Annotated in this window: 399 protein-coding genes, 7 tRNA genes, 3 rRNA genes, 1 other RNA gene, 13 pseudogenes and 1 other annotated feature (2 of these 424 cut by a window edge); of the genes and pseudogenes, 240 read left to right on the forward strand and 183 right to left on the reverse strand. The window is 51.5% G+C overall.

Annotated elements, in window-relative coordinates; all coding sequences use genetic code 11:
* The 3 genes in view from gcvA to rlmM are tightly spaced (at most 18 nt apart) and all read left to right on the forward strand, a layout consistent with a single transcriptional unit that may run on beyond the window.
* On the forward strand, nucleotides 1-899 hold the 3' portion of the coding sequence (gene gcvA / locus HV261_RS07425; protein WP_005130970.1) for a glycine cleavage system transcriptional regulator GcvA. Its footprint begins 19 nt before the window's first position; 899 of the gene's 918 nt are visible here — the last part of the coding sequence; its start codon lies beyond the left edge, outside the window; the stop codon is at nucleotides 897-899.
* A gap of 18 nt (nucleotides 900-917) precedes the next feature.
* Nucleotides 918-1,313, forward strand: coding sequence for a DUF423 domain-containing protein (locus HV261_RS07430; protein WP_005130969.1), 396 nt, complete (start codon nucleotides 918-920; stop codon nucleotides 1,311-1,313).
* Nucleotides 1,306-2,406: a 23S rRNA (cytidine(2498)-2'-O)-methyltransferase RlmM gene (gene rlmM / locus HV261_RS07435; RefSeq protein WP_048213093.1), complete on the forward strand. Its 1,101-nt coding sequence runs from the start codon at nucleotides 1,306-1,308 to the stop codon at nucleotides 2,404-2,406. The genes HV261_RS07430 and rlmM overlap by 8 nt, the downstream gene beginning before the upstream one ends.
* 31 nt (nucleotides 2,407-2,437) lie before the next feature.
* Here rlmM and fucR read toward each other — a convergent pair whose 3' ends face one another.
* From fucR to fucI, 4 genes are all read right to left on the reverse strand, one after another.
* Nucleotides 2,438-3,166: an L-fucose operon activator gene (fucR, locus tag HV261_RS07440; protein WP_202037875.1), complete on the reverse strand. Its 729-nt coding sequence runs from the start codon at nucleotides 3,164-3,166 to the stop codon at nucleotides 2,438-2,440.
* Between the two features lie 58 nt (nucleotides 3,167-3,224).
* On the reverse strand, nucleotides 3,225-3,647 hold the full coding sequence (gene fucU, locus HV261_RS07445) for an L-fucose mutarotase (protein WP_202037876.1): 423 nt from the start codon (nucleotides 3,645-3,647) through the stop codon (nucleotides 3,225-3,227).
* A gap of 1 nt (nucleotide 3,648) precedes the next feature.
* On the reverse strand, nucleotides 3,649-5,067 hold the full coding sequence (fucK, locus tag HV261_RS07450; RefSeq protein ID WP_202037877.1) for an L-fuculokinase: 1,419 nt from the start codon (nucleotides 5,065-5,067) through the stop codon (nucleotides 3,649-3,651).
* 104 nt (nucleotides 5,068-5,171) lie between these two features.
* On the reverse strand, nucleotides 5,172-6,947 hold the full coding sequence (gene fucI, locus HV261_RS07455; RefSeq protein WP_202037878.1) for an L-fucose isomerase: 1,776 nt from the start codon (nucleotides 6,945-6,947) through the stop codon (nucleotides 5,172-5,174).
* A 464-nt stretch (nucleotides 6,948-7,411) separates the two neighbouring features.
* Between fucI and HV261_RS07460 the strand changes: the two genes are divergently transcribed.
* The 7 genes from HV261_RS07460 (at nucleotide 7,412) to fucO (ending at nucleotide 15,587) form a co-directional block, all read left to right on the forward strand.
* Entirely contained in the window at nucleotides 7,412-8,911 is a 1,500-nt protein-coding gene (locus HV261_RS07460; protein ID WP_202037879.1) for a sugar ABC transporter ATP-binding protein, read from the forward strand.
* A 3-nt stretch (nucleotides 8,912-8,914) separates the two neighbouring features.
* Nucleotides 8,915-9,898 (forward strand): ABC transporter permease, encoded by a 984-nt coding sequence (locus HV261_RS07465; RefSeq protein ID WP_003034055.1) that lies wholly within the window; start codon nucleotides 8,915-8,917, stop codon nucleotides 9,896-9,898.
* 73 nt (nucleotides 9,899-9,971) lie between these two features.
* Nucleotides 9,972-10,922, forward strand: a complete 951-nt coding sequence (locus HV261_RS07470) for an ABC transporter substrate-binding protein (RefSeq protein ID WP_202037880.1) — start codon at nucleotides 9,972-9,974, stop codon at nucleotides 10,920-10,922.
* Nucleotides 10,923-10,976: 54 nt separating this feature from the next.
* Nucleotides 10,977-12,557, forward strand: a complete 1,581-nt coding sequence (locus tag HV261_RS07475; protein WP_202037881.1) for an FGGY-family carbohydrate kinase — start codon at nucleotides 10,977-10,979, stop codon at nucleotides 12,555-12,557.
* 66 nt (nucleotides 12,558-12,623) lie between these two features.
* Nucleotides 12,624-13,622, forward strand: a complete 999-nt coding sequence (locus tag HV261_RS07480; RefSeq protein ID WP_202037882.1) for a LacI family DNA-binding transcriptional regulator — start codon at nucleotides 12,624-12,626, stop codon at nucleotides 13,620-13,622.
* 141 nt (nucleotides 13,623-13,763) lie between these two features.
* Entirely contained in the window at nucleotides 13,764-14,411 is a 648-nt protein-coding gene (gene fucA, locus HV261_RS07485; protein ID WP_137382726.1) for an L-fuculose-phosphate aldolase, read from the forward strand.
* 27 nt (nucleotides 14,412-14,438) lie between these two features.
* Nucleotides 14,439-15,587, forward strand: coding sequence for a lactaldehyde reductase (gene fucO, locus HV261_RS07490; protein ID WP_048213086.1), 1,149 nt, complete (start codon nucleotides 14,439-14,441; stop codon nucleotides 15,585-15,587).
* Between the two features lie 70 nt (nucleotides 15,588-15,657).
* On the opposite strand, the gene xni is transcribed toward fucO, so the two are convergent.
* The 5 genes from xni to queF all read right to left on the reverse strand — a co-directional run bounded on the left by xni (nucleotide 15,658) and on the right by queF (nucleotide 22,180).
* Nucleotides 15,658-16,413 carry a flap endonuclease Xni gene (gene xni, locus HV261_RS07495; RefSeq protein ID WP_202037883.1) on the reverse strand — a complete coding sequence of 252 codons (756 nt, stop codon included), beginning with the start codon at nucleotides 16,411-16,413 and terminating at the stop codon, nucleotides 15,658-15,660.
* 169 nt (nucleotides 16,414-16,582) lie between these two features.
* Nucleotides 16,583-17,950: an L-serine ammonia-lyase gene (locus HV261_RS07500; RefSeq protein WP_137382729.1), complete on the reverse strand. Its 1,368-nt coding sequence runs from the start codon at nucleotides 17,948-17,950 to the stop codon at nucleotides 16,583-16,585.
* A 53-nt stretch (nucleotides 17,951-18,003) separates the two neighbouring features.
* Nucleotides 18,004-19,293: an HAAAP family serine/threonine permease gene (locus tag HV261_RS07505; RefSeq protein WP_005130942.1), complete on the reverse strand. Its 1,290-nt coding sequence runs from the start codon at nucleotides 19,291-19,293 to the stop codon at nucleotides 18,004-18,006.
* A 560-nt stretch (nucleotides 19,294-19,853) separates the two neighbouring features.
* Nucleotides 19,854-21,218, reverse strand: coding sequence for a nucleotide 5'-monophosphate nucleosidase PpnN (gene ppnN / locus HV261_RS07510; RefSeq protein WP_005130941.1), 1,365 nt, complete (start codon nucleotides 21,216-21,218; stop codon nucleotides 19,854-19,856).
* Nucleotides 21,219-21,331: 113 nt separating this feature from the next.
* The gene (gene queF, locus HV261_RS07515; RefSeq protein ID WP_202037884.1) at nucleotides 21,332-22,180 is read right to left on the reverse strand and encodes an NADPH-dependent 7-cyano-7-deazaguanine reductase QueF; all 849 of its coding nucleotides are present in this window, start codon (nucleotides 22,178-22,180) and stop codon (nucleotides 21,332-21,334) included.
* Between the two features lie 68 nt (nucleotides 22,181-22,248).
* Between queF and syd the strand changes: the two genes are divergently transcribed.
* The 8 genes and pseudogenes from syd to HV261_RS07555 all read left to right on the forward strand — a co-directional run bounded on the left by syd (nucleotide 22,249) and on the right by HV261_RS07555 (nucleotide 30,630).
* The gene (gene syd, locus HV261_RS07520) at nucleotides 22,249-22,794 is read left to right on the forward strand and encodes a SecY-interacting protein (RefSeq protein WP_202037885.1); all 546 of its coding nucleotides are present in this window, start codon (nucleotides 22,249-22,251) and stop codon (nucleotides 22,792-22,794) included.
* A gap of 634 nt (nucleotides 22,795-23,428) precedes the next feature.
* Nucleotides 23,429-23,758 carry a YqcC family protein gene (locus tag HV261_RS07525; RefSeq protein ID WP_149692202.1) on the forward strand — a complete coding sequence of 110 codons (330 nt, stop codon included), beginning with the start codon at nucleotides 23,429-23,431 and terminating at the stop codon, nucleotides 23,756-23,758.
* Complete coding sequence (gene truC, locus HV261_RS07530) at nucleotides 23,758-24,540, forward strand: tRNA pseudouridine(65) synthase TruC (RefSeq protein WP_202037886.1); 783 nt, start codon at nucleotides 23,758-23,760, stop codon at nucleotides 24,538-24,540. The genes HV261_RS07525 and truC overlap by 1 nt, the downstream gene beginning before the upstream one ends.
* 19 nt (nucleotides 24,541-24,559) lie before the next feature.
* The gene (locus tag HV261_RS07535; protein WP_202037887.1) at nucleotides 24,560-25,009 is read left to right on the forward strand and encodes a flavodoxin; all 450 of its coding nucleotides are present in this window, start codon (nucleotides 24,560-24,562) and stop codon (nucleotides 25,007-25,009) included.
* 342 nt (nucleotides 25,010-25,351) lie between these two features.
* A pseudogene (gudP, locus tag HV261_RS07540) lies at nucleotides 25,352-26,705 on the forward strand (galactarate/glucarate/glycerate transporter GudP).
* A 2-nt stretch (nucleotides 26,706-26,707) separates the two neighbouring features.
* Nucleotides 26,708-28,048, forward strand: coding sequence for an enolase C-terminal domain-like protein (locus HV261_RS07545; RefSeq protein WP_202037888.1), 1,341 nt, complete (start codon nucleotides 26,708-26,710; stop codon nucleotides 28,046-28,048).
* Between the two features lie 20 nt (nucleotides 28,049-28,068).
* Entirely contained in the window at nucleotides 28,069-29,409 is a 1,341-nt protein-coding gene (gene gudD / locus HV261_RS07550; RefSeq protein ID WP_202037889.1) for a glucarate dehydratase, read from the forward strand.
* Nucleotides 29,410-29,487: 78 nt separating this feature from the next.
* Nucleotides 29,488-30,630 carry a glycerate kinase gene (locus HV261_RS07555; RefSeq protein ID WP_202037890.1) on the forward strand — a complete coding sequence of 381 codons (1,143 nt, stop codon included), beginning with the start codon at nucleotides 29,488-29,490 and terminating at the stop codon, nucleotides 30,628-30,630.
* 42 nt (nucleotides 30,631-30,672) lie between these two features.
* Here HV261_RS07555 and barA read toward each other — a convergent pair whose 3' ends face one another.
* Complete coding sequence (gene barA, locus HV261_RS07560; protein ID WP_202037891.1) at nucleotides 30,673-33,429, reverse strand: two-component sensor histidine kinase BarA; 2,757 nt, start codon at nucleotides 33,427-33,429, stop codon at nucleotides 30,673-30,675.
* A gap of 57 nt (nucleotides 33,430-33,486) precedes the next feature.
* Between barA and rlmD the strand changes: the two genes are divergently transcribed.
* From rlmD to eno, 5 genes are all read left to right on the forward strand, one after another.
* On the forward strand, nucleotides 33,487-34,785 hold the full coding sequence (gene rlmD / locus HV261_RS07565; RefSeq protein WP_202037892.1) for a 23S rRNA (uracil(1939)-C(5))-methyltransferase RlmD: 1,299 nt from the start codon (nucleotides 33,487-33,489) through the stop codon (nucleotides 34,783-34,785).
* A 100-nt stretch (nucleotides 34,786-34,885) separates the two neighbouring features.
* The gene (relA, locus tag HV261_RS07570; RefSeq protein ID WP_202037893.1) at nucleotides 34,886-37,120 is read left to right on the forward strand and encodes a GTP diphosphokinase; all 2,235 of its coding nucleotides are present in this window, start codon (nucleotides 34,886-34,888) and stop codon (nucleotides 37,118-37,120) included.
* A gap of 132 nt (nucleotides 37,121-37,252) precedes the next feature.
* Nucleotides 37,253-38,044, forward strand: coding sequence for a nucleoside triphosphate pyrophosphohydrolase (gene mazG / locus HV261_RS07575; protein ID WP_202037894.1), 792 nt, complete (start codon nucleotides 37,253-37,255; stop codon nucleotides 38,042-38,044).
* A 349-nt stretch (nucleotides 38,045-38,393) separates the two neighbouring features.
* A complete protein-coding gene (pyrG, locus tag HV261_RS07580; protein ID WP_005130912.1) occupies nucleotides 38,394-40,031 on the forward strand; it encodes a glutamine hydrolyzing CTP synthase in 1,638 nt (545 codons plus the stop codon).
* 86 nt (nucleotides 40,032-40,117) lie between these two features.
* Nucleotides 40,118-41,416 (forward strand): phosphopyruvate hydratase, encoded by a 1,299-nt coding sequence (gene eno / locus HV261_RS07585; RefSeq protein WP_202037895.1) that lies wholly within the window; start codon nucleotides 40,118-40,120, stop codon nucleotides 41,414-41,416.
* Nucleotides 41,417-41,485: 69 nt separating this feature from the next.
* Here the strand turns inward: eno and HV261_RS07590 are convergent, their stop codons facing one another.
* On the reverse strand, nucleotides 41,486-42,595 hold the full coding sequence (locus HV261_RS07590) for an SDR family oxidoreductase (protein WP_202037896.1): 1,110 nt from the start codon (nucleotides 42,593-42,595) through the stop codon (nucleotides 41,486-41,488).
* A gap of 428 nt (nucleotides 42,596-43,023) precedes the next feature.
* Between HV261_RS07590 and queE the strand changes: the two genes are divergently transcribed.
* The gene (queE, locus tag HV261_RS07595) at nucleotides 43,024-43,695 is read left to right on the forward strand and encodes a 7-carboxy-7-deazaguanine synthase QueE (RefSeq protein ID WP_202037897.1); all 672 of its coding nucleotides are present in this window, start codon (nucleotides 43,024-43,026) and stop codon (nucleotides 43,693-43,695) included.
* Nucleotides 43,696-43,792: 97 nt separating this feature from the next.
* On the opposite strand, the gene queD is transcribed toward queE, so the two are convergent.
* Entirely contained in the window at nucleotides 43,793-44,155 is a 363-nt protein-coding gene (gene queD / locus HV261_RS07600) for a 6-carboxytetrahydropterin synthase QueD (protein ID WP_041686189.1), read from the reverse strand.
* Between the two features lie 305 nt (nucleotides 44,156-44,460).
* On the opposite strand from queD, the gene cysJ reads away from it, so the two are divergent.
* The 3 genes from cysJ to cysH all read left to right on the forward strand — a co-directional run bounded on the left by cysJ (nucleotide 44,461) and on the right by cysH (nucleotide 48,802).
* Nucleotides 44,461-46,254: an NADPH-dependent assimilatory sulfite reductase flavoprotein subunit gene (gene cysJ / locus HV261_RS07605; RefSeq protein ID WP_202037898.1), complete on the forward strand. Its 1,794-nt coding sequence runs from the start codon at nucleotides 44,461-44,463 to the stop codon at nucleotides 46,252-46,254.
* Nucleotides 46,254-47,966, forward strand: a complete 1,713-nt coding sequence (gene cysI / locus HV261_RS07610; RefSeq protein ID WP_202037899.1) for an assimilatory sulfite reductase (NADPH) hemoprotein subunit — start codon at nucleotides 46,254-46,256, stop codon at nucleotides 47,964-47,966. Before cysJ ends, cysI begins: the two co-directional genes overlap by 1 nt.
* A gap of 101 nt (nucleotides 47,967-48,067) precedes the next feature.
* Nucleotides 48,068-48,802: a phosphoadenosine phosphosulfate reductase gene (gene cysH / locus HV261_RS07615; RefSeq protein WP_202037900.1), complete on the forward strand. Its 735-nt coding sequence runs from the start codon at nucleotides 48,068-48,070 to the stop codon at nucleotides 48,800-48,802.
* A 45-nt stretch (nucleotides 48,803-48,847) separates the two neighbouring features.
* Here the strand turns inward: cysH and HV261_RS07620 are convergent, their stop codons facing one another.
* Nucleotides 48,848-49,891, reverse strand: coding sequence for an aminopeptidase (locus HV261_RS07620; protein WP_202037901.1), 1,044 nt, complete (start codon nucleotides 49,889-49,891; stop codon nucleotides 48,848-48,850).
* A 254-nt stretch (nucleotides 49,892-50,145) separates the two neighbouring features.
* Here HV261_RS07620 and cysD point away from each other — a divergent pair, with 254 nt between their 5' ends.
* The 12 genes from cysD (at nucleotide 50,146) to rpoS (ending at nucleotide 59,999) form a co-directional block, all read left to right on the forward strand.
* Complete coding sequence (gene cysD / locus HV261_RS07625) at nucleotides 50,146-51,054, forward strand: sulfate adenylyltransferase subunit CysD (protein ID WP_137382749.1); 909 nt, start codon at nucleotides 50,146-50,148, stop codon at nucleotides 51,052-51,054.
* Between the two features lie 9 nt (nucleotides 51,055-51,063).
* The gene (cysN, locus tag HV261_RS07630; protein ID WP_202037902.1) at nucleotides 51,064-52,491 is read left to right on the forward strand and encodes a sulfate adenylyltransferase subunit CysN; all 1,428 of its coding nucleotides are present in this window, start codon (nucleotides 51,064-51,066) and stop codon (nucleotides 52,489-52,491) included.
* Complete coding sequence (cysC, locus tag HV261_RS07635; RefSeq protein WP_202037903.1) at nucleotides 52,491-53,096, forward strand: adenylyl-sulfate kinase; 606 nt, start codon at nucleotides 52,491-52,493, stop codon at nucleotides 53,094-53,096. The genes cysN and cysC overlap by 1 nt, the downstream gene beginning before the upstream one ends.
* Nucleotides 53,097-53,143: 47 nt before the next feature.
* The gene (locus HV261_RS07640; RefSeq protein WP_137382752.1) at nucleotides 53,144-53,467 is read left to right on the forward strand and encodes a DUF3561 family protein; all 324 of its coding nucleotides are present in this window, start codon (nucleotides 53,144-53,146) and stop codon (nucleotides 53,465-53,467) included.
* 214 nt (nucleotides 53,468-53,681) lie between these two features.
* Entirely contained in the window at nucleotides 53,682-53,993 is a 312-nt protein-coding gene (gene ftsB / locus HV261_RS07645; protein WP_003034163.1) for a cell division protein FtsB, read from the forward strand.
* Between the two features lie 18 nt (nucleotides 53,994-54,011).
* A complete protein-coding gene (gene ispD / locus HV261_RS07650; RefSeq protein WP_202037904.1) occupies nucleotides 54,012-54,725 on the forward strand; it encodes a 2-C-methyl-D-erythritol 4-phosphate cytidylyltransferase in 714 nt (237 codons plus the stop codon).
* Nucleotides 54,726-54,788: 63 nt separating this feature from the next.
* A complete protein-coding gene (ispF, locus tag HV261_RS07655; protein ID WP_003034167.1) occupies nucleotides 54,789-55,268 on the forward strand; it encodes a 2-C-methyl-D-erythritol 2,4-cyclodiphosphate synthase in 480 nt (159 codons plus the stop codon).
* On the forward strand, nucleotides 55,265-56,314 hold the full coding sequence (gene truD, locus HV261_RS07660) for a tRNA pseudouridine(13) synthase TruD (RefSeq protein WP_202037905.1): 1,050 nt from the start codon (nucleotides 55,265-55,267) through the stop codon (nucleotides 56,312-56,314). The genes ispF and truD overlap by 4 nt, the downstream gene beginning before the upstream one ends.
* A complete protein-coding gene (gene surE / locus HV261_RS07665; protein ID WP_202037906.1) occupies nucleotides 56,295-57,056 on the forward strand; it encodes a 5'/3'-nucleotidase SurE in 762 nt (253 codons plus the stop codon). Before truD ends, surE begins: the two co-directional genes overlap by 20 nt.
* A complete protein-coding gene (locus tag HV261_RS07670; RefSeq protein WP_061068474.1) occupies nucleotides 57,050-57,676 on the forward strand; it encodes a protein-L-isoaspartate(D-aspartate) O-methyltransferase in 627 nt (208 codons plus the stop codon). The genes surE and HV261_RS07670 overlap by 7 nt, the downstream gene beginning before the upstream one ends.
* Before the next feature lie 186 nt (nucleotides 57,677-57,862).
* A complete protein-coding gene (nlpD, locus tag HV261_RS07675; RefSeq protein WP_249357549.1) occupies nucleotides 57,863-58,945 on the forward strand; it encodes a murein hydrolase activator NlpD in 1,083 nt (360 codons plus the stop codon).
* 61 nt (nucleotides 58,946-59,006) lie between these two features.
* Complete coding sequence (rpoS, locus tag HV261_RS07680; protein WP_000081498.1) at nucleotides 59,007-59,999, forward strand: RNA polymerase sigma factor RpoS; 993 nt, start codon at nucleotides 59,007-59,009, stop codon at nucleotides 59,997-59,999.
* A 96-nt stretch (nucleotides 60,000-60,095) separates the two neighbouring features.
* Here the strand turns inward: rpoS and HV261_RS07685 are convergent, their stop codons facing one another.
* On the reverse strand, nucleotides 60,096-60,500 hold the full coding sequence (locus HV261_RS07685) for a MarR family winged helix-turn-helix transcriptional regulator (RefSeq protein ID WP_121584982.1): 405 nt from the start codon (nucleotides 60,498-60,500) through the stop codon (nucleotides 60,096-60,098).
* 159 nt (nucleotides 60,501-60,659) lie between these two features.
* On the opposite strand from HV261_RS07685, the gene HV261_RS07690 reads away from it, so the two are divergent.
* From HV261_RS07690 to HV261_RS07705, 4 genes are all read left to right on the forward strand, one after another.
* Nucleotides 60,660-61,253 (forward strand): non-oxidative hydroxyarylic acid decarboxylases subunit B, encoded by a 594-nt coding sequence (locus HV261_RS07690; RefSeq protein ID WP_202037907.1) that lies wholly within the window; start codon nucleotides 60,660-60,662, stop codon nucleotides 61,251-61,253.
* Nucleotides 61,253-62,680: a non-oxidative hydroxyarylic acid decarboxylases subunit C gene (locus HV261_RS07695; protein WP_202037908.1), complete on the forward strand. Its 1,428-nt coding sequence runs from the start codon at nucleotides 61,253-61,255 to the stop codon at nucleotides 62,678-62,680. Before HV261_RS07690 ends, HV261_RS07695 begins: the two co-directional genes overlap by 1 nt.
* A gap of 10 nt (nucleotides 62,681-62,690) precedes the next feature.
* Nucleotides 62,691-62,927, forward strand: coding sequence for a non-oxidative hydroxyarylic acid decarboxylases subunit D (locus HV261_RS07700; protein ID WP_048213051.1), 237 nt, complete (start codon nucleotides 62,691-62,693; stop codon nucleotides 62,925-62,927).
* A gap of 340 nt (nucleotides 62,928-63,267) precedes the next feature.
* Nucleotides 63,268-63,420 carry a Hok/Gef family protein gene (locus HV261_RS07705; RefSeq protein WP_043017378.1) on the forward strand — a complete coding sequence of 51 codons (153 nt, stop codon included), beginning with the start codon at nucleotides 63,268-63,270 and terminating at the stop codon, nucleotides 63,418-63,420.
* Between the two features lie 120 nt (nucleotides 63,421-63,540).
* Here the strand turns inward: HV261_RS07705 and mutS are convergent, their stop codons facing one another.
* The 4 genes from mutS to HV261_RS07725 all read right to left on the reverse strand — a co-directional run bounded on the left by mutS (nucleotide 63,541) and on the right by HV261_RS07725 (nucleotide 68,005).
* On the reverse strand, nucleotides 63,541-66,108 hold the full coding sequence (gene mutS, locus HV261_RS07710) for a DNA mismatch repair protein MutS (RefSeq protein ID WP_202037909.1): 2,568 nt from the start codon (nucleotides 66,106-66,108) through the stop codon (nucleotides 63,541-63,543).
* Nucleotides 66,109-66,315: 207 nt separating this feature from the next.
* The gene (locus HV261_RS07715; RefSeq protein WP_202037910.1) at nucleotides 66,316-66,834 is read right to left on the reverse strand and encodes a YqeJ family protein; all 519 of its coding nucleotides are present in this window, start codon (nucleotides 66,832-66,834) and stop codon (nucleotides 66,316-66,318) included.
* Entirely contained in the window at nucleotides 66,834-67,637 is an 804-nt protein-coding gene (locus tag HV261_RS07720; RefSeq protein ID WP_202037911.1) for a winged helix-turn-helix domain-containing protein, read from the reverse strand. The genes HV261_RS07715 and HV261_RS07720 overlap by 1 nt, the downstream gene beginning before the upstream one ends.
* A gap of 224 nt (nucleotides 67,638-67,861) precedes the next feature.
* Nucleotides 67,862-68,005 carry a hypothetical protein gene (locus HV261_RS07725; RefSeq protein WP_202037912.1) on the reverse strand — a complete coding sequence of 48 codons (144 nt, stop codon included), beginning with the start codon at nucleotides 68,003-68,005 and terminating at the stop codon, nucleotides 67,862-67,864.
* A gap of 67 nt (nucleotides 68,006-68,072) precedes the next feature.
* Between HV261_RS07725 and HV261_RS07730 the strand changes: the two genes are divergently transcribed.
* The gene (locus tag HV261_RS07730; RefSeq protein WP_202037913.1) at nucleotides 68,073-68,678 is read left to right on the forward strand and encodes a helix-turn-helix domain-containing protein; all 606 of its coding nucleotides are present in this window, start codon (nucleotides 68,073-68,075) and stop codon (nucleotides 68,676-68,678) included.
* A gap of 108 nt (nucleotides 68,679-68,786) precedes the next feature.
* Here HV261_RS07730 and sitD read toward each other — a convergent pair whose 3' ends face one another.
* From sitD to HV261_RS07760, 6 genes are all read right to left on the reverse strand, one after another.
* Nucleotides 68,787-69,638 carry an iron/manganese ABC transporter permease subunit SitD gene (gene sitD, locus HV261_RS07735; protein WP_202037914.1) on the reverse strand — a complete coding sequence of 284 codons (852 nt, stop codon included), beginning with the start codon at nucleotides 69,636-69,638 and terminating at the stop codon, nucleotides 68,787-68,789.
* Complete coding sequence (gene sitC, locus HV261_RS07740) at nucleotides 69,629-70,492, reverse strand: iron/manganese ABC transporter permease subunit SitC (protein WP_202037915.1); 864 nt, start codon at nucleotides 70,490-70,492, stop codon at nucleotides 69,629-69,631. Before sitC ends, sitD begins: the two co-directional genes overlap by 10 nt.
* Nucleotides 70,493-70,494: 2 nt before the next feature.
* A complete protein-coding gene (gene sitB, locus HV261_RS07745) occupies nucleotides 70,495-71,310 on the reverse strand; it encodes an iron/manganese ABC transporter ATP-binding protein SitB (protein ID WP_202037916.1) in 816 nt (271 codons plus the stop codon).
* Entirely contained in the window at nucleotides 71,307-72,224 is a 918-nt protein-coding gene (locus tag HV261_RS07750) for a metal ABC transporter substrate-binding protein (RefSeq protein ID WP_202037917.1), read from the reverse strand. The genes sitB and HV261_RS07750 overlap by 4 nt, the downstream gene beginning before the upstream one ends.
* Nucleotides 72,225-72,406: 182 nt before the next feature.
* On the reverse strand, nucleotides 72,407-73,180 hold the full coding sequence (locus HV261_RS07755) for a DUF4886 domain-containing protein (RefSeq protein WP_202037918.1): 774 nt from the start codon (nucleotides 73,178-73,180) through the stop codon (nucleotides 72,407-72,409).
* 10 nt (nucleotides 73,181-73,190) lie between these two features.
* On the reverse strand, nucleotides 73,191-74,231 hold the full coding sequence (locus tag HV261_RS07760) for a porin (RefSeq protein WP_202037919.1): 1,041 nt from the start codon (nucleotides 74,229-74,231) through the stop codon (nucleotides 73,191-73,193).
* A 406-nt stretch (nucleotides 74,232-74,637) separates the two neighbouring features.
* Here HV261_RS07760 and HV261_RS07765 point away from each other — a divergent pair, with 406 nt between their 5' ends.
* Complete coding sequence (locus tag HV261_RS07765; protein WP_202037920.1) at nucleotides 74,638-76,008, forward strand: class-II fumarase/aspartase family protein; 1,371 nt, start codon at nucleotides 74,638-74,640, stop codon at nucleotides 76,006-76,008.
* Between the two features lie 46 nt (nucleotides 76,009-76,054).
* Here HV261_RS07765 and HV261_RS07770 read toward each other — a convergent pair whose 3' ends face one another.
* Nucleotides 76,055-76,948 carry a MurR/RpiR family transcriptional regulator gene (locus HV261_RS07770; protein WP_202037921.1) on the reverse strand — a complete coding sequence of 298 codons (894 nt, stop codon included), beginning with the start codon at nucleotides 76,946-76,948 and terminating at the stop codon, nucleotides 76,055-76,057.
* 353 nt (nucleotides 76,949-77,301) lie between these two features.
* On the opposite strand from HV261_RS07770, the gene dcuC reads away from it, so the two are divergent.
* The 3 genes from dcuC (at nucleotide 77,302) to HV261_RS07785 (ending at nucleotide 80,847) form a co-directional block, all read left to right on the forward strand.
* The gene (dcuC, locus tag HV261_RS07775) at nucleotides 77,302-78,669 is read left to right on the forward strand and encodes a C4-dicarboxylate transporter DcuC (protein WP_202037922.1); all 1,368 of its coding nucleotides are present in this window, start codon (nucleotides 77,302-77,304) and stop codon (nucleotides 78,667-78,669) included.
* 52 nt (nucleotides 78,670-78,721) lie between these two features.
* Nucleotides 78,722-80,416: an NAD-dependent malic enzyme gene (locus HV261_RS07780; RefSeq protein WP_202037923.1), complete on the forward strand. Its 1,695-nt coding sequence runs from the start codon at nucleotides 78,722-78,724 to the stop codon at nucleotides 80,414-80,416.
* A gap of 86 nt (nucleotides 80,417-80,502) precedes the next feature.
* Nucleotides 80,503-80,847 (forward strand): nitrous oxide-stimulated promoter family protein, encoded by a 345-nt coding sequence (locus tag HV261_RS07785; RefSeq protein WP_048213037.1) that lies wholly within the window; start codon nucleotides 80,503-80,505, stop codon nucleotides 80,845-80,847.
* 122 nt (nucleotides 80,848-80,969) lie between these two features.
* Here HV261_RS07785 and HV261_RS07790 read toward each other — a convergent pair whose 3' ends face one another.
* From HV261_RS07790 to hypA, 7 genes are all read right to left on the reverse strand, one after another.
* Nucleotides 80,970-81,398, reverse strand: coding sequence for a TOBE domain-containing protein (locus HV261_RS07790; protein ID WP_003037421.1), 429 nt, complete (start codon nucleotides 81,396-81,398; stop codon nucleotides 80,970-80,972).
* 44 nt (nucleotides 81,399-81,442) lie between these two features.
* Complete coding sequence (gene flhA / locus HV261_RS07795; protein ID WP_137382770.1) at nucleotides 81,443-83,518, reverse strand: formate hydrogenlyase transcriptional activator FlhA; 2,076 nt, start codon at nucleotides 83,516-83,518, stop codon at nucleotides 81,443-81,445.
* Between the two features lie 205 nt (nucleotides 83,519-83,723).
* Entirely contained in the window at nucleotides 83,724-84,734 is a 1,011-nt protein-coding gene (gene hypE, locus HV261_RS07800; RefSeq protein ID WP_061068461.1) for a hydrogenase maturation carbamoyl dehydratase HypE, read from the reverse strand.
* Nucleotides 84,731-85,852: a hydrogenase formation protein HypD gene (gene hypD, locus HV261_RS07805; RefSeq protein ID WP_137382771.1), complete on the reverse strand. Its 1,122-nt coding sequence runs from the start codon at nucleotides 85,850-85,852 to the stop codon at nucleotides 84,731-84,733. The genes hypE and hypD overlap by 4 nt, the downstream gene beginning before the upstream one ends.
* On the reverse strand, nucleotides 85,853-86,125 hold the full coding sequence (gene hypC, locus HV261_RS07810; protein WP_061068460.1) for a hydrogenase 3 maturation protein HypC: 273 nt from the start codon (nucleotides 86,123-86,125) through the stop codon (nucleotides 85,853-85,855). It abuts the gene before it with no gap.
* Complete coding sequence (hypB, locus tag HV261_RS07815; RefSeq protein WP_202037924.1) at nucleotides 86,116-86,988, reverse strand: hydrogenase nickel incorporation protein HypB; 873 nt, start codon at nucleotides 86,986-86,988, stop codon at nucleotides 86,116-86,118. Before hypB ends, hypC begins: the two co-directional genes overlap by 10 nt.
* Before the next feature lie 84 nt (nucleotides 86,989-87,072).
* Nucleotides 87,073-87,429, reverse strand: coding sequence for a hydrogenase maturation nickel metallochaperone HypA (gene hypA, locus HV261_RS07820; protein WP_101741655.1), 357 nt, complete (start codon nucleotides 87,427-87,429; stop codon nucleotides 87,073-87,075).
* A gap of 198 nt (nucleotides 87,430-87,627) precedes the next feature.
* Here hypA and hycA point away from each other — a divergent pair, with 198 nt between their 5' ends.
* The 9 genes from hycA to hycI all read left to right on the forward strand — a co-directional run bounded on the left by hycA (nucleotide 87,628) and on the right by hycI (nucleotide 95,505).
* Nucleotides 87,628-88,086, forward strand: coding sequence for a formate hydrogenlyase regulator HycA (gene hycA, locus HV261_RS07825; protein ID WP_048213032.1), 459 nt, complete (start codon nucleotides 87,628-87,630; stop codon nucleotides 88,084-88,086).
* Nucleotides 88,087-88,228: 142 nt separating this feature from the next.
* Entirely contained in the window at nucleotides 88,229-88,840 is a 612-nt protein-coding gene (hycB, locus tag HV261_RS07830) for a formate hydrogenlyase subunit HycB (RefSeq protein ID WP_202037925.1), read from the forward strand.
* Nucleotides 88,837-90,663: a formate hydrogenlyase subunit 3 gene (hycC, locus tag HV261_RS07835; RefSeq protein ID WP_202037926.1), complete on the forward strand. Its 1,827-nt coding sequence runs from the start codon at nucleotides 88,837-88,839 to the stop codon at nucleotides 90,661-90,663. Before hycB ends, hycC begins: the two co-directional genes overlap by 4 nt.
* A 2-nt stretch (nucleotides 90,664-90,665) precedes the next feature.
* A complete protein-coding gene (locus HV261_RS07840; protein WP_202037927.1) occupies nucleotides 90,666-91,589 on the forward strand; it encodes a respiratory chain complex I subunit 1 family protein in 924 nt (307 codons plus the stop codon).
* Between the two features lie 17 nt (nucleotides 91,590-91,606).
* On the forward strand, nucleotides 91,607-93,316 hold the full coding sequence (gene hycE / locus HV261_RS07845) for a formate hydrogenlyase subunit HycE (RefSeq protein ID WP_202037928.1): 1,710 nt from the start codon (nucleotides 91,607-91,609) through the stop codon (nucleotides 93,314-93,316).
* Nucleotides 93,317-93,325: 9 nt separating this feature from the next.
* A complete protein-coding gene (locus HV261_RS07850) occupies nucleotides 93,326-93,868 on the forward strand; it encodes a formate hydrogenlyase complex iron-sulfur subunit (protein WP_202037929.1) in 543 nt (180 codons plus the stop codon).
* Nucleotides 93,868-94,635: a formate hydrogenlyase subunit HycG gene (gene hycG / locus HV261_RS07855; RefSeq protein ID WP_202037930.1), complete on the forward strand. Its 768-nt coding sequence runs from the start codon at nucleotides 93,868-93,870 to the stop codon at nucleotides 94,633-94,635. The genes HV261_RS07850 and hycG overlap by 1 nt, the downstream gene beginning before the upstream one ends.
* A complete protein-coding gene (gene hycH / locus HV261_RS07860) occupies nucleotides 94,632-95,042 on the forward strand; it encodes a formate hydrogenlyase maturation HycH family protein (RefSeq protein ID WP_069324564.1) in 411 nt (136 codons plus the stop codon). The genes hycG and hycH overlap by 4 nt, the downstream gene beginning before the upstream one ends.
* Nucleotides 95,035-95,505, forward strand: a complete 471-nt coding sequence (hycI, locus tag HV261_RS07865) for a hydrogenase maturation peptidase HycI (RefSeq protein ID WP_202037931.1) — start codon at nucleotides 95,035-95,037, stop codon at nucleotides 95,503-95,505. Before hycH ends, hycI begins: the two co-directional genes overlap by 8 nt.
* A 73-nt stretch (nucleotides 95,506-95,578) precedes the next feature.
* On the opposite strand, the pseudogene HV261_RS07870 reads toward hycI, so the two are convergent.
* Nucleotides 95,579-95,803 (reverse strand): annotated as a pseudogene (locus HV261_RS07870) (SymE family type I addiction module toxin); the annotation flags it as partial.
* A gap of 166 nt (nucleotides 95,804-95,969) precedes the next feature.
* Between HV261_RS07870 and HV261_RS27625 the strand changes: the two are divergent.
* The 3 genes and pseudogenes from HV261_RS27625 to hypF form a co-directional block, all read left to right on the forward strand.
* A pseudogene (locus HV261_RS27625) lies at nucleotides 95,970-96,077 on the forward strand (transcriptional regulator); the annotation flags it as partial.
* A 145-nt stretch (nucleotides 96,078-96,222) separates the two neighbouring features.
* Nucleotides 96,223-96,768: an electron transport protein HydN gene (hydN, locus tag HV261_RS07875; RefSeq protein ID WP_003037366.1), complete on the forward strand. Its 546-nt coding sequence runs from the start codon at nucleotides 96,223-96,225 to the stop codon at nucleotides 96,766-96,768.
* A 95-nt stretch (nucleotides 96,769-96,863) separates the two neighbouring features.
* A complete protein-coding gene (gene hypF, locus HV261_RS07880) occupies nucleotides 96,864-99,104 on the forward strand; it encodes a carbamoyltransferase HypF (protein WP_202037933.1) in 2,241 nt (746 codons plus the stop codon).
* Between the two features lie 139 nt (nucleotides 99,105-99,243).
* Here the strand turns inward: hypF and norW are convergent, their stop codons facing one another.
* Both norW and norV read right to left on the reverse strand, forming a co-directional pair.
* Nucleotides 99,244-100,377, reverse strand: a complete 1,134-nt coding sequence (norW, locus tag HV261_RS07885; RefSeq protein ID WP_202037934.1) for an NADH:flavorubredoxin reductase NorW — start codon at nucleotides 100,375-100,377, stop codon at nucleotides 99,244-99,246.
* The gene (gene norV / locus HV261_RS07890; protein WP_202037935.1) at nucleotides 100,374-101,822 is read right to left on the reverse strand and encodes an anaerobic nitric oxide reductase flavorubredoxin; all 1,449 of its coding nucleotides are present in this window, start codon (nucleotides 101,820-101,822) and stop codon (nucleotides 100,374-100,376) included. The genes norW and norV overlap by 4 nt, the downstream gene beginning before the upstream one ends.
* A gap of 191 nt (nucleotides 101,823-102,013) precedes the next feature.
* On the opposite strand from norV, the gene norR reads away from it, so the two are divergent.
* Nucleotides 102,014-103,531, forward strand: coding sequence for a nitric oxide reductase transcriptional regulator NorR (gene norR / locus HV261_RS07895; RefSeq protein ID WP_202037936.1), 1,518 nt, complete (start codon nucleotides 102,014-102,016; stop codon nucleotides 103,529-103,531).
* Here norR and gutQ read toward each other — a convergent pair.
* The 7 genes from gutQ to srlA all read right to left on the reverse strand — a co-directional run bounded on the left by gutQ (nucleotide 103,528) and on the right by srlA (nucleotide 108,495).
* Nucleotides 103,528-104,493, reverse strand: a complete 966-nt coding sequence (gutQ, locus tag HV261_RS07900) for an arabinose-5-phosphate isomerase GutQ (protein ID WP_137382783.1) — start codon at nucleotides 104,491-104,493, stop codon at nucleotides 103,528-103,530. The genes norR and gutQ overlap by 4 nt on opposite strands.
* On the reverse strand, nucleotides 104,486-105,259 hold the full coding sequence (gene srlR / locus HV261_RS07905; RefSeq protein WP_137382784.1) for a glucitol operon DNA-binding transcriptional repressor SrlR: 774 nt from the start codon (nucleotides 105,257-105,259) through the stop codon (nucleotides 104,486-104,488). The genes gutQ and srlR overlap by 8 nt, the downstream gene beginning before the upstream one ends.
* A 70-nt stretch (nucleotides 105,260-105,329) precedes the next feature.
* On the reverse strand, nucleotides 105,330-105,689 hold the full coding sequence (gutM, locus tag HV261_RS07910; RefSeq protein ID WP_137382785.1) for a transcriptional regulator GutM: 360 nt from the start codon (nucleotides 105,687-105,689) through the stop codon (nucleotides 105,330-105,332).
* Between the two features lie 101 nt (nucleotides 105,690-105,790).
* A complete protein-coding gene (gene srlD / locus HV261_RS07915) occupies nucleotides 105,791-106,570 on the reverse strand; it encodes a sorbitol-6-phosphate dehydrogenase (protein WP_003037345.1) in 780 nt (259 codons plus the stop codon).
* Between the two features lie 17 nt (nucleotides 106,571-106,587).
* Nucleotides 106,588-106,950, reverse strand: a complete 363-nt coding sequence (gene srlB / locus HV261_RS07920) for a PTS glucitol/sorbitol transporter subunit IIA (RefSeq protein WP_137382786.1) — start codon at nucleotides 106,948-106,950, stop codon at nucleotides 106,588-106,590.
* A 13-nt stretch (nucleotides 106,951-106,963) separates the two neighbouring features.
* Nucleotides 106,964-107,935: a PTS glucitol/sorbitol transporter subunit IIB gene (gene srlE / locus HV261_RS07925; RefSeq protein ID WP_202037937.1), complete on the reverse strand. Its 972-nt coding sequence runs from the start codon at nucleotides 107,933-107,935 to the stop codon at nucleotides 106,964-106,966.
* On the reverse strand, nucleotides 107,932-108,495 hold the full coding sequence (gene srlA, locus HV261_RS07930; RefSeq protein ID WP_202037938.1) for a PTS glucitol/sorbitol transporter subunit IIC: 564 nt from the start codon (nucleotides 108,493-108,495) through the stop codon (nucleotides 107,932-107,934). Before srlA ends, srlE begins: the two co-directional genes overlap by 4 nt.
* A 264-nt stretch (nucleotides 108,496-108,759) precedes the next feature.
* On the opposite strand from srlA, the gene mltB reads away from it, so the two are divergent.
* The 15 genes from mltB to luxS all read left to right on the forward strand — a co-directional run bounded on the left by mltB (nucleotide 108,760) and on the right by luxS (nucleotide 120,082).
* Nucleotides 108,760-109,839, forward strand: coding sequence for a lytic murein transglycosylase B (gene mltB / locus HV261_RS07935; protein WP_170974369.1), 1,080 nt, complete (start codon nucleotides 108,760-108,762; stop codon nucleotides 109,837-109,839).
* Nucleotides 109,840-110,033: 194 nt separating this feature from the next.
* Nucleotides 110,034-110,531 (forward strand): nicotinamide-nucleotide amidase, encoded by a 498-nt coding sequence (pncC, locus tag HV261_RS07940; protein WP_202037939.1) that lies wholly within the window; start codon nucleotides 110,034-110,036, stop codon nucleotides 110,529-110,531.
* A 92-nt stretch (nucleotides 110,532-110,623) separates the two neighbouring features.
* Entirely contained in the window at nucleotides 110,624-111,688 is a 1,065-nt protein-coding gene (recA, locus tag HV261_RS07945; RefSeq protein ID WP_137382790.1) for a recombinase RecA, read from the forward strand.
* Between the two features lie 69 nt (nucleotides 111,689-111,757).
* On the forward strand, nucleotides 111,758-112,258 hold the full coding sequence (gene recX / locus HV261_RS07950; protein WP_202037940.1) for a recombination regulator RecX: 501 nt from the start codon (nucleotides 111,758-111,760) through the stop codon (nucleotides 112,256-112,258).
* Nucleotides 112,259-112,386: 128 nt separating this feature from the next.
* A complete protein-coding gene (gene alaS, locus HV261_RS07955; protein WP_137382792.1) occupies nucleotides 112,387-115,014 on the forward strand; it encodes an alanine--tRNA ligase in 2,628 nt (875 codons plus the stop codon).
* 238 nt (nucleotides 115,015-115,252) lie between these two features.
* On the forward strand, nucleotides 115,253-115,438 hold the full coding sequence (gene csrA, locus HV261_RS07960; RefSeq protein WP_000906486.1) for a carbon storage regulator CsrA: 186 nt from the start codon (nucleotides 115,253-115,255) through the stop codon (nucleotides 115,436-115,438).
* A 390-nt stretch (nucleotides 115,439-115,828) separates the two neighbouring features.
* Nucleotides 115,829-115,921: transfer RNA gene (locus HV261_RS07965), tRNA-Ser, on the forward strand.
* Between the two features lie 3 nt (nucleotides 115,922-115,924).
* Nucleotides 115,925-116,001 (forward strand) — tRNA-Arg (locus HV261_RS07970).
* A gap of 60 nt (nucleotides 116,002-116,061) precedes the next feature.
* Nucleotides 116,062-116,138, forward strand: a tRNA-Arg gene (locus HV261_RS07975).
* 193 nt (nucleotides 116,139-116,331) lie between these two features.
* Nucleotides 116,332-116,408: transfer RNA gene (locus HV261_RS07980), tRNA-Arg, on the forward strand.
* 32 nt (nucleotides 116,409-116,440) lie between these two features.
* Nucleotides 116,441-116,517 (forward strand) — tRNA-Arg (locus tag HV261_RS07985).
* A gap of 271 nt (nucleotides 116,518-116,788) precedes the next feature.
* Complete coding sequence (gene yqaB / locus HV261_RS07990) at nucleotides 116,789-117,355, forward strand: fructose-1-phosphate/6-phosphogluconate phosphatase (protein ID WP_040232255.1); 567 nt, start codon at nucleotides 116,789-116,791, stop codon at nucleotides 117,353-117,355.
* A complete protein-coding gene (locus HV261_RS07995; protein WP_202037941.1) occupies nucleotides 117,352-117,780 on the forward strand; it encodes a YqaA family protein in 429 nt (142 codons plus the stop codon). The genes yqaB and HV261_RS07995 overlap by 4 nt, the downstream gene beginning before the upstream one ends.
* A gap of 77 nt (nucleotides 117,781-117,857) precedes the next feature.
* On the forward strand, nucleotides 117,858-119,417 hold the full coding sequence (gene gshA, locus HV261_RS08000) for a glutamate--cysteine ligase (RefSeq protein WP_202037942.1): 1,560 nt from the start codon (nucleotides 117,858-117,860) through the stop codon (nucleotides 119,415-119,417).
* 149 nt (nucleotides 119,418-119,566) lie between these two features.
* Nucleotides 119,567-120,082: an S-ribosylhomocysteine lyase gene (gene luxS / locus HV261_RS08005; protein ID WP_005130532.1), complete on the forward strand. Its 516-nt coding sequence runs from the start codon at nucleotides 119,567-119,569 to the stop codon at nucleotides 120,080-120,082.
* An 86-nt stretch (nucleotides 120,083-120,168) separates the two neighbouring features.
* Here the strand turns inward: luxS and emrB are convergent, their stop codons facing one another.
* The 14 genes from emrB to HV261_RS08075 all read right to left on the reverse strand — a co-directional run bounded on the left by emrB (nucleotide 120,169) and on the right by HV261_RS08075 (nucleotide 134,335).
* Nucleotides 120,169-121,707: a multidrug efflux MFS transporter permease subunit EmrB gene (gene emrB, locus HV261_RS08010; protein WP_061068443.1), complete on the reverse strand. Its 1,539-nt coding sequence runs from the start codon at nucleotides 121,705-121,707 to the stop codon at nucleotides 120,169-120,171.
* A gap of 16 nt (nucleotides 121,708-121,723) precedes the next feature.
* Entirely contained in the window at nucleotides 121,724-122,896 is a 1,173-nt protein-coding gene (gene emrA / locus HV261_RS08015) for a multidrug efflux MFS transporter periplasmic adaptor subunit EmrA (RefSeq protein WP_048213008.1), read from the reverse strand.
* Nucleotides 122,897-123,025: 129 nt separating this feature from the next.
* On the reverse strand, nucleotides 123,026-123,556 hold the full coding sequence (gene mprA, locus HV261_RS08020; RefSeq protein WP_005122929.1) for a transcriptional repressor MprA: 531 nt from the start codon (nucleotides 123,554-123,556) through the stop codon (nucleotides 123,026-123,028).
* 90 nt (nucleotides 123,557-123,646) lie between these two features.
* Entirely contained in the window at nucleotides 123,647-123,982 is a 336-nt protein-coding gene (gene ygaH / locus HV261_RS08025; protein WP_137383530.1) for an L-valine transporter subunit YgaH, read from the reverse strand.
* Complete coding sequence (locus HV261_RS08030) at nucleotides 123,972-124,709, reverse strand: AzlC family ABC transporter permease (protein WP_202037943.1); 738 nt, start codon at nucleotides 124,707-124,709, stop codon at nucleotides 123,972-123,974. Before HV261_RS08030 ends, ygaH begins: the two co-directional genes overlap by 11 nt.
* Before the next feature lie 122 nt (nucleotides 124,710-124,831).
* A complete protein-coding gene (locus tag HV261_RS08035) occupies nucleotides 124,832-126,016 on the reverse strand; it encodes an MFS transporter (protein WP_137383532.1) in 1,185 nt (394 codons plus the stop codon).
* A 191-nt stretch (nucleotides 126,017-126,207) separates the two neighbouring features.
* Nucleotides 126,208-127,203 carry a glycine betaine/L-proline ABC transporter substrate-binding protein ProX gene (proX, locus tag HV261_RS08040; protein WP_202037944.1) on the reverse strand — a complete coding sequence of 332 codons (996 nt, stop codon included), beginning with the start codon at nucleotides 127,201-127,203 and terminating at the stop codon, nucleotides 126,208-126,210.
* 68 nt (nucleotides 127,204-127,271) lie between these two features.
* Nucleotides 127,272-128,336 (reverse strand): glycine betaine/L-proline ABC transporter permease ProW, encoded by a 1,065-nt coding sequence (proW, locus tag HV261_RS08045; RefSeq protein ID WP_202037945.1) that lies wholly within the window; start codon nucleotides 128,334-128,336, stop codon nucleotides 127,272-127,274.
* Nucleotides 128,329-129,531 (reverse strand): glycine betaine/L-proline ABC transporter ATP-binding protein ProV, encoded by a 1,203-nt coding sequence (proV, locus tag HV261_RS08050; RefSeq protein ID WP_202037946.1) that lies wholly within the window; start codon nucleotides 129,529-129,531, stop codon nucleotides 128,329-128,331. The genes proW and proV overlap by 8 nt, the downstream gene beginning before the upstream one ends.
* Nucleotides 129,532-129,885: 354 nt before the next feature.
* The gene (gene nrdF, locus HV261_RS08055; RefSeq protein ID WP_202037947.1) at nucleotides 129,886-130,845 is read right to left on the reverse strand and encodes a class 1b ribonucleoside-diphosphate reductase subunit beta; all 960 of its coding nucleotides are present in this window, start codon (nucleotides 130,843-130,845) and stop codon (nucleotides 129,886-129,888) included.
* Nucleotides 130,846-130,855: 10 nt separating this feature from the next.
* Nucleotides 130,856-133,000 (reverse strand): class 1b ribonucleoside-diphosphate reductase subunit alpha, encoded by a 2,145-nt coding sequence (gene nrdE, locus HV261_RS08060; protein ID WP_202037948.1) that lies wholly within the window; start codon nucleotides 132,998-133,000, stop codon nucleotides 130,856-130,858.
* Nucleotides 132,973-133,383, reverse strand: a complete 411-nt coding sequence (nrdI, locus tag HV261_RS08065) for a class Ib ribonucleoside-diphosphate reductase assembly flavoprotein NrdI (protein ID WP_202037949.1) — start codon at nucleotides 133,381-133,383, stop codon at nucleotides 132,973-132,975. Before nrdI ends, nrdE begins: the two co-directional genes overlap by 28 nt.
* The gene (gene nrdH, locus HV261_RS08070) at nucleotides 133,380-133,625 is read right to left on the reverse strand and encodes a glutaredoxin-like protein NrdH (RefSeq protein WP_202037950.1); all 246 of its coding nucleotides are present in this window, start codon (nucleotides 133,623-133,625) and stop codon (nucleotides 133,380-133,382) included. The genes nrdI and nrdH overlap by 4 nt, the downstream gene beginning before the upstream one ends.
* A gap of 278 nt (nucleotides 133,626-133,903) precedes the next feature.
* Nucleotides 133,904-134,335 (reverse strand): carboxymuconolactone decarboxylase family protein, encoded by a 432-nt coding sequence (locus HV261_RS08075; RefSeq protein WP_137383540.1) that lies wholly within the window; start codon nucleotides 134,333-134,335, stop codon nucleotides 133,904-133,906.
* 90 nt (nucleotides 134,336-134,425) lie between these two features.
* Between HV261_RS08075 and pdxR (HV261_RS08080) the strand changes: the two genes are divergently transcribed.
* The gene (pdxR, locus tag HV261_RS08080; protein WP_202037951.1) at nucleotides 134,426-135,760 is read left to right on the forward strand and encodes a MocR-like pyridoxine biosynthesis transcription factor PdxR; all 1,335 of its coding nucleotides are present in this window, start codon (nucleotides 134,426-134,428) and stop codon (nucleotides 135,758-135,760) included.
* 123 nt (nucleotides 135,761-135,883) lie between these two features.
* Nucleotides 135,884-136,234 (forward strand): DUF2002 family protein, encoded by a 351-nt coding sequence (locus tag HV261_RS08085; RefSeq protein WP_005122944.1) that lies wholly within the window; start codon nucleotides 135,884-135,886, stop codon nucleotides 136,232-136,234.
* 37 nt (nucleotides 136,235-136,271) lie between these two features.
* Here HV261_RS08085 and alaE read toward each other — a convergent pair whose 3' ends face one another.
* Entirely contained in the window at nucleotides 136,272-136,721 is a 450-nt protein-coding gene (alaE, locus tag HV261_RS08090; protein ID WP_003037259.1) for an L-alanine exporter AlaE, read from the reverse strand.
* 556 nt (nucleotides 136,722-137,277) lie between these two features.
* On the opposite strand from alaE, the gene stpA reads away from it, so the two are divergent.
* The gene (stpA, locus tag HV261_RS08095) at nucleotides 137,278-137,679 is read left to right on the forward strand and encodes a DNA-binding protein StpA (RefSeq protein WP_202037952.1); all 402 of its coding nucleotides are present in this window, start codon (nucleotides 137,278-137,280) and stop codon (nucleotides 137,677-137,679) included.
* Between the two features lie 35 nt (nucleotides 137,680-137,714).
* Here the strand turns inward: stpA and HV261_RS08100 are convergent, their stop codons facing one another.
* From HV261_RS08100 to HV261_RS08110, 3 genes are all read right to left on the reverse strand, one after another.
* Nucleotides 137,715-137,894, reverse strand: a complete 180-nt coding sequence (locus tag HV261_RS08100) for a GDFGVC terminal motif YodC-like protein (RefSeq protein ID WP_137383543.1) — start codon at nucleotides 137,892-137,894, stop codon at nucleotides 137,715-137,717.
* A gap of 80 nt (nucleotides 137,895-137,974) precedes the next feature.
* On the reverse strand, nucleotides 137,975-138,502 hold the full coding sequence (locus HV261_RS08105) for a rhodanese family protein (protein ID WP_202037953.1): 528 nt from the start codon (nucleotides 138,500-138,502) through the stop codon (nucleotides 137,975-137,977).
* Nucleotides 138,503-138,511: 9 nt separating this feature from the next.
* Nucleotides 138,512-138,811 carry an ArsR/SmtB family transcription factor gene (locus HV261_RS08110; protein ID WP_137383545.1) on the reverse strand — a complete coding sequence of 100 codons (300 nt, stop codon included), beginning with the start codon at nucleotides 138,809-138,811 and terminating at the stop codon, nucleotides 138,512-138,514.
* 182 nt (nucleotides 138,812-138,993) lie between these two features.
* Between HV261_RS08110 and HV261_RS08115 the strand changes: the two genes are divergently transcribed.
* Nucleotides 138,994-139,152: a YqaE/Pmp3 family membrane protein gene (locus tag HV261_RS08115; RefSeq protein ID WP_202037954.1), complete on the forward strand. Its 159-nt coding sequence runs from the start codon at nucleotides 138,994-138,996 to the stop codon at nucleotides 139,150-139,152.
* Here HV261_RS08115 and csiR read toward each other — a convergent pair.
* The 7 genes from csiR to HV261_RS08150 form a co-directional block, all read right to left on the reverse strand.
* A complete protein-coding gene (gene csiR / locus HV261_RS08120; RefSeq protein WP_202037955.1) occupies nucleotides 139,149-139,841 on the reverse strand; it encodes a DNA-binding transcriptional regulator CsiR in 693 nt (230 codons plus the stop codon). The two genes, HV261_RS08115 and csiR, sit on opposite strands and share 4 nt — an antisense overlap.
* 45 nt (nucleotides 139,842-139,886) lie before the next feature.
* Nucleotides 139,887-141,287 (reverse strand): GABA permease, encoded by a 1,401-nt coding sequence (gene gabP, locus HV261_RS08125; RefSeq protein ID WP_202037956.1) that lies wholly within the window; start codon nucleotides 141,285-141,287, stop codon nucleotides 139,887-139,889.
* A 144-nt stretch (nucleotides 141,288-141,431) separates the two neighbouring features.
* Nucleotides 141,432-142,715 carry a 4-aminobutyrate--2-oxoglutarate transaminase gene (gene gabT / locus HV261_RS08130; protein ID WP_137383549.1) on the reverse strand — a complete coding sequence of 428 codons (1,284 nt, stop codon included), beginning with the start codon at nucleotides 142,713-142,715 and terminating at the stop codon, nucleotides 141,432-141,434.
* A 25-nt stretch (nucleotides 142,716-142,740) separates the two neighbouring features.
* A complete protein-coding gene (gabD, locus tag HV261_RS08135) occupies nucleotides 142,741-144,189 on the reverse strand; it encodes an NADP-dependent succinate-semialdehyde dehydrogenase (protein ID WP_202037957.1) in 1,449 nt (482 codons plus the stop codon).
* 23 nt (nucleotides 144,190-144,212) lie between these two features.
* Nucleotides 144,213-145,481 carry an L-2-hydroxyglutarate dehydrogenase gene (gene lhgD / locus HV261_RS08140; RefSeq protein ID WP_202037958.1) on the reverse strand — a complete coding sequence of 423 codons (1,269 nt, stop codon included), beginning with the start codon at nucleotides 145,479-145,481 and terminating at the stop codon, nucleotides 144,213-144,215.
* Between the two features lie 19 nt (nucleotides 145,482-145,500).
* Complete coding sequence (gene glaH / locus HV261_RS08145; RefSeq protein WP_202037959.1) at nucleotides 145,501-146,478, reverse strand: glutarate dioxygenase GlaH; 978 nt, start codon at nucleotides 146,476-146,478, stop codon at nucleotides 145,501-145,503.
* Between the two features lie 260 nt (nucleotides 146,479-146,738).
* Nucleotides 146,739-147,341, reverse strand: a complete 603-nt coding sequence (locus HV261_RS08150; RefSeq protein WP_202037960.1) for a short chain dehydrogenase — start codon at nucleotides 147,339-147,341, stop codon at nucleotides 146,739-146,741.
* A 98-nt stretch (nucleotides 147,342-147,439) separates the two neighbouring features.
* Here HV261_RS08150 and HV261_RS08155 point away from each other — a divergent pair, with 98 nt between their 5' ends.
* Entirely contained in the window at nucleotides 147,440-148,336 is an 897-nt protein-coding gene (locus HV261_RS08155; RefSeq protein ID WP_202037961.1) for a LysR substrate-binding domain-containing protein, read from the forward strand.
* Nucleotides 148,337-148,427: 91 nt separating this feature from the next.
* Here the strand turns inward: HV261_RS08155 and HV261_RS08160 are convergent, their stop codons facing one another.
* From HV261_RS08160 to HV261_RS08170, 3 genes are read right to left on the reverse strand one after another with little or no spacing between them, the layout of a single operon-like run.
* Nucleotides 148,428-149,942 (reverse strand): tripartite tricarboxylate transporter permease, encoded by a 1,515-nt coding sequence (locus tag HV261_RS08160; RefSeq protein WP_137383555.1) that lies wholly within the window; start codon nucleotides 149,940-149,942, stop codon nucleotides 148,428-148,430.
* 10 nt (nucleotides 149,943-149,952) lie between these two features.
* The gene (locus HV261_RS08165; RefSeq protein ID WP_105242189.1) at nucleotides 149,953-150,387 is read right to left on the reverse strand and encodes a tripartite tricarboxylate transporter TctB family protein; all 435 of its coding nucleotides are present in this window, start codon (nucleotides 150,385-150,387) and stop codon (nucleotides 149,953-149,955) included.
* A gap of 14 nt (nucleotides 150,388-150,401) precedes the next feature.
* Nucleotides 150,402-151,379 carry a Bug family tripartite tricarboxylate transporter substrate binding protein gene (locus tag HV261_RS08170; protein ID WP_061068421.1) on the reverse strand — a complete coding sequence of 326 codons (978 nt, stop codon included), beginning with the start codon at nucleotides 151,377-151,379 and terminating at the stop codon, nucleotides 150,402-150,404.
* A 153-nt stretch (nucleotides 151,380-151,532) separates the two neighbouring features.
* Between HV261_RS08170 and tctD the strand changes: the two genes are divergently transcribed.
* The 13 genes and pseudogenes from tctD to HV261_RS08235 all read left to right on the forward strand — a co-directional run bounded on the left by tctD (nucleotide 151,533) and on the right by HV261_RS08235 (nucleotide 167,168).
* Nucleotides 151,533-152,207, forward strand: a complete 675-nt coding sequence (tctD, locus tag HV261_RS08175; RefSeq protein WP_116360823.1) for a transcriptional regulator TctD — start codon at nucleotides 151,533-151,535, stop codon at nucleotides 152,205-152,207.
* A complete protein-coding gene (locus tag HV261_RS08180; protein WP_202037962.1) occupies nucleotides 152,194-153,606 on the forward strand; it encodes a sensor histidine kinase in 1,413 nt (470 codons plus the stop codon). Before tctD ends, HV261_RS08180 begins: the two co-directional genes overlap by 14 nt.
* Nucleotides 153,607-154,057: 451 nt before the next feature.
* Nucleotides 154,058-155,472, forward strand: a pseudogene (locus tag HV261_RS08185) (undecaprenyl-phosphate glucose phosphotransferase).
* Nucleotides 155,462-156,748 (forward strand): outer membrane beta-barrel protein, encoded by a 1,287-nt coding sequence (locus HV261_RS08190; protein WP_202037963.1) that lies wholly within the window; start codon nucleotides 155,462-155,464, stop codon nucleotides 156,746-156,748. Before HV261_RS08185 ends, HV261_RS08190 begins: the two are co-directional and overlap by 11 nt.
* A gap of 1 nt (nucleotide 156,749) precedes the next feature.
* Nucleotides 156,750-157,307 carry a polysaccharide biosynthesis/export family protein gene (locus HV261_RS08195; protein ID WP_202037964.1) on the forward strand — a complete coding sequence of 186 codons (558 nt, stop codon included), beginning with the start codon at nucleotides 156,750-156,752 and terminating at the stop codon, nucleotides 157,305-157,307.
* Nucleotides 157,308-157,309: 2 nt separating this feature from the next.
* The gene (locus HV261_RS08200; protein WP_202037965.1) at nucleotides 157,310-159,427 is read left to right on the forward strand and encodes a GumC family protein; all 2,118 of its coding nucleotides are present in this window, start codon (nucleotides 157,310-157,312) and stop codon (nucleotides 159,425-159,427) included.
* On the forward strand, nucleotides 159,424-160,635 hold the full coding sequence (locus tag HV261_RS08205) for a lipopolysaccharide biosynthesis protein (protein ID WP_202037966.1): 1,212 nt from the start codon (nucleotides 159,424-159,426) through the stop codon (nucleotides 160,633-160,635). Before HV261_RS08200 ends, HV261_RS08205 begins: the two co-directional genes overlap by 4 nt.
* Nucleotides 160,632-162,017: a capsular biosynthesis protein gene (locus tag HV261_RS08210; protein ID WP_202037967.1), complete on the forward strand. Its 1,386-nt coding sequence runs from the start codon at nucleotides 160,632-160,634 to the stop codon at nucleotides 162,015-162,017. Before HV261_RS08205 ends, HV261_RS08210 begins: the two co-directional genes overlap by 4 nt.
* A complete protein-coding gene (locus tag HV261_RS08215) occupies nucleotides 162,007-162,996 on the forward strand; it encodes a glycosyltransferase family 2 protein (protein ID WP_202037968.1) in 990 nt (329 codons plus the stop codon). Before HV261_RS08210 ends, HV261_RS08215 begins: the two co-directional genes overlap by 11 nt.
* A 14-nt stretch (nucleotides 162,997-163,010) precedes the next feature.
* Nucleotides 163,011-164,222 (forward strand): glycosyltransferase family 4 protein, encoded by a 1,212-nt coding sequence (locus HV261_RS08220; protein ID WP_202037969.1) that lies wholly within the window; start codon nucleotides 163,011-163,013, stop codon nucleotides 164,220-164,222.
* Nucleotide 164,223: 1 nt separating this feature from the next.
* The gene (locus HV261_RS08225) at nucleotides 164,224-165,336 is read left to right on the forward strand and encodes a glycosyltransferase family 4 protein (RefSeq protein ID WP_202037970.1); all 1,113 of its coding nucleotides are present in this window, start codon (nucleotides 164,224-164,226) and stop codon (nucleotides 165,334-165,336) included.
* A gap of 2 nt (nucleotides 165,337-165,338) precedes the next feature.
* Nucleotides 165,339-165,746: a hypothetical protein gene (locus HV261_RS08230; RefSeq protein ID WP_101742956.1), complete on the forward strand. Its 408-nt coding sequence runs from the start codon at nucleotides 165,339-165,341 to the stop codon at nucleotides 165,744-165,746.
* A 30-nt stretch (nucleotides 165,747-165,776) separates the two neighbouring features.
* On the forward strand, nucleotides 165,777-167,168 hold the full coding sequence (locus HV261_RS08235) for a DUF4832 domain-containing protein (protein ID WP_202037971.1): 1,392 nt from the start codon (nucleotides 165,777-165,779) through the stop codon (nucleotides 167,166-167,168).
* A gap of 47 nt (nucleotides 167,169-167,215) precedes the next feature.
* Here the strand turns inward: HV261_RS08235 and galE are convergent, their stop codons facing one another.
* The 7 genes from galE to HV261_RS08270 all read right to left on the reverse strand — a co-directional run bounded on the left by galE (nucleotide 167,216) and on the right by HV261_RS08270 (nucleotide 176,143).
* Nucleotides 167,216-168,232 (reverse strand): UDP-glucose 4-epimerase GalE, encoded by a 1,017-nt coding sequence (gene galE / locus HV261_RS08240; RefSeq protein ID WP_202037972.1) that lies wholly within the window; start codon nucleotides 168,230-168,232, stop codon nucleotides 167,216-167,218.
* Nucleotides 168,233-168,298: 66 nt separating this feature from the next.
* Nucleotides 168,299-169,237: a glucosamine inositolphosphorylceramide transferase family protein gene (locus tag HV261_RS08245; RefSeq protein WP_202037973.1), complete on the reverse strand. Its 939-nt coding sequence runs from the start codon at nucleotides 169,235-169,237 to the stop codon at nucleotides 168,299-168,301.
* A 153-nt stretch (nucleotides 169,238-169,390) separates the two neighbouring features.
* Nucleotides 169,391-170,026: a carbonic anhydrase gene (locus HV261_RS08250; protein WP_005122990.1), complete on the reverse strand. Its 636-nt coding sequence runs from the start codon at nucleotides 170,024-170,026 to the stop codon at nucleotides 169,391-169,393.
* A gap of 155 nt (nucleotides 170,027-170,181) precedes the next feature.
* Nucleotides 170,182-171,354 (reverse strand): MalY/PatB family protein, encoded by a 1,173-nt coding sequence (locus HV261_RS08255; RefSeq protein ID WP_202037974.1) that lies wholly within the window; start codon nucleotides 171,352-171,354, stop codon nucleotides 170,182-170,184.
* A gap of 124 nt (nucleotides 171,355-171,478) precedes the next feature.
* Nucleotides 171,479-172,939, reverse strand: coding sequence for a Na+/H+ antiporter NhaC (gene nhaC, locus HV261_RS08260; protein WP_202037975.1), 1,461 nt, complete (start codon nucleotides 172,937-172,939; stop codon nucleotides 171,479-171,481).
* A gap of 194 nt (nucleotides 172,940-173,133) precedes the next feature.
* Nucleotides 173,134-174,072: a transcriptional regulator MelR gene (melR, locus tag HV261_RS08265; protein ID WP_202037976.1), complete on the reverse strand. Its 939-nt coding sequence runs from the start codon at nucleotides 174,070-174,072 to the stop codon at nucleotides 173,134-173,136.
* 322 nt (nucleotides 174,073-174,394) lie between these two features.
* On the reverse strand, nucleotides 174,395-176,143 hold the full coding sequence (locus HV261_RS08270) for a sigma-54 interaction domain-containing protein (protein ID WP_202037977.1): 1,749 nt from the start codon (nucleotides 176,141-176,143) through the stop codon (nucleotides 174,395-174,397).
* Between the two features lie 380 nt (nucleotides 176,144-176,523).
* Here HV261_RS08270 and ygeX point away from each other — a divergent pair, with 380 nt between their 5' ends.
* The 4 genes from ygeX to HV261_RS08290 all read left to right on the forward strand — a co-directional run bounded on the left by ygeX (nucleotide 176,524) and on the right by HV261_RS08290 (nucleotide 181,981).
* The gene (gene ygeX / locus HV261_RS08275; protein ID WP_202039670.1) at nucleotides 176,524-177,738 is read left to right on the forward strand and encodes a diaminopropionate ammonia-lyase; all 1,215 of its coding nucleotides are present in this window, start codon (nucleotides 176,524-176,526) and stop codon (nucleotides 177,736-177,738) included.
* A gap of 32 nt (nucleotides 177,739-177,770) precedes the next feature.
* Nucleotides 177,771-178,955, forward strand: coding sequence for a YgeY family selenium metabolism-linked hydrolase (locus tag HV261_RS08280; RefSeq protein WP_202037978.1), 1,185 nt, complete (start codon nucleotides 177,771-177,773; stop codon nucleotides 178,953-178,955).
* Nucleotides 178,956-179,023: 68 nt separating this feature from the next.
* Nucleotides 179,024-180,616 (forward strand): N-acyl-D-amino-acid deacylase family protein, encoded by a 1,593-nt coding sequence (locus HV261_RS08285; protein WP_202037979.1) that lies wholly within the window; start codon nucleotides 179,024-179,026, stop codon nucleotides 180,614-180,616.
* 78 nt (nucleotides 180,617-180,694) lie between these two features.
* On the forward strand, nucleotides 180,695-181,981 hold the full coding sequence (locus HV261_RS08290) for an MFS transporter (protein ID WP_202037980.1): 1,287 nt from the start codon (nucleotides 180,695-180,697) through the stop codon (nucleotides 181,979-181,981).
* A 59-nt stretch (nucleotides 181,982-182,040) separates the two neighbouring features.
* Here HV261_RS08290 and HV261_RS08295 read toward each other — a convergent pair whose 3' ends face one another.
* Together HV261_RS08295 and HV261_RS08300 are read right to left on the reverse strand one after the other, a co-directional pair.
* Nucleotides 182,041-183,180, reverse strand: coding sequence for a hypothetical protein (locus HV261_RS08295; RefSeq protein ID WP_202037981.1), 1,140 nt, complete (start codon nucleotides 183,178-183,180; stop codon nucleotides 182,041-182,043).
* A 563-nt stretch (nucleotides 183,181-183,743) separates the two neighbouring features.
* The gene (locus HV261_RS08300; RefSeq protein WP_202037982.1) at nucleotides 183,744-184,202 is read right to left on the reverse strand and encodes a GNAT family N-acetyltransferase; all 459 of its coding nucleotides are present in this window, start codon (nucleotides 184,200-184,202) and stop codon (nucleotides 183,744-183,746) included.
* A 126-nt stretch (nucleotides 184,203-184,328) separates the two neighbouring features.
* Here HV261_RS08300 and pdxR (HV261_RS08305) point away from each other — a divergent pair, with 126 nt between their 5' ends.
* Together pdxR (HV261_RS08305) and HV261_RS08310 are read left to right on the forward strand one after the other, a co-directional pair.
* Nucleotides 184,329-185,798, forward strand: a complete 1,470-nt coding sequence (gene pdxR, locus HV261_RS08305) for a MocR-like pyridoxine biosynthesis transcription factor PdxR (RefSeq protein WP_202037983.1) — start codon at nucleotides 184,329-184,331, stop codon at nucleotides 185,796-185,798.
* A gap of 236 nt (nucleotides 185,799-186,034) precedes the next feature.
* Nucleotides 186,035-186,760: a GNAT family N-acetyltransferase gene (locus HV261_RS08310; RefSeq protein WP_202037984.1), complete on the forward strand. Its 726-nt coding sequence runs from the start codon at nucleotides 186,035-186,037 to the stop codon at nucleotides 186,758-186,760.
* Nucleotides 186,761-186,833: 73 nt separating this feature from the next.
* On the opposite strand, the gene HV261_RS08315 is transcribed toward HV261_RS08310, so the two are convergent.
* Both HV261_RS08315 and HV261_RS08320 read right to left on the reverse strand, forming a co-directional pair.
* The gene (locus HV261_RS08315; protein WP_202037985.1) at nucleotides 186,834-188,873 is read right to left on the reverse strand and encodes a DUF262 domain-containing protein; all 2,040 of its coding nucleotides are present in this window, start codon (nucleotides 188,871-188,873) and stop codon (nucleotides 186,834-186,836) included.
* Nucleotides 188,866-190,287 (reverse strand): DUF262 domain-containing protein, encoded by a 1,422-nt coding sequence (locus tag HV261_RS08320; protein WP_202037986.1) that lies wholly within the window; start codon nucleotides 190,285-190,287, stop codon nucleotides 188,866-188,868. Before HV261_RS08320 ends, HV261_RS08315 begins: the two co-directional genes overlap by 8 nt.
* Nucleotides 190,288-190,307: 20 nt before the next feature.
* Between HV261_RS08320 and HV261_RS27920 the strand changes: the two genes are divergently transcribed.
* From HV261_RS27920 to HV261_RS08350, 6 genes and pseudogenes are all read left to right on the forward strand, one after another.
* Entirely contained in the window at nucleotides 190,308-190,859 is a 552-nt protein-coding gene (locus tag HV261_RS27920; protein WP_442781031.1) for a phage polarity suppression protein, read from the forward strand.
* 392 nt (nucleotides 190,860-191,251) lie between these two features.
* A pseudogene (locus HV261_RS08330) lies at nucleotides 191,252-191,473 on the forward strand (transposase); the annotation flags it as partial.
* Nucleotides 191,474-191,576: 103 nt separating this feature from the next.
* Nucleotides 191,577-192,728, forward strand: coding sequence for an IS30-like element IS30 family transposase (locus tag HV261_RS08335; protein WP_001254932.1), 1,152 nt, complete (start codon nucleotides 191,577-191,579; stop codon nucleotides 192,726-192,728).
* A 9-nt stretch (nucleotides 192,729-192,737) separates the two neighbouring features.
* Nucleotides 192,738-193,343 (forward strand): annotated as a pseudogene (locus tag HV261_RS08340) (IS3 family transposase); the annotation flags it as partial.
* 272 nt (nucleotides 193,344-193,615) lie between these two features.
* Entirely contained in the window at nucleotides 193,616-194,692 is a 1,077-nt protein-coding gene (locus HV261_RS08345; RefSeq protein WP_000227969.1) for an IS110 family RNA-guided transposase, read from the forward strand.
* A gap of 16 nt (nucleotides 194,693-194,708) precedes the next feature.
* Nucleotides 194,709-195,017: pseudogene (locus HV261_RS08350) on the forward strand (integrase core domain-containing protein); the annotation flags it as partial.
* Nucleotides 195,018-195,024: 7 nt separating this feature from the next.
* Here the strand turns inward: HV261_RS08350 and HV261_RS08355 are convergent.
* Nucleotides 195,025-195,639: pseudogene (locus HV261_RS08355) on the reverse strand (site-specific integrase); the annotation flags it as partial.
* On the opposite strand from HV261_RS08355, the pseudogene HV261_RS27925 reads away from it, so the two are divergent.
* A pseudogene (locus HV261_RS27925) lies at nucleotides 195,640-195,882 on the forward strand (HumD family translesion DNA polymerase); the annotation flags it as partial.
* A gap of 130 nt (nucleotides 195,883-196,012) precedes the next feature.
* Here HV261_RS27925 and HV261_RS08360 read toward each other — a convergent pair.
* The 10 genes from HV261_RS08360 to HV261_RS08405 all read right to left on the reverse strand — a co-directional run bounded on the left by HV261_RS08360 (nucleotide 196,013) and on the right by HV261_RS08405 (nucleotide 204,084).
* A tRNA-Pro gene (locus HV261_RS08360) sits at nucleotides 196,013-196,094 on the reverse strand.
* 70 nt (nucleotides 196,095-196,164) lie between these two features.
* Nucleotides 196,165-197,334: a MalY/PatB family protein gene (locus tag HV261_RS08365; protein ID WP_202037987.1), complete on the reverse strand. Its 1,170-nt coding sequence runs from the start codon at nucleotides 197,332-197,334 to the stop codon at nucleotides 196,165-196,167.
* 191 nt (nucleotides 197,335-197,525) lie between these two features.
* A complete protein-coding gene (locus HV261_RS27930; protein WP_202037988.1) occupies nucleotides 197,526-198,020 on the reverse strand; it encodes a DUF1989 domain-containing protein in 495 nt (164 codons plus the stop codon).
* Nucleotides 197,941-198,123 carry a DUF1989 domain-containing protein gene (locus HV261_RS27635; protein WP_202037989.1) on the reverse strand — a complete coding sequence of 61 codons (183 nt, stop codon included), beginning with the start codon at nucleotides 198,121-198,123 and terminating at the stop codon, nucleotides 197,941-197,943. The genes HV261_RS27930 and HV261_RS27635 overlap by 80 nt, the downstream gene beginning before the upstream one ends.
* 261 nt (nucleotides 198,124-198,384) lie before the next feature.
* Nucleotides 198,385-199,640 (reverse strand): IS3 family transposase gene (locus HV261_RS08380; RefSeq protein WP_202037990.1). Its coding sequence is split into 2 segments (ribosomal slippage): nucleotides 198,385-199,289 and nucleotides 199,289-199,640, totalling 1,257 coding nucleotides; the frame shifts between segments, so codons are not numbered across the junction.
* A gap of 731 nt (nucleotides 199,641-200,371) precedes the next feature.
* On the reverse strand, nucleotides 200,372-202,714 hold the full coding sequence (locus HV261_RS08385) for a primase-like DNA-binding domain-containing protein (RefSeq protein ID WP_202037991.1): 2,343 nt from the start codon (nucleotides 202,712-202,714) through the stop codon (nucleotides 200,372-200,374).
* A gap of 14 nt (nucleotides 202,715-202,728) precedes the next feature.
* Nucleotides 202,729-203,049, reverse strand: a complete 321-nt coding sequence (locus HV261_RS08390; RefSeq protein ID WP_032259921.1) for a DUF5375 domain-containing protein — start codon at nucleotides 203,047-203,049, stop codon at nucleotides 202,729-202,731.
* The gene (locus HV261_RS08395; protein WP_001216599.1) at nucleotides 203,046-203,273 is read right to left on the reverse strand and encodes a hypothetical protein; all 228 of its coding nucleotides are present in this window, start codon (nucleotides 203,271-203,273) and stop codon (nucleotides 203,046-203,048) included. Before HV261_RS08395 ends, HV261_RS08390 begins: the two co-directional genes overlap by 4 nt.
* Nucleotides 203,270-203,821, reverse strand: a complete 552-nt coding sequence (locus tag HV261_RS08400; RefSeq protein WP_023251666.1) for a host cell division inhibitor Icd-like protein — start codon at nucleotides 203,819-203,821, stop codon at nucleotides 203,270-203,272. The genes HV261_RS08395 and HV261_RS08400 overlap by 4 nt, the downstream gene beginning before the upstream one ends.
* Nucleotides 203,818-204,084: a helix-turn-helix transcriptional regulator gene (locus HV261_RS08405; protein ID WP_000546674.1), complete on the reverse strand. Its 267-nt coding sequence runs from the start codon at nucleotides 204,082-204,084 to the stop codon at nucleotides 203,818-203,820. The genes HV261_RS08400 and HV261_RS08405 overlap by 4 nt, the downstream gene beginning before the upstream one ends.
* 540 nt (nucleotides 204,085-204,624) lie before the next feature.
* On the opposite strand from HV261_RS08405, the pseudogene sid reads away from it, so the two are divergent.
* From sid to HV261_RS08430, 5 genes and pseudogenes are all read left to right on the forward strand, one after another.
* A pseudogene (gene sid, locus HV261_RS08410) lies at nucleotides 204,625-205,368 on the forward strand (capsid size-determining scaffold Sid).
* Between the two features lie 3 nt (nucleotides 205,369-205,371).
* The gene (locus HV261_RS08415) at nucleotides 205,372-205,611 is read left to right on the forward strand and encodes an STY4826 family bacteriophage gene regulatory protein (protein WP_000468229.1); all 240 of its coding nucleotides are present in this window, start codon (nucleotides 205,372-205,374) and stop codon (nucleotides 205,609-205,611) included.
* 15 nt (nucleotides 205,612-205,626) lie between these two features.
* Nucleotides 205,627-206,193, forward strand: coding sequence for a phage polarity suppression protein (locus HV261_RS08420; protein WP_202037992.1), 567 nt, complete (start codon nucleotides 205,627-205,629; stop codon nucleotides 206,191-206,193).
* A gap of 352 nt (nucleotides 206,194-206,545) precedes the next feature.
* Complete coding sequence (locus tag HV261_RS08425; RefSeq protein ID WP_202037993.1) at nucleotides 206,546-209,029, forward strand: hypothetical protein; 2,484 nt, start codon at nucleotides 206,546-206,548, stop codon at nucleotides 209,027-209,029.
* Complete coding sequence (locus tag HV261_RS08430) at nucleotides 209,026-209,940, forward strand: hypothetical protein (RefSeq protein ID WP_202037994.1); 915 nt, start codon at nucleotides 209,026-209,028, stop codon at nucleotides 209,938-209,940. The genes HV261_RS08425 and HV261_RS08430 overlap by 4 nt, the downstream gene beginning before the upstream one ends.
* 9 nt (nucleotides 209,941-209,949) lie before the next feature.
* Here the strand turns inward: HV261_RS08430 and HV261_RS08435 are convergent, their stop codons facing one another.
* The 4 genes from HV261_RS08435 to HV261_RS08450 form a co-directional block, all read right to left on the reverse strand.
* Complete coding sequence (locus tag HV261_RS08435; RefSeq protein WP_202037995.1) at nucleotides 209,950-211,140, reverse strand: integrase domain-containing protein; 1,191 nt, start codon at nucleotides 211,138-211,140, stop codon at nucleotides 209,950-209,952.
* Nucleotides 211,141-211,887: 747 nt separating this feature from the next.
* Entirely contained in the window at nucleotides 211,888-212,805 is a 918-nt protein-coding gene (locus HV261_RS08440; protein WP_202037996.1) for a type I restriction enzyme HsdR N-terminal domain-containing protein, read from the reverse strand.
* A gap of 450 nt (nucleotides 212,806-213,255) precedes the next feature.
* Nucleotides 213,256-213,996 (reverse strand): DUF2971 domain-containing protein, encoded by a 741-nt coding sequence (locus HV261_RS08445; RefSeq protein ID WP_044255149.1) that lies wholly within the window; start codon nucleotides 213,994-213,996, stop codon nucleotides 213,256-213,258.
* Nucleotides 213,997-214,828: 832 nt separating this feature from the next.
* Nucleotides 214,829-215,821, reverse strand: a complete 993-nt coding sequence (locus HV261_RS08450) for an ankyrin repeat domain-containing protein (RefSeq protein WP_044255152.1) — start codon at nucleotides 215,819-215,821, stop codon at nucleotides 214,829-214,831.
* A 174-nt stretch (nucleotides 215,822-215,995) separates the two neighbouring features.
* On the opposite strand from HV261_RS08450, the pseudogene HV261_RS08455 reads away from it, so the two are divergent.
* A pseudogene (locus HV261_RS08455) lies at nucleotides 215,996-216,143 on the forward strand (ATP-binding protein); the annotation flags it as partial.
* A gap of 66 nt (nucleotides 216,144-216,209) precedes the next feature.
* On the opposite strand, the pseudogene HV261_RS08460 reads toward HV261_RS08455, so the two are convergent.
* A pseudogene (locus tag HV261_RS08460) lies at nucleotides 216,210-216,336 on the reverse strand (IS3 family transposase); the annotation flags it as partial.
* Nucleotides 216,337-216,576: 240 nt separating this feature from the next.
* Here HV261_RS08460 and HV261_RS08465 point away from each other — a divergent pair.
* From HV261_RS08465 to HV261_RS08475, 3 genes are all read left to right on the forward strand, one after another.
* Nucleotides 216,577-217,431, forward strand: a complete 855-nt coding sequence (locus HV261_RS08465; protein WP_044255155.1) for a DUF6387 family protein — start codon at nucleotides 216,577-216,579, stop codon at nucleotides 217,429-217,431.
* Nucleotides 217,432-217,553: 122 nt separating this feature from the next.
* The gene (locus HV261_RS08470; protein WP_032298274.1) at nucleotides 217,554-217,760 is read left to right on the forward strand and encodes a helix-turn-helix transcriptional regulator; all 207 of its coding nucleotides are present in this window, start codon (nucleotides 217,554-217,556) and stop codon (nucleotides 217,758-217,760) included.
* Nucleotides 217,761-217,964: 204 nt separating this feature from the next.
* Nucleotides 217,965-218,240: a hypothetical protein gene (locus HV261_RS08475; protein ID WP_001065761.1), complete on the forward strand. Its 276-nt coding sequence runs from the start codon at nucleotides 217,965-217,967 to the stop codon at nucleotides 218,238-218,240.
* A gap of 173 nt (nucleotides 218,241-218,413) precedes the next feature.
* Here HV261_RS08475 and HV261_RS08480 read toward each other — a convergent pair whose 3' ends face one another.
* Together HV261_RS08480 and HV261_RS08485 are read right to left on the reverse strand one after the other, a co-directional pair.
* Complete coding sequence (locus tag HV261_RS08480; protein ID WP_202037997.1) at nucleotides 218,414-218,719, reverse strand: hypothetical protein; 306 nt, start codon at nucleotides 218,717-218,719, stop codon at nucleotides 218,414-218,416.
* Nucleotides 218,720-218,790: 71 nt separating this feature from the next.
* Complete coding sequence (locus HV261_RS08485) at nucleotides 218,791-219,354, reverse strand: helix-turn-helix domain-containing protein (RefSeq protein WP_202037998.1); 564 nt, start codon at nucleotides 219,352-219,354, stop codon at nucleotides 218,791-218,793.
* 995 nt (nucleotides 219,355-220,349) lie between these two features.
* On the opposite strand from HV261_RS08485, the gene HV261_RS08490 reads away from it, so the two are divergent.
* Complete coding sequence (locus HV261_RS08490) at nucleotides 220,350-220,775, forward strand: hypothetical protein (RefSeq protein WP_022646896.1); 426 nt, start codon at nucleotides 220,350-220,352, stop codon at nucleotides 220,773-220,775.
* A gap of 136 nt (nucleotides 220,776-220,911) precedes the next feature.
* On the opposite strand, the gene HV261_RS08495 is transcribed toward HV261_RS08490, so the two are convergent.
* From HV261_RS08495 to smpB, 20 genes and pseudogenes are all read right to left on the reverse strand, one after another.
* Nucleotides 220,912-221,232 carry a cell wall-binding protein gene (locus HV261_RS08495; RefSeq protein ID WP_085037116.1) on the reverse strand — a complete coding sequence of 107 codons (321 nt, stop codon included), beginning with the start codon at nucleotides 221,230-221,232 and terminating at the stop codon, nucleotides 220,912-220,914.
* 26 nt (nucleotides 221,233-221,258) lie between these two features.
* Nucleotides 221,259-221,644: pseudogene (locus HV261_RS08500) on the reverse strand (SEN1984 family lipoprotein).
* A gap of 49 nt (nucleotides 221,645-221,693) precedes the next feature.
* Complete coding sequence (locus HV261_RS08505; RefSeq protein ID WP_000377562.1) at nucleotides 221,694-221,966, reverse strand: hypothetical protein; 273 nt, start codon at nucleotides 221,964-221,966, stop codon at nucleotides 221,694-221,696.
* 188 nt (nucleotides 221,967-222,154) lie between these two features.
* Entirely contained in the window at nucleotides 222,155-223,396 is a 1,242-nt protein-coding gene (locus HV261_RS08510) for a relaxase/mobilization nuclease domain-containing protein (RefSeq protein ID WP_202037999.1), read from the reverse strand.
* Nucleotides 223,393-223,797 (reverse strand): hypothetical protein, encoded by a 405-nt coding sequence (locus HV261_RS08515; protein WP_001594377.1) that lies wholly within the window; start codon nucleotides 223,795-223,797, stop codon nucleotides 223,393-223,395. Before HV261_RS08515 ends, HV261_RS08510 begins: the two co-directional genes overlap by 4 nt.
* 176 nt (nucleotides 223,798-223,973) lie before the next feature.
* Nucleotides 223,974-224,918 (reverse strand): ankyrin repeat domain-containing protein, encoded by a 945-nt coding sequence (locus HV261_RS08520; protein WP_202038000.1) that lies wholly within the window; start codon nucleotides 224,916-224,918, stop codon nucleotides 223,974-223,976.
* A gap of 15 nt (nucleotides 224,919-224,933) precedes the next feature.
* The gene (locus HV261_RS27640) at nucleotides 224,934-225,374 is read right to left on the reverse strand and encodes a hypothetical protein (protein WP_001044498.1); all 441 of its coding nucleotides are present in this window, start codon (nucleotides 225,372-225,374) and stop codon (nucleotides 224,934-224,936) included.
* Nucleotides 225,375-225,730: 356 nt separating this feature from the next.
* Nucleotides 225,731-226,717, reverse strand: coding sequence for an ankyrin repeat domain-containing protein (locus tag HV261_RS08525; RefSeq protein ID WP_202038001.1), 987 nt, complete (start codon nucleotides 226,715-226,717; stop codon nucleotides 225,731-225,733).
* A gap of 428 nt (nucleotides 226,718-227,145) precedes the next feature.
* Nucleotides 227,146-228,117, reverse strand: coding sequence for a Kiwa anti-phage protein KwaB-like domain-containing protein (locus tag HV261_RS08530; RefSeq protein WP_202038002.1), 972 nt, complete (start codon nucleotides 228,115-228,117; stop codon nucleotides 227,146-227,148).
* A 10-nt stretch (nucleotides 228,118-228,127) separates the two neighbouring features.
* Nucleotides 228,128-228,721, reverse strand: coding sequence for an anti-phage protein KwaA (kwaA, locus tag HV261_RS08535; RefSeq protein WP_001594372.1), 594 nt, complete (start codon nucleotides 228,719-228,721; stop codon nucleotides 228,128-228,130).
* A gap of 51 nt (nucleotides 228,722-228,772) precedes the next feature.
* A complete protein-coding gene (locus HV261_RS08540; protein WP_202038003.1) occupies nucleotides 228,773-232,012 on the reverse strand; it encodes a type I restriction endonuclease subunit R in 3,240 nt (1,079 codons plus the stop codon).
* Nucleotides 232,013-232,070: 58 nt separating this feature from the next.
* Nucleotides 232,071-233,303 carry a restriction endonuclease subunit S gene (locus HV261_RS08545; RefSeq protein ID WP_202038004.1) on the reverse strand — a complete coding sequence of 411 codons (1,233 nt, stop codon included), beginning with the start codon at nucleotides 233,301-233,303 and terminating at the stop codon, nucleotides 232,071-232,073.
* Nucleotides 233,300-234,847, reverse strand: a complete 1,548-nt coding sequence (locus tag HV261_RS08550) for a type I restriction-modification system subunit M (RefSeq protein WP_202038005.1) — start codon at nucleotides 234,845-234,847, stop codon at nucleotides 233,300-233,302. Before HV261_RS08550 ends, HV261_RS08545 begins: the two co-directional genes overlap by 4 nt.
* A 1,362-nt stretch (nucleotides 234,848-236,209) precedes the next feature.
* Nucleotides 236,210-237,439, reverse strand: coding sequence for an integrase arm-type DNA-binding domain-containing protein (locus tag HV261_RS08555; RefSeq protein ID WP_044255242.1), 1,230 nt, complete (start codon nucleotides 237,437-237,439; stop codon nucleotides 236,210-236,212).
* Nucleotides 237,440-237,604: 165 nt separating this feature from the next.
* Nucleotides 237,605-237,968: a transfer-messenger RNA gene (gene ssrA / locus HV261_RS08560) on the reverse strand.
* 72 nt (nucleotides 237,969-238,040) lie between these two features.
* Nucleotides 238,041-239,204: a beta-barrel domain-containing protein gene (locus HV261_RS08565; RefSeq protein ID WP_202039673.1), complete on the reverse strand. Its 1,164-nt coding sequence runs from the start codon at nucleotides 239,202-239,204 to the stop codon at nucleotides 238,041-238,043.
* 7 nt (nucleotides 239,205-239,211) lie between these two features.
* Entirely contained in the window at nucleotides 239,212-241,398 is a 2,187-nt protein-coding gene (locus HV261_RS08570) for a type I secretion system permease/ATPase (RefSeq protein WP_202038006.1), read from the reverse strand.
* On the reverse strand, nucleotides 241,395-242,804 hold the full coding sequence (locus tag HV261_RS08575) for a TolC family outer membrane protein (RefSeq protein ID WP_202038007.1): 1,410 nt from the start codon (nucleotides 242,802-242,804) through the stop codon (nucleotides 241,395-241,397). The genes HV261_RS08570 and HV261_RS08575 overlap by 4 nt, the downstream gene beginning before the upstream one ends.
* A gap of 101 nt (nucleotides 242,805-242,905) precedes the next feature.
* Entirely contained in the window at nucleotides 242,906-253,837 is a 10,932-nt protein-coding gene (locus HV261_RS08580) for a BapA/Bap/LapF family large adhesin (protein ID WP_202038008.1), read from the reverse strand.
* 581 nt (nucleotides 253,838-254,418) lie between these two features.
* A complete protein-coding gene (gene smpB, locus HV261_RS08585) occupies nucleotides 254,419-254,901 on the reverse strand; it encodes an SsrA-binding protein SmpB (RefSeq protein WP_003031211.1) in 483 nt (160 codons plus the stop codon).
* 154 nt (nucleotides 254,902-255,055) lie between these two features.
* On the opposite strand from smpB, the gene ratA reads away from it, so the two are divergent.
* Both ratA and HV261_RS08595 read left to right on the forward strand, forming a co-directional pair.
* Nucleotides 255,056-255,499, forward strand: coding sequence for a type II toxin-antitoxin system toxin RatA (ratA, locus tag HV261_RS08590; RefSeq protein ID WP_040234063.1), 444 nt, complete (start codon nucleotides 255,056-255,058; stop codon nucleotides 255,497-255,499).
* Nucleotides 255,489-255,779: an RnfH family protein gene (locus tag HV261_RS08595; protein ID WP_137383498.1), complete on the forward strand. Its 291-nt coding sequence runs from the start codon at nucleotides 255,489-255,491 to the stop codon at nucleotides 255,777-255,779. Before ratA ends, HV261_RS08595 begins: the two co-directional genes overlap by 11 nt.
* 50 nt (nucleotides 255,780-255,829) lie before the next feature.
* Here the strand turns inward: HV261_RS08595 and bamE are convergent, their stop codons facing one another.
* The 3 genes from bamE to nadK all read right to left on the reverse strand — a co-directional run bounded on the left by bamE (nucleotide 255,830) and on the right by nadK (nucleotide 258,949).
* Entirely contained in the window at nucleotides 255,830-256,174 is a 345-nt protein-coding gene (gene bamE, locus HV261_RS08600; protein ID WP_137383494.1) for an outer membrane protein assembly factor BamE, read from the reverse strand.
* A gap of 149 nt (nucleotides 256,175-256,323) precedes the next feature.
* Nucleotides 256,324-257,985 (reverse strand): DNA repair protein RecN, encoded by a 1,662-nt coding sequence (gene recN, locus HV261_RS08605; RefSeq protein ID WP_202038009.1) that lies wholly within the window; start codon nucleotides 257,983-257,985, stop codon nucleotides 256,324-256,326.
* Nucleotides 257,986-258,070: 85 nt separating this feature from the next.
* Nucleotides 258,071-258,949 carry an NAD(+) kinase gene (gene nadK / locus HV261_RS08610; RefSeq protein WP_137383492.1) on the reverse strand — a complete coding sequence of 293 codons (879 nt, stop codon included), beginning with the start codon at nucleotides 258,947-258,949 and terminating at the stop codon, nucleotides 258,071-258,073.
* Between the two features lie 121 nt (nucleotides 258,950-259,070).
* Between nadK and grpE the strand changes: the two genes are divergently transcribed.
* Nucleotides 259,071-259,664, forward strand: a complete 594-nt coding sequence (grpE, locus tag HV261_RS08615) for a nucleotide exchange factor GrpE (RefSeq protein WP_048212941.1) — start codon at nucleotides 259,071-259,073, stop codon at nucleotides 259,662-259,664.
* A gap of 49 nt (nucleotides 259,665-259,713) precedes the next feature.
* Here grpE and HV261_RS08620 read toward each other — a convergent pair whose 3' ends face one another.
* Complete coding sequence (locus HV261_RS08620; RefSeq protein WP_202038010.1) at nucleotides 259,714-261,003, reverse strand: HlyC/CorC family transporter; 1,290 nt, start codon at nucleotides 261,001-261,003, stop codon at nucleotides 259,714-259,716.
* 18 nt (nucleotides 261,004-261,021) lie between these two features.
* Entirely contained in the window at nucleotides 261,022-261,813 is a 792-nt protein-coding gene (locus HV261_RS08625; protein ID WP_137383491.1) for a cytochrome C assembly family protein, read from the reverse strand.
* A gap of 165 nt (nucleotides 261,814-261,978) precedes the next feature.
* Between HV261_RS08625 and ffh the strand changes: the two genes are divergently transcribed.
* The 5 genes from ffh (at nucleotide 261,979) to rplS (ending at nucleotide 265,607) form a co-directional block, all read left to right on the forward strand.
* A complete protein-coding gene (gene ffh / locus HV261_RS08630) occupies nucleotides 261,979-263,340 on the forward strand; it encodes a signal recognition particle protein (RefSeq protein WP_202038011.1) in 1,362 nt (453 codons plus the stop codon).
* Between the two features lie 252 nt (nucleotides 263,341-263,592).
* Nucleotides 263,593-263,841 carry a 30S ribosomal protein S16 gene (rpsP, locus tag HV261_RS08635; protein WP_003031228.1) on the forward strand — a complete coding sequence of 83 codons (249 nt, stop codon included), beginning with the start codon at nucleotides 263,593-263,595 and terminating at the stop codon, nucleotides 263,839-263,841.
* 18 nt (nucleotides 263,842-263,859) lie between these two features.
* Nucleotides 263,860-264,408 (forward strand): ribosome maturation factor RimM, encoded by a 549-nt coding sequence (gene rimM, locus HV261_RS08640; protein WP_202039674.1) that lies wholly within the window; start codon nucleotides 263,860-263,862, stop codon nucleotides 264,406-264,408.
* Between the two features lie 44 nt (nucleotides 264,409-264,452).
* Entirely contained in the window at nucleotides 264,453-265,220 is a 768-nt protein-coding gene (trmD, locus tag HV261_RS08645; RefSeq protein WP_003031232.1) for a tRNA (guanosine(37)-N1)-methyltransferase TrmD, read from the forward strand.
* Nucleotides 265,221-265,259: 39 nt separating this feature from the next.
* A complete protein-coding gene (rplS, locus tag HV261_RS08650) occupies nucleotides 265,260-265,607 on the forward strand; it encodes a 50S ribosomal protein L19 (protein ID WP_002914145.1) in 348 nt (115 codons plus the stop codon).
* A 256-nt stretch (nucleotides 265,608-265,863) separates the two neighbouring features.
* Here the strand turns inward: rplS and HV261_RS08655 are convergent, their stop codons facing one another.
* The 4 genes from HV261_RS08655 to HV261_RS08670 all read right to left on the reverse strand — a co-directional run bounded on the left by HV261_RS08655 (nucleotide 265,864) and on the right by HV261_RS08670 (nucleotide 268,629).
* Nucleotides 265,864-266,346, reverse strand: a complete 483-nt coding sequence (locus tag HV261_RS08655; protein ID WP_005130427.1) for an OmpA family protein — start codon at nucleotides 266,344-266,346, stop codon at nucleotides 265,864-265,866.
* Between the two features lie 12 nt (nucleotides 266,347-266,358).
* Nucleotides 266,359-267,585, reverse strand: a complete 1,227-nt coding sequence (gene dgcN, locus HV261_RS08660) for a diguanylate cyclase DgcN/YfiN (protein ID WP_137383490.1) — start codon at nucleotides 267,583-267,585, stop codon at nucleotides 266,359-266,361.
* Nucleotides 267,578-268,096 (reverse strand): regulatory sequestration protein YfiR, encoded by a 519-nt coding sequence (gene yfiR / locus HV261_RS08665; protein WP_040234078.1) that lies wholly within the window; start codon nucleotides 268,094-268,096, stop codon nucleotides 267,578-267,580. Before yfiR ends, dgcN begins: the two co-directional genes overlap by 8 nt.
* A 158-nt stretch (nucleotides 268,097-268,254) precedes the next feature.
* On the reverse strand, nucleotides 268,255-268,629 hold the full coding sequence (locus tag HV261_RS08670; protein ID WP_202038012.1) for a DUF2799 domain-containing protein: 375 nt from the start codon (nucleotides 268,627-268,629) through the stop codon (nucleotides 268,255-268,257).
* A 214-nt stretch (nucleotides 268,630-268,843) separates the two neighbouring features.
* Between HV261_RS08670 and aroF the strand changes: the two genes are divergently transcribed.
* A complete protein-coding gene (gene aroF / locus HV261_RS08675; protein WP_202038013.1) occupies nucleotides 268,844-269,914 on the forward strand; it encodes a 3-deoxy-7-phosphoheptulonate synthase AroF in 1,071 nt (356 codons plus the stop codon).
* Between the two features lie 9 nt (nucleotides 269,915-269,923).
* Nucleotides 269,924-271,045, forward strand: a complete 1,122-nt coding sequence (gene tyrA / locus HV261_RS08680; protein ID WP_137383487.1) for a bifunctional chorismate mutase/prephenate dehydrogenase — start codon at nucleotides 269,924-269,926, stop codon at nucleotides 271,043-271,045.
* Nucleotides 271,046-271,140: 95 nt separating this feature from the next.
* On the opposite strand, the gene pheA is transcribed toward tyrA, so the two are convergent.
* From pheA to bamD, 4 genes are all read right to left on the reverse strand, one after another.
* Nucleotides 271,141-272,301 (reverse strand): bifunctional chorismate mutase/prephenate dehydratase, encoded by a 1,161-nt coding sequence (gene pheA / locus HV261_RS08685; RefSeq protein WP_202038014.1) that lies wholly within the window; start codon nucleotides 272,299-272,301, stop codon nucleotides 271,141-271,143.
* Between the two features lie 22 nt (nucleotides 272,302-272,323).
* Nucleotides 272,324-272,450 (reverse strand) — a sequence feature (Phe leader region).
* On the reverse strand, nucleotides 272,378-272,449 hold the full coding sequence (gene pheL, locus HV261_RS27515; RefSeq protein WP_220472511.1) for a pheA operon leader peptide PheL: 72 nt from the start codon (nucleotides 272,447-272,449) through the stop codon (nucleotides 272,378-272,380). It overlaps the preceding feature by 72 nt.
* 102 nt (nucleotides 272,451-272,552) lie before the next feature.
* Nucleotides 272,553-272,891 carry a ribosome-associated translation inhibitor RaiA gene (raiA, locus tag HV261_RS08690; RefSeq protein WP_003031244.1) on the reverse strand — a complete coding sequence of 113 codons (339 nt, stop codon included), beginning with the start codon at nucleotides 272,889-272,891 and terminating at the stop codon, nucleotides 272,553-272,555.
* Nucleotides 272,892-273,160: 269 nt separating this feature from the next.
* Nucleotides 273,161-273,898 carry an outer membrane protein assembly factor BamD gene (gene bamD / locus HV261_RS08695; RefSeq protein WP_005130417.1) on the reverse strand — a complete coding sequence of 246 codons (738 nt, stop codon included), beginning with the start codon at nucleotides 273,896-273,898 and terminating at the stop codon, nucleotides 273,161-273,163.
* 131 nt (nucleotides 273,899-274,029) lie between these two features.
* On the opposite strand from bamD, the gene rluD reads away from it, so the two are divergent.
* The 8 genes from rluD (at nucleotide 274,030) to HV261_RS08735 (ending at nucleotide 285,752) form a co-directional block, all read left to right on the forward strand.
* Nucleotides 274,030-275,010, forward strand: a complete 981-nt coding sequence (gene rluD, locus HV261_RS08700) for a 23S rRNA pseudouridine(1911/1915/1917) synthase RluD (RefSeq protein ID WP_005130415.1) — start codon at nucleotides 274,030-274,032, stop codon at nucleotides 275,008-275,010.
* Entirely contained in the window at nucleotides 275,007-275,738 is a 732-nt protein-coding gene (yfiH, locus tag HV261_RS08705; protein WP_202038015.1) for a purine nucleoside phosphorylase YfiH, read from the forward strand. The genes rluD and yfiH overlap by 4 nt, the downstream gene beginning before the upstream one ends.
* 129 nt (nucleotides 275,739-275,867) lie before the next feature.
* Entirely contained in the window at nucleotides 275,868-278,441 is a 2,574-nt protein-coding gene (clpB, locus tag HV261_RS08710) for an ATP-dependent chaperone ClpB (RefSeq protein WP_202038016.1), read from the forward strand.
* Between the two features lie 441 nt (nucleotides 278,442-278,882).
* Nucleotides 278,883-280,424 (forward strand): 16S ribosomal RNA (locus HV261_RS08715).
* An 85-nt stretch (nucleotides 280,425-280,509) separates the two neighbouring features.
* Nucleotides 280,510-280,585: transfer RNA gene (locus HV261_RS08720), tRNA-Glu, on the forward strand.
* A 218-nt stretch (nucleotides 280,586-280,803) separates the two neighbouring features.
* Nucleotides 280,804-283,710: ribosomal RNA gene (locus HV261_RS08725) — 23S ribosomal RNA — on the forward strand.
* A 97-nt stretch (nucleotides 283,711-283,807) separates the two neighbouring features.
* Nucleotides 283,808-283,923 (forward strand): 5S ribosomal RNA (rrf, locus tag HV261_RS08730).
* Together the 16S, 23S and 5S rRNA genes with 1 tRNA gene alongside form the textbook arrangement of a ribosomal RNA operon.
* 530 nt (nucleotides 283,924-284,453) lie before the next feature.
* A complete protein-coding gene (locus HV261_RS08735) occupies nucleotides 284,454-285,752 on the forward strand; it encodes an MFS transporter (RefSeq protein WP_202038017.1) in 1,299 nt (432 codons plus the stop codon).
* On the opposite strand, the gene HV261_RS08740 is transcribed toward HV261_RS08735, so the two are convergent.
* From HV261_RS08740 to trxC, 5 genes are all read right to left on the reverse strand, one after another.
* A complete protein-coding gene (locus HV261_RS08740) occupies nucleotides 285,749-286,084 on the reverse strand; it encodes a YfiM family lipoprotein (protein ID WP_411961633.1) in 336 nt (111 codons plus the stop codon). The genes HV261_RS08735 and HV261_RS08740 overlap by 4 nt on opposite strands.
* A 32-nt stretch (nucleotides 286,085-286,116) precedes the next feature.
* Nucleotides 286,117-287,472: a CDP-diacylglycerol--serine O-phosphatidyltransferase gene (pssA, locus tag HV261_RS08745; protein ID WP_137383479.1), complete on the reverse strand. Its 1,356-nt coding sequence runs from the start codon at nucleotides 287,470-287,472 to the stop codon at nucleotides 286,117-286,119.
* Nucleotides 287,473-287,586: 114 nt separating this feature from the next.
* Nucleotides 287,587-290,247 carry a bifunctional acetate--CoA ligase family protein/GNAT family N-acetyltransferase gene (locus HV261_RS08750; RefSeq protein ID WP_202038018.1) on the reverse strand — a complete coding sequence of 887 codons (2,661 nt, stop codon included), beginning with the start codon at nucleotides 290,245-290,247 and terminating at the stop codon, nucleotides 287,587-287,589.
* A 36-nt stretch (nucleotides 290,248-290,283) separates the two neighbouring features.
* A complete protein-coding gene (gene tapT / locus HV261_RS08755) occupies nucleotides 290,284-290,982 on the reverse strand; it encodes a tRNA-uridine aminocarboxypropyltransferase (protein ID WP_202038019.1) in 699 nt (232 codons plus the stop codon).
* A gap of 69 nt (nucleotides 290,983-291,051) precedes the next feature.
* Nucleotides 291,052-291,471, reverse strand: coding sequence for a thioredoxin TrxC (gene trxC / locus HV261_RS08760; RefSeq protein WP_137383461.1), 420 nt, complete (start codon nucleotides 291,469-291,471; stop codon nucleotides 291,052-291,054).
* A gap of 207 nt (nucleotides 291,472-291,678) precedes the next feature.
* On the opposite strand from trxC, the gene HV261_RS08765 reads away from it, so the two are divergent.
* Complete coding sequence (locus tag HV261_RS08765) at nucleotides 291,679-292,758, forward strand: tRNA/rRNA methyltransferase (protein WP_202038020.1); 1,080 nt, start codon at nucleotides 291,679-291,681, stop codon at nucleotides 292,756-292,758.
* A gap of 522 nt (nucleotides 292,759-293,280) precedes the next feature.
* On the opposite strand, the gene ung is transcribed toward HV261_RS08765, so the two are convergent.
* Nucleotides 293,281-293,970 carry a uracil-DNA glycosylase gene (gene ung / locus HV261_RS08770; RefSeq protein ID WP_137383463.1) on the reverse strand — a complete coding sequence of 230 codons (690 nt, stop codon included), beginning with the start codon at nucleotides 293,968-293,970 and terminating at the stop codon, nucleotides 293,281-293,283.
* Between the two features lie 318 nt (nucleotides 293,971-294,288).
* Here ung and grcA point away from each other — a divergent pair, with 318 nt between their 5' ends.
* Entirely contained in the window at nucleotides 294,289-294,672 is a 384-nt protein-coding gene (grcA, locus tag HV261_RS08775) for an autonomous glycyl radical cofactor GrcA (protein ID WP_003037563.1), read from the forward strand.
* 79 nt (nucleotides 294,673-294,751) lie between these two features.
* On the opposite strand, the gene eamB is transcribed toward grcA, so the two are convergent.
* Entirely contained in the window at nucleotides 294,752-295,339 is a 588-nt protein-coding gene (gene eamB, locus HV261_RS08780; protein ID WP_137383464.1) for a cysteine/O-acetylserine transporter, read from the reverse strand.
* Between the two features lie 102 nt (nucleotides 295,340-295,441).
* On the opposite strand from eamB, the gene HV261_RS08785 reads away from it, so the two are divergent.
* A complete protein-coding gene (locus HV261_RS08785; RefSeq protein WP_137383465.1) occupies nucleotides 295,442-296,338 on the forward strand; it encodes a LysR family transcriptional regulator in 897 nt (298 codons plus the stop codon).
* A gap of 17 nt (nucleotides 296,339-296,355) precedes the next feature.
* On the opposite strand, the gene srmB is transcribed toward HV261_RS08785, so the two are convergent.
* Nucleotides 296,356-297,684: an ATP-dependent RNA helicase SrmB gene (gene srmB, locus HV261_RS08790; protein ID WP_003835340.1), complete on the reverse strand. Its 1,329-nt coding sequence runs from the start codon at nucleotides 297,682-297,684 to the stop codon at nucleotides 296,356-296,358.
* Nucleotides 297,685-297,814: 130 nt separating this feature from the next.
* Here srmB and trmN point away from each other — a divergent pair, with 130 nt between their 5' ends.
* On the forward strand, nucleotides 297,815-298,552 hold the full coding sequence (gene trmN / locus HV261_RS08795) for a tRNA(1)(Val) (adenine(37)-N(6))-methyltransferase TrmN (RefSeq protein ID WP_202038021.1): 738 nt from the start codon (nucleotides 297,815-297,817) through the stop codon (nucleotides 298,550-298,552).
* Here the strand turns inward: trmN and nadB are convergent.
* Nucleotides 298,537-300,159 (reverse strand): L-aspartate oxidase, encoded by a 1,623-nt coding sequence (nadB, locus tag HV261_RS08800; protein WP_202038022.1) that lies wholly within the window; start codon nucleotides 300,157-300,159, stop codon nucleotides 298,537-298,539. The genes trmN and nadB overlap by 16 nt on opposite strands.
* A gap of 263 nt (nucleotides 300,160-300,422) precedes the next feature.
* Between nadB and rseD the strand changes: the two genes are divergently transcribed.
* From rseD to acpS, 12 genes are all read left to right on the forward strand, one after another.
* Complete coding sequence (gene rseD, locus HV261_RS08805; RefSeq protein WP_124022090.1) at nucleotides 300,423-300,587, forward strand: rpoE leader peptide RseD; 165 nt, start codon at nucleotides 300,423-300,425, stop codon at nucleotides 300,585-300,587.
* On the forward strand, nucleotides 300,584-301,159 hold the full coding sequence (rpoE, locus tag HV261_RS08810; RefSeq protein ID WP_003037573.1) for an RNA polymerase sigma factor RpoE: 576 nt from the start codon (nucleotides 300,584-300,586) through the stop codon (nucleotides 301,157-301,159). The genes rseD and rpoE overlap by 4 nt, the downstream gene beginning before the upstream one ends.
* A 31-nt stretch (nucleotides 301,160-301,190) precedes the next feature.
* On the forward strand, nucleotides 301,191-301,841 hold the full coding sequence (gene rseA / locus HV261_RS08815) for an anti-sigma-E factor RseA (RefSeq protein ID WP_137383467.1): 651 nt from the start codon (nucleotides 301,191-301,193) through the stop codon (nucleotides 301,839-301,841).
* On the forward strand, nucleotides 301,841-302,797 hold the full coding sequence (gene rseB, locus HV261_RS08820; RefSeq protein WP_048210886.1) for a sigma-E factor regulatory protein RseB: 957 nt from the start codon (nucleotides 301,841-301,843) through the stop codon (nucleotides 302,795-302,797). Before rseA ends, rseB begins: the two co-directional genes overlap by 1 nt.
* Entirely contained in the window at nucleotides 302,794-303,258 is a 465-nt protein-coding gene (gene rseC / locus HV261_RS08825; protein ID WP_202038023.1) for a SoxR-reducing system protein RseC, read from the forward strand. Before rseB ends, rseC begins: the two co-directional genes overlap by 4 nt.
* Nucleotides 303,259-303,528: 270 nt before the next feature.
* Nucleotides 303,529-305,328 carry a translation elongation factor 4 gene (gene lepA / locus HV261_RS08830; protein WP_202038024.1) on the forward strand — a complete coding sequence of 600 codons (1,800 nt, stop codon included), beginning with the start codon at nucleotides 303,529-303,531 and terminating at the stop codon, nucleotides 305,326-305,328.
* A 15-nt stretch (nucleotides 305,329-305,343) separates the two neighbouring features.
* Complete coding sequence (gene lepB / locus HV261_RS08835) at nucleotides 305,344-306,318, forward strand: signal peptidase I (RefSeq protein ID WP_202038025.1); 975 nt, start codon at nucleotides 305,344-305,346, stop codon at nucleotides 306,316-306,318.
* Between the two features lie 269 nt (nucleotides 306,319-306,587).
* Nucleotides 306,588-307,268: a ribonuclease III gene (rnc, locus tag HV261_RS08840; RefSeq protein WP_003037579.1), complete on the forward strand. Its 681-nt coding sequence runs from the start codon at nucleotides 306,588-306,590 to the stop codon at nucleotides 307,266-307,268.
* Nucleotides 307,265-308,170: a GTPase Era gene (era, locus tag HV261_RS08845; protein WP_202038026.1), complete on the forward strand. Its 906-nt coding sequence runs from the start codon at nucleotides 307,265-307,267 to the stop codon at nucleotides 308,168-308,170. The genes rnc and era overlap by 4 nt, the downstream gene beginning before the upstream one ends.
* A gap of 134 nt (nucleotides 308,171-308,304) precedes the next feature.
* Nucleotides 308,305-309,015, forward strand: coding sequence for a DNA repair protein RecO (gene recO / locus HV261_RS08850; RefSeq protein ID WP_137383480.1), 711 nt, complete (start codon nucleotides 308,305-308,307; stop codon nucleotides 309,013-309,015).
* Between the two features lie 16 nt (nucleotides 309,016-309,031).
* Nucleotides 309,032-309,763 (forward strand): pyridoxine 5'-phosphate synthase, encoded by a 732-nt coding sequence (pdxJ, locus tag HV261_RS08855; RefSeq protein WP_137383470.1) that lies wholly within the window; start codon nucleotides 309,032-309,034, stop codon nucleotides 309,761-309,763.
* Complete coding sequence (acpS, locus tag HV261_RS08860) at nucleotides 309,763-310,143, forward strand: holo-ACP synthase (RefSeq protein ID WP_005130319.1); 381 nt, start codon at nucleotides 309,763-309,765, stop codon at nucleotides 310,141-310,143. Before pdxJ ends, acpS begins: the two co-directional genes overlap by 1 nt.
* A gap of 63 nt (nucleotides 310,144-310,206) precedes the next feature.
* On the opposite strand, the gene HV261_RS08865 is transcribed toward acpS, so the two are convergent.
* Entirely contained in the window at nucleotides 310,207-310,467 is a 261-nt protein-coding gene (locus HV261_RS08865; protein ID WP_137383471.1) for a YfhL family 4Fe-4S dicluster ferredoxin, read from the reverse strand.
* 55 nt (nucleotides 310,468-310,522) lie between these two features.
* On the reverse strand, nucleotides 310,523-311,371 hold the full coding sequence (locus HV261_RS08870; RefSeq protein WP_202038027.1) for a MurR/RpiR family transcriptional regulator: 849 nt from the start codon (nucleotides 311,369-311,371) through the stop codon (nucleotides 310,523-310,525).
* A 117-nt stretch (nucleotides 311,372-311,488) separates the two neighbouring features.
* Here HV261_RS08870 and murQ point away from each other — a divergent pair, with 117 nt between their 5' ends.
* The 4 genes from murQ to tadA are packed head-to-tail and all read left to right on the forward strand — an operon-like array spanning nucleotide 311,489 to nucleotide 314,949.
* Entirely contained in the window at nucleotides 311,489-312,382 is an 894-nt protein-coding gene (murQ, locus tag HV261_RS08875; protein ID WP_202038028.1) for an N-acetylmuramic acid 6-phosphate etherase, read from the forward strand.
* Between the two features lie 9 nt (nucleotides 312,383-312,391).
* Entirely contained in the window at nucleotides 312,392-313,756 is a 1,365-nt protein-coding gene (locus HV261_RS08880) for a PTS transporter subunit EIIC (protein WP_202038029.1), read from the forward strand.
* Between the two features lie 3 nt (nucleotides 313,757-313,759).
* Nucleotides 313,760-314,395: a phosphatidylglycerophosphatase C gene (gene yfhb, locus HV261_RS08885; RefSeq protein WP_202038030.1), complete on the forward strand. Its 636-nt coding sequence runs from the start codon at nucleotides 313,760-313,762 to the stop codon at nucleotides 314,393-314,395.
* Between the two features lie 17 nt (nucleotides 314,396-314,412).
* Nucleotides 314,413-314,949: a tRNA adenosine(34) deaminase TadA gene (gene tadA / locus HV261_RS08890; protein ID WP_202038031.1), complete on the forward strand. Its 537-nt coding sequence runs from the start codon at nucleotides 314,413-314,415 to the stop codon at nucleotides 314,947-314,949.
* 30 nt (nucleotides 314,950-314,979) lie between these two features.
* On the opposite strand, the gene mltF is transcribed toward tadA, so the two are convergent.
* On the reverse strand, nucleotides 314,980-316,560 hold the full coding sequence (gene mltF / locus HV261_RS08895) for a membrane-bound lytic murein transglycosylase MltF (RefSeq protein WP_202038032.1): 1,581 nt from the start codon (nucleotides 316,558-316,560) through the stop codon (nucleotides 314,980-314,982).
* Nucleotides 316,561-316,817: 257 nt separating this feature from the next.
* On the opposite strand from mltF, the gene purL reads away from it, so the two are divergent.
* The 5 genes from purL (at nucleotide 316,818) to glnB (ending at nucleotide 325,254) form a co-directional block, all read left to right on the forward strand.
* Nucleotides 316,818-320,705, forward strand: coding sequence for a phosphoribosylformylglycinamidine synthase (gene purL, locus HV261_RS08900; protein WP_202038033.1), 3,888 nt, complete (start codon nucleotides 316,818-316,820; stop codon nucleotides 320,703-320,705).
* Between the two features lie 643 nt (nucleotides 320,706-321,348).
* Nucleotides 321,349-322,779, forward strand: coding sequence for a two component system sensor histidine kinase QseE/GlrK (gene qseE / locus HV261_RS08905; RefSeq protein WP_202039675.1), 1,431 nt, complete (start codon nucleotides 321,349-321,351; stop codon nucleotides 322,777-322,779).
* 22 nt (nucleotides 322,780-322,801) lie between these two features.
* Nucleotides 322,802-323,521, forward strand: coding sequence for a two-component system QseEF-associated lipoprotein QseG (gene qseG, locus HV261_RS08910; RefSeq protein WP_202038034.1), 720 nt, complete (start codon nucleotides 322,802-322,804; stop codon nucleotides 323,519-323,521).
* Nucleotides 323,521-324,855, forward strand: a complete 1,335-nt coding sequence (gene glrR, locus HV261_RS08915) for a two-component system response regulator GlrR (protein WP_326929175.1) — start codon at nucleotides 323,521-323,523, stop codon at nucleotides 324,853-324,855. Before qseG ends, glrR begins: the two co-directional genes overlap by 1 nt.
* Nucleotides 324,856-324,915: 60 nt before the next feature.
* The gene (glnB, locus tag HV261_RS08920) at nucleotides 324,916-325,254 is read left to right on the forward strand and encodes a nitrogen regulatory protein P-II (RefSeq protein ID WP_002914032.1); all 339 of its coding nucleotides are present in this window, start codon (nucleotides 324,916-324,918) and stop codon (nucleotides 325,252-325,254) included.
* Between the two features lie 101 nt (nucleotides 325,255-325,355).
* Here glnB and hmpA read toward each other — a convergent pair whose 3' ends face one another.
* On the reverse strand, nucleotides 325,356-326,546 hold the full coding sequence (gene hmpA / locus HV261_RS08925) for an NO-inducible flavohemoprotein (protein WP_202038036.1): 1,191 nt from the start codon (nucleotides 326,544-326,546) through the stop codon (nucleotides 325,356-325,358).
* 325 nt (nucleotides 326,547-326,871) lie between these two features.
* Here hmpA and glyA point away from each other — a divergent pair, with 325 nt between their 5' ends.
* Nucleotides 326,872-328,125, forward strand: a complete 1,254-nt coding sequence (glyA, locus tag HV261_RS08930; RefSeq protein ID WP_003835277.1) for a serine hydroxymethyltransferase — start codon at nucleotides 326,872-326,874, stop codon at nucleotides 328,123-328,125.
* Between the two features lie 92 nt (nucleotides 328,126-328,217).
* On the opposite strand, the gene hcaD is transcribed toward glyA, so the two are convergent.
* The 5 genes from hcaD to hcaE are packed head-to-tail and all read right to left on the reverse strand — an operon-like array spanning nucleotide 328,218 to nucleotide 332,435.
* Nucleotides 328,218-329,420 carry a phenylpropionate dioxygenase ferredoxin reductase subunit gene (gene hcaD, locus HV261_RS08935; protein WP_202038037.1) on the reverse strand — a complete coding sequence of 401 codons (1,203 nt, stop codon included), beginning with the start codon at nucleotides 329,418-329,420 and terminating at the stop codon, nucleotides 328,218-328,220.
* A gap of 9 nt (nucleotides 329,421-329,429) precedes the next feature.
* Entirely contained in the window at nucleotides 329,430-330,242 is an 813-nt protein-coding gene (gene hcaB, locus HV261_RS08940) for a 3-phenylpropionate-dihydrodiol/cinnamic acid-dihydrodiol dehydrogenase (protein WP_202038038.1), read from the reverse strand.
* Entirely contained in the window at nucleotides 330,242-330,559 is a 318-nt protein-coding gene (gene hcaC, locus HV261_RS08945; RefSeq protein ID WP_202038039.1) for a 3-phenylpropionate/cinnamic acid dioxygenase ferredoxin subunit, read from the reverse strand. The genes hcaB and hcaC overlap by 1 nt, the downstream gene beginning before the upstream one ends.
* Nucleotides 330,559-331,077: a 3-phenylpropionate/cinnamic acid dioxygenase subunit beta gene (gene hcaF, locus HV261_RS08950; protein ID WP_202038040.1), complete on the reverse strand. Its 519-nt coding sequence runs from the start codon at nucleotides 331,075-331,077 to the stop codon at nucleotides 330,559-330,561. The genes hcaC and hcaF overlap by 1 nt, the downstream gene beginning before the upstream one ends.
* Entirely contained in the window at nucleotides 331,074-332,435 is a 1,362-nt protein-coding gene (gene hcaE / locus HV261_RS08955; protein ID WP_137382909.1) for a 3-phenylpropionate/cinnamic acid dioxygenase subunit alpha, read from the reverse strand. Before hcaE ends, hcaF begins: the two co-directional genes overlap by 4 nt.
* 135 nt (nucleotides 332,436-332,570) lie before the next feature.
* Here hcaE and hcaR point away from each other — a divergent pair, with 135 nt between their 5' ends.
* Complete coding sequence (hcaR, locus tag HV261_RS08960; RefSeq protein WP_202038041.1) at nucleotides 332,571-333,464, forward strand: DNA-binding transcriptional regulator HcaR; 894 nt, start codon at nucleotides 332,571-332,573, stop codon at nucleotides 333,462-333,464.
* Here hcaR and HV261_RS08965 read toward each other — a convergent pair.
* From HV261_RS08965 to HV261_RS08980, 4 genes are all read right to left on the reverse strand, one after another.
* On the reverse strand, nucleotides 333,451-334,518 hold the full coding sequence (locus HV261_RS08965) for a fimbrial protein (RefSeq protein ID WP_326929136.1): 1,068 nt from the start codon (nucleotides 334,516-334,518) through the stop codon (nucleotides 333,451-333,453). The genes hcaR and HV261_RS08965 overlap by 14 nt on opposite strands.
* Nucleotides 334,519-334,529: 11 nt before the next feature.
* On the reverse strand, nucleotides 334,530-337,025 hold the full coding sequence (locus HV261_RS08970) for a fimbria/pilus outer membrane usher protein (protein ID WP_202039676.1): 2,496 nt from the start codon (nucleotides 337,023-337,025) through the stop codon (nucleotides 334,530-334,532).
* Between the two features lie 53 nt (nucleotides 337,026-337,078).
* Nucleotides 337,079-337,771, reverse strand: coding sequence for a fimbrial biogenesis chaperone (locus HV261_RS08975; RefSeq protein ID WP_202038043.1), 693 nt, complete (start codon nucleotides 337,769-337,771; stop codon nucleotides 337,079-337,081).
* 80 nt (nucleotides 337,772-337,851) lie between these two features.
* Nucleotides 337,852-338,415, reverse strand: a complete 564-nt coding sequence (locus tag HV261_RS08980) for a fimbrial protein (protein ID WP_202038044.1) — start codon at nucleotides 338,413-338,415, stop codon at nucleotides 337,852-337,854.
* A 494-nt stretch (nucleotides 338,416-338,909) separates the two neighbouring features.
* Here HV261_RS08980 and HV261_RS08985 point away from each other — a divergent pair, with 494 nt between their 5' ends.
* Complete coding sequence (locus tag HV261_RS08985) at nucleotides 338,910-340,058, forward strand: 3-phenylpropionate MFS transporter (RefSeq protein WP_202038045.1); 1,149 nt, start codon at nucleotides 338,910-338,912, stop codon at nucleotides 340,056-340,058.
* On the opposite strand, the gene csiE is transcribed toward HV261_RS08985, so the two are convergent.
* The 7 genes from csiE to HV261_RS09020 all read right to left on the reverse strand — a co-directional run bounded on the left by csiE (nucleotide 340,053) and on the right by HV261_RS09020 (nucleotide 348,767).
* Complete coding sequence (gene csiE, locus HV261_RS08990) at nucleotides 340,053-341,330, reverse strand: stationary phase inducible protein CsiE (protein WP_202038046.1); 1,278 nt, start codon at nucleotides 341,328-341,330, stop codon at nucleotides 340,053-340,055. The two genes, HV261_RS08985 and csiE, sit on opposite strands and share 6 nt — an antisense overlap.
* A gap of 650 nt (nucleotides 341,331-341,980) precedes the next feature.
* A complete protein-coding gene (locus tag HV261_RS08995) occupies nucleotides 341,981-342,583 on the reverse strand; it encodes an SIS domain-containing protein (protein WP_202038047.1) in 603 nt (200 codons plus the stop codon).
* Complete coding sequence (locus HV261_RS09000) at nucleotides 342,580-344,217, reverse strand: FGGY-family carbohydrate kinase (protein WP_202038048.1); 1,638 nt, start codon at nucleotides 344,215-344,217, stop codon at nucleotides 342,580-342,582. The genes HV261_RS08995 and HV261_RS09000 overlap by 4 nt, the downstream gene beginning before the upstream one ends.
* A gap of 17 nt (nucleotides 344,218-344,234) precedes the next feature.
* Nucleotides 344,235-345,188 carry an ABC transporter permease gene (locus HV261_RS09005; protein WP_202038049.1) on the reverse strand — a complete coding sequence of 318 codons (954 nt, stop codon included), beginning with the start codon at nucleotides 345,186-345,188 and terminating at the stop codon, nucleotides 344,235-344,237.
* Between the two features lies 1 nt (nucleotide 345,189).
* Complete coding sequence (locus HV261_RS09010; RefSeq protein WP_202038050.1) at nucleotides 345,190-346,179, reverse strand: ABC transporter permease; 990 nt, start codon at nucleotides 346,177-346,179, stop codon at nucleotides 345,190-345,192.
* Complete coding sequence (locus HV261_RS09015) at nucleotides 346,172-347,680, reverse strand: sugar ABC transporter ATP-binding protein (protein ID WP_202038051.1); 1,509 nt, start codon at nucleotides 347,678-347,680, stop codon at nucleotides 346,172-346,174. The genes HV261_RS09010 and HV261_RS09015 overlap by 8 nt, the downstream gene beginning before the upstream one ends.
* 103 nt (nucleotides 347,681-347,783) lie before the next feature.
* Nucleotides 347,784-348,767 carry an autoinducer 2 ABC transporter substrate-binding protein gene (locus tag HV261_RS09020; RefSeq protein ID WP_006683457.1) on the reverse strand — a complete coding sequence of 328 codons (984 nt, stop codon included), beginning with the start codon at nucleotides 348,765-348,767 and terminating at the stop codon, nucleotides 347,784-347,786.
* 417 nt (nucleotides 348,768-349,184) lie between these two features.
* Between HV261_RS09020 and HV261_RS09025 the strand changes: the two genes are divergently transcribed.
* Together HV261_RS09025 and HV261_RS09030 are read left to right on the forward strand one after the other, a co-directional pair.
* Nucleotides 349,185-349,823 carry a DUF1007 family protein gene (locus tag HV261_RS09025; protein ID WP_202038052.1) on the forward strand — a complete coding sequence of 213 codons (639 nt, stop codon included), beginning with the start codon at nucleotides 349,185-349,187 and terminating at the stop codon, nucleotides 349,821-349,823.
* Nucleotides 349,814-350,794, forward strand: coding sequence for a nickel/cobalt transporter (locus HV261_RS09030; protein WP_202038053.1), 981 nt, complete (start codon nucleotides 349,814-349,816; stop codon nucleotides 350,792-350,794). Before HV261_RS09025 ends, HV261_RS09030 begins: the two co-directional genes overlap by 10 nt.
* A 70-nt stretch (nucleotides 350,795-350,864) precedes the next feature.
* Here the strand turns inward: HV261_RS09030 and suhB are convergent, their stop codons facing one another.
* Nucleotides 350,865-351,668 carry an inositol-1-monophosphatase gene (suhB, locus tag HV261_RS09035; protein WP_003835237.1) on the reverse strand — a complete coding sequence of 268 codons (804 nt, stop codon included), beginning with the start codon at nucleotides 351,666-351,668 and terminating at the stop codon, nucleotides 350,865-350,867.
* A gap of 118 nt (nucleotides 351,669-351,786) precedes the next feature.
* Here suhB and trmJ point away from each other — a divergent pair, with 118 nt between their 5' ends.
* The 11 genes from trmJ to sseB all read left to right on the forward strand — a co-directional run bounded on the left by trmJ (nucleotide 351,787) and on the right by sseB (nucleotide 360,646).
* Nucleotides 351,787-352,518 carry a tRNA (cytosine(32)/uridine(32)-2'-O)-methyltransferase TrmJ gene (gene trmJ, locus HV261_RS09040; RefSeq protein WP_137384805.1) on the forward strand — a complete coding sequence of 244 codons (732 nt, stop codon included), beginning with the start codon at nucleotides 351,787-351,789 and terminating at the stop codon, nucleotides 352,516-352,518.
* A gap of 242 nt (nucleotides 352,519-352,760) precedes the next feature.
* Nucleotides 352,761-353,252 carry a Fe-S cluster assembly transcriptional regulator IscR gene (gene iscR / locus HV261_RS09045; protein WP_005120405.1) on the forward strand — a complete coding sequence of 164 codons (492 nt, stop codon included), beginning with the start codon at nucleotides 352,761-352,763 and terminating at the stop codon, nucleotides 353,250-353,252.
* 167 nt (nucleotides 353,253-353,419) lie between these two features.
* Nucleotides 353,420-354,634, forward strand: a complete 1,215-nt coding sequence (gene iscS, locus HV261_RS09050; RefSeq protein WP_137384804.1) for a cysteine desulfurase — start codon at nucleotides 353,420-353,422, stop codon at nucleotides 354,632-354,634.
* Between the two features lie 26 nt (nucleotides 354,635-354,660).
* Entirely contained in the window at nucleotides 354,661-355,047 is a 387-nt protein-coding gene (gene iscU / locus HV261_RS09055; RefSeq protein ID WP_002913991.1) for a Fe-S cluster assembly scaffold IscU, read from the forward strand.
* Between the two features lie 20 nt (nucleotides 355,048-355,067).
* Complete coding sequence (gene iscA, locus HV261_RS09060; protein WP_003835203.1) at nucleotides 355,068-355,391, forward strand: iron-sulfur cluster assembly protein IscA; 324 nt, start codon at nucleotides 355,068-355,070, stop codon at nucleotides 355,389-355,391.
* 108 nt (nucleotides 355,392-355,499) lie between these two features.
* Entirely contained in the window at nucleotides 355,500-356,015 is a 516-nt protein-coding gene (gene hscB, locus HV261_RS09065; protein WP_202038054.1) for a co-chaperone HscB, read from the forward strand.
* Nucleotides 356,016-356,030: 15 nt separating this feature from the next.
* On the forward strand, nucleotides 356,031-357,881 hold the full coding sequence (gene hscA, locus HV261_RS09070; RefSeq protein WP_202038055.1) for a Fe-S protein assembly chaperone HscA: 1,851 nt from the start codon (nucleotides 356,031-356,033) through the stop codon (nucleotides 357,879-357,881).
* Between the two features lies 1 nt (nucleotide 357,882).
* A complete protein-coding gene (gene fdx / locus HV261_RS09075; RefSeq protein WP_003037690.1) occupies nucleotides 357,883-358,218 on the forward strand; it encodes an ISC system 2Fe-2S type ferredoxin in 336 nt (111 codons plus the stop codon).
* A gap of 11 nt (nucleotides 358,219-358,229) precedes the next feature.
* Nucleotides 358,230-358,430, forward strand: coding sequence for a Fe-S cluster assembly protein IscX (gene iscX, locus HV261_RS09080; RefSeq protein ID WP_137384801.1), 201 nt, complete (start codon nucleotides 358,230-358,232; stop codon nucleotides 358,428-358,430).
* 61 nt (nucleotides 358,431-358,491) lie between these two features.
* Nucleotides 358,492-359,775, forward strand: coding sequence for an aminopeptidase PepB (gene pepB, locus HV261_RS09085; protein ID WP_202038056.1), 1,284 nt, complete (start codon nucleotides 358,492-358,494; stop codon nucleotides 359,773-359,775).
* A 94-nt stretch (nucleotides 359,776-359,869) separates the two neighbouring features.
* Nucleotides 359,870-360,646 (forward strand): enhanced serine sensitivity protein SseB, encoded by a 777-nt coding sequence (gene sseB / locus HV261_RS09090; RefSeq protein WP_202038057.1) that lies wholly within the window; start codon nucleotides 359,870-359,872, stop codon nucleotides 360,644-360,646.
* A gap of 98 nt (nucleotides 360,647-360,744) precedes the next feature.
* On the opposite strand, the gene sseA is transcribed toward sseB, so the two are convergent.
* Complete coding sequence (gene sseA, locus HV261_RS09095; protein WP_202038058.1) at nucleotides 360,745-361,590, reverse strand: 3-mercaptopyruvate sulfurtransferase; 846 nt, start codon at nucleotides 361,588-361,590, stop codon at nucleotides 360,745-360,747.
* A 206-nt stretch (nucleotides 361,591-361,796) separates the two neighbouring features.
* Here sseA and HV261_RS09100 point away from each other — a divergent pair, with 206 nt between their 5' ends.
* The 13 genes from HV261_RS09100 to HV261_RS09160 all read left to right on the forward strand — a co-directional run bounded on the left by HV261_RS09100 (nucleotide 361,797) and on the right by HV261_RS09160 (nucleotide 381,537).
* Nucleotides 361,797-366,731 carry an alpha-2-macroglobulin family protein gene (locus HV261_RS09100; protein WP_202038059.1) on the forward strand — a complete coding sequence of 1,645 codons (4,935 nt, stop codon included), beginning with the start codon at nucleotides 361,797-361,799 and terminating at the stop codon, nucleotides 366,729-366,731.
* Nucleotides 366,732-369,044 (forward strand): peptidoglycan glycosyltransferase PbpC, encoded by a 2,313-nt coding sequence (gene pbpC, locus HV261_RS09105; RefSeq protein ID WP_202038060.1) that lies wholly within the window; start codon nucleotides 366,732-366,734, stop codon nucleotides 369,042-369,044.
* 138 nt (nucleotides 369,045-369,182) lie between these two features.
* Entirely contained in the window at nucleotides 369,183-369,614 is a 432-nt protein-coding gene (ndk, locus tag HV261_RS09110; RefSeq protein ID WP_202038061.1) for a nucleoside-diphosphate kinase, read from the forward strand.
* A gap of 290 nt (nucleotides 369,615-369,904) precedes the next feature.
* Entirely contained in the window at nucleotides 369,905-371,071 is a 1,167-nt protein-coding gene (gene rlmN / locus HV261_RS09115; RefSeq protein ID WP_137384795.1) for a dual-specificity RNA methyltransferase RlmN, read from the forward strand.
* Nucleotides 371,072-371,355: 284 nt separating this feature from the next.
* Entirely contained in the window at nucleotides 371,356-372,348 is a 993-nt protein-coding gene (gene rodZ / locus HV261_RS09120) for a cytoskeleton protein RodZ (protein WP_137384794.1), read from the forward strand.
* A gap of 26 nt (nucleotides 372,349-372,374) precedes the next feature.
* A complete protein-coding gene (ispG, locus tag HV261_RS09125; protein ID WP_202038062.1) occupies nucleotides 372,375-373,493 on the forward strand; it encodes a flavodoxin-dependent (E)-4-hydroxy-3-methylbut-2-enyl-diphosphate synthase in 1,119 nt (372 codons plus the stop codon).
* Between the two features lie 110 nt (nucleotides 373,494-373,603).
* Complete coding sequence (gene hisS, locus HV261_RS09130; RefSeq protein WP_202038063.1) at nucleotides 373,604-374,878, forward strand: histidine--tRNA ligase; 1,275 nt, start codon at nucleotides 373,604-373,606, stop codon at nucleotides 374,876-374,878.
* A gap of 13 nt (nucleotides 374,879-374,891) precedes the next feature.
* Entirely contained in the window at nucleotides 374,892-375,512 is a 621-nt protein-coding gene (locus HV261_RS09135) for a YfgM family protein (RefSeq protein WP_202038064.1), read from the forward strand.
* Between the two features lie 10 nt (nucleotides 375,513-375,522).
* Complete coding sequence (bamB, locus tag HV261_RS09140) at nucleotides 375,523-376,701, forward strand: outer membrane protein assembly factor BamB (RefSeq protein WP_137384790.1); 1,179 nt, start codon at nucleotides 375,523-375,525, stop codon at nucleotides 376,699-376,701.
* 118 nt (nucleotides 376,702-376,819) lie between these two features.
* Nucleotides 376,820-378,292 carry a ribosome biogenesis GTPase Der gene (gene der / locus HV261_RS09145; protein ID WP_137384789.1) on the forward strand — a complete coding sequence of 491 codons (1,473 nt, stop codon included), beginning with the start codon at nucleotides 376,820-376,822 and terminating at the stop codon, nucleotides 378,290-378,292.
* A gap of 289 nt (nucleotides 378,293-378,581) precedes the next feature.
* Complete coding sequence (locus HV261_RS09150; RefSeq protein WP_202038065.1) at nucleotides 378,582-380,123, forward strand: peptide MFS transporter; 1,542 nt, start codon at nucleotides 378,582-378,584, stop codon at nucleotides 380,121-380,123.
* A 63-nt stretch (nucleotides 380,124-380,186) separates the two neighbouring features.
* Nucleotides 380,187-381,269 carry a Gfo/Idh/MocA family oxidoreductase gene (locus tag HV261_RS09155; RefSeq protein WP_202038066.1) on the forward strand — a complete coding sequence of 361 codons (1,083 nt, stop codon included), beginning with the start codon at nucleotides 380,187-380,189 and terminating at the stop codon, nucleotides 381,267-381,269.
* Nucleotides 381,270-381,321: 52 nt separating this feature from the next.
* Entirely contained in the window at nucleotides 381,322-381,537 is a 216-nt protein-coding gene (locus HV261_RS09160) for a zinc ribbon domain-containing protein (protein ID WP_202038067.1), read from the forward strand.
* Here the strand turns inward: HV261_RS09160 and xseA are convergent.
* Entirely contained in the window at nucleotides 381,534-382,907 is a 1,374-nt protein-coding gene (xseA, locus tag HV261_RS09165; RefSeq protein WP_202038068.1) for an exodeoxyribonuclease VII large subunit, read from the reverse strand. The two genes, HV261_RS09160 and xseA, sit on opposite strands and share 4 nt — an antisense overlap.
* A 160-nt stretch (nucleotides 382,908-383,067) precedes the next feature.
* On the opposite strand from xseA, the gene guaB reads away from it, so the two are divergent.
* Together guaB and guaA are read left to right on the forward strand one after the other, a co-directional pair.
* Nucleotides 383,068-384,534, forward strand: a complete 1,467-nt coding sequence (gene guaB / locus HV261_RS09170) for an IMP dehydrogenase (protein ID WP_202038069.1) — start codon at nucleotides 383,068-383,070, stop codon at nucleotides 384,532-384,534.
* A gap of 63 nt (nucleotides 384,535-384,597) precedes the next feature.
* Complete coding sequence (guaA, locus tag HV261_RS09175; RefSeq protein ID WP_202038070.1) at nucleotides 384,598-386,175, forward strand: glutamine-hydrolyzing GMP synthase; 1,578 nt, start codon at nucleotides 384,598-384,600, stop codon at nucleotides 386,173-386,175.
* A 120-nt stretch (nucleotides 386,176-386,295) separates the two neighbouring features.
* Here guaA and HV261_RS09180 read toward each other — a convergent pair whose 3' ends face one another.
* Nucleotides 386,296-387,174 (reverse strand): small-conductance mechanosensitive channel MscS, encoded by an 879-nt coding sequence (locus HV261_RS09180; RefSeq protein WP_202038071.1) that lies wholly within the window; start codon nucleotides 387,172-387,174, stop codon nucleotides 386,296-386,298.
* Between the two features lie 365 nt (nucleotides 387,175-387,539).
* Nucleotides 387,540-387,743, reverse strand: coding sequence for a YfgG family protein (locus HV261_RS09185; RefSeq protein WP_202038072.1), 204 nt, complete (start codon nucleotides 387,741-387,743; stop codon nucleotides 387,540-387,542).
* Between the two features lie 366 nt (nucleotides 387,744-388,109).
* Between HV261_RS09185 and HV261_RS09190 the strand changes: the two genes are divergently transcribed.
* The gene (locus tag HV261_RS09190; protein ID WP_202038073.1) at nucleotides 388,110-390,380 is read left to right on the forward strand and encodes a sensor domain-containing phosphodiesterase; all 2,271 of its coding nucleotides are present in this window, start codon (nucleotides 388,110-388,112) and stop codon (nucleotides 390,378-390,380) included.
* On the opposite strand, the gene ppx is transcribed toward HV261_RS09190, so the two are convergent.
* The 4 genes from ppx to purM form a co-directional block, all read right to left on the reverse strand.
* A complete protein-coding gene (gene ppx / locus HV261_RS09195) occupies nucleotides 390,360-391,901 on the reverse strand; it encodes an exopolyphosphatase (protein WP_202038074.1) in 1,542 nt (513 codons plus the stop codon). The two genes, HV261_RS09190 and ppx, sit on opposite strands and share 21 nt — an antisense overlap.
* Nucleotides 391,902-391,905: 4 nt before the next feature.
* Nucleotides 391,906-393,972 (reverse strand): polyphosphate kinase 1, encoded by a 2,067-nt coding sequence (gene ppk1 / locus HV261_RS09200; protein ID WP_202038075.1) that lies wholly within the window; start codon nucleotides 393,970-393,972, stop codon nucleotides 391,906-391,908.
* A 189-nt stretch (nucleotides 393,973-394,161) separates the two neighbouring features.
* Nucleotides 394,162-394,803 (reverse strand): phosphoribosylglycinamide formyltransferase, encoded by a 642-nt coding sequence (gene purN / locus HV261_RS09205; protein WP_202038076.1) that lies wholly within the window; start codon nucleotides 394,801-394,803, stop codon nucleotides 394,162-394,164.
* A complete protein-coding gene (gene purM, locus HV261_RS09210) occupies nucleotides 394,800-395,837 on the reverse strand; it encodes a phosphoribosylformylglycinamidine cyclo-ligase (protein ID WP_137384776.1) in 1,038 nt (345 codons plus the stop codon). Before purM ends, purN begins: the two co-directional genes overlap by 4 nt.
* Before the next feature lie 294 nt (nucleotides 395,838-396,131).
* Here purM and HV261_RS09215 point away from each other — a divergent pair, with 294 nt between their 5' ends.
* The 4 genes from HV261_RS09215 (at nucleotide 396,132) to HV261_RS09230 (ending at nucleotide 400,555) form a co-directional block, all read left to right on the forward strand.
* The gene (locus HV261_RS09215; RefSeq protein ID WP_202038077.1) at nucleotides 396,132-397,562 is read left to right on the forward strand and encodes a 6-phospho-beta-glucosidase; all 1,431 of its coding nucleotides are present in this window, start codon (nucleotides 396,132-396,134) and stop codon (nucleotides 397,560-397,562) included.
* 183 nt (nucleotides 397,563-397,745) lie between these two features.
* The gene (gene upp, locus HV261_RS09220; RefSeq protein ID WP_137384774.1) at nucleotides 397,746-398,372 is read left to right on the forward strand and encodes a uracil phosphoribosyltransferase; all 627 of its coding nucleotides are present in this window, start codon (nucleotides 397,746-397,748) and stop codon (nucleotides 398,370-398,372) included.
* A 96-nt stretch (nucleotides 398,373-398,468) separates the two neighbouring features.
* Nucleotides 398,469-399,758 (forward strand): uracil permease, encoded by a 1,290-nt coding sequence (uraA, locus tag HV261_RS09225; protein ID WP_202038078.1) that lies wholly within the window; start codon nucleotides 398,469-398,471, stop codon nucleotides 399,756-399,758.
* Nucleotides 399,759-399,853: 95 nt separating this feature from the next.
* Nucleotides 399,854-400,555 (forward strand): DnaA inactivator Hda, encoded by a 702-nt coding sequence (locus tag HV261_RS09230; protein ID WP_211924219.1) that lies wholly within the window; start codon nucleotides 399,854-399,856, stop codon nucleotides 400,553-400,555.
* 34 nt (nucleotides 400,556-400,589) lie between these two features.
* On the opposite strand, the gene arsC is transcribed toward HV261_RS09230, so the two are convergent.
* On the reverse strand, nucleotides 400,590-400,949 hold the full coding sequence (gene arsC, locus HV261_RS09235; RefSeq protein ID WP_137384773.1) for an arsenate reductase (glutaredoxin): 360 nt from the start codon (nucleotides 400,947-400,949) through the stop codon (nucleotides 400,590-400,592).
* Nucleotides 400,950-400,960: 11 nt separating this feature from the next.
* Nucleotides 400,961-402,424: a beta-barrel assembly-enhancing protease gene (gene bepA, locus HV261_RS09240; protein WP_202038079.1), complete on the reverse strand. Its 1,464-nt coding sequence runs from the start codon at nucleotides 402,422-402,424 to the stop codon at nucleotides 400,961-400,963.
* 226 nt (nucleotides 402,425-402,650) lie between these two features.
* Here bepA and HV261_RS09245 point away from each other — a divergent pair, with 226 nt between their 5' ends.
* The 4 genes from HV261_RS09245 to iadA all read left to right on the forward strand — a co-directional run bounded on the left by HV261_RS09245 (nucleotide 402,651) and on the right by iadA (nucleotide 406,180).
* Complete coding sequence (locus HV261_RS09245) at nucleotides 402,651-403,715, forward strand: AI-2E family transporter (protein WP_005121878.1); 1,065 nt, start codon at nucleotides 402,651-402,653, stop codon at nucleotides 403,713-403,715.
* A gap of 167 nt (nucleotides 403,716-403,882) precedes the next feature.
* Nucleotides 403,883-404,563: a nucleoside recognition domain-containing protein gene (locus HV261_RS09250; RefSeq protein WP_202038080.1), complete on the forward strand. Its 681-nt coding sequence runs from the start codon at nucleotides 403,883-403,885 to the stop codon at nucleotides 404,561-404,563.
* Entirely contained in the window at nucleotides 404,544-405,005 is a 462-nt protein-coding gene (locus tag HV261_RS09255) for a YjiG family protein (RefSeq protein ID WP_202038081.1), read from the forward strand. Before HV261_RS09250 ends, HV261_RS09255 begins: the two co-directional genes overlap by 20 nt.
* An 11-nt stretch (nucleotides 405,006-405,016) precedes the next feature.
* A complete protein-coding gene (iadA, locus tag HV261_RS09260; protein ID WP_202038082.1) occupies nucleotides 405,017-406,180 on the forward strand; it encodes a beta-aspartyl-peptidase in 1,164 nt (387 codons plus the stop codon).
* Between the two features lie 107 nt (nucleotides 406,181-406,287).
* Here the strand turns inward: iadA and bcp are convergent, their stop codons facing one another.
* Together bcp and HV261_RS09270 are read right to left on the reverse strand one after the other, a co-directional pair.
* On the reverse strand, nucleotides 406,288-406,758 hold the full coding sequence (gene bcp, locus HV261_RS09265) for a thioredoxin-dependent thiol peroxidase (protein WP_202038083.1): 471 nt from the start codon (nucleotides 406,756-406,758) through the stop codon (nucleotides 406,288-406,290).
* A complete protein-coding gene (locus HV261_RS09270) occupies nucleotides 406,758-407,330 on the reverse strand; it encodes a glycine cleavage system transcriptional repressor (protein ID WP_005121884.1) in 573 nt (190 codons plus the stop codon). Before HV261_RS09270 ends, bcp begins: the two co-directional genes overlap by 1 nt.
* Nucleotides 407,331-407,475: 145 nt before the next feature.
* Here HV261_RS09270 and dapA point away from each other — a divergent pair, with 145 nt between their 5' ends.
* The 6 genes from dapA (at nucleotide 407,476) to ypfH (ending at nucleotide 414,029) form a co-directional block, all read left to right on the forward strand.
* Complete coding sequence (gene dapA / locus HV261_RS09275; RefSeq protein ID WP_202038084.1) at nucleotides 407,476-408,354, forward strand: 4-hydroxy-tetrahydrodipicolinate synthase; 879 nt, start codon at nucleotides 407,476-407,478, stop codon at nucleotides 408,352-408,354.
* Between the two features lie 16 nt (nucleotides 408,355-408,370).
* The gene (gene bamC, locus HV261_RS09280; protein WP_048210947.1) at nucleotides 408,371-409,405 is read left to right on the forward strand and encodes an outer membrane protein assembly factor BamC; all 1,035 of its coding nucleotides are present in this window, start codon (nucleotides 408,371-408,373) and stop codon (nucleotides 409,403-409,405) included.
* A 111-nt stretch (nucleotides 409,406-409,516) separates the two neighbouring features.
* A complete protein-coding gene (gene purC, locus HV261_RS09285) occupies nucleotides 409,517-410,230 on the forward strand; it encodes a phosphoribosylaminoimidazolesuccinocarboxamide synthase (RefSeq protein ID WP_003835086.1) in 714 nt (237 codons plus the stop codon).
* 129 nt (nucleotides 410,231-410,359) lie between these two features.
* Nucleotides 410,360-411,226, forward strand: coding sequence for a KPN_02809 family neutral zinc metallopeptidase (gene ypfJ / locus HV261_RS09290; RefSeq protein ID WP_202038085.1), 867 nt, complete (start codon nucleotides 410,360-410,362; stop codon nucleotides 411,224-411,226).
* A gap of 15 nt (nucleotides 411,227-411,241) precedes the next feature.
* On the forward strand, nucleotides 411,242-413,257 hold the full coding sequence (locus HV261_RS09295) for a tRNA(Met) cytidine acetyltransferase TmcA (protein WP_202038086.1): 2,016 nt from the start codon (nucleotides 411,242-411,244) through the stop codon (nucleotides 413,255-413,257).
* A 73-nt stretch (nucleotides 413,258-413,330) separates the two neighbouring features.
* Nucleotides 413,331-414,029: an esterase gene (gene ypfH, locus HV261_RS09300; protein ID WP_202038087.1), complete on the forward strand. Its 699-nt coding sequence runs from the start codon at nucleotides 413,331-413,333 to the stop codon at nucleotides 414,027-414,029.
* Between the two features lie 92 nt (nucleotides 414,030-414,121).
* Here the strand turns inward: ypfH and HV261_RS09305 are convergent, their stop codons facing one another.
* The 3 genes from HV261_RS09305 to HV261_RS09315 form a co-directional block, all read right to left on the reverse strand.
* Nucleotides 414,122-414,322, reverse strand: a complete 201-nt coding sequence (locus tag HV261_RS09305; RefSeq protein ID WP_003835080.1) for a YpfN family protein — start codon at nucleotides 414,320-414,322, stop codon at nucleotides 414,122-414,124.
* 27 nt (nucleotides 414,323-414,349) lie between these two features.
* On the reverse strand, nucleotides 414,350-415,477 hold the full coding sequence (gene dapE / locus HV261_RS09310; RefSeq protein WP_137384763.1) for a succinyl-diaminopimelate desuccinylase: 1,128 nt from the start codon (nucleotides 415,475-415,477) through the stop codon (nucleotides 414,350-414,352).
* A gap of 107 nt (nucleotides 415,478-415,584) precedes the next feature.
* Nucleotides 415,585-415,959, reverse strand: a complete 375-nt coding sequence (locus HV261_RS09315) for an ArsC family reductase (protein ID WP_202038088.1) — start codon at nucleotides 415,957-415,959, stop codon at nucleotides 415,585-415,587.
* Between the two features lie 388 nt (nucleotides 415,960-416,347).
* Between HV261_RS09315 and ypfM the strand changes: the two genes are divergently transcribed.
* Nucleotides 416,348-416,407 carry a protein YpfM gene (ypfM, locus tag HV261_RS09320; protein ID WP_001386977.1) on the forward strand — a complete coding sequence of 20 codons (60 nt, stop codon included), beginning with the start codon at nucleotides 416,348-416,350 and terminating at the stop codon, nucleotides 416,405-416,407.
* A 74-nt stretch (nucleotides 416,408-416,481) separates the two neighbouring features.
* On the opposite strand, the gene acrD is transcribed toward ypfM, so the two are convergent.
* The gene (acrD, locus tag HV261_RS09325; RefSeq protein ID WP_202038089.1) at nucleotides 416,482-419,595 is read right to left on the reverse strand and encodes a multidrug efflux RND transporter permease AcrD; all 3,114 of its coding nucleotides are present in this window, start codon (nucleotides 419,593-419,595) and stop codon (nucleotides 416,482-416,484) included.
* Nucleotides 419,596-419,778: 183 nt separating this feature from the next.
* Nucleotides 419,779-421,476, reverse strand: coding sequence for a nitrate/nitrite two-component system sensor histidine kinase NarQ (gene narQ, locus HV261_RS09330; RefSeq protein WP_202038090.1), 1,698 nt, complete (start codon nucleotides 421,474-421,476; stop codon nucleotides 419,779-419,781).
* A 264-nt stretch (nucleotides 421,477-421,740) separates the two neighbouring features.
* Between narQ and aegA the strand changes: the two genes are divergently transcribed.
* From aegA to HV261_RS09345, 3 genes are all read left to right on the forward strand, one after another.
* Nucleotides 421,741-423,720, forward strand: a complete 1,980-nt coding sequence (aegA, locus tag HV261_RS09335) for a formate-dependent uric acid utilization protein AegA (protein ID WP_202038091.1) — start codon at nucleotides 421,741-421,743, stop codon at nucleotides 423,718-423,720.
* A 67-nt stretch (nucleotides 423,721-423,787) separates the two neighbouring features.
* On the forward strand, nucleotides 423,788-424,363 hold the full coding sequence (nudK, locus tag HV261_RS09340) for a GDP-mannose pyrophosphatase NudK (protein WP_202038092.1): 576 nt from the start codon (nucleotides 423,788-423,790) through the stop codon (nucleotides 424,361-424,363).
* Between the two features lie 124 nt (nucleotides 424,364-424,487).
* On the forward strand, nucleotides 424,488-425,531 hold the full coding sequence (locus tag HV261_RS09345; RefSeq protein ID WP_202038093.1) for a DUF1176 domain-containing protein: 1,044 nt from the start codon (nucleotides 424,488-424,490) through the stop codon (nucleotides 425,529-425,531).
* 82 nt (nucleotides 425,532-425,613) lie between these two features.
* Here the strand turns inward: HV261_RS09345 and tkt are convergent, their stop codons facing one another.
* A complete protein-coding gene (tkt, locus tag HV261_RS09350) occupies nucleotides 425,614-427,608 on the reverse strand; it encodes a transketolase (protein WP_202038094.1) in 1,995 nt (664 codons plus the stop codon).
* 405 nt (nucleotides 427,609-428,013) lie between these two features.
* On the opposite strand from tkt, the gene maeB reads away from it, so the two are divergent.
* Nucleotides 428,014-430,293, forward strand: coding sequence for an NADP-dependent oxaloacetate-decarboxylating malate dehydrogenase (gene maeB / locus HV261_RS09355; RefSeq protein ID WP_202038095.1), 2,280 nt, complete (start codon nucleotides 428,014-428,016; stop codon nucleotides 430,291-430,293).
* A gap of 624 nt (nucleotides 430,294-430,917) precedes the next feature.
* Nucleotides 430,918-432,570 carry a sulfatase-like hydrolase/transferase gene (locus HV261_RS09360; protein ID WP_202038096.1) on the forward strand — a complete coding sequence of 551 codons (1,653 nt, stop codon included), beginning with the start codon at nucleotides 430,918-430,920 and terminating at the stop codon, nucleotides 432,568-432,570.
* A gap of 43 nt (nucleotides 432,571-432,613) precedes the next feature.
* Here the strand turns inward: HV261_RS09360 and HV261_RS09365 are convergent, their stop codons facing one another.
* Complete coding sequence (locus HV261_RS09365; RefSeq protein WP_202038097.1) at nucleotides 432,614-433,855, reverse strand: anaerobic sulfatase maturase; 1,242 nt, start codon at nucleotides 433,853-433,855, stop codon at nucleotides 432,614-432,616.
* Nucleotides 433,856-434,259: 404 nt separating this feature from the next.
* Here HV261_RS09365 and HV261_RS09370 point away from each other — a divergent pair, with 404 nt between their 5' ends.
* The 21 genes from HV261_RS09370 (at nucleotide 434,260) to eutR (ending at nucleotide 454,195) form a co-directional block, all read left to right on the forward strand.
* Nucleotides 434,260-434,535, forward strand: a complete 276-nt coding sequence (locus HV261_RS09370; RefSeq protein ID WP_202038098.1) for a YtcA family lipoprotein — start codon at nucleotides 434,260-434,262, stop codon at nucleotides 434,533-434,535.
* 19 nt (nucleotides 434,536-434,554) lie between these two features.
* Nucleotides 434,555-435,586, forward strand: a complete 1,032-nt coding sequence (mdtN, locus tag HV261_RS09375; protein ID WP_202038099.1) for a multidrug transporter subunit MdtN — start codon at nucleotides 434,555-434,557, stop codon at nucleotides 435,584-435,586.
* Nucleotides 435,586-437,616: a multidrug efflux transporter permease subunit MdtO gene (gene mdtO, locus HV261_RS09380; RefSeq protein WP_202038100.1), complete on the forward strand. Its 2,031-nt coding sequence runs from the start codon at nucleotides 435,586-435,588 to the stop codon at nucleotides 437,614-437,616. Before mdtN ends, mdtO begins: the two co-directional genes overlap by 1 nt.
* Nucleotides 437,617-437,630: 14 nt before the next feature.
* A complete protein-coding gene (locus HV261_RS09385; protein WP_202038101.1) occupies nucleotides 437,631-439,085 on the forward strand; it encodes an MdtP family multidrug efflux transporter outer membrane subunit in 1,455 nt (484 codons plus the stop codon).
* A gap of 225 nt (nucleotides 439,086-439,310) precedes the next feature.
* Entirely contained in the window at nucleotides 439,311-439,646 is a 336-nt protein-coding gene (gene eutS, locus HV261_RS09390) for an ethanolamine utilization microcompartment protein EutS (protein ID WP_137384748.1), read from the forward strand.
* Nucleotides 439,647-439,658: 12 nt separating this feature from the next.
* The gene (gene eutP, locus HV261_RS09395; protein ID WP_016153958.1) at nucleotides 439,659-440,138 is read left to right on the forward strand and encodes an ethanolamine utilization acetate kinase EutP; all 480 of its coding nucleotides are present in this window, start codon (nucleotides 439,659-439,661) and stop codon (nucleotides 440,136-440,138) included.
* Nucleotides 440,116-440,823: an ethanolamine utilization acetate kinase EutQ gene (gene eutQ / locus HV261_RS09400; RefSeq protein ID WP_202038102.1), complete on the forward strand. Its 708-nt coding sequence runs from the start codon at nucleotides 440,116-440,118 to the stop codon at nucleotides 440,821-440,823. The genes eutP and eutQ overlap by 23 nt, the downstream gene beginning before the upstream one ends.
* Before the next feature lie 9 nt (nucleotides 440,824-440,832).
* The gene (eutT, locus tag HV261_RS09405) at nucleotides 440,833-441,636 is read left to right on the forward strand and encodes an ethanolamine utilization cob(I)yrinic acid a,c-diamide adenosyltransferase EutT (RefSeq protein WP_202038103.1); all 804 of its coding nucleotides are present in this window, start codon (nucleotides 440,833-440,835) and stop codon (nucleotides 441,634-441,636) included.
* The gene (gene pta, locus HV261_RS09410) at nucleotides 441,633-442,649 is read left to right on the forward strand and encodes a phosphate acetyltransferase (protein ID WP_202038104.1); all 1,017 of its coding nucleotides are present in this window, start codon (nucleotides 441,633-441,635) and stop codon (nucleotides 442,647-442,649) included. Before eutT ends, pta begins: the two co-directional genes overlap by 4 nt.
* A gap of 36 nt (nucleotides 442,650-442,685) precedes the next feature.
* The gene (eutM, locus tag HV261_RS09415; RefSeq protein WP_003835054.1) at nucleotides 442,686-442,979 is read left to right on the forward strand and encodes an ethanolamine utilization microcompartment protein EutM; all 294 of its coding nucleotides are present in this window, start codon (nucleotides 442,686-442,688) and stop codon (nucleotides 442,977-442,979) included.
* A 110-nt stretch (nucleotides 442,980-443,089) separates the two neighbouring features.
* A complete protein-coding gene (gene eutN / locus HV261_RS09420) occupies nucleotides 443,090-443,377 on the forward strand; it encodes an ethanolamine utilization microcompartment protein EutN (protein ID WP_137384744.1) in 288 nt (95 codons plus the stop codon).
* An 11-nt stretch (nucleotides 443,378-443,388) separates the two neighbouring features.
* Nucleotides 443,389-444,792 (forward strand): aldehyde dehydrogenase family protein, encoded by a 1,404-nt coding sequence (locus HV261_RS09425; protein WP_202038105.1) that lies wholly within the window; start codon nucleotides 443,389-443,391, stop codon nucleotides 444,790-444,792.
* 32 nt (nucleotides 444,793-444,824) lie between these two features.
* Nucleotides 444,825-445,664, forward strand: a complete 840-nt coding sequence (gene eutJ, locus HV261_RS09430) for an ethanolamine utilization protein EutJ (protein ID WP_202038106.1) — start codon at nucleotides 444,825-444,827, stop codon at nucleotides 445,662-445,664.
* Nucleotides 445,654-446,841: an ethanolamine utilization ethanol dehydrogenase EutG gene (gene eutG / locus HV261_RS09435; RefSeq protein ID WP_202038107.1), complete on the forward strand. Its 1,188-nt coding sequence runs from the start codon at nucleotides 445,654-445,656 to the stop codon at nucleotides 446,839-446,841. Before eutJ ends, eutG begins: the two co-directional genes overlap by 11 nt.
* 119 nt (nucleotides 446,842-446,960) lie before the next feature.
* Entirely contained in the window at nucleotides 446,961-448,193 is a 1,233-nt protein-coding gene (gene eutH, locus HV261_RS09440) for an ethanolamine utilization protein EutH (RefSeq protein ID WP_003835043.1), read from the forward strand.
* Nucleotides 448,190-449,593 (forward strand): ethanolamine ammonia-lyase reactivating factor EutA, encoded by a 1,404-nt coding sequence (gene eutA, locus HV261_RS09445; RefSeq protein ID WP_202038108.1) that lies wholly within the window; start codon nucleotides 448,190-448,192, stop codon nucleotides 449,591-449,593. Before eutH ends, eutA begins: the two co-directional genes overlap by 4 nt.
* 11 nt (nucleotides 449,594-449,604) lie before the next feature.
* Nucleotides 449,605-450,966 carry an ethanolamine ammonia-lyase subunit alpha gene (gene eutB / locus HV261_RS09450; protein WP_202038109.1) on the forward strand — a complete coding sequence of 454 codons (1,362 nt, stop codon included), beginning with the start codon at nucleotides 449,605-449,607 and terminating at the stop codon, nucleotides 450,964-450,966.
* 20 nt (nucleotides 450,967-450,986) lie between these two features.
* Nucleotides 450,987-451,883 (forward strand): ethanolamine ammonia-lyase subunit EutC, encoded by an 897-nt coding sequence (eutC, locus tag HV261_RS09455; RefSeq protein WP_202038110.1) that lies wholly within the window; start codon nucleotides 450,987-450,989, stop codon nucleotides 451,881-451,883.
* Nucleotides 451,884-451,892: 9 nt separating this feature from the next.
* Nucleotides 451,893-452,552 (forward strand): ethanolamine utilization microcompartment protein EutL, encoded by a 660-nt coding sequence (gene eutL / locus HV261_RS09460; protein WP_198903394.1) that lies wholly within the window; start codon nucleotides 451,893-451,895, stop codon nucleotides 452,550-452,552.
* 11 nt (nucleotides 452,553-452,563) lie between these two features.
* Nucleotides 452,564-453,094: an ethanolamine utilization microcompartment protein EutK gene (gene eutK, locus HV261_RS09465; RefSeq protein WP_202038111.1), complete on the forward strand. Its 531-nt coding sequence runs from the start codon at nucleotides 452,564-452,566 to the stop codon at nucleotides 453,092-453,094.
* A 48-nt stretch (nucleotides 453,095-453,142) separates the two neighbouring features.
* Entirely contained in the window at nucleotides 453,143-454,195 is a 1,053-nt protein-coding gene (gene eutR / locus HV261_RS09470) for an HTH-type transcriptional regulator EutR (RefSeq protein ID WP_137384736.1), read from the forward strand.
* Between the two features lie 99 nt (nucleotides 454,196-454,294).
* On the opposite strand, the gene hemF is transcribed toward eutR, so the two are convergent.
* Nucleotides 454,295-455,194 carry an oxygen-dependent coproporphyrinogen oxidase gene (hemF, locus tag HV261_RS09475; protein WP_202038112.1) on the reverse strand — a complete coding sequence of 300 codons (900 nt, stop codon included), beginning with the start codon at nucleotides 455,192-455,194 and terminating at the stop codon, nucleotides 454,295-454,297.
* 2 nt (nucleotides 455,195-455,196) lie between these two features.
* Nucleotides 455,197-456,066, reverse strand: coding sequence for an N-acetylmuramoyl-L-alanine amidase AmiA (gene amiA, locus HV261_RS09480; protein WP_202038113.1), 870 nt, complete (start codon nucleotides 456,064-456,066; stop codon nucleotides 455,197-455,199).
* Nucleotides 456,067-456,277: 211 nt separating this feature from the next.
* Between amiA and HV261_RS09485 the strand changes: the two genes are divergently transcribed.
* The 7 genes from HV261_RS09485 to cysT form a co-directional block, all read left to right on the forward strand.
* Entirely contained in the window at nucleotides 456,278-456,703 is a 426-nt protein-coding gene (locus HV261_RS09485) for a GNAT family acetyltransferase (RefSeq protein ID WP_045445951.1), read from the forward strand.
* Complete coding sequence (locus tag HV261_RS09490) at nucleotides 456,690-457,139, forward strand: DUF2919 domain-containing protein (RefSeq protein WP_202038114.1); 450 nt, start codon at nucleotides 456,690-456,692, stop codon at nucleotides 457,137-457,139. Before HV261_RS09485 ends, HV261_RS09490 begins: the two co-directional genes overlap by 14 nt.
* A gap of 59 nt (nucleotides 457,140-457,198) precedes the next feature.
* Complete coding sequence (locus HV261_RS09495; RefSeq protein ID WP_202038115.1) at nucleotides 457,199-457,774, forward strand: RpoE-regulated lipoprotein; 576 nt, start codon at nucleotides 457,199-457,201, stop codon at nucleotides 457,772-457,774.
* A 93-nt stretch (nucleotides 457,775-457,867) separates the two neighbouring features.
* The gene (yfeX, locus tag HV261_RS09500) at nucleotides 457,868-458,767 is read left to right on the forward strand and encodes a porphyrinogen peroxidase (protein ID WP_137384731.1); all 900 of its coding nucleotides are present in this window, start codon (nucleotides 457,868-457,870) and stop codon (nucleotides 458,765-458,767) included.
* A 205-nt stretch (nucleotides 458,768-458,972) separates the two neighbouring features.
* Nucleotides 458,973-459,764, forward strand: a complete 792-nt coding sequence (gene ucpA / locus HV261_RS09505) for an SDR family oxidoreductase UcpA (protein ID WP_202038116.1) — start codon at nucleotides 458,973-458,975, stop codon at nucleotides 459,762-459,764.
* Nucleotides 459,765-460,069: 305 nt separating this feature from the next.
* The gene (cysP, locus tag HV261_RS09510) at nucleotides 460,070-461,086 is read left to right on the forward strand and encodes a thiosulfate/sulfate ABC transporter substrate-binding protein CysP (protein ID WP_202038117.1); all 1,017 of its coding nucleotides are present in this window, start codon (nucleotides 460,070-460,072) and stop codon (nucleotides 461,084-461,086) included.
* A protein-coding gene (gene cysT, locus HV261_RS09515; RefSeq protein ID WP_003038061.1) for a sulfate/thiosulfate ABC transporter permease CysT crosses the window boundary here: on the forward strand, nucleotides 461,087-461,373 show its 5' portion. Its footprint extends 547 nt past the window's final position; the window shows 287 of its 834 coding nt (coding positions 1-287); its start codon is at nucleotides 461,087-461,089; its stop codon lies off the right edge, out of view.

A 461,373-nucleotide genomic window follows, 5' to 3' on the forward strand; every position in this document is an offset into this window, starting at 1 on the left:
CCTTAAATGCGTTACGTGTTTTTGATGCTGCCGCACGCCATTTAAGCTTTACGCGCGCAGCAGAAGAACTTTTTGTGACGCAGGCCGCAGTAAGTCACCAAATCAAGTCACTTGAGGATTTTTTGGGGCTGAAGCTGTTCCGTCGGCGCAATCGATCGCTGTTGTTGACGGAAGAAGGTCAAAGCTATTTCCTCGACATCAAAGAGATTTTTTCGCAATTAACCGATGCGACGCGTAAACTTCAGGCACGCAGTGCAAAAGGCGCGCTTACCGTCAGTTTATTGCCCAGTTTTGCCATTCAATGGCTGGTGCCCAGACTCTCTAGCTTTAACTCAGCTTATCCGGGAATCGATGTCAGGATCCAGGCCGTGGACCGTCAGGAAGATAAACTGGCCGACGACGTCGATGTGGCTATTTTCTACGGACGCGGCAACTGGCCTGGCTTACGCGTAGAGAAATTGTACGCAGAATACTTGCTACCCGTTTGCTCTCCTTTGTTGCTGACCGGCGATAAACCGCTGAAGACGCCTGAGGATCTGGCAAAACATACGTTATTGCACGATGCATCACGGCGTGACTGGCAAGCTTATACGCGCCAGCTGGGTCTGAATCATATCAACGTACAGCAGGGACCTATCTTCAGCCATAGCGCCATGGTGCTACAGGCCGCTATCCATGGACAGGGCGTAGCGTTGGCCAATAACGTTATGGCGCAGTCCGAAATTGAAGCCGGACGTCTGGTTTGTCCTTTTAATGATGTTCTGGTCAGCAAAAACGCATTTTATCTTGTTTGTCATGACAGTCAGGCAGAACTGGGTAAAATAGCCGCCTTCCGTCAGTGGATACTGGCGAAAGCGGCCACGGAACAAGAAAAATTCCGCTTTCGTTATGAACAATAATTTACGTAGGGTATTAACATGACCAGCCGTTTTATGCTGATTTTTGCCGCCATCAGTGGCTTTATCTTTGTAGCTCTGGGAGCCTTTGGGGCACATGTTCTGAGTAAAACCCTCGGCGTTGTTGAAATGGGGTGGATTCAGACTGGCCTTGAGTATCAGGCATTTCATACGCTGGCTATTTTTGGTCTGGCCGTCGCCATGCAGCGACGTATTAGCATTTGGTTTTACTGGAGTAGCGTGTTTCTGGCATTAGGGACCGTGCTGTTTAGCGGCAGTCTGTATTGCCTCGCGCTTTCTCATTTACGCCTGTGGGCGTTTGTTACCCCTGTCGGTGGCTTTAGCTTCCTTGTAGGCTGGGCACTGATGTTAGTGGGCGCTATTCGATTGAAACGTAAGGGCGTAAGCCATGAATAAGGTTGTATTGTTGTGTCGCCCGGGTTTTGAAAAAGAGTGCGCCGCAGAAATTACGGATAAAGCAGGGCGTCGCGAAATCTTTGGTTTCGCCCGCGTCAAAGAAAATGCGGGTTATGTCATCTTTGAATGCTATCAGCAGGAAGATGCGGAAAAGCTCGTTAAAGAGTTACCGTTTAGCTCGCTGATTTTTGCCCGCCAAATGTTTGTTGTCGGCGAGCTGTTGCAATATTTGCCGCCGGAAGACCGCATCACACCGATCGTCGGTATGCTGCAGGGCGTGGTGGAGAAAGGCGGCGATTTGCGTGTTGAAGTTGCCGACACCAATGAAAGCAAAGAGCTGGTTAAATTTTGCCGCAAATTTACCGTACCGCTGCGCGCCGCGCTGCGTGAAGCGGGTGTGCTGGCAAAGCATGAAACGCCAAAACGTCCGGTAGTGCACGTCTTCTTTATTGCGCCTGGCTGTTGCTACACCGGCTACTCCTGGCCTGATAATAACTCGCCGTTCTACATGGGCATTCCGCGGCTGAAATTCCCGGCTGATGCGCCGAGCCGTTCAACGCTGAAGCTGGAAGAGGCGCTGCATGTGTTTATTCCTGCCGATGAGTGGGATGAGCGTCTGGCCAATGGAATGTATGCCGTTGATTTAGGAGCATGTCCTGGCGGTTGGACCTACCAACTGGTTAAACGCAATATGTGGGTGTACTCGGTGGATAATGGTCCGATGGCGCAAAGCCTGATGGATACCGGGCAGGTCACCTGGCTGCGCGAAGATGGATTTAAGTATCGCCCGAATCGTAACAACATCTCGTGGATGGTCTGCGATATGGTGGAGAAACCGGCCAAAGTTGCTGCGCTGATGGCGCAATGGCTGGTGAACGGCTGGTGCCGCGAGACGATTTTTAACCTTAAGCTGCCGATGAAAAAGCGCTACGAGGAAGTGTCGCAAAACCTGGCTTATATTCAGGCACAGCTCGATGAGCATGGCGTGAATGCGCAGATTCAGGCGCGTCAGCTTTATCACGACCGTGAAGAAGTCACCGTGCACGTGCGTCGTCTGTGGGCTGCCGTCGGTGGTCGCCGCGACGAACGATAATCGTTATTTGCCGGATGGCGGCGTGAACGCCTCATCCGGCCTGGATTGTTTCAATCATTTCTGTATCTGAAATAATATGCGTCACATGTTCCAGATGCCCAATCTGCGCCTCACCCGAGCGATTAAATTTACTCTTATCAATCAATAATAATGACTGCGCCGCACGCTTAAGCAGGATGGATTTAAAATCGGCGTTGGTAGCATTTGAATCCCAGAGTGTACCGTCGCGGTCGATCCCCTCGCAGGAAAAGATGAACAGGTCGATATCAAGCGGCTTTAGCTGCGAGATGAGCGATGGATTAACGTAGCAACCGTATTTGCGCTCAAGTCGACCACCGGAACTGATCAGCTGAATATTTTCGCGTTTTCCCAATTCGAGGCAAATCGGTTGGCTATTCGTAAATACGTGAATGTTAATGTCTGGCAACAGGCGAGCCAGGTACCAGCAAGTAGAGCTGGCATCCAGCGCGATCACCATACCTTCCTCTATCCACGTTAACGCGTCTCTGGCGATATCTGCTTTGTGGGAATAATGGCTTTTCAGTCTGATATGAAACGGCTCGCCGCAGTCCTGGTTTACCCGATGTATCACTTTGGCGCGCCCGTGATGACGCAGTACCTTACCCTGCGCCTGCAGTTGCGTAAGATCGCGACGGATAGTTTCTTTACTGACATTGAGCAGTGAGGATAAGGTTTCAGTCGTCAGACTTTTATGGTTGCTCAACAGATCCAGGATTGCTTGCAGGCGTGCTGCTTTCATGTTTTCTCACCCCATCATGCGATGAATGCCCGTACCTGCCGGGCATTCAGGTAAGAGATTATGGCGTTACCCCTTTTTTTAACAGGATATTTCCGTACTTTGCCCGCTCCCCTGTAATAACGATTGCGAATACTTTTTGTGCGCGTTCATAAAATGCATAACGGTCAATGCGCGTGATGTCCGGGCAAGGTGTTTGTAATGACAGTGCCTGCCGATATCGAGCTTCTACGTCGGGGTCGAGCGAGTCTCCTTCGACGGCGGCCATCATCACCAGTGGTGGGGCGTAACTGTCCAGTTCAAACAGCGGAATAATCGCCCGCAGCAGGTCGCTGACCTGCAGACCATCGGCCCGGATAACCTGTGGCCCCATACTGTGGGCCGGAAAGTGGGCGTCGGAAAAGATAATCTCATCACCGTGACCCATTTCAGCCAGCACCTTTAACAGAGCTGGGGAAATTAAGGGGGAAATCGTTTTGAGCATGTTACTCGACTCCTGTGAATACGGGTTCTGTTTGTGGATAGAAGTAACGATATTGATAATCCACCTGCGCACGAGCCTGCTCCGGAGAGGCAAATTCGCCGATACCGGACCAGGCAAACATCGCTGCACCGGCAACCGTCGTTTCGGCATCATCCAGCACTTTGATGGGAATACCCAAAACGTTCGCTTTTATCTGATTCCATAGAGCATTACGACTTCCTCCACCAACCAGAAGTAGCTCTGTCGCGTTGAAATGACCGATGGTTTCCAGTGTGTGTAGATTGTGCTGCAACTGGGCCGTCAATCCTTCCAGCGCAGCGCGGTAGAAGTGTCCGCGGGTACTGTTGAGCGTGACGCCCTGCCAGCCGGCACGCGGACTGGCAAGCAGGTCGCAGTGCATGGTTATCCCTTCAGCGCCCGCCGGGACGGCCTGCGCTTCATCAATGAGCGTTTGCCAGGGGGTGTCGGGTGTCCACAGCAACTTACGTACCCACTCAAGCACGCCGGATGCCAGCCACTGCATACCGGGGTTATAGAGTCCCGGCCGGCTGTCCAGTTCACAGGTAGACCCCACATAGTCGCTGAGTAAGGCAGTATTCACCTGGGCGCTGCGTACCATCAGTATTTCCCATGTACCGGAGGAGAGCACGGGTTCATCTGGCTGCGCGCCTGCGCCAAAGAGCGCAAACTGCGTGTCGTGGCCGGCAGAGATAACCGGAATGCCCGCGGTGAGCCCAAGTTGCTTTGCCGCGTCATTTTTCAACGTTCCGATCTGCTCTCCCGCTTCAACTAAACGTGGAAACAGTCGGCGTGGTATCCCGGTAGCCTGCAAAATATCAACACTGAAATCGCGCTGATGAATATCCAGCATCTGACTGGTACCGGCCATGGTGATATCTGTGGTGAACTCACCGGTGAGGCGATGGTTGAGCAGTGATGAAATAAATAACCAGGCGTGTGCCTGTTCCAGCAATTGCGGGTGATTCTCTTTAAGCCATACCAGCTTGTACAGCGTGTTGAAACTGAACGCGCCAACGCCGGATATATCCTGTAATTTCTGAGGGGATATCCGTTGGCTGATAGAAGCCATGACGGCGGCGGTACGTGGACATTTCCAACTGATAACCGGATAAAGCAGTTTGCCATACGCATCAACCAGCGCGCCATCAACGCCAAATGTGGTGACCGTTATCCCTCGAATGTTACAGGCGGTCAGTTCCGTGGTGAGTTGTTGGCAGCAATCGGCAAAGCGCTGCACAATGGCGTCGAGGGACCACTGATGCCAGCCAGCGTTCTCGACGGCGGTATCACTGGCGTTCGGGGTTGAGGCGCGGGCGACAATTTTTCCCTGGCGGTTAACCGCAATGGCTCGCACGTTGGTCGCGCCGCAGTCGAGAACCAGGATGACGTCATTCTTCATAATCACTCCCGAGACGGTGCCGGATGGCGGCGTAAACGCCTTATCCGGCCTACACGTTGTGCAACCGTAGGCCCGGTAAGCTAGCGCCACCGGGCTGAGTCGCATTAACGTTTATACAGCGGGCCGTAGTTTTGGCAGGCGCGATAATCCTGGCCTTCGCTGTCCATGCCGTGGGCTGCCCATGCGGAAGGGCGATAGATCTTCTCTTCTTCCACGTTGTGCATACACACCGGGATACGCAGCATGGCGGCGAGCGTAATAAAGTCCGCACCAACGTGACCAATCGTCAGCACACCGTGGTTGGCACCCCAGTTAGCCATGACGGAATAGACATCGCTGAACGGACCTTTGCCGGTTAAGCGCGGCGCAAACCAGGTTGTTGGCCAGGTAGAATTGGTGCGAGCATCAAGCTGAGCATGCACCTCCTTCGGTAATTCCACACTCCAGCCTTCCGCAATTTGTAGCACCGGGCCCAGGCCTTTGATGATATTGATGCGGGTCATGGTGAACGGTACGCCACCTTCGGTAAGAAAACGGGAAGAGTAACCGCCGCCGCGGAAATACTCGTGGATCGCCGGACACCATTCGGTCGCCGCCAGGCAATCATCGGCTTCCTGCTGTGAGATCTCCCAATGTGGTTTCATGGTGGGCTGGCCTTCGCTGTCACGCTGTTTGCAGGAACCATCCAGTGCCGCAGAGCCGGAGTTAATCAGGTGAATAATGCCGTGCTCAGCAAGACCGGTCAGCGGTTTACCTGTGACACGTTCTACGGCTTCCGGTGACCAGTAGGTCCGTACATCAGCAAAGACCTGCGCCGTGCCGGTGAGCTGGTGGCCGAACAACATTGCGACACCGTTCAGGCTGTCGTTCTCGGTGGCGACGACATAGGGTTCGCGCACGCCATTCCAGTCAAATGAGCTATTCAGCAACGCTTCGGCGGTGTCGCCGTTTGGATATTGATCCGTCCAGTGGCGCTGGCCCTGGAAACCGGCGGCAATCGCGTTGTACCCCATCGACTCTTCAACCCGGCCTTTCTCTGCCAGTTTCTGGTTACCCTGCATCATGTCGCGGATGCACATTGCCATCAGCAGGCTCTCTTTCAGCACTGCACGGCTCTGTTCTTCAGTTCGCTTATACTGTTGCGCGTTCTGATCCTCGCCATAACGGAAATGTTTATCCGCCCACGCCAGGGCAATTTCCAGCTCCGCTTCGTCGTAGATTTTCTGGTCAATACGACGACGCAATTCGGTCATATCAACAGGTTGAACCTTCATTCCCAGCCAGGATTCAAAGAAGTTATGGTCGACAATAGAGCCTGCAATGCCCATTGAAACGCCGCCGACGGACAGGTAGCTTTTGCCTTTCATGCTGGCAACGGCTAAACCTGCCCGAGTGAAACGCAGCAGTTTTTCTTCAACATCGGCAGGGATAGTGGTATCACCTGCATCCTGCACGTCATGACCGTAAATAGAGAAGGCGGGAAGCCCTTTTTGATTATGTGCAGCCAGGGCTGCAGCCAAATACACGGCACCTGGACGCTCCGTCCCGTTGAAACCCCAGATAGCTTTCGGACGCATGGGGTCCATATCGATAGTTTCGCTGCCGTAGCACCAGCACGGCGTGACGGTAATTGTCACGCCGACGTTCAGGCTACTGAATTTTTCTTCACAGGCGGCAGATTCAGCCAATCCGGCAATACAGGTGTCTGCGACAACGCACTCGATCTGTGCCCCGCAGGCATGACGAAGTTTCTCGGAAATCAATGCGGCAGTGGCTTTGGCCATGTTCATGGTTTGTTCTTCGAGCGACTCGCGTACACCCATACGACGCCCATCAATCACCGGACGAATACCGATTTTCGGTAAACTATTTTTTTTCATTCGAGGTTCCTCATCTCACTTTATGCCGTGCTGCAAAAGCGGATGTTGGACACCACTGTCGCAGATGGCTGAATTACCCATTTTTGCTAACTCGAGTTAGCTTAGGTATTAGAGAGTTTTTTACACAACTTTTTTGTTATGGAACTGTGAGAAACCTCACGAGAAGTGGTTAAAATTCGATCTGCGTCAAATAAACAAATACGGACTTTTCCATTAAATTCTTTTTGAATTAATAAGATAAAATAAATTGTCTGTTCAGTGTCACAGTTTTAAACCAAATGATTTGGCTATTTTTGGCAGCTAAAATAGCTTTAAAAGGCAATCGCTAACTCGAGTTAGCATCGTTGATAAAACGCATATGATCTTGTAGGCACATTCGCATTAACGGTGACGATGGCTTCCTGGCAACGCTGTTTTTCGCCTGATTCACTGATTACAGTTTCTGTATATTGAGGAAAGCAGCAATGTCTGAAACATTTTTACAGATGAGTCATATTACGAAACGCTTTCCCGGCGTATTAGCGTTGAGTAATGTGGATTTTACTTTACGCAAAGGTGAGGTTCATGCGCTGTTGGGGGAGAATGGCGCGGGAAAGTCTACCCTGATGAAAATCTTATCCGGTGTATATCAACCTGATGAAGGGGATATTATTTTTGAGGACCAACCCGTTTCGTTTGCAAGCCCATTGAGCGCACAAAACGTAGGTATCACCATTATTCATCAGGAGTTTAACCTTTTTCCTGAGCTGACGGTCGAAGACAATATTTTTATTGGCAGGGAGTTTTGCAAAAATAATCGCTGGCGTCTGGATGAGAAACAACAGCGACAGGCTGCTATCGATATTTTGCAAAAATTAAACCTGAATATCTCCCCAGACACGCTGGTTGCCGATCTCACTGTTGCTCAGCAACAAATGGTTGAGATTGCGAAAGCGATATCGGTGAATGCCAAGATTCTTATTATGGATGAACCAACGGCGGCGTTGACGGAAACCGAAATTGACAGCTTATTCCGGGTTACACGCTTACTTAAAGAACAGGGAACGGGCATCGTGTATATCTCGCACCGACTGGAGGAGTTGGCGTTGATCGCCGATCGCGCTACCGTCATGCGGGATGGACAGTTTATTGCCACAGTGGATTATGACTCGGTCAAAATCAGCGACCTGATTGCCATGATGGTTGGGCGTGACCTTGGCAATATCTATCCCCGCCGCGAGCCGCACCCCCAGCGTAAACCGGTGCTTGAAGTCAGTGGCCTGACGCGCAAAGGCGTACTGAACAATATCGATTTTACCTTACATCAAGGGGAAATCTTGGGTTTTGCCGGGCTGATGGGGGCCGGGCGTACAGAGCTTGCACGGGCGATCTTTGGTGCCGATCCCATCGACAGCGGAACCATCAAGCTGAACGGTAAAGAGACGGTAATCAAGGATATTCCTGATGCCATCCAGCAGGGTATTAGCTACTTAACCGAGGACAGAAAAAAGGAAGGCCTGGCATTAGGATTGTCCGTTGAACGCAATATTATGCTAGGAAATTACCCCGAGTATTCCAACCGATATGGCAACGTGGATAGCAAGCGCTGTCAGCAAACCAGCGAAGAGCAGGTGAAAGCACTGCGTATTAAGACGCCGCATCTTGAACAGGCTGCGTTGAATTTAAGTGGCGGTAATCAGCAAAAAATTATTATTGCCAGATGGGTATGCAAGGACACCGACATTCTCATCTTTGATGAACCCACTCGCGGTATTGATGTGGGGGCCAAGCTTGAAATTTATGAATTAATGAATCGACTGGTGGCAAAAGGGAAATCAATTATCATGATTTCCTCTGAATTACCGGAAGTGCTGGGTATGTGCGATCGCATTTTAGTTATGCGTAATGGGCGTATTACCGGAGAGTTAGCTTCTGATGACGCCACACAAGAAAAAATCATGCAATATGCGACGTTAGAGGACTAATTTATGACTATCTCTGTAACCTCTTCAGACAGCAATAATAAGAAAATAAAAATTAACAAAGAACTTTTAATGCGCCTGGCACCGCTTTTGAGTCTGATTATTTTAGTAATATTTTTTAGCTTCGGTTCGCCATTTTTCTTTAACACAGAAAACATTATGACAATTGCCCTGCAAACTTCGGTGATTGGCATCATGGCGATTGGCGTTACCTTCGTCATTATCACTTCAGGAATCGACCTTTCTCTCGGTTCGGTAGTGGCCTTTTCTGGTGTTGCGGTGGGTATCAGCGCCACCCTGGGTTTGCCTTTGCCGGTATGTATTCTGGCCGGCGTACTCGCTGGTGGATTATGCGGCTATATCAATGGCTTGCTGGTCACTAAAATGACCATTCCGCCCTTTATTGCCACGCTGGGCCTGATGATGTCCGTCAGAGGCATCAATATGGTGATGACTGACGGCCGGGCAATTTACTTTGCTGATTATCCCACCTTCAAGATGCTGGCGCAGGGACGCTTGTTCGATGTGCTGCCTTATCCCGTTTTTTACCTCGTGGTCGTCGCCCTGATTGCCGCCTATATCCTCAAGAAAACGGTGATTGGCCGTTATGTCTATGCCGTGGGGAGTAATGAGGTTGCTGCGCATCTTTCCGGGATTAAAGTCCAGCGCGTGAAAATTTTCGTCTACGCCTTTTGTGGTCTGCTGACCGGGATTGCCGGGGTCATTCTGGCTTCTCGTTTGAACTCGGGCCAGCCGACCGTCGGCGTGGGCTATGAACTGGAAGCCATTGCTGCGGTGGTCATTGGCGGCACGAGCCTGATGGGGGGGATTGGCACTATTGGCGGCACCATTATCGGCGCATTCATTATGAGCGTGTTGAAAAATGGTCTGAACCTGATGGGCGTCTCGCAGTTCTGGCAAATGGTGGCCATGGGCGTCGTCGTTATCGCCGCGGTTTATCTCGACACGTTACGCAAAAAAATTCGTTGATTTACGCACCCGGTAGTCACGGGACAACATAACCCTGACGTTTAGGGTGACTCACTCAGAACGGAGTAAAACAATGAGAACCAGGAATTTTGTCTATGCGTTATCCCTGCTGGCCTGTATGACATCCAGCGCACTGGCTAAAGATATGAACCTTCCTGTGGTCAGTAAAGGTTTCCAGCATGAATTCTGGCAGACCGTAAAAATGGGTACCGAAGCGGCGGCGAAAGAGTTGGGCGATAAGACCAGCTATGTTGGGCCTGCCGATGAAACTCAGATTGCTGAGCAGATTCAGTTGGTTGAAAACGCAATGGCGCAAAAACCTAATGGGTTGCTGTTGGCGGCATTAGACGCCAATGCGCTGGCTCCATTAGTGGAAACAGCGAATTCACGCGGCATCAAGGTGGTGACGTTTGACTCAGGCGTAAATTCTGACATTCCGGTCAGCTTTGTGGCAACGAATAACCGTAAAGCAGGGGCTGAAGCGGCAGATGCTCTCGCTGCACAAGTGGGTAGCAAAGGGAAAGTCGGCATTATTGCGCACGTGGCTGGAACCTCTTCCGCAATCGAACGTTCGGAAGGTTTTGTGGCCAGAATGAAGGAAAAATATCCGGATATCAACGTGCTGCCGGTTCAGTACAGCGATGGTGATCCGCAAAAAGCGATGGATAAAACCATCGATATGATCCAGGCAAACCCCGATATTGCCGGGATCTACGGCACCAATGAAGGCTCAACGCTGGGTGTGGCGAACGCCATTGATAGTCAAAACCTGAAAGGCAAAGTGAAGGTGATTGGTTTTGATAGCACCGAAGCAATCATTGCCTTCCTGAAATCTGGCGTGATCCAGGGCTTTGTTGTACAGGATGCGTACCAGATTGGCTATCAGGGTATTAAGACGCTGAATGCGGCCGTGTCAGGTCAGTCAGTACCGAAAGAAATTGATATTCCGGTGAAATTTGTTAATGCGCAGAACATTGATACACCGGAAATCGACAAGCTGTTGCACCCATTCGGTAAAAAATAAGACCGCGGGGGCGGTTACATTCGCCCCATTCTTAGCCAGCGTCAGGGAGCTACTATGAGCAGTGGATATTTCCTCGGAGTGGATGTCGGTTCTGCCAGTGTCAGGGCGGGTGTTTTTGATGCCAGTGGCAAACGGCTGGCTTTTGCGACATTCCCTATCTCGCAGTTTCGACCTGGCCCTGAGCGGGTAGAGCAGTCATCTGCCGAAATCTGGCAGCAGGTTTGCCATGCCGTGAAGGAGGCTGTGTCGTCAGCCGGGGTTTGCGTTGAGGAGATCCGCTCGCTGGGGTTTGATGCCACCTGTTCGTTAGTGGCTCTGGATGAACAGGGGCAGGGGCTGGCGGTTTCACCTGGGGAACCGTCAGACCACAACATCATCATGTGGATGGATCATCGTGCGGTGCAGGAGACACAGCGGATCAACGCTACACAGGACCCGGCGTTGCGCTATGTCGGTGGTGAAGTCAGTGTCGAAATGGAACTACCCAAAGTGTTGTGGCTAAAAAACCATTTCCCTGCGACCTGGCAGAGTGCACACCGCTTCTACGATCTGGCAGATTTTTTGGTCTGGCAAGCCACCGCTTGTGATGTTGCAGGTCTGTGTACTTTAACCTGTAAATGGAACTATCTGGCACATGAACAACGCTTTTGCCACTCCCTGCTGGATGCGGTTGAATTAACGGATTTGTTGAGCAAAATTCCGTTGCGGGTCCTGCCCCCTGGCGCGGCCGTTGGGACGCTCAGCCCCGATGCGGCACAGGCGCTGGGACTGACGACAGCGGTGGTTGTTGCCAGTGGCATGATTGATGCGCATGCGGGGGGCGTGGCGCTTGCCGGTGTCGAGCCTGCGGGAACATTGGCGCTGATCAGCGGAACATCAAACTGCCATATGTTGTGCAGCGAGCAGGAGATTCATACACCGGGCGTATGGGGCCCGTACTGGTCCGCCATGCTGCCGGGTTACTGGCTGACGGAAGGGGGGCAAAGCGCGGCTGGGGCGCTGGTTGACTGGACGCTTCAGGAGTCAGGTGCCAGCGCTGAGTTGTATCACAAGGCTGAGGCACGGGGTTGTCATCCGATAGTGTTAGTTAATGAGTGGGTGGCTGCATTGGAAGCGCAGGAGTCAGAGCCTGGTCGTTATCTGCATGTACTGGCCGATCATCACGGTAACCGTTCCCCGCGTGCGCGACCTGATGCCCGGGGCAGCGTGTGCGGTTTGACGCTTGAACGAGGCGAGATGCAGGTTGCTCGTCTGTATCTGGCGACATTACAGGCGATTGCCTGCGGCACCCGACACATTATGCAAGTGATGCGCGACAACGGTCATAGCATTTCTCGACTGACGTTGTGTGGCGGTGCAACACATAATCCACTGTGGTTGCGAGAGTATGCCGACGCCACCGGATGCGATATTCATCTTTTGCAGGAAGAAGATGCCGTGACGTTAGGCGCGGCTATCACCGGTGCGGTAGCCTGCGGGATGTGGGCAGATGTTCCCGCCGCCTGCCGGGCGATGGTTTGCCCAGGCGAGGTGATTAAAGCGAATCCTGCACGGCAGGACTTCTATGACCGTAAATACCAGGCATATCTGATGATGTGGGATCAACAGCAGGCGCTTAACCAGGTTATGCAGTAAGACAAAAGTTTAAAATACTTTTATGATTGTGAATTGACGTTTTTGGATGTGAACTGGGACATATAAATGGCTAAAACAGTAGAACAGATAGCCAGCGATCTGAATTTATCGGTGACGACCGTGCGACTGGTGCTGAACGGGAAGGCTGAGCAATATCGTATCAGTGTCAAAACCCAAACGCGTATTAATGAATACGTTGAACGGTATGGTTATGTCATAAACCATTCAGCCCGCAGCCTGAAACTGAATAAAACAGATACGTTGGGGCTGATTGTGCCCAATATATCTAACGTCTTTTTTGCCACACTGGCCGAAAAACTTGAACAACGTTGTCGTCGTTCTGGATATCAATTAACGATTAGTTGTACCTACGATGATGTTGATTACGAAAACAAATTAACGAAAGCGTTAATCGCTCGTAATGTTGATGGCCTTTTTATTGTTCCCTCAACATTAGAGAATCAGCAACACCATTTGCGTCAGGTCAGAAAACCGATGGTGCTACTCGACAGGGATTTTAAGTATACCGATAACGCACTGGTTGAAAGTCATAACATTTTAGGCGGTGAAAAGCTGACGCAAAGTTTGTTTGATGCAGGCAAATCTCCGATCTGGTTTTTAGTCGGGGATACCGGATTGCCCAGTATTGGCGATCGTTTAAAAGGTTATCTTAACGCATTGAGTAATAATGGGATTTCTCATCGCGACTGGGTGCGAGAAGGTCCGGATAATACGCCGGATGGCGGCTACCGGTTGATGGAGAAACTGATCAACGAACAGGGCTGTCCGCAGGCGTTTATTGCCTCATCATTACCTGTGCTGGAAGGTGCCGTCATTGCTATTCGCAATCGTTTCGGTGTGATTCCACCGGATATTAATATCGGAACATTTGATGAACATCCGATGCTGGGATTCCTTGCGAATAATGTTTGGTCAATGCAGCAGGATGAAAATGTCTGGGCGGAAAAAGCGTTCGCTATGATGATGAGTGCTATTGATGATCAGCCAATTAAAGAAACTGTAAAAGTTGAGATGAAACTAATTAAGCGTGTAAGACAACAATAATTCGTCACACTAACTAAATCGGCCAACTGAATCTGAATAAATATGTTCAGTGGCTGCTCATATCTGAAACCTGACCCGTCTTACTCTGCGGCGCATTTTTTCGCAATAAAGACGAGGGGCAACTGTACCCGGAGAATCATTATGGAAAGAATGCGTTTATCACGTGAAATCATCGAAACCTGCCTGGAAATGACCCGCCTTGGGTTGAATCAGGGTACCGCCGGAAATGTAAGTGCGCGCTATGAAAATGGAATGCTGATCACACCCAGCGGTATCCCTTACGAAAGACTCACTGAAAACATGATCGTGTTCGTAGATAACGACGGCAAATATGATAAAGGACAATTACCTTCCAGTGAATGGCGTTTTCACCTGGCGGCTTATCAGACGCGTCCGGATGCCAATGCGGTCGTTCATAACCATGCGATTCATTGCACCGCCGTATCGATTCTGAACCGTCCTATTCCGGCAATCCATTACATGATTGCCGCGGCTGGGGGGAACTCTATCCCGTGTGCGCCGTATGCGACGTTTGGTACACGAGAGCTGTCAGAGCATGTGAGCGTCGCGTTGAGAAGCCGTAAGGCAACGCTGTTGCAGCACCACGGGTTGATTGCCTGTGAAGCAAATCTGGAAAAAGCACTATGGCTGGCGCATGAAGTCGAAGTCCTGGCCCGCCTGTATCTGAGCACCCTGGCGATTGTCGACCCGGTGCCGGTGCTGGATGACGAAGAGATCGCCATTGTGCTGGAGAAATTCAAATCTTACGGATTACGAATTGAAGAGTAATTTCGCATAGCGAAAAGGAGAAATACGATGGCGAACAGAATGATTCTGAATGAAACGGCATGGTTTGGCCGGGGAGCTGTTGGGGCATTAACGGACGAGGTCATCCGTCGGGGTTATCGCAAGGCTTTGATTGTCACCGATGCAAACCTGGTACAGTGCGGCGTTGTCGATAAGGTGACATCCCGTATGGATGCCGCCGGTTTGCCGTGGGAAATCTATTCCGGCGTGATCCCGAATCCTACAATTGCAGTGGTGAAGGAGGGATTAGGAGTCTTTCAGCAAAGTGGCGCTGATTATCTGATAGCGATAGGCGGCGGCTCCCCGCAGGATACCTGTAAAGCGATTGGCATTATCCACAATAACCCTGAGTTTGCCGATGTCCGCAGCCTTGAAGGGTTATCGCCAACACGTGCTGCGAGCGTACCGGTTATGGCAATCCCTACGACGGCAGGGACGGCGGCGGAAGTGACCATTAACTACGTGATCACGGATGAAGAAAATCGGCGTAAATTTGTCTGTGTCGATCCGCATGATATCCCGCAGGTGGCGTTTATTGATGCCGATATGATGGACGGTATGCCTGCCGCGTTAAAAGCGGCGACCGGGGTCGATGCGTTGACCCATGCTATCGAAGGTTATATTACGCGGGCGGCGTGGGCACTCACTGACGCGTTGCACATCAAAGCCATTGAGATCATTGCCGGGGCGTTGCGTGGTTCTGTTAATGGTGACAGCCAGTCCGGTGAGGCAATGGCGCTGGGTCAGTACGTTGCCGGGATGGGATTTTCAAACGTCGGTCTGGGACTCGTGCATGGCATGGCGCATCCGCTGGGGGCCTTTTATAACACACCGCACGGCGTCGCCAATGCCATTTTGTTACCGCACGTGATGCACTACAACGCCGAATACACCGGAGAGAAATTCCGCGATATCGCCCGGGTGATGGGGGTGAAAGTGGAAGGTTTGACGCTGGAAGAAGCGCGTAAGGCTGCGGTGGATGCTGTGTTTGCGCTTAACCGCGATGTCGGTATCCCGCCACACTTACGTGATGTGGGGGTACGTAAGGAAGATATCCCGGCGCTGGCGCAGGCGGCATTTGACGATGTTTGCACGGGCGGTAATCCGCGTGAAGCAAGCATTGCCGATATCGTCGAGCTGTACCACACCGCCTGGTAATTGCGTTATCCGGTCTACAGGATTGCACGAAATGTAGGCCGGATAAGCGTAGCGCCATCCGGCAATAAGACTACCGTGCCAGGCGTAGCTGCTGGAGATTTCCGTCGATATGTAAGTCCGTTTGCAGCCGCGCGATATCACGGCACAGAAACGCCATCTCTTTATGTATTTCGAGTTTCTTACGCCACTTTTCCGGCACGTCTTCCAGATGTGCGTAAATCCCTTCCAGATGCTGAAACTGCACGAGTAGCTGTGTTGCGCTCTTGGGACCAATACCTGCAACGCCCGGCACTTTTGAGCTGCTGATCCCGGCCAGTCCCCAATAATCTGGCAATTGCTGAGGCATTACGCCAAATTCTTTCTCAATGAATGGCGCGTCCAGCCAGCGCTTCTGGAAATAGTCCCGAATACGCAGCGTTGGGGAGAGTAGCTGACAATAGCCTTTATCGGTTGAGACGATGGTTGCCTGATGTCCCGCTTGGGTGACTTTCACCGCCAGCGTTGCGGCTAAATCATCGGCTTCATTCCCGCTAGAGACCCAACAACAGACGCCGCGCTGTTCAAAAGCGGCGCGTAGGGCGGGCATTTCCTGGTGTAAATCGTCAGGCATCGGTGGGCGACCTGCTTTGTAGTCAGGCAGCCGTTGGTGACGCCAACCGCTGTTACGCGCCTCATCATCAAATACTGCCACGGCGTGCGTGGGTTGGCTGTGCACAATCAGCTGATCGAGTGCGTGCTGGCATGTCTCCACACAAGGCGACCCTTGGACGGCGTGAATGCGACGAATGAGATTGAGTGCATCGACAATGAGCAGATGGACGGCCACGGTGTTCTCCCTAACAAATTAGTCTGTAGGGTAACATTCACGACGAGTGGAGACGAGCATTGTGAAATAGTGCTATCCGTAGGCCTGATAAGCGCAGCGCCATCAGGCAATAAAAGCCGGATGCGGCGAGCGCCTTATCCGGCCTACAGATACGAAAATGTGCTGAGAATTAATCGCAGGTAACGATCTTCATCGCCAGACCGCCACGCGAGGTTTCGCGGTATTTGGCGTTCATATCTTTACCTGTCTCGTACATGGTCTCGATAACTTTATCGAGGCAGACACGAGGCTCGCTGGTACGGCGCAGCGCCATACGAGCCGCGTTCACCGCTTTCACCGATGCAATGGCGTTACGCTCAATGCACGGAACCTGAACTTGTCCGGCAACCGGGTCACAGGTCAGACCCAGGTTGTGTTCCATACCGATTTCTGCGGCGATACATACCTGCGTCGGGCTACCGCCCAGCAGTTCTGCCAGACCCGCTGCCGCCATAGAGCACGCCACGCCGACTTCACCCTGACAGCCGACTTCAGCACCCGAAATTGAGGCATTCATCTTGTACAGGGAACCGATGGCGCTCGCGACCAGCATATAGCGTGCCAGTGAGTTAGCGTTCACTTCGCGGATAAACTTGTCATAGTACGCCAGCACCGCAGGAACAATCCCGCATGCGCCGTTCGTCGGGGCGGTAACGACACGTCCACCGGCAGCGTTCTCTTCGTTTACGGCCAGCGCAAACATGTTGATCCAGTCTACAACTGCCATCGGGTCAGTTGTGGTTTTGTCACTGCTAACCAGCATACGACGCAGCGCTGCCGCACGACGCGGAACGCGCAGTTTGCCCGGCAATACACCTTCGGTAGTGATACCGCGTTCAATTCCACTACGCATCACTTCCCAGACGTTTGCAAAGTGCTGTTCCAGCTCTTCTTTGCTGTGCAGGGCTAGCTCGTTCTGCATCATCAGGCCGGAAAGTGACAGGCCGGTTTCCTGACAGTGTCGTTGCAAATCGGCTGCGGATTTATACGGATACGGCACGCTTACCGGATTGTTATTCGGCAAACCAAAGTGTTCTTCATCAACGATAAATCCGCCGCCGATGGAATAGTACGTCTGGCTGTAAATGGCTTTTTCGCCCGCCAGTGCGGTAATACGCATCCCGTTTTCATGCAGTGACAGATTATCCGTATGGAAATTCATGCACTTATCAACCGGGAATTCGACCTCATGTTGACCGTCTGCCAGCAGCAAACGTCCATGGGTATTCACATCCTGGATAAAGGCCGGGATAGCATCAATGTCTACGGTATCCGGCAGATTACCCGCCAGGCCCATAATAATCGCGATGTCGGTATGGTGACCTTTCCCGGTCAGGGACAGAGAGCCATAGACATCAACCACTACGCGGGTTACGTCAGTGAGAATTCCGCGTGCAATCAGGTCATCCGTGAATTGTTTGCCTGCTTTCATCGGGCCAACAGTATGGGAGCTGGAAGGGCCAATGCCGATTTTGAAAATATCGAATACGCTAATCATGAGGCGTCCATTGTGTATCGAGGTGCGCCGCCCCGAAGAGCGGCGCAGGGGAATTAACTGAACAGAGAGTAGAAAATAGCGGAGATAGCGATCAGGCCCATAATCACAACGAACACGTTGCTGATATGGCCGCTGTATTTACGCATTGCCGGTACTTTCTGAATCGCATACATCGGCATCAGGAACAGAATCATCGCGATGATCGGGCCACCCAGGGTTTCAATCATACCGAGGATGCTCGGGTTCAGCGTCGCCACAATCCAGGTGGTTACCAGCATGAACAGTGCAGTGATTTTGTTCAGTTTATTGATTTCGATGGACTTGCCTTTGCCACGCAGAGACTTAATTACCATACCGTTGAAACCTTCACGCGCGCCCAGGTAGTGGCCGAGGAAGGATTTGGTGATAGCAATAATCGCGATGATCGGCGCCATCCAGGCAATAATCGGTGCGTTAAAGTGGTTGGCCAGGTAAGACAGGATAGAGATGTTCTGCTCTTTCGCTGCAGCCAGATCCGCCGGAGTCAGGCTGAATACGCAGCTGAAGACGAAGAACATAACGGTCAGTACCATCATGATGTGAGCGAATGCCAGAATCTTGGAGCATTTCTTCTCTGCTTCATCACCGTACTCTTCACGCTTCGCCACGGCGAAGGAGGAGATGATCGGGGAGTGGTTGAAGGAGAACACCATTACCGGAATTGCCAGCCACAGAGTCAGCAGCAGGCCGTTGCCGGTGGTTGCCGCAGAATCAAAGGACAGGGTTTCCAGAATCGCACCGCTCCACTGAGGGATCAGGTACAGTGCCAGCAGCATCAGTGCCGCAACAAACGGGAATACCAGGATGCTCATTGCCTTCACGATCATCTGCTCACCGAAGCGCACGATGGTCATCATGCCGACAATCAGAATCAGAGAGAGGATTGCACGCGGCGGCGGCGTAATCGCCAACTGGTGAGTCAGGAAGCTTTCAACGGTGTTGGTGATTGCAACGCTGTAAACCAGCAGAATAGGGTAGATAGCGAAGAAGTAGAGCAGAGTAATCAGTTTACCTGCGCCAACGCCAAAGTGCTCTTCGACAACTTCAGTGATGTCTTCACCCGGATTTTTACCGGACAACACGAAGCGGGTCAGACCACGGTGAGCAAAGAAGGTCATTGGGAAGGCAAGAATGGCCATGATGATCAGCGGGATCATACCGCCAACGCCTGCGTTAATTGGCAGGAATAATACACCCGCGCCAATCGCCGTGCCGTAAAGGCCCAGCATCCACATGGTGTCTGTCTTGCGCCATGCGCTGCGGGTCTGGCCCGTAACGATAGTGCTGGTTTGCGTGTTTTCCATCTGTTTCTCCTGGAGGAAGCTTAAAAAGTCGGGTTTGGGTTCAATCCAATGAAAAAATACCCGACTGTAAAACGAAATTCGTTTAGCGATTTTTATATAATTTTTCGCCGTAATAATTTTCGGGCGGAAAGATACATTTAAGTAATGAATGTATCAGTGATCGCGATCTCAAATGCAATAATCCACCTTTTATGTGGATAAATTTGGACCATTAATCTGTTAAAAAATAGTCAAAGCGAATTTACGGGCGTGAAGGCTAACATTAACGACATATGGCATGAAAGGCAGGGCGCGAAGATACGAGGGTTGCGCTATAAAAACTGTTGTTTTTAGTGGATTCTGATGACTAATTATAATTTGCGGTGATAAATCACGGTTTCCTTTGGAAGGTAATCGTTTGCGTTTCGGGGGGCGTCAGACGAAAGATAATTGATATTTATGTTATTGCGTGAGCTATGTGACTGGTATCACTAAAAAAGCCGGTTGGCTGATGCGCCAAATCCGGCTTTGATATGGACAAAACTGTCACCGAGGTAGCATCAGCTACCCGGTGTTGAAGGTTATGCGCAGATCTCGTAACACGGGATATACGCAGTGCCCGGCAACTTCATACGATGTTGTGCAACAAAGCCCTGCAGGAGATCGTCCATGCGGCGCATCATCTCAGGGTCGCCGTGGATTTTGTACGGGCCAAACTCTTCAATGGCGCGAATGCCGACTTCTTTCACGTTCCCCGCGACAATACCGGAGAATGCGCGACGCAGGTCTGCAGCCAGCACTTCAACAGGCTGGTCTGGATACAGTTTCAGATTCGCCATGTTTTCGTGGGACGGTTCGAACGGCATCTGCAAATCAGGCGCGATACGAATTGACCAGTTAAAGCTGTAGGCATCACCGGTGTCCCGGCGGTTCTCTTTCACCAGCGGCATTGCTTTTTTCATCAGGCGAGCGACTTCCGCTGCATCGTCAATGATAATGCGATAGTGACGGCGCGCCTCTTCTCCCAGCGTGTGCACGATAAACTCGTCCAGTACGCGGAAGTAATCTGCGCTCTCTTTTGGTCCGGTCAGGATCAATGGCAGAACCTGATCTTTGTTCGCCGGATTCATCAGGATCCCCAGCAGGTACAGCAGCTCTTCTGCAGTCCCTACGCCGCCAGGGAAGATGATAATGCCGTGAGCGATACGGACGAACGCTTCCAGACGTTTTTCAATGTCCGGCATGATGATGAGTTCGTTCACCAGCGGGTTTGGTGGTTCCGCCGCGATAATTGACGGCTCGGTCATACCGATAAAGCGGCTGTCTTTGTAGCGCTGCTGAGCGTGGCCGACCGCGGCGCCTTTCATTGGTGCTTCCATCGCGCCCGGACCACACCCGGTGCAGATGTTCAGTTCACGCAAGCCTAACTGAGTGCCCACGCGACGCGCATACAAGTACTCGTTCTCGTTGATGGAGTGACCGCCCCAGCAGACGACCATGTTCGGCGCTTCACCGACGTGAAGTGCCCGGGCGTTACGCAGAATGGAGAAGACCAGGTTGGTGATGTGAACCGAGCTTTCGAGATCCAGATGCTGAAAACGACCCGCGTTATGGATCTGGCCATTGACGAAAAGAATGTCGCGCAGGACGGCAAACAGGTTGGCCTGCAGCGCGCGAATGATGCGCCCATCGACAAACGCGTCTTCAGGTGGGTTGATCAGTTCCAGCTTCACACCGCGTTCACGGCGCAGCACGTTAATGTCGAAACTTTCAAAACGAGACAGCAGCTCTTTGCTATTGTCTGTCAAACTGCCGGAGTTCAGAACGGCAAGCGAACAGTTACGAAACAGTTGATACAGGTCGCTGCTGGCCGTGCGTTTAAGCATATCGACTTCCAGCTGCGACAACATGTCCATTGAGCCAAGCGGGCTAATATGTGTAATCAAGTAAACTCCTTACGGGACGAGAGATATCATCCTCTACTGATTACAATAGCCCTGGCTTATGACCTTTCACAACCTTGCGTGCGGAATCCGGCACGCAAAATTGAGAAAAAAGATTACTGACGCACCAGTCTGCCTGTTGCGGGGGTGAAATCTGTGTTGGTGCGCCATGGGTTGATGTCGAGGCCGCCGCGTCGCGTGTAGCGTGCGTATACGCTCAGTTTCTCCGGCTGACAGAAACGCAGCAGGTCATTGAAAATGCGTTCCACACACTGTTCGTGAAATTCATTGTGGTGGCGGAAGGAGACCAGATAGCGCAGCAACTTTTCCCTGTCGATTTTGCGACCACGATACTGAATTTGTATGGAACCCCAGTCAGGCTGGTGGGTGATCAGGCAATTGGATTTCAGCAGATGACTGACCAGCGTCTCTTCTACTACCTTGTCGCCGCTCACGGCGTTTTCCAGATAGTCGGTGCTGAACTGGTAGTTATCAATGACGATATCCTGATTGTCGATGCAGGTGCCATTGAAGTGGGCTATCGGCTGCCCTTCCTGTTCGTCAAGACGATAGAGCGCCACGCTGACATCACCCTGCGCGCAGGCGCGCAGATCGTGTTCCAGCGTCTGACGGACGTGTTCCCATGAGTCAAAACGCGTCTGATTAAAACTGTTCAGATACAGCTTAAAACTTTTTGATTCAATCAGATTAACGCTGATGTAATCCAGCTCCACATGGCCGACCGCAACCTGCGGTAAACCGTTGGCATTCAGCCATGACAGTTCATACAGCGTCCAGATATCCGCGCCGTGAAAAGGCAGATTATCGGCCTTGAGATCCAGCGGGTCGCGGTTCAGGCTGCGCGGAACACCCTGCAGCAGGCTGGCGTCGTAAATATCCCGGTAATCCGTTGATTTTCCGAGAGTCAGGCCGTCAAGCGCCCGATGATTTTCATAAGAAGACATGTTTCACCGTCATAAACCAGATACACTATGCGACAAGTGTATCCTGGCTTTTGTGAAGAGAGAAATCAGTGGACGAATTGACCGCACAGGCGTTGACAGCCTTTACGACGCGTTATTGCGACGCATGGCATGAAAAAAACAACAGCTGGCCGCTGAGTGAAGAGCTGTATGGCGTACCGTCCCCGTGCATCATCTCCTCCACGAACGATGCGGTGTACTGGCAACCGCAGCCTTTTGTGGGCGAGCAGAATGTAAACGCTGTTGAACGCGCCTTTGAAATTGTGGTACAACCCGCTGTTCATGCGTTTTATACCACCCAGTTTGCCGGGGACATGCACGCACAATTTGCGGATGAGAAACTGACTCTTCTGCAAACCTGGTCTGAAGATGACTTCAGACGCGTACAGGAAAACCTGATCGGCCACCTGGTTACGCAAAAACGCCTTAAGCTCTCTCCTACGCTTTTTATTGCCACACTGGACAATGAACTTGATGTTATTTCAGTGTGCAACTTGTCTGGGGAAGTCTGCAAGGAAACGCTGGGAACCCGTAAACGCACGGTTCTGGCGGCCTCACTTGCGGAATTTCTTACTCAACTTAAGCCTGTTCTGTAATCCAGTTTGCCCTAAGGCGTGTGAGAGATCTCTTACAAACCCTGTAGGAGATTGCCAGGTGATCAGTACAGACTTCATCGACCGATATAATATTAACTATTTATAATTCAATTGGTTAATGTTTTATTGTCAACTTTCATACGAAAATAATCATTAGGGTATGTCTGTAAGTGTCTTGTAAGACAATGCGAAACAGGCGATTCTATCTCTGTCGACAAGGAGTCGCACAACGAAGTGAACATCAGGATGATGACGCTTCGGCAGGACACACCAGGACGGTGCTGCAAGGACAGGTTTCAGGATGAAGCAAAGAGGAAAACGCAGGAAGCGTTAAAGGACACCTCCAGGATGGAGAACGAGAGCCGGTCAGGATGTTCGGCGGGTCAGGATGGCCAGGGACACTTCAGGATGAAGTTTTCACATCGGGGGCGGTGTGAGCAGGATGCAAATGTTCAGGATGAACGAGGTCGCAAGACCACAGGAAAAGTTGTCACGGATGAGCAGGGAGCACCAAAAGTAGCTGGAATGCTGCGAAACGAACCGGGAGCACTGTTTTTACAGTGCTCCCTTTTTTTATTTCCTTTCTACTAGTGCTATTCTTCGCGCCAGATTTTTCATCATTGAGGTTAATTTCATGACGACTCATGACCGTGTGCGCGAGCAGTTGCATGCGCTTGAAGCACTGCTGCGTGAACATAATCACTGGCGGATGGATGAGCCAGAAGCGCATCTGTTTTCCAGCACGCAGCCTTTTTGTATGGATACCATGGAGCCGGTTGAATGGCTGCAGTGGGTGTTGATTCCCCGCATGCATGCGCTGCTTGATAATGCGCAGCCACTTCCGGAAGCGTTCGCTATTGCGCCATATTATGAAATGGCGCTGGCAGCCGATCATCCGCAGCGCGATGTGATCCTGATTGCATTGCAGGATCTGGATGCGCTATTTACCCGTGATGACGCCTGATGCTGGAAATTCTCTATCAAGACCAATGGCTGGTTGCAGTCAACAAACCTTCGGGCTGGCTGGTTCATCGTAGCTGGCTCGACCGCGATGAGAAAGTGGTGGTAATGCAAACAGTGCGTGACCAGATTGGTCAGCACGTTTTTACCGCCCACCGACTCGACAGACCGACATCCGGTGTGCTGTTGATGGGGCTGTCCAGCGAGGCCGGAAGACGGCTGGCACAGCAGTTTGAGCAGCATCAAATCCAAAAACGCTACCATGCGATTGTGCGCGGCTGGCTGATGGATGATGCCGTGCTGGATTATCCGTTGGTGGAAGAGCTGGACAAGATTGCTGATAAATTTGCCCGTGACGACAAAGGCCCACAGCCTGCGGTAACCCACTATCGTGGGCTGGCGACGGTAGAAATGCCCGTGGCAACCGGTCGCTATCCAACCACCCGTTACGGGCTGGTGGAGCTGGAGCCTAAAACCGGTCGTAAACATCAGCTCAGACGTCACCTGGCGCATTTGCGTCATCCGATTATTGGCGATAGTAAGCACGGTGATTTGCGACAAAACCGCAGCGCCGCGGAACATTTTGGCTGCCAGCGCTTAATGCTGCATGCCAGCCAGCTTGAACTTACGCACCCCTTCACCGGTGAACCACTGGTTATTCGTGCCGGGTTAGATAACGTCTGGATGCAGGCGCTATCACAGTTTGGCTGGCGCGGGCTTCTCCCTGAGAATGAAAGGGTTGAGTTCAGCGGGCTGTCAGGTCAGGATGAGCAGACAGATTCTTAAGTCCCTGGAGATAAAGGTTATGGCGGAAATTGGTATTTTTGTCGGCACAATGTATGGAAACGCGCTGCTGGTTGCCGAAGAGGCCGAAGCTATCCTCGCGAATCAAGGGCATAAAGCCACGGTTTATGAAGATCCGGAACTGGCGGACTGGGAAAAATACAAAGACAAGTACATCCTGGTCGTAACCTCGACGACGGGACAAGGCGATCTGCCGGACAGCATCGTGCCGCTATTTCAGAGAATTAAAGACCTGCTGGGTTATCAGCCCGACGTTCACTACGGCATTATTGCGCTCGGGGATAGTTCATATGCCAATTTCTGCGGCGGCGGTAAGCAGTTTGATGCGCTGTTGCAGGAACAGAGCGCCCAGCGTGTGGGTGAGATGCTGCTGATTGATGCCGGTGAACATCCGGAACCGGAAAGCGAATCCAATCCCTGGGTGGAAAACTGGGGAACCTTGCTTAAATAACCTCTCGCCCGCACGGGCATGCAACCCTCATTTGAACCCTAGGCCGGGTCAGGCGAAGCCGCCACCCGGCAATAAAACCCCAATTACGTGAACTAACTTCCATTGCTTTGGGCTTATGCCCCAAACAACTTCTCACTGCCTCTCTAATGTTGTGTTCCTGCACGGTGAGGGAAAGAGGCACTCCTTCATATACTTTTCCCGTCAGTTCCCGGAAAGGCAGCGAGTCAGAATAAAACGGCCCCGAGCTGTACCAAAACTGCCCCACACTAACCTCTCATTCTGATCACCCTACAGGTGCTGTACAGAATGAACTGGCGAAAGCCAAGATTCAGGAGTGCAACAATGAGTTCATTAAGTCAGGCGGCGAGCAGCGCGGAAAAACGCACTAACGCTCGCTACTGGATAGTGGTGATGTTGTTTATCGTCACATCCTTCAACTACGGCGACCGCGCCACGTTATCCATTGCCGGTTCAGAAATGGCCAAAGATATTGGTCTGGATGCGGTCGGGATGGGCTATGTATTTTCCGCTTTTTCATGGGCCTATGTTATCGGCCAGATCCCCGGCGGCTGGCTGCTTGACCGCTTTGGTTCAAAGCGCGTTTATTTCTGGTCCATCTTTATCTGGTCCATGTTTACCTTGCTGCAAGGCTTCGTCGATATCTTTAGCGGCTTCGGAATCATCATTGCGCTGTTTACCCTGCGCTTCCTCGTGGGGCTAGCTGAAGCTCCCTCCTTCCCCGGCAACAGTCGCATTGTGGCGGCGTGGTTCCCGGCGCAGGAAAGGGGCACGGCGGTCGCTATCTTTAACTCTGCGCAATACTTTGCCACCGTTATCTTCGCGCCAATCATGGGCTGGCTGACCCACGAAGTGGGCTGGTCTCACGTGTTCTTCTTTATGGGTGGACTCGGGATCATCATCAGCTTTGTCTGGCTGAAAGTGATTCACGAACCGAACCAGCATCCGGGTGTAAACCAAAAAGAGCTGGAGTACATTGCCGAAGGTGGGGCGCTGATCAATATGGATCAGGCGGCAGCCAAAGCTAAAGTTCCGTTCAGCGTGAAATGGGGGCAAATCAAACAGTTGTTGGGTTCCCGCATGATGATCGGTATCTATATCGGCCAGTACTGTATTAACGCGCTGACCTACTTCTTTATCACCTGGTTCCCGGTTTATCTGGTACAGGCGCGCGGTATGTCGATCCTGAAAGCGGGATTTGTCGCGTCGGTCCCGGCCATTTGCGGATTCGCCGGCGGCGTGCTCGGCGGCATTATTTCCGACTGGCTGATGCGCCGCACCGGTTCGCTGAATATCGCCCGTAAAACGCCAATCGTGTTGGGTATGTTGCTGTCAATGGTGATGGTGTTCTGTAACTACGTCAACGTTGAATGGATGATTATCGGCTTTATGGCGCTGGCCTTCTTCGGTAAAGGTATTGGTGCGCTGGGCTGGGCGGTAATGGCAGACACGGCCCCCAAAGAGATTAGCGGCCTGAGCGGCGGTCTGTTCAACATGTTCGGTAATATCTCCGGCATCGTGACACCGATTGCTATCGGCTACATTGTGGGCACGACGGGGGTCGTTTAATGGTGCCTTGATTTACGTTGGAGTGCATGCGCTGATCGCCGTGGTGAGCTATCTGGTGCTGGTCGGCGATATTAAACGTATCGAACTGAAACCTGTCGCAGGACAATGATGATGACAACACAATCGAGTCCCGTTATTACCGACATGAAGGTCATCCCGGTGGCCGGTCATGACAGCATGCTGCTCAATATTGGTGGCGCGCATAACGCCTGGTTTACCCGCAATATCGTGGTCCTTACCGATAACGCCGGACACACCGGTGTGGGTGAAGCGCCGGGCGGTGAAGTGATCTATCAAACGCTGGTGGACGCTATTCCACAGGTGTTAGGCCAGGAAGTAGCCCGCCTGAATAAGGTGGTCCAGCAGGTGCATAAAGGCAATCAGGCTGCTGACTTTGATACCTTCGGCAATGGCGCCTGGACATTTGAGCTGCGCGTAAATGCGGTGGCGGCGCTGGAAGCCGCGCTGCTGGATCTGCTGGGCAAAGCGCTGAATGTACCGGTTTGCGAGCTGTTAGGTCCGGGTAAGCAGCGTGATGCAGTGACTGTGCTCGGTTATCTGTTCTATGTCGGCGATCGCACCAAAACCGATCTGCCGTATCTGGAAAGTACGCCGGGAAAACATGAGTGGTATCACTTACGTCACCAGCAAGCAATGACCAGCGACGCGGTGGTGCGTCTGGCGCAGGCGTCACAGGATCGTTATGGCTTTAAAGATTTCAAACTGAAGGGCGGTGTGCTGCCGGGTGAGCAAGAAATTGAAACCGCCCGTGCGCTGAAAGCATGCTTCCCGGAGGCACGTATTACGGTGGACCCTAACGGTGCCTGGCTGTTGGATGAAGCGATCGCCTTGTGCAAAGGGCTAAATGATGTTCTGACCTACGCCGAAGATCCGTGCGGCGCTGAACAGGGATTTTCCGGGCGTGAAGTGATGGCCGAGTTCCGTCGCGCGACCGGTTTGCCGGTAGCAACCAACATGATTGCCACCAACTGGCGCGAAATGGGCCACGCGGTAATGCTGAATGCAGTCGATATTCCGCTGGCCGATCCGCACTTCTGGACGCTTTCCGGCGCGGTGCGCGTGGCACAGTTGTGCGATGACTGGGGCCTGACCTGGGGATGCCATTCCAATAACCACTTTGATATTTCGCTGGCCATGTTTACTCATGTCGGTGCGGCAGCGCCGGGCAATCCGACAGCCATCGACACGCACTGGATTTGGCAGGAGGGCGATTGCCGTCTGACGAAGAATCCGCTGGAAATAAAGAACGGAAAAATTGCGGTTCCAGATGCACCCGGTCTGGGTGTGGAACTGGACTGGGATCAGGTGCAGAAAGCGCATGAAGCCTATAAGGCATTGCCCGGCGGTGCGCGTAATGACGCAGCACCGATGCAGTATCTGATCCCCGGATGGACTTTTGACCGTAAACGTCCCGTTTTCGGCCGTCACTGATTTTGAATAAGGACACGATAATGAGCGCACAATTTTCTACCCCAGTAGTGACCGCTATGCAGGTGATCCCGGTTGCGGGCCACGACAGCATGCTGATGAACCTGAGCGGCGCACATGCCCCGTTCTTCACGCGTAATATTGTGATTATCAAAGATAATTCTGGTCATACCGGGGTGGGTGAAATTCCCGGTGGCGAGAAAATTCGTCAGACTCTGGAAGATGCGATTCCGCTGGTGGTGGGCAAAACCTTAGGTGAATACAAAAACGTACTGAATACGGTACGCAATACCTTTGCCGATCGGGATGCCGGTGGGCGTGGTTTGCAGACCTTCGATTTACGTACCACTATTCATGTGGTTACCGGGATCGAAGCGGCAATGTTGGATCTGTTAGGCCAGCACCTGGGGGTGAATGTCGCGTCTTTGCTGGGTGATGGTCAGCAGCGTAGCGAAGTGGAAATGTTGGGGTATCTGTTCTTTGTCGGTAACCGTAAAGCGACGCCGCTGCCGTACCAGAGCCAGCCGGATGAGAAGTGCGACTGGTATCGTCTGCGCCATGAAGAGGCCATGACCCCGGATGCGGTAGTGCGCCTGGCCGAAGCCGCATATGAGAAATATGGTTTTAACGACTTTAAACTGAAAGGTGGCGTGCTGGCAGGGGAAGAGGAAGCGGAATCTATCGTCGCGTTGGCGAAGCGTTTCCCGCAGGCCCGCGTAACGCTCGATCCCAACGGCGCCTGGTCGTTGAATGAAGCGATCAAGATCGGTAAGTATCTGAAAGGATCGCTGGCTTATGCTGAAGATCCCTGTGGCGCGGAGCAGGGGTTCTCTGGGCGCGAAGTGATGGCGGAATTCCGCCGCGCTACGGGCCTGCCGACGGCGACTAATATGATCGCTACCGACTGGCGTCAGATGGGGCACACGCTGTCGTTGCAATCTGTAGATATTCCGCTGGCTGACCCGCATTTCTGGACTATGCAGGGGTCTGTTCGCGTGGCGCAGATGTGTCATGAGTTTGGCCTCACCTGGGGTTCACACTCTAACAACCACTTTGATATTTCGCTGGCGATGTTCACTCATGTCGCGGCAGCAGCGCCGGGTAAAATTACGGCCATTGATACCCACTGGATCTGGCAGGAAGGTAACCAACGCCTGACCAAAGAACCGTTCGACATTAAAGGCGGCATGGTACAGGTACCAGCGAAGCCGGGTCTGGGTGTAGAACTGGATATGGACCAGGTGATGAAAGCGCACGAGCTGTACCAGCAACACGGCCTGGGAGCGCGTGATGACGCAATGGGAATGCAGTACCTGATCCCGAATTGGACCTTTGATAATAAACGCCCATGCATGGTGCGCTAAGCGTTATGCCGGTTCTGACAGGAACCGGCACATCTCCAGGTGTATGATTAACAGAATCAACATGCGTAAGGACGGCTTATGAAAATAGTAATTGCACCGGATTCTTATAAAGAGAGTTTGAGTGCGCTTGAGGTGGCAACTGCCATTGAACAGGGTTTTCGTGAGATCTGGCCTGATGCGGATTACGTAAAGATACCGGTCGCTGATGGTGGTGAAGGAACGGTCGAGGCGATGGTTGCCGCTACGGCGGGCCACCTTGTGCATGTTGATGTTACGGGTCCCCTGGGAAGTAAGGTACGGGCATTTTATGGGTTATCGGGAGATGAGCGCTCAGCGTTTATCGAGATGGCGGCAGCCAGTGGGTTAGAGCGGGTTCCGGCAGGGTTACGCGACCCGCTGAAAACCACCTCATGGGGGACCGGAGAGTTGATTCGCCATGCGCTGGATGCGGGGGTGGAGCATATCATCATCGGGATTGGCGGTAGCGCGACTAATGATGGTGGTGCCGGTATGGTGCAGGCTCTGGGCGCCAAATTGCTGGATGCGCAGAATAACCAGATTGCGCAAGGCGGGATCGGTCTGGAAGCGCTCACCAGGATAGATATTTCAGCGTTAGATAAGCGCCTTGCTACCTGTCGTATTGAAGTGGCCTGCGATGTCACGAATCCGCTGACCGGTAAAGAGGGCGCTTCTGCAGTATTTGGTCCGCAAAAAGGGGCAACGCCAGAGATGATTACCCGTCTGGATAATGCGCTGACGCACTATGCGCAACTGATTGCCCGCGATCTGGACGTTAACGTGCTGGATCTGGCCGGTGGAGGCGCGGCTGGCGGCATGGGGGCTGCACTGTATGCGTTTTGCGGCGCGCAGCTACGCCGTGGTATCGAGATCGTGACGGACGCGTTACACCTTGATGACTGCGTTGCGGATGCAGATTTAGTTGTGACCGGGGAAGGGCGTATTGACAGTCAGACGATCCATGGCAAAGTTCCGGTTGGCGTAGCGAACGTTGCAAAGCGATACAACAAGCCCGTCATTGGTATTGCAGGCAGCCTGACGCCAGATGTTGGCGTGGTGCATGAGCATGGAATTGACGCCGTGTTTAGCGTGATTTATACCATTTGCTCGCTGGATGAGGCACTGGATAATGCGAGTGAAAATGTGCGGATGACGGCACGAAACGTGGCCGCAACGCTTAAAGCAGGGCAGCAATTACGCTGAGGTGTAGGCCGGATAAGGCGTTTACGCCGCATCCGGCGAATATCACCCCAATATCCGTTTTGCTTCCCGCGCGACGTTGTCCATCTCATCAAGAAGCTCTAAAAACTCTGGTTCAAGCTCTTCTTCTTTGGTCCCGCTACGTAACTGCTGCTCAATAAGCTGGCACAGGTTTTTCATGCGGGGAACCCCGCTGTAACCGCAGCTGCCGTGTAGTTTATGAATCAAATCCACCAACCCTTCAGGGTTTTCACCCACCAGTTGCTCTTCAATTCTGTTACGGACTTCAGGCAAGAAATCGATCAGCATTTGCAGCATATCCCGCGCCAGATCGTTTTTACCGGCAGCCTGTCTCAACGCCAGTTGCCAGTCGAGGGTCGTATTCGGGTTGACCACGGGTTCAGGGGGTTCCGCCACGATAGTCCGGGCTGATGTGCCGGCACCGGGCTTATAGCGCAACAGCAAACTGTGCAATTTATCTTCTTCTATCGGCTTAGCCAGGTAGTCGTTCATTCCGGCGCTGAGTAATTTCTCTTTTTGCCCTGCCATGGCATGTGCCGTTACCGCAATAACCGGTGTCTGCTGCTGGTGGGGAAGCTGATGGATCAGTTCGCAGGCACGAATACCGTCCATGTCCGGCATCTGAATATCCATCAGGATCAGATCAAACTGCATTTGTTTGGCTCTGTCCACCGCCTGATGCCCGCTGTCGCACAGCTCGACGTGCTGCACCTTATCTTCAAGCAATGCGCCGATGAGCTTCAGGTTCGCCGGGTTGTCGTCCACCGCCATCACGGTCATCGCAATCTTGCTTTCATCTAACAACTGGAGTTCTGACCCTTGGTTCAGGTGGCAATATTCGGTTAACGCAGGCAGCAATCGGGTTGAGGTGAGCGGTTTTAACAGACATGCAGCCGCGCCGCCTTGCTTTAATTTTTCAGCGTTTATCTGCGCATGGCAAGGCAGCGCCAGCAACAGAAAATCGGTCATCGCGGCTGCGCTTGCCAGCCGTTCATGCTGCATGGTGAGCGGCTCGCGTAAAGTGACAGGTACACCAAGTAGCAGGATATCGTAGTGTTCTGCCGGTAATGCAGAGAACGAAGGGCTGTAAATCACCTCCAGTTGCGTTTCACTCAAGATATCCAACGTGCATTGCGCAGCGGTAGCATTTGGTTCAACGTAAGCCAGTCGTTTACCGGCCAGACAGCGGGGGGTTGAACGATCGCTGAGAACATTAGGATTGAGATCAAGACTGATATGGAACCAGAAGGTGGAACCGCGATTTGGTTGGCTATGGAACGAGATATCCCCGCCCATTTCATTGACCAGTTTTTGCGTGATCACAAGGCCAAGTCCGGTACCGCCGTGACGGCGCGAAATGCTGGCATCAGCCTGACGGAAAGCCTGGAACAGACGTGACTGATCGCGCTCCGGGATACCAATACCGGTATCGCGGATTTGAACTTCAATCTGGACTTTGGTGTTACTGAGCGCGCGTTTTTCAACCAGAATGTCGATATTACCGCTCTCGGTAAATTTGATGGCATTGCCGACCAGGTTGGTAATGACCTGTTGCAAGCGCAGCGGGTCGCCAATCACATTGTCCGGAACGTCATTTTTAATATTCAGTGTTAGCTCAAGCCCTTTATCATGGGAGGAGTGCGCTAACAGCGTTACGACGTCATCCAGTGTGCTGCGCAGCGGGAACGGTATGCTTTCCAGAATCAGTTTACCCGCTTCCAGTTTAGAGAAGTCGAGCACATCATTGATGATAGCGAGCAGGTTGTTGGCAGAGCGTTCAATCGTATTCAGGTGATCGCGCTGAGTGGTATTTAACTCGGTTTTCAGTGTCAGGCGTGTAAAGCCAATGACACCGTTTAGCGGTGTACGTAGCTCGTGAGACATGTTCGCCAGGAACTCTGATTTAATACGTGCAGCTTCCTGAGCGCGTTTCTTTGCCAGATCCAGCTCAACGTTCTGGATCTCCATCTGCTCCAGCGTTTCGCGCAGATCTGACGTCGCCTGATCGATATTGTGCTGCATCTCTTCATGGTAGGCGGCGAGAGACATCGCCATCGAGTTGATGCCATTCTTCAGCATATCCAGTTCGCCCAACATGAAACCTTCCACGCGGCTATCGAGCTGACCTCTACGTATTCGGTCTACGGTATTCACCATGTTGCGAATTGGTCCGGTCACGTCACGCATCAGACGCCAGCCGAAAATTAACGCAATACCAATACAAAACAGCATCATGACGCTGGAGATAAAGATCTCTTTGTACTGCTGTAAACGCACGGACTTGAGGTCCAGCTCAAGCGCCACATACCCCAACATATTTTTGGTGTTCTTCGCATCGCTTACGGCAGACTCATCCGGTGAATAGCTTTCCGATATAATAGGGGTACGCAGGATCATGATATCCCCGTGCCGGGTTACGCTCAGCTTTCGCGGAAACGGCGATCCGGTAGCCAATTGCATCTCTGACGGATCAAGATGAAAGTTGGAGGTGACGAACAGTCGGTTATTTTCGTCATAGACGGAAATTGCCCGCACAATATCGGAATGGCGACGATGCAACACGCTGATAAGCTGGCCGATGGATTCCCGGTTTTGCAAGTTCATGCCGTATTCGCTGGATACCGCGAGTGGCTCAATGATGCTGGCACCAGCATCTTCCAGTTGACGCTGCAAGTCGTTATAGCGATGCACAACAAAAAAGATACTGAGCAGCAAACCTATCAGGACGGTCGGGGCCAGGATCAGAATCATCATGCGTGCGCGCAGGCTGTAGTTGGTCATGGAGTTCCGTTATGGGACAATTAGGGTCACACTGTTAAATAGAGAAAATTCTCGTCGATGGCGCAATTCTACTCTGCAAAACGACGCGTGACGACGCGTCAGATCATAACCGTTACCGTCAATGACCTTGATTCTTTTGGTCAGGGCGTTGCTCGTCATAATGGGAAAGCCCTGTTTATACCGGAATTGCTGCCTCAGGAAAGCGCAGAAGTGGTGATTACTGAAGATAAAAAACAGTTTGCCCGTGCGCAAGTCAAACGTCGTTTAAACGACAGTTCGGAACGTGAAGTGCCACGTTGTCCACATTTTGGGGTCTGTGGTGGCTGTCAACAGCAGCACGCCAGCATCTCGTTGCAGCAGCGTAGCAAAAGTGCGGCGTTATCGCGTTTAATGAAATGTGAGGTGACGGAAGTTATCGCCGATACCCCGTGGGGTTATCGACGCCGCGCGCGTTTAAGTCTGAACTATCGCGCGAAAGAGCAGCAATTGCAGATGGGATTTCGCAAGTCCGGCTCCAGCGACATTATCGATGTGCAGCAATGCCCTATTTTAGTGCCCCAACTTGAGGCGCTGCTGCCTGAAATTCGGGCATGCCTGCAGAGTCTGCAGGGGCTGCGTCACTTGGGGCATGTCGAATTGGTGCAGGCTGGAAGTGGAACCCTGATGATTTTGCGCCACACTGCGCCACTGAATACTGCGGATAAAGAAAAACTGGAACGCTTTTCGCATTCTCAGGGACTGTCTTTGTTTCTGGCTCCGCAAAGCGAGATACTGGAATCAAATTCAGAAGAATCGCCCTGGTATGATTCAAATGGACTACGTTTAACCTTCAGCCCGCGTGATTTTATCCAGGTCAATGAAGGGGTAAACCAGAAAATGGTTTCCTGTGCGCTGGAATGGCTGGATGTGCAGCCAGAGGACCGAGTGCTCGATTTGTTCTGTGGTATGGGGAACTTTACGTTGCCGTTGGCCGTACGAGCAGCGAGCGTTGTGGGTGTTGAAGGTGTCCCTGCGCTGGTGGAAAAAGGCTGGGAAAATGCGCGGAATAACGGACTACACAATGTGACATTCTTTCATGAAAACCTTGAAGAAGATGTCACCAAACAACCATGGGCAAAAAACGGATTTGACAAAGTATTGCTCGATCCTGCGCGTGCGGGGGCTGCCGGTGTGATGCAACATATTATAAAATTAAACCCTGGCCGCGTTGTTTATGTATCCTGTAATCCTGCTACGCTGGCTCGTGACAGCGAAGCGTTACTCAATGCTGGATATACCGTTCGGCGACTGGCGATGCTCGATATGTTCCCGCACACTGGACATCTGGAATCGATGGTCCTGTTTGAGCGTTTGTAATGAATTTTATACCCATTGGATTTCGGGTTGTCACGCAGCGTGAAAGACAATGGGTACGGCTTGTCGACTTCGACAGGCCAGGCCCCTTAAGGAGAGGACGATGGTTGCGGTAAGAAGTGCACATATAAATAAAGCTGGTGAGTTTGATCCCAAGAAATGGATCGCGAGTCTGGGGATCTCCAGCCAGCAGTCGTGTGAACGCTTAGCCGAAACCTGGGCGTATTGCCTGCAGCAGACACAGGGGCATCCGGATGCGGATCTGCTGCTGTGGCGTGGCGTCGAAATGGTGGAAATACTCTCCATGCTGAGTATGGATATCGACACGCTGCGAGCGGCGATGCTGTTCCCTCTGGCAGATGCCAATGTGGTGAGTGAAGACATCCTGCGCGAGAGCGTAGGCTCGTCAATCGTTAACCTTATCCATGGTGTGCGTGATATGGCGGCAATACGCCAGCTAAAAGCCACGCATACCGACTCCGTCTCTTCCGAGCAGGTTGATAACGTTCGTCGCATGCTGCTGGCAATGGTCGACGACTTCCGCTGTGTGGTCATCAAGCTGGCGGAACGTATTGCTCATCTGCGAGAAGTGAAAGACGCGCCGGAAGATGAACGCGTGCTGGCGGCAAAAGAGTGCACCAATATCTATGCCCCGCTGGCTAACCGATTAGGCATCGGGCAATTAAAATGGGAGTTGGAAGATTACTGCTTCCGCTACCTGCACCCAGCCGAATACAAACGCATTGCTAAACTGCTGCATGAACGTCGTATCGACAGAGAACACTATATCGACGAGTTTGTGGGGCATCTGCGTTCAGAGATGAAAACCGAAGGTGTAAAAGCCGAGGTGTACGGGCGTCCGAAGCATATTTACAGTATCTGGCGCAAAATGCAGAAGAAGCAGTTGGCTTTTGACGAACTGTTCGATGTGCGCGCGGTGCGTATCGTGGCTGAGCGTTTACAGGATTGCTATGCCGCGCTGGGGATCGTGCACACTCACTATCGCCATCTGCCTGATGAGTTCGATGACTACGTTGCCAATCCAAAGCCTAACGGTTACCAGTCAATCCATACGGTTGTACTGGGGCCAGGCGGTAAAACCATTGAAATCCAGATTCGTACCAAACAGATGCACGAAGATGCCGAGCTGGGCGTTGCCGCGCACTGGAAGTACAAAGAAGGTACCGCTTCAGGCGCTGCGCGTTCTGGTCATGAAGATCGCATTGCGTGGCTGCGTAAGCTGATCGCCTGGCAGGAAGAGATGGCGGACTCCGGTGAAATGCTGGATGAAGTGCGGAGCCAGGTCTTTGATGACCGCGTGTACGTCTTTACGCCAAAAGGCGATGTCGTGGACTTACCGGCGGGCTCCACGCCGCTCGATTTTGCTTACCACATTCATAGCGATGTGGGACATCGTTGCATTGGCGCGAAAATTGGTGGGCGTATCGTACCATTTACCTACCAGCTGCAGATGGGCGATCAAATTGAAATTATCACCCAGAAACAGCCAAACCCAAGCCGCGACTGGTTGAACCCTAACCTTGGCTACGTGACGACCAGCCGGGGGCGCTCGAAGATCCACGCCTGGTTCCGTAAACAGGACCGGGACAAGAATATTCTGGCTGGTCGTCAGATCCTCGATGATGAACTGGCGCACCTGGGTATTAGCCTGAAAGAGGCTGAAAAACACCTGCTTCCGCGTTACAGCTTTAATGAGCTGGAAGAGCTGCTGGCGGCGATCGGCGGCGGTGACATTCGCCTCAACCAGATGGTCAACTTCCTGCAAGCGCAGTTTAATAAACCCAGCGCTGCTGAACAGGATGCCGCTGCGCTGAAACAACTTCAGCAGAAAACGCAGGCCCCGCAGACTCGCCGAAAAGACGATGGTCGTGTGGTGGTCGAAGGGGTTGGAAACCTGATGCACCATATCGCGCGCTGCTGCCAGCCTATCCCTGGCGATGAGATTGTCGGGTTTATCACCCAGGGACGCGGTATTTCCGTGCACCGGGCTGATTGTGAACAACTGACAGAACTGCGCTCACATGCGCCAGAACGTATCGTTGATGCGGTTTGGGGTGAAAGCTACTCGGCAGGGTACTCGCTGGTCGTCCGTGTGCAGGCAAACGATCGGAGCGGCTTATTACGTGATATCACGACGATTCTTGCTAACGAGAAAGTAAACGTGCTGGGGGTTGCCAGCCGTAGCGATACCAAACAACAGTTGGCTACTATTGATATGACCATTGAAATCTACAACCTGCAGGTGCTCGGACGCGTGCTCGGCAAACTGAACCAGGTGCCGGATGTGATCGACGCACGTCGCTTGCACGGTAATTAATTATTTTGTAGGCCGGATGATCTTGTAGGCCTGATAAAACGCGTTAGCGTTGCTATCAGGCGTTGCTATGTTGCCGGATGTCGGCTGTCGCCTTGTCCGGCCTACAGTTATTCTAATCTCCAGGATTTTCACATGAATCAAATCGACCGGCTGCTCGGTATTATGCAGCGCCTGCGCGACCCGGAAAACGGCTGTCCGTGGGATAAAGAGCAGACTTTCGCCACCATCGCCCCCTATACCCTCGAAGAAACCTATGAAGTGCTCGATGCCATCGCGCGTGAAGACTTCGACGATCTACGCGGAGAACTGGGGGATTTACTGTTCCAGGTGGTGTTTTACGCACAGATGGCGCAGGAAGAAGGGCGCTTTAATTTTAATGATATCTGTGCGGCCATCAGCGATAAACTCGAGCGCCGTCATCCACATGTTTTTGCTGATGTCTCCGCCAGCAATAGCATCGAGGTGTTAACCCGCTGGGAGCAAATCAAAAGCGAAGAACGCGCCGAGAAGGCACAGCATTCCGCGTTGGACGATATTCCCCGCAGTTTACCGGCGCTGATGCGCGCTCAAAAAATCCAGAAACGCTGCTCAAATGTTGGTTTTGACTGGAAGACGTTAGGACCGGTGGTCGACAAGGTTTACGAAGAGATCGACGAAGTCATGTTCGAGGCGAAGCAGGCTGTCGTTGACCAGGCTAAACTGGAGGAGGAAATGGGCGACCTGCTGTTTGCCACGGTCAATATGGCCCGTCATTTAGGGACAAAAGCAGAGACGGCATTACAGAAAGCGAACGAAAAATTTGAGCGACGTTTCCGTGAAGTCGAACGGATTGTTGCTGAACGCGGTCTGGAAATGACTGGTGTTGATCTGGAAACTATGGAAGAAGTCTGGCAACAGGTAAAACGGCAGGAAATTGATCTCTAAGGGATTTCGTCGGTCAAGGGCGATTTGTGTGATTTTTTAAATAACAAGCGCTTGATTTACGTCAAAAACATTTACCCAAAAGAGGCTATTTTCTCTTCCCGTTATGTTGATGAAACACCTTGTATACTGCCTCTTCGAGTTATTCGAGTCGCAACAAGGCGGCGACTGAAAGAATCCCCGGAACATAGAAATGCTATGTGACTGGGGTGAGTGAAGGAAGCCAACACCGGTGCGGCTTGAAGAACGAAGGAGAGGGAATAATGAAAGTTTGTGGCGCTCGTCATGTTCGGGTATACTACTTTCCCGTCTTGGTAATTCCATCGTTTCACCCTAACTTCTCAGGTCCAGCATGACAACGAACTATATTTTTGTGACCGGCGGGGTCGTATCCTCTCTGGGAAAAGGCATTGCCGCAGCCTCCCTGGCAGCCATTCTTGAAGCCCGTGGCCTCAATGTAACCATGATGAAACTGGATCCGTACATCAACGTCGATCCAGGTACTATGAGCCCAATCCAACACGGGGAAGTGTTCGTTACCGAAGACGGCGCTGAAACCGACCTGGACCTGGGTCACTATGAGCGTTTCATCCGCACCAAAATGAGCCGTCGTAACAACTTCACCACCGGTCGTATCTACTCCGACGTTCTGCGTAAAGAACGCCGTGGTGACTATCTGGGGGCGACCGTTCAGGTCATTCCGCACATCACGAATGCCATTAAAGAGCGCGTTCTGGAAGGCGGTGAAGGCCATGATGTTGTGCTGGTCGAAATCGGCGGAACCGTTGGGGATATCGAATCTCTGCCGTTCCTTGAAGCGATTCGCCAGATGGCTGTAGAAATTGGCCGTGAGCACACGCTGTTTATGCATCTGACGCTGGTTCCGTATATGGCGGCGGCAGGTGAAGTCAAAACCAAACCGACTCAGCACTCTGTAAAAGAGCTGCTTTCTATCGGTATTCAGCCAGATATCCTGATTTGCCGCTCCGATCGCGCAGTTCCGGCTAATGAACGTGCAAAAATTGCATTGTTCTGTAACGTCCCGGAAAAAGCGGTGATTTCTCTGAAAGATGTCGATTCCATCTATAAAATTCCGGGCCTGTTGAAATCTCAGGGCCTTGACGATTATATTTGTAAACGATTCAGCTTGAACTGTCCGGAAGCTAATCTGTCAGAATGGGAACAGGTTATCTACGAAGAAGCCAATCCGGCAGGCGAAGTGACTATCGGTATGGTCGGCAAGTACATTGAGCTGCCGGATGCCTATAAGTCAGTTATCGAAGCGCTGAAGCACGGTGGCTTGAAGAATCGTGTCACCGTCAACATCAAGCTGATTGATTCGCAGGATGTTGAAACGCGTGGTGTTGAGATCCTGAAAGGTCTTGATGCCATCCTAATCCCAGGCGGCTTCGGCTACCGTGGTGTTGAAGGGAAAATCGCGACAGCGCGCTTTGCGCGTGAAAACAATATTCCTTATCTGGGCATTTGCCTGGGTATGCAGGTTGCGTTGATTGAGTTTGCTCGTAACGTCGTGGGAATGGACAACGCCAACTCCACAGAATTTGTGCCAGACTGTAAGTACCCAGTAGTGGCCCTGATTACTGAATGGCGTGATGAAGACGGCAACGTCGAAGTCCGTACCGAGAAGAGCGATCTGGGTGGCACAATGCGTCTTGGTGCGCAACAGTGTCAGCTGAGCGATGAGAGTCTGGTTCGTCAACTGTACGGTACGCCGACAATTGTTGAACGCCATCGCCACCGCTACGAAGTCAACAATATGCTGTTGAAACAGATTGAAGCTGCGGGTCTGCGTGTTGCAGGCCGTTCCGGTGATGATCAGTTGGTCGAGATCATTGAGGTACCGAATCATCCGTGGTTCGTGGCCTGTCAGTTCCACCCGGAATTTACTTCCACGCCACGTGATGGGCACCCGCTGTTCGCCGGCTTTGTGAAAGCCGCCAGTGAACATCAGAAGCGTCAGGCGAAGTAAGAAGTAAAAAGTTAGAACGGCAATGCACCCATCAGGGTGCATTGTTTGTCTGGAGTTTTAGTTTAACTTGTACTGAGGAAAACCTAATGTCCAAAATCGTTAAAATCATCGGTCGTGAAATCATCGACTCCCGTGGTAACCCGACTGTTGAAGCCGAAGTACACCTGGAAGGTGGTTTCGTTGGTATGGCAGCAGCTCCGTCAGGTGCTTCTACTGGTTCCCGCGAAGCACTGGAACTGCGCGATGGCGACAAATCCCGTTTCATGGGTAAAGGCGTACTGAAAGCTGTTGCAGCTGTAAACGGCCCGATTGCTCAGGCTCTGCTGGGTAAAGATGCTAAAGATCAGGCTGGCATCGACAAGATAATGATCGATCTGGACGGTACTGAAAACAAATCCAACTTCGGTGCAAACGCCATCCTGGCTGTGTCCCTGGCGAACGCCAAAGCAGCAGCTGCTGCTAAAGGCCTGCCGCTGTATGCACACATCGCTGAACTGAACGGTACTCCGGGCAAATACTCCATGCCGGTTCCGATGATGAACATCATCAACGGTGGTGAGCACGCTGACAACAACGTCGACATCCAGGAATTTATGATTCAGCCGGTTGGCGCTAAATCCCTGAAAGAAGCCGTTCGTATGGGTTCCGAAGTGTTCCACAACCTGGCTAAAGTTCTGAAAGCTAAAGGTATGAACACTGCAGTGGGTGACGAAGGTGGCTACGCGCCGAACCTGGGTTCCAACGCTGAAGCTCTGGCTGTAATCGCTGAAGCGGTTAAAGCAGCAGGCTACGAGCTGGGCAAAGACATCACTCTGGCGATGGACTGTGCAGCGTCTGAATTCTACAAAGACGGTAAATACGTTCTGGCTGGCGAAGGCAACAAAGCGTTCACCTCCGAAGAATTCACTCACTTCCTGGAAGAACTGACCAAACAGTACCCGATCGTGTCCATCGAAGATGGTCTGGACGAGTCTGACTGGGACGGTTTCGCATACCAGACAAAAGTACTGGGCGACAAAATCCAGCTGGTTGGTGACGATCTGTTCGTAACCAACACCAAGATCCTGAAAGAAGGCATCGAAAAAGGCATCGTTAACTCCATCCTGATCAAATTCAACCAGATCGGTTCTCTGACCGAAACTCTGGCTGCGATCAAAATGGCGAAAGACGCTGGCTACACTGCTGTCATCTCTCACCGTTCTGGCGAAACTGAAGATGCTACCATCGCTGACCTGGCTGTTGGTACCGCTGCAGGCCAGATCAAAACGGGTTCTATGAGCCGTTCTGACCGTGTTGCTAAGTACAACCAGCTGATTCGTATCGAAGAAGCTCTGGGTGAACACGCTCCGTACAACGGTCGTAAAGAGATCAAAGGTCAGGCGTAATCCTGTTCTTTCTCTGATTTAAAAATGCCAGCCTTCGGGCTGGCATTTTTTTGCCTGCACAGTAGCAACCTATTTAAAGTCCACCGCCATTTGCTGTGGAATAGTCAGCCCACGTGTCGTCTGCACACAGCGCTCAATGTAATCGGTAAAACGCGGCGGCTTCGGCATCCCCATGCTGAGCAGCTTATCATTACTGAATCGCACGTTCAGCGTTGCGAACGCGCCGTACAGACGCATGGCTTTCAGCATCAGTCGTTCGTTGCAGGGGCCAAAAATATTCTTCAGTTCACGGCGCATTTGGACCAGCGTTTCATAGCTGACCTGTGCGTATTTATTGCCGACGGGAGCTTGTTCCAGCGCAGATGCCATCGCGCTATCAATATCTGCAAACCTCACGCTATTTTCTTCTCCTGCTGAAATGTGCACCACTTCACCGCGAGCGAGCGGACTGCTCAGTAACATCAGCAATGCATCGGCGCAGTAATCAACCGGGATCACGTCAATACGGTCTTCCATCGAACACATAAATTTTTGTAGCATCAGGCCCATGCTGAATACCCAAAAAATACTGCTGGAGGGTTGGCAGCCATGATGAGTATGGCCAACAACGATAGAAGGCCGTGCGATAACCAGTGGTAATGTTGGGCATTCCTGTTGCATCAGACGCTCTATCGTGGATTTAGAGTGCGTATACTCAACCAGATGCTCAGCACGCTCGCGAAATTCTGCACTTTCTGCCACCAGTGAATCGGGTTCTGGGGAGCATGACATCGCTGTACCAACGTGAAGAAAACGCTGCAGGCTGCCGACACAGGCCATTTTCCGGGCGAACTTCAGCGTTCCTTCGACATTTACTTTCCAGATAAGCGGGTTGTTGCCAAAAGAGGCGACGGCGGCGCAGTTGATGACATGAGTAACCTGGTCCAGACGCGGGTCGTTAAGAAACGCTCTGGGTTCTACCAAATCACCCAACAGGATATTCTGTGGGCTAAGTGCGGCCAGCTTTTCTTCTGCAATATTGAATTTGCGCAGATTTTCCTTTATCCGTTCCAGTGCAGATACATCATTATCGGCACGAACTAAAAGCAGCAGATTAAATCCATTTGTCTGATTCAGAATGTTTTCTAAAACGGCTCCGCCCAAAAAACCGGTTGCGCCAGTAATTAATAGTGTATTCATGAATGCAGTCTCATTAGGAGGGGTGACTGGATTCTAGGCGCAGATAATTAAACGGAGATTAAATGGAAAATTAGCGTAAGTTTAAGTTTCTTAAGCCTATTTTAATATAAAAAATACCGCGGATCGAATTTGACTATGTGTGATGATAATAAATTCATAATTTCATGTATCCGTTTGTACATGCTTGAAATATTTTACTTTTAAAATATTTATACTATTTTTATAAGGTTATTATCAAAAATATTTTGTTACATCAAAACGCTGCCTGAACAGCGATGAAATTAAATCACAGTGATTCGAACATTGCAGACGCAAACACGAGATCATGTTTCATGATTTTTTAACTCAGGGGACAGCGCAGCCGGGGGCAAGACCTGAGCGTGCAAATCTGCAATAATACGCGTTCATAACCCTAAACAGAGAAGACTATGCAGTACCCGATTAACGAGATGTTCCAGACCCTGCAAGGTGAGGGTTACTTTACCGGCGTCCCCGCCATTTTTATTCGTTTACAGGGATGCCCGGTTGGCTGTGCCTGGTGCGATACCAAACACACCTGGGATAAGCTTGAGGATCGGGAAGTCTCCTTATATAGCATCCTGGCCAAGACGAAAGAGAGTGATAAATGGGGCGCGGCGAGCAGTGAAGATCTGCTGGCTGTTATTCAGCGTCAGGGCTATACCGCCCGACACGTGGTGATCACCGGTGGTGAACCCTGCATTCACGATCTGATGCCACTGACCGACTTGCTGGAAAAAAACGGCTTTAGCTGCCAGATTGAGACCAGCGGGACACACGAAGTTCACTGTACGCCGAATACCTGGGTGACGGTATCGCCGAAGGTGAATATGCGTGGCGGCTATGACGTACTGTCACAGGCGCTGGAACGAGCCAATGAAATCAAGCATCCGGTGGGTCGCGTTCGCGATATTGAAGCGCTGGATGAACTGCTGGCCACGTTAAGCGATGATAAACCACGCATTATTGCGCTGCAGCCAATCAGTCAGAAAGAAGATGCTACGCGTTTGTGTATTGATACCTGTATTGCGCGTAACTGGCGTTTGTCGATGCAAACGCATAAATACCTGAATATTGCCTGATGAGTTTTGCCGGGGGCGCTTCGCTTGCCCGGCCTACGCGTGTTAATAAGGTAGGCCGGGATCAGACGCGAGGCGTCGCCATCCGGCAAGGTCGGGATCACTCTCCGCGATAAACGCAACCTGCTGTGCAGGTCTCTTTTACCATCACTGCGCTCAGCAGAGGAACAACCGGTTTTACCTGTTCCCAAATCCAGCGAGACAAGACTTCGCTGGTTGGGTTTTCAAGACCTGGGATATCGTTCAGGTAGTAGTGATCAAGCCTGTCGTACGTCGGCTTGAACGCCGCTTTTAACTCGGCGAAATCCATGATCCAACCGGTATGTGGATCGACTTCACCGGTAATTTCAAGACGCACCATAAATGAGTGACCATGCAGACGGCCACACTTGTGTCCTTCCGGTACGTGCGGCAGGCGGTGAGCGGCTTCGAAGGTGAAATCTTTAAACAAGGTGGTGGACATTTTTTACTCTCAAGAATGCGAAAAACCGGCGTAGGGTACCGGAAAGCACATTTTTGCGCATTAACTAAAACGGCCCTGACCAGTAAATGGATATATTCATTTGATCTATTGTAATTAACTCATTACATATCATGCAGTTATTTAATCGCTTTTGTTGTTAATAACTATAGCTAAAACAGGTTAGTCCATTTGGTTATTTGTTATTTCCATCCCTTCTTTAATTGTTACTATCCCCGCCGTTAACCTTATCTTCAGTTTGGGTTTTATTGCTGAAATCCGCTTTGCTTACTGGAACATGACAACGCATGACGACACAGGCCCCACCTTCCGCTTTGCTCCCGCTAAACCCGGAGCAACTGGCACGCCTTCAGGCGGCCACGACCGATCTTACTCCCACACAGCTTGCGTGGGTGTCTGGCTATTTCTGGGGCGTGCTGAATCAGCAGCCGGGAACGAATGCTGCAGCGCCTGCTGCTGAAATGCCAGGAATTACACTCATCTCGGCTTCGCAAACCGGTAATGCGCGTCGCGTGGCGGAAGCCTTACGCGACGATCTGATCGCTGCGAAGCTCAATGTCACCCTGATCAATGCTGGCGATTATAAATTCAAACAAATTGCCAATGAAAAATTGCTGGTCGTGGTGGCATCGACTCAGGGAGAAGGTGAACCGGCGGAAGAAGCCGTGGCGTTGCATAAATACTTGTTCTCTAAAAAAGCGCCGAAGCTTGAAAACACGGCCTTCGCCGTATTTGGCCTTGGCGATACGTCTTACGAATTTTTCTGCCAGTCAGGTAAAGACTTTGATGCGAAACTGGCAGAGTTGGGTGGTGAACGCCTGCTGGACCGCGTTGACGCTGATGTCGAGTATCAATCGGCGGCGGCAGAATGGCGTGCCCGTCTGGTTGATGTACTAAAGGCGCGTGCGCCTGTTGCGTCGTCTGTACAGGCCGCAGCGAGCGGTGCGGTTAACGAGGTGCACACCAGTCCTTACACCAAAGAAGCACCGCTGAGAGCAACACTTGCGGTGAATCAGAAAATTACCGGTCGCGACTCTGAAAAAGATGTACGCCATATCGAAATTGATCTGGGTGATTCTGGCCTGCGCTATCAGCCTGGCGACGCACTGGGTGTCTGGTATCAGAACGATCCGGCCCTGGTCAAAGAAATTGTGGAACTGCTGTGGCTGAAAGGTACTGAGCCGGTCACCGTTGAGGGCAAAACGCTGCCGCTCGCTGACGCGCTGGAGTGGCATTTCGAATTGACCGTCAACACGGCCAATATCGTGGAAAACTATGCCACCCTGACGCGCAGCGAAACGCTGTTGCCATTGGTCGGCGATAAAGCGCAATTACAGCATTACGCCACAACCACCCCCATCGTTGATATGTTGCGTTTCTCCCCGGCACAACTCGATGCCGACGCGTTAATTGGCTTACTGCGTCCGCTGACGCCACGCTTGTACTCCATTGCCTCATCCCAGGCTGAAGTGGAAAGCGAAGTACATATCACCGTGGGTGCCGTGCGTTTTGAGGTTGAAGGGCGTGCGCGTGCCGGCGGAGCTTCTGGCTTCCTTGCCGATCGCGTTGAGGAAGAGGGCGAAGTGCGTGTGTTTATTGAGCATAACGACAACTTCCGCCTGCCGGAAAATTCGCAAACACCGGTCATTATGATCGGGCCTGGAACAGGGATTGCGCCGTTCCGCGCCTTTATGCAGCAACGTGCGGCAGACGGTGCCGAAGGGAAAAACTGGCTGTTCTTTGGCAACCCACACTTTACCGAAGATTTCCTGTATCAGGTGGAATGGCAGCGCTACGTCAAAGAAGGCGTACTCAGCCGTATCGACCTTGCCTGGTCCCGTGATCAAAAAGATAAAGTCTACGTACAAGATAAACTGTGCCAACAGGGTGCAGAACTGTGGCGCTGGATTAATGACGGTGCGCACATTTATGTCTGCGGCGACGCCAATCGCATGGCGAAAGACGTTGAGCAGGCTTTGCTGGAAGTGATTGCCGAATTCGGTGCTATGGATATCGAAGCGGCGGATGAATTTTTAAGTGAGCTGCGCGTTGAGCGCCGTTATCAGCGAGATGTCTACTAATGAGCGAAAAACATCCAGGACCACTGGTGGTCGAAGGTAAGCTGTCCGACGCTGAACGTATGAAGCTGGAAAGCAATTATCTGCGCGGCACCATTGCCGAAGATTTAAATGACGGCCTCACCGGCGGATTCAAAGGTGATAACTTTCTGCTGATCCGTTTTCACGGTATGTATCAGCAGGATGACCGCGATATTCGCGCCGAACGTGCCGAACAGAAGCTGGAGCCGCGCCACGCGATGCTGCTGCGCTGCCGTCTGCCGGGTGGGGTGATCACCACCAAACAGTGGCAGGCGATCGATAAGTTCGCCCATGACAACACGATTTACGGCAGCATCCGCCTGACCAACCGCCAGACGTTTCAGTTTCACGGTATTCTGAAGAAGAACGTTAAACCGGTGCACCAGATGCTGCACTCCGTCGGGCTGGACGCGCTGGCGACCGCCAACGATATGAACCGTAACGTGCTGTGTACTTCCAACCCGTATGAATCTGAGCTGCATGCTGAAGCGTACGAGTGGGCGAAAAAGATCTCCGAACACTTGCTGCCCCGTACTCGCGCTTATGCGGAGATCTGGCTGGATCAGGAAAAAGTCGCGACGACGGATGAAGAGCCGATCCTCGGCCAGACCTATCTGCCGCGTAAGTTTAAAACGACGGTGGTGATCCCGCCGCAGAACGACATCGATCTGCACGCTAACGATATGAACTTCGTGGCGATTGCCGAAAACGGCAAGCTGGTGGGCTTTAACCTGCTGGTTGGCGGTGGACTGTCTATTGAACACGGTAACAAGAAAACCTACGCACGCACCGCAAGTGAGTTTGGTTATCTGTCGCTGGAACACACCTTAGCGGTGGCAGAAGCGGTGGTGACCACGCAGCGTGATTGGGGCAACCGTACCGATCGTAAAAACGCCAAAACCAAATACACGCTGGAGCGGGTAGGTGTCGAGACGTTTAAAGAGGAAGTTGAACGTCGTGCTGGGATCAAATTCGAGCCGATCCGCCCTTACGAGTTTACCGGTCGTGGCGACCGAATTGGTTGGGTGAAGGGGATCGACAATAAATGGCACCTGACGCTGTTTATTGAAAACGGCCGTATTCTGGATTATCCGGGGCGCCCGCTGAAAACCGGCTTGCTGGAGATCGCGAAGATCCACAAAGGCGAGTTCCGTATCACGGCCAACCAGAACCTGATCATTGCCGGTGTTCCGGAGAGTGATAAGGCGAAGATCGAAAAGATTGCGCAGAAGAGTGGCTTAATGAACGCGGTAACTCCGCAGCGTGAAAACTCGATGGCCTGCGTCTCGTTCCCGACCTGTCCGTTGGCGATGGCGGAAGCCGAGCGTTTCCTGCCGTCGTTCACTGACAAAGTGGAAGATATTCTGGAAAAACACGGCATTCCTGAAGAGCACATTGTGATGCGCGTGACCGGCTGCCCGAACGGCTGTGGTCGTGCGATGCTGGCCGAACTGGGGCTGGTGGGTAAAGCGCCGGGGCGCTATAACCTGCATCTGGGCGGTAACCGCATGGGGACGCGCATCCCGCGTATGTATCGCGAAAACATTACGGAAACTGAGATTCTCGCTTCCGTAGACGAACTGGTTGGGCGCTGGGTGAAAGAGCGCGAAGCGGGTGAAGGCTTCGGCGACTTTACGGTGCGTGCGGGCATCATTCGCCCGGTGCTCGATCCAGCACGTGATTTCTGGGAATAACCCGCATTGCCGGATGGCGGCATAAATGCCTTATCCGGCCTACAGTCTACGTAGGCCTGATAAGCGAAGCGCCATCAGGCAAGGCATACAGCGAGGAACTTATGTCCAGACTCGATCTAAACGCGCTGAATGAACTGCCAAAAGTGGAACGCGTGCTGGCACTGGCAGAAACCAACAGCCAACTGGAAAAGCTGAGCGCGGAAGAACGCGTGGCGTGGGCGCTGGAAAATCTGCCCGGCGAATATGTCCTTTCATCAAGTTTTGGTATTCAGGCGGCGGTCAGCCTGCATCTGGTGAACCAGATTCGCCCGGATATCCCGGTGATCCTCACCGATACTGGCTATTTATTCCCGGAAACCTACCAGTTTATCGATGCGTTAACGGACAAACTCAAACTCAACCTGCAGGTCTACCGGGCGAAAGAGAGCGCGGCCTGGCAGGAAGCGCGCTACGGCAAGTTGTGGGAACAGGGTGTTGAAGGTATTGAGAAATACAATGACATCAACAAAGTTGAACCCATGAACCGGGCGCTGCAGGAGCTGAACGCACAAACCTGGTTTGCGGGTCTGCGCCGCGAGCAGTCCGGTAGCCGTGCACATTTACCGGTATTGGCTATTCAGCGCGGCGTATTTAAAGTGCTGCCGATTATCGACTGGGACAACCGTACGGTATACCAGTATCTGCAAAAACACGGTCTGAAATATCATCCGCTGTGGGATCAAGGCTACCTGTCAGTGGGTGATACCCACACGACGCGTAAATGGGAGCCAGGCATGGCAGAAGAAGAGACGCGCTTCTTCGGGCTGAAACGCGAATGTGGGCTGCACGAAGGATAACAGGAAAGTGGTCCGGTAAGATTTACATCCTACCGGACCACTTCTTCAGGATTTACCCGCTTTTGCCAGTTCTTTCACCAGCGGCAGCATGATGCGTACGACGTCGCGGCTGCGATGTTCAATCCGCCCTGGAAGTGCTTTATCGATATGTTGCTGGTTGTCCAGACGCACGTCGTGCCAGCTGTTACCGGCGGGGAAAGAGGCCGTTTTGGCGCGTTGCTGATAACCGTCTTTTTTACCCAGGCTCCAGTTGGTTGCTTCTACCGAGAGCACGGCGATCCCCGCGTTGTCGAAGACCTCGGCATCGTTACAACATCCGGTTCCTTTCGGATAGTCTTTGTTCAGTCCCGGGTTGGTACTGGCGGCAATACCGCGACTGCGTGCAATTGCCAGCGCCCGGTCGCGCGTCAGTTTTCGTACGGCTTCCGGGGTTCTTTTCCCACTATTGAAGTAGAGCTTATCCCCGACGATCAGGTTATCGAGGTTGATAACCAGCAGCGTATTTTTTTTCTCTGCCGCACTCATGCGCTTGAGGATATTTTCTGCACCCAGTTTGCCTTCTTCCTCGCCGCTGGTGGCGATAAACCGAATGCCGTACTGTGTTGGCACATTTTTGAGTTTGTCAGCCAACTCCAGCATGACGCCCAAACCTGCGGCGTTATCGTCGATGCCCTGCAAGGTTAATCCGCCCAGATTAGCATCGGAATCGGCATCGCTCTGCGCGGCGTAAGTGTCGAGATGCGCCATGATAATAATCTGCTGCGGCGCTTTGCCTTCATGCGCTGCAATGACGGTGCTGCCCGTCACGTTATGCCAGTTTTTACGGTTATCTTTGGCGGTATAAATATAACGGCTATTAAACGTCCGAATATCACTGCGATAGCCCATCTGCTGAAATTGCTGACGCAAATAATCAGCAGAGAGCATTTCTGCCGGAGAGCCCGTCACGCGGCCAGGGAAGAATGTTGCGATATATCGAGCCTGAGTATTTGCCATATCTCCGGGCTTCGAAGAGGTTGCCTGTGCGGGAAGGATAAAGCACGCGCCGAGCGCCAGGGCGGTAGTCAGGTGGCGCAATGCGGAAAACATAGTGAGTCCTTAAATACCAAGCAGAAATTTTCAGCCGCTAGTATGAAACCGTGATCGAGGTAAAACAATTTCATTTGCTCCTAAATGCCCGAAATCTGGCGGCTTAAGCACTTTTTGAACTTTGCTTTTCCAAATCGTTATTCCTTTGAGGAACTACTCATTCCAATTCGTAATTTCATTCGCTCTCTTGCCCTCCCTATAGTCAGGTTATCTGAACTTCGTTAGCAAAATAACGGCAATACATAGGAACGGTTATGGATCAAAAACGACTTACCCACCTGCGGCAACTGGAAGCGGAAAGCATCCATATCATTCGTGAGGTGGCCGCCGAGTTTTCGAATCCGGTGATGATGTATTCCATCGGCAAGGATTCCAGCGTAATGCTGCATCTGGCGCGCAAAGCGTTTTATCCTGGTTCACTGCCGTTTCCTCTGCTGCACGTTGATACCGGCTGGAAATTCAGCGAGATGTATGAGTTTCGTGACCGCACGGCAAAAGCCTACGGCTGCGAACTGCTGGTGCATAAAAACCCGGAAGGGGTGGCGATGGGCATCAACCCGTTTGTCCACGGTAGCGCCAAGCATACCGATATTATGAAAACCGAGGGGTTGAAGCAGGCGCTGAATAAATACGGTTTTGACGCAGCATTCGGCGGCGCCCGCCGTGATGAAGAGAAATCGCGCGCCAAAGAGCGTATTTACTCCTTCCGCGACCGCTTCCACCGCTGGGACCCGAAAAACCAGCGCCCGGAGCTGTGGCATAACTACAACGGCCAGATTAACAAAGGCGAAAGCATTCGCGTATTCCCCCTCTCTAACTGGACGGAACAGGATATCTGGCAGTACATCTGGCTGGAAAATATCGACATCGTGCCGCTGTACCTCGCGGCGGAGCGTCCGGTGCTTGAGCGCGACGGCATGTTGATGATGATTGACGACGACAGAATCGATCTGCAGCCTGGTGAGGTTATCAAAAAACGGATGGTGCGTTTCCGTACACTCGGCTGCTGGCCGCTCACTGGCGCAGTGGAGTCTAACGCACAGACGCTACCGGAAATCATCGAAGAGATGCTGGTCTCAACCACCAGTGAACGTCAGGGCCGCGTGATTGACCGCGACCAGGCGGGCTCCATGGAGCTGAAGAAACGTCAGGGGTATTTCTAAGGAGCCGCCATGAACACGACACTTGCACAACAAATTGCTAATGAAGGCGGCGTTGAAGCCTGGATGATTGCCCAACAACACAAAAGCCTGCTGCGCTTTTTAACCTGCGGTAGCGTGGATGATGGGAAAAGTACCCTGATTGGCCGCCTGCTGCACGACACGCGTCAGATTTATGAAGATCAGCTTTCATCGCTGCACAACGATAGTAAACGTCATGGCACGCAGGGCGAGAAGCTCGATCTGGCGCTGCTGGTTGACGGTTTGCAGGCCGAGCGCGAACAGGGCATCACTATTGACGTGGCCTACCGTTATTTTTCCACCGAAAAACGCAAATTTATCATTGCGGATACTCCCGGTCATGAGCAGTACACCCGCAATATGGCAACCGGCGCGTCGACCTGCGATCTGGCGATCCTGCTGATCGATGCGCGTAAAGGCGTGTTGGATCAGACCCGCCGTCACAGCTTTATTTCTACGCTGTTGGGAATAAAACATCTGATCGTCGCGATCAACAAAATGGATCTGGTGGATTTCAGCGAAGAGACATTTAACCGCATTCGTGAAGATTATCTGACCTTTGCAGAGCAGCTGCCGGGCAACCTGGATATCCGTTTTGTACCGCTTTCAGCACTGGAAGGTGACAATGTGGCGTCGCAAAGTTTCAGCATGCCGTGGTACAGCGGTCCGACGCTGCTGGAAGTGCTTGAAACCGTTGAAATCCAGCGCGTAGTCGATACGCAGCCGATGCGCTTCCCGGTGCAGTATGTGAACCGCCCAAATCTTGATTTTCGTGGTTATGCCGGAACGCTGGCCTCCGGTAGTGTGAAGGTGGGACAACGCGTCAAAGTGTTGCCGTCTGGCGTTGAGTCGAGCGTCGCCCGGATTGTCACGTTTGATGGCGACTTGCAGGAAGCGCATGCAGGTGAAGCCATTACCCTTGTGCTAAAAGATGAGATCGATATCAGTCGTGGTGACCTGCTGCTTGATGCCCTAGAAACGCTGCCGGCGGTGCAAAGCGCTGCCGTTGATGTGGTGTGGATGGCGGAGCAGGCACTGTCGCCAGGGCAGAGCTATGACATCAAAGTGGCGGGCAAGAAGACGCGTGCGCGTGTTGATAGCGTGGAGTATCAGGTTGATATCAATAACCTGACCCAGCGTGAAGTCGAAGCCTTACCGCTGAACGGTATCGGCCTGGTGAGATTGACGTTTGATGAACCGCTGGTGCTGGATACCTATCAGCATAATCCGGTCACGGGCGGCCTGATTATCATTGACCGTCTGACCAACGTCACCGTTGGGGCAGGACTGGTACGCGAGCCGATCGTCCAGGAGCAGGCCACGGCATCCCAGTTCAGCGCGTTTGAACTGGAGCTCAATGCGCTGGTGCGTCGTCACTTCCCACACTGGGGTGCGCGCGATCTGCTGGGAGGAAAATAATGGCGCTGCATGACGAAAACGTCGTCTGGCATGCCCATCCTGTTACGCCGCAACAGCGGGAGCAACACCACGGCCATCGTGGTGTTGTGCTGTGGTTTACCGGACTCTCTGGCTCCGGTAAATCCACGGTAGCGGGAGCGCTGGAAGAAGCGCTGCACAAGCAGGGGGTTAGCACCTATCTGCTGGATGGCGATAACGTGCGCCACGGCCTGTGCAGCGATCTTGGATTTAGCGATGCCGATCGTAAGGAGAATATTCGTCGGGTTGGCGAAGTGGCTAACCTGATGGTGGATGCGGGGCTGGTGGTACTGACGGCCTTTATTTCCCCTCATCGTGCTGAACGACAGATGGTTCGCGAACGTGTGGGTCATGGGCGTTTTATAGAGGTGTTTGTCGATACGCCATTAGCAACGTGTGAAGCACGCGATCCAAAAGGGCTGTATAAAAAAGCGCGGGCGGGGGAGTTGCGCAATTTCACCGGAATCGACTCGGTATACGAAGCGCCTGAATCGCCAGAGATTCATCTTGATGGTGAACAATTGGTAACAAATTTGGTACCCCAATTATTAGACCTGCTGAGGCAGGAAGATATTATCAGATCCTGAGACACCCGAGCTTGTATGCCCGGTCAGTCACGGTCACAGGATTAGATATGCGTAACAGCCATAACATTACTCTCACAGAGTCAGAGACCTTCGCCGCCGACGACGAAACCACCTGGACACTTCCAGGGGCCGTGGTCGGTTTTTTAGCGTGGTTGCTGGCGCTGGGATTCCCGTGTCTGATGTATGGCCCTAACACGCTGTTTTTCTTTCTTTATACCTGGCCTTTTTTCCTCGCGTTGCTGCCCGTCGCCATTGTGGCGGGTATTGCCCTGCATTCGCTTATGCAGGGACGGTTGCTGCTAAGCGTTACGTTTACCCTGCTGGTGGTTGGGTCGATGTTTGGCGCCTTGTTCCTGTGGCTGCTGGGCTAGGTCTCTTCCCTTTTGTCATGGCGAGTGGTGCTGCATACCGGCAGCTCTAATTCAAACCGTAACCAACAATGAGATTATGTTCTCCTTACACGGGGTATACGTAACAACGGGCAAATGTGGTACATTTGCCCGCGTTGTCGCGGCATTCCCGCCCGCAGACGTAAAATCGTCGACGGAAGTTATGGGATGTTAATGCCGTTTTTCAGGGGGCAGGATGGGTAAACTAACGCTGCTGTTGCTGGCTTTATTGGTCTGGCTACAGTATTCGCTGTGGTTCGGTAAGAACGGCATACATGACTATAGTCGCGTCAACGATGATGTTGCTGCGCAGCAAGCTACAAACGCGAAACTTAAAGCGCGTAACGATCAGCTCTTTGCTGAAATTGACGATCTCAATGGCGGCCAGGAAGCTATCGAGGAACGTGCACGCAACGAACTCAGCATGACGAAGCCGGGCGAAACGTTTTATCGCCTGGTCCCTGACGCGTCTAAGCGCGCACAGACCGCAGGGCAAAACAATCGATAAACCAGCCAAGGATTTAACATGGCAGCCACTTTATTGGACGTTTGCGCCGTGGTGCCGGCTGCCGGATTTGGCCGCCGAATGCAAACAGAGTGTCCTAAGCAGTACCTCTCAATTGGCAATAAAACCATTCTTGAACACTCGGTTGATGCGCTACTGGCGCATCCCCGGGTGACGCGTGTCGTCATCGCTATCAGCCCAGGCGACAGCCGCTTTGCCCAACTTCCACTTGCTGCACATCCGCAAATTACCGTAGTGGATGGCGGCGATGAGCGTGCCGATTCTGTTCTTGCCGGTTTGCGAGCCGCTGGGGACGCTCAGTGGGTACTGGTGCATGATGCCGCGCGGCCATGTCTGCATCAGGATGATTTAGCCCGCTTACTGGCAATAAGTGAAACCAGCCGTATCGGCGGTATTCTGGCGGCTCCCGTACGCGACACCATGAAACGTGCGGAGCCTGGTAAGACCGAGATTGCTCATACGGTCGAACGCACCAATTTATGGCATGCGTTGACACCGCAGTATTTCCCACGCGAGCTGTTACACGATTGCCTGACCCGAGCGCTAAACGAAGGCGCAACCATTACGGATGAGGCCTCGGCGCTGGAATATTGCGGCTTTCATCCGCTGCTGGTTGAAGGACGCGCTGACAACATTAAAGTCACCCGTCCGGAAGATCTGGCACTGGCGGAATTTTATCTGACCCGAACAACCCCTACACAGCATCATTCATGATGTACCGAGGCGGCCAATACAAAGGCGGCTTGAAGGATGATGTGTCTATCAGGAGAATGCATAATGCGAATTGGACACGGTTTTGACGTACACGCCTTTGGCGGTGTTGGCCCAATTATCATTGGTGGTGTGCGCATCCCGTATGAAAAAGGATTGCTGGCGCATTCTGATGGCGATGTGGCATTACATGCGCTAACCGATGCCCTGCTGGGTGCGGCGGCGTTGGGCGATATTGGTAAACTCTTCCCGGATACCGACCCGGCCTTTAAAGGTGCAGATAGCCGTGAATTATTGCGTGAGGCCTGGCGGCGTATTCAGGCTAAAGGCTATACGCTTGGTAATGTGGATGTCACTATTATTGCTCAGGCGCCGAAGATGCTGCCGCACATTCCACAAATGCGGGTGTTTATTGCCGAAGATCTCGGCTGCCATATGGATGATGTTAACGTGAAAGCGACCACCACGGAAAAACTCGGTTTCACCGGGCGTGGGGAAGGGATTGCCTGTGAAGCGGTGGCGTTACTCATTAAGGCAACGAAATGACAGCGTTTGAAGATTTGACGTATCTCCATGGCAAACCACTGGGCCATGGCGTTCTGAAAGCGAATCCGGAAGACTTTGTCGTCGTCGAAGATTTAGGCTTCGAACCGGATGGCGAAGGCGAGCACGTTCTGGTGCGTATTCTGAAAAACGGTTGTAACACCCGTTTTGTGGCTGACGCGCTGGCTAAATTCCTTAAAATCCATGCCCGTGAAGTGAGCTTTGCCGGGCAAAAAGATAAGCATGCTGTCACCGAGCAGTGGCTGTGCGCGCGCGTGCCGGGCAATGCAATGCCCGATTTAAGCAAATTTGAGCTTGAAGGCTGTAAAGTGCTGGAGTACGCCCGCCACAAGCGTAAGCTGCGTTTAGGCGCACTAAAAGGCAACGCGTTTACGCTGGTGTTGCGTGAAGTGAGCGAGCGTGATGATGTTGAAGCGCGTTTACAGGCGATTAGCGAGCGCGGCGTCCCGAACTATTTCGGCGCCCAACGTTTTGGTATCGGCGGCAGCAACCTGCAAGGTGCGCTGCGCTGGGCACAAAGCGATGCGCCGGTGCGCGATCGCAATAAACGCAGTTTTTGGTTGTCGGCAGCCCGTAGCGCGTTGTTTAATCAGATAGTCAGTGAACGCTTGAAAAAAACAGACTTTAATCAAGTTGTTGACGGCGATGCGCTACAATTGTCGGGACGCGGAAGCTGGTTTGTTGCCACACGGGAAGAACAGACCGAATTACAGCGTCGTGTTGATGAAAAAGAATTGATGGTAACAGCGGCACTACCGGGCAGCGGTGAGTGGGGAACTCAGCGCGATGCTCTGGCGTTTGAAGAGGCGGCTATTGCTGATGAAACCGCACTACAGTCTCTGTTATTGCGCGAGAAAGTTGAGGCATCGCGCCGCGCTATGTTGCTGTATCCACAACAATTAAGCTGGAACTGGTGGGATGACGTAACCGTTGAGTTGCGCTTCTGGCTACCGGCAGGTAGCTTCGCCACCAGTGTTGTAAGGGAACTTATTAACACAATGGGTGATTATGCGTATATTGCTGAGTAACGATGATGGGGTCCACGCGCCCGGTATACAAACGCTGGCGAAAGCGCTGCGTGAGTTTGCTGACGTACAGGTGGTTGCCCCGGATCGTAACCGCAGTGGCGCGTCTAACTCGCTGACGCTGGAATCCTCGCTTCGCACTTTCACCTTTGATAATGGCGATATCGCCGTGCAAATGGGGACGCCCACCGATTGCGTCTACCTGGGCGTGAACGCGTTAATGCGTCCGCGTCCGGACATTGTCGTTTCCGGGATTAATGCGGGTCCAAACCTGGGAGATGATGTCATCTACTCCGGTACCGTGGCGGCAGCAATGGAAGGTCGTCATCTCGGATTCCCTGCGCTGGCGGTCTCACTCGATGGGCATAAACACTACGATACCGCTGCAGCGATAACCTGCCGGATTTTACGTGCGTTGAGCCGCGAACCGCTGCGCACCGGTCGCATTTTGAATATCAACGTTCCAGATTTACCCCTGGATCAGATCAAAGGTATGCGGGTCACCCGCTGCGGCAGCCGTCATCCGGCAGATCAGGTGATCCCACAGCAGGACCCGCGTGGTAATACGCTGTATTGGATCGGGCCGCCGGGCGAAAAGTGCGATGCCGGTCCGGATACGGATTTTGCTGCCGTTGATGAAGGTTATGTTTCAATCACGCCACTGCATGTTGATTTAACCGCATACGGTGCGCATGAGGTTGTTTCTGACTGGTTAGACAGCGTGGGAGTCGACACGCAATGGTAAGCAGACGCGTACACACTCTCCTTGAACAATTACGTGCGCAGGGCATCAGAGATGAGCATGTCCTGGATGCGCTCGCCGCCGTGCCGCGTGAAAAGTTCGTTGATGAGGCGTTTGAACATAAGGCCTGGGATAATATCGCCCTGCCGATTGGCCAGGGGCAGACCATCTCACAGCCCTATATGGTGGCTCGTATGACCGAGCTGCTGGAGCTAACGCCGCAATCGCGGGTACTGGAAATTGGTACCGGCTCTGGCTACCAGACGGCGATCCTGGCGCATCTGGTGCATCACGTGTGCTCTGTTGAGCGCATTAAAGGTTTGCAATGGCAGGCGCGTCGTCGCCTGAAGCAGCTTGATTTACATAATGTTTCGACCCGTCATGGTGATGGATGGCAAGGTTGGCAGGCTCGAGCGCCGTTTGACGCTATCATTGTGACGGCTGCACCGCCTGAGATCCCAACGGCATTGATGATGCAGTTGGATGAAGGCGGCATTCTCGTCTTGCCCGTGGGCGATGAGCACCAGTTTTTGAAACGGGTTCGTCGTCGGGGAGGCGAATTTATTATCGACACCGTGGAGGCCGTACGCTTTGTTCCCTTAGTCAAAGGGGAGCTAGCGTAGCTAACGCTGCTGAATACCTGGAGTTTTCCTGGATATTCTGGAATTAGTAAGCGTATCGTGGTCACGTTTTCCAGTGTCCAGTCCGATGCTTTGCACGGTGATTACGTCACTGGGTATTAACCAAATTTTCCTGGGGGATAAATGAGCGCGGGAAGCCACAAATTTACCGTTCGCCGTATTGCGGCATTGTCACTGGTTTCATTATGGCTGGCAGGTTGTTCAAACACCTCGAATCCACCAGCGCCGGTCAGCTCTGTTGGCGGCAACTCATCGTCGAACACCAGCTCCGGTATGCTGATCACGCCCCCACCAAAAATGGGATCAACGGCGACAGTACAACAAACGCCACAGATCCAACCGGTGCAACGCCCGGCGACTCAGCCAACACAGGTTCAGCCGGTTGCAGAGCAGCCTGTCCAGATGGAAAACGGGCGGATTGTGTACAATCGTCAGTATGGGAACATTCCGAAAGGTAGCTATACGGGTGGCAGTACCTATACTGTTAAGAAAGGCGATACGCTTTTCTATATTGCCTGGATTACCGGGAACGATTTCCGTGACCTCGCACAACGCAATAACGTTCCGGCCCCGTATGGCCTGAATGTCGGACAAACTCTGCAAGTGGGCAACGCGTCGGGTGCACCGATTACCGGTGGTAATGCCATCACCCAGGCGGATGCAGCACAGCAAGGAGTTGTGACCAACCCTGCACAAAATTCCACCGTTGCTGTTGCTTCGAAACCAACAATTACGTATTCTGAGGATTCAGGTGAACAAAGTGCTAACAAAATGTTGCCGAACAACAAGCCTGCTGGGACCGTCGTCACAGCGCCTGTAACGGCTCCGGCAGTTAGTGCAACCGAATCGACTGCAAGCTCAACTTCTACCAGTTCGCCGATTTCTACCTGGCGCTGGCCGACTGACGGCAAAGTGATCGAAAACTTCGCAGCTACCGAAGGTGGCAATAAAGGGATCGACATTGCAGGCAGCAAAGGACAGGCTATTGTCGCGACCGCAGATGGACGCGTCGTGTATGCCGGTAACGCGCTGCGTGGTTACGGTAATCTTATTATCATCAAACACAACGATGATTACCTGAGTGCCTACGCCCATAACGATACAATGCTGGTCCGGGAACAACAAGAAATCAAGGCGGGGCAGAAGATAGCTACCATGGGTAGCACCGGAACCAGTTCTACACGCTTGCATTTTGAAATTCGTTACAAGGGGAAATCCGTAAACCCGCTGCGCTATTTACCGCAGCGATAATTCGGCGGAACCAGGCTTTCACGTGCTAGTTCCGTTAGGGATCACGGGTAGGAGCCACCTTATGAGTCAGAATACGCTGAAAGTTCATGATTTAAATGAAGATGCGGAATTTGATGAGAACGGAGTAGAGGCTTTTGATGAGAAAGCCTTGAGTGAAGAGGAACCCAGTGATAACGACCTGGCTGAAGAAGAGCTGTTATCGCAGGGGGCCACACAGCGTGTGTTGGACGCGACTCAGCTTTACCTTGGTGAGATTGGTTATTCGCCACTGTTAACAGCCGAAGAAGAAGTTTATTTTGCGCGTCGCGCACTGCGTGGAGATGTCGCTTCTCGCCGCCGCATGATTGAAAGTAACCTGCGTCTGGTGGTGAAAATTGCTCGTCGTTATGGCAATCGTGGTCTGGCGTTGCTGGACCTGATTGAAGAGGGCAATCTGGGGCTTATCCGTGCCGTCGAGAAGTTTGACCCTGAGCGCGGGTTCCGCTTCTCAACATACGCGACCTGGTGGATCCGCCAGACGATCGAACGGGCGATTATGAATCAAACCCGAACGATCCGACTGCCGATTCACATTGTAAAAGAGCTGAACGTCTATCTGCGTACCGCGCGTGAGTTGTCGCATAAACTGGACCACGAACCGAGCGCAGAAGAGATTGCGGAACAACTGGATAAACCGGTTGATGACGTCAGCCGTATGCTCCGACTCAACGAGCGCATTACCTCGGTAGACACCCCGCTGGGTGGCGATTCCGAAAAAGCGTTGCTGGATATTCTGGCCGACGAAAAGGAAAACGGTCCGGAAGACACCACGCAAGACGATGATATGAAACAGAGCATCGTCAAATGGCTGTTCGAACTGAACGCCAAACAGCGTGAGGTGCTGGCACGTCGTTTTGGTCTGCTGGGGTACGAAGCTGCGACACTGGAAGACGTGGGCCGTGAAATTGGCCTGACCCGTGAACGTGTTCGCCAGATTCAGGTTGAAGGTCTGCGTCGTCTGCGTGAAATCCTGCAGACGCAGGGGCTGAATATCGAAGCGCTGTTCCGCGAGTAAGCACAAGTTCTATCAAGAAAGGCCAGTTCTATTGGGACTGGCCTTTTTCTTTAGTGGATATGCAGACCGGGTAAGGCGGAGCCGTCATCCGGGACATTACCCCATCATCTTACGCACCAGATACGTAAACTGTTCGCGTTCTTGCGCGCTAAGCCGCCCGAGAAACTCATTATCTATACTGTCTCCCAGCTGTGTCACGTGGGTAAGCAATGCATCACCCTCAGGCGTCAGATAGACAAATCGCCTGCGCTTATCTGCCGGATCGTGCTCGCGTTTTACCAGCCCCCGACTCTCCATCCGGCTCAGCATTTCCGCCAGTGTTGCTTTCGTACTCACCGCGGCCTCTGTTAAGTCAACTTGCTCGATACCAGGACGTTCAGCAATGGCCCGCATCACTGCGTACTGAGGTTTAGTCAGTTCCGGTAATGCCTGCTGCCAGCGAGCCGTATGCTTTTGAAAAAGCTGGCGTAGTAAGTGAAACGCGGTATTTCGTAACTCCATGGGAACTCCGGGCAAACGATCGGCCTCTATCATAGCGGGTAACGCGTGATTTTTTAACAAGCGCGACTTTAGCTATCTGTGCCAGGTGTCCTTGCCCGGAGTCGGTTGTGGGAGTATGTTAAGCAAAATGTTCGTACACGAACAATATTGAGAGGTTGAATGAGACTCATCGTAGGAATGACCGGGGCAACAGGAGCGCCGCTTGGTGTGGCGCTGCTACAGGCGCTGCGGCAAATGCCGGAAGTGGAAACGCATCTGGTGTTATCGAAGTGGGCGAAAACGACCATTGAGCTGGAAACGCCGTACAGCGTTCACGATGTGTCTGCGCTGGCGGACTACTGCCACCATCCGGCGGATCAGGCGGCGAGTATCTCCTCCGGATCGTTTCGGACCGACGGCATGGTTGTTATCCCCTGTAGCATGAAAACGCTGGCCGGTATTCGGGCTGGGTATGCGGAAGGGCTGGTGGGGCGGGCTGCTGATGTGGTGCTAAAAGAAGGGCGCAAGCTGGTGCTGGTTCCGCGTGAAATGCCGCTGAGCACCATTCATCTGGAAAATATGCTCGCACTTTCCCGTATGGGTGTCGCAATGGTTCCGCCGATGCCCGCGTTTTATAACCATCCGCAAACGGTCGATGACATTACGCAGCATATTGTTGCTCGCGTTCTCGATCAGTTTGGTCTGGAACACCCAAGCGCCCGTCGCTGGCAGGGATTACGCCAGGCGCAGAATTTTTCACAGGAGAATGAGTAATGGCATTTGATGATTTGCGCAGCTTTTTGCAAGCGCTGGACGACCAGGGACAATTGCTGAAAATCAGTGAAGAAGTGAATGCCGAGCCGGACTTAGCGGCGGCTGCCAATGCCACCGGGCGTATTGGTGACGGCGCGCCTGCGCTGTGGTTTGACAACGTTCGTGGATTTACCGATGCCCGTGTGGCAATGAACACTATCGGCTCCTGGCAGAACCACGCTATCTCGTTGGGTTTACCACCGAATACGCCGGTGAAAAAACAGATCGATGAATTTATTCGCCGCTGGGATAAATTTCCGGTTGCGCCAGAACGTCGTGCCAATCCGGCGTGGGCGGAAAACAGCGTCGACGGCGACGATATTAACCTGTTTGATATTCTGCCGTTGTTTCGTCTGAACGATGGCGACGGTGGTTTCTACCTTGATAAAGCCTGCGTGGTTTCACGCGATCCGCTGGATGTCGACAATTTCGGTAAACAGAACGTCGGTATTTACCGTATGGAAGTAAAAGGCAAGCGTAAGCTGGGCCTGCAACCGGTGCCGATGCACGATATCGCGCTGCACCTGCATAAGGCGGAAGAGCGCGGCGAAGATCTGCCAATTGCGATCACCCTTGGCAACGACCCGATCATCACGCTGATGGGGGCGACGCCGCTGAAGTACGATCAGTCTGAATACGAAATGGCGGGGGCGCTGCGTGAAAGCCCGTACCCGATCGCCACCGCGCCGTTGACCGGTTTTGACGTACCGTGGGGCTCTGAAGTGATCCTTGAAGGGGTCATCGAAAGTCGCAAGCGTGAAATAGAGGGGCCATTTGGTGAATTTACCGGTCACTACTCTGGCGGGCGCAACATGACCGTGGTGCGCATTGATAAAGTGTCTTACCGTACGAAGCCGATTTTTGAATCACTCTATCTCGGCATGCCGTGGACGGAGATCGATTACCTGATGGGCCCGGCGACTTGTGTGCCGTTATACCAGCAACTGAAAGCAGAATTCCCTGAAGTGCAGGCGGTTAACGCCATGTATACCCACGGTTTGCTGGCGATTATCTCCACCAAAAAACGCTACGGCGGCTTTGCCCGTGCGGTGGGGCTGCGGGCGATGACGACGCCGCATGGTCTGGGCTATGTGAAGATGGTGATTATGGTTGATGAGGATGTTGATCCGTTCAACTTACCGCAGGTGATGTGGGCGCTGTCGTCGAAGGTTAACCCGGCGGGCGATCTGGTGCAGTTGCCGAATATGTCGGTACTGGAACTGGACCCAGGCTCCAGCCCGGCAGGTATCACGGACAAGCTGATTATTGATGCCACTACCCCGGTTGCCCCGGATAACCGTGGCCATTACAGCCAGCCGGTATGTGATTTACCTGAGACTCACGCCTGGGCTGAAAAGCTGACCGCCATGTTGGCCAACCGTAAATAAGGAGATGCAGATGATTTGTCCACGTTGTGCTGATGAACACATAGAATTGATGGCGGTCTCGCCGGTGAAAGGTGTCTGGACGGTATATCAGTGTCAGCATTGTCTGTACACCTGGCGTGATACCGAACCGCTACGGCGTACCAGCCGCGAGCACTACCCGCAGGCGTTTCGCATGACGCAGAAGGATATTGATGACGCACCGATGGTGCCAAGTATTCCGCCGCTGCTGGCAGAAGATAAGCGCTAATCAACATTGCCGGGTGCGGCTTCGCCTTACCCGGCCTACACATAGCGGTATTTTGTAGGCCCGACAAGCAAAGCGTCATCGGGCAGAACATACCAATATTAAGCCTCGGAATATCCGGGGCTTGTTATTTTGCGAGCAGGCTCGTAGCAAATGGCTTAATTTGTTCGAGGAGATGACGCCTGGAATAGAATAGCTACGGGTGCTTGAGGCTTTCTGAGCTTTGAGCATTTGCAAGGTCCCGGAAAGACAAAAGCCCCAGGAGATAGTTCTATCAACCTGAGGCTAGCGTACAAACCTGAACAATTTGGATGTTAGTCTCTTCTTTGCAGGGAGGCAAGACATGCTGACAAAATATGCCCTGGTGGCGATTGTAGTGCTGTGTTTCACGGTGCTGGGATTTACGTTAATGGTACGAGATTCGCTGTGCGAGTTAAGTATCAAAGAGCGTAATATGGAGTTTAAAGCTGTTCTCGCTTACGAACCGAAGAAGTAGCAACAACGCGGGGGAAACCCCGCGTCTTGATGGTCTGGTTTCGGCCTCTCGCACCCATTTCAGAAGTACTCGCTTGTTGCCGTAGGCCCGATAAGCAAAGCGCCATCGGGCATTACAACGTTACACCAGACTCTTCAACCGGTAGATCCACTCCAGCGCCTGGCGCGGCGTCAGCGAATCCGGGTCGAGATTTTCCAGAGCTTCAACGGCAGGTGATGTCTCTTCCGGGGCACTGAGCAGTGACATCTGCGTACCATCAACCTGCGTTGCCGCGGCGTTTGGCGTGATACTTTCCAGCTCGCGCAGTTTTTGCCGTGCGCGTTTGATAACCTCTTTCGGCACGCCAGCCAGTGCCGCGACCGCCAGACCATAGCTCTTACTTGCCGCGCCATCCTGTACGCTGTGCATAAAGGCGATGGTATCGCCATGCTCTAACGCATCCAGATGTACGTTCGCTACGCCTTCCATTTTTTCCGGTAACTGAGTCAGCTCGAAGTAGTGGGTAGCAAACAGCGTGAGTGCTTTGATTTTATTCGCCAGATTTTCAGCACAAGCCCAGGCCAGAGATAAACCGTCATAGGTAGAGGTCCCGCGTCCAATCTCATCCATTAGCACCAGGCTGTTCTCAGTGGCGTTATGCAGAATATTGGCCGTTTCGGTCATTTCTACCATGAAGGTTGAACGACCGGATGCGAGGTCATCCGCCGCGCCCACACGGGTAAAGATACGGTCGATTGGACCTATTTCTACCTTTTGTGCCGGCACATAGCTGCCGATGTAGGCCAGCAACGCAATCAGCGCGGTCTGGCGCATATAGGTGCTTTTACCGCCCATATTTGGCCCGGTAATAATCAGCATCCGCCGCTGCGGGGAAAGGCTAAGTGGGTTGGCGATAAACGGCTCACTCAGCACCTGCTCCACCACCGGGTGGCGACCCTCTGTAATACGGATACCGGGCTTATCGCTGAATGTCGGGCAGGTATAGTTCAGGGTATAAGCGCGTTCGGCCAGGTTGACCAGCACGTCCAGCTCTGCCAGTGCGCTGGCGCTCTGCTGTAAATCCGCCAGATGCGGCAACAGCATGTCGAACAGCTCGTCATACAGCTGTTTTTCCAGAGCCAGCGCTTTACCTTTTGAGGTCAGAACTTTGTCTTCGTACTCTTTCAGCTCAGGAATGATGTAGCGCTCGGCATTTTTCAGCGTCTGACGGCGCACATAGTTAATCGGCGCCAGGTGGCTCTGTCCACGGCTGATCTGAATGTAGTAACCGTGGACGGCGTTAAACCCAACTTTCAATGTGTCCAGGCCGGTGCGCTCGCGTTCGCGGATCTCCAGTCTGTCCAGATAATCAGTTGCGCCATCAGCCAGCGCCCGCCATTCGTCCAGCTCTTCGTTATAGCCCGGTGCGATAACGCCACCATCGCGTACCAGCACTGGCGGGGCATCAACCACGGCACGCTCCAGCAGTTCACGCAGTTCTGTGAACTCGCCCATTTTTTCGCGCAGCATCTGCACGGGAGCGCTGTTTACGTTTTCCAGTTGAGCGCGCAGTTCCGGTAATTGCTGGAAGGCGTGACGCATACGCGCCAGATCGCGTGGACGCGCGGTACGCAGTGCCAGACGCGCCAGAATACGTTCCAGATCGCCCACCTGACGCAGCACGGGTTGTAATTCGCTGGTGGCATCCTGTAGCGCGCCGATGGTCTGCTGGCGCTCGATCAGTATCTGCGTATCGCGCACCGGCATATGCAGCCAGCGTTTGAGCATACGGCTACCCATTGGCGTCACGGTACAATCGAGCACTGATGCCAGCGTGTTTTCTACGCCACCGGCCAGGTTCTGGGTAATTTCCAGATTGCGGCGCGTGGCGGCATCCATAATGATGCTGTCCTGCTGGCGTTCCATGGTGATGGAGCGAATATGTGGCAGTGAGGTGCGCTGGGTATCTTTTACATATTGCAGCAGGCAGCCGGCAGCGCATAACCCACGCGGCGCGTTTTCCACACCAAAGCCGATCAGATCCCGAGTGCCAAACTGCAGGTTTAACTGCTGGCGGGCGGTATCAATTTCAAACTCCCACAGCGGACGACGACGCAGGCCGCGACGGCCCTCGATCAGCGATGTTTCTGAGAAATCTTCGGCATACAGCAACTCGGCAGGGTTGGTGCGCTGCAGTTCCGCAGCCATTGTCTCGCGGTCTGCGGGTTCACTGACGCGAAAACGCCCGGAGCTGATGTCCAGTGTGGCGTAGCCAAAACCTTTACTGTCCTGCCAGACGGCGGCCAGCAGGTTGTCCTGACGTTCCTGTAACAGCGCTTCATCACTGATGGTACCCGGCGTGACGATGCGTACCACTTTGCGTTCAACCGGCCCTTTGCTGGTCGCCGGATCGCCAATCTGCTCACAAATAGCGACAGATTCCCCCTGATTGACCAGCTTAGCGAGGTAGTTTTCCACCGCATGGTGGGGAATGCCCGCCATCGGGATGGGCTCGCCTGCCGATGCGCCACGTTTGGTTAGCGAGATATCGAGTAGCTGCGACGCACGTTTCGCGTCGTCATAAAACAGTTCGTAAAAGTCGCCCATGCGGTAAAACAGCAGGATCTCCGGGTGCTGAGCCTTCAGCTTGAGATACTGCTGCATCATGGGGGTATGGTTGGTGAAGTCCGTATCAAGTGACTCTTTCATATCGCCTTTGCTCTTTTTTTTAATCTTTTTGGGTACCGGGGAAGTCTCATGTGAGCCCCTGGAAACTCACATAAACTCACAAATTTGTCATTCGAAAGCCGCCTAAAAGACAGTAACGGTGAGCGTTGGCTCAGACTGAATGCTGTATCTTATCACTGACAACCACTGAGATTCATCCGTCGGTTGTACCGGCAGAATGCCTGGCGATTACTCATTTTCCGGCAGCGCATAATTCTGACAGTACAGATAGGGGATCCCTTCTTTGGTAATCAGATAGGTATCTCTGTTCAGTGCGAAAAGATCGACATTAGAGACGCTGGTGTTGGTCAGGAAGAAATCGGGCAGGATCTGCTGGATTAAACTGGCGGGAGCCGTTTCACGATTTGATACATGAATTTTCTGTGAGACCCATACCGGGCTGGTGCCGTAACTGGAGTGCGTAAAGAGCACCATGCGTTGTACAGTCTGTTCATTATTAGTGGTGTCACTAATAATGCCATCAATATTCACAATACCTTTAGTATCACCGCTTTTGATATCAATGATCCCCTTAAACGAGGCGGTATTACGCACGATATCAATGGCTGCCCGACAGGAAAGATTATGCAGGTGATTATGATTATTGCCGAGCCGCCAGATGCTGGCAATTGCAATTACGCAAAGGCAAAGCATCAGGATAATACCCGTCTGGGTACGGAAGCGGGGAGTGCGAGGAAGTAAATTCATTAGCTATCATACCGTGGGTAATAGACTGACTGACACGCGTTTTCTTGTTCGCCTTTCATTGGCGAGCGGCACAACAGCACCGACAATTTTTTTGATTCCGGATAGGTCGTGATATAGATAAATTTATTGGCCTGACACAACGCAGGATTTTTGTCGATAAACGCAGTATGCCGGGAAAAATTACTGGCATCGTTATTAAAATAATACTGACAGTCAGTTGATACTTGTGGCGCAGCAATATAACCGGAAAAATAATCATCACTGCTTTTCCACGGGAATACGATCAGCACGCAGATTATCAGTGTCAGTGCCATCATTATCGTTTCAGTGGGGGTTACCCGTGGTTTACGTGGTGTCTCTGCCAACAACGCCTCTATACCCGCTCCTGGTGTTAAGCCAGATTCGGGTGCTACCGGTATGTCAATGGCTAAAGGGATACTCTCCGGTGTTGTAATCTCCAGGATTTCAAACTCTTCATTAATAATCAGTCCCTTGCGAGGTATCGTTGTGATGAACGTTTGCTCCAGCTCCAGTTGCAGCAGGCTTTTGCGTAAAGACAGGATGCTCTGATAAAAGGCATTGAAGCTGACCTGGCGATGATTGCTACCCCAGCCAAACTCCAGCAATTCGTTCTGTGAGACGACCTTTCCGCGATGTTGAATAAGTAATAAAAGACATAGTGATGCCGAGTGTTTAAGTTTTATCTGCAGCTCGGGATGGTCTACCCGCGTCAGACACTGTGTGCCTGGCGTGAAGATTATTTTATTTTCAATTAGATAACTGACATTGCCAGTCTCGGACATAATGCCTCAGCTCTTGATGATGCACCCAGTGGTCAGTGGCTCATGATAACACTTTGTCCAAAAAAGACGCCAGAACTGCGCAGTGTTGCAATTTGATAGCATAATATAACAACAATAGTAACTTTTTAATGAAAATAAAGACAATATAAATCAATGAATTGTGTCTTTTTGGCTATTATACAAAGAGCAAAAAGACGAAATTGTGATGACAAAGGTGATAAGCATTAATTCTTTGTGGACAGCGCAATATACTGCTCGACGCCACCACGCGAGAACAACGTCAGTGCCGTTAGCGCGTCAAAAGCACCAGGGAATGCTGGTGGTAGAGGTAGATAGGGATAAATGCCAGCTTGTATTAAAGCTGACATTTATTTTATCCGTTAACTAAATTCCACCATTATTTTGATGAAGCAATTATTTGCGTTAGAGAGTCCCATGTTCCAGAACGAAATAGACAAATCTGTAGTGCTGATTGGTGATGAAATAAAGAAATCGGATAACGCCTGGCTGTCCTTGCGTAAAAAACGTCAGCGCATAGATCTGAAAGTCGATGGAAATATCTTGTTTCTGGAGAAAGGGACGGTCTCTGTATATCGTGTAGAAAATGACTTAGTGACGGTAAGTATTTCTGCGCCGGCGATCCTTGGACTACCGCAAATGCGCACGGAGGTCGCTGGACACTATTTACGCTGCGACACCGATTGTGAAATGTGGGCCATGAGTGTACAGAACGCCGATCTTTTATTTTCCGCTAAAAATCTCTGGAAGCAGGCATTTGATATCCTGGCGCACCATCTGCAACGCTATTTCCAGCGTGAAACATTGCAATCGCACAGAACCATTCGAGAGCTGATTATTGAACACGTTAAATATATTTGGGGGATGGAGCCCGCGGTACGTGAGAAAACATCCGTATATACCTTCATTTTGACCCGCAATCATATCTCGCGCAGTGCTATTCATAAGGTATTACAGGAGCTGGTGAATGACGGAAAAATCACGCTCAATCGGGGGAAACTGTCTGCTTATTCCGCGGCATAAACAGAGGTTGTAATCTACGGCTAATATAGCCTCCTGCAGGAGGCTATATTAATGTCATGGCTATTTATCAACGTCAGAAATATTAGTCAACATGCCATTAAATGTTATTTATACATCATGCGACTGAAGCCGACTCTCTGAATGACGATCGCGCAGCGTTGAATAAATAAAGGTGATGACAAACAGCAGGGAAAATAAAACGACAATCGTCGGCGCGGGGGCACTGTCGATGAAAAATGACAGGTATACACCCATAAATGACGTTGCAACCGATATGGCGGTAGCCAGTAACAATGCCTGGGCGAACCTGCGTGTCATTAAAATCGCAATCGCACCGGGGGCAATCAACAAGGAGATCGACAAAATAATACCTACCGACTTTAGCGTCGCGACGATAGTCAGGGCTATCATACACAGCAGACCATAATGCAGCAGTGTGGTGTTAAGACCGCTGGCCTTTGCCTGGTGCGGATCGAACGCATGCAGTAGCAGATCTTTCCATTTGAGCCCGATGATAAGCGCTATCCCTAAAGCGATAACCGCAGTTTGCGCAATATCGCCCAGCGAAACGCCCAGCATGTCACCGAACAAAATATGGTCCAGATGAATTTCAGACTGGATTGACACATACAGCACCAGTCCGGCGCCAAACATACCGGAAAAGACGATCCCCATCAGGGTATCGCGCTTGATACGGCTGTTATCGTCAAGATACCCGGTGGCGACCGCGCAGAACAGTCCGGCGACAAAAGCGCCAATCGCCAGCGGAATACCCGTAATCCAGGCCAGTACAATCCCCGGAAAGACCGCATGGCTCATGGCATCACCCATCAGCGCCCAACCTTTCAACACCAAAAAGACCGACAGCAGCGCGCAGGGTATGGCGACGATAACGGAGATGGTCAGCGCGTTGACCATAAAGCTGAACTGAAAGGGTTCCAGTAATGTGGTTAAGAACATGAGGACTCCTTGTTCACCCGTCGGGCGCGGCGGCGGTTTGCCAGCAGACCGTGTTTGGGCGCAAACACGAACGCCAGCAGGAATAACAGCGTTTGCAGAACCACAATAATTCCTCCGGTTGCGCCGTCCAGCCAGTAGCTTAGCCAGGCACCAAAAAAGCTGGTCAGGCTACCGATAGCGACTGCAATAGTGAGCAGGCGTGGAAAACGATCCGTCAGCAACCAGGCGGTCGCGCCAGGCGTGACTACCAGGCAAATGACCAGAAACGCGCCGACGGTTTGCAGTGCGGCAACGGTGGAAACGGAGAGCAGCGTAAAAAATAGCAGCTTCAGCCGACCAGGATTCAGGCCGATAGAGCGTGCATGGTTTTCATCGAAAAAGACCACCATCAGGTCTTTCCACTTCAGCAGCAGGATGGTCAGTGAGATAACGCCGATGATCGCCAGTTGCAAAATATCTTCCGGCGCAATAGCCAGCACGTTGCCGAGAATAATGGTCTGGATGTTCACCGACATCGGATTGAGCGACACCATAAACAGCCCGATACCGAAGAAAGAGGAAAATATCAGCCCGATGATGGCATCTTCTTTCAGGCGTGAGCGCTGGTTGAGAAACAGCATACTGCCCGCAGCCAGTCCCCCGGAAAGAAATGCCCCCAGCGCGAAGGGAAGCCCTAACATATAGGCTCCGGCAACACCGGGTACGATGGAATGCGATAGCGCATCGCCAATCAGCGACCAGCCTTTGAGCATCAGGTAGCACGAGAGGAACGCGCACAGGCCGCCGACCATCGCCGAAACCCACATGGCGTTGAGCATGTACTGGTAACCAAAGGGTTCTGTCAGCCAGTTCATGACTATTCCCCCTCGCGTGCCGCGCGACGCGAAATAAACGGGCGCTCATCATCGGTAATCACGTGCTGTTCACCGCCGCTCAGCGCAACATGACGCAGAACGCCGCTAAATGCTAGTTCAAGGTTCTCGGTGGTAAAGGTGGTGTCAGTTGGGCCGCTTGCCAGCACGGTGCCTTTAATCATTACCGTGTAATCACAAAACTCGGTGACCGAGCCCAGGTTATGGGTGGAAACCAGCATGGTTCGACCCTCATCACGCAGTTCACGCAGCAGACCGATGATACGTGCCTCGGTTTTTACATCTACGCCGGTGAAGGGTTCATCCAGCAAAATGACCTGCCCATCTTGTGCAATGGCCCTTGCGAGGAAAACGCGTTTTTTCTGCCCACCGGACAGTTCACCTATCTGACGATGGCGATAGTCCAGCATATCAACCCGCGCCAGTGCCGCATCCACGCAGGCGCGATCGTGCGCCTTTGGTCGGCGCAGCCAGCCCATATGGCCAAAACGTCCCATCATGACCACATCTTCGACCAGCACCGGAAATGACCAGTCCACCTCTTCAGACTGGGGCACATACGCAATCAGATTCTGTTTTAGCGCCTTGCTGACCGGCTGTTGCAGGATAGAGATTTCCCCCTGCGCCAGCCGGACAAACCCCATCAGCGCTTTAAAAAGCGTTGATTTTCCCGAACCGTTTACGCCGACCAGCGCGGCAATTGAGCCGCCCGGAACCTGAAAAGTGGCGTCCCGCAGTGCGGTATGACCGTTGCGATACGTCACCGTAACCTGATTTACGGTAATCGCAGAGTGACTCATGGTTGGCTCTCCAGACCCTTGTTGATGCCGTTAACAATGGTTTGCGTGGTGACGCGCAGTAAATCCAGATAGGTCGGTACCGGACCATCGGCAGCGCTGAGTGAATCGACGTACAGCACGCCGCCGTAATGTGCGCCAGACTCCCGGGCTACCTGACGTGCGGGTTTGTCGGACACGGTACTTTCGCTAAATACCGTGGGGATCTGATGCGCTCGTAGGGTATCGATCACCTTGCGTACCTGTTTCGGCGTACCTTGTTGATCGGCGTTGATCGGCCATAAATACAGTTCTTTCAGATCGTTATCGCGTGCCAGATAGGAGAACGCCCCTTCGCTAGTGACCAGCCAGCGTTTATCGGCAGGAATTTTTGCAAGTTCGGCCTGGAGCGGCGCGAGCGTTTGCTTAATTTCCGCTTTATAGCGCTCGGCATTCTTCTGGTAGGTCGCTGCGTTTTCCGGGTCATATTTCATTAACGCATCGCGAATGTTATCCACGTAAATCAGTGCGTTGTCCGCTGACATCCAGGCATGCGGGTTGGGTTTTCCGTTGTACGGCCCTTCGCTGATGCCCATCGGTTGTACGCCGTTTGAAACCATCACTTCCGGTACGCCGGACAGATGCTGGTAGAAGCGGGCGAACCAGAGTTCCAGATTGAGACCATTAGAGAGAATTAACTGCGCGCCCTGCGCCCGCTTAATGTCGCCTGGCGTGGGCTGGTATTCGTGAATCTCTGCCCCAGGTTTGGTAATTGAACTGACGTCTGCCGCATCGCCTGCCACATTGCTAGCCATATCAGCAATAATCGTAAACGTCGTGATGACCTTGAACTTTTCTTTCGCCCAGGCAGGCGACAGCGTAAGTGCCGACAACAGACTGGCAAGGAGAACAGACTTCAGACGAGGCAGATGCGGCATAGTATCCCTCACAACAAAGTGGTTAATTAATCATCTAACATAGCCTTTGCTATGTTATATAGCACATGGCATAAACAAATGAAAATAATTCTTATTTGCGTAGGGTGCTAAGGAATAGACGGGGGATAATACGTTTCACACCGGCACGATTGCCGGCGTGAAGGGGACGAAAAAAACGGAGATTATGACTTCTGGAATTCAGTGACGGTTTCCCATGCTACCTGTTGTAACGCTTTGGCGGTGGCAGGGGTCATGTCTGTATCAACAGGAAGCGCGCCGCCGACCGGAGACTGGTTATACAGGGTGGCGAAGAATACGCAGGCGGCGAGATACGTACCAGAAATAGAAGGGTGTACACCATCATGATAATACAGGTTGATTTCCGGATGGGTCTTGCGCGCTTTCTCGAAAGCGAGACCTACCGGAGCGACATATCCCCCCGTTTTCTGCGCAATCGAGATATAAGCGTCCGCCAGTTTTTGGCTGTCTTCGGGTTTGTCTTTTTTCGGCCAGGTCATGAAATAGACAACTTTTGCACCCGCTTTATGTGCCATGTCGGCCATTTGGGTGGCAGAGTCAACGAAGTTTTGTCGGGTGCTTTCTTTCTTTGAAATCGTTTCTGTGGAGTTTCCCTGTAGCACCACCACATCCCATTTCTGTAATGTGTTCTGGTAGCGCATATTCTCAATCTGCCAGCCTAAATGCCCGCTGGAAATCGTGATACCCCGATACTTATAGCCTTTGGCATGATCAGGCAGTAAAGACTGCGTCAAATCTCGTAATCGGGTATTGATATTGTTGTTATAGAACGTGAACGAGTTGCCATACAGCGCGACGATTTTATTCTCGCCATCCATTTTCGCATGTGCGGAAGGCGCCAATAACGTATCTGCGTGAGCACAGATACTGCTCAGTGCCAGGGCCGTTGCTGCAGTAAGTAAAGTTATCTTTTTCATCAGTTATCTCTTAGAAATCATAACGAAGTCCAACGATGAGCGCATCATCATTGGTTTTTTTGTTCTTACTGGCGAATTCTTTATCGTAAGTAAATGATAACCACGTATCCTCAGCTAATGTTAATTGCGCTTCAGCACGCCAGTCTTCTTTTTCCGCAATATCTTTACCATCTTCATTTAGAAAACTATATCCGGTGAGAACCTTGACGGTGCCAAAGTTGTAGGAAATAAGTGAATCCATCCCTTTATAATTATTATCGCTTTTGTTATCGCGAGAAATAGAAGTACGCAATGCGGTTACCGCGACTTCATAGGCTTTATAGCTGAATTGTAACCCTCCCATAATTTGATCGTTTTGATTACGCCCATCGGTGGTCACTACGCCATCCTGTCGTTTGTAACGACTGGCCGCGAGTGCTGGTGCAATTCTAAAATCACCAAATTTGAAAGACTTGCGATAGCTGACCATCGCGCCGTAATCCAGGGCTTCGTTATCGCTGTTGCCATTACCGGAGACCCATGCCAGTTGAATTTCGTTACCGGCAAATTTGGCGTTCCACTGTACGGTGCCGTCCTGTCGGTTGAACTGGTACGAATCATCAATGGTTGTAATGCCATAGCTGTAGATATTAGGGGTGAAGTTTTTGTACTTATCGGTCATTTTCATGACCTGATACAACGGGTTTTTGGTTCTCCCGGTGATCAGTTCACCCCATGTTTTATTTGACAGACCGACATAGGAATAGCGGGCTTCCATATCGCTTTCACCGGTATTGTTATCATTTTTTTCGGTACGCACCTGCCATTCCAGACGACCCACGATTTTGGTATCAGGCAGAAGATCCAGATCTCGGGTGAGGTAAATACCTACACGGCCACCCAGATCGCTTCGGCTTTCACTGCCAGCAAATGAATTCTGGCCACTCGCAATTTTACCCTCAACGCGGCCATAGATATCCAGAGTATTTCCATCCTTATTATAGACGTTTAAGGCGAACGCCGAGGAACTCATACCCATTAGTAATATTAGTGAATAGTTTTTTAGCTTCATGTCATCCCTCAAACCAGCATTAGTTTCCTGACCATAAAATAAAGTTCACAGCGGGATAATTGTTTGTGGGAAAGGAGTGTTAGCGGTATGGGAATTATTTTTTCTCGTAATTAAATGTGATTATTCACGCATAAATATCACTAATTTTACTATTGTATTAATGGTTCTTATATTTAATACGCGTTTTTTCTGAAATATTACGTCTACTTAAAATATAATTCACAAATTACTGTGAAGTACATCGCATTTCTACTTGGTGGAAAAACTGAAAATGGGAATATTGTATTCTCATGGCCGTTTTTTTGGTGGGAATACTATTTTCCCCTATAATCTGGAAAACAGATCCTGCAAAATTGATTAATCACATTTTCGATTATGACGCATTCATTGGCCGGAGAGGCGCTGTATGTTCGGTAAGCAAACAACGGTATTTGATTCTGATCTTTATTCTTCATTGTTCACCCAAGGTCGGATGCGGGAAATATGGTCTGACGATAATCTGCTGCGGTGTTGGTTGCGATTTGAGGCAACCGTCGCTCGCGTGCAAGGTGAGCTAGGGATTATCCCTGAGCAAGCCGCCGTCGAAATTGAAAAAACGTGCAGGGAAATACGGATAGATTGGCCAGCCCTTGCACAGGAAACACAGACGGTTGGTATGGCGATAAAACCGCTGATCGATCAGATCTCTGCTTGCGGTACACCGTTAGTAAGTCAGTTTCTGCACTGGGGATGTACTACCCAGGATCTGCTGGACTCTGGCATGGCGATGAGACTGCAACAAACGTTGCAGCTGCTGCGCGAGCAATTGCTCGATGTTGGCGAAGTGATGAAAGCGATGGCAATACGTCATACCCGAACGGTGATGGTTGCGCGCACCAATTCAGTGGATGCTTCTGCGACAACGTGGGGGCTGCATGTTTGCAGTTATCTGGCAGAGATTAACCGCCATCTGATAAGACTTCAGCAGCTGTACCCGCGAGCTGTAACCGGGCTCTTTGGCGGCGCGGTAGGTAATTTGGCCTCCGTAGGCGAGCAGGGAATGGAAACGCGTGAACGACTGATGTTGGCACTGGGTCTGAACGTACCCTGCGGCATTAATAATGCCAGCCAGGATGCGGTTGTTGAAGTTGTGCAGTTTTTTGCCCTTGTTCACGGCACGCTATGTCGTCTGGCCAACGATGTCGAAACAATGGGACGCACGCCGATTGCTGAAGTGCTTGAGGGAGAAGGTGGTGGAGGGTCGAGCACGATGCCGCACAAAGTTAATCCACGCGCCAGTAACATGATGCAAACATTGGCAAGGATGGGATGGATGTATGCATCTGGCGCTCCGGCCATGCTGGATCAACAGGATGTACGCGCCGCCTCAATGAGGGTATTAAACTGGACAATCCTCCCGGAGGCCTCTAATGCTTTATCGACCAGCCTGACACGCGCAAAGAATCTGCTTTCGCATCTCATTATTAATGAAGAGAAGATGCGTGCTAATTTCGATTGCTCGAAGCACTTTATTATGTCGGAATCACTGACGATGAAACTTGCCGCTAAAATCGGCAGAGAGTCCGCCTATAACTTAGTGAAAAACCTGCTAAAGCATGCAACTGGAGAGCACAGCTTCATGGAGATCGTGCAGGCTAGCCCGGAAATCCGCGCATCATTGTCTGTAGAGGAAATTACCGCCGCCTGCGAGCCGCTGTCATATATCGGGGCTAACGACGCGCTAATCGCTGAAACTTTAGCTGAGTTCGATCGCGTGAAAACGGTAGAGATTGCCTGATTCGTCTTGCTGCCGGGAGGGATAACTCTCCTGGCGGCTGGCGGTGCTAAGTGTTGTGTGCTGATGCAGAAAACGTTTCGAAAAAGACAAATAATTCCTCCAGTTGGGCAAAATTCCCCTCGTTATCTCCTTTCTCATAAGCCAAATGCAATATGAGTTCGATAAAAAAGAAGCCGAGTATACGGCTTTGAAAAATGGACTGTACGTCGCTGGGAAGAACAAACTGCAGATCGCAGAATTTACCGTAAGGGTTCGCTTCTGAATTGGTAACCAGTACCACGACGGCATTCTTTTTTCTGAACCACTTCGCAATATTGAGGGCAACCCGATTAAATCGATAGTAGGAGAACACAATCAGGACATCCTCTTCCTCAATATTGATGAGACATTTGGGGAGTTCGCTGATGTCCGTAGGTAACAGAGTGATGTCACTGCGAAAGTACTTTAACAGTGTACAAAAATGCGTCGCCATTGCATGAGATGATGAAGGGCCGACGACATAAATATGACGTTGATTATTCAGTACCAGATCGATAAACGCATTAAGACTTTCAATATCGATGTTATTTTTAAATTGATTAAATAATTCTGATACTTTGTTGGTGAAATCAGTAACGATACTTTCGGTTGTGATGCTGGGATTGTTACGTAGTTTGATATTTTTCTCAAAAGGTGCAGATATTTTATTCTTAGACAGCGTAATGTCTAATGCTTTGCGGAAAGCAGCATAACCCGTAAACCCAATTTTATTTAAAAATCGGCCAATGGTTGCTTTGCTGACCATCGCATTTTGCGAGAGATCAACAATGCCATGATAGGGAAGTTCATTGAAGTGTTTATTAATATACTCATTAAGTCGACACTCAGATTCAGTCAGATCACCCATATTAAGAGTAAGTGAGTTATACTCATCCAGACTTAATGTGTTTTTTTTGTACATGGATAACACCCGATGGCTGTTGTATATCAACGTTGTTATAGGGTAATACGCTTTCGACGTCAATCATAGAATGAATATGTTGGAAACCCGTATCCAGCCTTCTTTGGACGGTGCGACCATATTCAGATGAGTTGCGATCTTACTCACAAAAAGGGGTGGGAAAACACCTTTCCCGTATTTTACAACCACACAACCCATTACAATTAAATCTCAATATTTGAGTGTGTAATACGATAAAGTTACAGACATGTTATTGCTGCTTATATATGGGTGTGGTTTTTTACAATCCTACATAAGCTATGATGAGATGACGGGTAACCCTACCAAATTTGTATGGCATAGGAATTGTTATTATGACGGCGTTTATTATAGCAATAGTGATAACAGTTATTGCAGCATGGTTAATTGTGAAAAATTATCAGCCGCAAACTGTTTTATTACTCGCTGGACTGGCATTATTGACCATTACTGTACTTTTTTACCCTGAAAACAGCATTCTCTATGATAAAGCAAAATCTACGGGGTCAACCTGGCTGGATATCTTTAGCTTTGCAAAAGAATCGCTTACCACACAAATTGCAGGTATTGGTCTTATCATCATGGCTGCGGGTGGATTTGCCAGCTATATGGATCACATTAAAGCGTCGAATGCGATGGTCAATATGTGCATTCGTCCGCTGCAGGTAATTAAAGCGCCTTATCTGATCCTCGCGCTGGGGTATATCTGTGCACAGCTTCTGCATGTGGCAATTTCAAGTGCGGCGGGACTGGCGATGTTGCTGCTGGTGACATTCTTTCCGGTTCTGGTTCGTCTGGGGGTCAGTAAAGCCTCTGCGGCTGCGATGATTGGTCTGTGCGCGTTTATGGATCTAGGGCCCGCGGTAGGTACGGCGAATCTGGCGGCTAAACATGCTGGCATGGAAAGCGCGATCTACTTTGCGCATTACCAGATGCCGGTGGCGGTGGTGGTGATGCTGGCCGTGGCGGTGGTGATTTACTTTACCGCGAAGTATTTCGACAAAAAAGATGGCTTCGTACTGGGGGCGCAAAGCGTGGCGCAAGCGGAAGAAGAAGGCCGAAAGGTACCCGCTATTTACGCGCTGTTACCCGTCCTGCCTGTCGTACTGGTGCTGGTCTTTAGCCCTTTGGTTATCAAGTCCATCAAAATAGACGTGGTCACGGCGATGATCCTTGGCGCTGTCGTTGCATTTTTCTTTGAACTGGTGGCTACCCGAGATTTCAAAAGCTGCTGCAAAGGGATACAGGTCTTTTTCAAAGGGATGGGCAGCATGTTTACCAGCATCGTTTCCTTGCTGGTGTGTGCGGATATCTATGCCCAGGGGCTGCAGAAAATTGGCGCGGTGGACTACCTGTTACAGTCAGTGCAAAACGCAGGACTGGGCTTTACCAGCATGACCCTGGTGATGACCGCGCTGGTGGGCGTAACCGCCGTCCTGACAGGCTCTGGCGTTGCCGCCTTTTTCTCCTTCTCCGGCCTGGCACCCTCCATTGCGGCAAAATTTGGTGAGAGCGCCGTCAATATGATCCTGCCTATGCAGTTAATGGCGGGAATGGGGCGCTCAATGTCCCCAGTGGCTGGAATCATTATTGCGGTGAGTAAAGCAGGAGAATGTTCACCGTTTATGATCGTCAGAAGAACGCTGCTTCCAGCGTTGGCCGGTATCGCGGCGATGCTGGTTGCCAACTATGCCCTGATTTGAATCCCGAGAGCCTGCAAATGCAGGCTCTTATTTTTTTATCTGGTTGTAATTTATGGATGGCAACGTGACAAACGATGTTTTATACGTCCCGTTTACGGGGAAGTTACTGCTTGAGTCGCCGTTATTAAACAAGGGAAGCAGCTTCACGCAGCAAGAAAGGCATGACTTTAACCTGAGTGGGCTACTGCCTTGCGCCATTGAGAATATTGATGAACAAGCCGAACGGGCGTATCAACAATATCTTGAGGCAGAATCCCATAACGCTCGACATATTTATCTGCGTAATATTCAGGATACCAACGAAACGTTATTTTATTACCTGCTGAAAAAGCATCTGCCAGAGATGCTACCCATCGTTTATACCCCGGTAGTCGGAGCCGCCTGCGAAAAATTCTCGTGGATATATCGTCGTGCTCGCGGTGTCTTTATCTCCTGGCCCGATCGCGATCGTATTGACGATATTTTGCATGATATTCCGCGGCACGATATCAAGGTCATCGTCGTCACCGATGGTGAGCGCATTCTGGGGCTAGGTGACCAGGGCGTTGGCGGTATGGGGATTCCTATCGGGAAACTATCGCTCTATACCGTCTGTGGCGGGGTAAATCCGGCGAATACGCTACCTATTTTGCTGGATGTCGGTACGAACAATACGCGGCTGCTGGACGATCCGCGCTATATCGGCTGGCGTCATCCGCGCATAACTGGTGAAGACTATTTCGCATTTATTGGAATGTTTATTGCTGCCGTAAAACGGCGCTGGCCTAACGTTCTGCTGCAATTTGAAGATTTTGCCCAGCATACCGCCGTGCCGCTGCTGGACCGTTATCGCGATGAGCTGTGCTGTTTTAATGATGATATTCAGGGCACGGCGTCGGTGGCTCTGGCGACTCTGGTTGCTGCCTGCCGAGGCAGCGGTCGTGACTTCCGTCAGCAATCAATCGTAATTGTCGGGGCGGGTGCTGCAGGATGTGGGATCGCCCGGCATATTATTGCCTGCCGTATCAGTGAAGGAATGAGCCAGACCGAAGCCAGACGGACCATTTTTATGGTGGATCGCGACGGTCTGGTGATGACCACCAATAATACCTTAGCTGATTTCCAGCAACCGCTGGCGCAGCCTCCCGAGGCTGTATCTGACTGGCAGTATGAGGGGCAGACACCGTCGTTACTGGAGGTGATCCACAATGCTAAACCGGCGGTTATGCTGGGTGTGTCAGGTCAGGCTGGATTGTTCTCGCAGGAGGTCATTAGCACGATGTACCAATACTGCGACCGTCCGATCGTTATGCCGTTGTCGAATCCCACTTCGAGAATGGAAGCGCGACCAGAAGATATCATTCGCTGGACCGAGGGACAGGCCATCATCGCGACCGGCAGTCCCTGCGGTGTGATTGAATTTAATGGACGCTCCATTCCGGTGGCGCAGTGCAATAATGTGTATGTTTTCCCGGCCATCGGTCTGGGGGCTATTGCCAGCGGCGCGACACGCGTAACAGAGGCTATGCTGATGGCGGCAAGTCGTGCGCTGGCTGATGCTTCCCCGTTGGTGCGTAACGGGGAAGGCGCTCTGTTGCCGGAGATTGGGACAATCTGCGAGGTGACCCGTAGCATTGCCTTTGAGGTCGGTAAGGCGGCACAGCAGTCGGGTGTAGCAGGTAATATGAGCGACGACGCGCTGTTGCAAAGCATAAAAGATAACTTTTGGTTACCGCACTACCGTCCTTATAAACGCAGGGCAATTTAGCCGTTGTGACGAGTAAGCGGTACTCGGGTCTTGGTTGCCTTCACGATTAAGGTGTATTATTTATGCAACTTAATTGTGGAGGCCTCATGTCCGGCAAACGTATTGCTCGTGAAAAAATGACGATCCAAAAGATGATCTCGCTGTACGAAAGCCAGTGTCCGGAAGCTTCAGATGAGCAGGGGCATTACGATGCGTTGTTTGCTTATGCGCAAAAACGCCTGGATAAGTGCGTGTTTGGCGAGGAAAAACCGGCCTGCAAACAGTGCCCGGTACACTGCTATCAGCCAGCCAAACGGGAAGAGATGAAGCAAATTATGCGTTGGGCCGGGCCGAGAATGCTCTGGCGTCACCCGATTCTGACCGTTCGCCATCTGATTGATGACAAGCGTCCTGTCCCGGAATTACCTGAGAAATATCAGCGCAAGAAGTAATCTGGTTATTTTGTGCCGGATGGCGGCGATGCCTTATCCGGCCTACAAGAGCAAGTGCATCGTCGCGTAGGCCCGATAAGCGTAGCGCCATCGGGCATTAACTATCCGGTACCAGATGGCGGTTACGCTTTGGTGGCAATAAGAATGGCCGAGGCTTTGATCAGCGCGATGACCCGGCTTCCCTGGCTCAGTTTCATCTCTTGCTGACTTTCGTTCGTCACGACCGCGACAATGTCAAAACCGGCATCAGTTTTGATGTGTACGGTGGCGTTAACGGCGCCTTCGGTGACCTGTGAAACGCTACCGGCAAACTGGTTGCGGGCAGAGAACTTCAGACCGCAGTCTTCAGTCGCCAGCGTCACCCACGGCGCTTTGATCAGCGCAATGGCTTCTTTTCCTTTCGCCAGACCCAGTGCCTGCTGACTGCTATGGGTCACAATCGCGACCAGTTTTGCGCCGCCAGCCAGCGTCAGTTCAACTTCATCATTCACTGCGCCAGTGGCAACTGCACTGACTGTACCGGTTAATTGATTACGTGCTGATACCGCCATACTGCCTCCTTTCGTTGAGTTATCACCCAGTATAGCCACAATGGCTAAACCAGCGCATCCTTATCAATACCTAATCGCTTCATACGCGACAACAACGTGGTTCGTTTTAGCCCCAGCCGCTGCGCAGCACCTTTAGGGCCGGCGACAACGCCATTGGTCTCTTTCAGTACCCGCATAATCAGCTGGTATTCATCTTCGCCATCTTGTGCGACTTCAGTTGCGACCGGAGGCGGGGGCGTCTGCGTGGTGATATCCGGTAGGGATAATTGCAGCACGTTGCCTCGGGTCAGCAGAACGGCGCGTTCCACCACGTTTTCCAGCTCGCGGACGTTACCCGGCCACTCCATGCTGCTCAAGGTACGAAGCGCTTCGGCAGGAATACTGTCGATATTGCGCCCCATCCGGCGAGCGATTTTAAAGGTGAAGGCTTTCACCAGCAGTGGGATATCTTCCGGGCGCTCGCGCAGCGGAGGTAAATGGATCGGGAAAACGTTCAGCCGGTAATACAGATCGTTACGGAATTCCCGATCGGCAACCATCTTTTTCAGATCGCGGTTGGTGGCGGCGATCAACCGAACGTCGGTTTGGATCAGCTTGTTGCTGCCCAGGCGTTCAAATTCCTGCTCCTGAAGTACACGCAGTAACTTCGGCTGGAGTTCCAGCGGCATGTCACCGACTTCGTCGAGGAACAGTGAGCTTTTATCCGCCAGTTCGAAACGGCCAATTCGCTGTGTGCTGGCCCCGGTAAACGCGCCGCGCTCGTGACCAAACAGGTCGCTTTCCAGTAATCCGGCAGGCATTGCTGCGCAGTTCATCTTCACCATCCGGCGGGCATTACGTCCACTCAGATTATGAATCGCTCTGGCGATCAGCTCTTTACCCGTACCTGTCTCACCCAGAATTAAGACGGTGCTGTCGCTTTGCGCCACCATTTCGACCTGTTTGAGTACGCTGTACATGGCTTCGCTGCGACCGATGATTTCGCCGAACTCACTGTCCACATTGTTCAGTTGCTCGGTCAGCGCCAGGTTTTCATCGACCAGACGTTCTTTCAGGCGATGTATCTCCTGATAGGCAAGCGCGTTATCTACCGCAATGGCTACGCGTTCGGCAATCTGGCGCAACAGTTTCAGGTTGGCGGTGGTGAAAACTTTTTCTTCACACTGCGCCAGTTTGAGCACGCCAAGCATCGTATTGCCGGACATCAGCGGCAGCAGGCACAGCGTTTGTAACTGGTTACCCCAGGTTTCGAACAGCATGCGTTCATAAGGCGCCAGGGTATCGCGTTCGCTCAGGTTAATCAGCAGCATCTCTTTGCTGCGGAATACTCGCTCGGAAAGCGTGCCCGCTTCGTCCACTTCACTTTGTTCGTGAGCCGGATGATTCTCATCCAGATAGTGGGTGGAGTAGATGCTCAGCTTATTTTTGCGATCGCTGCGTAATACGATGCTGATGGCATCAATGTCGAAATAGTGGTGGATCTCTTTGGCGACTTCGCTGACCAGTTCGTCAATATCCAGTCGGGAGAGTACTGCATTGGTGATGGCGACCAGGATACGAAAGTTGTCACGTTCGCGACACAGCAAATCGTAATCGACGTTGTTGCTGACCCTGCTCTGAATTTGTTCCGCAACGACGCCGACTATCTGGGTGAAGGTCTGTAGCCGGTTGTACTCTTTTTCACTCCACGGGCGATCCTCGTTGCGGATAAATTCGCAGCCGCCAAAGATGCGTCCGTCCGCCGCCAGCGGCAGCAAACAGTAGTGACCAAATTCAGAATACAACCCGCCAGAGGCCAGCTGTGGCCAGGTTTCCGAAAACTCATGATAGTTACAGTGCAGCGCATCGGGGCGAGACAGAATACGACGAACCGGACCGTGTGCCAGTACCGTTTCGTCTTCATAGTCGATGGGTTTACCATTTTCACGCGTCGCAAAATAACGCGCACGCTGCGTCTGTGCCTGCCATAACACAATAGCCGCGCAGTCGGCCAGCGCTGAACGCTTGACCAGCTGCGAAAGCGCCTCACTAAGAGACTGAAGATCGGGCTGCTGTAATAATGTACGAGTAATATCGAACAGGCCTTGCTGTCCGAGGTCACTCATCGGTGTATACGACATATTGCTTTTCCAGGGAAAACACCGCAGAACGGTGCGAAAACGGTAAATGAATTATAGGTATAAGTCGTAAATTATTGCCGGATGGGTCGGGTATTCAAACCGTAGGCCTGATAAGCAAAGCGCCATCAGGCAGTAATACGGTGTTAATGCCGGATAACGACCCAAACGCGGTTTATCCGGCCAGGAACAGATTGCCAACCGGCTGCTAGCATATACGAGGTAATGGTTCGGCGTGTGGTAAATCGAGGGTCCGTTTCACGCCGTACAGTCCGGCAAGGCGTACGCCTTTACGTTCAACCACTTCACCGATTAGCGCAGCATCGCGTCCTAAAGGATGGGCGTGGAGTGCGGCGAGCACGGCTTCAGCAGCCTGACGTTCAACGGCAATCACCAGCTTGCCTTCGTTGGCAAAGTTGAGCGCGTCCAGACCCAGCAGTTCGCAAACGCCACGCACGGCAGGTTTCACCGGCAGTGCCGCTTCAGACAACTCAATGCCAAATCCGCAAGAGGCCGCAAACTCATGTGTTACCGCATTCACGCCGCCACGGGTGGCATCACGCAGCGCTTTCACGCCAGGAATATCGCGTAGCGTCTGGATAAGCGGCGTTAACACCGCACAGTCGCTGACCAGTTCGCCATCAAGCCCCAGCTGTTCGCGCAGGTTGAGGATAGTCGCACCGTGATCGCCAAGCGTACCACTCACCAGCAGCACATCACCCACGCTCAGGGTTTGCGCACCCCAGTGAATATTGGCGGGGATCGCGCCCATACCGGCGGTGTTGATGAACAGTTTGTCCGCGGCACCGCGCTGCACAACTTTGGTATCGCCGGTTACGATAGCAATCCCCGCTTCACGGGCGGTTGCTGCCATGCTGTTCACGACGGTTTTCAGCGTGTCCATTGGCAGACCCTCTTCGAGGATAAAACCGCAGGAGAGGTAGCGCGGTATCGCGCCGCTGACCGCGACATCGTTAGCCGTACCGCAGATTGCCAGCTTGCCAATGTTGCCGCCGGGGAAGAACAGTGGGTCGATAACGTAGCTGTCCGTTGAAAACGCCAGACGATCGCCTTCTGCGACCAGCTGCGCCAGTTCCAGGCGCGCCTGATCTTCCTGTTCTGCCAGCCACGGGTTAGCAAAAGCTTCCATAAACAGACTGTTGATCAACTGCTGCATAGCCTGACCGCCGCTACCGTGGGCGAGTTGTACGCTGTTCATGCTTCACACTCCTGCTGACGATACTGATACCAGGCGGCACATGCGCCTTCGGAGGAGACCATCAGGGCACCAAATGCGGTCTCCGGGTTACAGGTTTTACCAAATAATGGGCACTGATGCGGTTTGCATCGGCCAGTCAGCACCTCTCCGCAACGTGCGCGCGGATCGTCATAGACCTGCTGCGGCGCTGGCTGGAAATGTGCTTCGGCGTCAAAACGCTGATAATCAGGCGTCAGGTGAACGCCGGAAGATTCGATCACGCCCAGACCCCGCCATTCGCTGTCACCGTTGACACTGAACACGTCGGCGATAGCCTGCTGGGCTAAGGCGTTACCGGCATCCGGTACCACGCGGCGGTACTGGTTTTCAACCTGGCTTTGGGCCGCTATTTTCTGCTCGATCAGCATCACCACGCCTTGCAGCAGATCAAGCGGCTCGAAGCCGGCGACCACCAGCGGGCGATGGAAATCTGAAGCAATGAAGTTATAGGCGTCGGTGCCAATTACCATGCTGACGTGGCCCGGCGCTAAAAAGGCGTCGATACCGTTGTCCGGCTGTTCCAGCAGGCTGCGCAGCGTAGGGATAAGCGTGATGTGCTGGCAGAAAAAGTAAAAGTTCTGCACGTCACGCTGCTTTGCCTGTTGCAGGGTGATGGCGGTTGTCGGCATGGTGGTTTCAAAACCCAGGCCAAAGAACACCACTTTGCGCGTTGGGTTTTCCTCGGCCAGCTTCAGCGCATCCATCGGGGAATAGACGATACGGACATCCGCGCCGCGTGCTTTGGCCTGTAGCAGTGAGCCCTGTTTTCCTGGGACACGCATCGCGTCGCCAAAGGTGCAGAAAATCACTTCCGGGTGGCTGGCGATTTCGACACAGCTGTCAATTCTGCCCATCGGCAGGACGCACACCGGGCAGCCTGGACCGTGAATAAACTCCACGTTTGCGGGCAGGAGCTGATCGAGGCCGAATTTAAAGATAGCGTGGGTATGACCACCACAAACTTCCATAATGCGCAGCGGGCGTTCAGCGGTGTAGGAGAGGTGAGCGGCACGCTCGCACAGGTGCTCTATCAACTGCATCACCTGTTCTGGTGCGCGATATTCGTCAACAAAACGCATTTATTTTTCCTCGCCATACAGCAACGCGCCGACATCCGGCTCAACGTCAAACATGTTTTGCAGCGCGTCGAGCGTGTCGCGCGCTTCTGCTTCATTAATGATGCTCATGGCGAAACCGACGTGAACCAGTACCCACTGGCCCAGACGTGGCTCACCCTTTTCATCACAGCTCCCGACCAGCGTCAGATCGACGTCGCGCTGAATACCGCAAACATCGACCTTAGCCTGGTTGCCATCGATGGTGCGGATTTGACCCGGAACACCTATGCACATCGCTGATTCTCCAGCCATGCCAGCCATTGATCCATCCCTTCACCGCTGGTGGCGGAAATCAGGATGATTTCAATGTCCGGGTTCACTTCCCGGGCGCTGGCGATGCACTTCTCAACATCAAAATTAAGGTAAGGCAGCAGATCCACTTTGTTGAGCAGCATCAGTGATGCAGCAGCAAACATATGCGGGTATTTCAGCGGCTTATCTTCGCCTTCGGTAACAGAGAGCACGGCGACTTTATGACGCTCGCCGAGGTCAAAGCTGGCCGGGCAGACCAGGTTACCAACGTTCTCAATGAACAGAATGCCGTTGTCATCAAGCGGCAGGCGCGGCGCGGCATCGGCAATCATTTGCGCATCAAGGTGGCAACCTTTACCGGTGTTGACCTGGATTGCGGGGGTGCCGGTAGCGCGAATACGGGCGGCATCGTTAACCGTCTGCTGGTCGCCTTCAATGACGGCACATGGCACGCTATCTTTCAGCTTCATCAGCGTTTCGGTCAGTAGCGTCGTTTTACCGGAGCCTGGGCTTGAGACAAGGTTCAGTACCAGATGCTGACGGGCAGCAAATCGGGCGCGGTTGCGCTCGGCCAGACGATTGTTTTTGTCCAGCACGTCTATTTCGACTTCCAGCATGCGGCGCTGGCTCATACCTGGCGCGTGAGTGCCTGCTTCTCCGTGACCGTAGTGCAGATCGCCTTCAGCGGTCTGGCTCGGTGCGAAACTGGAGGTTTTCACACCGGTAATATTCAGTGCCGGGCGAGCCGCCGGGGCAAATGGCGCGCTGCGGAACGCCGAGTGGGGGTTATGTTCATCACCCTCTATATATAGGTTGCCTTCAGCGCAACCACATGTCGTACACATCGCTCACTCCTGATCTATATCTTGCGGTATATCTGTTGCCGGATGGCGGCTTTGCCTTATCCGGCCTGGCAGGTGTCACCGGAATTAGTCTTCGGCGTCGCCTATTTCAATTCTTCGAATCTGTAAGCCATCGTCGGCCACAATTCTCAGCATATCGCTATTGCATTGCGGACACCGACGTACGCGCTGCGTCAGCAACGTAACGTATTGCTGACAAGATTCGCACCAACATTCGGCTTCTTGTTCTTCGAGGTGGAGTTTACAACCTTCTGCAAGGGTGCCACGGCATACCAGATCAAAACAAAAGGCGAGAGCGCTGGTTTCTACGCAAGAAAATGCGCCAATTTTGAGCCAAACCCCAGTTACCCGCTTTGCGCCGTGTTGGGTGGCCTGTTGTTCAATCAATTCCAGTGCCCGTTGGCAGAGGGTTATTTCGTGCATATCGCCTCCTAAGATGTTGCCGTTTTAAAAGCAATAAACATGCCAGGTTGAATTTTCACGTTCGTGACAATGTCGACGATGACGAAATGACATGTCGTCACCGCACCATAAATTCATAACAATATGAAAATAAACAAAATTAATTTTGGCATGAAATGTGCTTAAGGCTGTTCATCTCTGCTAAACGGGTAACCTGACATGACTATTTGGGAAATAAGCGAAAAAGCCGATTACATCGCTGAACGGCATCGTCGCCTACAGGACCAGTGGCGTATCTACTGCAACTCGCTGGTTCAGGGGATCACCCTGTCAAAAGCGCGTTTGCATCATGCGATGAGCTGCGCGCCGGACAAGGATTTGTGCTTTGTCCTTTTTGAACACTTCACTATCTACGTCACGCTGGCGGACGGCTTTAACAGCCACACCATCGAGTACTACGTTGAAACGAAAGACGGTGATGATAAGCAACTGATTGCACAGGCAGAGTTGACCCTCGACGGTAAAGTCGATGAGCGCATCAGCAACCGCGATCGCGAGCAGGTGCTGGAGCACTATCTCGAAAAAATCGCCAGCGTCTACGACAGCCTGTACACCGCGGTTGAAAACAATATGCCGGTGAATTTAAGCCAGCTGGTTGAAGGACATAACCCGGCTTAAGCCTCGGGTGTTGCCCACTTGAGTCATGATGCGGTTTGCTCTGCATCACGACGGTTTAGGGAATGGGCATGTCGAAAAATGTCGAAATGACATTTCACAGACATGTTTTCGTCAAAAATGACTATCACCTGAGGAATGCCTGGTGAATCGTTTTGTAATTGCTGACTCCACTCTTTGCATTGGCTGCCACACCTGTGAGGCCGCCTGCTCAGAGACACATCGCCAGCATGGCCTGCAGTCAATGCCGCGCCTGAAAGTGATGTTAAATGAAAAAGAATCTGCACCGCAGCTTTGCCACCAGTGTGAAGATGCGCCTTGTGCCACAGTTTGTCCGGTTAATGCGATTAACCGTGTCGATGGCGCCGTACAGCTGAATGAAAGCCTGTGCGTCAGCTGCAAATTGTGCGGGATCGCCTGTCCGTTCGGCGCGATTGAGTTTTCCGGCAGCCGTCCACTGCACATCCCGGCGAACGCCAATACGCCAAAAGCGCCTCCGGCTCCGCCGGCTCCTGCGCGTGTGAGCACACTGCTGGACTGGGTTCCGGGCGTTCGCGCTATCGCGGTGAAATGCGATCTGTGTAGTTTTGACGAGCTTGGTCCGGCCTGCGTGCGCATGTGCCCGACCAAAGCCCTGCACCTGGTGAGCAACATGGATATCGCCCGCGCCAGCAAACGTAAGCGTGAGCTGACTTTCAATACCGATTTCGGCGATCTCTCCTTGTTTCAGCAGGCTCAGAGTGGGGATGCAAAATGAGCGCAATTTCACTGATTAACAGCGGCGTAGCCTGGTTTACGGCGGCTGCGGTTTTGGCATTTCTGTTTTCATTTCATAAATCGCTGAGCGGCTGGATTGCTGGGGTTGGCGGTGCGGTCGGCAGCCTGTGTACCGCAGCCGCCGGTTTTACCGTTCTGACTAATGCGCTGGCGGTGAGCGGCGTGATGCCGTTTATTGGTCACAGTCTGCAAATTACTCCGCTGAATGCTATCTGGCTGATTACGCTGGGCCTGTGCGGCCTGTTTGTCAGCCTGTACAACATTGACTGGCATCGTCATCCGCAGGTGAAAGCTAACGGCCTGTTGGTGAATCTGCTGATGGCCGCGGCGGTATGTGCGGTGGTCGCCAGCAACCTCGGTACGTTGGTGGTGATGGCGGAAATCATGGCGCTATGTGCCGTGTTCCTCACCGGATGCAGTAAAGAAGGCAAACTGTGGTTTGCGCTGGGGCGTATCGGTACGCTGCTGTTGGCTATTGCCTGCTACCTGGTATGGCAACGCTACGGCACCCTGGAGCTGCGTCTGCTTGACCTGCGCACCCAGGAGCTGCCGCTCGGGTCTGACATCTGGCTGTTGGGCGTGGCGGGTTTTGGCCTGCTGGCCGGGATCATTCCGCTGCACGGTTGGGTGCCACAGGCACACGCCAATGCCAGCGCACCGGCTGCGGCGCTGTTCTCTACCGTGGTCATGAAGGTGGGTCTGCTGGGTATTCTCTCCCTGTCGCTGCTGGGCGGTAACGCGCCGCTGTGGTGGGGCGTTACGCTGCTGGTGCTGGGCATGATCACCGCGTTTGTTGGCGGTCTGTATGCGCTGATGGAACACAATATCCAGCGCCTGCTGGCGTACCACACGCTGGAAAACATCGGCATTATTCTGCTGGGGCTGGGCGCTGGCGTGACCGGTATTTCGCTGAATCAACCGGTGCTGATTGCGCTGGGTTTGACCGGCGGTCTGTATCATCTGGTTAACCACAGTTTGTTCAAAAGTGTCCTGTTCCTGGGTGCAGGCAGCATCTGGTTCCGTACCGGTCATCGTGATATCGAAAAACTGGGCGGGATCGGTAAACGCATGCCGGTGATTTCTCTGGCGATGCTGGTTGGCCTGATGGCGATGGCCGCGCTGCCGCCGCTGAACGGTTTTGCCGGTGAGTGGGTTATCTATCAATCCTTCTTCAAGCTGGGTAACAGCGGTGCGTTTGTCGGTCGTCTGTTAGGACCATTGTTGGCTGTCGGCCTGGCAATTACCGGCGCACTGGCGGTGATGTGTATGGCGAAAGTCTACGGTGTGACGTTCCTTGGCGCACCGCGCACGAAGGAAGCTGAAAATGCCTGCTGCGCGCCCATCCTGATGGGCGTGAGCGTCGTCGCGTTGGCTATCTGCTGCGTGATTGGCGGCGTGGCTGCGCCGTGGCTGCTGCCGGTGATTTCCTCTGCCGTTCCGCTGCCGTTGGAAACCGCGAACACCGCCGTTTCTCAGCCAATGATCACGCTGCTGCTGATCGCGTGTCCGCTGCTGCCGTTCATCATCATGGCGATTTTCAAAGGCAACCGCCTGCCGTCGCGTTCACGCGGTGCGGCCTGGGTGTGTGGTTACGATCACGAGCAGTCAATGGTGATCACCGCGCACGGCTTTGCCATGCCGGTTAAAGAAGCCTTTGCTCCGGTACTCAAACTGCGTAAATGGCTGAACCCGGTATCACTGGTTCCGGGCTGGCAGAACGCAGCTGCACCGGTTCTGTTCCGTCGCCTGGCGCTGATTGAACTGGCGGTGCTGGTGGTGATTGTGGTTTCACGAGGAGCCTGAGAATGAGTGTTTTATATCCGTTAATTCAGGCGCTGGTGCTGTTTGCCGTGGCGCCGCTGCTGTCCGGTATTACCCGCGTGGCGCGTGCGCGTTTGCACAACCGTCGCGGTCCGGGCGTGTTGCAGGAATACCGCGACATTATCAAACTGCTGGGTCGCCAGAGCATTGCGCCTGCGGATTCCAGTTGGGTTTTCCGCCTGACGCCGTTTGTGATGGTGGGCGTGATGCTGACTATCGCTACCGCGTTGCCGGTGGTGACCGTGGGTTCGCCGCTGCCGCAATTGGGTGATTTGATAACCTTAATCTACCTGTTTGCGATTGCCCGTTTCTTCTTTTCTATCGCCGGTCTGGATACCGGTAGCCCGTTCACCGCCATTGGCGCCAGCCGCGAAGCGATGCTCGGCGTGCTGGTTGAACCTATCCTGCTGCTGGGGCTGTGGGTCGCGGCGCAGGTTGCGGGTTCAACTCATATCAGCAATATCGCCGATACCATTTACCACTGGCCTGCGGCGCGCAGTATCCCGCTGATTCTGGCGCTGTGCGCCTGTGCCTTCGCCACCTTTATCGAAATGGGCAAACTGCCGTTCGACCTGGCGGAAGCAGAACAGGAACTGCAGGAAGGTCCACTGACCGAATACAGCGGCAGCGGTTTTGCGGTGCTGAAATGGGGCATTAGCCTCAAACAGTTGGTGGTTCTGCAAATGTTCGTCGGCGTATTCCTGCCGTGGGGACAGATGGAAACCTTCACCGCGGGTGGGTTGCTGCTGGCGCTGGTGATTGCCATCGTCAAGTTGGTCCTCGGCGTGCTGGTCATCGCCCTGTTCGAAAACAGCATGGCGCGTCTGCGTTTTTGCGCCACTTCACGCGTGACCTGGGCCGGTTTTGGGTTTGCGTTTTTAGCGTTCGTCTCCTTGCTGGTGGCGTGATTTAAGAGAGTTTGAGCATGTCTGAAGAAAAATTAGGTCAACACTATCTCGCCGCACTGCACCAGGCCTTTCCGGGTGTGGTGTTGGATGAAGCCTGGCAGACCAAAGATCAGCTGACAATTACCGTCAAAGTGAACTATCTGCCGGAAGTGGTGGAGTTCCTGTACTACAAACAGGGCGGTTGGTTGTCCGTACTGTTTGGTAACGACGAACGCCAGTTATGCGGTCATTACGCCGTTTACTACGTGATGTCGATGGAGCAGGGTACCAAGTGCTGGATAACCGTCCGCGTTGAAGTCGATGCCAATAAGCTGGAATTCCCGTCTGTTACGCCACGTGTACCCGCAGCCGTCTGGGGCGAGCGTGAAGTGCGTGATATGTACGGTTTGATCCCGGTGGGGCTGCCGGATGAACGTCGTCTGGTCCTGCCGGATGACTGGCCGGACGAACTCTACCCGCTGCGTAAAGACAGCATGGATTATCGTCAGCGCCCGGCACCGACTACCGATGCCGAAACCTACGAGTTCATCAACGAACTGGGCGACAAGAAAAATAACGTGGTGCCGATTGGCCCACTGCATGTGACCTCCGATGAACCGGGGCACTTCCGTCTGTTTGTTGATGGCGAAAACATCATCGATGCCGACTACCGCCTGTTCTATGTCCACCGCGGCATGGAGAAACTGGCGGAAACCCGTATGGGTTATAACGAAGTGACGTTCCTGTCGGATCGCGTGTGCGGTATTTGTGGTTTTGCCCACAGCACTGCGTACACCACCTCCGTTGAGAATGCGATGGGTATCGTGGTGCCGGAACGCGCACAGATGATCCGCGCCATTCTGCTGGAAGTTGAACGTCTGCACTCGCACCTGCTGAACCTCGGTCTGGCCTGTCACTTTACCGGTTTCGATTCCGGCTTCATGCAATTCTTCCGTGTGCGTGAAACGTCCATGAAGATGGCGGAAATTCTCACCGGGGCGCGTAAAACGTACGGTCTGAACCTGATCGGCGGGATCCGTCGTGACCTGCTGAAAGAAGACATGATCCAGACCCGTCAACTGGCGCAGCAAATGCGTCGTGACGTGCAGGAACTGGTCGACATGCTGCTCAGCACGCCGAACATGGAACAGCGTACCGTTGGCATTGGTCGCCTGGACCCGGAAATTGCCCGTGACTTCAGTAACGTCGGCCCGATGGTTCGCGCCAGCGGCCACGCACGTGATACCCGCGCAGACCACCCGTTCGTCGGTTACGGTTTACTGCCGATGGAAGTCCACAGCGAGCAAGGTTGTGATGTCATTTCTCGTCTGAAAGTCCGTATCAACGAAGTCTATACCGCACTGAACATGATCGACTTTGGTCTGGATAACCTGCCGGGCGGCCCGCTGGCGGTCGAAGGCTTTACCTATATTCCACACCGTTTTGCGCTGGGCTTTGCCGAAGCGCCGCGTGGGGATGATATCCACTGGAGTATGACTGGCGACAACCAGAAACTGTACCGCTGGCGCTGCCGTGCGGCCACCTATGCTAACTGGCCGACGCTGCGTTACATGCTGCGTGGTAACACCGTTTCCGATGCTCCGCTGATTATCGGTAGCCTCGATCCTTGCTATTCCTGTACTGACCGTATGACCGTGGTCGATGTGCGTAAGAAGAAGAGCAAAGTCGTGCCGTACAAAGAACTTGAGCGCTACAGCATCGAGCGTAAAAACTCGCCGCTGAAATAAGGAATCGCCATGTTTACCTTTATCAAAAAAGTCATCAAAACCGGGGCGCCGACGTCGTCGTATCCGCTGGAGCCGATTGCGGTCGATAAAAACTTCCGTGGTAAGCCGGAACACAATCCGCAGCAGTGCATTGGCTGTGCGGCCTGTATCAATGCGTGCCCGTCTAACGCGCTGACGGTAGAAACCGATCTTGTCACCAATGAGCTGGCGTGGCAGTTCAACCTCGGTCGCTGCATTTTCTGTGGCCGCTGTGAAGAAGTTTGCCCGACGGCGGCAATCAAGCTGTCGCAGGAGTATGAGCTGGCGGTGTGGAAGAAAGAAGATTTTCTGCAGCAGTCTCGCTTTGCGCTGTGCAATTGCCGCGTATGTAACCGTCCATTTGCGGTGCAAAAAGAGATTGATTACGCCATTGCGCTGCTGAAGCACAACGGTGACACCCGTGCGGAAAATCACCGTGACAGCTTTGAGACCTGCCCGGACTGTAAGCGCCAGAAATGTCTGGTGCCGTCTGACCGTATTGAACTGACTCGCCATATGAAAGAGGCCAGCTGATGAGCAATTTATTAGGCCCACGTGATGCCAACGGTATTCCGGTACCGATGACGGTGGATGAATCCATTGCCAGCATGAAAGCGTCGCTGCTTAAAAGCATCAAGCGTTCAGCGTACGTTTACCGTGTGGACTGCGGCGGCTGCAACGGCTGTGAAATCGAAATTTTCGCCACGCTTTCTCCGCTGTTTGATGCCGAACGTTTCGGTATCAAAGTCGTTCCATCACCGCGTCATGCGGATATTTTGCTGTTCACTGGCGCGGTAACCCGTGCCATGCGCTCTCCGGCACTGCGCGCCTGGCAGTCTGCGCCAGACCCGAAGATTTGTATCTCCTACGGTGCCTGCGGTAACAGCGGTGGTATTTTCCACGACCTATACTGCGTATGGGGCGGTACCGACAAAATTGTACCGGTGGATGTGTATATTCCTGGCTGTCCTCCGACGCCTGCGGCAACGCTGTACGGTTTTGCGATGGCGCTTGGCCTGTTGGAACAGAAAATTCATGCACGTGCACCGGGTGAACTGGACGCACAACCTGCGGAAATTCTGCATCCGGATATGGTTCAACCGCTGCGCGTGAAGGTGGATCGCGAAGCGCGTCGTCTGGCGGGTTATCGCTATGGTCGCCAGATTGCCGATGACTATATGCTGCAGTTAGGGCAGGGTGAGCAGCAGGTGGCACGCTGGCTGGAGGCGGAAAACGATCCGCGTCTGACTGAGATCGTTACCCATCTTAACCATGTAGTCGAAGAGGCGCGTATCCGATGAGTGAAACGGTGGTGTTCAGTCAACTGAGCCGTAAGTTTATTGATGAGAACGATGCAACGCCCGCCGAGGCGCAGCAGGTTGTCTATTACAGCCTGGCGATTGGTCACCACCTGGGGGTCATCGATTGCCTGGAGGCGGCGTTAACCTGCCCATGGGATGAGTATCTGGCGTGGATTGCTACACTTGCCGAAGGCAGCGAAGCCCGACGTAAAATGGAAGGTGTGCCAAAGTACGGGGAAATCGTCATCGATTTTAACCATGTGCAAATGCTGGCGCGCGCGTTTGACGACGCACGTGCCGTGCAGACGCCGCAGCAACAGGAATGGAGCAAGCTGATGCTGAGTATGCTTCATGACATTCACCAGGAAAGCGCTATCTATCTGATGGTGAGGAGACACCGTGACTGACGTTTTATTATGTGTGGGTAACAGCATGATGGGCGATGACGGCGCGGGGCCGCTGTTGGCGGAAATGTGTGCTGCAAATCCTCAGGGTAGTTGGGTGGTCATTGATGGCGGCAGCGCGCCGGAGAACGATATCGTCGCGATCCGTGAACTGCGTCCTGAGCGTCTGTTGATTGTGGATGCCACCGATATGGGGTTAAATCCTGGCGAGATCCGTATCATCGATCCTGATGATATTGCCGAGATGTTCATGATGACCACGCACAACATGCCGCTGAACTACCTGGTCGATCAGCTGAAAGACGATGTTGGAGAGGTGATTTTCCTCGGTATTCAGCCGGATATCGTCGGCTTTTACTACCCGATGACACAGCCAATCAAAGAGGCGGTTGAAACCGTGTATCAGCGATTAGCTGGGTGGGAAGGCCACGGTGGATTCTCTGAGTTAGAAGCCCCGGAAGACTAAACTGTACCCGTGCCGGATGCGTTGTGCGTCCGGCCTGTTTTGCTCCTCGTACCCTCTGCTATTCCGTTGCCTGCTCAATAATTAATTTTCCCTGCATCACTGACACCTTCACTGCCGTACCGGTAGGGAACCCGGCCTGTTCCAGCCAGTCGCCATTCAACGTTAACGAGGCGTGTCGGCTGATGCGTAGCGTGAAACCTGTCTTACGATCTTCATGGCGTTTTCTGACATACCCCACGGTTAAACGGCGTACGGGCTTGGTGATTACCCCGGTTGTGTTGCCATTTTTATCCGACATGAACGCTTCCTTGTGCTGAATGGTTAAGACGAAAAACTACTGAATAAAATGCCAGTAAAAAAGCATGGGGGCAAACCTGAAACTGGAAGGGGGATTCCACATTGAGAATGCAATTCATGAAATGAAAGTGTTATGCGGGTAGATTTCATGGGCGATTTGCGTCGCGATTGGACGCCTTATCTTTATGCCGGGAGATGGGGTTTTTACGCCGCCAAAAAGTTTCACCGGCGAGCTGATTGATCGCGACGCCATTGCCCTGTCAGTTTCACGTTGACCGCTGTCATTAGTCATCGTCACTAGTGACGATGACACCCCATACAGCACCAGCATTAAATAAAAAACCTTAAATAACAGTGAATTAAATTCTGGCACGATTTGTGTATGTTTCGGCAGATAATCTGTCATTGCTGGAGAATTTGATGAACCGTTTCATCATTGCAGACGCCAATAAATGCATTGGTTGCCGTACCTGTGAAGTGGCCTGCGTGGTATCCCATCAGGATAACCAGGACTGCGCATCGCTGACCCCTGAAACCTTTTTACCCCGCATTCACGTGATCAAAGGCGTTAATGTCTCCACGGCGACGCTGTGCCGCCAGTGCGAAGATGCGCCGTGCGCTAACGTCTGTCCGAATGGTGCAATCAGCCGTGATAAAGGCTTTGTCCATGTGATGCAGGAACGCTGCATTGGGTGTAAAACCTGCGTTGTGGCGTGCCCTTACGGTGCGATGGAAGTGGTCGTACGTCCGGTTGTGCGTAACAGCGGCGCGGGTCTGAACGTCCGTGCAGAAAAAGCCGAAGCCAATAAATGCGACCTGTGCCACCACCGCGAAGCGGGCCCTGCCTGTATGGAAGTCTGCCCAACGCACGCACTGATTTATGTGGATCGCAATAAGCTTGAGCAACTGAGTGCCGAAAAACGTCGCCGCGCCGCGCTGGACTCTACCGCATCTTTGCTGTTCTGATATCTGAAAATCCGCGTAAAATACGGTAGTACTTATGCCGGATGGCGGCTTTGCCTTATCCGGCCTACGGGGATAGATGACTGCGGGACTACTTAATGACAATAAACCACCACTCCGGCGTACAACTGCGTATTCGCGGCAAGGTTCAGGGCGTCGGATTTCGCCCCTTTGTCTGGCAACTGGCGCAACGCCTACAGCTACACGGCGACGTGTGTAACGACGGTGACGGTGTGGTTGTGCGCTTACAGGAAGATCCGGCGGAGTTTATTGCGCAGTTGCATCAACACTGTCCACCGTTGGCGCGCATTGACAGCGTTGAGAGAGAACCATTCGCCTGGACGAAGCAGCCTGCTGATTTCTCGATTCGACAGAGCGCGGGCGGAACGATGAATACGCAAATTGTCCCCGATGCCGCGACCTGTCCTGAATGCCTTGTTGAAATGAACACGCCCGGCGAACGTCGCTATCGCTATCCCTTTATCAACTGCACCCACTGTGGCCCACGTTTTACGATTATCCGCGCGATGCCGTATGACCGTCCGTTGACCGTCATGGCGTCTTTCCCGCTCTGTCCGCAGTGCGACAAAGAGTATCGCGATCCGTATGACCGTCGCTTCCACGCCCAGCCCGTTGCTTGCCCGGCATGCGGCCCGCATCTGGAATGGATCAGTACTGACGTGCGGGCTGAAAAAGAAGACGCACTGCAGGCGGCGGTGGTACAGCTGAAAGTGGGCGGTATTGTGGCGGTGAAAGGCATTGGTGGGTTTCATCTGGTGTGCGATGCGCGAAATGATAACGCCGTGGCCCGACTCAGGCAGCGCAAACACCGTCCGGCTAAGCCTCTGGCGGTGATGTTGCCCGATGATAACGGATTGCCAGAGGCCGCTCGTCGTCTGCTGACAACACCCGCTGCGCCGATCGTGTTGGTGAATAAACACGATGTGGTTGCGCTCAGTGAGGAGATTGCGCCCGGGCTGACGGAAGTTGGGGTAATGCTACCCGCTAATCCGTTACAGCATCTGCTGTTACAGGCACTAAACTGCCCACTGGTGATGACCTCCGGCAATCTTAGCGGCAGGCCACCGGCTATTACCAATGCGCAGGCTCTGGAGGATTTGCGTGAGATTGCCGACGGTTTCCTGCTGCACAACCGTGAAATTGTGCAGCGCATGGATGATTCCGTGGTACGCCAAAGCGGGGAAATGCTGCGCCGATCCCGGGGCTACGTGCCGGATGCGGTTGCGCTACCGCCGGGCTTTCGCGATGTGCCGCCGATGTTGTGTTTAGGCGCAGATTTAAAAAATACTTTCTGTCTGGTGCGTGGTGAGCAGGCGGTTATCAGCCAGCATTTGGGCGATCTTAGCGATGATGGTATTCAACATCAGTGGCGTGACGCGTTGCGCCTGATCCAGAATATTTATGACTTTACGCCCCAGCGTATCGTCCATGACGCGCACCCTGGTTATGTTTCCAGTCAGTGGGCCAGCGAGATGAATCTGCCGACTGAAACGGTGCTGCATCATCATGCGCATGCTGCTGCGTGCCTGGCCGAGCACGGCTGGCCGCTGGACGGTGGCGATGTGATTGCCCTGACGCTGGACGGCATTGGCATGGGCGAAAACGGGGTGCTGTGGGGCGGCGAGTGTCTGCGGGTCAATTATCGCGAATGCGAACACCTTGGTGGCTTACCGGCCGTGGCGCTGGCCGGCGGCGATCTGGCGGCAAAACAGCCGTGGCGCAATCTGTTGGCGCAGTGCCTGCGTTTTGTTCCTGACTGGCAGCGTTACCCGGAAACGTCAGCGCTGCAACAGCAAAACTGGCCGGTGCTGGCTCGCGCCATCGAGCGTGGGATCAATACTCCACTGGCCTCATCGTGCGGACGGTTGTTTGATGCCGTTGCAGCCGCACTCCAGTGCGCGCCGGAATCGCTGAGCTACGAGGGCGAAGCGGCCTGTGCCCTGGAGACGATGGCATCGCAATGTGCTGGCGTTGATCACCCTGTCACGGTGCCGCTTGCTGGCAATCATCTGGACTTAGCGGCTTTTTGGCAGCAATGGCTGAACTGGCAGGCTAAATCTACAGAAAGAGCGTGGGCGTTTCACGATGCGCTGGCGCATGGTTTTGCCACCCTGATGCGGGAACAGGCCGAAGCGCGCAGGATTAAGACGTTAGTATTCAGCGGCGGCGTAATGCATAACCGTTTATTGTCAGCCCGACTGGCATTTTACCTGGCCGATTTTACGTTATTGTTCCCGCAGCGTTTACCGGCGGGTGACGGTGGATTGTCATTGGGGCAGGGTGTGATTGCCGCGGCGCGAGTGTTAGGGCAAAAATAAAAAAAGCCCCGGGACTGGCGGGGCAAGAAAAGCATGTCGGGGCATACCGACAAGTGGCAACGCACATCCATATGCGTGAGGTTAAAAATCAGTAGCCGCGTTGCTGGATAAGGCGAAGCCGCCATCCGGCGCCACAGACTTACACGGGCAACGTTTTCAGCAGTGCGAAAGCTTCTTTCATCCGGTCTTCACTCACGACGAAGGCGCACAATTGACCTTCGTCGTTCATCCCTCGGGCGACCATCCCCTGCGCTTCGGCGGCAATATGCCAGTTCAGATCGCGGCGCTGGGTTTCCCCGGCCAGATGTAATGGCAGTTCCGGCGTTTTGACTTTTACCAGCATGGCGGGCAGCTTCAACGGCGCGTTACCACCGAGCAGGTTTTTCGCCAGATACATGGCGCTTAACTGAATTGGTTGCAGGAAAGGTAGTACCTGACCGTTAATTTCCGCACAGTCACCGAGCGCATAGATGTCCGGATGACTGGTTTGCAAGTAGCTGTCGACGCAAACGCCCCGATTGATGTTCAATCCGGCGCGACGCGCCAGTGCGGTTTCCGGACGCAGACCGGTTGCAGCGATCACCGCATCAACGTCGACACTACGGTGACGATCTAGCGTGGCGCGGATACCGGTGCTGGTTTTCTCCAGACCTTGCAGTTGCGATTTTAACAGCAGATGCACACCCATATCGGTCAGACGATGCTGCAAACGGCTGCTGACTTCCGGCGGCATTAACGAGGCCAGAATGCTGGCGGCGTTATCGATAAGCGTCACCGCTTTGCCGGCACGACAGAAATCCATCGCCAGTTCGCTGCCAATCAAGCCACCGCCGACAATCAGTACCCGCTGGGCGTCACGCAGCTGTGTTTCACAGGCGCGATACTCTTGTTGGCTGTTCAAAGTGAGCATTAACTCACGCCCGGTAACCGGTGGCACAAAAGCCGATGCGCCCGTTGCCAGTACCAGTTTGTCGTACTCCCACTGCTGCTCCTGGCTTTTCACCACGTGAGCATCCGCATCGATATCAGTAACCCAGGTATGTGGAAACAGGCGTAAGTTAAACTGTTCGGCAAACTCCCCCGCCGACTGGCGGGTGAGGTCGTCTGCGCGCTGTGCCTGACTGATCACGTGGCTGAGATCGGGCTTGTTGTACTCATCCATGCTGTCAGCGGCAATCAGGGTCAACGGAACCGTTGCATCCTGTTTACGGATATTTTTGACTAACTGGCGGGCGGCAAAGCCCGAACCAATAATGACAATTCCGCGGCTCATTTTGCCTCCGTTGCCAGTACGTCAAAGACGTCTTTACCTAATGAACATTCCGGGCACAGGAAGTTGTCCGGCACGTCGCTCCATGGTGTACCCGGTGCGACATCCTGCAACGGCTCACCTTTTGCTGGATCGTAGATCCACTGGCACACGCTACACTGCATGCTTGGGCCAAGATCCGCGGCAGCCGCAGCGGCACAGGCACAGGCTTCTTCCTCGGCGACGGCTTTCACGTGGGTTTCCGGCAGCGGAGCAAGTGCCCACTGACGTGCAATTTCTCGACCGTGCTGGCGGCACAGTTCCAGCGCATCCAGATCCGGACGCCATTTTGCTTTCAGGCTCAGTGACATTTCAAAACCCGCATCCTGCAGGCGAGTGGACAAACGGTCTACCGCACCGCCGCTCCAGCCGTGTGAACCGAAGGCGCTGGCGCGTTTGTTACGAAAACGCAGGCCGGTCATCTCTTCCACCAGGCCGGCGATTTTCGGCATCATCACGTTGTTCATGGTTGAGGTCCCGACCAGCACGCCTTTAGAGCGGAAGACGTTAGTCAGGACTTCGTTTTTGTCGCTACGGGCAACGTTGAAGATTTTCACCGCGACGTTCGGGTCCACTTCGTTGATACCCTGGGCAATCGCGTCCGCCATCATGCGGGTGTTGTTCGACATGGTGTCGTAGAAAATGGTGATGCGGTCTTCCTGGTAATCCGCCGCCCATTTCAGGTACATCTCCACGATTTGTGTTGGGTTGTCGCGCCATACCACACCGTGGGAGGTGGCAATCATATCGACCGGCAGGTTGAAGCCGAGGATCTCCGTGATTTTTGGTGTGACCAGACGGCTGAACGGGGTCAGGATATTGGCGTAGTAGCGCTGACACTGTTCGAACAACTCCGTCTGATCCACTTCGTCATTGAACAGGCGTTCGTCACAATAGTGCTGGCCAAAGGCGTCGTTACTGAACAGTACCGCATCACCGGTCATGTAGGTCATCATGCTGTCCGGCCAGTGCAGCATCGGTGTTTCCACGAAGATCAGCTGTTTGCCGTTACCAATGTCCAGTGAATCACCGGTTTTCACCACGTTAAAGTTCCATTCCGGGTGATGGTGGTGACCGTTGATGGAGTCAATGGCGTTGGCTGTGCAGTAAATCGGGGTATCCGGGATGCAGGACATCAGCTCGGTCAACGCCCCGGCGTGGTCTTCTTCCGCATGGTTAATGATGATGTAATCGATATCTGCCAGGTCGATTTCACTGCGCAGGTTCTGCACGAATTCACGGCTAAACTTGTGGTCTACTGTATCGATCAGGACATTTTTTTCTTCACGGATAAGATAGCTGTTGTAGCTGCTGCCGCGCAGCGTTTTGTATTCGGTTCCGTGGAAATCACGAACTTCCCAGTCACGTTGGCCAACCCAATGAATGTTATTTTTAACCAGAATAGACATAGCAACCTCAGTAATTAATTTCGCGTTTTTCTAAAAAAGATGTTTTGCTTATTGCAGGTTGCGTGCCAACTTTTTATTTATTTGATTTGTAACGATTTAATATTTATTTCCTACAAAGAGGTAGTCAAAATGACTATTCATTTCATTGTCAATATGACAATATGAATTGTCAAAATGACAATGAGGTGGTCATGAGCTTTTCTGTAGACGTGCTGGCGGGCATCGCCATTGAATTACAAAGCGGTATTGGGCATCAGGACCGTTTTCAACGCCTGATCACGACGTTACGTCAGGTGCTGGAGTGCGATGCATCGGCATTATTGCGCTATGAATCCCGACAATTTATTCCGCTGGCGATCGATGGACTGACGCAGGATGTTCTCGGCAGGCGCTTTACGCTGGAGGGGCACCCGCGGCTGGAGGCGATTGCCCGTGCCGGGGATGTGGTGCGTTTCCCCGCCGACAGCGATTTGCCCGATCCTTATGATGGGCTGATCCCCGGTCAGGAGAGCCTGAAGGTGCATGCCTGTATCGGATTGCCGCTGTTTGCCGGACAAAATCTGATCGGGGCGCTCACGCTGGATGGCATGGAGCCCGATCAGTTCGATGTGTTCAGTGATGAAGAGCTTAGGCTGATTGCCGCGCTGGCGGCGGGCGCGCTCAGTAATGCGCTGCTGATTGAGCAGCTGGAAAGCCAGAACATGCTGCCAGGCTCGTCAACGGCCTTCGAGCAGGTGAAAGAAACGCAAATGATTGGCCTGTCGCCCAATATGATGCAACTGAAAAAAGAGATCGAGATTGTTGCGGCCTCCGATCTCAATGTTTTGATCAGCGGTGAGACGGGAACCGGGAAAGAGCTGGTGGCGAAGGCTATCCATGAAGGTTCACCGCGTGCGGTAAATCCACTGGTGTATCTGAACTGCGCGGCGTTGCCGGAAAGCGTGGCGGAAAGCGAGCTGTTTGGTCACGTCAAAGGGGCGTTTACCGGGGCTATCAGCAACCGTAGCGGCAAGTTTGAAATGGCGGACAACGGTACGCTGTTTCTGGATGAGATAGGTGAATTGTCGCTGGCGCTACAGGCCAAGCTGCTGCGCGTATTGCAGTACGGGGATATTCAGCGCGTGGGGGACGATCGCAGTCTGCGCGTTGACGTACGCGTGCTGGCCGCAACCAACCGCGATTTGCGTGAAGAGGTGCTGGCCGGGAATTTCCGCGCGGATTTGTTTCATCGCCTGAGCGTCTTTCCACTTTCTGTGCCACCGCTGCGCGAACGCGGTGAGGACGTCGTGTTGCTGGCGGGCTATTTTTGCGAGCAATGTCGGCTGCGACTGGGGCTTTCCCGTGTGGTGTTAAGCCCCGGCGCGCGTAGCCATTTGTTGAACTACGGCTGGCCGGGAAACGTGCGTGAACTGGAACATGCCATTCACCGGGCGGTGGTGCTGGCAAGGGCGACAAGGGCAGGGGATGAAGTGGTTCTGGAAGCGCAGCATTTTGCTTTACAGGATGACAGTTCTGTCCTGCCGTCGCAGGTTCTTCCCGAGGTTCCGCTACATCATAACCTGCGTGAGGCAACAGAGTCTTTCCAACGGGAGATGATTCGTCGGGCGCTGGCGCAGAATAATCACAGTTGGGCGGCAAGTGCGCGGGCACTGGAAACAGACGTCGCCAACCTGCACCGGCTGGCGAAGCGTCTTGGACTGAAGGATTAAATAATCCCTGCCTGATAGAAATCCTGCAGGTTGATAGCGCCGGTGAGCTTACCGTTTTCATCCACCACCGGCGCCGCGGTGATTTTGCGCTTCATCAGAACTTCTTTAGCATCAATCGCACGGCTCTGCGCCTGCAGCGTGACGCCATTATGGGTCATCGCTTCGCTTACCTGAGTGGTGAGCGCACCACCGCCGACCAGCCAACGGCGCAGGTCACCGTCGGTGAACACACCTTTCACCAGCGATTGATCGTCGCAGACCGCTACCAGACCCAGACCTGTACGACTCAGTTCCAGCATGGCATCCATGACGCTGGTGGTGAGCGTTACCTGTGGCACAGCATCGTCACGGCGCATCAGGTGATGCACTTTATTTAACAGACGTGCGCCCAGCGCGCCGGCCGGATGCGAGCGGGCGAAATCTTCTTCGTTAAACCCGCGTGCCTGCATCACGGCTATTGCCAGCGCATCGCCCATCATCAGCGTGTTGACGGTGCTGGAGGTTGGCGCCAGACGCATCGGGCAGGCTTCACGCTCTACTGAAATATCCAACACCGCTTTGGCTGCCAGGCCCAGTGGCGAGGTTGGTTTTCCGGTCATTGCCAGCAGGGTGACGGATTTGTCTTCCAGGCGTGGAATGATGAGATCCAGCTCTTTAGCCCCGCCAGAGTAGGAGATAAACAGCATGACATCGCGGCTTTCAATCATTCCTAAGTCGCCGTGCAGCGCTTCTGCCGGATGCACAAAAAAGGCGGGCGTGCCGGTACTGGCGAGGGTTGCCGCGATTTTTTTGCCAATATGGCCTGACTTGCCAATCCCGGAAACAATCACTTTTCCTTCACAGTGGATGATAGTATTGGCGGCTCGAACAAAATCATCGCCCAGTCGCTCTGGCAGTCGGCTGGCTTCCTGTAATTCCAGCATTAACGTCTGACGGCCCGCGTTCAGTAGTGCATCACTCATTGGTCTCTCCGGTTATAATCACTTCAATCCCTTTTGCTTCCAGCGCCTGACGAAACGCAGGATTAATACCCGCATCGGTAATCAATTTGTCGACGCTTTCCAGACTGCACACAACATTGGGGCTTTTGCGCCCAAATTTTGACGAGTCAGCCATCAGAATGACTTCGCGAGCGGCATTGCACATCGCTTTACTGACGCTAAACACCTCATTAAATGTGGTTACGCCGGCATTGAGATCGATGCCGTCGGTGCCCATGAAGAGTTTATCAAAGCTGAACTGCTCAAAGGCATTTTCTGCCAGCTGTCCGTGAAATGACGCAGATTTTTTGCGGAATGTTCCGCCGGGCATCAGGATGGTTTGCTCGTTGTCCAGCTCTGAAAGCGCATTAACAATGTGCAGGCTGTTGGTCATGACGGTGATGTTGCTAAAGCGGCTGAGCATCGGCACCATCTGCAGCACCGTACTGCCCGCATCCAGAATTATGGAGTCGCCATCGTGAATAAAGCGAACGGCAGCTTCGGCAATTTGCTCTTTTTTATGCGTGTTGATCAGCGTCTTGTGATCGATTGGCGGGTCAGATTCGTCTTTATTCAATACTACGCCGCCATAGGTGCGAATGACGGTTCCGGCATTTTCCAGAGTGACCAGATCTTTGCGAATGGTCGTACCGGTGGTGTCAAAGTAGTGGGCCAGTTCTTCAACTGAGCATTTTCCCTGCTTTTGCAAGTGCTCCAGTATGGCAGCCTGACGCTGACGAGGTTTCATAGGCGTGATTACCCTGACTTAATAAGTTGCAAAATGATAATTTCGCAAGCTATTAGCATTCACAACGAAATTACCCATGTTTCAGTTTAAGCGCCAATGATAGTGCATTCTGCGAAAGCGGATCATGGGGAAAGATCACATCAGGCTGTAATTCATCAAGATGTTTGCCCATTATTGTGGCAATTTTGCCAGGTCTTGCAAAAACGGTAAGACCTTTCATAAATAACGTATCGGCAACCCGCTGTTGCTCATCCAGTGCGATGGCGACCACAACACGGGGTTTAAACCGCCCGCCGGAGCGACCCACGCCGACCCGGCCCCGCTGGCAGAGCTTATCGAAAGCCCGATTAAAACGGGATATTTGCCAGCCCCCTAATGCCAGTTGCAGACACCACGCAATGGCGGCGACGGTAATCAGTGCGGAAACCATGTTATTGCTCCTTGATTATATGCCGGGTGGCGCTACGCTTACCCGGCCTACAGGGATGGCGTAGGCCGGATAAGGTGAAACCGCCATCCGGCAATTCAACATTAGAACATCACCTGACCGCCGGTGACGTTAATCGATTGTCCGGTGCAGTAAGACGCTTTTGGACTGGCGTAAAACAGCAGCATATTCAGTACGTCCTGATAATCGCAGCCGCGCTTGAGTGGCACTTTATCAATGTAGTACTGCTCCACTTCGTCCGGCTTGAGGCCAAGTTTAGTGGCATATTGCGGTAATAATGACTGGAACATTGGGGATTTCAGCAGATTACCCAGCATCAGCGAATGTACGGTAATGCCGTATTCCGCCAGGTCCAGCGCCAGCGATTGCGTTAAGCCTACGCCGCCAAATTTCGCCGCGCTGTAACCCGAGTTGTGCTTGCTACCCACTTTTCCCGATTTGGAGTTGATCTGGATAATGCGGCCCTGGACGCCATCACGGATCATCAGGCGCGAGAATTCACGTGCACAGAGGAAATAGCCGACCAGATTCACCTGCAGTGAACGGTCAAAATCCCCCAACTGAAAGTCGCTGATAAACGCGGCTTTGGCAATGCCCGCGCTGTAAACCAGCAGGTCAACGCGACCGAATATTTCATCGACTCCGCGCGACAGCGCCAGCACGCTCTGCTCGCTGGTGGCATCGGCACCAAAACCGTAAGCGGTGCCTTCGCCGAACTCGGCGTTAATTTCCTGCGCCACATTCGCCGCTTTATCGCTTTGAATATCGACGACCGCAACGCGGTAACCTTCTGTTGCAAGCCCACGGCAAAGGAATGCCCCCAGGGTCTGGCCTCCACCAATGACAACGGCAACTTGATTCATTTTTCTCTCCTTTACTCTTAAGCGACAAACTTCAAAATACAGCCCGGAACGATATCGTCCGGTACGGGCCCCGCTATGTGCACGGTGCCGGGAAATTCCGCTTCGCTTAGTCCGTCGAAGCGCAGGGTGATATGTCCGAGTTCACGTAAGTTTTGTTCTGCCACGCTGCCGACAGCTGTAACTGGGTAGTGATGCTGGCCCAGTTCGAAACGGATACCGGCTTGCAGAGAACCGTTCAGCACGCCATGACAATGAATGAAGCAAAACTCTTCGATATCCGCAGGGGCGCCTTCACGAAAGGTAATCAGCATCTGGTCGCACAGTGCATCCGCTGCGCTTTGGCCGATACGGGTGATGGTGGTCTGATAAATCACGGTCATTTCTGAGTGCCTCTTATTGGTAGATAAAGCCGGAAACAAACCAGGCGATGAGAACGGTAGGCGCACCGGTGAGGAAGCGGCTTACCAGAACAGATGGCACACCGACGCGCACGGTGTCCTGACGAGCCTCGGCCAGCGACAGGCCAACCGGGATAAAATCGCATGCGGCCTGGGCGTTAATGGCAAACAGAGCGGGTAGTGCCAGATGTGGCGGGATATTCCCCAGACCAATTTGCACGCCGATCAGTACCCCGATAACCTGGGCAATCACTGCACCAGGGCCGAGGAAAGGCGACAGCAATGGGAATGAGCAAATTAGCGCCAGGGTTACCAGCCCCAGAGGGTGGCTGGCCAACGGCGCAAGACCATGGGCTATCCAGTCACCTAAACCGGAAGCCATGATGATGCCAATCAGTGCCGAGACGAACGCCATAAACGGCAGAATGGTTTTCAGCACGGTATCAATCGTGTCGCGTCCGGACTGGAACAGCACCGCAACGGCGGAGCCCATGCCCATACCGACTTTTGCCAGCAGGCCATCACTTTGTTCGGTAATCTTTTTGCTGGTGTCGTAATCGCGACCGATAGTGCTGCTTGCAGGCTGCGGCGTAGCGGAGGCTTCACCGACAACGGTGATGTTTTCTTCTTTCACGCCAGAGACATAGATATCTTCAACAATGTACTGTGCCAGTGGGCCGGATTTCCCGGTCGCGTGAATATTTACCGTCGGTATACGACGTTTCGGATAGATCCCGCAGCGCAACGTGCCGCCGCAGTCGATGATTGCTACACCGATTTCATTCTCTGGTGGTTCACCTTCTTTGAAGCCATCAATGGCCTGCCAGCCGGTCAAACTGGCCAGTTTGTCGACAATTGCAGGACGTGTCCCGGCAGTGATATAGACAATTTTCTTGCCCGGAACGGCATCCAGTTCAAGCGGGCCACCCCAGCCGCCAGTGCCTTTTTCAATACGAATACGCGTCATGATGTTGCTCCCGCCAGATGCACTTTCTGCTCAAGTTGAATGCCCATTTTTTTCTCAAAGATGGCGGTGGTGAAATCGGTCACCCAGCCACGGAAGAAGTTGGTGATCAGACCGACCAGTAAATAGCTCACGGCGAGCGGGCCAAGCGGGAGGCCCAGCGTCGTCAAGCCGCTGGCGATCCCCAGATAGACAAACAGCTCTCCGGGGTTAATGTGTGGGAACAAGCCGTTCATTGAGTGGCAGCTATAGGACGCGGCTGCGTAATAGCTGGGCTTATATCTCTCTGGCATAAAACGGCCCAGGCTCAGCGTCATGGGGTTACAAAAAACGAATGTGCCGATGCACGGCAGCAGCAGATAGCGGGACAATGGGTTTCCGGCGCAGCGCTGGGCAAATCGTTCGATACGCTGCTGACCAATAAAGTTAATTAGCGCATTCATGATGACCAGCAGGCTAATCAGCAGTGGAAGAATACCGGTCACCATGCCGGTAAACACTTCTCCGCCTTTCTGGAACAGCCCGATAAACCACTCAGCACCGAGTGTGATGGTGTCGATCATTATTCTCTCCTGTAGGGATTTTAGTTACCTTGCCAAACGGTAGTTAATTTTAATCAGATCGAAAGATTTAAAAGTGTTATTTTGATCTCAAAATGAAAGATAAATATTTTAATTTGAAAGTTATTGCGTGAGCGCTCGCAAATGTGCGGGTCAGAGATGAAAGGGGATGTAAATTCTGTGAAGGAGAGCGACTACCGCTTCCTTGTATGACGGGGGATGCTTTACCATACTTCCCCCAGGCTGAATTTGTTTAATGGATGTCTCATGTTCAAGCGTCGTTATGTAGCATTACTCCCCCTTTTCGTACTGCTCGCTGCCTGTAGCAGCAAACCCAAACCTTCAGAGACTCAAACGACTACCGGTGCGCCATCCGGCGGCTTCCTGCTTGAGCCACAGCACAACGTCATGCAAACAAGCGGCGACTTCGCCAATAATCCGAATGCACAGCAGTTCATCGAGAAAATGGTGAACAAGCATGGTTTTGACCGTCAGCAATTGCAGGAAATCCTGTCGCAGGCCAAGCGCCTGGACTCAGTATTGCGTCTGATGGACCGCCAGGCACCCACAACGCAGCCGCCAGCCGGACCTAATGGCGCATGGCTGCGCTATCGCAAGCAGTTCATCACCCCGGACAACGTGCAAAATGGTGTGGCGTTCTGGAATCAATATGAAGATGCGCTGAACCGCGCGTGGCAGGTATACGGAGTACCACCAGAAATTATCGTTGGCATCATCGGCGTTGAAACGCGCTGGGGTCGCGTGATGGGCAAAACGCGTATTCTGGATGCGCTGGCGACGCTGTCCTTCAACTATCCACGCCGTGCGGAATACTTCTCTGGCGAGCTGGAAACCTTCCTGCTGATGGCGCGAGATGAAAGTGATGATCCGCTCGATCTAAAAGGTTCCTTTGCGGGTGCGATGGGTTACGGTCAATTTATGCCATCCTCCTATAAACAATATGCCGTTGATTTCAATGGTGATGGGCACATTAACCTGTGGGACCCCGTCGATGCTATCGGCAGCGTGGCGAACTATTTCAAAGGGCACGGCTGGGTGAAAGGCGACACCGTGGCAGTACCTGCAAATGGTCAGGCACCGGGTCTTGCGAACGGCTTTAAAACCCAATACAGCATTGCTCAGCTTGCTGCTGCAGGCCTGACACCGCAGCAGTCGTTGGGGAATCATCAGCAGGCCAGCCTGCTGCGTCTGGATGTTGGCACCGGCTACCAGTACTGGTATGGACTGCCGAACTTCTACACCATCACCCGCTATAACCACAGCACACATTACGCGATGGCGGTGTGGCAACTGGGGCAGGCAGTAGCGCTGGCTCGCGTGCAGTAATCGCGTGTTACCGGCCTACAGGAAGATTTCGCTTGTAGGCCGGATAAGACGCGCTGGCATCGCTATCCGGCAGGTCTGATTTATGCAACGGATCAATTTTTGGAATCCCCCTCGTAAAACGTTCTCCTTATCCCCATCTTGGTTGTGAAAGTGCTATCTTGTCCGGCATATTTTTTTAACTGACAGAGGCTGAAATGACCGACAGTGAACTGATGCAGTTAAGTGAGCAGGTGGGGCTGGCGTTAAAAGCACGCGGAGCAACGGTGACAACAGCGGAATCCTGCACCGGCGGTTGGGTGGCAAAAGCTATTACCGATATTGCCGGTAGCTCAGCCTGGTTTGAGCGCGGGTTTGTCACTTACAGCAACCAAGCCAAAGCGCAGATGATTGGCGTGCGCGAAGAAACGCTGGCGCAGCATGGGGCGGTGAGTGAACCGGTGGTCGTTGAAATGGCGATTGGCGCGCTAAAAGCCGCCCGTGCAGACTTCGCCGTCTCGATTAGCGGTATCGCAGGACCCGATGGCGGTAGTGAAGACAAGCCCGTGGGTACGGTATGGTTTGCCTTTGCCAGCGTCAGCGGTGAGGGGATTACCCGGCGAGAATGCTTCAGCGGCGACCGTGAGTCGGTACGTCGTCAGGCGACCGCGTATGCGTTACAAACCCTGTGGCAACAATTTCTACAAAATACTTGATACTGTATGAGCATACAGTATAATTGCCTCAACAGAACATTATCTTTCACGTTTCACGGTTTAATCCGAAAGCGGCATGACAGGAGTAATTAATGGCTATCGACGAAAACAAACAGAAAGCGTTGGCGGCAGCGCTGGGTCAGATCGAAAAGCAATTCGGTAAAGGCTCCATCATGCGCCTGGGTGAAGACCGTTCCATGGACGTGGAAACCATCTCTACCGGTTCGCTTTCTCTGGATATCGCATTGGGCGCGGGCGGTTTGCCGATGGGACGCATCGTCGAAATTTATGGGCCTGAATCCTCCGGTAAAACAACGCTGACGCTGCAAGTTATTGCTGCTGCACAGCGCGAAGGTAAAACCTGTGCATTCATCGATGCAGAACACGCGTTGGATCCTGTCTATGCGCGTAAGCTTGGCGTTGATATCGATAACCTGCTGTGTTCTCAGCCGGATACGGGTGAACAAGCTCTGGAAATCTGTGACGCGCTGGCGCGTTCTGGCGCAGTCGACGTTATCGTTGTTGACTCCGTTGCTGCACTGACGCCGAAGGCTGAAATCGAAGGCGAGATCGGTGACTCTCATATGGGCCTTGCGGCACGTATGATGAGCCAGGCAATGCGTAAGCTGGCGGGTAACCTGAAGCAGTCCAACACATTGCTGATTTTCATCAACCAGATCCGTATGAAAATTGGCGTTATGTTCGGTAACCCGGAAACGACTACCGGTGGTAACGCCCTGAAATTTTACGCCTCCGTCCGTCTGGATATCCGTCGTATTGGCGCGGTGAAAGAGGGCGATAACGTGGTTGGTAGCGAAACCCGCGTTAAGGTCGTAAAAAACAAAATTGCAGCACCGTTTAAACAGGCTGAATTCCAGATTCTTTACGGCGAAGGTATCAACTTCTACGGCGAACTGGTTGACCTGGGCGTGAAAGAGAAGCTGATTGAAAAAGCGGGCGCATGGTATAGCTACAACGGTGATAAAATTGGCCAGGGTAAAGCGAATGCGACCAACTGGCTGAAAGAAAACCCGGCTGCCGCAAAAGAAATTGAGAAAAAATTACGCGAGTTACTGCTCAATAACCAGGATTCAACGCCAGATTTCTCCGTTGATGACAGTGGTCAAGACGTAGCAGAAACCAACGAAGATTTCTGATAGTCTGACGTAATCGCATATAAAAGGGCTGCATATCATGCAGCCCTTTTCCATTTCTGAAGGCTCAATATGACAGATTCAACTTCCCGCCGCTCTGCTTACTCCCGATTACTTGACCGCGCAGTGCGAATACTTGCGATGCGCGACCACAGTGAGCAGGAACTGCGGCGTAAACTGGCTGCTCCGGTGATGGGGAAAAAGGGACCAGAAGAAATTGATGCCACGCCGGAGGATTACGACAAGGTTGTCGCCTGGTGTATTGAAAGCCGTTATCTTGATGATGATCGATTTGTTCAGCAATTCATTGCCAGCCGTAGCCGTAAAGGTTATGGGCCTGCGCGTGTGCGCCAGGAATTAGGTCAGAAAGGGATCGCTCGTGAGGCCATTGAGCGGGCAATGCGGGAATGTGAAATTGACTGGGCGCGACTTGCGCGTGAGCAGGCAATCAGAAAATATGGCGAACCCTTACCTGTCGATTTTTCAGAAAAGGTTAAGGTTCAGCGTTTTTTGCTCTATCGCGGCTATCTGATGGAAGATATTCAGGCAATATGGCGAAATTTTGACGATTGAGCGCATACGGGATTTTACTTCCCAGTAAAGAAATCTTATCTTATTCCCACTTTTCGATTGCCAGAGGCGCAGTTTGCATGCCGATGCTGGTAATGACATTTCGTTAGCTTGATTTCTTCAGGATAATTATGAGCAAGAGCACCGCTGAGATCCGTCAGGCGTTTCTCGATTTTTTCCATAGTAAAGGACATCAGGTAGTTGCCAGCAGCTCCCTGGTACCCAACAATGACCCTACTTTGTTGTTTACCAACGCCGGGATGAACCAGTTCAAGGATGTATTCCTTGGCCTCGACAAGCGTAATTATTCCCGCGCAACCACTTCGCAGCGTTGCGTACGCGCGGGCGGTAAGCACAACGATCTGGAAAACGTCGGTTACACTGCACGTCACCACACCTTCTTCGAAATGCTGGGCAACTTCAGCTTCGGCGACTACTTCAAACACGATGCTATTCAATACGCATGGGAACTGCTGACCGGTGAAAACTGGTTTGCTCTGCCAAAAGAGCGTCTGTGGGTCACCGTCTACGAAACTGACGATGAAGCCTATGAAATCTGGGAAAAAGAAGTCGGTATTCCGCGCGAACGTATCATCCGTATTGGGGATAACAAAGGCGCTGCGTATGCATCCGACAACTTCTGGCAGATGGGTGATACCGGCCCTTGCGGTCCGTGCACCGAGATTTTCTACGATCACGGTGACCACATTTGGGGTGGCCCTCCGGGAAGCGCAGAAGAAGATGGCGATCGCTACATTGAGATCTGGAACATCGTCTTCATGCAGTTCAACCGTCAAGCCGACGGCACCATGGAACCGCTGCCGAAGCCGTCCGTGGACACCGGTATGGGTCTGGAGCGTATTGCGGCCGTGCTGCAACATGTTAACTCCAACTACGAAATTGACCTGTTCCGCTCACTGATCGAAGCCGTGGCGAAAGTGACCGGTGCGACCGATCTGAGCAATAAATCACTGCGCGTTATCGCCGACCATATTCGTTCCTGCGCATTCCTGATTGCCGATGGCGTTGTCCCGTCGAATGAAAACCGTGGCTATGTGCTGCGCCGTATCATTCGTCGCGCGGTACGTCATGGCAACATGCTGGGCGCGAAAGATACCTTCTTCTACAAGCTGGTTGGTCCGCTGGTGGACGTCATGGGCTCTGCAGGTGAAGAACTGAAGCGTCAGCAGGCTATGGTTGAGCAGGTTCTGAAAACCGAAGAAGAGCAGTTTGCGCGTACGCTGGAACGTGGTCTGGCACTGCTGGATGAAGAACTGGCGAAACTGTCTGGCGATACGCTGGACGGCGAAACAGCATTCCGCCTGTATGACACTTACGGTTTCCCGGTTGACCTGACGGCAGACGTTTGCCGCGAGCGCAACATTAAGGTTGATGAAGCTGGCTTTGAGGCCGCAATGGAAGAACAGCGCCGTCGTGCGCGTGAAGCCAGCGGTTTTGGCGCAGACTACAATGCGATGATTCGTGTTGATGGTGCCTCTGAATTTAAAGGCTACGAGAACCTGGAACTGAACGGCAAAGTGACCGCGCTGTTTGTTGATGGTAAAGCGGTAGATGCCATTAACGCCGGTCAGGACGCTGTCGTTGTTCTGGATCAGACGCCGTTCTATGCAGAATCCGGTGGCCAGGTTGGCGATAAAGGTGAACTGAAAGGCGCCGGTTTTGCCTTTGCCGTGAACGACACGCAAAAATATGGTCAGGCAATTGGTCATATTGGCAAGCTGTCTGCGGGTTCTCTGAAAGTGGGCGATGCGGTGCAGGCTGATGTGGATGAAGCGCGTCGTGCGCGGATCCGTCTCAATCACTCCGCAACGCACCTGATGCACGCGGCGTTGCGTCAGGTTCTGGGCACGCATGTGGCGCAGAAAGGTTCACTGGTAAACGATAAAGTGCTGCGTTTCGACTTCTCGCATACCGAAGCGATGAAGCCTGCTGAAATTCGTGCTGTTGAAGATCTGGTGAATGCGCAAATTCGTCGCAACCTACCGATTGAAACGAACATCATGGATCTCGAGGCAGCGAAAGCCAAAGGTGCAATGGCGCTGTTTGGTGAGAAATACGATGACCACGTGCGTGTTCTGAGCATGGGTGATTTCTCTACCGAACTGTGTGGTGGTACTCATGCCAGCCGTACGGGCGATATCGGTCTGTTCCGTATTGTCTCCGAGTCTGGTACCGCTGCGGGCGTTCGTCGTATCGAAGCCGTGACCGGTGAAGGCGCTCTGAATACCGTGCATGCTGAAAGCGATCGCTTAAGCGATATTGCGCAGCTGCTGAAAGGCGATAGCCAGAATATCGGTGATAAAGTTCGTTCCGTACTGGAACGTACGCGTCAGCTCGAAAAAGAATTGCAGCAATTGAAGGAACAGGCCGCAGCGCAGGAAAGTGCGAACCTTTCCAGCAAAGCAGTTGATATCAACGGCGTGAAGCTGTTGGTCAGCGAGCTTGCGGACGTTGAACCGAAAATGCTGCGTACCATGGTTGATGATCTGAAAAATCAGCTGGGTTCTACTGTTGTTGTACTGGCAACAGTTGCTGAAGGTAAGGTTTCTCTGATTGCGGGCGTGTCTAAGGATGTGACAGACCGCGTGAAAGCAGGGGAACTGATTGGGATGGTCGCTCAGCAGGTAGGCGGCAAGGGTGGTGGTCGTCCGGACATGGCGCAAGCCGGTGGTACGGATGCTGCGGCTCTGCCGGCAGCGTTAGCCAGTGTGAAAGGCTGGGTTAGCGCAAAACTGTAAAAATTATAAGCGTAAGTCGACGCTGCGGACTTCAATCCGCAGCGTTTGCCTCAACGCTATCGACAACGATAAAGTCAGGTTGAAGTTGTGTATATCGGCTAAACTTAGGTTTAACAGAATGTGATGCCGTGACTGCTTACACTTAGGTGTTTGTCATCGCTTACTTTTTGGCGTTATATGATGGATAATGCCGGGATACAGAGAGACCCGACTCTTTTAATCTTTCAAGGAGCAAAGAATGCTGATTCTGACTCGTCGAGTTGGTGAGACCCTCATGATAGGCGATGAGGTCACCGTGACAGTTTTAGGGGTGAAGGGCAACCAGGTGCGCATTGGCGTCAACGCCCCGAAAGAAGTTTCTGTCCATCGTGAAGAGATCTACCAGCGTATCCAGGCTGAAAAATCCCAGCAGTCCAGTTACTAAGGTTTTCGCGTCTCACCTGTCTGGTGAGGCGCAACCTGATCGAGCATTCTCTTTTCTTACTTTTTACCTCCTCATTGCGCTCTTATCTCTTTCTATACCGCTCTGACTTCTCTCTGATTATTGTCATTCCACGTCGTTTTCTCTGCAGTGATGCTGTTATTGTCTTCCCCGATGATTTTTCTGTTCGTACATCGTCTGCGTATAACGCCGATTTATCTGTTGATAAAACACTCTTTTTGCCGTTTTTGCAGACTAATTGCGCGTGAAATGTGCAAACGATAAAAGCTCTGGAAAAATTGTTTGACTTATAAGTCCCAGAAAGTAATATGTGCGCCACGCAGCGACGATGAGCAGAAACAAGTTCTTCGAAGCACTCGTAAGAGGCGTGTTGGTGAGGTGGCCGAGAGGCTGAAGGCGCTCCCCTGCTAAGGGAGTATGCGGTCAAAAGCTGCATCCGGGGTTCGAATCCCCGCCTCACCGCCATTTGCATCCGTAGCTCAGCTGGATAGAGTACTCGGCTACGAACCGAGCGGTCGGAGGTTCGAATCCTCCCGGATGCACCATATTACTTGATAGCGCTTTAGCAGCGACATCAAATCTGCAGTAAAGTAAGTTTCCCTGATGCATCCGTAGCTCAGCTGGATAGAGTACTCGGCTACGAACCGAGCGGTCGGAGGTTCGAATCCTCCCGGATGCACCATCTTCTCCGAGACAACAGCAAAACTGTTGTTTCATGGTCTGCGAGATAATCGCGAGCACCAGGGAGGATAACGTTGCTTTAGCAACGGCCCGCAGGGCGAGGCGCAGCCGAGTAATCCTCCCGGATGCACCATCTCTTACTTGATATCGTTTATTACGATATCAATATCGGCAGTAAAGCAAGTTTCCCTGATGCATCCGTAGCTCAGCTGGATAGAGTACTCGGCTACGAACCGAGCGGTCGGAGGTTCGAATCCTCCCGGATGCACCATCTCTTGTTTTCTCCAATCTGGTTTCACCGATGCATCCGTAGCTCAGCTGGATAGAGTACTCGGCTACGAACCGAGCGGTCGGAGGTTCGAATCCTCCCGGATGCACCATTCTTCTCCTAAATAACAGCGAAACTGTTGTTTCACGGTCTGCGAGATAATCGCCAGCACCAGGGTGGATAACGTTGCTTCAGCAACGGCCCACAGGGCGAGGCGTGACCGAGTGCATCCTCCCGGATGCACCATCTTCTCCTGAATTGTTTTCTTACCTCCCCCTGAATTATTTCCTTGTCTTCCCTGAACAATCCTCAATTCGCTGTCAGCGACAAAATCAATCAATTACGATAAAATAACGTCTGGTTAATCGGCTTGTGAGAAGACGATGTACGAACGTTATGCAGGTTTAATTTTTGATATGGATGGTACCATCCTGGATACCGAGCCTACGCACCGTAAAGCGTGGCATGAGGTATTAGGACGCTATGGGCTACGTTTTGATGAGCAGGCTATGGTCGCTCTCAACGGTTCCCCAACGTGGCGTATTGCCCAATCGGTGATTGAACTGAACCATGCCGATCTTGACCCCCATGCACTGGCGCGTGAAAAAACCGATAAGGTTAAAAGCATGCTGCTGGATAGCGTCCAGCCTTTACCGTTGGTCGATGTTGTGAAGGCCTGGTATGGCCGCCGTCCTATGTCAGTAGGTACAGGGAGCGAAAGTGCCATTGCAGAAGCTCTGCTTACTCACCTTGGACTGCGTCGTTATTTTGATGCCGTGGTGGCGGCCGATCACGTACAGCGCCATAAACCGGCTCCTGATACCTTCTTGTTATGTGCTGAGCGTATGGGCGTCGTTCCGGCTCGCTGCGTTGTGTTTGAAGATGCCGATTTTGGGTTGCAGGCAGCGCGTGCGGCAGGAATGGATGCTGTGGATGTTCGGTTACTGTGAGTGATGGACTGTCGCTCCTCTCATTGTTTGCCAGCAGCTTTCTCAGCGCCACGCTATTACCTGGAAATTCTGAAGTTGTTTTAGTTGCCTTACTGGTTTCTGGAGCGAGTCATCCCTGGGTCTTAGTTTTAACAGCAACAATGGGTAATAGCCTTGGAGGGTTAACTAACGTTATCCTTGGGCGTTTCTTTCCGTTGCGTAAAACATCGCGCTGGCAAGAGAAAGCCACTGGCTGGCTGAGGCGCTATGGCGTTGTCACACTATTATTAAGCTGGATGCCGGTTGTGGGTGATTTACTGTGCTTGTTAGCGGGATGGATGCGCATCTCGTGGGGCCCAGTTCTCTTTTTCTTATGCCTTGGCAAAGCGCTGCGCTATGTTGTGGTCGCGGCGGTTACGACGCAAGGCATTATGTGGTGGCACTAATTGTGTTGTGGAATAACCTTCAGGGTGACCAATACCATTATGCTAATTAAAACGATTTTGACAGGCGGGAGGTCAATTTGATCCCGGACGTATCACAGGCGCTGGCCTGGCTGGAAAAACATCCTCATGCGTTAGAGGGGATTCAACGCGGGCTCGAGCGCGAAACGCTGCGTGTTAATGCTGATGGTTCATTGGCAACGACAGGCCATCCTGAAGTGTTAGGTTCAGCGCTAACGCATAAATGGATAACCACTGACTTTGCCGAAACGCTGCTGGAGTTTATTACTCCACCGGGCGATGACATTCACAAAATGCTCACGTTCATGCGCGATCTGCATCGCTATACCGCCAGGAATCTTGGCGATGAGCGTATGTGGCCGCTGAGCATGCCTTGCTATATTGCCGAAGGTCAGGATATCGAGCTGGCGCAGTACGGCACGTCGAATATCGGTCGTCTGAAAACCCTTTACCGTGAAGGCCTCAAAAACCGTTACGGCGCGTTGATGCAGACTATCTCCGGCGTACACTACAACTTCTCGCTGCCGATGGCTTTCTGGCAGGCGAAATGTGGCGTAACAGATAGTGATGAAGACGTTAAAGAAAAAGTGTCAGCAGGGTATTTCCGTCTGATCCGCAACTACTACCGTTTCGGTTGGGTGATCCCGTATCTGTTTGGTGCCTCACCCGCAATTTGTTCCTCCTTCCTGCAAGGAAAGCCGACAACGCTGCCGTTTGAAAAAACCGATTGTGGTATGTATTACCTGCCTTATGCCACGTCGCTGCGTCTGAGTGACCTGGGTTATACCAATAAGTCGCAAAGCAATCTCGGAATTACGTTTAACGATTTGCATGAGTATGTGGCAGGATTGAAGCGCGCGATTAAAACGCCTTCAGAAGAATACGCGGCGATCGGTCTGGAGAAAGACGGTAAGCGCCTGCAAATCAACAGCAACGTTTTGCAGATCGAAAATGAACTGTATGCGCCAATTCGTCCGAAACGCGTGACTCGCAGCGGTGAAACGCCGTCTGATGCGCTTCTACGCGGCGGCATTGAGTACATCGAAGTGCGTTCACTCGACATCAACCCATTCTCGCCAATCGGCGTAGATGAACAGCAGGTGCGCTTCCTCGATTTGTTCATGGTTTGGTGCGTTCTGGCTGATGCGCCGGAAATGAGTAGCGACGAGCTGCTGTGTACGCGTACTAACTGGAATCGCGTTATTCTGGAAGGGCGCAAGCCAGGTCTGACGTTAGGTATTGGTTGTGAAACGGCTCAGTTCCCGCTGCCTAAAGTGGGTAAAGATCTGTTCCGTGATCTGAAACGTGTGGCACAAACGCTGGACAGCATTCACGGGGGAGAGGAATATCAAAAAGTATGTGACGAGCTGGTTGCCTGCTTTGATAATCCTGAGCTGACATTCTCAGCGCGGATCCTGCGGTCTATGATTGATACAGGTATTGGCGGAACGGGTAAAGCATTGGGTGAAGCCTACCGTAACCTGCTGCGCGAAGAACCGTTGGAACTGCTGCAGGAAGAAGAATTTATTGCTGAAAGTGCGGCTTCCAGGCGCCGTCAGCAGGAGATTGAAGCGGCAGATACTGAGCCGTTTGGCGTGTGGCTGGAAAAGCACGCCTGATACAAAAGAAAAAGGCCACTCGGGAGTGGCCAAAATTTCATCTCTGAAAACAGGGATGATGATAACAAATGCGCGTCTTTCATATACTCAGACTCGCCCCGGAACAAAGAGTTCAGAATATTTTAAAAAAATTTATCGGAGGTGGCTAAATGCCGTTGTTAGATAGTTTTACTGTCGATCACACCCGGATGGAAGCTCCTGCAGTCCGGGTTGCAAAAACGATGAACACCCCGCATGGCGACGCTATCACCGTGTTTGATCTGCGTTTCTGCATTCCGAACAAAGAAGTGATGCCTGAGAAAGGTATTCATACGCTGGAACACCTGTTTGCTGGTTTTATGCGTAACCACCTCAACGGTAACGGCGTTGAGATTATCGATATTTCGCCAATGGGTTGCCGTACCGGTTTCTACATGAGCCTGATTGGAACGCCGGACGAACAACGCGTAGCTGATGCCTGGAAAGCCGCAATGGCAGATGTGTTGAAAGTTCAGGATCAGAATCAGATCCCAGAACTGAACGTCTACCAGTGCGGTACGTATCAGATGCACTCCCTCAGCGAAGCGCAGGACATTGCCCGTCATATTCTGGAACGTGATGTCCGCGTTAACAGCAATGAAGAGCTGGCGCTGCCAAAAGACAAGCTGCAGGAACTGCATATCTAGTCTGGGCGGGCCTGCTAAGCATCGTGCTATCGGGTCACCAAATGTCAGGCATAAAAAAGCCAGTTCATTTGAACTGGCTTTTTTGATCAATGCGCGCCGCCGCCGCCACTGCCTGCACCGAATGGCGGTTTGGCAAACCATACCAGGCCGAGTAGCACGAGGAAAATCCCTGCAGACATCCAGAAGATTTCGTTAGCAGAAATAATCAGCCCCTGGTTGGTGATTTGCTGCGCCAGCCAGCCGGATGCCTGTTCTTTGGTCATCCCTAATCCCTGCAGCTGGTTATACATAGCCTGCGCATTAGGATTGTAAGGGTTTACTGACTCCGTCAGTTGCGCATGGTGCAGCGACTCACGGCTCGTCCACATCGTCGTGGTGATCGATGTACCAATAGAACCCGCCAGCGTTCGCGTAAAGTTAGACAGGCTCGATGCTGCCGCCATTCGTTCAGGCGGTAAACCCGATAGCGTGATGGTGGTCAATGGCATAAAGAAGCAGGCCACCGCGAAGCCCTGAATAAACTGCGGCCAGGCCGATGCGCCAAAATCCATACCGGGTTCGAACGTCCACGCACGCCAGTAGAAACAGACGGCATACATGATGAAGCTGAACGTGACCAGCCGACGCATATCCAGCTTGTGTGCGAAACGGCCGATAATCGGCGACAGGATCACGGGAATCACCCCAACCGGCGCAGACGCCAGGCCCGCCCAGGTTGCCGTATATCCGTACACCTCCTGCAATAGCTGCGGCAACAGGACAATTGCGCCGAAGTAGAGCATATAGGCCAGACTGATACACAGACAGCCGATGGTAAAGTTACGCGACTTAAACAGTGAGAGATCGACAATGGGGTGTTCGTCGGTAAGCTCCCAGACGATGAGGAAGCTGATTGCCACCACGGCGACGACCGTCAGGATGATAATTTCCTGCGAGGCGAACCAGTCCAACTCTTTGCCGCGGTCGAGCATAATCTGCAAACTGCCGATACCAATGACCAGTAGCGCCAGACCAATGGCGTCGATACGCCGCTGCTCGGTTTTGGTTTCCCGACCGCGCAGGGTTTGCAGCGTCATCAATACCACTACAGCACCGATTGGCACGTTGATGAAAAATATCCAGCCCCAGTGATAGTTGTCGCTGATATAGCCCCCAAGAATGGGGCCACAGATCGGGGCAACAATCACCGTCATCGACCAGAGCGCGAGGGCAATGGAGCGTTTGGCGGGAGGATAGTTATTCAGTAACAGGCTTTGCGAGAGCGGGATTAACGGACCGGCGACAATACCCTGAATGACGCGGAAGAAAATCAGCATGTTCAGGCTGGTGGACATCCCACATGCCCATGAGGCAATGACGAAGGCGATAGTTGACCACATGAAGAGTCTTACTTCGCCAACGCGCTTTGCCAGCCAGCCGGTGATCGGAATAGAGATAGCATTCGCCACCCCGAATGAGGTGATTACCCAGGTTCCCTGGCTCAGTGAAGAGCCGAGGTTCCCGGCGATAGTGGGGATCGCCACGTTAGCAATGGTGGAGTCCAGCACCTGCATGAATGTCGCCAGGGACAGCGCAATCGTCATAATGACGAGCTGCGCGCCTTCCAGCGGTTTTTGCTGTTGCATCACACGCACCTTTGAATTAGCCCGCGTTGGCCTGCACGATCTCTTCGATCATCTTATTGACCGGATCAAGGTTGATTTCACGTGCATTACTTTCAGATACTGGCGTCGTGCGGACCTGGCTTGCCAGGATCTGCCCGTCACGATTAGCGGTATCTACCGTAACCAGTGTCGACAAGCCAATACGCAGTGGATGTTGTGCCAGCTGCTGCGCATCCAGCTCGATACGTACCGGCAAACGCTGGACGACTTTGATCCAGTTACCGGTCGCGTTTTGCGCCGGCAGCAGGGAGAAAGCGCTGCCCGTACCCATATCCAGGCCGACGACTTTCCCGGTGTATTTCACATCATCGCCGTAAATATCACTGATAACGGTCGCCGGTTGGCCAATACGCATGTGTGCCAGCTGTGTTTCTTTGAAGTTGGCATCCACCCACAGATTAGTGGCCGGAACCACCGCCATCAGCGGCGTCGTCGGGCTAATTTGCGCGCCAGGCTGCACGGCACGACGGGAAACATAGCCGGTCATCGGGCTGACAATTTTAGTACGTTCCAGCGCCAGCCAGGCATTACGCACTTCGGTGGCGGCCTGTTGTACAGCGGGTTGATCTTCCAGCTTGCTACCCAGAATCATCGCCTGGTTCGCATTATATTGTTGGATTGCGACATCAAGCTGAGCCTGAGCGCTGGCGACGGCATCGCGGGCGTGTTGCAGCTCTTCGCGGCCAATCAGGTTGGCGTTACCCAGCGGGACACGGCGATTAAAGTCGCTTTGTGCCTGGGCCAGCGCGGTTCTCTGGACTTCAATGCTTGCCTGCAGCTGCTTGCTGTTGATCATCAACTGGTGCGTCTGGCGCACGCTGGACGCCAGCGCAGTTTTGGCCTTTTCAAATGCCTGTTTGGCATCTGTCTGATCGAGAGTGACCAGGACATCGCCCTGTTTTACAAAGTCAGTGTTATCAGCCCAGACTTTCGTCACGCTGCCTGATACCTGCGCCATAATTTGAACCTGGTTCCCTGCCACGTACGCATCGTCTGTCTCTTCGATATGACGCAGTACTAAAAACCAATAAATCCCATATGCCACGGCAATGATAATAAAGAGCAAGGTCAGAAGCAGCAGCATACTTTTACGTTTGCCATTCTTCTTGACCGGTTGCTGCGGGGTTTGAGTCTCCGCATTTGCGCTCATGTTGTTCTCCACGATCTTATTTTTTTCACATCGGCTGGGGCCGACCTGTTTATCAGAAAGGCCAGCACTGTGCGTGCTGGCCTGTCGGTTTTTCATTTATAAATCTGGATTTCTGAGCGAGTCAGCGCGTTAGCGCAGCGCTTCTAATACCGCGCCATCCTGCTCCATCTGATCAAGACGGGTCAGAAGTTTACGGGTGATGTGCTCAAGTTGATCTTTTTCGGTGGTGCTGAGAGATGACCAAAGCTGATGAAGGCAGTTATGCTGAGGCGGTAATACCTCCTGCAAAAAAGCATGGCCTTTTTCGGTCAATTGCAGATGCAGACAGCGGCGATCGTTATCGCTTTCGCGACGCTCAATCCAGCCTCGCTTTTCTAACTCATCCGCGATGCGGGTGGCGTTAGTTCGTGACGAGCCAAGTGCGCAGCTCAGTTCAGAAGGCTGAATACTGTGGTTTTCCTGAGACTCCAGCGTAATCAACGCCATAAACAACGTCTCGTTAATCCCTTGAGCTTTCAGCATCTTATTGCGGTTTTCCAGCAGCTTGCCCTGCATATGCATGCAAAGACGGGTCAGAAGCACTTCCTGATAAGGGAACTCTTCGTAGCGGCTGGCGCGAAATTTTAGCATTTGTTCAATGGGCGTAAACGAACTATCCATTTGGGTATAACCTCATTAATTTCAGCCGATATAGTAACGACAGTGACAAATAAAGTAAATGTATTATTTATTTAAAATGATTATTTTAATCTATGAGACAAACAGCATTTTCCAGGCTAATCCATAGCCCAGAGCACTCAGTAAAGTCGGAATGATGATGCTGCGGGTCTTATAGAAGCTTGCACCCAGTACCACAAACCCCACCAGCGTAGGCACAAAACGACGGGCGTCGTGCATCACTTCTGGCGCGGTAGACACCACCAGCAGGGCGCAAATTGATGCAATACCGATGGTGTCGAGTAATATTCCAGTGGCTCCGCGTTTTGTCGGGCGCACATTCCCCATTCGCAGACGCAGTGGCAAATAGCGAAAACAGTAATTGACGCAGCCGACCAGCAGACCGAGCAGCAGAACCTCATAGCTCATCAGGACCTCCCTGCCAGAACGACTGAATGAGCGCGGTCAGGCATCCGCAGGCTATGCCTGCCAGGATGGCTGCTGGAATGGAAAACAGCGTCACGCCAGCCAGCGCACCGGCTAATGCCGCCGTGACGCATAGCGTTTGCTTACGCTGGAAAGAGGCCAGCAGAAAACTCATAAACAGCGCCGGGAGCATAAACCCCAGCGCCGCTTCTACCGCCGGGAAACCCTTCAGTAAGCCAGAGCCGGAAAATGCGCCGATAACCGTGCCAAGTACCCAGGAAGCCCAGGAGCATAGCGCGATGCCGATCATCCAGTTTTCACTCCAGCGGCGGTTATCCCGCACCAGCTTCGCCGTTGCCGCGGCAAAGACTTCGTCGGTGAGGCCAAAGGCCCATAGCGCGCTTTTAGGTTTGCTCAACTGTTGGGCGATACGGCTACGCAGAGAAGGGCCGTACAAAACGTGGCGAACATCCATCGCCATGACGGTCAGAGCCGCGACCCACAGTGAGCTGCCTGCGGCGAGCATGGTTGTGATGACAAACTGGCTGGCGCCGGCGTAAATGATGCAGGAGAAAAAAACGCTTTCAACGGGAGTAAAGCCCAGGCGAGTCGCATTCATTCCAAATGCAAATGCGACCGGAATATAACTGATAACTATCGGTAGACTGTCTTTGAATCCTTCAGTTAACGTTGCAGAACGGAATTCAGACTGGGGAACAGGGCTTTCCATAGGATTATAGGCTTCATTACCGAAATTAAAATAACCTGGCTCAATACGTTATAACCTTAGCAGACTGATGGGCTCCTTAACACCCTGAGGAGCCCAATCAAAGGTAAACGGACGTTATACGCCTAATTTACGGCTTCCTGGCGGTGAAAACCTCGCCACCAGACCAGTAGATTGAGTACGGCAACGGTCACACCTGCCAGACAAACGCCAGCCCAGCCGGCATGCTGCCAGGCTGACGCTGAAATCAGCGAACCTGCCGCACCACCAATGAAATAGCTGGTCATGTACCCGGCAGTCAGACGATTACGTGCGTCCGGGTGAATGCGATAGATAACGGTCTGGTTAGTGATATGTACCCCCTGAACGGTCAGATCCAGTACCAGGATACCGATAATCAGCATCGGCACTGAAGTATGTCCGAGCCAGATAGCCAGCCAGGAGAGCAACAGTAGCAGCAGGCCTGCGGTAGTCGTGAGGTGTGATTTACCCTTATCGGCAAAACCGCCTGCCGGACGAGCGCCTAACGCACCGGCAGCCCCGGCCAGGCCGAACAGGCCAATCATGCCTTCTGAATAGTTAAACGGTGGTGCGGCGAGTAAAAATGCCATCGATGTCCAGAGGATACTGAAGTTGGCAAAGGTCAGGCAGCCCAGCATCGCGCGGGTGCGGAGTAATTTATCGTGGATAAACAGGCTAAACACAGAACCCAATAGCTGCGGGTAGTTAAGATGGGTCTCTGATTTCATCTTCGGCAAACCACGCCACAGGGCAATCGCCATCAGCGCCATCAATACTGAGGCCACCCAAAACACGGTGCGCCAGCCGCCGAGATTCGCCAGTAACCCTGCAACCGTTCGCGCCAGCAAAATCCCCAGCAACAGGCCGCTCATAATCGTACCAACGACTTTACCGCGCTTGTCTGGTGTGGCGAGCGTCGCCGCCAGGGGAACCAGGATCTGTGCGACAACTGAGAACAACCCGGTTAGCGCAGTACCGAGGATCAGCATTCCCAGCGACTGACTGCTGGCAGTAATCAACATGCCGCCTGCGGCTAACAGTGTCATCGAGACAATCAGCATCCGGCGTTCAAACATATCGCCAAGCGGTACCAGAAACAGGAGCCCCGCCGCGTAGCCAAGCTGTGCTGCAGTGACGATAAAGCCCGCAGTACTGGCCGACAGCGAAAAGTTTCGCGCGATGGTGTCGAGCAGCGGCTGGGCGTAATAGTTACTGGCAACGGCGAGGCCGGTCGCCACAGACATTAAAACAATCAGTGCCGGGCTAAGCCCGTGAGTGGGTTTGGTCATTGTTTTCAACTGAATAATGGGTTGCAGAAAACAATCATAACGGAAGTGATTAAATGTTGCTGATTTGTTGGGTGATGGATTGTGCGGTGTGGGAAGGGGGTGTAGGCCGGATAAGGCGCATCGCGCCACCATCCGGCATTGGTGGGGTTACTGGGCCTGATAGCGTCACGCTTATCAGGCCTACGAGTGGGTTATTTCTGCGCAGCCAGCGCTTCTTTTACCCAGCCGTCGAACTGCTGCTGGTGGGCTTTGATCCAGCCATCAACGTGGCCCTGAACGTCAGCTTCTGAGGCTTTACCATCATGCATCATTGCGTTCTGCGCGTTGATATCTGCCAGTGGCAATTTCATGATGGCAAACAGTTTCGCCGCCGCCGGATTTTTCTCCGCCCAGGCCTTGTTTGCGACAATGTGCATGGTGTTTACCGGGAAGCCATAGTTCGCGCCGTTCGGCAGTTTGGTATCGATATCTTTCTGTTCACCGGGCAGAGAGGAGAACGGGACCTGCAGCCAGACAACATCTTTGCCCGGTTTCATCACGTCACTGACCCAGTATGGTGTCCAGGTGTAGTACAGGATCGGTTTGCCTTCTTTAAAGCGGGTAATGGTGTCAGCCATCATTGCTGCATAGTTACCGTGGCTGACCTCGACTGTTTTTTCCAGATCGAACGCTTTGTTCTGGTGGTTAATCACGGCTTCACAACCCCAGCCCGGCGAGCAACCCATCATGTCAGCTTTACCATCGCCGTTGGTATCAAAGATTTTGGCGATTTTTGGATCTTTTAGCTGGGCAATATTGGTGATTTTGTACTGCTCAGCGGTTTTCTTATCGATCAGATAACCCTGAGCCGCGCCTGTTACGAATACCCCCTCGCGATAGAATTTTTTATCTCCGCCGGCTGCGGCGTACATATCATCATGCAGCGGCTGCCAGTTCACGGCGGTAAACGTCGCATCGCCAGAGGCAATAGAGGTATAGCCGACGTTGTAATCGACTTCGCTTGTCTTATTTACGGTATAACCCAATTTCTCCAGCGCACGGCTAACTAACTGCGTCTGGAAGGATTCTTCAGAGATGGTGCTCTGGATTGGCTGTACGGTGATGCCTTTGCCCGGCAGGTCGGCAGCGAAAGTGCTGGTGGAGACAAAGGTGGCAAACGCTGTGGCAAAAAGGACGGTATGTCGCATCGTTGTTCCTTAATTATTGGAGGGACGTATAGGCCCGGTAAGCAATGTGTCACCGGGCAACGGGTGAACTACTTAGTGAAAGGGCGGGTGAGAAACCCAACCGGACCGGTGGTGTACCAGCGACGGTTACCCCGGCTACGCGAGTCGCGGCCTACGGCCTGCGTCAGACGGTCGAGAATGATGGCGAGGATCACGATCCCCACACCGCCAACGGTAGCCAGACCCATGTCCAGACGACCGATACCGCGCAGAACCATCTGACCCAAGCCACCGACGGCGATCATCGACGCGATAACCACCATGGAGAGCGCCAGCATCAGCGTCTGGTTCACCCCTGCCATAATGGTGGGCATCGCCAGCGGCAACTGCACTTTAAACAGCATCTGACGCGGGCTGGCGCCAAATGAGCGCGAAGCTTCAATCAGATCGGCCGGGACCTGATTAATCCCCAGAATGGTCAGACGCACGATGGGCGGCAGGGCGAAGATAATTGTCACCACTACGCCGGGGACGTTGCCAATACCGAACAGCATGACGATTGGCACCAGATAGACGAACGCGGGGGTGGTCTGCATGGCATCCAGCAGTGGTCGGACAATCTTCGCCGCACGCGGGCTGCGCGCCAGCCAGATCCCCATTGGCAGGCCGATCACCACGCAGAACAGCAACGCGGTTAGCACCAGCGCCAGGGTGATCATGGCCTGCGACCAGGCACCGATAGCACCGATAGCAATCAGTGAAATCAGCGTGGCGGCACCCATTCCGATACCGGAAATTTGCCAGGCGATCAGGGCGAACAGGATAATAGCCACCGGCGCAGGCATACCCAACAGGAGTTGCTGAAAACCATTGAGTATGTAATCCACCGGGACACGAATGCCCTGGAAGACAGGACGGAAATGGGTGACCACCCAATCGATCCCTTCGGTGACCCAGCTATCCAGCGGGATCAGTGTTTTATGGAATGGATCCATAATATTGAAATGCTCTGGTGCCGGTGCCGGTGCACTGGTCAGCCAGTCTGTGCTGGCGCCGTCGGCAGGTGCGCCTGAAGGCGTCCCCCAGGCATCAGCAGATTGCGCGGCGCTGTCGGCCGCCGGTGTGGTATCCCACGGATTGGTTTGATCAGCCATTGTTTGCCCCCTCGCGATCTAAAGCCTGTAGCAGCATGCGTTTTGAAATAATGCCCACATACTGGTGTTCCTCATCGACAACCGGCACCGCGCACGGAGCCTGACCGACATGAGAAAGTAACTCGCTAAGAGGAGTTTGTGCATCCACGGCTAGCGGCTCGTTGATTAATGCCGCATCAATACCTTGCGCCTGGCTTAACGCTGTTTTTAATGAATCGATCGACACCACGCCGACGAATTTATTGCCGCGTTCAATCACGTAGCCATATTCGCGATCTTTGTCCTGCAGTAATTGCAGGGCCGAACGGGGGCCGACGCCTGGCGTTTTACGAATTAGCCCTTCAGGGCTACGACGGGATATATCTTTAGCGCTAAAGACCTGGCTAATATCTACGCCACGGAAGAAGGTGCGCACATAATCATTCGCCGGATTATTCAGGATTTCATCCGGTGTACCGACCTGGACCACTTCACCGTTTTGCATAATGGCAATTCTGTCGCCAATACGCATCGCTTCATCAAGATCGTGGGAAATAAAGACCACGGTACGCTGATGCTTCGCCTGTAGTTTTACCAGCTCATCCTGCATCTCGGTGCGAATTAACGGATCGAGCGCAGAGAAGGCTTCATCCATTAATAAGATATCGGGATTGATGGCCAATGCGCGGGCGAGACCCACGCGCTGGCGCATTCCCCCGGAAAGTTCATCCGGGTAGCCGTGCGCATAATTCTCCAGACCAACCTGACGTAGCGCATCTAACGCTTTTTCTCGACGTTCATCCGCGCCAACACCGGCTAATTCCATGCCGAATGCCGTATTGTCCAACACCGTCATATGCGGCATCAGGGCAAAGGACTGGAACACCATCGCAATCTTTTTTCTGCGCACCTCGCGAAGTTCAGCATCGGAGATTCGGGCAATGTCTACGCCGTCGATCAATACCTGTCCGCGGGTGGGTTCAATCAGGCGATTGAGAAGGCGTACCATTGTGGATTTACCCGAACCGGATAATCCCATGATGACAAATATCTCGCCTTCTTCAATGGCCAGACTGGCGTCTTTAACGCCAAGCGATAGCCCTGTTTTATCCAGAATTTGCTCTTTTGAAAGTCCTTTTTCAATATATTTGAACGCTCTCTGGGGATGCTCGCCAAATATCTTATAGAGATTTTTAACTTCTAATTTAATTGCCATGCAATAGAATGATTCCTGTTATTTGTTTATATCGATATATTACCTGATGGAAATAGTGACCTTTTTCTACCCTAACATACTGAGAATCTGAGACAACCCTGAATTTGTTTGTGGCATGAATATTGCCAAACGTCAGATGGCGGGATTTCCCATGATATAAGGGCTGAGCGCGGATGAGCCTTGAGGGATATTTTTTGTAAATGACACTGAAAATGCGCCTGAATTGTTGAAATACAGGCGAATATTGCGGCTGATATTGAGTGTAGATCACCCAACACTATTTGTGTGATAAAAATGTGATCTCGTTAAAATATTAACGCGGAAAATGTAAGGTATTTTCCGCGGAAGGAAACGTTAAAAATTCCAGTCATCATCTTCTGTTTCGACGGCTTTACCCATCACATAAGATGACCCTGAACCGGAGAAGAAATCGTGGTTTTCGTCTGCGTTGGGTGAGAGCGCTGCGAGGATTGCCGGGTTCACATCCGCCATTTCTGCCGGGAACAGGGCCTCATAACCTAAATTCATTAGCGCCTTATTGGCGTTGTAGCAGAGAAAGGCTTTGACGTCTTCCACCCACGGGGTTTGCGCATACAGTTCCTCCGTATAACGAACTTCGTTGTCATATAATTCCACCAACAGATCGAGGGCATAATTCTGTAGCGCGTCACGCGTAGAGGGTGAAACGTGCTCCAGACCTTTTTGGTATTTATAGCCAATGTAATAACCATGAACTGCTTCGTCACGAATGATCAGGCGGATAAGGTCAGCGGTATTCGTCAGCTTGCCGCGGCTGGAGAAATACATCGGTAGCCAGAAGCCGGAATAGAACAGGAAGGATTCCAGAAATACGCTGGCTATTTTCTTTTTCAGCGGTTCTTCGCTGGCGTAATGCGTCAGAATTATCTGTGCCTTGTGCTGGAGCGGAGAATTTTCCTCACTCCAGAGGTAAGCCGCATCCACATCTTTGGTCTGACAAAGCGTGGAAAAAATAGAACTGTAGGAACGCGCGTGCACGGCTTCCATAAAGCTGATATTCGACAGTACCGCCTCTTCATGTGGCGTGATTGAATCCGCCATCAGCGCGGGGGCGCCGGCGATATTCTGAATCGTGTCGAGCAGCGTCAGGCCGGTAAATACGCGGATAGTGAGCTGCTGCTCGGCAGCGCTCAACGTTTGCCATGCCGGAATATCATTGGATAGCGGGACTTTTTCCGGTAGCCAGAAGTTACTGGTCAGGCGATTCCATACCTCAAGGTCTTTATCATCTTCAATCTTGTTCCAGTTGATGGCGCTGACGCGAGATAGTTTCATTCTGTTCTCCTTACAGTGCGCATGACACGCAACCCTCAATTTCGGTTCCTTCCAGCGCCAACTGGCGTAACCGGATGTAGTACAACGATTTGATCCCCTTACGCCAGGCGTAGATCTGTGCCTTGTTGATATCGCGAGTGGTAGCGGTATCGGGGAAAAAAAGCGTCAGTGAGAGTCCCTGATCGACATGCCGTGTCGCCTCGGCATAGGTATCAATGATCTTTTGTGGGCCAATCTCGTAGGCATCCTGATACAGGGCCAAATTCTCGTTGGTCATAAACGGGGCAGGGTAGTAAACGCGCCCGGTTTTACCCTCTTTACGAATTTCCACTTTCGATACAATCGGGTGAATGCTTGAGGTCGCGTGGTTGATATAGGAGATTGAGCCGGTCGGCGGAACGGCCTGTAAATTCTGGTTATAGATGCCGTAGCGCATCACATCATCCCGCAGTTGCTGCCACATCTCCCGGGTTGGCAACGTAATGCCGCTTGTGGCAAACAGTGCGCGGACTTTCTCTGTTTTTGGCTGCCAGTCTCCCTGCAGATACTGGGTAAAGTACTCGCCGTTGGCATAGCGTGACTGACTAAATCCGGCAAAAGATGTACCGCGTTCACGGGCCAGTTTCATTGACGTATTCAGCGCATGCCAGGTGATGGTGTAAAAATAAAGATTGGTGAAATCCAGTCCTTCGGGGGAACCGTAGGCGATGCCTTCCCGCGCCAGATAACCATGCAGGTTCATCTGTCCGAGACCAATGGCGTGTGACGCGCTGTTCCCGGCTTCAATGGAAGGAACGCTGCGGATATGACTCATGTCCGAGACGGCGGTTAAGCCGCGCACGGCTGTTTCAACGGTCCGGGCAAAGTCAGGTGAATCCATGGTATGAGCAATGTTCAGCGAGCCAAGATTGCAGGAAATATCATGCCCTACCTGCGTATAGCCCAGTGCCTCATCATAGGTTGATGGACTGTTGACCTGCAAAATCTCCGAGCACAGGTTGCTCATATTGATACGACCGGCAATCGGATTCGCACGATTCACCGTATCTTCAAACATAATGTAGGGGTAGCCGGACTCGAACTGGATCTCTGCCAGTCGCTGGAAGAAGTCGCGGGCACTAATGTATTTTTTGCGCACGCGCGCGTCGGCAACCAGTTCGTCATAGCGTTCGCTCACCGCGATATCACCGAATGCTGTGCCGTAAAGGCGTTCTACGTCATACGGTGAAAACAGCGCCATCTGCGCATTTTCTTTGGCCAGACGGAAGGTGACGTCCGGGATCACCACGCCGAGCGAGAGCGTTTTGATGCGGATTTTTTCATCGGCATTTTCACGTTTGGTATCGAGAAAACGCAAAATATCGGGATGATGCGCGTGCAGATACACTGCGCCCGCGCCCTGACGTGCGCCCAACTGATTAGCATAAGAAAAAGCATCTTCCAGCATTTTCATTATCGGGATCACGCCGGAAGACTGGTTTTCAATACGCTTAATAGGCGCTCCTGCCTCGCGCAGGTTTGAGAGTAAAAATGCCACGCCGCCGCCGCGTTTGGAAAGCTGCAGCGCTGAGTTAACCGCCCTGCCGATGGACTCCATGTTGTCTTCAATGCGTAGCAGGAAGCAGGAAACCAGTTCGCCACGCTGCTGTTTGCCGCAGTTTAAGAAGGTTGGTGTGGCGGGTTGAAAACGACCGGAGAGCATTTCATCAGTAAGCTGCATGGCGAGCGCCTCGTCACCCTGCGCCAGGGTGAGTGCCACCATCGTCACGCGATCCTCAAAATCTTCAAGGTAGCGTTTGCCGTCAAAGGTTTTCAGCGTATAGCTGGTGTAATACTTCCATGCGCCGAGGAAGGTCTGAAAGCGGAATCCGCTGGCATGGGCGTGGGCAAACAGCTTCACCACGAACGCGCGATCGTAGCGGGCTAAAACGCTTTCGTCGTAATAGCCTTCACGAATCAGCGTTTCCAGGCGTTCCTGCTGACTGGCAAAGACCGCCGAATGAGGGCGGACGTGGGTAGCCAAAAAAGCTTCCACCGCCTGATGATCTTTATCGAACTGAATCCGCCCGGCTTTATCGTACAGATTTAGCATGGCGTTCAGGGCGTGATAATCCAGCGCGGGCTGGATTACGCGTTCTGCGGTTGTCGTTGCCAAAATTCGCTCACTCCTTTTCGAACGTTTTCGATATCGCTTTGCGTACCCATCAGCTCAAAACGGTAGAGCCATGGCACGCCGCATTTTTGTGAGACGACCTCACCCGCACGCCCATAGGCCTCGCCGAAATTGCGGTTGCCGGAGGCGATCACGCCACGGATTAATGCCCGGTTATGAGGATCGTTTAAAAAGCGGATCACCTGACGCGGGACGGCGCCTGCCGTACCGCCGCCGCCGTAAGACGGCACGATTAAAATGTAAGGCTCGTCTACCTGGATCCGCTCGCGTTCATTAAGCGGAATGCGGATGGCGGGCAGCGCCAGACGCAGCATAAAGCGGTGCGTATTCTCGGAGCTGCTGGAGAAGTAGACGAGCGTCGTCATGCGCTGACCACGCGTGGTTCCGGGCGCAGGCGATTGATCATGTCCGGGCGAAATCCTGACCAACGGGTTTCGCCTGCCACTACGACAGGCAACTGACGAAAACCTTGCTCGCGCAGGGTATCTGCCAGTTCAGGCTGCAAATCGACATTCACCATCTCAAAGTCAAAACCACGGCTTTCCATCGCCCGTTTGGTGGCGTGGCACTGAACACAGTTATTACGAGTGTAAATAATAATACTCATGATTCGTATTTCCATTTAAGGGTAAATGAGCGATGCATAATGGACATCGGCTTGTGTGCGTGCTGATAGAGAAGATACTAGATGTAGATGAAAGAAGATTCAACCATACAAGATATGGGAATTTTAGGTTGATGATACCCTGGGTGATGAGCGGGACGGGAATGGGATATGGATTATAACAGGTTGCCGGATGGCGACGCGTCGCGTCTTATCCGGCCTACAGGAGAGCGCATCCCAGGCCGGAGATGGCATTTATGCCGCCATCCGGCGGTGCGTAATTACATACGCATACCCACAGCCAGGCGGTTAAAGCAGTTCATCAGGCTGATTGCGAAGGTCAGGTCGCTTATTTCTTTGGCGCTAAAATGGTCAAGCAGTGGCAGATAAACATCGTCTTCGGCATGGCTGCTGGCGACATGAGTGACGGACTCGGCCCATGCCAGTGCGGCACGTTCCCGTTCGCTGAAATGGTGGCTCACCCGCCAACCCGCCAGCGCATCCAGACGGGCTTGTTCCACGCCAGCTTTGCGCAGCGCTTTGCTGTGCATTTCAAGGCAAAATGCGCAGCCGTTGATTTGTGAAACCCGCAGGTAAATCAGTTCCGTCAGCGTGGGTTCCAGTGCGCAGTTTTCCAGCGCTTTGCTTGCCTGAACCAGGGCGTTATAGACTTCAGGACTGAGTTCGTAATAGGGCTGGCGTAACATTGTCATGGTATTGCTCCTCATTTGGATGACCTGCAATGTAGCACTATAATGGTCTGCTAAAGAGAGCCATATTTTTACTTAAAAAGCAGACCATAAATGCCGCGCTACCAGCAAATTGCCCGTCAGTTAAAAACCGCTATTGAGAAGGGCGATCTTAAGCCTGGCACAAGATTACCCTCCAGCCGAACCTGGTCCCAGGAGCTGGGGGTTTCACGTTCGACGGTAGAAAACGCTTATGCTGAGCTGGTGGCACAGGGCTGGCTTGCGCGACGCGGGCAGGCGGGAACCTTTGTCAGCGAGCAATTGCGACTGGAAACCTCGTCCGCAACCCCTGCCGTATTCGCCGGAGAACACAGCACACCACAGCTTTTTCAGATGGGATTGCCTGCTCTCGATCTTTTTCCGCGCGATATCTGGGCACGGGTCATGGGTCGACGTTTGCGTACCCAAACACGTTTTGATCTTGCGGTGGGGGATGTTTGCGGTGAACTGCTGTTACGCCAGGCGATAGTCGATTACCTGCGAGTGTCACGCAGTATTGAATGTCTTCCGGAGCAGGTTTTTATTACGTCGGGTTATGCGGCGTCAATGATGTTGATCCTGCGCGCGCTGGCCACACCCGGCGAGGGGATGTGGGTCGAAGATCCCGGCTTTCCATTGATTCGGCCCGTGGTCACCCAGGAACGCGTTGAGCTGATGCCTGTAGCGGTTGATGCCGATGGCCTTGATGTCAGCGCGGGGATCCGCCACTACCCACAGGCGCGTTTTGTCTTGCTGACACCTGCACACCAAAGCCCACTGGGCGTGGCGCTTTCTCTGGCCCGCCGTCACCAGTTGCTGGAATGGGCCGATCGCGCACAGGCGTGGGTAATCGAAGATGACTACGACAGTGAGTTTCGTTACCACGGCAAACCGTTACCACCGCTTAAAAGTCTGGATGCGCCGCAGCGGGTGATTTATGCGGGTACGTTCAGTAAATCGTTGTTTCCCGCTTTACGCACCGCCTGGCTGGTGGTTCCGCTGACTCAGGTCGCACATTTTCGCCAACAGGCGGCGCTAACGGCTTGCAGTGTGCCGGTTTTATGGCAACAAACGCTGGCCGATTTTATGCGCGACGGTCATTTCTGGCGGCACTTAAAACGGATGCGTCAGCATTATGCCCAACGGCGTCAATGGATGGAAAGCGCCCTGACAGAGCAGGGTTTTAGCGTGTTGCCACAAGAGGGCGGGATCCAACTGGTGATCGCCGTGGCGGGGGATGACACTGCGTTAGTACGCAAAGCGAATCAGGCCGGACTGGCGGTTCAGGCCTTAAGCCGGTGGCGCGTCACCTCAACAGGTAAGGGGGGAATATTACTGTCATTTACCAATATCCGATCGGCGGAAATAGCGCAGCAGGCTGCATATCAACTCCGGTTGGCGCTGACATAAATTTGCGTTGTTCTTAAGATATTCATCTCACCGTCTGCACTCGTTTATGGACTTTTCTGAAAGCGTTGCTAATGCTGAATCAGGTAAGGTAAGCCCGCAGTAAAAGATAACGAGGAAAATAATATGTATTTACGACCTGATGAGGTGGCGCGCGTACTTGAAAAAGTGGGCTTTACCGTTGATGTAGTCACACAGAAAACATACGGTTATCGACGTGGCGAGAATTATGTATATGTAAACCGTGAAGCGCGGATGGGACGTACCGCATTGGTGATTCATCCCACGCTAAAAGAGCGTAGTTCTTCACTGGCAGAACCGGCCACGGATATTAAAACCTGCGATCACTATCAGCAATTCCCGCTTTATTTAGCCGGCGATACTCATGAACATTATGGTATTCCACACGGCTTTAGCTCGCGTATCGCGCTGGAACGTTATTTGAATGGGTTGTTTGGCGACGTGAGTTCAAACTGATAACGCGACTGGCGGTGCCAGTCGCGATGAGATGTTTTTACGCTTTAGCCTGGTGGTAGCTGCTGACCTTAAACAGGCGGCGGCAATAATCAAGGAAGTAACCATATACTGCACCCATCAGCATTGAGACCACGATGTTGGAGCTTACCGCAGCCGTGATCTGGTGCCAGTCAGCGCCAACCGTCAGCAGAATAATCACATACACCGGTGACTGGAACGTGACATAGGCCAGCACATCCGCCAGATTTTTTGCCCATCCTGCTTGCGTGGCTTTGCGTGCCGCACGCATAAACAAATCGCGGTACATACCGTATGGCCAGGCGATCAGGATGTTGACGGGGATGGCGACCAGTCTGGAATACAGTGACTGTTCAAAGCTCATTCCTGAAAGGAATATCTCGATCAACATGTTCACGACAGAACAATAAACAACCATCGCGAACGTGTCTGCTACAGCATGACGCAAGCGTGACTGCGGAGAGAACATGTTAATGCTCCTTGTAAAAAGGGGAAAAAAGGTTTTCAATACCTTTGTTGCTAGTGATTTGTCTTGTCGCTTTCGCGTTTTAATAGGATATCTGCCTACATAATAACTAGCAACTAGCTTAAAATTTTTATTTATCGCCTTTTTGTCGATAAAATGCTCTGTGGTGGTTTGTTTTTTGTTCGTTTTGGCATTTTCGTTGTCATGCAAATTAAAATCATTAAAAATCAATGGGTTATTTTGACTTGTTTTTCTGAACTTTTTGCGCTCCTTTTTGAATGTTGACGAATATTGCTCATATCTACCGCAACGCCTGCGCGATGCCTGTATTGGTTTATCTGGTGCGGCAGTGAGATATCCCGAAGTCTATTTATTCTGGTTGCTGGCCGAATATAAAATATCGCTGACTAAAGCGCACCGTATAGCAAGATATATAATAATAGCGATTGCCGTTTTAATATCTTGCGACAAAAAAGAGACTGGAAAAAGAAAAAATACTCGCATACAATTTGCTTCGTAATACCGATTTCTGTTTTTGCGTTAAAGAGGTTTTATTAATATGAGTTCAATGTTAAAAAACTTAAATAATATTCGATCGCTACGTGTCATGGCGCGTGAATTATCCGTCGAGGTTCTGGAAGATATGCTGGAAAAACTCCGGGTAGTCACCAAAGAACGACGTGACGAAGAAGAGCTGCTGCAGCGCCAACGTGCAGAACAGCAGGAAAAAATTAATACACTGCTGGCGATGATGAGAGCCGATGGGATTGATCCTGAAGAACTGTTGAGCATGTCGGTGGCACCATCGCGTTCGGTTAAAAAACGTCAGCCACGTCCGGCGAAATATCGTTTTACGGACATCAACGGTGAAACAAAAACATGGACAGGACAAGGCCGCACGCCGAAGCCGATTGCGCAGGCGCTGGCTGCCGGTAAATCTCTCGATGATTTTTTGATCTAATATCAATGCGGTGAGGGGAACCTCACCGCTTATTTTCAGCAGACGCCGAAATCGCCTTCTTCAGAATATCGCGTGACATCAGCAGTTTTTAGGGTGTATTTTTCGCCGCTTTCATTGCTGGCTTGTACAGCCACAATTTGTTCGTCTTTCACTTCGACAACTTTCAGTTTTGGTCCGCCCATACGCGGTTGCACCAGATCGCCAGGTTTAAACATATTGCGCTCCTTTCTTAATCACAAAGCCCACCATAGATCACGTCAATCGGCGGGTACAGCGCTGTTTCTTCTATTACCGCTTAATGAGTACGTCGGTTCCAGGGCATTTTGTCGAGTAGTCGCGCCATACCGCAGAAGCCAGTTACACCCGCAAGTACCAGCCCCGCACCGACAAAACCGCTGAGTAAGAAGAAGCCGCTGTTGACGGCGTAACCGAGAATGACGCCAAGCAAGGCAAGGCTGCCTGCGGCAATCTGCACCTGACGCATTAGCGGCAACGGTTGTGAGCTATCTTTCGCAACCGGCAGACCTGCCGCTTTCCAGCCGTCGATCCCGCCCTCAAGCAGCCAGACCTGTGCCGGCGCGGCGGCGGCATTCAATTTTGCTGCCGCGTTTTGTGTACGCTTGCCTGACTGGCAGTGAAAAATAATGCGCTCAGCCCGTAAGTTTGCGGGGAGTGAACCCTGCTCCAGGGTGGATAACGGTGCCAGGTGCGCCTCGGGAATATGCTCGTACAGATACTCGTCAGCGTCGCGGATATCAATCAGTTTTGCGCCCTGAGCTAACAGCGCCTGCGCCTCGTGGGGGGAAATCATCCCAATGGTCATAGTGGTTCCTTATGGGCAATACAGTGTTTTTAATGTGGCGATCAGCGAATTCACGGCCGTATTTTTAATGGAGTAAAGGATGCGCTGGGCATCACGCTGGCTGTCTATCAACCCCTCTTCGCGCATTCTTGCCAGATGCTGAGAGGTGGCCGATGCACTAAGACCAGTAACGCGGGCTAACTCTCCCGCGCTGGTACCCGGTGAGCCACAAAGCATGCACAAAATCAGTAACCGTTTGGGATTACTCATCGCTTTGAGTAGGGCGGCAGCCTGTTCTGCGCTGGCTTGCAGTTGTTCGAGTTCAGTCATATATACTTTAGTGTTTTCTAAGTTAAGCTAATTCTAAAGTAAGTGAGCATCGTACGCCAGCGTAAAGAGCGTAAAGAGCGTAAAGGAGGGTAAAACAGCAGGGGAAGCCAGGCAGAGTTGGATAAACTCACTAACCTTAGATTTCTAAGAAATGATTATTTTTTTGCTTGTATGGAGTGTGTATGGGTTTCTGGAGAATCGTTTTTACTATTATTCTGCCTCCGCTTGGCGTGTTGCTGGGGAAAGGATTCGGCTGGGCATTTATCCTCAATATCGTTTTGACACTGTTGGGCTACATCCCAGGCCTTATCCATGCCTTCTGGGTCCAAAACCGCGACTAGGTTTTTCCCGTCAGCAGTTTGCCGGACATGGCTTGCTGAATAATGGGAATTGGCGTCAGCAGGTGCTGGCGCATTAACTCGCTGGCGCGGGCGGCATCGCGCGCCAGAATCGCTTCGGTCAGCGTTTGATGCTGATCGTGCTTATCTTCCAGCATCTCTACCGACAGCACCGTTTTACGCAACCAGATGAAACGGTATCGTGCCGCCAGAGAGAACAACCGTTCACGCATTTGCAGCAGATATTGCGAACCACAGCCAGCAACAATCGCCGTGTGAAACGCCTGATGGCGCTGATCCCACTCATCAAGCATCTGCTCGCTGGCGTCAACGGCCTCCAGCTTGCTGAGCATATGTGCGCGCGCCAGAATCTCTGCTTCCCAGGCGTCGTCGCCACGCGCGATAGCCAGACCCACCAGCATGGCTTCCATATTGGCGCGGGCATCGAAAATATCGAGTAACTCTTGCTCGGACATCGGCGCCACCCGATACCCTTTCTGATTGACCACCGTGACCAGTCGCTCTGCAACCAGTTGCGAAAGCGCTTCGCGCAGAGGCCCAACGCCCAGTTCATAACGTGAGGTCAGCAGGCTCATACGCAGTTTCTCATCAGGCTGATATATACCGCGGATGATATCGTTTTTCAGCCAGCGGTACCCATCAATGGCCGTCGGTTGGGAAATGGCGGTCATGGTCTTACTCCTGAATAAATGTCCCGGCCTGCGCCGGGATCAGATTTAATGCGTATTTTGCAACGGTGTTTTTTGCCACGATAGCAGTTTTTTCCAGCGTGACATAATGGGTACGGTGCAAATAATCCCGATAGCGAGTAGTCCGGTCGACACCACCTCCAGCTGTTGCGCCGGACGGAAGAGCATCACCACTAATACGAAGACAATAAAGGCGATCACCAGCCAGGTAAGCCATGGAAAGAGCCACATTCTCAGCTTAATTTCACCGCCTTGCGCCAGCAGGATTTTGCGCATCCGTAACTGAGAAATAGCAATCACCAGATAGACCAGCAGCGCGATGGCGCCGGAGCTGTCGATCAGAAACTTAAATACTTTGGCCGGCGCGTAATAGTTGACGATAACGGTGAGGAATGCCGCCCCGGTAGAGAGTAGTACTGCCACATACGGCGTTTTGCTGCGGTTTGTTTTACCCATAAAGGCGGGGGCATCGCCACGACGGCTCAGGGAATAGAGCATACGGGATGACGTATATAGCGCGGAGTTCAGGCAACTGGTTACCGACAGCAAAATAACGCAATCCATGATCAGCTTTGCATGCGGAATATGCAGTAACTCCAGCACCGAGCGGTACGACCCAACCTCTTTCAGTCCCGGCATGTTCCACGGGATCAACGCGACCACCACGAAAATGGAGCACAGATAGAAAATTGAGATACGCCAGATAACCGAGTTCGTCGCCCGTACGATGTGTTTATCCGGGGTGTCGGATTCCGCGGCGGCAATGGTGACAATCTCCGCGCCCATAAAGGAAAACATGGTGATTAGCATCGCACTGAGTACTGCGCCAAAACCATTGGGCATAAAGCCGCCCTGATCCCACAGTCGTGAAACGCCGCCGACCTCAGCGTAGGGATAGAAGCCGCTAATCGCCGCGGCGCCGAGGGCGATAAACGCCAGAATGGCAATCACTTTGCACAGCGCCAGCCAGAACTCGAACTCACCGTAATTTTTGACGCTCAGCAAATTACTGCCGGTTAACGCCAGCGTGATAACCAGAGAAAACAGCCAGATAGGAATGCCCGGTACCCAGGAGTGCAAAATGATGGCGGCGATATTCGCTTCCAGTGGGATAACTAACACCCAGAACCACCAGTACAGCCAGCCGATGGTATAACCTGCCCACGGCCCGATGGCCTTATCGGCGTAGGTGGAAAAGGAACCGGTATCCGGGGTGGCAACGGCCATTTCGGCCAGCATGCGCATAATCATGACCACCAGTAACCCGGCGAACAGATAGGCCAGCAGCACCGCCGGACCGGCTTCGGCAATCGCGACGCTTGAACCTACAAATAAACTGGCGCCGATAACGCCGGCAATGGACAACATGGTGACGTGGCGTGATTTCAGCCCGCCCCCTAAATCATGTGATTGTGACACTTGCCCCATCTTTAAACCTCGTTATTGTTATTGACGTCGCTTCCTGCACCTTACCCGTAGGCCCGGTAAGCGGAGCGCCACCGGGCATCACAATATTGCCGGAGGCGACGCATGCGCCTTATCCGGCCTACAATTCCCGTTCAGATTCGGGGGTTAGCCCTGTTTCGCCTCGGCAAAACACTGAGCAATAATGTCCAGACCCTGACGGATTTGCCCGTCTTCAATGGTCAGTGGAACAAGGATGCGCAGCACGTTGTAGTAAGGCCCGCAGGAGAGCAGGATCAACCCTTTGTCACGTGCACGCGCGACGACGTCGGCCGTCAGTTTGGCATCGGGTCTGGTGTGGTCGCCGTCTTCGAACAACTCGATGGCAATCATTGCGCCCAGCCCGCGAACATCACCAATCTCGCGGTGCGTTTCCGCAATGGCCAGCAGACCATCGCGCAGGGTTTTGCCCAGGTCGTTCGCTTTTTGCAGCAGGTTTTCCTGCTCGAAAATGTTCAGCACCGCCAACGCGGCGGCGCAGGCAATCGGGTTACCGGCATAGGTACCGCCCAGACCACCCGGTGGGACGGCGTCCATCACCTCGGCACGTCCGGTGACACCGGCCAGTGGGAAGCCGCCGGCGATGGATTTTGCGAAGGTGGTGAGATCGGGGGCCACACCCATTTGCTCCATCGCAAACAGCGTACCGGTACGCCCTGCGCCGCTCTGCACTTCATCGGCAATCAACATGATCCCGTGTTCGTCACAAATGGCGCGCAGACGCTGCATAAAGGCCGGGGAGGCGGCGTAAAAACCACCTTCGCCTTGTACGGGCTCAATGACGATGGCGGCAATATCTTCCGGGGCCGCGTCGTTTTTGAAAATACGGTGGATGCTGGCAATCGCATCGTCATCGCTGATACCGTGCAGCGCGCAAGGGTACAGCGCACGATACACATGACCCGGCATCAGCCCCATGCCAGCAGAGTACGGGTTCACTTTCCCGGTTAATGAGAGGGTGTAGTGGGTACGGCCATGATAGGCACCGCTAAAGGCGATGGTCCCGGTACGTTTGGTGGCCGCGCGGGCGATTTTCACCGCATTTTCCACGGCTTCAGATCCGGTGGTGACCAGCAGGGTTTTCTTGGCGAAATCACCCGGCACTTTCTTGTTCATAATCTCACACAGCTCGAGGTACGGCTCATAGGCCAGCACCTGGAAGCAGGTATGTGACAGTTTTTTCAACTGCGCTTCGACCGCAGAGACAATCTGCGGATGCAGATGGCCGGTATTCAACACCGCAATACCGCCAGCAAAATCGAGGAACTCACGGCCTTCAACGTCCCAAACCCGGCAGTTTTCTGCGCGTTCGGCAAAAATCGGGTGGATCTGTCCTACGCCACGGGGAACGGCGTTGCTGCGACGTTGCATGAGTTCTTTATTGGTGCTCATCAGGTGTTCTCCAGTATTTATTTTATTAAAGGCCAATGCACATATATTTGATTTCTAAGTAGTCTTCGATACCGTACTTCGAACCTTCGCGGCCAAGACCGGAGGCTTTAATGCCGCCAAACGGGGCAACTTCATTTGATATGATGCCGGTATTAATCCCGACGATGCCGTACTCCAGCGCTTCACCAACGCGGAATACCCGGCTTAAGTCACGGGCGTAGAAGTAGGCCGCCAGCCCAAACTCGGTGTCGTTGGCCTGGGCAATGACGTCAGCTTCATCTTTAAAGCGAAACAGCGGTGCCAGCGGGCCGAAGGTCTCTTCTTTGGCGACCTTCGCGTTATCAGGCACATCTACCAGAATAGTGGGCTGGAAGAAGTTGCCGCCCAGTGCGTGAGCCTTACCCCCCGCCACGATGCGTGCGCCTTTATCCAGCGCGTCAGCGATGTGTTCCTGCACTTTGGCGACGGCTTTTTCATCGATCAGCGGCCCGGTGGTGACGTCAGGTTGCAGACCGTCGCCGAGGTGCAGCTTGCTTACCGCTTGCTGGAGCTTGTCGGCAAACTGCTCATACACGCCGTCCTGAACATACAGACGGTTGGCACAGACGCAGGTCTGCCCGGCATTACGAAACTTCGATGCCAGCGCACCTTCCACGGCTTTATCAAGGTCGGCATCGTCAAAGACGATAAACGGCGCATTGCCGCCCAGTTCGAGTGACACCTTCTTGATATCTTTGGCGCACTGTTGCATTAGCTGGCGTCCAATCTCAGTGGAGCCGGTAAACGACAGCTTGCGTACCAGCGGGTTGCCAGTCAGCTCATTACCAACAGCACTGGCTGAACCGGTCACCACGCTGAAAACACCTGCCGGGACCCCGGCGCGATTGGCCAGTTCAGCCAGCGCCAGCGCGGAGTACGGTGTCTGGCTGGCGGGTTTGAGCACCATCGTGCAGCCTGCCGCCAGCGCCGGACCGGCTTTACGGGTGATCATTGCGGAAGGGAAGTTCCACGGTGTGATAGCGGCGGTAACGCCAATCGGCTGTTTGATGACGATCAGACGCTTATCAGCTTGATGGCCGGGAATGGTGTCGCCGTAAATACGTTTGCCCTCTTCGGCAAACCACTCGATAAATGAGGCAGCATAGGTGATTTCGCCTTTGGCCTCAGCCAGCGGCTTACCCTGTTCCAGCGTCATCAGGCGGGCGAGATCGTCCTGATGCTCAATCATCAGGTTGAACCAGCGACGCAGAATATTGGCACGCTCTTTCGCAGTCAGCGCCCGCCATGCGGGCAGGGCGCGATTCGCGGCCTCAATGGCTTCGCGGGTTTCATCTGCCCCCATTTTCGGTACGCTACCCAGTTGCTGACCATTCGCGGGGTTGGTCACCGCGATGGTCTCGCCGCTGTTGGCGTCACGCCAGTGTCCGTCGATCAGTGCCTGCTGGCGAAACAAGGTGGGATCGTTAAGTTGCATGATTGCTTCCTGTCTTAAAAAGGTTAACGGGTGAACGCGGCGTGTAATGTCTCCACGCTACGTGCCGCACGCAGCGTGCGTCCGGGATTACTCTGGTTCTCCAGAAGGGCGTGAACTTTGCTGACGATATGCGCGCCGATCGGGAGAGCTGACGTTGCCGCGGGAGACGGGGCGTTACAGGTGTGAATCGAACGCGGCGTGGTGACAAACAGGAAATCGTCAATCAGCTTGCCGTCCGGTGACACCGCCTGTGCCCGCACACCTGCAGGCCACGGCTGCAGATCTTTCTGCGTCAGGCTCGGGCAATACTTTTGCACCAGCCGCAAATATCCGCTTTTGCACAGCGAGTTTTTCATTTCGCCAAGCCCGGAACGCAGGTTGTTTTGCAGCACGCGGCGGATGCCGGAAGAGCCGAAGATCTCCAGCGTATCGCTAAGCGAAAAATCACGCTTACGATAGCCTTCACGTTTAAATGCCAACACGGCATTCGGACCTACCGTCACGCTGCCATCTATCATGCGGGTGAGATGCACACCGAGGAATGGCATCGCCGGGTCGGGGATCGGGTAGATCAGATGATTGACTATCTGGTTATGTTCTGACGCCAGGCGGAAGTATTCGCCGCGGAACGGGCAGATGATGAATCCGGGCTCGATGCCAAGCATTTTCACCAGCCGATCGGCCATCAGGCCAGAGCAGGTAATCAGCGTTGCCCCTTCATACTCCTGACCCTGACGGGTCTGCACGATAACGCCGGCGGCGTGTTCCTTTAACGCGCTGACTTCCGCGTTGTAGACGATCTCGCCACCTTTGGCCTGGAAAATCTTCGCCATCGCGGCGGTGACTTCGCGGTAGCTGACTATTCCGCTCGACGGGACAAAAATGCCGCCCAGCCCGGTGATGTTTGGCTCCCGCTCACGCAGTTCTTCGGCGTTTAACCACTCGCGCTCTAAACCGTTAGCGGCAGTGCGATCCCATAACGCACGCATCCGCTCCATTTCCAACGCCGAGGTGGCAACCAGCATTTTTCCGCAAACGTCATAGCGGATGCCGTTTTGGTCGCAAAAGGCTTTGGTGGCGCGATTTCCGGCCAGGCAAAACTGCGCCTTCAGGCTACCGGGAGTGTAATAGACCCCGGCATGAATCACGCCGCTGTTGTGGCCCGTCTGGTGGCAGGCTGGACCGGACTCTTTCTCCAGCAACGCAATTCTGGCATCCGGGTAGACATCGATCAGCTGCATGGCTGTCGACATGCCGATAATGCCGCCGCCAATAATCACAAAATCATACATCCGCTATTTTCCTTCGCGCTTACTGGTGGGTCTGGTAATGGTGGGTGGCATAGGCGAAATAGCCACGCTGACGCATCAGTTCGCGACGCAGGTCAGGATGCGAGGTGAAGCGGTCGCGACCGTGCAGCCAGAACAGGTTGTTGATCAGCAAGAATTTACCGACAGATACCGGAACGGAAAGAATGTTCTTGCTGGTTTCCAGCGCATCAGACAGGTCGCTCAGCCAGACGCCTTCTTCATAATCCTTCGGCTGGACGAACTGGTCGATGTAGCGCATGACCGGACGGCCCTGCTGGTCAACGTCAAACACCGGATGGAATACGTCCTGGCTAACGTTTTTGCTTGGCGGTGCGGCAAAGCGCATGGCACGGCGTGCCAGCGGGTGGGTAAAATACTGATCCAGATGTTCCCAGTCATCGAGATGCAGCAGCAGCGAGTTACCGCCCGTCATGTTCTGCTCGTCTATCTTCATCATCAGTACATAGTCGGTGATTTCTTCGAGGTAGGTACCGTCGTTATGCAGCTCCATGACTCGGTGCGGCTGACGCAGATAGCTATCTGAGTTATCGACGTTTTTCACCACGAAGCGCGCATAGTACTGACCGCTCATCGCATCAAAATTGGAGCGCCCGATAAGATGCGCGACGGCCGTCGCCAGTTTGACCATCTCTTCTGCCTGTGCCACGTCATCAACGCCCACGGCATTGATCAACAGTGCGCCTTCAGCGCGATCCAGCAAGGTTTTTAGTAGCAGAGGCTGCAACTGATTGCCGCACAGGGCGTCGAGGATCTTAGCCACTTTGAAACGCAAGAAAGATTTGTATTCCAGGGCCTGTACCGGCCACTGCGCGACGGCTTGCAGAAATTGCTCCGTAGTCTCAGCGCAGAAAGTCAGCTCCAGTAAGCGTGGAGACTGGGCTGATGGTTTCAGCGTGAAGCCGCTGTAGTGCTGGGCTGGATCTTCAGCGTTCGGTTGTACGGCAGTCAGTGCGTTCATCAGAATCGATCCTCTCAGTAGATTGTCAGGGAGACATGGCGATGCTCGTTTCGTAGCCATAAATTAAAAATATCTACATTTTTGAAAAACGCGCACAGAATGAGCTTGTTTGTTTATTATTTGTGATCAAAAACAACAAATATTTAACATTATAAACGATGAGGTTAAATGCCAGGAGAGGGAGAGAAACAGGAGAATGTTATTTAAAAACAGAGGATTAATAATACTGCCGCTGCTGGGGCACAGCGGCAGTAAAAAGGTTAGTAACCGACTTTATAAATACGTCCGCTTTGAATGCCTTCCACGCTGCGGCGGTAAGCGTTGGCCACGGTTGCCGCAGGCACGCTTTCAAAGCCGGGGAAGAATCCATCGTAGGCTTCAGCAGATTCACTCAGTACGGTCGGGCTAATCAGGTTAATGCGCAAACCGCGTCCTAACTCGCAGGCAGCTGCGCGCACAAATCCTTCCAGCCCGGCATTTATGGTCGCCGCATTTGCCCCCTGGGCAATGGGCTCATGGGCGATAATGCCGCTGATAAGCGTAATGGAACCGCCATCATTCAGGTAATGTTGCCCGGTTAAAGCCAGGCGCACCTGGCCTAACAACTTATCCTGCAGGCCCTGATTAAATTCACTGTCGGTCATCGTCGATAGCGGGCCAAAGAACAGATTGCCGGTGGCGGAAACAATCGCATCCACGCGTCCTGTTTTTTCAAATAGCGCCTGGACGCTCTCTTGTGAGGTGATATCGACCTGGTAATCGCCCTGCGTGCGGCCCACGCGGATCACCTCATGTTTACGGCTCAACGTCTCTGTGACTGCACGACCGACTGTACCGCTGGCACCAATAATGACGATTTTCATAACCACCTCCGCAATAGTGTGAGCCGCTATTCTTTAATGAAAATGAAATCAGATAAACTGGCTAAAAGTTAGATGATTACTAACCAGAGGTTTGCAATATGGATAAGCTGCGCGGCATGGAAACGTTTATCGCGGTGGTGGAAAGTGGAAGCTTTACCGGTGCGGCAACGCGACTGGAGATATCAGCGGTGATGGTGGGGAAATATATCGCCCTGCTGGAAGCGCAGCTCGGCACGCGTCTGCTGGTGCGCAACACCCGTCGTCAGAGTCTGACCGATGCCGGGCGCGTTTACGTTGAAGAAGCCCGGCGGGTGCTGGAACAGGTTTCGATCGCTGAACGTTCGGTCGAGCGGCTCCGGCGGGCTCCGGCGGGTACGCTACGCATCAGCGCGCCAACCTCCTTTGGGGCCTGTGTTATCTCGCCGCTGGCCGCGGATTTTTTGCAAACCTGGCCAGAGGTACGCATTGAGTTAGATCTGACCAACCGAATGGTGGATCTGGTCGATGAAGGGGTCGATCTGGCGATACGTATTGGGGATATTCATCAGACGGATGTCGTGGCGAAATATCTGTGTCCGTACCGTATGGCTATCTGTGCGTCACCGGACTATCTTGCCCGACACGGCACTCCACGAACGCCTGGGGATCTGGTGGATCATCTGTGTTTGTCGCATACCGTGTGGACGGCACGCAATGAATGGAAACTACCGGGTGTGGCGAGTGAGGTCAGGTGGAAACGTGACGCGATTTTACGCTGTAACGATGGCCACGGCCTGCGTATGGCGGCGGTAGCGGGAGCCGGACTGCTGTTACAACCGGAAGTTTTGCTGGCAGAAGAGCTCGCGAATGGTCGGCTGGTCAGGGTGCTGGAGGGGTTTACGCCGCAACCGCGGCCAATTCATTTGTTGTGGCGACAGGATTTGCGCCCACTGCCCAAGCTGACGCAGTTTGTTGAACATGTGCTGGAAGGAACGCAGGGGCTGCGCGGAAAATAAAAATGCCGGATGGCGTTGCGCTTATCCGGCCTACAACCGAGCCAAATTGTAGGCCGGATAGGGCGCAATAGCGCCGCCATCCGGCAATTTGTTAGCCGATATCCACCTGCGGCTTATTGTTGCGTTTGCGGATCAGGCGCAGTACTGGCGGGATAACGATAACCATGACCGCCATCACCAGCAGGACTTTCGCCACGCCGCTGGCCCACAGAATATCCATGCTGCCATTACTGATGGACAGGGCACGACGCAGGTTCTGCTCCAGCATTTCCCCGAGCACAAATCCGAGAATCAACGGAGACATCGGGAAGTGCATTTTACGCAAAATGTATCCCAGTACGCCGAGACCAACCATCAGTACCAGATCGAAGGTCGTGCTGTGGACGGCATACACACCGACCGCCGAAACCGCCGCAATGGCGGGAACCAGGAACCACAGCGGAATGGTCAGCATGCGGGTAAACAGACCGATTAACGGGATGTTCATCACCAGCAGCATCACGTTGGCGATCAGCAGCGCCGCGATCAGCCCCCAGACGATATCCGGTTGTTCGGTGAACATTGCCGGCCCCGGCGTGATGTTGTACAGCGTCAGCGCCCCCATCATGACCGCCGTGGTGCCCGAACCGGGTACGCCGAGCGTCAGCATTGGGATAAACGAGCCACAGGCCGAGGCATTGTTGGCCGCCTCAGGTGCGGCAACACCACGAATGTCCCCCTTCCCAAAGCTGTCGCTGTTACCGCTGAGCTTTTTCTCGGTCATGTAGGTGATAGCACTGGCGATGGTTGCCCCGGCGCCAGGCAGGACGCCGACGAAAAAGCCAATCACCGATGAGCGCAGCGTTGCGCCCACGCACTGCATACCTTCTTTGGCATTGAATAACATGCGGCCCGTTTTACGCACCAGCGTTTGGCCACTGCTGGTATGTTCCAGCATTAATAATATTTCTGAGACAGAGAACAGCCCAATCACTACCACGATAAACTGCACACCGTCGGAGAGATGAACACTGTCAAAGGTGAAGCGATAAACCCCGGTGTTGGCGTCTACGCCGACGGTCGCGAGCCCGAGACCGATAAGCGCTGCCAAAAATGATTTCAGTGGATTCTGCGCCATCATGCTGCCGAGGCAGGCAATGGCGAAGACCATTAAGGCAAAGTATTCTGCAGGACCGAATGACAGCGACCATTGTGCTAACGCCGGGGCAAACAGAATGATGCCGCCGATAGCGATAAGCGAACCGAAGAAAGAACTGACCGCTGAGATAGAAAGCGCCACGCCGCCACGTCCCTGTTGGGCCATTGGATAGCCGTCAAGGGCGGTCATAATGGCTGCCGCATCGCCAGGCACATTGAGCAGGATAGAGGAGATGCGCCCGCCGTATTCGCAGCCGATATAAACAGTCGCCAACAGGATCAGCGCAGACTCCGCTGGCAGATGCAAAGCGAAGGCCAGCGGCAGCAGGATCGCCACGCCGTTGATTGGCCCCAGACCCGGCAGCAACCCAACGATGGTGCCGACAAAGCAGCCGATCAAGGCGATAACCAGGTTTTCCGGCGTCATCGCCACCGCGAAACCCTGAGAAAGATAAATCCAGGTATCCATCGTTTCTCCGTTAACCCAGCCAGGCGCCGAGTGGTAAGGTGACGTCAAGCAGTCGATCGAAGGCATACCACAACAGAATGCCGAGAACCGAACCGGAAATGCCCGCTGCCGGGATGGTTGCGCCGAACAGCATGCCAATCACCACGGTGAGAATGGCAGTGGCAATGGGAAAGCCCAACCATTCAAACCCCCAGGCGTACATCAACAACACAATCACCATCGTGAGCAGCTTTTGCAGCACGTGGCGGCGAGGCCAACTGATGGTGTCCGGGTGGCGCAACAGCAGCGCGACGGCACACAACAGCATCAAGCTGATAATGCCAAGCGGAAAGGGACGTGGCCCGACGGGTTCATAGCTGTATTCGCTGCTGATTTGCCAGGCCACGAACAGCCCGGCTATACAGAGCAACAGCCAGATACCCGCGAAAATACGATCGCTCATCATCTTTGCCCCCGGGTTTATTTCGCAAGGCCGAAGGCTTTTGCCTGCTCACGATAATCGGTGACCTGTTTCTTCACGTAGTCATCGAGTTGCTTACCGCTCATGTTGAACTCGAACAGGCCACGCAAATCACGCTGCTTTTTAAATTCGTCGGTCTGCTGGAGCTTATTAAAGGCATCAACCCACCACTGGTAATCCGCATCGCTCACTTTTGGCCCAACGTAGAAGCCACGAATAATCGGCCAAACAAGGTCATAACCCTGCTCTTTGGCGGTGGGGACATTGGCTAACTGGCCCGGCAGACGTTCATCAGAGAACACCGCGAGTACGCGGATCTTGTCGCCGCTGAGATAGGGCACCATTTCACTGAGATCGCCGGAAACCACCTGCACGTGATTGCCCATCAACGCGGTCACCGGTTCGCCACCTCCTTCAAAGGCGACATAACGCATTTTGTGCGGGTCGACGTTGGCCTTTTGCGCCAGTAGCGCCGACTTCATCCAGTCCTGACTTCCGATAGAGGCGCCCGCGCCAATGACCACGCTGTTAGGGTCTTTCTCCATGGCAGTCAGCAGGTCTTTCAGCGTCTTCCAGGGGGAATCACTACGCACGGCAATCATGCCGTAGTCGGTGCCTACGCTCGCCAGCCAGCGCACGTCATCGACGCCATAGCGGCCGAATTTACCTTGCGACAGGTTTAGCAGGGAGCCGCCGGAGAATGCCACTACGGTTCCGGCTTCGGCAGGACGTTGCGCGACGATAGCGTTATAGGCCACGGCACCCACGCCACCGGGCATATAGGTTACGCGCATCGGTTTTTCGATGGCGCCCGTTTCCATCATGCTCACCTGAATCAGCTTACAGGTGAGGTCGAACCCACCACCGGGTTTCGCTGGAGCAATGCATTCGGTGCGCGATGGCGCTTGTTCAGCTAAAGCAGAGGTACTCATCAATAAAATGCTTGCAGTAAGGGTACGAAGTAATTGTTTTTTCATTGTTTATCCTCACGCCGGAAAACCGGATTTTCGGGTACGGAAGAAGATTTTTGTGATTATGTGAGCCGATGTGTAGCAGTTCGGTTGCGTGATTGTTAAAACATTAACCTTTCAATTCCCTTTCAATGCGGCAGAAACTTTACAGGATGTGATATGCGTCTCTTATTAGCGGAAGATAACCGTGAGTTAGCTCACTGGCTGGAGAAAGCGCTGGTACAAAACGGCTTTGCCGTTGACTGCGTGTTCGACGGCCAGTCGGCCGATCATCTTTTACACAGTGAAACGTACGCGCTGGCGGTACTGGATATCAATATGCCGGGGTTGGATGGTCTGGAAGTCGTCCAGCGCCTACGCAAACGCGGGCAGACGCTGCCGGTTTTGTTGCTGACGGCGCGCAGCGCGGTAGCCGACCGGGTGAAGGGGCTGAATGTAGGGGCTGATGATTATCTGGCTAAGCCGTTTGAACTTGAAGAGCTTGATGCCCGGCTGCGGGCCTTGTTGCGGCGTAGCGCAGGCCAGGTGCAAGGGATACAGCAGCTGGGAGAATTGGCGTTTCACGATGAAGGTTACTTTCTGTTGCAAGGACAACCGCTGGCGCTCACGCCGCGTGAGCAGGCCCTGCTGACAGTCCTGATGTACCGTCGACTGCGTCCGGTTTCACGCCAACAGTTGTTTGAGCAGGTGTTCAGTTTGAGCGATGAGGTCAGCCCCGAGAGTATTGAGCTGTATATCCATCGGTTGCGGAAGAAACTGCAAGGGAGCGACGTGCGTATCGCCACGCTGCGTGGCCTGGGTTATGTGCTGGAGCGCTGTGATGAGGTGGGTTAAGCCCCAGTCGTTGTACCTGCAACTGCTGATGTTTCTGGGGCTACCGCTGCTGTTGCTGTGGGGACTCTCGGCGTTTAACAGCTACGTTAGCGCATTACAGGCCGCGACGCAGGCGTATGACCGGACGCTGCTCTCATCGGCCAGAACGGTTTCTGAGCGGCTGGTGGTGCGCAATAAACACCTGGAAGTCAACGTGCCGTGGGTGGTACTGGACAGCTTTGAACTGAACATGAACGACAGGCTGTATTATAAAGTGGTCGATCCGGCGGGGAAGGTTATCTCGGGGTATGACGATTTACCGGCCATGCCGCCCGCGACCTCGCGTACCCGGCTGTATCCGGCGTTAGCGTGGTTTTATCATACGGAATATCGCGGTGAGGCGATCCGCGTGGCTCGCCTGCTCCAGCCGGTCAATGAGGGCGGGATTGTTGGCATGGCTGAAATTTATGTTGCCGAAACGCTGCAATCACGTCGTTATCTGGCGCGGCAACTGCTGTTTTCCTCATGGGTGTCACAAGGTCTATTAGTTCTCCTGACGCTGGTGCTGGTCGGTTGGCTGCTACGACGGGTATTGCGCCCCATGCGCCAGTTGTCATCGCTAATGGTTCGTCGCGAACCAGGGCTGCTGACACCACTGCCGGAGTTACTGCCGTGGTCGGAAACCCGTCTGCTGATTGTCGCGTTCAACCGCTATATCGACCGACTGCGAGGGCTTATCTCCCGCCAGGAGCGCTTCAGCGCAGATGCTTCCCATCAGCTCAAAACACCACTGGCAGTGCTAAAAACGCAGGCGGCAGTAGCTTTGGCGAGCCCGCAGCCGCAGCAATGGTATGAGAGCTTACAGGCGATGAGTTCAACGCTGGATAACACGATTCAGTTGACGGAAAGGTTATTACAGCTTTCAGCGGTGAAGCGTAAAGAGCAGGGGGAAAGGCACTTTTCGCCCGTTAATCTGTATGACGTGGTGCAAACCAGCTGTTTTACCCGTCTGGCGCAGGCGCGCAGTAAAACCATCGATCTGGGGTATGAGGGGAAGCAGGAGGCGCTGTGGATTGAAGGGGATGAGGTGCTACTCGGTGAACTGTGCGGAAATCTGCTGGATAATGCGCTGAAATATACGCCAGCGCAGGGCGTGGTGACGGCGCGGTTAATGCGCGAGGGGGAAGCCGTGGTGCTGGTGGTTGAAGATAGCGGGCCAGGTATTGATGAGCAACAGGTACATCAGGCGCTACTGCCGTTTCATCGTCTGGATAACGTCGGCAACGTCCCGGGGGCAGGGATAGGCCTGGCTCTGGTCAACGATATTGCGCGTCTACACCGCACACACCCGCAGTTGTCGAGGAGCGATACGTTAGGGGGACTGAGCGTACGGGTACGATTTTTAAGCATCACTATCTGATATCTTTATTTCCCGGGTGCAGATTATTCTTAAGAAAATTCCAAATAAGAAAGCAGAATATTATTAATAATAACGGCATGTGATTTATTGATTTTATTTGTATGGCGTCGCAGTTAAATAATTTTAGCGGCTATTTAGAGGAAAAAGAGAAACGATTTTATGTTATTCATCATACATATAACGGCTTTTCATAGTCTACGAATTGTTATCTGTCAATAACGGTTGTGTTGTAAATTATCATCTTTTTTGGTGGTGACGACAAAATGCTTTCTCACAAATTAATGAATAAAATCATTGTCATATAAGTGACAGGTTGGTGATAGTCACACTAATCAACATTATTTTTTACATTTACTGACAATGTACCATTGCGTTTTTTAGACTTGTGATATAATTAGCAACATGAAAAGAGAAAAAAACAATTAAATATCAATAAATAATGGGCTGAGATATGCTTAAAAATTCGCTAAAGATTAGCAGTCAAGGATATCCAGTCTTTTTGAAACTGGTCGATTTTATTGTAATTAATATTACGTTAATTTTTAGCGCCCATCTGTTAGATATGGTGCCGTTTAAGACCATTGTCATTCTGAGCATCCTCTTCTCAGTGTTTTTCCTGCTGCTTGCTGAATACACAAAAATGTATCAGCAGAAGATAAAAACCATCGGCATACGCAACCAAAAACGGCTGCTTTTTTGTACACTGTTGGCAATCTCGTTCAACGAAGTGATCAGCATGACGGTGGCCGAACCGGAGTCACTTGGATACCTGACAAGCCTGACACCGTCTTTTTTATCCCCTATTGTTTACTGGTATTTCATTCCTTTACCTTTTCTTTATTTTATTCGTTTTTTTATTTTTAAATATTCAACGAAAAAAACATTCGTGTGGCGATTATTGGTCTGACCGACAACGGTGTGGCAGCAGAAAATGCGTTGATAGCTGAATACTCCAATATCAAATTAGATTTGGCTTTTTATGACGAACGCGCGTTGTCCCGCTGTGGTGATATCGTGGATAAGATAAAAAGTCCCTTTCGCGGCCCGGTCATTAATCTGGTTGAAGAGGCTAAGCAAGGGAATATCGACGAGATCTATATCGCATTGCCGATGGTGGCATTACATCGTATTCGTCACTTTTTGGCCATGATGTCAGATACCACGGTAGATACCTATATTGTTCCTGATTTTTATACCTACAGTAACAATATGTCCAAGCTGCGTTCGATCCACAACCTGCAAACCATTGGCATCTTTAGCTCACCGTTTGAAGGAGCCGGTTCATTTATTAAACGTGCGGAAGACCTGATTCTCGGTAGCATCATTATGGTGATGATCTCCTCACTGATGTTAGCGATTGCTATTGGTATTAAACTTACCTCTCGTGGCCCGGTGTTTTTCAAACAAGATCGATACGGCCTGAGTGGACAAAAAATTAAGGTATGGAAGTTTCGCTCGATGCGAGTTATGGAGAATTCCGATACGGTTATCCAGGCCACCAAGAATGATCCGCGTGTGACAAAATTTGGTAGTTTCTTGCGACGCACCTCTCTGGATGAACTCCCGCAATTCATTAATGTGTTGCAGGGAAGTATGTCTATTGTCGGTCCCAGACCTCATGCGGTTACGCATAATGAACAGTACCGCAAACAGGTCGAAAACTACATGATCCGCCATAAAGTTAAGCCGGGGATCACCGGGCTTGCGCAGATTAACGGTTTCCGTGGGGAAATCGATGCACTTTATAAGATGGAAAAGCGCGTTCAGTATGATATTGAATATATTCAAAACTGGTCGTTATGGCTGGATATAAAAATTATTATTAAAACTATTTTCAAAGGATTTGTCGGTAAGAATGCATACTAAATTAATAGTTATTACCGGAATCGTGATATCGCAGTCCGCATGGGCTGATTTAACGCCGAAATCACACATTGGCTTTGCGGGGATCGACTTCCAGGGCAAAGTTGCTGTGGATTACGGTTATGATGATAACGTGACTTATCAGCCCCATAACCGCGATGCGATAGGGTCGGCTTTCCAGAGCGCGGCGCCTGTGTTTAGTATGATCGGTGAGCGCGGCCAGGATAAGTATTTGCTAATGTATTCAGGCGATTATCGTAACTACTCAAGCGATTCTGCCGATAACTATAACGACCATTTTTTCCGTTTTAACGGCGCCTGGCGTTATGGGCAAATGCACGGCTTAACCCTGAATCTGGAAGATTCTATCGGGCATGAATCCCGCGGCCGCGATATCACAGAGGGCTTTTTGCCGAGCCAGTTCCGTCAGTATGGAATTAACTCTCCGCTGACGAATAATTTTATCAACAGTGAGTTGCGCTATAGCTATGGCGCACCAGATGGACGCGGTAAAGCGGAACTGGCGCTGTTATATAAAAAACTGACGTTCGGGAATACCTCGGATGTGCAGGATACCAGTCCGGATTTTTACAATTATATTCAGCAGCAGGAATGGCATGAAAATAGTCTGGTGGCTGAAGTTTTTGACCAATACACATCCAGAACGCGCTTTCGCTATAGCTTTATTACTAACCAGCGTCACTATGATAACAACTCAGAAAAAGACAGTAATGAATACTATTTGCTTTACGGTCTGAAATCGCAGTTGACGGGGAAAACCAACGTCGACATGAATATTTCATGGCTGTACAAAACATTTGAAAATGCCGCAAACTCGAGTGATTTTAATGGTCTAAACTGGGATATAAAGGGGGAGTGGAAGCCGTTAAATCAGTCAGTCTTCACCGCCCATTCTGCTCAAAGTATTAAAGACCCCTCGGAAGTTGGGGGGTATATCTTAGTGACTGAGTATGGGATTTCTTACCAGCATTTCTGGCTGGGTAATCGTTTTTCTACTTTGCTGGACTACTCATACACCACGGAAGACTATAAAAAACAGAACAAGGATCGACATGATAAAAATGGTGTATTTAGCGTAACCATGAGCTATGACTACACGCCGTCTGTCAACTTTGAGATTAAATATCAATTAGATACCTTGAACTCGAATAAGGATACTGATTCGTTTTATATCGGTCCCAATGACAGTAAGGAAGTCATTAGAACGTTGGGTTATGATAATTCTATGATTATGCTTAAAGCTAAGGTTCAGATCTAAAATGAAAATAATAGAACTGTGCGCGTTTTTCCTATTCAGTATCCTGTTGGTCGGATGCACAACGTCCAGGCCACCATTAATGGACGATCCTGCTGCGGTGGCAGAGGATTACCGAATTGGGGCGGGGGATACTGTCAATATCGTTGTTTACGGGGAACCCGAAATGACGATGAAATTTATCGTGGATAAGAGTGGAACAATAAACTTCCCTTATATCGGGGTGCTGGGTTTAAAAGATAAAACACCAGAGCAGGTGAATAGTGAATTAACTCAACGCTTGCGCAATGGGTATATGGTTAATCCCATGGTGACCGTGAGTCTTGCCGAGTTCCGCAAGTTCTACGTGTCAGGGGAAGTGAAAAGCCCGAATGGATTCGCCTGGGAGCCGGGACTTACCGTAGAGAAAGCGATTGCTCAGGCGGGGGGATTTACTGACCGTGCAGATCGCAAAGATATCAACCTTCGCCTCTCCGGTAGCAATCAGCTACTTGAGAATGTTGATTTAACGCACTCTGTTCGTCCTGGGGATGTCGTGATTATTGGCATGGGGTTCTTCTAACGATGAAACTATCTATAGTGGAAAACGGCAAGCAACGAGAAAACTCCGTCGATTTCTCCCGCTTTGCCAAAGAACTGAAAAAGAACGCCTGGAAAATCGCGCTGGCCGGCATTATTGCCGGGGTGGTGGCGTATCCCTTGATCAGCATGATGTCATCCAAGTATGTCTCGACGGCGACGGTGCTGATTAAGGCACAAGCCGATAACGTTTCGCCGTTTCCTCAGGTGGATGGTTTTGATTCAACGCGGAGTGGTTACTACGAAACGCAATATGCGCTGATGCAGTCGCGCATTATCCTCGAGCAGGCGGTCCGCGATCTGAAGCTGGATGAAAACCCGGATTTTACCGGGGTGAAGCCCGGCTCTGGCAGTGAAGATCAGCAACTGAGGGTTGATCAGGCGCTGAAAACATTGTCGAAAGACCTGAAGGTCATCGGTATCCGTACCACCAATCTGGCCTCTATTTCTTACGAGTCTTCTTCGCCTCAACTTTCCGCTGAGATAGCCAATGGCGTCGCTCAGGCTTTTATCAACTACACGGTAGAACAAAAGCGTCTGAAAGCAGAGCAGGCTCGCAATCTCAACTTTGAAAAAATGGAAGAGATTCAGCAATCGATAGCGAAACAAAAAGAGGAAATGGATAGCTACCTGAAAAACTCTGGGCTGCTGACCTTCCGTGGTATTGATGGCTTTGAAACAGAGCAGTTAAGCATTGTGACCAACCGTCTTGCCGATGCGACCCAACGCCGTGTCGCCGCGGAGTCTGTTTACAATGAAGTCAATAGCCGCGGGAAATCTTCAGGCGATATTATTTCGCTGCCATCAGTTTCTGACCATGCGCAGATTCAGGATTTACGCATTGCGCTGATCCAGGCGCAGCGCACGTTGTCGGAACTGCGCAAAGTGTATGGGCCTAAAAGTGCCAATATTTTAAAAGCAGAAGCCGATGTGCAATCAATCCAAAATCAAACGGGTCGGGTACTGGGTGAGCTAAAACTTGGCTTACGTCAGCAGTATTTGGCCGCGCTGGCTGACGAAAAGAATTACCAGCAGCAGGTTGCTGAGCAAAAAGAGATCTTCCAGAAGATGGCATCAAAACGGGATGCCTATAACAGCCAAAAATTGGCGTTAGATAAAATGGAAGATCTGTATAAGACGCTTTATCAGCGGACTCAGGAATTGTCGCTGTCCGGGGTTAATGCGGATGCGGTGCTGTATGATCCCGCCGTTCCTCCGTTAAAGCCGTCTAAGCCGAATAAATCGCTGCTGCTCGTGATGGTGGTGATGCTGGTTGTGGTATTCAGCATCATGTATTTCATCGTCAAAGCGGCAATGGATAATTCAATCAGCACCCTGAGTCGTCTGAAGAAACGTCTCAATGTCGAGCCATTGGGCGAAATTCGTCGATTTACCGGTACTTCGGGACGCGCACAGGTGCGGGATATGATACTGAAGAACCCGCTGAATGCCGATATCATCCACGGTATTCGTACCCGAATTATGCTGGATAATCGGCCGCTACAGACGATCGCTATTGCTTCGGCGGAGCAGGGTGAAGGGCGTTCCCTGTTGGCGAATCTGTTGGCCAGCTCATTCAGCTTCGATCAGAAAACGTTGCTTATTGATGCAGATTTCTTCAATACCAACGGCCTGTCTTCTGAGCTGGCATCGGCGACGTCTGCCGGAGTGGCGGAACTGTTGCGGGGAGAGGCTCCGCTTGAAAAGGCACGGATTAAGATCGCTGAAAATCTTGATTTCATCCCCCACGGTAAGACGACCATTTCCTCGTTACTGATGCTGTCGTCAGAGCACGTTGAACCCGTGATGCGCGAACTGAAGTCGCAGTATCAACGCATTATTATTGACGTTGCGGCGGTGAATCAAAGTCAGGATATCCAACTGATCAAACGAGCCGTTGATGGGGTTATCTTTATCGTGAAAGCCGGGACCGGTTCTGCGGAGAATATCGCCAGCGCACTGGATAAGATTGAGGATAATCAGGGCGTGGTGATTGGCGCGGTGTTGAATGCGGTCGAGGAAAAAAACCTTGAAACGCAGGAAGGGTTGCGCTCATTGAACTTCAATACCGACCAACTGATGACTACGCCAGGTCGTGTATGAGTTTACTGAAGAGCGCTTCTACGATAGCCAGTTCATCAGTCGTTTCGCAGCTGATTGGTGCGCTGTCTATCTGGTTGATCTCACATAAGTACGATATGGCAGAGGTTGGGCTGTATGCGCTCAACTACAGTATCGCGGTGGTGGGGGCACAGGTGTGTACCTTTGCCTCCCAGCTGTTGATTCCCAAACAGCAGGATGACGAGCTGGCGCAAAATGTGGTGTTCTGTTTACTGCAAAGCGCGCTCATTGCGTTACCGTATGCCGTCCTGACCGCGTGGTTGTTTCACCAGAACATACTGTTTCTCTATTTGCTGACGCTTTCAACGGCGTGGGCGTTAATATCGGAAAACTTATCGCTGCGGACAGCCAACTTTTATTTTCTGATCTTTCAACGTATTTCTGTCTCTGTGGTGGTGGTGCTCTCGGTACTGCTCACGCACCAGGTACAGACATTTTACTGGTCATGGGCCTGCGCCATGATACTGCTGACCACTAGCTGTATTTTACATTCGTTTGATATTCGCTCGGTGACGTCGCAGCATTTGCGCCTGGCAAGTAATTTGCGATTTTTTAAACAGAATATTCATCACATCACTAAAGTCGGTAGCGCTGAGGTGCTGGCAATGGCGAGCAGTAACTTGCCTATTATGCTGATTAACTTCTGGTTTTCGGCGCTGACGGCGGGGTATTTTTCCGTTGTAAGCCGGTTCTGTCTGGCACCGGTAGTGATTATCGGCAACGCGGTACGTAATACCATTTTTTCTAAATGGTCCATCGACTTCAGAAATAACACCTTCAATTATCAGGAGTATACGAAGGTGCGTATGCTGCTGTTAGTGCTGGGGGTTGTCTGTACCTTAGGCGTCTTTATTTTCTATCCCATTGTGATGCGGCTGGGTTTTAGCGAAGACTGGATTAACTCCATTGAGACGTCGCGCTACATGCTGCCCTATTTGTTCCCGGCGCTGGCGATAAGTCCTTTAACGGTGATAGAGCTTATTTTTGGCTCGCACCGCTATTTTCTGCGTATCCAACTTGAGCAGTTGGCGATTGTGCTACTGGCGTTTGTGGTCGTTCCCTATTTTTACCCTGATTACGCGGCATCAGTAATATTGTTCTCTTCACTGACATTTATTCGCTATGCGTTCATTTACCTGAAAATGAACAAGCGGGCCAATCTCCTGAAAAACAAGCCGGTGACGCCATGACACTGAATACCGGGAATTATTTACAGGTCTACACCTTTATAACGCTGATCCTGTGTGGTCTGGTGCAGTATTTCACCGGCATGCAATCCGTGTTGTGGCTCCCGTTTTTCCTGACATTACTGATGGTGGGATTACTGGTGATGCAGACGCGAAACGGGGCGCTGCGTCTGGATGCACAGGAAACCATTATCCTTGCGCTGTATTTTTCCTTTCTGGTGCTGGCGGGAACATCGACCCTGATTCAGGGCGGGGTCACCGTGGCAATTGTGGCCTTCAAAAACGAAATTGCGTTATCGCTGGTGATGGTTTGTTTGCTGTTGGGTTTTTGCCGTGAATCGCAGATATATCGGGTGACACGCTATCTGTACTGGGTATTCTATGCGCAAATCCCGGTGATGATTTATCAGGTTTTGCTGGTTGTTCCTCAGCGTGTGGCTGTGCGCGGGGAAGATGAAAAATGGGACTCCGTGGTAGGCACATTCGGCGGAGACCCAATGGGGGGCGGCAATACGGCGGCGATGGGGTTATTTTGCCTGTTAATTATGTTGCTGAAACTCTCTGAATATAAGCACGGGCTTACGACATTTAAATCCGCAGCGCTGCATATCATCCTTGGAATAGGGTTATGCATCATTGGTGAGGTCAAGTTTGTTATCCTGCTGTCACCGATATTTCTGGCATGGGTGTGGGTATCGCCGAGCTATGTTAAGGATGTCAGTAAGGTAAACCTGAAGACGTTATTCGTCATTGTGGCAGGAATGCTGGTGCTCATCGGCCTGTCGATTATGATACTGGCCTGGTACTATTCTTCCGCTTTTGGCAGCGATCCGACGAAAGGCTCATTAAGCATTTTTATTGATTCATTGAGTTATATCTTTGATCCGAACTACATCATGTCGACCGGAGAGTTGGGGCGTTTCACAACGTTTCTGTTCTGGTTAAAAAATAACGATCTATGGGGACTGTCGGGCACATTATTTGGCTATGGGCTTAATGCCACAAACAGTGGTAGTACGGTCTCCCCTGGGTTTTTGAACATTATTTATAACCTGATTTTAGACTCGACTGCTCTGAGTATGCTGCTGTGGGAAGTTGGCATTATTGGCACGCTGCTGTTTATTGGCTTGTTTATTTATATTCTGAAAGTATGCCAGCCAAAACCAGTATTGATGCTGGAACAGTTGGATAAACAGGATCTGCAGTTGCTGAGCTTTGCGCCAGCATTTAACGCTTTCGCTATCAGTTGTTTAATCAGCTTACCTTACAGCCAGATATTGATGATTACGCCGATGTTACAGTTTTTGTTCTATTTATCGCTGGGGGCGAGCTTAGTGATTCGTCGAACCGTACTTCGCAGTGCAGGGGGATGGCATGGACAATAAGCCATTTATTTCAGTGAGTATTAAGACGCTCAACGAATCTAAAGGTATTGAGAAAACGATCGACAGCATTCGGCGTCAGTTGGTCGGGTATCCGCATAAAATTATTGTGGCTGACAGTCTGTCGACAGATAACACCCAGCAGTTGGCTGCCAATAAGGGCGTCACGGTAGTGTCACTCACCGATCCAGGCGATCGCTGTTGTGGGGTGGGCCATCAGTTGGGCTATCTGTACAGCGAAGGGGAATATTTATTACTGATGGATGGCGATATGGAGCTGGAAGAGGGCTTCATTGACCAGGCTGTTGCCTTTTTGCAGGCAGAACCGGACTATGCCGGGGTGGCCGGTACCGTCGAAATGGATGATGCCGTTAACTATGAATTTAAGTCTCGTAAGCAGCGGATCAATAAAATCTATCCTCTTGGCGATAGCGATCATCTGGGGGGCGGTGGACTGTATCGTCGGTCGGCAATTGAAAAAATTGGTTATCTGACCAACCGTAATTTGCACGCGTATGAAGAGGCTGAGCTGGGTCTGCGTTTAATCGACGCGGGCTTTAAACTGCGGCGTCTGGATATTCCTTACTTCAGCCATACCTCACATACGCTGCCGACGTTTAAGATGCTGGCGCGCCGCTGGTCCAGCGGTTATTACCAGGCTCCGGGTGAGCTTTTGCGTTGTAGTTGGGGGAAACCCTGGTTTTCCCAGTCATTCAACATCGTGAAGAATGAGGCGGTATTTGCGCTCTACCTTATTCTCTTATTTGTTGCGCTGCTCACTTTTAATATCAACGTGTTTGCCGTTGCGCTTCTCCCATTACTGGCATTTGCCTTGTTGAAGATTGTGCAAAACCGCTCGTTAACAGATGGGCTGCAAAGCGTTATTAATTTAATCGTACGCTCCGCGGGGCTGATCAAAGGTATTTTTTATCCGGTACGCGATCCGCTGACTCCGCCCAACAGTAAAATCATTCATGAATAACCGGGGCAGGCGCCATGAAAGTATTATTAGTTAACAAGTTTTTTTTCATCAAAGGCGGCGCGGAAACGGTTTATTTTCAAGAACGCGACATGCTGAAACAGGCTGGTGTCCAGGTCATTGATTTTTCCATGCAGCATGAGAAAAATTTCCCCTCTGATTATGCGGATTATTTCGTCAGCAATGTCGATTACCATCAAGAGAGTAATCTGTTGGGGGGCATCAAAACCGCGGTTAACTTTATTCATAACACCCAGGCCTGCAAAAAAATGCTGGCGCTTTTACAAAAAGAACGCCCTGATATCGTTCACTTTCATAATATTTACCATCAGTTGACGCCGGCGTTGATTAAAGTGGCGCGTAATTTTGGCTGTAAAACGGTGCTGACGGCGCACGACTATAAGATTGTCTGTCCTGCATACTCCATGTTACGTGATGGGAAGGTGTGTGATGCCTGTATCACCGGTACCGTTTTCAATGCCTTCCGCTATCGCTGTCAGGAAGGCTCTGCCTCGAAAAGCTTGCTACTCTCGTTAGAAGCGACCTGGCAATACATTGCCCAAAATTATCAGGCTCTGGATGTGATTGTTTCACCCAGCGTCTTTTTACGCGGCGTGTTACTCCGAACGTTGCCTAAATCGCGAATCGATGTGATCGTCAATGGTGTTGATGATAGCCAGCCCATTGATGAGGTCGTCGATGACGGTTATATACTGTACTTCGGCCGACTGAGCCGTGAAAAGGGTGTGGCAACGTTGCTGGCCGCTCATCAGAAAATGCGTAACCCGGCTCCGCTAAAAATAGTGGGCCACGGTCCGTTGCATGACGAGTTAGTGGCGAAATACCCGGACGCTGAATTTTTAGGTTATGTACAACAAGGGGATGCCCTCAATACGCTCATTAAGCATGCCCGCGTGGTGATCCTCCCCTCTGAATGTTATGAAAACTGCTCAATGGCGGTACTGGAGGCGATGTCTTTCGCGAAACCGGTGATCGGGTCGCGCATTGGCGGGATCCCCGAACAAATACGCGACGGTATTGAAGGGCTTTTATTTGAGCCGGGTAATGCGCAGGAACTGGCGAAGGCGATGGATGCTCTGGTTGATGACCCGGATAAAGCACGCGTTATGGGCTTACGGGGTCGCGCGCGCCTGAGTGAAAAATATGCGCTTAGCAAACATATGGATACCTTACAGGCGCTATATAAAGAACTTCTGAGCAGGCCATAGAATGAGTAAAAAAATAACGGTTTTTGGTACCCGTGGTATTCCGGATGTATTGGGCGGTGTGGAAACCCACTGCCAGAATCTTTATCCGGCGATTAAACAACAGTTTGACGTTGATATTTGTGTTATCGCCCGCTCGCCGTATGTTAGCTACAAACGATCTTCTTATAAGAAAGTTGAGACCTATGCGCTGTGGGCACCTAAAAAACGGTCACTGGAAGCGATTGTGCATTCCGTTTTAGCGGCGTTTAGAACCTGTGTCGACGGTTCTGATATTGTGCATGTCCATGCTATAGGGCCGGGTTTGGTGATCCCATTATTACGCGTGTTAGGTAAGAAGGTGGTTTTTACCCACCACGGGCCTGATTACGATCGTCAAAAATGGGGATTTGTCGCCAAAAAAATATTGCTGCTGGGTGAACGCTGGGCGGTGAGATATGCCAATGAGGTGATAGTGATTTCTGAGGTCATTAACCAACTGATTCAGAAAAAACATGCTCGCTATGATGCGCATTTGATTTTTAATGGCGTCAATAAACCCCGTCCGTTATCAGATCAAACCCTTCATGCCACGCTTTCCCGCTTTGGACTCGAGGCGAAAAACTATTTCGTGGTGGTCGGACGGTTTGTGGAAGAAAAGGGGATGCATGATGCTATCGCTGCGTACAAACAAAGTGGTTTGCAACAGCCGCTAGTGCTCATTGGCGATGCCGATCACCCAACGGAATACAGTATTCGACTCAAGCAGCTTGCCGCTGATACCCCTGGCGTGGTGATGACCGGATTTTTAAGGGGAGATGAACTTCAGGCGGTGTTTTCGCAGGCCAGGCTTTTCGTTATGCCTTCCTACCATGAAGGACTACCGATTGCGCTTCTGGAGGCGATGTCGTATTCCCTCCCGGCGGTGGTGAGCGACATTCCCGCAAATTTGGAAGTGCAGTTGCCGTCTGAGGCCTATTTTCGGGTCGGCTCATTGTCCAGTCTTGCTGATAAATTAACCGCCTGGGCCAACGCAAATAGCATGGACTATCGTGTCTATTTGCAAAATTATGACTGGCAGGAAATTGCCAGAAAAACAGTCAATGTCTATCACTCAATTGATAAAGATATAGGTTAATTTTGACCAGTCCTCAGAATCGCCCCCCCGTCATCGAACGATTTTATGCGCAACTTGATGAGCATATATCGGAGGGACTGACTCCGGAACAAAAAGACGGGATCGAGAAAGCGATCGTCGCCAGCACTCTGGCATCAAGACATCGAATCGATATCCGCAGAAGTTTTCCATTTTTCGGTAAACGCTTTTATCTGGTTTTTTTATTCGGCAGAGACTTACGTCAGCGGCATCGTCAGGAGTCGACCTTATCGACCATGCTGCTCACTTTTTTGTTGCTGCTAGGTACGCTGTTTGTCACCTGCTGCGTATTACTGACGCTATACATGATCAAATCCGCATTGGGTATTGATGTATTCCAACATTTTCACGTGGGTATTTGGGACTGGTGGTTAAGCCTGAAAGACCGCTAGTGTTAACAAACCTGTGGAGGCGTCACTGCGATGAAGTGTAAATGGTTTTCTGCGCTGTTGTGTCTGTTCTGTCCGCTGACGGTACTGGCCGCCTTAACGACCGTAACTCCCAAAGCATTGACGGGCCCACTGACAAACCCAGGTATCGGGGTCGCCAGTTTTCATCAGGGATACGGTGAAACGCTTGGACTGGCGGATTATCCCGACACCGGCTTTGAATATGAGCGCTTTTACTGGCGTGACCTTGAGCCTGTCGAAGGCCAGTACAATTTTGCACTGGTTGATGACGCCTTCAGGTATGCCGCGGCGCATCGACCGGCGATGAACGTCGGACTGCGCTTTATGGCGCTTGCTGAGCCGGAAACCGGTTCACAAATTCCCGACTGGTTGATTAAAAAAGGCGTAAAGGGAACCTGGACGCCGGACAAAAAAACCTTTATCCCTGATTTAGACGATCCTCTATTTATTGAATATAGCCAGCGCCTGCTGAACGCGATGGGTAAGCGCTATGATGGTAACGAGAACCTGGCTTTCGTGGATATCGGCATGGTGGGGGCGTGGGGAGAGTGGCATAACAGCAACTTCCCGATGCTGAAGCCATTGCTGGAGCGCTACACCACGGCGCAGTTAGATCGCTATGTGACGATGCATTTCTCTGCTTTCCCCAACACGCCAAAAATCATGTTGATGAGTGGTGGGCAAAGTCTGGCGAATGCGGTCGCGCGCGGGGCGGGCTGGCGGGCGGACTGCCTGGGCGATCTCCGCGTGTTTTCTGCTTCATGGAATCATATGGCGGATGATTATCCGCAACGGCTGCAGGCCGCACAGAAAAGCTATTCAGGATTTAACGATGCCTGGAAACATGCGCCAGTGAGTTTTGAGATCTGCTCGTACATGCAGGACTGGAAAAATACGTTTCACTATACGCGAGAGGAAGTGCAGGGGATTTTTGACTGGGCGGTGAAGCAGCACACCAGTACGATTAACCTGAAATCGAGAACAGTGCCCCGTGAGTATCGTCCAATTGTCGACGAGGCGCTGACAAAACTGGGCTATCGGTTTCGCTTAGCATCCCTGAGCCATGAGTCAGTCTGGGAAGGTGGACAAGAACTCACCCTGACAAGCACCTGGTATAATGAGGGTAATGCGCCGATTTACCTGCCCTACAGGCTGGCATTTCGTCTGGTTGATGAGGCCAATAAGGTGGTGGCACAAGGGAATGTCCCGGAAGATATACGTCAGTGGCTGCCCGGAGAGCACCCACTAAGTTACCCGATGCCGATGCCCGGGACGCTGCCAAAAGGGAAATATGCTCTTGAAGCGGCGATAGTGGATAAATCCGGTGCGGCAAGAATTAACTTTGCCAATGAAGGGAAGCAGAGCAACGGTTGGTATCGCGTCTCTGCGGTAACGGTGAAGTAACCTGCCGTAGTAAGGAGCCTGGCCATCAGGCTCCTTATCATTGAAAACTAAACGTGATAGCCATCCGGATTGTTTTTTTGCCAGTTCCAGGTGTCGCGTATCATTTCATCCAGGGTGTAGATGGCCTGCCATCCCAACTCGTTTCGTGCTAACGACGGGTCTGACCAACATTCGGCAATATCCCCGGGCCTTCTGCCCACAATCTTATAATTAATTCGGGTTTGCGCCGCTTTCTCGAAGGCTGCGATCAGGTTAAGTACGGAATACCCGATACCGGTACCGAGATTGAAGACTTTGTATGCCGCCCCTTTTTCCTGGCAATCCAGGGCCGCTAAATGGCCAGTTGCCAGATCCATCACATGGATGTAATCACGCACACCGGTGCCGTCGGGGGTTGGATAGTCATTTCCATAGACCGACACGCTTTCCAGCTTGCCAATCGCCACCTGAGAAATATACGGTACCAGGTTATTGGGGATACCATTTGGATCTTCGCCAATCCTGCCCGATGGATGCGCGCCGACTGGGTTAAAGTAGCGTAGGCAGGTGATTCGAAAATCGGGCTGGGCGCGGGAAAAGTCTGCCAGAATTTGCTCGACCATGAATTTTGATGTGCCATACGGATTGGTGGTACCACCGGTTGGCGATTGTTCACTTAATGGAACGCTTTCCGGGTTGCCGTATACCGTGGCGGAAGAGCTGAAAATAAAGTGCTTCACCCCCGCAGCTAACATCTCACGCAGCAAAACCAGCGTGCCGGTGACATTATTGTCATAGTAGGCAAGCGGCTCTTTTATTGATTCTGAAACTGATTTTAATCCAGCAAAATGAATGACATCGGTGATGTTATGGTCAGAGAAAATTGTTTTCAGAACATCGTTGTTCAGCACATCAGCAATATAAACGATGGGCGCTTTGCCGGTCAGTTCCGCAACCCTGTCGAGGGATGTTTGTGAGGAGTTGGAAAGGTTATCGATGACCACAACATCATCACCTCTTTCCAGAAGCGTCAGCACGGTATGTGAGCCAATATAACCAGCACCACCAGTGACTAAAATTGCCATACAGTCTCCAGATATATTTTTTGCAAACTATCATTAATTCATTAATGCCACCGGCATAAATAAACGTTATGGGTGGCGTCGGTTAAGGTAAAAATTCCGATATTTCACCCGGCATTTATAAGATATTTTTTTAAGTATAGAAAACAGGCTGAATTTGCTTATCTTTGTGTCATACACGATGTAGTTATTGGTGAAGTTCAGCGTGTGGACGCCCTCGCTTTGGTTGATGCTGGCATTGATCTGCGCAATCAAACGCTCATCAAAGCTGGATGCGTTAAGCGTGATTAACTCTTTGATATAAACTGACTTTCCGTACGTCTCGGGTGTGCATTCCTGAGTGAGAAAATAGAGTTTATTATCAACGCAGTGTGGTGCGCCAGCGCCCCGGGGGTGTTGATTCGACAGGTTAAGCGTGGGCATTATTTTTTGCCATGGCCCGGTTACATCACTGGCTGTATGGATAACTAACTCATCTTCCATCGTGGTGGATAAAAGATAGAGGTTTTCATGCAACGAAACGACGACGTTATCGGTGAGCGCCTGGTCAGGTACTAATACTTTTACCTGTTTCCAGCGCGTAGGGAACTCTATCGACTGGAATAAGATAACCTCTTTCCTTTCTGAAGACTCCGGGATCATGAAAAGCTGATCGTTGCTGTAAAATAAAAAAGGAAATGATAAATGGCATTTTAGGTTATCAAAACCGTCGAGTTTCACATCCTCAAGCTCAACCAGGTTAGCATCAAGGATACGGCAGCGCAGGATACCTTGCGAATTACGAAAGCTTAATGCTTCATAAAAAACATAAACTTTATTGTCTTTTTCAATAATGAAAGGATCGGCCTGAAAGGTATATTTCTTTTTGAGCTGTTGGGCTCGGGTGCGGTTCAGAATTTCCAGCGTGTTAGTGGGAAAGGTATGCGAACCATTATTTTTCAGGATCATAATATCCCACGACTCATGAAAAAATAACATATTAATCAGTCTGTTATTTTTCGTTCGCATGCGTACCTGCTCCTTTTTATCGCTTAATTTATTGCGGGTTCCACGACGGCCACACTGATGGCTAGTTTAAAAGCTAGTCGCAAGAGGAGTGTTTGTCTACTAACAGAAATCGTAGTGGGAGGGTTGCCAGAGCATCCGTGCTCCAGTACTGATTTACTCGAAATGGACGTGTGGATTATCGGCCAGCGAAACGTAAGTTTTGCTGTTCTTATCCAGAGTACGAATTTCTCCGCTTTCGATGTCGTAGACCCAGCCGTGCAGACGAATCGCGTTGTTACGCAGGCCAACAGCCACGCAAGGATGCGTTTTAATGTTGTTCAACTGGGCAATCACGTTTTCTTCCACCATGGCATTCACTTTATCGATTTCGTTAGCCCAGGTTTTCTTTTCAACCACGGCTTTCGCGGCATCGGCATAGTGCAACCAGTGGGCGACAGCAGGCATCGGATCCAGAGGTTGGCTTTCTGCGATGGCTTTCATCGCGCCGCAGTTGGAGTGACCACAGATAACAATATCCGTCACGCCTAAAGCAACGACCGCGTACTCAATGGTCGCAGACACGCCGCCAGGCTCCGGGCCAAAAGACGGTACGATATTACCGGCGTTACGGATAACGAAAAGCTGTCCTGGCTCTTGCTGCGTCACTAACTCTGGCACCAGTCGGCTGTCAGAACAGGAGATGAAAAGCGCTTTAGGATTCTGGCTGGATGCCAGGCTGCGGAAGAGTTCCTTACGTTGAGGGAAAATCTCTTTTTGGAAGTTGAGGAAGCCCTCAATGATATGTTGCATAGCAGTGTCTCTTTTCTCTGTTTAAGCAGGTTATGATGAAGATCACACTTTCCAGTTTAACACCAGCCGACAGAAGGGAAAGACTTTATAGCAGTTCGGTCACTATCTTTGGGCAATGTTGCCCTGACGAAGCAGGGCAAGCGTCGCGGTCTGCGTTAGGCGTTCTGCCGTTTCTGGTATGCCGCTTTTAGTCTGTTCATCGCCTCTACCAGTACGGCGCGCGGGCAGCCAACGTTCAGACGCATGTGCCCCTCTCCGCCTGGACCATATTGTGACCCCGGTGACAGGCCAAGTCTGGCTTCATGGACAAAAAAATCGCTTAGCTGCGTCTCGCTAAGCGCCATTCTTTCGGCATTCAGAAAGAGCAGATAGGATGCGCCACCATAGACAATCGAGATCAACGGACAGTGCATTTCGATTTCATTTCTAACAAATGCTACATTATCAGCCAGATAAGCCAATAATTCCCGGTGCCAGTCACCGCAATGGGTATAGGCGCTATAAATCGTTGCCTGTTGCAGTGAGTGAGTCTCTGCAAGATAACAGTTATCGAGAAAATGATAGAACCGGTGACGCAGCTCATCATTCTTTATAATAGCTATCCCTCCCTGGATCGCCGCCGTGTTGAAGGTCTTGCTAACAGAGGTCAGTACGATTGACTGACTTCCTACTGCGTCATCGAGGGTAAAAAAGGGCAGGTGTTGCTTACCTGGCAGGGTTAAATCGCTATGCACTTCATCGGAGAGAATGATGACGCCAGCCTGCTGGCAATAGTGGCTGATTTTTTCAAGCGTTTCCCGTGACCACACCATTCCACCAGGATTATGTGGCGAGGGAAAAAGAAACATTTTGCACTGTTTAAGTTTCTCGCTGAAATCTTGCCAGTCAAATTCATAGCAACCGTCTTTTTCAATGAGACGGGTCTGGAGTAAATGCCTGCCGCTGGTTTTCACCAGGTTAGGGTAGGGGTCATATATTGGGGTGCAGGTTAATATATTGTCTCCCGTGCGGGTAAGCGCCAGCAAGGACATGACAATGGTTTTTATAACGCCGGGAACAAAATGCAGCCAGTGCGATTTAAGTTCGGCATTATATTGTTGTGCGTACCACTGGATAACAGACTCTTTCCATTGCGGATAATCCAGGTTATAGCCCTGAACAGGCTGCTCTACTACTGTGCGTAACGTATTCATGATGGGGGCTGGCGTAACAAAGTCCATATCCGCAATCCACAGTGGTAATACATCGCTGGTACCGTACATTTGTTGTAATTGGCCGTATTTACGACAATTAACATCCCTTGTGACAATATCATCAAACAAAGACATTGCTGACTCCTGGAAAGTCTCTGAAAATAGTTTACGCAACGCAAAAAGCGCAGAATGTTTATGTATATCTAATTGATATATTAAATTTACCCTGGTGATAGCTAATATTTAGCTACGTATTAGCCTATGATTTTTGCTCAACCATATGCTCTGTAGCTTCATTTGGTTCATATTTAGCAATACCGATACCCGTTGCCGCCCACAGCAATGCAAAGATGACGCCGCTGTAGCAGAGGATTGCCCATGGCAGGTAATCAAGCGTCGCAACGCCCAGCATAGTGGCGCAATAAACGCCCGAAGCAGACCACGGAATAATAGGTTCGACAACGGTTCCGGCATCTTCGGTGGTTCGCGAAAGGTTCTTCGCGGCCAGTCCACGTTTTTTGTATTCATCTTTAAAGGCATCGCCGCACAATAACAACGGTAAGGTTCCATTGGCGGTACAGGCGCAGATGGTGAACGTCGTAACAATGGTGGTAGCGACCAGGCGGAATGTTGATTGAACCCCTTTTGTCAGCGCGTTAATGACCGTGTGCAGGGAGCCTGTCGCGCTCATGGCGCCAGCAAAACTAAAGGCGCTGAAGACGGTCACAAAGCTGCTGAACATAGAGATTGCACCTCCTCGCTCTAATAAGCGTGAGACATCAGATGACAGTACAGGAATATGATCTCCGGTAAGCATCGCGAGCTTAAAGCCGCTGACCACGGATTCGCCGACCGAAGATGCGCTGAATTGTTGAAAAACCAAAGCCAGAATCATTGATACGATGGTGGACAAAAACAGCATCGGGATAGGCGGTTTTTTCGACAGTGAGCCGTACAAAACGATAATCGGTGGTAGCAACAACAGAAGGTTGAACTGATAAATCTGGCCGATAGCGTTCATTAAATGAGCGATATTTTCTGGTGCACTGGCAGCGGCATCAATGCCCATTCCCATATAGCTATACACCACGCAGCAAATAATGAATCCCGGACCGGTGGTCCACAGCAAATGACCAATATGGGAGTACAGATTTACCCCGGCAGCCAGTGCCGCCATATTGGTTGAATCAGAGACCGGCGAGAGTTTATCGCCAAACCAGCAACCTGAAACAATGGCGCCAGCGGCGATGGGCAGAGAGACATTAAGGCCAATGGCCACACCAATCATGGCAATTCCGACGGTACCAATGGAACCCCATGAGGTGCCGGTACACACTGAAATCAATGCACCCAGCATAAATGCTGAAATATAAAAATACTGGGGGTTAATCCACTTCAAACCATAATAGATCATCATCGGGATGGTACCTGATACCATCCAGGAACCAATCAAAAAACCGATACTGGCGACAATCAGAATGACGGGTAGTGCTTCTGATATTTTATTGCAAATCGATTGCAGAATATCATCCCATGTATAGCCATGAGCAATGGCGATAAATGAAGCGGCTGCCGTGCCCATCAGGATCATCGGTTCAGCGCGAATATTGAATATAAAATATCCGATGCTAATCCCGCCCAGCATGATAAGCATCGGTAATACTGACCAAAAGAAAGAGAGTTTTTTTCTGTCGTGTGAGGTACAGCTATTTTGTTCCATAATTCCATCCCAATCGTTAACGGTTGAACAAGCCAAAGAAATACCTGCTACAGGCCAATCAATAACGGAGTGGCGTAGTTACGTGAGTTGATGATCTAACTCTATTTTATTAACTGTTTCAGGCGATCTGTTCTGGCCTGCTGTTATGATGTTCATATTTCAGCAGTAAAATAAGAGATAGATTTGATAGTCAATTATCCCTCCGCATAAGGTGGATGATTTCGGCGTTGCTGGCTGAGCTTGCGATACTGCTGAGGCGGCATACCGACGTATTTATGAAATGAGCTATAAAATCGACTGCTGGAGCGAAAACCCGCAATCATCGCGATATCCAGAATGGTTTTATCGGTGTCACTGAGTAATGCCCGTACATGGTTGATGCGCATCGCCGTAATATATTGTTTCATCGTCAGTTGCATTACGCGATGAAAGATACCCATCGCATAATTAGGATTAAGTTTGACGTGATCGGCAATGGCCTCGACGGTCAGCAATTTGTCACAGTTGGCGGCAATAAATTCCAGCATCTGGCTGACGTAAAATTGTGAATGCCGCGAAATGCTGTTCTTCTGGGTCCGTACAGTTTTGTTTCCCAATACTGTCCGCCAGCCTGAGAGGCTAAACCGCTTGAGCATCAGAGCGATTTCATCAATGGCTAACTGACGAATCTGTTCGTTATCGCTGTTGAGCTCATTTTGCCAACGTTGAACCTCAAAAGCGCTAAGCTGCTGGGATGCCGACGAGGTAATCACCCTGCCGTGCGTCACGTGATTAATCAGCTCTCTATCCAGCGGCCAGGACAAAAATAAATGCATGGGCAAGTTGAAGATAGCCATTTGCTTACAGTGCCCGGCATTCGTGAGCTGATGAGGGGTACACGCCCAAAACAGTGTGATAAAGCCTTGTTTGCTCTGTACCACTTCGTCATTGAACAGGTACTCAACATCACCATCAAATGGCACATTCACTTCAACCTGGCCATGCCAGTGACTGTATGTCATGGCCAGCGGCTCCCGCAACTCGACATCCATACGCTGATACTCTGAATAGAGTGCCAGTGGGCTACGAGTCTTTTTTTCATAGCTGCGACACATATGGGGGTCATGCGGCAGCTGCGGAATACTTTTAGCCATTACGGGTTGGTTCCTGAAGAGTGAATTTGACCATGAGGTAGCGCCAAAGCATGAACATAGCTTAACCGAAAAAAATCACCGTTTTCTCTCCATTTTCGCGAAATTATTCCCAAAAACTCAGATCCTGTGCCTGTTGATTGCCGATCTGAGATAGCGGGAATGGCGAGGTTTAATTTTAAAAGCGCTCAACCATAAGGCACTTTGCTGTACCTGCTGGATGGCGGCGCTGATGCCTTATCCGGCCTACTAAAGCCTGTGAAACGTAGGCCTGATAAGCGCAGCGCCATCAGGCATTGACTGCCCGTGGCGGACGCAGGGGAAATCATAACCCGTACAGTTTTATTTTTCGGTACAGCGTGGCAATGCTGATCCCCAGTTCTGTCGCGGCTTGTTTCTTACCCTCAACGCTTGAACCAAATCGCTGTATGGCGTTTTCAATGGCATCTCTTTCAGCGTGTTTACCCTGATGGGCAAGCTGGCGAGGTTGCGCCATCATTGTGCTTTTTCTGCCATCGGCTGCGGTAAGCAGGTAAGGGGGCAGATGGCTGGCGTTGATCCCGGCGGCTTCTCCGCGCATGACAAAAATGTACTCGATGACGTTGCGCAGTTCTCGGATGTTGCCCGGCCAGTGCCAGGCATAAAGACGGTTAATAACATCATCGGGAAGTTTCTGCGGTGGTCGCTGGTAGCTTAGCGAAAATTCATCGGCAAAATATTGTGCCAGGACGGCGATATCCGCCCGTCGTTCGCGCAGGGAAGGGAGAACCAATGGCACCACGTTCAGGCGGTAGAAAAGATCTTCACGAAACTGATTATTTTCGACCATCGCGCTGATGTTTTTGTTGGTTGCGGCAATAATCCGCACGTCGATATTGATGGTGTTGTTGGACCCCACACGGGTGATGGCTTTTTCCTGCAGTACCCTGAGCAGCTTGGCCTGCAAATGCAGTGGCATATCGCCAATCTCGTCGAGGAACAGGCTACCTCCATTGGCCAGCTCAAACTTTCCCACACGTCCTTTGGGATCGGCACCGCTGAATGCGCCGCGTACGTAGCCAAACAGTTCGCTTTCCAGGAGTTGTTCAGGGATCGCGGCGCAGTTGATGGTCACGAAAGGGGCGGCTTTACGCGGACTGCTCTGATGAATGGCAAATGCCACAACTTCTTTACCGGAACCACTTTCCCCGGTGATCAGTACACTGGCGTAGCTGTTGGCGATTTTGCCAATAGTACTTCTGAGTTGTTCCATTGAGGGGGAATGGCCAATCAGACGTACCTGTGTGTCAGACTCATATGGCGAGGGGGCAATCGTGCTCAGGTAGTCGTGCGCATCGCGAAAGATAACCATGGTTAATCGGTCGTTATCCAGTGACGAGAGCGAGATCTGTTTACACAGCACATGGTGTTTTTGCCCTTCAAGCGTCAGCCATGCTTCCTCATCGCCATACAAACTGTCTCCGGTCGTTTCAATGGTCAGGGGTAATCCCTGAACTTCACGGTTAAGTATGCGATCTGCTGAATGGTTGGCATGCCAGATACGGCCCTTGCCATCAATGGCCACAACGCCGCGATCCATGGCATCAATCAGACGACGAAAGGCACCGAGCGTCTCCTGCGCGCGTAAGCGTTCCAGGCATTCGAAGACCTTACTGGAGATCATGACGGCAATTTGCTCTATAAACGTGACAAATTTATCGATCTGGCTAAGCAAGGTGTCACGCTGTGTTTGCGTGGAGCAAATAATGCCGATCACCCCAATGACGCGGTTATTGAGGAAAATAGGGGCGTTCAAATCCAGCATTTCAGAGCAGTAATGGTGTTTTTCACACAGCTGACATAGAGGATGTTCACCGGGGTTTTTGATCAATACCGTCTCACGGACCTGCAAAACATGCCGATAGATATAACCATTTTTTGCCACGTTCTCATTGAGCATATGTCGGTATTTACCGGTACCAGCAATGCGCATTAAAGATTCATCAATGATTTCTACATCAGTCCCGGTAATGCCAGAAATAGCGTCGGCATAATTGCATATATCATCCTGAATATTGCTCAGTACTGAAATCATGATACTTCTCCGGCAAAGTGTCTCATTTCTCAAGGAAAATGATAAATAGGCGAACCATTGCAAAATTGATTTGCGAAAAATCAATCTACTACATTGTTTTTGGATGTTTTTTTAATTTTATCCTCCGTGATCACACTATTTATCATTTATGAGAATTTATCAAAATCAGGCGATAAACTAACGACGGCTGTTTTTACCTTACTTTCATTAAAAATTGATTAATACATTGAAACAAAAGCATTTATTAAATTATTTCTAAGTTTTCCCTCATTTTCTAAAAAGCTGGTAAGCATTTTGCTTTTATGGATTAGCGATAGCGTAAATAACTCTGTATTACACCGATTACAGGGAATGAATTACCAGGACAATGAGGTTTTATGATGCAGCAAAACTTATCATTTTTTATCAACCAGACGCCGTTTACCAAGCACCCTAAGGCAGCGCTGGCACCCTTTAGTCGTCAGGAGCTGGTAAAAGCGTTGAATTTTCATCGGTCTATTCCGGGATACGCTCCAACGCCGCTGTATACGCTGCCGGCACTTTCTCAAAAACTGGGCGTAAAAAATATTTACCTCAAAGATGAGTCTCAGCGTTTTGGCCTGAAAGCGTTCAAAGCGCTGGGCGGCGCCTACGCGATGGCATGCCATATCGCGGAATTAGTAGGGAAGGATATCAGCGAATTGCCGTTTGATGTCATGACCAGTGAAGCAGTACGCCATGACCTGAAGACCGTGACGTTTGCCACTACCACCGACGGTAACCACGGGCGCGGTGTAGCGTGGATGGCGCGCCAGTTAAAGCAAAATGCGGTGGTTTACATGCCGAAAGGGTCTTCACAGCAGCGGCTGACATCAATCCGCAATGAAGGCGCTACCGCTGAAATCGTGGATATGAACTATGACGATGCCGTGCGCATGACCGCGGATCAGGCGCAAAAGTATGGCTGGATCGTTGTCCAGGACACGGCCTGGGAAGGGTACGAAAAGATCCCACTGTGGATTATGCAGGGCTACGGCACGCTGATGCTGGAGGCGATTGATCAGCTCCATCAGGTTGCCCCGACGCATGTTTTCGTTCAGGCCGGTGTGGGTTCATTTGCGGGAATGGTGCAGGGCATGGTGACGGCCGCGTGGGGCGAAAATCGTCCGAAAGTGATCGTCGCCGAAGCGCTAATTGCTGACTGTCTCTATCGTTCAGCTCGTGCAAAAGAGGGGGAAGCTGTTGCGGTAGGCGGCGATTTACAGACCGTAATGGCGGGTCTGGCCTGCGGTGAGGCAAACAGCATTGGCTGGAAGTTACTGCGTGATTATGCCACCGCATTTGCTTCCTGCCCTGATGAAGTCGCGGCGCTGGGGATGCGTATGTTGGGTAATCCGCTGGCGGGCGACCCACATATTATTTCAGGTGAATCTGGGGCCGTCACGACAGGTCTTCTGGCGCTGTTGATGACCTCCCCGGATTTGGCACCAACCCGTGAGCAACTGGGTCTGGATGAGCATTCCCGCGTGTTGCTGATAAGTACTGAAGGCGATACCGACCCGCAACAATATTTGGATATTGTCTGGGGCGGTCAGTACCCGGGCATCAATAAATAATTTCCTGATTGAGAGCATTAACGGAGAAACCCATGTTATCTGCAACCCGTATTGAAGAAGTTATTAAAAATTGCCAGGCGCTGATCCAGCAAAAAAGCTATTCCGGTCAGGAAGGGGACGTGGTAAATGCCATAAAAACAATGATGCAGCATTACCAGTTCGACGACATCCATGTTGATAAATACGGCAATATCGTCGGCGGTATTGTGGGAAATCAGCCGGGGAAAACGCTGGTTCTGGATGGTCATATCGATACTGTGCCGGTGAACGAAGAGAAGTGGACCCGCAACCCGTACGGCGGTGATATTGACGATGGCAAAATTTATGGCCGTGGCACCACCGATATGAAAGGTGCTGTTGCTGCGATGATCTCCGCTGTAGGTTTTTTCGGCCAGGATAATCAGCGCAATTTCGCCGGGAAAATTTACGTCGCCTGTATCGTTCATGAAGAGTGTTTTGAAGGCATTGCCGCTCGTCTGGTCAGTGAGCGCTATCAGCCTGATTACGTCATCATTGGCGAAGCTTCTGAACTGAATCTGAAAATCGGCCAGCGTGGCCGTGCAGAAATTGTGGTTGAAACCTTTGGTAAGCCAGCACACTCCGCCAACCCGCAGGCAGGAATTAACGCGGTGTACAAAATGGCGCAGTTGATCGACAAAATTCGCACTATCACTCCGCCAACCCACCCGGTGCTTGGCCCCGGGATTCTGGAACTGACAGACATTAAATCGTCGCCATACCCAGGCGCATCAGTGGTGCCGGATTACTGCCGCGCCACCTACGATCGCCGCTTGCTGGTGGGCGAAACCAAAGAAAGCGTTATTGCGCCACTGGAAAACGCACTTGCGGAGCTAACTGCCCAGGACCCGCAGTTCAAAGCCCGCGTCTCTTATGCCGTTGGTAAGGAGTCTTGCTATACCGGAGCCACCATTGAGGGTGAGCGTTTCTTCCCTGGCTGGGTTTATGACGAGTCTGACGAGTTCGTGCAGGCCGCTCTGGCGGGCGTTCGCGAAGCGGGTTTCTCACCAACGATTACTCAGTACTCATTTTGCACTAACGGCAGCCACTACGCGGGGGAAGCGGGGATCAAAACTATCGGGTTTGGGCCGTCGCGTGAAAACCTGGCGCATACCATCGACGAGTATATCGAGATCGATCAGTTGACCGGCTCGGCCCGCGGCTATTACAGCATCATCCAGACACTCTATCGCCGTTAAAAAATAAAGATAAATACCTCTTACCTTACAGGTGGTGCTGCTTCGCGGCACCGCCATGGAGAATAACGATGAAAACCATTTTTAAAAACGGAAATGTGATTGATGGAACGGGTAATCCAGGCCGAATTGCCGATGTAATGGTTGATGAAGGGCATATTGTCAAAATTGGTCAAATTGATGTGGGCGTCAATGAACAGGTTATTGATGCAACAGGGAAAATTATTTGTCCGGGCTTTATTGATACTCACACACACTCTGACCTGTCAGCCATTATTAATCCTGCGCTGTCAGCGAAAATCCGCCAGGGGATTACTACCGAGTTGCTGGGGCAGGATGGCGTAGCGCTGGCACCATTGCCGGAGGAATATATTCCGGCATGGCGTAAAAATATTGCCGGACTGGACGGCGACACCGACAAAATTGACTGGAAATATAAAAACACGGACGGCTATCTCAACCTGTTGGCATCCCGACATCCGGCGACAAACCTGGCCTATCTGGTGCCACACGGTAACGTACGCATGGAAGCGATGGGGCTGGATGGACGCCCTTCCACGCGTGAAGATGTGGCGAAAATGTGTGAAGTCCTTGAGCGTGAGCTAAAAGCCGGCGCGTTTGGTCTTTCTACTGGGCTTATCTATATGCCGTGTGCCTTTGGTGATACCGCCGAAATGATTGAGTTGTGCAAGGTCACGGCGAAATATGACGGGATCTTTGTGGTACACCAGCGCAGTGAGGCTGACGATATCATCAGTTCAACGCAGGAACTGATCGACATCGCTAAAGCTACCGGCGTCTGGTTGCATATTTCACATATGAAAGTCTGTGGGAAGAAAAACTGGGGGTTGATTGACCAGATGCTGGGCATGCTGGAGCAGGCCCAGGAAGAGGGGATCCGTATCTCTTACGACCAGTATCCGTACGTGGCGGGAAGCACCATGCTCGGCGTGATCCTGCCACCGTGGGTCCACTCCGGCGGGACGGACAAATTACTTGAGCGTCTGGCCTCACCTGAATTGCGCGCCAAAATGATCGAGGATATCCAGCAGGGCATTCCTGGTTGGGATAACTTCATTGATTTTGCAGGCCTGGACCAGATTTTTGTCACCAGCGTCAAGACTGAGAAAAATCAGGATGCAGTTGGTCTGAACCTTGTTCAACTGGGGGAATTGCGCGGTAAAGATCCGTACAACGCCACCTTCGATCTGCTGTTTGAAGAAGAAAACGCCGTTGGCATGGTCGATTTTTACGGCACTGAAGAGCACGTCATTAAGTTTCTCTGCCGGCCGGAACAGAACGTGTGCACTGACGGGCTGATGGGCGCGGGTAAACCACATCCACGTGTGTTTGGCGCCTTCCCGCGCGTGCTGGGTAAATACGTGCGTGAAGAAGGATGCCTGAGCTGGGAGGCGGCAATCCGCAAGATGACAGGCAAACCCGCAGAGGTGTTGGGACTGCAGGATCGCGGATTACTGAAGGTAGGGTATGCGGCGGATATTGTGATGTTCGATCCCAATACTATTGCGGATAAGGGGACATTTGTTGAACCTAATCAGTATCCGGAAGGGATTGAAATCGTGATGGTTAATGGACGCATTGCCTTAATTAATGGCACGGAAAGTTATGCCTGTAGCGGTACTGTTATCAGAAAACAATATTAATAAATAACGCTAAACACGCATGGATCTATCGCGACCATTTATGGCCGCGGTAGATCACTACACCCCAAGGACATCACAATGAAACTACAAACATCTTTACCTTCAGGTAAACCTAAGACCTGGAAAGCAAGATATACCGTCCTGACATTAATCTGGCTGGCGTGGCTACTCTCGTTCCTCGACAGAATGGTCATGAGCGTTTCGTTGCCTTATATCGGCAAAGATTTAAATCTTGATACAACCCAACAAGGTTTAATTATTAGCGCCTTTTTCATAGGTTATGCCGCGTTCCAAATCCCCGGTGGTTTACTGGCGGATAAGTTTGGCTCACGTAAAATTATGGCCATTGGTATTGCCTGGTGGTCTGTTTTCACCAGCTTAACCGGTGCGGTATTAACGCTGCCGTTGATGCTGGCTGTTCGCTTCTTCTTCGGTATTGGCGAAGGGTGCTTCCCGTCAGCGTCCTGGAAAATGATTTCCACCTATTTCCCTTCGAAAGAGCGCGGTCGGGCTACAGCAATTCAGTCAACGGTAAATACCTTAGGCCCTGCACTGGCGGTGGTGGTCGCTGCAAGTATTATCGGGGCATTTGGCTGGCACATGGTCTTTATTGTGCTGGGTATTCCGGGCCTGTTTATTGCTGCGGGTATCTACTTATTTACGCGTGACAACCCGAAAGATCATCCTGCCATTACGCAACAGGATCTGGCCGATTTAGCTGCTGACGATCAGGGTGGCCTGCAAAACACGAGCGCTATTGCGTTTAAAGACGTGCTCAGGATGCCGGTGCTCTGGCAGATGGCCAGTATCTGGTTCTTGTTTGATATCACCTTCTGGGGGTTTTCAACCTGGTTGCCAAGCTACCTGATTACCGTGCGTGAATTCTCACTGGCGAAGACGGGGGTGATGGCGGCAATTCCGTTCCTGTTTGGTGCCGGTGGGACCTTAATCGGCGGATATTGCTCAGATAAATTCAAACCGATGCGCAAAACGTTGTATGTCGTGACGTCGGTTATTGCGGCGGGCTTTCTGTATCTGACCTTCAGCGTGAGCAGCGCGGATATGGCGGTGGTTTATCAGTGTGTCTCTGCGCTGTTTATGTTCTTTGCCATGGCGACATTTTGGGGCATTTTAATGGATACCATCCCCAGCAATATCATGGGGCGGGCTTCCGGTATCGTTAACTTTGGCGGTCAGATGGCGGGGGTCGTTTCTGCGCCGATTATTGGCTGGCTGATCCAAAGCAGCGGCGGAAGTTACAACAGTGCATTTATCTTTATGATCGCCGCACTGTTATGTTCCGCCGTGGTGACGTTGACCGTAAAAAGTTCACATGCCGTAGGTGCACTCCCCAGTAATGCCTGATTAGTATTAAACGCCTGTGGCTCTGCTGTTCCAGAGTCACAGGATTTATCGTTATGCCGTTAAATTAAATCTTTAATCGTTCTCTCTAAGGAAAACAATAGCGGATTTTTTAAACTGCAAAAATAAGATGTCTTACTGGTTATTTCACCCAGATCGGGATAGGTGCGTATAACATTGTTATCAGGGAAGCAATTTGTATAAACGTCAAGGTGATTTAAAACCTCGGCATTTAATGGCCTGGCTCTTTTATATACCTCTTTGGTGAATGAACTACATTTAGAACAATTGCATTGGCACTCGGTATTTTCAGGGGTAATGATGAAGTCATCATTGTTAATGGTAAAACCTAGCTTTTCTCGTCTGCTATAGGCGTCCATTATTCCTTTGGCTTCATGCTTGAGCAGTGCACCAGCGCGCTCACTCCGCTTTAAATAGGGTGTTAATATATAACTCAACAATAAAATGGTCCGTTCATTCATTGTAGGGTACTGGTTGAGATAACTCATTTGCCTTGTTTTAATAATAAAATAGGAGGCGATGACAAAGCCAAGGCAGCGGGATGTTTTTGCCAGCAGATCCGCGTTTCGTTTTTGCCGGGTATCTGCATAGGCTAATGGTATGAGCGTGTTTTCGAAGGCTAAAAAATCGGCAATAAATTCCATCGTTCTGATGTAGGGAAACAGATTGCCGTTATGCTTACTCAACTCATGCTGGCGGCAGGTGAGATGAACCAGTTCATGGAAAAAAATGAAGTTCATAAAAGATTTTGCTGTGTTAAGTGATATATCTGCAGATTTTATGTCAACTCTATTGACGATAATACAAAGAGCCGTATCAGCTAATGCGGTGTGTTTAAATATGGTCGTTAAGTCGAGGCTGATGTTTAAATTGTAGGTGCCGGCCACAATAATGACCCATGAATAAAATCTTCGATTGACTGCAACATAAGCAATTTCATCTTTAATATTTATCTGGACCAATGGTTCATTCTCGTAAACGAACCCCCAAACGGTCTTCCTGACAGGGACCAGCGAGTCCTTTCCTAGCCAAACATCGAGGATTAAGTCGAGTTCAGTAAAAGAATACCAGGTGATATCGGTATCAATATCGGCAGGTGAACACCAGGACTGATAAGGCCATGAGTCAGGCAGAATATCAGGGAAAACAACATTGTGTAATGACTCTCGTATTTGATTCATTTTACTCTACACCATCAATCAAATGCTTCGCTTACGGCCAGAAGGGCAGCGTAAGTTGCTATTCCGGCACCCTGTTTTCTCCTTTGTGTGTGAAAGTGATGCTTTTAACGTTGGGGAAAACACCCCGTATGGTTACACTATTATTTTATTATCCAGCTCCTCCAACATCTCCTGATCGCCAGTTAGCCAAATTGTTATCACCCAAAAGTATGAGAAAGTATATTAACTCATGCCGCACTGATACAACCCGGCGGCGTGTTTAGAGGTCGCTCCGGCAATATAGAGATGTAGAAATAAGTGTAGGGCAGTTTTATGTGGAAATAAAACGCATGAGCAATAAGATATGTGCAGCGCGTTGAAAAGTAATGTTTTTATTGATGGAAAAATTAGAATATATATGAGTATGTCACTTATCAGCGTAGCGGGTATTTGGCCTCAGAAATCTGACGATTTCAGATTCTGCGGCTTTGCGAAACACAGCCGCAGACGATGTGTTGAAAATTTAAGATACAATGCGAGGGATGTTTACAGAAAACTACCCGATTTAATGGGTATTATCTATTTTACATACGATACTCGATCATCCCACTCTTGCTGGCAACCCAGTCATAAAGGCGCTGACCGCGGAGGTTTGTTTCATGTGTGTGCCAATATAATCTTGAAGCATGGCGTTTGCGGGCGTGTTTTTGAACATACTCGATAAGCTGTTTGCCGATGTGCTTGCCCCGGGTTTCTTCACTAACAAATAAGTCCTCCAGATAGCAATAATCAGACTCCGCCCAGGTTGAGCGATGAAAGAGATAATGCACCAGACCGACAATTTTACCGTCCGATTTTGCGACAGCACAAAAAACAGGCTCCACAGGATTGAGAAAACGACCCCAGGTTAATTGTGTGACCTTGTCTGAAATTTCAGTACGATAAAAAATCTGGTAATTTATCCAAAGCGGTAGCCAGCCCGCGTAGTCTTGCTGGGTGACGGGTTCGATGGTAATCGGCGCAGTTGTGTTTGGCTTACTCATAGGTCTCCTGATAATTTTAGTCAGAGTGGTTTTCTATGGCGGTTATCCTAAATATTGCTTAAGCCACCGCAAAGAGACACTTTGCATATATTTCCAGGATCCACTTTTAACGTAAGAGCGAGTGCAATGAAAAAAAATAGTGCACCTTTATTTCAGGAACTTTTTTTAGAGCAAGGCGTTATTAAGGAACAGGTGTACCATGCGCTACGCAACGCAATCGTAGAAGGCCGTCTGCCGCCAGGGACAAAGATACCTTCAACCCGGGGACTGTCCGAGATGATGTCAGTTTCACGGAACTCGGTAATTGCGGGTTATGACCGACTGTTAGACGAAGGGTATATTCAGACGCGCAAAGGAGCCGGAACCTTTGTCACGCCAAGTCTTCCTGACCGCAGCATCAGCGGTCTCTATCCTGAAGCGCAGCAAGGCGATGAACTGCCCGCTGATGGGCAGCTAAATGCGGATATCGTATCCGTTCGTGGTTTATGGTCTGGCGATGTTGAAGGGCGTGAAATGAACCGTCTGTTCGCCGTCGGTGTGGGCTGTACCGATCTCTTTCCTCATTCATTATGGGGCAAGTTATTGGGGCGAGTCTGGAGACAATCCCGGCATCAACTCGGCTCTCATACCAGCCCCTGCGGTTTTTATCCCTTACGGAAAGCAATTTGTCACTACGTGAAAACGACGCGAGGGGTTAACTGCAGTGAAGATCAGATCATTATCGTCAACGGTATTCAGCAGGCGTTAAATATTACTGCCCGGGCGTTGCTTACAAAAGGAAATGACGTTTGGCTGGACGACCCTGGTTATAAAGGTGCGCGCGGGGTATTTATGTCAACAGGGGCAATAGTGAGACCTGTGCCAGTGGATAGCGAAGGAATGAATGTTCAATACGGCATCGATCATTTCCCTCATGCGAAACTGGCCTATGTTGTTCCTTCCGATCAGTACCCGCTTAGCGGGACACTCAGTTTATCCCGACGACTTGAGCTACTGGAATGGGCTCGGGTTAACCGGGCATGGATATTTGAAGATGATTACAATAGTGAATTTCGTTATGCCGCACGTTCTTTGCAAGCCTTGCAGGGACTGGATCAGCATCAGCGGGTAATCTATTCAGGGACGTTTTCAAAAATGATGTACCCAGAATTTCGTTTAGGTTTTTTAGTTGTCCCGCCAGGATTAAAAGAACAGTTTATCGTGACAAAATATTTTTCCGATATTGGCTCCAGTTATCTTGAGCAGGCGGTACTGGCGAGTTTTATTGAAGAAGGATATTACGCCAGCCATGTGCGACGGGTTCGTAAGGCATGCTACGAGCGGCGAACGGCGTTGGTTAATGCTATTCAATGCTATCTTGCCGATAAAATGACCGTCCAGCCTTCTGATTCAGGCGTGCATATTGTTTGCTGGTTGCATGACGGGTTGACCGGCGATGAGGTCGAACAGAAAGCCAGAATGCTGGGGATGGGGATTCAATCGTTGAGTCATTATTATCATGGGGATATCTCCCGGCAGGGGATTTTGATCGGTTTTGCGAATCACCCACCAGAGGTTATTGTTGAGGGTATTCGTCGTCTTGCCCATGCCATGTAGCGTTGTTTTGATGATGATAGCGATGCGCGTAATCATGTCATTAATGGCCGTATTTCTTATTTCCATAACAGCTTCGTGGCTGGTATTTTTTAATTGCGGATAAGCAATACGGTGCTGGAGTTGGGTATAGCATTGTCATGTGGATCTGTTAAAAACATCCATTGTGGTTCTTTTTACCCCGTCAGATGTCTCTTATTCTGCAGTCATTTGACACTCTATTATGAGAGGTAAATAGCATGTCATCCACGTTTAATGAATTCCAGCAACCCGTTGGTTTAGGGTTACCGGACTGGCAAGGTGCGCGATTTCCCACGGCTCAGCACATCACCGGTCGTTATTGCAAACTTGAGCGTATTAACGTCGAACGCCACGCAAAGGCGCTTTATGACGCCTATTGCGATACGCCTGACGCTCGCGACTGGACCTATCTCGCGTCAGGGCCATTCACGACCTTTGATTCTTTCTTAAGCTATTTAACGACGATTGCGACGCAGACCGACCCCATGCATTTTGCCGTAATCGATTTGGCCAGCATGCAGGCTGTCGGCACGCTGGCACTTATGCGCATTGATACATCGAATGGCGTAATAGAAGTGGGTTGGGTGACCTATTCATCACGCATGAAACGTTCGCGGGTTTCAACGGAGGTCATGTCGCTGCTGTTAGACTATGTTTTTGGGGGGCTGGGGTATCGTCGCGTTGAATGGAAATGTGATGCGCTTAATGCGCCTTCTCGAGCGGCAGCCACGCGCTTTGGTTTTACCTTCGAAGGCATATTCCGTCAGGCCGTTGTCGTACACCAGCGTAATCGGGATACCGCCTGGTATTCAATCATTGATAGTGAATATCCGGCGCTACGCGAAGCGTTCACTCTTTGGCTTGATGAGGGTAATTTTGACAGCGAAGGACAACAGATTAAGCGCCTGGCAACGCTGATAAATAATGAAAGCATGACGCCATAGATGCCCGCTCCGCCATAATACGCCGACAATGTTATATCCGCTCGCGACACCTTGCCGGGAGCGGCTTTCTGCATTAATACATCTCTTCCACTTCCTCGGCCAGCAGCGCTACCATCTCCTTACCATGACTGATAATCTCCTCCTCACCCCACTGCTTATTGCGCTTCATCAACTCGAGCATCGCCAGAAGTTTCAGACTGTCGATCTCTTTTCGAGCCAGGCTGGCTTCAAAATGCTCTCTCTTTTGCTGGGGTTGGAAATTACTTAGCCGCGAGTTTTTACTGTGGCTAATCAGGCAGAGATTCCCAAAAGCATGTAACTGATCTTCATCCATTCTGGGATGGCCATCTATAGGGTGCTGTGGATAAAAATGTTCCACCGAGCTTCGGAAGGTAAACTCAAAACGGCGGGCAATATCATTACTCGTGTTTTGTTTTTTCCACAGTAAATAGTCAAGATAGTTAAAAACAAAGTTATTTTCGATAGTCCCGAATCGTAATTTAGCGTTGATAGCCTGCGACCAACGTTTGCCGCAGATGATCTCTGGAAGAACATCATCATCACCAAAAATCATATTGTAATATGATGCAGCTTCATCCTGGGCTAAAAATCTCATAAAGACAAAGCGGCGAGCCATGTTCTCAAGATAAGCCAGGTAGTCTCCAGCATCAATTTCATCTTCCGGGCTGTGCTCATCAAACAAATATGTCAGCGCACCATTGAGCCAGTGTTTATAAACCAGTGTTGGTGTTGAGACATGGAAAGCTGATAGTAACATCAGGACCTGGCGGTTTATATCCTCAAACTCTCCCTCGTTATTATCAAAGGTATTAATATAACCTACACTTTGGGGCGAGTATTGATATAAGCGTTTCAGGCTCCATCCGTCTGTGCCCTGAGTGAATTCTCGTTTAATAATATAGCGATCAAAAAGATATTTGCATTTCAGTAAACTATAAATGAAAGCTTTTGCCGCGGCGATTGGCTTTTCCTGCTTCAGCAGGCGTGACTCAAATTGCTCAACGAGTTGCTTGTCATCAAGTGGCACTCCCTCAGTTGTACCTGGGTCTCTGCTGATAAGACGGAGTACATGAAGAAGGAAATTTGAAAAATTTATCACGCTGTTAAAACGCTCTGAGCCTGCGCTGTCTTCCTCTTGCTGGAGAGTACTATCCAGACGAGTGTCACACAATATTTCTTCCAGAGTTTGCCCCTGGCGTTGATGTTGTGCTTCTGTGGCGTCGGTATCTGGAAATGAGCCCGCTTGATTCAGCAATTCAACCAAATTGGAGAAACTGGTTGGATTAAATTGATGTATATGCTTTTTGCCAAACAGTTGTTGACGTTCTTTAGGCGTAAAACCGTATTGGACGTAACGTTCCATATTCGAACACGCGTCCCATACTCTGGCCAGAGTATCAAGACTTTTGTGTCGCTCTTTGGTATTCCTAATCCCATTCAGGACATTCATCAGACGCGCTTTGACGATTTCGTGTTTTTCGAGTTGTTCGCCACGATTGTTCATCGCCTCAAAAAAATGATTAAGATCGGTATCTGCTGGCACTTCGATGCGAGAAATCTGCACGTGATTGAACAGATACTTGCAAAACACCTTCAACGCGCGGCCTTTAAGCTGAAGCTCAGTCAACGCTTTGCCGATCATTTCGTAACCTCTGATCAAACCTTCGTTATAATCGTCACCGCGCATATGTTGCACATCTACGCCTTGCCATAACTTTTCGAAGGTGAGGGTAGAGACAGGGCGACTTTCGAAAGTGAGATTGAGTTTTTGATACCACTGCATATCAACAGATTTATCTGCGTGGCATTTCAGCCAATTAGCAAGTAGGGAGAGCGTTGTAAAGCGTTGTTGCCCGTCAATAACTTCATAGCAGTCATCCCCCCGGGAAAACACCACTAATGTACCGATGTAATAAGTCTGCGGATGCCTGGCGGAAGCGGATTTTTTCTGATAATCCAGCACATCCTGTAAAAGCTGAGTGATTTCGCCCTGGCCCCAGGCGTAATTACGCTGGTACATTGGAATCAAATATTTTGCGCGGTCGCTAAGTAAATCGTTTATAAAAAAAGGCCGTACGTGGGAATTACTCATAATATCTCATCTTCCTGAATAGCATGATTAGCTCATCTTCAGTTCCATTGCGATTATTTTTATTATCCTGGATGCCGAGCGTGCGCAGGGGGAAAGCATGTAGATCTTTGGGGTGGCGTGCATCACGGATAGTACGTAGTAGGTTGTTATGTAGCACATAGTTATCGACGGTAGCTAATTGAACCACCTGCTGACCGATACGGCAGGTATATGCCCAGATAAAGCATTTTTCTATCGCCAAAGACAGTTCCTGAGTCCCGAATTTATCTATATAAAAAATCAGAGCGCAATCGAACATCGCCCGGACATAGCGATCGCCAGTGCGGGTGCGCCTGACATAGCTGTTCAGGGTGTATAGAATATTACTTGCGCAGGGTTCCAGCACCTCATTCAATAGAGTAATTGGCTTATTCTCATCAGCATCTTTTTCTCTGTTGATAATAACAGCGACCTGCTTTTGATAATGTTCGGCCATTTCAAAGAAACGGCGGCCATTGATGATCATCTGATCCAGACTGAAGGGGAAACTTAGGCTCTGACCGTCAATTTTGCGTTGGTATTGACTGTTGTAATCATCGACATAGTGGTGGGCGATCCGCAATGAACTCACATACGGGAAATGCGCGATCTGAGAAATATTGATCCCTTTAAACAGGTCAACTTCACCTTTGCCAAAGAAGCGGGCTGATTTACCCTCTGCCCACTGACGAACCCGGAACAGGTAATTGGCAAAGAGCGTTGCCAGCCTTTCGCTAGGCATCCTCTCCCAGTGAGCGACTGCTTCAGCTTTTAGCCCAGCTTCATCAGCGGAAAACTCACGTAAGTGGAAGGCCTTAAGTAGATCGTGGGGAGCCAGATCTTTACCGCGTGCATTTTGTGAATCGAAGAACTGAAATGCTTCTGAAACTTCATTCAACACGAAAGTGACAACTTCGCAGCGGTTCAGCATAAAGTCGATAAGTTCTTCGCTGAACTCGGTGCGTTCAACAAGCCTGAGTAACTCCAGGTAATTACGTCGAAGATTGGCTTGTGAATCCAAACTGGCAAAACGCTGACGTGCCATAAAAGCATCGACATCAGGTTTGAGTTTGGTAAGTTGCTCGACCAGGTCTTTGCGTTTGAGGTTGTGCAGGCGAGTTTCTGTCAATGCTTTGACTGCCAGCATTAAGGTCAGGGTTCGTTGTTGACCATCAACAATATCCAGCCACGTTTTTTCTTCTTCCAAGTGCTTATGGAAAACAACGGAACCTAGTCGATAGGCCGTTTTATCGCGGTGCGATCCCAGATCGGCAAAAAGATCAGCTATATTTTTGCTATTCCAGCGATAAGGGCGCTGGTAACTCGGAATCGCTAATTGCTTAACAGAAAGTAATTGACGAATGGATATGACCTGTTTATCAAGCTGCTCCATCATGCCTCCTGCATGAATTTAAAATGGAGAACAGCTTTTTATTGTCCATGAAACATTCTATTAATGCAATCAATGATGCTCTAACTTATTGTTATTGCTTGACTAAAGTTAAATTTTCATGGTTCGCGGTTTTTTATTTATTATTAAATTCACTAAGAACTTTACCATTATTTTGGGATGTTGTGATTATTATCTATTGTGCCATGTGGTTTTCATTTTTTGTGGATATATATATTAAAATCGGATGTATTCATTCTATTTTATTCGCCCAATTGAATGGCAGCAAGCAGATGGTATGTTGTTCTAACCACAATTTTTGTGGGGCTAAGGTTAAACCGAACAGAGACAAAACGTCCTCAGCTTATGCCAGGGGCTTTTCACCGGTGTTTGGTGGGCAGGCCGACTTTGAATGGGAATATTGCGAACAGTTCATTGCCGGTGACGAACCGAGCCAGCGCAGAATGCAGGGTTTGCGCAACAGTATCGACGTGACAAAATGGGAGATTAATCAGGCCGCCGTTCGCTATCGCTATATCCGCTCACATGAGGCGGTGCACAATTTTCTCTGGATTTAGCTGGATGTTCTCGGGCTGTAACGGGCACAAAAAAGCCCGCAGGGCTTGCGCCGTGCGGGCTCTTAGGACTTCATCGGATGACTCTGGTAATCACCGATGGAGAGTTTTGGCTGGCGGGAGTTGAACCAGCGTCCGAAAACGTATAACACCATGAAAATAAAAAATTAAACTGACATAATTTTTTATGCGGCTCGTTTGCGGAGCCTTCTGTGTCCACGATGTGTCTTAGCTTACGCTATCGCTTATTAGATTTTTTTAACTCATTCAAATTCAATAATCTTTCAACAAGTTTATAAACCATAGTGGAAGGGTTATCTGTTTGAAGTGGTTTACTGAATTTGGCCACCTGAACAGAGGTGATATGCTCACCTCAGAACATTACAGGTGCCTCAATGAAAAAAAGAAATTTCAGCGCAGAGTTTAAACGCGAATCCGCTCAACTGGTCCTTGATCAGAACTACACAGTTGCAGCTGCGGCCAGTGCTATGGATGTGGGTCTTTCTACCATGACGCGATGGGTAAAGCAGTTGCGGGATGAACGACAGGGCAAAATACCTAAAGCCTCTCCTATAACCCCGGAGCAGATTGAAATACGTGAGCTGAAGAAAAAACTATAACGCATTGAAATGGAAAACGACATATTAAAAAAGGCTACTGTAGATTCAATTGGTCAACGCAACAGTTATGTGAAAACATGGGGTTGCGGAGGTTTTTTGAATGAGACGAACATTTACAGCAGAGGAAAAAGCCTCTGTTTTTGAACTATGGAAGAACGGAACAGGCTTCAGTGAAATAGCGAATATCCTGGGTTCAAAACCCGGAACGATCTTCACTATGTTAAGGGATACTGGCGGCATAAAACCCCATGAGCGTAAGCGGGCTGTAGCTCACCTGACACTGTCTGAGCGCGAGGAGATACGAGCTGGTTTGTCAGCCAAAATGAGCATTCGTGCGATAGCTACTGCGCTGAATCGCAGTCCTTCGACGATCTCACGTGAAGTTCAGCGTAATCGGGGCAGACGCTATTACAAAGCTGTTGATGCTAATAACCGAGCCAACAGAATGGCGAAAAGGCCAAAACCGTGCTTACTGGATCAAAATTTACCATTGCGAAAGCTTGTTCTGGAAAAGCTGGAGATGAAATGGTCTCCAGAGCAAATATCAGGATGGTTAAGGCGAACAAAACCACGTCAAAAAACGCTGCGAATATCACCTGAGACAATTTATAAAACGCTGTACTTTCGTAGCCGTGAAGCGCTACACCACCTGAATATACAGCATCTGCGACGGTCGCATAGCCTTCGCCATGGCAGGCGTCATACCCGCAAAGGCGAAAGAGGTACGATTAACATAGTGAACGGAACACCAATTCACGAACGTTCCCGAAATATCGATAACAGACGCTCTCTGGGGCATTGGGAGGGCGATTTAGTCTCAGGTACAAAAAACTCTCATATAGCCACACTTGTAGACCGAAAATCACGTTATACGATCATCCTTAGACTCAGGGGCAAAGATTCTGTCTCAGTAAATCAGGCTCTTACCGACAAATTCCTGAGTTTACCGTCAGAACTCAGAAAATCACTGACATGGGACAGAGGAATGGAACTGGCCAGACATCTAGAATTTACTGTCAGCACCGGCGTTAAAGTTTACTTCTGCGATCCTCAGAGTCCTTGGCAGCGGGGAACAAATGAGAACACAAATGGGCTAATTCGGCAGTACTTTCCTAAAAAGACATGTCTTGCCCAATATACTCAACATGAACTAGATCTGGTTGCTGCTCAGCTAAACAACAGACCGAGAAAGACACTGAAGTTCAAAACACCGAAAGAGATAATTGAAAGGGGTGTTGCATTGACAGATTGAATCTACAACCGCGCTCTTGATGTCAGACTCCCTGAACAATTCTCGTTAATCGGGAAACTCAGAGCGCAGTATCCTGTGGTCACACTTTGCCACGTGTTCGGGGTTCATCGCAGCAGCTACAAATACTGGGGAAAAAGCCCCGAAAAGCCAGACGGCAGGCGAGCTGTGTTACGCAGTCAGGTTCTGGAGCTGCATAACATCAGCCATGGCTCTGCTGGCGCAAGAAGTATCGCGATTATGGCAACCCTGAGAGGCTTCAAAATGGGACGCTGGCTTGCCGGAAGGCTCATGAAAGAACTGGGTCTGGTGAGTTGTCAGCAGCCTACCCACCGATATAAACGTGGTGGTCATGAACACATCGTTATCCCGAATCGCCTTGAGCGACAGTTCGCAGTGACAGAGCCGAATCAGGTGTGGTGCGGCGATGTGACATATATCTGGACAGGCAAGCGCTGGGCTTACCTTGCTGTTGTTCTCGATCTGTTCGCAAGGAAACCGGTGGGTTGGGCAATGTCATTCTCACCGGACAGCAAGCTGACCATCAAAGCGCTGGAAATGGCGTGGGAAGCTCGCGGTAAACCAGCCGGAGTGATGTTCCACAGTGACAGTAATAATGCCGATGTCAGTCTTTACCACCACTTAGTTTGCCGTTTAACCAGATTGGTGTGATTACTGATGCAGTGAAGACCTTCCCGCATCCTGACTCACACAGCGATCGACCTTTTGTGTCCTGCCCTGGACCCGTCGGTTGCCGGAAGCGCCTTCATGCGAGGCATCTCCTCACCGATGCGCGTGACTCAAGAAGGGCCTGACGGCTTGTCTCGTTACTGTCCTGTCCGGGTTATCTGTCTGGAGATTCAACTCTGTTTCCTCACAGGAGCTCTGTCATGGTTGATAAAGTTACCGAAGCTGCCGTTGTGGGTGGCGTGGATACACATAAAGATTTGCACGTTGCCGCTGTCGTAGATCAGAACAATAAAGTCCTTGGGACTCAGTATTTCTCCACAACACGACAAGGTTACCGGCAGATGCTGGCATGGATGACCTCGTTTGGGACATTAAAGCGAATTGGTGTTGAGTGCACAGGTACCTATGGTTCCGGTTTGCTTCGTTATTTTCAGAACGCCGGGTTAGAAGTTCTTGAGGTGACTGCTCCAGACCGGATGGAGCGACGCAAACGGGGTAAAAGTGACACAATTGATGCTGAATGTGCCGCTCATGCAGCATTCTCAGGCATCAGGACAGTTACTCCCAAAACGCGTGATGGCATGATTGAGTCCCTGCGGGTATTAAAAACTTGCCGAAAAACAGCAATATCAGCCCGCAGAGTCGCTCTCCAGATTATCCATTCAAATATTATCTCTGCCCCGGATGAATTACGTGAACAGCTCAGAAATATGACGCGCATGCAGCTCATCAGGACCCTGGGTTCCTGGAGACCTGATGCCAGTGAATACCGCAATGTAACCAACGTTTATCGCATTTCATTAAAGTCCCTTGCCCGACGCTATCTCGAGTTACATGACGAAATCGCTGATCTGGATGTCATGATTGCGGCAATTGTCGACGAGTTGGCACCTGAGCTGATTAAACGTAATGCTATCGGATACGAAAGCGCTTCACAGTTGCTGATCACTGCCGGAGACAATCCTCAACGGTTAAGATCAGAATCAGGATTTGCGGCACTGTGTGGTGTCAGCCCGGTCCCCGTTTCTTCTGGAAAAACGAACCGTTACCGACTTAATCGTGGTGGAGATCGTGCTGCAAATAGTGCACTTCACATCATCGCCATCGGACGCTTACGAACTGACGCAAAAACAAAGGAATATGTCGCCAGGCGTGTAGCCGAAGGACATACAAAAATGGAAGCGATACGCTGTCTAAAGCGATATATCTCCCGCGAAGTTTACACGTTACTGCGCAATCAAAACAGGCGGATCAACAGTATCCCGATAACAGCTTGACTCTTAGAAGGGCGTCCAGGGTAGCCACTATACAAGCAGGCAGTTCCGGCAGCTACTGTGGCGTTACCGGATCAGGCAGAGTATGAGCAGACGTGGAAACTGTTGGGACAACAGCCCGATGGAACGCTTCTTCCGGAGTCTGAAAAACGAGTGGGTGCCAGTGACAGGTTATATAAACTTTAGCGAAGCTGCTCATGCGATCACAGACTATATCGTCGGGTATTACAGCTCGCTAAGGCCGCATGACTATAACGGTGGATTACCACCAAACGAATCGGAAAGTCGATACTGGAAAAACTCTAAAGCGGTGGCCAGTTTTTGTTGACCACTTCAAGGTTAGCACCTCGACTGATATGGCTGGTGGCGAATGTATGTCTGGTCTGATATGGGTTCCTGTATCGAATACCAGCTTTTCGCAATGTTGGCACCCATGCTTTTTTCCTAATAGCATCAGCACTTGCCCAAGGCTTTTTGGTTTTTGGGTCTTCAAAGACAGTAGCGTCCTTCATGAAGGTGAACGGTTTCTGATTTATCAGAGCCAACATTGCTTCATCTGTCAGCTCAACTTTTCGGGTACCTGCTTTTGTCTTGGTCCCTTTGATCACACCAACTACACTGGCACTCTGAACATGAGCGGTCTTTCCAACGAAGTCGATATCACGCCAGCGAAGAGCACATAGTTCAGAACTACGTAGGCCTGTTTGTATAGCGAACCGGAAAAGATTTTCCCATTGCTTGTTTCCTGCCACAGCGAGTAAAGCTTCAACTTCAGCGGGCGATAGCGGATCGACCACGTAGCTGCTTTCGGCTTCCGATTTATCACTTTGGTAGCGTGAGGCTGTTACCAGTGATACAGGGTTAATCTGAAGCACACCATCCGTCACCGCCTCATCCAAAGCAGAACGCAAGAATGACAGTTGGTTTCGGATAGTTTTCAATGTTGTTTTATCGACTCATCCTTATCGCCATGCGATGGTTCGTTGCTGATATGTGCGATGGATGGAGAATTCAGGATTAAGCGTTACCGGGCGCACCCGAAGCCGCACCTGATAAACCTGGAGAACGGGAGAAGGGAAGCGATACCAGCCGAAAAGGAAGGATACGGCACTTCGCTCCCGGTGTTCGGGGTGATCACCTACATCATTAATGATGCGAGGTTAGGGGAGTTTGATGACTGTCCGGCAATGTGAATTGCTGAAATTTTGCTGTGTAGTCGATGCGCGGTGTCGGGGTTTTTCCCCGGTAATTCCCCATTGTTTCCCCGTACAGAAAACAGGCATAAAAAAACCAGCCGTAAAGGCTGGTTCTTAAAGGAGTTTTTGGTCGGCACGAGAGGATTTGAACCTCCGCCCCCCGACACCCCATGACAGCCAGCTACCGTCTTAAGGACTGCTATGTGCCAGAAGCGGAAGTTCGTTATGCTCGTCTGTTCCTGCGTCTTAATCTTAAAGCTATAGCCGTTGGATGGAATTTCAGGAAAAAGCCACCTTCAGTTGTTCAAGCCCCTGCTGCAAAATTTCTCTCGGACAGGCGAAATTTAGCCGTTCGAACCCATCGCCTTCCTTCCCAAAAGTTTCTCCCCACGTCAGTCCTACTCGAGCCTTGTCAATAATGACCTGCCTGAGCTCGTCCGGTGTGAGACCCAGAGCTCGGAAATCCAACCAGGCTATGTATCCACCACGGGGTCTAACCAGTATTATTTGAGGCAAGTTTACCTTTAAAAATGCATCCATATAATCCAAGTTGGCCTGGAGATAGCTGTTAAGATGTGCGAGCCACTCCTGCCCTTTTTGGTAAGCAGCAGTGACGGCGGTCAGGCTGAAAATATTGGTTGCGAAATCAAAATCCATACTAACCCTAACGCTTTCTAGGCGCTGCCATAGTTCCTCATTCGGTATAATACCGATAGCATAAGTCAGTCCCTGGAGATTAAAAGCTTTGGATGGGGAGGTTAAGGTCACCGAGTTCAGACTACTGCGAGTTGATACGCTGCCATAGGGCACAAATGCTGCATTGTCATAGGTTATATAGCTGTTGATCTCATCACTGACCACCAGTACATCATGTCTGTCACAAATATCAGCAATGAGGGATAACTCCTCCCGAGTAAATAGTCGTCCGGTAGGGTTATGGGGGTTAACCAAGAAAAATAGTCTGACATTTTCTCTAACGAGAGTTTCCTCAAAACTGATCGGATCGAAGAGGTAGTGATTTCCATCAAAGGTTAGTACCTGCGTAACGACGTTGCGCTCAGCACCTTCAATGACGCTGATGGCAGGATGAAAATGCGGCGCATGAATCAGGATATTATCACCCGTCTTAGTAAAAGCGCGCAGACATAAAGAAAGCATGGCCCACATACCAGGGCAGTTGGTCAGCCAGGTCCTTTCTATATTCCAGTGGTGATTTTTACTGAACCAGTCTGTTATCGCCTGGTAATAATCATCTGTTTTGTATTCGTACGCATAAACCCCACTCTCTGCTTTCTTTACTAGCGCTTCTCGCACACATGGTGGGGACTTAAAATCCATATCAGCAGTTCCGAAGGAAATAATACCGTGTTGCTGATATCTTCCCCATTTGATCGATGGTGAATCTGACCGATTAATAATTGTGTCAAAGAGACAATCTTCTATTTTCACCTTTAATCTCTATTTGCGAAGTATACTTAAGCAGTATCACAACGCCCTCAATGCTGCAAGATGCTCGGACCATGGACACCTGCATTCAAAAAAGAGCCCAGCAAATAAGTGACTAATTCCATCCTTAACATCACTAATTGTACCTGGATTCGCTCCTTGCACTATGACTGTACAGTCCGACTGTCACGGTCTTAACCAACAATAATCTGGATAGCAGTACAACGGCCTCCATTGGTTGGATGGAAGTCAACAGAACAGGCAGTAACTACGACATATAGATCCGTCTCTGCCCGCAATATCACATTTCCGCCGGGAGGATTGCCAGAGGCTAGGACTTCAAGTTTACCGTCAGCCTGCGGTTCAGAACGTTGGAAGAAATTAACTGGGTCCGGGACGACAGGAAGTGAGATATCCGCCTTTTGGAGCGCTGAAAGCATGTTGTCGCGACAGTTGGGATGATCGAACAGGCCAGCCCGTTCGTAAAGACCAGGGTTACACGCCGGGAATAGCATATCATGCGGACACGGTGAATTATCCTGCACAAAGGTAAGGAAGGGCCGGCCTTTCTCGCTGTAAAACAACTCTCCGGTTGCGGGAAATAATCGCTCAGTTATGTCTCGTGTCTGTGATGTACTGAGCCAATCTTTCTCTCCAGCCTCGACAGAAATAGCCCAGAAGGTCAGCAACCTGCTGACCTTCTGGATCAATAACACGGAACGTTTGACCTTTAGTAACCCAAAATCCCCGGCCTTCCTGTGCAGGAATATCAATCTTTAACTGCTCATTCATTTTCTAAAATCCATTCTGGTTATATGCGTGAAATATTAACAAAACTGATGTGGCATGCCTAATGAATGGTTAGGTGAGGTAAAAACCGGCAAGGAAAAAACGAATTTACCTTCAAAACGTCCGCTGTTCGCTCATAGCAGACGCTCACATCAGTTATGGCTAAAAGCAGGTATGAGGGGAAGATGACAGACTATGGTGAAAGAAAAGTGGGCTGCTGTTTGTGGTTGCATTGAGGAGGGCGAATGAGGCAAAAGAGCATGACTAGTCCTGATATAGGTTGACAGTTTTTTGTCTATAAAACGCCTGATGAACATCATCGGGCGTTTTGTATTTCAGGGCCAGATGTGGCCGTTCATGGTTATAAATGGCCACGGACTCTTTTACCATCATTCGGGCTTGTGCAAGATCCACCGGGCGGGAGAGTAAAAACTCATTTTTCAGTATCCCGTTTATTCTCTCAGCCAGCGCATTCTGGTAGCAGTCGTAACCATCGGTCATTGAACAGATTATTCCGTTTCGCTCATGAACTGACTGATAAAGTACCGAACAGTATTGCAGTCCTCTGTCAGAGTGATGTACCAGCGGACCTGTCGTTTTTCTCCGCCTCAGAGCCTGTCTGAACGCCTTTACCACGTTTTCTGTCTGCAGGTTTTCCCCGACATGGTAACCCACGATTTTTCTGGAGCAGGCATCGGTGACCAGACTCAGATAAGCCGTGCCGCTGCGTAGTGGAAGGTAAGTTATATCAGCGACCCAGACCTGCTCTGGCTCAAGGGCGGTAACCTGTTCAGGGCCGGGTTTCAGCAGATTAGGATGCCGGTAAAAGCGATGATGGCTGTTGGTTGTTTTGTGATATGCCCGTTTCACGGGGACCAGGAGCCGGTATTCACCCAGCAGGTTAAACAAACGGTCCCGCCCTATAGCCAGTGTTTTACCGGCCTGGGTGTTCAGCAGATAGTGCAGTTTACGCGTACCTATTCGCGGCTGACGGCACCGGGTACGGGCAACAAAATCAAGAACCTGAGCATGATGCTCCTGCCGTTTATTACATCTTGTGTTGTACTGGTACCACGCCTGTCTGCTGTGCCCCAGGAACTGACATGCACGCGTAACTGTTATTTTTGGGGCCTGACTTTGCGTGAGGACTTGCCGGGCCGCTTTTTTACAACACTCACCCCGTAATCATTTTTCAGGACGTTGATAACGGACTCAAAAAACTCAGCTTTCTGGTTTGCCAGCTCAAGCTGTTCTTCAAGTTCCCTGATTCTTTGCTCGGGTGTAAGCGGGGCAGTCGTCTGAGCCACAGGCAGTTTCCTCTTCACCAGGTCAGGAAGTCCGGGACTCCAGTCAAGCCGGCCATATTTACGCAGCCAGACAAGTACGGTGGAGCGCCCCTGAATGCCATATCGCTGCTGGGCCTGTTTATAGGTCATCTCGCCTTTTTCGACCTGCTCAACGACGGCTATTTTAAAGGATAGAGGATAATCGCGTTGGGTGCGTTTGAACTCAGTCATCATCACGTTCTCCGGAATTAAATCTGGAACGTGTCAACGCTATTCAGGACGGGTCAGCAAAAACAAAAAAGCCCGCATAAGCGGGCTTTTTTGTCACTCGGGAGCCGCGGCTCCTTTGCGTATCCTTTTTTGTCCCCTCACCGTCTGGTCGGTGTCCTGCTGAGACTGCTAACTTCCTGTTTTTGCTAGTGCTGTCCTGGCACTGTCCAATCATGATTGGTGGGCTGGCGGAGTCTGAATAAATTTCTCAATGTATTAAATATAAATGATTTTTCCGTATTCAACTTTCAGTTGTGTACCTAAACGTGTACCAATTATGAAATGTCATAGTAATACGATCCCTCTTTAGAAATGTGTCACCTTTTTCATGTGGTCTTTTATTTAAACAATAAGCACAGAAAAAAAGTTTTTTTGCATTTAACTGTTCACACTGTTCACCTCGGTTATTTATCATTTTATATCATGTGGTTAGGTGGTGATGAGTTGGTGAAGAGTGAACAGTCGACTCTTCACCTTTGTGATTTTTGCTCGTCCTGGATGCGCCCGGTAAGGCGATGCGCGGGGTGATAAAAAGTTTTTTCAGGTTTTATTGTTCACACTGTTCACCTCTGGTTTTTTATTAATAATTTCATGGTGATACAGGGTGAATATACGATGAAGGGTGAACAGTGGATTGTTCACCTTGTGGCAATGGCCAGAAAGGAAAAGACCGGCTGTTGCCGGTCTGAGTGAGGTTATGTTGCTGCGGGTTCGTCGCACTTCGGCAGCCAGTCGCCGTAGCTTTCCTCTTTCAGCGACAGATTGGTTTGTATCCCCTGCTTGGTGTGCCGCTTCTCATAATTCAGGCCGTACTCTTTCAGCATCATGGGCAGCCCCAGCCCGAACATTTTCAGGCTGAGCACGTTTCTGTATCCGTTGGCCTCCATATAGGCCAGATACGCGTGATAGAGATATTTACGATAATTCCGCGGGATGATGCTGGCATTCCCCATAAACATCCCGTTGGTCTGCGGGAGCATTTCCAGATAGCCGCAAAAATCAAATGTCGGGTCAGCATCGCGCTTAATGCTGAGCGCCTCGTCGGAGTTCTGCTGCGACTGGAGCAGTGCGCGCGCGGTCATCGGGTCGCTGAATTTCTGCATAAGCTGGCGCACGATGACGGCCAGCTCGCGCGCAATTTTATCCCTGAGCTGCGGGTCTCGTTCCTCCGGGGCAATCTGCTCCGGGAAATGAATAATCACCCGGCGACGGGAGACGCCGCCGCTGCGGTCGGTGAAGCGCATCGGGTTATTGTTCACGGCCAGAATCACCGCCGGAATATGTGTTGAGTACGGGTTCTGATATTTCGGGTCAACCGAGACCGCATCGCCGCCGGTGATGGCCTTAAGCCCTGCACCGTCACCGCTCCATTTTTCCTGGTCAGGCAGACGGATTAGTGAGAAGCCAATCAGGGAGGCACGCTTGCGCGGGTCTTCCAGTGTGTCGATATCGGCTGACGTGGCGTTATCTTCCCCGGCGAGCAGGGTCGCGATTTCAGCCAGAATACTTTTGCCGCTCCCGCCGGGACCGGTGACTTCGAGAAAGAGCTGCCAGTCGTAACGGTTCGCCAGCACCATAAACAGCGCAGCCAGAATCACGTCGCGTTTTTGTGGATTTTTACCGGCCGCACGGTCGAGCCAGCGCCAGAAGTTCGGCGCGTGCGTCTCCAGCGTTTCCCCCTCCACCGGCGGGGTAAAATCCACATCACACAGCGTGCGCAGCCAGTGCGATTTGTGGTGCGGGCTGAATGCGCTGCTTTGGGTATCAAGTACCCCGTTGCGAAAGCCAATCAGACGACGTGCCGGTGTATCCTGCTGGGGAATAATCAGTTTCAGGGTCTCCACCACCGAGGCAATTTTCCCGGACGAGAACGGGGCGCGCAGACGCTGGAATAAGTCAGCCACATTTCGTGAGAAAGTGGCGACAGGGATATTTTTCCAGATGCCGTTTTCATAGCGGGACAGGAGCTGGCCGTTCGCATCCACCGCCAGCGCTTCGCCGTAATGCTCATGCACCCGCAAGGCCTTGTCGCTGGCGCTCATGGCGGTAAATTCCGCCTCGCTCATGGTGTCGAACGGGCTTTGCGCCGGTGGCCGGATGGCGTCATAAATAGTTTTGCGCGTGGCTTCCTCGCCGTACTGTATAAACGCATCATTCCAGTCACCGAACACCGGCGGCAGGGCAACAACGCCCTCACAGGCGTCTGCGGCCGCAGCGGCTTTACTCTGGCCGTCGCCGTTAAGGTCACGGTCGGCGGCGAGGACAATCTGACAGGCCGGATATTTCTGACGGGCAAGGCTTGCCAGAGAAAGGAGGTTCACGGAGGACAGCGCCACCATGACGGTTTCGCCGGTCAGGTGATGCACGGTGAGTGCGGTCGCATAACCCTCCGCAATCCACAGGCGTTTTCCGGCCTGTTTTTTCCCTTCGATGATATGACATGCCCCTTTGACCTGACCGCCTTTCAGGGTGCGTTTGAGACCGTCAGCATTGATAAGCTGAAGGTTAACCAGTGCGCCGGTATCGTCATACAGCGGGACAACCACATCACCGGTGCGGAACGTCACGCCGCCGGTTTTATGTATGACGGTGAGCGTCAGACATTCCTGAGCGGGGAAACCCTTGCGGGTGAGGTAGGCGTTGCCGGTGGCCGGTCGGATTTTCTCCATGAGCCTGACGGCCAGCGCGACCGCCGCTTTGCGGTCGGCACTGGTTGCAGCCTCTGCGGCCGCAATCACTTCCGGGGCAACCGGCGGCAGGTTGCCGGTCACGGCGTTCACTTTCCGGGCGGCCTCAGACGGATTTACACCGAACACCTTTTCGACAAGCCTGAGTCCGTCACCCGAACCGCACCGGTTGCAGTACCACGTGCCGCGCCCCTCCAGGTCATCAAAGCGAAAGCGATCGCTACAGGCATCACCGCCACAAATCGGGCAGGCCTGATGGCGGTTTTTAATCACCTTCACACCCAGTGCAGGGAGAATGCGCGGCCAGTGACCGCACGCCTGTTTTACGGTTTCTGTTACGTTCATTTTCATGGTTATTTTCTCCCTCAGTGCAGTGCCGGTGCGGTGATATGACGGGCGCAAAGCTCATCCATCACGGCCAGCCCGAAAAAGGACAGCGACGGCGCGGCTTTGAGTGGTCCGGCTTCCATTAAATCTTCCAGCAGTGCACAGGCAATCTGGCGACCTTTTTCCTCGCCGTGCTGGCGCAGGTAAAAGCCCTCCAGCTCGGCGGCAATGGCGCTTTCCAGCGCGTCGAGGGTGAGGTGCGGGTAGCGGTGCTGGCGTTCGCACAGGGTCAGCCATGCACAGGCCACGGCGCGACGATACAGCGCGGCGCGTAATACGGGCGGTAATGGCTGTTTCATACGTTACCCTCCCCGGTCAGCCACTGCTGATTGCAGCGTTCGACCACGCCGTCGAGCTGGGCGGTCATGAGGTAAATCACGGAGGTGAGCTGTAACTGCTGCGCCGGGTCACGACGAACGGTGGCGCAATCCTGCACCTGCATCAGGTCGCCGACGAGCTGGCCGACATTGCGCATATGCTCCAGACATTCGAGGTCACGGGCGGTAATGGTGGTGTGTCTCATGCGCGAACCTCCGCAACCGGCAGACGGCCAGCAAACGAGAGAACGTAATCGCGAACGAGAGAAAGGCGTGCGGCGTGCTCATCACCGGCAACGGTGCGGAGCATACAAATACGAGGGGTACGGTCTGCGCGACGAACAGCAGCAAACACAAAGACAAACTGCGGGTGTGACGGGGTGAGGGTCGTAGCCATAGTGGCAACCTCCATTGAGTAGCGGTTATTGCCACCACCGGAGTTCCTACGCTCATGGGTGGTGACCCGAACGGGGGTAGGAATACCGGCCTCAATGAATACCGGCCAGCCCGAAGGCTGCCCCGCCCGGATCACCATTATCTGACAGGGGCTAAGGTGTAAACACCACAGCCCGAAAAATGGGTGTGCCTGAGCAACGACGTAAAAAAAGACGCATGGCGCGTCCGGTGTCGCCATTGAGTAACTCGGGTTCCTACGCCCGGCTGCCGATTTTGCGACAGCGGGAAAACTATACCTGGAAACGGCGAAAAGAAGCAAGCCAGAAAAAGGGGCTGTTTGCTGAACGGTCATCATCATGCGTCATAGCCCCGGTTACGTTCGGCAATGCGATCCGCCATCCATGCAGTGATTTCAGACTGCGCCCACGCCACATTTTTTCCGCCGAGGGAGATTTGTTTCGGGAAGGCTTCCCGGCTGATGAGGTCGTAAATGGTCGAGCGGGACAGGCCGCACAGATGCATCACTTCGGGCAGACGGATAAAGCGCTCGTGAACGGTATCAGAAACCGGCATCAGCGGGGCGGCAGGGGCAGAAGACGGGGAAGAAAAAGCGATGTGCATTGGGCTACCTCACAAAGTCCATACAGTGCCGGTCGTGTCCGTCCGGCTTCGGGTAGCTCTCTATTTTGTGAATATTTTTACGCAGGGCAACAAGTCATTTTGTACTGCTCCATCACACAACAGAGCGTTTTTTATACAGTGGCAAACGTTGGCCGTTTTTTGGTAAATGTTGGCAAACCGGTGGCCCATTTATGATTACTTTTGTTTATATATTTCTATTTTTTAATCGCTAAAAAGTCTAAGTAGCTGACTGGCTGAACAAACTGAAAGGTGAACAGTGGTGAACAGACGGTGAACAGTCAGATCTTTAACTGTTCACCCTTTAACTTACTGTATTACTTATCTTTTTATTTAAGGTGAACAGTGGTGAATAGTTATAAGTAAAAAAACAAACGGTGAGTAAGGTTTTCCTGCGACCTTTCTCTGGCCAGCCGGTTTTTAAGGTCTGTTTGTGCCAGCACTCTGACAACGGCAATGAATCGTGTTGTTGTGCAGGAGGCGTCAGAATCATTTCAGGTTGAACACACGGAGAGCCTGAACATGAAACCCGAACTCATTATCAAAGCCATGCAGACCGTTATCAGTAAACAGGATGAAGGCGCGGAACAACGTATTGCCGGTGCGCTGGCCGCACTTAACGAAGCAAAAGACGCACACACGGCCAGCATGGGTAAACTCAGCGACATTGAGGCTTCCATTCAGCGTTGTGAGCAGGAACGACAGACTGCCCTCAGTGAAAGCGCACAGGCCGAACAGGACTGGCGCAGCCGCTTTCGAACCCTGCGCGGTAACCTCACTCCTGAACTGAAAGCTGAACACAGTAAACGTATCGCCAGCCGCGAACTGGCTGATGAGTTCACCGGTCTGATTACCGAGCTGGAGAAAGACAAAAGCCTCGCCATGCTTGGTGCATGCTCCTCCGGTACGGCTTATATCAGCGCCCATGAAAAAGCGTTCACTACCTACGCAAACAGCGAGTGAAAGAAGGCGTTAGCCGGTATCAGCCCCGCACTGTTACGTGCCTTTCTGTTGCGTATACGGTCGCTGGAAATGAGCGGAGAAACCTCGCCGCGTGCGACCGTGACTCGTGAGCTGGGTGATGCCCTGAATCTGCAGTCAGCCCTGTATCATTTTGATATGGAGCAGGAGCCGGTTCTGTCCGTAACGGGCATGAATCGCCCGGTCATAACCGGGGTTGATATGGCGCTGTTAAGAAGCCCGGCCAGACGGATGAAGCTTGCCGCTGAACTGGCCGCAAAAGACCACGAACAGGCAGAGGGCTGAATCATGTTTCACTGCCCGTTCTGCAAAAAGACCGCGCACGTCCGTACCAGCCGGTATCTGTCGGAAAACGTCAAACAGCGTTATCACCAGTGTACCAATATCGAATGCTCGGCCACTTTCCGCACCATCGAGTCGGTTGACGGTGTGATACGTGCCGCACCGGAGAAACCCGACCCCGCGCCGGTGGCGCCACCGCCGCCGCGCAAAGTACAGGGCTGCTACAGTTCGCCGTTCCGGCATTAATCAGGAGAGAGACACGTGACCACTGTGACAATACAGCAGGCCTTTGAGGCCTGTCAGACGAACAAAAACACCTGGCTGAAACGTAAAGCCGAACTTGCAGACCTTGAACGGGAATACCGTGAACAGCTCCTTGCCGGTGACGAACAAATCCCGCGCAGAATGCAGGATTTGCGCGACAATATCGATGTGAAAAAATGGGAAATTAATCAGGCCGCCGGTCGCTATATCCGCTCACATGAGGAGGTGCAGCACATCAGCATCCGCAACCGTCTCCATGACTTTATGCAGCAGCACGGCGCGGAGCTGGCCGCCACGCTGGCGCCTGAACTTATGGGATATCACGAACAGCTTCCCGCAGTAAAACAGAGCGCCATGCAGCACTCGGTTGATTATCTGCGTGAAGCCCTGTCGGTGTGGCTGTCCGCCGGTGAAAAAATTAATTATTCCGAGCAGGACAGCGACATTTTAACGGCCATCGGATTCAGGCCTGATGCGGCTTCGCGGGATGATAATCGCCAGAAATTCACTCCGGCACAGAACCTGATTTACACCCGCCGACGTGCAGAACTGGCCGCACGGTAGCACGCAAAAAAATCCGCGAAAATTCCGCTATTTTTGCCGAAAAAAGCCATGCATCCATAAGGTGCATGGTTTTGCATGCAAATCCCCGTATTTTTTATCCCACGCAACACCAGTACCGGCGCGGCCTGAGGCCGTTCATGCACCTGCATTAAAAGCGACCTCTTAAGCGGGCAGGCGTGGCGGGGAGAGCATTGCGCGCCGTGAACAAAACAATAATTATTATCTAGGCATTCAAGTAACAAGTGAAAATCACAAATATCTCTCTCGCTGAGTGTTAAAATCGAAGTAGGGTGTTAAAATTCTTTTGAAGGAATTGGTAAGAATCTAGCCGATACTCTGGGGATAGAGATTTATGCTTGCATCAAAAATTGCACTTTATTTCATGAGAAAAAAGAAATCGTGGCAATATTATTATGCTATTAAAAGTTTAGTATTTGAGGTTTATAAATATCTATATAAACTCAAAAACACAATAACCGAAAAGAGAGAAAATGCGGGCGCAGGGTTTGCATTGCTCAAGTTATCTTTTTTTTCATTGGTAATGCCTATCTTAATTAGCCTGTTTCTCTATTTCTCTCAATCGTTTTTCTCTGATTTCTTTAAGGGGTTATCCTTTAAGGTTGACGGAGGTGGGAACTATGGGACTCTACTTGGAGTTGTAACAAGTATAAGTGGTGTTTTTATTGGTTTGTATTTCTCTGCTATGGTTGCAATAGCTGGTGTAATTTACGCAAACACGGATGATAAGATAAGACGAGTTCTGATAAATGATAGGCTTAGTAATTTCTATTTAAGGTTTTTATCATTATTTACTGTGTTCGGTGTTATACAGCTCTGTCTAAATTGTTTAGGGGTGGCGACTAATCCGTTATCAATAGTATTAATTTTTATAGGTTCGGCAGTAGCTGCTATGTCGTTTATCCCTCTAGGTAAAAGGATGTTTGAATTATTTGATCCGTCAAGGTTGAGTTTATTGGTGATGGAAAAGGTCAATAAATCAATAAATAACGTTATAGCTGGGGATTCTCTTTGGTATGAGAAAAGTTTTCAAGCGCACGAATATAAACTTGCAAAAGCAAATTTATTAACATTAGTACGCTTAACCGAACTAATAGGGCGTAATCAAATAACTAATGGACATAGGTTTGTTGGTGTGGCTACAGAGTTAGTGGTTTTTTTATATAATTACCGTAAATTGAAAAATAAGATCCCTACAAATAGTATGTGGTTTGAGGATATATATGAGTATGAAAAGTTGTACTTTACGCCTGGATTTAAACTTGACGTGAATTTTGCGACGGCGACTCTTGCATCACCTCAAAGTATAAAAAATCATAACTGGTTAGAAAAAGCTTGTTTTTCAATTATTGTTGAATGCCTTAATACGAATGTTAAAAATAAGAGGTATGATGAGATCAATGGTACGATGATTGCGATTCAGAATTATTTTGAACAATCATCACTTGATGGAGACATAGAGCTATCGATTGAATTACTGAATGATGTCTATAGGGTTTTCAACGACGCGGAAAATATTAAGCTATTGACCTTAGGTGATGGCGGCTTATCCAAAACGATTGGAGTGTGGGAGTATTTATCTTCATTGCCCATAATGCTATTCTTATCTTATATTAGATTCGTTGAAAAAATAGACTTGTCCGCGATGAATGATTTAGTGGAGTCAATAAATTGGTTTGATAAAAGAAACATCTACCTACATAAATTCTCGCGTGAATCATTAAAATATTTGGAAGTGGTTAAAGATAAGATAATATTAGAAAAGAAAATAGAAGGTAAGGTAGTAACTTCGTCTCGTCAAATAGCAGAGGATATAATTAATATCGAATCCTTAAGAGTTCAGGGGGGAATTGAACGGATAATTAACACTCTTACAGGTTTTTATGATGAATCGTTTTGGTTTGTGAATGAAATTAATTTGAATGAAGTAGGGCACGTTGTTTTTTCTAAGAGAGATGAGTTTGTATCAAAAGTTATAAGTAATACTCATGATATTAGCTTGATCAGCAAAAATAATGAAGGTTATTTGGATGGTTGGTTTAATAAGCAGTTAGTAAGTAAAGTTAAAATGTTATCAGTAATGCACGGTAGAGGTAATTTAAAAATAAATAGCAGCATGCCAGATTATAATGGATACAGGTGCTATTGGATAACAAATGAATTAGTCAATGGATTCATCAAAAATGACAATGAGATTGTGAAGTTATTATACCCTTGTGCATTAAAAGAGAGCCTGTCTCAATTTTTATTATTATATGGCTCTGAAGATATTGTAGCTCTTGCAGAAACACAAAAGATTATTTTTTCAATTCCTCCCTTCGCAAATTTTATGTTTGTAACAGGAATGGGTATTGTTTTAGCAGAGTTTTTTGAGAACAATGAAATTCTAGAGATAATTAAAAATGAATGGACTTGCTACCTTGGTGACGACTCCAAAAAAATCGAGTTTATATATGGGTTAGGGCTAACTCTTGATGATGACACTAACATTAATATGTATGGTTTGAGATTCAACTGGGGAAGGAAATTATATGATTTGTTAGCCAGCATTCCATTGGAATACTCCAGTTCTGGATGTAGTTACTACGCAATACCAGAAGAAATATATATGCATCCTAGTGCATTGGTCAGATTGTATGCAGAGAAAAATAACATGCCATCTTACAATTTATGGGATGTATTCTTCGCAACATTCATGATGACTTCTGCGTATTCTGATAAAACAAAGTTTTCTAGAAATGTTAACACTCTGCTCTCTGACATAGAGGAGCAAGAGAAAAAATACATAGAATATTTTAAAAGTAAGGAGATGTCATGATTTATAATAAAAAGAGGTTTATATATGTGAGGAAATTACTATCGGCCATATATAAAAAACATTCAGTGAATGTGAATGAAAATCATTGCCATATGTTTATAAATGATCTTAAAAGTTTTGTTGCGCCTTACTCTAACTATACTAACTATGGATATTTAGCTATAGAGTTTGTAGGGAGTGAGGAAGATATAACAAAAACAGTAAAACTCTTAGAGGTAATAACCGGCAAAAAATATCGTGAAAGTGCTGGTTTAGTTGGTGATGTAATGCGGAAATTTACTTCTGACTTGCTTTATAATAATGGGGTGAAATATTATAAATATTCATTTGATGATGAGTTTTTTTTTCAGAGTATCGATGGGATTAATATTTTTGAGTTTCTGAATGTAGCCGTGATGGTTGTTCCTGTTTATAGTAATTTAATTAAAAGACAGCATGGAAAACACAAGGCTTATGAAAGCATTGAACATGTTCTCAAGTTATCAATACCAAAAGAGTGTGGTGGTGGGATGTCGGTCAGGGACTTTATTATTAATTTAAGTGCGTGTAAGGATATGCCTCATCATGTAATGGATTTATTTGGTGGGAACTATATACAATATTCAAATGTAAAGAATTTAGAAATATTGAAAATTACTAAGGGTTGGGGGTGGAATATGCGAGGATTAGTGAATGATAATTTAAGTGATACATATAAATACTATAGAAAAATAAATTTCATATTGAGTCTTATAAAGCTGAGGGCGTATTTATTGCAGGAGTTGAATTTATTTATTGCATCAATGAATTTAGATGCTGAAATAAAATTAAAGGAACGGTATGAAAGTTCCTTTCTCCAAGATTTAAAACATAAAATTGATAAAGGAACTATATTGAATAGTGAACTTAAAACAATTTTAGGTCCTAATTAGGGCTATTGTTCAGTGATGGGCTATTATATTACCCCACCATTCCATTAGCTCAACGCGTTGCTGAATGTATGTGCTTCGGTTATATGCTCTTCTTATTTCATTTTTATCTATATGTGCAAGAGCAGCTTCTATGACATCTGGATTCATCCCTGCTTCGTTCATTGCAGTACTTGCTATAGAGCGTAGGCCATGTGCAACCAATTTCCCACCATAACCTATTCGCTTAAGTGCAGCATTGGCAGTTTGACTATTCATAGGTTGTTTTGGATTATTTCTGCTGGGAAAAACATGTTCTCGATGTGCACTAATAGGTTTCATCACATTCAGAATTTCTATTGCTTGTGGTGATAAAGGAACAATGTGCTCACGCTTAGCCTTCATCCGCTCTGCAGGAATTGTCCAGAGCTTTGTATCGAGATCGATCTCTGTCCATCGAGCGCCAGATGCCTCCGATGGACGAACTAGGGTCAGGAGCTGCCATTCAATAAGACAACGAGTCGAAACAGAGAGATTCGACATCACTAAAGAGCGCATAAGCATCGGCAATTCTTCTGGTCGTAGCGTGGGCATGTTCTGCTTTTTGGGTTTCTCAAATGCCATTCCAACACCTGATGCCGGGTTAGCATCAATCAGGCCGGTGTTGACTGCGTAAATCATTATTTCGTTAATGCGCTGGACCAAGCGACGAACAGTCTCTAATGCGCCGCGTGCTTTGATTGGTTCCAATGCTTCAACTATCGTTCTGGCCTTAATCTCCTGAACAGGTATCGCGCCTATTGCTGGGAATACGTCTTTATCTAGAGAACGCCAAATATCTTTCGCGTAGTCCTCTGTGACGCTTTTGCTCTTCATTTTGAACCAGTTGGCGGCCACAGTTGAGAAAATGCTATCCAGCTCAATCTGACGTTGCTCTGATGCTTGCTCTTGCTGCTGTTGTGGATCCATCCCCTGCGCGAGTGTAGCCAAATGTTGGTCACGTATCTGGCGAGCTGTTGCGAGTGTAAGGGCAGGATATGAGCCGAGACTCAAATTGGTTCGACTGCCACTGGCTGGGCGTTGATAGCGGAAGCGCCAGAGTTTTTTACCGGTTGTTTTGACGAGCAAGAACAGGCCATCACCATCATGAAGGGTGAAGTCTTTTTCACGGGGTTTAGCTTTGAGGATTTCGTTGTTAGTGAGGGGGCGTGTGATGCGCGCCATGTCTGGATCCCTTCCATAATTGGTACACGTTTAATGGACTACAGTATAGCGTGTACCTAAACGTGTACCAATTTTCTCTGGATTTAGCCGGATGTTCTCGGACAACGACAGACACAAAAAAGCCCGCAGGGCTTGTGCCGTGCGGGCTTTCAGGATTTCCCCGGACGTATCCGGAAGAGCAAGTGGTGGGCTGGTGTCCCTGTACTTTTAATCATAGTGTATTGATATTTAATGTTTTTGTTTAAATTAATTTCGTTATGGGTTCCAAAAAGGAACCATAAAGTAGAACCACAGTACCTCGCATGGTTCCAACATGCCTAGCGACTTCAAAATAAAACCCTCTATAGGCATACTAAATGTAAGTGTGGCGGGATATTTAGCGTCTGATTACTGAGGAGGTCAATAAAAACTGCTCTATCTCAAATACTGTAGTGATCCATAAACTTGTCCGTTTGAGTAGATGGTGTACCTCGCCCGTTCAGGCACGGAGCGGCCAATCAGCAGAGTATTCATGTCTGCTATGAGCGAAAAGTGGAAGTTCGCAATTATCCTCACCACTGATAAGTAGCCTTTACTTACAATGTAATGTGTTAGCTAATGTAATAGGAGCTGAGCAGTGAATTATGAATGGATGCTTTAGTTCATATTTGGGAGCATATTACTGTAAAAAAAACCGGCTTACACCGGTTTAAATTCGCTCGCGAGAATCATTTACCAAAAATTTTATGCAAAATTAAAAATACCAACTCACTCCATTTCTCTTTTGGCTAACTCTTCCCATTCGTCGATTGAGTTATTATAAGGAAATACCTCTTTAACTATGAAAGGAATGTAGCTTTCTTCAGCATTGTGATGTATTTCATTACTGATATTACTTGTGATTCCGAATTTTACGTCAGGATCGTTTTCAGAGAAATGTATATGAAAAGGTTGTTGACCTAAAGCCTGTCTAATTTTATTTGCTTGTTCTGATGGAAGTACTTTAAGTAGCTGTTTGAATGTTTTTTTATTAAAGTCCAGAGAAATGGCCATGTCAATATCTCCGGGTATCGTAGATATGCACGTGTATGACCGTTCGCTCATTCGACTAATAAATTTTGTATTTATAGCTGGGGCACTAAAAGAACCATCTTTAACCAAACCCATTTTTCGAATGTGAATTCCAAAATCAGGCGCATAATTCAAGACATCCGGATTGGCTTTAATATCTGGATTTAATATCCTGAATAATTTTTCCCAGTAATTACCAATGTCTTTTAAAGAAAATCTAAGTATTGGGTGGAGTTCCCGTATACTATATAGAACAAATTCATTCCCATTGCACAATGCATACATTTCTGCCCTTATTTCTGGATGTATAGCATAACTATAGGCTTGCTCAACGTGCATGCTTTTGGTTATTTTTTCATTAGGAGCCTTTGCATCAAGAATCCAATATGGTCGGTCGTTAGAAAGAAAAACATAATCCGGTACTATTGAAATCTTTCTTGGCTGTGAACCTATTGAGACAAATGGATGTGTAAGCGTTTTGCTCCTGATTACACGGCTATCTCCCGATGCTTTATAACCAAGAGCTTTAATAATTGGTAAAATCAACTCTTCTCTGACTGAATCCTCTTTAAATTCATCTGAGCTTAGTAAGTTAAAATCAAAATCATCAAACATATCCCCCCCACATATATTTATTTGACAAAAGATGTATAATTCAAATTATTCAGAGCCATTGTAAATCACTATAGAATAAAAAGATAATTTCAAGTGGAGATGTTATCTAATTTTTTGATTTATAGCACAAAAAACGACCTCTACAGGTTGTTTATTACGATAGTTAAAGCTGATCACATTTAGGAAGTCAGTCTAAGATGCTCTCTTCAACATGGCCTAGGTTTTTTTACCGTCGAAGAAGATAATTGTGTTCATAGCATGATGCTTTCAAGTGGTATGATCTCTTTCTCAGTGATTCATGCAGTATGAGCCTAGCAACTTCCGCTTCTGGCACGAAGCGGACCAAGCAACTGAGCTGAAGGTCTGCTGTGAGCGAACAGCAGACATTCAATCGATCATGATGTATTTATAATACTTAATATTAGTTAATGTATATATGTTTTTAAGTAATTATATCGGTTGAAAATAAATGTCAAATTTATCACTGTACAAATTCCCTTTATAGTAATTAACATTTGGGTCCGTAATTATACTTCTTACCAAATGTATATCTGACATATCTGTCTTGCAGCCGAAATAAACAGAAACTAATTCTGCGGGCCAAGGATGTAACTCATTACCTTGCTCAACTACATGTCTCCACTCCTGCTCGTATTCCCAATGTTTAGATTTTGTATGTAATATTCTAATTTTATTAGATAATGTATCGACTTCATTTAAAATTGAACTTGCCTGTATCGATGGATAATTATCATTGTAATTCATCGGTCTGGTTGTTTTATCATCTGCTAAGGCTGTGCCGGCGATGCGTTTAAACTCTAAGCACATACCTTTATGTTCAGAAGCATAATGCGACCACATCAGCAAATTTTTGTTACTGCTTGCTAGTGAAAGAATACCTAACTTTTCTAAACCGCTTTTAAATCTGTCCAAAAGTTCATCAAGAGAACGTTTTTGGGAAACCATTACATCTGACATATCTTCACCAAAAATGGCTGATAATTTTTCAGAGTCCATTTCCCGTTCGTACACATGCCTTTGTCCTCTCACATAAAATTGGGTGTCAAAAGGATCGTTAAATCCTGCCGGTTTTGAGTACCAGATTTTCCGCTGTGCAAGAGCACTTAATTGATTCTTACCGATAGGGCAGTATTTGAATAGAGATGTAATTTCAGGCTTTATCACTAGCATTCCTATGATTTTTTAAATGTTAACATAATTAATTATGTAACTTTACTATCACAAGTTCAGGTTGTAATCTTCTGATTATAAGATAAAAACACGCATATACTCTCATAAGAAAATGTATCTTGGTTACATAATTAAAACATTCTAACAAAATCGTTTCCGGAATACTTTAATCTTCTTGAATTATGTTAGTAACGTCCGCTACTGGCACTAAGCAGAAGTTCCCGAACAACGTAAGCTGGCATATGCCCTCGTTCCTTCGTGGGGACTATCGATCTATTTGCAGGTGGTGTTTAAGCAATATCGCCAGCGGCGGGAGCTCATAGTGCATTCAATCAAGCTCACAAATCACACAGTCTTTACTTTTTTCAGATTCCCCAATGGCTTCGCGTCCTAGCCTCAACCAGATAAACCTGAGCTACTTTAGGGGTATATGCCTTTCTGAGCATAAAGGATACTGTTTCTATGAAAACTGATCGCGAGAGCACGATTAGGAGATCAGAACCTGATTTGACATTGATACTGGCTATCAGCGACGGGCAGTTCCTGAATACGTCTGACAATTCTTTACCTCATTAGTTTTTATTTTCAGAAGTGCCGTGATCCAGCACGAGTGCTGATAACCAATATCACTTGGGTAATGATTGACAAGTTTACTAAACAACGAGCAGATATTTTCAAATTGCCTGCTGCTTCCACATCACCAGCCAGAGGCGTCAGACCCTTAGCACCATACGTTTCATAGAGTAATTCCCAATATAGTTAATGCTGAATTTCTTTGTTCATGTTGAGGCAGTATATTGAAACAATTCGAATAAATCACACATATAAGCTCTCACAATCTTCCGCCATTTTTAACTGTTACAGATATACTTTTAGCAGGTTTTAAATGCTTGGAGATTTCTTGCTGTTCGCGACGGATTTTGTATGAATTAATTTCTTCGTAATCCTTGTGTTTATTTATTTTTGATAAATCAACCAAGAGCTTATTTCTTATCATCCACTTTACAATTTGCTTGTCGATATCTTTATAGAGAGGGCCGCCTTTGTATTTATAGAAGTGAATATCATGAATTTCACTGATGAAATCAAGTATGGATAAGATTTCTTTATAATCACCAATGTAACTGTTAATGGTGAAATGGTCTTTATTAAGTTCTATTTTGAATCCATGTTCAGAAAGGTAATACAAGAAAAAAGCTGAGTCGAGATTACAAAAATCTACATGCAGCGTTCTTCTGTCAAATCTATCAATATGCGAAAGAATGATATCATGTAATTCATAATCATATACATTGTCAATAAACCCTTTCCCTGAATGATCAATTTGATTGACATTGCATCCAGCATCTATTGCTACGGATAAAACTTCCGGGGAGAGGGGCAGGAAGAGAATATTTCTTCCTTTTTTATCGATGTGATTTATATCACAACCAGCATTAATTAATTCTGTCAGTCCTTCAGCATTCCTGTAATGTTCAAAAATGCATGTGTAGCCATTAGTATCCGTATGCGAGGTGTCTAAACCCAGTCCAATCAGTTTCTTCAGTATTTCTGGATTTTTTTGATGAAAGAGCGCATTTTGCCCATGTCCGTTGATATGATGTATATTAATTCCATAACTTAGCAGGCAATCCATGGCTTCCAGGGTTCTGCAGCTAAAAAGGGCATTGTCACCGTTATTATTAACAGCATTAATATCATAGCCAGCTTTTAAAGCATTCTTTATACCATCAGGCGACGTTGCATTGAAGAATGATTCAGAAATGGCAAGGTCTAATGCCTTTTCTAATAATCCCTTTTGTAATAAGGACATGACTAAGTCCATAAACACCCCCATGAAAAAATGTTTAAGTCATTAAATATCAGAAATTCTGTGAAATGCAACTACTGGGGAAAGGTGTTCATGATGTGCGGAATAAAAATTTCAACAAACCACCCGTGGATACATCAGAAACACCTGCAGTAAATTTACGCCTGTAACCTACCGTCCGGACTATAGGACCAAACCTTCGTGGGAGATGCTACCATTATATCGGCAATGTTGAACCGGATTTTACATCACACACGTCGTACAAATAAAAGGAGAAGGCTATCGACTGAAGCAAAAACGGAAAGCCGGGGTTGTCGCTGAAGCTAATCCTGAGTAAACAAGGTGGATCAACATTAGACCGTCGGTGGTGGCGGTATGTGGATCACTTTTTACCCGTTGTTGACCCCCGGCGCTCCCAAGCCATTTCCAGTGCTCTGATGGTAAGTTTGCTGTCAGGTGAGACTTGAATTTCATTGCCACCCACCGGGTTTTCTGGCAAACAGGTCGAGAACAACGACAAGATACGCCCAGAGTAAAGTAAGAGGCAGGGCGTAGTCGGGTCATATCCCTGCCTCTTCTCTCCTGACAGGACGTAGACCCTGGCAAGTTGCATCAAAAGATAACAAATTTCTCAGTTCAACTTCCTTCTGGCTAGGTTAACGTGCAAGCAGGAACTGCTTTTCATCGATTAGTTAATACGGTAGTTTTTTCAAACTAACTGAACTCTATTCGTATGACTTAAATCTTTAAGAAGGCAGGAGATTTGAATTTTGAAAAACTGGTCACCAGAGCATACTAAAGAAATCAAAGCTTGGCTTGACATAGATAACTATCGCAAGCTCGAAGACATCAGTTTAAATGCCTTGTATCACGAACTTTGGGCAAGAGCGCTTCTGTACAAGCCAGGGCCTACTGACGAAGAAAAGAAAGGGCTATGGGTGTACATGACTGAAATTTTCAGTGGGAACCCCCATCTTTTCAGAGGGAAACAACTCGATTATCCAACAGTTAACGATACTCTCTACAGTCCTCCACACATTTTTATCACGGATATCACCAGGCTTGCTGAACTTAGTGTGATGGCCCTTAGTGTGAATCTTTTCACTTGGGAGGAAGGAAACGATGAATATTGTGTTAATGCGCCTCATCACGAAGCTTATGTGTCACAACTCTTGTCCCCCTTATGTGAGAAAACGGTGTTGCTTGAAATCGATCTTGGTAGTGGTACTGACGATGAAATAGCCGAATCGATAAAAGCGGCCCTGCCACAATGGAGATCGGTAAAAGGAGTGGAAGTCAATGAAACCGGTATCGTTCGTTTCGGCTACGGAACCATTAAAAAAATCATAAATTACAGGTTGGTTGCGATGCTGGACATCTTACTTTGGGCAAAAAGGAAAGAACTAAGAATCTCAGATGATCGCCTCTCCCGGCTTCTTTATACTGATGAAGATGAAGAAACAACTACCCGTTTAGGGTATCACATTAAAGACTCAGATCGTCCGCTTGCGATGAAAGCTGCAACGATAGACTTCATTAGGCAGTTCAATTTTTTCATGAACCGAAATCCCCACCTGAAAAACATGAGAGTTTCAGATGTGATGAAACTCTCTGATTCTAACTGATCTCGAATTCCCGAAGTCTACTACTGCAGGGCAGACCGTAACCCTGCAGTTAGGAAGCTCGCTCCTTTCTTTTCCCAACTGTTCGTATAGTGATCCCATCACAACGACAAAGGGAAAACAAAATGAACAATCAAAATACTCGCCTAATTCGCTTCCCAGAAGTTATGAACAGAACCGGCTATGGCAAGGCCTGGATTTATCGTCTAATCAACGAAGGTTTATTTCCACAACCAATAAAAATTGGTTCGCGTGCAATTGCATTTGTCGAAAGCGAAGTTGATGAATGGATCGCATCTGCAATTGAGCGTTCACGTAAAAATGCAGCCTGATTACGGGGTTAATGATGAGTGTATTAAATTTGGTGTGTAAAAATAAATGGTGCTATTCAACAATGAGTAGAGGGCCGCCTGATATTTTATAAGTAGTATTAGGTCAGGCTTTGGTATTAAGAAGTAATAACAATAGTCATTGGTGAAAATTATGATGGCATTTTTACCGTGACATTATAGATTAATAAGTACAGGAGATTTAAAATGAATAATTCAATCAGAGTACCGGAAGATAAAGATTTTGTATGTGCATTTGTGACTTCACCGGATAGCTTGTATGAGGCTATTGAAACCTATCGTAATTATGTAGATCCAGTCGAAGAGATAGAGTTTGAGCACGTCCTTCTTTATTTGTTGTGTTCTATACTGGTCGAGGGTGCTACAGATGTTACCATTAATGATGAAGTACGAATGTGTATTGAGCACCTTGTCAATGAAAAAAATATTATCAGAAAGAATAACGCAGGTAAAAAGGTGTAAAGTCTGTAATGAATTATCATGGGTACAGACAGCACAAGTCTGTACCTTCTTATTTTAATCCTACTGGCAATGATATATAAAAATTATGTGCTTTTGATAGTGGCCATGTGGTTTTGCTATAGCAAGCATGGCAGGATAGGAATATCCTGAACTTTCATTCTCTGCCCTTTGTTTTATTTAAGATAACTGAAAAATACAGGGTTTAAACGATACTGGTATTTAAACTCAGTACACATAATAACATTTGTATCAATCAGTTTATCGATGGCCTGATAAAATCGGGCTGGTGTGATATGTATCTCTTCCTGCTGTGCGATGGATGTTGCACGGTGAAAACTCAGGTAAACAGTGTTTTTATCTGGTGTGTATGAAGCAATTAATGTGAGAAGCCAAAACACATTGTGAACAGTATTGTTCAGATTGCATTTTTCATCTGATGATTTATTCTGGTAAAGATCAGTTGGGAGCCTTTGCTTCATAAAGATATCCTTTATTTTGTTAAATTTTTCGCTGGTGCCAGGAGTGAAATCACCAGCGCTGTTATGCCATTTTAAAATGGAATACCGTCAGTTGGATATCTGTTTCTGGATTTTTTTACAGGCTTTGCTTTGCGCCCTGCGCGATAAAAGTTGAATGAAGTGGCAAAGTCTTCAGTCTCAAGTCTGGATTTACTGAACTTATCCATCAGATCTTCATTGAAACGATGAGGAATACCTTTTACGCATAAATTAGAATTCAGGTAAACCTGACCATCTTCAGCATTACGGATCAGTATTTTCCTCTCAAATAATTCTCTGAATGCACGTGAAACATTCGATTTATTCAGTCCTAACTCTCTGGCGGTACGTGACTGTGAAAAGTCAGGAATAATATTTCCATAATCAATGGCTGAGAAAAGATAAAGAACAATTCTGAATGCCGTTGGTGTCAGATCCATTCGGGCGAGTGTGGCCATATTATCTTTAAAGACCATCGAAAAATCATCACGAAAGGATGTCTTTTTACAGGCACTTGCTTTAACTTTTATTTCTTCCAGATCTTCGGGCATAACATCTAATGCTTCTGCAATAATTGCTTTTTGTTCTTTAGTTAACATAACACTTGTGTTTGACATAATGGCTCCTTTTTTATTATTGTGATAACAGATATGGCATATTAAATTTTTTTGTCAATATTATTAGTAATAAAAATTTAAAAAATATTATATTTATTACTCTGTGCTTATTTTTATAGTGGAATATTAAGGGGTGTCAGAGTTATTACGAAGGGTGCTAAATTTCACCATCACCTGTTATGTTATTAATAATTTTTGGTTCTGAAAGATACAACCAATATTCTATCTTAACTTGTTGATGTAATTTATTAATTTTCTTTTTGTATTTGCAAGATAAAAGAGTGATAAAGAAACAAGAAACCGAAATTTAGTTTTAGACTGACACAAAATTCCATTGTACACAGTTTGATAAACACTGCTATTGCTGATTTTCCTTCGTAATATTATTCCTTAAGTGAAGCCCGCGCACCTGTGTGTTGCGCCACTGGGCTTCAGAACATTGCTATAGTGTTTAACTGTCAGTAGAAATACGCTTCGCGCAGGAGTTCAGACAGTTGGGTTTAGCTCTCAGCACAAATACGCTTCGCGCAGAGATTCAGACTGCTGAGTTTAGCGATAGAGTGGACCCGACTACATGATTTACCCGTTAACTTAATACGGCCCACGCCGGAACCCATTCGGAAAAATCCTTTCTGCTTCAGCGAGTGAGTGCTGTGGGCACTCAGCGGCGCTGCAAGAGGGATTAAACGTTGGGTTTTCATCTGACGGGTAAAAATAATCTACATATATCTGTCGTCGGGGGCGTGAGCCGGTGCGTAGCACTCTCTCAAAAAAATTCCTGAAGGGGTTTTATCTGAAATCTGGAAACTACCTGGCTTTTGAAAAAAGGAAGTGGTAATGCAATCGATCGGACTCAACATTACTACAGCGAAAGCTGTTTCCAGTATTAAAAGAATAAATAGTTGTCATTTTAAAATAAAATATTTTCAATTTAGTATTGATTTAAATTTTAAAGCTGATAGTACTTAATTATAAAAACAAAAAAGGAGAGGGTTATGAGTAATATTTGTGTTTCATCTCAGGAAGAAAAGTTTATATTTGTTGTTGATAAATATATAACACACCATCGCGACAGTGTTAATAACAATAATTTTTACAGAAAACTTTATGTGCTTTTCGCTGGATACCATCTGAAGTATTTTTATTCGCGGGCGCAATATCGCAATTCGTGTTATCACGTTGATAATATCATGCAGATGTTTATGGGTGTCGTTTCTACCCTAAAGGCCCCTCTGCTCAGGCAACTCGCAAACAGTGACACATTACTGCATTGCCTGAATTCGCTCGTGAATTATATTTCAGGCAATCTGGATGAAGCAGAGCACATTTATGCTGATTTACTGGCACAGTATGAAAAGAAACGCATTGCACGTTCTCTGGCTTATACACCACCAGGATCCGTGGTCAGGAAAAGGCTGTGAGGCAGCGGATACGTACTGGACAGGGGATGGCAGAGTGACATAAAAGCAGTCGTTTCCCGCAAGACATTACCGGGCATTAAAAAGGCAGGAGCCACCGGTTTGGTGTCCTGCCTGGCGGGATTGTTTTACTGTGGTCTTACTTGTCAACGACCTGCCAGCCATCATCCGTTTTGACCAGCGTGACTTCCGCTGTGCGTTTTTCGTTATCGACAACAGCTGTTACATTGCATTTATAGCTTTTATCCGATACTTTCACGCAGTCATGCTTTTTGACAGATTTTAATTCCCGCAGTGCGTCTTTCGGGACATCTTTACCTGCTATGGATTTAACGATGGCATTCGTCTGCTCCACGACCTTATTCATCGCAGTGTAAATATCCTGCTCAGACGGTTCACCGGTACAGCCACTCAGCAAAAAAATGGACGCAATGAGTGTGGTAAATGCATATGTTTTCATAAAATAATCCCAGACTGTAGAGTACGTTATTGAATAAGACCGGTTTTCATCTTGCTGTTGTTTTCAGAGAACGTCCACTTGCTGACCGTTTCGCCTTTAAATTCGATTTCCAGCGTTTTGGCCTGCGTCTGTGAACCCCCTGTCAGCAGTCCAATCACGGGAATAAATGTGGTGGCATCAAACTGATTGTTATCCATGGAATAAGTCCATTCTTCATTGCCACTATCAAGTGTAGCTTTGGTTTCCGGCTCACCTAATGCGGTAATGATTTCTGATTTCGTTGTTTTATTTTTGATAATCTTCGACTGCAGACTTTGTGATGTTTCTTTTTTTAGATGCTGGTTGCCTGATATTGAACAACCAGAAATAAGTAATGCAGAAATAAAAAAACAGAAATCATGAATCTGTTCATAAGTTCTCCCATATTAATTTTTTATGTTTGCGGTGGTGCGAAATTAATATCACCGTATAAAAACAACTCTGTCTGCATATTTCTTTTTAATTATGCAGATAAGAATAATGACGCTGGCAAAAAATGTAATGACTGAGACAGGAGTGCTACCGGTCAATGAAAATACTAACCAGGCGAGACCGAATGCCACGAATTGAAACAGGAATGCCACACTGAGCGGACTTTCACCATAGGCCACTTTTGCATGGCAACCTTTGCAAATCCGCACGCCGTGCGGGCTTTGTGTAAAGCAGAAGGGGCAGCTAATCGTTTTACTATCCATCATGACTCCATGGCCTGATTTAAGGTGATGTATTTTTGAACATTTTCGATGAATGATCCGCTTTAGTAAAATTGCTTGTACCGATCGATGGATCTTGGTTGATAGGTTGTAGCTATCATAAAAAGTTTATCGATCTATATAAACGATCAATATTTTGTTGACTATTACTAAAGTATGGACTGTTTAACTTATGGTGCAGGATGGGTGTTGTTTTTAACTAATTGTTCTTTAATGGGATTTGTTGTCATGGAATGACAGGGTGTCAGAAGATGCAGGTGCAGGATTTGGTGGAAAGGATGTGCAGTGGCATGTAACAGAGACATGCCCCTGCGCCTGAGAAGTGCCACAATATGGCCGAGCAATACAAGCCACGAATGCAGACGACGCTGGCGGGGTATCTGACGAGCTGTATTGTGCAGTTTGCTCCTGAGTTGAATGACACCCACTGTTTCCTGTTGTCTTTCCAGACGAATTTTTTCTTCAAGCTGAAGGATTTTCTCCAGAATCGTTTCCCGGTTTGCAGCCTGTTCTTCAGGCTCGCATGATGGCACTGGCACTGGCACTGGCACTGGCACTGGCACTGGCACTGGCACTGGCACTGGCACTGGCACAGTCTGCTGTTGCTCTTTTTTCAGTAAAGCCAGGTGCTCTGGTGTAAAACCAATCTGTGTTTGCAGAGAAGACCAGCCATACTTTTTTCCAAGCTGAGACGCTTTAAAGGCAATGCCCTGGTACTGAAATGAAAAGCCGTTCATTTTTCCCGTTGAGGCGATATTGGGTTTACAGTTCACGCCTTCCTTTTCCAGCATAGTGATAAAAGTCAGCAAATCAGGGCGGCCGGTTAACGCATTATCAATCAGGCTCTGCAGAGTGGACCTGGGGCAGGGAGTTGTCGTTCTTTCAGCCATCATCAGCTCGTTGCGGGAAGGCTTTCTTTTCTCCTGACTATGACTACTGATTGCAGATGTGGTTTGAGTGAGTTTGTGGACTTTCTCCAGCTCGCTGATAATCCGGGTACTGATAAGATTTTCATTTTTCCCAAGGTACAGCTTCCCACCGACCATGTTAATTCTGTTAGCTATTATATGGATATGCTGCCCGTCCGAATCATCGTGCATGATATAGCAGCGAAGATGGGTTTCAGTGAATCCCATCCGGGTCATATAGTCGTCAGCGAATGCCGCCCATTGTCTGACTGACAGTGTTTCTCCCTTTGGCAGGCGAAGCGAATTATGCCAGACAGGTTTGGCGACACCGGGGCGCAGTAGTCTTGTGCCTTCAAATTCACTGATAAGTTCAGCAGCAGTGCTTCCCGTCATGTTGCCACCGATAATATAAGGCGTGATTTTGTGGTGAGAGCCTGACTTAAGGCTATAGAGAACCACACCTGCAAACTGTTTACCCCGCTTTATTTTCTGCATGCCTTTCACTGGTCTTGCTCCAGAAAGGTTGATGGAATAAGGTGATCCCTGAGAGTTTTGATTTGTCTGCGCAGGGCGAAGAGTTCTGTACGGGTCAGTTCGCTGTCAGGGCTTTTGCTGTCGAGATGATTCAGCAGGCGGTTTAAATCCTGTGAAAGGTTGCCGAGTTTAATCCATGCTTCACGATTGATTTCAGGTAATACCGGTGGGAGTTTGTTGAGGGATGCCATTCTTAGCCATTCCCCTTTTTTATAAGGGCCTCTTTTACTATCGAGAATAGATAATTCTTCTTCGTTTAACCGAACGCTGACGCAGTGAGTTCGAACTTCATTAGGTGAATATTTTGCTGTATGGAATTTACCTCTTCTTGAGCTTCTTGATAGATCTTCTTTACTTTCATTTTTATGCATATCTAACCTTTTTAAAATGTGTTCATGATCTACAGTTAGCGCATTGGTAAAAAAAGTCAAGGCAGTGTCGAAATTTATAAATAAGAGAGGTGGAGCAGATTGCTAATTATGTAATCTGCTCTGGGTAAAAATAGGATTCATATTAAATTCATTATGACAGTGAGGAGGGGCGGAGGTCACAATCTACGTTTTACTGGCATTAAAGAGATTGTTTGTTTCATAATTTCGCTAAGTTTCTTTTTCTCATGTTCTGCTATATATTTACAAATCTCATCATGTCGAATATGCTGTTCCAGTTGTTTTCTATCCATTTTGATGTCATTGCGGATAAACCATTTAATGGTTTCAATGTCCTCGCGTAAATCATAACCTCGCAGTACAATATGGCGAAAATGTGTGTTGCTGATATCTGTCTTCTTCTTTAGTTCACTGAAGAAAGAGCTCATTTCATTTTCATTGGCACTTAGATAAACCTGGCAGTTATCAGAGATAGTAAAGTTAAGGTTTTTCTTCTGAAGCAAATCCATTATCTGCAGACTTTCGCTGTTGAGGTAGTTGAAAATTACTGGACTGCTATCCTTCATACTAATATGACGAATGAGCATTTTGGCTTTGAAATCGCCTAATGAATAGCAAATTTCAAAAATACCGTGACCCTGGTTATCTCTGTGGTTTATATCGCAACCGGCCTGTACCATCAAATCAAAGATAGAGTGATTTTTTACGTAAAAAAGTATTGTTCTTCCGCATTTATCCACATTGTTGACATTAATTCCAGCATTGATCAGGGTTTTGCAACAGGATATATTATCAGCTAACGAGCATAAACAGGTTTGGCCGAGACCATTTTTGTGGTGTATATCTACGCCGGAATCAATCAATTTTTTCAGTATGTGAGGATTTCGCTGGTTAAACAAAACATTGTGACCATAGTTGTCAGCATGGTTGAAATCTATTCCTGCTTTAACCAGAGTGTCAATCATTCTTGGGTTTTTACAGTAAAACAGTATATTTCTTCCAAACGAATCCAGTGTATTAATATCGGAGCCTGCATTAATGCAAGCCTGAATGTCTTTTGGAGTTTTACAAGAGAGTAATGCATTTATTGCGTTGTTATTCATAATTTTTCTCCTCTGTTAAGCGACTAATCTGATATAGTTGTCATGGTTGGTTTTATATTCCTTTATTTTTTTAATGTCTTCGTAAATTCGAGCGAGTGAAAACCATGAGATCTCTTTCAACATGTTTTTGTTGCTTACATACAAAATGTTACCACCGCGAAATGAAAAAGCATTATGGAATGTACTTTCATTCGTCGTTTTGAGAAATCGAATGAAATTTTTTATTGTCTCTTTTTTGTTCATGTTATAAGAGGTGAATGTATAGATAGAGAATACGGTTAAAATATTTCTCTTCGAGACCATATGTCTTGAGAAATAATCGAAATAAAATCTTTGCTCCTGAGTGTCACTTTTGCAGAAAAAAGAAAATTGTGGATTATATAATCTATAAAGATCTGCGTTCTTTTTTGTTTTGGCGAGATAGTTAGTCAGGCTTGGATAGTTTGTTTTATTCATTTTAGTTCTCCTTTATTTAATTAACAAAGGAAATATATATTATTAAATAAACAAAATGCAAATATATTTTTATATTTATTTAATTAAATAGATATATTTTTATTATATTTCATATAAGGTGTTGTTTTTCATTGCTATATTATTTTTATCAAAAAGTGCTGTGTTTTATTTGATTGATTTGGTTTGAGAGTAGTGATTGATATTGTATGAATTGGCAATGAGGGTGTTTTAAAAAATAAATTTATCAAAGTGCTAAGGTGCAATGTGGGGCTTTGTATTAAATTAATGATGTTAGCGCCCCTTGGCTATCTAACTAAAGGTTAAAGCCAAGGGGAGAGTGTTCAGGCAGATTCAATTCATAATCTTTTTTTTGTAATTGCTTTACAGGTAACTGGTTGAAGCGTTGTTCGTAAAACCTTTTGCTCTCTCTGTGATTTTTCCTGGAGGATTTCTTCATAGAAGTAGCGTTCTTTAAGTGATTCTATATCAACTTTTATATCATGACATATTAACCATTTAATTAGCAGTCTTCCTACATAGTGAGTCAGTAGATATGTACTGTTTATGTAAAACCAAACATGACTAATGTCTGTCAGTTTCTTTAGTTGTAAAATTAATTTTTTAACGTCGGCATTTGTTGGTGTGATAATGCACTTATCATTTATCTCAAATTCATTTTTTTGCTTTATAAGTAACGACAACAGCTCAATTGATTTAAATGTAATGTTCTTGAATACAATTTTTGAACTGTCTTTAAGATGAATATTACGGATAAGAAAACGAATGTAGTTATCGTTTTTAGATTCCCAGTGAGTATATTTACCAGCTATGCTGTGGTTTTCTGACTGCCAGTAATCGAATGCTGTCTGCCCGCTTAAATTTTTATGATTAATGTCGCAACCAGCCTCAATGAGTGCATCGTATACATATCCTTCAAATGGAATGAAAAGAAAGGAGTTGCCATAGCTATCTTTGGTAAGGATATCTAGTCCTGCTTTGATAAGATATTTTACTAACCCTGGTGAAACATCAATATGTTGAATCGCAAGGGTGCCTGACTTATTCCGGTGGTTAACATTAATACCATTGCTGACAAGAAGTTCCACTGTTTCAACATTTTGAGCATAGAATAATGCATTATTACCGTCATTATCCAAGTGGTGAATGTCAATGTCAGCGTCAATCATTGCCTGTATAGCTTCAGGTACATTACAGGTAAAAAGAGCAGTTTGACCTTTACTATTGCACATATTTATATCCATGCCAGCCTTAAGGCAACGAAGGACACCATTTTTAGACTTTACACGGAAGAGGTTATTTTTATTATTTTCTCTTGATATCATTATTTATCTCCTTTTTTGTTGTTTTCAAGATATTAATGACACCAGATTTTACGGTATTCAAATTTATTTTTGTTTTATTAGGGGGTATCTGATTTGGTTTGCTTGAGGTTATTCTTAACTTATGGAACATAGGGACGTTAAGGTTATCCTATGTGATATGGATTAACCATTTTCACAAGAATATTTATCCATATTGGAGCTAATCTGTATAAAGGAGATAATTAGAGGCTCAGATATTAATACTATAGAGAGTAATGCTATAGGATATGGAAAAGATCATGTAATATAATGGTGGTTATTAATGTTCTTCTTAATTTTGGAAATTAAATGAGTAGTGTTTTTTATGAGGTTTTTTTCTGTTGATAATTCTTATTAAAATTTGAAGAGCATCCTTTAAGTTATTCGGCTTGAGGATGCTCATTTAAAATTTAAGCAGCGGAGTCTTTTTCAACAGCCAGGAAGGGCGAGTTATCAAGTGCTGCAAAAGATGCTTCATTATTTAAAAGCCGAATAAAGTATCTCTTTTGATCTTTAGTATTAAGGTTTATTAATCCTCCGGTTAGATCAATATTCCGTTGAAATACAGGGAATTTTTGCATAACTTGTTGTATTTGAGGGACTGATACTCCCGTTTTTACTAAGTTCCCTTTTGAAACCATAGCAAGTCTACGCATAAATGCTCTGTCTTTATACATGTCCTTGAAAATATCTAGTGGCACTGGCATACCTTGTGTATTAACAATTCCAAGGTTTATTATTAATGGCGTTGAGTTATTTGCAAGATTATCTATTACACTTTCTAATCCATACATTCTTTCAAGAAGCTTAATGTTTAGCGCATAGTACTTATTCTGAAAAAAGAAGAAGTCAATAGTGTCATTTATATCAATACTGTCATGAGTGATCTTATCTAAGGTTCTGCCATTTAGACTCAAGTAAGATTTTTTTGTTTTCTTATGTAGAGAAACAGGATATTTATGTTGGTAAATGACTACGCTGTTTCCATTACCATCACAAAGGTGGTAAATTACGGCTTTTACCGATGTGAGGCTTTGTGTTGCAAAATCAAACTGTGTTGCATTCCCATTGACACCGAAATTTAGCACGTTGTTCATTTTAGTAAATTCAATTGGAAGGTGATTAATTGTTAAGTGATCATATTCGAAAACTTGCTTATCTCTTTCTAATAAAGTGGATACAAGTGGAACGGCCACTTTACCTCTGTTAGGTTCAATAATATTATTGATTAAGCTTTTAGAAAATGAAGTGGTCAGATCTTTTTCAGCATCAGGTTCAAGGTTAACCTTAAATATATCTATCGTACCTTGAACATCAGCAACAAAAAAAGCTTCACCAGAGATGCGTTTCGATTTTAAAATATTTTCAATGTTAGTGAACATGTCATGACCTCTACACTATTTTAGCCAAATAAGTTTCATCGTCGATTTTTATATACTTTATATTATCTGTACTCTTTAGAACACTGCGGCAGATTACTGTGCATTTTTTCACTCCACGATCATGTACATTAGCTTTGTATATTCTGAATCCGAGTATTGCAAGTGATGGGTTAGAATAAAACCGGTTTGTCTTTACGTATATTGCGCCGATTACAAATATCATCAACCCTAAATTTAATACAGTTCTCTTACTATCGACATCAGTGAAAACTAAGGGCATTATATAAGTGGTTAAAAACTCTAAATGTTCATGGTTTTCATTGCTAATATCCGAGACAGTGCATGCAACAGACCAACCCGAACCAAAGCTATTTGCAAGGACTATTAAAATAATTGCACCAATAAAAATGAAAATCAAACTAACTATGAAAACGATATTTCTCACTTTCAATGACGAGATTGAGAAAGTAAAGTTTTCAGTAAAAATATAGTCCCACACATTTTTTATCAAAACCTTATCGTAGGACATAATTAATAATGATAAAAATAGAAGCCATAGTGATAGTATATATAGTACTGTTTTAAGATATGGCCTGCTATCCATTAGCTTCTCCTGTATAACTTAAAATAGTTTGTATGTTAAAATTTAGGGGGATCATTTTCCTAATTCTCCAGCTAAAAGTTCAGCCTGCTTCAAAATGGTCTCTGTGGCGAGCAAGGACATATCGGGTGGATAACCATATTTTTTGAGCAGACGTTTTACCACCACGCGAATTTTTGCTCTTGCTGCTTCTTTCACTGTCCAGTCAAGACTGACATTGTTGCGGATAGCCTCTGTAAGTACGACTGCCAGTTCTCGTAGTTTTTCCTTTTCCATTAACTCGCGAGCACTGTCGTTATCTGCAACAGCAGAATAGAAGGCATATTCATAAGCGCTGAGGTTTAACTGGCTGGAAAGGCTGTCAGATTCCTGGATAGTCTTGGCAAGCTTGATTAGCTCATCAATTACCTCCGCTGCGGTCAGTACCTTGTTCTGGTAGCCATTGATTGCAGAGGTCAGCATATCAATCAGTTTTTTGCCTTGGGTGATACTTTGATTCGAGCGAACCTTAATCTCGTCAGAAAGCAGTTTTTTAAGCGTTTCCAAAGCAATATTTCTGTGTTGGTAATCCTTCATTTCCTGAAGGAATTCTTCAGAAAGAACGGAAATATCTGGCTTTTGTATCCCAGCAGCGTCAAAAATATCAACAACTTTATCGGTAACCAGAGCCTGATCGATAGTCTGTTTTACCCGAACTTCCAGACTGTCATTGTGTTCTTCTTCTGATCCGTCTGAGTTTTCAGTAAATTTATTCAGTCTGGCTTTTACTGCCTGGAAGAATGCTACTTCGGGTGCCGCTTCCATTGCTTTATCGTGCGGTGTCGCCAATGCAAATGCCTGCGACAAGGCTGCAACCGCAGCCAGGAAACGCATTTTACCTTTACCGTTATCCAGCCCTAAAATATGGTTTTCTGATTCAAGAATAATTGTCAGGCGTTGTGAAGTAGTTGCGGCAAAGTAAGCTTTGTAATCGTAGCCATGCATCATGCCTTCCAGGATTTCCAGCTTTTCCTGCATGAGCGTTACAGCTTCTTCCTGAACCTCAGCAGGATCTCCACGTCCACCTGCATCAGAGTAAAAGGAGAGGGCTTCTTTTAAATCACAGGCAATGCCCAGATAGTCAACAACCAGACCGCCTATCTTATCTTTATACACACGGTTCACACGGGCAATTGCCTGCATGAGGTTGTGGCCTTTCATTGGTTTGTCGATATACAGCGTATGCATGCTGGGAGCGTCGAAGCCGGTTAACCACATATCACGCACTATCACCAGTTTCAGCTTGTCGTCGTCATCCTTCATACGATTAGCCAGAACCTGACGTTCTTTTTTTGTGGTGTGGTGTTTAGCGATTTCTGGTCCGTCAGCAGCAGAAGAGGTCATGACGACTTTAATCACGCCATCATTTAGATTATCGCTGTGCCATTCAGGTTTTAACTCTATGATTTCTTTATAAAGTTCAGCAGCAATACGACGGGACATGGTGACAATCATGCCCTTGCCATGATCGGCATTAGATTTTAAGCGCTGTTCAAAGTGCTGAACCATATCCGCCGCAATAGCTTTAATACGTTTTGAACTGCCAATCAAACCTTCGATTCTGGCCCATTTAGACCGTTCTTTCTGGGTAAGCGTCAGCTCGTCTTCGTTAAACTCATCGTCGAAGTCTTCAATTAGCTGGCGACCTTCGTCACTGATGGCAATTTTGGCAAGACGGCTTTCATAGAAGATACGCACGGTTGCACCGTCTTCTACGGCCTGTGAGATATCGTAGATATCAACGTAGTTACCAAAAACAGCAGGTGTGTTTACGTCCGTTTTTTCTATGGGGGTTCCGGTAAAGCCAAGATAGGTAGCATTGGGCAAGGCATCACGCATATATTTGGCAAAGCCGTAAACGGTGCGTTTACCTGTTACGTTGCCTTCGCTGTCTTTCACGTCAACTTCTTTGGCGCTGAAACCGTACTGGGAACGGTGTGCTTCATCAGCGATAACGACAATATTAGTTCTGTCGGACAGCAACTCATAGATATTGCTGCCATCATCAGGCTGGAATTTTTGAATAGTAGTAAACACCACACCGCCAGAGGCGACACGCAAATATTCTTTGAGTTCTTCCCGGTTGTTGGCCTGTTTTGGTGTCTGACGAAGTAGCTGAGTGGCAGAAGAAAACGTACCGAATAGCTGATCATCCAAATCGTTACGGTCAGTGATCACTACCACTGTTGGATTATTCAGCGCCAGTACAATCTTCCCGGTATAAAACACCATCGAAAGCGATTTACCGGAACCCTGGGTATGCCACACGACCCCCGCTTTACGATCTCCGGTTTTTTGCGCATTAACAAGAACTTTACTGTTACGTCCCTGCTGGCGTAATGCCACTTCGGCAGAGGGGGAGTAAGCATTCACCGCCGAGGCACGAATAGTGGAAAGAACTGCTGCATTGACCGCGTAGTACTGGTGATAAGCTGCCATTTTTTTAACAGTACGGATACTGATAATCCCTTTGCTGTCTTCATGTTTGCTGGCCTCAAACACGATAAAGTGGCGGATCATATCCAGCAGCGTTACAGGATTAAGCAACCCCTGTAATAAAACTTCAAGCTGTGGTTGGGTACTGGTGGCTTGCGTTTTACCGTTAGCAGTTTTCCACGTCATATAACGACTGAAATCGGCAGAAACCGTCCCCGCTTTGGCTTCCAGCCCGTCAGATATCACATTAAAAGCATTGTAGTTAAACAGACCGGGGATTTGGTTCTGATAGGTTTTAATCTGATTATAGGCACCTGTTACCGTAGCATTTTCGTCAGCGGCATTTTTAAGTTCGATAACGACTAATGGTAGACCGTTGATGAATAAAATAAGGTCCGGTCGGCGGGTATGGTTGCCTTCTTTGATGGTGAGCTGATTAATGACCAGAAATTCATTATTAGTGGGATCGTTAAAGTCGATCAGGCAGGCCAGCTCTCCTTGTGTATTACCATCCTTGCTGACTTCGATATTGATTCCTTCGGTCAACAGGCGATGAAAGGCCAGATTGTTTGTCATTAGGTCAGGTGTGCTGATCTGCATCATCTGTTTCAAGGCTTCCTCACACTTTTGTTCACTGAGGTGAGGATTCAGGCGTTGTAGGGCAGTACGCACCTTATCCTCAAGGATAACCTGCTGATAGCTACGTAACGGATTGATTCCACTGGGTTCAATGTCCGGGCCGTAAACATACTCATAGCCCAGCCCTTGCAGGTGCTCAATTGCCATTACTTCAATATCGGATTCGGTCATCTTTGCCATGCGTACTGTCCTTATTGCCGCTTAACCAGAGAGCGGGCTGTACACCCGCATAATTATTTTATGCTACTGATGCGATTGCTTCTTCTGCATACTGAACCCGTACTTCACCGCTCATCAGTTTGGGAAGTAAGGTATCGCGGAGTTTTTCTAAGCTATCAATTTGTTTTGAGTTGTTAATAAGTTTACTTTCAAATGAATCTAATAACTCATTAATTATACGTAGGGAAGCTTCTGTTGGCAGATTAACATTGAACTTCTTAAGATGATCCAAGTTAACTCGTTGTCTGCCAGTTGAACCTTCCATACAGCTTTCTGCATATTCCTTGAAGTCTGGATTTCGGCACATTATATATGAAATCATAGGATGAATTTCTTTTTTAGGACGCATGACTATGAACTCAGTTGAACCCCATCCAGTTTCATTGTTATCTAAAAAATCAACATAGGACGCTTTGCCATTTTCTAAACATGGGGTAATTCTCGCTAACAGAGTATCTCGTTTAGTGAATTTGGTTCCCGAAGAAAATGGACGTTTGTAATATCCAGTAGCACGAAAAATATCTGTACTTAGTCCAGCCATGTCCAAATAAGTAGCGTCTTGGCTTTTAGTTAAAGTTCGCTTTGGATTAAAGTCAATTATTTGTTCTAGATTAACTGATGCACCCGTTTCATCTAAAATGAACCACTGTCTAAACATGGTTTCAGCCATTAATTCAAGTGTTTTATTTTGATGATGAAGCAGGTCTATTTTGTCATCGAGAGAGGAAAGCACAGATGCGATGGCTTTTTGCTCATTTATTGGAGGAAGAATAACTGGTAGATCATGTTGAGCAGTTATACCTATGTAAGCTCTTGTCGAACCAGCATCTCCATGATTAGCAAGAGTTTGTTGGAAATCAGGGGTGTCAAAATAATATTTTAAATAATGATTATTTATTCTGTTCTTGTCTTTTACTCTATAATAAGTAACTTGTGGTGTTAACATTATAAAGTCGGTTTTTAATGGCGGAACGATAGCTGTCCGGCCTAATGTTGCTTTATGTGTTAATAGAACATCCCCTGTTTTTGCGAATCCTTTACGTAGAGACAATGCTTGTTGTTTGGATATAAACTTACATCCAACCAAATCGATTTGGCTATTGTTTATATCTGAAGCCATGACGAAAGGAATTCCAGACGATACGAAGTCTGCACCCTTTGGGTGTATGCCGCCATGATTACCATCTAGTGGTTTTTCAAGGCTACCATCACTTACCAGATCTTTAATTTGTAAAAATTCCCACTCACTCATAATATTACCTTCGCAAGATTATCAGCGATAGCCTTATTCAAGCGTGTTTCTTCTTCCAGTTGTGCTTCAAACTCGGCTTTAAGAGCCGTAAAGCGTTCTTTAAAGTCAAAATCGTCTTCTTCGTCAGCAAGGCCAACATAACGGCCAGGAGTTAGTACATAATCAAGTTCAGCGACTTCGTTGATATCAGCAGACGCACAGAAGCCAGCGATATCTTGATAGTCGCCACCTTTGTTACGCCAGTTATGGTAGGTATCGGAAATTGTTTTGATATCGTCGTCGGAAAGCACTTTGGTACGACGATTAATCAAATGACCAAGATTACGGGCATCGATAAACAGAATTTCTTTACTGCGATCACGATATTGACTGCTGTTTTCACGATCACGGCGCATAAACCATAAGGCCGCAGGGATCTGGGTGTTCAAGAACAGTTTTGCAGGTAAGTTAACGATACAGTCAATAACATTGGCATCTTTTACCAGCGCCGCACGGATATCACCTTCACCCGAACTTTTAGATGTTAAAGCCCCTTTTGCCAGCACAACGCCAGCCTGACCTTTTGGAGACAGGTGGTACAGGAAATGTTGCATCCATGCAAAGTTAGCATTACCAGCAGGTGGAATGCCATATTGCCAGCGGGCATCACCACGAAGCTGCTCACCAGACCAGTCAGAGACGTTAAACGGTGGGTTAGCTATGATAAAATCAGATTTCAAATCTTTGTGGGCATCGTTAAGGAATGAACCTTCATTATTCCAGCGAACGTGTTCAGAGTTAATTCCACGAATTGCCAAGTTCATTTTTGCCAGACGCCAAGTGGTCTGATTGGACTCCTGCCCATAGATTGAAATATCGTCAATATTTCCCTGATGTGCTTCTACAAATTTTTCTGACTGAACAAACATACCACCAGAACCACAGCAGGGATCAAAGACACGGCCTTTGTAGGGTTCAAGCATGTTTACCAGCAGGCTAACAATAGATTTTGGCGTATAGAACTGCCCGCCTTGTTTTCCCTCTGCGAGTGCGAATTCACCAAGGAAGTATTCAAATACATGGCCTAAGACGTCTGCAGAACGCGCTTTTGCATCGCCTAATGCAATGTTACCAATGAGATCAATCAGTTCACCAAGGATAGTGGCGTCGAGGTTCTGGCGAGCATAGACTTTCGGCAACACACCTTTTAATTGTGGATTTCCCGCTTCGATAAGCTCCATAGCATCATCGATCAGCTTACCGATTTCGGGTAGCTTGGCCTTAGAAATCAGATATTTCCAACGTGCAAGCTCTGGGACAAAGAAAACGTTGTAAGCGGTGTACTCGTCTTTGTCTTCCGGGTCAGCACCTGCGAACTCGCCTTCACCGGCTTTCAGCAACTCATAATGAGATTCAAAAGAATCAGAAATGTACTTAAGGAAAATGAGGCCTAGTACGACATGCTTGTACTCGGCTGCATCAATGTTTTTACGCAGCTTGTCTGCCGCTTTCCACAGGATGACTTCTAACGGATCTGTTTTGATTTCTTTAGGTTTTCTTGCCATTAGCGTAACTTCGTGAATTAGGATGGTAGCCCTATTTTGCCTTAAAGTTCCGCTTGTTACGAGCTTATACAGCGATTAATTATTATCTGATTTTAGTGTTTTCGTTCAGCTCAGCAAGTGCAATGACTCATGGGGTAAGTGCTTTGTAACAGGGTTGTTGATGTCAGTCGTTGGCCCTCAATGGAGTCACGGTCATAGGCATAATTGCTGTATAGCTGTTAATGTTTGTCTGGGTGAATTTCTACTATTCGGACTAACACCAAGTGAGTTCCATACTACATAACTGTGAGAATTTTCTGTACCCTTCACTCTATCCTCTTCTTGCATATTTACAGGAAGATAAAGCAAAAGATACAAAACTTTGTAATCAAAAAACTGTCTTAATGTACTTACATCACGTTTAGTTATTAAATTTTTTGTCATGGTGAAAATTTTTACTTGGTCATTAAAATTCATCGGGTGTTAATATTCTAAACGAATAGGATGTCAAGCTAAAATGATGTGTCAAGTTGTTTGTAAAGTGAGAGGTTTATTTTTGGAAGAAATGCTTAAGAGAAGTATATATGATATTTGCCTGAATATAATTATTGATATGCAAGGTTGGCAGAGGTTTTCTTTCTTTTCTAACCGAAGGGAAGAAAAGCAAGGGGAACTCGAAGAAGCAAGCGCAGCGGCTTCGCAGAGTTAGCCCTTGCTTTAGTTATAATAATAAAAAACTGTAGTAGCAGATATTCTTATATAAATATATATAGCTTCGCTTGCATTGATTTTAAAGCTTCTCTTGCAGTTCATGAGAAGCTCCGAATTCATCGCTTCGGTAGCTTAAAGGAAGCTAAATGAAAAGGCTGTTTAAATGCTTCGCGTGTATTTATTTTAAAGGCTTCTCTTGCAGACAGGTAGTGCTTCTAATATACATCTTCGATTGTGCAAGTGAAACTTGGTAATACATTTCTTCAGCACAAGATTATAATGGGCTATAACAGTGAGTGGTAAATATGTAGGTATGAAATTATTATCGCGTATTGAATTTGTATTAGTTATTTTTTAAAGTCTGATTATTTGTAAGTGAAAAATTAATTTTATTTGACAGGGTTGCGATGAGTTATATTTTCATTTGATTATAAGTAACGAGGGGAATGGTATGGATTTTATTTTTTTAAAAGTATAATGGCATTGCCAGATCTAACATTAATTTTAGAAATAAATCACATCACAGATATTGACATTATTTAAAAATGATTTATTAATAATGTATGTCATCAAGTGTTTTTGCTGATATGTATCCTGTACTATGTACAGTTTGTTATTTGCCCCATGTATGGGGATACTGGAAAGGCTACTGATTAGTGGCCTTTCGTCCATTTAAGCAGCAAAAATTTTAAGCTGTTGTGCCAGGACATAATCTCCCCACCACTGCATGAGAGCTACTCGTTCGGTAATATATTCCGCACGATTATATGCAGCGATAATTTCGTCTTTTTTTGAGTGGGCAAGGGCCGCTTCAAGGGCATCTGTCCTGAACTTACCTGACTCTTCCGCTGCCGTTCTTGCAATAGATCGCATTCCGTGGGCAACAAGTTCACCTCCAAAGCCCATACGGATAATTGCTGCATTGGCTGTTTGTTCATGCATATGATTTAAGGGAGCCTTTATGCTGGGAAATACCCACTCTCGGTGCCCACTGATTGATTCCATAGACTTGAGTATCCGAAGAGATTCTTTGCTTAATGGGACCTTATGAGGTTTTTTCATCTTCATAAATTCAGCCGGGATGTTCCACATGCTGTTATCCATATCTATATCAGACCATCTTGCGCGGACTGCTTCACCAGGGCGAACCCATGTGAGAAGTTGCCATTCAATCAATAGTCTTGTTTCTAAACGGACAGAAGCATTGTTCAGTGCTGCCAGAAAACGAGGGAGTTCAGAGGGGGGTAAGGCAGGCATATTCTGTTTTTTAGGCCTACTGAAACGTTGGCCTAGATTATCTGCGGGGTTAAATTCAATCAGCTCTTCTGTAGCCGCCCAACGGAAGATTTCATTCAACCTGGAAATTAGCCGCCGCAAAGTTTCCAGTACTCCTCGTTGTTCAATTGGATCAAGATGCTGCTTTAAGAGCTTGGGACGGATCTCATTGATTGGCACATTACCCAGACCGGGGAAAATATTTCGTTCAAGGCTCCGCCAGATGTCTTCTGCATGGTCTTGTGAGATGCCAGAGGTCTTTACCTTCTCATCCAACCATTTTCTCGCCACGGCTTGTAATGTGTGTTCTGTGGCATTCTTTAATGCATTAGCTTTATCGTTGTTATGGACTTGAGGGTCCGTGCCATTCGCAAGCAAGGAGAGGTATTCATCACGCAAGGCTCTTGCTCTTGCCAGGGTAAGGTGAGGGTAGGTCCCAAGGCTCATCTTGGTTCTTTTCTTGCTCACTGGCACTGAATACCTGAAATACCAATTTTTTTTCCCACCTGTTGAGAGGGGAGAGATTCGTAGAATCAAGCCATCCCCGTCAAACAAGTTGACTTCTTTGTCTGCTGGCTTGGTGTTTTTGATTTCTGTGTCGGTGAGTTTCTTCGCGATCTTTGCCATTTTGGGACCCTCGATTTTTGGACCCTTTGTCTTGGGTCCCATTCAGGGTGCCATAACTCGTGATTCTCAGCAATTCTCACTAGACGACAATAGACGTAAAAAAGCCCGCATAGCTTGTGCCATGCGGGCTTAGAAGACTTCACTGAACTTCAGTACATCAATGTTTGGTGGAGCTGGCGGGAGTTGAACCCGCGTCCGAAATTCCTACATCCTCGGTACTACATGCTTAGTCAGTCTTTACATTCGCCTGGCACCTGCGGACAGACACGCCACTACCAGACTAGCCTGATTAGTTTTAACGCTTCAACCCCAGGCAGGGCATCCACGCGATCTCTTTTGGGTTTGACCTCTCTTTGATCCCCGTCTTAAGAGCGGAAGCTAGGGAGAGAGGGCTCAGAGCAGGTTATTAAGCTGCTAAAGCGTAGTTTTCGTCGTTTGCGACTATTTTTTTGCGGCTTTTTACGAGGCCAACCGCCCCTCGGCATGCACCTTGGGTTTCGCGAATCCCGTCGAATCCAGAATCAGCCCCAATGTGTTGCAGCAAGTATAACAGACTTGTGACACGCGTGACCAGCCCCCGCAACCCCTTAACCGCAAGGATTTACCGCTCGCGCAGTGCTTCTTTTGCACGATTAAATGGTTTGATTAAATAGTCGACGATGGTTTTTTCACCTGTTTTTATATCCACTGTGGCAATCATGCCCGGTACGATAGAAAAATGGCGTCCCAGCTTGTTCTGTAAAAAGTCCTGATGGGTACGTATGAAAACGCGGTAGTAGAAGATTTCCGGCTTCACTTTGTCCTGAATGGTATCTGGGGAGATGGTTTCGACCACGCCCTCCAGCCCTCCGTAAATGGCGTAGTCATAGGCAGTAATCTTTACCAGTGCCCGCTGTCCGGGGTGGATAAACGCGATATCGCGTGGTGACAGGCGGGTTTCAATCAGCAAATGATCGTCTACCGGGACAATCTCCATCATTTCGCCGTTAGGAGGGATAACGCCGCCAATCGTGGTGACCTGGATGTTTTTTACGATACCGCGCATCGGGGCGCGAACGGTCAGGCGGGTAACGGAATCTTCGCGACCTTTTAAGATGGCCGCCAGCATATCCACCTCGGCGTTGGCCTTCGACAGCGCTTCACGCGCCTGCACGTAATATTGCGAGCGCAGGTCGGTTATTTTGAGTCCAAGATCGCTTTTTTGTCGTTGCAGGCGCAGCACTTCCACATGGCTGGCGGCACCGCTTTTCTCCAGCCGTTGGGTGATCGCCAGTTCTTTGTTCACGGATACCAGCGCATCCTGTAGTTCCACCATCGAATCGGCAAGCTGTGCGCGGCGACTTTTATATAACCGGGTTTCAGAGGCGATAAGCTCCGGCCAGGCCTGTAGCGAGCTGGGGAACGTTAGCTGCAAATCGTTAACTTCGGCATTCAGTCTGGCGCTGGATGCTAAAGATGCACGGTATCGGGCGGCGCTTTCACCCATGTTGGATTCAGAACGCGTTGGGTCGAGGCGGGCGACAATCTGGTTGGCCTGAACTTTATCACCTTCGTGCACGCTGAGTTCGGCGAGGATCCCGCCGTCTAGCGACTGCAATACCTGTTCACGCGAGCTGGGGATGACTTTCCCACTGCCGGTAGAGACTTCATCCAGTTTACCGAAATACGCCCATCCCCCCAGGATGGCAAAAAGCAGTGTGCTGAGCAGAATAATGCGACTGGCGCCGGAAAAACGGTGTTCCCGGCGGATATCGAGGTCGTCCATGGCGGCGTCATGCGGATTGGTTTTCATTTTTCCACTCCCGACCGTGAGTCTGTGCAGGTGCCCGATTTGCATTTAGCGCCTGCGCTTTTGGGGCATCCATGACCAGCTGACCTTCTTTGAGCACCACCACGCGCTCGACCAGCTCCAGAACCGGAACGCGATGTGTGGCGACAATCAATGTGCGGTTGCCCAGCCACTGGTTTAACCGTTGTATAAATTCCCGTTCGGTGTGTTCATCCAGCGAGGCACTGGGTTCGTCGAGCAGTACGATATTGGGCGATCGCAGTAACATTCTGGCGAGCAGAATCGACTGACGCTGCCCGCCGGAAAGCCCATTACCGCCTTCCATAATGGGGTGCGCTAGCCCTTTGGCGAGTTGTTTGACGAATGCAGATGCGCCACTGACCTCCAGCGCTTCGAATATCTGCGTGTCGCTGGCATGCGGTGCGCCGAGTGTCAGATTCTCGCGTAACGTACCGAAAAAAAGCCGTGCGTTCTGGCTGAGAAAGCCGATATTGCGGCGTAAATCAGCCATATCGATTTGCGCCAGACTCAGGTTATCGAGCCGGACATCACCCTGAATAATCTCTACGCCGCCCGCCATAGCCTGTAGCAGGGTTGATTTACCCGCGCCGTTACGCCCGAGAATCGCAATCCGCTCTCCGGGCATCACTTCCAGGCGCGAGATGCGTAACGGTACGCGCTGGTCGTCACTGTGGTAGCGAAAGTGCGCATTTTCAAACAGATAGTGGCCGCGGAAGATGTCCTGGTGTACCCGGTCTTCATCGTGCTGCGTCTCGGTGGGAAGTTGCATAATGCTGTCCAGCCCCATTTTGGCTGCTTTGACCTGCTGCCAGCGAGCCAGTACACCACACAGGTTAGCCATCGGGGCGATCATCCGTGATCCGAGCATCGAGGCGGCCACCACGGCCCCGGTGGTCATCGTGCCTTCAATCACCATGGGCGCACCGAACATAATGATGGCGGCGTAAACCAGGCTTTGTACTGACATCCCCCAGCCGATCAGCCCCTGGGTAAGCTTGCGTGTGCGTAGCCCGGACTCGCCAGTAATGCGGATATAGCTGTTCCATTGCTGTAAAAAGCGGTTCTCCGCCTGCATGAGCTTGATATCTTCCAGCCCCTGAACGCTTTCGACCAGCACCGCGTTGCGCAGAGTGGATTCATGTGCGGCCTGGTTAGCAAGCACCGCCAGCTTTTTCTGTAATAACAGCCCCGGCAGAATCATCAGAATGGCAGCGACGGGGGCTATCCACGCCAGCGGCGGAGCAATGCACGCCAGTACGACAATAAACAGCAGGAAAAACGGCAGGTCGACGATGGTCGACATGGTTGAGGAGGTGATCATCTCCCGGATCTGCTCCAGCTCGCGGAGTTGGGAAATAAAGCTTCCTGTCGAGCGGGGAACCGCGCTATTGCGCAACCGCAGGGCGTGGCTGAACACGCGATCGGAAATACGCATGTCTGCGCGTTTACCGAGTAGATCCATAATGTGGGTACGTGCTTCGCGCAGCAAAAAGCCAAACAATACCGCGACCAGGACGCCGGTCGAGAGAACATAGAGAGTCGGATACGACTGGGCGGGGATCACCCGGTCGTAAACCTGCATTGAAAAAATTATCCCGGAGAGTGACAGGACATTAATCAGAAATGCAGCAATCATGACGGGCAGGTAAGGGCGGATATCTTGTAAAACCAGCTCGCGTATCCAGTCGGGTTTAAAGCGCGATATATAGCGATCAACCCGACTGTCTTTTAACGCCGATAACGGGCGCAGTGCGGTGATAGTATGGATTTCAGGCAGAAGCTCAGCCACCGCCAGCCGGTTGCGCTGTCCCTCGTCGGCAATAATAAAGACATCCAGTGCATCTTCACCGTTGAAATGTTCTATCACCATGATTTGGCCGTCGTGCAGTTCCGCTACCACCGGCAAACGCCACTGGCTAAGTACCTGCTTTGCGGTATCCAGCATATGAAAGGAAAGTCCCGCCTGGCGCGCTAATTGCGTCAAAGCAAGGGTTTTGCTTTTTCCCTCGAACCATGGGGCGTTGGCCTGGATAGCGCCTGGCGAGCAAGTGAGGCGATAGTGGCTGGCAATGTGGGTAACTGCCTGCGCCCACTGGCTCAGGGCGGGTTCGCCAATAGCATCTTCAACAACAGGCTCGACGTCGCTCATAGCTGGATCTCCACCGATTGAATGCTGCGGTTATTTAAGGCGAACGCCTGGCGCAACGATCCGGTGTTGTAGAGGCAGTTCAGTTGTAGCTGGCGCAGCTGGCTTTGGGTCTGGAGTTCGGCAAAACGGGCCTGGTACACTTCCTGTTCGGCGTTAAGAACATCGAGTAATGGGCGTGAGCCGAGATCCAGATACTGCTGTTGATACAGTTCACGAGTGCGTTCGCTCAGCCGCTGCTGGCGGCGCAGGATCTGCAATACAGTCGCGAGGCTCATTGCCTGGCTGCGGGATTCCAGTAATTTTTGCCGTACTTCAAGTCGGGTGCGCTGAATAGAGTACTGTGCGGACTCTACCGCGTGGCTGGCGGCGTTGCGCCGGGCGGTGAGACCGCCGCCCTGATACAGCGGCATTTCGACTTTTACCCACGCAGAGTACTGCGTTTTGTCGAGCACCTCATGGCTGGGGTATTTGTCGTTGAGATAGTGCTGAACCGATGGCTCCAGGGAAATGGTTGGCGTCATCTGTGCGTTGGCGTAATCCAGATTGGCCTGTGCAACGTTCGCCTGTGCCCAGGCCGCCAGCACGGCAGGAACCAACTTATCCTCCGGTTTTACCACATCGCAACTGCTGTCCAGTTTTACCGGAAACTCATTGCTGATGACGTTCAGTGAGCGCCAGCCGAGATAGCTCATCAATGTCGCTTTGCTACTGTCGAGATTGGCCTGATATTGCGCCAGCTGTGAACGAGCCGACTCAATACGCGCATCGGTTTGTACCACGTCAGACAGCGAGGTCGCCCCTTCATCATTACGTTCTCTGGTCAGTCGACCAATACCGTTTAGCGCGACCAGTTGCTCTTCGGCGGCATCCACCATCTGTTGCCATGTCTGAACCTGGACGATGGCATTGGCGGTGGCGTGGGCGACAGTATCGATGCTGAGTAACACGTTTGCCTGCTGTTGCGCCGAACCGGCGGTTTCGGCGCGCACCTGGCTGGCGACTTTGCCAAAGTCATACAGCATTTGTGACACCGAAATGACCAGTGCAGGGCTGAAGCCATGGTCGGTGTAGGTATTGCTGTAGCCGTTGTTCATTCCGGCTGTAACTTGCGGATAATATTTCGCTTTCGCCACGTCTATCTGCTCATTTTGCGAGAGCAGTTTGCCAATGGATTCACGAATAGAAGGATGCCAGCTCACGGCGCGGCTCACCGCGTCGTTAAGCGTCAGGCTTCCGGGAGCGGCAACGCTTAGCGGTAGATCGGCCACAGAGCCATCCAGAGAGGGAAGCATCTGACTGGTTGCCAGCCCTTCCGGCGTAATAATTTGCGGTTCATCTTCGGCATTCGCACGAACGGAACAGAACGTTAATGCCAGCAGTACAGCGACAGGGGCGACATTTCTCATAGTTTATCCCTTGCAAAATAGGGCAGTGACGACTGTTATTGCCCCGGACGTCATGGCATCCGGGGCTGTTGTTATCTCGTTATAGCGGTATGACGTTCGTTTCAGGTCACAATGTGATTTTGTTGGATCAGCTCATCGAGCGTGGTGTGTACGTTCTCCAGCGTTACGAGGTTAGTGGTGTGGTACGTGCTGCCTGTACCGTCGCGATCAATGGAAACGATGGTGTTGTTACCGCTGGCGGTCACCGTGAGATAATTGCCGAGCGTGGCATTTTGTCCGTTCCAGCCTACCAGCAGGTCGCCGATGTCGATTTTGTCGCCCTGCGCCAGCGAGAAGTTGGTCCAGGTGTCTGCTGTTCCGTTACCGCCCGTTGCATCGCTGGCATTAAGCAGGTGATAAATCAGCGTATCGCCGTAGACCGAGCCGATGATCACGTCATGCTGCGCGGTACTTGCCATCTGCGGATTCATATTAATGGTCAGCGTCGCGGTGTCCGTATGCCCGTTTTGGTCGTTAAGCGTATAGGTAAAGGTCTCTTTGCTGGTCATCGACGCCACGGTTGTACCCGGCTTCAGCGTATAGATGTATGAGCCATCCAGATTCATGGTCAGTGAGCCATAATGACCCTGAATTGTTGTGCTACTGATGCTGCTGGTCGGATTGAGTGTGGCGGTACTGCCGTTAAAGCCGGTGATAGTGAGCTGGGTATGGACGGTTGAGAGCTGATCGTGCGCGCCAGCAGCATCACTGCCATCAAAAATATTGCCATTCACCGTCGTGGCGTTAACGTCCCAGGTATTGAGGTGCCATGTCGTGCCCGTGACGTTCGGCGTAATGCTGACGTTGCCCACGGCCAGCCCCCCCATCGTTCCTGTGAAGCTGATGCTGTAATGACCCGCGGCCAGCTCGGCATTACCCAGCGAGACGGAAATTGAACTGCCTAACAGGCTGATGGCACTGGCGGGTACAGAGCCTGAAAGCGAGAATCCGTCAGGACCGGTTATGGTCCAGGTGACGCCCAGCGTACCGACGGTGATAAGGGTGCCGATGCTGAAGTTGAGCATGGCGCCTTTCAGTACGTCATTTGTCGCGATATCAAACGAACCTGTACCGGTTGCTTTGCTCCCCAGCGTTGGAATTGTCGCTGTGCCCAGCGCACCGCTTCCGTATGCCGCAGAGTCCTGAACGGTGCTCACCGCCATCGTGCCGCTGACGTCATTTACTGCGTCCAGCGCCTGCGGGGTCGCCGTAATGTTCAGCGAGGCGGTACCTGTATCGCCATTGGGGGCTTTGACCGTATAGACGAAACTGTCCGGTGTGCTGATGCTATCTGCACCCAGTCCGCTTTTCAGGGTATAGGTATAGTTCCCCTTCGCATCGATAGTCAGCGTGCCGTATTGTCCGTTAATACTGGTGGTACCCGTCCCGTTAATCGCCACGCCATTCACTTCGGTGATGACGCTGTTTATCGGAGCCGAGTCATTGACCAGAATATTACCGTTGGTTACCGCGCTGAGACTGTCCACCGCGTAGGTATGATCCGCCTGAATATTCAGGGTATAGCTGGTCAGTAACGTCAGGCCGCCAGAGGCGTTAAGCAGGAAAATATAGTCACCACCCGGCAGCGTGATGGTGTACGCCGAAGAGCTGCCGCCCAGCAGCGCCGTAACCCAGTTTGGCTGCACCCGATATTGTTCATACTGCTGAATAGCCTCATTGAAGCGGTAGACATACAGATCAAAGCCGCCAAGCGTCACACCGAGGACATTCGCCTGCACGGTCAGCGTGCGGGTTGCGCCGTCATCAACGTTGAATTTGATTGGGTTGGTCAACCCGTTGACCAGGCTGACGTCGAGGACATCACCCAGCCCGACATTTGCCAGTGTGAAGCCAGTTTGTTTTGACGTGCCGTGGTCGACCGCGATCACCTGGGTTCCGTAGGTCAGTGACGCCACATCATCTGCTGCCGTTACCGTGCTGGTGGTTGGGGCCTGGCCCAGCGTGACAACCAGTTTGGCTGAGGAATGGTCTGTGCCATGCGTCAACGTATAGGTGAAGCTTTCGGAACGCCCATACACTGAGATTGACGTATTGGTCAGGGTATAGGTATAACTGCCGTCCTGGTTAATATGCAGGATGCCGTATTTACCCTGTACATTCACGCCGCCTGCCGTGACGTTTACCACGGTGCCGTTACCGTCGGTGATGGAGGTGACCAGCGTGCCGGAAGGGGCGTTGTCTTGACCGTTAGTGGGATCGGTATCGGTGATGATGTTACCGGATTCTGTGGTCCCCCCGGTGATGGTTCCGCCGTTGGTTTTCACCACCGCAACGTCCAGACTGGTGTATGCGCCGGTCGCCAACAGGTTCGTGTTGAAGCTGACCACGCGATAATCCCCGCCGGTCAGCCCATCATAATTGAGCGTCACTCCAGAGGCTCCGATGGTCAGCAAACTGGCGAAATTGGGTTTCGAAGTATCGACCACGGTTATCCAGGTGTTGAGCACGGTGTCATAGCGCTGGATAACAATCTCCATTGAGCTTAATAGTGACAGCACAATGCCGGTCGCCGCAGCGTTAATGGTGATGGAGCCACTACCGCCAGACTGGATGCTGAAATTAACACTTGCCGTGTCGTTACCCAGCACGTTGGCGACGCTACCCAGTGCGTTCACCAGCAGGAAACCGTAATCGCTTTGATGCTCAGTGCTGACTGTCACGTCAGTCTGTAGCGGCAAACGGGTGACATTATCTTCAGCCAGCAGGGGGAGTACCGGCGCGATGACGCTGGCAGGCGATGACGTGTTGCCCGCCGCGTCGGTTGCCGTTGCAGATAACGACTGACCTTCAATCTGGCGTACAGGCAAGGTGGCACTGTAGACCCCACTACTGTTGGCGACCGCTGTCACGCTGGTGCCACCGGGCAGGGATATCGTAACCGTACTGCCGGCTTCGGCAATACCGCTCACTGTTCCGCCATCGGCGCTGATCAGAATCGTAGGGGGGGGCGGTGGCGTGGTATCCACAATGACGCTGAACGAGCCAGACAAAACGCTCGAGCCGTTGGCATTTGTGGCGTTGGCGGTAAACGCATGGTTGCCTTCACTCAGGGCGCTGCCTGGCGTAAAACTCCAGATCCCATTCCCGTCTGCGGTTGTGCTACCCATCAACGTGCCGTTGTTATACAGGTTGATAACGGCGTTTGCCTGCGCAGTTCCGTTCAGTGTTGGGCGGGTATCATTGGTGGTTTTCCCGGCGGTGACCAGGCCCGTGATAGTGCCGACATCATCGAATACGCTGGAGATCACCGGCGCGGGAGGAACACCGGTAAACGGGGCCAGCACGTTGCCGGCGGTGCCGATATTGCCAGCGGCATCCTGTGCGCTGACCTGCAGCGTTTGCCCACTAATTTGCGGTGGATTCAGGGTAAAGGTGAAGTTACCGGAAGCATTTGCTGTTGTGGTGCCGAGTACCGTTCCGCTACCGGAGGTGATAATGACCGTACTGTTCGCTTCGGCCACGCCGGTTAACGCCGTACCATTGGCGTTGACCGCCAGCCCGGTTGGAACAGCAGGGGCGATGGTATCGACCACAATGGCTGCTGCAGACGAAAATCCACTGGTATTCCCCGCTGCATCTGTCGCCGTGATGGTAAACGAATGAGCCCCTTGAGCCAGATTAGTGGACGGCGTGTAATTCCAGTTGCCGGTGCTGTCAGCCGTTACGCTGGTGACAAAACTGCCATTATCATAAATATCGACTCGCGCGTTGGCCTCTGCGGAGCCGTTCAGGGTTGGGCGTGCGTCATTGGTGGGCTGATTGCTGCCAATCGCACCGGTGTTGGGGCCAACATCATCAATAATGCTACTTATTGAAGGCTGTGCCGGAGCCGCGGTGTCCACCACCACGGTAAAACCTGGTGTTGCGCCGCTGGTATTGCCTGCCGCATCGGTAGCGGTCACGGTGAAGGTATGGGACCCGGTCGCGAGCGGCGTGGTCGGGGTAAATGTCCAGCTATTATTGCTTTGCACCAGAGCGGTACCAAGCAGAGTGTTCCCGTCATAGATACTGACAGTGCTACCGGCTTCGGCGGTGCCGTTGAGCGTTGGGCGGGCATCGTTGGTTAGCTGCCCGTTGTTCAGCGCTGCATTGAAAACACCGCCTGCGATGTCATCTATGACCGAGATCAGTTGTGGGATTGGCGGTGGGGTCGTATCGACATTAATAATAAATCCGCTTGAGGTGGCACCGATATTGCCGGCGGCGTCTGTGGCGATAGCAGTGAATGTATGTTGGCCGTTGCTCAGTATGGGGGGCAGATATTCCCACGTCCCATCGATTGTGGCGGTTACCGTCCCCAGCAGCGTGCCGTTATCGTAAATCGCGACCCGGGCATTCGCTTCCGTTGAGCCACTGAGCAGCGGACGGGTGTCATTGGTCCAGGCCCCGCTGGACAGCGTCCCGGTGCCGGGCTGTACATCATCGACGGCCTGGATAATGGTGGGGGCAAGCGGAGCAACGGTATCCACAATGATGTTAAATGTGGCGGATGATTGACTGACGTTTCCGGCTGCGTCCGTGGCGGTCACCGTGAGCGCATGGTTACCATTTCCAAGTGCAGCTGTTGGCGTGAAGCTCCAGGCCCCATTGGCGTCAACCGGGGCGGTACCGAGATAGGTGCCATTGTCATAAATTTTGATCGTGGAATTGGCTTCTGCCGTACCACTGAGCGTGGGTTGCGCATCATTTGTGGCCTGGCCGTTGTTCAGATTACCTGTCAGCGGGCCGACATCATCTGCGACCTGAGAAATGACGGGTATACCCGGCGATGCGGTATCAACGATGAGCCCGAAGCCGTTCGACGCAAGGCTGGTGTTACCTGCGCTGTCGGTCGCGGTGACGGTCAATGTATGCGGTCCGTTGCTCAGTGCATCCGTTGGGGTAAAGTTCCAGATACCTCCCGCCCCCACGGTAGTGGTGCCAATGGGTTGACCATCGCTCAGAACGGTAATGGTCGCCCCCACTTCGCCCGTGCCGCTCAGTGCCGGACGTGTTTCGTTTGTCGTCTGCCCATTGGTTATTGCGCCTGTTGTGGGAGCCGTATTGTCCAGTACCGTGCTAATGATAGGGGGCTGCGGGGCGATGGAATCCAGTTCGAGGGTGAAGGACGAAGATACGCCTCCCATATTGCCCGCCTGATCGGTGGCAACGGCGGTAAAGATGTGTTGCCCCTGAGTCAGCGGGGTATCCGGCGTGAAGCTCCAGTTGCCGGTCTCATCAACCTGGGTTGTACCAATATCAACGCCTTTATCGCGGATGGTGATAGATGCGCCGATCTCTCCTTTGCCGTTCAGCGTGGGTTGTGCATCGTTAGTCAATTGTCCGTTAGTCAGCGATGTGTTGCCGGGTTGATCGTCAATCACCGAGGTAATGCTCGGTGCCGCGGGCGGTAGCGTATCAACGACCAGAACGAAAGGTGGGCTTGCCGGGCTGATATTGCCAGCACCATCCGTGACGGTTGCGGTTAACGAATGATTGCCTTCACTGAGTGCTGGAGCCGGTGTAAAGCTCCAGTTACCGTTTTCATCGCTGGTGGTTGTGCCAATTACCGCGCCATTATCGCGAATGGTAACCACTGAATCGGCCTCGGTAACGCCAGTAAGCGTTGGGGTGTTGTCGTTGGTTAGCTGTCCGGATGTAAGGAACTGCGGGGTACCGACGTCGTCCGTGACCGTCACAATGGAGGGCGCGCTTGGGATTAACGTATCGACGATAATTCGGAAGCTGTTAGAGGGATCGCCCTGGTTGCCAGCAGCATCCGTTGCGCGGGCGGTAAAGATATGTTCGCCTTCTCCCAACCCATCTGTCGGGGTATAGCTCCAGTATCCGCTGCCACTCACGGTGGTTGTGCCAATCGCGATACCTTTATCGTAAAGGGTGATCGTCGCGCCCGCTTCGCCGGTTCCATTGAGGGTCGGGCGTGAATCGTTGGTAATTTGTCCGGTATCTAACGATCCTGTACCCGGTAACACGTCGTCAATTACGCTGGTGATCGCAGGGGCTTGTGGGGCGGCAGTATCGATAGTGATGGCGTAATTGGGCGACATGCCACTGTCTATACCTGCAACAGTTTGCGATACGGTGAAATTGTAAGTCGTGCCGTTTGTCAGCGGAGTGGATAATGGATAGCGCCATGCGCCGGAAACGGCATCGGCGGTGACTGTACCGATTACATTCCCATCCTGATAAATGTTGACCGTTGCGCCTGCCGTGGCGGTTCCTTGTAACAGCGGCAAGGTGTCATTGGTGGTTTTACCGTTGCCAATCGCGCCTGTAACAGGCGAGACATCATCAATGATTTCGAGAGTTGGCGGATGCGGAATGCTGGACGTGGCCGCGTTAAATGGCGTAGGGTCGCTGCTATTGCCCGCCTGATCCTGGGCGATTGCGTTCAGATTCTGACCCGTAGTTTGTGCGGGTGAGATCGTGACGGTGTAGGCACCTGTAACGCTATTCGCAATGCCCTGGCCCAGTACCGTGGTACCACTTCTGATGATGACGGTGCTGCCCGGCTCGGCTGTCCCGCTTACCAGCGTGCCGTTCGGGTCAACACTGGTGACGATTGGATCGGTGGGAGGCTGTGTATCGAGTATCAACATTACAGGGTTCCCTGCCGCCAGGGAATTACCCGCGTCATCCCTGGCGCCGAACGTCAGCGTGTGCGGGCCATCGCCCGTCAGCGTAATCTCAATACTCCAGCTACCATTCGCTGCAACGAGGGTTTCGGCAATGGGATTGCCACCATCGAAAATGACTACCGTACTGCCCGGCGCACCGGTCCCGCTGACTGTTGGGGTGGTATCATCCGTGACGCTATTGTTGGTCAATGAACCGATAATGACGCCAGCGTCATCTGCAATATCCGTAACCTGCGGTAGGGTCAGCACGGTGCTGCTAACCGTAAACGAGACGCTGTTTGATGGGGTACTGGCGTTCCCCGCCGCATCGGTTGCAATGGCCGTCAGCGTATAACTTCCATTTGCCAGTGCCGTCCCAGGGGTAATACTCCAGGTGGTGCCAACCACCGTTGTGGTACCGATAATCGTACTGCCGTTGTACAGCGTGATCGTGTCGCCGTCAGTGCCGGTTCCGCGAATAGTTGGCGTCGTATCATCTGTTATTGCGCCAGGCGCAAGATTGCCTTGAATAGTGCCGACATTATCATTGACGGCGATAATGGTTGGCGCTGCCGGCGGCGTGATGTCGATATTCAGGGTGATGGCATTTGATGGCAGGCTGACGTTGCCGGCAGGGTCAGTTGCGGTAATGGTAATCTGATAGCTGTCTGGATTGATGGGGTCGCCAGGTGTAAAGCTCCACTTACCATCTGCGCCCACCGTCGCGGTGCCCAACGGCGCGGGATTATTACCAAGGTAGATGGAAATAAGGTCGCCGACACTCCCCGTGCCGCTGAACGTTGGCGTGGTGTCGTTAGTCATGCCGTTGGTCACGATCCCGGTTATCGGATTGACGTCGTCCGTTATGGTGGGCGGGAGCGGTTGCGTTGGCGGCAGATTATCCACCGTCAGCGTAAAGCCTGCCGATGGGATCCCTGTGTTGCCCGCAGCGTCGGTCGCCGTGACGGTGAATTTATGCGGCCCATCAGCAAGTAAGGTCGGGGTAAATGTCCACGTGCCGTCTGGCTGTACGGTAGTGATGCCGGCGAGGCCGCCATTCTCATAAATCGTAATTGTCGCACCCGGTTCACCTGTTCCGGACAGTTTAGGGTTGTCGCTTCTCGTGCTGCCGCCATTACTCAGTGCTTTAGTTTCAAGGCCAATAAGCCCTTCCGCTGAGGCGATGCTCGGAGCCGCGGGTGGCGTTGTATCGACAGTCAGCATGAAACTTCCGGCGGTACTGGCGTTACCCGCCGCATCTGTCGCGATAGCTGACAATGTGTGCGAGCCTTCACTAAGTGGCTGGGTGACCGGGAAACTCCAGGTTCCTCCGGCCACAACGGTGGTCGTTCCAATCGGTGTGGCACCATCGTAGATAGTGATGGTGGAGCCAACTTCACCCGTCCCCTTCAGTAACGGCAGGTTATCGTTTGAGCGGCTACCAGAAGGCAAGTCAACGGGGGCATTTCCGATGTCATCGGTGGCGGCTGAAATGGCTGGTACCCCTGGAGGCTGGGTGTCAACGGTAATGGTGACTGCGACGGGGGAGGTGACGACGTTACCCGCGGCATCCGTTGCGGATACGGTAAAACGATGGTCGCGATCGGCAAGTTGCTTGTTGTCCGGGACGGTATAGCTCCAGGTACCTGACTTGTCGATGAGCATCACCGTCATCAGCAAACCGTTATCATACAAGTTCACCAGCGAGCCTGGCTCGCCGGTCCCGGAGAGGGTCGGCGTGTTGTCGTTGGTTACCCCGTTGTTATTCACGATGTTACCGGTGATAGTTCCGACATCATCGTTAATCAGAGTAATGACCGGGACGGCCGGCGCGACGCTATCGACAATGATTTTCCAGCTGGCGGCGCTACTGGTGTTGTTGGCGGCATCGGTTGCCGTAACCGTAAACACGTGTGCGCCCTGACTCAGCGCGGTGGTCGGCGTGTAGTCCCAGTTACCATTGATATCGGCGGTAACGGTGGTTAGCAGGGTGCCATTATCATAAATTTTTACCTGCGAGCCCGCTTCGGCAGTGCCCTTAATTTCCGGTTTATCGTCGTTTGTCAGCGTGTTGTTATCAATTTTTCCGATGACGTCGGGAACATCGTCTAAGACGGCAATAATAATCGGTTGGTTTGGCGCGGTAATATCCGGAGCCAGCGCGGAAGCGGGCAAACTTTCGTTGCCTGCGCCGTCCGTTGCAGTCACTTTTACCGTTTCACCATTGATTTGTGACGGGGTGATCGACACGGCAAAGTGACCGCCGCTGTCTGCCTGACCCACGCCAATCGTATTCCCGTTGCTGTCTTTTACGGTGATAGCGCTGCCGATTTCAGCATGTCCACTGACTGAACCACCATTCCCGGCGACAATCACCCCTGTCGGCGCATCCGGTGCGGTGCTGTCTGGCGCGGTGACTGCGGTGTTACCACTGGTATTGCCTGCTGCATCCGTTGCGTTGGCGACAAGGTGTTCGCCGTTAGTTTGTGGCGGAACCAGTGTGGCGGTGAAATCTCCGTCAGCATCAGCGGTGGTTGTGCCAATGATAGTGCCACCAGGATTGAGAATATGTACGGTACTGTTGGGCTCTGCCGTGCCGGAAACCTGATCGCCTGCGTTATTGATTGTCAGGTTTGTGGGTGGTAGCGGGGCGGTGATATCGGGAGCGATCGCCGTTTCAGGCAAACTCGGGTTTCCTGCGGGATCGGTAGCGATAGCGGTGATGGTTTCGCCATTGGTTTGTGGTGGGTTTATGGTGATAGTAAACGAGCCATCTGGCCCGGTAACACCACTGCCGATTACATGATTGTTATTGTCTGTTATCGTCACGGTACTGCCGGGTTCAGCCGTACCCGTGACGACAGCGCCATCGGCAGATACGGTCAGATCGTCTGGCGACAACGGCGGCTGAGTATCGATATTGATATTGAATGCCGTCGACATTCCCCCCGTACCCAGGTGGTTAGTTGCCGTAACGGTGAAGGAATATGAGCCGTCCCGCAAGTTTGTGCTGGAGGTCCAGTTCCAACTACCGTTGCTGTCGGCGTTGACGCTGTCGACATATGCCCCGTTATTGTAAATTTTAACCGTACTGTTAGCGTCAGCTGTCCCGGAAAGCGTTGGGGTCGCATCATTAGTGGACTGATTGTTGAGCAATGGCCCAATGGAGGGCGCGACATCATCCATAACGCTGACAATCACGGGTACGCCTGGATAACCGGAATTTGAGGCACTGAATGCGGTATCTGGTCCGATATTGCCTGCTTCATCCTGAATCTTTGCTGTCAGGGTTTCACCATGTGTTTGCGAGGGCGATATGCCAATAGTGAAGGTGCCGCCTGAACCGACGATTGCCGAGCCCAGAACCTGATTGTTACTGCCAATGATGGTGACAGTGCTTCCGGGCTCTGCACTACCCGTCACCGTGGTGCCTTCCTGATTCACTGAAGAAATTACTGCGGCGGCAGGTGGGGTGATATCGACGGTAATAACCCAACTGTCCGACATTGCGCTGCTGCCCGCAGTGTTTGATGCGCTGACCGTAAACTGGTGAGTACCTTCCGCGAGCGGAGAAGATGGCGTAAACGTCCAGTTCCCGTTGGCATCGATAGTGACCTGACCTATTTCGGTACCGTTATCGAAAATATGTAAGGTTGCGTTCGCGGGGCCAGTGCCCTGAAGTTCTGGCGTATTATCATTAGTAGACGTCTGTTGATTGACAAGACCAGTAATGGGAGCCTGATTGTCAGTGACGCTGGTAATAATCGGTACGCCTGGCATCGTGGGCGTTGTCGTGGGTGGCGAGCCGCCATCGCCATTTCCTTCGTTGCCATTTCCGTCACCAGCACCATTTCCTTCATTGCCATTGCCATTGCCATTGCCATTGCCATTGCCATTTCCATTGCCAGCATTATTGCCATTTCCACCGCCGCCACCACCACCGCCACCACCGGCGGCGAGGCCGATTCCCCCCGCCACGGCGACCCCGCCAAGAACCCAGGGCCAGACTACGCCGCCTTCATGACTGCCTTCGCTCGCCATCAATGGGGTGAGATCGTCCAGATGTTGGTAGTGAAATGCGCCATCCGTATCCTGAACCCACCATAGTGCGCCGTTACTATCTTCAAGAACGAGCTGGCTTTGTTCATCACCTTTGCCAACGTAAAAGTTTTTAATTGTGATGGTTTCACCGGAGCGGAGTGTGACAACCAGATCCTGATTTACGCGGGTAAGCTGACTGATTTCTTCACGAGAAACAGACAGTTTCACGATGGAAGGTGAATTGAGCGTGACTTCAGAAGCTTCAATATTTGTGGAAACACCAGTTAATTTTGATACAACGGCGAGTAGACGCATATATTCACTCCTGATGGCAGGCCGAGAGTATTAATCCACAATAGCGTGTTGGGAAAATGAGCTGACAGGTGCCCGCTCATCATATAGATGAGTTTGCACATGTGATTTCATTGATTAGGTCACGCAGATATCAGTTTGTTTATCGAATACGTCAGGGCCCTTGAGTCTGAATAGTTCTTTCGTATTAGATGATATAGACAGAAAGGGTGTATTACGCAAATTATCTATATTAAAAATACATTGAGGTAATTGAAAAGGATACTTTCCAGGGCGTGCAGGGTTTGTTGCTAAAATCTAATTAACTGTATTTTAAGTTATTTTTATGTTTTGTGTTTTTATTGATCTAATAAACATCAGTAATAATAGTGTTATTGGTGAAGTGTAAAATATAAATAATACACACTCTTGAAGTTTTATTTTTATTAAGCTATGAGCTCAATAAAATAATGGAAAGACTATTTTCGGTTTGAACGATTCAGCGGTGTAAAAACTATAATTTTGGTGAATGTAATGGATGGGTTTCAATAACTAAACAATAAGGGCCAGCCTCATGATGAGAGACTGGCCGCTGAGAGGGGGATTTATCGACCTGCATTTTTCATAATACGAGCTTTGTCCAACTGCCACTCACGTTCTTTGACATCGGAACGCTTGTCGTGCTGTTTCTTCCCTTTTGCGACGCCAATTTTGACTTTGCACCAGGCATTCTTCCAGTACAGCGAAAGTGCCACGACGGTGTAACCGTCACGATTCATGCGTCCATATAAGGAGTCAAGTTCGCGTTGGTTTAACAGAAGCTTACGGGTGCGGGTAGGGTCACACACGACGTGCGTTGAGGCAACGGCCATCGGCGTGAAGTTGGCGCCAAACAGGAACGCTTCGCCGTCTTTGAGAATGACATAGCTATCGCCAATATTGGCCTTTCCTGCGCGCAGGGATTTGACTTCCCAGCCTTGCAGTGCGAGTCCAGCCTCGAACTCTTCTTCAATAAAGTATTCGTGTCGTGCGCGCTTGTTGAGCGCGATTGTGGCTGAGCCAGGTTTGTGTGCTTTTTTCTTCGTCATAATGCCGCTCAGTATAGGTAATCTGGAATTGAAAAACACCCCATTTCATCCAGCGGGGCGCAAGGCGCTATCTTAGCACGAGTTGGGCTATAGCGTTTTTTTTAGCGGATGATAAATGGTATTATTTGCACGATTGATATTGATGGAAATTGTTATGCCTCAGATTAGCCGGACCGCTTTAGTACCTTACAGTGCGGAACAGATGTATCAGTTAGTGAATGATGTTAAATCCTATCCTCAGTTTTTACCGGGTTGCACCGGAAGCCGTGTCCTGGAGTCGACTCCGGGGCAGATGACAGCGGCTGTGGATGTTTCTAAAGCAGGGATTAGCAAAACGTTCACCACGCGAAATCAGCTGACCAGTAACCAGAGCATCCTCATGCATCTGGTCGATGGACCGTTCAAAAAACTCATTGGCGGCTGGAAGTTTACGCCGCTGAGCCAGGAAGCGTGTCGTATTGAATTTCATCTTGATTTTGAGTTCACGAATAAACTGATTGAACTGGCATTTGGCCGTATCTTTAAAGAGCTGGCGTCGAATATGGTGCAGGCCTTCACGGTTCGCGCAAAAGAGGTTTACAGTGTCAGTGTCGGCTAAGATTGTCGTTGAAGTCGCGTACGCGCTACCGGAGAAACAGTATCTACAGCGCGTGACGTTGCCGCAGGGCGCAACCGTCGAAGAGGCGATTCGCGCTTCTGGGCTGCTGGAACTCCGTACTGATATCGATCTCAGCAAAAATAAGGTGGGCATCTACAGCCGTCCGGTGAAGCTTGCTGATGTCGTACATGATGGCGATCGGGTGGAAATCTATCGGCCGTTGATTGCTGACCCGAAAGAGCTGCGCAGGCAGCGAGCAGAGAAATCTGCTAAAAAATAACAAACATTAAAAAAGGTGCTCATTGAGCACCTTTTTTTGATCTCTTAAACCTACTGTTTGTCGGTCAGGGCAGGTTTGTTATCAATGTTGGTCAATACACCACTGCTGTTAAAGGTCAGCGTCAGCGTTTGCTGCGTCACGCCTTCATGCCCTGGCTGCTGACGGAACACATAAAACCAGGTGTTGGTGCCAAAAGGATCGGACATCATTGGTGTACCCAGAGCATAAGCAACCTGTTGTTGCGTCATCCCCGTCCGTACTTTAGCGACATCAGTAGGTGTCAGATAGTTTCCCTGGTTGATGTCTGGGCGGTAAACCACTCGCTCCAGAGTGGAACAGCCTGCGGTCAACATCAGTAGTACTGCTGCAGCAGCAGTCAGCGTTTTACAGCGCATAGTGATTTGATTCCTTTTCGGGCCCGAGCAGTACGCGGCTCATATGTAATATGCCGATGATAATAGACCTTTCACCACTTTAAAACCTTTTGGTGTCAGGTCAGTCGGCGATTTTATGTTGAACTCAGACCTTAGCAAGGTAAAAAAGTTTATGCTGCCAGCAGTTCTTTTGCATTCGCGAGGGTATTACGCGTTACTTCGCTACCGCCAAGTAAGCGTGCGAGCTCCTGTAGCCGTGCGCGTTTATCAAGCGCCTGCATATGTGTTTCAGTCATTGCGCCGTCCGTTTCTTTGCTGACATAGAAATGCTGATGACCGCAACCCGCAACCTGCGGCAAGTGGGTGACGCACATCACCTGGGTTGATTCACCCAACTGGCGCAGTAGCTTACCCACAACCGCTGCTGTCGGGCCACTGATGCCAACGTCAACTTCATCGAAAATCAGCGCAGGAGTTTCCATTTTACGCGCGGTAATCACCTGAATGGCCAGTGCGATACGCGACAGTTCCCCACCAGAAGCGACTTTCGCAATCGGCTGCAACGGTTGGCCCGGGTTCGTGGTGACTTTAAACTCAATGCGATCGGCTCCGTCCATGCTCAGATGGTGTTCATCAAACTTCACATCGATACAAAAGAGACCGTGCGGCATTGAGAGTGCATGCATACTTTCTGTGATGAGTTGCCCCAATTCCTGAGCGTAATGCTGGCGCTGGCGGTGCAATATTTTTGCCGTTTCCAGCGCCTGCTGGTGGTGCGTGTTTACCGCCAGGGTTAAGGTTTCGAGCGAGTCAGCCTGATCGTCAAGCTGCTGTTGCTCATCAAGCAGGGACTGGTAAAACTGTGGCAATGCTTCAGGGGCGACGTGATGCTTACGCGCCAGCGAGATTTGCTTAGACATTCGCTGTTCAAGCTCGAACAAGCGGTTAGGGTCTAAATCCAGGCGATCGCAATAGTGTCTCAGTTCGTCGCTGGCTTCGCTGAGCTGAATAGTCGCCTCTTCCAGCATGTCCAGAATACCGGAGAGCTTACTGTCCATGCCCGCCAGTTCGCTGACCAGCTGTTTGGCTGTGTATAACTGGCTTTGCAGGTTAATGTCTTCACCATCGGCCATGATAGCCAGCGCTTGCTGGCTGGTGGTGAGCAACTGTCCGCTGTTAGCCAGACGCTTGTACTCTTCATCAATTTGCTCAAACTCGCCCGCCTGGGGGGTGAATTCGTTCAGCTCTTTTAACTGATATTGCAACAGTTCCGCCCGGGCAGCGCGTTCCTGGCTTTGTTGCTGATGATGCGCCAGATCACGGCAGCTTTGATGCCATAGCTGGTAGCGTGCGGACATTTCCTGAATCAGGGACGCTTCATTAGCGTAACCATCAAGCAGGGACTTTTGGTGTTCCGATTTTGTCAGGAGCTGATGCGCGTGCTGGCCATGGATTTGAATAAGCAACTGACCCAGTTCGCGAAGCTGTGACAGGGGAACGGCAGTGCCATTGATAAAGCCGCGGGAGCGTCCGTCGCTGCTGATTACGCGGCGTAACAAACACTCACGGCCATCTTCAAGCTGGTTCTCTTCCAGCCAGCGTAGCGCCGCAGGGGTGTCTTTTAAAGAGAAACGCGCACACAGATCGGCGCGAGTGGCATCTGTACGCACCATGTCGGCATCCGCCCGCCCGCCCAGACACAACCCGAGAGCATCAATGGCAATGGATTTACCCGCACCGGTCTCGCCAGTGATGACGGTCATTCCGCTTTGGAAATCGATCTCCAGTTCACGAACGATAGCAAAATTGCTGATGGTCAGTTGTGCCAACATAGTTGTTTTCCTGTATGAAAAACCATAACTGTGATTACATACAGTATAAACTGGTTTTTTATACAGTAAAGAGGTTGGCGTTAAATTAGAATAATTTTTTTGACCAGCCTAGCTTAGTGCTTAATGTGTTGAAATAGCTGTAATCTTTTGGGTGAATTAGATTCAGGTGATAATCACATCGACGAATCAATACGTCTTCGCCTTCCTGTATAGGTAAGGCAATCTGACTGTCGCAGCTGATCTCCAGATCATTACGGCGGTGCGAGAAACGCAAGCGAATCGTGCTGTTGCTGTTAATCACCAACGGGCGGGCGGAGAGCGTATGTGGGAACATCGGTACCAGCGTAATGGCATCCAGGGAAGGGGTGAGAATGGGACCTCCGGCAGACAGCGAGTAGGCGGTAGACCCGGTTGGTGTGGAGATAATCAGTCCGTCTGAACGCTGAGAGAAGGCAAAGATTTCGTCTATATAGACTTCAAATTCAATCATGTGCGCAACTTTGCCTGGGTGTAACACCACTTCATTGATGGCAGTGCTGATGCGCTTCTGGCAGTCCTGCTGGCAGACCTGTGCTTCAAGTAGAAAACGCTTTTCGCTGATATAATGACCTTCCAGTACATCTGCCAATTGCTGTTGGGCATTGTCCGGGTCAAGATCGGTCAGAAAACCGAGGTTGCCGCGGTTAATCCCGATGACCTTGATGTCGTAACGCGCAAGCGTGCGTGCGGCCCCAAGCATATTGCCGTCACCACCGACAACCACCGCGAGGTCCGCCTGTTGACCAATCTCTGCCAGCGTACCGGTCTGCACATTTTTCAGTTGGAGCTCATGGGCGATTTGTTGCTCCACGATAACCTCGTAACCTTTCGTGCATAACCAGCGGTAGAGCATTTCATGTGTCGTCAGTGCAGTAGGGTGACGTGGATGCCCCACAATGCCAATACACTTGAAATGTTTGTTCATTTTCTCGAGGTCCTTGTAACGAAGATTGGTGACAATGTGAGTACTTCCCTTGAATCCCTGAATCTGATCCCCATAATAAGCCAAGTTAGCGAGATGAATGCGAAAAAACGCGGAGAAATTCATGAGTAGTAAAGAACAGAAAACGCCTGAGGGGCAAGCCCCGGAAGAAATTATCATGGATCAGCACGAAGAAGTTGAGGCGGTTGAATCAGACGCTTCTGCTGAGCAGGTGGATCCGCGCGATGAAAAGATTGCGAATCTGGAGGCTCAGCTTGCAGAAGCTGAAACGCGCGAGCGTGACAGCGTGTTGCGTATCAAAGCGGAAATGGAAAACCTGCGTCGTCGTACTGAACTGGACGTAGAAAAAGCGCATAAGTTCGCGCTGGAAAAATTCGTCAACGAACTGCTGCCGGTGCTGGATAGCCTGGACCGCGCGCTGGAAGTGGCGAACAAAGATAATGACGCGATGGCGGCGATGGTTGAAGGTATTGAACTGACCCGTAAGTCGATGCTGGATGTCGTGGCGAAGTTTGGCGTGCAAGTGGTTGCGGATATCGATGTGCCGATGGACCCGAACGTGCATCAGGCGATTGCCATGGTTGAGTCTGATGAAGTTGCTGCCGGTAACGTACTGATGGTAATGCAGAAAGGCTATACCCTGAATGGACGTACCATTCGCGCGGCGATGGTTTCCGTCGCGAAAGCTAAAAGCTAATCAGCTTCAGACCGGGTAGTGCTGAGGCGTTACCCGGTCTGGATTATCCTCACTGGTCAGATACGCTCTCACGAAGCGGTTTGACCGGCAATACCTGCACCTGCTTAATCATATTGTCCTGTACGTCGAGAATATCGATATTGTACTGACCAATGCGCACTCGCGTGCCGGCAACGGGGATCTCTTCCAGTGCTTCAAGGATAATACCGTTTACCGTTCGCGCATCATCTTCCGGCAAATGCCAGTTAAAGGCCTTATTGATTTCACGAACGTTGGCGCTACCGTCAATAATCACTGAGCCGTCATTCTGCGGCGTGACTTCTTCGGCAAGCGTCGGGGACATTGACGTGGTGAAGTCACCGACAATCTCCTCCAGAATATCTTCAACGGTGACCAACCCCTGAATATCGCCATATTCATTGACCACCAGGCCGACCTTCTTCTTATTACGCTGAAATTTGATCAACTGAGTGCTGAGCGGGGTGCCTTCCGGGACAAAGTAGATCTCGTCGGCGGCGCGGAGCATGGTCTCTTTGGTGAACTCCTTTTTCTCGGCCATGAGTCGCCACGCTTCACGGACACGCAGCATACTGATGGCATCGTCCAGCGAGTCGCGGTACAACACGATACGCCCGTGCGGGGAGTGCGAAAGTTGGCGGACGATTGATTTCCAGTCATCGTTAATATCGATACCGATGATTTCGTTACGCGGGATCATAATGTCATCGACGCTGACTTTTTCCAGGTCCAGCACGGACAGGAGCATATCCTGGTTACGGCGAGAGATTTGCGAGCGCGACTCATTCACCAGCGTTCGTAGTTCATCTTTACTCAGCGAACCGCTCACCACGATATCCGTTTTGATGCCCATCATACGCATCAGCAGACGCGTGATGGTATTCAGTAACCAGACAAGCGGCATCATCAGTATTTGCAGTGGCGCTAACAACACGCTGCTGGGATAGGCCACCTTTTCTGGATACAGCGCGGCAATGGTTTTGGGCAATACTTCAGCAAATACCAGTACCACAAAGGTCAGCACCCCGGTGGCGATTGCCACGCCCGCATCGCCATACAGACGCATCCCAACAATGGTTCCGAGCGCTGAGGCCAGTATATTCACCAGGTTGTTGCCAATGAGGACCAGGCTTATCAGACGGTCGGGCTTACGAAGTAATTTCTCAACGCGTTTTGCCTGACGATTTCCCTGTTTTGCCCGGTGTCGCAGACGGTAGCGGTTCAGGGTCATCATTCCGGTTTCGGAACCGGAAAAATAGGCGGAAATAACCACCATGATGAGAAGCGTAACAATAAGCGTGGTGGTGGAGATGTGTTCCACGTAGGTTCCTTAAAAGACTTAACTCACAAACTGCTGCAAGATGCGGCTACCGAAATAGGCCAGCGTCAGAATGCCTGCGCCTGCGACGTTAAACCAGACGACACGACGTCCGCGCCAGCCTTCATGGTAATGTCCCCACAGCAGAACGATATAGACAAACCATGCCACGATAGACAGAACGGCTTTATCAATATTTTCTGTGCTGAACAGGTTGTGCATATAAAACAGGCCAGTACATAGCGTCAGCGTCAGCAGAACCACGCCTATCTGGGTGATATGAAACATTTTGCGCTCAATGCTCATCAATGGCGGCATTTCATTGTTGAACGCCAGTCTTTTATTTTTGAGCTGATAATCGATCCATGCCAGTTGCAGCGCATACAGCGCGGCAATGATTAAGGTGGCATAGGATAAGAGCGATAGCCCGATGTGAATCATCATGCCCGGTGTGGCTTCAAGGTGGGTGATGTATTCGTTGGGCATAAACGTAGCGCATGCCAGATTGATTAATGCAAAGGCATACACGATCGGCAGCAATAGCCAGCCGCGGTTGCGTGAGGCCACAATGGTCATGACGGTACAGATCATCAGGCTAACCAGAGAACCGACGTTCAGCAGGCTCAGGTTTTGTCCGCTTTCACCACCTGGCAGAATACGTGCTTCCAGGGCAAACGCGTGACAGACCAGCGCGATAACCGCAGAAAGAATAGCCATACGCCGCCAGCCGCTGTTTTTTTGCAGCAGGGCGGGAACGATCAGCGCAAGGCTGACGGAATAGGCGACAAGGGCTAACAGAGCAAAAACGGGCATATGGGTGTCGACAGTTGGCCAGTGATAAAGAAAAGCAGTATAGCGTTACGTGACCGCTGCTCCAACCGTTGCATAACAACAAAGGCGGCTTCATGTTATACTGCGACAAATTTCTGTTGATGTGTCGCTGTTGCGACCGACCGTTTCCACCCCAGGCGAGAGACAATGTTTGATAATTTAACCGATCGTTTGTCGCGCACGCTGCGCAATATCAGTGGCCGTGGACGCCTTACTGAAGACAACGTTAAAGAGACGCTGCGCGAAGTGCGCATGGCGCTGCTGGAGGCTGACGTTGCGCTGCCGGTAGTGCGTGAGTTTATCAATCGCGTAAAAGAAAAAGCGGTTGGTCACGAAGTTAACAAGAGCCTGACTCCGGGTCAGGAGTTCGTCAAAATCGTTCGTAGCGAACTGGTTGCGGCGATGGGCGAAGAGAACCAGACGCTGAACCTGGCGGCACAGCCACCGGCCGTGGTACTGATGGCGGGCCTGCAGGGTGCGGGTAAAACCACCAGCGTCGGTAAGCTGGGTAAATTCCTGCGCGAGAAGCACAAGAAGAAAGTGCTGGTGGTCTCTGCCGACGTCTATCGCCCGGCGGCGATCAAACAGCTGGAAACGTTGGCCGAACAGGTCGGTGTGGACTTCTTCCCTTCTGACGTCGGTCAGAAGCCGATTGATATCGTTAATGCCGCGCTGAAAGAAGCTAAGCTCAAATTCTACGACGTGCTACTGGTGGATACCGCCGGTCGTCTGCACGTTGATGAAGCGATGATGGACGAAATCAAACAGGTCCACGCGTCTATCAATCCGGTAGAAACGCTGTTTGTTGTCGATGCCATGACCGGTCAGGATGCTGCGAATACTGCGAAAGCGTTTAACGAAGCACTGCCGCTGACCGGTGTGGTACTGACTAAAGTCGACGGTGACGCCCGTGGCGGTGCGGCATTGTCTATTCGTCATATCACCGGTAAGCCGATTAAATTCCTCGGTGTTGGTGAGAAGACGGAAGCGCTGGAGCCGTTCCACCCGGACAGGATTGCCTCACGTATTCTCGGTATGGGCGACGTGCTGTCGCTGATCGAAGATATCGAAAGCAAAGTTGACCGCGCACAGGCAGAGAAATTAGCCAGCAAGCTGAAAAAAGGCGATGGCTTTGATCTGAACGACTTCCTTGAACAGCTTAAGCAGATGAAAAACATGGGCGGCATGGCCAGCCTGATGGGCAAGCTGCCGGGCATGGGGCAGATCCCTGACAACGTGAAATCGCAGATGGACGATAAAGTGCTGGTGCGTATGGAAGCCATCATCAACTCGATGACGATGAAAGAACGCGCTAAGCCGGAAATCATCAAAGGTTCTCGCAAACGCCGTATCGCACTGGGCTGCGGGATGCAGGTACAGGACGTTAACCGTCTTCTGAAACAGTTCGACGACATGCAGCGCATGATGAAGAAAATGAAGAAGGGCGGGATGGCGAAGATGATGCGGAATATGAAGGGGATGATGCCGCCTGGCTTCCCTGGGCGCTAATTTTTCCGGCCTGGCTCACTGGCTATTTCGGCACTGGGGTGTGCTCGCCATCCTCACGTACTGCGTGTACGCTGCGGTGGCTGCGCGCACGCCGGCACCGAACTTGCTGCGCCGCCGACGGCCTTCTACGGCAGAGTTATTAACTGTTGATTGCTTTTTTCTCAGAAATCAGTAAAATTTTCGGGCTTTTAATATGACACCGGGTCCCTTCCCTCGATGGGGCCCGGTGTTTTATTCACACAAGAGGATGTTATGGTTACTATTCGTTTAGCTCGTCACGGCGCTAAAAAGCGTCCGTTCTACCAGGTTGTTGTTACCGACAGCCGTAATGCACGCAACGGTCGCTTCATCGAGCGCGTTGGCTTCTTTAACCCAATCGCTAGCGAAAAAGAAGAAGGCACTCGCCTGGATCTGGATCGCATCGCTCACTGGGTTGGCCAGGGCGCGACTATTTCTGATCGCGTAGCTACGCTGATCAAAGCAGCAAACAAAGCAGCTTAATCTGTCACGGTGGTCATGATGAGCAAGCAACTCGCCGCACAGGCACCCGTAGAACCCATTGTTTTGGGGAAAATGGGGTCTTCTTACGGTATCCGTGGTTGGCTCAGAGTGTTTTCTTCCACTGAAGACGCCGAAAGCATTTTTGACTATCAGCCCTGGTTTATCCAGAAGGCGGGTCAGTGGCAGCAAGTACAGCTGGAAAGCTGGAAGCACCACAATCAGGATCTGATCATCAAGCTGAAAGGCGTTGACGATCGTGATTCGGCGAATCTACTGACTAATTGTGAAATTGTCGTGGACTCCTCGCAGTTGCCTGCGCTGGAAGAGGGTACCTACTACTGGAAAGACCTTATGGGCTGCCAGGTAGTGACCACTGAAGGCTACGATCTCGGAAAAGTCATCGATATGATGGAAACCGGATCGAATGACGTGATCGTCATTAAGGCAAACCTGAAAGATGCGTTTGGTATCAAGGAACGTTTAGTACCGTTCCTCGATGGGCAGGTTATCAAGAAAGTCGATCTCGCTACTCGTACTATCGAAGTAGATTGGGATCCTGGTTTTTAAACCACCGGATAAACGGTAAAAGTCGGCGTTATGGGGATTGGCTTGTGTTTATAGGTATCGTTAGCCTGTTTCCAGAAATGTTCCGTGCAATTACCGATTACGGGGTAACTGGCCGGGCAGTAAAAAATGGCCTGCTGAACATCCAGAGCTGGAGTCCTCGTGACTTTACGCATGACCGGCACCGTACCGTGGACGATCGTCCTTATGGCGGCGGACCGGGGATGTTAATGATGGTGCAACCTTTACGGGATGCCATTCATGCAGCAAAAGCTGCGGCTGGTGAAGGCGCAAAGGTGATTTATCTGTCACCTCAGGGACGCAAGCTTGATCAAGCGGGCGTTAGCGAACTGGCAACGAATCAAAAGTTGATTCTGGTGTGTGGTCGCTATGAAGGAATAGATGAGCGCGTGATTCAAACCGAAATTGATGAAGAATGGTCAATCGGCGATTACGTTCTCAGCGGTGGTGAGTTACCGGCAATGACGCTGATCGACTCCGTTTCCCGGTTTATTCCGGGCGTACTGGGTCATGAAGCATCGGCAATCGAAGATTCGTTTGCTGACGGGTTGCTGGACTGTCCACACTATACCCGACCTGAAGTGTTAGAACAGATGGAGGTACCGGCGGTATTACTGTCGGGAAACCACGCTGAGATACGTCGCTGGCGTTTGAAGCAGTCGCTGGGCCGGACCTGGCTTAGAAGACCTGAACTTCTGGAAAACCTGGCTCTGACTGAAGAGCAAGCAAGGTTGCTGGCGGAGTTCAAAAAGGAACACGCACAACAGCAACATAAACATGATGGGCAGGCGTAAGCCCCCAATATCAGTTTACCCAGGATAAGAGATTAAATTATGAGCAACATTATTAAGCAACTTGAACAAGAACAGATGAAGCAGGACGTACCTTCCTTCCGTCCGGGTGATACCGTGGAAGTGAAAGTATGGGTTGTTGAAGGTTCCAAAAAACGTCTGCAGGCATTCGAGGGCGTGGTTATCGCTATTCGTAACCGCGGTCTGCACTCTGCATTCACTGTTCGTAAAATTTCCAACGGCGAAGGCGTTGAGCGTGTCTTCCAGACTCACTCTCCGGTAGTTGACAGCATTGCTGTTAAACGTCGTGGTGCTGTTCGTAAAGCTAAACTGTACTACCTGCGTGAGCGTACTGGTAAGTCTGCTCGTATCAAAGAGCGTCTTAACTAAGATATCGCTCAGGCGACATCCTGATAGAAGGGGCTGGCCATTTGGCTGGCCCCTTTTTTTATACCGACAGAACGCCTATGCCAGCGGTTAGCCGGGTAATTGATTTCGGGGCGTTGAAGGCTTAACGGGAAAGAGATTGTTGCGTTAGTGGCGAGGTGTTGAGTCGTGTGAGGCGGGGGCGTTCGACATTGCAATCGACTGACTGCGCGAGTTCAGTACGTCGTATTCTCTGTTAGCGCAGCCAGTCTGGCCATGATTAAGGTGTACTGATGACTACCGCAACGCGGCGGTTTTCGGCACGGCCTTTTGAAGTTTGGTTGCTGGCAAGCGGGTATTTCTTCCCGAGCCCTTGGGTTGTCAGGTTAGTACGTGGAATATTGGCACCCTGAGCCCAGGCGTCTGCAACCACATTGGCGCGTTTGAGCGACAGAGCTTCGTTGTAACTGTCCTCACCATAGTTATCGGTGTGACCATCCAGACGAGCATGGTTTAACCCGGTCGCAGCCAGTTTGGACGCCATTTCCTGGATTTGCTTTTCACTTTCAGGGCGGAGTTTATAGTCGTTTTTGTCAAACAGGATGGTGTCAGACAAACCCAGAGACCAGTCTCCTGAAGCTTCAGTGAATCCGTACGATTTCATCGCTGCAATTTGCTCTGGGGTAAATTTCCCCTGAGGTGCCTGACAGCCTGCCAGAATCAGCATGATAAGAATGAACGGGGATAATAAACGTTTTAGCATGTGTGTAATTCCTTATTTTTTAATAATGCGTTGAGAACGCAAATTTTTAGCCTGATACATATTGTGATCGGCAAGTTCTTGTAATTTCTCGGCAGAGGCATGTTCCCACGTCAGCGCAAAACCAATACTGAGTGTCATGCTTGCCAGATGACCGTTATGCAGGTCAAAAGGTCGAGTAAACTCTTGCGACAACGCCGCGCAGATACGTTGAACTTCGTATTCAGAATGGACGCTGTAAAGCACCATGGCAAATTCATCGCCGCCAAGTCGGTATGGGTGATGCCGATTACCACCAAATTCGGCCAGCCTTTTTGCGACTTCAATCAGGACACGATCGCCCGCAGCGTGTCCCCAGGTATCATTAATAAATTTAAAATTATCGCCATCAAGGAATAACAACGCAGAGCTGCTGTGGGCCGCGTCGTCGTTCATCAGTGCATTAATACTGCTACGAAATGCGGCACGGTTCGCGAGACCGGTCAAAGGGTCATGTAGCGCGGTACGCAACAGTTGGGCATTCTTTGCCTGCAGACGTAGTTGCCACTCTTCCATCTCATCCAGCAGGCTATTAAAGTCCTGCGCAAACAGATGAAATTCTTCAATCCGCTCTTCAGATACGCGCCGCGAGAAATTACGATTGGTACGAACATCATGTACCACCTCAGTAATATTTTGCAGGGCGTCCACGACACCATTGTGTAAATAACGAGTAAGCATTAATGCAATACCCGATGCCAGTAAAATGCATCCGGTAAGAACGGCCAGCGACAAATAAATGAAATGGCTAATAACGCTGTCGCGGGCAATCAGACGTACCTCACCAATAACGTCGCCATTGTGCAAAATGGGCTGAGTTACCGGTTGCGGGAACAGCCAGTGGCTGATAATGCTACTGATTTTGTCAGTGGTATCCTGCGCGTCATAGCGCCAGGTGGCGATCACTTTCTGCTTTTGATTGCGGACTTCTGCAACTGAAAATTGCCCTTGTTGTCCCAGTGCAGCCAGCGTTTCCGACGCTGCGACGCTATCCGAAAAGACTAATGCTGCTTCGAGCGTGCGGGTCATGGTTGCTGCCGTGAGATCCAGGTTTTTTTGTGCGTATTGCTTCAAAGCCAGCACCGACGAAATGCTAAGCAGCAGCCAAATCAGCGTCATGGTTACCAGTACGCTGACGATGCTGATACGCCGCAGCGTCCGCTTAAACGTTGGGCGTTTTATGGGGGAAGGACCCTTATTCATGCTTTTTATTCCGCGCAAGCATCAATACGTCCGGACTCACCCTTACACCGCTACGTGACAGGGAATCCATATTTACGGAAAATCTCACGTCTTCATCTTTAATTATGAGGCAAAAAGCGCTGCCAATAACGCATTCGGGATTCTGTTCGGCAATTAATAACAATGCCTTAGTAGGATATTTATTCTTTAATTCCGCCTGATATGTAGGGCTTTCTTTTCCAAAATAAAAACCATCACACTGCGCAACTAAAACTTCTTGTTCCGTATGAATGATGACAGGAAGATAGGGTAGTGCTCCTGCTCGGGTATCTTCCAGCACGCTGGAAAAGCGCGAAGAAGAGAATATACACAGTTTTGGTGGCCCTGAAAGTGCTGGCCAGCGTGTATAACTGACGATACCGGAAACCATAGAGCGCACAGATTTTGCCTCTTCCGTAACGCTGTGAGCGTACAGAGGTAATCCGGTCAGAAGCAGTGCCAGTAGAAGTATGAGTCGGTAAGAAAAGCTCATGAATAGGTACCTACCAGCGTTTGCCGTAATGCGTCGATATACATTCAAGATTGTTTGCAACAAAATAACATTAATTTCCCAGGGCGTCATTATTCCTGGAATGAGCATATTGAGAATTTAAGCTAAATCTCATTGATTTATAAAATTCAAGCTCTTGTTTAATTTAACCTTGTTGAGGCCGCACCTTCGTTTGCTCCTTTTTGCCATGCCTCATGTAACCGGTTGACATTGTCTACCGTGTCGCAACTGGCAGGGAAGGTTTTGCCGGTCAATCCTCTCGCGTAAACAAAGTCCTGCTGACAGGTTTTCCTTTGTCCTTCGGCGTACCCTTTAAGATATTGGGCGCGATCGACCTCTGGGTCATTGTAGTTGTCGGCAAGTGTCTCGTTATCTTTAACAACATGGCCTGAAATGGCATCCTGAATCCCGGCATCAAACCAGTCGGTACCTGTCCAGGTAGGGGAAAAAGTATAGGGATCTATCTGACATCCGCTGAGAAATAATACAAATAAGGTACAGATGAGTTGCTTCATTGCTTGTTCTCCCCGTTTTTTTAAAGCATAGCGGATTCATATATAGAAGAGTGTAAATTTAATTGTACGGCGACTGGCAGTGTTTTTGCAGTAAAATGGCTTTCTGTAAATAAAAATTTACGGAATGTGGATTGAAATCTTTACCTGTTGTGTTATCGTGATTACCTCCTCGCTGAGGAAAACTATCGCAAACGAGCTAAACAGGATCACCATCATGCAAAAAGACGCGCTGAACAACGTACACATTACCGACGAACAGGTTCTGATGACCCCAGAGCAGCTTAAAGCGGAATTTCCGCTGAGCCTCACACAGGAGGCGCAAATCGCTCAGTCGCGTAAAACCATTTCAGACATTATCTCTGGGCGCGACCCGCGACTGCTGGTGGTGTGTGGTCCATGCTCGATTCACGATCCTGAAGCGGCTATTGAGTACGCTCGTCGATTTAAAGCCCTTGCCGCAGAGGTCAGCGATAGCCTCTATCTGGTGATGCGCGTCTATTTTGAAAAACCCCGTACCACCGTCGGCTGGAAAGGGTTGATTAACGATCCTCATATGGATGGCTCTTTTGATGTTGAAGCGGGTCTGAAAATTGCGCGTCAGTTGCTGCTTGAATTGGTGAATATGGGGCTACCGCTGGCAACAGAAGCGTTAGATCCAAACAGCCCGCAATACCTGGGCGATCTGTTTAGCTGGTCAGCTATCGGTGCGCGTACCACTGAATCACAGACGCATCGTGAAATGGCTTCAGGTCTTTCCATGCCGGTTGGTTTTAAGAATGGTACAGATGGGAGCTTGGCGACGGCAATTAACGCGATGCGCGCCGCAGCACAATCACACCGCTTTGTGGGTATTAACCAGGCGGGGCAGGTTGCACTGCTGCAAACGCAGGGTAACCCTGATGGTCACGTGATCCTGCGTGGCGGTAAAGCGCCGAACTACAGCCCGGCGGATGTCGCCCAGTGCGAAAAAGAGATGGAGCAGGCAGGACTACGACCTTCTCTGATGGTAGATTGCAGTCATGGTAATTCCAATAAAGATTACCGTCGCCAGCCAGCCGTGGCTGAATCTGTGATTGCCCAAATCAAAGATGGCAATCGCTCAATCATCGGCTTGATGATTGAAAGTAATATTCACGAAGGCAACCAGTCCTCCGAACAGCCGCGTAGCGAAATGAAATACGGCGTCTCCGTAACTGATGCCTGCATTAGCTGGGAAATGACGGATGCGCTACTGCGTGAAATTAGTCAAGATTTAAACGGCCAGCTGACGGCGCGTGTAGCATAAGAGGTTGGTATGGTTGCTGAATTGACCGCATTACGCGATCAAATTGATGAAGTTGATAAGGCGTTGCTGGATTTACTGGCGCGCCGTCTGGAGCTGGTTGCCGAAGTCGGTGAAGTCAAAAGCCGCTTTGGGCTGCCGATCTACGTACCCGAGCGGGAAGCCTCGATGTTGGCTTCCCGCCGCGCAGAAGCTGAAGCGCTGGGGGTGCCGCCAGACCTGATCGAAGATGTATTGCGTCGGGTTATGCGCGAGTCATATTCCAGTGAGAATGACAAAGGCTTTAAGACGCTTTGTCCTTCTTTGCGTCCGGTGGTGATCGTCGGTGGTGGCGGACAGATGGGACGGCTATTCGAGAAGATGCTGACGCTGTCTGGCTATCAGGTGCGGATCCTGGAACAGCAGGACTGGGATCGCGCCACTGAGATCGTCGCCGATGCGGGCATGGTGATCGTCAGTGTGCCGATCCACGTTACCGAACAGGTAATCGCGAAATTACCGCGTCTACCGTCTGACTGTATTCTGGTCGATCTGGCCTCGGTGAAAAATGGTCCTCTGCAGGCGATGCTGGCGGCACACGACGGTCCGGTTGTGGGGCTACACCCGATGTTTGGTCCGGACAGCGGCAGCCTGGCAAAACAGGTCGTGGTGTGGTGTGATGGGCGGCAGCCGGAAGCCTATCAGTGGTTCCTTGAGCAGATTCAGGTTTGGGGCGCGAGATTGCATCGGATTAGCGCCGTTGAGCACGACCAGAATATGGCGTTCATCCAGGCGTTACGCCACTTTGCGACATTTGCTTACGGGCTGCATTTAGCGGAGGAGAATGTGCAACTGGAGCAGTTGCTGGCTCTTTCTTCACCTATTTACCGTCTTGAACTGGCGATGGTTGGCCGTCTGTTTGCCCAGGACCCTCAGCTCTATGCCGATATTATTATGTCGTCAGAGAGTAATCTTGCGCTCATCAAACGTTATTACCAACGTTTTGGCGAAGCGATTGGTTTGCTGGAGCAGGGGGATAAGCAGGCTTTTATCGACAGTTTCCGTAAGGTGGAACACTGGTTTGGCGACTATGCGCAGCGCTTCCAGAGTGAAAGCCGCACCCTGTTGCGCCAGGCTAACGATAGCCGTCAATAAGCAAGATGCCTGATGGCGGCTTCGCCTTATCCGGCCTACAAAAATCGCCTGAATTGTAGGCCGGATAAGGCGGAGCACCATCCGGCATTGTCAGGTTAGCTCGGGTCGACCGGCACCACGTTTTCACTCGGATAACATCCCAATACTTTCATTGAACGCGTAATCTCCCCCAACTCCTTCAGGGCTTTTTGCATCTGGGGTGATTCCAGGTTGGCCTGGATATCGAGATAAAACATCTCTTCCCATGGATTACCGTGAATCGGACGTGATTCCAGCTTGGTCATAATCAGATTATGGTTACGTAGTACCAGCAGCGCTTCAACCAGCGCACCTGCCTGTTGTCCTGTCGCCATCAGCAACGTTGTTTTCGCTGGAACCTGGTCAGAAACATTGATTGCTTTACGTGCCAGAACCACGAAGCGGGTAATGTTTTGCGTCTGGTTAGCTTCAATATGCTCAAGTACCTGCAGGCCATGCAGTACACCACCGGCTTCGCTCCCCAGGGCTGCTACGCGTGGGGAGTTAGCCTGGGCGACCTTTTCCATCGCCGCTGAAGTGCTTTCGGTGTATTCAATCTTCCAGTGCGGGTAGCGGTTCAGGAACTTGCTGCACTGCTGGAACGGTTGCGGGTGGCTGTATACCGTATCGATGCTCTCCAGAGCGGTTGTGCCCGACACCAGTACGCAATGGTCGATAGTAATTGTCATCTCTCCGACGATAGAGAGGCTGGTGTGTTGCAACAGATCGTAAACGTCGTTAATCGCACCGGAACTGGTGTTTTCAATAGGCACTACCGCGTAGTCAGCCTGTCCGGTTTCAACCTGATTAAAGATATCGGCAAATTTCGCGCAGCCGCTTTCAATAAACTGCTCAAAATGACGTGCGGCATACTGACGTGCTGCAAGGTGTGAGTAAGACCCTTTTGGTCCCAGGAAGGCAACACGAGCGGAATGCGGGTTGATCTTATTCAGATGCTGCTGAAGGAGCGCCTGCTGGGTCAGGACGGAGTCTTCGATAATAAGCTGGAACAGGCGCGTGATGTAGTGGGCATCGAGGTGATGCTCTTTACCAAGCTGAATTAAACGGTCGAGCAGGTCGCGTTCCCGATCAATATCGCGTACCGGGCGATGAGACAGCAACTTGGCTTTACCAACTTCTACCGCCAGACCTCGTCGTTCTGCCAGCAGAGCCAGTAATTTTTCATCCAGCGAGCTGATCTTTTCTCGCAGCGCCAGTAATGGGTTTTCCGATGTCATAGTGTTGCCTTTCTTGTTATCAATAAAAAAGGCCCCCCGGTGTGGGAGGCCTTATTGTTCGTCTTCGCATTCTTTATCACACGACGAAACGCCTCCCATTCAGGGGGAAGGTAAAAAAGAATGCGAAGAAGAACGGGACAAGTTTCATGTAATTTTCCTTTGGCTACGTCAGTAAAGTACCCGTACTGTTTTCACCCTGTCAACAAAAAACGCGCCCGAAGGCGCGTTGGCGATACACTCAATGTAAGGGACTACTCTTCTTCTGCTTCGACGAAGTTGGCGTCTTTTACTGAAGTTGTTGCACGACGGGCTTCGCCTTTGTGCTGCACTTTATTGAGCTGCCGTTCCAGCTTGTTGATCAAATCGTTAATGGCGGTGTACATATCCTCGTGTTTTGCGCTGGCGACCAGATGTCCATTCGGGGTGTTGATGGTGGCATCAGCAATGAAACCCTGTGGCTCCTTAGACAGAATGATATGTGGATTAATCAGATGAGTTTGCCATTTTTCTAGTTTGGCGAGACGGTCTGCGACATGCTGGCGAATTGCCGGAGTAATTTCCATTTGTTTACTGGTAATGTTCATTGTCATAAATTTTACCTCTTGTCTTTCCCGTCTTGGTGATTCCAGCATACCGTTCCTAATGTCAAAATGTGTGATTTGGATCACATTATTTTGTCGCTTTTTGTCAAGAAAACCTTTTTGTGAGGCACCGCAGGAACAGGCGATTTTTTACTTGAGGAATACCTGAAAGCAGGCCATATTTGATAGGATGCGTCGCAGCTAAACCGCTTCAGTTGTGGCGTTAACGGATAAAAAAACGGCAGCCCAAAGGCTGCCGTTGTGCATTCTGAGGTCAATCAGGTGTTGCTGCTGTTAGCGGCAATGATTTTCGCTACTTTTTCTGCCTGGGCATTCATCTGCATTTGGCGATAAGCGTTTTCCATCAACGGCAGGGCATCACGCGTTGCCTGGGTATCCGGATAGTCACGCAGCATACCTTCCACACGGTTCACAACTGCAACCCATGCGCCACGGGCGGTATAGTACTCAGCAACAGAGTATTCATACTTCGCCAGACGATCTTTCAGGAACACCAGACGCTTCGTGGCATCGGTTGTGTACTGGCTGTTCGGATAACCACGTACCAGTTTGGAAAAGTCATTAAACGCAGCTCGGGCATGCTGTGGATCGCGATCGCTACGATCGACGCCAAAGAATCCTTGCAGCGCGCTATCGTCCAGCGCCATATTGGTCAGGCCACGCATGTACATGACATAATCAATGTTCGGGTGAGTCGGGTTCAGACGAATAAAACGATCGATGGCAGCCTGAGCAAGTGGCAGATCGGCGTTTTTGTAGTAGGCGTAGATGAGATCTAATTGCACCTGCTGAGAATACGGTCCAAATGGATAACGGTTATCCAACGCTTCCAATTGCGTTATTGCCTGTTTCCAGTTACCGTCCTGCAGCTTTTGCTGAGCAGTCGCGTAGATTTCATTTGGCGGATTATCGGGCACCTCTTCCTTTGAACCAGAGCAACCCGCCAAAAACAGGCTCAACGTGGCTGCTGCCACCAGATATTTCATGCGCGTCATGACGTTTTGACTTTCCTCAAAATGTAATACGGGAGATTCTCTGTTCCTGCTCCCGGTTAAGACCAGCTACAATAGCACACTATATTAAACGGCAAAGCCGTAAAACCCAACGTTAAACGAAGAAGCAGTTTATGGCACAACGAGTAGAACTCACCGCAACAGTCTCCGAAAATCAGCTTGGTCAACGCTTAGATCAGGCTTTGGCCGAATTGTTCCCTGATTATTCGCGATCGCGCATAAAAGAATGGATCCTCGACCAGCGCGTACTGGTAAATGGCAATCTTTGCGATAAGCCGAAAGAAAAAGTGTTAGGTGGAGAGCGTGTCTCCATCAATGCTGAAATTGATGAAGAGGTTCGTTTTGAAGCTCAGGATATCCCGCTGGATATCGTTTATGAAGATGACGACATTCTTGTCATCAACAAACCACGTGATCTGGTGGTACATCCGGGCGCGGGCAATCCTGATGGTACGGTTTTGAATGCGTTGCTGCATTACTACCCGCCAATTGCGGATGTCCCACGAGCCGGTATTGTGCACCGTCTGGATAAAGACACAACCGGACTTATGGTTGTGGCAAAAACGGTCCCGGCGCAAACGCGCCTGGTCGAGTCATTGCAGCTGCGCGAAATCACTCGCGAGTATGAAGCTGTGGCGATTGGCCATATGACCGCGGGCGGTACGGTCGAAGAACCGATCAGCCGTCATCCCACCAAACGTACGCATATGTCAGTGCATCCAATGGGGAAACCTGCGGTAACGCACTATCGCATTATGGAGCATTTCCGTGTACACACGCGTCTGCGGTTGCGTCTGGAAACCGGACGTACGCACCAGATCCGCGTGCACATGGCGCATATCACCCACCCGCTGGTGGGCGATCAGGTCTACGGTGGTCGTCCGCGCCCACCGAAAGGCGCTTCTGATGAGTTTATCTCCGTGCTGCGTAAGTTTGACCGTCAGGCGCTGCACGCGACCATGTTGCGTTTGTATCACCCGATTTCCGGTATTGAGATGGAATGGCATGCGCCGATTCCGCAAGATATGGTGGAGCTTATCGAAGTGATGCGCGCTGATTTCGAAGAGCATAAGGATGATGTTGCCTGGCTATGAGTAAGCTAATTGTCCCGCAGTGGCCGATACCTCAGGGTGTCGCGGCCTGTAGTTCTACCCGCATTGGCGGCGTCAGTCTGTCGCCTTATGATTCGCTGAACCTGGGTGCCCATTGTGGCGATAACCCGGAGCATGTGGAAGAGAACCGCAAGCGGCTGTTTGCTGCGGGCAATCTGCCTTCGAAACCCGTCTGGCTTGAACAGGTACACGGTAAAGACGTCCTGAAATTAAGCGGCGGGCCATACTTATCTAAACGTGCAGATGCGTCCTACAGCAATACGCCAGGCACCGTATGTGCGGTGATGACGGCGGACTGTCTGCCGGTGCTGTTTTGTAATCGTGCTGGAACAGAAGTGGCGGCGGCCCATGCGGGCTGGCGCGGGTTATGTGAAGGTGTGCTGGAAGAAACGGTGGCGTGCTTTGCCGATAAACCGGAAAACATTATTGCCTGGTTAGGGCCGGCGATTGGTCCGATCGCGTTTGAGGTAGGTGCAGAAGTTCGCACCGCGTTTATGGCAAAAGATCCGCACGCTGACAGTGCATTTGTGCCGCGTGGTGAAAAATATCTGGCGGATATCTATCAACTTGCACGTCAACGTCTGGCAAATGTGGGGGTTGAGAACGTCCACGGTGGCGATCATTGCACCTTCAGCGAAAGTGAGACGTTCTTCTCTTATCGTCGCGACAATACCACGGGTCGTATGGCAAGTTTTATTTGGCTGATATAACCTAAAGAATCAAGACGATCCGGTACGTGTAATTTTCTTTTCACATAATTCAGGTCATTCACCTTGAATAATTGAGGGATGACCTCATTTAATCTCCAGTAGCAATTTTGACCTGTTATGGGAGGAGTTATGCGTCTGGATCGTCTTACCAATAAATTCCAGCTTGCTCTTGCCGATGCCCAGTCACTCGCACTGGGGCACGACAACCAATTTATCGAACCACTCCATCTAATGAGCGCCTTGCTGAATCAGGAAGGGGGATCGGTTCGTCCTTTGTTAACGTCCGCCGGCATTAATGCTGGCCAGTTACGTACAGCCATTGACCAGGCATTGAGCCGTTTACCACAGGTAGAAGGTACCGGTGGTGATGTTCAGCCTTCTCAGGATCTGGTGCGTGTACTGAATCTTTGCGACAAGCTGGCGCAAAAACGTGGAGACAATTTCATTTCGTCAGAACTGTTCGTTCTGGCGGCGCTTGAGTCGCGCGGTACGCTGACCGATTTATTAAAATCAGCAGGAGCGACAACCGCCAATATCACTCAGGCAATTGAACAAATGCGTGGAGGTGAAAGCGTGAATGACCAGGGGGCTGAAGACCAACGTCAGGCCTTGAAAAAATATACCGTCGACCTGACCGAACGCGCCGAACAAGGCAAGCTCGATCCGGTTATCGGTCGTGATGAAGAAATTCGCCGCACTATTCAGGTGCTGCAACGTCGTACTAAAAACAACCCGGTTTTGATCGGTGAGCCAGGTGTTGGTAAAACCGCTATCGTCGAAGGGCTGGCACAGCGAATCATTAACGGTGAAGTTCCTGAAGGGTTAAAAGGTCGTCGCGTGCTGGCGCTGGATATGGGCGCGCTGGTGGCCGGGGCGAAGTATCGCGGTGAGTTTGAAGAACGTTTAAAAGGTGTGCTCAACGATCTCTCGAAACAGGAAGGCAACGTCATTCTGTTTATCGATGAGTTGCATACTATGGTCGGCGCAGGTAAAGCCGATGGCGCGATGGACGCCGGTAACATGCTGAAACCGGCGCTGGCGCGCGGGGAGCTGCACTGCGTAGGGGCCACCACGCTTGATGAATATCGCCAGTACATCGAAAAAGATGCGGCGCTGGAACGTCGTTTCCAGAAAGTGTTTGTGGCTGAGCCATCAGTAGAAGACACCATCGCCATTTTGCGTGGTCTGAAAGAGCGTTACGAGCTGCACCACCATGTGCAGATTACTGACCCGGCGATTGTTGCGGCAGCCACGCTGTCTCACCGCTACATTGCTGACCGTCAGTTGCCGGATAAAGCTATCGACCTTATCGATGAAGCAGCGTCCAGCATCCGTATGCAGATTGACTCCAAGCCGGAGGAACTCGACAGACTCGACCGTCGTATTATCCAGCTCAAGCTGGAACAGCAGGCGTTAATGAAAGAGTCTGATGAGGCAAGTAAAAAACGTCTTGATATGCTTAATGAAGAACTGGACGACAAAGAGCGCCAGTATTCAGAGTTAGAAGAAGAGTGGAAAGCTGAAAAAGCGTCTCTCTCTGGAACGCAAACCATCAAGGCAGAGCTGGAACAGGCAAAAATCGCTATCGAACAGGCGCGTCGCGTCGGTGATCTGGCGCGCATGTCTGAACTGCAGTACGGCAAAATTCCGGAACTGGAAAAACAGCTGGAAGCAGCAACCCAGTCTGAAGGTAAAACTATGCGTCTGCTGCGTAATAAAGTGACGGATGCAGAAATCGCCGAAGTGCTGGCGCGCTGGACCGGTATCCCGGTGGCTCGTATGTTGGAAGGCGAGCGGGAAAAATTGTTGCGGATGGAACAGGATCTGCACAGCCGCGTGATTGGCCAGAACGAAGCGGTAGAAGCGGTATCTAACGCCATCCGTCGTAGCCGTGCAGGATTGTCCGATCCGAATCGTCCGATTGGTTCATTCTTGTTCCTGGGGCCTACCGGTGTCGGTAAAACCGAGCTGTGCAAAGCACTGGCGAACTTTATGTTCGACAGTGACGATGCGATGGTGCGTATCGATATGTCCGAGTTTATGGAGAAACACTCTGTATCTCGCCTGGTCGGTGCGCCTCCGGGATATGTCGGTTATGAAGAAGGTGGGTACCTGACGGAAGCGGTACGTCGTCGCCCTTATTCGGTCATCCTGCTGGATGAAGTGGAAAAAGCGCATCCGGATGTCTTCAACATTCTGCTGCAGGTGCTTGACGATGGTCGATTAACTGACGGGCAGGGGAGAACGGTCGATTTCCGTAATACGGTTGTCATCATGACCTCGAACCTGGGCTCTGATCTGATTCAGGAGCGTTTCGGCGAGCTGGATTACAGCCATATGAAAGATATGGTGCTGGGCGTAGTGAGCCAGAACTTCCGCCCGGAATTCATCAACCGTATAGATGAGGTTGTTGTATTCCATCCGTTGGGTGAGAAACACATTGCTTCTATTGCTCAGATCCAACTGCAGCGTCTGTACAAACGTCTGGAAGAGCGTGGTTATGAAATCCACATCTCTGACGAAGCGCTTAAATTGCTGAGTGTGAATGGTTATGATCCTGTATACGGTGCACGTCCATTGAAACGTGCTATCCAGCAGCAGATCGAAAACCCACTGGCACAGCAAATCTTGTCTGGTGAGCTGATTCCAGGCAAAACGATTCGTCTGGAAGTGAATGATGATCGTATTGTGGCAGTGCAGTAAGTCACAAAACCTAAATAAACGGGCCCTGCGGGGCTCGTTTTTGTTTGAAAACCAGGCAAAAATAGCTTCATTGTCTGAAAAGTAATCGCTTGATAAGTTTTTTGTATTTTTAACTTGTCAGCCTGAAATAACTCCCTATAATGCGCCTCCACTGACACGGAAAAACGGACTACAAGCCGCCGGGTCAGCGGGGTTCCACTGAGAACTCTGGCGAAGAAAGCGAAATTAAATGCTTGACTTCGTGGCGGGATGGCGTAATATGCACACCCCGCGCCGCTGAGAAAAAGCGAAGCGGCACTGCTCTTTAACAATTTATCAGACAATCTGTGTGGGCACTCGAAGATACGGATTCTTAACGTCGCAAGACGAAAAATGAATACCAAGTCTCTTGAGTGAACATACGTAATTCATTACGAAGTTTAATTCACGAGCATCAAACTTAAATTGAAGAGTTTGATCATGGCTCAGATTGAACGCTGGCGGCAGGCCTAACACATGCAAGTCGAACGGTAGCACAGAGGAGCTTGCTCCTTGGGTGACGAGTGGCGGACGGGTGAGTAATGTCTGGGAAACTGCCCGATGGAGGGGGATAACTACTGGAAACGGTAGCTAATACCGCATAACGTCGCAAGACCAAAGAGGGGGACCTTCGGGCCTCTTGCCATCGGATGTGCCCAGATGGGATTAGCTAGTAGGTGGGGTAACGGCTCACCTAGGCGACGATCCCTAGCTGGTCTGAGAGGATGACCAGCCACACTGGAACTGAGACACGGTCCAGACTCCTACGGGAGGCAGCAGTGGGGAATATTGCACAATGGGCGCAAGCCTGATGCAGCCATGCCGCGTGTATGAAGAAGGCCTTCGGGTTGTAAAGTACTTTCAGCGAGGAGGAAGGGGATGTGGTTAATAACCGCATTCATTGACGTTACTCGCAGAAGAAGCACCGGCTAACTCCGTGCCAGCAGCCGCGGTAATACGGAGGGTGCAAGCGTTAATCGGAATTACTGGGCGTAAAGCGCACGCAGGCGGTCTGTCAAGTCGGATGTGAAATCCCCGGGCTCAACCTGGGAACTGCATCCGAAACTGGCAGGCTAGAGTCTTGTAGAGGGGGGTAGAATTCCAGGTGTAGCGGTGAAATGCGTAGAGATCTGGAGGAATACCGGTGGCGAAGGCGGCCCCCTGGACAAAGACTGACGCTCAGGTGCGAAAGCGTGGGGAGCAAACAGGATTAGATACCCTGGTAGTCCACGCCGTAAACGATGTCGACTTGGAGGTTGTGCCCTTGAGGCGTGGCTTCCGGAGCTAACGCGTTAAGTCGACCGCCTGGGGAGTACGGCCGCAAGGTTAAAACTCAAATGAATTGACGGGGGCCCGCACAAGCGGTGGAGCATGTGGTTTAATTCGATGCAACGCGAAGAACCTTACCTACTCTTGACATCCACGGAATTTAGCAGAGATGCTTTAGTGCCTTCGGGAACCGTGAGACAGGTGCTGCATGGCTGTCGTCAGCTCGTGTTGTGAAATGTTGGGTTAAGTCCCGCAACGAGCGCAACCCTTATCCTTTGTTGCCAGCGGTCCGGCCGGGAACTCAAAGGAGACTGCCAGTGATAAACTGGAGGAAGGTGGGGATGACGTCAAGTCATCATGGCCCTTACGAGTAGGGCTACACACGTGCTACAATGGCGCATACAAAGAGAAGCGACCTCGCGAGAGCAAGCGGACCTCATAAAGTGCGTCGTAGTCCGGATTGGAGTCTGCAACTCGACTCCATGAAGTCGGAATCGCTAGTAATCGTGGATCAGAATGCCACGGTGAATACGTTCCCGGGCCTTGTACACACCGCCCGTCACACCATGGGAGTGGGTTGCAAAAGAAGTAGGTAGCTTAACCTTCGGGAGGGCGCTTACCACTTTGTGATTCATGACTGGGGTGAAGTCGTAACAAGGTAACCGTAGGGGAACCTGCGGTTGGATCACCTCCTTACCTTAAAGAAACGTACTTTGTAGTGCTCACACAGATTGTCTGATGAAAAGTAAATAGCAAGGCGTCTTGCGATTGAGACTGACACGTCCCCTTCGTCTAGAGGCCCAGGACACCGCCCTTTCACGGCGGTAACAGGGGTTCGAATCCCCTAGGGGACGCCACTTGCTGGTTTGTGTGAGTGAAAGTCGCCGGCCTTAATATCTCAAAACTGACTTCCGAGTCATGTTTGAGATATTTGCTCTTTAAAAATCTGGATCAAGCTGAAAATTGAAACGACACACTGTGTCTGTTCTCCGTAATAAGAACAGATAAATGGTGTGTTCGAGTCTCTCAAATTTTCGCAACACGATGTGTTTTACGAAACATCTTCGGGTTGTGAGGTTAAGCGACTAAGCGTACACGGTGGATGCCCTGGCAGTCAGAGGCGATGAAGGACGTGCTAATCTGCGATAAGCGTCGGTAAGGTGATATGAACCGTTATAACCGGCGATTTCCGAATGGGGAAACCCAGTGTGTTTCGACACACTATCATTACGTGAATACATAGCGTAATGAAGCGAACCGGGGGAACTGAAACATCTAAGTACCCCGAGGAAAAGAAATCAACCGAGATTCCCCCAGTAGCGGCGAGCGAACGGGGAGCAGCCCAGAGTCTGAATCAGCATGTGTGGTAGTGGAACGGTCTGGAAAGTCCGACGGTACAGGGTGATAGTCCCGTACACAAAATCGCATGTGTTGTGAACTCGAAGAGTAGGGCGGGACACGTGGTATCCTGTCTGAATATGGGGGGACCATCCTCCAAGGCTAAATACTCCTGACTGACCGATAGTGAACCAGTACCGTGAGGGAAAGGCGAAAAGAACCCCGGCGAGGGGAGTGAAAAAGAACCTGAAACCGTGTACGTACAAGCAGTGGGAGCCTCTTTATGGGGTGACTGCGTACCTTTTGTATAATGGGTCAGCGACTTATATTCTGTAGCAAGGTTAACCGAATAGGGGAGCCGAAGGGAAACCGAGTCTTAACTGGGCGTTAAGTTGCAGGGTATAGACCCGAAACCCGGTGATCTAGCCATGGGCAGGTTGAAGGTTGGGTAACACTAACTGGAGGACCGAACCGACTAATGTTGAAAAATTAGCGGATGACTTGTGGCTGGGGGTGAAAGGCCAATCAAACCGGGAGATAGCTGGTTCTCCCCGAAAGCTATTTAGGTAGCGCCTCGTGAATTCATCTTCGGGGGTAGAGCACTGTTTCGGCTAGGGGGTCATCCCGACTTACCAACCCGATGCAAACTGCGAATACCGAAGAATGTTATCACGGGAGACACACGGCGGGTGCTAACGTCCGTCGTGAAGAGGGAAACAACCCAGACCGCCAGCTAAGGTCCCAAAGTCACAGTTAAGTGGGAAACGATGTGGGAAGGCACAGACAGCCAGGATGTTGGCTTAGAAGCAGCCATCATTTAAAGAAAGCGTAATAGCTCACTGGTCGAGTCGGCCTGCGCGGAAGATGTAACGGGGCTAAACTGTGCACCGAAGCTGCGGCAGCGACACTATGTGTTGTTGGGTAGGGGAGCGTTCTGTAAGCCGTTGAAGGTGTCCTGTGAGGGGTGCTGGAGGTATCAGAAGTGCGAATGCTGACATAAGTAACGATAATGCGGGTGAAAAACCCGCACGCCGGAAGACCAAGGGTTCCTGTCCAACGTTAATCGGGGCAGGGTGAGTCGACCCCTAAGGCGAGGCCGAAAGGCGTAGTCGATGGGAAACAGGTTAATATTCCTGTACTTGGTGTTACTGCGAAGGGGGGACGGAGAAGGCTATGTTAGCCGGGCGACGGTTGTCCCGGTTTAAGCATGTAGGCGGGAAGTTTAGGTAAATCCGGACTTCTTTTAACGCTGAGGTGTGATGACGAGGCACTACGGTGCTGAAGTAACAAATGCCCTGCTTCCAGGAAAAGCCTCTAAGCATCAGGTAACACGAAATCGTACCCCAAACCGACACAGGTGGTCAGGTAGAGAATACCAAGGCGCTTGAGAGAACTCGGGTGAAGGAACTAGGCAAAATGGTGCCGTAACTTCGGGAGAAGGCACGCTGATATGTAGGTGAAGTGATTTACTCATGGAGCTGAAATCAGTCGAAGATACCAGCTGGCTGCAACTGTTTATTAAAAACACAGCACTGTGCAAACACGAAAGTGGACGTATACGGTGTGACGCCTGCCCGGTGCCGGAAGGTTAATTGATGGGGTTATCCGTAAGGAGAAGCTCTTGATCGAAGCCCCGGTAAACGGCGGCCGTAACTATAACGGTCCTAAGGTAGCGAAATTCCTTGTCGGGTAAGTTCCGACCTGCACGAATGGCGTAATGATGGCCAGGCTGTCTCCACCCGAGACTCAGTGAAATTGAACTCGCTGTGAAGATGCAGTGTACCCGCGGCAAGACGGAAAGACCCCGTGAACCTTTACTATAGCTTGACACTGAACACTGGTCCTTGATGTGTAGGATAGGTGGGAGGCTTTGAAGCGTGGACGCCAGTCTGCGTGGAGCCGACCTTGAAATACCACCCTTTAATGGCTGGTGTTCTAACGTAGACCCGTAATCCGGGTTGCGGACAGTGTCTGGTGGGTAGTTTGACTGGGGCGGTCTCCTCCTAAAGAGTAACGGAGGAGCACGAAGGTTAGCTAATCCTGGTCGGACATCAGGAGGTTAGTGCAAAGGCATAAGCTAGCTTGACTGCGAGAGTGACGGCTCGAGCAGGTGCGAAAGCAGGTCTTAGTGATCCGGTGGTTCTGAATGGAAGGGCCATCGCTCAACGGATAAAAGGTACTCCGGGGATAACAGGCTGATACCGCCCAAGAGTTCATATCGACGGCGGTGTTTGGCACCTCGATGTCGGCTCATCACATCCTGGGGCTGAAGTAGGTCCCAAGGGTATGGCTGTTCGCCATTTAAAGTGGTACGCGAGCTGGGTTTAGAACGTCGTGAGACAGTTCGGTCCCTATCTGCCGTGGGCGCTGGAGAATTGAGGGGGGCTGCTCCTAGTACGAGAGGACCGGAGTGGACGCATCACTGGTGTTCGGGTTGTCATGCCAATGGCATTGCCCGGTAGCTAAATGCGGAAGAGATAAGTGCTGAAAGCATCTAAGCACGAAACTTGCCCCGAGATGAGTTCTCCCTGAGACTATAAGTCTCCTGAAGGAACGTTGAAGACGACGACGTTGATAGGTCGGGTGTGTAAGTGTAGCGATACATTGAGCTAACCGATACTAATGAACCGTGAGGCTTAACCTTACAACGCCGAAGATGTTTTGGCGAAAGACAGACATCAGTTTCAGCTTGATAACAGATTAAATTAACCGGCGAAGAGCGGGTTAATAAACAGAATTTGCCTGGCGGCTGTAGCGCGGTGGTCCCACCTGACCCCATGCCGAACTCAGAAGTGAAACGCCGTAGCGCCGATGGTAGTGTGGGGTCTCCCCATGCGAGAGTAGGGAACTGCCAGGCATCAAATAAGTGAAGAAGCCCATCCTGACGGATGGGCTTTTTTGCGTCTGCGTGTTTTTCCGGAAACAGGCGGATGAACCGGACTGAATGTATGTTGTAGGCCTGATAAGCGCAGCGCATCAGGCACTCCCGACGGCATTTTGCCGGATGCGGCGTCCCGCCTTATCCGGCCTACAGCTGAATGTATGTTGTAGGCCTGATAAGCGCAGCGCATCAGGCACCCCCGACGGCATTTTGCCGGATGCGGCGTCCCGCCTTATCCGGCCTACAGCTGCACCATCAGGCACTCCCGGCAGCACCTTGCCGGGGATGCGGTATGAATGCCTTATCTGGCCCACAAAAGCTCACACTATTTCTGACAGACAACCTGCCCCTCTTCCCTCGAACATTTCTTAATCCTTTTCCTGCTAATTAAAATCGTGATCTATCTCTCACAATAAATTATAACAATTATATAACATTTGATTTACTAAAACAGACCCGAAACATCATTGATAGATTCATAAGATCCTGGCAGGGGTACAATTCTAATGGCTGATAGCAGTGTAACTGAGAACGGGGCGCAGGCAGATGGCGACACCCGTCGTCGTATATGGGCAATTGTTGGTGCATCGTCAGGGAATCTGGTTGAATGGTTTGATTTCTATATCTACTCTTTCTGTTCCCTTTATTTTGCCCACATCTTTTTTCCTTCCGGAAATACCACCACTCAATTGTTACAAACCGCCGGAGTTTTCGCTGCAGGGTTTCTGATGCGGCCAATCGGGGGATGGCTTTTTGGTCGTATTGCAGATAAACACGGACGTAAAAAGTCCATGCTGTTATCTGTTTGCATGATGTGCATGGGATCGCTGGTGATCGCCTGTCTGCCTGGATATGAGACGATCGGCACCTGGGCTCCCGCACTATTACTGCTGGCCAGATTATTCCAGGGGCTGTCCGTTGGTGGGGAATACGGTACTAGCGCGACTTACATGAGTGAAGTAGCCGTTGAAGGTAAGAAAGGTTTTTATGCTTCATTCCAGTACGTGACATTAATCGGCGGGCAGTTACTGGCATTGCTGGTTGTGGTCATATTACAGCAAACCCTGGAAGACTCAGCGCTAAGAGCATGGGGTTGGCGTATTCCATTCGCACTGGGAGCTGTGTTAGCTATTGTGGCATTGTGGCTGCGTCGTCAACTGGATGAAACATCAAAACAGGATGTCCGTGCGTTGAAAGAAGCGGGCTCTCTGAAAGGTCTGTGGCGTAATCGCAAAGCCTTTGTCATGGTGCTTGGCTTTACCGCCGCGGGTTCGTTGTGTTTTTACACGTTCACAACCTATATGCAGAAGTACCTGGTTAACACAGCCGGTATGCATGCCAACGTGGCCAGCGGCATTATGACGGCTGCACTGTGCGTGTTTATGCTGGTACAGCCGCTGTTCGGTGCGTTGTCAGATAAAATAGGCCGACGGACTTCAATGCTATGCTTTGGTGCGCTGGCGACGATTTTCACTGTGCCTATTCTGTCTGCACTGCAAAATGTGAGTTCTCCGTTTGTGGCATTTTCCCTTGTGATGTGCGCCTTGTTGATCGTCAGTTTCTATACCTCCATCAGCGGGATACTGAAGGCAGAGATGTTTCCGGCGCAGGTGCGTGCTCTGGGGGTTGGATTATCGTATGCGGTAGCCAATGCCCTGTTTGGGGGATCGGCTGAATACGTTGCGTTATCCCTGAAGTCTGTCGGTATGGAAACGACATTCTTCTGGTACGTTACAGCTCTGGCAGTCGTCGCGTTTTTAGTATCGCTGATGCTGCATGGGAAGGGAAAAGGCTTACGCCTCTAATGATGTGCCAGTTGCCAAACGGCATAGCCGGTTGATGCGCCCGCCACATCCCAGGCGAAGTCTTTCCAGCTCCAGCCGCTCCCAGCGGGGCGGCTGTCCCACAGCTCTTTTGATGCACCAAGGCTGACTGAGAACATCAAACCGATAGCTGCGCTACGATCGCGACTGTTTCCCTGATGCTGTGCATACTCGTTCCCCGCTGCGGCAAGCATGGCCGAGGCGATAAAGTGTTGAGCTTTGTCTTGCCCACTCCAGCTGTCGTTAGCCATGTGGCTACAGCCGGAAAGAAGCAAAACACTGGCAAGAATACACAGGCGCACCGTTGCCTCCATAGGAAAAACCCCGTCACTGGACGGGGTCTTGATTACAGAATACGGCTGATTAATCTGTCGATTCGAATACGGCGTAATCGACGGATAAGCTTGCGCACTTTCACCGGATAATCAGCAATACTTTGCAAGTCGCGATAGTGTTTCACGACGGTGGTGTGCGTGCGGATAAGCTCCAGCTCTTTATCACGCTGGGGAGTCAGTTCCTGCTGGGGATCATGGATAAGAATGGCGTTTTCCAAATCCAGCCGCCAGGCGCGGGGGTTAAGATTATTGCCGGTAAGCAGCATCCATTTATCATCAACCCACATGCCTTTCAGATGATAGGTGTTGTCATCATCTTTCCATAAGCGCACGACCAGCTGGTCGGTATTCACGTAATACTGCAGTCTGCTCAGGAAACGGCGCAGATTTATTTCATACAGATAAGGCAGCGCACCGATGATCTTGAATGGCTCATCTTCCGGAATGAAAAAGTCGTTGGCGGTTTTATCACCGACAATGATTTCGACCTTTTTCCCTTCACGCAGCAGTTGAATGATATTGCGCACCAGGATGGCTGGCAGATTGAAATAAGGCGTACAAATGGTGAGTTTGTGCTCCGCACAGGGCATTAGGTGGAAAATAGTCTTATTTAACAGACTGGATTTTCCGAGCCCAACCAGCGGCGTGACCGAAAGCTGTTCATTATCCGCATCTCCCTGGAAATGGAAGGATGCATCGCGCAGTTCCTGACGGTACAGGCGGATATCGTTTTTAATTTCCGGACTTTTAGGCCGATGGATATCATCGAGACGATTAACGCCGCGCCCATTCATCAGGTTCTGCGCAACCCAATCGTACATGATATCGGCCATCTTCGCGTTGCGAATCAGCTGATAGCGGTCATAGCGGTATTTATCATGTTGGTGTAAGTAAACATCGTTCAGACTGGCCCCGCTATACAGGACGCTATCATCAATGATAAAGCCTTTAAAATGCAGAACACCAAGCGCTTCGCGGGTGTTAATTGGCACGCCGTAGACAGGGATATCGATACCAGGGTTTTCTTGCGCCATGCGGCAATACCAGTCCGCGTTGGTATTGGATGCCGCAACACCAATGCGTCCGCGCTGGGCTCGATGCCAGTCGACAAGCACCCGGATATCCAGTTCAGGACGCTGCCGCTTTGCCGCATAGAGCGCGTCGAGTATGCCTTTACCGCCGTCATCCTGTTCCAGGTACAGCGCAATAATGCAGATCCGTCGCGTCGCGCTGGCTATTTTCTCCAGCAGAGTCTCCCTGAAATTTGCGGGAGCATAAAAGAAATCTACATCATCAACTGACTGAGAAATCTTAGGTAGTTGGGCAAGGTGTTGTTGATGTTTATTACGCTTAAATTTTGACAACATCACAGTGCATTTCTTCTCTGTTCATTGAAGGGTCCTCTGTGCTTTGCAGACGACATAAGCGGGCAATGATACCACCAGTACCCATGAATGTGGTCAACATTTCCAGTACCTTACTCACGATTCCTCATATTGGGCCAGATTCAGCGTTAGCCCAACAATTCCCTCTTCGAGCTGGACATCGACATCAAACCCGAGTTTTCGGGCCAGGGCGACCATCCCACGATTGTTTGGCATCGTAATACCATTCAAACGTCTAAGTCCGTGATCTCGGGTGTATGCAATCAACTTTTCCATCAACCGACGACCTAAACCCAGCCCTTTGAGGTCTGAACGAACCAGTACGGCAAATTCCGCATCGATATTATCCGGATCGGAGATAGCCCGCGTCACGCCGAGGATCTCTTCGTGGTTATCACGACAACGCACGGCCACAAAGGCCATTTCCCGATCGTAGTCGATCTGCGTCATGTTGGCTAAATCTTCATGGGTGAATTCGTTGATCTCACTGAAGTAGCGATAATAAAGATCTTCTTTGGTTACCTGAGAAATGAACTGCTGCAGATAGTGTTCATCTTCCGGCAGAATAGGGCGGAACAGACAGCGCTCGCCGTTCTTCATCTCGACCCACTCTTCAAGCTGATGGGGATAAGGGCGCACCGCCAGCCTGCTTTCGTTATCGCCCGTGAAAGGGGTAATATCCAGTGTGACGTCCAGTGCAGTAAATTCCCCAGCAGAGGCCAACAGAGGATGGATATCCAGGCGTTGAATTTCCGGACAGTCGACGATCAGGTTGGATACCTGCACCAACAGTTGGCTTAAGCCAGCAATATCTAAGGGACGTAGTGCGCTGCGGGCGCGGATCTTTTTATTTTTGATCCCCTGGATCACCAGATAACGCGCCAGGTTCATGTTGAGTGGCGGCAATGCGACAACAGCTTGCTCTTCCGGTCGCCACTCAACTCCGCCTTCACCCAACATAATCAGTGGGCCAAATACCGGGTCATGTTCGACGACGACGCGCAGCTCCTGAGCACCGGCGCGATTCGCCATACTTTGTACTAACAAACCGTGGATACGTGCTTGGGGCCAGGCCATTTTTACCCGATCAAAAATCGCATTCGCAGCCTGCTGCACTTCTGTTGCCGTACGCAGGTACAACATAACCCCCTGAACTTCCGACTTATGTGGGATATCAGGAGAGCGAAGCTTCAGTGCTACCGGGTAACCGATTTGTTCTGCGATGTGTACGGCTTCCGCGCTGTCGCTGGCGATCCAGGTTGGTAGAGTGTGTAAACCATAGGCTTGCAAAATCGGCTGCACTTCATGGGTATCCAGCGATGTCGCGCCCTCAGCAATCGCCTGCTGTAACAGAGTATGCGCCTCGGCAGTGTTGGCAGTCAGGCTATCGGGTAGGGCTGGTGTTTCTCGCAGTTGCTTCTGGTTACGCCGATATTCGACCATATGCATGAAGGCCGTAATGGTACCTTCCGGCGTACGATAGGTGGGTAATCCGGCTTCACTAAACAGCCTGCGAGCTTCCTGGGATGAAAACTCGCCGCACCAGTTGGTCAGCAAAGAGACGAACTTACCTCGCGGATGCTGTTTGACGGCTTCAATTAGCGCCTGTGCGCTCTCGGTTCCGGGGGCTGCCGCACTGGGTGAGTGAATGACCATCAGTGCGTCAAAATCCTGACTGGCGAGTAAAATATCCAGTGTCTTAACGTAGTGTTCGCTGCTGGCATCGTCACGCAGATCCAGTGGGTTGGCGATATCCACGTGAGCAGGTAAGGTATCGCGTAATTTCTGGCAGGTTTCCTCACTCAGCGCGGCCAGCTTACCGTTTCGCGACCACAGCTCATCTAAGGCCAGCGCCGCGGGAGCGGCCCCATTGCTGATGATCATCAGTCTGTCACCGCGTAACGGGCGCATGTGGCTCAGGGTTTCGACTGCCGAGAAAAGCTCATGAGTGTCCTGTACGCGCAATAAACCAGCGCGTTGGATCGCCGCATCCCAGGCCGGGTCCATTCCGGCACTGGTATGCAGTAAACGCTGTGCTGCGGGGCTACGGCCGCTTTTAATCACCAGAATAGGTTTGTTACGCGAGGCGCTACGCGCGGCGGAGACAAAACGCCGGGCATCGCTTAAATGTTCGAGGTAGAGCAATATCGCGCTGGTTTTGCTGTCGCGCGCCAGGTAGTCGAGTAGTTCATCAACATCAATATCCAGGCTGTCGCCCAGTGCGATAAAGTAAGAAAAGCCCATTTCTCTCTGCTGTGCCCAGTCGAGTATGGTATTGGATACGGCGGCGGATTGAGAAATAAAAGCCAGCTTACCGCGCTTAATCGGAACGGGGGAGAAGCTGGCGTTAAGTCCCTGCCAGGGGGCCAGAAGCCCGAGACTGTTAGGGCCCAGTAGACGAATTTTATAACGTGATGCGCAGGCCAGCAGCTCAGCATGCTGCGCCGCGGGAGCCGAGAGAATAATGCAGGTTTTGCAGCCTTTCTCGCCCAGTGCTTCCAGTAACGCCAGATTACGGCTGGCATTGGTACACAAAATGGCCAGGTCAGGAGAAAAAGGCAGGCTGCCAATATTGGGCCAGGCCAGTACGCCCAACACGGCTTTCCAGGCGGGGGTCACTGGTAAAACGGGGCCGTTGAACCCGCCTGCCAGCAGGTTACGCATCATCAGGTATCCTGCTCGATTGGGCTTCATTGACGCCCCAATCACGGCAATGGATTTCGGTCGCAGTAGCGCTTCCAGACCACGTTGACTCATATCGGCTTCCTTAATGACTCCAGTGACCGAATGATTTTAAACGTTTTCTGATGAATCTGCTGTGACGCTTCCCTGATGTTGAGTTTTTCCTACCAGGTAGCGGGTTTTAAAGCGAGTAAAATGATCGCTTAACCCTTCCGCCGCTTGCGTATCTCCTGCCAAATCCAACAAGGCAATGGCGACTTCGGCAGTGCAGTACTGTCCCTCGGCGTGCACCCCGCGCAGGTGGTAAGCGGAAAGGCGCGATAGATCGACGGAGATCACCGGCAGGTTGTCGAGGTAGGGACTTTTACGGAACATTTTACGTGCTTCCGGCCAGGTGCCATCAAGCATGATAAATAACGGTGGTTTACCGGCTGGTGGCGTGAAAATTACTTCACGCTCTTCACCGGCATAAGACGCGGGGAAAACGACCATTGGCTGATAATCAGGATGTTGCACCAGATCAAGCAGTTCCTGCGGTGGTTCGGTACGAGACCACTGAAAAGCTGCAGTATTGGGTAAAATATCGGCAATCAAACGTCCCGTGTTGCTGGGCTTCATCGGTTCGGTATCGAACATCATCAGACAAAAACGGCTTTTGGCCTGAGAAGGCACCCATGTTGCGCACAGGCAGAGTTTCAGCGGTAGCAGACAACGCTGACAGCGACGAATGCGGTTGCCTCGGGCAAGAAAAGGACGTGTGGCGCGCGCGAGGCGCTCAGCGCGTAACTGAAGAACAGCGTTATCGGTCATGAGGAAACACGTTGAAAAACGCTATTGTCGCAGAGGTGAAAACGGGGCACAAGATGCGCCCCGCAGAGATTATAATGATTCGTTAAGCCAGCTATCAAACGGGGCTTTGGGTACTGCGCCATTCAGCATATCGACGACTTCACCTTTTCTGAAGATCATGATGGTCGGAATGCTGCGGATACCGAAACGTGCGCTGAGTTCGCGTTCGGCTTCCGTATTCACTTTAACAAAGCGCACTTTACCGCTACGCTCTTCCGCGACATCTTCAAAAATAGGTGCGAAGTTACGGCACGGGCCACACCATGGTGCCCAAAAATCAACTACCACCGGAAGATCGTCTTTTAGCAGCTTATCCAGTGTTTCACCGGTCGCATTGATCACCTCCCCGTCAAACAGGTCGTGACCACAGCGTCCGCATTTGGCCGCTTCCTGAACACGATCGTCGGGAATGCGGTTGATAGCCTGGCAGCTGGTACAAACGGTATTCATAACTAACCTCTGGATGAGTAGGGTGGACTTCGCGGCAATGACGCCAGTATGTTTCTATTATGTTACATATTATCGGAGAGACTGTTTTAAACAACAATGCGTTTTATTCAATGAGTACAATAGTCATTAGCTTTTAAATGAAATAATGGCTAACGACGTGCACATCGGGTAATCTGCGCGCTTCGCGCAGAGCAGGTGGAGAAAAACATGAGCGACGAACTGAAGAACAAAAACGGCAAGGTCAAAGTGATGTACGTCCGCAGTGACGATGACTCGGATAAACGCACCCAAAATCCACGTACTGGCAAAGGCGGCGGTCGCCCCGGTACTTCCCGAGCCGAAGGCGGTCGTCGCCCTGCCCGTGATGACAGAAAGGGTCCGAACAGCGAACGCGGTCGTGAGCGTGGTCGTGACCGCGATGTAGAACGCGACCGCAAACGTGAAGATTCACCGTGGCGTACCGTGTCCCGCGCACCGAATGATGATACTGCGGATAAAGCCGATCACGGTGGCATCAGCGGCAAGAGCTTTATCGATCCTGAAGTATTACGCCGTCAGCGCGCGGAAGAAACCCGCGTTTATGGCGAAAATGCGTGTCAGGCGTTGTTCCAGAGCCGCCCGGACGCCATCGTCCGCGCCTGGTTTATTCAGAGCGTCACCCCGCGATTCAAAGAAGCATTGCGCTGGATGGCGGCAAACCGCAAAGCCTATCATGTGGTTGATGAGGCCGAACTGGCGAAAGCGTCTGGTACCGAGCACCATGGCGGTGTGTGCTTCCTGATCAAAAAACGTAATGGTACTACCGTTAAGCAGTGGGTTGGTCAGGCCGGAGCGCAGGATTGTGTGCTGGCGCTGGAAGATATCGCAAACCCGCATAACCTGGGCGGTATGATGCGTAGTTGTGCGCACTTCGGCGTAAAAGGCGTAGTGGTACAGGACGCAGCATTGCTGGAATCAGGTGCGGCTATCCGTACCGCTGAAGGAGGGGCTGAGCACGTACAACCCATTACTGGCGACAGTATTGTGGATGTACTGGATGATTTCCGCCAGGCGGGTTATACCGTCGTCATGACCTCAAGCGATAAAGGTAAGCCGCTATTTAACACCACGCTGCCAGAAAAAATGGTGCTGGTGTTAGGCCGCGAACGCGAAGCTCTGCCAGAAGCAGCTTGCTCAGCAGACGATCTGTGCGTGGCGATTGACGGCACGGGCAACGTAGAAACGCTCAACGTCTCCGTTGCGACAGGTGTACTGCTCGCGGAGTGGTGGCGTCAGAACAAAGCCTGATAATAAAAATGCCAGCGAATCGCTGGCATGCCTGTCAGTTAAGCATGTCTGGAGAACGTTTTACTCTGAATAAGTTTCCGTTCACCTCATGTTCATCGCTTCTCTGATATCGCTATACACGTGAACGTGCAAGGGAGGCTCACCGCCGCCTCCCTTGCATCCCAGGCTCCCGGCAGGAAAATTGCCGACGTGTTTCCGTAAGGCCGGGAGAACCCGCAGGGATGCGGGTTCAGGGTGCGTGCGACAGGGATGTTGCATCGCGCCCGGCCCGGTAGCCTGGAGGAATAAGCGGAGGGAACCGCGGAGCGGCAATTTTCCCGCCGGGAGCCGGGATTGTTAAGGGTGCGGCGATAGCACCCTTAACACGTTCACTGGCGTTCAGTGTACAGAGAAGCGATGAACATGAGGTGAACGGAACCCTTTCACTGAGAGAGCATGTTCATTATCCCGCCAACACATGTTGATGCTTTCTGAAACTAAAATGTTAACTGATCAGCATTACAGCGAATCGCTGGCATTTTTTTACTCGCTTTCTGCGGGTAATACCGGCATCCAGTCGATCGGCTTTTCTCCCCGTTGTTCCAGCCATTCATTTGCCAGCACAAAGTGATTGCAGCCAAAGAAACCGCGATGGGCAGAAAGGGGAGACGGGTGCGGCGCTTTCAGCACATGGTGGCGCTGTGCATCAATAATGGCCCCTTTCTTCTGCGCGTGAGAGCCCCAAAGCAGGAAAACAACGCCTTCACGATGTTCGTTAATTAGGCTAATGACTTTATCGGTAAAGGTTTCCCAACCCAGGCTGGCATGCGAATGTGCCTGACCCGCCCGAACGGTGAGAACGGTGTTCAGTAGCAGCACCCCCTGACGAGCCCAACTCTCCAGGTATCCATGTGTTGGACGGGTAAATCCCGGGATGGTGGCTTCCAGCTCTTTATACATGTTCAGTAATGACGGCGGAGTGGCGATGCCTGGACGCACAGAGAAAGCCAGACCATGGGCCTGCCCTGGACCGTGGTAAGGATCTTGTCCCAGAATGACAACTTTAACGTCGCCAAGCTCAGTAAAGCGAAAAGCGTTAAACACATCTTTTTGTGGCGGATAAATTGTCATACCTGACTGGCGTTCGCCGGCAACGGTATGCAGCGTGTTCACAAAATAGGGCTGCTGTTTCTCTTCAGCCAGCACATCGTGCCAGGTTAATTCGGTGGCCATCTCGCTCTCCTGCGATTTTTTCAATCCCCATAGCTTAACTGCTTCTTTCAACGGCGCAAAATTCTGCACGCTTCTCAACGTGCTACCCCTTAAAGATAGTTGAAAATTTATGTAAAAAGTTTACCTGCGCATATAGCGTAAGTTGATGTAAAACAATAAAATCCGCCTATCACCACTTTTCATGTGTGGTTTTTGTTGATTTAAATCAAAGATTCAAGGGTGTGTGAGGGGTATATATACACTCAAGCAACAATGGTTTTACCAATTGGCCGGATGAGGCCAACCGAAATCAAATAATTTTGCCGGGGAGGCATCAACATGATTACAGGTATCCAGATTACTAAAGCTGCAAACGACGACCTGCTGAACTCTTTCTGGCTGCTGGACAGCGAAAAAGGCGAAGCACGCTGCATCGTTGCGAAAGCAGGTTTCAATGCTGATGAAGTCGTTGCCGTCAGCAAACTGGGCGAAATTGAATACCGTGAAGTACCGGTAGACGTACAGCCGGAAGTCCGCGTGGAAGGTGGTCAGCACCTGAACGTGAACGTTCTGCGTCGCGAAACGCTGGAAGATGCGGTTAAGCATCCAGAAAAATATCCGCAGCTGACCATCCGTGTTTCTGGTTATGCAGTGCGTTTCAACTCTCTGACCCCAGAACAGCAGCGCGACGTTATTGCTCGTACCTTTACTGAGAGCCTGTAAGGCTCGCGGGGAGTAACCCCGATTAGCAGAAAATCAAAAGGCGGAAGATGTTAGTGCATCTTCCGCCTTTTCACATCCGTTAGTAAAAAATCCTCACCGCACAGTAAACCAACAGTAATGCCAGAACGATATTCAGCTGCCGTCCATAGTGGCGAAAGATACGCTGGAAAAGATGACCCGCCAGCGCCCAGCAGGCATTGCCAAATGTTCCAATCAGCGCCAGCAGAATACTGACACCAATCAACCAGTAAGCATCCTGGGTATATGGCAACACAAACGTGGATAACGCGGTAATGCCATACAAAATGATTTTGACGTTCACAAACTGCAAACCAAAACTCGCCCAAAAGCTAATCGGTTCCGCCTGTAGACTATCGTTTGAGGCTGGGCTGGTGGCGATTTTCATGGCCAGCCATAAAATGTAGGCTGCCCCTGCCCAACTCAGCCAATGAATGATAGCCGGATCCAGGACGGCCAGCGAAAACGAGATCCCGGCGCACAGCAGCATTACGATTAAAAAGCCCAGACTCATTCCGGCCAGAACATGTGTGCTCTGACGAAAGCCATGTGATGTCGCCGCACTCAGCGCGAGAATATTATTTGGGCCGGGCGTTAGCGCAGTAATCAATGTATAGGTCCAGAATGCACTTAAAAGCATGGGGGTCACTTGTTATCTCCTCTGTTTTAGCAGACAGTACCCGAGACACAACATTTAAAAAAATGAATGTTTTTGCATTTTGGATTCGATAATTTCGATAGGTTGGTGAGGATGGATTTACGTCGGTTTATTACGTTAAAAACGGTAGTGGAAGAGGGCTCATTCCTGCGGGCTTCACAAAAGCTTTGCTGTACGCAATCAACCGTAACGTTTCATATTCAACAGCTTGAACAAGAACTCTCCGTACAGTTATTCGAAAAAATTGGCCGGCGGATGTGTCTCACCAGCGAGGGCAAACGGCTGATGCCGCATATACATGACCTGACTCGTGTGCTGGCATCGATCCGCCAGACGGCGCAACAAGATGCACAGCCGAGCGGCGATCTCCGCGTCGCAACCGGAGAAACGTTGCTGGCCTATAAAATGCCGCAGGTTTTACAGCGCTTTAAACAACGCGCTCCCAATGTTCGTTTGTCCCTACAGTCACTCAATTGTTATGTCATTCGTGATGCTCTGCTGGGCGATGAAGTTGATCTGGGGGTGTTTTATCGGGTGGGAAATGATGAGGCGCTAGAGATGCTGTCACTGGGTGAACAGTCACTGGCGCTGGTGGCCTCTCCGGTTCTTCAGGATGTTGATTTCACTCAGCATAATCAGCATATTCCCTGCAGTTTTATCATTAATGAACCGCAATGTATTTTTAGACAGCGGTTTGAAAGTCTGCTGCGTAAGCGACAGATAACGCTGGAAAATACTATTGAGCTATGGAGTATCGAAAGCATCAAGCAGTGTGTCTCTGCGAATCTTGGTGTCAGTTTTTTACCGCGGTTTACCGTTGAGAAGGAATTACACTCAGGAGAATTAATCGAGTTGCCGTTCAGTGAAAAGCCTGAACTGATTACCGCATTGTGCGCACATCATGCCGGAAAAGTCGTTAGCCCGGCGATGCGGATTTTTATGGAATGTATTACAGAGAGTTTTGCTGCGCATGAAAAAATGCCGGGCTAAACGGCCCGGCATTCGGTTTACTCTTTGTCGGACTGCTGGGTAGCAGCTCCGCTCGGCTTACGACGTTTGCCGATATTTTTGGCGTCGCGGTGACGTTTTTTCACCCGCGGCTTCTCTTTCTCTTTCGCTTTTTTCTCGGCGCGTTTTGCCAGCACTTTCTTGGATGGCTTACCGTTAGATTTCTCACTTGGCGCGCGCGTGGTTGGACGCAGTTCGTCGATGACGCGTGCCTTCAGTGGTTCGTCAATATAGCGGCTTGCTTTGCCGAGCAGCAGGTGGTCATGCGCTTCAACCAGTGAAATCGCGGTGCCTTTACGCCCGGCACGACCGGTACGACCAATGCGGTGCAGATAGGCATCGCCACTGCGCGGCATATCGAAGTTAAACACGTGGCTGACGTCAGGAATGTCGATCCCGCGTGCGGCCACGTCAGTTGCTACCAGCACGTTCACGCGACCATCGGTCAGGCGTTTGATCGCTTCGTTACGTTTGTTCTGCACCATCTCGCCTTCGAGATAGCAGTTATTAATGCCCGCCTGGCGCAGCCAGCCTGCCAGCTCGTGCACACGTTCGCGTTTGCGTACAAAGACAATTGAGCGGGTCGCTTCCGGCTGTTTTAACAGGTGGATCAGCATGGCAGTTTTGTGCTCGATATCATCGGCACGGTAGTAAAACTGATGGATCTTCTTGCGTTCGCGGGTGGACGGATCCGCTGAGACTTCGACCGGATCTTCCAGCAGACGCTCGGCAAAATCTTTGATCGCATCGCCTTCCAGCGTGGCGGAGAACAGCATGGTTTGCTTACGCCAGCGGGTTTCACCGGCGATATGTTCGATGTCCTGGGCAAAGCCCATGTCCAGCATGCGGTCTGCTTCATCGAGGATCAGCGTCTCAACCGCATGACAGTCGAAGTTCTCTTCTTTAATGTACTGCAGCAGACGACCCGTGGTGGCGACCACGATGTCCTGGTTTTCGCTAAAGACTTCCATGTGGTTCATGTAAGCCACGCCGCCGGTAATCGTAGCGATATCCAGATGCGTATTCTTTGCCAGCTCACGGGCGTGTTCGGCAACCTGCATCGCCAGTTCGCGCGTCGGCGTCAAAATTAAAATGCGCGGTGGACCGGATTTCTTGCGCGGGAAGTCGAGCAGGTGCTGCAACGCTGGCAGCAAATATGCCGCCGTTTTACCGGTGCCTGTCGGCGCAGAACCGAGTACATCACGGCCATCGAGCGCAGGCGGAATGGCGGCAGCCTGAATGGCGGTCGGGCGAGTGAAACCTTTTTCCTGGAGGGCATCCAGAAGGCTTTCATCGAGTTCAAGTTCGGAAAAAGTCGTTACAGTCATGTTCTACCTCTGAGTGGGGCGCTGATTATAGACGTTACGGCTGCAATCTTCATCTGTTTGTATGGATATACCTTCTCAGGTATTGTTTTTATCCTATGTTATCGTTTTTTTTCCAGGAAGGTTGTTCTTCATGCCCCAGTCTACATCCGTACTGAGACGTAATGGATTTACTTTTAAGCAGTTTTTTGTGGCACACGATCGCTGTGCAATGAAAGTCGGAACAGACGGTATTTTATTGGGGGCCTGGGCCCCCGTTGCGGGCGTAAAGCGGATCCTGGATATTGGTACCGGGAGCGGCCTGTTGGCGCTGATGCTGGCCCAACGTACAGACGAAAACGTCATTATTGATGCCGTGGAGCTTGATGTTGATGCTGCGCAGCAGGCGCAGGAAAACATTGCGCAATCTCCGTGGATGCATCGTGTGAGGGTACATTCAGAGGATGCTCAGCAATGGGTACCGCGCCAGACCGTACGTTTTGACCTGATTATCAGCAATCCACCCTATTATGAACAGGGTGTGGAATGCGCAACTCCGCAACGTGAACAGGCGCGCTACACGACCACGCTCGATCACGAAGCATTGCTCACGCTGGCGGCTGACAGCATTACCGAAGAAGGTTTTTTTTGTGTGGTGCTGCCGGAGCAAATTGGCAACGCGTTTACCCAGCAGGCATTAAGTTTGGGCTGGCATTTGCGTCTGCGTACGGATGTCGCCGAAACTGAAGCCCGGTTACCACATCGGGTTTTGTTGGCATTCTCCCCGCAGGCCGGGGAGTGCTTTAGCGACAGGCTGGTTATCCGTGGGTCAGACCAGCGTTATTCTGAAGGCTACACGGCGCTGACCCAGGCATTTTATCTGTTTATGTGATGGTTTAGCGGCGAGAGAATGGACGGGCCTGATTCAGGAAGCTGCTCTGGATAATCCAGCGTGTAGTGCAGGCCCCGACTTTCTTTGCGCATCATCGCACAGCGGACAATTAACTCAGCTACCTGCACCAGATTGCGCAGTTCCAGCAAATTATTCGACACGCGGAAATGGGCGTAATATTCGTCGATTTCCTGCTGCAACATCGTGATACGTCGCAGGGCGCGCTCCAGACGTTTAGTTGTGCGCACGATGCCGACGTAATCCCACATAAACAGCCGTAGCTCATGCCAGTTATGCTGGATAACAACCAATTCATCCGGATTTTCTACCCGACTTTCATCCCAACCTGGGAGCGAGTTAACGCCGCGGGCATAAGGCATTCTGCGGTCAATATCTTCCGCTGCAGACCAGCCATACACCAGACACTCCAGCAGCGAGTTCGACGCCATGCGATTGGCGCCATGCAGACCGGTATAGCTCACTTCACCGATTGCATATAAACCGTCGACATCTGTGCGGCCAAAGTCATCAACCATCACACCGCCGCAGGTGTAGTGCGCAGCGGGAACGATGGGGACCGGCTCTTTGGTCAGATCGATACCCAGGCCTAACAGTTTTTCATAAATCATCGGGAAATGCTGGCGGACAAATTCTTCGGGTTTATGGCTGATGTCGAGGAACATGCAGTCAGCGCCCAAACGCTTCATCTCATGGTCGATGGCACGGGCGACAATATCACGCGGGGCCAGCTCGCCGCGCTTGTCAAAGTCGGGCATAAAGCGTGAGCCATCCGGGCGTTTCAGGTGCGCGCCTTCGCCGCGCAGCGCTTCGGTCAGCAGAAAATTGCGCGCTTGTGGATGATACAGCGCGGTTGGGTGAAACTGGTTAAATTCGAGATTGGCAACGCGGCAACCCGCACGCCAGGCCATGGCTATCCCATCACCGGAGGAAATATCCGGGTTGGTGGTGTATTGATACACTTTAGAAGCGCCGCCAGTGGCCAGCACGACTGACTTCGCATGGCAGGTTTCGACGGCTTCTTTATTACGGTTCCAGATCCAGGCACCAACAACCCGACGCGTCCCCGGCAGACCAATTTTATCTGAGATGATCAGGTCCACGGCGTTACTGCGCTCCAGTACCCGAATATTCGGATGACTTTGCGCCTGGCTGACCAACGTGGTTTCGACCTCTTTACCGGTGGCATCTGCCGCATGCAGGATACGTCGATGGCTATGGCCGCCTTCTCGGGTCAGGTGATAGCTCTCTTCGCCGTTGGGCTGAACCTGAGTATCAAATAAGACGCCTTGATCAATCAGCCACTGGACACACGAACGGGCATTGCTGGCAACAAACTCAACGGCATGACGATCGCAAAGACCGGCCCCTGCAATCAGCGTATCTTCAACGTGGGAGTCAATGCTGTCGGTTTCATCGAAAACAGCGGCAATGCCACCCTGAGCATAAAATGTCGAGCCTTCGCTAACCGGCCCTTTGCTCAGGACAATGACCTGATGTTTTTCAGCCAGGCGTAGTGCCAGTGAGAGTCCGGCAGCCCCGCTGCCAATGATCAGCACGTCACAGGATAATTCGGGAGTCGTATTCATGATTTTTGTTTAATTTACTAAACAGTGTTTGGTCACCATAGCACCACATTGCGCGATACTGCACGTTTTATTTTTAACTGTGTTGCAATGGCTAAACACAAAGGAAGGGTATGTGGATGAGTGAAAGAGCAAAAATATTTTGTGAAGCAGGCCGTTAGCATCAGATTATGAGGTGAAATAAAGTGGCCGTTGGGTTACTCTGCAAGCGGTGAAATGGGCATTTCTATACAGATAGTGCGTTGATCGGGTTATGTAGACTTATAATGAGAGATAAGACCTGTCTACAACATGACAAACAAAAACAAATGCGTAACGGAACTTTACGAAACTTGAGCACTCTAAGCTTTTGCTTGCTCATAGTGAAGCTTATGGAGTGGCGTTTCGAAAGCGCGTGGAAATTTGGTTTGGGGAGACTTTACCTCGGATGAGCGAGCAGTTAACGGACCAGGTCCTGGTTGAACGGGTCCAGAAGGGAGATCAGAAAGCCTTTAACTTACTGGTGGTTCGCTACCAGCATAAAGTGGCGAGTCTGGTTTCCCGCTATGTACCTTCGGGCGATGTTCCCGATGTTGTACAAGAAGCATTTATCAAGGCCTATCGTGCGCTGGACTCGTTCCGGGGAGATAGTGCTTTTTATACCTGGCTGTATCGTATTGCAGTCAATACAGCGAAGAATTACCTGGTCGCTCAGGGGCGTCGTCCACCTTCCAGTGATATAGATGCGATAGAAGCAGAAAATTACGAAAGTGGCGGCGCACTGAAAGAAATTTCGAACCCTGAGAACTTAATGTTGTCAGAAGAACTGAGACAGATAGTTTTCCGAACTATTGAGTCCCTCCCGGAAGATTTACGCATGGCAATAACCTTGCGGGAGCTGGATGGCCTGAGCTATGAAGAGATAGCCGCTATCATGGATTGTCCGGTGGGTACGGTGCGTTCACGTATCTTCCGAGCGAGGGAAGCTATTGATAATAAAGTTCAACCGCTTATCAGGCGTTGACGATAGCGGGATACTGGAAAAGGTATTAGGCATGCAGAAAGAAAAACTTTCCGCTTTAATGGATGGCGAAACGCTGGACACTGAGTTACTCAAAGAGTTGGCTCATGACCCGGAAATGCAAAAAACCTGGGAGAGTTATCACCTGATCCGCGATTCCATGCGAGGTGATACCGCCGACGTTCTCCATTTCGATATTTCCGACCGCGTAATGGCTGCCATCGCAGATGAGCCAGTACGTCAGGCGGCGCCATTGATCCCTGAGGCCCAGCCAGCACCGCATCAGTGGCAGAAAATGCCATTCTGGAAGAAAATGCGTCCGTGGGCCGCGCAGCTTACCCAAATGGGTGTGGCCGCGTGTGTATCACTTGCAGTTATTGTTGGCGTCCAGCACTATAATGGACAATCTGAAACGTCCCAGCAGCCCGAAACGCCGGTATTCAATACATTACCGATGATGGGTAAAGCCAGTCCGGTGAGCCTGGGTGTACCTTCTGACGCGACTGCCAGCGGCGGTCAGCAACAGCAGGTACAGGAGCAGCGTCGTCGTATTAATGCCATGTTGCAGGATTACGAACTGCAACGTCGACTGCACTCCGAACAGCTTCAGTTTGAGCAGGCGCAAACACAGCAAGCCGCTGTCCAGGTGCCAGGAATTCAAACTTTAGGAACGCAATCGCAGTAATGAAGCAACTTTGGTTTGCCATGTCACTTGTGGCTGGTAGCCTGTTCTTCTCTGTAAACGCCTCGGCCAATCCTGCGTCCGGGGCGTTGTTGCAGCAGATGAATCTGGCCAGCCAGTCGCTCACCTATGAGCTGTCATTTGTCAGCATCAATAAGCAGGGCGTTGAATCCCTACGTTATCGCCATGCCCGCCAGGACAACCGCCCTCTTGCACAGTTGTTGCAAATGGATGGACCGCGCCGGGAAGTGGTGCAACGTGGCAACGAAATCAGTTACTTTGAGCCAGGACTCGAACCGTTCACGCTGAATGGTGACTATATCGTTGATTCTCTGCCATCCCTGATTTACACCGATTTCAAACGCCTTGCTCCCTACTATGATTTTATCGCGGTAGGCCGCACGCGTATTGCAGACCGACTCTGTGAAGTTATCCGCGTGGTAGCGCGTGACGGTACGCGTTACAGCTACATCGTCTGGATGGACACCGAAACCAAGCTGCCCATGCGTGTCGATCTCCTCGATCGGGATGGCGAAACGCTTGAGCAATTCCGCGTAATCGCCTTTACCGTCAATAACGGGGTTAGCGACAGCATGCAGACGCTGGCGAAAGCAAACCTTCCGCCGTTATTGTCAGTTCCTGCCGGGGAGAAAACGAACTTCAACTGGAGTCCATCGTGGCTACCACAAGGGTTCAGTGAGGTCTCCAGCAGCCGACGTCCACTGCCGACAATGGATAACATGCCGATTGAATCGCGCCTGTATTCTGATGGCCTGTTCAGTTTTTCTGTGAACGTGAACCGCGCGTCGCAAAACAGCGCCGATCAGCTGCTGCGTACCGGACGTCGAACGGTCAGTACTACCGTGCGGGATAACGCCGAAATCACCATTGTGGGCGAGCTCCCGCCGCAAACGGCAAAGCGTATTGCGGACAATATTAAGTTCAGGGCCGCGCAATGATTAAAGAATGGGCAACGGTTGTTTCCTGGCAAAATGGTCTGGCGACGGTCAGCTGCGATGTTAAAGCATCGTGTAGCAGCTGCGCGTCGCGGGCTGGATGCGGCAGTCGTGTGCTGAACAAACTGGGGCCGCAAACAACGCATACTATTGTGGTACCCAGCGATGAACCGCTGACGCCAGGGCAGAAAGTTGAACTGGGTATTGCCGAAGGGAGCCTGTTAGGCTCGGCGATGCTGGTGTATATGTCTCCGCTGGCGGGACTCTTTATTTTTGCTGCGCTGTTTCAGGTGCTGTTTGGCAGCGATATCGCCGCACTCAGCGGGGCGATACTGGGCGGCGTGGGGGGATTCCTGATTGCGCGAGGATATTCCCGTAAGCTTGCTGAGCGCGAAGCCTGGCAACCGGTTATTCTCAACGTTGCTCTCCCGCCCGATCTTATTCGCGTCGAAACCCAGCAGTGATATCTTTGCCTGATGGCGCTGCGCTTATCAGGCCTACAGCGTCCTCAGATGCAGAAGTAGGCCGGATAAGGCGTTTATGCCGCCATCCGGCAAAAGTTTCACTGACTTTGCAAAGTTGTTTCCAGTTCCCGCTATCCTTGCTCTATGAACATTTCCTCGCCTCAGCGATGTAGTGTAGAATGCGGCGTTTCACTTAAACAGACGTTAAGCTCAGAACAGCGACTTCTCAGAGCCTGCCCAGGCAGGCGTAAGGCACAATAATTACACTATATGAAGAACATACGTAACTTTTCAATCATAGCTCACATCGACCACGGTAAATCGACGCTGTCTGACCGTATTATCCAGATCTGCGGTGGCCTGTCTGACCGTGAAATGGAAGCGCAGGTTCTCGACTCGATGGATCTTGAGCGTGAGCGCGGTATTACTATCAAAGCGCAGAGCGTGACGCTCGATTTCAAAGCATCTGATGGTGAAACCTACCAGCTTAACTTTATCGACACCCCGGGCCACGTTGACTTCTCTTATGAAGTTTCTCGCTCGCTTGCCGCCTGTGAGGGCGCACTGCTGGTCGTTGATGCCGGGCAGGGTGTTGAAGCGCAAACACTGGCTAACTGCTATACCGCCATGGAAATGGATCTGGAAGTGGTGCCGGTACTGAACAAAATTGACCTGCCAGCCGCCGATCCAGAGCGTGTGGCGGAAGAAATTGAAGATATCGTCGGTATCGATGCGGCTGACGCTGTCCGTTGCTCGGCGAAAACCGGTGTTGGCGTGACTGACGTTCTTGAACGTCTGGTACGTGATATTCCGCCGCCGGAAGGCGACCCGGAAGGCCCGTTACAGGCGCTTATCATCGATTCCTGGTTCGACAACTATCTCGGTGTGGTCTCGCTGGTGCGAATTAAAAACGGCACCATGCGTAAAGGCGACAAAATCAAAGTGATGAGTACCGGTCAGGTCTACAACGCAGACCGCCTGGGTATCTTTACGCCGAAACAGGTTGACCGTACCGAACTGAAGTGTGGCGAGGTAGGTTGGTTAGTTTGCGCCATTAAAGACATCCTCGGCGCACCGGTAGGCGATACCCTGACACTGGCGCGTAACCCGGCAGATAAACCCCTGCCTGGCTTTAAAAAAGTGAAGCCGCAGGTATACGCGGGTCTGTTCCCGGTCAGCTCCGACGACTACGAAAACTTCCGTGATGCGCTTGGTAAGCTGAGCCTGAACGATGCTTCCCTGTTCTACGAACCGGAAAGTTCCACCGCGCTGGGCTTCGGCTTCCGCTGTGGCTTCCTCGGCCTGCTGCACATGGAGATCATTCAGGAGCGTCTGGAGCGTGAATACGATCTGGACCTGATCACCACTGCGCCGACCGTTGTTTACGAAGTCGAAACCACGGGCAAAGAGACTATCTATGTCGACAGCCCGTCCAAACTGCCGCCGCTGAATAACATTTACGAACTGCGCGAGCCGATTGCTGAATGTCATATGCTGCTGCCGCAGGCATACCTCGGCAACGTTATTACGCTGTGCATCGAGAAGCGTGGTGTACAGACCAACATGGTTTACCACGGTAACCAGGTGGCGCTGACCTATGAAATTCCAATGGCGGAAGTGGTCCTCGACTTCTTCGATCGTCTGAAGTCGACCTCTCGTGGCTATGCGTCGCTGGATTATAACTTCAAACGTTTCCAGGCCTCCGACATGGTACGTGTTGATGTTCTCATCAACAACGAACGCGTTGATGCGCTGGCGCTGATTACCCACCGCGATAACTCCCAGAGCCGTGGCCGTGAACTGGTCGAGAAGATGAAAGATCTGATCCCTCGCCAGCAGTTTGATATCGCAATTCAGGCGGCCATTGGCACGCACATCATTGCGCGTTCAACGGTTAAGCAGCTGCGTAAAAACGTTCTGGCTAAGTGCTACGGTGGCGATATCAGCCGTAAGAAAAAGCTGCTGCAAAAACAGAAAGAGGGTAAAAAGCGAATGAAGCAGATCGGTAACGTCGAACTGCCGCAGGAAGCCTTCCTCGCTATTCTGCATGTCGGTAAAGACAGCAAATAATCTTAAGGAGTTGGCATGGCGAACATGTTTGCCCTGATTCTGGTGATTGCCACACTGGTGACGGGCATTTTATGGTGCGTAGATAAGTTTGTCTTCGCGCCAAAACGCCGGGAGCGCCAGGCTGCGGCACAGGCCGCTGCAGGCGATTCACTGGATAAAGCAACGCTGAAAAAAGTTGCCCCTAAGCCGGGCTGGCTGGAAACCGGTGCATCCGTTTTCCCGGTACTGGCTATTGTGCTGGTGGTGCGTTCATTTATTTATGAACCGTTCCAGATCCCGTCGGGTTCGATGATGCCAACACTGTTGATTGGTGATTTTATTCTGGTAGAGAAATTTGCCTACGGAATTAAAGATCCTATTTATCAGAAAACGCTGATCGAAACGGGTCACCCCAAACGCGGTGACATTGTGGTATTTAAGTACCCGGAAGATCCGCGTCTGGACTACATTAAACGCGCTGTCGGTTTACCGGGAGACAAAGTGACGTACGATCCGGTAGCGAAAGAGGTCACTATTCAGCCAGGATGCAGTTCTGGTCAGGCGTGTGAAAACGCGCTGCCGGTAACGTACTCTGATGTTCAGCTAAGTGATTTTGTGCAGACGTTTGCTCGCCGTAACGGCGGGGAAGCGACCAGCGGTTTCTTTGAGGTTCCGCTGAACGAAACGAAAGACAACGGCATTCGCCTGACCGAGCGTAAAGAAACGCTGGGTGAGGTAACACACCGCATTCTGATGGTGCCAATCGCGCAGGATCAGGTGGGGATGTATTACCGTCAGCCGGGTCAGCAGTTAGCCACCTGGATCGTTCCACCGGGGCATTACTTCATGATGGGTGATAACCGTGACAACAGCGCGGACAGCCGTTATTGGGGATTTGTACCGGAAGCGAATCTGGTAGGTAAAGCGACCGCAATTTGGATGAGTTTCGACAAACAAGAAGGTGAGTGGCCAACCGGCGTTCGTTTAAGCCGCATTGGTGGCATTCACTAATTGCTGATAATGGTTCACGCTGTTGTCTTAATAACGACAGCGTGAATTATTTCTCGGATTAATTCCCTCAGACTAACGACATCCCTTGTCGTTGTGTATAGAATATTCCCCCGAAGTTTTAGGTTGGCGCCGTCAGGTTGCCACGGCACACGAAACAGCGTTGGTTTGTATACAAATGCATATAGCCGAAGCCAGACGGCTTAGTGAAGTGCGTATATCAGGTCTGTTTCGTGTGCTGAATTGTGGACGCATTCATTTATTGGTATCGCATGAACCCCATCGTAATTAATCGGCTTCAACGGAAGCTGGGCTACACTTTTAATCATCAGGAGCTGTTGCAGCAGGCATTAACTCACCGTAGTGCCAGCAGCAAACATAACGAGCGTTTAGAATTTTTAGGCGACTCTATTTTGAGCTTTGTTATTGCGAATGCGCTGTATCACCGTTTCCCGCGTGTGGATGAAGGTGACATGAGCCGCATGCGCGCCACGCTGGTGCGTGGAAATACGCTGGCTGAATTAGCCCGTGAATTTGACCTCGGAGAATGTTTACGCCTGGGGCCGGGTGAGTTGAAAAGCGGTGGTTTCCGTCGCGAATCAATTCTGGCGGATACCGTCGAAGCGTTGATCGGTGGCGTCTTCCTCGACAGCGATATTCAGACGGTTGAACAGTTGATCCTGAACTGGTATCAAACGCGTCTGGACGAAATTAGTCCGGGCGACAAACAAAAAGATCCGAAAACGCGCCTGCAGGAGTATTTGCAGGGTCGCCACCTGCCGCTGCCGTCTTATCTGGTGGTGCAGGTCCGTGGCGAAGCGCACGATCAAGAATTTACTATCCACTGCCAGGTCAGCGGCCTGAGTGAACCGGTGGTTGGCACAGGTTCGAGCCGTCGTAAGGCTGAGCAGGCTGCCGCCGAACAGGCGTTGAAAAAACTGGAGCTGGAATGAGCGTCGATAAAACTTACTGCGGATTTATTGCCATCGTCGGTCGCCCGAACGTCGGCAAATCCACCCTGTTGAATAATCTGCTTGGGCAGAAGATTTCCATTACCTCACGTAAGGCACAGACAACTCGTCACCGTATTGTTGGTATCCATACCGAAGGCGCGTATCAGGCGATTTATGTCGATACCCCGGGTCTGCATATGGAAGAGAAACGTGCCATCAACCGTCTGATGAACAAAGCGGCAAGCAGTTCTATCGGTGATGTTGAGCTGGTCATTTTTGTCGTGGAAGGCACGCGTTGGACGCCGGACGACGAGATGGTGCTCAACAAGCTGCGTGACGGTAAGGTCCCGGTTATTCTGGCTGTCAATAAAGTGGATAACGTCCAGGAGAAGGCCGATCTGTTGCCGCACCTGCAGTTCCTGGCAAGCCAGATGAATTTCCTCGATATCGTCCCGATGTCTGCGGAAACCGGACTGAATGTTGATACTATCGCGGGCATCGTGCGTAAACATCTGCCGGAAGCGATTCATCACTTCCCGGAAGATTACATCACCGATCGCTCCCAGCGTTTTATGGCCTCTGAGATCATCCGCGAAAAACTGATGCGTTTCCTGGGTGCTGAGCTGCCTTATTCTGTAACCGTCGAAATTGAACGTTTTATTTCTAACGAGCGCGGCGGTTACGACATCAACGGTTTGATCCTCGTTGAGCGTGAAGGGCAGAAGAAGATGGTGATTGGTAATAAAGGCGCCAAAATCAAAACCATCGGCATTGAAGCCCGTAAAGACATGCAGGAGATGTTCGAAGCGCCTGTACACCTGGAGTTGTGGGTGAAAGTGAAATCCGGCTGGGCCGATGACGAACGCGCGCTGCGCAGCCTCGGTTACGGCGACGACCAGTAGTTTTAATACTCTATGGCTTTCGAGGTGCAGGAAGGCGGCAAGTCCGCGAATCCCCGGGAGCTAACTCTCGTAAGTGACTGGGGTGAACGGGCGCAGCCAACGCACCTGCAACTTGAAAGACGACGAGTATTATGATGGAAGGATGGCAACGCGCCTTTGTCTTACATAGTCGCCCCTGGAGCGAAACCAGCCTCGTGCTGGATGTCTTCACGGAAGAGTCTGGCCGCGTGCGCCTTGTCGCCAAAGGCGCACGTTCTAAACGTTCCAACCTGAAAGGCGCACTCCAGCCTTTTACCCCGTTGTTACTTCGCTTTGGCGGCCGCGGTGAGGTGAAAACCTTGCGCAGTGCGGAAGCCGTATCTCTGGCACTTCCCCTTAGCGGTATCACGTTGTACAGCGGCCTGTACATCAATGAACTTATCTCGCGCGTGCTTGAGTATGAAACTCGTTTTTCTGAACTCTTTTTCGACTACCTGAACTGCATTCAGGCACTGGCTGGCGCGACAGGTTCGCCAGAGCCGGCACTGCGTCGCTTTGAACTGGCCTTACTTGGCCACCTGGGTTACGGCGTGGATTTCACCCACTGTGCGGGCAGCGGCGAGCCGGTAGATGACACCATGACCTACCGCTATCGGGAAGAAAAAGGCTTTATCGCCAGTGTTGTCATCGATAACAGCACCTTTACCGGACGCCATCTGAAAGCGCTAGAATCGCGTGAATTTCCTGATGCTGACACGCTGCGCGCTGCGAAACGCTTTACCCGTATGGCCTTAAAGCCGTATCTTGGTGGTAAGCCCTTAAAGAGCCGCGAATTATTCCGGCAGTTTCTGCCGAAGCGAAAATAAAATAACGAGGATTGTCATGGCTGAATTACTGTTAGGCGTCAACATTGACCACATTGCCACTCTACGTAATGCACGTGGTACCGCATATCCGGACCCGGTTCAGGCAGCGTTTATCGTTGAACAGGCTGGCGCGGATGGCATCACCGTGCACCTGCGTGAAGACCGTCGCCATATCACCGACCGCGACGTACGTATTCTGCGCCAGACGCTGGATACGCGAATGAATCTGGAAATGGCGGTAACCGAAGAGATGCTGGCTATCGCCGTAGAGACGAAGCCGCATTTTTGCTGCCTGGTGCCGGAAAAGCGTCAGGAAGTTACTACTGAAGGTGGTCTGGACGTCGCCGGTCAGCGCGACAAGATGCGCGATGCCTGCAAACGCCTGGCGGACGCAGGCATTCTGGTTTCGCTGTTTATCGATGCGGATGAAGAACAAATTAAAGCGGCTGCTGACGTGGGCGCTCCGTTCATTGAAATTCATACCGGCTGTTACGCCGATGCGAAAACCGATGCTGAACAGGCGAGTGAACTGGCGCGTATTGCTAAAGCGGCGACGTTTGCTGCCAGTCTGGGCCTGAAGGTGAATGCCGGTCACGGTTTGACGTACCATAATGTTAAAGCCATTGCGCGGATCCCGGAAATGCACGAGCTAAATATTGGGCATGCGATTATCGGGCGTGCGGTGATGAGCGGGCTGAAAGACGCCGTCGTGGAAATGAAACGTCTGATGCTGGAAGCGCGTGGCTAATGGCGATTCTGGGTTTAGGCACGGATATCGTGGAGATTGCGCGAATCGAGGCGGTGATCTCCCGCTCCGGTGAACGCCTGGCCAGACGGGTCCTGAGTGACAACGAATGGGCCATCTGGGAAACGCATCAGCAACCGGTGCGTTTTCTGGCAAAGCGCTTTGCGGTAAAAGAGGCCGCAGCAAAAGCCTTCGGGACGGGCATTCGCAATGGGCTGGCGTTTAATCAGTTTGAAGTCTTTAACGATGAACTCGGTAAACCGCGTCTGCGGTTATGGGGGGAGGCGTTAAAACTGGCGGAAAAACTGGGTGTCGCGCATATGCATGTGACGCTGGCCGATGAACGTCATTACGCCTGTGCAACGGTGATTATTGAAAGCTAGTGTCAGGATTTTGTAGGCCGGATAAGGCGCTTACGCCGCCATCCGGCAGGCAATCAGGGTGAGTTATAGCTTATCCGCGTGATGCATCAACACAAACTTATCCCACAGCTGTTCTTCGGTTTCGCTATGTGCCGGGTCTTTCAAAATTGTGTTGGGGATCGGACACACTTTCTGACAGGTTGGCGTGTCGTAATGGCCTACGCATTCCGTACATTTGTCGCTGTTAATCTCGTAGATGCTCTCACCCATCGAAATCGCCTCATTCGGGCATTCGGGTTCGCACATATCGCAATTGATACACTTTTTAGTGATTAACAGGGCCATCAGGAAACTCTCAAAACATCACAAATCGGGCGGGCATTATACGCGCATTCTTTGCTCAGACCAGTTTTTTTACCAGCTCTTCACTGTGACGAATTCGTTCCGGAGCATGTTCTAAATCTTGCTGAACTAGCGCCATAAACAGTAAATCCGTGAGCATCATCTGCGCGTGCGTCGATGAAATTGCCGCGCTGCGTGTCGCTTGTTCTTCGGCAATCGTATACAGGCAATGGCTTGCTCGCTGTTGCAGGGCATTGGGTGTAAACCCGGTGATAGCAAGGATTTTGGCACCGGTGCGCAACGTTTCATCCGCAGCCAGGTTGAGTTCACGACGTTCCCCGGTATAGGAAATCGCCAACAGGAGATCGCCCGGCGAAAGCGCCTGTACCGTTGCCAGCAGGGCGTGCATATCGCGTTCCACTACTGCGTTAAAACCTATTTTCAATAGTTTCCAGGCAAAATTCTGTGCCACCAGCCCAGAGGCGCCAATTCCGGTCAGGACAATGCGTCGGGCGGAGCGTAACAAGGCAACGCTTTCCATCAGCTTTTCTTCGCTGTTGATATCCAGTGTGGCGTGCATGGCCGCAACGTTTTCCTGAATCAGTTTTTCACCCACCAGACGCATAGGGTCGTCGCCGCGGATCTGATTATGCACTGGGATAGAATGGGGATTGGGATTACTGGCCAGTGCTTCGCTGATCGCCAGTTTCAGTGCGGGAAACCCTTTAAACCCCATTTTTTGTGCGAACTTCACGACGCTGGACTGGCTGACGCCCGCTTCAAAAGCGAGTTGCTGTGAACTGAGATGACGCGCAGTATCCGGCTGTGCGAGGAGGTAATCCGCAAGCTTTTTATCGCTTTGCGCGAGGTCCGGGTAACGCTGACGAATGCGAATCAAACAGTTCATGCTGTCTCCTGGCGAAAACGTGATGGCGATTACAAAACAAAATTTCACTCGCCTGGGTGAATATTATATTCCATTATAACGGATTACTATGAATTAAAAATTCCTAAGGAACAAAAAATGAATCTCGGTGCGTTAGTGTCAGAAAGCCGCAATCCTCAGACCATGGATCTTGATGCGTTATCCACGCTTGAGTTGGTTCATCGTTTTAATCAACAGGATACGCTGGTAGCCGTTGCTGTAAAAGCAACTCTGCCTGAAGTTGCGCTTGCGGTCGATGCGGCGGCTGACGCGTTAAAAGCAGGGGGACGGATTATCTACATGGGGGCGGGGACCAGTGGACGTCTTGGCGTACTGGATGCATCTGAGTGCCCACCGACTTTTGGCGTACCGCATGGACGGGTTGTTGGCCTGATTGCTGGCGGGCCGGGCGCATTGCTGAAGGCCGTTGAAGGTGCAGAAGATAACCCGCAGCTGGGTGAGGATGATCTGCGTGCGCTCAACCTTACGGCACAGGATCTGGTGGTGGGGCTGGCGGCATCCGGGCGTACACCGTATGTGATAGGCGGCTTGCAATATGCCCGTTCCGTCGGCTGCACCACGGTGGCGATTTCCTGTAATCCGGATTCCCCCATCGCACGTGAAGCGGACATCGCCATATCACCGGTTGTTGGCCCGGAGGCCCTGACAGGGTCAACGCGACTGAAGTCCGGTACTGCGCAAAAACTGGTGCTCAATATGATTTCTACCGGTGCAATGGTGAAGTTTGGCAAGGTGTATCAGAACCTGATGGTGGATATGAAAGCGACCAACGTTAAGCTGGTAGACCGGGCGTGTCGCATGGTCGTGGAAGCCACCGGTATTGCGTATGACCAGGCGCAAGCTCTGCTGAAACAGACCGATTTTGATGTTAAGCCCGCCATTTTGATGGCTCTCACGGGCCTCGATGCCACTGCAGCCCGGGAAAAACTGGCTGCACATCAGGGTTTTTTACGCGCGGCGTTAGAACACTAAGAGGTTGATATGGATAAAACGGCGGTGCTTGCCAGCGATATCCTGCTGGGCGTGGGCGGAGAGAAAAATATTCTGCGCCTGGAAAACTGTATGACGCGCGTCAGAGTGGAAGTACAGGATGACGCTCAGCTCGATATTTCCCGACTCAAGCAACTGCCGGGCGTTAGCGGCTACGTGAAGCAGGGGGCGCAGCACCAGATTATTGTTGGTCCGGGCAAAGCCGCGAAAGTGGTCGATGCCATGCGTTCCCTGATTGCCGATGGCGGCGAACGTTCCAATGTGGGAGATATTGAGCGAACAAAATCAGAGGCCAAAGCAAAATACAAAGCGCCGATGAGTGACGCGCTGCGCAAGCTGGCTAACGTTTTTATCCCGCTTATTCCGGCGTTTATCGCCTCCGGTTTGATTACCGGCATCATTAACATCCTCAAACGTCCGGACATCGTGGGGGACTTTGCGACCCACTATCCGAATATGTTGGGACTGTTAGGTATTTTCGGTAGTGCCGTGTTTGCCATTATGAACATCCTTGTCGGGGTGAATACTGCCAAAGTATTTGGCGGTTCGCTGGCGATGGGGGGCGTGATGGCCGGCATTCTCTCCAGCCCGCAACTGGCGCAAATTACCTTGTTTGGCGAGGCATTGCAGCCGGGACGCGGTGGGGTAATCGCGGTGCTGCTGGTGGTGGCGCTAATGTGCTGGATTGAGCGTAAATTCCGCGAAGTGCTGCCGGAGTCTCTTGAACTGATCCTTAATCCACTGCTGACCACCCTTATTACCGGGACCATCGCCATTGTGGCGCTGCAACCGCTTGGTGGCTGGATAGCCGAATCCATTGCCCATGGCGCTTCCTGGGCTATTGATCGCGGTGGCTTCCTGGTAGGGGCGGTGCTGGCCGGTACCTTTCTGCCACTGGTTCTCACCGGACTCCATCAGGGATTGGTCCCTATCCATGTAGAACTGGTACAGGCGCACGGGTATAACGCACTCTTTCCTATTCTGGCGATGGCCGGAGTGGGGCAAATCGGTGCGGCTATTGCGGTACTGATGAAAACCCGTAACGCACGGCTGAAAAAAGTGATTAAAAGCGCGCTGCCGGTCGGATTGCTGGGTATTGGCGAACCGCTGATTTTTGGGGTGACATTGCCATTAGGCAAGCCGTTCATCGGTGCCTGTCTCGGTGGTGCAGTCGGTGGGGCGCTGATCAGCTACTGGAAGGTGGCGACGGTCATCACCTTTGGCATCTCGGGATTGCCGCTGGCACTGACGATTGTTGCCGGAAAAGTGATGTTCTATCTGTTAGGCTATCTGGTAGCGGTTATTGCCGGGTTCCTGTTTACCTGGCTATTGGGGTTCAACGATCCAGAGGAATAAGGTTTGACCAGTCACCAGCGTCGCGTTGTTTTTTTTGATTTGGATGGCACGTTACACCAGCAGGATATGTTCGGCAGTTTCTTACGTTTTCTGTTGCGTCGCCAACCGCTAAATGCGTTGCTGGTGCTGCCCCTGTTGCCAATTATTGCGCTGGCAATGTTAATTAAAGGGCGCGCCGCCCGCTGGCCCATGAGCCTGCTGTTGTGGGGCTGTACCTTTGGTCGCAGTGAAGCGCGCCTGAAGGCACATCAGGCCGATTTTGTGCGCTGGTTTCGCGGGCATGTGACGGCATTTCCGGTCGTGCAGCAGCGTCTGACGACGTACCTGTTAAGCTCCGATGCTGATATCTGGCTGATCACCGGTTCCCCGCAGTCGCTGGTGGAGCAGGTTTACTTCGATACGCCGTGGCTGCCGCGTGTCAATTTGATCGCCAGTCAAATGGCGCGTGGATACGGGGGCTGGGTATTGCCACTGCGCTGTCTGGGACATGAAAAAGTGGCGCAACTGGAACAGCAGATTGGCGCGCCGTTGCATCTTTACAGCGGTTACAGCGACAGTAAGCAGGACAATCCACTGCTCTCTTTTTGCCAGCATCGCTGGCGCGTCACGCCGTGCGGGGAGCTGCAACAACTCGAATAGAGTAAACGATAGCGTCTGTGTATAATGCGCCCGCTTTGATTACTGGAGTTACCCCTTTGTCTGAAGTTGAATTTAGCCACGAATACTGGATGCGTCATGCTTTAACGCTGGCTAAGCGCGCCTGGGATGAGCGTGAAGTCCCGGTGGGTGCAGTATTGGTCCTCAACAACCGCGTTATTGGCGAAGGCTGGAATCGGCCGATTGGCCATCATGATCCTACCGCCCACGCTGAAATCATGGCGTTGCGCCAGGGCGGTCTGGTGCTACAAAACTACCGTCTGCTGGATGCGACGTTGTATGTCACACTGGAACCGTGCGTGATGTGTGCCGGTGCGATGGTGCACAGCCGTATTGGTCGGGTGGTTTTTGGCGCGTGCGATGCGAAAACGGGGGCGGCGGGTTCGTTAATGGACGTACTGCATCACCCTGGCATGAACCATCGGGTTGACGTGACTGAAGGCGTGTTACGTGATGAATGTGCCACGTTGCTCAGCGATTTTTTCCGTATGCGTCGCCAGGAAATTAAAGCCCTGAAAAAATCCTCCAACATGTAAATGCCTATCTGATTGCCTGAGGGCGTTGCGCTAATCGGCCCGATGGCCTGCCTTCAAAGACGACTTCTGCTCTTTTTTCTGCGTCGAAAATAGCAGAGAAGGGGAGTGCGACAGATAGCTTGATGAGGTCTGAGACAGGAATGCTGCCAGCGGAAACTTCTCCTCGCCTAACAGTTCTGTGGGCGATACCGCCGGGTAATCCTGCGCCAGTTGCTGTGTTTCAATTGCCTGCTTTTCTTTCTCTTGCAGGTATCCCACCAGGCTTATCTGATACTTACGGATATTTTCCACATAGGCGTAGGCTTCGTGACCACGCGCATAGCCATAGGTCAGCTTGTTGTAATACGGCTTTTGACTGAGCAGCGGCAGACGTTGTTTTACATCAGACCAACTGTTCGGGTTGCCTTTAGTTTTTACCGTCAGCGCCCGCGCATCCAGCATGTGCGCATAACCCATGTTATAGGCTGCGAGCGCAAACCAGATACGCTCTCCTTCGGGGACGGTATCCGGCACTTTACTCATCATATCCTGCAAGTAACGCGCACCACCGCTGATGCTCTGCTCGGCATCGGTACGGTCAGTGAGCCCAAGGCTCTGGGCAGTATTTTTGGTCAGCATCATCAGCCCACGTACGCCGGTCGGGGAGGTGGCCTGCGCGTCCCAGTGTGATTCCTGGTAAGAAATTGCCGCGAGCAGTCGCCAGTCTATTTCCTGCGCATATTTCTCAAAAAGTGGCTTCAGATCCGGTAACACGCTATCAACCGCACGCAGGAAGGTGCGGGTATCAACATAGTCAAAATCATCGCCATGCCCAAGATACTTTTCTTCCAGCCGCGCAAGCGAGCCGTCTTCATTCATGGTATTGAAGAAATCCAGCAGGGCAGCGGACAACGTATTGTCATCGTCCAGACGGCTGAACCAGGTCACCGGCTGTTCGTCGGAGACATCCAGCGCGACGGCCAGCTCAGGGTGTACACGCTGGTACAGGCTGATGGCGACGGAATCGGCAATGGTGTAATCCAGCTTACCGGCGATGACATCATCAAGCAGTTCGGTGGTGCCCTTTTTCTCATCAACTTTCCAGCTCAGGTCTGGGAATTTTTTTTCTTTTAACTGCTGGAGGTCGTTTATCACCACGTGTCCCGGGGCGATGGTCAGCTGATTTTCGCTCACACTGGCAAGGCTGCGAGGGCGATATTGCCCAACCCGATACACCAGTTGTTGCGATACGGAATAGTAGGTCGGACCCGGCTGATAATTTTTAACGCGCTCGCTGTTATACACCAGACCCGCGGCTAACAGATCGGCATTCCCGTTATCCAGGTCGTCAAAAAGCTGGCTGATGTTCTGGCGTACGGTGATTTTCAGCTTCACACCCAGGTAGTTGGCGAAGGCTTTGGTCAGTTCGTAATCCAGGCCAAACTTTTTCCCATTAAGCGTGGCGTAAGTGAGCGGTGAGTCGATGGTACTGACGCGCAGCTCTCCCCGCGACTGAATGGCGGCGATACGATTGTCGGCTTTACCGAACCAGGGGATAGATGGCCAGAGGGCCGCTGCCAACAACAGCGTCAAAATACCGATGAACAGATAATTAATCTTTAATTTTTTCAATTAGTTAATTCTCTGAACCGTACGTTGTCTCTGCGTGCTGTGGTATTGATTAAGAAGTGAATTAGTCATTAATGAGCGGCATTTTGCTTAAACTTACGTCAGTTGGCAACTTATTCAGAAACCAGACCGCATTTGATGATAAGACAAGGTCGTGATTTTATTTCGACGCAAACGGTTTCGTCGGCGCGGTAGATTCTTTATAATGACGCCCGTTTCCCCCACTTGGGCACACCGAAAGCTTAGAAGACGAGAGACTTATGATGGAAATTCTGCGTGGTTCACCTGCACTGTCTGCATTCCGTATTAACAAACTGCTGGCACGTTTTCAGGCTGCCAACCTCCAGGTCCACAACATTTACGCCGAGTACGTCCATTTTGCCGATCTGAATGCACCATTGAATGAGGATGAGCGCGCGCAACTTGCTCGTCTACTGAAATATGGTCCTGCTCTTCACAGTCATGCCCCTGAAGGCAAACTGCTGCTGGTCACGCCTCGCCCGGGTACCATCTCCCCGTGGTCTTCTAAAGCGACTGATATTGCCCATAACTGCGGCCTGCAACAGATTAGCCGCCTGGAACGTGGCATTGCCTGGTATGTTGAGGCCTCCACGCTGACTGCTGAGCAGTGGCTGACTGTTGCCGATATTCTGCATGACCGCATGATGGAAACGGTTTTCTCTGCGCTGAGCGATGCTGAAAAACTGTTTGTTCATCACCAGCCTGCGCCGGTTTCCAGCGTTGACCTGCTGGGTGAAGGACGCCAGGCGTTAATTGACGCTAACCTGCGTCTGGGGCTGGCGCTGGCAGAGGATGAAATCGACTATCTGCAAGATGCGTTCACCAAACTGGGACGCAACCCGAACGATATCGAACTGTACATGTTTGCACAGGCCAACTCCGAGCACTGCCGCCATAAAATTTTTAATGCCGACTGGGTGATCGACGGTAAGCAGCAGCCGAAATCGCTGTTCAAGATGATCAAAAACACCTTCGAAACCACGCCGGATCACGTCCTGTCCGCCTATAAAGATAACGCAGCAGTGATGGAAGGCTCTGAAGTGGGGCGCTACTTTGCTGACCACCAGACCGGTCGCTACGATTTCCATCAGGAACCTGCTCATATCCTGATGAAGGTTGAAACCCATAACCACCCGACGGCGATCTCGCCGTGGCCGGGCGCCGCAACGGGTTCTGGCGGTGAAATTCGTGATGAAGGCGCAACCGGGCGCGGTGCGAAACCGAAAGCCGGGCTGGTGGGTTTCTCTGTCTCTAACCTGCGTATCCCGGGCTTTGAACAGCCGTGGGAAGAAGATTTTGGCAAGCCGGACCGTATTGTCACCGCACTGGATATCATGACCGAAGGCCCGCTGGGTGGTGCTGCGTTTAACAACGAATTTGGTCGCCCTGCGTTGACGGGCTACTTCCGCACCTATGAAGAGAAAGTGAACAGCCATAACGGTGAAGAGCTGCGCGGTTACCACAAACCGATCATGCTGGCGGGTGGGATCGGCAATATCCGTGAAGATCACGTGCAGAAAGGCGAGATCGTGGTGGGTGCTAAGCTGATCGTCCTCGGCGGTCCGGCGATGAACATCGGCCTCGGCGGTGGTGCGGCATCATCTATGGCTTCCGGCCAGTCTGATGCCGATCTTGATTTCGCTTCCGTACAGCGCGACAACCCGGAAATGGAGCGTCGCTGCCAGGAAGTTATCGACCGTTGCTGGCAGATGGGGGACGCTAACCCGATCCTGTTCATCCACGATGTTGGCGCAGGTGGCCTGTCTAATGCCATGCCGGAGCTGGTCAGTGACGGCGGACGCGGCGGCAAATTCCAGTTGCGCGATATCCTAAGTGATGAACCGGGTATGAGCCCGCTGGAAATCTGGTGTAACGAATCTCAGGAGCGCTATGTGCTGGCGGTTGCTGCCGATCAATTGCCGCTGTTTGACGAACTGTGTAAGCGCGAGCGCGCACCCTATGCGGTGATTGGTGAAGCCACCGAAGAGCAGCACCTGACTCTGAGCGATAGCCACTTCGACAACCAGCCGATTGACATGCCGCTGGACGTTCTGCTGGGTAAAACGCCGAAAATGACCCGCGACGTACAAACGCTAAAAGCCAAAGGCGAGCAGCTTGCACGTGAGCATATTACGATTGCTGACGCGGTAAACCGCGTGCTGCACCTGCCGACCGTGGCAGAGAAAACCTTCCTCGTGACCATCGGCGACCGTACTGTCACCGGGATGGTGGCGCGTGACCAGATGGTCGGCCCGTGGCAGATCCCGGTAGCGAACTGTGCGGTCACTACCGCCAGTCTGGATAGCTACTATGGTGAAGCGATGTCTATCGGTGAACGCGCCCCTGTCGCGCTGCTGGACTTCTCCGCCTCTGCGCGTCTGGCCGTCGGTGAAGCGCTGACTAATATTGCTGCCACGCAGATTGGCGATATCAAACGTATCAAATTGTCAGCAAACTGGATGGCGGCTGCTGGCCATCCCGGTGAAGATGCCGGGCTGTACGAAGCGGTAAAAGCCGTCGGGGAAGAGTTATGTCCGGCGCTTGGCCTGACTATCCCGGTGGGTAAAGACTCCATGTCGATGAAAACCCGCTGGCAGGAAGGTAACGAGCAGCGTGAAATGACCTCCCCGCTGTCACTGGTGATCACCGCTTTTGCTCGTGTGGAAGACGTGCGCCATACAATCACGCCGCAACTGTCTACTGAAGACAATGCGCTGCTGCTGATTGATCTTGGCCTTGGCCACAATGCGCTGGGCGCGACATCGCTGGCACAGGTATACCGTCAACTGGGCGACAAACCTGCCGATGTGCGCGATGTAGCGCAGTTGAAAGGCTTCTACGACGCCATTCAGGCGTTGGTCGCACAACGTAAGCTGCTGGCTTACCATGACCGCTCCGACGGCGGTCTGCTGGTTACGCTGGCAGAAATGGCCTTTACCGGTCACTGCGGCGTTGAAGCAGATATTGGTACTCTGGGCGATGATCATCTGGCGGCGCTGTTTAATGAAGAGCTGGGGGCTGTCATTCAGGTTCGCGCCGCTGACCGTGATGCGGTAGAAGCGATTCTGGCGGTGAACGGTCTGGCTGATTGCGTACATTACCTCGGCCAGGCGGTAGCCGGCGATCGTTTCACCCTGACCGCCCAAGGTCAGCCGGTGTTTAGCGAAAGCCGTACTACCCTGCGTATGTGGTGGGCGGAAACAACCTGGCAGATGCAGCGTCTGCGCGATAACCCGGAATGTGCCGATCAGGAACACAACGCTAAAACCAACGATGCCGATCCTGGCCTCAACGTTAAGCTGTCGTTTGACATCAACGAAGATATTGCGGCTCCGTATATCGCTACCGGTGCGCGTCCAAAAGTAGCCGTGCTGCGCGAACAGGGCGTTAACTCCCACGTAGAAATGGCGGCGGCTTTCCACCGTGCGGGTTTTGACGCTATCGACGTGCATATGAGCGATCTGCTGGGCGGTCGCATTGGTCTGGGTAACTTCCAGGCGCTGGTGGCCTGTGGTGGCTTCTCTTACGGTGATGTGCTTGGCGCAGGCGAAGGTTGGGCGAAGTCGATTCTGTTCAACAATCGGGTACGTGATGAGTTCGAAACCTTCTTCCATCGCCCGCAAACGCTGGCACTCGGCGTGTGTAACGGTTGTCAGATGATGTCTAACCTGCGCGAGCTGATCCCTGGAAGCGACCTGTGGCCACGCTTTGTGCGTAACCACTCCGATCGCTTTGAAGCGCGTTTCAGCCTGGTCGAAGTGACACAAAGCCCGTCTCTGCTGCTGCAGGGTATGGTGGGGTCACAGATGCCAATCGCGGTTTCTCACGGCGAAGGTCGCGTAGAAGTGCGTGACGATGCGCATTTGGCAGGGCTGGAGAGCAAAGGGCTGGTGGCGCTGCGCTACGTTGATAACTTCGGTAAGGTGACCGAAACCTATCCGGCTAACCCGAACGGCTCTCCAAACGGTATCACTGCGGTTACCACCGAAAATGGCCGTGTAACCATTATGATGCCACACCCTGAACGTGTGTTCCGTACCGTGAGCAACTCCTGGCACCCGGAAAACTGGGGCGAGGATAGCCCGTGGATGCGCATCTTCCGTAATGCGCGTAAACAGCTCGGTTAATCTGGTCGAACATCATGAAGCCCCTCTCGAGGGGCTTTTTTGTCGCCAGATACAGAACGCCTGATGGCACTGCGCTTATCAGGTCTACGGGGAAGAGCACTTGTAGGCCGGATAAGGCGTTTACGCCGTCATCCGGCAATAAATCCGGCGCTAATGCCGCAAAATTAAAGTGTCGGGAAATCCCGACATTGGCAGGGTTGACTTGTCGCTAAAAAGAGACACTTAATAATTTGATTTATAATGATTTTATTTTTAAGTGCTGTGAGTGTTGCTGATTAGCGACAGGGCGAACAAAAAACACGCAATCATTATTTTTACACAATTATTCATATTTCTTATATTTATCATTGTGTTAATAAAGTGTTTTGAATATTGGCACAGATGCTGCATAATATTAACCAGTGGCTCATTCACCTTCTTATGTCAGCCCCTTCGGGACGTGCTACATAAACTTCGAATGACGCACAACAAGGTGCCTGCCGTCCAACATCTGATATTAGCGAAGCTCATATCAACCTTCGGGCGAAACGTCGAGTTAGGCACCGCCTTATTCCATAGCAAAGCCGGGTTAATCCCGGCTTTGTTGTATCTGACGTTCCCCTCGGTTAGCATCGTCTTATTCCCGTCCATTGAGAGTAACGCCTTGAAGCGCTGGTCTGTTTTCCCTCGATCCTTACGTCAGCTGGTGACACTGGCATTTTTGCTGATCCTGCTCCCTTTGCTCGTACTGGCCTGGCAAGCGTGGCAGAGCCTGAACGCCCTGAGCGCTCAGGCGGCGCTGACGAACAGAACCACGCTCATTGATGCCCGGCGCAGCGAGGCAATGACCAACGCCGCGCTGGAGATGGAGCGTAGCTATCGACAGTATTGTGTGCTGGATGATCCGACGCTGGCAAAGGTTTACCAGAGCCAGCGTAAACGTTATAGCGACATGCTGGACGCGCATGCGGGCGTGTTACCGGACAACAAGCTCTACCAGGCGTTACGGCAGGATCTCAACGATCTCGCCCAACTGCAGTGCAATAACAGCGGTCCTGACAGCCAGGCGGCAGCCCGTCTGGAATCGTTCGCTAATGCGAATACCGACATGGTGCAGGCTACACGTACCGTGGTCTTCTCGCGTGGTCAGCAGTTACAACAAGAAATTGCCGAACGTGGTCAGTTCTTCGGCTGGCAGGCGCTGGTGCTATTTCTCGTGAGTCTGGCGATGGTACTGCTGTTTACCCGTATGATTATCGGCCCGGTGAAGGGTATTGAACGGATGATTAACCGTTTGGGAGAAGGTCGCTCACTGGGCGATAGCGTATTATTTACCGGTCCCCGGGAGCTGCGTTCCGTTGGCCAGCGCATAATCTGGTTGAGTGAGCGCCTTTCCTGGCTTGAGTCACAGCGACATCAGTTTTTACGTCATCTCTCCCATGAGCTGAAAACGCCGCTGGCCAGCATGCGTGAAGGCACGGAGTTGCTGGCCGATCAGGTAGTTGGACCGCTTACTCCCGAGCAAAAAGAGGTGGTCGGAATTCTCGATGACAGCAGCCGTAACCTACAAAAGCTGATTGAGCAATTGCTTGATTACAACCGCAAGCTGGCGGATGACGAAGTAGAACTTGAGCGCGTAGAAATCGCGCCGTTGGTGGAAAGTGTTGTTTCAGCACATAGCCTGCCCGCTCGCGCCAAAATGATACATACTGATGTTGCACTGGCGGCGAACGCTTGTCTGGCCGAACCCATGCTGTTAATGAGCGTGCTGGACAATCTTTATTCCAATGCGGTGCACTATGGAGCTGAATCCGGTAACATTTGGGTCCGCAGCAGTTTGCATGGCTCGACGGTATACATTGATGTCATAAATACCGGCACACCGATTCCAGAAGCAGAACAGGCGATGATCTTCGAACCTTTTTTCCAGGGCAGCCATCAGCGAAAAGGGGCAGTCAAAGGAAGCGGGTTGGGACTGAGTATCGCCAGAGACTGTATCCGCCGTATGCGGGGAAAACTGTATCTGGTTGATGAGCATGCGCAAAGCGTTTGTTTCCGCATAGAACTGCCGCTATCTGCATCGAAAAACCACTAAAATGAACCTAAGTCTGGTGAGTATGCCACACGTTGTTGCCCGAATGCTTAAACGAGATTTTATTCGCCGCGTCTTACTCGCAAGTCTGCCATGCCTGGCGCTGGTCGGCTGCGTTCCCAACGCGGTGAATCACATTATCGGCGATCCTTCGCAGGAGAAAATCCCGCCGCATCAACTCGCTGATTACCTTGCCACCGAATGTACGGATATCTGGTCGCTGTCGGGCCAGTCCACAGAGACCAACCCGCTCTACTGGCTGCGGACCATGGATTGTGCAGAGCGCCTGATGCCTGTTCAGGCACGCAGTGAAGCCAGTAGCCAACTCACGGATACCTGGCAGGGCGCTTTCAAGCGCGGGATACTGCTTGATGGCGCCCACATTACACCGCCTGAAAGGCGTGAAATAATGGCCCGTCTGGATGCGCTAAGCCCGCAAATTCCGGCCCAGGTCCGTCCGCTTTATCAGGTCTGGCGCAGTAGTCAAACGCTGCAGTTACAGCTTGCAGAAGAACGTATGCGCTACAGTAAACTTCAACAGTCATCCGACAGCGATCTTGACGCGCTGCGCCAACAGCAACAGCATTTGCAGAGCCAGCTCGATCTCACCACCCGTAAGCTGGAAAACCTGACCGATATTGAGCGACAACTGTCCACCCGTAAACCTGCCGGCAGCTACAATCCCGATGCGTTGCACGGTACTGATAAGCTTACGACGCCTGATGATGGGGAGGTCACGCCATGATAAGCCACAAGCCCGCGCATCTGCTGCTCGTCGATGATGATCCGGGGCTGTTGAAATTGCTCGGTATGCGGCTGACCAGTGAAGGTTACAGCGTCGTAACCGCAGAAAGTGGGCAGGAAGGATTACGGGTACTGAATCGTGAAAAAGTGGATCTGGTCATTAGCGACCTGCGCATGGATGAAATGGACGGCATGCAGCTGTTTACTGAAATCCAGAAAGTGCAGCCGGGGATGCCGGTCATTATCCTGACTGCGCACGGTTCTATTCCCGATGCTGTCGCGGCAACGCAGCAGGGCGTTTTCAGCTTTCTCACCAAGCCGGTCGATAAAGACGCGTTATACAAAGCGATTGACGGTGCGCTGGAACAGTCCGCGCCTGCTACTGATGACAGCTGGCGTGAATCAATTGTTACCCGTAGCCCGTTAATGCTGCGTTTGTTAGAACAGGCGCGGATGGTGGCGCAATCTGACGTTAGCGTACTGATTAACGGCCAAAGCGGCACCGGGAAAGAGGTGTTTGCCCAGGCGATTCACAACGCCAGCCCGCGCAGCCACAAGCCTTTTATCGCCATAAACTGCGGGGCGTTGCCGGAACAACTGCTGGAATCAGAGCTTTTTGGTCATGCGCGCGGTGCCTTTACCGGAGCGGTGAGTAATCGTGAAGGCTTGTTTCAGGCAGCAGAAGGCGGAACGCTATTTCTCGACGAAATAGGCGACATGCCCGCGCCGCTGCAGGTTAAATTACTGCGCGTATTGCAGGAGCGTAAAGTTCGTCCGCTCGGAAGCAATCGCGATATCGACATTGATGTGCGGATTGTTTCTGCAACGCACCGCGACCTGCCTAAAGCCATGGCGCGGGGCGAATTTCGCGAGGATTTGTACTATCGCCTCAACGTGGTGAGTCTGAAGATCCCGGTGCTGGCCGAGCGTACAGAAGATATACCACTGCTGGCAAACCATCTGCTGCGTCAGTCAGCCGAACGGCACAAACCGTTTGTCCGCGCGTTTTCGACTGATGCGATGAAACGTTTAATGACCGCCAGTTGGCCGGGCAACGTGCGTCAGTTGGTCAACGTGATTGAACAGTGCGTGGCGTTAACCTCTTCGCCGGTGATCAGTGACGCGCTGGTGGAGCAGGCGCTGGAAGGTGAAAATACGGCGCTGCCAACCTTTGTTGAAGCGCGTAATCAGTTTGAGCTCAACTACTTGCGTAAGCTGCTGCAAATCACCAAAGGTAATGTTACCCATGCTGCACGAATGGCGGGACGCAATCGCACAGAATTCTACAAGTTGCTCTCTCGTCATGAACTTGATGCAAACGATTTCAAAGAATAAATCTGCGGATTATGTTAGCTTTATTTGATCAAAAGACAGGCGACCTTTTCAAGGAATAGCATGAAAAAGATTGATGCGATTATTAAACCCTTCAAGCTGGACGATGTCCGCGAAGCGCTGGCAGAAGTCGGCATTACCGGTATGACGGTGACAGAAGTGAAGGGGTTTGGCCGTCAGAAAGGCCACACCGAGCTGTACCGTGGCGCGGAATATATGGTGGATTTTCTGCCGAAGGTAAAAATTGAAATCGTGGTTACCGACGATATTGTCGATACCTGTGTCGACACGATTATTCGTACTGCCCAGACCGGCAAAATCGGCGACGGTAAGATTTTTGTCTTCGATGTGGCGCGTGTTATTCGTATCCGTACCGGCGAAGAAGACGACGCGGCAATCTAAGCCGCGCCGTTAATTTGAAGGCCTGATAAGCGTAGCGCATCAGGCAGAGTGATTGCCGGATGGCGGCGTAAACGCCTTATCCGGCCTACTCGCGCAATACATTACAACACTTTATGTGGGCCGAAGCATTCATAATGAATGTTTTCGTTTTTCACGCCCAGACCGACCAGTTGCTTCGCAGCGAACTGCATAAAGCCAACCGGGCCGCACAGGTAAAACTGCATCGCCGGGTCGCTGATAGCGCCTTCCAGTTTGTTCAGATCCATCAGCCCAACGCTATCAAACGCACCTTTCGCGCGATCGGCTTCGGTTGGCTCACGATACCAGGTGTGTGCGCTAAAGCGTGGCAGCGTTTTGCCCAGTTCATGCACTTCATCGGCAAAGGCATGCACGTCACCATTTTCTGCCGCGTGGAACCAGTTAACCTGCGCCGTATGATGCGCTTTTGCCAGCGTGTCCAGCATTGCCAGCATTGGGGTCTGACCTACGCCTGCGGAAATCAGCGATACCGGAGTATCGGTGGAAACATCCATAAAGAAATCACCCGCCGGTGCGGCTAAATGGACGATGTCGCCGACATTCGCGTGGTTGTGCAGCCAGGTTGAGACCTGACCGCCGTCTTCACGCTTAACGGCAATACGGTAGCCCTTACCATCCGGTTTGCGGGTCAATGAGTACTGACGAATCTCCTGATGCGGGAAGCCTTCTGGTTTCAGCCAGACGCCCAGATACTGCCCCGGGTGGTATTCCGCGACCGCACCGCCGTCGACCGGTTCAAACTCAAAGCTGGTGATTAACGCGCTACGCGGGGTTTTGGCCACGATGCGGAAAGGACGGGTACCTTCCCAGCCGCCATTTTTATTGGCATTTTCGCTGTAGATTTGCGCCTCACGGTTGATGAAGACGTTAGCCAGCACCCCATACGCTTTGCCCCACGCATCCAGCACTTCCTGGCCTGGGCTGAACATCTCATCCAGCGTCGCCAGCAGATGGCCACCCACGATGTTGTACTGCTCGGGCTTAATCTGGAAGCTGGTATGCTTCTGGGCAATTTTCTCGACGGCTGGCAGCAGCGCTGGCAGGTTTTCGATATTGCTGGCATACGCGGCAATAGCGTTAAACAGTGCTTCACGCTGATCGCCATTACGCTGGTTACTCATGTTGAAAATTTCTTTCAGCTCAGGGTTATGCGTAAACATGCGATCGTAGAAATGGGCGGTCAGCTTCGGGCCTGTTTCAACCAGCAGGGGAATGGTGGCTTTCACTGTAGCGATGGTTTGTGCGTCAAGCATACGGTCTTCCTTTATCTGAGACTTTAATGATGTATGTCAAATGCATCTTATAAAAAATACCCCTGCATTGTAAATGGTTCTTTGTAACTTTGCGTTGTAAAGGTTACATCGTGAAAAATCTGCATCACAAACCTGAAAAGAAATCCGTTGAAATTCAGCAGAGCTTTGTTCTGCAAAGCCTTGCGTGCCGTGAAGGTAATCGTTTGCGTAAAATCCTTTGTCAAGACCTGTTATCGAAGAATGATTCGGTTATACTGTTGGCCGAAGTCCTAGGGACAACCTTTTTAGGCCGAAATTCTATTGTTAGCTGAGTCAGGAGATGCGGATGTTAAAGCGTGAAATGAACATTGCCGATTATGATGCCGAACTGTGGCAGGCTATGGAGCAGGAAAAAGTACGTCAGGAAGAGCACATCGAACTGATCGCCTCCGAAAACTACACCAGCCCGCGCGTTATGCAGGCACAGGGTTCTCAGCTGACCAACAAATACGCTGAAGGTTATCCGGGCAAGCGCTACTACGGCGGTTGCGAATACGTTGATATCGTTGAGCAACTGGCAATCGATCGTGCAAAAGAGCTGTTTGGTGCTGATTACGCTAACGTCCAACCGCACTCAGGTTCTCAGGCTAACTTCGCTGTTTATACCGCTCTGCTGCAACCGGGTGATACCGTTCTGGGTATGAACCTGGCGCAAGGCGGCCACCTGACTCACGGCTCCCCGGTAAACTTCTCCGGCAAACTGTACAACATCATCCCTTACGGTATTGATGAGTCCGGTAAAATTGACTACGAAGACATGGCTAAGCAGGCCAAAGAGCACAAGCCGAAGATGATCATCGGTGGTTTCTCTGCTTATTCCGGCGTGGTTGACTGGGCAAAAATGCGCGAAATCGCTGACAGCATCGGCGCATACCTGTTCGTTGACATGGCGCACGTTGCGGGTCTGATTGCCGCAGGCGTTTATCCGAACCCGGTTCCACACGCACACGTTGTGACCACCACCACCCACAAAACCCTGGCGGGTCCACGTGGCGGCCTGATCCTGGCGAAAGGCGGTGACGAAGAGCTGTACAAAAAACTGAACTCCGCGGTGTTCCCAAGCGCGCAGGGCGGCCCGCTGATGCATGTTATCGCGGCAAAAGCGGTAGCGCTGAAAGAAGCGATGGAGCCAGAGTTCAAAGTTTACCAGCAGCAGGTTGCTAAAAACGCCAAAGCGATGGTGGAAGTGTTCCTGAACCGTGGTTACAAAGTGGTTTCTGGCGGTACTGAAAACCACCTGTTCCTGCTGGATCTGGTGGATAAAAACCTGACCGGTAAAGAAGCTGACGCCGCACTGGGCCGCGCTAACATCACCGTTAACAAAAACAGCGTGCCAAACGATCCGAAGAGCCCGTTTGTGACTTCCGGTATCCGTATCGGTTCTCCGGCAGTGACTCGCCGTGGCTTTAAAGAAGCGGAAGTGAAAGAGCTGGCTGGCTGGATGTGTGACGTTCTGGACAACATCAATGACGAAGCTGTTATTGAGCGTGTGAAAGGTAAAGTGCTGGATATCTGTGCACGCTTCCCGGTTTACGCGTAAGCAATACGGATTGCCGGATGGCGGTGTAAACACCTTATCCGGCCTACAGGTTACTCACGTGTAGGCCGAATAAACGAAGTGCCATCCGGTAGTTATATTGACTTAAGCAAGATTTTTTCATCGATTAAAGCCGCCACTGGCGGCTTTTTCTTTGCCTGAATCCATTTCCGCAATAAACGTATTTCTCGGCCCTGATTCAACGTTACTGCGCCGACAATTACGCCATCCTGCAGGTTAAACCATATCGCTTTCTGCGCATCAGCATCGCCGCGTACAAGCCAGCTATCTCCCTGCATTTCGCCAATAAACTGCACGTTATCCTGGTATTGGTCAGTCCAGAACCAGCCGGGCGTCTTCTCCGGCAACGGCAAATGGAGCATTGCGGCAGCGGCAATTTGAGCCTGGATATTGGCATTTTCCCAGCTTTCGACACGCGCCAGCGAACCGTCGGGCTGATGCGTCAGCGCCACGTCGCCGGCAGCAAAAATCGCCGGATCGGAGGTGGTACAAGCGGTATCAACGATAACGCCGTTAGCCGTCTCCAGGCCTGCATCGCGGGCCAGTGCGTCATTCGCCACGATGCCAATGCCGTAGATCACCGCATCGGCAGTGACGGTTTCACCATTTTGCAGCGCCAGGGTAAGTAACTCTCCGCTTTCGACGTGCTCGATAGTGCTGTTGAGCCGTACCTGCACACCCGCCTGTTGGTGGCGTGCTAGCAGATAGTCACGCACCGGGGCAGGCGCATTGCGGCCCATCACCGTTGGCGCCTGCTCCACTACCGTTACCCGGCAGCCGTGCTGGGTCGCGCTGGCCGCCAGTTCCAGGCCAATGGTGCCCGCCCCGACAATCACAATCGATTTACCGGGGAGTAAAGCGTCTCGCAGACGAGTCGCGTCGTTCGCGTGGCGCAGGGTAAAGCAGCGATCGCCCAGTTTATCCAGCAGTGGAAGAGGGCGGGCAGCCGCTCCCGTGGCAATCAGTAGCTGATCCCACGGATAACCCTGGCCGTCAGCCAGCTCTAGCTGATGTGTCTGGCGACCGAGCGTCTGGATAGTCACGTTCAGATGCAGATGAACAGTATTTTCCTGCCACCAGGCCGCGTTGAGCACCGGCTGCAGCTGCGGGGCGTCGTCCAGCAGCATCGCTTTGGACAATGGAGGGCGTTCGTACGGCAGATGCGGCTCATTGGAGAACAGATGTATCTCGCCGTCAAACCCTTGCTGGCGCAGTGCTACCGCCGCCATCGCTGCGGCCTGTCCACCGCCGACGATAGCAATAATTTTGTTGTGCATAACGCCTCCTCAGAGATCCAGCCCGGCGGCAACGTGGCGAATACCGCGAATACCCAGGCCAGCATCGGCATTGATCATCACGCCGCTCAACGTACGGTTGTTGCGCTTTGATGCCAGCATCACGTATGGACCGGTAAAATCTGCTGGATCAGGGAAAAACTGCAGCGGCAGGATAGCGGCGATTTTTTCCGGCGTCAGTGATTGCATAATTGATGTATCGTTTTGACCCAACGCCTGCGGGCCGCGCAGGTCAGTTGCCATACCGCACGGCCCTACACCGTTGACACGAACTTTCGGTGCTAACTCGTAGGCTAACTGACGAATGAGTCCGGTAGCGGCGTGCTTGCTTGCGGTATACAACGGGCCGCCGCCGCCGGGATACCATGCGGCATTGGAAAGGGTAAAAATGATACTGCCTTCGCTGGCAATAAGCGCAGCGGCACAGGCTTTCGCGCCCAGCAGATAGCCCAGCACGTTAACGTTGAACAGCTCATGAAAGCCGCTTTCCAGCGCCTCGGCGGAGGTATTGATCAGCGAAGCATTATGATCCCAAATCCCGGCATTACCGATAAAGCAGTCCAGCTTGCCGAACGTCGTGAGGATCTGATCCACCGCCCGCTGATAGTCGGCATAACAGGTAACATTCCCTTCTACCGCCAGCACGTGTTGGCCAAAGCGCTGGCGCAGGCTGGCGACCTTGGCTGGCGACAGTTCCAGCGTGGCAACTTTTGCACCTTCTTCGATAAAGCGTTCGACCAGTGCCAGACCGAGGCCAGAGCCACCGCCAGTGATAAAGATGATGTTGTCGCGTAAATCGCTCATCAGGCCCCTCCGGGAATATCAACAAACACATCGCTACCTTCCACATACACGGCATAGGTAGTCAGCGGATCGGTGGCGGGCAGGCATAGCGCTTTGCCGGTTTTCAGACAAAAACTGGCCGCATGCAGCGGGCATTCCACGGTGGCATCGTCTTCCAGATAACCTTCCGACATCGAGGCATTGCCGTGGCTGCAGCGATCGTTAATGGCATAAAACTCGCCGCCGACGTTAAACAGCGCGATGACGGGCGATGTGTCGAGCCGGAGAGCTTCACCCTCCGGCAAATCCCCTACGGGGCAGGCATAAATACGGCTCATCAGAACAGTACACTCAGGTTATGGGAGGTGATCACCGCCTGATCCAGCACGATCTCACGCTCCAGTAAACGCCACTCATCACCCGGCAGACGACGGACTTTGTCTACGCGCATGCCAACGTAAAAGGTTTCATCTCGCTCTTTTTGTGCGCGGTACAGCAGGTAGTTAAGGCGCACCGCGAACACGTCGTGTTGGCCCGTTTCGCTAACCTGCAGATTGCTGATCAGATGACGAGTGCGCGATGGCGGCTCTTCCGCCCAGGCCATACCGGTTTCGAGGCGGGCGATCCGGCGCTCAAGCTGATCTTTGTTGTCATTGAAAATCCACGTCGTCGGCGGTTGTACGCCTTTGCGGCGATCGCGGGTCTGGGCATTGACTGTGGTACGCATGGTGTAGCGAATGTCGTCGTCCAGTTGTGCCAGCCAGTCGCGAAACTTCCAGTCATCCAGCAGGCTGGCCTCATGGTAGAGAAACTGCGTAATGCGATGATGAAGTTCCAGGGAGACTAAGGTACTCATTTCATCACCTCCTGCTGGTAAGCGGCGGTTTTCTCATGCACTTCCTGCCAGCTTTCGCTACTGAGCAGATCGGCCCAACGCTGGTACATGCCGCGGGCGGCGGTTTCTGAGAAGATGTAGTTGGTGATCCCTGGAATACCGTCTTCACGGCGTTTTTCCTGGCCCAATCCCATCTCCAGACACAGTTTGGTATTGCGCGCCCGGTGGCCTTTCAGCAGTTTTTGAATTTCACACCAGTTTTCTGAGTCATCCTGCTCAAGGAACCCGGCCGGGCCGAAGGCACGGGTAGCGCTGTTTTCAAATGCCGCTTTGACGTCATCTGACGCTGCCTTATCGGTAATACAAAATGCCCACACTTCTACCTGATCGGGTCCACGTGGATGCCAGACACGCAGTGTGGCAGTGCCGTTTAGCCATGACAGCGTTGGGAAGATATTGTTATGGCCTGCCAGTCGCAGAGCGCGAACTTTGCCCAGTCGTTGTTCGGCCTCGGCGTAGGTATCGCGATAGTAGCTGGAGACTTCACCGTCGACCCAGACGTTGGCATCCGGATTTTCAGTAAAGAAAAATCCGCTGCCGTGACCGTCCTGACCGAATTGCAGCGCATCTTTGGCAGTTTCCCACACCGGACGGGCGGTTTGTCCGTCCCCCAGGCGTTTATCACTGCCGTCATCTTTCGCGCCCAGTACCTGAACGGCAGAAGCATGGCTAAACAGGGCGTGATATTGGTCGCTGGCAAACTGCTCGGCGGGGAATTTCCAGTTACAGTCGATAGTCCATTTTTGTACACCACCGACGATTTCTGTGCCGCCTTCGCGACGGTCAAGCACGCCGTCCAGATACCAGGCGATGTCGCCGAGATAATCGCGTAGCGCAGGCGCACTGGTGTCCCAGTTACCGAAGATCAGCCCCTTGTAGCTCTCCACGCCGGGCACTTCGTTCAGGCCCCAGTGAGATTTGCACAACCCTTGTGGGTAAGCGCGCGGCTCCAGCGGGACATCGATGAGCTCGCCGTTAATACCGTATGACCAGCCGTGATATGGGCAGGTAAAGGCGCGGGTGTTGCCGCAATCGGCGTAACTGACCCGCATTGCGCGGTGACGGCATTGGTTGAGAAAGGCTTTGATGCTGCCGTCTTTCTGACGCACCACCACGACCGCATCCTCGCCCATGTAGGTGTTAAAAAAATCACCGGGTTTGGGGATTTGGCTTTCGTGAGCGAGGAATAACCAGCAGCGTCCAAAGATGCGTTCCAGCTCCAGTTGGTAAATTTCAGGGTCGGTATAAATCCGTGGCGTTACGCGACCGTTTTGCGTGTCAATCAGTTGGTAGATGTCTAAATTTGAGGGTGTGGTCATATTTTTTAATCCTGAAAGCTAAGATGTATTGACCTTCTTTTTATGTGCCCTAAGGATGTTGCTGGTTAGTTATCAATCTGTGAAATAGTAAATTTCTACCAGTTGAGACATTTTTTCGATAACAAGGAGAAGGGTATGGAACTGAGGCACTTACGCTATTTTGTCGCGGTGGCGCAGGCGCTGAATTTCACCCGTGCGGCAGAAAAGCTGCATACCTCTCAGCCGTCGTTGAGCAGCCAGATCCGCGATCTGGAGATCTGTGTGGGCGTTCCGTTGCTGGTACGCGATAAGCGAAAAGTGGCGCTGACGGCGGCGGGAGAGTGCTTTTTACAGGATGCACTGGCTATCCTCGAACAGGCGGAGAGCGCGAAAATTCGCGCCCGTAAAACGGTGCAGGAAGATAACCATTTTACGATTGGTTTTGTTCCTTCAGCAGAGGTGAATCTGCTGCCTAAGGTGCTGCCTTTGTTTCGTTTAAAACAACCGGATACACACATTGAACTGGTGAGTCTGATAACTACGGAGCAGGAAGAGAAGATCCTGCGTGGGGAGCTGGATGTGGGCTTAATGCGTCATCCGGTTTACAGCCCGGAGCTGGACTATCTGGAACTTTTCCATGAGCCGCTGGTGGTGGTGCTACCGGTTAACCATCCGTTAGCCAGTGAAAAGGCAATATCGGCACAGCAACTGAACGGCGTGAATTTTGTCAGCACCGATCCCGCTTATTCTGGTGCGTTAGCAATGATTGTCAAAAACTGGTTCCAGCAGCAAAAAAGCCAGCCCAATGTTGTACAGGTGGCGACCAACATTCTGGTGACCATGAATCTGGTCGGTATGGGACTGGGGGTCACTTTGATACCCGGTTATATGAATAATTTTAATACCGGTCAGGTGGTTTTCCGGCCAATTGTCGGCGATATCCCGACCATTTCACTGCTGATGGCGTGGAAAAAAGGTGACCTGAAACCCGCCTTGCGTGATTTTATCGAGCTGGCGCAGCGGCCAGCCGAGTGCGCTACTTTACAATAACGGTAATGGTTGCCGTGCCGCTAAATTTGCCTGGTGATAGCATGCCGCCCACCATATTTGTCGGCCATGCTTCCAGGTTGATAGCGCCCTGGCCTGAAGAGTCGAGGCTGAGCAACCCATTAGTAAAGGGAATATTCTGAGCGCCATCACGTGACATTTGTATACCGACATCCGGGACGTTGTCCGTTTCACGGCGACGGGCGACCAACGTGTACTGGTTAATAACATCGTTGCCATCAATCTGCATTTCCATATCATTACTCATTTCTGATGTGTCGCCGCAATCGTAACGAATTTCAAATTTAACCGGCGTGTAGCCGTCTGGCATCCTGTCCTTTGTCGTGAAGCGTCTGGCGTCGATAAAGCCGAGATCGACTTGAATGATGTCTCCCTGGTTGATTTTACAATTTTGCGGCACGGTAATGCTCCCTTGAATACGCAGTTCGGCAATATCTTGTAGCGTACTCAAGGATGGTGGGGTTGTGTTGGTGCTCCATCCGGCCCGTACTGAAGCGACGAGTGTGTCCGGGATCACGAGCTCGCCCAGGAAAGGCTTGGTGACATAAAGCGTCAAACGGGTATTGGCACCCATTGTCACCGGCGCGGCGCGGGTATCCGCCGGATCGGCCGCGCAGACGCTGCCTTTGCTGCCGCCGCTTTGGTAGGAACCATTCTCTCTGATGGCTTGCGTATTCAGCGGGGTGACACCGGTAGCGCCAGGAATATCGTCGACTTCAGTTTGAATATCCAGATTGTTGTTCAGGCGGTAATAACCATTTACTTTGCCAGTTTGTGAGAGGCCGCTGGTTACCGTATAAAACAGGCCCACCTTGGTATCTGCCTCACAGGTACACTCTATCTGGTAGGCGTTGCCCGTGAGCGGCGTCGGCAATTCCAGGGTGCGGCCGGCGACATTCTGATCTTGCGTCCAGTCGCTGGACACATTGGCGCTAAAACTGCCTTTTGCCGAGCAAGCGCCGGTGATCGCATGGCTTGCGGGAGAAAAAAGTGCGAGCAGCACGACGCCCACAGCGGTAGACATTCCATTTCTCATCCACATCTTCCTTATCGACATTGTGCGTTGCCATTTTGTATTGAAGTGCCACGGCTGACACTTTCCGGCAGGCTAAAGGTGAACTGACACTGCTGATCGGGTTGGTTGCCCCAACGCACAGACCAGGTTTGCGGCTGATTGTTCACGCCGCTGATATACAACACGCCGCCTTCATCAACAATACTTTGCTGGGTCTGGCTGCTGGCGATGGCGCCAAAAGGGAGTGGGTGACCCTGAACATCGGTGAGTTTTAGCAGTACACGGTAACCCGTACGGGCAAGGAACTGGGCGGTGACGGCGGCTCCTCGATTAGGCACAACGGTACGCACCGTTTCGGTTACGTCAACGTTATCCGGCATCTGCGTAGTATCTACCGATATCGCGTTTTCCTGGTAAGCGGTCAGGAAGGGAATCACGGCATAGCCGAAATGGTCGGTGGCAATGCCGGGGTAGTTTTTCACCCGGATACCGGCAGCGCCGTTGGCATCGACCAGCGCAAAGGCGTTGCCCAGAGGCTGTGAAAGGGTCACGCCGTGGCGGTGGGCGACAATACCGCCGGAAAGACCATAGCTCAGTTGCTTGCTATCGGCGCTGTAATCATAGCCAGCATTGACGGTAGCGAAAGCAGAACGATAACTGCCGTAAAGGCTGCTGCTTTCGTCGCCGCCCCCTTCGCTTTGTCGTTGTTTCAGGTTATAGCTCAGGCGGCCATCGTCCAGCAGAGAGCCGTTAATGCCCACTTCGTGTTGAGTGGGACGATCGCGCTGATCGGTGGCCCTCCACGTGGCCTGCGCATGGGATAGCCAGCGGTCTAGCGGTATACTCAGGCTAAGCGATAGCGTGCGATCGTTTTCGTGGTCCTGCGAGTCAGTGAACTGGCCGCTCAGGTTATAGCTGACTCCCCATAGGTTACCGTTCAGGCCAATAGACAGGTTTTTATCCTGCTGCCCGCGGCCCCAGTATTCTTGCTGTGAGCCTGAAGCATAAAAGCAGATGCCTGTCAGCAGTGACTGGTTGAACGTAAATTGAACCTCGCTGCGCAAGCGATCGTCGGCGCGGATATCTTTCTGATTGGCGTCGGAAAAGTTGAAATAGCCACTGCTGGTATAGCGATAATAGCTTAGCGACACGCTGGTGCCGCTTTCGGGGATATCTTTAATGTACTGCGTACGCCAGCTGTAACCATGATAACGACCCTCCGTATTCAACTGGGTATCTGCATGGCTCACATCTGTCGACACGGCCCCGAGTATGCCAAGCGTTGAGCCAAGGCCCAGCGCTAAAGCCTGGTAATCCTGCGAGGCATTCAAACCACCATACAACGTGATGGCGTTGTTCAGGCCATAGCTGGCGGTACTTTCAAGAAATTCGGGTTCGTTGCTGTCCTGCGACGTTGGGGCGCGAAAACGCCCGGCAGTGACGCTGTATTTAAGGTATCCGGGTCTTTGCATTTGCGGCAGCGCAGAGAAGGGTTGGACGAAGTGCCTTACCGTACCGTCAGCTTCTTCAATCGTGACATCGAGATCGCCACTGAAGGAGGAAGGGTAGAGGTCGTTGATTTCAAAGGCTCCCGCCGGCACGTTGCTTTGATACAGGGTGTAGCCGTTTTGCTGTATTGTGACGATAGCGCTGGAGTGCGCAATACCGCGAATCGTTGGCGCAAAGCCACGCTGGCTGTTTGGCAGCATGGTTTCGTCGGAAAAGAGACGTGCTCCCGTGAACTGATAACTTGAGAACACGGTGCCTTCTGTTGCGCTTTCGCCTACCACCAGCTGTGATTTCAGGCTTTTAATATCTCGTTGTAGCCAGCTGTTAATGCTATCCCAATGAGCATCACTGTCGTTATGTGTCCAGGTCGAGTAGTTACGTAGCCTCCACGGACCCAAGTTGACGCCGTTTTGCATATTCAGATACTGGCGCTGATTGCTATCTCCGTCGTACTGATTTTGCGAGCCGCTAAACGAGTAGTTGGTGAACAGAACCGGTATGCCATCATCCCAGCGAGAGGGCGCAACGTAACCGCGAGCATCGCGGTACAGGGCTATTTGAGGCACGCTTAGGTACAATCTGCCGTGGTTGATATCAAACTCTGATACGGTGCCGGGAATGACCTGCGCCAGGTTGCCGATTGTCGTAAGGTCATCCAGCTTTTCGAGCTGTGGATAATTTTCAATTTTTATGCCCAGCTCGCGCAGTTGTTCAAGGGTTAGCTGGGGAATTAACTGGTGATTTTTATCTGCAATAAATGGGATCTTCCGCTGTACAGTTTTCTTTTTATTCATATAAATATCAACAATATATTCTCCTGGGAGCTGCGAGTTCTCCTGAGAGAAAACGGAAAGATCGACCGACGACTGACCACTTTTTTCTGTTTCCAGAAGCGTAGGGTCAAAGTAGAAGCCATCGGCTCTGGCATGGACAGATACCAGATATCCGCTGACGATTGCGCAACGCAGCCAGAAGGCGAGTGGTTTACTATCTGAAAAATGTGGCGTTGATTGCACCATATCGCTTTTCATTCCCTGAGAGCTATCGGCATAAGTTGGCTACAAGATGCGATTTATTGCAGCGTCCTGGTTTCCGTCTGGCTGGTTCCGCCGTAGTCGTTTATTGCAGCCCACTGCACCGTCTTTCCTGCTAAACCCGGTACCGCCAACTGTTTATGCTCGCCAGGTGCGATACGCTCTATTTTGTTGGTCAGATCGGTTTTATCCAGCGCCAACCCCGCGAAGACCACGTAATAAGCTGATGGGTTATAGATATCTAACCTATTATTGCTGTATTTATATTCGAGTGATTTATAGGCATCGTAGGGTTTTCCCACCAGATTACTCGGGCGGTAGAAGAGCTTAATTCGGGTTTTAAATACCAGCGTCAGCATATTATTTTCGACGCTATCGGATTGTTGTGTTGCAGGAATAGCGCGTACGTTAATAAAGAATAGTGATTCTTTGTCTTTAGCTATATTATCAGACGACTTTATTATTCTTAGTGATGAGTTATTGCCTGCATCCAGGCGAAATAGCGGAGGCGTCATGATAAAGGAGCCTCGGGCTGTCCCTTGTTCATTGTCGACCCAGGATTGCAGCAAATAGGGCAGACTTTCGCTGCGATTAGTCACGGATAGCGCGGCTTCTTTCTTCCCTGCATCATAAATGACGCGGGTTCTTTCCAGTACAATTCCGCCAGCGAAATTTTGGCAGGACCAGCAGCTCAGCAGTAATGTCAGAGCTAATGCTGTGGTTTTTTTCATCTCGGTTATCCTTCACCAGGTGTCAGAAAGCATCTCTTTCCCTACCGATGAGAGGAAGGGAAAGAGATGGTAGATGGCAATCAGCGATAATCGATGGTGACATCAACAGTGGCGTTCGCTTCCCCAGGGGTGATGGCAGCGGTGGAAACGTAATAGGCCTGCAGTCCTACCGTGGTTGTGCCGTCGGCTTCAGGCGTAAAGCTGATTTTCGGTTCGGTAAGCTTATTCAGCGATATTTGTTTCCCGTCGCTGGCTCTGTCGATACGAATACCTACACCCGTTGCAGGAACGTCCAGGCCGCCCACGGCGGCCAGGTCATCATAGCCAGCAACGGTACCGCCGCTACGCGTTTCTAACCACATCTGGAATGAGTTGTCCGTAGTGCCATCAAGGTGTTTCCACGGCGCTGTTGGGCAGTTTTTCAGTGGAATATCGACGGGAATAGCCGGAGAACGATCGCCAATGCTTTTAAATTGGTTGGCGGCGTAGTGGCCTAATTCGACGTTGATCGTATCGCCGTTGGCAAATTCACAGGTGCTGGTTAAAATCGCGCCTGTAAATTCAATGGTACCGTTCGTCGCCCACGCGCTTCCCGCAGAAAGCGCTAACAGGCTAGCTGCTATAGATTTTGCAATTTTGTTCATTAAATTCCCTCTTATTGAATAAATCTATCGGCAATTAAATTTTTGAAAATACAAAACGAAAATTAATTGCGGGGGAATTGTATTCGATATGCACCGATAGTCATATTACGGAGTGAAATTTTCAGATTGTATTTATTAAAATTTAATAAATTAACTGTTATTGTAAGTTGATCGGTTTTCATCTGATGATGACATAAAATTATCGTAAGCAACAATATTGGCTGCTGAATTATATAGTTGCAATGATAATAAATTTTTTGATATTCAGTTGAGTGTTTTTTTCGAAAAAACCATTTACTTCCCTGCATGATTTTTTTCATTCCATTATGTCTTTTGCTACAAAATCATACAGATGTAAATGATTGCGGATGTTTATGGCGGGCAGTGTTGATTAAAAGTGATGTTTGTCACAATTATCTAGTAAATGTGATCGGTAGTACTCTTCAAAATGTGGGATGAGTCATTAAACTAGGACTTCTAAAACGGGAGGAACCATGGCTCTGCATTCCACGCGCTGGCTGGCGCTCAGTTATTTCACCTATTTCTTTAGCTACGGTATTTTTCTGCCGTTCTGGAGCGTCTGGCTCAAAGGGTTAGGGCTGACGCCGGAAACCATTGGTGTGCTGCTGGGCGCGGGGCTGATTGCTCGTTTTCTGGGGAGTTTGCTGATTGCGCCGCGCGTGAGCGATCCCTCTCGCCTGATCTCTGCTTTACGTATTCTGGCCCTGTTGACGTTGGTGTTTGCGCTGGCCTTCTGGGCGGGCACTAACGTCGCGTGGCTGATGGTGGTGATGGTCGGCTTTAACCTGTTTTTCTCACCGCTGGTGCCGCTGACCGACGCGCTGGCCAACACCTGGCAGAAACAAATAACCATGGATTATGGCCGGGTGCGCCTGTGGGGGTCTGTGGCCTTTGTGATCGGCTCCGCGCTGACCGGCAAGCTGGTGAGCCTGTTTGATTACCGGATGATCCTTGTCCTGTTGTCGCTAGGGGTCGCGTCGATGCTGCTGGGGATGATGATCCGCCCGAGCGTTCAGCCTGCGGGTGAAAACCGTCAGCAGGAGAGTGCAGGATGGCCGGCCTGGCGCACGTTGATAGCCCAAAGCTGGCGTTTTCTCGCCTGCGTAAGCTTGCTGCAAGGGGCTCATGCGGCCTATTACGGTTTTAGTGCCCTCTACTGGCAGTCGGCTGGATATTCTGCCTCGGCGGTAGGGTACTTATGGTCGCTCGGTGTGGTAGCGGAAGTGATTATTTTTGCGCTCAGCCACAAGCTATTCCGCCGCTTTAGCGCTCGCGATCTGCTGCTGCTCTCTGCCGTTTGCGGCGTGGTGCGTTGGGGATTGATGGGCTGGAGTACCGAACTGCCGTGGCTGATTGTGGTGCAGATCCTGCATTGCGGAACCTTTACCGTCTGTCACCTGGCGGCGATGCGCTATATCGCGACGCGACAGGGCAGCGAAGTCATTCGTTTGCAGGCGGTTTATTCCGCGGTGGCGATGGGGGGGAGTATCGCCATCATGACCGTGTTCGCCGGCTACCTGTATCAAAACCTGGGCAGTGGCGTATTCTGGGTGATGGCGCTGGTGGCGCTTCCCGCGATTGTCCTGCGACCAAAAGTGGTGGCGCAACCGACAGCATCATGATTCGAGGATTTTGCGGATCTGCTGCTGCTGATGTTGCGTAAGCGCCAGGTCCGCATGAATCAACGGCGGTGAAAACAGCGGTAGCGGCGTGGTGTACGGCGTAATAATCAGCGCCACACCACGCGGTGAACCTTCTTTTTGAAAGTCCTGCATGGGCATATGCTTTACGTTGAGCGGCAGCAGCGTCAGTTCCCGCAGTTGTTGCTCTATATGTGCCTCACGTTGTTCGTTATTGCCGGTCAGCAGGATTATCTGCTTCTCGTGTAAATCCTTTTCCTGCATCAGCCAGGCACCGAAAATGACGGCCACCAGCCCGGTCTCTTCCTCTGAAAAACGCACATCGTATTCGTCTTCGAATCCGTGTAACGCTTCACGCGTGGTGCGTACTAACCGGGGATACAGCCGACTGAATTCTTCCGGCAGGGTGTTATCAATACCAATGGCGAACAGACTGCGGTTCAGCGCTTGAGTCAGATGTACATACAGTTGGTCATTTAGCCCCTGCTCATCGCTGAAGCGGACGTTGCCATATTCACGAAAACGCAGCACCAGCCGGGCAATCTCAAGGCGCAAACGACGATCCTGCTGGTGGTTATCACGAATCGGGTCGGGGATGCGGATCATCGAAAACAGCAGCGCCATAAACAGCGATTCCCCCAGTGGCGCACGCTGCATAACGTGCCGTTGCCAGTGGCGGCCGATTTCCTCAGCGAGTGGGTATTCGGCACAAGCTTGCGCCCAGCGTTGTTGCAGAGGATTAAACTCCGGGGTGATCCCTGCGTGGTGCTGTAGCAGGCAGTACTGTAAATAAAGCCGCAGGAACTGGATATCACGGCACTCAAACGGCTTCTGCAAGCGTCGGGAACACAGGTTGATCAGCGCATGCAGATTGGTGTCGTCATACAGCGTCCGCGCAATACCGCGTTGTTTAAGTTCCATTTTTAACGCCGGGGTAAACTGCTGGGCAATAAACGTTGGACAAATCCGCAGGCCACGGCGCAGCCACTGTAACAGGCACAGACGCTGGTTGAGCGGGGTTCCCTCTATTGCATAATGTCCATTCTGAGCGGTGGTAATGGCGAGTCGGTGATAGCGCTGGATTTCGAGTCCGGCACCGATAATATCTTCCCGAACCGTGGCATCATCGACCCCGTTCAGCGTGCTGAAAGTCTGCGCAGTGGCAATTTGCCCTGGCAGGAAAAGCGTCAGAAGCACCTGACAACGGCGCTGGGGAGCGGATAGTACAGATGGCGGGGCAAGCGTTGACATCATCTGTAGGATCTCCCGTAAGTATGTTTGATAAGAATAGCTAAAGTTTGCTTATTGAAATGGAGAATGGAATGCTTTCCGCCAGGAATGCTGGAGAGCGTCACAGAATTTTTAACGTGCGGAACAGATAGCGGTAGTCGAACGCAGCGCGTTAATCCGCTTTTTCACTGTTTTATCTTTTGTTTAGATATATAAAAATCGGCAGATTGCGCAATGACGCCCTGTTAACGCTTCGGCATTAACATATGTTGGCTGAGCATATGAATATGCTTTCTCAGAGAAAGGGTTCCGTTCACCTCATGTTCATCGCTTTTCTGCACCCTGAACGCCGGTGAACGTGTTAAGGGTGCTATCGCCGCACCCTTAACAATCCCGGCTCCCGGCGGGAAAATTGCCGCTCCGCGGTTCCCTCCGCTTATTCCTCCAGGCTACCGGGCCGGGCGCGATGCAACATCCCTGTCGCACGCACCCTGAACCCGCATCCCTGCGGGTTCTCCCGGCCTTACGGAAACACGTCGGCAATTTTCAGCCGGACCCGCCACGCCCGACCACCTGTATTTTTATTTGAACATGTTTGAACAGCAAAAAGGATATAGCTGAAAGTCAGAGCGCTGAGGTGAACGGAACCCTGAGCCGGAATTACATGTTCTCCATCACGTCTGCCCGCGGCTCAGCGTTAACCCCACATCACCGCCGGGATGTACAGACAACAACGTCTCTTTTGAGTAGCTGCTTTCGCTCATCAGGCAGGCGCAGGCGGCGTCAAAGATTGCCAGTACCAGCATTATTGAGGTGGTCGCCAGCATGTTTAGCGGATCGGCTTCGCGCTGGACTCCGGTGGAAATCACCAGTCTCGATGCTTTAGCTATGGCTGAATCGGCGTTTTCAGTGATGCTCAGGATGGGCACATTTCTCGCTGCCAGTCCGGGCAGTAGCCGGGTGAGTTCATCCGAATTACCTCCGCGTGACAGCATGATGACCAGATCGTCGGCGCGTAAAAAACCCAGATCGCCATGTGCGGCGTCGGTGGCATTGAGGTAAATCGCCGGACGCTCCACGCAGGCAAGCATATGCGCCACTTTACGCGCGGCAATGCCGGAAGTGCCGACGCCAGTGACGACGATTTTCCCCCGGCAACCGCGCAGCTCCGCCATCAACAACTGCCAGACAGGTTCAGTCAGATGCTGCCCCAGACGCGCCAGGGCATCGCTATAGAGCTGAAATACGCCGGTGGCCTGAGACCAGGAGTCGCTCATGCGTCCTCCTGCATCAACTGGCGGTATTTCATATGATCCTGATACATCTCGTGGAATACCCGATATTTGCGATCGTAGTACTGCTTAATGCGATTTGTTTGCGGGGTAACCGTTTTACCAATCCGACTCATCGCCGACATCGCTTCCGGGAGGGTGTCAAAAACACCTGCCGCGATGGTGCCCATCATCGCGCCACCCAGCAGCATAGCTTCGCTCTCTTCTGGCAGTAACATTGCGCAACCCGTGGCGTTGGCATGTTCCTGAACGAAGATCGGGTTCTTTGTTCCGCCGCCACTGGCCATAATGGTATCGATGGTGTAACCACTTTGATTCATCGTCTCGATAATATGACGTGTCCCCAGGGCAATGGCCTGGATAGTCGCCAGATACTGCAACGCCATGTCTTCTGGCGTGCGGGATAGCTTCAGCCCGGTGATTGCCCCTGTGAGCGTTGGGTTGGCGCGCGGTGAGCGGTTGCCGTGGAAATAGGGCAGGATATGCATGTCGCGGGTCAGGAACGCGATATCTTCCGGCTCACCGGCCATTTTACGCAGCAGTGCATTCAGCACTTCGTAAATGGTTTGTCCCTGGGATTTCGCCTGTGCCAGTAGTGTTTCATAGCACGGATGCGACTGAATAACGTGGTCGATTAACGCCCCGGTAGCCGACTGCCCGCCTTCGTTGAGCCAGTATTCCGGCAGCACCGCTGAGTAGTAAGGACCCCAGATGCCGCTGATAAAACGCGGCTCTTTGGAAATGGCCATATGGCCAGTGGAGGTACCGCCAATCAGTGCGACACGACGGTCGAAATCCGCCACTTCGCCGGAAACGCCGCAGGCGCCGAGTGTGCCGAGCGTACCGGCGTGCGCATCGATGATCGATACGCTGACTGCCGTCCCCGGAATCAGCCCCATTTCGCTGGCGGCGCGTGCTGACAGCCCATGACCGAGCGGTTCACCCATGGTTTTTACGTAGCGGCCAATTTTGGCAGCATCGTGCTCCAGTAAATCTTCCAGCCCGATCTGGCGGAAGTAGCTGGCATCCCATTTGTCTTCATGGCCCATATAGGTCCATTTGCAGACCGTTGAGCACAGCGATCGCGTGTCGTCTCCGGTCGCACGCCAGGTGAGGAAGTCTGGCAAATCAAAGTAGTAACCCGCATTGGCCCAGGTATTGGGCATATGCTGTTTCAGCCACAGCAGTTTTGGCGTCTGCATTTCCGGAGAAATAATGCCGCCGACGTAGTCCAGCACCCGATGATGCAGGGCGTTGATGCGGTCGGCCTGGGTAATGGCGCGGTGGTCCATCCACACAATAATATTCTGTTCGCTACGTCCGGAGGGGCTGATAGTCAGGGGGTTACCCTCTTTATCCAGCACTACCAGCGAACAGGTCGCGTCAAAGCCTAACCCTTTCACCTGAATCGGGTTGATATCCGATTGGTTGATGGCATCGCGAACCGCGTTGCACACCGCCTGCCAGATGTTATCGGAAGACTGCTCAACAAAATCGGCCTGCGGGCGGTAAATCTCGATGGCCCGACTGGCCTGACCGACCATTCTGCCGTTGAGATCAAACACGCCAGCACGGGCGCTGCCGGTTCCGACATCCACACCAATAAAGTAACTTGCCATAATTTTTTCTCCTGAAATCAGGCTTTACGATTCTGTAATGCGATAAAGAGGATCAGCACCGCGCCCCACAGCGCCATCGTCAGATAGCTGCTGACCCCCAGCAAGTTAAGGCCGCTTTCCAGCATTTGCAGCACGATAAGTGCCAGCACCAGGCCGATAATGCGCCCGAAACCGCCATCCGGGTTGATGCCGCCGAGGACGGAGGCAAGGATGGTGACCAGCAGGTAGGATTCGCCGTATCCGGCTTTCGCCGAGTTGAATTTCGCCATCATCAGAATGGCGGCGACCCAGCCGAGCAGTGCCGAAATGACGTACACGGAAATTTGCACCCGTAGGGTATTCACGCCGCTGTAGCGGGTAGCCTGCTCATTGGAACCGACGAGATACAGACTGCGCCCAAGCGTGGTGTGCTCCAGCAGCACCCACAGCAGGATTGCCACGAGGAAAAAGAGCAGCAGCGCCACCGGAATGCCGGCAATCGTTGCGTTGCCAAGATATTGAATCGCCGTCGGGAAGCCGGAGATGACCGTCCCGTTAGACAGCAGAATATTCAGCCCGGAGATAAGCGTCATGGTGCCGAGCGTGGCGAGAATAGGCGAGACACCGACCCAGGCGATCAGCGCGCCGTTCAGGGTACCAATGGCAACCGCGACGGCAGCGCCTGCCAGCAGCGCCAGCACCAGAAACAGCGGGTTATCCGGATGGGTGACGATAATCGCCGCCATCACCAGCGAGCAGGCGTTTGCCCCGGCAATTATCGACAGGTTAATGCCGCCGGTCAGCATGGTCATGCCCATCCCCAGGGCCAGCATGCCGAGGATCGGCAACTGCGAACCGATGGACTGGAAGTTAGCGACGCTGAAAAAACGGCTGCCGAGCAGGGCCGAGAAGACCAGCGCGACGACCACAATAATGACGCATTGCAGGCGAATGATGGTATCACCGGGTAAAAATCTGGCGATTGTTTTCATCTCAAAGCTCCCTTGCCAGTTTGCGTTTTTCGTTCCAGGCCGTGGCGCTGATGCTGACCAGGATAATGGCGCCGCTGAACACGGTATGCCAGTAAGAGGAGACGCTGAGCAGCGTCAGGCCGTTTTGTAAGAAGGCCAGCAGGATCACGCCGAGCAGGGTTCCGGTTAACGTACCGCGTCCACCACTCATACTGGTTCCCCCGAGCACTACCGCTGCCAGCACCGTCAACTCAAAGCCGAGCAGCGAATTGGGTGCTACTGACTGGGTAATTTGTGCCTGCACCACGGCGGCCACGCCCGCCAGAATGCCCATATAGCCATACACGTAGAAATGCAGTTTCAGCAGATTCAGTCCCAGGCGCGAGGCCGCGTCGCGGTTGCCGCCCATGGCGTAAACCTGACGGCCAAGACGGGTATAGTTCATCAGCACGGCGGTAAAGATGATCACCGCAGCCAGGCACAGCAGGGGCAGGGTCAAACCGTAGTCGTAGCCATCCGCCGCGGTGAACGAGAACCAGTTAATACCGTTCATAAACCAGTCGGGGAAGCCATACAGCCAGGTGCCTTTAGTGGTGTAAACCAGCAGGCCGTAATAAACGTTCAGCGTGGCGATAGTAATGATGATCGCCGGAACGCGCAGCCAGTAGACCAGGAAGCCATTGATCAGTCCAAGCAACAGACCTACCGCAATCGCGATGATTAACGCCAGTGCGAAGTTGCCGCCGTGGCCGATCACCCAACTGGCCATCGCGTACTGGGCAATGGCGGTCATCGCCGGGAAGGAGATGTCGATCCCGCCAGAAATCAGTACTACAAACAGACCGCAGGCAAGGATGCCAAGAATCGCGTAGCTGGTGGCCACATCCGTCAGGTTCCCCAGTGACAGAAACTCGTCGGTGCTGATGCTCAGCCCAACGGCAAGGGCTACAACCAGCAGGCCCAGCCAGAACTCATGTTGCCCGATTAAACGGGACAGATGCATCTTATTCATTGATTACCTCGACCACTTCAGCAATCTCCTCTTCACGGCATTGATGAGGATTAAATTCCGCCACCAGCTTGCCGCGGCGCATTACCAGCACGCGATGGCTGTTGTAATACGCTTCCGGAATTTCATCGCAAATCATCAGCACCGCCATCCCCTGTTCCGCCAGATCGCGGGCGATCTGGTAAATTCCCTCTTTGTTAGCGATATCCACGCCGACAGTAGGCGAGTCGAGGATCAGGATGCGCGGATTGGTTGCCACCCATTTAGCAATGGCGATACGCTGGGCATTACCACCGGAAAGGGTTTTGACCGGCAGATGTGGATCGGAGACTTTAATGTTCAGCTCGCGGATCAGGTCAGCGACCAGCTTTTGCGCTTTGCGATGATCGAGCAGGCCGCTGCGGGTGTGCAGTTGGTCAAATACCGTGACGATGGTGTTGTCATAGATCGACTGCTCCATGATAAGCCCCTGCGTCAGGCGATCTTCTGAGACATAGCCGATCCCGTGTTTGATGGCATCGTGGTTATTGCGCAGAGTAACCGGCTGGCCGTTAATGCGGATTTCACCACTTTCAGGATGCGTCATACCAAACAGGCTCAGACAGAGCTCGGTACGTCCGGCGCCCAGCAGACCCACAATGGAAACTATCTCGCCGCCGTGCAGCGACAGATTAATGTTCTGGTATTTGCCCCGACGGCTGAGATTGCGCAGCTCCAGCAGCGGTTCCTGCTCAATGGCAGGCCTTTCGGGCAGTGGGCTGTAGTGGAAGCGTTGTCCGGTCATCAGGAAGGCCAGTTCGTGGCTGTCGAGTTCGCTGGCAGGGTAAGTGCCCACCAGTTTACCGTCGCGCATCACGCTAATTCGGTCCGCCACTTCCATCACCTCATCAAGACGATGGCTGACAAATACCACGCAAATCCCGGCTGCTTTCAGTTCGTTAACTACCCGCAGCAGGCCATTAACCTCCTGGCGGGTCAGAGAGGCGGTGGGTTCGTCCATAATCACCAGTCGGGCATCGGCGGCGATTGCCCGGCAAATAGCGACCAGCTGTCGGTCGGCAATCGAGAGTTTTTCGACTTTTTTATCGGGATCGATGTTCACACCGATGCGCTTCATGGCCGCCAGCGCCTGCTGTTTCATGGCGCCACGCCGTACCCAGATATCGCCACCGGGCAGATAACGGTTGACCGCGATGTTTTCCGCGACGCTAAAATTGGGAAACAACGACAAATCCTGATAAATAACCTGAATACCATAGTGGGAAGAGAGTTGCGGCGTCAGGTGATGGAACAATTTACCATCGAGTAAAATTTGTGCGCCTTTTTCAGGGCTATAGACCCCGGAGATCACTTTAATAATGGTGCTTTTACCACAACCGTTTTGACCCGCCAGACAGTGAACTTCGCCTTTTTTCAGCGTCAAATTCACCTTATCCAGCGCCAGCACGCCCGGGAATTGTTTGCTGATATTCTCAAGAGTGATAAATGCGGTGGTGTCTGTCATGGACAATACCCCTGCGAGCGTCCTCGCGGACGCTGAGTGTTAGTTTGGTAGATAGCGCCGACCAGACGGTCGGCGTTAAGGTTCCCTGGTGTTGGCTAAGGCCTTAGAAACCGAGTGATTGTGCGTTGTCTTTGGTGACTTCGAGGATCTTGTTAAAGCGGATCACTTTCTTCTCCGTGTCGATATCGGCTTTCCCTAAACCATCGATACTCAAATCGGCGTTGACTTCTTTGCCCTGCAGCAGCTGATCGGCAACCGTTACCAGCGCGTAGCCCGCGTCTTTCGGATCCCACAGCAGCGCTTTTTTGATGTCTCCACGCATCAGGTAAGGCGCAGCCTGTGCCGGCATGGCGATCCCGACGACGGCGATTTTATCTTTGGCGCGTTTTTTCTGCACGGCCTGGCCTGCACCGATAGGACCCAGTGAGCCGAAACCGATAATGCCTTTCATCTGCGGGTAAGTTTTCATCAGATCCAGCGTCGTGGCATAGGACTTATCGATGCTTTCCGCGACGGGTAAACGGGAGGTGACTTCGAACATCTCCGGATATTTTTCTTTCTGGTACTTAATTGCATAATCAGCCCACGCGTTATGCAACGGCACGGTCAGCGAACCGACATAGATAGCATACCCGCCTTTGCCGCCCATATTTTTCGCCAGTTCATCGACGTTGGCCTGCGCGTATTTTTCACTATCAATCGTTTCGATATCCCACTGGCCGATGTGCTCGTCCGGAGATTCGTGCGTCAGGACCACGATGCCTTTATCGCGTGCTTTTTTTAGTACGGGTTCGAGGACTTTGGCATCGTTAGGAACCACGATGATCGCATTCACGTTTTTAGCGATCAGATCCTCAATGACTTTTACCTGCTGCGCCGGGTCCGGCGTTGAAGGTCCGGTCTGGTAAGCATTTACATCGAGTTTTTTTGCTGCTTCATTCACGCCGGTTTCCATTCGGTTAAACCACGGAATACCGGTGACTTTGGCAACCACAGCAATTTCATATTTTTCCGCCGCAAACGACGTGCCGGACAACATGCATGCAGAAACCAGGGTTGCACTGAGTAATGCGAGTTTGAATTTCATAGTTGTACCTTTAGTAGGGGGCAGGGCATGTTACGGCGTGAAGTTAACAACGAATGGAAGAGGGAATGAATTATAAGTTTGATGAATGTGATCTATGCCCGCTATTGTTAATTTATAGATAATTTTAAGTTAATTTTTGGTTAAATATGACGAGGTTTGAATTTTTTTCGGCGCTATTTCTGTTAATAAATCATTAATATGAAACCAGTTATTAACATATGTGCATCATTTGACGTAAATTGAAGCCATGAATCGCCGTTTTTACGGTGACGGGAAAATAATAAAATGTCGAAATTGAGAACTGAATCGATACCGGAAAAGGGTGCTCAACATTTTTCCGTTCGATGATATGCTCACCACTCTTTTCGCCCAGGACGTTATCATTGTGGCGGCCTGTATTGTTACCGTGGAGAACTCATGCAACGCGTTCAACGCATCATTGTCACGTTGATCCTGGCTATCCTGTCTTTTAATGTCGGTGCGCATCCCCACAGTTTTATCCATCTGAAAACTGAGATAGTGAGTGAAAATAACCAGCTTGTAGCGCTGAAAATGCGCTGGACGATGGATGAAATCACCTCGGCTGACCTGCTTTATGATGCGGGGAATGCCAAACCGGGCGATGAGATCTGGAAAAAACTGGCGGCGGAGGTAATGGCCAACGTCCTTGGGCAGCACTATTTCACCGAAGTGTGGCATGCGGGACAAAAGGTAAAGTTTAAAAATCGGCCGACGGAATATGGCATGGAGCGTGAGGATCACCAGGCGGTGCTGACGTTTGTGCTACCACTGGCAGAGCCGCAGCCGTTGAGCGGACAAAAATATAGTATTTCAACGTTCGATCCGACCTATTACGTCGATATGAGCTATGACAAAGACAGTGATGCCTCTCTGGCGCAGCCCCTACGCCAGCAATGCCGGATTTCCGTGCATACGCCGACGCCGAATGAACAAACGCTGAGTTTTGCGCAGTCGCTGGATAAAGAAGATGCGCCGCCGGAGGATATGGAATTAGGTAAACAGTTTGCACAGACGGTGACGTTGCAATGTCAGTAATTTATCGACCACACACGGTCAGACGTCGTTGGTTTAGCCTATGGCCGCTGGCGCTGTTTTTACTGCTGGCTGCAGGCGGCGTACTGTGGCTATGGCAGACCTGGCCGCAGGTGATGATGAAAAGTATCGTCTGGCAGCGCGAGGTTAACCAGCAGATGAGTGGGTTGCTCAAAGCAGTTGCTGCTAATCCGGCCCGGGCCGGGGGATCGCTGCTGCTGTTTAGTTTCCTGTATGGGGTACTCCACGCGCTGGGGCCGGGACACGGCAAAATTGTTATTACCACCTGGCTTGCGACCCATCCGTCGAAGTTAAAGTCGAGTATCGGGCTGACGCTGGCGTCTTCGTTGTTACAAGGGCTGGTCGCTATTGGGCTGGTGGTAGTGGTGCTCACCGTCTTGCAGTTGCCCGCACGACAGCTACATGTGAGTAGTTTCTGGCTGGAGAAAGGGAGTTATGCGTTGGTGGGGGTGTTGGGTGTGCTGCTGTGTGCTCGTGCGCTGAGAAAGCTGCGCCAGTTGCTGCGTCGCCCGACGTTCACCGCTTTCGCGCCGCACCATATCCATCATGATGGCTGTGGTTGTGGGCATCAACATTTGCCTGACCCTGAGCAGATACAACACGGGGATGACTGGCGTGCGCGACTGATGATAATTCTGTCTATGGGCATGCGCCCGTGCTCCGGAGCCATCATGGTGCTGCTGTTTAGCAAAGTGGTGGGCGTGTTTAACTGGGGGATGGCATCGGCGCTGGCCATGGCGGCAGGAACGTCACTGACGATCACATCGTTAGCTTTACTGGTGCACAGTTTCCGCTCGCTGGCGGTGAAACTCAGTGGCAATAGCGCGCCGGTACTGTGGCGGCAGATTGGCTGGACAACGCTGGCATTAGCCGGAGGCGCGGTGTTGATTGCTGCTGCGGTAGTGATGTGGATGAGTGCGGTGCCGGTGGGGCGGGGGATAAGACCGTTTTAGGTTAGAACGGTATAGTATGAATTGTAGGCCGGATAAGACGCGAAAGCGTCGCATCCGGCACCACAGCAGATTAACGCTTCAGCGCATCGCTAAGTTCGTCACGCATGTTCGCCAGCATGGCTTTAACGACGCGCGGGTTACCTGCAACGATGTTGCCAGTCGCCATGTAGTTATGACCACCGGTAAAGTCACACACCAGTGCGCCAGCTTCACGGGCAATCAGTTCACCTGCGGCAAAATCCCACGGGCGCAGGCCAATCTCGAAGTAACCATCAACGCGTGCAGCGGCAACGTAGGCCAGATCCAGCGCAGCAGAACCGGTGCGACGGAAGTCCGCGCATTCGGTGAACATGTTGCCGAGGATTTTCATATAAGAAGCAGCGTGTTGCTTCGCTTTGAACGGGAAACCGGTGGCGATGATGGTGCCATCCAGATCGCGAGCCGTGCTGCCGCGCAGACGGTAACCGTTCAGCTGTGCGCCCTGACCGCGAGTCGCGGTGAACAGTTCGTTACGCATTGGATCGTAAACAACGGCGACTTCAGTACGGCCTTTGATGCGTACTGCGATAGATACCGCGAAGTGCGGCAGACGTTTTACGAAGTTGGTGGTGCCATCCAGTGGATCGATAACCCATTGAACATCCAAATCTTCACCAACATGTTCACCGCTTTCTTCGGTGATGATGGTGTGCTGTGGGTAAGATTTGCGGATCGTTTCGATAATAATCGCTTCGGCGGCTTTATCGACGTTAGTCACGAAATCATTGCTGCCTTTCTGGCTGGTTTCTACAGAGTCTGGGGTTTCGTAGTGTTTGGCAATTACATTACCCGCCTTGCGCGCTGCGCGCACGGCGATGGTCAGCATCGGATGCATCGGTCTCTCTCACTGGATGTTAAAGAACGGGAAAACGGCGCAGAGTATAGCAGCGAGTTCGGATTATGTCTTCGTTTTATGATAATATGGTCGAATAATCTTTAGCCGAAGAAATACAATGCTGCAAAATATTCGAATCGTGCTGGTGGAAACGTCTCACACCGGCAACATGGGCTCTGTTGCCCGCGCAATGAAAACGATGGGTTTAACCAATCTGTGGCTGGTAAATCCATTGGTAAAACCGGACTCCCAGGCTATCGCTCTGGCGGCTGGCGCCAGCGATGTGATTGGCAGTGCGCAAATCGTCGACACGCTCGATGAAGCCCTGGCGGGTTGTAGTCTGGTTGTCGGAACCAGCGCGCGTTCTCGCACGTTGCCGTGGCCGATGCTGGACCCGCGTGAGTGTGGTTTAAAAAGCGTTGCTGAAGCGGCAAATACGCCGGTGGCGTTGGTTTTTGGTCGTGAACGCGTTGGTCTGACTAACGAAGAACTGCAAAAATGCCATTATCACGTCGCTATTGCCGCGAACCCGGAATACAGTTCGCTCAATCTGGCGATGGCGGTCCAGGTCATCTCTTATGAAGTGCGCATGGCCTGGCTTGCAACGCAGGAAAGCGGTAAAGCAGCTGACTATGAAGAAACCCAGTATCCACTGGTCGATGATTTAGAGCGTTTTTACGGTCATCTGGAACAGACACTGCTGTCGACCGGGTTTATCCGTGAAGGCCATCCGGGGCAGGTGATGAACAAGCTGCGTCGTCTGTTTACTCGCGCACGTCCAGAGAGCCAGGAGCTGAATATCCTGCGTGGGATTTTAGCGTCGATTGAACAACAGAATAAAGGGAAGTAACCGGTCTTTACGCCGGATGGCGCTTCGCTTATCCGGCCTACAGGCCGCACGATTTGTCGGCCGGATAAGCGAAGCGCCATCCGGTAAACGAATACCGCACGGAACGCAAAATACCTGACTAAATTAGTCAAGTAAATAGTTGACTGATTTAGTCGGGAATGTCAGACTTGCCCCTGCTATGCAATACCCCCATTTTACAATAAAAAACCCCGGGCAGGGGCGAGTTTGAGGCTAAGTAAGACATGAGACTGACATCAAAAGGGCGTTATGCCGTGACCGCAATGTTGGACGTTGCGCTCAACTCCGAAACGGGCCCGGTACCGTTGGCTGATATTTCTGAACGTCAGGGCATTTCCCTGTCGTATCTGGAGCAGTTGTTCTCCCGGTTGCGTAAAAACGGTCTGGTTTCCAGCGTACGCGGACCAGGCGGCGGATATCTGCTGGGTAAAGATGCTGGCAGCATCGCAGTAGGTGAAGTTATTAGCGCTGTTGACGAGTCTGTAGATGCGACCCGTTGCCAGGGTAAAGGCGGTTGTCAGGGCGGCGATAAGTGCCTGACCCACGCGCTGTGGCGCGATCTTAGCGACCGCCTGACTGGTTTCCTCAACAACATTACGTTGGGCGAGCTGGTAAATAATCAGGAAGTCCTCGATGTGTCTGGTCGCCAGCACACGCATGACGCTCCACGCAGCACCCGTACGCAAGACGCTATCGACGTCAAACTGCGTGCCTAATAAAAATTACGCACTATCTTCTGCTTGCATCAAGGCAACCAGCAAGATGAAGCGTAAAAAGTATTTCAGAATCAGGCCGGGATGTCAGACATCCCGTTAACTCGGTCGTACATCCAGCCGGTTGCCTGATTCCTTGCATTGAAGCGATGTACGGAGTTTATAGAGCAATGAAATTACCGATCTATCTCGACTACTCCGCAACCACGCCGGTGGACCCGCGTGTTGCCGAGAAAATGATGCAGTGTCTGACCCTGGACGGAAACTTTGGTAACCCAGCGTCTCGTTCACACCGTTTCGGCTGGCAGGCTGAAGAGGCGGTAGATATCGCCCGTAACCAGATTGCCGACCTCGTGGGCGCTGACCCGCGTGAAATCGTCTTTACTTCCGGTGCGACTGAATCCGATAACCTGGCGATTAAAGGTGCAGCCAACTTTTATCAGAAAAAAGGCAAGCACATCATCACCAGCAAAACCGAGCACAAAGCCGTGCTGGACACCTGTCGTCAGCTGGAGCGCGAAGGGTTTGAAGTCACCTACCTCGCCCCGCAGCGTAACGGTATTATCGACCTTCAAGAACTTGAAGCGGCGATGCGTGATGACACCATTCTCGTGTCCATCATGCACGTGAACAACGAAATTGGCGTGGTACAGGATATTGCGAAGATCGGCGAAATGTGCCGTGCTCGCGGCATCATCTATCACGTTGATGCGACCCAGAGCGTAGGTAAACTGCCTATCGACCTGAGCCAGCTGAAAGTGGACCTGATGTCCTTCTCTGGCCACAAAATCTACGGTCCAAAAGGTATCGGCGCGCTGTATGTGCGTCGTAAACCGCGTATCCGTATCGAAGCGCAGATGCACGGCGGCGGTCACGAGCGCGGCATGCGCTCCGGTACGCTGCCTGTTCACCAGATTGTCGGTATGGGTGAAGCTTACCGTATCGCCAAAGAAGAGATGGAAACCGAGATGGCGCGTCTGCGCGGTCTGCGTAACCGTCTGTGGAACGGCGTGAAAGACATGGAAGAGGTATACCTCAATGGTGACCTCGAGCATGGCGCACCGAACATTCTCAACGTCAGCTTCAACTTTGTTGAAGGCGAGTCGCTGATTATGGCGCTGAAAGACCTGGCGGTATCTTCCGGTTCTGCATGTACCTCTGCAAGCCTGGAACCTTCCTACGTGCTGCGCGCACTGGGGATGACTGACGAGCTGGCACATAGCTCAATTCGTTTCTCTTTAGGTCGTTTCACTACCGAAGAAGAGATTGACTACGCCATCAATCTGGTTCGTAACTCCATCGGCCGTCTGCGTGACCTTTCTCCGCTGTGGGAAATGTTCAAACAGGGCGTGGATCTGAACAGTATTGAATGGTCACATCACTAATTCGGCACCGATAAGGAGAATTCATCATGGCTTACAGCGAAAAAGTAATCGATCATTACGAGAATCCACGTAACGTGGGCTCTTTTGACAACAGCGACGAGAACGTGGGCAGCGGCATGGTGGGTGCACCGGCCTGTGGCGACGTGATGAAGTTGCAGATCAAAGTCAACAATGAGGGTATCATTGAAGACGCGCGTTTCAAGACTTACGGCTGCGGTTCCGCTATTGCCTCCAGCTCTCTGGTTACCGAATGGGTAAAAGGGAAATCGCTGGACGAAGCACAGGCGATTAAGAACACCGATATCGCAGACGAACTTGAACTGCCACCAGTGAAAATTCACTGTTCTATTCTGGCTGAAGACGCGATTAAAGCCGCGATTGCGGATTACAAAAGCAAACGTGAAGCAAAATAATTAAGAGTTGAGGTTTTATTATGTCGATTACCTTAAGCGACAGTGCAGCAGCGCGTGTAAATACCTTCCTGGCGAACCGCGGTAAAGGGTTTGGTCTGCGTCTGGGTGTGAGAACCTCCGGCTGCTCAGGTATGGCCTATGTACTGGAATTTGTTGACGAGCCGGCGGCTGAAGATACCGTGTTTGAAGACAAAGGCGTAAAAGTCGTGATCGACGGTAAGAGCCTGCAATTCCTCGACGGTACGCAGTTAGACTTCGTCAAAGAAGGTCTGAACGAAGGGTTTAAGTTCACTAACCCGAACGTGAAAGACGAATGTGGATGCGGTGAAAGCTTCCACGTGTAACGCGCTTACTGATAACCCCACCGTGGTCGCCTGCGCGTGGGGTTTGTTTTACCTGACTCTCTGGTTTTGCCTCATCGAACAACAGAGAATCGATGCCCTGAGAATGTTATGGACTACTTCACCCTCTTTGGCTTACCGGCCCGTTATCAGCTCGATACTCAGGCGCTGAGCCTACGTTTTCAGGATCTACAACGTCAGTATCATCCTGATAAATTCGCCAGCGGTTCTCAGGCGGAACAACTTGCTGCAGTTTCGCAGTCCGCCACTATCAACCAGGCCTGGCAAACGCTGCGTCATCCCTTGATGCGCGCCGAATACTTACTGTCTTTACACGGCTTTGATATCAGAAGTGAACAGCACACGGTGCGCGACACTGCTTTCCTGATGGAACAGCTGGAGCTGCGTGAAGAGCTGGACGAAATTGAACAGGCAAATGACAGTCAACGTTTAGATGCGTTTATGCAACGCGTCAGCGACATGTACAATGTGCGCCATCAATTGATGGTAGAACAGCTGGATAGCGAGACGTGGGACGCGGCGGCAGATACCGTGCGTAAGCTGCGTTTTCTCGATAAACTGCGAAGCAGTGCAGAACAACTCGAAGAAAAACTGCTCGATTTTTAATTTCCGGAAGCGAAAATGGCCTTATTACAAATTAGTGAGCCTGGTCTGAGCGCTGCGCCGCACCAGCGTCGTCTGGCGGTAGGCATCGATTTAGGCACCACCAACTCCCTGGTTGCAACCGTACGCAGCGGCCAGGCCGAAACGCTGGCCGACCACGAAGGTCGCCACCTGTTGCCGTCAGTGGTTCACTATCAGCAGCAGGGCTACTCTGTCGGTTACGATGCGCGTGCTAACGCGGCGCTGGATACGGCAAATACCGTCAGTTCGGTAAAACGCATGATGGGCCGCTCGCTGGCGGATATTCAGGCGCGCTACCCGCATTTGCCTTATACGTTCCAGGCGAGTGAGAACGGTCTGCCGATGATTGAAACTGCTGCTGGCTTACTCAATCCGGTACGCGTCTCTGCTGACATTCTGAAAGCGCTGGCCGCACGGGCAACCGAAGCGCTGTCCGGCGAACTGGACGGCGTGGTGATCACCGTTCCGGCATACTTTGATGATGCTCAGCGTCAGGGCACGAAAGATGCTGCGCGTCTGGCGGGCCTGCACGTGCTGCGTCTGCTGAACGAACCGACTGCTGCTGCAATCGCCTATGGCCTGGATTCAGGTCAGGAAGGTGTCATTGCCGTTTATGACCTCGGCGGCGGTACATTTGATATTTCTATTCTGCGCCTGAGCCGTGGCGTGTTTGAAGTGCTGGCGACCGGTGGTGATTCCGCGCTCGGCGGCGACGATTTTGACCATCTGCTGGCCGACTACATCCGTGAGCAGGCGGGTGTTGCCGATCGCAGCGACAACCGCGTACAGCGTGAACTGTTGGATGCCGCGATTGCCGCTAAAATCGCGCTCAGCGATGCGGATTCTGTCACGGTTAACGTGGCGGGATGGCAGGGTGAAATCACCCGTGAAACCTTTAATGAACTGATTTCCGCACTGGTTAAGCGCACGCTGCTGGCTTGCCGCCGCGCACTGAAAGATGCTGGCGTTGAGGCGCAAGACGTTCTGGAAGTGGTGATGGTTGGTGGTTCAACGCGTGTGCCGCTGGTGCGTGAACGCGTCGGCGAATTCTTTGGTCGTACGCCGCTGACCTCGATTGATCCGGATAAAGTCGTCGCCATCGGCGCGGCAATCCAGGCGGATATTCTGGTTGGCAATAAACCGGACAGCGAAATGCTGTTGCTGGACGTTATCCCGCTGTCCCTGGGACTGGAAACCATGGGCGGTCTGGTGGAGAAAGTGATCCCGCGTAACACCACGATTCCGGTGGCGCGGGCACAAGATTTTACCACCTTTAAAGATGGCCAAACCGCGATGTCCATTCACGTGATGCAGGGCGAGCGTGAGCTGGTGCAGGACTGCCGTTCGCTGGCACGTTTTGCACTGCGCGGCATCCCGGCACTACCTGCGGGTGGGGCGCATATCCGCGTGACCTTCCAGGTGGATGCCGATGGCCTGTTGAGTGTGACCGCCATGGAGAAATCCACCGGCGTTGAATCCTCCATCCAGGTCAAACCGTCCTACGGTCTGACGGACAGCGAAATCGCCTCTATGATTCAGGATTCGATGAGTTTTGCCGAGCAGGATGTAAAAGCGCGTATGCTGGCAGAACAAAAAGTCGAAGCAGCACGTGTACTGGAAAGCCTGTCCGGTGCGCTCGCTGCTGATGCCGCGCTGTTAAGCGCCGCAGAACGTCAAGCTATCGACGCCGCCGCCGCGCATTTGAGCGAGGTTGCACAGGGCGACGATGTTGACGCTATCGAACAAGCCATTAAAAACGTAGACAAACAAACCCAGGATTTCGCCGCTCGCCGCATGGATAAGTCAGTCCGTAGCGCGCTGAAAGGCCATTCTGTGGACGAGGTTTAATATGCCAAAGATTGTTATTTTGCCTCATCAGGATCTCTGTCCCGATGGTGCTGTTCTGGAAGCTGAGACTGGCGAAACGATTCTCGACGTTGCCCTGCGTAACGGCATCGAGATTGAACACGCCTGTGAGAAATCCTGTGCCTGCACGACCTGCCACTGCATCGTACGTGAAGGTTTTGATTCTTTGCCGGAAAGCACAGAAGAAGAAGACGACATGCTGGATAAAGCCTGGGGTCTGGAGCCGGAGAGCCGTTTGAGCTGTCAGGCGCGGGTCACTGAGGACGATTTAGTGGTCGAAATCCCACGTTACACAATCAATCATGCACGTGAGCATTAACAGAGGGTAGTATGGGACTGAAGTGGACCGATAGCCGCGAAATCGGCGAGGCGTTGTACGACGCGTTCCCCGATCTCGATCCCAAGACCGTTCGTTTCACCGATCTGCACCAATGGATCTGTGACCTGGAAGCGTTCGATGATGATCCACAGGCATCGAACGAAAAAATCCTTGAGGCCATTTTGCTGGTCTGGCTGGACGAAGCCGAATAAGTCAACGGGCTGCCCACGGGTGGCCCGTTTTCCTGTATGCGCGAAAATAAGGATAAATAAAATGACAGAAGCCATGAAAATTACGCTTTCCACGCAACCTGCCGATGCCCGCTGGGGTGAAAAGGCAACATACAGTATCAATAATGATGGCATTACCCTGCACCTGAACGGAAAAGATGACCTTGGCCTTATCCAGCGCGCCGCGCGTAAAATTGACGGCCTGGGAATTAAACACGTTCAACTGGACGGTGAAGGTTGGGATACCGAGCGCAGTTGGGCATTCTGGCAGGGCTATAAAGGGCCGAAAGGCAGCCGCAAAGTTGAGTGGGCCGCTCTGGACGAAGCCCAGCGCAAGGAGCTGGATAACCGTCTTAAAATTATCGACTGGGTGCGCGATACCATTAACGCCCCGGCGGAAGAACTGGGCCCGGAACAGCTGGCGCAGCGGGCTGTTGATCTGCTGTGCTCTGTCGCGTGCGATAACGTCTCTTACCGCATCACCAAAGGTGAAGATCTGCGTGAGCAGAACTACATGGGACTGCATACTGTGGGACGCGGCTCCGAACGTCCGCCGGTGCTGCTGGCGCTGGACTACAACCCAACCGGCGATAAAGAAGCGCCGGTTTATGCCTGTCTGGTCGGCAAAGGCATCACCTTTGACTCCGGTGGTTACAGCATCAAACAAAGCGCATTTATGGACTCAATGAAGTCCGATATGGGCGGTGCGGCAACCGTAACTGGCGCACTGGCATTTGCTATTACTCGCGGTCTGAACAAGCGTGTGAAGCTGTATCTGTGCTGCGCGGATAACCTGATCAGCGGCAACGCCTTTAAACTGGGCGATATTATTCACTATCGCAATGGTAAAAAAGTTGAAGTGATGAATACCGATGCCGAAGGTCGTTTGGTTCTGGCGGATGGCCTGATCGATGCCAGCGCGCAGAAACCGGAGCTGATTATTGATGCCGCCACGCTGACAGGTGCCGCGAAAACTGCACTGGGTAATGATTATCACGCGCTGTTCAGCTTTGATGACCAACTGGCTGCTCGCCTGCTGGCAAGTGCTGCACAAGAAAACGAGTTGTTCTGGCGTCTGCCGCTGGCGGAATTCCACCGTAACCAGCTGCCGTCTAACTTTGCCGAGCTGAATAACACCGGCAGCGCGGCCTACCCGGCAGGCGCAAGCACTGCGGCGGGCTTCCTGTCTCACTTCGTGGAAAACTACCAGCAAGGCTGGCTGCACATCGACTGCTCTGCAACCTATCGCAAAGCGCCGGTTGAGCAGTGGTCTGCGGGCGCAACCGGTCTGGGTGTGCGCACAATTGCGAATTTGTTAACCGCTTAATTATGTAGGCCGGATAAGCGTTAGCGCTATCCGGCAAGATAACGGCGGGGGCGCTTCGCTTGCCCGCCCTACATGCTTCTCTATTGTGATCCTTATGTCCGAAACAAAAAACGAATTAGAAACCTTGCTGGAACAAGCGGCGACAGAGCCTGCGCATCGTCCGGCCTTTTTCCGCACGTTGCTGGAGTCTACTGTCTGGGTGCCGGGCACTGCCGCAGAAGGCGAGGCGGTGGTTGAAGATAGCGCTCTCGACCTGCAGCACTGGGAAAAAGAAGACGGCACGACGGTGATCCCGTTCTTCACCTCTCTGGAGGCCCTGCAGCAGGCGGTGGAAGATGAACAAGCGTTTGTCGTAATGCCGGTGCGTACGTTGTTTGAAATGACGCTCGGCGAAACGCTGTTTCTCAATGCTAAGCTGCCGACCGGCAAAGAGTTTATGCCACGCGAAATCAGTCTGCTGATGGGGGAAGAAGGCAACCCTCTGAGTACCCAGGAAGTACTGGAAGGCGGTGAATCGCTAATTCTCTCCGAAGTTGCCGAACCGCCCGCACAGATGATTGACTCGTTGACCACGCTGTTTAAAACCATTAAACCGGTGAAGCGCGCATTTCTCTGCTCAATTAAAGAGAGCGCGGATGCCCAGCCCAATCTGTTGATTGGTATTGAAGCTGATGGTGATATCGAAGAGATTATTCATGCTACAGGCAGCGTCGCGACCGACACGCTACCGGGCGATGAACCTATTGATATCTGCCAGGTGGTGAAAGGTGAGAAAGGGGTCAGCCACTTTATTACCGAACACATCGCGCCGTTCTACGAACGCCGCTGGGGCGGTTTCCTGCGCGATTTTAAACAGAACCGGATTATCTAAAAGACCAGGCCGGGTGGCGACGCATACGTCTTACCCGGCCTGGGATGTGCGCTATTTTGTAGGCCGGATAAGCGAAGCGCCTTCCGGCATTTCCAGCTTTATAATACCGGTTCTACCGGTAAATCATTGCGCGCACCCCATTCGCTCCACGCACCGTCATACAAAGACACATCAGGAACATCCAGCGTGGCAAGCGCCAACACGACAACGGCAGCCGTTACACCGGAACCGCAACTGGCAATGATTGGTCTGTCAAAGCTGACGCCGTGGCTAAAGAAAATCGCATCCAGTTCGTCGGTGGTTTTCAACTCTCCGTCACGTACCAGTTCTGTCCATGGTACGTTCAGTGCTCCTGGAACATGACCGCGCTTCAGGCCTGGACGAGGCTCATCAACCTGGGCATTAAAACGTGCCGCCGGGCGGGCATCGACGATCTGCGCCGTTTTTTCATGGCTGGCCAGCAGCACATCGGTCACGCGTACAACCGCTTCAGGCGCGAATGCTGCGTCAAATTCACCTTCGGGCAAATCAACGTTTCCTGTCTGCAGGGGGAGTTCATCGCGCTGCCAGCCAGCCAAACCGCCAGCCAGAATCGAGACATTTTCAACGCCAAATGTCCGCAGCATCCACCATGCCCGCGGGGCAGAGAACAGGTTACCTTCATCGTATATCACCAGGTGCTTATCCTGGTGCACGCCTAACTCGCGCATGGCGACGGCGAAGGCTTCCGGGCGCGGCATCATGTGCGGAAAGGGGGAGGTGTGGTCAGAGAGGGCTTCAATATCAAAAAAGACAGCGCCAGGAATGTGGCCTGCGCGATATTCCTCGCCAACATCGCGATCTTCCTGGCCTGGAGGTGCCATCCGGGCATCAAGAATTTGTATTTCCGGGTCGTCAATATGTTCGACAAGCCAGTCGGCAGCGACAAAGAAGGCGGTAGTCATAGGCATCTCCATTTTTACCAGGTTTCGGCAAATTGTCGGATGTTTACTGGAAAGCGACAAGTAAAAGAGGCTGATTTGTCAGGCCGAACCACATTAATCATTAAAATTCAGACAACATCATTCACTTGCCGACTGCCACCGTAAGAAATCTGACGCATAATAGTTGTACTACGTAGCTAACAGGCCACTGCGGCCAGGGATGAAAAATGAAATATATTGGCGTAGCGGCCTGCATGCTGATGCTGGCCCTGGCAGGGTGCGATAATAATAACGATAAGCCGTTAACAGCGGCGAAAAATGATGCGCCAGCCCCGCAGAGCGCACCGGCAAAAGATCCGGCGCAATTACACAAGCTGATGCAACAAAGTCAGGGCAAGTCGCTCACACTGCTGGATGCTTCTGAAGTTCAGCTTGATGGCGCAGCAACCCTGGTCCTGACTTTCTCTATTCCTCTCAATCCCGAACAAGATTTTTCCCGCGTCGTGCATGTTGTCGATAAAAAAAGCGGCAAAGTGGACGGGGCCTGGGAGCTGGCGCCGAATCTGAAAGAGCTGCGTTTACGCCACCTTGAACCCAACCGCGAGCTGGTGGTCACCATTGAGCGTGACTTGTTGGCATTGAATAAAGCGACGTTTGGTATTGAGTATGAAAAAAATATTACCACCCGCGATGTTCAGCCAAGCGTAGGGTTTGCCAGTCGTGGCTCGCTGCTGCCGGGCAAAGTGATCGAAGGATTACCGGTGATGACGCTGAACGTCAATAGCGTAGATGTGAACTTCTTTCGCGTGAAACCTGAATCGCTCGGCGCGTTTGTCAGCCAGTGGGAATACCGCAATTCGTTGGCAAACTGGGAATCCGATAACCTGCTGAAAATGGCGGAACTGGTGTATACCGGTCGCTTTGACCTCAATCCGGCGCGTAACACCCGAGAGAAACTGCTGCTGCCGCTGAGCGATATCAAGCCGCTGCAGCAGGCGGGCGTGTACGTGGCGGTGATGAATCAGGCCGGGCATTACAATTACAGCAATGCCGCAACGTTGTTTACGCTCAGCGATATCGGTGTCTCTGTCCACCGTTACCACAACCAACTGGATGTTTTCACACAAAGCCTGGAAAACGGTGCTGCGCAACAAGGGATTGATATCACCTTACTCAATGAGAAAGGGCAGACATTGGCGCAAGCCACCAGCGACGCGCAGGGTCATGTCAAACTGGAGACTGATAAAGACGCGGCCTTATTGCTGGCCCGCAAAGACGGGCAAACCACGCTGCTGGATCTGAAGCTCCCGGCGCTGGATCTGGCCGAGTTTGATATTGCTGGCGCACCGGGATACAGCAAACAGTTCTTTATGTTTGGTCCCCGTGACCTCTACCGCCCTGGTGAAACGGTGATCCTCAACGGATTACTGCGTGACAGCGATGGCAAAACGTTGCCCGACCAGCCGGTGAAGCTGGAGGTCGTGAAGCCCGACGGACAAGTGTTACGCTCGGTGGTTAGCCAGCCAGAGAACGGTCTGTACAGCTTTAGCTGGCTGCTGGACAGCAGTGCGCCAACTGGCATGTGGCATATTCGGGCTAATACCGGTGATAACCAGTCGCGGATGTGGGATTTCCACGTCGAAGACTTTATGCCGGAGCGGATGGCGCTCAATCTCTCCGCCAATAAGATTCCGGTAGCTCCTGCTGATGAAGTGAAGTTTTCCGTTGTGGGCTACTACCTGTACGGCGCACCTGCCAATGGTAATGCCCTGCAAGGCCAGCTTTTCCTGCGGCCACTGCGTGAAGCGGTGCAGGCGCTGCCTGGGTTCCAGTTTGGTAATATTGCTGAGGAAAACCTGTCCCGTAGTCTCGATGAAGTTCAGCTTACGTTAGATGAACAAGGTCGTGGCGAGGTCATTGCCAGTAGCCAGTGGCAAGAAACGCATTCGCCGCTGCAGGTCATTTTGCAGGCCAGCCTGCTGGAGTCGGGCGGCCGTCCGGTGACCCGTCGGGCAGAACAAGCTATCTGGCCTGCGGACACGCTGCCGGGTATTCGTCCGCAGTTTGCGGCGAAAGCCGTGTATGACTACCGCACTGATACCACCGTGAATCAGCCCATCGTTGATGAAGACAGCAATGCCGCTTTCGATATCGTATATGCCGATGCGCAAGGCGGGAAAAAAGCGGTAACCGGTTTGCAGGTGCGTTTGATTCGCGAACGTCGGGATTATTACTGGAACTGGTCTGATGGCGAGGGCTGGCAATCACAGTTCGACCAAAAAGATCTGGTTGAGGGTGAGCAGACCCTGGATCTTAAGGCCGATGAAACCGGTAAAGTTAGCTTCCCGGTAGAGTGGGGCGCTTATCGTCTGGAAGTAAAAGCCCCGAATGACGCAGTGAGCAGCGTACGCTTCTGGGCGGGTTATAGCTGGCAGGATAACAGCGACGGCAGCGGGGCCGTGCGTCCCGATCGCGTGACGCTGAAACTGGATAAACCCAGCTATCGTCCCGGCGATACCATGAACCTGCACGTTGCCGCTCCTGCTGCTGGCAAAGGTTATGCGATGGTTGAATCCAGCGAAGGTCCGCTGTGGTGGCAAGAAATAGACGTACCGGCGGATGGTCTCGATATCTCCATCCCGATCGATAAAACCTGGAATCGCCACGATTTGTATCTCAGTGCGCTGGTGATTCGCCCTGGCGACAAGTCCCGTTCGGCAACGCCAAAACGGGCGGTCGGTTTACTGCATTTGCCGTTAGGCGATGAAAACCGTCGGCTGGCGCTGGCGCTGGAAAACCCGGCGAAAATACGCCCGAATCAGCCGTTGACCGTCAAGATTAAGGCCAGCGTCAAAAATGGCGACGTACCAAAACAGGTTAACGTGCTGGTCTCTGCCGTTGACAGCGGGGTGCTGAATATTACGGATTACGTCACGCCAGACCCGTGGCAGGCATTTTTCGGGCAAAAACGCTATGGCGCGGATATTTATGATATTTACGGCCAGGTAATCGAAGGGCAGGGGCGTCTGGCGGCGCTGCGCTTTGGTGGTGATGGCGATGAATTAAAACGCGGCGGTAAGCCACCGGTCAATCACGTCAATATCGTGGCGCAACAGGCGTTGCCGGTCACGCTTAACGAGCAGGGCGAAGGCACGGTGACGTTGCCGATTGGGGATTTCAACGGCGAGCTGCGGGTAATGGCGCAGGCCTGGACGGCGGATGACTTTGGCAGCGGCGAAAGTAAAGCGATCGTTGCCGCCCCAGTGATTGCTGAATTGAATACCCCACGCTTCCTGGCAGGGGGGGATACGTCGCGACTGACGCTGGATGTGACTAACCTGACAGACAAACCGCAAAGGCTGAATATCAAGCTTGCCGCCAGCGGTTTACTGGAGCTGATGGGGCAAGATCCGGCACCCGTGAATCTGGCGCCAGGCGTACGCACCACGCTGTTTGTTCCGGTGCGATCACGGGAGGGATTTGGTGATGGCGAAATTCAGGCAGAAATTAGTGGTCTGACTTTACCGGGTGAAACGCTGCCTGTTCAGCATAAACAGTGGAAGATTGGCGTGCGTCCGGCGTTCCCGGCGCAAACCGTTAATAACGGTGTCGCACTTCAGCCGGGCGCAACCTGGCAGCTTCCGGGCGAAGAACTGACCAATTTCTCCCCTGCGACGATGCAGGGGCAACTGTTGTTCAGCGGTAAGCCGCCGCTAAATCTGGCGCGCTACATCCGTGAACTGAAAGCCTATCCTTACGGTTGCCTCGAGCAAACCGCCAGCGGACTGTTCCCGTCGTTATACACCAACGCCGCGCAGCTGAAAGCGTTGGGCATAGCGGGCGACAGCGATGAGAAACGCCGTGCGGCAGTAGAGATTGGCATCTCCCGGTTGCTGCAGATGCAGCGCGATAACGGTGGGTTTGCATTGTGGGACAAGAACGGGCCGGAAGAGTACTGGCTGACGGCCTACGTTATGGACTTCCTCGTCCGGGCAAACGAACAAGGTTATAGCGTACCGACAGAGGTGATTAACCGGGGGAATGAACGGTTGCTGCGCTATTTGCAGGATCCGGGCATGATGTCGATTCGCTATACCGACGATACCTCAGCAAGCCGCTTTGCAGTACAGGCTTACGCAGCACTGGTGCTGGCTCGCCAGCAGAAAGCCCCGCTCGGCGCACTGCGCGAAATCTGGGAGCGTCGTGCACATGCGGCGTCTGGTTTGCCGCTGCTGCAACTGGGTATTGCGCTGAAAAACATGGGGGATGCGAATCGCAGTGAACAGGCGTTGACGCTGGCATTGAATACACCACGCAGCGACGCGCAGCAGTGGATGGCGGATTACGGCAGTGCGTTACGGGATAACGCGTTGATGCTGGCTTTGCTCGAAGAGAACAAGCTCAAACCTGAGGTGCAGAATACGCTGCTGAACACGTTGTCAGAACAGGCATTTGGCCAGCGCTGGCTCTCGACTCAGGAAAATAATGCGTTGTTCCTTGCCGCGCGTACGCTACAGGATTTACCTGGCACGTGGCAGGCGCAGACGTCACTTGCCGAACAGCCTCTGACAGGTGAAAAATCGCTAACCCGCAATTTGGATGCCGACACACTGTCTACGCTGAGCGTCACCAACACCGGCAATTTGCCACTATGGCTGCGTTTGGATGTCAGTGGTTACCCGCAAAACCCGCCGACGCCTGCCAGCAATGTCCTGCATATTGAACGTCAGATCCTGGGACTGGATGGTCGCAGCAAATCGCTGGACTCTCTGCGCAGCGGCGAACTGGTGCTGGTTTGGCTGACGGTAAAAGCCAGCCAGAACGTGCCTGATGCGTTAGTCGTTGATCTGCTGCCCGCCGGGCTGGAACTGGAAAACCAGAATCTGGCCAACGGCAGCGCCAGTCTGCAGGATAGCGGCAGCGAAGTGGCGAATCTGCTTAATCAGATGCAGCAGGCGGATATTCAGCATGTGGAGTTCCGCGACGACCGTTTTGTCGCCGCGGTGGCAGTCAACGAAGGGCAACCGGTCACGCTGGTGTATCTGGCGCGGGCGGTAACGCCGGGGACCTATCAGATTCCTGTGCCGCAGGTGGAATCAATGTATGTTCCGCAGTGGCGTGCGACCGGTACGGCAGAGGGACTTTTGATTGTCAGACCGTAAATGATGCGCGGGTTGGGGAAACGCGGCTGCTGGCTCTGGCTGGCCGCCGTTATGCTATTACTCGTGGCGGCGGTTTGGTCGGCAGATAAAATCTGGCCGCTGCCGCTTCATGAAGTCGATCCTGCGCGTGTCGTGGTGGCATACGATGGTACACCGCTATGGCGTTTTGCCGATGCGGACGGTATCTGGCGTTACCCGGTCACAATTGATGAGGTCTCGCCCCGCTACCTCGACGCGTTAATTAATTACGAAGATCGCTGGTTCTGGAAACATCCTGGTGTTAATCCGTTTTCGGTGCTGCGCGCAGCGTGGCAGGATCTCTCCTCCGGACGCGTGGTTTCGGGCGGCAGTACGCTCACCATGCAGGTCGCAAGATTACTTGACCCTCATCCTCGCACCTTTGGCGGTAAGTTCCGCCAGCTCTGGCGCGCAATGCAACTGGAGTGGCACCTTTCCAAGCGCGATATCCTGACGCTGTATCTGAACCGTGCGCCGTTTGGCGGCACGCTTCAGGGGGTGGGGGCAGCAAGTTGGGCCTATCTGGGAAAATCGCCCGCACAATTGAGCTACTCCGATGCCGCGCTGCTGGCCGTGCTGCCGCAGGCGCCGAGTCGTCTGCGTCCGGATCGTTGGCCAGATCGCGCCGAAGCTGCGCGCAATAAAGTGCTTGAGCGTATGGCGACGCAGGGGATTTGGCCCGCGAAGCAGGTACAGGAGTCTCGCGAAGAACCGGTCTGGTTGGCTCCCAGACAGATGCCGCAGTTAGCGCCCTTATTCTCGCGCATGATGCTGGGACAAAGCCGCAGTGACAAAATAGTGACCACGCTGGATGCCGGGCTGCAACGTCAACTGGAAGAGCTGGCGCAAAACTGGAAGGGACGGCTTCCTGCGCGCACTTCGCTGGCGATGATTGTGGTTGATCATACCGATATGAGCGTGCGTGGCTGGGTGGGGTCGGTAGATATGAATGACGACTCCCGCTTTGGTCATGTGGATATGGTGAACGCGATTCGTTCTCCGGGATCGGTGCTGAAGCCATTTGTTTATGGCCTGGCGCTGGATGACGGATTGGTTCACCCGGCTTCGTTGCTGCAGGACGTGCCGCGTCGCACCGGGGATTATCGCCCAGGGAATTTTGATAGTGGTTTTCATGGCCCGGTGAGCATGAGTGAAGCGCTGGTGCGTTCACTCAATTTACCCGCCGTGCAGGTGCTTGAAGCCTATGGCCCGAAGCGTTTTGCCGCAAAATTGCGTAATGTGGGTTTGCCGTTGTACTTACCCGCAGGGGCCGCGCCGAATTTGTCGTTGATCCTGGGCGGCGCGGGGGCGAGACTGGAAGATATGGCGGCGGCATACAGTGCGTTTGCCCGTCATGGTAAGGCGGGAAAACTGCGTTTGCAGCCGACAGATCCACTGCTGGAGCGTCCGTTGATGTCCGCAGGTGCGGCGTGGATTATTCGCCGGATTATGGCTGATGAAGCGCAACCTCTTCCGGATAACGCGCTGAGTAGAGTGGTTCCGCTGGCATGGAAAACGGGCACCAGTTATGGCTATCGTGACGCATGGGCAATCGGCGTGAATTCACGTTATGTGATAGGTATCTGGACCGGTCGACCCGACGGTACGCCGGTGGTCGGGCAGTTTGGTTTTGCCAGCGCCGTCCCTCTTTTAAATCAGGTGAATAATATGCTGCTGGCGCGGGGAAGCGCTCAGCCGGAGGATCCTCGTCCTGATTCAGTTAGCCGCGGTGTGGTGTGCTGGCCTGGCGGACAATCTCTGCCGGAGGGTGATGGTAACTGTCGCCGTCGTTTAGCCACCTGGCTACTGGACGGTAGCCAACCGCCAACGTTGTTATTACCCGAACAAGAAGGCGTGAGTGGCATTCGTTTTCCTGTCTGGCTGGACGATGAGGGAAAACGCGTTGCAGCGGATTGCTCGCAGGCGCGTGAGCAAACATTAGTCGTCTGGCCATTGCCGCTGGAACCCTGGCTGCCGGAATCAGAGCGTCGGGGGGCGAGGTTACCGCCGGTTTCTGCAATCTGTCCGCCGCTGGGGCAGGATGCTACATTACCGCTGCAGTTGACAGGTGTGCGCGATGGCGCGATTGTGAAACGTTTACCCGGTATGCAGCAGGCTTCATTACCGGTGCAAACCAGCGGTGGGACAGGTGAGCGCTGGTGGTTCCTTAACGGTGAACGGCTCGATGATCGTGGGCGTCATCTTACCCTGCGACTCACTGTAAAAGGGGATTACCAACTGCTGGTGATGGATGACGCGGGACAGGTGGCGACGGTGAGATTTTCTTTGCAATAGACCAGGTTGAGATAGTTTGTTGCTAAAAATCATCTTATTTTAAAGAAATGTTACCTTCGTCAATAGTCAACGGCCAGGATGCTCTTTATAATCCGCGCCAGGTAAACCATAACAGAACATCTTTTTTCAGAGGTAATCATGGCTATTGAACGTACTTTTTCCATCATCAAACCAAACGCGGTGGCAAAAAACGTTATTGGGAGCATCTTTGCGCGCTTCGAAGCTGCAGGGTTCAAAATTGTCGGTACTAAAATGCTGCACCTGAGCGTTGAGCAGGCGCGTGGCTTCTATGCTGAGCACGACGGCAAACCGTTCTTTGATGGCCTGGTTGAATTCATGACCTCCGGTCCAATCGTTGTTTCCGTACTGGAAAGCGAAAATGCCGTACAGCGTCATCGCGATCTGCTGGGCGCAACGAATCCGGCAAATGCGCTGGCCGGTACGCTGCGTGCCGACTACGCGGACAGCTTCACCGAGAATGGTACCCACGGTTCCGATTCCGTTGAATCCGCAGCCCGTGAAATCGCCTATTTCTTTGGTGAAGGCGAGGTTTGCCCGCGCACTCGCTAATCTCCCGCGTCTTTCACGTCGCAGATGCGTTGGCTGCGTTCGTTTACCCCGGTCACATAGTTTTCTATGCTCCCGGGGATGCTCGAACTTGCCGCCTTCCTGCGACGCGAAATCCTTTGGAGATGAATTAGCGATTTACATATTATTTTCGCTAATGCTTCGTGCAAACGTGGCATCCCTGCGCCAGACTTTGTACAATGCAACGCCCCGAAAGAGCAGACCGCTTACCGGGGCGTTTCTTTTTAACCCTCCACGGGCCATAACGTGTAACAACGAGGCCGGAAAAAATTATGTCTGAATTAGTTAACACCTCTGAAGTCGTCATTGCTGCGGTTCCAAATAAAAATGGAAAAATTAACCTGCTGGATCTGAACCGTCAGCAGATGCGCGAATTCTTCAAAGAGATGGGCGAAAAGCCGTTTCGTGCCGATCAGGTCATGAAATGGATGTACCACTATTGCAGCGACAATTTTGATGACATGACTGACATCAATAAGGTGCTGCGCAACAAACTGAAAGAAGTGGCTGAAATTCGCGCCCCGGAAGTGGTGGAAGAGCAGCGTTCTTCTGATGGCACTATCAAATGGGCCATCGCGGTTGGCGATCAGCGCGTTGAAACGGTGTATATCCCGGAAGACGATCGCGCGACCCTGTGTGTTTCTTCACAGGTTGGTTGTGCATTAGAGTGTAAATTCTGCTCTACGGCGCAGCAGGGCTTTAACCGTAACCTGCGGGTGTCGGAAATCATTGGTCAGGTCTGGCGTGCGGCGAAAATCGTCGGCGCGGTGAAAGCCACAGGCGTACGTCCCATCACCAACGTGGTGATGATGGGGATGGGGGAGCCACTGCTTAACCTGACTAACGTCGTTCCGGCGATGGAAATTATGCTTGATGACTTCGGTTTCGGGTTGTCCAAGCGTCGCGTTACGCTGTCCACCTCAGGCGTTGTCCCTGCGCTGGATAAGTTGGGCGATATGATTGATGTCGCACTGGCGATTTCTCTGCATGCGCCAAATGATGAAATTCGTGACGAAATTGTGCCTATCAACAAAAAGTACAATATCGAAACGTTCCTCGGGGCAGTGCGCCGCTATCTGGAGAAATCCAATGCGAACCAGGGCCGCGTGACCATCGAGTATGTGATGTTGGACCACATCAACGATGGCACTGAGCATGCGCATCAGCTTGCAGAACTGCTGAAAGATACGCCGTGTAAGATCAACCTGATTCCGTGGAACCCGTTCCCGGGCGCGCCGTATGGCCGTAGCTCTAACAGTCGTATCGATCGTTTCTCTAAAGTGTTGATGAGCTATGGTTTCACGACCATCGTGCGTAAAACACGTGGTGATGACATCGATGCAGCCTGTGGTCAGCTGGCGGGAGATGTTATCGACCGTACCAAGCGTACTCTGCGCAAGCGTATGCAGGGCGATGCTATCGATATCAAAACCGTTTGATGCCGAATGCACTACGGTATAAATAATGTACCGTAGTGCAATGTAAGTTATATAAGGTCCTTTGTTGTCGTCGTCTGAACAATAATAACGGTGCGTTTTAGTCGACTTTAAGGCAGTATGTAGCGGTGCAACAAGCGTTTAGCCCTTAGGTTTACGCTGTTTTGTCATAGATAGTCTGACCGTTTTATACTGTCTGACGAAGGTTAACTGACCAGATGTTTCGCGGTGTGGGTGAGCATTGTGGCTCGCCGGCGCCAGAACCCAAATTTACGCAGCTGTAGCGAATGAATACTGAAGCCACGCACGACAAAAATGAAGCACTATCCACCGGCGTTCGTCTGCGCAATGCCCGTGAACAACTCGGATTCAGCCAACAGGTGGTCGCGGAACGACTCTGCCTGAAGGTCTCCACGGTACGCGATATTGAAGAAGATAAGGCACCAGCCGATCTCGCTTCAACATTCCTGCGCGGGTATATCCGTTCTTATGCGCGTCTGGTGCATATTCCTGAAGAAGAACTGTTGCCAGGGCTGGAAAAACAGGCTCCGATTCGCCCTGCCAAAGTTGCGCCGATGCAGAGTTTTTCGCTCGGTAAGCGCCGCAAGAAGCGTGACGGCTGGCTAATGACCTTTACCTGGCTGGTACTGTTTGTCGTTGTCGGACTGACCGGTGCCTGGTGGTGGCAGAACCATAAAGCGCAGCAGGAAGAGATCACCACGATGGCCGATCAATCTTCTGCTGAACTGAATGCCGGTAAAGATAACGCGCAGAGCGTGCCGCTGGATACCAGCGCCGCTGCAAGCCAGGACAGTACACCGGCTCCGGATGATGGCGCAGTGGCTGATGCCGCTCAAACGCCGGATACCGCAGCGACCCCGGCGCCTGGCGCAGATCAAAACGCCGTTGTGGCTCCGTCTCAGGCCAATGTTGATACTGCAACGACCACACCCACAGCACCCGCGACAGCTGCACCACTGCCGACTGACCAGGCGGGTGTAACAACGCCGGCTGCCGATCCTAACGCGCTGGTGATGAACTTTACCGCCGATTGCTGGCTGGAAGTGACCGACGCAACCGGTAAAAAACTGTTTAGCGGCATGCAGCGTAAAGATGGCAATTTGAATCTGACCGGTCAGGCGCCGTACAAACTAAAAATTGGCGCTCCGGCGGCAGTGCAGATTCAGTTCCAGGGTAAACCTGTCGACCTGAGTCGTTTTATCAGAACTAACCAGGTTGCGCGTCTGACCGTTAATGCCGAACAATCACCGGCTCAGTAACAGACGGCAATGCGGGAGATTTTTTAATGCATAATCAGGCTCCAATTCAACGTAGAAAATCGACACGCATTTACGTTGGGAACGTGCCGATCGGCGATGGGGCTCCCATCGCTGTACAGTCTATGACCAATACGCGGACCACGGATGTGGAAGCGACGGTTAATCAGATCAAAGCGCTGGAACGTGTAGGCGCAGATATTGTTCGCGTCTCTGTACCGACAATGGATGCTGCAGAAGCGTTCAAGCTTATCAAACAGCAGGTTAATGTCCCGCTGGTTGCCGATATTCACTTTGATTATCGTATTGCGCTGAAAGTGGCGGAATACGGTGTCGATTGTCTGCGTATCAACCCAGGTAACATCGGTAACGAAGAGCGTATTCGCATGGTGGTGGATTGCGCTCGTGATAAAAACATTCCTATCCGCATTGGTGTAAACGCCGGATCGCTGGAAAAAGACCTGCAGGAAAAATACGGTGAGCCGACGCCGCAGGCGCTGCTGGAATCCGCGATGCGTCATGTGGATCATCTCGATCGCCTGAACTTCGATCAGTTCAAAGTCAGCGTGAAAGCGTCTGACGTTTTCCTCGCCGTAGAATCTTATCGTCTGCTGGCAAAACAGATCGATCAACCGCTGCATCTGGGGATCACCGAAGCCGGTGGCCTGCGTAGCGGTTCGGTGAAGTCCGCGATCGGCCTTGGCCTGCTGTTATCTGAAGGGATCGGCGACACGCTGCGCGTTTCTTTGGCGGCGGATCCGGTCGAAGAGATCAAAGTGGGCTTTGATATCCTGAAATCGCTGCGCATTCGCGCGCGCGGGATCAACTTCATCGCTTGTCCAACCTGCTCACGCCAGGAGTTCGACGTTATCGGCACGGTTAACGCGTTGGAGCAACGCCTGGAAGATATCATTACGCCAATGGACGTTTCGATCATCGGTTGTGTGGTAAACGGTCCTGGCGAAGCACTGGTTTCTACGCTGGGCGTTACGGGCGGTAACAAGAAAAGCGGCCTGTATGAAGACGGCGTGCGTAAAGACAGAATCGATAACGACGACATGATCACGCAGCTCGAAGCCCGTATTCGCGCCAAAGCGAGTATCCTCGACGAAGCGCGACGCATTGACGTGCAGCAGCTTGAAAAATAATAACGTGATGGGAAGCGGCGTGCTTCCCGTGTATGATTGAACCCGCATGGCGCCCGTATTATCCGGGGTAGCGCTGAGGGTTCATTTTTATATCCATAAAGAGAATAAACGTGGCAAAAAACATTCAAGCCATTCGCGGCATGAACGATTATCTGCCTGGCGAAACCGCCATCTGGCAGCGCATTGAAGGCACTCTTAAAAACGTGCTCGGCAGCTACGGTTACAGTGAAATCCGCTTGCCGATTGTAGAGCAGACCCCGTTATTCAAACGTGCGATCGGTGAAGTGACCGACGTCGTTGAAAAAGAGATGTATACCTTTGAGGACCGCAATGGCGACAGCCTGACCCTGCGTCCTGAAGGCACTGCGGGCTGCGTACGCGCCGGCATCGAACATGGTCTCCTGTACAATCAGGAACAGCGTCTGTGGTACATCGGGCCGATGTTCCGCCACGAACGTCCGCAAAAAGGTCGTTATCGCCAATTCCATCAGTTGGGTGTCGAAGTGTTTGGTCTGCAAGGCCCGGACATTGATGCTGAGCTGATTATGCTGACTGCCCGCTGGTGGCGTGCACTGGGTATTTCCCAGCATGTTAGCCTTGAGCTGAACTCTATTGGTTCGCTTGAAGCTCGTGCTAACTACCGTGATGCGCTGGTCGCCTACCTGGAACAGCACAAAGAAAAACTGGACGAAGATTGCAAGCGCCGCATGTACACCAACCCGCTGCGCGTTCTCGACTCCAAAAACCCGGAGGTGCAGGCGCTGCTGAACGATGCCCCGGCACTGGGTGACTATCTTGATGATGATTCTCGCGAACATTTTGCGGGTCTGTGCAAACTGCTGGAATCCGCAGGTATTGCCTATACCGTTAATCAGCGTCTGGTTCGTGGTCTCGATTATTACAACCGCACCGTATTTGAGTGGGTAACCAACAGCCTGGGCTCACAGGGTACCGTCTGTGCCGGTGGTCGTTATGATGGTCTGGTTGAGCAACTTGGCGGTCGTGCCACGCCAGCGGTAGGCTTCGCTATGGGCCTGGAACGACTTGTTTTGTTAGTTCAGGCAGTTAATCCGGAATTTAACGCAGATCCTGTTGTCGATATATACCTGGTGGCTTCAGGTGCGGATACGCAGTCGGCTGCGATGCGGCTTGCTGAACGTCTGCGTGATGACGTTCCCGGTGTGAAACTGATGACTAACCACGGTGGCGGCAACTTTAAGAAACAGTTTGCTCGCGCCGATAAGTGGGGCGCCCGCGTTGCACTGGTACTGGGTGAGTCCGAAGTGGCTGACGGTACCGTTGTAGTGAAGGATTTGCGCTCTGGTGAGCAAACGGCAGTAGCGCAGGATAGCGTTGCCACGCATTTGCGCACTCTACTGGGCTAAGGAGAAGGACAGCGTGGAAATTTACGAGAACGAACACGACCAGGTTGATGCGGTAAAACGCTTCTTTGCTGAAAATGGCAAAGCGCTGGTTGTTGGGGTCATTTTAGGGGTTGGCGCGCTGGTCGGCTGGCGTTACTGGACCAGTCATCAGACGGAGTCCGCACGCTCTGCTTCTCTGGCATATCAAAATACGGTGGCTGCGGTTAGCGCAGGTAAGCCTGATAGCATTCCTGCCGCAGAGAAATTTGCAGCGGAAAACAAAAACACCTATGGCGCGTTAGCGTCAATGGAACTGGCACAGCAGTTTGTTGACCAAAACGAACTAGAGAAAGCCGCGGCCCAGTTACAACAAGGCCTGGCCGCCACCAGCGATGAGAATCTTAAAGCGGTGCTTAATCTGCGTCTTGCTCGTGTTCAGGTTCAGCTTAAGCAGGCTGATACCGCGCTGAAAACACTCGATACCATTAAAGGTGAAGGGTGGGCGGCAATTGTGGCCGATCTGCGTGGTGAAGCGTTGCTGAGCAAAGGCGACAAACAAGGTGCGCGTAGCGCATGGGAAGCGGGTGTGAAAAGCGATGCCTCTCCTGCTCTGAGCGAAATGATGCAGATGAAAATCAATAATTTGTCCATCTGAGAGGGACCCGATGCAATTGCGTAAATTACTTCTGCCAGGGCTGCTTTCCGTTACCCTATTGAGCGGCTGTTCACTGTTTAGTGGCGAAGAAGATGTCGTTAAGATGTCCCCGTTACCGGTGGTTGAAAACCAGTTTACTCCGTCTACTGCCTGGAGCACTTCTGTAGGCAACGGTATTGGCGATTTCTATTCAAACCTTCATCCTGCACTGGCGGATAACGTGGTCTATGCAGCCGATCGCGCAGGTGTGGTGAAAGCGCTGAACGCAGACGACGGCAAAGAAGTCTGGTCTGTTAATCTGGGTGAGAAAGACGGTTGGTTCTCCCGTGCATCTGCTCAGCTTTCTGGCGGTGTAACCGTGTCGGGCGGCCATGTTTATATTGGCAGCGAAAAAGCACAGGTTTATGCGCTTAACACCAGTGACGGTACAACCGCATGGCAAACGAAAGTTGCCGGTGAAGCGTTGTCTCGCCCGGTGGTGAGCGATGGCGTGGTATTGATCCACACCAGTAATGGTCAGTTGCAGGCATTGAACGAAGCTGACGGCGCCATCAAATGGACCGTAAACCTCGACATGCCATCACTTTCCTTACGTGGTGAATCCGCTCCGGCGACCGCCTTTGGCGCAGCGATTGTGGGTGGCGATAATGGTCGCGTAAGTGCCGTACTGATGCAGCAGGGCCAGATGATTTGGCAGCAGCGTATCTCTCAGGCCACTGGCCCAACCGAAATCGATCGTCTGAGTGATGTCGATACCACGCCGGTTATCGTCAATGGCGTAGTTTACGCGCTGGCTTATAATGGTAACCTGACGGCGCTGGATCTGCGCAGCGGCCAGATCATGTGGAAACGTGAGCTCGGCTCGGTGAATGATTTCATCGTTGATGGTAATCGTATCTATCTGGTTGATCAGAATGACCGTGTGCTGGCGCTGACGACCGATGGCGGCGTGACGCTGTGGACGCAAAGCGATCTGCTGCACCGTCTGCTGACGTCTCCGGCTCTGTATAACGGTAACCTGGTCGTAGGCGATAGCGAAGGCTACCTGCACTGGATTAACGTTGAAGATGGTCGCTTTGTCGCTCAGCAGAAGGTCGACAGCTCAGGTTTCCTGACCGAGCCGGTTTCTGCTGATGGTAAACTGCTGATCCAGGCGAAAGACGGTACGCTGTACTCCATTACGCGTTAATCGTCCTGGCCGCCCGCTTTGAAAAACGGCTCCTGGTGCAGGGGCCGTTTTACTGTTTTTAACAATGGCGCAAAAATAGCGTCCGTTGTCTGATGATTTTTTAAATGAGGCTTTAAACATGGTACCTGTGGTCGCGCTTGTCGGGCGCCCTAACGTTGGCAAATCCACGTTATTTAACCGTCTAACTCGCACCCGAGATGCGCTGGTTGCGGATTTCCCGGGTCTGACTCGTGACCGTAAGTACGGTCGTGCGGAAATTGAAGGCCGCGAGTTTATCTGCATCGATACTGGCGGTATTGATGGCACCGAAGACGGTGTTGAAACCCGTATGGCTGAGCAGTCGTTGCTGGCTATCGAAGAAGCAGACGTTGTGCTGTTCATGGTGGACGCGCGTGCTGGCCTGATGCCGGCAGATGAAGCCATTGCCAAGCATCTGCGTGCGCGCCAGAAACCGACGTTCCTGGTCGCCAACAAAACTGACGGACTCGATCCGGATCAGGCGGTTGTCGATTTCTATTCACTGGGGCTGGGCGAAATTTACCCCATCGCGGCGTCCCATGGTCGTGGCGTCCTCAGCCTGCTGGAGCACGTTCTGCTGCCTTGGATGGATGATGTCGCACCGCAGGAAGAGGTAGATGAAGATGCGGAATACTGGGCGAAACTGGAAGCCGAAGAAAACGGTGAAGAAGAGCCTGAAGATGATTTCAATCCGCAGGATCTGCCCATCAAACTGGCGATTGTCGGGCGCCCGAACGTAGGTAAGTCCACACTGACTAACCGTATTCTCGGTGAAGACCGCGTTGTGGTTTACGATATGCCGGGGACCACGCGTGACAGTATTTATATTCCGATGCAGCGCGATGAGCGCGAATATGTGCTCATCGATACCGCGGGCGTGCGTAAGCGCGGCAAAATTACCGAAGCGGTAGAAAAATTCTCCGTAATCAAAACGTTGCAGGCAATTGAAGATGCCAACGTGGTGATGCTGGTGATTGACGCACGCGAAGGGATCTCCGATCAGGACCTCTCGCTGCTGGGCTTTATCCTCAATAGTGGGCGCTCACTTGTTATTGTCGTCAACAAATGGGACGGCCTGACGCAGGAAGTGAAAGAACAGGTAAAAGAGACGCTGGACTTCCGTCTGGGCTTTATCGACTTTGCCCGCGTTCACTTTATCTCCGCGCTGCACGGCAGCGGTGTAGGTAACCTGTTCGAATCCGTGCGCGAAGCGTATGACAGCTCAACCCGCCGCGTTAGCACCGCGATGCTGACCCGCATCATGACCATGGCGGCAGAAGACCATCAGCCGCCGCTGGTGCGTGGTCGTCGTGTGAAGCTTAAGTATGCCCATGCCGGTGGTTATAACCCGCCGATTGTGGTGATTCACGGTAACCAGGTGAAAGACCTGCCGGATTCATACAAGCGCTATCTGATGAACTACTTCCGCAAATCACTGGAAGTCATGGGGACGCCAATCCGTATTCAGTTCAAAGAAGGGGAAAACCCGTTTGCGAACAAACGTAATACGCTGACACCAACGCAGATGCGTAAGCGTAAGCGTTTGATAAAACACATCAAAAAAAGCAAGTAATCGTTGCTGATGCTGATAGAGGCCCGCGTAAATCGCGGGCTTTTTTTCGCCTGTACCTGTCTGTTTGCTGTCAATGACTATTCGCTTTTTACCAAGTTTAAATCTAAGAAAGTAGACAATTGTCGAATTTTCATCTTAAAGTCACCCGGTTGGTACTAGACAAAACTACTGTCAGGTTATCAAATGGTTAAATAACTCTTCGCCGTATGTAAAAAATCGACCAGCTACGTAACTGGCCGGCGTACATCACGGTGTTTACAAGCACACGACATATCTTTTCGGGAGAATTATGCAATCCTCTGTTAATCAAAAAGAAAGCCGAACGTTCTTCGGTCATCCTTATCCGCTCGGCTCATTGTTCTTCACTGAGATGTGGGAGCGTTTTTCGTTTTATGGCATTCGTCCGTTACTGATCCTGTTTATGGCTGCTACCGTTTATGACGGCGGTATGGGGCTGGCGCGTGAAAATGCGTCGGCGATTGTCGGTATCTTTGCCGGTACGATGTATCTTGCCGCGCTGCCGGGCGGTTGGCTGGCGGATAACTGGCTCGGTCAGCAAAGAGCTGTCTGGTATGGCTCTATCCTGATTGCCCTCGGCCATCTGTCGATTGCGCTCTCTGCCATCATGGGTGACAACCTGTTCTTTATCGGCCTGATGTTTATCGTGCTCGGCTCTGGTCTGTTCAAGACCTGTATCTCGGTGATGGTCGGGACGCTGTATAAAAAAGGCGATGCGCGTCGTGATGGCGGTTTCTCGCTGTTCTACATGGGTATCAATATGGGCTCCTTTATTGCTCCGTTGATCTCCGGTTGGCTGATTAAATCTCATGGCTGGCATTGGGGCTTTGGTATCGGTGGTATCGGGATGCTGGTCGCATTAATTATCTTCCGCGTGTTTGCTGTTCCGGCGATGAAGCGCTACGACAGCGAAGTCGGGCTGGACTCTACCTGGAACAGTCCGGTAGTCAAAAGAAAGGGCGTAGGCACGTGGTTGTTGGCGCTGGCGGTAGGTGTGGCGGTCATTGTTACCCTGATTGCTCAAGGTGTGATTGTGATTAACCCGGTCGCGGTAGCCAGTGTGTTGGTGTATGTGATTGCGGCATCCGTAGCCCTCTACTTCATCTACCTGTTTGTCTTTGCCGGTCTGAACCGCAAAGAGCGCGCCAGACTGCTGGTCTGCTTTATCCTGCTGGTTTCCGCTGCTTTCTTCTGGTCGGCATTTGAGCAAAAGCCAACGTCGTTTAACCTGTTCGCTAACGACTACACTAACCGTATGATCGGCGATTTTGAAATCCCGGCAGTCTGGTTCCAGTCGATTAACGCGCTGTTTATCATTCTGCTGGCCCCGGTATTCAGCTGGGCGTGGCCGAAGCTGGCGAGTATGAACATTCGCCCGAGCAGTATCACTAAATTTGTTATCGGTATTCTCTGTGCCGCTGCAGGCTTTGGTCTGATGATGCTGGCAGCGCAAAACGTTCTCAGTAACGGTGGTGCTGGCGTTTCGCCTTTCTGGCTGGTGGGCAGCATCCTGATGCTGACGCTTGGTGAGCTGTGTCTGAGTCCGATTGGCCTGGCGACGATGACGCTGTTGGCTCCGGAAAGAATGCGCGGTCAGATGATGGGGCTGTGGTTCTGTGCCAGTGCGCTGGGTAACCTGGCTGCAGGTTTGATTGGCGGCCACGTGAAAGCCGACCAGCTGGATATGCTGCCGGATCTGTTTGCACGTTGTTCCATCGCGTTGATAATCTGTGCTGCGGTACTGATAGTCCTCATTGTTCCGGTACGCCGTATGCTGGAGAATGCGCAGACTAAACCGGTTACCAGCGCCTGATAACACCTCGACATTGCCGGGGCGGGCATTCTGCTCCGGCAATTCAATCAACGAGGTAAACGTATGCTGTTAGGGTTTGTGGGGCTTGGCGCGGTGGTTGAAACGGCATACTTGCCCGCATTACGCCACATGTTCGGTGATTCACTCCGCTGTGTGGGATTTGATGTGCAACCCGCAAAACAGCCTGCAGATGTGACACGCTGCGCATCGCTCGCTGAACTTCTTGCCACACCGCTTGATACCCTGTTTATCACCACCGCATCCCTGCACCATCTTGAGGTGCTGGAACAGGCGCTGGCCGCTCCCATCGCACGTATCGTGGTCGAAAAACCGATTGTCGCCACGCTTTCCCAAATTGAAAAACTGAAAATGCTGCTGGCTCAACCCGGCGTTGCTGATCGCGTACTGGCGCTAGACCACTGGATGGCGCGTAATGGCGCAATGCAGTTGGCATTGGGCAAACTCGGGGCGCAGTGGCAGGGCGATAACCCGCAACCGGCACTGGTTTCCCACGTTTCGGACATTGTTAAAATTGAAGGATTCTTGCAGGAGCCAAGCGGGTTTAACACCGCCGGGGAACCTATCGCGCTCAACTTTGCCACCGGCGAGCCGGATACGCGCGAGCTTCGCCATCCGGATGGCGTGATTCTGGATATAGGTACGCACGTGCTGGCTATGTTGCGTGAAACGGTTCGCTACCTCGGGGGAAGTGATGAGATGGTGCTGCAGGTGATAACCGCGAAAGACCGCCTGGGGCGTGATATCTCCCGTGGTGATCTGACTACGGCAGAGGGTGAAGCTCATCTTCAGGGACAGATTAGCGGTATACCGCTGGATATCTGGCTGAATAAATACGCGGGGCCAACTGGCGGGCAAAAAGGTTTGCGTCTGTATCTGAGCGATGGTTGTATCATCAGCCATGACCGGCGCGGCGCCGGGGATATGCTTGAATTGATTGACGGTGATGCTGTGCGTCGCTGGAGGCTTCCCGGCACGATTTATGCCCATTGTCTGGCGGAGCATATTCTGGGGGCGCAAAGCCTGTTTGAACGCAGCCCACAGGAGGTGAGGAGCACAACGCAGCGCAGACTGGAGGAGGTCGAACGATTACTGATCCTACAGCAACAGCTGCGTGGCCCACACTAAGCGTATCGTGGTAAAATTAGTGCCGAGCTGAACGCCCTTTATAGGAGTCACCATGTCAATGAACTGCCCGGATTGTCACGCTGAACTGGAACCGCAAAACGGTGTGGCGCACTGTGAAAACTGCAAAAAAGATATTCCGTTAGAAGTGCGCTGTCCGGAGTGCCATCAACCGCTCCAGGTATTAAAAGCCTGCGGAGCGGTGGATTACTTCTGTCAGAATGGTCATGGTCTGATTTCGAAGAAACGTGTGGAATTTGTGCCGGTTTAATCTGGCTTTTTTTTACGCGTTTTCTTTGCCGCCGTTACGCCTTTCACTTCGCTCTCTACCCAACCGTCTGACAGGCGGGTAGTGAGCACATCCCCGGTTTTTACCTGTTTCGTCTGCTTCAGCACTTTGCCGTCCGTCGCGGTAGTGACGCTATAACCACGAGCGAGTGTAGAGAGAGGACTCACCGCTTCAAGATGTGTCACCACATTGCCGAAGCGTTCTCGCTGTGCGCTTAAACGTGTGCGGATATTCTCTGCCAGACGGTACTCCAGTTGCTGAATACGGGTTTGCGCCCGATAAATGCGCGGCTGTGGGTTTTGTTGGCTCAGGCGTTGGCTTACGCGCTGTTGGCGCTGATTGGCCTGCTTAATCTTATTCTCAAGTGCGAAATTCATCCGCTGGCGCAGTCGCTCCAGCACTGTCTGCTGACGGGCCAGACGCAGTTGCGGATGTTGCTGTTGCAAACGGTGATGAAGTTGGGTAAATCGACGAGTACGGTTGGCGATGTAGTAGTCCATCGCCATTTCCAGACGTTGCTGGCCATGCTGAATTTGACGCAGCAGTTCCAGTTGATTGCGGCTGACAATTTCCGCCGCAGCTGATGGCGTAGGCGCCCGTAAATCTGCAATAAAATCGGCAATCGTGACATCTGTTTCGTGGCCGACGGCGCTTACTACCGGAATGCGGCTGGCAAAGATTGCCCGCGCCACGCGTTCGTCGTTAAAGCTCCATAAATCTTCCAGCGATCCGCCGCCACGGCCGACGATTAAGACATCGCACTCGTCCCGCGCATTCGCCAGCTCAATGGCGCGAACGATTTGTCCTGGCGCATCGTCGCCCTGGACCGCGGTCGGGTAGATAATAACGGGCAGGGATGGGTCACGACGCTTTAGCACGTGGAGAATATCGTGCAGCGCAGCCCCGGTTTTCGAGGTAATCACCCCGACGCAATGGGCCGGTGAGGGCAACGGTTGTTTATGTTGCTGATCGAACAACCCCTCAGCCTGTAATTTGGCTTTTAGCTGTTCATACTTCTGCTGTAATAAGCCTTCACCCGCCGGCTGCATGCTCTCAACGATAATCTGATAATCACCGCGCGGCTCGTACAGCGTAATGTTGGCGCGTACCAGCACTTGCTGCCCATGCTGCGGGCGGAAGGTCACCCGGCGGTTACTGTTGCGGAACATCGCGCAGCGTACCTGGGCGGTGTCATCTTTAAGCGTGAAATACCAGTGGCCGGAAGAGGGCTGGGTGAAATTCGATATTTCACCGCTGATCCACACGTGTCCCATTTCCTGCTCAAGCAGCAGGCGAACCGTCTGGTTTAGGCGGCTTACGGTAAAAATTGAGGTGGTCTGAGAGGATAACATGTGAGCGGGATCAAATTCTAAATCAGCAGGTTATTCAATCGAAAGTAACATGCTCACCGAGGAGCGCAAGGTTTTTTTGCAAAAAAGTGTGGATGCAATCGGTTACGCTCTGTATAATGCCGCGGCAATATTTAATAACCTCTCAGGTGAGATATTGCCCATGCTACGTATCGCTAAAGAAGCCCTGACGTTTGACGACGTCCTCCTCGTTCCCGCTCATTCTACCGTTCTGCCGAATACAGCTGACCTCAGCACGCAGTTGACGAAAACCATTCGCCTGAACATTCCTATGCTCTCTGCAGCGATGGACACCGTGACGGAAGCGCGCCTGGCAATTGCTCTGGCTCAGGAAGGCGGCATCGGTTTTATCCACAAAAACATGTCCATCGAGCGCCAGGCGGAAGAAGTTCGTCGCGTGAAAAAACACGAATCTGGCGTGGTGACTGACCCACAGACCGTACTGCCAACCACCACGCTGCGCGAAGTGAAAGAACTGACCGAGCGTAACGGTTTTGCAGGCTACCCGGTGGTAACGGAAGACAACGAACTGGTCGGTATCATCACCGGTCGTGACGTACGCTTTGTTACCGACCTCAGTCAGCCGGTTAGCGTTTACATGACGCCGAAAGAGCGTCTGGTTACCGTACGCGAAGGTGAAGCGCGTGATGTTGTTTTTGCCAAAATGCACGAAAAACGTGTTGAGAAAGCACTGGTCGTTGATGACAGCTTCCATCTGCTCGGCATGATCACTGTAAAAGATTTCCAGAAAGCAGAACGTAAACCTAACGCCTGTAAAGATGAGCATGGTCGTCTGCGCGTGGGTGCTGCGGTTGGTGCAGGCGCAGGTAATGAAGAGCGTGTTGATGCGCTGGTTGCCGCCGGTGTTGACGTTCTGCTGATCGACTCCTCTCACGGTCACTCTGAAGGCGTTCTGCAGCGTATCCGCGAAACCCGTGCAAAATATCCGGATCTGCAGATCATCGGCGGTAACGTTGCCACGGGTGCAGGCGCGCGTGCGCTGGCCGAAGCAGGTTGTAGCGCGGTTAAAGTCGGTATCGGTCCTGGTTCCATCTGTACTACTCGTATCGTTACCGGTGTGGGCGTTCCGCAGATTACCGCCGTTTCCGATGCGGTTGCAGCACTGGAAGGGACAGGCATTCCGGTTATCGCCGACGGCGGTATTCGTTTCTCTGGCGACATCGCGAAAGCGATTGCTGCCGGTGCTGCTGCCGTCATGGTGGGTTCTATGCTGGCAGGTACCGAAGAGTCTCCGGGGGAAATCGAACTGTACCAGGGGCGTTCTTATAAGTCTTACCGTGGAATGGGTTCCCTGGGCGCGATGTCCAAAGGGTCTTCTGACCGTTACTTCCAGAGCGATAACGCGGCTGACAAACTGGTTCCGGAAGGTATCGAAGGTCGCGTGGCGTATAAAGGTCGCCTGAAAGAGATCATTCACCAGCAGATGGGCGGCCTGCGCTCCTGTATGGGCCTGACCGGCTGTGGTACTATCGACGCGCTGCGCACGAAAGCTGAATTTGTCCGTATCAGCGGTGCGGGTATCCAGGAAAGTCACGTTCACGATGTGACCATCACCAAAGAGTCCCCTAACTACCGCATGGGCTCCTGATAAGTTTCCGCGCCCGGCTCTATGCCGGGCGAATTTGTTTCACTTGCCTCGGAATTAGCGTCAATGACAGACAATATTCATAAACATCGCATTCTCATCCTCGATTTCGGATCGCAGTACACTCAGCTGGTTGCACGTCGCGTTCGTGAACTGGGCGTCTACTGTGAACTGTGGGCATGGGATGTTACGGAAGCACAAATTCGCGAATTCAACCCAAGCGGTATTATTCTTTCCGGTGGTCCGGAAAGTACCACCGAAGCAAACAGCCCACGTGCACCAGAGTACGTGTTCAATGCTGGCGTGCCGGTCTTTGGCGTGTGCTATGGCATGCAGACCATGGCAATGCAACTGGGTGGACATGTTGAAGGTTCTAACGAGCGTGAGTTCGGTTATGCACAGGTTGAAGTCCAGACCGATAGCGCGCTTGTCCGCGGTATCGAAGACTCCCTGACTGCAGAAGGCAAACCGCTGCTGGACGTATGGATGAGCCACGGCGATAAAGTGACTGCGATTCCGGAAGGTTTCGTGACCGTTGCCAGCACCGACAGCTGCCCGTTCGCTATCATGGCGCACGAAGAAAAACGCTTCTACGGCGTGCAGTTCCACCCGGAAGTCACCCATACTCGTCAGGGTATGCGCATGCTGGAGCGCTTTGTGCGTGACATCTGCCAGTGTGAAGCGCTGTGGACGCCGGAAAAAATCATCGACGACGCTGTTGCACGTATTCGTGAGCAGGTTGGCAATGACAAAGTGATCCTCGGTCTGTCCGGTGGCGTTGATTCCTCCGTTACCGCCATGCTGCTGCACCGTGCAATTGGCAAAAACCTGACCTGTGTCTTCGTCGATAACGGTCTGTTGCGTCTGAACGAAGCGCAGCAGGTGATGGATATGTTCGGCGATCACTTCGGTCTGAACATTATTCACGTTGAAGGCGAACAGCGTTTCCTCGACGCGCTGAAAGGCGAGAACGATCCGGAAGCCAAACGTAAAATCATTGGTCGCGTGTTCGTTGAAGTGTTCGATGAAGAAGCACTGAAACTGGAAGACGTTAAGTGGCTGGCGCAGGGCACCATCTACCCGGACGTTATCGAATCTGCTGCTTCGGCAACCGGTAAAGCGCACGTTATCAAATCTCACCACAACGTGGGCGGCCTGCCGAAAGAGATGAAGATGGGCCTGGTTGAACCGTTGCGTGAGCTGTTCAAAGACGAAGTGCGCAAAATTGGTCTGGAACTGGGTCTCCCGTATGACATGCTGTACCGTCACCCATTCCCGGGTCCGGGTCTCGGCGTTCGCGTGCTGGGCGAAGTGAAGAAAGAGTACTGCGATTTGCTGCGTCGTGCGGATGCTATCTTCATCGAAGAACTGCACAAAGCTGACCTGTACAACAAAGTCAGTCAGGCGTTCACCGTATTCCTGCCGGTTCGTTCCGTTGGCGTAATGGGCGATGGCCGTAAGTATGACTGGGTTGTCTCCCTGCGTGCTGTAGAAACTATCGACTTTATGACCGCACATTGGGCGCACCTGCCGTATGACTTCCTGGGCCGCGTTTCCAACCGCATCATCAACGAAGTTAACGGTATCTCCCGCGTGGTGTATGACATCAGCGGTAAGCCGCCAGCGACGATTGAGTGGGAATAATATTCCTGTCTGTTAGCGGTTTCTGAACCGATGCTATGCAAAAACCCTCTGTTTACAGAGGGTTTTTTATTGCCCGAATTTCAGCAAGCACATCGGCAGAATGTGATAACAGAGGGTTGGCTAATCAACCAACTGCAGCTGGGGCTGCGTTTTGGATGCAACATTTTCCACACGAATATCCATTTGCGGATAGGGCAGGTCGATATGGTTGTCGTCCAGCGCTTCTTTGATATTTTCCAGCAGATCGTAATAGGTGTTCCAGTACTCAGCGTTGCGTACCCATACACGAACATAGAAGTTCAGCGATGAGGCACCAAGCTCTCCCAGGCGCACGGTCACACCACGTTTCTGGTCTATACGACGATCCTGATCGATGATCCGATTGATAACGCGTTTGACATCAGCGATGCGGCTCTGGTAACCGACGCCAATGACCAGATCGATGCGGCGAAATGGGTGGCGGGAATAGTTAATAATGTTATCGGAAATGATCTTACCGTTTGGGATCACCACTTCTTTGCTGTCGGCAGTGAGAAGCGTGGTGGAGAAGATGTGGACCTTTTCTACCGTTCCGGTAACTGCGCCAATCTGTACGACTTCCCCGGCGCGAAATGGACGTAGGGAGACCAACAAGACGCCTGCGGCAAAGTTGGATAGCGATCCCTGCAATGCCAGGCCGACGGCCAGCCCCGCGGCACCGATAACCGCAATAATGGATGATGTTTCAATACCGACGCGGCCCAGTGCGGCGACAACGAAGAAGGCGAGGGTAATGTAGCGGACGAGGGCGGTGAAGAACTGGATGATGGTGATGTCGACTTTTCGCTTGAGGAGTAATTTTTCCAGCCCGCGGGAGAGCAGGCGAGCGATAAATTTACCGACAAACAGCAAAATGACGGCAGCGACGATGTTCCAGCCAAATTGAATTACCGCATCACTGTGCCCGGCAAGCCATTCAAGACCGGTACGTATTTTGGGAAATAATGTAAAACTACGCATGGTATAACCCTGTAGTATGAATAAATGTTAGAAATTCAAATAAACATTTAATTTTTATACAAAATATTAATGTGTAAACCGCTGATATTTTTTGAGGGTATTAATTAGCGGTTATTTGAGCTGAGTGAGTCTTTTTATGTTCAGTAAAGTCGAACGTAAAAAAACAGCGCAAATGGTGCGGGGAAGCGGAAGGAAAAGATTGTGTAATTGTGCGGAACGCCACAGGCATATCCAATGCAGCAGTCGGTGCTGTTGGCTGGATGGGCGAAAAATGTTCGCTCAAATCCCTTACCGGATGGTTAAATGTCAGGCGATTAGCCATCCGGTAAGGAATCTTAAGACAGGGGGATCACAGATACGAGCGTTCAGCGTTCGTCAGTTTGAGCAGGAGAAGTCTGTTGCGGCAAGGTGATCTGCTGGGATTCTTTCTTGTCCTGGTGGTGGTGCCACGCACCGATAGCAGAGTAGACGAAGCGTCCGAAGAAGAAGATGAAGCTGATAAGCAGTACGATCCGGATCATGCGACTGTTAAATCGGTGTCGTTTGCGTAGGCTGGTAACCTGGCTCACAAAAGGTTCCTTAAAGTGTACCCAACTAGTGGGCGATACTTACATTAAGGCACACTAAGAGGGAATGGTCAATTCTTCGTTATGTAAAATTGCATCAACGGTTTTATCGCCTTATGTTATGGAAATTAATATTATTATTTGCATTAATAATGAATAAACGATCATAAATAAAGAAAAAGGTAATAATTGATTAATGGGGGATATTTTTTTTGACATATATCAAACCCCGTCTGTTATCCGTAACTAAAATTGATGAGCCATTGTGATGTGTATTACATCATAGTTTTAAAGCCAGGTGGGATGCCTGTCTGAATGCCCTCTACAGAAAATACCCCTACATGACGTGAGGGATTCTACTGAGCATCTATGAAACTCAATAAAAATTATATAAGTATTAGAGATAAATGGTGGGCGCTGCCCCTCATCTTACCATCTTTACTGTTGCCGTTATTGAGCACTGCCAATACCTACGCACATATTAGTACCGGTACAGTCGTCCTTTTTTACCTGCCTTTAGCGCTGATGATTAGCCTGATGTTGTTTTTTAGTTGGGCAGCATTACCAGGAATAATCATAGCCATCGGTTGGTACAAATATCCGCAGGTTGGGTTATTTGAAACGCTGTCAATTATTACGCACTTTATAGTTACAATGGTGCTTAGTTGGGGCGGATATAAAGTTTTTTCTCCCCGGCGAAACAACGTGGCGCATGGCGACGCCCATCTGATGTTTCAACGAATATTTTGGCAGGTTTTCTGTCCGGCAACGCTATTCCTGATCCTCTATCAGTTCGCCGCGTTTGTTGGCGTATACGAGAGCAAATCAGGTATGGTGGGCGTTATGCCCTTTAATACCGGAACGTTGATCAACTACCAGGCTATGCTGGTAGGGAACCTTGTTGGTATTCCTCTGTGCTATTTTATCATCCGAACCATTCGAAACCCGCTGCATATACGGGGCTATTTTTCGCAATTAAAGCAGCAAGTTGACACCAAAGTAACGCGCACAGAGTTTGCAGCCTGGTTGATAATATTGACTTTGTTGATGGGTATGCTGTTTATGCCGTTAAATGAACAGAGTTCGATATTCAGCACCAATTATACTTTATCTCTGTTACTGCCTGTCATGTTATGGGGCGCAATGCGTTACGGTTACCGATTTATTTCAATGATATGGACAGTCGTTTTGATAACTGCCATTCATTATTATCAACGCTATATGCCCTGGTATTCGGGGTATGATACACAACTTGCAATTACCTCTTCGAGTTACCTCGTTTTTTCTTTCATCGTAAATTACATTGCCGTGCTGGCAACACGTCAGCGATTTGTCACCCGACGCACGCATCGTCTGGCATATTTTGATCCAATGGTGCATTTGCCAAATCTGCGGGCATTGAACCGAACGCTGAAAAAAGCGCCATGGTCAGTGCTCTGTTTTCTGCGTATACCGGGCATGGAACTGTTGGTGAAAAACTACGGTATTATGCTGCGCATCCAGTACAAGCAAAAACTCGCTCACTGGATAGCGCCGTTGCTGGAACAAGACGAATATGTTTTTCAATTATCCGGTAATGATTTAATTCTGCGTTTTAATACTGAGTCACATCAGCAGCGTATTGAAGCGCTGGATAAACATATCAGGCAGTTTCGTTTTGTCTGGGATGGTATGCCCCTACAACCGCAGGTTGGGATCAGTTTTTGCTATGTTCGCTCACCCGTTAACCACATCTATCTGTTACTGGGGGAGTTAAGCACCATCGCCGAGCTCTCGCTGGCGACCAATATGCCGGAAAATTTGCAGCGACGTGGCGTCATGCACCTGCAGCGGGATCTGAAAGATAAAGTGGCGATGATGAACCGTTTGCAGCAGGCGCTGGAGCATGATCGCTTCTTCCTGATGGCACAGCCGATTTTTGGCGTGCGGGGCGATGTTTATCATGAAATCCTGCTGCGTCTTCAGGGCGATGAAGGTGAAACGATTGCCCCTGATAATTTCTTACCGGTAGCCCATGAGTTTGGGTTGTCATCCAGCATTGATCTGTGGGTTATTGAAAATACGCTGAAATTTATGGCGCAGAATCGGGAGAAAATGCCCGCTCATCGTTTTGCGATCAATTTATCGCCCACGTCCGTATGTCGAGCCAAATTTCCTCACGAAATCAGCCAGTTGTTGGTGAAGTATCAGGTTGAAGCATGGCAATTGATCTTTGAGGTTACAGAGAGCAATGCGTTAACCAATGCGGAGCAGGCCCAGGCAACATTGCTGCAACTGCAAGTATTGGGCTGTCAGATTGCGATCGATGATTTTGGTACCGGCTATGCCAGTTATGCACGGTTGAAAAATGTGAGTGCTGACATCCTGAAGATTGACGGAAGCTTTATCCGTAACATTGTCTCAAATAGTCTCGACTACCAAATCGTGGCCTCGATTTGTCACCTGGCACGGATGAAAAAAATGTTGGTGGTCGCGGAGTATGTTGAAAGCGAAGAAATACGCAGTGCGGTGATTTCTCTGGGGATTGATTATTTGCAGGGCTATCTGATTGGTGAGCCGCGGCCGCTGCATAAAACTCTGGAAGAACAGGTGCCAGTCACGCTGGCACCTGCCGATCACTCACGCAGCGATATCGGGTGAGTTTTCTTCCTCAATTTTAAGGCACCAGCCTGTAACGGCTTCCCAGTATTGCTGCTCTTTTTCCAGATCGAGCAGCACCAGCGCGTTCTGGCTAAACCAGTCGTGCGGGAAGCGTAGCGTCCAGTGGTTATCGTCGGTAATCAACGTGAGCGTCGGCGGCGTAGTCGTTGCCTGGCGCTGGTTGTTGAGCAATACCCCAAGTCGCAGTAGCTGAATTAGCGGTAGGAACTGCTTTTTCTTGAACAGCGTGAAGCGGGGTAAATCATCCAGCTTAACCGCTTTACGATGATAGCGAACCAGGGTCGCCATCATCAGCTGTTGCTCCTGGTTGAAACCTGGCAGGTCGCTGTTTTGCAGGATATAAGCCGAGTGGCGATGCAATCCGCTGTGGTTGATGTTCAGCCCAACTTCATGCAGCATCGCCGCCCACCGGAGCAACGCTTCCAGCTGCGGGTTTGCCAGTTTAGGTTGCTGCACATGCCACTGATCGTACATCTGCATGGTCGTTTCCAGTACGCGTCGGGCTTGTTCGCTGTCGATATTATACTGGTTTGCCAGACTGCTGGCAGTGCGGCTACGAACATCCTGGTGGCGAAAACGGCCTTCCATCTCATACAGTACGCCTTCACGCAGCGCGCCATCGGAAAGTCGAAGTTCACGAATAGCGAGGGCATCAAAAACACCGCACAGTATTGCCAGACCGGGAACAAAAACCGCCTTTCGTTCTTCTGACAGCCCCGGCATGCTGAGTGCTTCAAAGGAAGCATGCTTCAGGACTTCAGTTGTCAGCTTGTCCAGACGTTCAGGGGTGATAAAACCATCTTTCTCACCCATTTCCAGCAGCACTTCATGGGCGGCTTTGATGGTGCCTGAAGCTCCCAGTGCAACGTTCCAGCCCTGAATTCGAAATTGCCAGGTGAGCGTTTCCAGCTTTTGCGCTGCCGCCATACGGGCGCGCTGGAAGTTTTCCCGGCTGATCGCACCACCCGGAAAGTACATCTGGGCAAAACTGACGCAACCCATACGGCGACTTTCGACCAGTTTAGGCTCGAAATCTTCACCGATCACCAGTTCAGTCGAACCCCCACCGATGTCGATAACCAGCTTACGGCCTTTTTCTGGCTGGGTATGCTCCACGCCCATAAAAATCAGTCGGGCTTCTTCGTTACCGGAAATTATTTCGATCGGGTAGGGGATGACCTTTTCTGCTCGCTTAAGAAAATCGGTCGCATTTAGCGCCTGGCGCAAAGTATGGGTTCCCACGATGCAGACGCTGGAGGGAGGAAACCCCTGCAGACGTTCAGCGAAAAGTGACAAACAGCTTAAGCCGCGTTCCATGGCTTCTTCGCTTAGCTTGTTGTCCGCGCCAAGGCCGTCCGCCAGATGTACGCGTTGTTTCAGTCGCCCGATAATTTGCATTGCGCCATCAACCACGCGGGCAATGACCATATGGAAACTGTTTGAACCAAGGTCGACCGCAGCAAATTCCTGCGGTCGTGGAGACTTGTCGTGTATTGGCATAGAGTTAGTCAGGTTGCTCGAGTGATTTGATGTAGTCGTAAATCGCTAATTGTGACTGAACCTTACGGCGGTTTCCGCGTGGTACGTAACGATTACTCAGTTCTTTATCAATAAAACGGGCTTTCACCGTGTCGCTGAACAGGATATCGATAATATCCAGCACGCGCTGCTTAAGGCGTGGGTCAAGAAGCGGTGTGGCAACTTCAATACGATAATCGATGTTTCTGGTCATCCAGTCAGCAGAGGAGAGATACACCTGCTTATCGCCCCCGTTCTCGAAGATATAGACCCGGTCGTGTTCGAGATAGCGGTCAACAATGCTGATAACGCGAATATTGTCGCTGATGCCTTCCAGATTCGGGATCAGTGAGCACATACCGCGGATCAATAAATTAACGGGGACACCTGAACCTGAAGCCGCATACAGGCGGTCAACCAGCCCTTTATCGACCAGATTATTCAGCTTCAGGGTAATGCCAGAAGGCAGCCCTTGCTGTGCATTAGCGATCTCTTTGTCGATCATGCTGTACAGCAGGCGCCGTGAGTTCTGCGGGGAAACCAGCAGATAATCGAACGTTACCGGGCGATACGGGTTTTCGATGAAGTTAAACACCCGACGGACTTCGTTGGTAATGCGTGAATCGGCAGTCAGCAACGAGTAGTCGGTATACAGGCGCGCTGTTTTTTCGTTGAAGTTCCCGGTGCCGATATGCGCATAGCGCACGACTTCATCACCTTCTTTACGCGAAATCAGGAACAGCTTGGCGTGAATTTTCAGCCCCGGCGCGGAGAAGATGACGTGAACCCCCGCTTCGGTAAGGCGCTTAGCCCAATGAATATTGGCCTCTTCATCGAAGCGTGCCTGCAGTTCCACCACCACGGTCACTTTTTTGCCGTTATGCGCGGCATGGATCATCGAGTCGATGATGCGCGAATCTTTTGCCACACGGTAGATGTTGATTTTTATCGCCAGCACGCTTGGGTCGAATGAGGCCTGACGCAGCAGTTCAAGAACGTGTTCAAAGGTGTGATACGGATAATAAAGCAACACATCGCGTTCACGTACGGCATCAAAGCCGTTGCGAAACTTCTCGTTATCGAACCAGATATGGCGCAGACGCGGCAGGGGTTTATTCACCAGGTTAGCTTTGCCAACGTTGGGAAAGTTAATAAAGTCTTTGAAGTTATGATAACGCCCGCCGGGAACAATGGAGTCGTAGCGAGAGATCGTCAGCTTTTCACGCAGTACTTCAACCAGCGCATTGGGCATATCGCGCTGATAAACAAAACGTACAGGCTCCGCGGTCAGACGTTGTTTCAGGCTGGAAGACATGAGCTCCATCAGGCTCGATTCCATCTCATGCACCAAATCGTACTCGGCGTCGCGGGTCATTTTCATCGAATAGGCATTCAGCGCATCGTAATCAAAGAACCCTTTGAAAATGTCGTCCAGGCAATAACGTAAAATGTTGTCCAGCAGGATCATTGGTTTGCGACGACGCGGGGTTTCCGGCGGCAAATTCACAAAGCGAGGAACCTTATCGGATGGAATTTCCAGCAAAGCGTAACGGATCGTATCTCCGCGGATAATTTCCACGGCCAGATAAGTGTAATCGTCTTTTAAAAACTGGACTAAATCCGTCTCGCGGTTAATCAGGATTGGCGTAATGTGCTGACGCAGATATTGCTTGAAGTAGTGGCGTAACCAGCTCTGTTGATTGACTGACAACTGGCGTTCGTTGATCAAGAAGATCTGGTTGCGTGCCATCTCCAGCAGTAATTCGTTGTACAGGCCGTCAAATTCCTGATCGGCTTTTAATACGCGGGCCTGGATTTTGCCTAACAGATGGCGGGAGTGAGAGTTTGAACCCTGTTCTTCGCTAATAATGATACGACGCTTCAGTTCGGCAAAACGTACCTTGTAAAACTCGTCAAGATTATTGGAATAGATGCCTAAGAAACGCATCCGTTCGATCAACGGGTTTGATTTATCAGCTGCCTCCTGGAGCACACGTTCGTTGAACGCTAACCAGCTGAGTTCTTTCTCGATATATAGCTTTTCCTGACCCATTACCACTTTTACTCCGTTTCATTCACGGGACACTACCGATTTATTATGGCGAGCATTGCTCTCAGATGTCCAACTGTGCCAGAAAAATATGACAATAAACCGTCTGATAGCGAAGAGAAAGGGGAGAATAACGCGTAGGCCGGATAAGGCATTTATGCCGCCATCCGGCTTTACAGATTGATGAGCCTATTATTCGTCTGCGGCATAACCCTGTGGTGAGAGGCGATTGCCGTCCAGCCATGCTGCGTTATCGCGCATCTTCAGGCGGCCGTCGGTAAACCAACTGATGACCAGCGGGTAAATCGCATGTTCCTGCGCCTGAACCCGGGCAGTAATATCATCTTCGCTATCGCCTGCAAATACCGGCACCCTGGCCTGGAGAATAACCGGTCCGCCGTCCAGTTCATCGGTGACGAAATGGACGGAGGTGCCGTGTTCTTCATCGCCGTTTTCCAGCACCTGACGATGGGTATGCAGGCCAGGGTACTTGGGTAATAAAGAGGGATGGATATTCAGCAGTCGTTCAGAATAGTGAGCGACAAACGCCGGGCTGAGGATGCGCATATAGCCAGCCAGCACGACGACATCTGGCGCATAGGCATCAATTTCCTGAATCAGCTGGCGGTCGAATGCTTCGCGGCTGGCAAAGTGGCTTGCTTCCAGGGAATGTGCCGGAATATTTTCCTCTCGCGCGCGAACAAGGCCGAACGCATCGGCCTTGTTGCTGAATACTGCACGTAGGGTGCCACTGATTTTTTTCTGTTTGCAGGCATCGATTATTGCCTGCAAATTGCTTCCGTTGCCAGAAATGAGCACCACAATGTTTTTCATTCAATGACCACACGCTGTTCGGAATCAGACGCTTTGATGATACCGATTTTCCAGGCGTTTTCACCTTTTGCATTCAGCAGCGCGAGTGCACTTTCTACTTCGGATTCAGGCAGGGCAATGACCATACCAACCCCACAGTTGAAGGTGCGGTACATCTCGTGCTGACTGACGTTACCCGCAGTTTGCAGCCAGTTGAAGACGGCCGGCCACTGCCATGAGGATTCGTCGATCACGGCCTGCGTGTTGTCTGGCAGTACGCGCGGAATATTTTCCCAGAAACCGCCGCCGGTCAAGTGCGCGATAGCATGCACATCAACCTTCTCGATCAGTTCCAGAATGGATTTCACATAAATGCGTGTCGGCGCCAGTAAATGGTCCGCCAGCGGCTTGCCTTCAAGCTCGGTGGTTTCTGGGTCGCAACCGCTGACTTCAACAATTTTACGTACCAGGGAGTAGCCGTTAGAGTGCGGGCCACTGGAGCCGAGCGCAATCAGCACATCGCCATCAGCCACTTTTGAACCGTCGATAATTTCTGATTTTTCAACGACGCCGACGCAGAAGCCTGCCACGTCATAATCTTCACCGTGATACATCCCAGGCATTTCAGCCGTTTCGCCACCAACCAACGCACAACCAGACTGCAGGCAACCTTCGGCAATGCCGTTGATTACGCTGGCTGCGGTGTCCACATCCAGTTTACCCGTTGCATAGTAGTCGAGGAAAAATAGCGGTTCAGCGCCCTGAACCACGAGGTCGTTCACACACATCGCCACCAGGTCAATGCCGATGGTATCGTGGCGTTTCAGATCCATCGCCAGACGCAGTTTTGTCCCTACGCCATCAGTGCCGGAAACCAGTACCGGTTCACGATATTTTTGCGGCAATGCGCACAGCGCACCGAAGCCACCCAGACCACCCATCACTTCCGGGCGACGAGTTTTCTTTACTACGCCTTTGATTCGATCAACCAGAGCATTACCCGCGTCAATATCAACACCGGCATCTTTGTAGCTAAGAGAGGTTTTATCGGTCACTGCTTGGGTCCCCACGCGTTAACTTGCGGTAGCAATTAAATTCGGCGCAATTCTAACAGGGAAAGCAAACGTTTGCGAGCCTGCTATGCATTGACTTTTATCTGCTGAGTATTTCAGCATTTTATAGTCGTTTATCTATTTGTTTGAACTGCGCCACGAAAATGAAACCGGGTTCAGCCTTGTGCTTGAAACCTGCCTGCTGAATGCACAGTATCGTACTGAAACCGGTTTCTGTTTTCTGTTGCGTGCCACATCGGGTGCGTTTGAACAGTGCAATCACGATAGGGGAAACGTATGTCTGGGTTTAAAGCAGATTTTATGTGGGGTGGCGCTGTGGCCGCTCATCAACTGGAAGGCGGCTGGCAGGAGGGCGGTAAAGGGATTAGCGTTGCCGATGTGATGACGGCTGGGGCCCATGGGGTTGCGCGTGAAATAACCGACGGCGTGATGGCAGGTAAAAATTACCCTAACCACGAGGCCATCGATTTTTATCATCGCTATCAAGATGATATTAAGCTGTTTGCCGAAATGGGCTTTAAGTGCTTTCGTACCTCCATTGCGTGGACGCGTATTTTCCCGCAAGGCGATGAAGCACAGCCCAATGAAGCCGGATTGCAATTCTACGACGATCTCTTTGATGAATGCCTGAAGTATGGCATTGAACCGGTGATTACACTGTCGCATTTCGAGATGCCTTATCACCTGGTGACGGAATACGGTGGCTGGCGCAATCGTAAGCTGATCGATTTCTTTGTCCGTTTTGCCAGAGTGGTTTTCACCCGCTACCAGCATAAAGTGAAGTACTGGATGACATTTAATGAAATCAACAACCAGGCTAACTTCCACGAAGATTTCGCTCCGTTTACCAACTCCGGCCTTAAGTATCAGCCGGGTGAAGACCGCGAACCGATCATGTACCAGGCGGCGCACTATGAACTGGTGGCGAGCGCGCTGGCAGTAAAGGTTGCACGTGAAATCAACCCGGCATTGCAGGTTGGTTGCATGATCGCTATGTGTCCTGTTTATCCACTGACCTGTGCGCCAGACGATATGATGATGGCAATGAACGCGATGCACCGTCGATACTGGTTTACCGACGTTCACGTACGGGGCAAGTATCCGCAGCATCTGTTGAACTACTTTGCGCGCCGCGGCTTCGAACTCGATATTACCGAAGAAGACCGACGAATACTGGCTCAGGGCTGCGTCGACTATATCGGCTTTAGCTACTATATGTCCTTCGCGACGCAGGCAACGGCAGATAACCCGCAGCTGGATTACGACGAATCGAAAAGCCTGGTGCCCAATCCGTATGTGCAGAAATCAGACTGGGGCTGGCAGATTGATCCCGTTGGTCTGCGCTATTCGCTGAACTGGTTCTGGGATCATTATCAGCTCCCGCTGTTTATTGTTGAAAACGGGTTTGGCGCGATTGACGTACAGGAAAGTGACGGCACGGTGCACGATCGGTACCGCATCGACTACCTGGCAGCTCACATCCGTGAGATGAAAAAAGCGGTGGTGGAAGATGGCGTGGATCTTATGGGCTACACGCCATGGGGCTGTATTGATTTAGTGTCAGCGGGAACCGGTGAAATGAAAAAACGCTACGGATTTATTTATGTCGATAAAAATAATGACGGTAGTGGGACATTAGCACGTTCTCCTAAGATATCTTTTTCATGGTATCAAAATGTCATTCGGAGTAACGCTGAATCTCTATAAAATTCAGTGTATTGATATTAAGCCCCGCCCATATTGCGGGGCTTGTTTTATACTCATCTTCCAGACGCAAATGACTTTGGTTGATCCATATCAAGCGTATCCAGTGTTGCGCCAGAGACGAAAAGCGGTATAATCCGGCGATTTTTTTTGTGGTTGCCACTCGTCTGAGGAAAGGAGAAGAGTATGAAGATCGTGGAAGTCAAACACCCACTCGTCAAACACAAGCTGGGACTGATGCGTGAAAACGACATCAGCACTAAACGCTTTCGTGAACTCGCCTCGGAAGTTGGCAGCCTGCTGACTTATGAAGCAACTGCAGGTCTGGAAACCGAAAAGGTGACCATTGAAGGCTGGAACGGCCCTGTTGAAGTAGACCAAATCAAAGGTAAAAAAATCACCGTTGTCCCCATCCTGCGTGCGGGCCTGGGTATGATGGAAGGCGTACTGGAGAACGTTCCGAGCGCGCGTATCAGCGTGGTGGGGATGTACCGTAACGAAGAGACGCTGGAGCCGGTTCCGTATTTCCAGAAACTGGTTTCTAACATCGATGAGCGCATGGCGCTGATCGTTGACCCGATGCTGGCAACCGGTGGTTCCGTTATCGCGACCATCGACCTGCTGAAGAATGCAGGCTGCACCAGCATTAAAGTACTGGTCCTGGTTGCGGCACCAGAAGGTATCGCGGCACTGGAAAAAGCACACCCGGATGTTGAGCTGTACACCGCATCTATCGACCAGGGGCTGAACGAGCAGGGATACATTATTCCGGGACTCGGCGATGCCGGCGATAAGATTTTTGGTACCAAGTAAATGAATAAATAAAAAGAAGCCGACTTTAAGAGTCGGCTTTTTTTTGAATAAAACAACCCAATCGCTACTAACACACAATACTCAGAGGAAAACACTATGACGCGCCGTGCTATCGGGGTGAGTGAAAGACCGCCGCTTTTACAGACAATCCCGCTTAGTTTGCAGCACCTGTTCGCCATGTTTGGTGCAACGGTACTGGTGCCAGTCCTGTTTCATATCAACCCGGCTACCGTCCTGCTGTTTAACGGCATTGGTACGTTGCTGTATCTCTTCATTTGCAAAGGTAAAATTCCAGCCTATCTGGGTTCCAGCTTTGCGTTTATCTCCCCGGTACTGTTGCTGCTGCCGTTAGGGTATGAAGTGGCGCTGGGCGGTTTTATTATGTGCGGCGTACTGTTCTGCCTGGTTTCTTTCATCGTGAAGAAAGCCGGCACCGGCTGGCTGGATGTGATGTTCCCGCCTGCCGCGATGGGCGCAATCGTTGCCGTCATCGGTCTGGAGCTGGCGGGCGTTGCTGCGGGCATGGCGGGATTGTTGCCTGCTGAAGGGCAATTACCCGACTCGAAAACCATCATCATCTCAATGGTGACGCTGGCCGTAACGGTATTTGGCTCTGTGCTGTTCCGCGGTTTTATGGCGATTATCCCGATTTTGATTGGCGTACTGGCCGGTTACGCGCTTTCCTTTGTGATGGGCGTTGTGGACACCACACCCATTGCGCAAGCGCACTGGTTTGCGCTGCCGACGTTCTACACACCGCGCTTTGAGTGGGTTGCGATTCTGACCATCCTGCCTGCGGCATTAGTCGTTATCGCCGAGCACGTAGGCCACCTGGTCGTCACGGCCAACATTGTGAAAAAAGATCTGATTCGTGACCCTGGCCTGCACCGCTCGATGTTTGCCAACGGCCTGTCGACGGTGATCTCCGGTTTCTTTGGTTCGACGCCTAACACCACCTACGGTGAAAACATCGGTGTTATGGCGATTACTCGCGTATACAGTACCTGGGTTATCGGCGGTGCGGCGATTTTCGCCATTCTGCTCTCCTGTGTGGGTAAACTGGCGGCGGCAATCCAGATTATCCCGCTGCCGGTCATGGGCGGTGTATCGTTGCTGCTGTACGGCGTCATCGGCGCTTCCGGTATTCGCGTGTTGATCGAATCAAAAGTCGATTATAACAAGGCGCAAAACCTGATCCTGACGTCTGTCATTTTGATCATCGGCGTAAGCGGTGCGAAGGTTCATATTGGTGCTGCGGAACTGAAAGGTATGGCGCTGGCAACCATCGTCGGCGTTTGCCTGAGCCTGATTTTCAAAGTCATCAGTCTGCTGCGTCCGGAAGAAGTGGTTCTTGATGCTCAAGATGCGGATAGCCCGCAACAGTAAGTCTCTGACCGGGCGGCGACGCTGCCCGGTTCTATCACGACGTATTTCTGTGTTAAACTCATCTCGATTTTATGAAATCCTGGGTTGAGGTATCTCTGAACACACCGGCACAGCTCTCTCTGCCACTTTATCTTCCTGACGATGAAACCTTCGCAAGTTTCTGGCCGGGGGATAACTCCTCTTTACTGGCTGCACTGCAAAACGTGCTGCGTCAGGAACATAGCGGGTACATTTATCTTTGGTCGCGTGAAGGCGCAGGCCGTAGTCACTTGCTGCATGCGGCATGTGCAGAACTGTCTGCACGCGGTGATGCGGTAGGGTATGTGCCGCTCGATAAGCGAACCTGGTTCGTCCCCGAGGTGCTCGATGGTATGGAGCATTTATCGTTGGTTTGCATCGATAACATCGAATGTGTGGCCGGCGATTCGCTGTGGGAAATGGCGATCTTTGATCTCTACAACCGCATCCTGGAATCAGGGAAAACGCGCCTGTTGATAACCGGTGATCGTCCGCCAAGGCAGCTTAATCTGGGACTGCCGGATCTGGCTTCTCGTCTGGACTGGGGGCAAATCTACAAGCTTCAGCCGCTTTCCGATGAAGACAAGCTACAGGCTTTGCAATTGCGTGCCAGATTACGCGGGTTCGAACTGCCGGAAGATGTGGGACGCTTCCTGCTAAAGCGTCTGGATCGCGAAATGCGCACCTTGTTTATGACGCTGGATCAACTGGACCATGCGTCGATCACCGCTCAGCGTAAGCTGACGATTCCCTTCGTAAAAGAAATTTTGAAGCTGTAAGTGCCGCAGCCGAAAAACTGCGGCAGTCTTAAGATTAACCGACGATTTCCAGCACTTGCTCAGGTGGGCGACCAATCCGCGCCTGACCTTTCGCTACCACAATCGGGCGCTCCATCAGCTTCGGGTTTTCGACCATCGCCTGAATCAGCGCATCTTCACTCAAACTGCTGTCCGCCAGGTTGAGCGATTTGTAGAGATCTTCTTTCTGACGCATCAGTTCGCGAGCGCTGGACATGCCCAGCATCTTCAGCAGTTCACGCAGTGTCGCTGCATCAGCCGGGGTTTCCAGATACAGCACGACTTCTGGCTCTACACCGTTAGACTTTAGTAATTCCAGCGTTTCACGGCTCTTTGAGCAGCGTGGGTTATGGTAAATTTTAATCGCGTCTGACATTTTTCTTCCTGTTACATTTTCGTATACGGTTTAAAGCGCTCTTGCAACTGGCGTAGCTGGTCGATACGGGCATCGTATCTGGCCTGCTGCTGGCTACCCAGTTTCACCTGGGAGCTTGCGCTGCTGAGCATCGAGATCGCCTGATCAAGACGGCCCGCCAGCGCATACCCTTCAGCACGCGCGGCCAGCTCCTGATCGCGGTTATTCAGGTTCGCTTCCGTTTGCGCCAACAGATCCCAGCCGTTAGTGTCATCTTTATGGTTAAACGTATAGCGATTCAGGATGGTGGCCGCCTCTTTCGCTTGTCCACCTTGCAAATACGCATTTGCCAGGTTGAGCTGCAATACTGGATTCACGCGCAGGTCACGAGCATTTTTCAGGCGATTAATAGCATCGCTGGTTTTCTTCTGGCCGAGATCGATGTCTGTTGCCAGGTCGAGATACCAGGCATTATTCGGATCTGCCGCCAGCAGCGGCTGTAGCGCTTTACGTGCTTCGTCGTATTTACTGGCTTCCATCGCTTGCAGCGCCCGACCGTACTGCGCAGCGCGCTGTTCGCGCACGTTGCCTTTCGACCAGTTATCCAGTAGATCGCTGGTTAACTGGTTGCGGCCTGAATTGTACATGCCCAGGGTGCGCGCTTTGGCCAAATAGAAATCTTCTGAAGATTGCACGACGACCGGGCGCATCTGGTTGGCGCGGTTACGCGCATCTGCCAGACGGCTTTCTGGCAGGGGGTGAGTCAGAAGAATTTCCGGGGGACGTGTAGAGTAACGGGCCTGATCGAGCAGTTTCTCCAGGAATGTTGGCATGGCCTGGGGATCAAATCCTGAACGTTGCAGCACCTGAATACCGATGCGGTCTGCTTCCTGTTCGTTCTGCTGAGTAAAGCTAATCATCCCCTGGCGAGTACCCGCCAGCGTACCGGTTAGCGCCGCCATCCCTGCCTGCGGGCTGGCCATTGCTAATAAAATCGAGCCTAATGCGCCGACCCATGTCAGCGGTGCGCTACGTTTCTGATCTTCCATCGCACGCGCCAAGTGGCGCTGCGTGACGTGAGAAATTTCGTGCGCCATTACCGACGCCAGTTGGCTTTCGTTATCGGAATAGCGGAACAGCGCTGAGTGCAATACAACGTTGCCGCCAAAAAAAGCGAAGGCGTTTATTTCATCGTTGTTAATTAAAAAGAAAGTGAAGGGTGTTTTTACGGAATCTGCATGCGAAACCAGGCGCATCCCCAGAGCATTAATATATTGGGTTAGCAGCGGATCGTTAATTAACGGCGCGCTACCGCGCAGCTGGCGAACGTAATAATCGCCCATCTGCATTTCTTGTCCAATAGAAAGCGTACTCCCTGCCGAGGTTCCCATATCAGGTAGGGTATCCGCAGTATCAGCAAATGCGGGTGCGACCTGACCGACGGTCAGTGCGGCAATGAGGGTAGCAACCAGGTTTTTTTTCAACTGCCTGAACATAACCTCTGTCCTGTATTCTTTTTTGAGATAGCCATTTGACCAATGCCGCGAAGTATCGTTCACACTCCGTAAGCTTAGCGAGTGTAACTGCGAAACCTGACGATGAACACCCAGGAAAAATGTCTTTTCACTTTGCGTAATCAGCCATAAAAAACGAAGTCTTTTTTGTGACATTTCGATACAATTCGGGATCGCAATCCCGCTATTGAGGTTCAGGGAAGGTTTTATGCTCGAAATGTTGACGCAATGGTATCGCCGCCGCTTTAGCGACCCAGAGGCTATTGCTTTGCTGATTATTCTGGTTGCCGGTTTTGGCATCCTGTTCTTCTTTAGCGGTCTGTTAGCGCCGCTGCTGGTCGCGATTGTGCTGGCTTATCTGCTGGAATGGCCTACCGCCCGGCTGGAAAATATCGGTTGCTCGCGGCGCTGGGCAACGTCAATTGTGCTGGTGGTGTTTGTCGGAATTTTGCTGCTGATGGCGTTTGTGGTAATGCCTGTCGCATGGCAGCAAGGCATCTATTTGATCCGCGATATGCCTGGCATGCTCAACAAGTTGTCTGACTTTGCCGCCACCTTACCGCGACGTTATCCGGCGCTGATGGATGCGGGCATCATTGATGCGATGGCTGAGAATATGCGTTCCCGGATGCTCACCATGGGCGATTCAGTGGTGAAATATTCGCTGGCTTCTCTGGTTGGGTTGTTGACGCTGGCGGTGTATCTGGTGCTTGTCCCACTGATGGTGTTTTTTTTGGTGAAGGATAAAAGCCAGATGTTGAATGCTGTGCGCCGGGTGCTACCGCGAAATCGTGGACTGGCAGGACAGGTCTGGAAAGAGATGAACCAGCAAATCACCAACTATATCCGCGGTAAAGTACTGGAGATGGTGGTGGTCGGTGTGGCAACCTGGCTGGGCTTCCTGATGTTTGGCCTTAACTACTCTCTGCTGCTGGCGGTGCTGGTGGGGTTCTCTGTGCTCATCCCGTACATCGGCGCGTTTGTGGTGACGATTCCGGTTGTTGGCGTGGCGTTGTTTCAGTTCGGACTCGGCACGGAGTTCTGGAGCTGTTTCGCCGTGTACCTGATAATCCAGGCGCTGGACGGCAATCTGCTGGTTCCCGTACTCTTCTCCGAAGCCGTAAACCTGCATCCATTGGTGATTATTCTGTCGGTAGTTATTTTCGGCGGCCTGTGGGGATTCTGGGGCGTTTTCTTTGCCATTCCGCTGGCGACGTTAATCAAAGCCGTGGTCCATGCCTGGCCGGATGGTCAGACGGTTGACGATCGCTAATCCATCAGTTCCGACGGCGCCATGCTGTCGGAACTGAACTTATCTGACCTCTATCCACACTTTCTGAATAATGTCCTCCGGTATCGTTTTACTCCACGTTTGTCTTTAACTTGGCCCTCGTGATGCTTTTTTCGTCACGCAAGGAATAAGACCAACAGGAGAATTCAATGGGTCACAACATACACGCGCAACAAAAAGTGGGATGGGGCGGCTATCTCGCTTTTTTTATCACAATTGTCCTTTTTTCCGGCATGTTTGCGAAAAGTACCGAATGGTGGCGGGTATTTGACTTTACCGTCCTCAACGGCGCATTTGGGCAGATTAATGCGGCGGGCGACACGGCGGTCTCTTTTCGCGGTACGGGTGGTATGGGGGCAAAAGATGGCTTTTTATTCGCACTTGAATTGGCACCTTCCGTCATTCTTTCTCTCGGGATTATTTCTGTAACCGAAGGGCTTGGGGGGCTGCGTGCGGCACAACAGCTGATGACGCCCGTTCTGCGCCCTTTACTCGGTATCCCGGGGGTGTGCTCGTTGGCGCTGATCGCGAATTTACAAAATACCGATGCGGCGGCCGGGATGACCAAGGAAATGGCCGAAGAGGGGATCATTACCGAGCAGGAACGCGCCATCTTTGCCTGTTGGCAAACCAGCGGTAGTGCGTGCATCACTAACTATTTTTCGTCAGGCGCAGCCCTGTTTACGATGGTCACCGTACCGGTAATCACGCCGCTGGCGGTGATCCTTGTCTTCAAGTTTATAGGGGCTAACCTGCTACGGTTGTGGATCACACAGCTTGAACATCGCCGTATGCAGCGGGAGGACAGAGATGACAACACACGTACGTAAAAATGTCATGGATATATTTATCGATGGCGCACGACGCGGGTTTACCATTGCCACGACCAGTTTGTTACCTAACGTGGTGATGGCGTTTGTGATTATTCAGGCGCTGAAGGTGACGGGGTTACTCGACATCGTAGGCAGGGTATGTGAACCGGTCATGGCGTTGTGGGGGCTGCCGGGGGAGTCTGCCACCGTGCTGCTGGCGGCGGTGATGAGTATGGGAGGCGGCGTCGGCGTTTGTGCAAGCCTGGTTGTCGCAGGTACGCTTTCAGGACATGATGCTACGGTATTGCTACCGGCTATCTACCTGATGGGGAATCCGGTACAAAATGTGGGTCGTTGTCTGGGAACGGCGGGAGTCCATCCTCGCTACTACCCGCTGATTATTGCAGTTTGTGTGATTAATGCGCTGCTCTCTATTTGGGTTATGCAGGTTATTGCCTGACAAGGAAGGTTATGAACTGTTCCATTCTTAATTTGACGTTGTTCCAGCATGGACACGTATACGCACCTGAAGATTTAGGCCAACAGGATATTCTGGTTTCTGGCGGTAAAATTGTCGCCATCGCCCCGTCTATCGCGGCAGAAGATTTTCCCGGCTGTGAGTGCATCAATCTTGATGGGGCAATTGTGTGTCCCGGCTTTATCGACCAACACGTCCATCTGATTGGCGGCGGCGGAGAGGCAGGGCCACATACCCGCACGCCGGAAGTGCGCTTGTCGCGACTGGTTGAAGCCGGTATCACTTCCGTTGTGGGATTGTTGGGAACGGACGGGATTACCCGTCATCCTGAGTCGTTGCTGGCAAAAATTCGTGCGCTGGAATGTGAGGGGATCAGCGCCTGGATGCTCACCGGGGCATATTCTCTACCTTCACCTACGATAACCGGCAGTATTGACCGCGATGTCGCGCTGATTGACAAAGTGATTGGCGTGAAATGCGCAGTTTCGGATCATCGATCCTCCGCCCCGAATGCAACGGCGCTGGCGAACATGGCAGCGCAGTCGCGTGTTGGCGGGTTATTAGGGCAAAAACCCGGGATTAGCGTCTTTCATATGGGGGACAGTCCACGCATGCTGGAACCGCTATATGAAATTCTGGCGTGTTGCGATGTGCCGATGACCAAACTGTTGCCAACGCATGTTAATCGCGCGGAACCGTTGTTTCAGGCAGCGCTGGAGTATGCCCGCAAAGGAGGTTATATCGATATCACCAGCAGTATTGATGAGCCTGTTGATCCGGCAACGGCGATTGCTACAGCGTTGCGCCACGAAGTGCCGCTATCGCGTATTACCCTGAGCTCGGATGGCAACGGTAGCCAACCGGAATTTGATGCGTCCGGTAATCTGACAGGGATTGGCGTCGCAGGATTTGAATCACTGGCGGAAACGCTGCGTCAACTGGTGCAGATTCATGCGATACCGCTGGAACAGGCGCTATGCCCGCTTACACGCACAGTCGCGGAGTTTCTTGGGTTTGCGCATAAAGGGCGTCTGGCGGTGGGATGCGATGCGGACATTCTGGTGCTGAACGACGCGCTGGAAGTGAATGACCTGTGGGCGAAGGGGAAAGCCGTGGTGAAAGAGAAAAAGGCGTGCGTTAAAGGGACGTTTGAGTAACCGGGCGGTTATCTGCCGGATGGCGACGCTAAAGCGTCTTATCCGGCCTACGTGCGTGCATTTGTAGGCCGGATAAGGCATTCACGCCGCCATCCGGCATTTCACGGTCAGGCGTTGTCCAGAACCCAGTTCAGCACGATGTCGTGGTGATTGCTGGTTTTGAAATCATCAAACACATGTTCAATTTTGCCTTCGGCATCAATCAGGAAGCTGATGCGGTGGATGCCATCGTAGGTCTTACCCATAAATGACTTTTCACCCCAGACGCCAAACTGCTCGCAAACCTGATGATCTTCATCAGACAGGAGCGTGAAGTTAAGCACTTCTTTCTCCGCAAATCGGGAAAGCTTTTCTGGTTTATCGGTGCTTATCCCCAGCACCTCAACACCGGCTTTTTTTAACTGATCCATGTTATCGCGCAAGCCACAGGCCTGAACGGTACAGCCGGGCGTCATGGCTTTCGGGTAGAAATAAACCAGAACACGCTGTCCCTGGAAGTCGGTTAAATTTACTTGTTCTCCGTCTTGATCCGGCAAGCTAAATTTCGGTGCGATATCACCGGCTTTCAGTGGGTTCATTACTTAACTCCATCCTGTTCATCATGCTGTGAGTAATTGACGACGTTAATACTGCCTTGCGCATTGAGTTCTGTACAGAGTGCTTTAAACGCATCCTCAATATTTGCCGAATCATGTGACGCAGGACTATGTGCGGTAATTTGAATAAACAACTGTGCAGCCTTGCCGTTTTCTGCCGGCTGTGTGCGCGAAACCAGTTCCGCAATATTCATTTGGTGGCTGTCAAAAAGGGCGGTAAAGCGCTCAATCAAATGAGGCGAGTCGGGGACATCGACCTGCACCCATACCGTAGCGGGCATCGCTGGGCGGGGGCGAGCGGTCGTACGCTTCATCACAATCAATAAATCCAGCTCTGCGCCTTTCAAAGGCAGGGTTGATTCAATCAGGGTGATGGCATTCCAGGTTCCGGATAACAGCATGATAAACGTAAACTCGTCACCCAGCATGGCCAGTCGGCTGTCTTCGATATTACAGCCGCAACTGCTGACATGACGGGTGATAGTGTTCACAATTCCCGGGCGGTCAGCACCCAGCGCAGTAATGACCAGATAGTGTTGCGATGGCGATGTCAAACCTGTTCTTCCTTTGAGCGGTGAGGTAATCATAAGGAAAGCATAAAAAAAACATGCATACAACAATCAGAAGGGCTATGGTCGCTTGCTTTTATTGTCGTACCAAACGTACCATTGAGACACTTGTTTGCACAGAGGATGGCCCATGTTCACGGGAAGTATTGTCGCGCTTATTACGCCGATGGATGAGAAAGGTAAAGTCTGCCGGTCGAGCCTGAAAAAACTGATTGATTATCATGTCGCCAGCGGCACCTCGGCGATCGTTTCGGTTGGCACCACCGGTGAGTCCGCTACCCTGAGTCATGATGAACATGGCGATGTGGTAATGATGACGCTAGAGCTGGCCGATGGGCGTATTCCGGTTATTGCCGGAACTGGCGCCAATGCGACCGCAGAAGGCATTAGTCTGACGCAGCGTTTTAACGACAGCGGTGTTGTCGGCTGCCTGACGGTGACGCCTTATTACAACCGCCCAACTCAGGAAGGTTTGTTCCAGCATTTCAAAGCCATCGCGGAACATACTGACCTGCCGCAAATTCTGTATAATGTGCCGTCCCGTACTGGCTGCGATATGCTGCCGGAAACCGTTGGTCGCCTGGCGAAGGTAAAAAATATTGTCGCTATCAAAGAGGCCACAGGGAACTTAAGTCGTGTTCACCAGATCAAAGAGCTGGTTTCGGACGACTTTATTCTGCTCAGCGGTGATGACGCGACCGGACTGGATTTTATGCAGCTCGGTGGTCATGGCGTGATTTCCGTAACGTCTAACGTTGCGGCACGTGATATGGCTGAAATGTGCAAACTGGCGGCAGCCGGGCAATTTGCCGAGGCGCGGGTGATTAACCAGCGTCTGATGCCGTTACACAACAAACTATTTGTCGAACCCAATCCTATTCCCGTGAAATGGGCGTGTAAGGAATTGGGACTTGTGGCGACCGATACGCTACGTCTGCCGATGACGCCAATCACGGACAATGCTCGTGAAATCGTCAAAGCGGCGCTTAAGCATGCCGGTTTGCTGTAAAGTTTAGGGAGATTTGATGGCTTACTCAGTACAAAAGTCGCGCCTGGCCAAGGTTGCGGGTGTTTCGCTTGTTATGCTGCTCGCGGCCTGTAGTTCTGACTCGCGCTATAAGCGCCAGGTGAGCGGTGATGAATCCTATCTGGAGGCCGCACCGCTTGCTGAGCTTCACGCGCCAGCTGGGATGATTCTGCCGGTTATGACCGGCGACTATAACATCCCGGTAACCAACGGCAGCGGTGCCGTGGGTAAAGCGCTGGATATTCGCCCACCGGCTCAGCCGTTAGCATTAGTTACTGGCGCCCGTACTCAGATCGCGGGCGATACAGCGACATTGTTGGTGGAAAATGGTCGTGGCAACACGCTGTGGCCGCAGGTCGTGAGCGTTGTTCAGTCTAAAAACTACACCATCGCGAAACGTGATGATGCCAGTCAGACGCTGACCACCGATTGGGTTGACTGGAACCGTCTGGATGAAGACGAACAGTACCGTGGACGTTATCAAATCTCGGTTAAACCGCAGGGCTATCAGCAGGCGGTGACGGTGAAACTGATTAACCTCGAGCAGGCGGGTAAACCGGTAGCCGATGCGGCATCCATGCAGCGCTATAGCGCTGAGATGATGAACGTTATCTCTGCGGGTCTGGATAAGAACGCCACTGACGCCGCGAATGCCGCGCAGAACCGTTCTGCCGCGACGATGGACGTTCAGAGTGCTGCAGATGACACCGGTTTACCGATGCTGGTGGTACGTGGACCGTTCAACGTGGTGTGGCAGCGTCTGCCGGCAGCGCTGGAAAAAGTGGGCATGAAAGTGACCGACAGCACCCGTTCTCAGGGCAGCATCGCGGTGACTTACAAACCACTGTCAGACAGTAACTGGCAGGAGCTGGGCGCAAGCGATCCGGGTCTGGTATCCGGCGACTACAAACTGCAGGTCGGTGATTTAGACAACCGCAGTAGTTTGCAGTTTATCGATCCGAAGGGGCATACCCTGACGCAAAGCCAGAACGACGCGCTGGTCGCCGTCTTCCAGGCAGCGTTCAGTAAGTAAAAATAAAGGGCTGGATAACTCCAGCCCTTTTTTTCTGATATGATACGCAAACGTGTGCGTCGGCAGAAAAACGCAATATTTATCGTTAATTCACACCCAGGAGTAATAAAGATGCAAAAGCAAGCTGAGTTGTATCGTGGTAAAGCGAAGACCGTATACAGCACGGAAAACCCGGACCTGTTGGTGCTCGAATTCCGCAATGATACGTCAGCAGGGGATGGCGCGCGCATTGAACAGTTTGATCGTAAAGGCATGGTGAACAACAAGTTCAACCATTTCATTATGACTAAACTGCAAGAAGCGGGCATTCCTACCCAGATGGAGCGACTGCTTTCCGATACCGAATGTCTGGTGAAAAAACTGGAGATGGTACCGGTTGAATGTGTGGTACGTAACCGCGCGGCAGGCTCACTGGTTAAGCGTTTAGGCGTTGAGGAAGGTATTGAACTGAATCCGCCGCTGTTTGATCTGTTCCTGAAAAACGATGCTATGCACGATCCAATGATTAACGATTCCTATTGCGAAACTTTTGGTTGGGTGAGCAAAGAGAATCTGGCGCGTATGAAAGAGCTGACCTACAAAGCCAACGACGTGCTGAAAAAGATGTTCGATGACGCAGGCCTGATTCTGGTCGACTTCAAACTTGAGTTTGGCTTGTACAAAGGCGAAGTGGTGCTGGGCGACGAATTTTCACCGGACGGTAGCCGTCTGTGGGATAAAGAAACGCTGGATAAAATGGACAAAGATCGCTTCCGCCAGAGTCTGGGCGGGCTGATCGAAGCCTATGAAGCCGTCGCGCATCGTCTGGGTGTGAAGTTAGACTAATCCTCCCCCTGAGCCGGTGATCGCTCTCCGGCTCATCAATCCCCCCGATTTTGATTACTGTTTCTTATGGTAATCCTGTTCCGAACCGCCTACGATCATCAACATAATGAATAAAAAGTTGAGGTGACTATGCGCTGGCAAGGGCGTCGTGAAAGTGACAATGTAGAAGACAGGCGAAATAGCGCCGGCGGTGGTCCTTCCATGGGCGGCCCTGGTTTTCGTTTGCCGAGTGGTAAAGGCGGTATCATTCTGCTGATTGTGGTGCTTGTCGCGGGCTATTATGGCGTGGATCTCACCGGACTGATGACCGGCCAGCCTGTTTCGCAACAGCAAACCACGCGCTCCATCAGCCCAAATGATGATGAAGCCGCAAAATTTACCTCAGTGATACTGGCAACGACCGAAGATACCTGGGGTCAGCAGTTTGAAAAAATGGGGCGCACCTATCAACAGCCGAAGCTGGTGATGTATCGTGGCGCGACGCGTACCGGCTGCGGTGCGGGCCAGTCCGTGATGGGACCGTTTTATTGCCCGGCGGACGGTACGGTATATATCGATCTTTCCTTCTATGATGACATGAAAAATAAGCTGGGCGCCGATGGCGATTTTGCTCAGGGCTATGTCATCGCGCACGAAGTAGGCCACCATGTGCAGAAACTGCTGGGTATTGAACCGAAAGTTCGCCAGATGCAGCAGAATGCCTCTCAGGCCGAAGTGAATCGCCTTTCTGTTCGTATGGAGCTGCAGGCGGATTGCTTTGCGGGTGTCTGGGGACACAGTATGCAGCAGCAGGGTGTACTTGAATCCGGCGATCTGGAAGAGGCGTTAAACGCCGCTCAGGCCATTGGTGATGATCGTTTGCAACAGCAAGGGCAAGGGCGCGTTGTGCCCGATAGCTTTACTCACGGCACCTCGCAGCAACGTTACACCTGGTTTAAACGCGGCTTTGACAGTGGCGATCCGGGACAATGTAATACCTTTGGCAAAGGCATTTAAGATATTGAGGCAGGGATGTCTGACAATGCAGCACTGAGTGCGCTCACAGAACAGATGAGCCGCGAAGGGATTCGTCGTCTGTTGGTCATCAGCGGCGAAGAAAACTGGTGCCAGGCCCAAGCGTTAGCGCTACGCAAAACATTGCCCGGCGACTGGCTGTGGGTGGGGGCAACAGCCCCTGCTGAGCCGAACTGCACACCCCAGGCGCTACAGACGCTGTTAGGGCGTGAATTTCGCCATGCCGTTTTTGATGCCGGGCAGGGATTCGACGCGGCGGCATTTGCCGCACTCAGCGGCACGCTCCGCGCCGGGAGTTGGCTGGTGTTGCTGACCCCGCCCTGGCAGGACTGGCACACGCATCCGGACGCGGATTCCCTGCGCTGGAGCGACTGCGCTGAACCTATCCCAACACCGCACTTTGTTGAACACTTCAGGCGAGCAGTGGCTCGTGAAGGGGAAACGCTGCACTGGCAACAGCATCAGGCGAAATCCTATCCGCATTTTCCTGTGCGAGCAGACTGGCAGGCGGCAAACGGCGATCCCCAGCCGGAACAGGCGAAGATTTTACATCATTTACTGGATATGCCTCCGGGTGTGGTTGCGGTGACCGCCGCGCGTGGTCGGGGAAAATCCGCGCTGGCCGGGCAGTTGATTTCGCGTATGAAGGGGACGGCCATCGTTACCGCACCGGCGAAAGCGGCAACGGATGTACTGGCGCAATTTGCCGGGGAACGCTACTGCTTTATGGCGCCGGACGCGCTGTTAGCCAGTGCTGAAACGGCTGACTGGCTCGTTGTTGATGAAGCGGCTGCTATTCCTGCACCGCTTCTGCACCAGCTGGTTTCACGTTTTCCCCGCACGCTGTTAACGACAACCGTTCAGGGCTATGAGGGAACCGGCAGAGGGTTTTTGTTGAAATTCTGCGCTCGCTTCCCACATCTGCGGCGCTATGAATTACAACAGCCAGTGCGTTGGGCGCAGGGATGCCCACTGGAAAAAATGGTCAGCGATGCGCTGGTGTTTGATGATGAAACCTTTACGCATGCGCCACAGGGTGAGATTCGCTTCTGCGCATTTGATGCGAATGTCTGGCATACCAACCCGACGCTACCGCTGGCAGTCTATCAATTGCTCTCCGGTGCGCATTATCGCACCTCGCCACTGGATCTGCGCCGGATGATGGATGCGCCGGGTCAGCATTTTCTTCAGGCATCGGGCGTGGACGCTGTTGCAGGCGCTGTCTGGCTGGTGGATGAGGGTGGCCTATCCGCAGCGTTAAGTCAGGCTGTGTGGGCGGGATATCGCCGGCCAAGAGGCAATCTGGTTGCGCAGTCACTGGCGGCGCATGGCAGCGATCCGCTGGCCGCAACGCTGGTTGGCCGGCGGGTTAGCCGTATTGCGGTTCATCCCGCTCGCCAGCGGGAAGGTATCGGGCAGCAACTGATTATGCAGGCCCATCAGTATTCCTCGCAGTGTGACTATCTTTCCGTCAGTTTCGGTTATACGGCCGAATTATGGCGTTTTTGGCAACGCTGCGGTTTTGTCCTGGTGCGGATGGGGAATCATCGTGAAGCCAGCAGCGGGTGCTATACGGCAATGGCGTTACTTCCTATCAGTGATGCCGGGCAGCGTCTGGCTGAGCGGGAGCATCAGCGATTGCGTCGCGATGCGGCGATCCTCGCCCAATGGAATGATGAGCGTATCCCGGTCGTTCCACTGAACGCGTCTACGCTTAATGATGATGACTGGGATGAGCTGGCAGGGTTTGCCTTCGCGCATCGGCCGTTACTCACATCACTCGGTTGTCTGAGCCGTCTGCTCCAGCACTGTGCACAGCCTCTCCCGGCGCTGCGTGGGCGTTTACAGGAAAAATGCAGTGACGCGGAATTGTGCAAGCGGCTGAAGGTCTCGGGGCGAAAAGCGTTGTTGCTGGTTCAGCGTGAAGAGGCGGCACAGGCGTTAGCGCAGTTGGATACCGAACGTCAGCAACGGTTACGTAATCGCATTATGCAATGGCAATTTTTTCACTAACTTCTTCAATTTCCTGGCATGGTCATTGCGGTTAAGCGGCGTAGAATAATTCTCATCAGTTAAGGAGATCGCCATGAAACATGACCATTTTGTTGTTCAAAGTCCCGATAAACCCGCTCAACAGTTGCTGTTGCTGTTTCATGGCGTCGGCGATAATCCGGTAGCCATGGGCGAAATAGGTTCCTGGTTTGCGCCACTGTTTCCGGATGCGCTAATCGTTAGTATTGGCGGGGCAGAGCCTTATGGCGTTGCCGGTGGCCGTCAGTGGTTTTCTGTTCAGGGTGTAACGGAAGAGAACCGCCAGGCGCGTATTGATGCCATCATGCCGGTGTTTATCGAAACCGTTCACTATTGGCAGAAACAGAGTGGTGTGTCACCTCAGGCTACCGCGTTGATTGGTTTTTCTCAGGGGGCGATTATGTCACTCGAGAGTATCAAAGCTGAGCCAGGGCTGGCATCGCGGGTCATTGCCTTTAATGGTCGTTACGCCACCTTGCCGGAAGCGGCTACCACTGCTACCACGGTGCATTTGATTCACGGCGGTGAAGATCGGGTGATTGAGTTATCTCATGCCGTTGCTGCGCAGGAAGCGTTAATTCGTGCAGGTGGGGATGTGACGCTGGATATCGTCGAAAATCTGGGGCACGCCATTGATGAACACAGCATGCAGTTTGCGCTCGACCATCTGCGTTTTACCGTGCCGAAGCACTACTTTGATGAAGCGCTGAGCGGTGGTAAGCCTCACGATGATGATGTGATTGAGATGATTTAACCTGTAGGCCGGATAAGGCGAAGCCGCCATCCGGCATGACAGTCAGTGATAGTGCCGGATAGCAACGTGATATGTGTTATCCGGCCTACAAATTATTTCTTCGGCTGATCCTTGTTCGGCCAATCGTCGTCATCGTCCCATTTATCGTTAAAATCACGATGCGGGGGAAGCTCCGGCTTATTGGCGAGAAACTTCTTGTGGTCGACACGCTTAAGATCTTTGATCACATTCAGCAGTACCCCCACCAGAAACACCAGCACTAAAATCCACCAATATTTTGCCAGCCAGTCCATGCTTATTTCCTCTTGCAGGAACACTCATCAGGCGACGAGTTGTTCCATGATACGTTGATACATACGGGCAAGTAGCTGCAGGTCGGCGGCATTGACGCATTCATTTATTTTATGAATGGTGGCATTGACCGGCCCAAGTTCCACCACCTGTGCCCCCATGCGGGCAATAAAGCGCCCGTCGGACGTCCCGCCTGTCGTCAGTAACTGCGGTTTAATCTCATTATAGTGCTCAATGGCGTTCACCACTGCATCCACCAGTTTACCGCGTTCGGTCAGGAACGGTTGGCCGGAAAGCCACCAGTCTACTGTGTAACGCAGTTGGTGCTTGTCCAACAGTTCCAGTACCCGCGACTTAATCATTTCGTCGTTTAATTCGGTACTGAAGCGGAAGTTGAACTGAATAAACAGTTCGCCGGGGATGACGTTGTTGCTGCCCGTGCCTGCCTGAATATTGGCAATCTGCATGCTGGTTGCTGGGAAGAACTCATTGCCCTGATCCCACTCAATCGCCACCAGCTCATTGAGCATTGGCGCCGCCCGGTGCACCGGGTTATCAGCCAGATGCGGATAGGCCACATGTCCCTGTACGCCATGAATAGTCAGGTTGCAGGTGAGGGAACCACGGCGTCCATTTTTTACCACGTCACCGACGATTTCGGTGCTGGACGGCTCACCGACCAGGCAATAATCCAGCCGCTCATTGCGCGCCATCAGCGTTTCAACGACCTTCACGGTGCCGTTTTTAGCGCTGGCTTCTTCGTCAGACGTTATCAAAAATGCCAGACGCCCTTGATGGTTCGGATGTTGGGCGACAAATCGCTCTGCCGCCACGACCATTGCCGCCAGCGAACCTTTCATATCGGCCGCACCGCGCCCGAACAGCATGCCGTCGCGAATGGTCGGTTCAAACGGCGGATTGATCCACCGATCAACATCGCCTGCGGGCACTACGTCGGTGTGACCGGCAAATGCCAGGGTCTCACCTTTTCCGCGCCATGCCCAAAAATTCTGTGTGTCACCAAAATCCATTCGCTCAACGGTAAAACCTACCGCACGCAGACGTTCAATCATTAACGCCTGGCACCCGGCATCATCCGGGCTCAGGGAAGGTCGGCGAATAAGCTGCTGTGTCAGCTCAATAACCGGGCACGACATAGACTATACCTCATTAAAAAACTGCAAATACTCGTCATCTTTCAAGCTGCATGTGCGGCGATGGCATTCACTCACTCCAGTCACTGACTTTAGTAAGCTCCTGTGGCTCATTCGCTGGTTGCCTTCCCGCTGCCCGAAATCCATTGAGTATAACTGGATTCACTGAAACCAAGCAGCATAGGCTTACCCGGCTCGCAGAGCAATGGGCGTTTGATAATTGCAGGCATTTCAATCATCAATGAGGCGGCAGCAGTGGCATCCGTGATTTGATTACGCGTTGCTTCATCCAGTTTTCGCCAGGTGGTTCCCCGCGTATTGAGCAGCGCCTCCCAGCCTAACTCGCTGATAAAGGACTGTAACAGCGCGTTGTCCAGACCGTCGACACGATAATCATGGAAGCGGTAGTCAATACCCTGCGTTTCCAGCCAGCGTCGGGCCTTTTTAATTGTATCGCAATTCTTAATGCCGTAGAGGGTGATCATGTGAATCCTTATTGACGTATTTTGAATACTTATTCTTGTATTCTCGCGTTTCTGATAATACATATTGTCATTCATTCGTTATAGAAAAATATAACATTGTTGAACAACGGTGAATAATGATTCCTGAAAGTTCCAAAATTTCACGTCGATCAGTATTTCAGAATAAACCTGTTTGCATCAGTCTGTTTTTCCATCAAAATTGTCAAAGTCGTAGATTATGTGTGAATATTTCAAAATATTGCAGTGAGTCACATAAAATTTATGGGTATAGCGCATAGTGATGACATGACCCCAGGCACTGGAGGATGTAATCACAACCATCGGTTAAATTATCTTCTTTTAATGAGGATGATTTCGTAGAATGCCCATAATAATAAGAGAGGTCGTTATGATTGAACGTGAACTGGGGAACTGGAAAGACTTTATCGAAGTGATGCTTCGTAAATAATTTTCTGGAAGAAATTCATATCCTGAAAAGGATGAAAAAGGCGACTCATCGTAAGTCGCCTTTTTTGTGCCCGATTATTCTGGGCGTGGCTTCAGCGGGAAGCGTCTACGCACCAGCACAAAGAACAGCGGGACGAAGAAAATCGCCAGAATGGTGGCTGAAATCATCCCACCCATGACACCGGTCCCAACCGCATGCTGGCCGCCGGAGCCAGCACCGCTGCTGATTGTCATCGGCAGTACCCCGAAGATAAACGCCAGCGATGTCATGAGAATCGGACGTAAACGTTGGCGACACGCATGCAGCGTAGCGTCGAGCAGGTCGTGCCCTTTTTCGTTCATCTCGTTGGCGAATTCAACAATCAGTATCGCGTTCTTCGCCGATAGCCCGATTACCGTTAATAAGCCAACCTGGAAATAAACGTCGTTTTCCAGACCGCGCATCCAGGTCGCCAGCAGCGCGCCAATGACCCCCAACGGTACGACCAGCATAACGGAGAACGGTACCGACCAGCTCTCGTACAGCGCAGCCAGACACAGGAACACGACCAACAGCGAAATGGCGTACAGGGCAGGAGCCTGAGATCCCGATAACCGTTCCTGATAAGACATCGCCGTCCATTCAAGGCCAAATCCGGTTGGTAACTGGCGAACCAGCGACTCCATCACGTCCATTGCCGTACCAGTACTGACTCCGGGTGCGGCTTCGCCGACGATTTCAACAGCAGAATAACCGTTATATCGCTCCAGACGCGGTGAGCCGGTTTCCCAGCGCGAAGTGGCAAACGCGGAGAATGGCACCATGCCGCCGCTGCTATTGCGCACGTACCACAGGTTAATATCGTCCGGGAGCATGCGGTATTTTGCCGCAGCCTGGACGTAAACCTTCTTCACACGGCCCCTGTCCATAAAGTCGTTTACGTAACTGGAGCCCCACGCCGTCTGCAATGTGTCGTTGATGTCGTCAATGGAAACGCCCAGCGCCTGAGCTTTACGCTGATCGATATCAATTTGCAGTTGCGGACTGTCATCCAGACCGTTATGGCGAACACGGGTCAGTGAAGCGTCTTTCCCGGCCAGCTCAATGAGTTTGTCGCGTGCGGCCATTAACGCGTCATGGCCTGCACCGGCGTGGTCCTGTAATTCCATATCGAAACCGGCGGAACTACCAAGACCGCTGATGGCCGGAGGACTACTGGCGAAGACGCGGGCTTCTTTAATCTTATTGAAGGCTTTGGTCGCGCGTTCGATAATGGCGAAAGACGTCCCGGTAGTGGTGTCGCGCTGATCCCAGTCTTTTAAGCGGACAAACATACGCGCCACGTTTTGACCGTTCCCGCCAGGGCCGGAACCGACCGTGGAAAAGACCGACATAATGTTGTCTTTTTCGTGGGTGAAGTAGTACTTCTCGACTTCCTCAACGACTTTTAATGTTTGCTGCTGCGTGGAGCCGCTCGGCAACTGTACCGAGGTGGTAAACATCCCGCGGTCTTCTAACGGCAAGAAGGACGTTGGCAGGCGCAGGAACAGGAATACCATCCCGCCAAGCAGCAGTCCGTAGATCAGTATCCAGCGCAGGCTGCGATGCAAAATTCGGGCAACGCCTTTTTCGTAACGCTCAGCGTTGCGGTTAAACATCCGGTTAAACCAGCCGAAGAAGCCTGTTTGACCGTGATGCTCACCTTTATGCAGCGGTTTAAGTAGCGTAGCGCACAGGGCAGGGGTGAGGATCATCGCCACCAGAACGGACAGCACCATCGCGGAGACGATAGTAATCGAGAACTGGCGATAAATGGCCCCGGTAGTGCCGCCAAAGAAGGCCATTGGAATAAAGACCGCCGACAGCACCATGGCGATACCGACCAGCGCGCCCTGGATTTGCCCCATCGATTTTCGCGTCGCTTCACGTGGTGAGAGACCTTCCTCACTCATAATACGCTCGACGTTTTCCACCACCACGATAGCGTCATCAACCAGCAGGCCGATCGCCAGCACCATCGCAAACATTGTTAAGGTGTTAACGCTGTAGCCAAAGGCGTAAAGCACGGAGAAGGTACCCATCAAAACGACAGGAACGGCGATGGTCGGGATCAGCGTGGCGCGGAAGTTTTGCAGGAACAGGTACATCACAAGGAAAACCAGCGCGATAGCTTCGAGCAGCGTTTTCACCACATCGATAATCGACGCTTTGACGAAGGAGGTGGTTTCATAGGCCACCTTGTATTCCAGCCCGTGCGGAAAATACTGCGACAGCTCATCGAGGCGGTTGATGACCAGTTCCGCTGTTGCCATTTCATTGGCGCCGGAGGCCAGTTTCACCCCAAGTCCGGAAGCCGGGTTGCCATTAAAGCGGCTAAGGTAGTCGTACTTCTCGGCCCCCATTTCGACCGTTGCCACATCGCCTAATCTGACCTCCGAGCCGTCCTGGTTAACGCGTAGTGTAATATCGCGGAACTGTTCCGGCGTTTGTAGTAGCGACTGCGCGTTGATCGTCGCATTCAACGCCTGTTTGTCCACCGAAGGGGTACCGCCAAGCTGGCCAACCGCAATCTGCGCATTCTGTGACTCGATAGCGTCAGTCACATCTTTGGCGGTCATCTGGAAGCTGTTAAGTTTGGCCGGATCGAGCCAGATACGCATGGAATACTGTGAACCGTAAGCATCAATATCCCCTACACCGTTAATACGGCTAAGCGGGTCCTGAATATTACTTGCCACGTAGTCGGCAATATCTTGCTTATCCATTGAGCCATCGGTAGACACAAAAGCGATGGTCAGAATATTGGTATCCCCGGTTTTTCGCACCGTAACACCCTGATCCTGTACCGCCTGCGGCAGTTTACGCATCGCCGATTGCAGCTGGTTTTGCACCTGCTGTACAGCTTCATCAGGATCGGTCCCGGCAACGAAGCTAAGCGTCACCGTCGCCTGACCGGTTCCGCTGCTTTGGGATGACATATACATCAGATTGTCGAGACCCGTCATGTTCTGCTCGATAACCTGGGTCACCGTGTTTTCCAGGGTTTGTGCAGATGCGCCTGGATAGCTTGCGGTAACCCGCACGTTTGGCGGTGCCAGGTCGGGATATTGCTCAACGGGCAGCGAAAAAATAGCCAGGGCTCCCGTCAGGCACAACAGGATAGCTAACACCCAGGCAAAAATGGGGCGATCGATGAAAAAATTCGCCATTAAAAGGGGACCTCGTGTTTCTGCGTATATTTATGCGTATGACTTGCTTACTGTAGCGGCAAGGTACGGGGCAAACGTGGAGAAAAAAAGAAGATAATGTAAATTATCATGCCCGTTTACAGCGTACCTTTTGTGCCAACGCCGTCAGGCCTGAATTCAGGCTTTCCGACGCTTTGCTGTTCTTTACGTTAGCTGACTGTCGGTCTCTGCCGACCGAAAGCTGATGCTCACCAGCGTGCCTCCTCCGGAAGGTTGCGAGAAGGTCAACGTACCGCTGAGCCTCTCTGCGCGCTCACGCATGATATTCAGACCGTAGTGCCCCGTAGGCTCATGAGGCTCACCGATGCCGACACCGTTATCACGGATATAAACGGTATGATTACCATCCGGCGCGGTCACGCAACTGACCGCAATTTCGCTGGCATTGGCATGCTTAATGGCATTCAGCACCGCTTCACGGACGATCTGTAACAGATGCACCTGCATTTGCGCGTCCAGTGCCAGTGTTGGCAGCCGACAATCGAGAGTCAGTTTAGCAGATGTTTGATTTTGCAACGTTTCCAGCATTTCATGCAGGGCGGAAGGTAAATCGGCCTGCTGTAAGGTCAGGCGGAAGGTGGTGAGCAACTCGCGCAGTTGACGATACGCATCGTTCAACGCCTGGGAGAAATCGGCCATGATACTCTGCGCCGGGGCATTATCTTCCGGAATCGAACGCTTCAGTAGCGTTAACTGAATGCGCAAATAAGACAGCACCTGTGCCAGCGAGTCATGGAGCTCACGCGCGATGGTCGCTCGCTCTTCCATTAACAACAGCTGCTGAAAATGTTTTTGCGCCTGATTGAAGTACAGGCCGCGTCCCAGCATGGTTGACACACTATTAAGCAGCGGCGTAGAAGCGCTCACGTTAGGGCTTTGCCAGTGTAGTTCGCCATAGACGGTGTCCTGCATGGTGACCGGCAGGATCTGCATCGGCAGGTCGGCACTTTTCGTTCCTTCGCTGATCCGCCAGTTATCTCCGACGGTGAGTTCCAGGAAATACGCGGCGTCATGTTCGCGGACAATCTGTAAAATATGGCGGAAGCAATACACGTCAATCTGGCTGGTATTCAGTGCCTGGGAACATTGATATAACACTTCCAGGCGGCGATTGGCTTCGTGGAGATCGTGGGTTTTCTCGGCGACGGAGGCTTCCAGCGAGCGGTACAGCTTATGCAACTCACTCGACATCTGGCTAAACGTCTTCGCCAGTAATCCCAGTTCGTTGGGGAGTTGTGTATCCAGCGGTGAGATATCAAACCGACCGTGTTCAATATGCTGGCTGGCCATCACCAGCTTATTCAGCGGGCGCACGACCTGCTGGCGAATACGCCGTAGCGTAAAGAAGACGAGGGTGAAGATGCCGATCCCTCCCGCCAGCGATATGCCAAAAACCAGCATCACTTTGCGCTCGGCATAATGCTGCAACGCCAGCACGAAGAGATCGATTTGATCGACGTAGTTGTTGATATTGGACTGATACCACTGCAAGTCGCCATCGATCAGACGGGCGTTCATTTCCAGCCAGTTAGCATGCAGGCGGCCATAGCGACTTTTTACCGCTTGCGGAACATACCAGGCATTCAGGTTTTGCAATGCTGGCGCGTTAAGCGCCTGCTGGAAAAGCTGACGGTGGGCGTTTAACTGCGGGCTCTGGCTTTGCAAATCGTAACCTAATCGATAGCTTTGCATACGCAGAGAGCCGGCAATATTGATGGCTTCAGCATCCCGCAAGCTGCTGGTCAGCGTAAGCAGTGCAATACCCGTTGAGAGAATCGACAGCAACACTATATAGAAAAAAGCCTTAGCCAGGCTGGCCGAGACCGGACGCTTTACCGTCACTTGCGCACCCTCACACAATTCACGCCACGCTCCGACTCAACCTGAACGATTCAGCGTATTTGATAAATGTTAAAAAAGTAATCATGAAACTGAACGTTAAATGAAACACAATTTCATATTCGATGAAATAAATTGATCTGCCACAGGTTCTGGATAAATAGTTGTGCTTCCTGGGCAAATGAACATTGCCGCCCTCTTCAGGGTCGGTTAATAACAACAGTCATATAAAGAATAAGGTTTTCGCAACCAAAAAAGAAGGAAGCCATGAATCGTTTTATTATGGTCAATAGCCAACAGTGCCTGGGATGCCACGCCTGTGAGGTCGCCTGTGTCATGGCCCACAATGACGAGCAACATGTCCTGAGCCAACGGCATTTTCAGCCCCGAATTACCGTCATCAAGCATCAGCAACAGCGCAGTGCAGTCACCTGCCACCACTGCGAAGATGCCCCTTGCGCCAGAAGTTGCCCGAATGGGGCCATTAGTCATGAGCACGACAGCGTTCAGGTAAATGCGCAAAAGTGTATTGGCTGCAAATCATGCGTCGTTGCCTGTCCTTTTGGTACGATGCAGATCGTACTTACTCCTGTCGCTAAAGGAAAGGTAAAAGCAACGGCGCACAAATGCGACCTGTGTCAGGGGCGTGAAGAGGGCCCGGCTTGCGTGGAGAACTGTCCGGCGCAGGCGTTGCAACTGGTGACGGAAAACTCGCTTACCGGATTATCAAAAGCACGTCGGCTGCGTACGGCGAGCCTTGAAAGTCAGCCCTGGCATGCCAGCGCGACCGATTTTACGCCCCATCAGCTCACCAGGCGTGAGCAGATGCAGGCGACGACGCCGCGCGGTGAACCGGATAAATTGGCGATAGAAGCCCGTAAAACCAGCTTTGATGAAATATACCTGCCATTTCGTACGGTGCAGGCAGAGCGGGAAGCGTCTCGTTGCCTGAAATGCGGCGAGCACAGTATTTGCGAATGGACCTGTCCGCTACATAACCACATCCCGCAGTGGATTGAACTGGTCAAAGCCGGGAACATTGATGCGGCGGTAGAACTTTCTCACCAGACTAACTGCCTGCCGGAGGTGACCGGGCGCGTCTGTCCACAGGACCGACTGTGCGAAGGGGCCTGCACGGTGCGGAACGAACATGGCGCGGTGACTATCGGCAATATTGAACGTTATATTTCTGACCGTGCGCTGAGCAAAGGATGGCGACCCGACCTTAGCCATGTGCAGAAAGTCGATAAACGTGTCGCCATTATTGGCGCAGGTCCGGCCGGTCTGGCCTGCGCGGATGTGTTAGCGCGAAATGGCATCAGCGCTACCGTGTTCGATCGTCATCCAGAAATCGGCGGCTTGCTGACGTTTGGTATTCCGGCTTTCAAGCTGGACAAATCGTTGCTGGCGCGCCGCCGTGAAATCTTTAGCGCCATGGGTATTCATTTCGAACTTAACTGCGAAGTGGGTAAAGACGTGGCGCTCTCCTCGCTGCTGGACGATTACGACGCCGTATTTGTGGGAGTTGGTACCTATCGTTCGATGAAAGCCGATCTGCCAAATGAAGATGCGCCGGGCGTTTATGATGCGCTGCCGTTCCTGATTGCCAACACCAAGCAGGTGATGGGGCTGGAGGAACTGCCTGAAGAGCCGTTTATCGATACCGCAGGATTGAACGTGGTTGTGCTGGGCGGAGGCGATACGGCAATGGACTGCGTGCGAACCGCGCTGCGTCATGGCGCAAGCCAGGTGACCTGCGCCTATCGTCGTGATGAAGCCAACATGCCGGGCTCGAAAAAAGAGGTGAAGAACGCGCGTGAAGAAGGAGCAAGCTTCGAGTTTAACGTCCAGCCGGTTGAGCTGGTGTTGCATGCCGATGGACGCGTCAGCGGTGTACGTTTTTTACGTACTCAGCTTGGCGAACCGGATGCGCAGGGTCGTCGTCGCCCGGTTCCCATCGCCGGGAGTGAGTTTGTCATGCCCGCTGATGCGGTGATCATGGCGTTTGGTTTTCACCCACACGGCATGCCGTGGCTGGAGTCGCATGGCGTTAAGGTTGATAACTGGGGGCGCATTGCCGCTGATGTTGAAAGCGCATACCGTTATCAAACCAGCAATCCGAAAATCTTTGCTGGTGGTGATGCAGTTCGCGGTGCGGATCTGGTCGTTACTGCGATGGCGGAAGGGCGACATGCCGCACAGGGCATCATTGACTGGCTGGGTGTAAAATCAGTCAAATCTCACTAGCCTAAGGTCAAGACAAACCCGGTTTCACGGCGTAGTATTATTTCTCACTTCTTGCTGTGGAGCCGGTATGTCGCAAAAAATTACCCTCATCAAAGATAAAGTCCTTTCTGATAACTACTTCATCCTGCGCAATATCACCTATGACCTGACCCGCAGCAATGGCGAGGTCATTCGCCACAAACGTGAGGTTTACGATCGCGGTAACGGCGCCACAGTTTTACTGTATAACCCGGAGAAAAAAACCGTCGTGCTGACTCGTCAGTTTCGTATTGCGACCTGGGTCAACGGCAATGAAAGTGGACAACTGATTGAAGCCTGCGCCGGATTGCTGGACAACGATGAGCCGGAAGTTTGCATTCGTAAAGAAGCCATTGAAGAGACCGGCTTTGAAGTGGGCGAAGCACGGAAACTTTTTGAGTTATATATGTCGCCGGGCGGCGTGACGGAGATCATTCACTTTTTTATCGCGCAATACAGTGACAGCCAACGGGCCAATGCGGGTGGCGGTATTGAAGATGAGGATATTGAAGTACTGGAATTGCCTTTTGAACAGGCACTATCGATGATCAAAACGGGTGAGATTTGCGACGGGAAAACGGTGCTGTTACTTAACTACCTGCAATTGTCGCATCTTATGGATTAGCGGTCAGGGTTTATATTTCTTTACAAAGATACAGGCCAATCCGACGATTCTTATTGAGCCTCATCAGTCGCGCAAGGAAGATACCGCCTGGGCTGTGTGTTTTGATTTTGGGGTTGTACCGTCCATGCGCTATCGCATTATTTTCGTGTTCCTGCTCGGCCTGCTACCGGCCCGCTTGTTGTGGGCGGCGCCTGCACAGCAGGCATTTTCTGATTGGCAGGTGACCTGCAACAATCAAAACTTCTGCGTGGCGCGAAATACGGGAGATCATCACGGCCTGGTGATGACCCTGAGCCGCAGTGCCGGGGCGCATACCGATGCCGTGTTGCGTATTGAACTTGGCGGTATGGATTCTCCTGATGTCAAAGAGGCCGATATTGCACCGCGCTTGCTGCTGGATGGCGCGCCACTTCCCCTGGCCGGTGAACACTGGCGTATTACGCCCTGGCATTTGATGACGGATGATCCGGCTACCATCGGGACATTTTTACAAACTGTGCAGGATGCGAAAGCCATTACCCTGCAAAAAGGTACGCAAACGCTTTCTCTGTCTGGGCTGAAAGCAGCATTGTTGTTTATTGATGCGCAACAAAAGCGCGTCGGTAGCGAAACCGCCTGGATTGAGAAAGGAGACGAGCCGCCGCTCAGCGTTCCACCGGCTCCCGCCCTGAAAGGTGTGGCGGTGGTTAATTCCACGCCAACGCCACTTACTCAACAGGAGCGTAGCGAGCTGTTGGATTATGGCAACTGGCGGATCAATGGCATCCGCTGTTCACTCGATCCCATGCGTCGTGAGATGCGGGTTTTCGCCTTAACGGACGATAAAGCTCTGCTGATGATCGGCTGCGAAGCAGGGGCATACAACACCATCGATCTGGCATGGACCGTTTCTCGCACCACGCCGTTTACCTCTCGCGCTGTACGTCTGAGCCTGCCATTTAAAACCGATGCAGACAGTACCGACATGGAGCTGACCAATGCCACGTTTGACGAGAAATCTCGTGAGTTGGTCACTCTCGCCAAAGGGCGAGGTTTATCGGACTGCGGGATCCAGACTCGCTGGCGGTTTGACGGCCAGCGCTTTCGTTTGGTGCGTTACGCACAAGAGCCAAGCTGTGATAACTGGCATGGACCAGATGCCTGGCCCACGCTATGGATCACGCGTTAATTTAATGCCGGATGTGACAGCGCCTTATACGGCCTGATGGTGATAGATTTCGTAGGCCTGATAAGACGCGTGAGCATCGCCATCAGGCGTTCAGCACCTTATGCGCTTTGTCGACGATGTTCTCCACCGTAAAGCCGAAGAACGGGAACAGCTTGTCCGCCGGGGCGGATTCTCCATATCCAGTCATGCCGACAATAGCCCCTTTCAGGCCGACGTATTTGTACCAGTAGTCGGCAATACCCGCTTCTACTGCCACGCGTGCGCTCACGTTTGCCGGCAGAACCGATTCCCGGTAAGCCTCATCCTGGGCGTCGAAAATATCCGTTGAGGGCAGTGAAACTACGCGGACATTGCGGCCTTCACCCGTCAGTTTTTCCGCCGCCAGCAATGTAATTTCCATTTCTGAACCTGTAGCAATCAGGATGACATCGGGTTTTCCTCCACCGTCTTTCAGCACATAGCCACCGCGGGCAATCTGCTTCACCTGCTCGGGTGTACGTTCAATCTGTGCCAGATTCTGTCTGGAGAGGATCAACGCCGTGGGTCCGTCATGACGCTCCACCGCCAGCTTCCAGCCGACCGCGGTCTCCACCTGATCGCACGGACGCCAGGTGTTGAAGTTAGGTGTCAGGCGCAGGCTGGCGAGTTGTTCGACGGCCTGGTGCGTCGGCCCATCTTCTCCCAGGCCAATCGAGTCATGGGTATAGACCATGATCTGCCTGGCTTTCATCAGTGCCGCCATGCGTGCGGCGTTACGCGCATACTCGACAAACATCAGGAAGGTCGCCGTGTACGGCACAAAACCACCGTGATGAGCGATGCCGTTGGCAATGGCGGTCATGCCAAACTCACGCACGCCGTAGTGAATATAATTGCCGGCGGGATCTTCTTTCAGGGATGCAGAGCCTTTCCAGATAGTCAGGTTACTGGGCGCGAGATCTGCCGAACCACCCAGCAGTTCAGGAAGTATTGGCCCGTAGGCATTCAGCGTATTTTGCGAAGCTTTGCGGCTGGCGATTTTGGCCGGATTAGCCTGCAGTTCGGCAATGTATTTCTGGGTTGTTTTTTCCCATTCGTCGGGGAGTTCGCCGCACATCCGGCGAGTAAACTCAGCTGCCAGTTCCGGGTATGCGTGTTGGTAAGCCGCGAATTTCGCATTCCAGTTCTGTTGCGCTTTTTCCCCTTTTTCGCGTGCATCCCATGCCCGGTAAATTTCTTTCGGGATCTCAAAGGCCGGGTGATGCCAGCCCAGTTTCTGACGGGTCAACGCCACTTCTTGTTCACCCAGCGCGGCGCCGTGCGCTTCTTCTTTACCTGCCTTATTGGGGGAGCCAAAACCAATCACCGTCCGACAAATAATCAGCGACGGCTTATCGGTAACGCGCTGTGCTTCCACAATCGCTTGCTTCACGGCTTCAGGGTCGTGGCCGTCAATCTCGTGCACCACATGCCAGTGATAAGCTTCAAAGCGTTTCGCGGTATCGTCGGTAAACCAGCCTTTGGTTTCGCCATCAATCGAGATACCGTTGTGATCGTAGAAACCGATCAGTTTACCTAGCCCCAGGGTGCCCGCCAGTGAGCAGGCTTCGTGAGAAATCCCTTCCATCAGACAGCCGTCACCCATAAAGACGTAGGTGAAGTGACTGACAATTTCGTGATCCGGCTGATTAAATTGTGCAGCCAGCGTCCGTTCAGCTATGGCCATCCCAACCGCGTTTGCGAGTCCCTGACCCAGTGGACCCGTGGTGGTTTCCACGCCCGGTGTGTAGCCAATTTCCGGATGCCCTGGCGTCTTTGAGTGCAGTTGGCGGAAATTCTTTAGCTCTTCTAACGGCAGATCGTAGCCGGAAAGGTGTAGCAGGCTGTAGAGCAACATAGAGGCATGACCGTTGGACAGGATAAATCGGTCACGATCGTACCAGCTGGGGTCGGTTGGGTTGTGGTGGAGAAAATCGTTCCACAGCACTTCCGCGATATCGGCCATGCCCATCGGTGCACCGGGATGGCCAGAGTTAGCTTTTTGGACGGCATCCATACTCAGCGCACGAATGGCATTGGCAAGCTCTTTACGGGTCATAGGAAATACTCCTTGAAAAGTAAAGCGTTAGATGCGTGTTGTGATTCACACTTTTGGGAAAATTGCGGGCGTTGTCAGCAAAAAGCATAGCAGACAGGCATGGTATTGCTGGCTTAAGCAGGTAACATAGCTGTTATAAATTGATAACAAATTCTTTCTTTGAATGGTGAGAGTTTGGAGGCCTTCAAAGTTTGTGCCGCTGACTGAGGTGATAATGTGCGGCTCAATATACCCGTCATACTTCAAGTTGCATGTTCGTTGGCTACGCTCGCTCACCCCAGTCACATAGTTCGCTATGTGACTGGGTATTCACTCCCTTGCCGCCTTCATGCAACTCGAATTATCTAGGGTATAGAAGGGTTACCTGCGCCACTTTATTGATCGATACGTGAAAGGAACAACAAGATGGATGACCAGTTAAAACAAAGCGCCCTCGATTTCCACGAATTTCCAGTACCCGGTAAAATCCAGGTTTCTCCGACCAAGCCGCTGGCGACACAGCGCGATCTTGCACTGGCCTACTCGCCGGGCGTAGCTGCACCGTGCCTTGAAATTGAAAAAGACCCGCTGGCAGCCTACAAATATACCGCGCGTGGCAACCTTGTGGCGGTTATCTCTAACGGTACTGCGGTGCTGGGACTGGGTAATATCGGTGCGCTGGCCGGTAAACCCGTAATGGAAGGTAAAGGCGTTCTGTTTAAGAAATTCGCCGGAATTGACGTGTTCGATATTGAAGTCGATGAACTCGATCCGGATAAGTTTATCAATGTTGTGGCGGCCCTCGAACCTACATTTGGCGGTATCAACCTCGAAGACATCAAAGCGCCGGAATGTTTCTACATTGAGCAAAAGCTGCGTGAGCGCATGAATATTCCGGTATTCCATGATGACCAGCACGGCACTGCGATTATCAGTACGGCCGCAATTCTTAACGGTCTGCGGGTGGTCGAGAAGAATATTTCTGATGTGCGCATGGTGGTGTCCGGTGCAGGCGCTGCGGCGATTGCCTGTATGAACCTGCTGGTGGCGCTGGGTATGCAGAAGCACAACATTGTGGTCTGCGACTCCAAAGGCGTGATTTACAAAGACCGCGAGCCGAATATGGCGGAAACCAAAGCGGCTTATGCGGTGGTAGATGACGGTAAGCGTACGCTGGATGACGTGATTGACGGTGCAGACATTTTCCTCGGCTGCTCGGGTCCGAAAGTATTGACTCAGGAAATGGTCAAGAAAATGGCCCGTGCGCCAATGATCCTGGCACTCGCCAACCCGGAACCGGAAATCCTGCCGCCGTTGGCGAAACAAGTCCGGTCTGATGCCATCATCTGTACCGGCCGTTCCGACTACCCGAACCAGGTCAACAACGTCCTGTGCTTCCCGTTCATCTTCCGTGGTGCGCTGGATGTGGGTGCTACCGCCATCAACGAAGAGATGAAACTGGCTGCGGTACACGCGATTGCGGAACTGGCGCATGCTGAACAGAGCGAAGTCGTGGCTTCGGCTTACGGCGATCAGGATCTGAGCTTCGGCGCGGAATACATCATTCCTAAACCGTTTGACCCACGTCTGATTGTCAAAATCGCGCCAGCGGTAGCGAAAGCGGCGATGGATTCCGGCGTGGCGACGCGTCCGATTACTGACTTTGATGCTTACATCGATAAGCTGAGTGAGTTCGTCTACAAAACCAACCTGTTCATGAAGCCGATTTTCTCGCTGGCACGTAAAGCGCCGAAGCGCGTGGTGCTGACGGAAGGGGAAGAAGCGCGTGTACTGCATGCAACTCAGGAATTGATCACCTTAGGCCTGGCGAAGCCGATCCTGATTGGTCGTCCGAGCGTGATCGAAATGCGCATCCAGAAACTGGGGCTGCAGATCAAAGCCGGTGTTGATTTTGAGATCGTCAACAATGAATCCGATCCTCGCTTCAAAGAGTACTGGAGCGAGTATTACCAGATCATGAAGCGTCGCGGTATTACTCAGGAGCAGGCGCAGCGCGCAGTGATCGCCAACACCACGGTGATCGGCGCGATCATGGTGCAGCGCGGTGAAGCGGATGCGATGATCTGCGGCACAATTGGCGACTATCACGAGCATTTCAGTGTGGTGCAAGCCGTATTCGGTCACCGTGACGGTGTGCATACGGCGGGGGCGATGAACGCGCTGCTGCTGCCAAGCGGCAACACCTTTATTGCCGATACCTACGTCAACGACGATCCTACGCCGGAGCAATTGGCTGAAATCGCCGTGATGGCGGCTGAAACCGTGCGTCGCTTCGGTATCGAACCGAAAGTGGCGTTGCTGTCGCACTCTAACTTTGGCTCTTCCAATTGCCCATCCGCCAGCAAAATGCGCGACGCGCTGGAGCTGATTAAGGCGCGTGCGCCTGAGCTGATGATCGACGGTGAGATGCACGGCGACGCCGCGCTGGTAGAAAGCATTCGTAACGATCGGATGCCGGACAGTCCGCTGAAAGGCTCCGCCAATATTCTGGTGATGCCGAATATGGAAGCGGCGCGTATTAGTTACAACTTACTACGCGTGTCCAGCTCTGAAGGCGTAACGGTCGGCCCGGTGCTGATGGGGGTCGCTAAACCTGTTCACGTATTAACACCGATCGCCTCTGTTCGTCGTATCGTTAATATGGTGGCGCTGGCGGTCGTAGAAGCCCAAACACAGCCGCTGTAATATATACTGGTGCGGGAACTCTCCCGCACCTTTACTTCACTTCTCGTTTTCTCTGATTTTACCATTATTCAAATCTTGATATTATCAATGTACGATATTAATTATCCCGTCTTTTTGTACATTAGATAACAGGATATTCATTTCTTTGATTTGTTTTTCATTTTTTATGAAATGGTCTTTTACCTAATTTTTTGTAAGAAAATTTTAATAATATATTCATTGATTATATTGCTTTATATTTTGTATGAAGTGCGTGGATTGTGATTGGTGATGAAATTCACTTGAATACAATTAATTATGGGGTGTTTGTTAATATTTAATAGAACGGTGCTGTAACAAATGAAATGATTTTATTCACAGTGTTGATACTTGTATTGATGGCCAGAGAGAATTGCTAACGTAATAGCATTTACAAAGGTGATATCGAGGTAGTATTGAAATGACGTAACTGAAATCATGATGATTTCCAGCGTTCTACCAGTAATGTTGAATGTAATAGGTACGGTTACATTGAATTCAATAATAACCAGTAAGTCATGACGATAAATATGGCTAAAGTCATTATTTGGCATGTCTGTTGTCTCAATCCCCTTTGGGGAACAAAAAATTAGGGAGCTTATTCTTATGGACTTAGCATTTTCTCCAAGGCTGCTTGCAATAGCTATTGCCGCAGCGATCCCATTGACCGTCAGCGCGGCAGATACCCCCGCCGTTGCGACTTCCCAGGATGGACATGCAGGTTACGACCATCCCAATCAATATCTTGTTACGCCAGCGACAAAAATTGCTGACAACTTGATGCCGGTCATGTCTCATCCTGCACAGGATAAAGATACACGGCAGAAGCTGGCCGAGTTAGAAAAGAAAACGGGCAAAAAGCCTAATATTGTGGTGTTCATTCTTGATGACGTCGGCTGGATGGATGTCGGTTTTAACGGGGGAGGGGAGGCCGTGGGTAACCCGACGCCGGATATCGATGCCGTCGCAAATCAGGGATTAGTCCTGACGTCGGCCTATTCGCAACCGAGTTCTTCCCCAACTCGTGCGACGATCATGACCGGGCAATACTCCGTTCACCATGGAATTTTAATGCCGCCAATGTACGGTATGCCTGGCGGTCTTGAAGGACTGACCACGCTACCGCAACTGTTGCACGATCAAGGCTATATCACGCAAGCCATCGGTAAATGGCACATGGGCGAGAATACCGGTTCGCAGCCGCAAAACGTCGGTTTTGACGATTTCCGCGGTTTTAACTCCGTCTCCGACATGTACACCGAATGGCGTGATCCGAATGTGAACCCGGAAGTGGCGCTAAGTCCTGCCCGTAGCCAGTATATTCAGAATCTGCCGTTCGATAAAAATGATGTCCATGCGGTACGCGGAGGCAAGCAGGAAGCTGTAGCCGAAATCACGCCGAAGTATATGGAAGATCTGGACCAGCGTTGGATGAAATACGGCGTTGAGTTTATTAACAGCATGGCGAAGAAAGATAAGCCGTTCTTCCTGTATTACGGGACGCGCGGCTGCCATTTTGATAACTATCCGAATGCCTATTATGCCGGGCGCTCGCCAGCACGCACTTCCTACAGCGATTGTATGGTGGAGATGAATGACGTCTTTGCCAACCTGTACAAAGCGCTGGAGACCAGCGGGCAACTGGATAATACGCTGATCGTCTTTACCTCCGATAACGGCCCGGAAGCGGAAGTGCCGCCACATGGCCGCACGCCGTTCCGTGGCGCGAAAGGCTCAACGTGGGAAGGCGGGGTGCGCGTGCCGACGTTTGTTTACTGGAAGGGAATGATTCAACCGCGTAGATCCGACGGGATTGTGGATTTGGCGGATTTATTCCCGACCAGTCTTTCACTGGCAGGCCATCCGGGCGCGGAGCTGGCGAAACTGGTTCCTGAAAAAACCTTTATTGATGGCGTTGACCAGGCATCTTTCTTTATCGGTAAAGGCGGGCAATCAAACCGTAAAGCAGAACACTACTTCCTCAATGGTGAGCTTTCGGCGGTTCGTATCGATGAATTTAAATATCATCTGCTTATCCAGCAGCCTTTCGCTTTCACGCAAACCGGCTATCAGGGCGGCTTCACAGGCGCAGTGATGAAAACGGCAGGAACGATGATATTTAACCTCTATACCAATCCGCAGGAAGATGAAAGCGTTGGTGTACGCCATATTCCGATGGGGGTACCTTTACAGGATGAGGCCCATAACTACATGGAAATTCTGAAAAAATACCCGCCTAAAGTGCAGATTAAACTCTAAGTTGTATTCAGTAGATAACCGGCTTCTTATGCAGCCGGTTATGCTATTTTTCTTTTCTGCGATGGTGTAAATGGGCATGCATAATATCGCTGACCGGGCGGCCCATCGCCATCAGATCGGTCATCGCTTTCAGATATGGCGGTAAATGCTGGAAATAGCGGCGAAACCCGGTACACAAATAATTCAGTCCCGGTTTGCCCTCTTCCGTTAACGCAAAACGATGCTTTGGACATCCGCCCCAGCAGGCTTTTAGTACCGAACACTGACGGCACTGATTGGGCAGAGAGGTGTATTTATCTTTACCGAAATCAACCTGTTTTGCTGAGTCCAGCATCGCGGCAAAGGTTTGCTCGCAGATGTTGCCTAAATGATATTGCGGGTAGACGTAATGATCGCAGGCATAAACGTCGCCATTATGCTCGACAACCACTGAACGACCGCAGGTAGGCTGGTGATGGCAGACCGCGCCGGGCATGCCGACAAAGCTGGCGAATGCCCACTCAATGTTCATGACGTAAACTTTACCTACGTCACGCTTAACCCAGCGGTCAAAAACGTGACAAAGAAATGCACCATAGTCTTCAGGTTGTACCGACCATGATGTTAACGTCCCGCAGGCTTCGCCGGGCGAGCGTAGCGTCAGGCCGGACTGCTGTGCTGATGCGTCGGCCAGACGCTCGACGACGGGGATAAACTGAATAAACTCGATACCGCTGGCGACGAGAAATTCGTACACTTTCTCCGGCTGCCGGGCGCTATGGTGATTCACGCAGGCCAGCACGTTATACTGCACGCCATGCTGCTGAAGCCGCGCTAAAGCACGCATCACGAGCTTGTGCGTCGGACGGCCACCCTTAGTCAGGCGGTATTCGTTATGAATATCCTCCGGCCCGTCCAGCGATAAGCCAATCAGGAAGTTATGGCGTACAAAAAACTCGCACCACGCATCATCTAACAGCACGCCGTTGGTTTGAAAACTATTGCTGATCTGCCGTCCGGCACCGTATTGGGTCTGAAGGGCGACAGCGCGACGGTAAAAATCCAGTCCCAGTAGCGTCGGCTCTCCACCTTGCCAGGTGAATGCCACCTCTGATTTTGGATCGCATGAGGCGATATAATCGCGGACATAATGCTCCAGCATCGTATCACTCATACGAGGTTGTGAAACATCGTCATATAAAGCGTGTTTTTCGAGATAGAAGCAGTAAGCGCAGTTCAGGTTGCAGTCCGACCCGCTGGGTTTCGCCATAGCATGAAAAGCACGGGTTGATATATTTTGAGACATATTACTCTGACCCTTAAAAACTATTTTCCGATGCTCTGCGACGCCTTACTCAGAGGGGCGGCAGGGCAATGCGTCTATTGGTAGTAATGACATTCAACCATATCACCTGAGAATTTATTGAGGTCGAGACGTAAATTCAGAATAATACATGCTGATGTTGGCTATTATGACACTATAGCGCGGTAATATCATGAGGAGAGACGTTGGTTGTGAGCTTCTTAAAGCATTTAATTATCCATCTTCTGAATGTATTTGACGAGATAATAGATATTAAATATAAGTTATGAATGCGGTGAGTTGATAAAAGAGTTTACTATTAGTAATGGGTAGCGATACTTTTACCTTCTTAAGATATTTTATATTCACTCAGGATATTGTTCGCAATAAACAGGATGTATTTCATTATGCAAAAATCTAAATCCCGTATTGTGACGCAAGTTGAAAAGATTTTCTGGCTTACGCCAGCGATATTATTAACCGGATGTACCCTGTCGCCCGCTATTCCCGTTATCGGCGCATATTATCCTGGTTGGCTATTTTGCATTATTATGGGCGTTCTTCTGACATTGCTCACCCGGCGATTGATTACTTACAGAAATATACGGCCGGGATTCCCCGCTATTGTGTATACCAGCCTTTTCATCCTCTACTCCATGCTGTTCTGGCTGGTGTTTTTTTAATTCATGTTGAGATGCCCTCATGGAAAGTTCACTGAAAAAATCGCTGGGTAAAAAAATACCGGCCTTGATTCTGGTACTACTGACGTTGGTCGTGTTGGTGTTTGTGATCTGGCGAGTGGACAGTTCGCCGTCAACAAATGATGCCTATGCCGCTGCGGATACCATTGACGTTGTACCCGAAGTCAGTGGGCGCATTGTCGAGCTGGCGGTAAAAGATAACCAGCCGGTCAAGCAGGGGGATCTGCTTTTCCGCATCGATCCGCGCCAGTATCAAGCCAATCTGGCGAAGGCGGAAGCCGCGCTTGCCGCGCTTGATAAGCAGATTATGCTGACCCAGCGCAGCGTAGATGCACAAAAATACGGTGCTGATTCCGTTCAGGCGGCAGTTGCAAAAGCGCGCGCCGCGGCAAAACAGGCGGGTGATACATTGCGCCGCACCGAGCCTTTGTTATCGGAAGGCTTTGTCTCGGCGGAAGATGTTGACCGCGCCAGAACGGCGCAGCGGGCCGCCGCGGCCGATCTCAATGCTATTTTACTCCAGGCACAGCAGGCGGCCAGCGCCGTGAGCGGCGTTGATGCGCTGGTGGCCCAGCGTGAGGTTGTACAGGCTGATATCGCCCTGACTAAGCTCTATCTGGATATGACGATTGTTCGTGCACCTTTTGATGGACGGATTGTTTCTCTGAAAACGTCCGTCGGCCAGTTTGCTTCAGCAATGAAGCCCGTATTTACCCTGATCGACACACGCCAGTGGTATGTCATCGCTAATTTTCGCGAGACGGACTTAAAAAATATTCGCCCGGGCGTTCCCGCGACTCTTCATTTGATGAGCGATTCTGGCAGAACCTTCCAGGGAAAAGTGGATTCGATTGGCTACGGGGTGCTGCCCGATGATGGCGGCATTGTGCTGGGAGGATTACCGCACGTATCCCGCTCAATTAACTGGGTCCGCGTGGCACAGCGTTTTCCGGTGAAAATTAGGGTGGATAAACCGGATGCAGAGATGTTTCGTATTGGCGCTTCGGCTGTCGCAACGCTCGAGCCGCAATAATGCGCGCCCTCAATTATTTACCGATGTCATGGGTTCGGCTGCTGGCATTCTTTCATGAAGAGCTAAGCGAGCGGCGTCCGGGGCGGACCCATCAGACGATGCTGCTATGGGTGAATTGCCTGGTGGTGGTGCTGGTTTCAATGACCTTTGAAATCCCATTCCTGGCAATATCGCTGGCGGTGCTGTTTTACGGTATTCAGTCCAACGCCTTTTATACCAAATTTGTGGCGATTCTGTTTGTGGTCGCCACCGTACTTGAGATTTGTAGCCTGCTGCTGATCTACAAATGGACCTACAGCTATCCGTTACTACGCATGGGTATTGCCAGCCTGATTGTGTTGGGAAGCATGTTTATGATGCGCACCCATCGCCTGGGTTTGGTCTTTTTCGCCGTTGCCATTGTGGCGGTATATGGCCAAACCTTTCCGGGGATGCTCGATTATCCGGATATCGTACTGCGTTTAACGCTGTGGTGTATTGTGGTTGGCCTCTATCCCACCCTGCTGATGGTGCTGACCGGCGTTTTGTGGTTTCCCAGCCGGGCGGTTCTGCAGATGCGCACGGCGCTTTGCGAGAGGCTGGATGACGCAGTTAGCCATTTGACGTCGCCCGTTGTGCCTCTGGCAGAAAAAAACATTGAGAAAGAAGCGCTGGCTCTGCAAAAGCTTAACGTCTTTTGCATGGCTGATGATGCTGACTGGCGCGCAAGAAGCGCCTGGTGGCAGACCTGTGTCACAACGGTGACCTGGATATATGCCACGCTTAACCGCTTTGATATTTCGGCCATACCCAGCGACCCGCCAACCGGCGAGTTAATCAGTAAGCTGCGCGGTGAAATTGCCGGGCTGCAAAATGCGATTACTCAGGGTGAACCCTGGCGTAGCGAATGGCATCTCAGCGCTGACGAGAGTGCCGTCGCGCAGGCGTGTGGTCTGCAAACGCTCTGTCAGATGTTGTTACAGCAAGGGCATATGGATCCCGACGCGCTGCCAACCCCGGCAGCGAAGCCGCCGTCAATGGCTGCTGATGCGTTTACCAACCCGGTCTATATCCGCTATGCCCTGAAAACGCTGCTGGCATGCCTGATTTGCTATGTCTTTTATTCCGGCGTCGATTGGGAAGGCATCCACACCTGTATGCTGACCTGCATCATTGTGGCGAATGCCAGTATTGCTTCGTCGTATCAGAAAATGGCGTTGCGCTTTGGCGGTGCGCTATGTGGCGCAATTTTAGCGCTGCTGGTGACGATTTTTATCATGCCCTGGCTAGACGGTATCGTTGAATTATTGTGTGTTCTGACACCGATATTCCTGCTTGGTGCGTGGATCGCCACCGGCTCGGAACGCTCGTCCTACATCGGTACGCAGATGGTCGTCACTTTCGCACTGGCAACGCTTGAGAACACATTCGGGCCGATCTACGACCTGGTTGAAGTACGCGATCGTGCCATCGGGATCCTGATTGGTACTGCGGTTTCAGCCGTTGTCTACACCTTCATCTGGCCCGAAAGCGAAGCGGGCGCGCTGCCGAAAAAGCTGGCGGATGCGCTGGGGATACTCAGTAAGCTTATGCGTATTCCGCGCCCGCAGGATGCGGTGGCTCAGCGCAACTATTTGCAACTGCGCATCGGTTTTCTGGCCACCATCAGCGGCTGCGAGGAAATCTGCGAGCGGGTGGCATTAGAGCGTCATCTGGATGCCGGTGAGCGCATCAGGCTGGTTAATTACGGCCAGCAGGTTATTCACCAGGGGCGAGAAATTCTTTATGCCTGGGAAACGACCTGGGAGCATGCCGGAATGCTGGACGATGAAGCGCAGCAGGCGAGAGCGGCCCGTTTTGCCGATGCGTTAGAAAAATACGCGCAGGGCCTGACGAGCGGCACGAGTTCACCTCCTGATATCACGCTCTCATCCTCCTCTTTGGAAAAATTATCCGGGTCAGACAAACAGGAGCAATGCGTCATGCAGCAGATGATCCGTTTACCCGACTGGACCCACACGGATCAATCGCCAGCCAGAGAGCCGGTGTAAGGAGTCTCTCAACTATGACCAGTAACCTTCCACGATTACTACTTTGCGGCATTCTTGCCAGCACCACAGCGCTCACCGGTTGTGCGCTGATACGTAAAGATTCTGCCCAGCATCAGTCTATTCAGCCCGATCAAATCAAACTGGCCGATGACATTCATCTCGCCAGCCAGGGGGGGCCGCAGGCGCAATGGTGGCGTCAGTTCAACGATCCGCAACTGGACACTCTGATTCAGCGCACGCTTTCCGGCTCGCATACGCTGGCTGAGGCGAAACTGCGCGAAGAGCAGGCACAATCGCAGGCCGATCTGCTAGAGGCCGGATCGCGGCTCCAGGTTGCCGCATTAGGGATGGTCAACCGGCAACGGGTTTCGGCCAACGGCTTCCTTAGCCCTTATGCGATGGATGCGCCAAAGCTTGGTATGGATGGCCCTTACTACACTGAAGCGACGGTGGGGTTGTTTGCCGGTCTGGATCTTGATCTGTGGGGCGTGCATCGTTCAGCGGTTGCGGCGGCCATCGGCGCGCAAAATGCTGCACTTGCTGAGACGGCGGCGGTTGAGCTGTCTCTCAGTGCTGGCGTAGCGCAGCTTTATTACAGTATGCAGGCTAGCTATCAGATGCTTGATCTGTTGCAACAAACCCGTGACGTTATTGATTTCGCCGTGAAAGCTCACCAGAGCAAAGTTGCCCACGGGCTGGAAGCGAAGGTGCCGTACCACGGTGCCAAAGCGCAGATGCTGGCAGTGGACAAACAGATTGCGGCGGTAAAAGGGCAAATCAAAGAAACGCGGGAGTCGCTGCGGGCGCTGATCGGTACCAGCGATTTTCCTGATATCAAGCCGATTGCTTTGCCGCAGATACAAACCGGTATTCCAGCAACGCTATCGTATGAATTGCTCGCCAGACGTCCTGATTTACAGGCGATGCGCTGGTACGTGCAGGCATCGCTAAGCCAGGTGGATGCCGCTCGCGCGCTGTTCTATCCGAGTTTCGATATCAAAGCGTTTTTTGGTCTGGATGCAATTCATCTCGACCAGCTGTTTAAAAGTACCAGCAAGCAGATTAACTTCATTCCTGGCTTGCGCCTGCCGTTGTTCGATGGCGGGCGTCTCAATGCCAACCTGCAGCACACCCGGGCCGCCAGTAACATGATGATTGAACGCTATAATCAACAGGTACTCGACGCCGTGCGCGATGTTGCGATCAACGGTACGCGTTTGCAGACGCTGAATGAAGAACGAGGAATGCAACTAGACCGGGTTGAGGCGATGCGCTATACCCAGGCTGCCGCTGAAGCCGCCTTTCAACGTGGTCTGGGAAGCCGCTTACAGGCAACCGAAGCCCGGCTTCCCGTTCTGGCGGAAGAGATATCGCTACTCATCCTGGACACCCAGCGGGTTATTCAAAATATTCAGCTAATGAAATCGCTGGGGGGCGGTTACCAGGCTCCAGCAGTGACAAAAGAATAGTTTGAAAAGTCGTGATGATGCCGCGTGAAGCCCTTCACTCGGCATTTTTTATACGCACACTCTCCCCCGCATTAATAAATCACCTCATCCTGATTTTTAACCCTTATTTTTATTTTCCCTTTCTTAGTGATCTACCTCACCTTTTAAACCTGGTTGCCGAATTTTGTTATTTACTCTGACAAAAAATTGCCACGATGAGGACAGTTTTAGCGGAGGCGGTGAGCAATGGAAAAAGAACGCATCATTCAGGAATTTGTGCCGGGGAAACAGGTCACGCTGGCGCATCTCATTGCGCACCCTGGCGAAGAACTGGCGAAAAAGATCGGCGTTCCCGAAGCGGGTGCTATCGGCATTATGACGCTGACGCCGGGCGAAACCGCGATGATTGCCGGTGATTTGGCTATGAAGGCCGCGGATGTACATATCGGTTTTCTCGATAGATTCAGCGGTGCGCTGGTGATCTACGGCTCTGTTGGGGCGGTCGAAGAAGCATTATTGCAGACCGTGAGCGGCCTGGGTCGGGTATTAAATTTCACTTTGTGCAACCTGACAAAAAGTTAATCAGAGGCGGCGATGAAACGTATTGCTTTTGTCGGTACGGTCGGGGCGGGGAAAACAACGCTTTTTAATGCGCTCCAGGGAAATTATTCCCTCGCCAGAAAAACGCAGGCCGTGGAGTTTAATGAAAACGGTGATATCGATACACCCGGAGAATATTTTAGCCATCCGCGCTGGTATCACGCCTTAATTACCACGCTGCAAGATGTTGATACGTTGATTTATATACACGCGGCAAATGATAAAGAAAGTCGCTTACCTGCCGGGCTGTTGGATATCGGCGCCAGTAAACGACAAATCGCCGTTATCAGCAAAACGGACATGCCGGATGCCGACGTCGCCGCAACGCGACAACTACTTCGCGGGATAGGGTTTCAGGAGCCAATTTTTGAACTCAATAGCCATGACCCGCGCAGCGTGCAGCACCTGGTGGATTATCTGACTGAGCTCAGCCAAAAGGAGGAAAGGGCAGGTGAAAAAACTCATCACAGCTAACGATATTCGTGCGGCCCACGCACGCGGCGAACAGGAATTGTCGGTTGTTCTGCGCGCCAGCATCATCACCCCGGAGGCTCGCGAGGTCGCGGAGCTGCTGGGCGTCACTATCACTGAATGCGACGAATCAGCGCCAGTTGCAGCAACTGCCGCGGCGGCCGCTCCAGTGGATGATGGCAAATCGGAAAGTCAGCGCATTCGCGAAACCATCATCGCGCAACTGCCGGAAGGGCAGTTCACTGAAAGCCTGGTCGCGCAGCTGATGGATAAAGTCATGAAGGAGAAGCAGTCGCTGGAGCAGGGCGGAATGCAGCCGAGCTTTAACTCGGTTACCGGCAAAGGCGGCGTGAAAGTCATTGACGGCAGCAGCGTGAAGTTTGGTCGTTTTGACGGTGCTCAACCGCACTGCGTCGGCTTAACCGACTTAGTGACCGATCAGGACGGCAGCAGCATGGCCGCCGGCTTCATGCAGTGGGATAACGCTTTTTTCCCATGGACGCTGAACTACGACGAAATCGACATGATTCTGGAAGGCGAACTGCACGTTCGTCATGAAGGTGAAACCATGATTGCGAAAGCCGGGGATGTGATGTTTATCCCGAAAGGCTCCAGCATCGAGTTTGGTACGCCATCGACCGTGAAATTCCTGTATGTGGCCTGGCCTGCGAACTGGCAGTCCTGCTAAGGCGGATGTATGAAGGATTTCATTACCGAAGCATGGCTAAGAGCGAATCATACGCTCAGCGAAGGGGCTGAAATTCATCTCCCCGCTGACGCTCGCCTGACGCCGTCTGCCCGGGAATTACTGGAAAGCCGACATCTGCGCATTAAGTTTATCGACGAGCAGGGCAGTCTGTTTATCGATGACGAAGAACAGCAGCCGCAGCCGGTGCATGGTTTAACCAGTAGCGATACGCATCCACAGGCCAGTTGCGAACTGTGTCATCAACCGGTGATGAAGAAGCCTGACACGCTGACACATCTGACGGCAGACAAGATGGTCGCCAAAAGCGATCCGCGGCTGGGATTTCGTGCGGCGCTGGACAGCACCATTGGTCTGGCGGTGTGGCTGCAGATTGAACTGGCGGAGCCGTGGCAGCCATGGCTGGCGGATATCCGCTCACGTTTGGGCAACATCATGCGTGCTGATGCCATGGACGAACCGCTGACCGCACAGTCAATCGTCGGTTTAAGCGATGAAGACTTGCACCGCCTGTCGCATCAGCCATTGCGCTATCTGGATCATGATCATCTGGTGCCTGAAGCCAGCCATGGACGCGATTCTGCGCTGCTTAATCTGCTGCGTACCAAAGTCCGTGAAACGGAAACCGTGGCGGCGCAGGTGTTTATCACCCGCAGTTTTGAAGTATTGCGACCGGACATTCTGCAGGCGCTGAATCGCCTGTCGAGTACGGTCTACGTGATGATGATTCTGAGCGTGGCGAAGCACCCGCTGAGCATCAGCCAAATCCAACAGCGACTGGGGGAGAAGCAATGATCATTGAACGTGCTCGCCAACTCGCTCAGCGCTCACCGGCACGGGTGGTGTTCCCGGATGCGCTGGATGTTCGGGTGTTGAAAGCCGCGAACTACCTGCATCAGCACGGCCTGGCGCATCCCATTCTCGTCGCCAGCCCATTTGCGCTGCGCCAGTTTGCCCTCAGCCATCGCGTGGCAATGGACGGTATTCAGGTGATCGACCCACAAAGCAATCAGCCGATGCGAGAGGAATTTGCGCTGCGTTGGCTGGCTCGTGCGGGAGAGAAAACGCCGCCAGATGCACTTGAGAAACTCAACGATCCGCTAATGTTCGCCGCCGCGATGGTCAGCGCGGGTAAAGCCGATGTTTGTATTGCCGGCAACCTGTCCTCAACCGCGAATGTGCTGCGCGCAGGGCTACGCATCATTGGGCTACAGCCAGGATGCAAAACGCTGTCGTCAATTTTCCTGATGCTGCCGCAGTACCTCGGGCCGTCATTAGGGTTCGCCGATTGCAGCGTGGTGCCGCAGCCAACTGCTGCACAACTGGCGGATATTGCGATTGCCAGCGCGCAGACCTGGCAGGCCATTACCGGAGAAGAACCGCGTGTCGCCATGCTGTCCTTTTCAAGTAATGGCAGCGCGCGCCATCCTAACGTTGCCAACGTGCAGCAGGCCACGGACATCGTTCGTGAACGCGCACCGCAGCTTATTGTTGATGGTGAACTGCAGTTTGATGCCGCTTTTGTACCGGATGTCGCCGCGCAAAAAGCGCCTGCCAGTCCGCTACACGGCAATGCCAATGTGATGGTCTTCCCGTCACTGGAGGCAGGCAACATTGGTTACAAAATCGCTCAGCGCCTGGGAGGGTATCGTGCCGTCGGTCCGTTGATTCAAGGACTTGCCGCACCGCTTCATGACCTTTCTCGCGGCTGTAGCGTACAGGAAATTATCGAACTGGCGTTGGTGGCAGCAGTGCCGCGCCAGACTGACGTGAGTCGTAAAAACGCCTCGCACACACTGGTTGTTTAGGTCCCGTTCTGGACCCCTTAATGAGAGGAAAGCACAATGGAAGCATTAGGAATGATTGAAACCCGGGGCCTGGTTGCACTGATTGAGGCTTCTGACGCAATGGTTAAAGCGGCACGCGTGAAGCTGGTTGGCGTGAAGCAGATCGGTGGCGGTCTGGTTACTGCCATGGTCCGTGGCGACGTAGCGGCATGTAAAGCGGCAACGGACGCAGGTGCTGCTGCAGCACAGCGCATTGGTGAACTGGTTTCTGTACACGTGATCCCGCGTCCGCACGGCGATCTGGAAGAAGTGTTCCCGATCAGCTTTAAAGGCGACAGCAACGACATGTAAGTCGTCCATGTGACGCCACATCATTGCTGGCGTCACCCTCTCTCCTTTTCACATTACCTTCTGCGGAGGGTAGGGGGAGCTTTTACCTGAAATATGCCACGGAGGCGGGTATGAAACTGGCAATCGTCACAGGACAAATCGTTTGTACCGTACGCCATCAGGGACTCGCGCACGATAAGTTGCTGATGGTGGAAATGATTGATGCCCAGGGAAATCCTGACGGGCAGTGTGCTGTTGCGATCGACAGCATCGGGGCGGGAAACGGAGAGTGGGTGCTGCTGGTCAGCGGAAGCTCAGCCCGTCAGGCGCACCATAACGAATCATCGCCTGTCGATTTGTGCGTGATTGGCATTGTCGATGAAGTGGTGGCAGGTGGTCAGGTGATCTTCCATAAATAAGGCAGAAAATCATGAATCAACAGGATATTGAACAGGTCGTGAAAGCGGTACTGCTGAAAATGAAAGACAGCAGCCAGCCCGTCAGTGCCGTTCAAGAAATGGGCGTTTTTGCCTCCCTGGATGACGCGGTGGCGGCTGCAAAACTGGCCCAGCAGGGGCTGAAAAGCGTCGCTATGCGCCAACTGGCCATTCACGCTATTCGTGAAGCGGGCGAAAAACACGCCAGAGAATTAGCGGAACTTGCCGTTAGTGAAACCGGCATGGGACGCGTTGAAGATAAATTTGCCAAAAACGTGGCTCAGGCCCGTGGCACGCCGGGTGTGGAATGTCTGTCTCCACAGGTTCTGACCGGCGATAACGGCCTGACCTTGATTGAAAACGCGCCGTGGGGCGTGGTGGCTTCGGTGACACCGTCCACCAACCCGGCGGCTACCGTCATTAACAACGCCATCAGCCTGATTGCCGCGGGCAACAGCGTGGTCTTTGCCCCGCACCCGGCGGCGAAGCGTGTTTCTCAGCGCGCCATCACTTTGCTCAACCAGGCGGTGGTTGCTGCGGGTGGCCCGGCGAATCTGCTGGTCACCGTTGCCAACCCGGATATCGAAACCGCTCAGCGTCTGTTCAAGTACCCTGGCATCGGCCTGCTGGTGGTAACCGGCGGCGAAGCGGTAGTGGAATCGGCACGTAAGCACACCAACAAACGTCTGATTGCCGCCGGTGCGGGTAATCCGCCAGTGGTGGTCGATGAAACGGCCGATCTGGTTCGCGCCGCGCAGTCCATCGTTAAAGGCGCCTCGTTTGATAACAACATCATTTGTGCCGACGAAAAAGTGCTGATTGTTGTCGACAGTGTCGCTGATGAGCTGATGCGTCTGATGGAAAGCCAGCATGCGGTCAAGCTGACTACGGCTCAGGCCGAACAGCTGCAACCGGTGCTGCTGAAAAATGTTGATGAGCGCGGCAAAGGTACGGTCAGCCGTGACTGGGTAGGGCGTGACGCCGGGAAAATCGCTGCGGCGATTGGCCTGAACGTACCGGATCAAACCCGGTTGTTATTCGTCGAAACCTCGGCCACGCATCCATTCGCTGTCACCGAACTGATGATGCCGGTACTGCCGGTGGTGCGGGTTGCCAATGTTGATGAGGCCATTGATCTGGCCGTCGCGCTTGAAGGTGGTTGCCACCACACGGCGGCGATGCACTCGCGCAATATCGACAACATGAACCGCATGGCCAACGCCATTGATACCAGCATTTTCGTCAAGAACGGGCCGTGTATTGCTGGCCTGGGACTCGGCGGCGAAGGCTGGACCACGATGACCATTACCACGCCAACCGGGGAAGGGGTGACCAGTGCGCGCACGTTTGTGCGTCTGCGTCGCTGTGTGTTGGTGGATGCGTTTCGCATCGTATAACAGTTAGCCCATCAGGCTATAGGGAGAAAGAGATGGCGCACGACGAGCAACGTTGGCTCACACCCAGACTGCAAAAAGCGGCAACGCTATGTAACCAGACGCCTGCCGTGAGCGAATCACCGCTGTGGCTGGGCGTTGATTTGGGAACATGTGATGTGGTGTCGATGGTTGTCGACAGCGATGGGCAGCCGGTTGCGGTCTGTCTGGACTGGGCTGATGTTGTGCGCGATGGCATCGTTTGGGATTTCTTCGGTGCGGTGACCATCGTTCGTCGCCATCTCGATACGCTTGAACAACAGTTAGGTTGCCGTTTTACCCATGCGGCGACTTCATTCCCACCGGGAACCGACCCGCGTATCTCCATCAACGTGCTGGAATCCGCCGGGCTTGACGTGAGTCATGTGTTAGACGAGCCGACCGCGGTGGCGGATCTGTTGCAACTCGATAATGCTGGCGTGGTGGATATCGGTGGCGGAACCACCGGGATTGCCATTGTTAAACAGGGCAAGGTGACCTACTCCGCCGATGAAGCGACCGGTGGACACCACATTTCCCTGACGCTGGCCGGAAATCGTCGTATTCAGCTCGAAGAAGCTGAGCAGTACAAGCGCAGCAACGGTAAAGAAATTTGGCCGGTGGTGAAGCCGGTCTACGAAAAGATGGCGGAAATCGTAGCTCACCATATTGCAGGACAGGGAGTTACCGATTTATGGCTGGCCGGTGGTTCCTGCATGCAGCCGGGAGTCGATGAGCTGTTCCGTAAGCGTTTTCCGGAACTGCAAGTGCACTTACCGCAGCACAGCCTGTTCATGACCCCGCTGGCGATTGCAAATAGCGGAAAAGAAAAAGCGGAAGGAATCTATGCAAGCTGAATTGCAGACCGCGCTCTTTCAGGCATTCGACACCCTGAATCTGCAACGCGTTAAAACGTTTAGTGTTCCCCCTGTCACATTGTGCGGGTTGGGTGCGCTCAGCACCTGCGGGCAGGAAGCGCAAACGCGCGGACTGACGCATATGTTCGTCATGGTGGATAGCTTCCTGCATCAGGCGGGAATGACGGCCTCGCTTGAGCGTAGCCTGGCGATGAAAGGTGTGGCGATGACGCTGTGGCCGTGCCCGGTGGGCGAGCCGTGCATCACTGATGTCTGTGCGGCGGTAGAGCAACTGCGTGAATCGAAGTGCGACGGCGTCGTGGCCTTTGGCGGCGGTTCCGTACTGGATGCGGCCAAAGCGGTCGCACTGCTGGTGACCAACCCGACCCAGACGCTGGCTGACATGGACGAACGCAGCGTGTTACGTCCGCGGTTGCCACTGATTGCTGTACCGACTACCGCCGGAACAGGCTCAGAAACCACCAACGTCACGGTGATTATTGATGCCGCGACCGGGCTGAAGAAAGTGCTGGCGCATGCAACCCTGATGCCGGATGTGGCGATTCTGGATGCCGCGCTGACGGAAGGTGTGCCCGCGCACGTGACAGCAATGACCGGAATTGATGCGCTGACCCATGCAGTGGAAGCCTATAGCGCGCTGAACGCGACGCCGTTTACCGACAGCCTAGCGATTGGCGCGATTGCGATGATCGGCAAATCGCTGCCGAAGGCCGTCGGCTACGGTCAGGATTTGGCGGCACGCGAAAGCATGTTACTGGCCTCCTGTATGGCCGGAATGGCGTTTTCCAGTGCCGGGCTGGGCTTATGCCACGCAATGGCGCACCAGCCGGGGGCGACGCTGCACATCCCGCACGGACAGGCTAATGCCATGCTGCTGCCCACGGTAATGGGGTTTAACCGCATGGTGTGTCGCGAACGCTTCAGCCATATCGGGCGGGCATTAACCAATAAGAAATCGGACGATCGCGATGCCATCAACGCGGTCGGTGAGTTGATTAGCGAAGTGGGCCAGACCAAACGACTCTCTGACGTTGGGGCAAAGCCCGAGCATTACAGCGCATGGGCTCACGCCGCGCTGGAGGATATTTGTATTCGCAGTAACCCACGGACCGCCACGCAGGCACAGATCATCGACCTGTACGCGGCTGCCGGGTAATGCCTGTAGGCCGGATAAGGTGCTCGCACCGCCATCCGGCAATAACACGGCGTTAATGCCGGAGGCGACGTAAACGTCTTATCCGGCCTACAAATCACAAATGACAGGGAGTAGGGGCTATGGGAATTAACGAAATCATCATGTACATCATGATGTTCTTTATGCTGATTGCCGCCGTGGACAGGATCCTGTCGCAGTTCGGCGGTTCGGCACGCTTCCTCGGCAAGTTCGGTAAGAGTATTGAGGGATCGGGCGGCCAGTTTGAAGAAGGTTTTATGGCGATGGGCGCGCTGGGCCTGGCGATGGTTGGTATGACCGCGCTGGCGCCGGTACTGGCGCATGTGCTCGGGCCAGTGATTATTCCGCTGTATGAAATGTTGGGCGCGAACCCGTCGATGTTTGCCGGAACGCTGCTGGCGTGCGATATGGGCGGCTTCTTCCTGGCGAAAGAACTGGCGGGCGGCGACGTTGCGGCGTGGCTGTATTCTGGCCTGATCCTCGGGGCGATGATGGGGCCGACGCTGGTCTTCTCCATTCCGGTTGCACTGGGGATTATTGAACCGTCTGACCGCCGTTATCTGGCGCTGGGCGTGCTGGCGGGTATCGTCACCATTCCGATTGGTTGTATTGCGGGCGGTTTGATTGCGATGTACTCCGGCGTCGAAATCAACGGACAGCCGGTGGAATTCACCTTCGCGCTGATCCTGATGAATATGATCCCGGTGTTGATCGTGGCTGTGCTGGTGGCGCTGGGACTGAAATTCATCCCGGAAAAAATGATCAACGGCTTCCAGATCTTCGCGAAATTCCTGGTGGCGCTGATCACCATCGGCCTGGCAGCAGCGGTGGTCAAATTCCTGCTCGGCTGGGAGCTGATCCCAGGTCTTGATCCTATCTTCATGGCTCCGGGCGACAAGCCGGGTGAAGTGATGCGCGCCATCGAAGTTATCGGTTCTATTTCCTGCGTACTGCTCGGTGCGTATCCAATGGTACTGCTGCTGACTCGCTGGTTTGAAAAACCGCTGATGAGTGTCGGTAACCTGTTAAAAATCAATAATATTGCGGCTGCCGGTATGGTCGCGACGCTGGCGAACAACATCCCAATGTTCGGCATGATGAAGAATATGGATACCCGCGGCAAAGTGATCAACTGCGCCTTTGCGGTCTCCGCGGCCTTTGCACTGGGTGACCACTTAGGCTTCGCCGCAGCGAACATGAACGCCATGATCTTCCCGATGATTGTCGGCAAGCTGATTGGCGGCGTGACGGCGATTGGTGTGGCTATGCTGTTGGTACCGAAAGATGAAGATGTGCCAGCTGAAGTAGAAACCAACCCGGAGGCGCAATCGTGAATACTCGCCAGCTACTGAGCGTCGGTATCGATATCGGCACCACCACCACTCAGGTGATCTTCTCCCGCCTTGAGTTGGTCAACCGTGCGGCAGTGTCGCAGGTGCCGCGCTACGAATTCATCAAACGCGAAATTAGCTGGCAAAGCCCGGTGTTCTTTACCCCCGTTGATAAGCAGGGCGGGTTGAAAGAGGCCGAACTTAAGGCACTGATCCTCGCTCAGTATCAGGCGGCGGGTATCGCACCAGAAACCGTCGATTCCGGCGCAATCATCATCACCGGGGAAAGTGCGAAAACCCGCAATGCGCGTCCGGCGGTGATGACGCTCTCCCAGTCGTTGGGCGATTTCGTGGTGGCCAGCGCCGGTCCGCATCTGGAATCGGTGATTGCCGGTCACGGCGCGGGGGCACAAACCCTGTCCGAGCAGAAGTTGTGCCGCGTACTGAATATCGACATCGGTGGCGGTACGTCGAACTACGTGCTATTCGACGCGGGAAAAGTCAGCGGTTCGGCCTGCCTGAACGTCGGTGGGCGTCTGCTGGAAACGGACGGCCAGGGGCGCGTGGTTCACGCGCATCAGCCGGGACAGATGATTGTCGATGACGTTTTTGGCCCTGGCACCGATGCGCGTTCGCTTAACGCCACGCAACTGGTTCAGGTGGCGCGACGGATGGCGGCGCTGATTGTGGAAGTAATTGAAGGCACGCTTTCACCACTGGCGCAGGCGCTGATGCAAACCGGTCTGCTGCCTGCGGGCGCGAAACCGGAAGTGATTACGTTGTCCGGCGGGGTGGGCGAGTGCTACCGCAACCAACCTGCCGATCCGTTCTGTTTTTCCGACATCGGGCCACTGCTCGCCACGGCGCTGCATGAGCATCCGCGCCTGCGTGAGATGAACGTGCAGTTCCCGGCGCAGACCGTGCGCGCCACGGTGATTGGCGCTGGTGCGCATACGCTGTCGCTTTCGGGCAGCACCATCTGGCTGGAGGGCGTTCAGCTTCCGCTGCGCAATCTGCCGGTGGCGATTCCGGTGGACGAATCCGATTTGGTTGCTGCCTGGCTGCAGGCGTTGATGCAGCTCGATCTGGATCCACAAACTGATGCTTATGTGCTGGCGCTGCCCGGTTCGTTACCGGTGCGTTACGCCGCACTGTTAACGGTTATTGACGCGCTGCTGGCCTTCGTCGCGCGTTATCCGAATCCGCATCCCCTGCTGGTGGTAGCCGAGCAGGATTTTGGTAAAGCCCTGGGCATGCTGTTACGCCCACAGTTACAGCAACACCCGCTGGCAGTCATCGATGAGGTGGTTGTCCGGGCGGGGGACTATATCGACATTGGTACGCCTCTTTTTGGCGGATCGGTTGTGCCGGTGACGGTGAAATCACTCGCATTTCCTTCCTGAGGGAACGACTTATGAAACTAAAGACCACATTGTTCGGCAATGTTTATCAGTTTAAGGATGTAAAAGAGGTGCTGGCAAAAGCCAACGAACTGCGTTCGGGGGATGTGCTGGCAGGTGTAGCCGCAACAAGCTCGCAGGAGCGCGTGGCGGCCAAGCAGGTGTTGTCGGAAATGACGGTGGCGGATGTTCGCAACAACCCGGTGATTTCCTATGAGGAAGACTGTGTAACGCGTCTGATTCAGGATGACGTCAACGAAACGGCCTATAACCGCATCAAAAACTGGAGTATCAGTGAGCTGCGCGAGTATGTGCTGAGTGATGAAACCTCTGTCGATGACATTGCGTTTACGCGCAAAGGGTTAACGTCGGAAGTCGTTGCTGCGGTGGCTAAAATCTGTTCCAACGCGGACCTGATCTACGGCGGCAAGAAAATGCCGGTGATCAAAAAGGCGAACACCACCATTGGTCTGCCGGGCACCTTTAGCTGCCGTTTGCAGCCGAACGATACCCGTGACGATGTACAGAGTATCGCCGCTCAGATCTATGAAGGTCTTTCCTTCGGTGCGGGTGATGCGGTCATCGGCGTCAACCCGGTAACCGATGATGTGGAGAACTTAAGCCGCGTCCTCGATACCGTGTATGGCGTCATCGACAAATTTAACATTCCGACCCAGGGCTGCGTACTGGCGCACGTCACCACGCAGATTGAAGCAATTCGTCGCGGCGCGCCGGGCGGGCTGATTTTCCAGAGTATCTGTGGCAGTGAAAAAGGCTTAAAAGAGTTTGGCGTTGAGTTAGCAATGCTGGATGAAGCGCGTGCCGTGGGAGCAGAGTTTAACCGTATCGCCGGGGAAAACTGCCTGTACTTCGAAACCGGACAAGGGTCTGCGCTTTCTGCTGGCGCTAACTTTGGTGCCGATCAGGTGACGATGGAAGCGCGTAACTACGGGCTGGCACGTCACTACGATCCGTTCCTGGTGAACACCGTGGTCGGCTTTATCGGACCAGAGTATCTCTACAACGACCGTCAGATCATTCGTGCCGGTCTGGAAGACCACTTCATGGGCAAGCTGAGCGGCATCTCAATGGGCTGTGACTGCTGCTACACCAACCATGCTGATGCTGACCAGAACCTCAACGAAAACCTGATGATTCTGCTCGCCACCGCTGGCTGCAACTACATCATGGGCATGCCGCTCGGTGACGACATCATGCTCAACTACCAGACCACCGCATTCCACGATACCGCGACCGTGCGTCAGCTGCTGAACCTGCGTCCGTCGCCGGAGTTTGAACGCTGGCTGGAAACCATGGGCATTATGGCAAACGGTCGCCTGACCAAACGGGCGGGCGATCCGTCACTGTTCTTCTGATGACGCGGGGATGACACACGATGGATCAAAAACAGATTGAAGAAATTGTACGCAGCGTAATGGCGTCAATGGGTGAGTCACAGCCGCAGGCTCAGGCACCGTCACCGGAAGCGAAATGCAGCACCACGCAGTGTGCTGCGCCGACAGGTGAAAGCTGTGCGATGGACTTAGGTTCTGCTGAAGCCAAAGCGTGGATTGGCGTTGAAAATCCACACCGTGCGGACGTGTTGACTGAACTGCGTCGCAGTACTGCAGCACGCGTATGTACCGGCCGTGCCGGTCCTCGCCCGCGTACTCAGGCGCTGCTGCGCTTCCTGGCTGACCACTCACGCTCGAAAGATACCGTGCTGAAAGAAGTGCCGGAAGAGTGGGTGAAAGCGCAAGGTTTGCTGGAAGTGCGCTCGGAAATCAGTGACAAAAACCTGTACCTGACCCGCCCGGATATGGGCCGTCGTCTGAGTGCGGAAGCCATTGAAGCGTTGAAATCGCAGTGTGTGGCTAACCCGGATGTGCAGGTGATTATTTCTGATGGCCTGTCTACCGATGCGATCACCGCCAACTACGAAGAGATCCTGCCGCCGCTGCTGTCGGGTTTAAAGCAAGCCGGGCTGAAGGTCGGTACGCCGTTCTTTGTTCGCTATGGTCGCGTAAAAATCGAAGATCAGATTGGCGAACTGCTGGGAGCGAAAGCGGTGATCCTGCTGGTGGGTGAACGTCCGGGCCTCGGCCAGTCGGAGAGCCTTTCCTGCTACGCGGTGTATTCACCGCGCGTGGCGACTACCGTTGAAGCTGACCGCACCTGTATCTCGAACATTCACCAGGGCGGTACGCCTCCGGTAGAAGCGGCTGCGGTAATCGTCGATTTGGCCAAGCGCATGCTGGAGCAAAAAGCATCCGGCATCAATATGACCCGTTAAGGAGGCATCATGCCAGCATTAGATTTGATAAGACCCTCAGTCACCGCGATGCGCGTGATTGCCTCGGTAAATGACGGTTTTGCTCGCGAACTTAAGTTGCCGCCACATATACGTAGCCTCGGGCTCATCACAGCAGATTCTGATGATGTGGCGTATATTGCCGCAGACGAAGCGACAAAACAGGCGATGGTAGAGGTGGTTTATGGCCGCTCATTGTATGCCGGTGCGGCGCACGGACCTTCTCCAACCGCAGGTGAAGTGCTGATTATGCTCGGCGGGCCGAACCCGGCTGAAGTTCGTGCGGGCCTGGACGCTATGGTTGCCAATATTGAAAGCGGCGCGGCGTTCCAGTGGGCAAATGACGCAGAAAATACCGCCTTCCTGGCGCACGTCGTATCGCGTACGGGTTCGTATCTTTCTGCGACAGCGGGATGTCGACTTGGCGATCCGATGGCTTATCTGGTGGCACCGCCGCTGGAGGCGACATTCGGTATTGATGCTGCACTGAAATCTGCCGATGTACAGCTGGTGACCTACGTTCCGCCACCGTCAGAAACCAACTACTCAGCGGCGTTTTTGACCGGTAGTCAGGCCGCCTGTAAAGCCGCGTGTAACGCCTTTGCCGATGCCGTTCTGGATATTGCTCGTAATCCGGTACAACGCGCGTAAGAGAGGTTGTGATGATCAATGCACTGGGATTACTGGAAGTGGATGGCATGGTTGCGGCTGTAGATGCTGCAGACGCCATGCTGAAAGCTGCGAACGTGCGACTGCTTAGCCACGAAGTGCTCGATCCTGGCAGGCTGACGCTGGTGGTGGAAGGCGATCTGGCGGCGTGCCGTGCTGCGCTGGATGCCGGCAGTGCTGCTGCTGCGCGTACAGGCCGTGTTATCAGCCGTAAGGAGATAGGGCGGCCGGATGATGACACCCAGTGGCTGATCGGCGGTTTTAAACGTGCGCCGAAGAAACCCGCACCGAAGCCAGAAATGAAACCAGAAGCCAAAGCGGAAAAGACGCAGGAAGCGCCTGTGACATCTGAATCTTCTGATGAGCTCCAGGCGTTGTTGGCATCAACCCGTCAAGGAATGACGGCAGGGGAGGTGGCCGCGCACTTTGGCTGGTCACTTGATAAAGCCAGAAATGCGCTGGAACAGCTCTTTTCTGACGGAGCGTTGCGTAAACGCAGTAGTCGCTATCGCTTAAAAAATTAACCTGTCGGAGGGCCGGGGGCTTCATTGAAGCTTCCGGCTTAAAAGATCATGAAAAAGACCCGTACTGCAAACCTGCACCATCTTTATCATGAAGCATTACCCGAAGACGTTAAACTTACGCCGAAGGTGGAGGTGGACAACGTTCACCAACGGCGAACAACAGATGTGTATGAGCATGCCCTGACGATTACCGCCTGGCAGCAGATTTACGATCAACTGCATCCGGGAAAATTTCATGGCGAGTTCACGGAAATCCTGCTTGATGATATTCAGGTGTTCCGTGAATACACCGGTCTTGCGCTGCGCCAGTCATGCCTGGTCTGGCCGAACTCGTTCTGGTTTGGTATTCCGGCTACCCGCGGCGAGCAGGGATTTATTGGTACGCAATGCCTTGGCAGTGCTGAAATTGCGACCCGCCCAGGCGGAACGGAGTTTGAGCTGAGCACACCGGATGATTACACCATTCTTGGGGTCGTTATCTCTGAAGACACCATTGCGCGTCAGGCTAACTTCCTGCATAACCCGGAAAGGGTGTTGCATATGTTGCGCAACCAGTCGGCGTTAGAAGTAAAAGAACAGCATAAAGCCGCGTTATGGGGCTTTGTGCAACAGGCGCTGGCGACGTTTAGTGAAAATCCTGAGAACCTTCATCAGCCGGCGGTGCGCAAAGTGTTGGGTGATAACCTGCTTCTGGCGATGGGCACTATGCTGGAAGACGCTCAGCCGATGATAACCGCTGAAAGCATCAGCCATCAGAGCTATCGCCGCCTGCTGTCGCGTGCGCGCGAATATGTGCTGGAAAATATGTCAGAGCCGCTGACCGTGCTCGACTTGTGCAACCAGCTACATGTGAGTCGTCGCACGCTGCAAAACGCGTTTCACGCGATCCTCGGTATCGGACCGAATGCCTGGTTAAAACGTATTCGTCTGAATGCCGTGCGCCGGGAGCTTATTAGCCCGTGGTCGCAAAGTGCGACGGTGAAAGATGCTGCGATGCAGTGGGGATTCTGGCATTTAGGGCAGTTTGCTACCGATTACCAGCAGCTGTTTGCGGAAAAACCTTCGTTGACGCTGCATCAGCGTATGCGTCAGTGGGCGTGATGAAAGAATTGTGCCGGATGCGACGCTTTACGTCTTATCCGGCCTACGGGGCAGTACCGTTGTAGTTGCAGGCCTGATAAGCGTAGCGCCATCAGGCAATTACACCCAGTCGCGGACCTGAATAAATTCGCTAAGGGCGGCTTCCGGGCTGTCCGCTTCCGGCTGCCAGTCATACTCCCAGCGCACCAGCGGCGGCATCGACATCAAAATCGATTCGGTGCGCCCGCCGGTCTGCAGACCGAACAACGTGCCTCTGTCCCACACCAGATTAAATTCCACATAGCGTCCGCGACGATAAAGCTGGAAATTGCGCTCGCGCTCGCCCCAGCGCATCGCTTTGCGGCGTTCGACGATCGGCAGATACGCCTCGGTGTAACCTTGCCCGACCGCCTGCATAAAGGCGAAGCAGTGGTCGAAATCTGGCGTATTCAAGTCATCGAAAAACAGCCCACCGATGCCGCGCTGCTCGTTACGGTGCTTCAAAAAGAAGTAGTCGTCGCACCATTTTTTGTAACACGGGTACACGTTATCACCAAACGGTTGGCAGAGTTCAAGCGCGGTGCGATGCCAGTGAACGGCATCTTCTTCAAAACCATAATAGGGCGTTAAATCAAAGCCACCGCCAAACCACCATACTGGATCGGCACCCGGTTTTTCCGCGATAAAAAAACGCACGTTGGCATGGCTGGTAGGGATGTACGGATTGAGCGGATGCACGACCAGCGAGACACCCATCGCCTCAAAGCTGCGCCCGGCAAGCTCTGGCCGGTGTGCAGTCGCTGAGGCTGGCATTGCGTCACCGTGTACGTGGGAGAAATTCACCCCCGCTTGTTCAAAGATACCGCCGTTACGTAGCACCCGGCTACGACCACCGCCGCCCGCTTCACGTTGCCAGTTATCTTCAACAAACGTTGCACCATCGACGGCAGATAACTGCTGGCAAATATTATCCTGCAGACTCAGCAGGAACTGTTTAACGCGCTGTGCATCGGGCTTCATGATTAACGTTTCTTCGAATGTGCTTTCTGATTATCAAACCAGTGGAAATAGCTGATGATGCCATTGGCGATAGCGGTGGCGATTTTCTGGCGAAATGCCGTTGTGCCCAGCAGCCGTTCTTCTTCCGGGTTGGTGATGAATGACGTTTCGACCAGTACCGACGGAATTGACGGTGATTTTAGCACCACGAACGCGGCTTGTTCCGTGCTGCGGCTGTGCAGGCGGTGTACCGGCTTGATTTTCTTAAGAATGTGCGAACCGAGCGTCAGGCTGTTTTTAATGGTGTCGGTTTGTACCAAATCGAACAGTACCTGCTGCAATAAATGGTCTTTATCGGTGGCCTTTTTACCCGCGACTTCATCGGCACGGTTTTCACGATCGGACAGGTACTTCGCCATGGCGCTACTGGCGCCGCGATTGGACAGGGCGAAGACCGATGCCCCCGCCGCGCTGGGGTTGGTAAAACCGTCGGCGTGAATCGACATAAACAGATCGGCACCGTGCTTGTGGGCTATCTCAACGCGATCGTACAGTGGAATGAAGGTATCGCCGGAGCGGGTCAGGCGGGCATCAATTCCTTCATTGCGCAAAATCGCGCGTACGTTTTTGGCAATCGCCAGCACCACGTGTTTTTCTTTCGAGCCGTTGCGACCAATGGCGCCGGTGTCGATACCACCGTGTCCTGGGTCAAGAACAACAACACGCTTAGCCCCTGCTTTTTTGGCTTTCGGTTTGCTGTGTCCATTACTGGTCTTTAGCGCTTCTTCTTTAGCGATGGCTTGCGACATGCCTGACAGCGTCAGGGCGGCCAGCCCGGCTTTCAGCACCTGGCGGCGCGATGTGAGTGTTTTTAGTGGTTTAAAAGTGCTCATACGGCCTGAGTTGTAAAAAAAGGTTCCAGACGTTATATCGTATCGCGTAGTCCGTTGCGACGGATCGGGATAAGAATTGTTTTACTTTTCATTTCAATACGTGACAATTCCGTATTATGCCATTTTTTCCGTCGCTTCGCGTCAGATATTGGCTAAATCAGTGGTTCGCGCCATAATCGCTTTTTAACGTCCTGAAAAGGAAACTAATACCATGGAAATACGCGTATTTCGCCAGGAAGATTTCGAAGAGGTGATCACCCTCTGGGAGCGCTGTGATCTGCTGCGTCCATGGAATGACCCGGAAATGGACATTGAACGCAAAGTTAATCATGACGTCAGCTTGTTTCTGGTCGCAGAAGTGAACGGCGAAGTTGTCGGCACAGTGATGGGGGGCTATGACGGTCATCGTGGTTCCGCCTATTACCTTGGCGTGCATCCTGAGTTCAGGGGGCGTGGTATTGCTAATGCGCTGCTGAACCGACTGGAGAAAAAGCTCATTGCCCGCGGTTGTCCGAAGATTCAAATCATGGTGCGTGACGATAATGATGTTGTGCTGGGTATGTATGAGCGTCTGGGCTATGAACATGCAGATGTACTCAATCTGGGTAAACGTTTAATCGAAGATGAAGAGTACTGAGTTCCATCCCGCCGACTATGACGGTCATGGGCGTCTGCGCCTGCCATTTCTGTTCTGGTGCGTTCTGCTGCTCCAGGCGCGTACCTGGGTGCTGTTTGTGATTGCGGGTTCTTCCCGCGATCAAGGCAACACGTTGCTGAATTTGTTTTATCCCGATCATGATGCGTTCTGGCTGGGGTTGCTTCCCGGCGTTCCGGCCGTGCTGGCCTTTTTACTCAGCGGGCGACGCTTTGCATTTCCGGTAATCTGGCACTGGCTGCGCGGATTATTGATTCTCGCTCAACTGGTGCTGCTGTGCTGGCAGCCGGTGATGTGGCTGGCAGGCGAGCCTGTCAACGGCGTTGGTCTGGCGCTGCTGGTGGCGGATATTGTCGCGCTGGTCTGGCTGTTAACCAATCAACGTTTGCGTGCCTGTTTTTCCCCCGAGAAAGAATAACGGCACTTTTTTGTGAAACCGGACTCAAAGCAGCGTTGATAAATATGGAAGGAAGTGAAATGAAATCACTGCGTTTGACGTTATGCGCGATACCGCTGGTGCTGACCGGGTGTTCAACCCTCTCATCGGTGAACTGGTCCGCCGCTAATCCGTGGAACTGGTTTGGTTCTTCGACCGAGGTCACTGAGCAAGGCGTGGGAAAACTCACGGGTGCGACGACATTGGATGAAAAGGCCATTGCTGATGCTCTGGATGGCGATTATCGCCTGCGTAGTGGGATGAAAACCAATAACGGCAACGTCGTGCGCTTTTTTGAGGCAATGAAAGGTGACAAGCTGGCAATGGTGATCAATGGCGACCAGGGAACGATCGGTCGCATTGATGTATTGGACAGCGACATCGCATCAGCCGCGGGTGTCGAAATCGGTACACCGTTTAGCGACCTTTACACTAAAGCTTTTGGACATTGCCAGAAAGCAACCGGTGATGACAGTGCGCATGTTGAGTGTAAAGCCGAAGGAAGTCAGCATATTAGCTATATTTTTTCCGGTGACTGGAGCGGCCCTGAAGGCATAATGCCGTCTGACGATACGCTACAACAGTGGAAAGTAAGCAAAATTATCTGGCGGCGTTAATTTGCGTCTGAACAAATCGACTCACTAAAAAAACAGGTAGAATAACGCCCATCAATGTCACGATGTCGTGGCAGCTTTTTTTCAGGAGGAACAATGTCTCAGGTTCAGAGTGGCATTTTGCCAGAACATTGCCGTGCGGCGATTTGGATTGAAGCCAATGTTAAAGGCGACGTTGAGGCCCTGCGTGCGGCCAGCAAAACCTTCGCCGATAAGCTGGCGACCTTTGAAGCTAAGTTCCCGGATGCGCATCTGGGCGCGGTTGTCGCTTTTGGCAACAATACCTGGCGCACGCTGAGCGGCGGCGTGGGCGCGGAAGAGCTGAAGGACTTCATCCCTTACGGTAAAGGCCTGGCTCCGGCGACCCAGTATGACGTATTGATCCATATTCTCTCGCTGCGCCATGACGTGAACTTCTCCGTTGCGCAGGCGGCCATGGAAGCGTTTGGCGACTGCATCGATGTCAAAGAAGAGATCCACGGTTTCCGTTGGGTGGAAGAGCGCGATCTCAGCGGCTTTGTTGACGGTACGGAAAACCCGGCAGGTGAAGAAACGCGCCGTGAAGTTGCCGTTATCAAAGATGGCGTCGATGCCGGTGGCAGCTATGTGTTTGTGCAGCGTTGGGAACATAACCTGAAGCAGCTTAATCGCATGAGCATCCATGACCAGGAAATGATGATTGGTCGTACCAAGGAAGCCAACGAAGAGATCGATGGTGACGAACGTCCGGTAACATCTCACCTGAGTCGTGTGGATCTGAAAGAAGATGGCAAGGGTCTGAAAATTGTGCGTCAGAGCCTGCCATACGGCACAGCCAGCGGTACGCATGGTCTCTATTTCTGCGCCTACTGTGCGCGTCTGCACAATATTGAGCAGCAACTGCTGAGCATGTTTGGTGATACCGACGGCAAACGCGACGCGATGCTGCGCTTCACCAAACCTGTCACCGGTGGCTATTACTTTGCACCGTCGTTGGATCGACTGATGGCGCTGTAATCCCGGTATTGCCTGGTGGCGCTAACGCTTACCGGGCCTACCGCGTTCTTATCTGTCATCAAATTGAAAATCCCCGCTCCGACGGGGATTTTTTTTACCTGAAATTAACCTGATTTAGTGAGCTATTCCTCAGCATGAATTTGTTAATGCTGTATCTTCTGCGTGAATGAAGCGAATGCTTCATATTCAAAAGGAGAATATTGAAATGGGAAAACTCACGGGCAAAACAGCATTGATTACGGGCGCATCTCAGGGTATTGGCGAGGGGATCGCCAGGACGTTTGCCCGCCATGGCGCGAACTTAATCCTGCTGGATATCTCCGATGAGATTGAAAAGCTGGCGGATGAACTGGCTGGGCGCGGGCATCGCTGCACAGCGGTTCATGCAGACGTCAGAGATTTTGCGTCGGTCACGGAAGCGGTAAAACGCGCGAAGCAGATTGAAGGCAAAATCGATATTCTGGTCAACAATGCCGGCGTATGTCGCCTTGGCAACTTCCTTGAAATGAGCGATGAAGATCGCGACTTCCACATTGATGTCAACATTAAAGGCGTCTGGAACGTGACGAAGGCCGTTCTGCCGGAGATGATTGCGCGCAAAGACGGGCGCATCGTGATGATGTCATCGGTAACAGGCGATATGGTGGCCGACCCGGGCGAAACGGCGTATGCGCTGTCGAAAGCCGCGATCATCGGTTTGACCAAATCCCTGGCGGTAGAATATGCGCAGTCCGGTATTCGCGTGAATGCCATTTGCCCAGGCTACGTACGTACGCCGATGGCGGAAAGCATTGCGCGTCAGTCTAACCCGGAAGATCCTGAATCCGTATTAGTCGACATGGCGAAAGCGATTCCAATGCGTCGTCTGGCCTGCCCGCTTGAGGTCGGTGAACTGGCGGCGTTCCTGGCATCGGATGAGTCCAGTTATTTAACTGGCACGCAAAACGTGATTGATGGCGGCAGCACACTGCCTGAAAGCGTCAGCGTTGGCGTCTGATTGATGCCTGTCTCCTCCCTGGTGAACCTGGGGAGGAGGTACCCCTTAGAGCTATCCCATTAGGCTATTTTATTTGCCAGTTTGGCCCTGGGCAGTGCTCAATATCCTCACGTACTTCGTGTACGCTCCGGTTTTTCCGCGCTGTCCGTGTCCAAACTGCCTGCAACAATTACACCTACTGGGATAAGCTCTTATTCTCTTTTCAACTTTCAAATCATCAAACGGTATATAAAACCGTTACTCCTTTAGCACTGGTTATAAATATGATGACCATAAGAAAGTCATTTAATTTATAAGGGTGCGCAATGGCCGTTAACTTACTGAAAAAAAGAACCCTGACGCTGGCGGCGCTGCTGCTGGTGATGGGGCAGGCGCAGGCAACAGAGCTGTTGAACAGTTCATACGATGTGTCTCGCGAGCTGTTTGCCGCCCTTAATCCCCCGTTTGAACAGCAGTGGGCGAAGGAGAACGGCGGCGATAAACTGACGATAAAACAATCTCATGCCGGGTCATCAAAACAGGCGCTGGCGATTTTACAGGGACTGAAAGCCGATGTGGTGACCTATAACCAGGTGACCGACGTGCAGATCCTGCACGACAAAGGCAAGCTGATCCCGGCCGACTGGCAATCCCGTCTGCCGAACAACAGTTCACCGTTCTATTCCACAATGGGATTCCTGGTGCGTAAAGGAAACCCTAAAAATATTCACGACTGGAATGACCTTATTCGTTCTGACGTCAAGCTTATCTTCCCGAACCCGAAAACGTCCGGGAATGCGCGCTACACCTATTTAGCGGCGTGGGGCGCTGCGGATAAAGCAGACGGCGGCGATAAAGCCAAAACCGAACAGTTTATGACCCAGTTCCTGCAAAATGTCGAAGTGTTTGATACCGGCGGCCGCGGCGCGACCACCACTTTTGCCGAGCGTGGGCTCGGTGACGTATTGATCAGCTTCGAGTCAGAAGTGAATAACATTCGCAAGCAGTATGAAGCGCAGGGTTTTGAGGTTGTTATTCCGAAAACCAATATTCTTGCCGAATTCCCGGTTGCCTGGGTAGATAAGAATGTGCAGGCCAACGGGACAGAGAAAGCGGCTAAAGCGTATCTGAACTGGCTGTACAGCCCGCAGGCGCAAACCATCATCACCGACTATTACTACCGTGTGAATAACCCACAGGTCATGGACAAGCTGCAAGATAAATTCCCGCAGACTGAATTGTTCCGCGTAGAAGACAAGTTCGGCTCCTGGCCTGAAGTGATGAAAACACACTTTGTCAGCGGCGGTGAGCTGGACAAACTGTTGGCGGCGGGGCGCAAGTAAATGTTCGCTGTTTCTTCCCGACGCGTGCTGCCCGGCTTTACCTTAAGTCTGGGTACCAGCTTACTGTTTGTGTGCCTGATATTGCTGTTACCGCTTAGTGCGCTGGTAATGCAACTGGCGCAAATGAGCTGGGCGCAATATTGGGATGTGATTACTAACCCGCAGGTCGTGGCGGCCTATAAAGTCACGCTGCTGTCAGCATTTGTGGCGTCGATTTTTAACGGCGTGTTTGGTCTGTTGATGGCGTGGATCTTAACCCGCTATCGTTTTCCGGGACGCACGCTGCT

This window comes from Citrobacter sp. RHBSTW-00671, assembly GCF_014103415.1.
Taxonomy (GTDB): Bacteria; Pseudomonadota; Gammaproteobacteria; order Enterobacterales; family Enterobacteriaceae; genus Citrobacter.

Coding starts and splice junctions, on each gene's coding strand:
- HV261_RS07430 (WP_005130969.1), top strand. CDS start 918: ATGACCAGCCGTTTTATGCTGATTTTTGCCGCCATCAGTGGCTTTATC.
- rlmM (WP_048213093.1), top strand. CDS start 1,306: ATGAATAAGGTTGTATTGTTGTGTCGCCCGGGTTTTGAAAAAGAGTGC.
- fucR (WP_202037875.1), bottom strand. CDS start 3,166: ATGAAAGCAGCACGCCTGCAAGCAATCCTGGATCTGTTGAGCAACCAT.
- fucU (WP_202037876.1), bottom strand. CDS start 3,647: ATGCTCAAAACGATTTCCCCCTTAATTTCCCCAGCTCTGTTAAAGGTG.
- fucK (WP_202037877.1), bottom strand. CDS start 5,067: ATGAAGAATGACGTCATCCTGGTTCTCGACTGCGGCGCGACCAACGTG.
- fucI (WP_202037878.1), bottom strand. CDS start 6,947: ATGAAAAAAAATAGTTTACCGAAAATCGGTATTCGTCCGGTGATTGAT.
- HV261_RS07460 (WP_202037879.1), top strand. CDS start 7,412: ATGTCTGAAACATTTTTACAGATGAGTCATATTACGAAACGCTTTCCC.
- HV261_RS07465 (WP_003034055.1), top strand. CDS start 8,915: ATGACTATCTCTGTAACCTCTTCAGACAGCAATAATAAGAAAATAAAA.
- HV261_RS07470 (WP_202037880.1), top strand. CDS start 9,972: ATGAGAACCAGGAATTTTGTCTATGCGTTATCCCTGCTGGCCTGTATG.
- HV261_RS07475 (WP_202037881.1), top strand. CDS start 10,977: ATGAGCAGTGGATATTTCCTCGGAGTGGATGTCGGTTCTGCCAGTGTC.
- HV261_RS07480 (WP_202037882.1), top strand. CDS start 12,624: ATGGCTAAAACAGTAGAACAGATAGCCAGCGATCTGAATTTATCGGTG.
- fucA (WP_137382726.1), top strand. CDS start 13,764: ATGGAAAGAATGCGTTTATCACGTGAAATCATCGAAACCTGCCTGGAA.
- fucO (WP_048213086.1), top strand. CDS start 14,439: ATGGCGAACAGAATGATTCTGAATGAAACGGCATGGTTTGGCCGGGGA.
- HV261_RS07500 (WP_137382729.1), bottom strand. CDS start 17,950: ATGATTAGCGTATTCGATATTTTCAAAATCGGCATTGGCCCTTCCAGC.
- HV261_RS07505 (WP_005130942.1), bottom strand. CDS start 19,293: ATGGAAAACACGCAAACCAGCACTATCGTTACGGGCCAGACCCGCAGC.
- queF (WP_202037884.1), bottom strand. CDS start 22,180: ATGTCTTCTTATGAAAATCATCGGGCGCTTGACGGCCTGACTCTCGGA.
- HV261_RS07525 (WP_149692202.1), top strand. CDS start 23,429: ATGACGACTCATGACCGTGTGCGCGAGCAGTTGCATGCGCTTGAAGCA.
- truC (WP_202037886.1), top strand. CDS start 23,758: ATGCTGGAAATTCTCTATCAAGACCAATGGCTGGTTGCAGTCAACAAA.
- HV261_RS07535 (WP_202037887.1), top strand. CDS start 24,560: ATGGCGGAAATTGGTATTTTTGTCGGCACAATGTATGGAAACGCGCTG.
- HV261_RS07545 (WP_202037888.1), top strand. CDS start 26,708: ATGACAACACAATCGAGTCCCGTTATTACCGACATGAAGGTCATCCCG.
- gudD (WP_202037889.1), top strand. CDS start 28,069: ATGAGCGCACAATTTTCTACCCCAGTAGTGACCGCTATGCAGGTGATC.
- HV261_RS07555 (WP_202037890.1), top strand. CDS start 29,488: ATGAAAATAGTAATTGCACCGGATTCTTATAAAGAGAGTTTGAGTGCG.
- barA (WP_202037891.1), bottom strand. CDS start 33,429: ATGACCAACTACAGCCTGCGCGCACGCATGATGATTCTGATCCTGGCC.
- rlmD (WP_202037892.1), top strand. CDS start 33,487: ATGGCGCAATTCTACTCTGCAAAACGACGCGTGACGACGCGTCAGATC.
- relA (WP_202037893.1), top strand. CDS start 34,886: ATGGTTGCGGTAAGAAGTGCACATATAAATAAAGCTGGTGAGTTTGAT.
- mazG (WP_202037894.1), top strand. CDS start 37,253: ATGAATCAAATCGACCGGCTGCTCGGTATTATGCAGCGCCTGCGCGAC.
- pyrG (WP_005130912.1), top strand. CDS start 38,394: ATGACAACGAACTATATTTTTGTGACCGGCGGGGTCGTATCCTCTCTG.
- eno (WP_202037895.1), top strand. CDS start 40,118: ATGTCCAAAATCGTTAAAATCATCGGTCGTGAAATCATCGACTCCCGT.
- HV261_RS07590 (WP_202037896.1), bottom strand. CDS start 42,595: ATGAATACACTATTAATTACTGGCGCAACCGGTTTTTTGGGCGGAGCC.
- queE (WP_202037897.1), top strand. CDS start 43,024: ATGCAGTACCCGATTAACGAGATGTTCCAGACCCTGCAAGGTGAGGGT.
- queD (WP_041686189.1), bottom strand. CDS start 44,155: ATGTCCACCACCTTGTTTAAAGATTTCACCTTCGAAGCCGCTCACCGC.
- cysJ (WP_202037898.1), top strand. CDS start 44,461: ATGACGACACAGGCCCCACCTTCCGCTTTGCTCCCGCTAAACCCGGAG.
- cysI (WP_202037899.1), top strand. CDS start 46,254: ATGAGCGAAAAACATCCAGGACCACTGGTGGTCGAAGGTAAGCTGTCC.
- cysH (WP_202037900.1), top strand. CDS start 48,068: ATGTCCAGACTCGATCTAAACGCGCTGAATGAACTGCCAAAAGTGGAA.
- HV261_RS07620 (WP_202037901.1), bottom strand. CDS start 49,891: ATGTTTTCCGCATTGCGCCACCTGACTACCGCCCTGGCGCTCGGCGCG.
- cysD (WP_137382749.1), top strand. CDS start 50,146: ATGGATCAAAAACGACTTACCCACCTGCGGCAACTGGAAGCGGAAAGC.
- cysN (WP_202037902.1), top strand. CDS start 51,064: ATGAACACGACACTTGCACAACAAATTGCTAATGAAGGCGGCGTTGAA.
- cysC (WP_202037903.1), top strand. CDS start 52,491: ATGGCGCTGCATGACGAAAACGTCGTCTGGCATGCCCATCCTGTTACG.
- HV261_RS07640 (WP_137382752.1), top strand. CDS start 53,144: ATGCGTAACAGCCATAACATTACTCTCACAGAGTCAGAGACCTTCGCC.
- ftsB (WP_003034163.1), top strand. CDS start 53,682: ATGGGTAAACTAACGCTGCTGTTGCTGGCTTTATTGGTCTGGCTACAG.
- ispD (WP_202037904.1), top strand. CDS start 54,012: ATGGCAGCCACTTTATTGGACGTTTGCGCCGTGGTGCCGGCTGCCGGA.
- ispF (WP_003034167.1), top strand. CDS start 54,789: ATGCGAATTGGACACGGTTTTGACGTACACGCCTTTGGCGGTGTTGGC.
- truD (WP_202037905.1), top strand. CDS start 55,265: ATGACAGCGTTTGAAGATTTGACGTATCTCCATGGCAAACCACTGGGC.
- surE (WP_202037906.1), top strand. CDS start 56,295: ATGCGTATATTGCTGAGTAACGATGATGGGGTCCACGCGCCCGGTATA.
- HV261_RS07670 (WP_061068474.1), top strand. CDS start 57,050: ATGGTAAGCAGACGCGTACACACTCTCCTTGAACAATTACGTGCGCAG.
- rpoS (WP_000081498.1), top strand. CDS start 59,007: ATGAGTCAGAATACGCTGAAAGTTCATGATTTAAATGAAGATGCGGAA.
- HV261_RS07685 (WP_121584982.1), bottom strand. CDS start 60,500: ATGGAGTTACGAAATACCGCGTTTCACTTACTACGCCAGCTTTTTCAA.
- HV261_RS07690 (WP_202037907.1), top strand. CDS start 60,660: ATGAGACTCATCGTAGGAATGACCGGGGCAACAGGAGCGCCGCTTGGT.
- HV261_RS07695 (WP_202037908.1), top strand. CDS start 61,253: ATGGCATTTGATGATTTGCGCAGCTTTTTGCAAGCGCTGGACGACCAG.
- HV261_RS07700 (WP_048213051.1), top strand. CDS start 62,691: ATGATTTGTCCACGTTGTGCTGATGAACACATAGAATTGATGGCGGTC.
- HV261_RS07705 (WP_043017378.1), top strand. CDS start 63,268: ATGCTGACAAAATATGCCCTGGTGGCGATTGTAGTGCTGTGTTTCACG.
- mutS (WP_202037909.1), bottom strand. CDS start 66,108: ATGAAAGAGTCACTTGATACGGACTTCACCAACCATACCCCCATGATG.
- HV261_RS07715 (WP_202037910.1), bottom strand. CDS start 66,834: ATGAATTTACTTCCTCGCACTCCCCGCTTCCGTACCCAGACGGGTATT.
- HV261_RS07720 (WP_202037911.1), bottom strand. CDS start 67,637: ATGTCCGAGACTGGCAATGTCAGTTATCTAATTGAAAATAAAATAATC.
- HV261_RS07725 (WP_202037912.1), bottom strand. CDS start 68,005: ATGTCAGCTTTAATACAAGCTGGCATTTATCCCTATCTACCTCTACCA.
- HV261_RS07730 (WP_202037913.1), top strand. CDS start 68,073: ATGTTCCAGAACGAAATAGACAAATCTGTAGTGCTGATTGGTGATGAA.
- sitD (WP_202037914.1), bottom strand. CDS start 69,638: ATGTTCTTAACCACATTACTGGAACCCTTTCAGTTCAGCTTTATGGTC.
- sitC (WP_202037915.1), bottom strand. CDS start 70,492: ATGAACTGGCTGACAGAACCCTTTGGTTACCAGTACATGCTCAACGCC.
- sitB (WP_202037916.1), bottom strand. CDS start 71,310: ATGAGTCACTCTGCGATTACCGTAAATCAGGTTACGGTGACGTATCGC.
- HV261_RS07750 (WP_202037917.1), bottom strand. CDS start 72,224: ATGCCGCATCTGCCTCGTCTGAAGTCTGTTCTCCTTGCCAGTCTGTTG.
- HV261_RS07755 (WP_202037918.1), bottom strand. CDS start 73,180: ATGAAAAAGATAACTTTACTTACTGCAGCAACGGCCCTGGCACTGAGC.
- HV261_RS07760 (WP_202037919.1), bottom strand. CDS start 74,231: ATGAAGCTAAAAAACTATTCACTAATATTACTAATGGGTATGAGTTCC.
- HV261_RS07765 (WP_202037920.1), top strand. CDS start 74,638: ATGTTCGGTAAGCAAACAACGGTATTTGATTCTGATCTTTATTCTTCA.
- HV261_RS07770 (WP_202037921.1), bottom strand. CDS start 76,948: ATGTACAAAAAAAACACATTAAGTCTGGATGAGTATAACTCACTTACT.
- dcuC (WP_202037922.1), top strand. CDS start 77,302: ATGACGGCGTTTATTATAGCAATAGTGATAACAGTTATTGCAGCATGG.
- HV261_RS07780 (WP_202037923.1), top strand. CDS start 78,722: ATGGATGGCAACGTGACAAACGATGTTTTATACGTCCCGTTTACGGGG.
- HV261_RS07785 (WP_048213037.1), top strand. CDS start 80,503: ATGTCCGGCAAACGTATTGCTCGTGAAAAAATGACGATCCAAAAGATG.
- HV261_RS07790 (WP_003037421.1), bottom strand. CDS start 81,398: ATGGCGGTATCAGCACGTAATCAATTAACCGGTACAGTCAGTGCAGTT.
- flhA (WP_137382770.1), bottom strand. CDS start 83,518: ATGTCGTATACACCGATGAGTGACCTCGGACAGCAAGGCCTGTTCGAT.
- hypE (WP_061068461.1), bottom strand. CDS start 84,734: ATGAACAGCGTACAACTCGCCCACGGTAGCGGCGGTCAGGCTATGCAG.
- hypD (WP_137382771.1), bottom strand. CDS start 85,852: ATGCGTTTTGTTGACGAATATCGCGCACCAGAACAGGTGATGCAGTTG.
- hypC (WP_061068460.1), bottom strand. CDS start 86,125: ATGTGCATAGGTGTTCCGGGTCAAATCCGCACCATCGATGGCAACCAG.
- hypB (WP_202037924.1), bottom strand. CDS start 86,988: ATGTGTACGACATGTGGTTGCGCTGAAGGCAACCTATATATAGAGGGT.
- hypA (WP_101741655.1), bottom strand. CDS start 87,429: ATGCACGAAATAACCCTCTGCCAACGGGCACTGGAATTGATTGAACAA.
- hycA (WP_048213032.1), top strand. CDS start 87,628: ATGACTATTTGGGAAATAAGCGAAAAAGCCGATTACATCGCTGAACGG.
- hycC (WP_202037926.1), top strand. CDS start 88,837: ATGAGCGCAATTTCACTGATTAACAGCGGCGTAGCCTGGTTTACGGCG.
- HV261_RS07840 (WP_202037927.1), top strand. CDS start 90,666: ATGAGTGTTTTATATCCGTTAATTCAGGCGCTGGTGCTGTTTGCCGTG.
- hycE (WP_202037928.1), top strand. CDS start 91,607: ATGTCTGAAGAAAAATTAGGTCAACACTATCTCGCCGCACTGCACCAG.
- HV261_RS07850 (WP_202037929.1), top strand. CDS start 93,326: ATGTTTACCTTTATCAAAAAAGTCATCAAAACCGGGGCGCCGACGTCG.
- hycG (WP_202037930.1), top strand. CDS start 93,868: ATGAGCAATTTATTAGGCCCACGTGATGCCAACGGTATTCCGGTACCG.
- hycH (WP_069324564.1), top strand. CDS start 94,632: ATGAGTGAAACGGTGGTGTTCAGTCAACTGAGCCGTAAGTTTATTGAT.
- hydN (WP_003037366.1), top strand. CDS start 96,223: ATGAACCGTTTCATCATTGCAGACGCCAATAAATGCATTGGTTGCCGT.
- hypF (WP_202037933.1), top strand. CDS start 96,864: ATGACAATAAACCACCACTCCGGCGTACAACTGCGTATTCGCGGCAAG.
- norW (WP_202037934.1), bottom strand. CDS start 100,377: ATGAGCCGCGGAATTGTCATTATTGGTTCGGGCTTTGCCGCCCGCCAG.
- norV (WP_202037935.1), bottom strand. CDS start 101,822: ATGTCTATTCTGGTTAAAAATAACATTCATTGGGTTGGCCAACGTGAC.
- norR (WP_202037936.1), top strand. CDS start 102,014: ATGAGCTTTTCTGTAGACGTGCTGGCGGGCATCGCCATTGAATTACAA.
- gutQ (WP_137382783.1), bottom strand. CDS start 104,493: ATGAGTGATGCACTACTGAACGCGGGCCGTCAGACGTTAATGCTGGAA.
- srlR (WP_137382784.1), bottom strand. CDS start 105,259: ATGAAACCTCGTCAGCGTCAGGCTGCCATACTGGAGCACTTGCAAAAG.
- gutM (WP_137382785.1), bottom strand. CDS start 105,689: ATGGTTTCCGCACTGATTACCGTCGCCGCCATTGCGTGGTGTCTGCAA.
- srlD (WP_003037345.1), bottom strand. CDS start 106,570: ATGAATCAAGTTGCCGTTGTCATTGGTGGAGGCCAGACCCTGGGGGCA.
- srlB (WP_137382786.1), bottom strand. CDS start 106,950: ATGACCGTGATTTATCAGACCACCATCACCCGTATCGGCCAAAGCGCA.
- srlE (WP_202037937.1), bottom strand. CDS start 107,935: ATGACGCGTATTCGTATTGAAAAAGGCACTGGCGGCTGGGGTGGCCCG.
- srlA (WP_202037938.1), bottom strand. CDS start 108,495: ATGATCGACACCATCACACTCGGTGCTGAGTGGTTTATCGGGCTGTTC.
- mltB (WP_170974369.1), top strand. CDS start 108,760: ATGTTCAAGCGTCGTTATGTAGCATTACTCCCCCTTTTCGTACTGCTC.
- pncC (WP_202037939.1), top strand. CDS start 110,034: ATGACCGACAGTGAACTGATGCAGTTAAGTGAGCAGGTGGGGCTGGCG.
- recA (WP_137382790.1), top strand. CDS start 110,624: ATGGCTATCGACGAAAACAAACAGAAAGCGTTGGCGGCAGCGCTGGGT.
- recX (WP_202037940.1), top strand. CDS start 111,758: ATGACAGATTCAACTTCCCGCCGCTCTGCTTACTCCCGATTACTTGAC.
- alaS (WP_137382792.1), top strand. CDS start 112,387: ATGAGCAAGAGCACCGCTGAGATCCGTCAGGCGTTTCTCGATTTTTTC.
- csrA (WP_000906486.1), top strand. CDS start 115,253: ATGCTGATTCTGACTCGTCGAGTTGGTGAGACCCTCATGATAGGCGAT.
- yqaB (WP_040232255.1), top strand. CDS start 116,789: ATGTACGAACGTTATGCAGGTTTAATTTTTGATATGGATGGTACCATC.
- luxS (WP_005130532.1), top strand. CDS start 119,567: ATGCCGTTGTTAGATAGTTTTACTGTCGATCACACCCGGATGGAAGCT.
- emrB (WP_061068443.1), bottom strand. CDS start 121,707: ATGCAACAGCAAAAACCGCTGGAAGGCGCGCAGCTCGTCATTATGACG.
- emrA (WP_048213008.1), bottom strand. CDS start 122,896: ATGAGCGCAAATGCGGAGACTCAAACCCCGCAGCAACCGGTCAAGAAG.
- mprA (WP_005122929.1), bottom strand. CDS start 123,556: ATGGATAGTTCGTTTACGCCCATTGAACAAATGCTAAAATTTCGCGCC.
- ygaH (WP_137383530.1), bottom strand. CDS start 123,982: ATGAGCTATGAGGTTCTGCTGCTCGGTCTGCTGGTCGGCTGCGTCAAT.
- HV261_RS08030 (WP_202037943.1), bottom strand. CDS start 124,709: ATGGAAAGCCCTGTTCCCCAGTCTGAATTCCGTTCTGCAACGTTAACT.
- HV261_RS08035 (WP_137383532.1), bottom strand. CDS start 126,016: ATGACCAAACCCACTCACGGGCTTAGCCCGGCACTGATTGTTTTAATG.
- proX (WP_202037944.1), bottom strand. CDS start 127,203: ATGCGACATACCGTCCTTTTTGCCACAGCGTTTGCCACCTTTGTCTCC.
- proW (WP_202037945.1), bottom strand. CDS start 128,336: ATGGCTGATCAAACCAATCCGTGGGATACCACACCGGCGGCCGACAGC.
- proV (WP_202037946.1), bottom strand. CDS start 129,531: ATGGCAATTAAATTAGAAGTTAAAAATCTCTATAAGATATTTGGCGAG.
- nrdF (WP_202037947.1), bottom strand. CDS start 130,845: ATGAAACTATCTCGCGTCAGCGCCATCAACTGGAACAAGATTGAAGAT.
- nrdI (WP_202037949.1), bottom strand. CDS start 133,383: ATGACGACGCTCGTCTACTTCTCCAGCAGCTCCGAGAATACGCACCGC.
- nrdH (WP_202037950.1), bottom strand. CDS start 133,625: ATGAGTATTATTATTTACACTCGTAATAACTGTGTTCAGTGCCACGCC.
- HV261_RS08075 (WP_137383540.1), bottom strand. CDS start 134,335: ATGACAATGTTACGCCAGCCCTATTACGAACTCAGTCCTGAAGTCTAT.
- pdxR (WP_202037951.1), top strand. CDS start 134,426: ATGCCGCGCTACCAGCAAATTGCCCGTCAGTTAAAAACCGCTATTGAG.
- HV261_RS08085 (WP_005122944.1), top strand. CDS start 135,884: ATGTATTTACGACCTGATGAGGTGGCGCGCGTACTTGAAAAAGTGGGC.
- alaE (WP_003037259.1), bottom strand. CDS start 136,721: ATGTTCTCTCCGCAGTCACGCTTGCGTCATGCTGTAGCAGACACGTTC.
- stpA (WP_202037952.1), top strand. CDS start 137,278: ATGAGTTCAATGTTAAAAAACTTAAATAATATTCGATCGCTACGTGTC.
- HV261_RS08100 (WP_137383543.1), bottom strand. CDS start 137,894: ATGTTTAAACCTGGCGATCTGGTGCAACCGCGTATGGGCGGACCAAAA.
- HV261_RS08105 (WP_202037953.1), bottom strand. CDS start 138,502: ATGACCATTGGGATGATTTCCCCCCACGAGGCGCAGGCGCTGTTAGCT.
- HV261_RS08110 (WP_137383545.1), bottom strand. CDS start 138,811: ATGACTGAACTCGAACAACTGCAAGCCAGCGCAGAACAGGCTGCCGCC.
- HV261_RS08115 (WP_202037954.1), top strand. CDS start 138,994: ATGGGTTTCTGGAGAATCGTTTTTACTATTATTCTGCCTCCGCTTGGC.
- csiR (WP_202037955.1), bottom strand. CDS start 139,841: ATGACCGCCATTTCCCAACCGACGGCCATTGATGGGTACCGCTGGCTG.
- gabP (WP_202037956.1), bottom strand. CDS start 141,287: ATGGGGCAAGTGTCACAATCACATGATTTAGGGGGCGGGCTGAAATCA.
- gabT (WP_137383549.1), bottom strand. CDS start 142,715: ATGAGCACCAATAAAGAACTCATGCAACGTCGCAGCAACGCCGTTCCC.
- gabD (WP_202037957.1), bottom strand. CDS start 144,189: ATGCAACTTAACGATCCCACCTTGTTTCGCCAGCAGGCACTGATCGAC.
- lhgD (WP_202037958.1), bottom strand. CDS start 145,481: ATGTATGATTTTGTGATTATTGGCGGCGGCATTATCGGCATGTCGACA.
- glaH (WP_202037959.1), bottom strand. CDS start 146,478: ATGAACGCACTGACTGCCGTACAACCGAACGCTGAAGATCCAGCCCAG.
- HV261_RS08150 (WP_202037960.1), bottom strand. CDS start 147,341: ATGAAAATCGTCATTATTGGTGCCAGCGGTACAGTCGGTCGTGCAGTC.
- HV261_RS08155 (WP_202037961.1), top strand. CDS start 147,440: ATGGATAAGCTGCGCGGCATGGAAACGTTTATCGCGGTGGTGGAAAGT.
- HV261_RS08160 (WP_137383555.1), bottom strand. CDS start 149,942: ATGGATACCTGGATTTATCTTTCTCAGGGTTTCGCGGTGGCGATGACG.
- HV261_RS08165 (WP_105242189.1), bottom strand. CDS start 150,387: ATGATGAGCGATCGTATTTTCGCGGGTATCTGGCTGTTGCTCTGTATA.
- HV261_RS08170 (WP_061068421.1), bottom strand. CDS start 151,379: ATGAAAAAACAATTACTTCGTACCCTTACTGCAAGCATTTTATTGATG.
- tctD (WP_116360823.1), top strand. CDS start 151,533: ATGCGTCTCTTATTAGCGGAAGATAACCGTGAGTTAGCTCACTGGCTG.
- HV261_RS08180 (WP_202037962.1), top strand. CDS start 152,194: ATGAGGTGGGTTAAGCCCCAGTCGTTGTACCTGCAACTGCTGATGTTT.
- HV261_RS08190 (WP_202037963.1), top strand. CDS start 155,462: ATGCATACTAAATTAATAGTTATTACCGGAATCGTGATATCGCAGTCC.
- HV261_RS08195 (WP_202037964.1), top strand. CDS start 156,750: ATGAAAATAATAGAACTGTGCGCGTTTTTCCTATTCAGTATCCTGTTG.
- HV261_RS08200 (WP_202037965.1), top strand. CDS start 157,310: ATGAAACTATCTATAGTGGAAAACGGCAAGCAACGAGAAAACTCCGTC.
- HV261_RS08205 (WP_202037966.1), top strand. CDS start 159,424: ATGAGTTTACTGAAGAGCGCTTCTACGATAGCCAGTTCATCAGTCGTT.
- HV261_RS08210 (WP_202037967.1), top strand. CDS start 160,632: ATGACACTGAATACCGGGAATTATTTACAGGTCTACACCTTTATAACG.
- HV261_RS08215 (WP_202037968.1), top strand. CDS start 162,007: ATGGACAATAAGCCATTTATTTCAGTGAGTATTAAGACGCTCAACGAA.
- HV261_RS08220 (WP_202037969.1), top strand. CDS start 163,011: ATGAAAGTATTATTAGTTAACAAGTTTTTTTTCATCAAAGGCGGCGCG.
- HV261_RS08225 (WP_202037970.1), top strand. CDS start 164,224: ATGAGTAAAAAAATAACGGTTTTTGGTACCCGTGGTATTCCGGATGTA.
- HV261_RS08235 (WP_202037971.1), top strand. CDS start 165,777: ATGAAGTGTAAATGGTTTTCTGCGCTGTTGTGTCTGTTCTGTCCGCTG.
- galE (WP_202037972.1), bottom strand. CDS start 168,232: ATGGCAATTTTAGTCACTGGTGGTGCTGGTTATATTGGCTCACATACC.
- HV261_RS08245 (WP_202037973.1), bottom strand. CDS start 169,237: ATGCGAACGAAAAATAACAGACTGATTAATATGTTATTTTTTCATGAG.
- HV261_RS08250 (WP_005122990.1), bottom strand. CDS start 170,026: ATGCAACATATCATTGAGGGCTTCCTCAACTTCCAAAAAGAGATTTTC.
- HV261_RS08255 (WP_202037974.1), bottom strand. CDS start 171,354: ATGTCTTTGTTTGATGATATTGTCACAAGGGATGTTAATTGTCGTAAA.
- nhaC (WP_202037975.1), bottom strand. CDS start 172,939: ATGGAACAAAATAGCTGTACCTCACACGACAGAAAAAAACTCTCTTTC.
- melR (WP_202037976.1), bottom strand. CDS start 174,072: ATGGCTAAAAGTATTCCGCAGCTGCCGCATGACCCCCATATGTGTCGC.
- HV261_RS08270 (WP_202037977.1), bottom strand. CDS start 176,143: ATGATTTCAGTACTGAGCAATATTCAGGATGATATATGCAATTATGCC.
- ygeX (WP_202039670.1), top strand. CDS start 176,524: ATGCAGCAAAACTTATCATTTTTTATCAACCAGACGCCGTTTACCAAG.
- HV261_RS08280 (WP_202037978.1), top strand. CDS start 177,771: ATGTTATCTGCAACCCGTATTGAAGAAGTTATTAAAAATTGCCAGGCG.
- HV261_RS08285 (WP_202037979.1), top strand. CDS start 179,024: ATGAAAACCATTTTTAAAAACGGAAATGTGATTGATGGAACGGGTAAT.
- HV261_RS08290 (WP_202037980.1), top strand. CDS start 180,695: ATGAAACTACAAACATCTTTACCTTCAGGTAAACCTAAGACCTGGAAA.
- HV261_RS08295 (WP_202037981.1), bottom strand. CDS start 183,180: ATGAATCAAATACGAGAGTCATTACACAATGTTGTTTTCCCTGATATT.
- HV261_RS08300 (WP_202037982.1), bottom strand. CDS start 184,202: ATGAGTAAGCCAAACACAACTGCGCCGATTACCATCGAACCCGTCACC.
- pdxR (WP_202037983.1), top strand. CDS start 184,329: ATGAAAAAAAATAGTGCACCTTTATTTCAGGAACTTTTTTTAGAGCAA.
- HV261_RS08310 (WP_202037984.1), top strand. CDS start 186,035: ATGTCATCCACGTTTAATGAATTCCAGCAACCCGTTGGTTTAGGGTTA.
- HV261_RS08315 (WP_202037985.1), bottom strand. CDS start 188,873: ATGAGTAATTCCCACGTACGGCCTTTTTTTATAAACGATTTACTTAGC.
- HV261_RS08320 (WP_202037986.1), bottom strand. CDS start 190,287: ATGATGGAGCAGCTTGATAAACAGGTCATATCCATTCGTCAATTACTT.
- HV261_RS27920 (WP_442781031.1), top strand. CDS start 190,308: ATGGAGAACAGCTTTTTATTGTCCATGAAACATTCTATTAATGCAATC.
- HV261_RS08335 (WP_001254932.1), top strand. CDS start 191,577: ATGAGACGAACATTTACAGCAGAGGAAAAAGCCTCTGTTTTTGAACTA.
- HV261_RS08345 (WP_000227969.1), top strand. CDS start 193,616: ATGGTTGATAAAGTTACCGAAGCTGCCGTTGTGGGTGGCGTGGATACA.
- HV261_RS27635 (WP_202037989.1), bottom strand. CDS start 198,123: ATGAATGAGCAGTTAAAGATTGATATTCCTGCACAGGAAGGCCGGGGA.
- HV261_RS08385 (WP_202037991.1), bottom strand. CDS start 202,714: ATGAAAATGAACGTAACAGAAACCGTAAAACAGGCGTGCGGTCACTGG.
- HV261_RS08390 (WP_032259921.1), bottom strand. CDS start 203,049: ATGAAACAGCCATTACCGCCCGTATTACGCGCCGCGCTGTATCGTCGC.
- HV261_RS08395 (WP_001216599.1), bottom strand. CDS start 203,273: ATGAGACACACCACCATTACCGCCCGTGACCTCGAATGTCTGGAGCAT.
- HV261_RS08400 (WP_023251666.1), bottom strand. CDS start 203,821: ATGATGATGACCGTTCAGCAAACAGCCCCTTTTTCTGGCTTGCTTCTT.
- HV261_RS08405 (WP_000546674.1), bottom strand. CDS start 204,084: ATGCACATCGCTTTTTCTTCCCCGTCTTCTGCCCCTGCCGCCCCGCTG.
- HV261_RS08415 (WP_000468229.1), top strand. CDS start 205,372: ATGTTTCACTGCCCGTTCTGCAAAAAGACCGCGCACGTCCGTACCAGC.
- HV261_RS08425 (WP_202037993.1), top strand. CDS start 206,546: ATGCTTGCATCAAAAATTGCACTTTATTTCATGAGAAAAAAGAAATCG.
- HV261_RS08430 (WP_202037994.1), top strand. CDS start 209,026: ATGATTTATAATAAAAAGAGGTTTATATATGTGAGGAAATTACTATCG.
- HV261_RS08435 (WP_202037995.1), bottom strand. CDS start 211,140: ATGGCGCGCATCACACGCCCCCTCACTAACAACGAAATCCTCAAAGCT.
- HV261_RS08440 (WP_202037996.1), bottom strand. CDS start 212,805: ATGTTTGATGATTTTGATTTTAACTTACTAAGCTCAGATGAATTTAAA.
- HV261_RS08445 (WP_044255149.1), bottom strand. CDS start 213,996: ATGCTAGTGATAAAGCCTGAAATTACATCTCTATTCAAATACTGCCCT.
- HV261_RS08450 (WP_044255152.1), bottom strand. CDS start 215,821: ATGGACTTAGTCATGTCCTTATTACAAAAGGGATTATTAGAAAAGGCA.
- HV261_RS08470 (WP_032298274.1), top strand. CDS start 217,554: ATGAACAATCAAAATACTCGCCTAATTCGCTTCCCAGAAGTTATGAAC.
- HV261_RS08475 (WP_001065761.1), top strand. CDS start 217,965: ATGAATAATTCAATCAGAGTACCGGAAGATAAAGATTTTGTATGTGCA.
- HV261_RS08480 (WP_202037997.1), bottom strand. CDS start 218,719: ATGAAGCAAAGGCTCCCAACTGATCTTTACCAGAATAAATCATCAGAT.
- HV261_RS08485 (WP_202037998.1), bottom strand. CDS start 219,354: ATGTCAAACACAAGTGTTATGTTAACTAAAGAACAAAAAGCAATTATT.
- HV261_RS08490 (WP_022646896.1), top strand. CDS start 220,350: ATGAGTAATATTTGTGTTTCATCTCAGGAAGAAAAGTTTATATTTGTT.
- HV261_RS08495 (WP_085037116.1), bottom strand. CDS start 221,232: ATGAAAACATATGCATTTACCACACTCATTGCGTCCATTTTTTTGCTG.
- HV261_RS08505 (WP_000377562.1), bottom strand. CDS start 221,966: ATGGATAGTAAAACGATTAGCTGCCCCTTCTGCTTTACACAAAGCCCG.
- HV261_RS08515 (WP_001594377.1), bottom strand. CDS start 223,797: ATGCATAAAAATGAAAGTAAAGAAGATCTATCAAGAAGCTCAAGAAGA.
- HV261_RS08520 (WP_202038000.1), bottom strand. CDS start 224,918: ATGAATAACAACGCAATAAATGCATTACTCTCTTGTAAAACTCCAAAA.
- HV261_RS27640 (WP_001044498.1), bottom strand. CDS start 225,374: ATGAATAAAACAAACTATCCAAGCCTGACTAACTATCTCGCCAAAACA.
- HV261_RS08525 (WP_202038001.1), bottom strand. CDS start 226,717: ATGATATCAAGAGAAAATAATAAAAATAACCTCTTCCGTGTAAAGTCT.
- HV261_RS08530 (WP_202038002.1), bottom strand. CDS start 228,117: ATGTTCACTAACATTGAAAATATTTTAAAATCGAAACGCATCTCTGGT.
- kwaA (WP_001594372.1), bottom strand. CDS start 228,721: ATGGATAGCAGGCCATATCTTAAAACAGTACTATATATACTATCACTA.
- HV261_RS08540 (WP_202038003.1), bottom strand. CDS start 232,012: ATGGCAAAGATGACCGAATCCGATATTGAAGTAATGGCAATTGAGCAC.
- HV261_RS08545 (WP_202038004.1), bottom strand. CDS start 233,303: ATGAGTGAGTGGGAATTTTTACAAATTAAAGATCTGGTAAGTGATGGT.
- HV261_RS08550 (WP_202038005.1), bottom strand. CDS start 234,847: ATGGCAAGAAAACCTAAAGAAATCAAAACAGATCCGTTAGAAGTCATC.
- HV261_RS08555 (WP_044255242.1), bottom strand. CDS start 237,439: ATGGCAAAGATCGCGAAGAAACTCACCGACACAGAAATCAAAAACACC.
- HV261_RS08565 (WP_202039673.1), bottom strand. CDS start 239,204: ATGGACGACCTCGATATCCGCCGGGAACACCGTTTTTCCGGCGCCAGT.
- HV261_RS08570 (WP_202038006.1), bottom strand. CDS start 241,398: ATGAGCGACGTCGAGCCTGTTGTTGAAGATGCTATTGGCGAACCCGCC.
- HV261_RS08575 (WP_202038007.1), bottom strand. CDS start 242,804: ATGAGAAATGTCGCCCCTGTCGCTGTACTGCTGGCATTAACGTTCTGT.
- HV261_RS08580 (WP_202038008.1), bottom strand. CDS start 253,837: ATGCGTCTACTCGCCGTTGTATCAAAATTAACTGGTGTTTCCACAAAT.
- smpB (WP_003031211.1), bottom strand. CDS start 254,901: ATGACGAAGAAAAAAGCACACAAACCTGGCTCAGCCACAATCGCGCTC.
- ratA (WP_040234063.1), top strand. CDS start 255,056: ATGCCTCAGATTAGCCGGACCGCTTTAGTACCTTACAGTGCGGAACAG.
- bamE (WP_137383494.1), bottom strand. CDS start 256,174: ATGCGCTGTAAAACGCTGACTGCTGCTGCAGCAGTACTACTGATGTTG.
- recN (WP_202038009.1), bottom strand. CDS start 257,985: ATGTTGGCACAACTGACCATCAGCAATTTTGCTATCGTTCGTGAACTG.
- nadK (WP_137383492.1), bottom strand. CDS start 258,949: ATGAACAAACATTTCAAGTGTATTGGCATTGTGGGGCATCCACGTCAC.
- grpE (WP_048212941.1), top strand. CDS start 259,071: ATGAGTAGTAAAGAACAGAAAACGCCTGAGGGGCAAGCCCCGGAAGAA.
- HV261_RS08625 (WP_137383491.1), bottom strand. CDS start 261,813: ATGCCCGTTTTTGCTCTGTTAGCCCTTGTCGCCTATTCCGTCAGCCTT.
- ffh (WP_202038011.1), top strand. CDS start 261,979: ATGTTTGATAATTTAACCGATCGTTTGTCGCGCACGCTGCGCAATATC.
- rpsP (WP_003031228.1), top strand. CDS start 263,593: ATGGTTACTATTCGTTTAGCTCGTCACGGCGCTAAAAAGCGTCCGTTC.
- rimM (WP_202039674.1), top strand. CDS start 263,860: ATGAGCAAGCAACTCGCCGCACAGGCACCCGTAGAACCCATTGTTTTG.
- rplS (WP_002914145.1), top strand. CDS start 265,260: ATGAGCAACATTATTAAGCAACTTGAACAAGAACAGATGAAGCAGGAC.
- HV261_RS08655 (WP_005130427.1), bottom strand. CDS start 266,346: ATGCTAAAACGTTTATTATCCCCGTTCATTCTTATCATGCTGATTCTG.
- dgcN (WP_137383490.1), bottom strand. CDS start 267,585: ATGAATAAGGGTCCTTCCCCCATAAAACGCCCAACGTTTAAGCGGACG.
- yfiR (WP_040234078.1), bottom strand. CDS start 268,096: ATGAGCTTTTCTTACCGACTCATACTTCTACTGGCACTGCTTCTGACC.
- HV261_RS08670 (WP_202038012.1), bottom strand. CDS start 268,629: ATGAAGCAACTCATCTGTACCTTATTTGTATTATTTCTCAGCGGATGT.
- aroF (WP_202038013.1), top strand. CDS start 268,844: ATGCAAAAAGACGCGCTGAACAACGTACACATTACCGACGAACAGGTT.
- tyrA (WP_137383487.1), top strand. CDS start 269,924: ATGGTTGCTGAATTGACCGCATTACGCGATCAAATTGATGAAGTTGAT.
- pheA (WP_202038014.1), bottom strand. CDS start 272,301: ATGACATCGGAAAACCCATTACTGGCGCTGCGAGAAAAGATCAGCTCG.
- raiA (WP_003031244.1), bottom strand. CDS start 272,891: ATGACAATGAACATTACCAGTAAACAAATGGAAATTACTCCGGCAATT.
- bamD (WP_005130417.1), bottom strand. CDS start 273,898: ATGACGCGCATGAAATATCTGGTGGCAGCAGCCACGTTGAGCCTGTTT.
- rluD (WP_005130415.1), top strand. CDS start 274,030: ATGGCACAACGAGTAGAACTCACCGCAACAGTCTCCGAAAATCAGCTT.
- yfiH (WP_202038015.1), top strand. CDS start 275,007: ATGAGTAAGCTAATTGTCCCGCAGTGGCCGATACCTCAGGGTGTCGCG.
- clpB (WP_202038016.1), top strand. CDS start 275,868: ATGCGTCTGGATCGTCTTACCAATAAATTCCAGCTTGCTCTTGCCGAT.
- HV261_RS08735 (WP_202038017.1), top strand. CDS start 284,454: ATGGCTGATAGCAGTGTAACTGAGAACGGGGCGCAGGCAGATGGCGAC.
- HV261_RS08740 (WP_411961633.1), bottom strand. CDS start 286,084: ATGGAGGCAACGGTGCGCCTGTGTATTCTTGCCAGTGTTTTGCTTCTT.
- pssA (WP_137383479.1), bottom strand. CDS start 287,472: ATGTTGTCAAAATTTAAGCGTAATAAACATCAACAACACCTTGCCCAA.
- HV261_RS08750 (WP_202038018.1), bottom strand. CDS start 290,247: ATGAGTCAACGTGGTCTGGAAGCGCTACTGCGACCGAAATCCATTGCC.
- tapT (WP_202038019.1), bottom strand. CDS start 290,982: ATGACCGATAACGCTGTTCTTCAGTTACGCGCTGAGCGCCTCGCGCGC.
- trxC (WP_137383461.1), bottom strand. CDS start 291,471: ATGAATACCGTTTGTACCAGCTGCCAGGCTATCAACCGCATTCCCGAC.
- HV261_RS08765 (WP_202038020.1), top strand. CDS start 291,679: ATGAGCGACGAACTGAAGAACAAAAACGGCAAGGTCAAAGTGATGTAC.
- ung (WP_137383463.1), bottom strand. CDS start 293,970: ATGGCCACCGAATTAACCTGGCACGATGTGCTGGCTGAAGAGAAACAG.
- grcA (WP_003037563.1), top strand. CDS start 294,289: ATGATTACAGGTATCCAGATTACTAAAGCTGCAAACGACGACCTGCTG.
- HV261_RS08785 (WP_137383465.1), top strand. CDS start 295,442: ATGGATTTACGTCGGTTTATTACGTTAAAAACGGTAGTGGAAGAGGGC.
- srmB (WP_003835340.1), bottom strand. CDS start 297,684: ATGACTGTAACGACTTTTTCCGAACTTGAACTCGATGAAAGCCTTCTG.
- trmN (WP_202038021.1), top strand. CDS start 297,815: ATGCCCCAGTCTACATCCGTACTGAGACGTAATGGATTTACTTTTAAG.
- nadB (WP_202038022.1), bottom strand. CDS start 300,159: ATGAATACGACTCCCGAATTATCCTGTGACGTGCTGATCATTGGCAGC.
- rseD (WP_124022090.1), top strand. CDS start 300,423: ATGAGAGATAAGACCTGTCTACAACATGACAAACAAAAACAAATGCGT.
- rpoE (WP_003037573.1), top strand. CDS start 300,584: ATGAGCGAGCAGTTAACGGACCAGGTCCTGGTTGAACGGGTCCAGAAG.
- rseA (WP_137383467.1), top strand. CDS start 301,191: ATGCAGAAAGAAAAACTTTCCGCTTTAATGGATGGCGAAACGCTGGAC.
- rseB (WP_048210886.1), top strand. CDS start 301,841: ATGAAGCAACTTTGGTTTGCCATGTCACTTGTGGCTGGTAGCCTGTTC.
- rseC (WP_202038023.1), top strand. CDS start 302,794: ATGATTAAAGAATGGGCAACGGTTGTTTCCTGGCAAAATGGTCTGGCG.
- lepA (WP_202038024.1), top strand. CDS start 303,529: ATGAAGAACATACGTAACTTTTCAATCATAGCTCACATCGACCACGGT.
- lepB (WP_202038025.1), top strand. CDS start 305,344: ATGGCGAACATGTTTGCCCTGATTCTGGTGATTGCCACACTGGTGACG.
- rnc (WP_003037579.1), top strand. CDS start 306,588: ATGAACCCCATCGTAATTAATCGGCTTCAACGGAAGCTGGGCTACACT.
- era (WP_202038026.1), top strand. CDS start 307,265: ATGAGCGTCGATAAAACTTACTGCGGATTTATTGCCATCGTCGGTCGC.
- recO (WP_137383480.1), top strand. CDS start 308,305: ATGGAAGGATGGCAACGCGCCTTTGTCTTACATAGTCGCCCCTGGAGC.
- pdxJ (WP_137383470.1), top strand. CDS start 309,032: ATGGCTGAATTACTGTTAGGCGTCAACATTGACCACATTGCCACTCTA.
- acpS (WP_005130319.1), top strand. CDS start 309,763: ATGGCGATTCTGGGTTTAGGCACGGATATCGTGGAGATTGCGCGAATC.
- HV261_RS08865 (WP_137383471.1), bottom strand. CDS start 310,467: ATGGCCCTGTTAATCACTAAAAAGTGTATCAATTGCGATATGTGCGAA.
- HV261_RS08870 (WP_202038027.1), bottom strand. CDS start 311,371: ATGAACTGTTTGATTCGCATTCGTCAGCGTTACCCGGACCTCGCGCAA.
- murQ (WP_202038028.1), top strand. CDS start 311,489: ATGAATCTCGGTGCGTTAGTGTCAGAAAGCCGCAATCCTCAGACCATG.
- HV261_RS08880 (WP_202038029.1), top strand. CDS start 312,392: ATGGATAAAACGGCGGTGCTTGCCAGCGATATCCTGCTGGGCGTGGGC.
- purL (WP_202038033.1), top strand. CDS start 316,818: ATGATGGAAATTCTGCGTGGTTCACCTGCACTGTCTGCATTCCGTATT.
- qseG (WP_202038034.1), top strand. CDS start 322,802: ATGCCACACGTTGTTGCCCGAATGCTTAAACGAGATTTTATTCGCCGC.
- glnB (WP_002914032.1), top strand. CDS start 324,916: ATGAAAAAGATTGATGCGATTATTAAACCCTTCAAGCTGGACGATGTC.
- hmpA (WP_202038036.1), bottom strand. CDS start 326,546: ATGCTTGACGCACAAACCATCGCTACAGTGAAAGCCACCATTCCCCTG.
- glyA (WP_003835277.1), top strand. CDS start 326,872: ATGTTAAAGCGTGAAATGAACATTGCCGATTATGATGCCGAACTGTGG.
- hcaD (WP_202038037.1), bottom strand. CDS start 329,420: ATGCACAACAAAATTATTGCTATCGTCGGCGGTGGACAGGCCGCAGCG.
- hcaB (WP_202038038.1), bottom strand. CDS start 330,242: ATGAGCGATTTACGCGACAACATCATCTTTATCACTGGCGGTGGCTCT.
- hcaC (WP_202038039.1), bottom strand. CDS start 330,559: ATGAGCCGTATTTATGCCTGCCCCGTAGGGGATTTGCCGGAGGGTGAA.
- hcaF (WP_202038040.1), bottom strand. CDS start 331,077: ATGAGTACCTTAGTCTCCCTGGAACTTCATCATCGCATTACGCAGTTT.
- hcaE (WP_137382909.1), bottom strand. CDS start 332,435: ATGACCACACCCTCAAATTTAGACATCTACCAACTGATTGACACGCAA.
- hcaR (WP_202038041.1), top strand. CDS start 332,571: ATGGAACTGAGGCACTTACGCTATTTTGTCGCGGTGGCGCAGGCGCTG.
- HV261_RS08965 (WP_326929136.1), bottom strand. CDS start 334,518: ATGAGAAATGGAATGTCTACCGCTGTGGGCGTCGTGCTGCTCGCACTT.
- HV261_RS08970 (WP_202039676.1), bottom strand. CDS start 337,025: ATGGTGCAATCAACGCCACATTTTTCAGATAGTAAACCACTCGCCTTC.
- HV261_RS08975 (WP_202038043.1), bottom strand. CDS start 337,771: ATGAAAAAAACCACAGCATTAGCTCTGACATTACTGCTGAGCTGCTGG.
- HV261_RS08980 (WP_202038044.1), bottom strand. CDS start 338,415: ATGAACAAAATTGCAAAATCTATAGCAGCTAGCCTGTTAGCGCTTTCT.
- HV261_RS08985 (WP_202038045.1), top strand. CDS start 338,910: ATGGCTCTGCATTCCACGCGCTGGCTGGCGCTCAGTTATTTCACCTAT.
- csiE (WP_202038046.1), bottom strand. CDS start 341,330: ATGATGTCAACGCTTGCCCCGCCATCTGTACTATCCGCTCCCCAGCGC.
- HV261_RS08995 (WP_202038047.1), bottom strand. CDS start 342,583: ATGAGCGACTCCTGGTCTCAGGCCACCGGCGTATTTCAGCTCTATAGC.
- HV261_RS09000 (WP_202038048.1), bottom strand. CDS start 344,217: ATGGCAAGTTACTTTATTGGTGTGGATGTCGGAACCGGCAGCGCCCGT.
- HV261_RS09005 (WP_202038049.1), bottom strand. CDS start 345,188: ATGAAAACAATCGCCAGATTTTTACCCGGTGATACCATCATTCGCCTG.
- HV261_RS09010 (WP_202038050.1), bottom strand. CDS start 346,179: ATGAATAAGATGCATCTGTCCCGTTTAATCGGGCAACATGAGTTCTGG.
- HV261_RS09015 (WP_202038051.1), bottom strand. CDS start 347,680: ATGACAGACACCACCGCATTTATCACTCTTGAGAATATCAGCAAACAA.
- HV261_RS09020 (WP_006683457.1), bottom strand. CDS start 348,767: ATGAAATTCAAACTCGCATTACTCAGTGCAACCCTGGTTTCTGCATGC.
- HV261_RS09025 (WP_202038052.1), top strand. CDS start 349,185: ATGCAACGCGTTCAACGCATCATTGTCACGTTGATCCTGGCTATCCTG.
- HV261_RS09030 (WP_202038053.1), top strand. CDS start 349,814: ATGTCAGTAATTTATCGACCACACACGGTCAGACGTCGTTGGTTTAGC.
- suhB (WP_003835237.1), bottom strand. CDS start 351,668: ATGCATCCGATGCTGACCATCGCCGTGCGCGCAGCGCGCAAGGCGGGT.
- trmJ (WP_137384805.1), top strand. CDS start 351,787: ATGCTGCAAAATATTCGAATCGTGCTGGTGGAAACGTCTCACACCGGC.
- iscR (WP_005120405.1), top strand. CDS start 352,761: ATGAGACTGACATCAAAAGGGCGTTATGCCGTGACCGCAATGTTGGAC.
- iscS (WP_137384804.1), top strand. CDS start 353,420: ATGAAATTACCGATCTATCTCGACTACTCCGCAACCACGCCGGTGGAC.
- iscU (WP_002913991.1), top strand. CDS start 354,661: ATGGCTTACAGCGAAAAAGTAATCGATCATTACGAGAATCCACGTAAC.
- iscA (WP_003835203.1), top strand. CDS start 355,068: ATGTCGATTACCTTAAGCGACAGTGCAGCAGCGCGTGTAAATACCTTC.
- hscB (WP_202038054.1), top strand. CDS start 355,500: ATGGACTACTTCACCCTCTTTGGCTTACCGGCCCGTTATCAGCTCGAT.
- hscA (WP_202038055.1), top strand. CDS start 356,031: ATGGCCTTATTACAAATTAGTGAGCCTGGTCTGAGCGCTGCGCCGCAC.
- fdx (WP_003037690.1), top strand. CDS start 357,883: ATGCCAAAGATTGTTATTTTGCCTCATCAGGATCTCTGTCCCGATGGT.
- iscX (WP_137384801.1), top strand. CDS start 358,230: ATGGGACTGAAGTGGACCGATAGCCGCGAAATCGGCGAGGCGTTGTAC.
- pepB (WP_202038056.1), top strand. CDS start 358,492: ATGACAGAAGCCATGAAAATTACGCTTTCCACGCAACCTGCCGATGCC.
- sseB (WP_202038057.1), top strand. CDS start 359,870: ATGTCCGAAACAAAAAACGAATTAGAAACCTTGCTGGAACAAGCGGCG.
- sseA (WP_202038058.1), bottom strand. CDS start 361,590: ATGACTACCGCCTTCTTTGTCGCTGCCGACTGGCTTGTCGAACATATT.
- HV261_RS09100 (WP_202038059.1), top strand. CDS start 361,797: ATGAAATATATTGGCGTAGCGGCCTGCATGCTGATGCTGGCCCTGGCA.
- pbpC (WP_202038060.1), top strand. CDS start 366,732: ATGATGCGCGGGTTGGGGAAACGCGGCTGCTGGCTCTGGCTGGCCGCC.
- ndk (WP_202038061.1), top strand. CDS start 369,183: ATGGCTATTGAACGTACTTTTTCCATCATCAAACCAAACGCGGTGGCA.
- rlmN (WP_137384795.1), top strand. CDS start 369,905: ATGTCTGAATTAGTTAACACCTCTGAAGTCGTCATTGCTGCGGTTCCA.
- rodZ (WP_137384794.1), top strand. CDS start 371,356: ATGAATACTGAAGCCACGCACGACAAAAATGAAGCACTATCCACCGGC.
- ispG (WP_202038062.1), top strand. CDS start 372,375: ATGCATAATCAGGCTCCAATTCAACGTAGAAAATCGACACGCATTTAC.
- bamB (WP_137384790.1), top strand. CDS start 375,523: ATGCAATTGCGTAAATTACTTCTGCCAGGGCTGCTTTCCGTTACCCTA.
- der (WP_137384789.1), top strand. CDS start 376,820: ATGGTACCTGTGGTCGCGCTTGTCGGGCGCCCTAACGTTGGCAAATCC.
- HV261_RS09150 (WP_202038065.1), top strand. CDS start 378,582: ATGCAATCCTCTGTTAATCAAAAAGAAAGCCGAACGTTCTTCGGTCAT.
- HV261_RS09155 (WP_202038066.1), top strand. CDS start 380,187: ATGCTGTTAGGGTTTGTGGGGCTTGGCGCGGTGGTTGAAACGGCATAC.
- HV261_RS09160 (WP_202038067.1), top strand. CDS start 381,322: ATGTCAATGAACTGCCCGGATTGTCACGCTGAACTGGAACCGCAAAAC.
- xseA (WP_202038068.1), bottom strand. CDS start 382,907: ATGTTATCCTCTCAGACCACCTCAATTTTTACCGTAAGCCGCCTAAAC.
- guaB (WP_202038069.1), top strand. CDS start 383,068: ATGCTACGTATCGCTAAAGAAGCCCTGACGTTTGACGACGTCCTCCTC.
- guaA (WP_202038070.1), top strand. CDS start 384,598: ATGACAGACAATATTCATAAACATCGCATTCTCATCCTCGATTTCGGA.
- HV261_RS09180 (WP_202038071.1), bottom strand. CDS start 387,174: ATGCGTAGTTTTACATTATTTCCCAAAATACGTACCGGTCTTGAATGG.
- HV261_RS09190 (WP_202038073.1), top strand. CDS start 388,110: ATGAAACTCAATAAAAATTATATAAGTATTAGAGATAAATGGTGGGCG.
- ppx (WP_202038074.1), bottom strand. CDS start 391,901: ATGCCAATACACGACAAGTCTCCACGACCGCAGGAATTTGCTGCGGTC.
- ppk1 (WP_202038075.1), bottom strand. CDS start 393,972: ATGGGTCAGGAAAAGCTATATATCGAGAAAGAACTCAGCTGGTTAGCG.
- purN (WP_202038076.1), bottom strand. CDS start 394,803: ATGAAAAACATTGTGGTGCTCATTTCTGGCAACGGAAGCAATTTGCAG.
- HV261_RS09215 (WP_202038077.1), top strand. CDS start 396,132: ATGTCTGGGTTTAAAGCAGATTTTATGTGGGGTGGCGCTGTGGCCGCT.
- upp (WP_137384774.1), top strand. CDS start 397,746: ATGAAGATCGTGGAAGTCAAACACCCACTCGTCAAACACAAGCTGGGA.
- uraA (WP_202038078.1), top strand. CDS start 398,469: ATGACGCGCCGTGCTATCGGGGTGAGTGAAAGACCGCCGCTTTTACAG.
- arsC (WP_137384773.1), bottom strand. CDS start 400,949: ATGTCAGACGCGATTAAAATTTACCATAACCCACGCTGCTCAAAGAGC.
- bepA (WP_202038079.1), bottom strand. CDS start 402,424: ATGTTCAGGCAGTTGAAAAAAAACCTGGTTGCTACCCTCATTGCCGCA.
- HV261_RS09245 (WP_005121878.1), top strand. CDS start 402,651: ATGCTCGAAATGTTGACGCAATGGTATCGCCGCCGCTTTAGCGACCCA.
- HV261_RS09250 (WP_202038080.1), top strand. CDS start 403,883: ATGGGTCACAACATACACGCGCAACAAAAAGTGGGATGGGGCGGCTAT.
- HV261_RS09255 (WP_202038081.1), top strand. CDS start 404,544: ATGACAACACACGTACGTAAAAATGTCATGGATATATTTATCGATGGC.
- iadA (WP_202038082.1), top strand. CDS start 405,017: ATGAACTGTTCCATTCTTAATTTGACGTTGTTCCAGCATGGACACGTA.
- bcp (WP_202038083.1), bottom strand. CDS start 406,758: ATGAACCCACTGAAAGCCGGTGATATCGCACCGAAATTTAGCTTGCCG.
- dapA (WP_202038084.1), top strand. CDS start 407,476: ATGTTCACGGGAAGTATTGTCGCGCTTATTACGCCGATGGATGAGAAA.
- bamC (WP_048210947.1), top strand. CDS start 408,371: ATGGCTTACTCAGTACAAAAGTCGCGCCTGGCCAAGGTTGCGGGTGTT.
- purC (WP_003835086.1), top strand. CDS start 409,517: ATGCAAAAGCAAGCTGAGTTGTATCGTGGTAAAGCGAAGACCGTATAC.
- ypfJ (WP_202038085.1), top strand. CDS start 410,360: ATGCGCTGGCAAGGGCGTCGTGAAAGTGACAATGTAGAAGACAGGCGA.
- HV261_RS09295 (WP_202038086.1), top strand. CDS start 411,242: ATGTCTGACAATGCAGCACTGAGTGCGCTCACAGAACAGATGAGCCGC.
- ypfH (WP_202038087.1), top strand. CDS start 413,331: ATGAAACATGACCATTTTGTTGTTCAAAGTCCCGATAAACCCGCTCAA.
- HV261_RS09305 (WP_003835080.1), bottom strand. CDS start 414,322: ATGGACTGGCTGGCAAAATATTGGTGGATTTTAGTGCTGGTGTTTCTG.
- dapE (WP_137384763.1), bottom strand. CDS start 415,477: ATGTCGTGCCCGGTTATTGAGCTGACACAGCAGCTTATTCGCCGACCT.
- HV261_RS09315 (WP_202038088.1), bottom strand. CDS start 415,959: ATGATCACCCTCTACGGCATTAAGAATTGCGATACAATTAAAAAGGCC.
- acrD (WP_202038089.1), bottom strand. CDS start 419,595: ATGGCGAATTTTTTCATCGATCGCCCCATTTTTGCCTGGGTGTTAGCT.
- aegA (WP_202038091.1), top strand. CDS start 421,741: ATGAATCGTTTTATTATGGTCAATAGCCAACAGTGCCTGGGATGCCAC.
- nudK (WP_202038092.1), top strand. CDS start 423,788: ATGTCGCAAAAAATTACCCTCATCAAAGATAAAGTCCTTTCTGATAAC.
- HV261_RS09345 (WP_202038093.1), top strand. CDS start 424,488: ATGCGCTATCGCATTATTTTCGTGTTCCTGCTCGGCCTGCTACCGGCC.
- tkt (WP_202038094.1), bottom strand. CDS start 427,608: ATGACCCGTAAAGAGCTTGCCAATGCCATTCGTGCGCTGAGTATGGAT.
- maeB (WP_202038095.1), top strand. CDS start 428,014: ATGGATGACCAGTTAAAACAAAGCGCCCTCGATTTCCACGAATTTCCA.
- HV261_RS09360 (WP_202038096.1), top strand. CDS start 430,918: ATGGACTTAGCATTTTCTCCAAGGCTGCTTGCAATAGCTATTGCCGCA.
- HV261_RS09365 (WP_202038097.1), bottom strand. CDS start 433,855: ATGTCTCAAAATATATCAACCCGTGCTTTTCATGCTATGGCGAAACCC.
- HV261_RS09370 (WP_202038098.1), top strand. CDS start 434,260: ATGCAAAAATCTAAATCCCGTATTGTGACGCAAGTTGAAAAGATTTTC.
- mdtN (WP_202038099.1), top strand. CDS start 434,555: ATGGAAAGTTCACTGAAAAAATCGCTGGGTAAAAAAATACCGGCCTTG.
- mdtO (WP_202038100.1), top strand. CDS start 435,586: ATGCGCGCCCTCAATTATTTACCGATGTCATGGGTTCGGCTGCTGGCA.
- HV261_RS09385 (WP_202038101.1), top strand. CDS start 437,631: ATGACCAGTAACCTTCCACGATTACTACTTTGCGGCATTCTTGCCAGC.
- eutS (WP_137384748.1), top strand. CDS start 439,311: ATGGAAAAAGAACGCATCATTCAGGAATTTGTGCCGGGGAAACAGGTC.
- eutP (WP_016153958.1), top strand. CDS start 439,659: ATGAAACGTATTGCTTTTGTCGGTACGGTCGGGGCGGGGAAAACAACG.
- eutT (WP_202038103.1), top strand. CDS start 440,833: ATGAAGGATTTCATTACCGAAGCATGGCTAAGAGCGAATCATACGCTC.
- pta (WP_202038104.1), top strand. CDS start 441,633: ATGATCATTGAACGTGCTCGCCAACTCGCTCAGCGCTCACCGGCACGG.
- eutM (WP_003835054.1), top strand. CDS start 442,686: ATGGAAGCATTAGGAATGATTGAAACCCGGGGCCTGGTTGCACTGATT.
- eutN (WP_137384744.1), top strand. CDS start 443,090: ATGAAACTGGCAATCGTCACAGGACAAATCGTTTGTACCGTACGCCAT.
- HV261_RS09425 (WP_202038105.1), top strand. CDS start 443,389: ATGAATCAACAGGATATTGAACAGGTCGTGAAAGCGGTACTGCTGAAA.
- eutJ (WP_202038106.1), top strand. CDS start 444,825: ATGGCGCACGACGAGCAACGTTGGCTCACACCCAGACTGCAAAAAGCG.
- eutG (WP_202038107.1), top strand. CDS start 445,654: ATGCAAGCTGAATTGCAGACCGCGCTCTTTCAGGCATTCGACACCCTG.
- eutH (WP_003835043.1), top strand. CDS start 446,961: ATGGGAATTAACGAAATCATCATGTACATCATGATGTTCTTTATGCTG.
- eutB (WP_202038109.1), top strand. CDS start 449,605: ATGAAACTAAAGACCACATTGTTCGGCAATGTTTATCAGTTTAAGGAT.
- eutC (WP_202038110.1), top strand. CDS start 450,987: ATGGATCAAAAACAGATTGAAGAAATTGTACGCAGCGTAATGGCGTCA.
- eutL (WP_198903394.1), top strand. CDS start 451,893: ATGCCAGCATTAGATTTGATAAGACCCTCAGTCACCGCGATGCGCGTG.
- eutK (WP_202038111.1), top strand. CDS start 452,564: ATGATCAATGCACTGGGATTACTGGAAGTGGATGGCATGGTTGCGGCT.
- eutR (WP_137384736.1), top strand. CDS start 453,143: ATGAAAAAGACCCGTACTGCAAACCTGCACCATCTTTATCATGAAGCA.
- hemF (WP_202038112.1), bottom strand. CDS start 455,194: ATGAAGCCCGATGCACAGCGCGTTAAACAGTTCCTGCTGAGTCTGCAG.
- amiA (WP_202038113.1), bottom strand. CDS start 456,066: ATGAGCACTTTTAAACCACTAAAAACACTCACATCGCGCCGCCAGGTG.
- HV261_RS09485 (WP_045445951.1), top strand. CDS start 456,278: ATGGAAATACGCGTATTTCGCCAGGAAGATTTCGAAGAGGTGATCACC.
- HV261_RS09490 (WP_202038114.1), top strand. CDS start 456,690: ATGAAGAGTACTGAGTTCCATCCCGCCGACTATGACGGTCATGGGCGT.
- HV261_RS09495 (WP_202038115.1), top strand. CDS start 457,199: ATGAAATCACTGCGTTTGACGTTATGCGCGATACCGCTGGTGCTGACC.
- yfeX (WP_137384731.1), top strand. CDS start 457,868: ATGTCTCAGGTTCAGAGTGGCATTTTGCCAGAACATTGCCGTGCGGCG.
- ucpA (WP_202038116.1), top strand. CDS start 458,973: ATGGGAAAACTCACGGGCAAAACAGCATTGATTACGGGCGCATCTCAG.
- cysP (WP_202038117.1), top strand. CDS start 460,070: ATGGCCGTTAACTTACTGAAAAAAAGAACCCTGACGCTGGCGGCGCTG.